Source organism: Streptomyces sp. NPDC107471 (assembly GCF_055582845.1).
On the sequence record NZ_JBVJPC010000001.1, the window covers coordinates 1 to 394,410 of the forward strand.

General features: G+C 71.8%; 342 protein-coding genes, 4 tRNA genes, 1 other RNA gene and 4 pseudogenes. 196 read left to right on the forward strand and 155 right to left on the reverse strand.

The features are described from left to right. Positions 1 to 170 (forward strand): annotated as a pseudogene (locus ACZ66S_RS00005) (dihydrolipoyl dehydrogenase); the annotation flags it as partial. Between the two features lie 57 nt (positions 171 to 227). Continuing rightward, positions 228 to 2,030 (forward strand): 2-oxoglutarate dehydrogenase, E2 component, dihydrolipoamide succinyltransferase, encoded by a 1,803-nt coding sequence (gene sucB, locus ACZ66S_RS00010; protein WP_469898480.1) that lies wholly within the window; start codon positions 228 to 230, stop codon positions 2,028 to 2,030. Positions 2,031 to 2,091: 61 nt separating this feature from the next. Here sucB and ACZ66S_RS00015 read toward each other — a convergent pair whose 3' ends face one another. Beyond that, the gene (locus tag ACZ66S_RS00015) at positions 2,092 to 2,754 is read right to left on the reverse strand and encodes a hypothetical protein (RefSeq protein WP_469898482.1); all 663 of its coding nucleotides are present in this window, start codon (positions 2,752 to 2,754) and stop codon (positions 2,092 to 2,094) included. Positions 2,755 to 2,967: 213 nt separating this feature from the next. On the opposite strand from ACZ66S_RS00015, the gene ACZ66S_RS00020 reads away from it, so the two are divergent. The 4 genes from ACZ66S_RS00020 to ACZ66S_RS00035 all read left to right on the forward strand — a co-directional run bounded on the left by ACZ66S_RS00020 (position 2,968) and on the right by ACZ66S_RS00035 (position 8,214). After that, on the forward strand, positions 2,968 to 3,591 hold the full coding sequence (locus tag ACZ66S_RS00020) for a GntR family transcriptional regulator (protein ID WP_469898484.1): 624 nt from the start codon (positions 2,968 to 2,970) through the stop codon (positions 3,589 to 3,591). Between the two features lie 270 nt (positions 3,592 to 3,861). Beyond that, positions 3,862 to 6,564: a pyruvate dehydrogenase (acetyl-transferring), homodimeric type gene (gene aceE, locus ACZ66S_RS00025; RefSeq protein ID WP_469898486.1), complete on the forward strand. Its 2,703-nt coding sequence runs from the start codon at positions 3,862 to 3,864 to the stop codon at positions 6,562 to 6,564. Between the two features lie 94 nt (positions 6,565 to 6,658). Next, the gene (locus ACZ66S_RS00030) at positions 6,659 to 7,639 is read left to right on the forward strand and encodes a helix-turn-helix transcriptional regulator (RefSeq protein WP_469898487.1); all 981 of its coding nucleotides are present in this window, start codon (positions 6,659 to 6,661) and stop codon (positions 7,637 to 7,639) included. Positions 7,640 to 7,695: 56 nt separating this feature from the next. Further along, the gene (locus ACZ66S_RS00035; RefSeq protein ID WP_469899640.1) at positions 7,696 to 8,214 is read left to right on the forward strand and encodes a DUF4240 domain-containing protein; all 519 of its coding nucleotides are present in this window, start codon (positions 7,696 to 7,698) and stop codon (positions 8,212 to 8,214) included. Between the two features lie 443 nt (positions 8,215 to 8,657). Here ACZ66S_RS00035 and ACZ66S_RS00040 read toward each other — a convergent pair whose 3' ends face one another. Further along, on the reverse strand, positions 8,658 to 8,894 hold the full coding sequence (locus ACZ66S_RS00040) for a hypothetical protein (RefSeq protein ID WP_469898489.1): 237 nt from the start codon (positions 8,892 to 8,894) through the stop codon (positions 8,658 to 8,660). 110 nt (positions 8,895 to 9,004) lie between these two features. After that, entirely contained in the window at positions 9,005 to 9,943 is a 939-nt protein-coding gene (locus ACZ66S_RS00045) for a peptidoglycan recognition protein family protein (protein WP_469898491.1), read from the reverse strand. 596 nt (positions 9,944 to 10,539) lie between these two features. Between ACZ66S_RS00045 and ACZ66S_RS00050 the strand changes: the two genes are divergently transcribed. After that, positions 10,540 to 11,724: a MarP family serine protease gene (locus ACZ66S_RS00050; protein WP_469899641.1), complete on the forward strand. Its 1,185-nt coding sequence runs from the start codon at positions 10,540 to 10,542 to the stop codon at positions 11,722 to 11,724. 183 nt (positions 11,725 to 11,907) lie between these two features. Here ACZ66S_RS00050 and ACZ66S_RS00055 read toward each other — a convergent pair whose 3' ends face one another. After that, positions 11,908 to 12,396, reverse strand: a complete 489-nt coding sequence (locus ACZ66S_RS00055) for a GNAT family N-acetyltransferase (protein WP_469898492.1) — start codon at positions 12,394 to 12,396, stop codon at positions 11,908 to 11,910. A gap of 71 nt (positions 12,397 to 12,467) precedes the next feature. Here ACZ66S_RS00055 and ACZ66S_RS00060 point away from each other — a divergent pair, with 71 nt between their 5' ends. Together ACZ66S_RS00060 and ACZ66S_RS00065 are read left to right on the forward strand one after the other, a co-directional pair. Continuing rightward, entirely contained in the window at positions 12,468 to 13,361 is an 894-nt protein-coding gene (locus ACZ66S_RS00060; RefSeq protein WP_469898493.1) for a TIGR01777 family oxidoreductase, read from the forward strand. A 171-nt stretch (positions 13,362 to 13,532) separates the two neighbouring features. After that, positions 13,533 to 14,957 carry an NAD(P)/FAD-dependent oxidoreductase gene (locus tag ACZ66S_RS00065; RefSeq protein WP_469898495.1) on the forward strand — a complete coding sequence of 475 codons (1,425 nt, stop codon included), beginning with the start codon at positions 13,533 to 13,535 and terminating at the stop codon, positions 14,955 to 14,957. A gap of 101 nt (positions 14,958 to 15,058) precedes the next feature. Here ACZ66S_RS00065 and ACZ66S_RS00070 read toward each other — a convergent pair whose 3' ends face one another. Next, a complete protein-coding gene (locus ACZ66S_RS00070; RefSeq protein ID WP_469898497.1) occupies positions 15,059 to 16,495 on the reverse strand; it encodes a regulator in 1,437 nt (478 codons plus the stop codon). 245 nt (positions 16,496 to 16,740) lie between these two features. On the opposite strand from ACZ66S_RS00070, the gene lipB reads away from it, so the two are divergent. The 4 genes from lipB (at position 16,741) to ACZ66S_RS00090 (ending at position 19,815) form a co-directional block, all read left to right on the forward strand. Then, positions 16,741 to 17,541, forward strand: a complete 801-nt coding sequence (lipB, locus tag ACZ66S_RS00075; RefSeq protein ID WP_469898499.1) for a lipoyl(octanoyl) transferase LipB — start codon at positions 16,741 to 16,743, stop codon at positions 17,539 to 17,541. A 73-nt stretch (positions 17,542 to 17,614) separates the two neighbouring features. Further along, complete coding sequence (gene lipA, locus ACZ66S_RS00080) at positions 17,615 to 18,580, forward strand: lipoyl synthase (protein ID WP_469898500.1); 966 nt, start codon at positions 17,615 to 17,617, stop codon at positions 18,578 to 18,580. 267 nt (positions 18,581 to 18,847) lie between these two features. Then, entirely contained in the window at positions 18,848 to 19,048 is a 201-nt protein-coding gene (locus ACZ66S_RS00085; RefSeq protein ID WP_359034491.1) for an SCO2195 family GlnR-regulated protein, read from the forward strand. Between the two features lie 65 nt (positions 19,049 to 19,113). Then, entirely contained in the window at positions 19,114 to 19,815 is a 702-nt protein-coding gene (locus ACZ66S_RS00090; RefSeq protein WP_469898502.1) for a DUF4191 domain-containing protein, read from the forward strand. An 84-nt stretch (positions 19,816 to 19,899) separates the two neighbouring features. Here the strand turns inward: ACZ66S_RS00090 and ACZ66S_RS00095 are convergent, their stop codons facing one another. Beyond that, on the reverse strand, positions 19,900 to 21,198 hold the full coding sequence (locus tag ACZ66S_RS00095; RefSeq protein ID WP_469898503.1) for a lipase family protein: 1,299 nt from the start codon (positions 21,196 to 21,198) through the stop codon (positions 19,900 to 19,902). Positions 21,199 to 21,393: 195 nt separating this feature from the next. Further along, the gene (locus ACZ66S_RS00100; protein ID WP_469898505.1) at positions 21,394 to 21,864 is read right to left on the reverse strand and encodes an RDD family protein; all 471 of its coding nucleotides are present in this window, start codon (positions 21,862 to 21,864) and stop codon (positions 21,394 to 21,396) included. Positions 21,865 to 22,064: 200 nt separating this feature from the next. On the opposite strand from ACZ66S_RS00100, the gene glnA (ACZ66S_RS00105) reads away from it, so the two are divergent. The 5 genes from glnA (ACZ66S_RS00105) to pspAB all read left to right on the forward strand — a co-directional run bounded on the left by glnA (ACZ66S_RS00105) (position 22,065) and on the right by pspAB (position 27,016). Beyond that, positions 22,065 to 23,474, forward strand: coding sequence for a type I glutamate--ammonia ligase (glnA, locus tag ACZ66S_RS00105; RefSeq protein ID WP_469898507.1), 1,410 nt, complete (start codon positions 22,065 to 22,067; stop codon positions 23,472 to 23,474). Positions 23,475 to 23,582: 108 nt separating this feature from the next. After that, positions 23,583 to 23,840 (forward strand): SCO2583/SCO2584 N-terminal domain-containing protein, encoded by a 258-nt coding sequence (locus ACZ66S_RS00110; protein ID WP_469898508.1) that lies wholly within the window; start codon positions 23,583 to 23,585, stop codon positions 23,838 to 23,840. An 81-nt stretch (positions 23,841 to 23,921) separates the two neighbouring features. Further along, positions 23,922 to 25,415, forward strand: coding sequence for a HEAT repeat domain-containing protein (locus ACZ66S_RS00115; RefSeq protein WP_469898509.1), 1,494 nt, complete (start codon positions 23,922 to 23,924; stop codon positions 25,413 to 25,415). 96 nt (positions 25,416 to 25,511) lie between these two features. Then, on the forward strand, positions 25,512 to 26,429 hold the full coding sequence (htpX, locus tag ACZ66S_RS00120; RefSeq protein ID WP_469898511.1) for a zinc metalloprotease HtpX: 918 nt from the start codon (positions 25,512 to 25,514) through the stop codon (positions 26,427 to 26,429). A gap of 2 nt (positions 26,430 to 26,431) precedes the next feature. Then, positions 26,432 to 27,016, forward strand: a complete 585-nt coding sequence (gene pspAB / locus ACZ66S_RS00125) for a PspA-associated protein PspAB (RefSeq protein WP_469898512.1) — start codon at positions 26,432 to 26,434, stop codon at positions 27,014 to 27,016. 37 nt (positions 27,017 to 27,053) lie between these two features. On the opposite strand, the gene ACZ66S_RS00130 is transcribed toward pspAB, so the two are convergent. Continuing rightward, entirely contained in the window at positions 27,054 to 27,335 is a 282-nt protein-coding gene (locus ACZ66S_RS00130) for a hypothetical protein (RefSeq protein ID WP_469898513.1), read from the reverse strand. A gap of 240 nt (positions 27,336 to 27,575) precedes the next feature. Here ACZ66S_RS00130 and ACZ66S_RS00135 point away from each other — a divergent pair, with 240 nt between their 5' ends. After that, entirely contained in the window at positions 27,576 to 28,205 is a 630-nt protein-coding gene (locus ACZ66S_RS00135; protein WP_469899643.1) for an alpha/beta hydrolase, read from the forward strand. Between the two features lie 209 nt (positions 28,206 to 28,414). Here ACZ66S_RS00135 and ACZ66S_RS00140 read toward each other — a convergent pair whose 3' ends face one another. Beyond that, positions 28,415 to 29,773, reverse strand: a complete 1,359-nt coding sequence (locus ACZ66S_RS00140; RefSeq protein WP_469898515.1) for a DUF2252 domain-containing protein — start codon at positions 29,771 to 29,773, stop codon at positions 28,415 to 28,417. Positions 29,774 to 29,977: 204 nt separating this feature from the next. Between ACZ66S_RS00140 and ACZ66S_RS00145 the strand changes: the two genes are divergently transcribed. Beyond that, positions 29,978 to 31,171, forward strand: a complete 1,194-nt coding sequence (locus ACZ66S_RS00145) for a winged helix DNA-binding domain-containing protein (RefSeq protein WP_469898516.1) — start codon at positions 29,978 to 29,980, stop codon at positions 31,169 to 31,171. A gap of 651 nt (positions 31,172 to 31,822) precedes the next feature. Here ACZ66S_RS00145 and ACZ66S_RS00150 read toward each other — a convergent pair. After that, a complete protein-coding gene (locus ACZ66S_RS00150) occupies positions 31,823 to 32,137 on the reverse strand; it encodes a hypothetical protein (protein ID WP_469898517.1) in 315 nt (104 codons plus the stop codon). Positions 32,138 to 32,301: 164 nt separating this feature from the next. Here ACZ66S_RS00150 and ACZ66S_RS00155 point away from each other — a divergent pair, with 164 nt between their 5' ends. Beyond that, positions 32,302 to 32,667, forward strand: a complete 366-nt coding sequence (locus tag ACZ66S_RS00155) for an arsenate reductase family protein (RefSeq protein ID WP_469898518.1) — start codon at positions 32,302 to 32,304, stop codon at positions 32,665 to 32,667. Between the two features lie 108 nt (positions 32,668 to 32,775). Further along, the gene (locus ACZ66S_RS00160; RefSeq protein ID WP_469898520.1) at positions 32,776 to 33,432 is read left to right on the forward strand and encodes an RlpA-like double-psi beta-barrel domain-containing protein; all 657 of its coding nucleotides are present in this window, start codon (positions 32,776 to 32,778) and stop codon (positions 33,430 to 33,432) included. A gap of 2 nt (positions 33,433 to 33,434) precedes the next feature. Here the strand turns inward: ACZ66S_RS00160 and ACZ66S_RS00165 are convergent, their stop codons facing one another. Continuing rightward, the gene (locus ACZ66S_RS00165; protein ID WP_469898522.1) at positions 33,435 to 34,298 is read right to left on the reverse strand and encodes an alpha/beta fold hydrolase; all 864 of its coding nucleotides are present in this window, start codon (positions 34,296 to 34,298) and stop codon (positions 33,435 to 33,437) included. A gap of 67 nt (positions 34,299 to 34,365) precedes the next feature. Between ACZ66S_RS00165 and ACZ66S_RS00170 the strand changes: the two genes are divergently transcribed. Beyond that, positions 34,366 to 34,815 (forward strand): MarR family winged helix-turn-helix transcriptional regulator, encoded by a 450-nt coding sequence (locus ACZ66S_RS00170; protein WP_469898523.1) that lies wholly within the window; start codon positions 34,366 to 34,368, stop codon positions 34,813 to 34,815. Positions 34,816 to 34,865: 50 nt separating this feature from the next. Here ACZ66S_RS00170 and ACZ66S_RS00175 read toward each other — a convergent pair whose 3' ends face one another. The 5 genes from ACZ66S_RS00175 to glnII all read right to left on the reverse strand — a co-directional run bounded on the left by ACZ66S_RS00175 (position 34,866) and on the right by glnII (position 38,820). Beyond that, positions 34,866 to 35,873, reverse strand: coding sequence for an NAD-dependent epimerase/dehydratase family protein (locus ACZ66S_RS00175; protein ID WP_469898525.1), 1,008 nt, complete (start codon positions 35,871 to 35,873; stop codon positions 34,866 to 34,868). A 60-nt stretch (positions 35,874 to 35,933) separates the two neighbouring features. Next, a complete protein-coding gene (locus ACZ66S_RS00180; protein WP_469898526.1) occupies positions 35,934 to 36,485 on the reverse strand; it encodes a winged helix-turn-helix domain-containing protein in 552 nt (183 codons plus the stop codon). 77 nt (positions 36,486 to 36,562) lie between these two features. Then, a complete protein-coding gene (locus ACZ66S_RS00185) occupies positions 36,563 to 36,685 on the reverse strand; it encodes a hypothetical protein (RefSeq protein ID WP_469898528.1) in 123 nt (40 codons plus the stop codon). Between the two features lie 88 nt (positions 36,686 to 36,773). Next, the gene (locus ACZ66S_RS00190; protein WP_469898529.1) at positions 36,774 to 37,697 is read right to left on the reverse strand and encodes a DUF6891 domain-containing protein; all 924 of its coding nucleotides are present in this window, start codon (positions 37,695 to 37,697) and stop codon (positions 36,774 to 36,776) included. Positions 37,698 to 37,782: 85 nt separating this feature from the next. Next, positions 37,783 to 38,820 (reverse strand): glutamine synthetase, encoded by a 1,038-nt coding sequence (gene glnII / locus ACZ66S_RS00195; RefSeq protein WP_469898531.1) that lies wholly within the window; start codon positions 38,818 to 38,820, stop codon positions 37,783 to 37,785. Between the two features lie 314 nt (positions 38,821 to 39,134). Between glnII and ACZ66S_RS00200 the strand changes: the two genes are divergently transcribed. The 3 genes from ACZ66S_RS00200 to ACZ66S_RS00210 all read left to right on the forward strand — a co-directional run bounded on the left by ACZ66S_RS00200 (position 39,135) and on the right by ACZ66S_RS00210 (position 42,811). Next, positions 39,135 to 40,397, forward strand: coding sequence for a sensor histidine kinase (locus ACZ66S_RS00200; protein ID WP_469898532.1), 1,263 nt, complete (start codon positions 39,135 to 39,137; stop codon positions 40,395 to 40,397). Then, the gene (locus tag ACZ66S_RS00205) at positions 40,388 to 41,041 is read left to right on the forward strand and encodes a LuxR C-terminal-related transcriptional regulator (protein ID WP_469898534.1); all 654 of its coding nucleotides are present in this window, start codon (positions 40,388 to 40,390) and stop codon (positions 41,039 to 41,041) included. The genes ACZ66S_RS00200 and ACZ66S_RS00205 overlap by 10 nt, the downstream gene beginning before the upstream one ends. 183 nt (positions 41,042 to 41,224) lie before the next feature. Further along, on the forward strand, positions 41,225 to 42,811 hold the full coding sequence (locus ACZ66S_RS00210) for a DUF1996 domain-containing protein (protein ID WP_469898536.1): 1,587 nt from the start codon (positions 41,225 to 41,227) through the stop codon (positions 42,809 to 42,811). Between the two features lie 59 nt (positions 42,812 to 42,870). Here ACZ66S_RS00210 and ACZ66S_RS00215 read toward each other — a convergent pair whose 3' ends face one another. Continuing rightward, on the reverse strand, positions 42,871 to 43,305 hold the full coding sequence (locus tag ACZ66S_RS00215; RefSeq protein WP_469898537.1) for a hypothetical protein: 435 nt from the start codon (positions 43,303 to 43,305) through the stop codon (positions 42,871 to 42,873). 94 nt (positions 43,306 to 43,399) lie between these two features. Here ACZ66S_RS00215 and ACZ66S_RS00220 point away from each other — a divergent pair, with 94 nt between their 5' ends. From ACZ66S_RS00220 to ACZ66S_RS00230, 3 genes are all read left to right on the forward strand, one after another. After that, positions 43,400 to 43,945 (forward strand): tetratricopeptide repeat protein, encoded by a 546-nt coding sequence (locus ACZ66S_RS00220; RefSeq protein WP_469898539.1) that lies wholly within the window; start codon positions 43,400 to 43,402, stop codon positions 43,943 to 43,945. 49 nt (positions 43,946 to 43,994) lie between these two features. After that, positions 43,995 to 45,920: a hypothetical protein gene (locus ACZ66S_RS00225; RefSeq protein ID WP_469898540.1), complete on the forward strand. Its 1,926-nt coding sequence runs from the start codon at positions 43,995 to 43,997 to the stop codon at positions 45,918 to 45,920. 87 nt (positions 45,921 to 46,007) lie between these two features. After that, positions 46,008 to 46,697, forward strand: coding sequence for a TetR/AcrR family transcriptional regulator (locus tag ACZ66S_RS00230; RefSeq protein WP_469898542.1), 690 nt, complete (start codon positions 46,008 to 46,010; stop codon positions 46,695 to 46,697). Here the strand turns inward: ACZ66S_RS00230 and ACZ66S_RS00235 are convergent. The 3 genes from ACZ66S_RS00235 to pulA all read right to left on the reverse strand — a co-directional run bounded on the left by ACZ66S_RS00235 (position 46,694) and on the right by pulA (position 54,174). Then, complete coding sequence (locus tag ACZ66S_RS00235; RefSeq protein ID WP_469898543.1) at positions 46,694 to 47,047, reverse strand: 5-carboxymethyl-2-hydroxymuconate Delta-isomerase; 354 nt, start codon at positions 47,045 to 47,047, stop codon at positions 46,694 to 46,696. The two genes, ACZ66S_RS00230 and ACZ66S_RS00235, sit on opposite strands and share 4 nt — an antisense overlap. A 28-nt stretch (positions 47,048 to 47,075) precedes the next feature. Then, on the reverse strand, positions 47,076 to 48,695 hold the full coding sequence (locus ACZ66S_RS00240) for a SpoIIE family protein phosphatase (protein ID WP_469898544.1): 1,620 nt from the start codon (positions 48,693 to 48,695) through the stop codon (positions 47,076 to 47,078). Positions 48,696 to 48,768: 73 nt separating this feature from the next. Next, positions 48,769 to 54,174, reverse strand: coding sequence for a pullulanase-type alpha-1,6-glucosidase (gene pulA, locus ACZ66S_RS00245; protein WP_469898546.1), 5,406 nt, complete (start codon positions 54,172 to 54,174; stop codon positions 48,769 to 48,771). Positions 54,175 to 54,344: 170 nt separating this feature from the next. Between pulA and ACZ66S_RS00250 the strand changes: the two genes are divergently transcribed. Next, positions 54,345 to 54,686, forward strand: coding sequence for a hypothetical protein (locus ACZ66S_RS00250; RefSeq protein WP_469898547.1), 342 nt, complete (start codon positions 54,345 to 54,347; stop codon positions 54,684 to 54,686). 12 nt (positions 54,687 to 54,698) lie between these two features. Here ACZ66S_RS00250 and ACZ66S_RS00255 read toward each other — a convergent pair whose 3' ends face one another. The 6 genes from ACZ66S_RS00255 to ACZ66S_RS00280 form a co-directional block, all read right to left on the reverse strand. Next, entirely contained in the window at positions 54,699 to 56,078 is a 1,380-nt protein-coding gene (locus ACZ66S_RS00255; protein ID WP_469898548.1) for an alpha-amylase, read from the reverse strand. 313 nt (positions 56,079 to 56,391) lie between these two features. Next, the gene (locus tag ACZ66S_RS00260) at positions 56,392 to 56,958 is read right to left on the reverse strand and encodes a dihydrofolate reductase family protein (RefSeq protein ID WP_469898549.1); all 567 of its coding nucleotides are present in this window, start codon (positions 56,956 to 56,958) and stop codon (positions 56,392 to 56,394) included. A 129-nt stretch (positions 56,959 to 57,087) separates the two neighbouring features. Beyond that, positions 57,088 to 58,749 carry a glycoside hydrolase family 13 protein gene (locus tag ACZ66S_RS00265; protein WP_469899645.1) on the reverse strand — a complete coding sequence of 554 codons (1,662 nt, stop codon included), beginning with the start codon at positions 58,747 to 58,749 and terminating at the stop codon, positions 57,088 to 57,090. 181 nt (positions 58,750 to 58,930) lie between these two features. Then, positions 58,931 to 59,839: a sugar ABC transporter permease gene (locus tag ACZ66S_RS00270; protein WP_469898551.1), complete on the reverse strand. Its 909-nt coding sequence runs from the start codon at positions 59,837 to 59,839 to the stop codon at positions 58,931 to 58,933. A 13-nt stretch (positions 59,840 to 59,852) separates the two neighbouring features. Further along, on the reverse strand, positions 59,853 to 60,857 hold the full coding sequence (locus ACZ66S_RS00275) for a carbohydrate ABC transporter permease (protein WP_469898553.1): 1,005 nt from the start codon (positions 60,855 to 60,857) through the stop codon (positions 59,853 to 59,855). Positions 60,858 to 60,963: 106 nt separating this feature from the next. After that, positions 60,964 to 62,232, reverse strand: a complete 1,269-nt coding sequence (locus ACZ66S_RS00280; protein ID WP_469898554.1) for an extracellular solute-binding protein — start codon at positions 62,230 to 62,232, stop codon at positions 60,964 to 60,966. Positions 62,233 to 62,593: 361 nt separating this feature from the next. On the opposite strand from ACZ66S_RS00280, the gene ACZ66S_RS00285 reads away from it, so the two are divergent. Both ACZ66S_RS00285 and ACZ66S_RS00290 read left to right on the forward strand, forming a co-directional pair. Further along, positions 62,594 to 63,628, forward strand: a complete 1,035-nt coding sequence (locus ACZ66S_RS00285) for a LacI family DNA-binding transcriptional regulator (protein WP_469898556.1) — start codon at positions 62,594 to 62,596, stop codon at positions 63,626 to 63,628. Between the two features lie 131 nt (positions 63,629 to 63,759). Then, positions 63,760 to 64,635 carry a phosphatase PAP2 family protein gene (locus tag ACZ66S_RS00290; RefSeq protein WP_469898558.1) on the forward strand — a complete coding sequence of 292 codons (876 nt, stop codon included), beginning with the start codon at positions 63,760 to 63,762 and terminating at the stop codon, positions 64,633 to 64,635. A gap of 33 nt (positions 64,636 to 64,668) precedes the next feature. On the opposite strand, the gene ACZ66S_RS00295 is transcribed toward ACZ66S_RS00290, so the two are convergent. Beyond that, a complete protein-coding gene (locus ACZ66S_RS00295) occupies positions 64,669 to 67,656 on the reverse strand; it encodes a bifunctional [glutamine synthetase] adenylyltransferase/[glutamine synthetase]-adenylyl-L-tyrosine phosphorylase (protein WP_469898559.1) in 2,988 nt (995 codons plus the stop codon). A gap of 188 nt (positions 67,657 to 67,844) precedes the next feature. Between ACZ66S_RS00295 and ACZ66S_RS00300 the strand changes: the two genes are divergently transcribed. Together ACZ66S_RS00300 and ACZ66S_RS00305 are read left to right on the forward strand one after the other, a co-directional pair. Continuing rightward, positions 67,845 to 68,354 carry a pyridoxamine 5'-phosphate oxidase family protein gene (locus ACZ66S_RS00300; RefSeq protein WP_469898561.1) on the forward strand — a complete coding sequence of 170 codons (510 nt, stop codon included), beginning with the start codon at positions 67,845 to 67,847 and terminating at the stop codon, positions 68,352 to 68,354. Between the two features lie 40 nt (positions 68,355 to 68,394). Further along, positions 68,395 to 68,829 carry a VOC family protein gene (locus ACZ66S_RS00305; RefSeq protein WP_469898563.1) on the forward strand — a complete coding sequence of 145 codons (435 nt, stop codon included), beginning with the start codon at positions 68,395 to 68,397 and terminating at the stop codon, positions 68,827 to 68,829. 57 nt (positions 68,830 to 68,886) lie between these two features. Here the strand turns inward: ACZ66S_RS00305 and glnA (ACZ66S_RS00310) are convergent, their stop codons facing one another. Continuing rightward, complete coding sequence (gene glnA, locus ACZ66S_RS00310; protein ID WP_007381571.1) at positions 68,887 to 70,248, reverse strand: type I glutamate--ammonia ligase; 1,362 nt, start codon at positions 70,246 to 70,248, stop codon at positions 68,887 to 68,889. A gap of 340 nt (positions 70,249 to 70,588) precedes the next feature. On the opposite strand from glnA (ACZ66S_RS00310), the gene ACZ66S_RS00315 reads away from it, so the two are divergent. The 4 genes from ACZ66S_RS00315 to ACZ66S_RS00330 all read left to right on the forward strand — a co-directional run bounded on the left by ACZ66S_RS00315 (position 70,589) and on the right by ACZ66S_RS00330 (position 76,096). Then, a complete protein-coding gene (locus ACZ66S_RS00315; RefSeq protein ID WP_469898564.1) occupies positions 70,589 to 71,251 on the forward strand; it encodes a DUF3105 domain-containing protein in 663 nt (220 codons plus the stop codon). An 11-nt stretch (positions 71,252 to 71,262) separates the two neighbouring features. Next, positions 71,263 to 71,862, forward strand: a complete 600-nt coding sequence (locus ACZ66S_RS00320; protein WP_469898565.1) for a DUF305 domain-containing protein — start codon at positions 71,263 to 71,265, stop codon at positions 71,860 to 71,862. Between the two features lie 146 nt (positions 71,863 to 72,008). After that, a complete protein-coding gene (locus ACZ66S_RS00325; RefSeq protein ID WP_469898567.1) occupies positions 72,009 to 73,949 on the forward strand; it encodes a S53 family peptidase in 1,941 nt (646 codons plus the stop codon). Between the two features lie 110 nt (positions 73,950 to 74,059). Further along, on the forward strand, positions 74,060 to 76,096 hold the full coding sequence (locus ACZ66S_RS00330) for an NAD(+) synthase (protein WP_469898568.1): 2,037 nt from the start codon (positions 74,060 to 74,062) through the stop codon (positions 76,094 to 76,096). 147 nt (positions 76,097 to 76,243) lie between these two features. Here the strand turns inward: ACZ66S_RS00330 and panB are convergent, their stop codons facing one another. Then, the gene (panB, locus tag ACZ66S_RS00335; protein WP_469898569.1) at positions 76,244 to 77,110 is read right to left on the reverse strand and encodes a 3-methyl-2-oxobutanoate hydroxymethyltransferase; all 867 of its coding nucleotides are present in this window, start codon (positions 77,108 to 77,110) and stop codon (positions 76,244 to 76,246) included. A gap of 192 nt (positions 77,111 to 77,302) precedes the next feature. Here panB and ACZ66S_RS00340 point away from each other — a divergent pair, with 192 nt between their 5' ends. The 4 genes from ACZ66S_RS00340 to ACZ66S_RS00355 all read left to right on the forward strand — a co-directional run bounded on the left by ACZ66S_RS00340 (position 77,303) and on the right by ACZ66S_RS00355 (position 82,183). Further along, positions 77,303 to 78,889 carry an MFS transporter gene (locus tag ACZ66S_RS00340; protein WP_469898571.1) on the forward strand — a complete coding sequence of 529 codons (1,587 nt, stop codon included), beginning with the start codon at positions 77,303 to 77,305 and terminating at the stop codon, positions 78,887 to 78,889. 101 nt (positions 78,890 to 78,990) lie between these two features. Further along, the gene (locus tag ACZ66S_RS00345; protein ID WP_469898572.1) at positions 78,991 to 79,614 is read left to right on the forward strand and encodes a TetR/AcrR family transcriptional regulator; all 624 of its coding nucleotides are present in this window, start codon (positions 78,991 to 78,993) and stop codon (positions 79,612 to 79,614) included. 197 nt (positions 79,615 to 79,811) lie between these two features. Beyond that, positions 79,812 to 80,861, forward strand: a complete 1,050-nt coding sequence (locus ACZ66S_RS00350; protein WP_469898574.1) for an endonuclease/exonuclease/phosphatase family protein — start codon at positions 79,812 to 79,814, stop codon at positions 80,859 to 80,861. 101 nt (positions 80,862 to 80,962) lie between these two features. Beyond that, positions 80,963 to 82,183, forward strand: coding sequence for an MFS transporter (locus tag ACZ66S_RS00355; protein ID WP_469898576.1), 1,221 nt, complete (start codon positions 80,963 to 80,965; stop codon positions 82,181 to 82,183). 53 nt (positions 82,184 to 82,236) lie between these two features. Here ACZ66S_RS00355 and ACZ66S_RS00360 read toward each other — a convergent pair whose 3' ends face one another. Then, a complete protein-coding gene (locus ACZ66S_RS00360) occupies positions 82,237 to 82,713 on the reverse strand; it encodes a hypothetical protein (protein ID WP_469898578.1) in 477 nt (158 codons plus the stop codon). A gap of 101 nt (positions 82,714 to 82,814) precedes the next feature. Here ACZ66S_RS00360 and ACZ66S_RS00365 point away from each other — a divergent pair, with 101 nt between their 5' ends. Further along, positions 82,815 to 83,840 carry an ATP-binding cassette domain-containing protein gene (locus ACZ66S_RS00365; RefSeq protein ID WP_469898579.1) on the forward strand — a complete coding sequence of 342 codons (1,026 nt, stop codon included), beginning with the start codon at positions 82,815 to 82,817 and terminating at the stop codon, positions 83,838 to 83,840. Next, positions 83,837 to 84,643 carry an ABC transporter permease gene (locus tag ACZ66S_RS00370; RefSeq protein ID WP_469898581.1) on the forward strand — a complete coding sequence of 269 codons (807 nt, stop codon included), beginning with the start codon at positions 83,837 to 83,839 and terminating at the stop codon, positions 84,641 to 84,643. Before ACZ66S_RS00365 ends, ACZ66S_RS00370 begins: the two co-directional genes overlap by 4 nt. Positions 84,644 to 84,662: 19 nt before the next feature. Here the strand turns inward: ACZ66S_RS00370 and ACZ66S_RS00375 are convergent, their stop codons facing one another. Next, positions 84,663 to 87,998 carry an AfsR/SARP family transcriptional regulator gene (locus ACZ66S_RS00375; protein WP_469898582.1) on the reverse strand — a complete coding sequence of 1,112 codons (3,336 nt, stop codon included), beginning with the start codon at positions 87,996 to 87,998 and terminating at the stop codon, positions 84,663 to 84,665. A gap of 502 nt (positions 87,999 to 88,500) precedes the next feature. Between ACZ66S_RS00375 and ACZ66S_RS00380 the strand changes: the two genes are divergently transcribed. After that, a complete protein-coding gene (locus ACZ66S_RS00380) occupies positions 88,501 to 89,268 on the forward strand; it encodes a site-2 protease family protein (protein WP_469898583.1) in 768 nt (255 codons plus the stop codon). On the opposite strand, the gene ACZ66S_RS00385 is transcribed toward ACZ66S_RS00380, so the two are convergent. Continuing rightward, complete coding sequence (locus ACZ66S_RS00385; RefSeq protein ID WP_469898585.1) at positions 89,253 to 89,432, reverse strand: hypothetical protein; 180 nt, start codon at positions 89,430 to 89,432, stop codon at positions 89,253 to 89,255. The genes ACZ66S_RS00380 and ACZ66S_RS00385 overlap by 16 nt on opposite strands. A gap of 61 nt (positions 89,433 to 89,493) precedes the next feature. Further along, positions 89,494 to 90,201, reverse strand: coding sequence for an NADPH-dependent F420 reductase (gene npdG / locus ACZ66S_RS00390; protein ID WP_469898587.1), 708 nt, complete (start codon positions 90,199 to 90,201; stop codon positions 89,494 to 89,496). A gap of 161 nt (positions 90,202 to 90,362) precedes the next feature. Here npdG and ACZ66S_RS00395 point away from each other — a divergent pair, with 161 nt between their 5' ends. Together ACZ66S_RS00395 and ACZ66S_RS00400 are read left to right on the forward strand one after the other, a co-directional pair. After that, complete coding sequence (locus ACZ66S_RS00395) at positions 90,363 to 91,001, forward strand: hypothetical protein (protein WP_469898588.1); 639 nt, start codon at positions 90,363 to 90,365, stop codon at positions 90,999 to 91,001. A gap of 51 nt (positions 91,002 to 91,052) precedes the next feature. Next, positions 91,053 to 92,366 carry an MFS transporter gene (locus tag ACZ66S_RS00400; protein WP_469898590.1) on the forward strand — a complete coding sequence of 438 codons (1,314 nt, stop codon included), beginning with the start codon at positions 91,053 to 91,055 and terminating at the stop codon, positions 92,364 to 92,366. On the opposite strand, the gene ACZ66S_RS00405 is transcribed toward ACZ66S_RS00400, so the two are convergent. Further along, positions 92,367 to 92,594 (reverse strand): hypothetical protein, encoded by a 228-nt coding sequence (locus ACZ66S_RS00405; protein ID WP_469898591.1) that lies wholly within the window; start codon positions 92,592 to 92,594, stop codon positions 92,367 to 92,369. Positions 92,595 to 92,652: 58 nt separating this feature from the next. On the opposite strand from ACZ66S_RS00405, the gene map reads away from it, so the two are divergent. Beyond that, complete coding sequence (gene map / locus ACZ66S_RS00410) at positions 92,653 to 93,510, forward strand: type I methionyl aminopeptidase (RefSeq protein WP_469898593.1); 858 nt, start codon at positions 92,653 to 92,655, stop codon at positions 93,508 to 93,510. Between the two features lie 149 nt (positions 93,511 to 93,659). Beyond that, the gene (locus ACZ66S_RS00415; RefSeq protein WP_469898594.1) at positions 93,660 to 94,307 is read left to right on the forward strand and encodes a biliverdin-producing heme oxygenase; all 648 of its coding nucleotides are present in this window, start codon (positions 93,660 to 93,662) and stop codon (positions 94,305 to 94,307) included. 3 nt (positions 94,308 to 94,310) lie between these two features. Here the strand turns inward: ACZ66S_RS00415 and ACZ66S_RS00420 are convergent, their stop codons facing one another. Beyond that, complete coding sequence (locus tag ACZ66S_RS00420; RefSeq protein WP_469898595.1) at positions 94,311 to 94,955, reverse strand: PhzF family phenazine biosynthesis protein; 645 nt, start codon at positions 94,953 to 94,955, stop codon at positions 94,311 to 94,313. Positions 94,956 to 95,080: 125 nt separating this feature from the next. Between ACZ66S_RS00420 and efeO the strand changes: the two genes are divergently transcribed. Genes efeO through ACZ66S_RS00440 form a run of 4 tightly spaced genes read left to right on the forward strand, consistent with a single transcriptional unit; the run spans position 95,081 to position 99,324 of the window. Continuing rightward, positions 95,081 to 96,226, forward strand: a complete 1,146-nt coding sequence (gene efeO, locus ACZ66S_RS00425) for an iron uptake system protein EfeO (protein ID WP_469898597.1) — start codon at positions 95,081 to 95,083, stop codon at positions 96,224 to 96,226. A 10-nt stretch (positions 96,227 to 96,236) separates the two neighbouring features. After that, positions 96,237 to 97,484: an iron uptake transporter deferrochelatase/peroxidase subunit gene (gene efeB / locus ACZ66S_RS00430; RefSeq protein WP_469898598.1), complete on the forward strand. Its 1,248-nt coding sequence runs from the start codon at positions 96,237 to 96,239 to the stop codon at positions 97,482 to 97,484. 3 nt (positions 97,485 to 97,487) lie between these two features. Next, a complete protein-coding gene (efeU, locus tag ACZ66S_RS00435; RefSeq protein ID WP_469898600.1) occupies positions 97,488 to 98,360 on the forward strand; it encodes an iron uptake transporter permease EfeU in 873 nt (290 codons plus the stop codon). Beyond that, positions 98,320 to 99,324, forward strand: a complete 1,005-nt coding sequence (locus tag ACZ66S_RS00440) for an SCO2278 family lipoprotein (protein ID WP_469898602.1) — start codon at positions 98,320 to 98,322, stop codon at positions 99,322 to 99,324. The genes efeU and ACZ66S_RS00440 overlap by 41 nt, the downstream gene beginning before the upstream one ends. Before the next feature lie 22 nt (positions 99,325 to 99,346). Here the strand turns inward: ACZ66S_RS00440 and ACZ66S_RS00445 are convergent, their stop codons facing one another. Together ACZ66S_RS00445 and ACZ66S_RS00450 are read right to left on the reverse strand one after the other, a co-directional pair. Then, the gene (locus ACZ66S_RS00445; protein WP_469898604.1) at positions 99,347 to 100,084 is read right to left on the reverse strand and encodes a bifunctional DNA primase/polymerase; all 738 of its coding nucleotides are present in this window, start codon (positions 100,082 to 100,084) and stop codon (positions 99,347 to 99,349) included. A gap of 98 nt (positions 100,085 to 100,182) precedes the next feature. Beyond that, a complete protein-coding gene (locus tag ACZ66S_RS00450; RefSeq protein WP_469898605.1) occupies positions 100,183 to 100,815 on the reverse strand; it encodes a TetR/AcrR family transcriptional regulator in 633 nt (210 codons plus the stop codon). A 107-nt stretch (positions 100,816 to 100,922) separates the two neighbouring features. Here ACZ66S_RS00450 and ACZ66S_RS00455 point away from each other — a divergent pair, with 107 nt between their 5' ends. Continuing rightward, on the forward strand, positions 100,923 to 101,105 hold the full coding sequence (locus ACZ66S_RS00455) for a DUF6243 family protein (RefSeq protein WP_469898606.1): 183 nt from the start codon (positions 100,923 to 100,925) through the stop codon (positions 101,103 to 101,105). A gap of 25 nt (positions 101,106 to 101,130) precedes the next feature. On the opposite strand, the gene ACZ66S_RS00460 is transcribed toward ACZ66S_RS00455, so the two are convergent. From ACZ66S_RS00460 to ACZ66S_RS00470, 3 genes are all read right to left on the reverse strand, one after another. Then, positions 101,131 to 102,120, reverse strand: a complete 990-nt coding sequence (locus ACZ66S_RS00460; RefSeq protein ID WP_469898608.1) for a small ribosomal subunit Rsm22 family protein — start codon at positions 102,118 to 102,120, stop codon at positions 101,131 to 101,133. Between the two features lie 109 nt (positions 102,121 to 102,229). Further along, positions 102,230 to 103,405, reverse strand: coding sequence for a serine hydrolase domain-containing protein (locus ACZ66S_RS00465; protein ID WP_469898610.1), 1,176 nt, complete (start codon positions 103,403 to 103,405; stop codon positions 102,230 to 102,232). Further along, a complete protein-coding gene (locus tag ACZ66S_RS00470) occupies positions 103,357 to 104,655 on the reverse strand; it encodes a multidrug effflux MFS transporter (protein WP_469898611.1) in 1,299 nt (432 codons plus the stop codon). Before ACZ66S_RS00470 ends, ACZ66S_RS00465 begins: the two co-directional genes overlap by 49 nt. 88 nt (positions 104,656 to 104,743) lie before the next feature. Between ACZ66S_RS00470 and ACZ66S_RS00475 the strand changes: the two genes are divergently transcribed. The 4 genes from ACZ66S_RS00475 (at position 104,744) to ACZ66S_RS00490 (ending at position 109,187) form a co-directional block, all read left to right on the forward strand. Next, complete coding sequence (locus tag ACZ66S_RS00475; protein ID WP_469898613.1) at positions 104,744 to 105,772, forward strand: Gfo/Idh/MocA family protein; 1,029 nt, start codon at positions 104,744 to 104,746, stop codon at positions 105,770 to 105,772. Positions 105,773 to 105,817: 45 nt separating this feature from the next. Further along, positions 105,818 to 106,576, forward strand: a complete 759-nt coding sequence (locus tag ACZ66S_RS00480; protein WP_469898615.1) for an SDR family oxidoreductase — start codon at positions 105,818 to 105,820, stop codon at positions 106,574 to 106,576. A 343-nt stretch (positions 106,577 to 106,919) separates the two neighbouring features. Next, positions 106,920 to 108,392, forward strand: coding sequence for an ABC transporter permease (locus ACZ66S_RS00485; protein WP_469898616.1), 1,473 nt, complete (start codon positions 106,920 to 106,922; stop codon positions 108,390 to 108,392). 102 nt (positions 108,393 to 108,494) lie between these two features. Next, positions 108,495 to 109,187, forward strand: a complete 693-nt coding sequence (locus ACZ66S_RS00490) for an ABC transporter ATP-binding protein (RefSeq protein WP_469898617.1) — start codon at positions 108,495 to 108,497, stop codon at positions 109,185 to 109,187. A 56-nt stretch (positions 109,188 to 109,243) separates the two neighbouring features. Here the strand turns inward: ACZ66S_RS00490 and ACZ66S_RS00495 are convergent, their stop codons facing one another. Together ACZ66S_RS00495 and ACZ66S_RS00500 are read right to left on the reverse strand one after the other, a co-directional pair. Further along, the gene (locus ACZ66S_RS00495) at positions 109,244 to 110,224 is read right to left on the reverse strand and encodes an aldo/keto reductase (RefSeq protein WP_469898619.1); all 981 of its coding nucleotides are present in this window, start codon (positions 110,222 to 110,224) and stop codon (positions 109,244 to 109,246) included. Between the two features lie 69 nt (positions 110,225 to 110,293). Beyond that, positions 110,294 to 110,620, reverse strand: coding sequence for a nuclear transport factor 2 family protein (locus ACZ66S_RS00500; protein ID WP_469898620.1), 327 nt, complete (start codon positions 110,618 to 110,620; stop codon positions 110,294 to 110,296). 133 nt (positions 110,621 to 110,753) lie between these two features. Between ACZ66S_RS00500 and ACZ66S_RS00505 the strand changes: the two genes are divergently transcribed. From ACZ66S_RS00505 to ACZ66S_RS00555, 11 genes are all read left to right on the forward strand, one after another. Next, entirely contained in the window at positions 110,754 to 111,329 is a 576-nt protein-coding gene (locus tag ACZ66S_RS00505) for a DoxX family protein (protein ID WP_469898622.1), read from the forward strand. A gap of 72 nt (positions 111,330 to 111,401) precedes the next feature. After that, positions 111,402 to 111,764: a MazG-like family protein gene (locus tag ACZ66S_RS00510; protein WP_469898623.1), complete on the forward strand. Its 363-nt coding sequence runs from the start codon at positions 111,402 to 111,404 to the stop codon at positions 111,762 to 111,764. A 113-nt stretch (positions 111,765 to 111,877) separates the two neighbouring features. Continuing rightward, the gene (locus ACZ66S_RS00515; RefSeq protein ID WP_469898625.1) at positions 111,878 to 113,002 is read left to right on the forward strand and encodes a M24 family metallopeptidase; all 1,125 of its coding nucleotides are present in this window, start codon (positions 111,878 to 111,880) and stop codon (positions 113,000 to 113,002) included. A gap of 193 nt (positions 113,003 to 113,195) precedes the next feature. Further along, on the forward strand, positions 113,196 to 113,504 hold the full coding sequence (locus ACZ66S_RS00520; RefSeq protein ID WP_469898626.1) for a hypothetical protein: 309 nt from the start codon (positions 113,196 to 113,198) through the stop codon (positions 113,502 to 113,504). Then, the gene (locus ACZ66S_RS00525; RefSeq protein WP_469898627.1) at positions 113,504 to 114,199 is read left to right on the forward strand and encodes a hypothetical protein; all 696 of its coding nucleotides are present in this window, start codon (positions 113,504 to 113,506) and stop codon (positions 114,197 to 114,199) included. The genes ACZ66S_RS00520 and ACZ66S_RS00525 overlap by 1 nt, the downstream gene beginning before the upstream one ends. A 22-nt stretch (positions 114,200 to 114,221) precedes the next feature. Further along, positions 114,222 to 115,748: a putative T7SS-secreted protein gene (locus ACZ66S_RS00530; protein ID WP_469898628.1), complete on the forward strand. Its 1,527-nt coding sequence runs from the start codon at positions 114,222 to 114,224 to the stop codon at positions 115,746 to 115,748. 121 nt (positions 115,749 to 115,869) lie between these two features. Continuing rightward, positions 115,870 to 116,529 carry a hypothetical protein gene (locus tag ACZ66S_RS00535; protein WP_469898630.1) on the forward strand — a complete coding sequence of 220 codons (660 nt, stop codon included), beginning with the start codon at positions 115,870 to 115,872 and terminating at the stop codon, positions 116,527 to 116,529. 401 nt (positions 116,530 to 116,930) lie between these two features. Then, entirely contained in the window at positions 116,931 to 118,184 is a 1,254-nt protein-coding gene (locus tag ACZ66S_RS00540; protein WP_469898632.1) for a hypothetical protein, read from the forward strand. A 375-nt stretch (positions 118,185 to 118,559) separates the two neighbouring features. Continuing rightward, complete coding sequence (locus ACZ66S_RS00545; RefSeq protein WP_469898633.1) at positions 118,560 to 121,070, forward strand: GmrSD restriction endonuclease domain-containing protein; 2,511 nt, start codon at positions 118,560 to 118,562, stop codon at positions 121,068 to 121,070. Between the two features lie 227 nt (positions 121,071 to 121,297). After that, positions 121,298 to 123,190, forward strand: a complete 1,893-nt coding sequence (locus ACZ66S_RS00550) for a DNA/RNA helicase domain-containing protein (RefSeq protein ID WP_469898635.1) — start codon at positions 121,298 to 121,300, stop codon at positions 123,188 to 123,190. A 438-nt stretch (positions 123,191 to 123,628) separates the two neighbouring features. Continuing rightward, positions 123,629 to 125,695: a DUF2075 domain-containing protein gene (locus ACZ66S_RS00555; RefSeq protein WP_469898636.1), complete on the forward strand. Its 2,067-nt coding sequence runs from the start codon at positions 123,629 to 123,631 to the stop codon at positions 125,693 to 125,695. Positions 125,696 to 125,740: 45 nt separating this feature from the next. Here the strand turns inward: ACZ66S_RS00555 and ACZ66S_RS00560 are convergent, their stop codons facing one another. The 6 genes and pseudogenes from ACZ66S_RS00560 to ACZ66S_RS00585 all read right to left on the reverse strand — a co-directional run bounded on the left by ACZ66S_RS00560 (position 125,741) and on the right by ACZ66S_RS00585 (position 130,612). After that, entirely contained in the window at positions 125,741 to 125,878 is a 138-nt protein-coding gene (locus tag ACZ66S_RS00560; RefSeq protein WP_469898637.1) for a hypothetical protein, read from the reverse strand. Between the two features lie 400 nt (positions 125,879 to 126,278). Further along, positions 126,279 to 126,683: RNase P RNA component class A (gene rnpB, locus ACZ66S_RS00565), an RNA gene on the reverse strand. A 133-nt stretch (positions 126,684 to 126,816) separates the two neighbouring features. Continuing rightward, a pseudogene (locus ACZ66S_RS00570) lies at positions 126,817 to 127,599 on the reverse strand (DMT family transporter); the annotation flags it as partial. 19 nt (positions 127,600 to 127,618) lie between these two features. Next, complete coding sequence (locus tag ACZ66S_RS00575) at positions 127,619 to 128,437, reverse strand: helix-turn-helix domain-containing protein (protein ID WP_469898638.1); 819 nt, start codon at positions 128,435 to 128,437, stop codon at positions 127,619 to 127,621. A 51-nt stretch (positions 128,438 to 128,488) separates the two neighbouring features. After that, positions 128,489 to 129,067 (reverse strand): Uma2 family endonuclease, encoded by a 579-nt coding sequence (locus ACZ66S_RS00580; protein ID WP_469898639.1) that lies wholly within the window; start codon positions 129,065 to 129,067, stop codon positions 128,489 to 128,491. 114 nt (positions 129,068 to 129,181) lie between these two features. Continuing rightward, positions 129,182 to 130,612, reverse strand: a complete 1,431-nt coding sequence (locus ACZ66S_RS00585) for an RNB domain-containing ribonuclease (RefSeq protein ID WP_469898640.1) — start codon at positions 130,610 to 130,612, stop codon at positions 129,182 to 129,184. A 63-nt stretch (positions 130,613 to 130,675) separates the two neighbouring features. Between ACZ66S_RS00585 and yaaA the strand changes: the two genes are divergently transcribed. Continuing rightward, the gene (gene yaaA, locus ACZ66S_RS00590) at positions 130,676 to 131,458 is read left to right on the forward strand and encodes a peroxide stress protein YaaA (RefSeq protein WP_469898641.1); all 783 of its coding nucleotides are present in this window, start codon (positions 130,676 to 130,678) and stop codon (positions 131,456 to 131,458) included. A 62-nt stretch (positions 131,459 to 131,520) separates the two neighbouring features. After that, positions 131,521 to 132,171 (forward strand): bifunctional 4-hydroxy-2-oxoglutarate aldolase/2-dehydro-3-deoxy-phosphogluconate aldolase, encoded by a 651-nt coding sequence (eda, locus tag ACZ66S_RS00595; RefSeq protein ID WP_469898642.1) that lies wholly within the window; start codon positions 131,521 to 131,523, stop codon positions 132,169 to 132,171. On the opposite strand, the gene ACZ66S_RS00600 is transcribed toward eda, so the two are convergent. The 3 genes from ACZ66S_RS00600 to ACZ66S_RS00610 are packed head-to-tail and all read right to left on the reverse strand — an operon-like array spanning position 132,154 to position 134,912. Continuing rightward, positions 132,154 to 133,320, reverse strand: coding sequence for a bifunctional RNase H/acid phosphatase (locus tag ACZ66S_RS00600; RefSeq protein WP_469898644.1), 1,167 nt, complete (start codon positions 133,318 to 133,320; stop codon positions 132,154 to 132,156). The two genes, eda and ACZ66S_RS00600, sit on opposite strands and share 18 nt — an antisense overlap. A 12-nt stretch (positions 133,321 to 133,332) precedes the next feature. Beyond that, positions 133,333 to 134,076, reverse strand: coding sequence for a zinc ribbon domain-containing protein (locus ACZ66S_RS00605; RefSeq protein ID WP_469899646.1), 744 nt, complete (start codon positions 134,074 to 134,076; stop codon positions 133,333 to 133,335). Then, on the reverse strand, positions 134,073 to 134,912 hold the full coding sequence (locus tag ACZ66S_RS00610) for a Nif3-like dinuclear metal center hexameric protein (protein ID WP_469898645.1): 840 nt from the start codon (positions 134,910 to 134,912) through the stop codon (positions 134,073 to 134,075). Before ACZ66S_RS00610 ends, ACZ66S_RS00605 begins: the two co-directional genes overlap by 4 nt. A gap of 187 nt (positions 134,913 to 135,099) precedes the next feature. Between ACZ66S_RS00610 and ACZ66S_RS00615 the strand changes: the two genes are divergently transcribed. After that, positions 135,100 to 136,386, forward strand: coding sequence for a hypothetical protein (locus tag ACZ66S_RS00615; RefSeq protein WP_469898646.1), 1,287 nt, complete (start codon positions 135,100 to 135,102; stop codon positions 136,384 to 136,386). Positions 136,387 to 136,482: 96 nt separating this feature from the next. After that, positions 136,483 to 136,635 (forward strand): hypothetical protein, encoded by a 153-nt coding sequence (locus ACZ66S_RS00620; protein ID WP_020116022.1) that lies wholly within the window; start codon positions 136,483 to 136,485, stop codon positions 136,633 to 136,635. 57 nt (positions 136,636 to 136,692) lie between these two features. On the opposite strand, the gene ACZ66S_RS00625 is transcribed toward ACZ66S_RS00620, so the two are convergent. From ACZ66S_RS00625 to ACZ66S_RS00635, 3 genes are read right to left on the reverse strand one after another with little or no spacing between them, the layout of a single operon-like run. Continuing rightward, entirely contained in the window at positions 136,693 to 137,634 is a 942-nt protein-coding gene (locus tag ACZ66S_RS00625; RefSeq protein ID WP_469898649.1) for a 3-oxoacyl-ACP reductase, read from the reverse strand. An 8-nt stretch (positions 137,635 to 137,642) separates the two neighbouring features. After that, positions 137,643 to 138,719: a Zn-dependent alcohol dehydrogenase gene (locus ACZ66S_RS00630; protein WP_469898650.1), complete on the reverse strand. Its 1,077-nt coding sequence runs from the start codon at positions 138,717 to 138,719 to the stop codon at positions 137,643 to 137,645. 32 nt (positions 138,720 to 138,751) lie between these two features. Beyond that, entirely contained in the window at positions 138,752 to 139,627 is an 876-nt protein-coding gene (locus ACZ66S_RS00635; protein WP_469898651.1) for a MaoC/PaaZ C-terminal domain-containing protein, read from the reverse strand. 331 nt (positions 139,628 to 139,958) lie between these two features. On the opposite strand from ACZ66S_RS00635, the gene ACZ66S_RS00640 reads away from it, so the two are divergent. Both ACZ66S_RS00640 and ACZ66S_RS00645 read left to right on the forward strand, forming a co-directional pair. Then, positions 139,959 to 141,365, forward strand: coding sequence for a sensor histidine kinase (locus ACZ66S_RS00640; protein WP_469898652.1), 1,407 nt, complete (start codon positions 139,959 to 139,961; stop codon positions 141,363 to 141,365). 172 nt (positions 141,366 to 141,537) lie between these two features. Next, complete coding sequence (locus ACZ66S_RS00645) at positions 141,538 to 142,170, forward strand: response regulator (RefSeq protein ID WP_469899648.1); 633 nt, start codon at positions 141,538 to 141,540, stop codon at positions 142,168 to 142,170. Between the two features lie 383 nt (positions 142,171 to 142,553). Here ACZ66S_RS00645 and ACZ66S_RS00650 read toward each other — a convergent pair whose 3' ends face one another. Further along, positions 142,554 to 143,987, reverse strand: a complete 1,434-nt coding sequence (locus ACZ66S_RS00650) for an MFS transporter (protein WP_469898653.1) — start codon at positions 143,985 to 143,987, stop codon at positions 142,554 to 142,556. Positions 143,988 to 144,123: 136 nt separating this feature from the next. Here ACZ66S_RS00650 and ACZ66S_RS00655 point away from each other — a divergent pair, with 136 nt between their 5' ends. From ACZ66S_RS00655 to ACZ66S_RS00680, 6 genes are all read left to right on the forward strand, one after another. Then, a complete protein-coding gene (locus tag ACZ66S_RS00655) occupies positions 144,124 to 145,857 on the forward strand; it encodes an MFS transporter (RefSeq protein ID WP_469898654.1) in 1,734 nt (577 codons plus the stop codon). Positions 145,858 to 146,691: 834 nt separating this feature from the next. Then, on the forward strand, positions 146,692 to 147,354 hold the full coding sequence (locus tag ACZ66S_RS00660; protein WP_469898655.1) for a class I SAM-dependent methyltransferase: 663 nt from the start codon (positions 146,692 to 146,694) through the stop codon (positions 147,352 to 147,354). 10 nt (positions 147,355 to 147,364) lie between these two features. After that, positions 147,365 to 148,264, forward strand: coding sequence for an N-acetylmuramoyl-L-alanine amidase (locus ACZ66S_RS00665; protein ID WP_469898656.1), 900 nt, complete (start codon positions 147,365 to 147,367; stop codon positions 148,262 to 148,264). 85 nt (positions 148,265 to 148,349) lie between these two features. Then, on the forward strand, positions 148,350 to 149,174 hold the full coding sequence (locus ACZ66S_RS00670; RefSeq protein WP_469898657.1) for a hypothetical protein: 825 nt from the start codon (positions 148,350 to 148,352) through the stop codon (positions 149,172 to 149,174). 102 nt (positions 149,175 to 149,276) lie between these two features. Then, positions 149,277 to 150,287, forward strand: coding sequence for an LLM class F420-dependent oxidoreductase (locus ACZ66S_RS00675; RefSeq protein WP_469898659.1), 1,011 nt, complete (start codon positions 149,277 to 149,279; stop codon positions 150,285 to 150,287). Between the two features lie 40 nt (positions 150,288 to 150,327). Further along, the gene (locus tag ACZ66S_RS00680; RefSeq protein ID WP_028807437.1) at positions 150,328 to 150,621 is read left to right on the forward strand and encodes a hypothetical protein; all 294 of its coding nucleotides are present in this window, start codon (positions 150,328 to 150,330) and stop codon (positions 150,619 to 150,621) included. Between the two features lie 106 nt (positions 150,622 to 150,727). Here ACZ66S_RS00680 and ACZ66S_RS00685 read toward each other — a convergent pair whose 3' ends face one another. Genes ACZ66S_RS00685 through ACZ66S_RS00695 form a run of 3 tightly spaced genes read right to left on the reverse strand, consistent with a single transcriptional unit; the run spans position 150,728 to position 154,001 of the window. Beyond that, a complete protein-coding gene (locus tag ACZ66S_RS00685; RefSeq protein ID WP_469898661.1) occupies positions 150,728 to 151,798 on the reverse strand; it encodes a prenyltransferase/squalene oxidase repeat-containing protein in 1,071 nt (356 codons plus the stop codon). Beyond that, on the reverse strand, positions 151,795 to 152,538 hold the full coding sequence (locus ACZ66S_RS00690; protein ID WP_469898662.1) for a class I SAM-dependent methyltransferase: 744 nt from the start codon (positions 152,536 to 152,538) through the stop codon (positions 151,795 to 151,797). The genes ACZ66S_RS00685 and ACZ66S_RS00690 overlap by 4 nt, the downstream gene beginning before the upstream one ends. Then, the gene (locus ACZ66S_RS00695; protein ID WP_469898663.1) at positions 152,532 to 154,001 is read right to left on the reverse strand and encodes a glycosyltransferase family 4 protein; all 1,470 of its coding nucleotides are present in this window, start codon (positions 153,999 to 154,001) and stop codon (positions 152,532 to 152,534) included. Before ACZ66S_RS00695 ends, ACZ66S_RS00690 begins: the two co-directional genes overlap by 7 nt. 182 nt (positions 154,002 to 154,183) lie before the next feature. Here ACZ66S_RS00695 and ACZ66S_RS00700 point away from each other — a divergent pair, with 182 nt between their 5' ends. Next, the gene (locus ACZ66S_RS00700) at positions 154,184 to 154,864 is read left to right on the forward strand and encodes a TetR family transcriptional regulator (protein WP_469898664.1); all 681 of its coding nucleotides are present in this window, start codon (positions 154,184 to 154,186) and stop codon (positions 154,862 to 154,864) included. A 65-nt stretch (positions 154,865 to 154,929) separates the two neighbouring features. On the opposite strand, the gene ACZ66S_RS00705 is transcribed toward ACZ66S_RS00700, so the two are convergent. Both ACZ66S_RS00705 and ACZ66S_RS00710 read right to left on the reverse strand, forming a co-directional pair. Continuing rightward, positions 154,930 to 155,163: a ferredoxin gene (locus ACZ66S_RS00705; RefSeq protein ID WP_469898666.1), complete on the reverse strand. Its 234-nt coding sequence runs from the start codon at positions 155,161 to 155,163 to the stop codon at positions 154,930 to 154,932. A 6-nt stretch (positions 155,164 to 155,169) separates the two neighbouring features. Continuing rightward, positions 155,170 to 156,627, reverse strand: a complete 1,458-nt coding sequence (locus ACZ66S_RS00710; protein WP_469898667.1) for an aldehyde dehydrogenase — start codon at positions 156,625 to 156,627, stop codon at positions 155,170 to 155,172. A 168-nt stretch (positions 156,628 to 156,795) separates the two neighbouring features. On the opposite strand from ACZ66S_RS00710, the gene ACZ66S_RS00715 reads away from it, so the two are divergent. The 7 genes from ACZ66S_RS00715 (at position 156,796) to ACZ66S_RS00745 (ending at position 164,414) form a co-directional block, all read left to right on the forward strand. Further along, entirely contained in the window at positions 156,796 to 157,821 is a 1,026-nt protein-coding gene (locus ACZ66S_RS00715) for an MBL fold metallo-hydrolase (RefSeq protein WP_469898669.1), read from the forward strand. A gap of 331 nt (positions 157,822 to 158,152) precedes the next feature. Continuing rightward, positions 158,153 to 159,364 carry a prenyltransferase/squalene oxidase repeat-containing protein gene (locus tag ACZ66S_RS00720; RefSeq protein WP_469898671.1) on the forward strand — a complete coding sequence of 404 codons (1,212 nt, stop codon included), beginning with the start codon at positions 158,153 to 158,155 and terminating at the stop codon, positions 159,362 to 159,364. Continuing rightward, the gene (locus tag ACZ66S_RS00725; protein WP_469898672.1) at positions 159,361 to 160,020 is read left to right on the forward strand and encodes an SCO2322 family protein; all 660 of its coding nucleotides are present in this window, start codon (positions 159,361 to 159,363) and stop codon (positions 160,018 to 160,020) included. Before ACZ66S_RS00720 ends, ACZ66S_RS00725 begins: the two co-directional genes overlap by 4 nt. Beyond that, entirely contained in the window at positions 160,010 to 161,101 is a 1,092-nt protein-coding gene (locus ACZ66S_RS00730) for an energy-coupling factor transporter transmembrane component T (protein ID WP_469898674.1), read from the forward strand. Before ACZ66S_RS00725 ends, ACZ66S_RS00730 begins: the two co-directional genes overlap by 11 nt. Continuing rightward, positions 161,098 to 162,807, forward strand: coding sequence for an ABC transporter ATP-binding protein (locus ACZ66S_RS00735; protein WP_469898676.1), 1,710 nt, complete (start codon positions 161,098 to 161,100; stop codon positions 162,805 to 162,807). Before ACZ66S_RS00730 ends, ACZ66S_RS00735 begins: the two co-directional genes overlap by 4 nt. Beyond that, positions 162,804 to 163,709, forward strand: a complete 906-nt coding sequence (locus ACZ66S_RS00740) for an ECF transporter S component (protein WP_469898678.1) — start codon at positions 162,804 to 162,806, stop codon at positions 163,707 to 163,709. The genes ACZ66S_RS00735 and ACZ66S_RS00740 overlap by 4 nt, the downstream gene beginning before the upstream one ends. 285 nt (positions 163,710 to 163,994) lie before the next feature. Next, the gene (locus ACZ66S_RS00745; RefSeq protein ID WP_469898679.1) at positions 163,995 to 164,414 is read left to right on the forward strand and encodes an aggregation-promoting factor C-terminal-like domain-containing protein; all 420 of its coding nucleotides are present in this window, start codon (positions 163,995 to 163,997) and stop codon (positions 164,412 to 164,414) included. Between the two features lie 21 nt (positions 164,415 to 164,435). Here the strand turns inward: ACZ66S_RS00745 and ACZ66S_RS00750 are convergent, their stop codons facing one another. Next, positions 164,436 to 165,686 (reverse strand): alpha/beta hydrolase, encoded by a 1,251-nt coding sequence (locus ACZ66S_RS00750; protein WP_469898680.1) that lies wholly within the window; start codon positions 165,684 to 165,686, stop codon positions 164,436 to 164,438. A gap of 103 nt (positions 165,687 to 165,789) precedes the next feature. Between ACZ66S_RS00750 and ACZ66S_RS00755 the strand changes: the two genes are divergently transcribed. Next, positions 165,790 to 166,488: a YoaK family protein gene (locus tag ACZ66S_RS00755; RefSeq protein WP_469898681.1), complete on the forward strand. Its 699-nt coding sequence runs from the start codon at positions 165,790 to 165,792 to the stop codon at positions 166,486 to 166,488. A 6-nt stretch (positions 166,489 to 166,494) separates the two neighbouring features. Here the strand turns inward: ACZ66S_RS00755 and ACZ66S_RS00760 are convergent, their stop codons facing one another. Next, positions 166,495 to 167,328 (reverse strand): alpha/beta fold hydrolase, encoded by an 834-nt coding sequence (locus tag ACZ66S_RS00760; protein ID WP_469898683.1) that lies wholly within the window; start codon positions 167,326 to 167,328, stop codon positions 166,495 to 166,497. A gap of 102 nt (positions 167,329 to 167,430) precedes the next feature. Here ACZ66S_RS00760 and ACZ66S_RS00765 point away from each other — a divergent pair, with 102 nt between their 5' ends. Further along, a complete protein-coding gene (locus tag ACZ66S_RS00765) occupies positions 167,431 to 169,830 on the forward strand; it encodes an ATP-binding protein (protein WP_469898685.1) in 2,400 nt (799 codons plus the stop codon). On the opposite strand, the gene ACZ66S_RS00770 is transcribed toward ACZ66S_RS00765, so the two are convergent. Next, positions 169,814 to 170,983, reverse strand: a complete 1,170-nt coding sequence (locus ACZ66S_RS00770; RefSeq protein ID WP_469898686.1) for a steroid 3-ketoacyl-CoA thiolase — start codon at positions 170,981 to 170,983, stop codon at positions 169,814 to 169,816. The two genes, ACZ66S_RS00765 and ACZ66S_RS00770, sit on opposite strands and share 17 nt — an antisense overlap. Positions 170,984 to 171,240: 257 nt before the next feature. On the opposite strand from ACZ66S_RS00770, the gene ACZ66S_RS00775 reads away from it, so the two are divergent. Continuing rightward, positions 171,241 to 172,479 carry a cytochrome P450 gene (locus tag ACZ66S_RS00775; RefSeq protein WP_469898688.1) on the forward strand — a complete coding sequence of 413 codons (1,239 nt, stop codon included), beginning with the start codon at positions 171,241 to 171,243 and terminating at the stop codon, positions 172,477 to 172,479. A 6-nt stretch (positions 172,480 to 172,485) separates the two neighbouring features. Here ACZ66S_RS00775 and ACZ66S_RS00780 read toward each other — a convergent pair whose 3' ends face one another. Further along, positions 172,486 to 174,513, reverse strand: coding sequence for a bifunctional glycosyltransferase 87/phosphatase PAP2 family protein (locus ACZ66S_RS00780; protein WP_469898689.1), 2,028 nt, complete (start codon positions 174,511 to 174,513; stop codon positions 172,486 to 172,488). Positions 174,514 to 174,823: 310 nt separating this feature from the next. On the opposite strand from ACZ66S_RS00780, the gene proP reads away from it, so the two are divergent. Further along, positions 174,824 to 176,188, forward strand: a complete 1,365-nt coding sequence (proP, locus tag ACZ66S_RS00785; protein WP_469898691.1) for a glycine betaine/L-proline transporter ProP — start codon at positions 174,824 to 174,826, stop codon at positions 176,186 to 176,188. An 87-nt stretch (positions 176,189 to 176,275) separates the two neighbouring features. Continuing rightward, entirely contained in the window at positions 176,276 to 176,947 is a 672-nt protein-coding gene (locus ACZ66S_RS00790; protein ID WP_469898693.1) for an O-methyltransferase, read from the forward strand. Between the two features lie 10 nt (positions 176,948 to 176,957). On the opposite strand, the gene ACZ66S_RS00795 is transcribed toward ACZ66S_RS00790, so the two are convergent. The 3 genes from ACZ66S_RS00795 to ACZ66S_RS00805 all read right to left on the reverse strand — a co-directional run bounded on the left by ACZ66S_RS00795 (position 176,958) and on the right by ACZ66S_RS00805 (position 178,884). Then, the gene (locus ACZ66S_RS00795) at positions 176,958 to 177,350 is read right to left on the reverse strand and encodes an FHA domain-containing protein (RefSeq protein WP_020140078.1); all 393 of its coding nucleotides are present in this window, start codon (positions 177,348 to 177,350) and stop codon (positions 176,958 to 176,960) included. 158 nt (positions 177,351 to 177,508) lie between these two features. Continuing rightward, the gene (locus tag ACZ66S_RS00800) at positions 177,509 to 178,180 is read right to left on the reverse strand and encodes a hypothetical protein (protein ID WP_469898694.1); all 672 of its coding nucleotides are present in this window, start codon (positions 178,178 to 178,180) and stop codon (positions 177,509 to 177,511) included. A gap of 5 nt (positions 178,181 to 178,185) precedes the next feature. Further along, entirely contained in the window at positions 178,186 to 178,884 is a 699-nt protein-coding gene (locus ACZ66S_RS00805) for a hypothetical protein (protein WP_469898695.1), read from the reverse strand. Between the two features lie 67 nt (positions 178,885 to 178,951). On the opposite strand from ACZ66S_RS00805, the gene ACZ66S_RS00810 reads away from it, so the two are divergent. Then, a complete protein-coding gene (locus ACZ66S_RS00810) occupies positions 178,952 to 179,440 on the forward strand; it encodes a GNAT family N-acetyltransferase (RefSeq protein WP_469898696.1) in 489 nt (162 codons plus the stop codon). Between the two features lie 175 nt (positions 179,441 to 179,615). Here ACZ66S_RS00810 and ACZ66S_RS00815 read toward each other — a convergent pair whose 3' ends face one another. Continuing rightward, a complete protein-coding gene (locus tag ACZ66S_RS00815) occupies positions 179,616 to 181,649 on the reverse strand; it encodes an MDR family MFS transporter (protein ID WP_469898697.1) in 2,034 nt (677 codons plus the stop codon). Between the two features lie 160 nt (positions 181,650 to 181,809). Here ACZ66S_RS00815 and ACZ66S_RS00820 point away from each other — a divergent pair, with 160 nt between their 5' ends. After that, positions 181,810 to 182,760 (forward strand): peptidoglycan-binding domain-containing protein, encoded by a 951-nt coding sequence (locus tag ACZ66S_RS00820; protein WP_469898698.1) that lies wholly within the window; start codon positions 181,810 to 181,812, stop codon positions 182,758 to 182,760. 630 nt (positions 182,761 to 183,390) lie between these two features. Here the strand turns inward: ACZ66S_RS00820 and ACZ66S_RS00825 are convergent. Together ACZ66S_RS00825 and ACZ66S_RS00830 are read right to left on the reverse strand one after the other, a co-directional pair. Then, the gene (locus ACZ66S_RS00825; RefSeq protein ID WP_469898700.1) at positions 183,391 to 184,059 is read right to left on the reverse strand and encodes an HAD-IA family hydrolase; all 669 of its coding nucleotides are present in this window, start codon (positions 184,057 to 184,059) and stop codon (positions 183,391 to 183,393) included. A gap of 191 nt (positions 184,060 to 184,250) precedes the next feature. Further along, positions 184,251 to 184,832 (reverse strand): TMEM165/GDT1 family protein, encoded by a 582-nt coding sequence (locus ACZ66S_RS00830; protein WP_469898701.1) that lies wholly within the window; start codon positions 184,830 to 184,832, stop codon positions 184,251 to 184,253. A gap of 346 nt (positions 184,833 to 185,178) precedes the next feature. Here ACZ66S_RS00830 and ACZ66S_RS00835 point away from each other — a divergent pair, with 346 nt between their 5' ends. From ACZ66S_RS00835 to ACZ66S_RS00850, 4 genes are all read left to right on the forward strand, one after another. Beyond that, a complete protein-coding gene (locus tag ACZ66S_RS00835; RefSeq protein WP_469898703.1) occupies positions 185,179 to 185,823 on the forward strand; it encodes an HNH endonuclease family protein in 645 nt (214 codons plus the stop codon). A gap of 71 nt (positions 185,824 to 185,894) precedes the next feature. Next, positions 185,895 to 187,574 (forward strand): alkaline phosphatase D family protein, encoded by a 1,680-nt coding sequence (locus tag ACZ66S_RS00840; RefSeq protein ID WP_469898704.1) that lies wholly within the window; start codon positions 185,895 to 185,897, stop codon positions 187,572 to 187,574. A 301-nt stretch (positions 187,575 to 187,875) separates the two neighbouring features. Beyond that, positions 187,876 to 188,325, forward strand: a complete 450-nt coding sequence (locus ACZ66S_RS00845) for a DoxX family protein (RefSeq protein ID WP_469898705.1) — start codon at positions 187,876 to 187,878, stop codon at positions 188,323 to 188,325. 211 nt (positions 188,326 to 188,536) lie between these two features. After that, positions 188,537 to 189,100 carry a DedA family protein gene (locus ACZ66S_RS00850; protein WP_469899649.1) on the forward strand — a complete coding sequence of 188 codons (564 nt, stop codon included), beginning with the start codon at positions 188,537 to 188,539 and terminating at the stop codon, positions 189,098 to 189,100. Between the two features lie 349 nt (positions 189,101 to 189,449). On the opposite strand, the gene ACZ66S_RS00855 is transcribed toward ACZ66S_RS00850, so the two are convergent. Further along, on the reverse strand, positions 189,450 to 189,680 hold the full coding sequence (locus ACZ66S_RS00855) for a DUF2277 domain-containing protein (RefSeq protein WP_469898707.1): 231 nt from the start codon (positions 189,678 to 189,680) through the stop codon (positions 189,450 to 189,452). Between the two features lie 117 nt (positions 189,681 to 189,797). On the opposite strand from ACZ66S_RS00855, the gene ACZ66S_RS00860 reads away from it, so the two are divergent. Next, a complete protein-coding gene (locus ACZ66S_RS00860) occupies positions 189,798 to 190,712 on the forward strand; it encodes a ketopantoate reductase family protein (RefSeq protein WP_469898708.1) in 915 nt (304 codons plus the stop codon). A 47-nt stretch (positions 190,713 to 190,759) separates the two neighbouring features. On the opposite strand, the gene ACZ66S_RS00865 is transcribed toward ACZ66S_RS00860, so the two are convergent. Further along, positions 190,760 to 191,281 carry a GNAT family N-acetyltransferase gene (locus tag ACZ66S_RS00865; RefSeq protein ID WP_469898710.1) on the reverse strand — a complete coding sequence of 174 codons (522 nt, stop codon included), beginning with the start codon at positions 191,279 to 191,281 and terminating at the stop codon, positions 190,760 to 190,762. A gap of 212 nt (positions 191,282 to 191,493) precedes the next feature. Between ACZ66S_RS00865 and ACZ66S_RS00870 the strand changes: the two genes are divergently transcribed. Further along, positions 191,494 to 192,480: an alpha/beta fold hydrolase gene (locus tag ACZ66S_RS00870; protein ID WP_469898711.1), complete on the forward strand. Its 987-nt coding sequence runs from the start codon at positions 191,494 to 191,496 to the stop codon at positions 192,478 to 192,480. Here ACZ66S_RS00870 and ACZ66S_RS00875 read toward each other — a convergent pair. Beyond that, positions 192,438 to 193,052: a dihydrofolate reductase family protein gene (locus tag ACZ66S_RS00875; protein ID WP_469898713.1), complete on the reverse strand. Its 615-nt coding sequence runs from the start codon at positions 193,050 to 193,052 to the stop codon at positions 192,438 to 192,440. The genes ACZ66S_RS00870 and ACZ66S_RS00875 overlap by 43 nt on opposite strands. A gap of 109 nt (positions 193,053 to 193,161) precedes the next feature. Beyond that, positions 193,162 to 194,358 (reverse strand): MFS transporter, encoded by a 1,197-nt coding sequence (locus tag ACZ66S_RS00880; RefSeq protein WP_469898714.1) that lies wholly within the window; start codon positions 194,356 to 194,358, stop codon positions 193,162 to 193,164. 174 nt (positions 194,359 to 194,532) lie between these two features. Here ACZ66S_RS00880 and ACZ66S_RS00885 point away from each other — a divergent pair, with 174 nt between their 5' ends. Next, positions 194,533 to 195,081, forward strand: coding sequence for a YciI family protein (locus ACZ66S_RS00885; RefSeq protein ID WP_469898715.1), 549 nt, complete (start codon positions 194,533 to 194,535; stop codon positions 195,079 to 195,081). Positions 195,082 to 195,141: 60 nt separating this feature from the next. After that, positions 195,142 to 196,107, forward strand: coding sequence for a YihY/virulence factor BrkB family protein (locus tag ACZ66S_RS00890; RefSeq protein ID WP_469898717.1), 966 nt, complete (start codon positions 195,142 to 195,144; stop codon positions 196,105 to 196,107). A gap of 114 nt (positions 196,108 to 196,221) precedes the next feature. On the opposite strand, the gene ACZ66S_RS00895 is transcribed toward ACZ66S_RS00890, so the two are convergent. After that, positions 196,222 to 196,647 carry a DUF6003 family protein gene (locus ACZ66S_RS00895; protein ID WP_469898719.1) on the reverse strand — a complete coding sequence of 142 codons (426 nt, stop codon included), beginning with the start codon at positions 196,645 to 196,647 and terminating at the stop codon, positions 196,222 to 196,224. Positions 196,648 to 196,906: 259 nt separating this feature from the next. Here ACZ66S_RS00895 and ACZ66S_RS00900 point away from each other — a divergent pair, with 259 nt between their 5' ends. Both ACZ66S_RS00900 and ACZ66S_RS00905 read left to right on the forward strand, forming a co-directional pair. Next, entirely contained in the window at positions 196,907 to 198,172 is a 1,266-nt protein-coding gene (locus tag ACZ66S_RS00900; protein WP_469899650.1) for an MFS transporter, read from the forward strand. Between the two features lie 146 nt (positions 198,173 to 198,318). After that, positions 198,319 to 198,657 carry a hypothetical protein gene (locus ACZ66S_RS00905; protein ID WP_469898720.1) on the forward strand — a complete coding sequence of 113 codons (339 nt, stop codon included), beginning with the start codon at positions 198,319 to 198,321 and terminating at the stop codon, positions 198,655 to 198,657. Between the two features lie 45 nt (positions 198,658 to 198,702). On the opposite strand, the gene ACZ66S_RS00910 is transcribed toward ACZ66S_RS00905, so the two are convergent. Then, positions 198,703 to 198,774, reverse strand: a tRNA-Val gene (locus ACZ66S_RS00910). Positions 198,775 to 198,985: 211 nt separating this feature from the next. Here ACZ66S_RS00910 and ACZ66S_RS00915 point away from each other — a divergent pair. The 7 genes from ACZ66S_RS00915 to ACZ66S_RS00945 all read left to right on the forward strand — a co-directional run bounded on the left by ACZ66S_RS00915 (position 198,986) and on the right by ACZ66S_RS00945 (position 205,320). Next, positions 198,986 to 199,756 (forward strand): DUF4097 family beta strand repeat-containing protein, encoded by a 771-nt coding sequence (locus ACZ66S_RS00915; protein ID WP_469898722.1) that lies wholly within the window; start codon positions 198,986 to 198,988, stop codon positions 199,754 to 199,756. 80 nt (positions 199,757 to 199,836) lie between these two features. Next, a complete protein-coding gene (locus tag ACZ66S_RS00920) occupies positions 199,837 to 201,213 on the forward strand; it encodes a hypothetical protein (RefSeq protein WP_469898723.1) in 1,377 nt (458 codons plus the stop codon). A 156-nt stretch (positions 201,214 to 201,369) separates the two neighbouring features. Further along, positions 201,370 to 201,558 (forward strand): hypothetical protein, encoded by a 189-nt coding sequence (locus ACZ66S_RS00925; protein ID WP_007381710.1) that lies wholly within the window; start codon positions 201,370 to 201,372, stop codon positions 201,556 to 201,558. Positions 201,559 to 201,570: 12 nt separating this feature from the next. Next, a complete protein-coding gene (locus tag ACZ66S_RS00930) occupies positions 201,571 to 202,284 on the forward strand; it encodes a hypothetical protein (protein WP_469898725.1) in 714 nt (237 codons plus the stop codon). Further along, positions 202,281 to 203,294: a DUF6895 family protein gene (locus ACZ66S_RS00935; protein ID WP_469898727.1), complete on the forward strand. Its 1,014-nt coding sequence runs from the start codon at positions 202,281 to 202,283 to the stop codon at positions 203,292 to 203,294. The genes ACZ66S_RS00930 and ACZ66S_RS00935 overlap by 4 nt, the downstream gene beginning before the upstream one ends. Then, positions 203,291 to 204,211: a DUF6895 family protein gene (locus ACZ66S_RS00940; protein ID WP_469898728.1), complete on the forward strand. Its 921-nt coding sequence runs from the start codon at positions 203,291 to 203,293 to the stop codon at positions 204,209 to 204,211. Before ACZ66S_RS00935 ends, ACZ66S_RS00940 begins: the two co-directional genes overlap by 4 nt. Then, positions 204,208 to 205,320, forward strand: a complete 1,113-nt coding sequence (locus tag ACZ66S_RS00945) for a serine hydrolase domain-containing protein (protein ID WP_469898730.1) — start codon at positions 204,208 to 204,210, stop codon at positions 205,318 to 205,320. The genes ACZ66S_RS00940 and ACZ66S_RS00945 overlap by 4 nt, the downstream gene beginning before the upstream one ends. A gap of 75 nt (positions 205,321 to 205,395) precedes the next feature. On the opposite strand, the gene ACZ66S_RS00950 is transcribed toward ACZ66S_RS00945, so the two are convergent. Both ACZ66S_RS00950 and ACZ66S_RS00955 read right to left on the reverse strand, forming a co-directional pair. Further along, positions 205,396 to 206,757 (reverse strand): alpha-lytic protease prodomain-containing protein, encoded by a 1,362-nt coding sequence (locus tag ACZ66S_RS00950; RefSeq protein WP_469898731.1) that lies wholly within the window; start codon positions 206,755 to 206,757, stop codon positions 205,396 to 205,398. 169 nt (positions 206,758 to 206,926) lie between these two features. Further along, positions 206,927 to 208,552: an alkaline phosphatase D family protein gene (locus tag ACZ66S_RS00955; protein WP_469898732.1), complete on the reverse strand. Its 1,626-nt coding sequence runs from the start codon at positions 208,550 to 208,552 to the stop codon at positions 206,927 to 206,929. A 105-nt stretch (positions 208,553 to 208,657) separates the two neighbouring features. Between ACZ66S_RS00955 and ACZ66S_RS00960 the strand changes: the two genes are divergently transcribed. Then, the gene (locus ACZ66S_RS00960) at positions 208,658 to 208,882 is read left to right on the forward strand and encodes an FmdB family zinc ribbon protein (RefSeq protein WP_053850450.1); all 225 of its coding nucleotides are present in this window, start codon (positions 208,658 to 208,660) and stop codon (positions 208,880 to 208,882) included. A 57-nt stretch (positions 208,883 to 208,939) separates the two neighbouring features. Next, the gene (locus tag ACZ66S_RS00965; RefSeq protein WP_469898733.1) at positions 208,940 to 209,566 is read left to right on the forward strand and encodes a DedA family protein; all 627 of its coding nucleotides are present in this window, start codon (positions 208,940 to 208,942) and stop codon (positions 209,564 to 209,566) included. Here ACZ66S_RS00965 and ACZ66S_RS00970 read toward each other — a convergent pair. The 3 genes from ACZ66S_RS00970 to ACZ66S_RS00980 are packed head-to-tail and all read right to left on the reverse strand — an operon-like array spanning position 209,541 to position 214,009. Continuing rightward, the gene (locus tag ACZ66S_RS00970; protein ID WP_469898734.1) at positions 209,541 to 210,365 is read right to left on the reverse strand and encodes an HAD family hydrolase; all 825 of its coding nucleotides are present in this window, start codon (positions 210,363 to 210,365) and stop codon (positions 209,541 to 209,543) included. The two genes, ACZ66S_RS00965 and ACZ66S_RS00970, sit on opposite strands and share 26 nt — an antisense overlap. Then, on the reverse strand, positions 210,365 to 212,821 hold the full coding sequence (locus ACZ66S_RS00975) for a phosphoribosyltransferase domain-containing protein (protein ID WP_469898736.1): 2,457 nt from the start codon (positions 212,819 to 212,821) through the stop codon (positions 210,365 to 210,367). Before ACZ66S_RS00975 ends, ACZ66S_RS00970 begins: the two co-directional genes overlap by 1 nt. Before the next feature lie 24 nt (positions 212,822 to 212,845). Then, positions 212,846 to 214,009 (reverse strand): HpcH/HpaI aldolase/citrate lyase family protein, encoded by a 1,164-nt coding sequence (locus tag ACZ66S_RS00980; protein ID WP_469898737.1) that lies wholly within the window; start codon positions 214,007 to 214,009, stop codon positions 212,846 to 212,848. Between the two features lie 207 nt (positions 214,010 to 214,216). Here ACZ66S_RS00980 and ACZ66S_RS00985 point away from each other — a divergent pair, with 207 nt between their 5' ends. Further along, positions 214,217 to 215,020 carry a TerD family protein gene (locus ACZ66S_RS00985; RefSeq protein WP_469898738.1) on the forward strand — a complete coding sequence of 268 codons (804 nt, stop codon included), beginning with the start codon at positions 214,217 to 214,219 and terminating at the stop codon, positions 215,018 to 215,020. A gap of 6 nt (positions 215,021 to 215,026) precedes the next feature. Here ACZ66S_RS00985 and ACZ66S_RS00990 read toward each other — a convergent pair whose 3' ends face one another. The 6 genes from ACZ66S_RS00990 to ACZ66S_RS01015 form a co-directional block, all read right to left on the reverse strand. Next, a complete protein-coding gene (locus tag ACZ66S_RS00990) occupies positions 215,027 to 215,764 on the reverse strand; it encodes a TerD family protein (protein WP_469898739.1) in 738 nt (245 codons plus the stop codon). A gap of 90 nt (positions 215,765 to 215,854) precedes the next feature. Next, positions 215,855 to 217,003, reverse strand: coding sequence for a DUF475 domain-containing protein (locus ACZ66S_RS00995; RefSeq protein WP_469898740.1), 1,149 nt, complete (start codon positions 217,001 to 217,003; stop codon positions 215,855 to 215,857). Between the two features lie 125 nt (positions 217,004 to 217,128). Continuing rightward, the gene (locus ACZ66S_RS01000) at positions 217,129 to 217,704 is read right to left on the reverse strand and encodes a TerD family protein (RefSeq protein ID WP_469898742.1); all 576 of its coding nucleotides are present in this window, start codon (positions 217,702 to 217,704) and stop codon (positions 217,129 to 217,131) included. A gap of 98 nt (positions 217,705 to 217,802) precedes the next feature. After that, the gene (locus ACZ66S_RS01005) at positions 217,803 to 218,378 is read right to left on the reverse strand and encodes a TerD family protein (protein ID WP_053850726.1); all 576 of its coding nucleotides are present in this window, start codon (positions 218,376 to 218,378) and stop codon (positions 217,803 to 217,805) included. Between the two features lie 119 nt (positions 218,379 to 218,497). After that, positions 218,498 to 218,956 carry a peroxiredoxin gene (locus ACZ66S_RS01010; RefSeq protein ID WP_469898743.1) on the reverse strand — a complete coding sequence of 153 codons (459 nt, stop codon included), beginning with the start codon at positions 218,954 to 218,956 and terminating at the stop codon, positions 218,498 to 218,500. A gap of 109 nt (positions 218,957 to 219,065) precedes the next feature. Continuing rightward, positions 219,066 to 219,497, reverse strand: a complete 432-nt coding sequence (locus tag ACZ66S_RS01015; RefSeq protein ID WP_020116104.1) for a DUF3052 domain-containing protein — start codon at positions 219,495 to 219,497, stop codon at positions 219,066 to 219,068. Positions 219,498 to 219,841: 344 nt separating this feature from the next. On the opposite strand from ACZ66S_RS01015, the gene aceE (ACZ66S_RS01020) reads away from it, so the two are divergent. Both aceE (ACZ66S_RS01020) and ACZ66S_RS01025 read left to right on the forward strand, forming a co-directional pair. Then, positions 219,842 to 222,574: a pyruvate dehydrogenase (acetyl-transferring), homodimeric type gene (aceE, locus tag ACZ66S_RS01020; RefSeq protein WP_469898744.1), complete on the forward strand. Its 2,733-nt coding sequence runs from the start codon at positions 219,842 to 219,844 to the stop codon at positions 222,572 to 222,574. Between the two features lie 87 nt (positions 222,575 to 222,661). Next, positions 222,662 to 223,399 carry a potassium channel family protein gene (locus tag ACZ66S_RS01025; RefSeq protein ID WP_469898746.1) on the forward strand — a complete coding sequence of 246 codons (738 nt, stop codon included), beginning with the start codon at positions 222,662 to 222,664 and terminating at the stop codon, positions 223,397 to 223,399. Between the two features lie 292 nt (positions 223,400 to 223,691). Here ACZ66S_RS01025 and ACZ66S_RS01030 read toward each other — a convergent pair whose 3' ends face one another. Together ACZ66S_RS01030 and ACZ66S_RS01035 are read right to left on the reverse strand one after the other, a co-directional pair. Further along, positions 223,692 to 224,006, reverse strand: a complete 315-nt coding sequence (locus tag ACZ66S_RS01030) for a small hydrophobic protein (RefSeq protein ID WP_469898747.1) — start codon at positions 224,004 to 224,006, stop codon at positions 223,692 to 223,694. 259 nt (positions 224,007 to 224,265) lie between these two features. Next, entirely contained in the window at positions 224,266 to 225,885 is a 1,620-nt protein-coding gene (locus ACZ66S_RS01035; RefSeq protein WP_469898748.1) for an MFS transporter, read from the reverse strand. Positions 225,886 to 225,951: 66 nt separating this feature from the next. Here ACZ66S_RS01035 and ACZ66S_RS01040 point away from each other — a divergent pair, with 66 nt between their 5' ends. From ACZ66S_RS01040 to ACZ66S_RS01050, 3 genes are all read left to right on the forward strand, one after another. Beyond that, the gene (locus ACZ66S_RS01040) at positions 225,952 to 226,587 is read left to right on the forward strand and encodes a TetR family transcriptional regulator (protein WP_469898750.1); all 636 of its coding nucleotides are present in this window, start codon (positions 225,952 to 225,954) and stop codon (positions 226,585 to 226,587) included. A 54-nt stretch (positions 226,588 to 226,641) separates the two neighbouring features. Continuing rightward, the gene (locus tag ACZ66S_RS01045; RefSeq protein WP_469898751.1) at positions 226,642 to 227,859 is read left to right on the forward strand and encodes an alpha/beta hydrolase; all 1,218 of its coding nucleotides are present in this window, start codon (positions 226,642 to 226,644) and stop codon (positions 227,857 to 227,859) included. A gap of 67 nt (positions 227,860 to 227,926) precedes the next feature. Then, positions 227,927 to 228,775, forward strand: a complete 849-nt coding sequence (locus ACZ66S_RS01050) for a DUF4429 domain-containing protein (protein WP_469898753.1) — start codon at positions 227,927 to 227,929, stop codon at positions 228,773 to 228,775. Between the two features lies 1 nt (position 228,776). Here ACZ66S_RS01050 and ACZ66S_RS01055 read toward each other — a convergent pair whose 3' ends face one another. Continuing rightward, positions 228,777 to 229,793, reverse strand: coding sequence for an aldo/keto reductase (locus tag ACZ66S_RS01055; protein ID WP_469898754.1), 1,017 nt, complete (start codon positions 229,791 to 229,793; stop codon positions 228,777 to 228,779). Further along, positions 229,790 to 230,254 carry a MerR family transcriptional regulator gene (locus tag ACZ66S_RS01060; RefSeq protein WP_469898755.1) on the reverse strand — a complete coding sequence of 155 codons (465 nt, stop codon included), beginning with the start codon at positions 230,252 to 230,254 and terminating at the stop codon, positions 229,790 to 229,792. The genes ACZ66S_RS01055 and ACZ66S_RS01060 overlap by 4 nt, the downstream gene beginning before the upstream one ends. Positions 230,255 to 230,351: 97 nt before the next feature. Between ACZ66S_RS01060 and ACZ66S_RS01065 the strand changes: the two genes are divergently transcribed. After that, complete coding sequence (locus ACZ66S_RS01065; protein ID WP_469898757.1) at positions 230,352 to 230,822, forward strand: GNAT family N-acetyltransferase; 471 nt, start codon at positions 230,352 to 230,354, stop codon at positions 230,820 to 230,822. A 19-nt stretch (positions 230,823 to 230,841) separates the two neighbouring features. Then, positions 230,842 to 231,657: a serine hydrolase domain-containing protein gene (locus ACZ66S_RS01070; protein WP_469898759.1), complete on the forward strand. Its 816-nt coding sequence runs from the start codon at positions 230,842 to 230,844 to the stop codon at positions 231,655 to 231,657. Here ACZ66S_RS01070 and ACZ66S_RS01075 read toward each other — a convergent pair. Beyond that, positions 231,654 to 232,307, reverse strand: a complete 654-nt coding sequence (locus tag ACZ66S_RS01075; RefSeq protein ID WP_469898761.1) for a pirin family protein — start codon at positions 232,305 to 232,307, stop codon at positions 231,654 to 231,656. The genes ACZ66S_RS01070 and ACZ66S_RS01075 overlap by 4 nt on opposite strands. 93 nt (positions 232,308 to 232,400) lie before the next feature. Here ACZ66S_RS01075 and ACZ66S_RS01080 point away from each other — a divergent pair, with 93 nt between their 5' ends. From ACZ66S_RS01080 to ACZ66S_RS01100, 5 genes are all read left to right on the forward strand, one after another. Then, complete coding sequence (locus ACZ66S_RS01080) at positions 232,401 to 233,606, forward strand: PucR family transcriptional regulator (protein ID WP_469898762.1); 1,206 nt, start codon at positions 232,401 to 232,403, stop codon at positions 233,604 to 233,606. Positions 233,607 to 233,695: 89 nt separating this feature from the next. Then, positions 233,696 to 234,619: an ACP S-malonyltransferase gene (locus ACZ66S_RS01085; protein ID WP_469898764.1), complete on the forward strand. Its 924-nt coding sequence runs from the start codon at positions 233,696 to 233,698 to the stop codon at positions 234,617 to 234,619. 16 nt (positions 234,620 to 234,635) lie between these two features. Next, positions 234,636 to 235,634 (forward strand): beta-ketoacyl-ACP synthase 3, encoded by a 999-nt coding sequence (locus ACZ66S_RS01090; protein WP_469898765.1) that lies wholly within the window; start codon positions 234,636 to 234,638, stop codon positions 235,632 to 235,634. Positions 235,635 to 235,712: 78 nt separating this feature from the next. Continuing rightward, positions 235,713 to 235,961 (forward strand): acyl carrier protein, encoded by a 249-nt coding sequence (locus tag ACZ66S_RS01095; protein ID WP_007381745.1) that lies wholly within the window; start codon positions 235,713 to 235,715, stop codon positions 235,959 to 235,961. A 100-nt stretch (positions 235,962 to 236,061) separates the two neighbouring features. Continuing rightward, entirely contained in the window at positions 236,062 to 237,342 is a 1,281-nt protein-coding gene (locus tag ACZ66S_RS01100) for a beta-ketoacyl-[acyl-carrier-protein] synthase family protein (RefSeq protein ID WP_469898767.1), read from the forward strand. 88 nt (positions 237,343 to 237,430) lie between these two features. On the opposite strand, the gene ACZ66S_RS01105 is transcribed toward ACZ66S_RS01100, so the two are convergent. Next, the gene (locus ACZ66S_RS01105) at positions 237,431 to 237,925 is read right to left on the reverse strand and encodes a DUF3145 domain-containing protein (protein ID WP_007381747.1); all 495 of its coding nucleotides are present in this window, start codon (positions 237,923 to 237,925) and stop codon (positions 237,431 to 237,433) included. A 251-nt stretch (positions 237,926 to 238,176) separates the two neighbouring features. Here ACZ66S_RS01105 and ACZ66S_RS01110 point away from each other — a divergent pair, with 251 nt between their 5' ends. Then, entirely contained in the window at positions 238,177 to 239,061 is an 885-nt protein-coding gene (locus ACZ66S_RS01110) for an SGNH/GDSL hydrolase family protein (RefSeq protein WP_469898768.1), read from the forward strand. A gap of 10 nt (positions 239,062 to 239,071) precedes the next feature. Then, positions 239,072 to 240,043, forward strand: a complete 972-nt coding sequence (locus ACZ66S_RS01115) for an aldose epimerase family protein (protein WP_469898770.1) — start codon at positions 239,072 to 239,074, stop codon at positions 240,041 to 240,043. A 73-nt stretch (positions 240,044 to 240,116) separates the two neighbouring features. On the opposite strand, the gene ACZ66S_RS01120 is transcribed toward ACZ66S_RS01115, so the two are convergent. Beyond that, the gene (locus ACZ66S_RS01120) at positions 240,117 to 242,564 is read right to left on the reverse strand and encodes a glycoside hydrolase family 3 protein (protein ID WP_469898772.1); all 2,448 of its coding nucleotides are present in this window, start codon (positions 242,562 to 242,564) and stop codon (positions 240,117 to 240,119) included. A 103-nt stretch (positions 242,565 to 242,667) separates the two neighbouring features. Here ACZ66S_RS01120 and ACZ66S_RS01125 point away from each other — a divergent pair, with 103 nt between their 5' ends. Next, positions 242,668 to 243,249: a TetR/AcrR family transcriptional regulator gene (locus ACZ66S_RS01125; protein WP_469899651.1), complete on the forward strand. Its 582-nt coding sequence runs from the start codon at positions 242,668 to 242,670 to the stop codon at positions 243,247 to 243,249. 106 nt (positions 243,250 to 243,355) lie between these two features. On the opposite strand, the gene ACZ66S_RS01130 is transcribed toward ACZ66S_RS01125, so the two are convergent. Next, the gene (locus ACZ66S_RS01130) at positions 243,356 to 243,745 is read right to left on the reverse strand and encodes a RidA family protein (protein WP_469898773.1); all 390 of its coding nucleotides are present in this window, start codon (positions 243,743 to 243,745) and stop codon (positions 243,356 to 243,358) included. Between the two features lie 49 nt (positions 243,746 to 243,794). Here ACZ66S_RS01130 and ACZ66S_RS01135 point away from each other — a divergent pair, with 49 nt between their 5' ends. Together ACZ66S_RS01135 and ACZ66S_RS01140 are read left to right on the forward strand one after the other, a co-directional pair. After that, complete coding sequence (locus ACZ66S_RS01135) at positions 243,795 to 244,760, forward strand: LysR family transcriptional regulator (RefSeq protein ID WP_469898774.1); 966 nt, start codon at positions 243,795 to 243,797, stop codon at positions 244,758 to 244,760. A 75-nt stretch (positions 244,761 to 244,835) separates the two neighbouring features. Beyond that, positions 244,836 to 246,077, forward strand: coding sequence for a pyroglutamyl-peptidase I (locus ACZ66S_RS01140; RefSeq protein WP_469898775.1), 1,242 nt, complete (start codon positions 244,836 to 244,838; stop codon positions 246,075 to 246,077). Here the strand turns inward: ACZ66S_RS01140 and ACZ66S_RS01145 are convergent. Together ACZ66S_RS01145 and ACZ66S_RS01150 are read right to left on the reverse strand one after the other, a co-directional pair. Further along, a complete protein-coding gene (locus ACZ66S_RS01145) occupies positions 246,031 to 246,567 on the reverse strand; it encodes a GNAT family N-acetyltransferase (protein WP_469898777.1) in 537 nt (178 codons plus the stop codon). The two genes, ACZ66S_RS01140 and ACZ66S_RS01145, sit on opposite strands and share 47 nt — an antisense overlap. Beyond that, positions 246,551 to 247,363, reverse strand: a complete 813-nt coding sequence (locus ACZ66S_RS01150; protein WP_469898778.1) for an EI24 domain-containing protein — start codon at positions 247,361 to 247,363, stop codon at positions 246,551 to 246,553. Before ACZ66S_RS01150 ends, ACZ66S_RS01145 begins: the two co-directional genes overlap by 17 nt. 172 nt (positions 247,364 to 247,535) lie before the next feature. On the opposite strand from ACZ66S_RS01150, the gene ACZ66S_RS01155 reads away from it, so the two are divergent. Both ACZ66S_RS01155 and ACZ66S_RS01160 read left to right on the forward strand, forming a co-directional pair. Then, a complete protein-coding gene (locus ACZ66S_RS01155; protein ID WP_469898780.1) occupies positions 247,536 to 250,061 on the forward strand; it encodes a M14 family zinc carboxypeptidase in 2,526 nt (841 codons plus the stop codon). Positions 250,062 to 250,076: 15 nt separating this feature from the next. Beyond that, complete coding sequence (locus ACZ66S_RS01160; RefSeq protein ID WP_469898782.1) at positions 250,077 to 251,228, forward strand: serine hydrolase domain-containing protein; 1,152 nt, start codon at positions 250,077 to 250,079, stop codon at positions 251,226 to 251,228. Positions 251,229 to 251,293: 65 nt separating this feature from the next. Here the strand turns inward: ACZ66S_RS01160 and ACZ66S_RS01165 are convergent, their stop codons facing one another. Further along, positions 251,294 to 251,713, reverse strand: coding sequence for an organic hydroperoxide resistance protein (locus ACZ66S_RS01165; protein ID WP_469898783.1), 420 nt, complete (start codon positions 251,711 to 251,713; stop codon positions 251,294 to 251,296). Positions 251,714 to 251,810: 97 nt separating this feature from the next. Next, positions 251,811 to 252,809, reverse strand: a complete 999-nt coding sequence (locus tag ACZ66S_RS01170) for an NADP-dependent oxidoreductase (RefSeq protein WP_469898784.1) — start codon at positions 252,807 to 252,809, stop codon at positions 251,811 to 251,813. 92 nt (positions 252,810 to 252,901) lie between these two features. Here ACZ66S_RS01170 and ACZ66S_RS01175 point away from each other — a divergent pair, with 92 nt between their 5' ends. Then, a complete protein-coding gene (locus ACZ66S_RS01175) occupies positions 252,902 to 253,336 on the forward strand; it encodes a MarR family winged helix-turn-helix transcriptional regulator (RefSeq protein ID WP_469898785.1) in 435 nt (144 codons plus the stop codon). A 45-nt stretch (positions 253,337 to 253,381) separates the two neighbouring features. On the opposite strand, the gene ACZ66S_RS01180 is transcribed toward ACZ66S_RS01175, so the two are convergent. Further along, entirely contained in the window at positions 253,382 to 254,293 is a 912-nt protein-coding gene (locus ACZ66S_RS01180) for a hypothetical protein (protein ID WP_469898787.1), read from the reverse strand. A 5-nt stretch (positions 254,294 to 254,298) separates the two neighbouring features. Further along, on the reverse strand, positions 254,299 to 254,643 hold the full coding sequence (locus ACZ66S_RS01185; protein WP_199828921.1) for a hypothetical protein: 345 nt from the start codon (positions 254,641 to 254,643) through the stop codon (positions 254,299 to 254,301). Between the two features lie 43 nt (positions 254,644 to 254,686). Between ACZ66S_RS01185 and ACZ66S_RS01190 the strand changes: the two genes are divergently transcribed. Beyond that, positions 254,687 to 258,811: a CHAT domain-containing protein gene (locus ACZ66S_RS01190; RefSeq protein WP_469898789.1), complete on the forward strand. Its 4,125-nt coding sequence runs from the start codon at positions 254,687 to 254,689 to the stop codon at positions 258,809 to 258,811. 56 nt (positions 258,812 to 258,867) lie between these two features. Here ACZ66S_RS01190 and ACZ66S_RS01195 read toward each other — a convergent pair whose 3' ends face one another. Further along, complete coding sequence (locus tag ACZ66S_RS01195; protein WP_469898791.1) at positions 258,868 to 260,106, reverse strand: SCO2400 family protein; 1,239 nt, start codon at positions 260,104 to 260,106, stop codon at positions 258,868 to 258,870. Positions 260,107 to 260,408: 302 nt separating this feature from the next. Between ACZ66S_RS01195 and ACZ66S_RS01200 the strand changes: the two genes are divergently transcribed. The 8 genes from ACZ66S_RS01200 to ACZ66S_RS01235 all read left to right on the forward strand — a co-directional run bounded on the left by ACZ66S_RS01200 (position 260,409) and on the right by ACZ66S_RS01235 (position 270,769). After that, positions 260,409 to 261,566: a mandelate racemase/muconate lactonizing enzyme family protein gene (locus ACZ66S_RS01200; RefSeq protein WP_469898793.1), complete on the forward strand. Its 1,158-nt coding sequence runs from the start codon at positions 260,409 to 260,411 to the stop codon at positions 261,564 to 261,566. Continuing rightward, on the forward strand, positions 261,563 to 262,567 hold the full coding sequence (locus ACZ66S_RS01205; protein ID WP_469898795.1) for a zinc-dependent alcohol dehydrogenase: 1,005 nt from the start codon (positions 261,563 to 261,565) through the stop codon (positions 262,565 to 262,567). The genes ACZ66S_RS01200 and ACZ66S_RS01205 overlap by 4 nt, the downstream gene beginning before the upstream one ends. A gap of 108 nt (positions 262,568 to 262,675) precedes the next feature. Beyond that, positions 262,676 to 263,647 (forward strand): hypothetical protein, encoded by a 972-nt coding sequence (locus tag ACZ66S_RS01210; RefSeq protein ID WP_469899691.1) that lies wholly within the window; start codon positions 262,676 to 262,678, stop codon positions 263,645 to 263,647. Positions 263,648 to 263,792: 145 nt separating this feature from the next. Then, entirely contained in the window at positions 263,793 to 264,899 is a 1,107-nt protein-coding gene (chvE, locus tag ACZ66S_RS01215) for a multiple monosaccharide ABC transporter substrate-binding protein (RefSeq protein ID WP_469898797.1), read from the forward strand. A 32-nt stretch (positions 264,900 to 264,931) separates the two neighbouring features. Next, complete coding sequence (mmsA, locus tag ACZ66S_RS01220) at positions 264,932 to 266,482, forward strand: multiple monosaccharide ABC transporter ATP-binding protein (RefSeq protein WP_469898798.1); 1,551 nt, start codon at positions 264,932 to 264,934, stop codon at positions 266,480 to 266,482. Then, the gene (gene mmsB, locus ACZ66S_RS01225; protein ID WP_469898800.1) at positions 266,479 to 267,726 is read left to right on the forward strand and encodes a multiple monosaccharide ABC transporter permease; all 1,248 of its coding nucleotides are present in this window, start codon (positions 266,479 to 266,481) and stop codon (positions 267,724 to 267,726) included. The genes mmsA and mmsB overlap by 4 nt, the downstream gene beginning before the upstream one ends. 60 nt (positions 267,727 to 267,786) lie before the next feature. Next, positions 267,787 to 268,935 (forward strand): aldose epimerase family protein, encoded by a 1,149-nt coding sequence (locus ACZ66S_RS01230; RefSeq protein ID WP_469898802.1) that lies wholly within the window; start codon positions 267,787 to 267,789, stop codon positions 268,933 to 268,935. A gap of 175 nt (positions 268,936 to 269,110) precedes the next feature. Continuing rightward, positions 269,111 to 270,769: a pyridoxal phosphate-dependent aminotransferase gene (locus ACZ66S_RS01235; RefSeq protein ID WP_469898804.1), complete on the forward strand. Its 1,659-nt coding sequence runs from the start codon at positions 269,111 to 269,113 to the stop codon at positions 270,767 to 270,769. 10 nt (positions 270,770 to 270,779) lie between these two features. Here the strand turns inward: ACZ66S_RS01235 and ACZ66S_RS01240 are convergent, their stop codons facing one another. The 3 genes from ACZ66S_RS01240 to ACZ66S_RS01250 form a co-directional block, all read right to left on the reverse strand. After that, positions 270,780 to 272,213: a family 43 glycosylhydrolase gene (locus tag ACZ66S_RS01240; RefSeq protein ID WP_469898806.1), complete on the reverse strand. Its 1,434-nt coding sequence runs from the start codon at positions 272,211 to 272,213 to the stop codon at positions 270,780 to 270,782. After that, entirely contained in the window at positions 272,195 to 273,151 is a 957-nt protein-coding gene (locus ACZ66S_RS01245) for an arabinan endo-1,5-alpha-L-arabinosidase (protein ID WP_469898807.1), read from the reverse strand. Before ACZ66S_RS01245 ends, ACZ66S_RS01240 begins: the two co-directional genes overlap by 19 nt. A gap of 127 nt (positions 273,152 to 273,278) precedes the next feature. Continuing rightward, the gene (locus tag ACZ66S_RS01250; protein ID WP_469898808.1) at positions 273,279 to 274,637 is read right to left on the reverse strand and encodes a DUF3500 domain-containing protein; all 1,359 of its coding nucleotides are present in this window, start codon (positions 274,635 to 274,637) and stop codon (positions 273,279 to 273,281) included. A gap of 247 nt (positions 274,638 to 274,884) precedes the next feature. On the opposite strand from ACZ66S_RS01250, the gene ACZ66S_RS01255 reads away from it, so the two are divergent. Continuing rightward, a complete protein-coding gene (locus ACZ66S_RS01255) occupies positions 274,885 to 275,046 on the forward strand; it encodes a hypothetical protein (protein ID WP_469898810.1) in 162 nt (53 codons plus the stop codon). A 28-nt stretch (positions 275,047 to 275,074) separates the two neighbouring features. On the opposite strand, the gene ACZ66S_RS01260 is transcribed toward ACZ66S_RS01255, so the two are convergent. From ACZ66S_RS01260 to ACZ66S_RS01290, 7 genes are all read right to left on the reverse strand, one after another. Further along, entirely contained in the window at positions 275,075 to 275,605 is a 531-nt protein-coding gene (locus ACZ66S_RS01260; RefSeq protein ID WP_365450778.1) for an SUKH-4 family immunity protein, read from the reverse strand. Between the two features lie 33 nt (positions 275,606 to 275,638). Further along, on the reverse strand, positions 275,639 to 276,190 hold the full coding sequence (locus ACZ66S_RS01265) for a hypothetical protein (RefSeq protein WP_469898812.1): 552 nt from the start codon (positions 276,188 to 276,190) through the stop codon (positions 275,639 to 275,641). Further along, positions 276,183 to 276,992 (reverse strand): hypothetical protein, encoded by an 810-nt coding sequence (locus ACZ66S_RS01270; RefSeq protein WP_469898814.1) that lies wholly within the window; start codon positions 276,990 to 276,992, stop codon positions 276,183 to 276,185. The genes ACZ66S_RS01265 and ACZ66S_RS01270 overlap by 8 nt, the downstream gene beginning before the upstream one ends. Next, positions 276,989 to 277,684, reverse strand: a complete 696-nt coding sequence (locus tag ACZ66S_RS01275; protein ID WP_469898816.1) for a WXG100-like domain-containing protein — start codon at positions 277,682 to 277,684, stop codon at positions 276,989 to 276,991. The genes ACZ66S_RS01270 and ACZ66S_RS01275 overlap by 4 nt, the downstream gene beginning before the upstream one ends. Before the next feature lie 914 nt (positions 277,685 to 278,598). Continuing rightward, positions 278,599 to 279,069: a hypothetical protein gene (locus tag ACZ66S_RS01280; RefSeq protein ID WP_469898817.1), complete on the reverse strand. Its 471-nt coding sequence runs from the start codon at positions 279,067 to 279,069 to the stop codon at positions 278,599 to 278,601. A gap of 83 nt (positions 279,070 to 279,152) precedes the next feature. Then, positions 279,153 to 279,497, reverse strand: coding sequence for a DUF1330 domain-containing protein (locus tag ACZ66S_RS01285; protein WP_469898819.1), 345 nt, complete (start codon positions 279,495 to 279,497; stop codon positions 279,153 to 279,155). A 625-nt stretch (positions 279,498 to 280,122) separates the two neighbouring features. Further along, on the reverse strand, positions 280,123 to 280,428 hold the full coding sequence (locus ACZ66S_RS01290) for a hypothetical protein (RefSeq protein WP_469898821.1): 306 nt from the start codon (positions 280,426 to 280,428) through the stop codon (positions 280,123 to 280,125). A gap of 206 nt (positions 280,429 to 280,634) precedes the next feature. Between ACZ66S_RS01290 and ACZ66S_RS01295 the strand changes: the two genes are divergently transcribed. After that, a complete protein-coding gene (locus ACZ66S_RS01295) occupies positions 280,635 to 281,423 on the forward strand; it encodes an intradiol ring-cleavage dioxygenase (protein WP_469899652.1) in 789 nt (262 codons plus the stop codon). 66 nt (positions 281,424 to 281,489) lie between these two features. Here ACZ66S_RS01295 and ACZ66S_RS01300 read toward each other — a convergent pair whose 3' ends face one another. The 3 genes from ACZ66S_RS01300 to ACZ66S_RS01310 all read right to left on the reverse strand — a co-directional run bounded on the left by ACZ66S_RS01300 (position 281,490) and on the right by ACZ66S_RS01310 (position 283,789). After that, entirely contained in the window at positions 281,490 to 282,140 is a 651-nt protein-coding gene (locus ACZ66S_RS01300) for a DUF4360 domain-containing protein (RefSeq protein ID WP_469898822.1), read from the reverse strand. A gap of 185 nt (positions 282,141 to 282,325) precedes the next feature. Then, entirely contained in the window at positions 282,326 to 283,237 is a 912-nt protein-coding gene (locus ACZ66S_RS01305; RefSeq protein WP_469898824.1) for a sulfite exporter TauE/SafE family protein, read from the reverse strand. 93 nt (positions 283,238 to 283,330) lie between these two features. Next, complete coding sequence (locus tag ACZ66S_RS01310) at positions 283,331 to 283,789, reverse strand: RrF2 family transcriptional regulator (protein WP_469898826.1); 459 nt, start codon at positions 283,787 to 283,789, stop codon at positions 283,331 to 283,333. A gap of 110 nt (positions 283,790 to 283,899) precedes the next feature. Here ACZ66S_RS01310 and ACZ66S_RS01315 point away from each other — a divergent pair, with 110 nt between their 5' ends. Continuing rightward, positions 283,900 to 286,887 (forward strand): beta-galactosidase, encoded by a 2,988-nt coding sequence (locus ACZ66S_RS01315; RefSeq protein ID WP_469898828.1) that lies wholly within the window; start codon positions 283,900 to 283,902, stop codon positions 286,885 to 286,887. Between the two features lie 75 nt (positions 286,888 to 286,962). Here the strand turns inward: ACZ66S_RS01315 and arfA are convergent, their stop codons facing one another. From arfA to ACZ66S_RS01340, 5 genes are all read right to left on the reverse strand, one after another. Beyond that, positions 286,963 to 288,474 carry an arabinosylfuranosidase ArfA gene (gene arfA, locus ACZ66S_RS01320; protein ID WP_469898830.1) on the reverse strand — a complete coding sequence of 504 codons (1,512 nt, stop codon included), beginning with the start codon at positions 288,472 to 288,474 and terminating at the stop codon, positions 286,963 to 286,965. A gap of 79 nt (positions 288,475 to 288,553) precedes the next feature. Continuing rightward, positions 288,554 to 289,522 (reverse strand): arabinan endo-1,5-alpha-L-arabinosidase, encoded by a 969-nt coding sequence (locus ACZ66S_RS01325; protein WP_469898832.1) that lies wholly within the window; start codon positions 289,520 to 289,522, stop codon positions 288,554 to 288,556. 277 nt (positions 289,523 to 289,799) lie between these two features. Next, complete coding sequence (locus tag ACZ66S_RS01330) at positions 289,800 to 290,660, reverse strand: carbohydrate ABC transporter permease (protein WP_469898833.1); 861 nt, start codon at positions 290,658 to 290,660, stop codon at positions 289,800 to 289,802. After that, positions 290,657 to 291,607: a carbohydrate ABC transporter permease gene (locus tag ACZ66S_RS01335; protein ID WP_469898834.1), complete on the reverse strand. Its 951-nt coding sequence runs from the start codon at positions 291,605 to 291,607 to the stop codon at positions 290,657 to 290,659. Before ACZ66S_RS01335 ends, ACZ66S_RS01330 begins: the two co-directional genes overlap by 4 nt. Beyond that, positions 291,604 to 292,953, reverse strand: a complete 1,350-nt coding sequence (locus ACZ66S_RS01340; protein ID WP_469898836.1) for an extracellular solute-binding protein — start codon at positions 292,951 to 292,953, stop codon at positions 291,604 to 291,606. The genes ACZ66S_RS01335 and ACZ66S_RS01340 overlap by 4 nt, the downstream gene beginning before the upstream one ends. Before the next feature lie 225 nt (positions 292,954 to 293,178). Here ACZ66S_RS01340 and ACZ66S_RS01345 point away from each other — a divergent pair, with 225 nt between their 5' ends. The 3 genes from ACZ66S_RS01345 to ACZ66S_RS01355 are packed head-to-tail and all read left to right on the forward strand — an operon-like array spanning position 293,179 to position 296,397. Then, positions 293,179 to 293,772, forward strand: a complete 594-nt coding sequence (locus ACZ66S_RS01345) for a toxin-antitoxin system, toxin component family protein (RefSeq protein ID WP_469898837.1) — start codon at positions 293,179 to 293,181, stop codon at positions 293,770 to 293,772. Further along, positions 293,769 to 295,001 carry an MAB_1171c family putative transporter gene (locus tag ACZ66S_RS01350; protein WP_469898839.1) on the forward strand — a complete coding sequence of 411 codons (1,233 nt, stop codon included), beginning with the start codon at positions 293,769 to 293,771 and terminating at the stop codon, positions 294,999 to 295,001. Before ACZ66S_RS01345 ends, ACZ66S_RS01350 begins: the two co-directional genes overlap by 4 nt. Further along, positions 294,994 to 296,397 carry an NAD(P)/FAD-dependent oxidoreductase gene (locus tag ACZ66S_RS01355; protein ID WP_469898841.1) on the forward strand — a complete coding sequence of 468 codons (1,404 nt, stop codon included), beginning with the start codon at positions 294,994 to 294,996 and terminating at the stop codon, positions 296,395 to 296,397. Before ACZ66S_RS01350 ends, ACZ66S_RS01355 begins: the two co-directional genes overlap by 8 nt. On the opposite strand, the gene ACZ66S_RS01360 is transcribed toward ACZ66S_RS01355, so the two are convergent. From ACZ66S_RS01360 to ACZ66S_RS01375, 4 genes are all read right to left on the reverse strand, one after another. Then, the gene (locus ACZ66S_RS01360) at positions 296,398 to 297,246 is read right to left on the reverse strand and encodes an SMP-30/gluconolactonase/LRE family protein (RefSeq protein ID WP_469898842.1); all 849 of its coding nucleotides are present in this window, start codon (positions 297,244 to 297,246) and stop codon (positions 296,398 to 296,400) included. Continuing rightward, positions 297,243 to 298,016, reverse strand: a complete 774-nt coding sequence (locus tag ACZ66S_RS01365; RefSeq protein ID WP_469898843.1) for an IclR family transcriptional regulator — start codon at positions 298,014 to 298,016, stop codon at positions 297,243 to 297,245. The genes ACZ66S_RS01360 and ACZ66S_RS01365 overlap by 4 nt, the downstream gene beginning before the upstream one ends. Positions 298,017 to 298,189: 173 nt before the next feature. Beyond that, entirely contained in the window at positions 298,190 to 299,452 is a 1,263-nt protein-coding gene (locus tag ACZ66S_RS01370; RefSeq protein WP_469898844.1) for a PucR family transcriptional regulator, read from the reverse strand. 3 nt (positions 299,453 to 299,455) lie between these two features. After that, positions 299,456 to 299,608 carry a hypothetical protein gene (locus tag ACZ66S_RS01375; protein WP_185092818.1) on the reverse strand — a complete coding sequence of 51 codons (153 nt, stop codon included), beginning with the start codon at positions 299,606 to 299,608 and terminating at the stop codon, positions 299,456 to 299,458. Between the two features lie 200 nt (positions 299,609 to 299,808). Here ACZ66S_RS01375 and pgfA point away from each other — a divergent pair, with 200 nt between their 5' ends. From pgfA to ACZ66S_RS01425, 10 genes are all read left to right on the forward strand, one after another. Continuing rightward, the gene (gene pgfA / locus ACZ66S_RS01380) at positions 299,809 to 300,798 is read left to right on the forward strand and encodes a cell envelope lipid trafficking protein PgfA (protein ID WP_469898845.1); all 990 of its coding nucleotides are present in this window, start codon (positions 299,809 to 299,811) and stop codon (positions 300,796 to 300,798) included. Between the two features lie 192 nt (positions 300,799 to 300,990). After that, positions 300,991 to 302,172, forward strand: coding sequence for a glycosyltransferase family 4 protein (locus ACZ66S_RS01385; protein ID WP_469898846.1), 1,182 nt, complete (start codon positions 300,991 to 300,993; stop codon positions 302,170 to 302,172). A 50-nt stretch (positions 302,173 to 302,222) separates the two neighbouring features. Then, entirely contained in the window at positions 302,223 to 302,978 is a 756-nt protein-coding gene (locus tag ACZ66S_RS01390; RefSeq protein ID WP_469898847.1) for a class I SAM-dependent methyltransferase, read from the forward strand. Next, positions 302,975 to 307,168, forward strand: a complete 4,194-nt coding sequence (locus ACZ66S_RS01395) for a DUF3367 domain-containing protein (RefSeq protein ID WP_469898848.1) — start codon at positions 302,975 to 302,977, stop codon at positions 307,166 to 307,168. The genes ACZ66S_RS01390 and ACZ66S_RS01395 overlap by 4 nt, the downstream gene beginning before the upstream one ends. Further along, complete coding sequence (locus ACZ66S_RS01400; protein WP_469898849.1) at positions 307,165 to 308,529, forward strand: condensation protein; 1,365 nt, start codon at positions 307,165 to 307,167, stop codon at positions 308,527 to 308,529. The genes ACZ66S_RS01395 and ACZ66S_RS01400 overlap by 4 nt, the downstream gene beginning before the upstream one ends. Continuing rightward, positions 308,526 to 309,260: a class I SAM-dependent methyltransferase gene (locus tag ACZ66S_RS01405; RefSeq protein ID WP_469898850.1), complete on the forward strand. Its 735-nt coding sequence runs from the start codon at positions 308,526 to 308,528 to the stop codon at positions 309,258 to 309,260. Before ACZ66S_RS01400 ends, ACZ66S_RS01405 begins: the two co-directional genes overlap by 4 nt. A gap of 25 nt (positions 309,261 to 309,285) precedes the next feature. Further along, on the forward strand, positions 309,286 to 310,191 hold the full coding sequence (locus tag ACZ66S_RS01410) for a hypothetical protein (RefSeq protein WP_469899653.1): 906 nt from the start codon (positions 309,286 to 309,288) through the stop codon (positions 310,189 to 310,191). Then, positions 310,188 to 310,427 (forward strand): Trm112 family protein, encoded by a 240-nt coding sequence (locus tag ACZ66S_RS01415; protein WP_402640223.1) that lies wholly within the window; start codon positions 310,188 to 310,190, stop codon positions 310,425 to 310,427. Before ACZ66S_RS01410 ends, ACZ66S_RS01415 begins: the two co-directional genes overlap by 4 nt. Further along, a complete protein-coding gene (locus tag ACZ66S_RS01420; RefSeq protein ID WP_469898852.1) occupies positions 310,424 to 311,272 on the forward strand; it encodes an FkbM family methyltransferase in 849 nt (282 codons plus the stop codon). Before ACZ66S_RS01415 ends, ACZ66S_RS01420 begins: the two co-directional genes overlap by 4 nt. A gap of 72 nt (positions 311,273 to 311,344) precedes the next feature. Then, complete coding sequence (locus tag ACZ66S_RS01425) at positions 311,345 to 311,941, forward strand: hypothetical protein (protein WP_469898853.1); 597 nt, start codon at positions 311,345 to 311,347, stop codon at positions 311,939 to 311,941. A 60-nt stretch (positions 311,942 to 312,001) separates the two neighbouring features. Here the strand turns inward: ACZ66S_RS01425 and ACZ66S_RS01430 are convergent, their stop codons facing one another. Beyond that, positions 312,002 to 313,054 (reverse strand): MerR family transcriptional regulator, encoded by a 1,053-nt coding sequence (locus tag ACZ66S_RS01430; RefSeq protein WP_469898854.1) that lies wholly within the window; start codon positions 313,052 to 313,054, stop codon positions 312,002 to 312,004. A gap of 139 nt (positions 313,055 to 313,193) precedes the next feature. Here ACZ66S_RS01430 and ACZ66S_RS01435 point away from each other — a divergent pair, with 139 nt between their 5' ends. After that, positions 313,194 to 314,066, forward strand: coding sequence for an ATP-grasp domain-containing protein (locus tag ACZ66S_RS01435; RefSeq protein WP_469899655.1), 873 nt, complete (start codon positions 313,194 to 313,196; stop codon positions 314,064 to 314,066). 77 nt (positions 314,067 to 314,143) lie between these two features. Here the strand turns inward: ACZ66S_RS01435 and ACZ66S_RS01440 are convergent, their stop codons facing one another. Further along, a complete protein-coding gene (locus tag ACZ66S_RS01440) occupies positions 314,144 to 314,848 on the reverse strand; it encodes a FadR/GntR family transcriptional regulator (protein WP_469898856.1) in 705 nt (234 codons plus the stop codon). Positions 314,849 to 315,083: 235 nt separating this feature from the next. On the opposite strand from ACZ66S_RS01440, the gene ACZ66S_RS01445 reads away from it, so the two are divergent. The 4 genes from ACZ66S_RS01445 to ACZ66S_RS01460 all read left to right on the forward strand — a co-directional run bounded on the left by ACZ66S_RS01445 (position 315,084) and on the right by ACZ66S_RS01460 (position 320,590). After that, complete coding sequence (locus tag ACZ66S_RS01445; RefSeq protein WP_469898857.1) at positions 315,084 to 316,490, forward strand: SLC13 family permease; 1,407 nt, start codon at positions 315,084 to 315,086, stop codon at positions 316,488 to 316,490. A gap of 36 nt (positions 316,491 to 316,526) precedes the next feature. Beyond that, positions 316,527 to 317,972, forward strand: a complete 1,446-nt coding sequence (locus ACZ66S_RS01450; protein WP_469898858.1) for an acyl-CoA synthetase — start codon at positions 316,527 to 316,529, stop codon at positions 317,970 to 317,972. After that, a complete protein-coding gene (locus tag ACZ66S_RS01455) occupies positions 317,965 to 319,374 on the forward strand; it encodes a carboxyl transferase domain-containing protein (protein WP_469898859.1) in 1,410 nt (469 codons plus the stop codon). The genes ACZ66S_RS01450 and ACZ66S_RS01455 overlap by 8 nt, the downstream gene beginning before the upstream one ends. Positions 319,375 to 319,552: 178 nt before the next feature. After that, positions 319,553 to 320,590, forward strand: a complete 1,038-nt coding sequence (locus ACZ66S_RS01460) for a rod shape-determining protein (protein WP_469898860.1) — start codon at positions 319,553 to 319,555, stop codon at positions 320,588 to 320,590. A gap of 42 nt (positions 320,591 to 320,632) precedes the next feature. On the opposite strand, the gene ACZ66S_RS01465 is transcribed toward ACZ66S_RS01460, so the two are convergent. Then, a complete protein-coding gene (locus tag ACZ66S_RS01465) occupies positions 320,633 to 321,262 on the reverse strand; it encodes a ScbR family autoregulator-binding transcription factor (protein WP_469898861.1) in 630 nt (209 codons plus the stop codon). Between the two features lie 412 nt (positions 321,263 to 321,674). On the opposite strand from ACZ66S_RS01465, the gene ACZ66S_RS01470 reads away from it, so the two are divergent. Next, on the forward strand, positions 321,675 to 322,172 hold the full coding sequence (locus ACZ66S_RS01470) for a hypothetical protein (RefSeq protein ID WP_469898862.1): 498 nt from the start codon (positions 321,675 to 321,677) through the stop codon (positions 322,170 to 322,172). Positions 322,173 to 322,211: 39 nt separating this feature from the next. Here the strand turns inward: ACZ66S_RS01470 and ACZ66S_RS01475 are convergent, their stop codons facing one another. Beyond that, positions 322,212 to 323,126, reverse strand: coding sequence for a DUF4231 domain-containing protein (locus ACZ66S_RS01475; RefSeq protein WP_469898863.1), 915 nt, complete (start codon positions 323,124 to 323,126; stop codon positions 322,212 to 322,214). Positions 323,127 to 323,330: 204 nt separating this feature from the next. Between ACZ66S_RS01475 and ACZ66S_RS01480 the strand changes: the two genes are divergently transcribed. The 5 genes from ACZ66S_RS01480 to fxsT all read left to right on the forward strand — a co-directional run bounded on the left by ACZ66S_RS01480 (position 323,331) and on the right by fxsT (position 331,980). Further along, complete coding sequence (locus ACZ66S_RS01480) at positions 323,331 to 323,495, forward strand: hypothetical protein (RefSeq protein WP_469898864.1); 165 nt, start codon at positions 323,331 to 323,333, stop codon at positions 323,493 to 323,495. 154 nt (positions 323,496 to 323,649) lie between these two features. Continuing rightward, positions 323,650 to 325,839, forward strand: a complete 2,190-nt coding sequence (gene fxsBH, locus ACZ66S_RS01485) for a radical SAM/SPASM protein FxsBH, inactivated beta-hydroxylase extension form (RefSeq protein ID WP_469898865.1) — start codon at positions 323,650 to 323,652, stop codon at positions 325,837 to 325,839. A gap of 92 nt (positions 325,840 to 325,931) precedes the next feature. Then, complete coding sequence (locus ACZ66S_RS01490) at positions 325,932 to 326,645, forward strand: AAC(3) family N-acetyltransferase (RefSeq protein WP_469899656.1); 714 nt, start codon at positions 325,932 to 325,934, stop codon at positions 326,643 to 326,645. An 86-nt stretch (positions 326,646 to 326,731) separates the two neighbouring features. Beyond that, entirely contained in the window at positions 326,732 to 328,063 is a 1,332-nt protein-coding gene (locus tag ACZ66S_RS01495) for a TIR-like protein FxsC (protein WP_469898866.1), read from the forward strand. After that, on the forward strand, positions 328,060 to 331,980 hold the full coding sequence (gene fxsT / locus ACZ66S_RS01500) for an FxSxx-COOH system tetratricopeptide repeat protein (RefSeq protein ID WP_469898868.1): 3,921 nt from the start codon (positions 328,060 to 328,062) through the stop codon (positions 331,978 to 331,980). The genes ACZ66S_RS01495 and fxsT overlap by 4 nt, the downstream gene beginning before the upstream one ends. Before the next feature lie 42 nt (positions 331,981 to 332,022). On the opposite strand, the gene ACZ66S_RS01505 is transcribed toward fxsT, so the two are convergent. Both ACZ66S_RS01505 and ACZ66S_RS01510 read right to left on the reverse strand, forming a co-directional pair. After that, positions 332,023 to 332,901: an alpha/beta fold hydrolase gene (locus ACZ66S_RS01505; protein WP_469898869.1), complete on the reverse strand. Its 879-nt coding sequence runs from the start codon at positions 332,899 to 332,901 to the stop codon at positions 332,023 to 332,025. 182 nt (positions 332,902 to 333,083) lie between these two features. Continuing rightward, positions 333,084 to 334,013 carry an anti-sigma factor RsbA family regulatory protein gene (locus ACZ66S_RS01510; RefSeq protein WP_469898871.1) on the reverse strand — a complete coding sequence of 310 codons (930 nt, stop codon included), beginning with the start codon at positions 334,011 to 334,013 and terminating at the stop codon, positions 333,084 to 333,086. A gap of 330 nt (positions 334,014 to 334,343) precedes the next feature. On the opposite strand from ACZ66S_RS01510, the gene ACZ66S_RS01515 reads away from it, so the two are divergent. The 3 genes from ACZ66S_RS01515 to ACZ66S_RS01525 all read left to right on the forward strand — a co-directional run bounded on the left by ACZ66S_RS01515 (position 334,344) and on the right by ACZ66S_RS01525 (position 339,291). Next, positions 334,344 to 335,015 carry an ANTAR domain-containing response regulator gene (locus ACZ66S_RS01515; RefSeq protein WP_469898872.1) on the forward strand — a complete coding sequence of 224 codons (672 nt, stop codon included), beginning with the start codon at positions 334,344 to 334,346 and terminating at the stop codon, positions 335,013 to 335,015. Positions 335,016 to 335,457: 442 nt separating this feature from the next. Beyond that, positions 335,458 to 335,997 carry a hypothetical protein gene (locus tag ACZ66S_RS01520; RefSeq protein ID WP_469898874.1) on the forward strand — a complete coding sequence of 180 codons (540 nt, stop codon included), beginning with the start codon at positions 335,458 to 335,460 and terminating at the stop codon, positions 335,995 to 335,997. A gap of 129 nt (positions 335,998 to 336,126) precedes the next feature. After that, the gene (locus tag ACZ66S_RS01525; RefSeq protein WP_469898875.1) at positions 336,127 to 339,291 is read left to right on the forward strand and encodes a family 78 glycoside hydrolase catalytic domain; all 3,165 of its coding nucleotides are present in this window, start codon (positions 336,127 to 336,129) and stop codon (positions 339,289 to 339,291) included. Positions 339,292 to 339,317: 26 nt separating this feature from the next. On the opposite strand, the gene ACZ66S_RS01530 is transcribed toward ACZ66S_RS01525, so the two are convergent. From ACZ66S_RS01530 to ACZ66S_RS01560, 7 genes are all read right to left on the reverse strand, one after another. Next, entirely contained in the window at positions 339,318 to 340,007 is a 690-nt protein-coding gene (locus tag ACZ66S_RS01530; protein WP_469898877.1) for a SecDF P1 head subdomain-containing protein, read from the reverse strand. Beyond that, positions 340,004 to 340,552, reverse strand: coding sequence for a SigE family RNA polymerase sigma factor (locus ACZ66S_RS01535; protein WP_469898879.1), 549 nt, complete (start codon positions 340,550 to 340,552; stop codon positions 340,004 to 340,006). The genes ACZ66S_RS01530 and ACZ66S_RS01535 overlap by 4 nt, the downstream gene beginning before the upstream one ends. Before the next feature lie 186 nt (positions 340,553 to 340,738). Continuing rightward, the gene (locus ACZ66S_RS01540; protein WP_469898880.1) at positions 340,739 to 342,280 is read right to left on the reverse strand and encodes an FG-GAP-like repeat-containing protein; all 1,542 of its coding nucleotides are present in this window, start codon (positions 342,278 to 342,280) and stop codon (positions 340,739 to 340,741) included. A gap of 80 nt (positions 342,281 to 342,360) precedes the next feature. Beyond that, positions 342,361 to 342,906 (reverse strand): hypothetical protein, encoded by a 546-nt coding sequence (locus ACZ66S_RS01545; protein WP_469898881.1) that lies wholly within the window; start codon positions 342,904 to 342,906, stop codon positions 342,361 to 342,363. Positions 342,907 to 343,665: 759 nt separating this feature from the next. After that, a tRNA-Ile gene (locus ACZ66S_RS01550) sits at positions 343,666 to 343,739 on the reverse strand. Between the two features lie 169 nt (positions 343,740 to 343,908). Beyond that, positions 343,909 to 343,981: transfer RNA gene (locus ACZ66S_RS01555), tRNA-Asn, on the reverse strand. Positions 343,982 to 343,987: 6 nt separating this feature from the next. Further along, positions 343,988 to 344,060: transfer RNA gene (locus ACZ66S_RS01560), tRNA-Asn, on the reverse strand. Between the two features lie 179 nt (positions 344,061 to 344,239). Here ACZ66S_RS01560 and ACZ66S_RS01565 point away from each other — a divergent pair. From ACZ66S_RS01565 to ACZ66S_RS01580, 4 genes are all read left to right on the forward strand, one after another. Continuing rightward, positions 344,240 to 344,545, forward strand: a complete 306-nt coding sequence (locus ACZ66S_RS01565; protein ID WP_053847735.1) for a hypothetical protein — start codon at positions 344,240 to 344,242, stop codon at positions 344,543 to 344,545. Positions 344,546 to 344,652: 107 nt separating this feature from the next. Continuing rightward, positions 344,653 to 346,089: an FGGY family carbohydrate kinase gene (locus tag ACZ66S_RS01570; protein WP_469898882.1), complete on the forward strand. Its 1,437-nt coding sequence runs from the start codon at positions 344,653 to 344,655 to the stop codon at positions 346,087 to 346,089. 163 nt (positions 346,090 to 346,252) lie between these two features. Next, positions 346,253 to 347,986 carry an ABC transporter ATP-binding protein gene (locus ACZ66S_RS01575; RefSeq protein ID WP_469898883.1) on the forward strand — a complete coding sequence of 578 codons (1,734 nt, stop codon included), beginning with the start codon at positions 346,253 to 346,255 and terminating at the stop codon, positions 347,984 to 347,986. Beyond that, positions 347,986 to 349,914, forward strand: coding sequence for an ABC transporter ATP-binding protein (locus ACZ66S_RS01580; protein WP_469898885.1), 1,929 nt, complete (start codon positions 347,986 to 347,988; stop codon positions 349,912 to 349,914). The genes ACZ66S_RS01575 and ACZ66S_RS01580 overlap by 1 nt, the downstream gene beginning before the upstream one ends. Positions 349,915 to 349,989: 75 nt before the next feature. Here the strand turns inward: ACZ66S_RS01580 and ACZ66S_RS01585 are convergent, their stop codons facing one another. The 5 genes from ACZ66S_RS01585 to ACZ66S_RS01605 all read right to left on the reverse strand — a co-directional run bounded on the left by ACZ66S_RS01585 (position 349,990) and on the right by ACZ66S_RS01605 (position 356,954). Continuing rightward, the gene (locus ACZ66S_RS01585) at positions 349,990 to 351,270 is read right to left on the reverse strand and encodes an RNA polymerase sigma factor (protein ID WP_469898886.1); all 1,281 of its coding nucleotides are present in this window, start codon (positions 351,268 to 351,270) and stop codon (positions 349,990 to 349,992) included. A gap of 150 nt (positions 351,271 to 351,420) precedes the next feature. Beyond that, the gene (gene dnaG / locus ACZ66S_RS01590) at positions 351,421 to 353,328 is read right to left on the reverse strand and encodes a DNA primase (protein WP_469898887.1); all 1,908 of its coding nucleotides are present in this window, start codon (positions 353,326 to 353,328) and stop codon (positions 351,421 to 351,423) included. 29 nt (positions 353,329 to 353,357) lie between these two features. Continuing rightward, positions 353,358 to 354,623 (reverse strand): NAD(P)/FAD-dependent oxidoreductase, encoded by a 1,266-nt coding sequence (locus ACZ66S_RS01595; RefSeq protein ID WP_469898888.1) that lies wholly within the window; start codon positions 354,621 to 354,623, stop codon positions 353,358 to 353,360. Between the two features lie 188 nt (positions 354,624 to 354,811). After that, the gene (locus tag ACZ66S_RS01600; protein WP_469898889.1) at positions 354,812 to 356,098 is read right to left on the reverse strand and encodes a deoxyguanosinetriphosphate triphosphohydrolase; all 1,287 of its coding nucleotides are present in this window, start codon (positions 356,096 to 356,098) and stop codon (positions 354,812 to 354,814) included. Positions 356,099 to 356,153: 55 nt separating this feature from the next. Further along, positions 356,154 to 356,954 (reverse strand): sirohydrochlorin chelatase, encoded by an 801-nt coding sequence (locus tag ACZ66S_RS01605; protein ID WP_469898891.1) that lies wholly within the window; start codon positions 356,952 to 356,954, stop codon positions 356,154 to 356,156. A gap of 211 nt (positions 356,955 to 357,165) precedes the next feature. Here ACZ66S_RS01605 and ACZ66S_RS01610 point away from each other — a divergent pair, with 211 nt between their 5' ends. Both ACZ66S_RS01610 and ACZ66S_RS01615 read left to right on the forward strand, forming a co-directional pair. Then, positions 357,166 to 357,852 (forward strand): SanA/YdcF family protein, encoded by a 687-nt coding sequence (locus tag ACZ66S_RS01610; RefSeq protein WP_469898893.1) that lies wholly within the window; start codon positions 357,166 to 357,168, stop codon positions 357,850 to 357,852. Positions 357,853 to 358,044: 192 nt separating this feature from the next. Further along, on the forward strand, positions 358,045 to 360,147 hold the full coding sequence (locus ACZ66S_RS01615; protein ID WP_469898894.1) for a molybdopterin oxidoreductase family protein: 2,103 nt from the start codon (positions 358,045 to 358,047) through the stop codon (positions 360,145 to 360,147). Here the strand turns inward: ACZ66S_RS01615 and ACZ66S_RS01620 are convergent. Beyond that, complete coding sequence (locus tag ACZ66S_RS01620; RefSeq protein ID WP_469898896.1) at positions 360,107 to 360,568, reverse strand: gamma-glutamylcyclotransferase family protein; 462 nt, start codon at positions 360,566 to 360,568, stop codon at positions 360,107 to 360,109. The two genes, ACZ66S_RS01615 and ACZ66S_RS01620, sit on opposite strands and share 41 nt — an antisense overlap. Positions 360,569 to 360,699: 131 nt before the next feature. Here ACZ66S_RS01620 and ACZ66S_RS01625 point away from each other — a divergent pair, with 131 nt between their 5' ends. Together ACZ66S_RS01625 and ACZ66S_RS01630 are read left to right on the forward strand one after the other, a co-directional pair. Beyond that, positions 360,700 to 362,355: a M4 family metallopeptidase gene (locus ACZ66S_RS01625; protein WP_469898898.1), complete on the forward strand. Its 1,656-nt coding sequence runs from the start codon at positions 360,700 to 360,702 to the stop codon at positions 362,353 to 362,355. Between the two features lie 59 nt (positions 362,356 to 362,414). Next, complete coding sequence (locus ACZ66S_RS01630) at positions 362,415 to 362,681, forward strand: hypothetical protein (RefSeq protein WP_469898899.1); 267 nt, start codon at positions 362,415 to 362,417, stop codon at positions 362,679 to 362,681. Here the strand turns inward: ACZ66S_RS01630 and ACZ66S_RS01635 are convergent. From ACZ66S_RS01635 to ACZ66S_RS01645, 3 genes are all read right to left on the reverse strand, one after another. Beyond that, positions 362,656 to 363,087, reverse strand: coding sequence for a VOC family protein (locus ACZ66S_RS01635; protein WP_469899658.1), 432 nt, complete (start codon positions 363,085 to 363,087; stop codon positions 362,656 to 362,658). The two genes, ACZ66S_RS01630 and ACZ66S_RS01635, sit on opposite strands and share 26 nt — an antisense overlap. A gap of 98 nt (positions 363,088 to 363,185) precedes the next feature. Further along, positions 363,186 to 364,847, reverse strand: coding sequence for a tannase/feruloyl esterase family alpha/beta hydrolase (locus ACZ66S_RS01640; protein ID WP_469898901.1), 1,662 nt, complete (start codon positions 364,845 to 364,847; stop codon positions 363,186 to 363,188). A gap of 219 nt (positions 364,848 to 365,066) precedes the next feature. Continuing rightward, positions 365,067 to 365,648 carry an NADPH-dependent FMN reductase gene (locus ACZ66S_RS01645; protein WP_469898902.1) on the reverse strand — a complete coding sequence of 194 codons (582 nt, stop codon included), beginning with the start codon at positions 365,646 to 365,648 and terminating at the stop codon, positions 365,067 to 365,069. Between the two features lie 276 nt (positions 365,649 to 365,924). Here ACZ66S_RS01645 and ACZ66S_RS01650 point away from each other — a divergent pair, with 276 nt between their 5' ends. Beyond that, a complete protein-coding gene (locus ACZ66S_RS01650; RefSeq protein WP_469898904.1) occupies positions 365,925 to 366,449 on the forward strand; it encodes a hypothetical protein in 525 nt (174 codons plus the stop codon). Between the two features lie 113 nt (positions 366,450 to 366,562). Next, positions 366,563 to 367,189: a class F sortase gene (locus ACZ66S_RS01655; RefSeq protein WP_469898905.1), complete on the forward strand. Its 627-nt coding sequence runs from the start codon at positions 366,563 to 366,565 to the stop codon at positions 367,187 to 367,189. Positions 367,190 to 367,282: 93 nt separating this feature from the next. On the opposite strand, the gene cpt is transcribed toward ACZ66S_RS01655, so the two are convergent. Beyond that, a complete protein-coding gene (cpt, locus tag ACZ66S_RS01660) occupies positions 367,283 to 367,828 on the reverse strand; it encodes a chloramphenicol phosphotransferase CPT (protein WP_469898907.1) in 546 nt (181 codons plus the stop codon). A gap of 111 nt (positions 367,829 to 367,939) precedes the next feature. Then, positions 367,940 to 368,123: pseudogene (locus tag ACZ66S_RS01665) on the reverse strand (sulfite exporter TauE/SafE family protein); the annotation flags it as partial. A 154-nt stretch (positions 368,124 to 368,277) separates the two neighbouring features. Here ACZ66S_RS01665 and ACZ66S_RS01670 point away from each other — a divergent pair. From ACZ66S_RS01670 to nirD, 3 genes are read left to right on the forward strand one after another with little or no spacing between them, the layout of a single operon-like run. Then, the gene (locus ACZ66S_RS01670) at positions 368,278 to 369,501 is read left to right on the forward strand and encodes an NAD(P)/FAD-dependent oxidoreductase (protein ID WP_469898908.1); all 1,224 of its coding nucleotides are present in this window, start codon (positions 368,278 to 368,280) and stop codon (positions 369,499 to 369,501) included. Then, positions 369,501 to 372,104, forward strand: a complete 2,604-nt coding sequence (gene nirB / locus ACZ66S_RS01675; RefSeq protein WP_469898909.1) for a nitrite reductase large subunit NirB — start codon at positions 369,501 to 369,503, stop codon at positions 372,102 to 372,104. Before ACZ66S_RS01670 ends, nirB begins: the two co-directional genes overlap by 1 nt. Next, entirely contained in the window at positions 372,101 to 372,451 is a 351-nt protein-coding gene (gene nirD / locus ACZ66S_RS01680) for a nitrite reductase small subunit NirD (protein WP_469898911.1), read from the forward strand. Before nirB ends, nirD begins: the two co-directional genes overlap by 4 nt. A gap of 49 nt (positions 372,452 to 372,500) precedes the next feature. Here the strand turns inward: nirD and ACZ66S_RS01685 are convergent, their stop codons facing one another. From ACZ66S_RS01685 to ACZ66S_RS01695, 3 genes are all read right to left on the reverse strand, one after another. Further along, entirely contained in the window at positions 372,501 to 372,776 is a 276-nt protein-coding gene (locus ACZ66S_RS01685; RefSeq protein ID WP_469898912.1) for a hypothetical protein, read from the reverse strand. Further along, positions 372,773 to 377,098 (reverse strand): polymorphic toxin-type HINT domain-containing protein, encoded by a 4,326-nt coding sequence (locus ACZ66S_RS01690; RefSeq protein ID WP_469898913.1) that lies wholly within the window; start codon positions 377,096 to 377,098, stop codon positions 372,773 to 372,775. Before ACZ66S_RS01690 ends, ACZ66S_RS01685 begins: the two co-directional genes overlap by 4 nt. 237 nt (positions 377,099 to 377,335) lie before the next feature. Continuing rightward, positions 377,336 to 378,271 carry an FG-GAP-like repeat-containing protein gene (locus ACZ66S_RS01695; protein ID WP_469898914.1) on the reverse strand — a complete coding sequence of 312 codons (936 nt, stop codon included), beginning with the start codon at positions 378,269 to 378,271 and terminating at the stop codon, positions 377,336 to 377,338. 260 nt (positions 378,272 to 378,531) lie between these two features. Between ACZ66S_RS01695 and ACZ66S_RS01700 the strand changes: the two genes are divergently transcribed. Further along, positions 378,532 to 379,173: a LysE family translocator gene (locus tag ACZ66S_RS01700; protein ID WP_469898915.1), complete on the forward strand. Its 642-nt coding sequence runs from the start codon at positions 378,532 to 378,534 to the stop codon at positions 379,171 to 379,173. A 29-nt stretch (positions 379,174 to 379,202) separates the two neighbouring features. On the opposite strand, the gene ACZ66S_RS01705 is transcribed toward ACZ66S_RS01700, so the two are convergent. After that, positions 379,203 to 380,129, reverse strand: coding sequence for an oxidoreductase (locus ACZ66S_RS01705; protein WP_469898916.1), 927 nt, complete (start codon positions 380,127 to 380,129; stop codon positions 379,203 to 379,205). Between the two features lie 79 nt (positions 380,130 to 380,208). Here ACZ66S_RS01705 and ACZ66S_RS01710 point away from each other — a divergent pair. The 3 genes and pseudogenes from ACZ66S_RS01710 to ACZ66S_RS01720 form a co-directional block, all read left to right on the forward strand. Next, positions 380,209 to 380,331, forward strand: a pseudogene (locus ACZ66S_RS01710) (translocation protein TolB); the annotation flags it as partial. Between the two features lie 108 nt (positions 380,332 to 380,439). Then, positions 380,440 to 380,919 carry an excalibur calcium-binding domain-containing protein gene (locus ACZ66S_RS01715; protein WP_469898917.1) on the forward strand — a complete coding sequence of 160 codons (480 nt, stop codon included), beginning with the start codon at positions 380,440 to 380,442 and terminating at the stop codon, positions 380,917 to 380,919. A gap of 177 nt (positions 380,920 to 381,096) precedes the next feature. Continuing rightward, positions 381,097 to 381,498, forward strand: coding sequence for an excalibur calcium-binding domain-containing protein (locus ACZ66S_RS01720; protein ID WP_469898919.1), 402 nt, complete (start codon positions 381,097 to 381,099; stop codon positions 381,496 to 381,498). A gap of 134 nt (positions 381,499 to 381,632) precedes the next feature. On the opposite strand, the gene ppdK is transcribed toward ACZ66S_RS01720, so the two are convergent. Then, a complete protein-coding gene (ppdK, locus tag ACZ66S_RS01725) occupies positions 381,633 to 384,353 on the reverse strand; it encodes a pyruvate, phosphate dikinase (RefSeq protein ID WP_469898920.1) in 2,721 nt (906 codons plus the stop codon). 383 nt (positions 384,354 to 384,736) lie between these two features. Beyond that, positions 384,737 to 385,936 (reverse strand): ROK family transcriptional regulator, encoded by a 1,200-nt coding sequence (locus ACZ66S_RS01730; protein ID WP_469898921.1) that lies wholly within the window; start codon positions 385,934 to 385,936, stop codon positions 384,737 to 384,739. Between the two features lie 120 nt (positions 385,937 to 386,056). Between ACZ66S_RS01730 and ACZ66S_RS01735 the strand changes: the two genes are divergently transcribed. The 3 genes from ACZ66S_RS01735 (at position 386,057) to ACZ66S_RS01745 (ending at position 391,315) form a co-directional block, all read left to right on the forward strand. Further along, positions 386,057 to 387,502 (forward strand): MGH1-like glycoside hydrolase domain-containing protein, encoded by a 1,446-nt coding sequence (locus ACZ66S_RS01735; protein ID WP_469898923.1) that lies wholly within the window; start codon positions 386,057 to 386,059, stop codon positions 387,500 to 387,502. Beyond that, positions 387,499 to 389,436 (forward strand): amylo-alpha-1,6-glucosidase, encoded by a 1,938-nt coding sequence (locus ACZ66S_RS01740; protein WP_469898925.1) that lies wholly within the window; start codon positions 387,499 to 387,501, stop codon positions 389,434 to 389,436. Before ACZ66S_RS01735 ends, ACZ66S_RS01740 begins: the two co-directional genes overlap by 4 nt. A gap of 148 nt (positions 389,437 to 389,584) precedes the next feature. Further along, entirely contained in the window at positions 389,585 to 391,315 is a 1,731-nt protein-coding gene (locus ACZ66S_RS01745; RefSeq protein ID WP_469898926.1) for an alkaline phosphatase family protein, read from the forward strand. 406 nt (positions 391,316 to 391,721) lie between these two features. On the opposite strand, the gene dusB is transcribed toward ACZ66S_RS01745, so the two are convergent. Continuing rightward, a complete protein-coding gene (dusB, locus tag ACZ66S_RS01750) occupies positions 391,722 to 392,876 on the reverse strand; it encodes a tRNA dihydrouridine synthase DusB (RefSeq protein ID WP_469898928.1) in 1,155 nt (384 codons plus the stop codon). 96 nt (positions 392,877 to 392,972) lie between these two features. Between dusB and ACZ66S_RS01755 the strand changes: the two genes are divergently transcribed. Further along, positions 392,973 to 394,410 (forward strand): MFS transporter (locus ACZ66S_RS01755; protein ID WP_469898930.1); only part of this gene is annotated, 1,438 nt, incomplete at its 3' end.

Sequence of the window (394,410 nt, forward strand, 5' to 3'; positions counted from 1 at the left end):
TGGTCGGCGACCGCATGGGCGAGCAGGTCGGCGAGGCGCAGCTCATCTACAACTGGGAAGCGCTGCCGGCCGAGGTCGCCCAGCTCATCCACGCCCACCCGACGCAGAGCGAGGCGCTCGGCGAGGCGCACCTGGCGCTGGCCGGCAAGCCGCTCCACTCGCACGACTGACCCTCGGTCGACGAAGCGACGACAGACTTCCGCAATTCGTAAGGAGCAACCGAAACCATGGCGGTTTCCGTAACCCTTCCGGCGCTCGGCGAGAGCGTCACCGAGGGCACCGTCACCCGCTGGCTGAAGGCCGAGGGTGAGCGTGTAGAGGCCGACGAGCCGCTGCTCGAGGTCTCGACCGACAAGGTCGACACCGAGATCCCCTCCCCCGCCGCCGGCGTCCTGGCCTCCATCAAGGTCGCCGAGGACGAGACGGTCGAGGTCGGTGCCGAGCTGGCCGTGATCGACGACGGCACCGGCGCCCCGGCCGCCGAGCAGGCCCCGGCCGCCGAGCCGGTCGCCGAGCCCGCCCCCGAGCCGGCCGCGGCCGCGCCCTCCACCGAGCAGGCCGCCCCGGCGCCCGCTCCCACCGCCGAGGCCGCTTCCGGCGGCGGCTCCGCCGAGGGCACGGACGTCGTCCTGCCCGCGCTGGGCGAGTCCGTCACCGAGGGCACCGTGACCCGGTGGCTGAAGGAGGTCGGCGACTCCGTCGAGGCCGACGAGCCGCTGCTCGAGGTCTCCACGGACAAGGTCGACACCGAGATCCCGGCGCCCACCTCCGGTGTGCTGCTGGAGATCGTGGTCGGCGAGGACGAGACGGCCGAGGTCGGCGCCAAGCTCGCCGTCATCGGCGCCCCGGGTGCGGCTCCGGCCGCTGCTCCGGCCCCCGCCGCCCCGGCCCCGGCCGCCGAGGCCCCCGCCCCGGCTCCGGCGCCCGCCCCGGCCGCCCCGGCGCCCGACCCGGCACCGGCCCCGCAGGCTCCCTCGGCTCCGGCCCCGCAGCAGCAGACGGCTCCGGCGCCCGACCCGGCGCCCGCCGCTCCGGCTCCGGCGCCCGCGCCCGCCCCGGTCACCCCGGCCCCGGCTCCCGCCGCGACCTCCGGTGACGACGGCGCCTACGTGACCCCGCTGGTGCGCAAGCTCGCCGCCGAGAACGGCGTCGACCTGGCCGGCGTCAAGGGCACCGGCGTCGGCGGCCGTATCCGCAAGCAGGACGTCATCGCCGCCGCCGAGGCCGCGAAGGCCGCCGCCGCTGCCCCGGCTCCGGCCGCCGCCGCTGCTCCGGCCGCCAAGAAGGCGCCGTCCCTGGAGGCCTCCCCCCTCCGTGGCCAGACCGTCAAGATGCCGCGCATCCGCAAGGTCATCGGCGACAACATGGTCAAGGCGCTGCACGAGCAGGCGCAGCTCTCCTCGGTCGTCGAGGTCGACGTCACCCGTCTGATGAAGCTGCGTGCCCGGGCCAAGGACGCGTTCGCGTCCCGTGAGGGCGTCAAGCTCTCCCCGATGCCGTTCTTCGTCAAGGCGGCGGCGCAGGCGCTGAAGGCGCACGCGCCGATCAACGCCAAGATCAACGAGGGCGAAGGCACGATCACCTACTTCGACACCGAGAACATCGGTATCGCGGTGGACTCCGAGAAGGGCCTGATGACCCCGGTCATCAAGCACGCGGGCGACCTCAACATCGCCGGCATCGCCAAGGCCACGGCGGAGCTCGCGGGCAAGGTCCGCGCGAACAAGATCACGCCCGACGAGCTGTCCGGCGCGACCTTCACCATCTCCAACACCGGTTCGCGCGGTGCGCTCTTCGACACGATCATCGTGCCGCCGGGCCAGGTCGCGATCCTCGGCATCGGTGCCACGGTCAAGCGGCCGGCGGTCATCGAGACCGAGGAGGGCACGGTCATCGGCATCCGTGACATGACCTATCTGACCCTCTCCTACGACCACCGTCTGGTGGACGGCGCCGACGCGGCCCGTTACCTGACCGCGGTCAAGGCGATCCTGGAGGCGGGCGAGTTCGAGGTCGAGCTCGGCCTGTAAGCCACCTGGTGTGCGTCGCGGTGCCCCCGTCCGGAACTTTCCGGGCGGGGGCACCGTCGTCTCACCGGGGCGTCAGCGCCTTGTCCGACCAGCCCCACAGCTCCTCCACCCACACGTTGGGGACGGACAGCTCGGGCGCGCGCGTGAGGTGTTTCGTGCGGTACGCCTTCAGGACGTCGTAGGTGGCGTCCAGGCAGTCCCGGGAGGTGAGCCTGCCGGTCCGCGGGTCCACGCCGACGAGGAACCCGCGCGCCTCGACCGTACGGATCATGGCGCGGGCACGGTTCACGTCGTACGTCGCGGTCCCCGTGCAGCGGTAGCGGCTGTACGGGTGCTCGGACCGGCCCGGGTAGTGGGCGTCCGTGGACATCTCGCCGAGCATGCGCTCGTACGACCCCTCGGCGTGCCAGGCCCCGATGTCGCCGCCCGGCGGGGTGTACAGCTTTCCGCCGGGGTTCTCCACGGCGCCGTAGACCCAGCGGCCGGTGCCCGGGACCTTGAAGCCCCAGCCGACGTGCCCGAACCGCTGGGCCCCGTCGGGTTTGACGAACACGCAGGCCGCGCCCCTGCCCGGGGCCGCACCCGCCATGGCGGTGATCGTCCGCGAGGTGCCCGGTGTCGTCCCCGCCGTCGCCCGTGCGGCCTGCTGTCCGCAGCCCGCCACGCCGACGAGCGCGCCGATCACGGCCACGAGGGCCAGTACCCGTCGTCCCCCGATGTGCATGCCGTCCCCCTGTGGTGCGATGGGGCGCCCCGCGCGGGAACCCCTGACCAACGCGACACACCGGGAAGCCGGGGGGTTCCGTGTCTTGACAGAAGCCGTCCGACTGGGAGCGTGTAAGCCTCGTCTCACCTGCATGAAAGCGCCCCCGTGCGCCCCTCCCGGACGGGCCCGCGGCCTTATTGTCTAAACGTCAAACGCCCTTAAGGAGCTCTCATGACCGCGCCCGTCGTCCACTCGCTGCGCGAACAGATCCGCGAGCACATCGTGGAGGGGATCGTCAGCGGGCGCTGGCAGCCGGGCGAGCGGATCGTGGAGCGCCGTATCGCCACCGAGCTGGAGGTCAGCCAGACGCCGGTACGGGAGGCACTGCGCGAGCTGGAGTCGCTGCGGCTGATCGAGTCCGCGCCGAACAAGGGCGTACGGGTGCGGAACCTGACGGCGGCCGACCTGGAGGAGAGCTACCCGGTCCGGGCCGGCCTGGAGGCGATCGCGGCGGAGCTGGCGGCTGAGAAACTGGCGCGGGACTGCTCGGCCCTGGAGCCGCATGTCGCCGCGCTGTACGAGGCGGACCGGGACGCCGACGGCACCGGCCAGGTGCGGCACACCGTGGGTTTCCACCGTGAGCTGGTGCGGGCGGCCGGCAACTCGGTGCTGCTGCACACCTGGGAGGGCCTGGGCATCGAGGTGTTCACCGCGCTGTCGATCCGGTGGCTGGGGACGGTCCAGCAGTCGTACGCGGAGGAGCACGAGGAGCTGCTGGCCGCGTTCAAGCGCCGGGACCCGCGGATCCCCGAGATCGTGAAGGCCCATGTGCTGGGGTGCGCCCCGAGGGCCTGACGCAGTCGAGCACACCGGCGCTCACCTGCGAAAACCCTGCGGAATACCTTCGAAAACAAGGCACCCGGTGTCTTTTTCGGAGACACCCCGTGCCTACTTTCTCGTCATCGAGAAGTTTTGCCCCTCAACCCTTTGATCGATCATCGATCAGCGAGTTAGAGTCGCCGACGGGCCCTTACCGGGGCCCTCCGCCCTGTCCTGCCAAAGACCAAGGGCACCCCCGAACCCTTACAGATGAGGGAACCCCCTTCGACTGAGGAAGGCGGCGACATGACCGACCCCAACGCCATCCAGCCCAGCGAGCTCGACCAGCTCCACGACCGGGACCCCGAGGAGACCGCCGAATGGCAGGCCTCGCTGGACGCGGTCACCAAGGCGGCCGGCCCGCACCGTGCCGCATACCTGATGCGCCGCACGCTGGAGCGGGCGGAGGGCAACGGCATCGCGCTGCCGAAGCTCCTCGAGACGGACTACGTCAACACCATCCCCACCGCCGCGGAGCCGGGCCTGCCCGGTGACCCGGAGATGGAGGCCCGGATCACGGCCTGGAACCGCTGGAACGCGGCCGCCATGGTGACCCGGGGCAGCAAGTACGGCGTCGGCGGCCACATCGCCACCTTCGCCTCCGCGGCCTGGCTCTACGAGACCGGCTTCAACCACTTCTTCAAGGGCAAGGAGGCCGACGGGTCCGGCGACCAGCTCTACATCCAGGGCCACGCCTCCCCCGGCATCTACGCCCGCGCCTTCCTCGACGGCCGGCTGGACGAGTCCCACCTGGACAACTTCCGCCGCGAGTCGGGCGGCAACGGCCTCCCGTCGTACCCGCACCCCCGCCGCCTGCCCTGGCTGTGGGAGTTCCCGACGGTCTCCATGGGCCTCGGCCCGCTCTCCGCGATCTACCAGGCGCGCTTCAACCGCTACCTGACGGCCCGCGGCATCAAGGACGTCTCCGAGTCCCACGTCTGGGCCTTCCTCGGCGACGGCGAGATGGACGAGCCCGAGTCCACGGCGGCACTCGGACTCGCGAGCCGCGAGGGCCTCGACAACCTCACCTTCGTCATCAACTGCAACCTCCAGCGCCTCGACGGCCCGGTCCGCGCGAACTTCAAGATCGTGCAGGAGCTGGAGGCCCAGTTCCGCGGCGCCGGCTGGAACGTCGTCAAGTCGCTGTGGGGCAACGCCTGGGACGAGCTGTTCCAGCTCGACACCACCGGCGCTCTCGTACGACGGCTCCGCGAGGTACCCGACGCGCAGGTGCAGACGTACCAGACGCGCGACGCCGCCTACATCCGCCAGGACTTCTTCGGCAAGGACCCGGCGCTCGTCGAGATGGCGAAACTGCTGTCCGACGACAAGATCCTCGAGTGCTTCCACCTCTCCCGCGGTGGCCACGAGGCGCGCAAGGTCTACGCCGCCTACAAGGCCGCCGTCGAGTTCAAGGGCGCGCCGACCGTGATCCTGGCCCAGACGGTCAAGGGCCACACCCTCGGCGAGGGCTTCGCGTCGAAGAACGCCAACCACCAGATGAAGAAGCTGTCGGTGGACGAGTTCAAGACGATGCGTGATCTCCTTGAACTCCCCATCTCCGACGCTCAGTTCGTCGACGGTGTCGTTCCCTACGGCCACCCGGGCGCCGACTCCCCCGAGGTGCGCTACCTCCAGGAGCGCAGGGCCGCCCTCGGTGGTCCCGCCCCGGCCCGCCGCGTCCACCCGGTGGCCCCGCTGCCGGCCCCCGCGGAGAAGGCGTTCGCCTCCTTCGACAAGGGCTCCGGCTCGCAGAACGTCGCCACCACCATGGCGTTCGTCCGCCTGATCAAGGACCTGGTCCGCGACAAGGAGACCGGCAGGCGCTGGGTGCCGATCGTCCCCGACGAGGCGCGCACCTTCGGCATGGAGAGCCTCTTCCCGTCCCTGGGCATCTACTCGCCCAAGGGCCAGACGTACGAGCCGGTCGACCGCGACCAGCTCATGTACTACAAGGAGGCCCAGAACGGCCAGATCCTCAACGAGGGGATCACCGAGGCCGGTTCGATGGCCGACTTCATCGCCGCTTCGACGTCGTACGCGACGCACGGCGAGGCGATGATCCCGTTCTACATCTTCTACTCGATGTTCGGCTGGCAGCGCACGGCCGACCAGATGTGGCAGCTCGGCGACCAGTTGGGCCGCGGGTTCCTCGTCGGCGCCACCGCGGGCCGTACCACGCTGACGGGCGAGGGCCTGCAGCACGCCGACGGCCACTCGCCGGTGATCGCGGCGACGAACCCGGCGGCCCTGACGTACGACCCGGCGTTCGCCTACGAGGTCGCCACCATCGTGCGCGACGGCATCCGCCGCATGTACGGCGAGGCCGCCCCCGGCGAGGACCCGAACGTCTTCTACTACCTGACGGTCTACAACGAGCCGCTCCCGCAGCCCGCCAAGCCGTCCGCGGTCGGTGTCGACGAGGGCATCGTCAAGGGCCTGTACCGCTTCAACACCGCGGAGTCCGCGGGCCTGTCCCCGGTCGCGAACGCCCCCCGCATCCAGCTCCTGGGCTCCGGCACGGCGATCCACTGGGTGCTCAAGGCGCAGCGGATGCTGGCCGAGGAGTGGGGCGTGGCGGCCGACGTGTGGTCCGCGACGTCCTGGACGGAGCTGCGCCGTGACGCGCTGGAGGCCGACGCCGGCCTGCTGCGCGGCGAGGAGCGGGTCCCGTACGTCCGCCAGGCGCTGCACGGTGCCGAGGGCCCGGTGCTCGCGGTCTCCGACTACATGCGCCAGGTCCCGGACCAGATCGCGCAGTGGGTCGAGCAGGACTGGTCCTCGCTCGGCGCGGACGGCTTCGGCCTCTCCGACACCCGCGAGGGCGCCCGCCGCCACTTCGGCGTCGACGCCGAGTCGGTCGTGGTCGCGGCCCTGGCCCAGCTCGCCCGGCGCGGCGAGGTCAAGGCGACGGCGGTGAAGGAAGCACGGGAGAAGTACGGGCTGTGAGGCCCTGAGCTTCGACGCGTTCGGTGAATTCGGTGAAGGGGTACGGCGGCTGCCGTGCCCCTTCGCTGTCAGTGGGCCCCGGCATCATGGCCGTATGCGTGCTGCCCGGCTCATCAAGATGGTGCTGTTGCTCCAGTCCCGGCCCTCCATGACCGCCGCCGAGCTGGCGCGCGAGCTGGAGGTGTCGGAGCGGACGGTCACCCGGGACGCGCAGGCGCTGTCGGAGGCCGGCGTCCCGGTCTACGCCGACCGGGGGCGGGCCGGCGGGTACCGGCTGATCGGCGGGTACCGGACCCGGCTGACCGGGCTGGCCCGCGACGAGGCCGAGGCGCTGTTCCTGTCCGGGGTGCCGCAGGCGCTGCGCGGGATGGGGCTGGAGGACGCCGCCTCCGCCGCCCGGCTGAAGGTCTCGGCGGCGCTGCTGCCCTCCCTGCGGGACGCTTCCCGCACGGCGGCCCAGCGCTTCCACCTGGACGCGCCGAACTGGTTCACCGAGCCGAAGACGCCCGAGCTGCTGCCCGCGGTGGCGGACGCGGTGTGGGACGACAGACCGGTCACCGCGCGCTATCGCGGCCGCGAGGGCGAGGTGGAGCGGGAGCTGGAGCCGTACGGGCTCGTGCTCAAGGCGGGCGTCTGGTACCTGTGCGCGCGGGTCCCGGACGGTGGTTCCCACCGGGTGTACCGGATCGACCGTTTCACGGCGGTGACGGCCGGCGAGGCCCGCTTCGCGCGCGACGAGGAGTTCGACCTCCCCGGCTTCTGGGAGGCGCAGTCCGAGCGGTTCGCGCGGTCGATCCTGCACGCCGAGGTCGTCGTACGGCTGTCCCCGGACGGGGTGCGACGGCTTCCGTACGTCGTCGATCCGGCGTCCGCGCGGGAGGCGCTGGCGGTCGCGGGCGCGGGCACGTCCCACGAGGACGGATGGCTGACCGTGACGCTCCCCGTGGAGTCGGAGCAGGTCGCCCACTCGCAGTTGGCGGGTCTGGGGCCGGAGGTGGAGGTGCTGGCTCCGGAGAGTCTGCGGGCCCGGTTCACCGAGGACGCGCGACGGCTGGGCCGCCTGTACGGGACATAACAATCCGCCGCACTCCACGTGCGCCCCACCCCTCCAGGCCCGATGCTGGACCCGTGATGGACGAGACGGAGTTCTGGGAGCTGGTGGACGCCACCCGCGAGGCCGCCGAGGGCGACCCCGAGGAACAGGCCGACCTGCTCGTGGACCGGCTGCTCGGGCTGGACCCGGAGATGGTCCTGGACTTCGCCCGTCACTTCGAGGCCCGCTTCAACCGGGCGTACACCTGGGACCTGTGGGGCGCCGCCTGGATACTGCTGGACGGGGCGAGCGACGACGCCTTCGACTTCTTCCGGTGCTGGCTGATCGGCCAGGGCCGCGAGGTGTACGAGGGCGGGGTACACGACCCGGACTCGCTCGCCGACCTGCTGGCCGACTTCGACGAGGAGATCGACGGCGACGGCGAGGAACTGGGCTACGCGGCGGACGAGGCCTACGAACAGCTCACCGGAACCGTCGCACCCGACCTGGGCATCCCACCCGCCCCCTCCGAGCCGCTCGGCACCCCGGTCGACCTGGAGGACGACGGGTTGCTGACGGAGCGGTATCCGAAGCTTTGGGAGAGGTTCAGGGGGTGAGGGGGACGGGGGTTGAGGGTGGACGGGGGTAGAGGGGGCACGGGGATGAGGGGCGGGGCTGAGCGAGGCTGCGGGCTGAGGGGGCCGTTTGCGCCGCCGCCGACCCCGGTCGGGTGTCGGGCCGTCTGTCGGTACCGCGGGGTTCAGGGGGCGGTCGTCGTGGGCCTGCGGGATTGGTTCGAAGGCTGAGGGGGCCGGGTGTGCCGCTGCCTCCCCCCACTCCTGGTCGCCTGCCCGTGCCGTCGGGCTCCGGCCTCAGGGGGTGGTCGTGGACCTGCGTCGGGTCGTGTCCGTCGGGAGGTACGCCTGGGTCCCGTCGGCCTTCACGGCGTGGTGCATCGGGGCCGCGTTGGCCAGCGAGAGCGGTACGAGGGCTCAGAGGGCCGGGTGTGGCGCTGTCTCCCTCACGCCTGGTCGCCTGCCCGTGCCGTCGGGCTCAGGCCTCAGGGGGTGGTCGTGGACCTGCGTCGGGTCGTGTCCGTCGGGAGGTACGCCTGCGTCCCGTCGGCCTTCACCGCGTGGTGCATCGGGGCCGCGTTGGCCTGGTCGAGCGCGGACGCGGTGACGGCGGCCGGGCCGAGGACGACGGCCGCGACGGTGCAGACGACCGCCCAGGGGCCGCGGGCCGTCCGGGTCCAGCCGCCGGTCCTCGCCGTGGTGTTCGGGTGACTGCTGTTCACTTCTTCCCCACCTCCAGTCAGTGCGTGTGCATGACGATAGGGCGGCTGTTTCGGCGTGAGCCTTGAGCCGCCTGCGAGAACCCTGTGAGGGCCCGGGCACCCGGGGGTGGTTACGTCCTGCCCTGGAGTCGAGCCGCCGCCTGCCGTATCTCCGGTAGCCGGGCCTTGAGGGAGGCGCCGGGGCAGGTCGTCATGTAGGCGTCGCCGTGGGCCGCGAGGGCGGGGAGGGTCGCGGTGGTGCCAGCCTTGTAGCGGCTGAGGCTGTTGCTGGAGGTCAGGCGGACGGTGGTGCGGGGGTCGATGCCGGCCAGGCCGAGCTTCCAGGCCACCAGGGCGGCGATCGCGTCGGTCATCGCCCGCGGGACGGGTACGCCGGCGGTGAAGGTGCCGAGGGCGGCGATGCCCGCGGTGCGGTGGTTGAACCCCAGGGTGTGGGCGCCGACGACGGGGCGGTCGACGCCGCCAGCACGGCCCTCGTAGATGGTGCCGCAGCGGTCGACGAGGAAGTTGTAGCCGATGTCGTCCCAGTCCCGGGCGCCGGTCTGGCCGGCGGCGAGGTAGCGGATGATGCGGGGCGCGTCGGCGCAGTCGTAGTCGTTGGGCGAGTCGGTGTGGTGCACGAAGACCGCGAGCACCTTGTCGTCGTAGTGCGGGGGTGGCGGGGTACGGGCGGTGGTGTTTCCCTCGCCGCCGACGGCCCACACCGACCTCGCCACGATGTGCGGCCGGACCGCGGTCGACTGCACGTTCCCCTGCCGGGCCACCGCAACGGCCCCGGCCGCCCTGTCGTCGACGGCCCGCTCGATCCCCTGCACACACAACACAAGCCCGAGCACGACAGCGAGCCCGGGAACACACGCCAGCAGAAGCCGCCCGGCGTGAGGGGTACGGCGGTGTGTCCGGGTGGGGGGTGGGGGTATGGCTCGGTGAGTGGGGGTGACGGAGTCAGGTGGGGGCGCGGTGTCGGCTGGGGTCGCAGGTCTGGCGGGGGCCGCAGGTTCGGCCTGGGCCGCAGGTTGGGGGTTCTGCTCGGCTTCGGCGGCAGCCACGGGCTCGGACGGCCGCTCGTCGAACGGTGCGGCAGGCTCGGCGGAGGGCGTGGCCTCGGCAGAGCGGGACGGGGACCTGGACCCGGCAGGTGTGTCAGCCCCGGCGGGACGCGGGTGGACCCCAAACCCGGCGGACGCCCTCCCCCCAGCAGAACGCGAAAGAGACCCAAACCCAGCCGACGCCTCGCCCCCGGCAGGACGGGAGGCGGGGGCGGGCCCGGCAGGATCCTCACCCCTGGCAGCGGTCTCGGGGGGGACCGAACCCGGCGGCCGGGATGACACCGGGGTGTCGGAAGTGGGCGTCAGGCCTCGGCGGGCCCGGGGTCTCGTCAAGGGGGGCAAGCGGTGCAGTAGGGACTGGACTGCTTCGCTTGCGTGGCGTATTCGGGTCGGGCGCCGCCTTCGCATCCCCCGGGCTCTTCGGACACGCATGGTCCCACTGTGGGACGCATCCGCCCCGTCCGCGATGTGTGCTGTGCCACCCGGTGGAACCATCGTCCTGGTCCGTGACGTTTTCCCAGGTGCACCGCGTGCGCTCGCTGATCACTGGACGCCTCGCCTGCGTACTGAAGGTTCCGAGAGAGAAGGGCGGCTCCGTGGACGTGCTCGACATCCTGCTGTTGCTGGTGGTCGCCGCCTACGCGGCCTCCGGCTACCGGCGCGGCCTGGTGGCCGGCTGCGTGTCGTTCGCCGGTTTCGTCGGCGGCGCGGTCGTGGGCGTGTGGGTGCTGCCGTGGGTGATGGGCCTGGTGACCCCGGGGAGCACGGAGGCCACGGTGACCGCGGTGCTGACCGTGCTGGTCCCGGCCGCCGTGGGGCACGAGCTGGCGGGACGCCTGGCGCTCAGGCTGCGCCGGGAGCTGGACCAGGGCCCGCTCAGGGTCGCCGACGGCGTCGGCGGGGCCGTCGCCAACTCCGTGGCCGTGCTCGTCGTCGCCTGGGTCGCCGCCAGCGTGCTCGGCGCCTCCTCGTCCCCGCTGGTGACCTCGGCCATCCGGGACTCCGTCCTGCTCGGCACCGTCCAGGACGCCATGCCGGAGACCACGCCGTCCTGGTTCTCCCGGGCCACCTCCGCGCTCACCGAGGCGGGTTTCCCGCAGGTGTTCAACCCGTTCGAGAACGAGTCGACGGCCGAGGTCGCACGGCCCACCGGCGACAGCGTCACGGCCGCCGCCAGCAACGCCGCCAAGCTCAGCACCGTCAAGATCGAGGGCGCCTCCGGCACCCAGGGCCGCGAGGGCAGCGGTTTCGTGTACGCGCCGCAGCACGTGATGACCAACGCCCACGTGGTCGCCGGCATCGACGAGCCCAGTGTCCGGGTCGGCGGGGTCGGGCGGACGTACGAGGCACGGGTGGTGCTGTTCGACCCCGACCGGGACGTGGCGGTGCTGTACGTCCCGGACCTGCGCGCACCGGTGCTGCGTTTCGACGACGGCGCCTCCCGGGGCGACTCCGCGGTGGTCGCGGGCTATCCGCAGGACGGCGACCTGAACCTCCAGGCGGCGACCGTGGCCAACCGGGTGAAGGCCACCGGGCAGAACATCTACAGCGACGCCACCGTCACCCGCGAGATCTACTCGATCCGCTCGACCGTCCGCCCCGGCAACTCCGGCGGCCCCCTGCTCACCACCTCCGGCAAGGTCTACGGCGTGGTCTTCGCCCGCTCCACCTCCGACGACGAGACGGGGTACGTCCTGACCGCCGACGAGGTCGCGGGCGACGCCGAGAAGGCGGCGGACGCCACCTCACCGGTGGACACGGGCGAGCTGGTCACGTCGTAGCGCGGCACCCTCCCCGATGATGGGCCCACGGTCCCGCACGGCACCGGCCCGCTCGGCACCGGTGCCCATGGCTCCCGGAGGCTCCCGTGCCCGTGTTCTTCCTGATCTCGCTGTTCGTGGCGGGCCTGGCGCTCTGCCTGGTGGTGCGCAGACGCCGTACGACCGCCGCGGCCGACCAGGTGCTCAGAGACGGCGCCCCATGAGCACGTCGTCGACGTACTCCCCCGCCAGCAGGAACTCCTCGGGCAGCACGCCCTCGACGGCGAAGCCCTCGGACTCGTAGAGCCGGCGGGCGGGCGTGTTGTGGCCGAGGACGCGCAGGGTGAGGCGGCGGGCGCCCCGGCGGCGGGCCTCCTCGGTGATCGCGCGGATCAGAGCCCGCCCGACACCGCGGCCGCGGGCCCGGGCGCTGACGACGAAGCCCTGGATCTGGCGTACATGGGCGTTCGCGGCCAGGCCGTTCGGGAAACCCAGACGGATGTAGCCGAGGATGCGGCGGTCGGCCTCGGCGACCAGGCAGTCGTCGGGGAGGTGGCGCTCGTCGAAGAACGGCCGGTAGGGCGGCCGCTGTTCGGGCAGGACCTCGTGCAGCGGCGACCACTCGGCGCGGTCGAGACGGCCCAGTTCCTCTTCGTCGTCGGGGAGGGCCAGACGTACGGACAACTCGGACATGACCGTAAGCCTACGGTCGGGGTACCGGAACCAGACATCGCTCTTACCCACCCACCAGGCAGGATGAGGTCATGCAACGTTCAAGAATCGCGGTGGCCGGGGCTTCCGGACTCATCGGCTCGGCGCTCGTGCGGTCCCTCACCGCGGACGGGCACGAGGTGGTGCGCCTGGTGCGCCAGGAGCCCCGGGGCGACGGCGAGGTCCGCTGGGACCCCGAGGCCGGCCGGGTCGACGCGGCCGGGCTCGCCGGGTGCGACGCCGTGGTCAACCTCGCGGGGGCGGGGGTCGGTTCGCGGCGCTGGACGGAGGCGTACAAGAGGCAGATCCACGACAGCCGGGTGAACGGCACGAGCGCCCTCGCCCGGGCCGTCGCCTCCCTGGACGAGCCGCCGAAGGTCTTCGTGAACGGCAGCGCTATGGGCTACTACGGCGAGACCGGCGACCGGGTCGTCGACGAGAGCTCACCGCCCGGGGAGGGGTTCCTGCCCGAGCTGTGCGTGGAATGGGAGGCGGCGGCCGGGCCGGCGCAGGAGGCGGGCGTACGGACCGCGTTCACCCGCACCGGACTGGTGGTGGGGCGCGGCGGCGGGGCCTGGGGCAGGCTGTTCCCGCTGTTCCAGGCGGGGCTCGGCGGGCGGATGGGCGACGGCGGCCAGTACTGGTCGTTCATCGCGCTGCACGACGAAGTCGCCGCGATCCGGCATCTGTTGGAGACCGAGGGGCTGTCCGGGCCGTTCAACCTCACCGCCCCCGAACCCCTGACGAACCGTGAGATCACCGAGGCCATGGGGCGTGTGCTGCACCGACCGACGCTCTTCGCGGTCCCCGCGCCGGTCCTGCGGGCCGCGCTCGGAGAGATGGCCGGGGACGTGCTGGGCAGCGCACGGGTGCGGCCCACGCGGTTGCTGGAGTCGGGGTTCACGTTCGCGTTCCCGGACATCGAGGGGGCGATCCGGGCGGCCTGAGTGTTTCCATGGCCGTACGTGACGACATGCGACCGCTGTGCGACCGTGCCCTGTCCATGCGCGACTGTCCTTGACCGATCACGGCCCTACCCTCGACCAGAACTCGGGTATCCCCGGAGCCAGTTGGGGGCATGACGTCTCCACCGGCCGCGCAACCTCGAGGAGGGGCACGTGCTTGAGCCCGCGTACCAGGCGGACGTCGTGATCGTGGGAGCCGGGGTCGCCGGACTCTCCGCGGCACATCGGCTGACCAGCCAAGGAGTGACCGTCGCGGTGTTGGAGGCCGCCCCCGGTGTGGGCGGCCGCATGTCGACGGAGAAGGTCGACGGCTTCCGGCTCGACCGGATCGGGCAGTTGCTGTCCACCGCGTATCCAGAACTGCGTCTGACCCCCGGTCTCGACGGGCTCGTACTGCGCCCGTTCGCACCGGGGGTCCTGCTGCACGGCGACGGGCGCCACCACCGGGTGGACGCTCCGGCGGGCGCCCGTAGCGCAAGGGGCGCACTGCGCGCGGTGCGCGCCCTGGCGAGCGCCCCTCGGGGGGTGCCGGGGCCGGGACTGGTGGCCGCGTCCCGCAGGGCCGCCTTCCGGGTGCTGCCCGGTTCCGGCCAGGGGACCGTCTCTCGTGTTCCCCGCGGGGCCACCCCGCTCGGTGGCGCCGTCGACCAGGCACGGCTCGGTGCCGCCCTCACCCGGCTCGCCAACGTGCCCGTCGAACGCCTTCTCGTCCGTCCCGAACTGCCCGCCGGGCAGGCGCTCGCGGCCCGGGGTCTGCCCGCGCGCACGATCGACGGGTTCCTGCGCCCGCTGCTCGCCGCGCTGCTGTGCGACCCCGCGCTGACGACGTCCAGCCGGTGCGCCGACCTCGCCCTGCGGGCCTTCGCGGGCGGGCGGCTGTGCGTGCCGGAGGGGGGCGCGGAGACGCTCCCGGAGCTCCTCGCGCAGACGCTGCCGGCGGGCACCGTGCACACGGGCGTGCGGGTCACGTCCGTCGCGACCACGTCGGTGACGACGGCCGAGCACGGCGAGGTCCGGTGCCGGGCGGTGCTGCTGGCGACGGACGCGCGGGCCGCGGCCCAGTTGCTGCCGGGGCTGCGGGTGCCGGACTTCCATCCGGTGACGGTGGTCCACCACACGACGGACGACCCGCCCCGCACGGGTTCCGCGCTGCTGCTCGACGCCGACCGGGGCGGCCCGGTGGCCCACACGGCGGTGGTCAGCGAGGTCGACCCGAGCCGGGCCCCCGCGGGCCGGGCCCTGATCTCCTCGACGGTCCTCGGCCCCCCTCCGTCCGACCTGGAGGCGGCCGTACGCACCCATCTGGCCCGCCTGTACGGCATGTCGACACGCCGCTGGGAGACCCTCGCGGTCCACCACACCCGCGAGGCGGTCCCGGCCATGCCCGCCCCGCACGACCTGCGCCGCCCGGTCCGCCTCCTGGCCGGCCTGTACGTCTGCGGCGACCACCGGGACACGAGCACGGTCCAGGGCGCCCTGCACTCGGCCCACCGCGCGACGAAGGCCATCCTGAAAGACCTGGGAGCGGCCGGCTCCATGCACCGGGCAGACCCGACCCCAACAGCCCAGGCAGCCTGACGGTCACCCCCGCGCCCCCTCAAGGGGCGCGGGGAACTGCGCGACCAGCCACGACGGCGCCGCACTCGACACCGGACCGGCGGAGCCACGGCGGGTGCGGCCTACCCGAGCGCGGCGACCTTGTCGCGATAACTCCGCACCGGCGCCGCGTCCTTGTACGGCTCCAACCGCCGCTCGAAGTCCCGCACGTACTCCACCGCCCGCACCGACCGCATCTCCGCGGCCTGCCCCGCGGCCTCCGCGGCCAGCGAGCACGCCTGGTCCAACTCCCCCAGCCCCAGCCGCGCGGACGCCAGCACCACCCGGCAGAACAGCCGACTGCGGGCGTACGCCGGCGCCCTCAACTGAAGGGAGCGCTCGGCGTGTTGCGCGGCCGCCCGGAACTGCTGCAGATCCCGGTGGCAGTGCCCGAACTCGTCCGCGAGCTGCGCCTCGTCGAAGAACCGTGCCCAGTGCGGGACTTCGTCACCGGGGCGCGCCGCCTCCAGCGCCCGCTCCGCGCGGACCAGCGAGGCCGTGCACGCCCGCACCTCCCCCAGCACCCCGTGCCCGCGCGCCTCGGCCGAGTGCAGCAGTGCCTGCACGACCGGCGGGGCGCTGGTGCCGACGCCCTGCTGGGCCACCCGCGCGAGCTGGATCGCCTCCCGGCCGTGCCCCAGGTACACGGCCTGCCGGCTCATCGTGACCAGGACGTACGCCCCGTACGCCCGGTCCCCCGCGGCCTGGGCGAGCCGCAGCGCCTGCACGAAGTACCGCTGGGCGAGTCCGTGCGCCGCGATGTCGTACGACGTCCAGCCCGCGAGCCGGGTCAGGTCGGCCGCCGCGGCGAAGAGCCTGCGCCCGGTGGTCTCCCCGTAGGTGCCGCGCAGCATCGGCTCGCACTCGTGCTCCAGGTAGCGGACCAGGGCCTGCCGGGCGTGCCCGCCGCCGTACTGGTCGTCGAGGGTGCGGAAGAGGTCGCCGACCGAGCCGAGGGCCGCGATGTCACCCCCGGTGACCCGCTGGCCGGGGCCGCGCTCGGCCTGGCCGCGCTGCCGGGGCACCACCGGGCGCCCCTGGGGAGGGACGCGCAGGGGCGGCTCGCCGCGGGCGACCCGGTCGTCGGGGCGGCCGATCAGCCAGTCCCGGCTCGGCACCACCAGCCCCGCCGGGGTGAAGGCGATCTTGCGCAGTTCGGCGTGGCTGCCGGAGTCCTTGCGCCACAGGCCGCTGACGATGTCGACGGCCTCCTCGGGACCGGCGGCGAACTCCAGTCCCGCGTAGACGGGCGCGCAGGCGTCGAGGCCGAGGTCCTGCGCGGAGAGCCGGCGTCCGAGCCGGCGGGTGAAGACCTCGGCGATGAGGGCGGGTGTGGTGCCCCGGGGTTGCTGCCCGCGCAGCCACCGGGTCACGGAGGTCTTGTCGTATCTGAGATCCAGCCCGTGTTCGAGACCGAGCTGGTCCACGCGTCGGGCGAGACCCGCGTTGGAGAACCCCGCTTCTGCGATGAGCGCGGCGAGCTGTCGGTTGGGAGTGCGCTGCGCGGGTCGTTCCGTCATCTGCGGTGCGGTCTCCTGCCTTTCGGGCCGTCACGTGGTCACGTGGTGCCCGGATTGCCTGTGAGCTGCCCTTATGGCCTCTGCGAACGGCGCGAATGTAGCGGAGAGTAAGCAGGCGATCGCACACTTCGACGTTCGTTCATCCGATCGTGTGAGGATTGCCCCCAGGGCTGACGTCCGCGACCCGGACGTACAGTGGCGTAGGCACCCTTCGTGCCTTACGACCTTCTAGGGAGGCGCTTGCCGTGAGTGGGTTGCGGTTCGTCCGCATGGGGTTCGGTGCGGACGCGGTCGAGTACCAGGTGGCCTGGGACGAGCAGCGCCGGGTGCACGCGGCGCGGTTCGAGGACGAGGTCCCCGACACGGTCCTGCTGCTCGAACACCCCCCTGTCTACACGGCGGGCCGGCGCACCGCGGACAACGAGCGCCCCCTCGACGGCACTCCCGTCGTCGACGTCGACCGCGGCGGCAAGATCACCTGGCACGGACCGGGCCAACTGGTGGGCTACCCGATCCAGAAGCTGCCGCGTCCGGTGGACGTGGTGGCCCACGTACGACGGCTGGAGGAGGCCCTGATCCGCACCTGCGCGGAGTTCGGCCTGGAGACCACCCGCGTCGAGGGCCGCAGCGGGGTGTGGGTGCTCGGCGACCCGGTCGAGCAGCGCCCCTCCCTCGGCGGCCTCTCCCTGGACTTCGACCCCCGGCTCACGGACGAGGAGTTCGACCCGCGTCTGAACGGTCCGGAGTACGCCCCGTCCAACGCCGGCCAGCGCCGCGAGGACCGCAAGATCGCGGCCATCGGCATCCGCGTCGCCAAGGGCGTCACCATGCACGGCTTCGCGCTGAACGTGAACCCGGACAACAAGTGGTTCGACCGGATCATCCCGTGCGGCATCCGGGACGCGGGCGTCGCCTCCCTCGCGGCCGAGCTCGGCCGGGACGTGACCATCGACGAGGTCCTGCCGGTCGTCGAGCGGCACCTGCGGGACGTACTGGAGAACGCGGAGCTGAAGCCGAGGGTGATCGAGAAGACACCTGCGGCCTGAGACAGGCGGTGGGCTTTCAAATCCACGGGCGTACCCTTGAGCACGCCGAAGAATCAACGCTAGGGAGCCGGTCGTGTCCGCAGTCGCACCCGACGGACGCAAGATGCTGCGCCTGGAGGTCCGCAACGCTCAGACCCCCATCGAGCGCAAGCCCGAGTGGATCAAGACCCGGGCGAAAATGGGTCCCGAGTATACCGCCATGCAGAAGCTCGTGAAGAGCGAGGGCCTGCACACGGTGTGCCAGGAAGCCGGCTGTCCCAACATCTACGAGTGCTGGGAGGACCGCGAGGCGACCTTCCTCATCGGCGGCGACCAGTGCACCCGGCGCTGCGACTTCTGCCAGATCGACACCGGCAAGCCCGAGGCGCTCGACCGTGACGAGCCGCGCCGCGTCGGCGAGTCCGTGGTCACCATGGACCTGAACTACGCCACCATCACCGGCGTCGCCCGTGACGACCTGGAGGACGGCGGCGCCTGGCTGTACGCCGAGACGGTCCGCCAGATCCACGAGCAGACCGCGGGCCGCGAGGCCGGCCGCACCAAGGTCGAACTGCTGGCCCCCGACTTCAACGCCGTGCCGGAGCTGCTCCAGCAGGTCTTCGAGTCCCGCCCCGAGGTCTTCGCGCACAACGTCGAGACGGTCCCGCGGATCTTCAAGCGGATCCGCCCCGGCTTCCGCTACGAGCGCTCCCTGAAGGTCATCACCGACGCCCGCGACTTCGGCCTGGTGACCAAGTCCAACCTGATCCTCGGCATGGGCGAGACCCGCGAGGAGGTCGGCGAGGCGCTCCGGCAGTTGCACGACGCCGGCTGCGAGCTCATCACCATCACGCAGTACCTGCGCCCGTCCGTGCGCCACCACCCCGTGGAGCGCTGGGTCAAGCCGCAGGAGTTCGTGGAGCTGAAGGAGGAGGCCGAGCAGATCGGCTTCTCCGGCGTGATGTCCGGACCCCTCGTCCGGTCCTCCTACCGGGCCGGCCGGCTCTACCAGATGGCCGTCGAGAAGCGTGGCGCGTACGTCGCCTCGCAGGCCGTCTGAGCGGCTCCTGATGGCACGGAGTGCCACTCCAAATGTGTGAATCCGAGCACAAGCAACGACCGCTCGGTAGTGGCCGATTGACGCGGTCCCGGGCATCCCCGCAGATAGGGGGGTCATCGGGGCCGCGTCCGCGTTTCGGGGCGAAGCATCAAGGCTTCATGGGCGTTTGACCGGTCGGTCACGCCCTGGTAACACCAATCAGTGACCCTGGTTGTACACCCCGTGCACCGTTCACCAAGGCCGTCATCCCGAGGGGGGACCTCCATCATGCAGGCCGCGCCGGTTCGCGCCACCGCCATCCCGTCGTTCACCACTGCACTGCGTGCCGTCGAGTCGTTGCTCATGAGCAGCGGCCAGCGCACCGCCCGTCGCAACGCCTGGACCTCCGTCCTGGAGGACCGCCGCCGTGCCAAGGACCGGGTCGAGGCGCAGCGCGTCCTGGACCAGACCTTCACCATCAGCTCCTGAAGCCTGCCTCTCGAGGGCGGGCACTGCCGTCGTCGGCGCCCGCCGGGCCACGTAGACTTCGGGGCATGGCGAGAAGTGACAGTGCGGCCGATGCCGCGAACCCCGGGCGACTGAAGCAGATCGCCCTGACGTACAAGATGACCCGCAAGGCCGACAAGAAGATCGGCCTGGTGCTCGCGGGTGTCTTCATCCTCATCCTCGGCGTTTTTCTCGCCATCGGTTTCCTGATCGGCCACCCGGTCTACCTCGGCATCCTGGGCTTCCTGCTCGCCTTCCTCGGGACGGCGATCGTGTTCGGGCGCCGGGCGGAGCGGGCCGCGTTCGGGCAGATGGAAGGCCAGCCGGGGGCCGCCGCGGCCGTGCTGGACAACATCGGCCGGGGCTGGACGACCACCCCCGCGGTGGCGATGAACCGCAGCCAGGACGTGGTGCACCGGGCCGTCGGCAAGGCCGGCATCGTCCTGGTCGCCGAGGGCAACCCGAACCGGGTCAAGGGCCTGCTGGCCGCCGAGAAGCGGAAGATGAACCGCATCGTCGCGGACGTGCCGGTGCACGACATCGTCGTCGGCACGGGCGAGGGCCAGGTCCCGCTCAAGAAGGTGCGGACCACGATGCTCAAGCTGCCGCGCGTGCTGACCGGCCCCCAGGTGACCGCCACCAACGACCGGCTGCGGGCGATGGGCGACCTCATGAGCAACATGCCGTTGCCGAAGGGCCCGATGCCGAAGGGCATGAAGCTGCCGAAGGGCGGCGGCAGGACCCGCTGACTCCTCGCGTACGACGATGGGGGCGCCCGGTGTGACACCGGGCGCCCCCATCGTCGTCATGGATGAGAGGTGGTCCTGGGCCGGTCAGCAGTCGTCGGCGGCCGGGCGGCCGGCGAAGCGGTCGCCGAGCCAGGAGACGACGTCACCGACGGCCTGGTTGTCGGTGAGCAGATGGTCACCGGGGTAGATCTTCCAGCCGGTCTGCACGCCCGCCGCACAGTAGGCGGCGCGGACGGCGTCCTCGGTGGCGGTGGGGATCACCTCGTCCAGGGCGCCGCGGTACTGGAGGACGGGGAAGCCGATCCGGTGGGTGCCGAGGTTCACGCCGAGTTTCTGGGCGTCCAGGACCTGGCCCCAGGTACGGCCGTCGCTGCCGCGCTGCTGGTAGAGCTGGTCGAGGGTGAGCCCGGCCGTGGTGAAGTCCTTGATGCTCTTTCCCGCGAGGCCGGTGACGGTGCCCACCAGGCAGACGGACTTGGCGGTCCGCACCGCCTCCTTGCCCTGGTCGTTGAGGAGCGAGTCGAGGGGCAGGGCGGGGTAGGCGGCCTGGATGCCGATGGCCGCGTCGGCGAGGAAGCCCGAGAAGGCGCTGCCGTCGAGCCCGGCCGCCACCTGCTTGAGGTCGCCCGGGATGCCGCCCGAGGCGTCGCCGACCACGTTGAGCCCGGGTGCGTAGGCCGCCGCCAGTTGGGCCGCCCACAGGCTGGCCGCGCCGCCCTCGGAGTAGCCCCACAGTCCGACGCGGGCCTGCCGGGACAGTCCGCTGCCCGGTACGGCGGGGGCGGCGCGGGCGATGTCGAGCAGGGCGTGGCCGGAGTCGGTGCCGGCGACGTAGCGGTGCGTCCGGCCGTCGAGGTAGCCGGGGCCGTCGGTGGCGGCGACGGCGTACCCGGCCTTGAGCAGGGCCGCGATGTTGTCGCCCTCGTACTCGTCCTGGTAGGCCCCGGCGAGCTGCTTGGAGAACGCGCACTGGGGGCCGAGGCCGAGGGTCCCGGGGTGGAAGGCGACGACGGGGCGGTCACCGGTGCCGGTCCAGGGCGCCGTGGGGACGGCGAGGGTGCCGGAGACGGCGACGGGCCGGCCCTGGTTGTCGGTGGAGCTGTAGAGGACCTTCCACGCGGACATCGGGATGGCGCCCGGCACCTGGCTCAGGGTGACGGAACGGCAGGCCAGCACGGTGCCCGGGGTGGCGGGGACGGTGGCGGGGGGTGTGTAGATGTCGGCGTCGGCCGCCGTGCAGGCGGCTGCGGCGGAGGCGGGGAGTGTCTCGGCGGAGGCCTGGGGGGCTTCGGATGTCTCGGCGGAAGCCTGGGGTGTCTCGCCGAGGAGGCCGCCGCCGAGCAGGGCGGCGGTGAGCATGCTGAGGAGGGCGGATCTCTTCATCGGTCCGGCGTGTCCCTTCGCAACGGGGGGAGGTTGCTTGGGTGCCAGACGCTAGGAGCCCGGGCCTACTGACCTGTAGTCAACCGACGCGCGTGTTCGTCGGCGCGACTGTCAGGACACGACAAAGCCGCGAGGACGCGGCGGGCGACGGAGACGCGGCCGGACTACGGACGCAGCAGGACGACGGGTCCCCCGTCAGATGCGTACTTCCACGGTCTTCGCGAGCCGGTCGTGCAGGCCCCGGCCGTCGCGGTCCCAGATCAGGGCCGGGAGGGCGAGGCAGAGCAGGACCGTGCGCAGCAGGGCGCGCGCCGGGTTCACGCGGCCGGTGTCCAGGGCGACCACGCGCAGGCCGAGGAGACGCTTGCCCGGGGTGAAGCCGAGGGTGCCGACGGTGAGGACGCCCATCACGAAGAAGACCAGCAGCGACCAGTTCGAGGTGGTCGGGTCGCCGTAGCTCTGCGTGATCAACTGGGATGCAATCAGGACGCTCATCGCCCAGTCCACGGCCAGGGCGCCCAGCCGTCGGCCGGGGCGGGCGATCGACCCCGGCCCCTGCTCGGGCAGGCCGAGCTGCTGTCCGCGGTATCCGAAGTCGACACCGGCGTCCTCGGCGGCCGCGCGGGGGCCCGAGAGCCACGATCCGATTGCATCCCTCTTGTCCACGCGTCCACGGTACTGCCAGCGTTTCGGGATACGGACAGGTGGGGCCGGGCCCACGATGTCCGGTTAACTTGTGCGAAACAAATGGGTCACGCCCGAGAAACCACCCGTCCCTAGGGTCGAGGACAGCGTGTGCCACCGCACTGGCCGCACGAACGAACTACCACCCCGGTCCAGGAACGGTCGGGAGTAGGAGGAGCTGGATGTTCCAGAACGCCGACGAGGCCAAGAAGTTCATCGCGGACGAGGACGTCAAGTTCGTCGACGTCCGTTTCTGCGACCTGCCGGGCGTCATGCAGCACTTCACGCTGCCCGTCGAGGCGTTCGACCCGGACGAGGAGCTCGCCTTCGACGGCTCGTCGATCCGCGGCTTCCAGGCCATCCACGAGTCCGACATGGCGCTGCGCGCGGACCTGTCGACCGCCCGGGTCGACCCCTTCCGCCGTGACAAGACGCTGAACATCAACTTCTTCATCCACGACCCGATCACCGGCGAGCAGTACAGCCGTGACCCGCGCAACGTGGCGAAGAAGGCCGAGGCCTACCTCGCGTCGACGGGCATCGCCGACACGGCCTACTTCGGTCCCGAGGCGGAGTTCTACGTCTTCGACAGCGTGCGCTTCTCCACCTCGTCGAACGAGTCCTTCTACCACATCGACTCCGAGGCGGGCGCCTGGAACACCGGTGCGCTGGAGGACAACCGCGGTTACAAGGTCCGCTACAAGGGCGGCTACTTCCCGGTCCCGCCGGTCGACCACTTCGCCGACCTGCGTGCCGAGATCTCCCTGGAGCTGGCCAAGTCCGGCCTCCAGGTCGAGCGCCAGCACCACGAGGTGGGCACCGCCGGCCAGGCCGAGATCAACTACAAGTTCAACACGCTGCTCGCCGCGGCCGACGACCTCCAGCTCTTCAAGTACATCGTGAAGAACGTGGCCTGGCGCAACGGCAAGACCGCGACCTTCATGCCGAAGCCGATCTTCGGTGACAACGGCTCGGGCATGCACGTCCACCAGTCCCTGTGGACCGGCGGCTCCCCGCTCTTCTACGACGAGGCCGGCTACGCGGGCCTGTCGGACATGGCCCGCTACTACATCGGCGGCATCCTCAAGCACGCCCCGTCGCTGCTGGCCTTCACCAACCCGACGGTGAACTCCTACCACCGTCTGGTGCCGGGCTTCGAGGCGCCGATCAACCTCGTCTACTCGCAGCGCAACCGCTCCGCGGCCATGCGTATCCCGATCACGGGCTCCAACCCGAAGGCCAAGCGCGTCGAGTTCCGCGCGCCCGACTCCTCCGGCAACCCGTACCTCGCCTTCTCGGCACTGCTCCTCGCGGGCCTGGACGGCATCAAGAACAAGATCGAGCCGGCCGAGCCGATCGACAAGGACCTGTACGAGCTGGCTCCCGAGGAGCACGCGGGCGTCGCCCAGGTCCCGACCTCCCTCCCGGCCGTCCTCGACCGCCTCGAGTCCGACCACGAGTTCCTCCTCCAGGGCGACGTCTTCACGCCGGACCTGATCGAGACGTGGATCGACTTCAAGCGGACGAACGAGATCGCCCCGCTCCAGCTCCGCCCGCACCCGCACGAGTTCGAGCTGTACTTCGACGTGTGATCGACGCCGAGCCAGTCCGTACGCCGCCCCCGTCCCGGTTTCTCCGGGCGGGGGCGTCGTCGTATGGTTTCTGGCACGGTTGTTCGAGACGGTGGACGGGGGACGGGGATGCCCGAACAGGACGACATGGAGCGGGAGTTCGACCTCAAGTGGGCCGACGGGGCGGCGCACAAGGAGCCGTCGGCGCGGGCCCGGATGCTCGCGGCCCGCTGGAAGGAGAACCCGCCGAAGCCACAGCCGTTCCGCGCCGAGGCCGAGCTGAGAACGCCTCGCCGTTCGTCGTGGCGTTCTACGGCGATCGTGTTCGGCGGGGTGGCGGTGATCGTCCTGCTGCTGGGGTACGTGAACTTCCGGGCGTCGTACTAGCCGCGCTCGGCAGGTAAATGGCAAGCTCCTCCGGGCTGTCGCCGCCTACGATCTCCGGACACATCGAGGCCGGGAGTGGGCGTGCGGGGGAACGTCGAGGACGTGGCGGCGGCGGTGGTGCGCCTCGCGGAGGGGGCATCGCTCGGGGAGACGGTCGACACGGCCGATCCGGGTGCCTGGATCGCGCTGGACACCAGGGCTCGCGAGCACGGCTGGGGCTACGGCGAGGTCTCCTGGACGCCGGCCACCTGGGAGCGGACCGCGGGCGGACGGGCGCTGACGAACGCCCTGCGGCAGGGGCTGCCCGGCGTCCTGCGTCCCGGCGAGCCGGACGGAACGTCGGACTGGCTCCGCACCGAGGCGCGGCTCGCGCTCGGTCTGTGCCACCGGGACGGCCGGATCCGGGCCGCGGCCCTGGCGCGGGCCGCCGCGTATCCCGGGCTGCTGGCGCTGGTGGTCGTGCGCTGTTCCGACTGGGCACCGCCGGTGCGCGAGGACGCACGCCGGCTGCTGACGGAACTGCTCGACGTCGAGGCCGCCGTACGGCTGCTGCCGCTGATCCTGCGCGTCGGACGCCGGGGCCGGGGCGACTTCGCCACCGACCTCGCCACCAAATTGCTGCGTGCTGCGCCGCGGGACACGCTCGCCCCGCTGTACGCCGACGCCGACCGGACCATCCGGCGGTACGCCTACCGCATCGCCGTGGACCAGGGTTTCCTCTCGCCCGCCGAGTTGGCCGGTGTCGCCGCGCGGGACGAGGACACGGTGGTCCAGGGGCTCTGCGCGGAGGCCGCGCTGGCCGCTGCGGGGGAGGGCGACGCGGCCGACGACGTGCTCGGACCGATGCTCGCGGCTCGTAATCCGCGGGTGCGGTCCGCGGGGGTGACCGCGTTGCGGCGGGCCGGACGGGGTGAGCTGGCGGTCCGGTACCTCGGTGACCGGGCCGGGGTGGTGCGGGCCTGTGCGCGGTATGTCGTACGGCAGTCCGGGGGCGACCCCCTCGAGTGGTACCGGCGTCGGTGTGCCGGTGCCGGCGTTTCCACGCCGACGGCGGGGGCGGTCAGCGGGCTCGCGGAGTGCGGGGACCGGAGTGACGCCGAGGCGCTGTGGGCGTTGACCGCGCATCCGGATCCGGTGGTCAGGGCGCGTGCCGTGGGCGGGCTGCGCACGCTGGACGTGCTGGACGTACCGCGGCTGCGGGAGCTGCTCGACGATCCCGCGCCCGGTGTGGTGCGGGAGGCGGCCTTGGCGCTGGTTCCGTCCGCGCGGCTGCTGGACGGAGAGTGGCTGCTGGAACGGCTGGCGGTGGAGCGGGCCCGGGAGACGCGGGTCGCCGCGTTCCGGCTGCTCGGCGCACACGACGGGCTCGTACGGCTGCGGGCCGCCGTCGCCCTGGTCGACGATCCGGACGACAGGCTGCGGCACTGGGCACGGCAGTCCGTGCAGCGCTGGCGTCCGACGGCGGACGTGCCGCCCGGGACCGCCGAGGTGGGTGAGCTCCTGGGCCGGGCCCGCCATCTCTTCAGTGACCATGTGCGGAAACGGCTGCTGTGGGAGGCCGGGCTCGGGGCCTGAGCCTTTGCTGGGACCAGGGCTGAGCGCGACCGCTTCATGGGGTGACGCGGGTGCACACTGAGGGTGGGGCGAGTGCCTTACTGCGAGGTGGTGCAGATGCGGAGTCGTTTTCGGAGCGACCGGCGGCTGACCGTGCGGATGACGGTCACGCTGTTCCTGCTGGGACTGCTGTACGTGGCCTTCGTCGCCGCGTTGATCGTGCTGCTGAGGTCGTGGCTGCTGGTCGTGGCGCTGGTCGCCGCGATGTTCGTGGCGCAGTTCTGGTTCTCCGACAGGATCGCGATGTTCGCGATGCGCGGGCGGGTCGTGGGGCGGGAGGAGTATCCCGAACTGCACGCCGTGGTGGACCGGCTGTGCGCCATCGCGGACATGCCCAAGCCGGTGATCGCGGTGTCCGCGATGGACATGCCCAACGCGTTCGCCACCGGGCGGAACCCGGACAACGCCGTGGTGTGCGTGACCACCGGGCTGCTGCGCCGGCTGGACCCCGCCGAACTGGAGGGCGTGCTCGCGCACGAGTTGTCGCACGTGGCGCACAAGGACGTCGCCGTGATCACCGTCGCGTCCTTCCTCGGGGTGATCGCCGGGCTGATCGTGCGGTTCGCGTTCTACAGCCAGGTCTTCGGCGGGCGGAAGGACCAGAACACCGCCGTGATCTTCGCCGCCGTGATGGGTGTCTCGGCGGCCGTCTACGCCCTCAGCTTCCTGCTGATCAGGGCTTTGTCCCGGTACCGGGAGCTGGCGGCGGACCGGGCCGCGGCCCACCTCACCGGCCGTCCCTCCGCCCTCGCCTCCGCGCTCACCAAGGTCTCCGGAGAGCTCGCCCGCATCCCCACCAAGGACCTGCGCACCGCCCAGGCCTTCAACGCCTTCTACTTCACCCCCGCCACCGGCAGGGAGCCCGGCATCGAGCGGATCTTCTCGACGCACCCGTCCCTGGAGCAGCGGCTGGAGCAACTGGGGCGGATCTCGGCGGAGTTGGGTGAGCCGGTGAAGCCCGGGAAGGCGGGCTGAGCATGGGGCTGCTGGACATCCTTCTCGGGCGGACCAAGCCGGTCGTACCCGATCTCGACCAACTCTTCGCGCTGCCGTCGGCGGCCGTCACCCTGGAGGCGGCCGCCTCCTTCACGCCGACCGGGCGCGGGGCGGTGTGCTTCGCCACGGTCGAGGGCGCTGCCTTCGAGCAGACGCACCGGGAGGTCCAGGCCCTGCTGGACGCGGACGCCGAACGCGACGGCCCTCCGGTGCACCTCGCCCGGGACGGGTTCGGTTACTCCTGGCTGGTCTCCGAGCGGGTCCCGGACCAGCTCCCCCAGCTCGTCAACGACCTGCACGCGGTGAACAGTTCGATGGAGGTCAACGGCTTCGGGCCGCAACTGCTGTGCTCGCTGGCCGGGTTCCAGGACCCCGAGGGCCGGCCCCTCGCGCTGGTCTACCTCTACAAGCGCGGCACCTTCTACCCCTTCGCGCCGCTGCCAGGTGAGGGACAGCGGCGCGACAACCCGCTGGAGCTGCGCGTGAAGGCCGCGCTCTCCAACGACCTGCGGATCGAACAGGACCTGAACCGCTGGTTCCCGCTGTGGGGCGCCCCGGGCCTGTGAGCCCCTGCCCCTCGCGGTCGCTCAAAGCTTCCTGGCGCTATCTCTCCCGTGTCTGCCGACGGGACTCCAGGGGACGCTCGCGGCGGTAACGGCGGTCCCACTTGGCCTGCTTGTCCCGGCGGTCGCGGTAGGCCCGGTAGCTGCCGGGCACGGCTCCCGAGCCGCCGCCGGACGAACCGCCCGACGAGGACGCCGAGGCACCGCCCCGGCCGTACTGCATGTACACGAAGAGCAGGGCTACGGCGACGAGCCACCAGGTGTGGTTCCCGAAGCCCAGGATGACCAGGACGACGGTCCCGGAAAGGACGATGGTGCCCATGACGGGCCTCCGTGTGCGTGGGTGTGGTGTAGAAGACTAGCCCCGGAGCGCGGTGCTGGGGCCAGCCCTGCGCACAGCTTTTCCCGTACTCCGGAGTTGACCGATGCCCGAGTCCTTCACACAGGAACACGCCGGTGAGCGCCTTCGCGGTGTGTCCGGCGGCGCCCCGACCGCGTCGGAGCCCCGACCGCCGTACTGCTGCACGGAGCCGGACACGGCAGCAAGGAGCGACTCCTGCCGCTGCTCGACGAGTTCGTGGCGCACGGCTGCCGGGCGCTCGCCTTCGACTTCTCGGGGCACGGCGAAAGCACGGGTGAGCCGGCCGAGTTGAGCCTGCGGCGCCGGTTCGAGCAGGCGGTCGCCGTGATCGACGCGCGTGTTCCCGCGGGCGGGCCGCTGGTGCTGGTCGGGTTCAGCATGAGCGGCCAGACGGTGGCGGACCTCGTCCGGCACTACGGCGGGCGGGTGGTGGCGCTGGGTCTGTGCGCGCCCGCCGTGTACGCGGGCGAGGCCTGGGACGTGCCGTTCGGCCGCGGCGACGGGCGGTTCAGCGAGCTCATCCGGCGGCCGGGGAGCTGGCGGCGGGCGCCGGCCCTGGAGGTGCTGCGGGGGTACGAGGGCCGGGCGGTGCTCGCCGTACCGGGCACCGACGCGGTGATCCCCGCGGAGGTGACGGAGGCCGTCCAGGAGGCGCTGGCCTTCCGCTCCCGGTTCACGCGTCTCGACCTGCCGGCGGCCGACCACCAGGTGGGCCGCTGGATGCGCGAACACGCGCCTGATCGCCGGGAGTTGGTGGCCGCGCTGCTGACCGGGCCCGGTGACCTGGGGTGGACGGCGCCATGCGACCGGGTGGCCGAGCGGCTCTCCTAGGACCGTGGGGGGCGGCCGGGGTCCTGCCTGCCGGAGTGCTCCGGGTGGGCGAAGGAGGGGCCGTCCTGCCTGCCGGAGTGCTCCGGGTGGGCGCAGGAGGGGCCGTCCTGCCTGCCGGAGTGCTCCGGGTGGGCGCAGGAGGGGCCGTCCTGCCCGCCGGAGTGCTCCGGGTGTGCGAAGGAGGGGCCGTCCTGCCCGCCGGCTCGGGCTCACTCCCCCGGGGCCGCCCTGACGACGCCCGCCGCGATGGCGGCGCACAGGGTCGCGTGGTCGGACTCGGTACGGGCCGCGTAGGCGAGCGCGAAGTCGGCGACCGCCTCGTCGAAGGTGTCGGCGCCGCCCAGATACGCGGCGATGGCGACACGGTCGCCGGAGCGGGCGTGGGCGCGGGCCAGCGTGCTCCCGCACAGCCGGGCGTAGGCCCTGAGGTCGGCCGGGGGCATGCCGGCGACGTCCGCGGCCCCCTTCATGTCACGCAACTGGCGCCAGTAGTAGGCCCGCCCCTGCGGTCCGCTCATCCAGCCGAGGAAGATGTCGCTCGCCGACTGGAGCAGCCGTTGGCCCACGACCACGCGGCGGCCGGGATGGACGTACGGGCCGTGCGGCAGGTGTTCCTCCAGCACGGACGTGCGGGCCTCCTTGATCTGCAGGAACAGCGGGTCGTCGGCGTCCCGTCCGGCCAGCAGCACGATGAAGCAGCGCATGCCGACGCTGCCCACGCCGACGACCTTGCGGGCGGCGTCGACGAACCGGTAGCGGTCCAGGAGCAGCCGGCGCTCCTCCGAGAGGGTGGAACGGTAGTCGCTGAAGATCTTGCGCAGGCCGGCCATGTCGGGGCCGCCGGCCGGTTCGAGGAGCGGCGGGTCGTGGATGATGCGGCGGCGGCCGTCGACGACCTCGGTGAGTCGGCCGAGGGCCTGGAGGCTGGTGCGGCGGCGGGCCCGGGTGAGGCTGGACTCCACGCGTCGTCGGTGGCGGGCCGAGCGGACGAGGGGCAGCAGGCTGTCGGCGTCGACGCTCGCGTACCAGACCTCCAGCTCGCCCAGGCGGGACAGCTCGCGCATGGCGGTGCGGTACGCGGTGACCGCCTCCCCCGCCGCCCGGTGGGCCTTGGCCTCGCTGTGCCCGTTCTCCCGGGCGGCGACGGCGACACTCGCGGCGAGCCGCTTGACGTCCCACTCGAAGGGGCCGGGGAAGGTCTCGTCGAAGTCGTCGAGATCGAAGAGCAGGGAGCGCTCCGGGGAGGCGTACAGGCCGAAGTTCAGCAGGTGGGCGTCGCCGCAGAGCTGCACGGTGAGGCCGGAGTGGGGCTGGGCGGCGAGATCGGCGGCCATCACGGCGGCCGCGCCGCGCAGGAACGCGAAGGGGGAGGCGGACATCCTGCCGTACCGGATCGGCAGCAGTTCCGGGAGCCGGTCGCGGCCCTGTCGTTCCAGTACGGCGACGGGGTCGGGGCGGCCGACGGAGGGGATCCAGACGGCGTGGGCGGAGCGGGGGACGCGTTTGCGGGCGGCCCGGCCGCGCTCGGCGCGGGCGGCGGGGGTGCCTGCGGTGCCGGGGGTGTTCATGCGCTCTGCCTTTGCGTCACGTCCGCCTCCGGGCCCCGGTGTGTCCGTCACCTCCTGATCGCAGTGAAGAGCCGGAACGGGGTGGTGCGCATGTGGAGTACGGCGATCGGGTGACGGTGACCGGGCCCCCGGCGGCGGCTCCGCCCGAGACCGGCAGCGCATCCGCGGGGGCGCGTTGTCAGTGCCGTACGTCAGGATGGGCGCATGCGTGACGGGGTGCGGTACATCGGAGTGGACGAGCGGCGGGCGCGGCTGGGGCTGCGGCACCAGTTGGCCGTCGAGGCCCGGGTGGGCAGTCCGGAGGAGGTGGCCGACGCTCTGGTCGCGCTGCACGGGAGCGACCCGGCGACCGTCCACCTCGCGGTGGGCGCGCGGCTCGTGGACCCGGCCCGGACCGTGGCCGAGACCGAGCGGGCGTTGTACGAGGACCGGTCCCTGGTGCGGATGCACGGGATGCGGCACACGGTGTTCGCGTTCCCGACCGACCTCACCGCGGTCGTGCACGCCTCGACCGGTCTCACGGTCGCCGCACGGGAACGGGCCTCGCTCCTCCAGGACATGGCCAAGGCCGGGGCCCCGGACGCGACCTGGCTCAAGGACGTCGAGGAGTCGGCGCTGGCCGCGCTCGCCCGGCGCGGCCAGGCCACGGCTTCCGAGCTGGCCGAGGACGAGCCGCGGCTGCGGGAGCAGTTCGTGTACGCGGCCGGGAAGAGCTACGAGGGCGTCCACACCGTCGGGAGCCGCCTGTTGAGGGTGCTCGGGGTGGAGGGCAAGGTGGTCCGCGGGCGGCCGCTCGGCACCTGGATGTCCTCGCAGTTCCGCTGGGCGGTGGCGCCGCCGCATCCCGAGCTCGACGCGGCCGAGGCCCAGGCGGAGCTGCTGCGGCGCTGGCTCGCGGTGTGCGGGCCGGCCACGGAGGCGGACCTGAAGTGGTGGACGGGCTGGAAGGTGACCGACGTGCGCCGCGCGCTCTCGGCGATCGGCGCGGTGCCGGTCACCGTCGACGAGGGCCCGGCCTACGTCGTCGACGGCGACGCCGGTCCGGTCGCGGGGCCGGTGGAGCCGTGGGCCGCGTTGCTGCCCGGGCTCGATCCGACGGCGATGGGTTGGCAGCAGCGGGACTGGTATCTGGCGCCCGCCCTCAGACCCGCCCTGTTCGACCGCAGCGGCAACGTCGGGCCGACGGTGTGGTGGGACGGACGCGTGGTGGGCGGTTGGGGCCAGCGCCCGGACGGCGAGATCGTCTGGCGCCTGCTGGCCCCGGAGGACGTGGGCCGCGAGGCGCAGACCGCGATCGCGACGGAGGCCGCCCGGCTACGGGCCTGGGTGGGCGACACCCGGGTACGCCCCCGGTTCCGCACCCCCCTGGAGAAGGAACTGGCCGAACCGACGGGTTGATCGGCCGCCGGGCGAGACGCAGGCGGCCGTCGCCTTGGCAGCCGCGCGGCGGTGAGGCGGAGTGGCAGCGACACCGGTACGGACCCGGTCCCCGACCCCGTCGGAGAGGCCGGACCAACGGGCTGATCGGGTGCCGGGCGTGCCCGGTGTGAGGTACAAGTGGCCATCGCGGCGGCAACCCACCGGCTGCGGGACTCGGCCCCGGTTCCCAACCCTGCTGGAGAAGGAACTGGGCGAACTCATGGGCAATCGGGTGCCCGGCCCGCCCGGCGTGAGACGCAGGTGCCCAGCGCGGTGGCAGCCCACCGGCTGCGGGACTGGGTGGCAGCGACACCGGTACGGACCCGGTCCCCGACCCCGTCGGAGAAGCAACTGGCCGAACCCACGGGCTGATCGGCCGCCGGGCCCGAGACGCAGGTGCCCGTCGCAGCGGCGGCCTCGCGGCTGCGGGAGTGGGTGGAAGCGGCCCCGGTTCCGGACCCCACTGAAGAAGGAGCTGGCCGGACCCACGGGCTGATCGGGTGCAGGGTGCGCCCAGCGTGAGAGCAGGCGGCCATCGCTGTGGCAGCGGCACCGGTGCGGGCCCCGTCAGAGGCTTTCGGTCGGGATGCCGGGCGCCCCGTGGAGCAGGAGGGCGCCCGGCGGCACGGGCTAGCGGGCGTACCGCATCAGCGCCCGCACCATGTGGCACGTCGTGTCCGACGGCGGGTGGACGCCGATCACCTCCGCGGTGTCCCGGATCGTCTCGTTGCGCGCCTGGTTGGGCACGTAGACGCCGGAGTCGAGCAGGGCGATCGCGAGCCGCATCGCCTTGAGACGGCGGTTGTGGGTGACATACCACTCGCGGGGACGGCCCGGCGGCAACGGGCGCTTCTCCACGGGGGTGTAGGGCAGGTCGAGCAGCACGGGGTGCTTCGCGGTGGACTGGGTCGGCAACGGCTTCGGCTTCAGTGCGGCAGCGGGCACAGGCATCCTCCTGTCGCGGTAAGGGCGGTCGGCGGAACCCCGGCGACACCCTCGAACACTGGTTTTATTCTACCGCCCGGCACTGACAAAAGCCCCTGGCCACAAGGGCTTTCGGGGGTGCTGTGACGCAGGAGGAGGACGGGTTTTCGCGTACCGTGGGCGCCATGGAGATCTGGATCAATCCGGCCTGTTCGAAGTGCCGCAGCGCGATCAGTCTGCTCGACGCGGAGGGTGCCGAGTACACCGTCCGCCGCTATCTGGAGGACGTCCCGAGCGAGGACGAGATCCGCGAGGTGCTCGACCGGCTCGGCCTCGAACCGTGGGACATCACCCGCACCCAGGAGCCCGCCGCCAAGGAGCTCGGCCTCAAGGAGTGGGCGCGGGACGGCAGTTCGCGCGACCGGTGGATCGCCGCGCTGGCCGCGCACCCCAAGCTCATCCAGCGCCCGATCATCACGGCGGACGACGGCTCGGCGCTGGTCGCCCGTACCGACGACGCCGTACAGGAAGCCCTGTCGAGGAAGAAGTAGCCGGAGTGTGACGCAGGTTACGTCATCCGACTGCTGCGACCGGTGAGCAACCCCGTTCGGTATCTCGTACATAGCGGCGTACGCTCCCCTACCTCGCAGGAGACGCGGATGTCGCGCAGGAGAACGCTCGGTACGAAGAAGAAGGTCGCGCTGCTGGTGAGCGCGGCGGCGGTGGCGGGAGGCGGGGCCTTCGCGATGGCCGGCACCTCCAACGCCTCGCAGAGTCCGCAGACGGCGGCGGAGTCCACGGTCTGCCAGGGCCTCGCCACCGCGCTCGGCAACAACCAGCGGTTCATCGAGGACCAACGGGCCGCACCCGACGCCCAGTCCGCGGCCCGGATCGCCAACCGGGAAGCGGTGATCGCACAGATCAAGGTGCAGCAGGAGGCGTCCGGTTGCGTGGTCGGGGAGTCGGCTCAGGGCTCCCAGGCCGGCACCGGACAGCAGACCGCACCGGCCGCGCCCCCGTCGGCCCCGCCCGCCTCCCAGGCCCCGCCCGCGGGGAACGCCGGCGCCGGACAGCAGGTGTGCAACGGCTCGACCGTCACGCTGTCCGGCGAGGGCGGGGCGCCCGCCGCGTCCAGCAACCAGTTCCCGGCCGGCACGAAGCTGCGGGTCACCAACCTGGACAACAACAAGTCCACGACGGTGGAGGTCACTTCGGTCTCCGGAAGCTGCGCCCTGCTCAACAACGCGGCCTTCGAACAGGTGCGGGAGCCCGGCAAGTTCCTCATCCGCCGGGCCCTGATCGAGAAGGTGGGGTGAGGCTATCGGGGACGGTCGCTCAGGAACTCACTGATACGGCGGCCCAGTTCGGGAGGTGCGGACTGCGGTAGCGCGTGGTGGGAGACGCCGGGGACCACGTCGGTCTCCGCCCGCGGCAGCAGTTCGCCCGCCCGCCTCGCCACGTCGTACGGGTCACCGGTCCTGCTGTTCGCGGCCACGAGCAGCAGGACCGGCACTTTCAGGGCCCGCAGCGCGTCCGGGTCGGGGCGGGGGCCGATGACCGGGCGCGCGGCGGGAAAACCGGCGGCGGCCTCCTGGAGTTCGAGCCAGTCGGGGTCGAGGGCCACTCCCCCGGTCTCCCACGTGAGGAAGGCGCGGACGCGGGCCGGCGTGGGGCGCAGCAGCATCGGCAGGGCGTGCAGCAGATACGCCGCCTTGAACCCGGCGAAACACTGGGTCGGGTCCAGGAGGAACAGGCGGCGCATCCGGTCGGGAGCGCGCAGGGCGTAGTGCAGGGCGATCCAGGCGCCGTAGGAGTGGCCGCCGAAGTCGGCCCGGGTGACGCCGAGTCCGTCGAGGAGGGCGTCGAGCCAGGCGGTCAGGTCGGCGACCGAGCGGGGGTGACGGTCGGCGGCCGGTGTGCTGCGACCCGGGGCGCCGATCAGGTCGACGGCGAGGACCCGGCGGATGCGGGCGAGAGGGGCGGCCTGGGCGTACCAGGACGCGGAGGTCGCTCCCCCGCCGCCCGGCAGCAGGACGAGCGGGGGCGCGTCGGCCGGACCGCACGCGTGGACGCAGGTCGTGCCGAACGGGGTGGGGACCCGGACGGTCTCCCGGTCGGCGGGCCACTTGGCCAGCACCTTGTCGTAGGCGGCCGCGAACCTGTCGCCGTCGTGTCTGCCCATCGATCCCTCCCGTATTATCTCGGTCAGCGAGATACTCGATGAGCGAGATGATAACCGGAGGGTGCACATGCCGTCCCAGGGACCCGAGATGGAGATCGTCCATCTCCTGCGCGCCGTGACCGTCGAACTCGGCCTGCACAGCGCCCGGTTCGCACAGCGCCACGCCATGCATCCGACGGACGTGCGCGCCCTGATCGCCCTCATGGACGCCTCCCGCGCGGACGAGGAGATGACGGCGGGCCGGCTCGGTGCGGAGCTCGGGCTCAACTCGGCCGGGACGACCTCGCTGCTCGACCGGCTGGAGCGGGCCGGCCATGTGCGGCGGGTGCGGGGGCGGGAGGACCGGCGCAAGGTGGTCGTCGAGGTGGACGAACGGGCGGTGGAGCTGGGGCAGAGCTTCTTCGGACCCCTGATCGGACGGACGGTGGAGCTGCTCCAGGGGTACGACGAGGGCGAACGGGCGGCGATCCGGGGCTTCTTGGCGGGAGTACGGCAGGCGGCGGCCGACCAGACCTGACCTCTGGTGGCCCGGCTCCGCCCGCTGAACTCACCCACCGACCCCGTGCCTCAGCCGTGCGCCCCCGCCTCCAGTGCCTTCGTCTCCGTCTCCCGGTCGATGCCCACCACCGGCCGGTCCGGGCGTTGTGGTGCCACCCCGCCGATCTCGCGCAGCCAGTTCCAGGTGTCGGCCACCGTCTCGGTGACCGGTCGGCAGCGCAGGCCCGCGGCGGCGGCCCGGGAGGTGTCCGCCCCGTGCAGGGTGGTGTGCAGGTCGGTGTCCGGCGGGACCCACACCGGAAGGCCGGTCCAGGGGGCGATGCCCGCGTCGAGGACGACGTCCGGGTCGGTCCAGCGCAGTTCGGCCTGCGAGCCGGTCACGGCCACGCAGGCGTCGAGGAGTTCGCCCGTCGTGGTGTGCCCCGGCGCGCTGACCAGGTTGTACGGGCCGCTGCGCCCCGCCGCGGCCGCGGCCGGCACCCATGCGGCCAGGTCGCGGACGTCGACGTACTGGAGGGGAAGGTCCCGTGGGCCGGGTGCGAGCACCGGGCCGCCGCGGGCGACACGGCCCAGCCACCACGGCAGTCGGCCGATGTTCTCGTAGGGGCCGAGGATCAGCCCGGCCCGTACCAGCAGGGCGCGGTCCGGGCCGAAGGCGTCCAGGACGGCCAGCTCACCGCCGCGCTTGTCCCGGGCGTAGTCGGACTGGTCCGCGTCGGCCGAGGCGCCCTCGACGACGGGCGCGTCCTCGGTGTAGCCGGCCGGCTGCGGCCAGGAGTACACCGAGCAGCTCGACACGTACGCATAGCGGTCGGCGCGGTCCCGCAGCAGCCGTGCCGTGTCCCGGACCGCGCGGGGCGCCGCCGACCAGGTGTCGACGACAAGGTCCCACGGGCCGCCCTCGGCAAGGGCGCCGAGGCCGTCGGGCGCGGTGCGGTCGCCGTGCAGGGACCGCACCCCGCGCACCGGCGCGTGCCGTCCCCGGTGGAAGGCGGTCACGTCCCAGCCGTCGGCCAGGGCCGCCTCGGCGACGGCCCGGCCGACGAACTCCGTGCCGCCCAGCAGAAGAAGTCTCATGCCGGTGACTGTGCCCGCCCGGGCGGCTCGGGGGAACCCGGATCTGCCGAGGGCAGACGCTCAGTCGCCGGTCGGCGGGGTGTACTTGTAGCCGACCCGCCGCACGGTCTGGATCGCGCCCCGGAACTCGGCGCCCAGCTTGCGGCGCAGCCGGGCGACATGGACGTCGACGGTACGGCCGTCGCCGACATGGCCGTAGCCCCAGACCGTGGTGACGAGCTGGTCGCGGGTGTGCACCCGGTGGGGATGCTGGACGAGGTGGGCGAGGAGCTCGAACTCCAGGTAGGTGAGGTCGAGTCGGCTGCCGTTCACCTCGGCGGTGCGCTGCACGGTGTCGATCCGCACGAGGGGGGCGCCGGTGTCCGTGGGCGTCGGCTCCCCCGGGAAGGGCGGGTGCTGGTCGGCCGGGACGAGCACCAGGTAGCCGATCATCGGGGGCCGGCCCGGCAGCGTGGGCAGGGTGTGCTGGGGTGCGGGCAGCCAGGTGGCGCCCGGGGGGAGGAAATCCGCCACGTTGGGGACCTCGTCCGGGCCGACGGCCCGCAGTCGGTGCCGTGCGCCGGGCTCGGACGGGGTGGGGACAGGGGTGGGGACGGAACGAGGAGTCGCCATGAGGTCAGCTCTTTCGCGCGAGAGGGTCGTCGGAGGACGTACGTCTGCGCGCTGGCCGAAGGCCGGGGTGTACGGCGTTAGAGGGCCGGCGCGTTCGTCGCGCGGCAACACACCCGGTCGAAGTCGTGGTGCTGACGGGAGGGCCAGAAGGGCTCCAGGTCATGGCGACCCGTCGCGGTGGTCTTCCGGTAGCTGGCCATGAGCCCATTGAAGCAGACACCGGCCCGCGGGAGGAGTCTCCTCTCACTGCTCGGACGCTTCCCCGGCGGGAAATCGCCGGGGCCCGTCTCACCCCACGAGGCGTCTGTGCCAGATCAGGGGTGGGAGCTCGATCGCCCTGCCCGGATCACCGTCCCAGTGCGGGGACAGGCCGGCGGCGGTGAGGGCGGCGACGATCTCGCGGCCGACCGCGGCCGTGGTGTCGGCGGAGCCGTCGAAACCGCCGTACAGCAGCATCAGTCCCTGCCCCGCGGCGGCGCTCTCGGTGCACTGCGTGTGGAAGTACACGAAGCCGCGGTCGCCCTCGGCCCGCTCCGCGCCGATCTCGGCGCTGCCGCAGGTACGGCAACAGGTGAAGTGCTCGCGGGCGGTGACGCCCCGTGCGGTGAGCGCCTCGAAGGCGCGGGTGAGCCGCTCGGGGTCGGTCACGCCCTCCCAGGTCTCCTGTTCGGCGAGGCGCTCCAGCCAGAGCCGGTCGACGAGCTGCCGGGCCTGGGCGGCGGACACGGGCCGTCGGTCGGCCTCGGCGAGCCACTCCTCGGCGGACCGGGCGAGCGCCGAGCGGGTGTCGTAGCCGCACCGCAGCCGCTCGCGGACGTGCTTTTCGACCTCCTCGCGCACGTCGTCGGGGAGTTCGGGCACGTCCTCGGGCGGATCGACCTCGACCGGCGACCAGGCGATCCCCTCGTCCCAGCCGGCCTCGCCGCGGGCCCAGCCCGTCAGTGCGTCGGCGACGGCGTCCGGGTGCGTCAGTTCCGCACCGGAGAAGCGCTCGCGGCTCTCGCGGTGCTCCACCTGGTAGATCCCCCCGCTCTCGTGCCACACCTGGGCGAACACGTCCGGGCGGTCGGGAACGCGCTGGAGCACCAGCCAGCGGTCGCCGCTCTCCCCGATCCGGTGCACCAGGTCCCGCAGCCCCTGCTCGCTCACGCGGACGAGCGTCTCTCCACACTCCGTCTCGGCCTTGACGGCCAAGCCCCCCTCGATCTCCATGCCCCCACCATGCCAGGCGCCACTGACAACGCGCCGAGGGGCGCCCACCGTCACCGGTGGGCGCCCCTCGGGACGTGCTGGGGGATCAGACCTGGCCGGCCTTCTCCAGGGCGGAGCAGCAGGTGTCGACGAGCAGGCGCGTCACGACGTACGGGTCGACGTTGGCGTTCGGGCGGCGGTCCTCGATGTAGCCCTTGCCGTCCTTCTCGACCTGCCACGGGATGCGGACCGAGGCACCGCGGTCGGAGACGCCGTAGGAGTACTCGTTCCACGGGGCGGTCTCGTGCAGGCCGGTCAGGCGGTCGTCGATGCCGGCGCCGTAGTTCTTGACGTGGTCGAGCGGCTTGGAGCCCTCGCCGAGCGACTCGGCGGCGGTGATGATCGCCTCGTAGGTCTCGCGCATCGCCTTGGTGGAGAAGTTGGTGTGCGCGCCCGCGCCGTTCCAGTCGCCCTTCACCGGCTTCGGGTCCAGGGTCGCGGCGATGCCGAAGTCCTCGGCGGTGCGGTAGAGCAGCCAGCGGGCCACCCACAGGTGGTCGGAGACCTCCAGCGGGGCGACCGGGCCGACCTGGAACTCCCACTGGCCGGGCATGACCTCGGCGTTGATGCCGGAGATCGCGAGGCCCGCCTTGAGGCAGTTGTCGAGGTGCGCCTCGACGACGTCACGGCCGAAGATCTCGTCGGCGCCGACACCGCAGTAGTAGCCGCCCTGCGGGGCCGGGAAGCCGCCCTTGGGGAAGCCGAGGGGGTAGCCGTCCTTGAAGAACGTGTACTCCTGCTCGATGCCGAAGATCGGCTCCTGGGCGGCGAACTTCTCGGCGACCTCGCTGAGCGCGGCACGGGTGTTGGACTCGTGCGGCGTCATGTCGATGTTGAGGACCTCGCACAGGACGAGGATGTCGTCGCCGCCGCGGATCGGGTCGGGGCAGGAGAAGACCGGCTTGAGGACACGGTCCGAGGAGTGGCCCTCGGCCTGGTTCGTGGAGGACCCGTCGAAGCCCCAGATCGGCAGCTCGGCGCCCTTGGCACCCTTTTCCGAGTCCGCCAGGATCTTCGTCTTGGAACGGAGCTTGGCCGTCGGCTGGGTGCCGTCGATCCAGATGTACTCAGCCTTGAAGGTCACGGGCCACTTCCTTCGGGGATGTGTCTACGCACTGCGGGTGCTGCGGCGCTGCGGCACTGAAACGCCGCCTCCTGGTGCCCGCGAGCCTGTCAACAGGCGATTTCCCGGTCATTGCTCGAATGTGAACCCCGTGTTACCTGGTGATGCTGTGGCGCGACTCACTCTGTGAGCGCGGCGGGCGGCGCGAAAGTCGACAGGGAGACAAGGCACCCGCGTCCCGTGCGCCTCGTATGCAAAGGGTGTACCTGGCACCACCCCGCGACCGGGCGGTCAGGCCCCGTGACCCCCGTCGCCCCCTCGACCAGACTGACGGCATGAGCATCGAGACACAGAGCGGCGGTATCGGGGCGAGGGCGCGGGCCGTCGGGCTCGCGGCCGTGCGGGGGTTCGGGCTGGCGCTGGTGACGCTGCCGGGGGCGGTGCTCGGTCTCGTCCTGTCGCTGGTGTCGATCGCGCTCGTACCCGTCGGGATCGGGCTGGTCACGACCCCGTGGGTGCTGACCGGGGTGCGTGCCTTCGCGGACTGGCGGCGGGTGCTCGCGGCCGAGTGGGGCGGGGTGCGGATCCCGTCGGCGTACCGGCCGCTGCCCTCGGACGCCAATCCCTGGACGCGCACCTTCGGGATGCTGCGCGACCCGGCGACCTGGCGGGATCTGCGGTGGCTGCCGGTCGACATGACGGCGGGGTTCGTGACCGCCCTGCTGCCCGCCGTGCTCGTCCTCTACCCGCTGGAGGGGCTCGTGATCGCGGCCGGGCTGTGGCGGCCGTTCCAGGGGATGGGCGGGTACTGGTACGGCTTCGTGCACGTCACCGACCAGACCTCCGCGCTGCTCGCCGGCGCCCTGGGGCTCGTCCTGCTGTCCCTGGCCGCGCTCGCGCCCCGGGTGCTGACCTTCCACTTCCGGCTCACCCGGACCGTACTCGGCGCCGGCCAGGGCGAGTTGGCCGAACGCGTGCGTGTCCTGACCGAGACCCGGCGGGACGCGGTGGACACCTCCGCGGCCGAACTGCGGCGCATCGAGCGGGACCTGCACGACGGGGCGCAGGCCCGTCTGGTCGCCATGGGCATGGACCTCGGGACCATCGAGGTGCTCCTCGACAAGGACCCCGCGCAGGCCAAGCGGCTGCTGGCGCAGGCCCGTCAGTCCTCCGTGGACGCGCTCGCCGAGCTGCGCGACCTGGTGCGGGGCATCCATCCGCCGGTGCTGGCCGAGCGCGGCCTGGGCGACGCGGTGCGGGCGCTGGCGCTGCGGCTGCCGGTTCCGGCGGAGGTGACCGTGGAGCTCCAGGGCCGGGCGGACGCGCCGGTGGAGTCGGCCGCCTACTTCGCGGTCAGCGAGGTCCTCACCAACGCGGTCAAGCACGCGAACGCCGACCGGATCTGGGTCGACCTGCACCAGGTGGAGGGCAAGCTGCGGATCACGGTCACCGACAACGGGCGGGGCGGCGCGGCCGTCACGGCCGGTTCGGGGCTGGCCGGGGTCGAGCGGCGGCTCGGTACATTCGACGGCGTCCTGGCCGTCAGCTCACCCGCGGGCGGTCCCACCATGGTGACCATGGAGATCCCTTGCGTGTAGTCCTGGCCGAAGACCTCTTCCTGCTGCGCGACGGTCTCGTACGCCTCCTGGAGGCGCATGGCTTCGAGATCGCCGCGGCCGTCGAGAGCGGGCCCGAGCTGGCCCGTGCGCTGGCCGAGCTGGAACCGGACGTCGCCGTGGTCGACGTACGGCTGCCGCCGACGCACACCGACGAGGGGCTCCAGTGCGCGCTGGACGCCCGCCGGGACAGACCCGGGCTGCCGGTGCTGGTGCTCTCCCAGCACGTGGAGCAGCTCTACGCGCGCGAGTTGCTCGCCGACGGCACCGGCGGGATCGGGTACCTGCTCAAGGACCGGGTGTTCGACGCCGAGCAGTTCGTGGACGCCGTACGGCGGGTCGCGGCGGGCGGTACGGCGATGGACCCCCAGGTGATCCAGCAGTTGCTGTCCCGGCGGGCGGCCGAGGACCAGCCGCTCGCCCGGATCACGCCCCGGGAGCGGGAGGTGCTGGAGCTGATGGCCCAGGGGCGGTCGAACGCGGCGATCGCCGCCAAGCTCGTCGTCACGGAACGGGCGATCGCCAAGCACACCGCCAACATCTTCGCCAAACTGGGCCTTGAGGTGTCGGACGACGACAATCGCCGCGTTCTGGCGGTCCTCGCGTTCCTGGACCGGGGCCGGTGAGCGAGCCCTTATTTTCCGTAACTCCCGCTGTTCAGACGGCTGTTGTCGCGCGAGGGCCCGGCAAACCTCTGATTTGTTCGTGGGACGGCTGAACACCCGTGGGGCGCCATGCGTATGGGATGGCGCCGCTTCACTCCTGTCGGGCGCCTCGATAGCCCCGAAAAAGGAAGTCAGAGGAGTTCCATGGGACGCAATACACGTAAACGCCGCTCGTCGATGGCCACGAAGGCCATAGCCGCGTCGGCGGCCCTAGCGCTCGGTGGGGGCGGGCTGATCTGGGCGAACTTCTACGCTTCGGCGCACGAGTCCAACAACGACGGCTGGTCGCAGAACGAGACCAAGGCCGCCGCCGCACAGGTGGCGACCATCTCGTGTCCCGACGTCGGTCAGAAGCTGACGAACGTGCCTCAGAACGCGCGTCAGGGGGTGGCCGCCGAGCTGGCCAACCTGGACAAGCAGATCACCGAGGCCTACGCCAGGCTCGCCTCGACGCGACAGGCCCAGACGAACGACGCGGGCTTCGTCCAGAACGCCATCGTCGGTCCCCTGAAGGAGAAGCGGGCGGCCACGATCGACCGGATCCGCATCAACATCCAGCGGGTCGGCGGTCAGTTCAACACCTCGCTCAGCCAGTTGGCCGCCTGCACGACGCAGACCGCGCAGACGAACGCCGGCGGGAACGGCGGCCAGCAGAACAACGGCGGCCAGCAGCAGAACGGCGGCCAGAACAACACCGGCGGCCAGCAGCAGAACGGCGGCCAGCAGAACAACGGTGGCCAGCAGAACGGCGGTCAGCAGAACGGCGGCCAGCAGCAGGGCAACGGCGGACAGGGCGGCAACGGCCCGGTCGCGGCCGACTTCGTGGACATCACCAAGGTCCAGGGCAGCGCCCAGCTCGGCGTCGGCCAGAACGGTCTGCGGGCGAACGGCAACTCGGGCTCGCGGGGCAGCTTCACCACCCGGTGCGGGACCAACGGCAACGACAACCACAACACGGACAACGTGATCGTGGCCCCGGGTGTCGCCAACGGCGCCCACCACCTGCACGACTACGTCGGCAACCAGAGCAACGACGCCTTCGCGAGCGACCAGGAGCTGGCGGGCGCCCAGACGACCTGCCAGAACCAGGGCGACAAGTCCTCGTACTTCTGGCCGGTGCTGCGTCTGCAGAACGGTCAGCAGGACTTCGACCAGAACAACGACGGCGGCGGCAAGGAGGGCAACGTCGGCAAGATCCTCCAGCCGGCCCAGGCCCAGATCAAGTTCGTCGGCAACAAGGCCGGCAAGGTCGTCGCGATGCCGACCGCCCTGCGGATCATCACCGGTGACGCCAAGGCCTTCGTCAACGGCAACGCCAACGCCAACGTGAACTGGTCCTGCACCGGCTTCGAGAACAAGGTGCAGCTCCACGACAAGTACCCGATCTGCCCGCAGGGCAGCCAGGTGGTGCGCACGACCAACTTCCAGAGCTGCTGGGACGGTCAGAACATCGACAGCGCCAACCACCGCACCCACGTGGCGTTCGTCCAGGCCAACGGCGCCTGCGCCAACGGCTTCAAGGCGATCCCCCAGCTCCAGGTCCGGCTCGTCTACAACGTCCCGGCCCCGAAGCTGCAGAACGGCACGGTCGTCAACCCCTACGCGGTGGACACCTTCCCGGAGAACCTGCACAAGCCGATCACCGACCACAACGACTTCATCAACTTCTTCTCGCAGAACACGATGAACAAGATGGTCAACTGCATCAACACCGGCAGGAAGTGCCAGTGAGGCACTGAGAGAGCCGGCGGTGAGGATTCCTCACCGCCGGCTTTCTCGTGTGCGCGTCCTCAGTGGGCCGAGTGCGTGGCGCCCATCTTCGAGTGGTCCGTGCCCTCCTCGATGTCCCCGCCGAGCGTCTTGCGCAGCACCGTCACCGTGGTGGTGGTGTCACCGACGGCGACCCACTTGCGGCCGACCAGGAAGTGACCGCCGTAGTCCTTGGCGCCGTTGATCCACTCGCGCTGGCCGCGGTCGGTGGCGAAGGTGGCCAGGATGAACTTGCCGTCGGCGTCCTTGGACTTCTTGCACACGGCCTGGCGCAGCTCGTCGGCGTCGATCTGGATGTCGGGCGTGCACTTCACCTCGGCGGCCAGGTGCTCCAGGCTGCCGGTGGCCGCCGGCGGCACCGCGGCTGCCTTCGCGTCACCGCCGGATCCGCAGCCCGCCAGCGCCAGCACCGCGGCCGCGCCGGTCAGCGCGAGCATCGGTCGGGTCAACCTCATCTGTTCCTCCGGTCACGGGGGTCGCGTCGCACGGGCCCCGGCGGGGGTCCGTCTCCTCCCATACGGCTGCGGAGCGCCGGGCGCTCAATTCCTGATGTCATCAGGGGTACGGCTGTGCGAAAGTGTGCCGGTGAACGATGACTGGGAGAAGCGGGTCGACGCCGCCTGGGCGACCTTCGACGAGTATCCCGAGGAACGGGCGGCCGACTTCCGGGCCCTGGTCGACGCGCTCGTGGCCGAGCTGCCGGAGAGCAGTCCCCTCGGCCCCTTCGAGCGGGCCTGCGCCTGGGACTCGACGGGACACTCCGACAGGGCGGTCCCGCTGTACCGGGAGGCGCTCGCGAAGGGGCTCAGCGAGGAGAGCGGCTACAAGGGCCGCCGGGCCAAGATCCAACTCTCCAGTTCGCTGCGGAACATCGGACAGGCGGCGGAGGGCGTCGAGCTGCTCAACCCCGAACTGGACGCCCGTTCCGACGAGTTGGACGACGCCGTCCGCGCCACGCTCGCGCTGTGCCTGTCCAGCCTCGGCCGGGACCGCGAGGGACTCTCCCTGGTCCTGGGCGCGCTCGCCCCCCATCTGCCGCGCTATCAGCGGTCGATGGCCAACTACGCGCGCGCCCTGGCCGACCCGGAAGGCTGATTCACCCGTGCGGCGGTGACCTCCTGACGATTCGCTCGTTCTGCTGAACGTGCAGTCACAGGATGTCGCCCCGCGCCCCGCACCCGGTTCCGGCTCCACCGGCGAGCCCGTCGTCGACGTCGAGCAGGCCGAGGCCGCGCTCGTCGAGCACTACCCCCGGCTGGTCCGGATCGCCTATCTGGTACTGCCGCCGGGTCTGGGCCGCGGCCGGCGGGTCCTGACCGCGCACGCCCTCACCCAGCGCGCCCTGCCGCGGGGCCGGGCGGCGACACCCGTGATCCCGGCCCAGTCGGCCGGCCGCGAGGGCGACCCCGGCTACGCCTTCGTCCGCCTCCAGGTGGTGCGTACGGCCCTGGAGGCCGGTCTGCCGCTCAGGCGCAGGGCCTGGCCCAAGCGCTCCCAGCTCCCGCCGCTGCTCCCCCAGGTGTGGGGCCTGCGGCTCTTCCCGCGCTCCGGCGGCGCCGACGAACTCGCCCTGGACCAGCGTCTGTCGGCCATGTCCGGACCGGCCCGCGCGGCCTATGTCCTGCGCGGCCTGGAGCAACTGCCCGACGGTGACGTACGGGAGCTGCTGACGGCGGCGGGCGTGGCCGACGCGGACGCGGCGCTCGACGAGGCGGCCGGTGCCGAGGACCGCTACCACCTCCTCGACTCCCCCGAGTTCGACCCCTGTTCGCTCCAGGCCCGGCCCACCGACCTGATGCGGCGCAGGCAGCACATGAAGGCCGTGCTCGCCGCCGCCGCGGCCGTCGCCGTGTGCGGGGCGCTGCTCGGCATGCCCGGCGACGGCTGGGGCCCCGACGGCGCCGCCGCACCGCCCTACGCGCAGAACCCCTCCGCCCAGGCCGCCCTGAACCCGGCCCTGCTGCTCAAGGTCCCGGCCGCCGCGTGGGAGTCCTCGGCACGCACCGACTTCTCCGTGTGGCCCGCGCGCGGCGACCTCACCGGCGACAGCGCCCTGCTGCGCCGCGCCCTCGCCGTCTGGGCCCGCCCCGGCGAGAGCGTCCAGGTCTCCGCGACCCCCGGCACCCCGTCGGGCGGCCCCTCCGGCCCGCCGCAGCTCCTGTACGCGGGCACCGTCGACAATGCACACGTGGTGCTCCTCTACGACGGTCTGCGCATCGTCCGCTACGCCGAGCCGCGCGACGGCACCCAGGGCGCCGCCCTCGACTTCGCCCGGGTCGACGGCGCGGACCGGGCCGGGGCGAGCGCGGTCGTGCTGGGCCGGGCCGACGGCAACATCCGCTATCTGACGGCGCCCTGGGTGACGAAGGCCGCCGAGCGGGACCTGCTGAAGCCGGCCTCCGGCGCCATGGACCTCCCGCTGACCGGCGGGACCACCGCGCCGATGGCGGGCCCCGCGCAGAGCGGTGCCTGCACCTCCTGGAACGTGCTCCAACTGACCGACGCCTCCGGCACCCGGCTGCTGACCGACCTCGGCGAACTGGTCCCGGCCCGGCTGACCACCGGCCGCCCCGGGTCCGTGAAGGACGCGTCCGGGGCGGGAGCGCTGCGCGCCTGGGCGCCGTACGCCTGCTCGCTGGGGGCGATGCGCTCCTCGGGCGTGCGCGGTGTGAACGCGTGGGCCTACGCCTCGCAGCCGCTGCCCGACAGCAGCGGGACGGCCGACTGGGTGTGCACCCGCGCCGAGACCTGGCAGGGCGGCGGGGAGCGGGTGCTGGCCCAGTTCCACACGCCGGGGTCGACGTACGGGGCGGTCGCGGCGAAGGCCGAGAACGTCCCGGCGTGCGGGGCGAAGGATCCGCAGGTGCTGGCCGGAGTGCTGTGGAAGTCGGGGACCGGCTCCTGGTACCTGCTGGCGGCGGGGAACCGCGGGACCTCGTCGATCAGCGCGACGGGCGGGGTGAGCGGTTCCGCCCAGGGTCATCTGCTGGCCGTGCGGACGCGGCAGGGGGCCCAGGCCGAGCTGAAGGGGACGCTGGAGGACGGGCGGACGGTCAGCGGACTCCGGTAGGGCCCGCGGACAGCGGGTGACGGAGATGTGAACACCGCTGGTCGGACCGGCCCGTTCCCGGCCGGATTCGATCGGTAAGGTGTTCGTATGACAACCGGGGTCCGTCGAAGAATGGGAGTCGAGGAACGGCGTCAGCAGTTGATCGGCGTCGCCCTCGAACTGTTCGCCCGCCGCTCGCCCGACGAGGTGTCCATCGACGAGATAGCGTCGGCGGCCGGCATCTCGCGACCGCTGGTCTACCACTACTTTCCCGGCAAACTCAGCCTGTACGAGGCCGCGTTGAAGCGGGCGGCCCAGGATCTGGCGAGCCGCTTCGAGGAGCCGCACGAGGGGTCGCTGGGCGGCCGACTGCTGCGCGTGATGCGGCGGTTCTTCGACTTCGTGGACGAACACGGCCCGGGTTTCTCGGCGTTGATGCGCGGTGGCCCGGCGGTCGGCTCCTCCGCGACGAACGCCCTCATCGACTCCGTACGGCAGGTCGCCTACGAGCAGATCCTGTCGCATCTGCGGGTGACGGACCCGCCCGCGCGACTGGAACTGCTCATCCGGTCCTGGATCTCGCTCGTCGAGTCGACGGCCCTGATCTGGCTGGACGGCCGCCGTATCCCGCGCGGCGAGCTGGAGCTCCAGCTCGTGCACGACTTCGCCGCGCTGGCCGCGGTGAGCGCGTCCTACGACGAGGAGATGACCGCGCTGCTGCGCCACATGCTCAGGGACGAGCCGCACGACGGTCCGTTCACCGACCTCGCCGCCCGGCTGATCACCCTGGCCTCCTAGAGGACGGCCTTGGTGTAGGAGGCGTCCAGGTCGCGCACCTCGGCGGAGAGGTGCACGGTGAGGCCGTCCGCGGGCCCGACGTGCTTGCGCAGCACCTCCATGACGGCCTCGGTGAGCTTCGCCTTGGTCTCCTCGGACCGTCCCGCGAGCAGCGCGATCGAGACGTTCACGATCGCGTGGTCCTCCTTCTCGCCGCCGACCGCCTCGTCCTCGGTGCGCAGCACCCGGGTCTTGCACGCCTCCAGTCGCGCGTCCGCCGTCTCGACGACGACCGGGTGCAGCGCCAGGGCGAGCTCCGACCAGTCGACGTGGTCGAGGTACGGGGAGCGTTCGACGGTGATCTGCGGCATGGGCACTCCTGTTCTAGGGCGACACAGGTCACCCTAGCCGCAGCGCCAGCATGGCGATGTCGTCCTCCCGGTCGTGGCCGAAGGTGTCCAGGAGGGTGTCGCACAGGGCGTTCAGGCTGGGCAGGGCGCCCGAGGAGGCCGCGCGCAGATGCTCCAGGGAGGCCGTGAGGTCGGTGCCCCGGGTCTCGATGAGACCGTCGGTGACCATGAGGAGCCGGTCGGTGGGTTCGAGGAACAGCTCGGTGGCCGGCGGGTGCGGCAGGCCGATCCCGAGCAGCGGGCCGGCCGCCTCCGCGTAGTCGGCGCTGCCGTTGTCGCGGACGATCAGCGGCGGGATGTGGCCGGCGTTGGCGATCCGGGTGCGCCCGGTGTCCGGGTCGATCAGGGCCAGGCAGACGGTGGCCGTGGTGTCGGGGTGGTAGCGCCGCAGGGTCCGGTCCAGGCGCTCGGCGAGCACGGCCGGGTCGCTCTCGTCGACGGCGTAGGCGCGCAGCGCGTGCCGGAGCTCGACCATGACGGTGGCCGCGTCCAGCGAGTGCCCGACGACATCGCCGACCGCGGTCAGCACGCCCTCGTCCACGCGCAGCGCGGCGTAGAAGTCGCCGCCGATCTCGGTCTGCCGGGAGGCCGGGACGTACCGGACCACGACGTCGATGCCCGGCAGGTCGGGCAGCCGGTGCGGCTGGGGCAGGAAGCTGTGCTGGAGGGTGAGGGCCACGTGCCGTTCGACCTTGTACATGAGCAGTGGTTCGGCGGCCAGCGCGGTGGCCTGCGCGAGCTGGGCCAGCAGGGCCTCGCCCTCCAGGCCCACCCTGCGCATGCCGCGGGCGGGCGCCGCGAGGCACACCGGGGCGCGGCCGTCCTGGGTGACGACGAACGCGAGCCGGGCGTCGTGCTCGACGCCGGGCCGGAAGAACCCGGCCGGCCACAGGGGCGCCGGCACGGTGGTGAGCTGCACTCCGGACTGTCCCCGGGTGAGCCGGCGCAGCAGGCCCGCCACGGCCCGGTCGGCGCCCTCGTCGGGCAGCGCGACGGGTATGCGGTCGCGGGACAGTCCGCGGAAGAGCTGGTCGTCCTGGTCGAGGACGAAGACGGCGGCGGGGGTCCCGGTGAGCCGTGAGACGCCCTCGGCGGCCGCGTCGGACAGTTCCTGCAGGGTGCGGGCCGACTGGATGGTGACGATCGTCTCGGAGAGCAGGGTGAGCCGTCGTACGAGTGCCTGGTCGCCGGCCCGCAGTTGGGCGTTGCGTACGGCGGCCCGGACCACGGCCTCGATCTCCAGGGGCTCGGCGGGCACCTTCAGATAGGCCTCGACGCCCGCGTCCAGGCCCTGGCAGAAGTCGGCCGGCGGCGAGGTCGCGGCCGAGAAGTGCACGACGGGCATGCCGGCGGTGTGCGGGCGTTCCTTGAACAGCCGGCACAGGTCGAAGCCGCTCATGTCGGGCAGCCCCACGTCGACGAGCGCCACGTCCGGCAGGGTGCCCTTGAGCAGCCGGGTGTCGAGCTCGGCGAGGGCCTCGCCGCCGGTGGCGACCGGGACGACCCGGTGCCCTGCTCGGCTCAGCACGGTGCCCACGGCGTACCGGCTGGCCTCCACGTCGTCCACGACCATCACGGTCGTGCCTGTCAGCTTGCTTTTTGCGTCCATCCGTCACCCCTCGGGCAACACTGGTGGAGCAGACCGGGGTTCGGGGCCTGCTCCACCAAGGTAATGCGTTCAGCTAGGGATGGCGGATGAAAACAGCCACGGTCCTGGCCGGGACGGCGAAGGAACCGGATTTCTTGTCGTAGGACGCCTCCTTGACGGTAGAGTCCGCCCCCGCCGCCTGCACGGGGTGCAGCCGGTAGGTGCTTCCGGCAAGGTCGGCGACCCGCTGGTCCTGTGCCTTCGGGGTGGCGTTGAAGACGACGACCAGGTCACCGAGTTCCATGGTGATCACCCCTGGCGTCTCGTCCTTCCCGGACAGCGGGAAGGACAGCCGGGACTGCACCTGGTCCGCCGTGCCGAGCGAGAACGCCTGCTCTGTCGTACGGATCCTCAGCAGGTCCCGGTAGGCGGCCGAGGCCCCCTCGATCTGCGCGCAGCCGACCTTCACCGAGCCCAGCAGGGGTTTGGCGTACGGCCACTTGGTGGTGTTGTCGGCCGCCATGGGCAGGCCGCGGCCGAAGCCGTTGCCGTCCTGGCAGTTCCAGTGGATCGCGTTGAACCAGTCCCCGCTGTCGAAGGAGTTGCGGTCCAGGGACTTGGAGCGCAGCAGGTCGGTGCCCGCCTGGGAGAGCGCGGGGCCCTGCGAGAGGGCGGCCGTGGCCATGGCGAGGACCTGCATCCTGGCCCGGTCGGAGGCGCCGGTGCCGGCGGGCAGCTTGTAGGTCAGCGCGTCGAACAGCGACTCGTTGTCGTGCGCGTCGGCGTAGGCGAGGGCGTCACCGGGCGCGTCCGCGTATCCGGCGGGCTGTCCGTTGTAGTCGACCTGGGCACCGGTGACCTCCTTGCCGTCGGTGTCGGTGAAGCGGTACCGGGAGAGGTTGCCGGACAGGCCCACCTTGATGAGGTCCTGGTAGTGGAGCAGACGGGCCTTCTGCTGCGCCTCGGTCCCGTTGGCCGTGGACGCGTTGGGGTCCGTGTAGAGCCCGGACGCGAAGCCCTGGACGCCGGGGTCCTCGTCGAAGGGTCCGCCGCCGCGCACGGCGTCGCGGGAGCGGTCGGAGAAGGTGGCGATCCCGGTGCCGGCCATGTTCTTCTGCGTGGCCTGCACGAAGCGGGCGTCGTCGGCGACCTCGCCGAAGTTCCAGCCCTCGCCGTAGAGGATGATCTTCTTCCCGTCGACGCCGTCCTTCTTGAGGGTCAGCGCGTCGAGGGCCTTGCGCACGGCCAGGATGTTGGCCTTGGGGTGGTGGCCCATGAGGTCGAAGCGGAAGCCGTCGACCTTGTACTCCTTGGCCCAGGTGACGATCGAGTCGACGACGAGCTTGCCCATCATGGCGTTCTCGGTGGCCGTGTTGGCGCAGCAGGTGCTGTTGGCGACCGAGCCGTCGGCGAGGAGCCGCTGGTAGTAGCCGGGGACGATCCGGTCGAGGATGCTGGTGGCGGCCTGTCCGCTCGCCGCGGTGTGGTTGTAGACGACGTCCATGACGACCCTCAGGCCGTCGTCGTTGAGGGACTTGACCATCTTCCGGAACTCGACCGTACGGCCGGTGCCGTTCGGGTCGGTCGCGTACGAGCCCTCGGGGACCGTGTAGTGGTACGGGTCGTAGCCCCAGTTGTAGGCGTCCTTCGCGGCGGCCTTCGCGACGCACTCCTGCTGCTGGTCGGAGTCGGCGGCGTAGGACGCGAGGTCGCAGTCGGGGGTCGCCCGGTCGGACTTCTTCTCGGGGATGGTGGCGATGTCGAAGGCGGGCAGCAGGTGCACGTACGACGTGCCCGCCTGGGCCAGCTTCCTCAGGTGCTGGGAGCCGTCGCTGTTCTTGTCGGCGAAGGCGAGGTAGGTGCCCTGGTCCTTCGCCGGGACCGTCTTGTCCGCCACCGAGAAGTCCCGGATGTGCAGTTCCTGGATCTCGGCGTCCTTGAGGGGTACGGCCTTCGGCTTGGTGTAGGTCGTCCAGCCGCCCGGGGCGAGGGCCCTGTCGTCGAGGTCGACGACGAGGCTGCGCGCGGAGTCGGTGGTGAGGGCGACCGAGTAGGGGTCGGTGACCTTGTTGGTGACGACCTTCCCGGCGCTGGGCGCCCAGACCTTCACGACGTACCGGTAGGGCTTGCCCTTCCAGGACGCGGGGCCGGTGACGGACCAGACGCCGGTGCCGGCGTCACGCCTCATCGCGACCGTGGAGCCGTCGAGTTCGAGCTGCACGGACTGCGCGGTCGGCGCCCAGACCGCGAGCGTCGGGCGTCCCTTGCTGAAGGTCGGTCCCAGGTCGGCCTTGGTCGCCTTCGGGTACAGGTCGTCGAGCACGCCCGCGATCTGTACGCCGGTCGCCGCCAGCACCGCACCGTTAGCGGCCCGTTGGGAGGCGACGAGCTGTCCGCTGAGGGCTTCCTTCACCCGATCGGTGTCCCGTGGGTCGACGGACCAGGCCGTGTAGTCCTTCAGGTGCGGGAACGCGGCCTTCTGGGCGTCGGTCAGGGTGGTTCTGGTGAGCCGCAGCCACCGCTCGTCGTCGCTGGTCAGGGCTCCGTCGTGGACGGCGATGGAGCCGTCGTGGGAGTACAGGAGCTGGGTGGAGGCGGCCGCCTCCGAGCCGTTCCAGGCGACCGTGTCCCTGTCGATCCAGACCGCCTTGGAGGTGGTCAGGTCGAGCGCGGCCGCCGATCCGGCGGGCTGCGGGAGCAGGTACTTCTCCTGGCCGTTCAGCAGCCACACCTCGTGGCCGTTCGCCGTCAGGTCCAGCGACCGGTCGGTGGGCAGGTCCTTCTCGTCGCCCTTGTGGATGATGTAACTGAGGCTTGTGGCACCGTCGTTGAGGGGCACCTCGAAGACCGCGCCGTAGGCGTCCGTCCGGACCGGCTGCAAGGGCTTGGACCAGTCGGTGGGGCTCGCGGCGCCGGTCCAGACGTGCAGGCCCCAGCCGTCGTAGTTCCCGTCGGCGCGGTGGTAGTGGACGACCGCCTTCGTGGTGTCCTGCGCCGGGTAGTCGGGCCGCTCCGTCCGTACGGTGTCCTTGCCCTGCTCGATCCAGATCTCACCGGTTTGGGTGACGTCGATCGTGCGGTCGGTGGAGACGTCCTTGTTCCCGTCCTTGTCGATGACGAGGAAGCCGACGTTGGACGCACCGGGCTTCAGCTTGACGTAGGCGAAGGCGCCGTACGCGTCCCGGCCGACGAAGGGGTGGCTCGCGGGCCAGGTGGTGGACTCGCCGTCGGCGAGGTCGCCCCAGGCGTACAGGCCCCAGTTGTCGTAGTCGCCGTCGGTGCGCTGGTAGTGGACGACCGCGTAGTCCCGGGAGGAGGCGGTGGGGGTCTCCTCGGCGGGCGGGGTGCCGGTGGTGCTCGTGGCGGTCGCGCTCGCGGTGCGTCCGGCGAGGTCGACGACAACGGCCTTGTAGCGCAGGGTCGTTCCGGCCGGTACGTCCTTGCCGATGGTCTGCGTGACCTTGTAGGGGGCGTGGTCTGCGGAGCCGAGGGTGCGCCACGTGCCGTTGCCGGTCTGCGCGGCGAAGACGACCCGGTTGAGCTGTCCGCCTTCCACGTCGGCGGTGAGCTCCACCGTGCCGGTGGCGCCGGCGGCCGGGGCCTTGAGGGTGAGCGTCGGCTTCGCGGCGGTCCTGGCGGGCTTGCCGGTCGCCTTGAGGACGATCGCGGAACCGGCGGGGACGGTGACGGTGACCTTCTTGTCGGCGTCGGAGGTGACGCCCGACGCGCCGCCGTAGACGCCCTGGTAGGCCATGTCCGCCGAACCGGTCGCGAACGTGGCCGACTTGGCCTCGTTCGCGTTGTTGAAGGCGACCACGTACTCCTGGCCGGTCCTGGCGTCGGTGCGGGAGAAGGCGTAGATCCCGGCTCCGTCGGCCGCGTACCGCTCCTCCTGGACGCCGTCGGTGAGCGCCGGGTTGGCCTTGCGGAGCTCGGCCAGGGCGGCGATCCGCCGGTAGAGCGGGGCGCCCGTGTCGTAGGCGTCGCTCGCGTGGGTGCGGTCGGTGCCGATCTCGTCGTCGTCGAGGTAGTCGGCGGTCTTCGAGGCGAACATCGTCTGGCGGGCGTCCTTGTCGCCGCCCGCGCCGGTGAAGCCCTGCTCGTCGCCGTAGTAGACGACGGGGTTGCCGCGGCTGAGGAACATCAGCTCGTTGGCCAGCTCGTCCTTGGCGAGGAGTTCGGCGTCGGTGGCCTTCGGGTTGTCCTGGTTCAGGAAGTACCCGATGCGGCCCATGTCGTGGTTGCCGAGGAAGGTGACCTGCTCGTAGGCGTTGGCCTTGTCGGTCGTGTACCTGTAGTCGTCGCCGAAGACGGACGCGAGCTTGCGCGCGCTGCCGCCCTGGGAGGCGTACTGCCGGGCGGCCTCCTGGAAGGGGAAGTCCAGCGTGGCGTCGAGCCGGCCCTGGGTGACGTACGGCGAGGTGACCGCCGTGTCGGCGGAGTAGACCTCGCCGAACATGAAGAAGTTCTTGCGGCCCTGCTTGGCCGCGTACGCGTCGAGGGCCGTGGCCCACTGGGTCCAGAACTCCATGTTCACGTGCTTCACGGTGTCGATCCGGAAGCCGTCGATGTCGAAGTCGCGGACCCAGCGCTGGTAGATCCTCTCCATGCCCCGCACGACCTCGGGACGCTCGGTCCACAGGTCGTCGAGGCCGGAGAAGTCGCCGTAGGTGGTGGACTCGCCGGCGTAGGTGGAGTCACCGCGGTTGTGGTACATCCTCGGGTCGTTGAGCCAGGACGGGACCTTGGCGCCCGTGCCGGTGACCGTCGGGGTGCGCGGGAAGGAGTCGGTGTCGACCGCCGGGAACTTCCGGTCGCCGGACGCGTAGTCCGCGTCGTCGAAGGGCTCGCCGTCCTTCGTCAGGTACGGGAAGGCGCCCTTGGAGAGGTAGTCGTAGGACTTCTCCTCGTAGTCGACGACGTCGGCCGTGTGGTTGGTGATGACGTCGAAGAAGACCTTCATGCCCTTGGCGTGGGCCTTGGAGATCAGCGTCTCCAGGTCCTTGTTGGTGCCGAAGTGCGGGTCGACCTGGGTGAAGTCGGTGATCCAGTAACCGTGGTAGCCGGCCGAGGCGTTGGACCCCGTGCCCTGCACGGGCCGGTTCTTGAAGATCGGCGCCATCCAGATGGAGGTGGTGCCGAGGCCCTTGATGTAGTCGAGCCTCTTCGTGAGGCCCTTGAGGTCGCCGCCCTGGTAGAAGCCCTTGTCGGTGGGGTCGTAGCCGGTGGTCAGGCGCGTGCCGGTGAGGCCGCCCTTGTCATTGCCGGTGTCGCCGTTGGCGAAACGGTCCGGCAGGACGAAGTAGAACTGCTCGCGGGTGTCGTCGTGCCGGGCCGGTTCCGCGGCGAGCTTCGCGTCGGAGGGCGGTGGCGGCGGGGTGTCCGCCCGGGCGGACAACGGCTGGACGAGCGCTGCGGCCAGCGCGGTCACGGTGACCGCGGCGACCCGTCCGGCATGCGTGGTGCGGCGCCTGGACGGCACCGGCCATCTCGGTATCACAGACGTGGACTCCTTGCGATGTACGGCTCTACGGGTCCGACCCCGCGTGACCGTATCGCCGCCGTAAGACTTACAGCAAGAGTCCTGAAACGACCAGAAAGAACTTTCACGAACCGGTGTGGCCCCTATAACCAGTGGCCTCACGGGCGGCACACGGCTACCTTCCGGGCATGGAGCAGGAACCTCCCCTGGTGCGCGAGGTCCACCCGGGACTGATCGACGAACTGGTCGCCCTCCTGGACGCGGAGGGGGAACGCGAGTTGGCCATCTGCGTGCGGGACGTCCGGCTGGTCGGCGCGTGCGACTGCGGGGACGACTTCTGCCAGAGCCTCCTGACGGCGGAGCATCCGCGGGGACAGCCGTACGGTCCGGGGCATCGCTGTGTGCCGCTGCTGCCCTCGTCGGGTGATCTGATCCTCGACGTGGTGCACGGCCGGATCATGTACATCGAGATACTCGGACGACCGCCCCTGCGCCGGCGGCGGACAGCCGGAACAGGGGCGGAAGCCTGAGGTCCGAGCGGCTCAGCAGCTCGACTTGCCCGCGTAGATCGCGAGTGCCGTGTTGGCGCCGAGGGTGGCGGTGAACTGGCCGCTGGAGTTCACCGTCACCGACGTGTTGTTCTGCACGTTGCAGTACGTCCCGGCGGGCAGCGAGGTCTGGTAGGTCCGGCTCAGGCTGCTCGACTCGTGGTTGATGGCGACGTACCCCTTGGCACCGCGGCCGAAGGCGATCGCGTCGCCGCCGTTGTCCCACCAGTTGGTGACCGACTCACCGCGGGTCGCGTTGCGGAAGGCGACCATGCGGAGGATCTCCGGCCAGGCGTGCTGGCACTTCCAGCCGTCCTGCCAACAGGCGCTCACCGAGCCGTTGTTGGGCGGTCCGGCGTCCGTGTCGGACCACTCGTAGCCGGAGTTGACGTCCGGGGCGCCGTACGGGTAGGCGAGCATGAAGACGTTGGCCAGGGTGTAGTTGGCCCCGTCCTTGTAGTTGAGGGTGGAGCCGTTGCGCTCGGTGTCGTGGTTGTCGACGAAGACACCCGCGACCGAACTGCTCAGGTAGCCCCAGCCCTCACCGTAGTTCTTCAGGTAGGCGAGGTTCTCGTTGTTGAAGACACGCTTGAGGTCGTAGGCGTACCGGAACTCCTGGACGTCCCCGTTGCCGGTGTACTCGGTGGGCTGGACGGCCTCTCCGCTGCCGTAGATGACCTCCTGCTTCCAGTAGACCGACGGGTTGCTCAGCCGGGACTTGATGTTGGCGAGGTCGGCGGTCGGGATGTGCTTGGCCGCGTCGATGCGGAAGCCGTCGACGCCGTAGCCGAGCAGGGAGTTCAAGTAGCCCGCGATGGTGGCGCGGACGTAGCTCTCGCCGGTGTCCAGGTCGGCGAGGCCGACGAGTTCGCAGTTCTGGACGTTGGCGCGGTTGGTGTAGTCGCTGATGGTGGACGTGCAGTCGTCCATGTCGTAGGAGGAGTACAGGCCCGGGTAGTTGTACTTCGTGTACGACGAGCCGCCGGTGCCGGTGCCGCTGCCCGCGGACATGTGGTTGACGACGGCGTCGACGACGACCTTCACACCGGCGTTGTGGCAGGTGTTCACCATGTTCTGGAAGGCGGTGGCGTCACCGAGCCGGCCGGCGATCCGGTAGCTGACCGGCTGGTACGACGTCCACCACTGCGAGCCCTGGATGTGCTCGGCGGGCGGGGAGACCTGGACGTAGCCGTATCCGGCGGGGCCGAGGGTGTTGGTGCACTCCTTGGCGACGGAGGCGAAGTTCCACTCGAAGAGGACTGCGGTGACGTCCTTGGTGCCCGGCGGGGAGGCCTGGGCGGCGGTGGGGGTGAGGACGGCGACCGTGGCGGCGAGGGCGGCGGCGGTCGCGGAGCTGGACCATCTCGATATCACGTGGGGGTTCTCCTTGCGTGACGGCCGGGCGTCTTTGCCCGGCGCCGGCGAGAACGTACCGCCGACGAAAGCCTTACAGCAAGAGGCTTGCAATTCACAGCAAGAACTTTCACGCACCGTCTTGACGTGCCCTTCTCAACTGCCGCACGCTCACAGGTTGTTGAAGCCCGTCATATCGCCTCGGAGTCCATCGGGACCGTGGGGAGCCGTACATGACCCTCGGACCAGGCGTTCCGCGCCGCACCGCGAGAGCGGTGGCCGTCGGCGCGACGGCTCCTCGACCGCCGCCCGTTCCCGTGTCCGCGCTCCGGACTCACCGCTGACTGGCCGGCTTCTCCGGCAGGTCCTCGCGGCGGCCCCCGCAGGAGTAGACGATCTCCACCGACCCCTCGGGCAGGGCGCGTTGGCTCTGGAAGGTCAGTCCGGTCTCGGGGCTGAGTGCCGGGGTCAGTTGGGTGCCGCCGCCGAACAGCACGGGCAGGACGACGAGTTCGAGGCGGTCCAGCGCGCCGAGCGCGTGGAAGGTGGCGATGGTCCGAGGACCGCCGATCAGGTGCACGTCCCCGCCCCGGTTGGCGGCGCGGATCTTCTCCAGCAGCCGGGCCGGGTCGCTGTCGGTGGTGACGTGGTCGGGGGTGCCCTCCGGGCGGTGCGAGCCGAGGACGAACACGTCCAGGTCCGGCCACGGCCAGCGGCTGTTGCTCAGCGCGGGCTCGAAGGTCGTACGGCCCATCAGGGCTGCCTCGCAGTCCGCCAGGAACTCGCGAATGCCATGGCTCTGACCGGGGACGAACGCGGGGTCGGCGGTGAGGGCGGGCCAGCCGTTCGGTGTGGTCACGTAGCCGTCGGCACTCATGCTCATGCGGGCGCGGATCTGCATGGTCACTCCTCGGACAAGGGGCGCTGTTCGCCCTTTCACCCAAGCGTCGAACGCGGTCGCCGCCGATCGACACGCCGGAGAAAAAAATCACCGGACCCCTTCGGGCCCGGTGATTCCTCGCGCGCTCGCTCAGGCGGTCGTCCACCACACGGTCGTGTCGGCCAGCACCTTGGCGTCGCCGTCGACCTCGGCGACCTCACCGCTGGCGAGCAGCAGCCGGCCGTACGCCGGGGTCGTCACCGACTCGCCGCCGGTGTTCGCGACGCACACGAAGTCCCCGCGCCGGAAGGCCAGGACACCCTCGGGGGCCCGCAGCCACTCGACCGCGTCGCCGGCGCCCAGGTCGGGCCGGTCACGGCGGACGGCGAGGGCCGTGCGGTACAGCTCCAGGGTGGAGCCGGGGTCGCCGGTCTGCGCCTCCACGCTCAGCTCGGCCCAGTCCGACGGCTGGGGCAGCCAACTGCCGCCCGCGCCGAAGCCGTACGACGATCCCTCGCGCGTCCAGGGGATCGGCACCCGGCAGCCGTCGCGGAAGCCGTCCTGGCCCGCGCCGCGGAAGTACGCCGGGTCCTGGCGGACCTCGTCGGCGAGGTCGACGACGTCCGGGAGGCCGAGCTCCTCGCCCTGGTAGATGTACGCCGACCCGGGCAGCGCCAGCATGAGCAGGGTGGCGGCGCGGGCGCGGCGCAGACCGAGCTCCCGGTCCCCCGCCGTGCGGATCTGGGTGCCGAGGCCGGGCGGGTTGGCGAAGCGGGTGGCGTGCCGGGTGACGTCGTGGTTGGAGAGCACCCAGGTGGCCGGGGCGCCGACCGGGCGCATCGCCTCCAGGGTGCGGTCGATGACCCCGCGCAGCTCCTCGGCGTCCCACGCGGTGGCGAGGTACTGGAAGTTGAACGCCTGGTGCAGCTCGTCCGGGCGGACGTAGTTCGCGGTGCGCTCGACGGTCGGGGTCCACGCCTCGGCGACAAAAATGCGCTCGCCGGAGTACTCGTCGAGGATCAGACGCCACTGGCGGTAGATCTCGTGGACGCCGTCCTGGTCGAAGAACGGCATGACATCGTTGCCCAGGAGCTTCACCTGGTCGTGGGATCCGAGGTCGGGAAGCCCGTCCGCCTTCACCAGGCCGTGGGCCACGTCGATGCGGAAGCCGTCCACGCCCATGTCCAGCCAGAAGCGCAGGATCGAGCGGAACTCGTCGCCGACGGCCGGGTGGTCCCAGTTGAAGTCGGGCTGCTCGGGGGCGAAGAGGTGCAGGTACCACTCCCCGTCCTCGACGCGGGTCCAGGCGGGGCCGCCGAAGATGGACTCCCAGTCGTTGGGCGGGAGTTCGCCGTTCTCGCCCTTGCCGGGGCGGAAGTGGTAGCGCTCCCGCAGCGGCGATCCGGGGCCCTCGGCGATGGCCCGCTTGAACCACTCGTGCTGGTCGGAGGAGTGGTTGGGGACCAGGTCGACGATGATCCTGAGGCCCAGCTCGCGGGCGTCCCGGATCAGCGCGTCGGCGTCCAGGAGGTTGCCGAACATGGGGTCCACGGCCCGGTAGTCGGCGACGTCGTATCCGGCGTCGGCCTGCGGGGAGGCGTAGAAGGGGCTGAGCCACACGGCGTCCACGCCGAGCTCGCGCAGGTACGGCAGTCGGGTGCGGATGCCCTCCAGGTCGCCCATGCCGTCGCCGTTGCTGTCGGCGAAGCTGCGCGGATAGACCTGGTAGATCACGGCGTCCCGCCACCAGTCGCTGCGCTTGGCTTCGGCGGAGTGAGGGGCCGGGGCGAGGGCGGAGTGCTGCTGGCTCATGGCGTCCTTGGTACGTAACGGGTTCATCAGGTCAAAGGTAGGGAATTGACGAGGCGGCCGTGGTCACAGCGGGGTCGGATGGAGACCACGGCCACCTCGGGTCTTCGGGGGCGCGGGGAACTGCGCGGTCAGCCACGACGGAGCCGCGGACAACCGACGGCCCTCGCGGCTCGACCGGCGGTCAGCCCTTCGTGCCGCCCGCGGTGAGCCCGGTGACGAGGTTCTTCTGCACGAGGTAGAAGAACGCGGACACCGGTATCGCGATCAGCACCGCCGTCGCGGCCATCAGGTTCCGCTGGGCGTCGTGCTCGCTCACGAAGCTCTGGAGTCCCACGGCGAAGGTGTACTTCGTGTCGGACAGCATGAACGTCGAGGCGAACGCGACCTCGCCGAAGGCGGTGAGGAAGCTGTAGAACGCGGCGACCGCGAGTCCCGGCTTGGCCAGCGGCAGGATCAGCCGCGCGAACGTGCCGAAGGGGGTCAGCCCGTCCACGCGTCCGGCCTCGTCGATCTCGAAGGGGATGGTGTCGAAGTAGCCCTTGAGCAGCCAGGCGCAGTACGGCACCGCCGTCGAGCAGTACACGAGGACGAGCCCGAGGTAGCTGTCGATGAGCTGGAGGTCCGAGAGCATCTGGTACATCGGCACCATGAGCACGGCCACCGGGAACATCTGGGTGACCAGGAGCACCCACATGAACTTGCGGTAGCCCGGGAAGCGCATCCGGGAGACGGCGTACCCGGTGGTCGCGGCGATCAGCACGCCGATCACCGTGGTGCCCAGCGAGACGATCAGCGAGCTCTTGAGCCAGGAGAAGAACTCCGTGTGCTGAAGGACGAACGAGTAGTTGTCGAACGTCATCTTCTTCCAGATGCCGCCCGGGTGGAGGTAGTCGTCCTTGTCCGGGCCGAGGGACAGGAAGACCAGCCAGGCGATCGGGAACAGCGCGATCAGGCTCGCGACGATCAGGATGCCGTGCGAGACGAGGGAGCCTGCGCGGCTCTGCTCACCGCGGCGGCGGACCCGGCGGGGTGCCGGTGCGGGGCCGGCCTCGGGCACCGCGGCGGAGGTCTCGACTGTGGTCGTACTCATGGGAGCTCCTGCCTCAGATCGCGAGCTGCTGGTCATTGCGGTTCAGCCAGCGGCGGTAGAAGGAGGTGAAGACGATCAGGATGGCCAGCAGCAGGATGCCGTACGCCGCCGACTGGGCGAAGTCACGCGGCTGCTGTCCGAAGCCCAGGTAGTAGGCCCAGGTCACGAGGATCTGCGCGTCCGGCGCGGTGTTGCCGAACAGCAGGAAGATCACGGCGAACTGGTTGAACGTCCAGATGATGCCGAGCAGGACCACGGTGGAGCTGACGCTCCTCAGTCCGGGGAGGGTGACGTACCGGAACCGCTGCCAGGCGGTCGCGCCGTCCATCTCGGCGGCCTCGTACAGCGAGGCGTCGATGGACTGGAGCCCGCCGAGCAGCGAGACCATCATGAACGGCACTCCGCACCAGGTGTTGACCATGATCGCGGCGAACCGCTGCCAGGCGGTGTCCTCCAGCCAGGAGGGACTCGGCAGGTGGAGTGCGTCCAGGGCGGAGTTGATGATGCCGCCGTCGGCGAGCATGAACCGCCAGCCGAAGACGGTGACGAAGGTCGGCACGGCCCAGGGCAGCACCAGGAGCAGCCGGTACAGCGTGCGGCCGCGCAGCTTCTGGTTGAGCAGCAGCGCGAGGCCGAGCCCGATGCAGTAGTGCAGGGCGACGCACAGGGCCGTCCAGACGATGGTCCAGATGAAGTGCGACCAGAAGCGGTCGTAGGCGGTGTCGCCCCACAGGATGTCGGCGTAGTTGTCCAGGCCGATGAACTTGTAGGTGGCGTCGATGTGGTTGACGCCGATCGTGCGCGCCGTGTTCAGGCTGTTGGCGTCGGTGAGCGTGAGGTAGACGCCGTAGACCAGCGGGTAGAGCACGAGGACACCGATGACGACCGCCACCGGGGCGATCATCGCGTAGGCGTACCAGTGTTTCTGGTAGCTGTGCTTCAGGCGTTGGCCCAGCCCGGGCCGCGGCGCGCGGTCACCGCGGCGTCTGCCGGTGGCGCGGTCGATGGCGACTGTCATGTTCGACACCTTCTGGAAGTTCTGCGGCTCTGAGAAGTGGCTGGGCACAGACCGGTGACCGCCGGATCCCTCCCCCCTTGCCCGGGAGGTCCGGCGGTCACTCGGCTCACTTGCTGAAGTCCGGCACCAGCTTGGCGATGGCGGTCTCGGCGGTGCTCAGGCCCTTGTCCAGGGACTCCTTGCCACCGGCGATCTTCGGCAGCTCGGTGTCCAGCGGGCCCCACAGGGAGCTGTACTCGGGCAGGGCCGGGCGCGGCTGGGCGGCGCCGAGGACCGTGCCGTAGCCGGCGATGCCCGGGTCGGCCTTGACCTCGGTGGTGTAGGCGTCGTCGCGGGTGGGCAGCGTGGAGTTCTTCAGCGCGATGGTCGACTGGGACTTCGCGGAGGTCATGAAGTTCACGAACTTCAGGGCCGCCTTCTGGTGGGCGGAGTCCGAGCCGGCGTAGACCGAGAGGTTGTGGCCGCCGGTCGGGGCGCCCGCCTTGCCGGTGGAGCCGGCCGGGACGGTGGCGATGCCGAGGTTGGACTTGTCGGCGAACGCGGAGCCCTTGTAGAAGTTCGTGATCTCCCAGGGACCCTGGATGATCGCGGCGACCTTGCCGTTGACGAACGCGTCCTGGATGTGGGCGTAGGCGTCGGCGGTGGTGTCGGCCTTGTGCAGGCCCTTGCCGGAGAAGAGGCTCAGCCAGGTGCCGTAGCCCTTCTTGGCGGCGTCCGAGTTCACCGTGACCTTCTTCGCGGCGACGTCGACGGTGTCGGTGCCCTCGCCGTAGAGGAAGGTCTGGGCGTAGTAGGCCTGGGTGGAGCCCCAGTAGCCGTCGACGCCGGTCTTGGCCTTGATGGTGGCGGCGGCCTTCTTCAGGTCGTCCCAGGTCTTGGGGGCCTCGACGCCGGCCTTCTCGAAGAGCTGCTTGTTGTAGACGAGGGCGAGGGTGTCGGTGACCAGCGGGACACCGTAGACCTTGCCGTCGTACTTGGCCTGCTCGATCAGGTTCGACTTGAACTTGGCCTGGTCGGCGAGGGCCTCGGTGCCGTCGAGGGGCAGGAAGTAGCCCTTCTTGGCGAAGGCCGGCGTCCAGCCGACCTCGGAGCGCAGCACGTCGGGGGCGCCGCTCGCGCCGGCGGCGGTGTCGAACTTGTTCTGCGCCTGGTCGAACTGGACGTTGACGTACTTGACCTTGACGTCCTTGTTGGCGGCCTCGAAGTCCTTGATCAGGGCCTTGTACGTCGGCGCCTCATTGGTGGCGTTGGAGGTGTCCCACCAGGTGATGGTGACCGGACCGTCGGCCTTGTCGCCGCTGTCGCTTCCGCCGCAGGCCGTCGCCGCGAGGGCGAAAGACGCCACCAGCGCGGTGGCCGCTATGCCACGCCGCATGAGTTCTCCTTGAGGGTGAAAGCCCGTGTGGTGCAGGTGTCGGCCCCGTCTGCCGTCCCTGCCTGCCGACTGCGCCGTTGCGGCCGCCGGGCGAGTGGGAACGTAACAGCGATGCAAGACTTGCGAAAGACCTTGCAGAAAAAAAGTGCAAGAGACTGCGGAAGTTACCCCGCCGTGATCCCTCGTCGACCGTCGCGAGACCCTTGTTTTACGGGGCTGAGCGGGATGACTACGGGTTGTGCAAGACTCTGCAAGCTCTTGCCATCCCCCTCCCGTGCGGGAATCATCCCTTTGCGGGACCACGGGCGCCGACCAGAACAGAGGGACCGCGATGACGATACGGCCGGTACAGTCCGGTGCCGTGACCACACGGCTAGCCGACATCGCTGCTCAGGCGGGGGTGAGCGAAGCGACCGTCAGCCGCGTCCTCAACGGGAAGCCGGGTGTCGCCGCCACCACTCGCCAGTCCGTGCTCGCCGCACTCGACGTGCTGGGCTACGAGCGCCCGGTACGGCTGCGGCAGCGCAGCGAGGGCCTGGTGGGCCTGATCACCCCGGAGCTGGAGAACCCGATATTCCCGGCCCTGGCCCAGGTGATCGGCCAGGCGCTGACCCGGCAGGGGTACACCCCGGTCCTCGCCACCCAGACCCCGGGCGGCTCCACGGAGGACGAGCTCACCGAGATGCTCGTCGACCGGGGCGTGGCCGGCATCATCTTCGTCTCCGGGCTGCACGCGGACACCTCCGCCGACATGCAGCGCTACGAGCAGTTGCGGGCGCAGGGCGTGCCGTTCGTGCTCGTGGACGGCTTCTCGCCGAAGGTGCAGGCGCCGTTCATCTCCCCCGACGACCGGGCGGCGATGGCGCTGGCGGTGACCCATCTGGTGTCGCTGGGGCACACCCGGATCGGCCTGGCGCTCGGACCCAAGCGTTTCGTGCCGGTGCAGCGCAAGATCGAGGGTTTCGTGCGCACCATGCAGGACCAGCTCGGGCTGGCCGCGGCGACCGTCGAGGCGGACCTCGTCCAGCACTCGCTGTACACCCTGGAGGGCGGTCAGGCGGCCGCGACGGCCCTCATCGACCGGGACTGCACGGCGGTCGTGTGCGCGAGCGACATGATGGCGCTGGGCGCGATACGAGCGGCCCGCCAGCGGGGCCTTGAGGTGCCGCGGGACGTGTCGGTCGTGGGCTTCGACGACTCCCCGCTGATCGCCTTCACCGACCCGCCGCTGACGACGGTCCGCAAGCCGGTGCCGGCCATGGGACAGGCGGCGGTACGGACCCTGCTGGAGGAGATCGGCGGAACGCCCGCGCCGCACAGCGAGTTCGTGTTCATGCCGGAGCTGGTGGTGCGGGGTTCGACCGCGTCGGCCCCCGGTGACCGCACTCGTCCGTAGGGCGGAGGAACCGGGCCCTACCCCCTGCGCCGGTAGGAGAACGGGACAGTCTCCCCGTCGTAGGACATGCGACCCGAACCCGACCGGGGGATGATCGGTGGGGTAAGGCGTCTCTGGCAGACTTTGTGTCTATGGGTGACTCGACCGTGACCAGTCTGGAAGACCGCGGGAATGCGGCCGTTCCGGACTCCCTCACGGCCGCGGACCGGCCGGCTCTGCTGCGTCGGCTGCGCACCCCGCGCCGACCTCGGCTGTGGTTCGAGATCCTGCTGATCGCGGTGAGTTACTGGACGTACTCGCTGATCCGCAACGCGGTGCCGGAGCAGAAGGCGCAGGCACTGCGCAACGCCGACTGGATCTGGCGGATGGAGCACCACCTCGGCATCGCGGTCGAGGAGTCCGTCAACCACGCGGTCAACTCGGTGACTTGGCTCGTCGTCGGGATGAACTACTACTACGCGACCCTGCACTTCGTCGTGACGCTGGGCGTCCTGGTCTGGCTCTACCGCAGCCATCCCGGCCGCTACGCGGCGACCCGCATGGTCCTCTTCGCGACGACGGGTGTGGCCCTGGTCGGTTACTACCTGTACCCGCTCGCTCCCCCGCGGCTGATGACCGGCGGCGACTTCGTCGACACGGTCATGGTCCACGAGACCTGGGGCTCGATGGCCTCCGGCGACCTCAAGCACATGTCCAACCAGTACGCCGCGATGCCGTCCATGCACATCGGCTGGTCCCTGTGGTGCGGTCTGACGATCTTCGCGCTGGCGTCGGTGCCCTGGGTCCGCGTCCTGGGCCTCGTCTACCCGGCGGCGACGCTCGTGGTCATCGTCGCCACGGCCAACCACTTCTGGCTGGACGCGGTCGGCGGCGTGCTGTGCCTGCTGTTCGGCTTCACGGTGGCCCGCCTCTGGTACGGGGCGATGCCGTACGCCCTGCCGAAGGTGCCGTACGTCCCGCCGGCCACCGGGGCGGACGAGCGCGCCCCCGTGCGCACCAGGGCCTAGCCCCGACCCGGCGCGCCGCCGGGAACGCGCGCCCTATCCGCCGTAGAACAGTTCCTCCACCACGCCCCGGGCCCGGCGGGCCGTCCGGCGGTAGTCGTCCAGCATGTCCCCCGCGTGTCCCGGTCCGTACCCCAGGTAACGACCCACCGCGGCGAGTTCGCGGGCCTCGGCCGGGAAGGTGTCGCCGGCCCGTCCGCGCACCAGCATCACCGCGTTGCGCACCCGGGTCGCCAGCACCCATGCCTCGTCGAGGACCTGGGCGTCGTCCGCGGAGATGAACCCGGCGTCCCGTGCGGCGGTGAGGGCCGCCCGGGTGCGGGTGGTGCGCAGCCCCGGCACCTCGGCCCCGTGCCGCATCTGGAACAACTGGACCGTCCACTCCACGTCGGACAGGCCGCCGGGCCCGAGCTTGGTGTGCAGCTTCGGATCGGCGCCGCGCGGCATCCGCTCGGCCTCCATGCGTGCCTTCAGCCGCCGGATCTCGCGTACCGCGTCGTCGCCGAGGCCGGCCTCCGGGTAGCGCAGGGGGTCGATGAGCTCGACGAAGCGGCGGCCCAACTCGGCGTCCCCGGCGACCGGTTCGGCCCGCAGCAGTGCCTGCGCCTCCCAGGTCAGGGACCAGCGGCGGTAGTAGGCCGCGTACGAGGTCAGCGTGCGCACCAGCGGGCCCGACTTGCCCTCCGGGCGCAGGTCGGCGTCGATGAGCAGCGGGGGGTCGGCGCTCGGGATCTGGAGCAGCCGGCGCATCTCGGAAACGACCTTGTTGGCGGCCTGCGAGGCCTCCCGCTCGTCGACGCCCTCACCGGGCTCGTGGACGAACAGGACGTCCGCGTCGGAGCCGTAGCCCAGTTCGTGGCCGCCGAAGCGGCCCATGCCGATGACGGCGAACCGGGTCGGCAGGGTGTCGCCCCAGGTGTCGCGGACCACCGCGCGCAGGGTGCCGGCGAGGGTCGCGGCGGTCAGGTCGGACACGGCGGCACCGACACGGTCCACCAGGGCGCCCTGGTCCGGTTCGGCGGGCTGGGTCTCGGTGCCGTAGGAGCCGACGATGTCCGCGGCGGCCGTACGGAAGAGTTCGCGGCGGCGGACGCCACGGGCCGCGGTGACCGCTTGGGCGGCCCCGTCGGCGCGGCGGACGGCGGCGAGTATCTCCTGTTCGAGTCCGGCGCGTCCGCGCGGCGCGAGCCCGCCGCCGTCGCCGTCCCCGAGGAGCGCCACGGCCTCGGGGGCGCGCATCAGCAGGTCGGGGGCGAGGCGGCCGGCGGACAGGACGCGCGCGAGGTTCTCGGCGGCGGCGCCCTCGTCCCGGAGCAGCCGCAGGTACCAGGGCGTCTTGCCCAACGCGTCCGACACCTTGCGGAAGTTGAGCAGTCCGGCGTCCGGGTCGGCCGACTCGGCGAACCAGCCCAGCAGGACCGGGAGGAGGGTTCGCTGGATGGCGGCCTTGCGGGTGACGCCGGAGGCGAGGGCCTCCAGGTGGCGCAGGGCGGAGGCCGGGTCGGCGTACCCGAGCGCGACCAGCCGTTCCCGGGCGGCGCCGGCGCTCAACCTGATCTCGCCGGGCCCGAGTTGGGCCACGGCGTCCAGCAGCGGCCGGTAGAACAGCTTCTCGTGCAGTCGTCGTACGACGGAGGCGTGCCGCTTCCACTCGCGGTTCAGCTCGGTCACCGGGTCGGCGCGCAGACCGAGGGAGCGGCCGAGGCGGCGCAGGTCGGTCTCCTCCTCGGGGACGAGGTGGGTGCGGCGCAGCCGGTAGAGCTGGATGCGGTGCTCCATGGAGCGCAGGAAGCGGTAGGCGTCGTCGAGCTGGGCGGCGTCGGCCCGGCCGACATAGCCGCCGGCGGCGAGGGCCTGCAAAGCGTTGAGGGTGGTGCCGCTGCGCAGGGAGCCGTCCTCCCGGCCGTGCACCAACTGCAGGAGCTGTACGGCGAACTCGACGTCCCGGAGACCGCCGGGACCGAGCTTCAGTTGCCGGTCGAGCTCGGCGACGGGGATGTTCTCCACGACCCGGCGGCGCATCTTCTGCACGTCGGCGACGAAGTTCTCGCGCTCGGCGGCCTTCCAGACCAGGGGTTCGAGGGCGGCGACGTATCCCTCGCCCAGGTCCAGGTCGCCGGCGACCGGGCGGGCCTTGAGGAGGGCCTGGAACTCCCAGGTCTTGGCCCAGCGCTGGTAGTAGGCGAGGTGGCTGGAGAGGGTGCGCACCAGCGGGCCGTTCCTGCCCTCGGGCCGCAGGTTGGCGTCGACGGGCCAGATGGAGCCCTCGACGGTCGTCTCCGAGCACAGTCGCATCATGTGCGAGGCCAGCTTGGTGGCGGCGCGCAGGGCCTTGCCCTCGTCGGCCCCGTCCACCGCCTCCCCCACGAAGATGACGTCGACGTCGGAGACGTAATTGAGTTCGTGGCCACCGCACTTGCCCATCGCGATCACCGCGAGCCGGCACAGCGCCGCGTCCTCGGGGGCGGCCGCCCGCGCTATGGCGAGCGCGGCGCGCAGGGTCGCGGTGGCGAGGTCGGCGAGCTCGGCGGCGGTCTCGGCGAGGTCGATGGTGCCGCACACGTCACGGGCGGCGATCGACAGCAGGCAGCGCCGGTAGGCGACGCGCAGGGCGACGGGGTCGGTGGCCCCGGCGAGCCCGCGCTCGAACTCCTCGACGCCGGGGTGCAGGTCGCGGGGCTCGTAGGTGACGAGGGCGTGCCAGTCGGCGGGGTGCAGGGCGAGGTGCTCGGCGAGCGCGGCGGAGGCGCCGAGCACCCCGAGCAGCCGGTCGCGGAACGGCTTGGCGGCTATCACGGTGTCGAGCAGTTCCCGGTCGGGCTGCGCCTCCAGCAGCCGGACGAGACCGAGCAGCGCGAGATCGGGGTCGGCGGTCGCGCCGAGTGCCTCCAGCAGCACCGGGTCGTTGCGCACGGCGCTCAGCTCGGCGCTCTCCAACAGGCGCTCGGCGGCGGACGGATCGGTGAAACCGTGCCGCAGCAGCCGCGTGAAGGTACTGCTCCTGCGCCCCGGCGCCGACGTCATCCCGGCCTCCCGTCCGATCAAGGTCGTGTCGATCGAGCCTAACCGGAGACCCGCACGGAAGCGCCCGGGCGCCGGTGGGCGGATTCCGGGGCGTCCCGCTCCGCATCCGGGCACGCCTTGGGCAGACTGGGGGTGTCGAGCCGGACCGCCGCGGTGGCCCGGGTGCTCCCCGAGCCGGAGGCTCTGTGATGACCGAGAAGGAACCCGAGACCCACCTCGATGCCCGCTACAGCGACCCGGACGCGACGGCGCACTCCTGGGCCGACGCCCAGTCCCTGCTGGCCTCCGCCGAACTGTTCTGGATCTCGACGGTACGGCCGGACGGGCGCCCGCACGTCACGCCGTTGCCGGCCGTGTGGGCCCACGGGGCGCTGCACTTCTGCACCGGCCCCGAGGAGCGCAAGGCGAAGAACCTCGCGCACAACGCGCACGTGACGCTGACGACCGGCACCAACATCTGGGACAAGGGCTACGACCTGGTGGTGGAGGGCGAGGCGGTGCGGGTCTCCGACGACACGAGGCTGCGTGAGCTGGCCGCCGCGTGGGAGGCGAAGTACGGCGACTTCTGGCGCTTCGAGGTGCGGGACGGCTACTTCCACCACGGGTCGGGACACGCCGTCGTCTATGCGGTGGCGCCGCGCACGGTTTTCGGCTTCGGTAAGGGACAGCCGTTCAGCCAGACGCGCTGGCGGTTCTGAGAACGGCCCTCCGTACTGACGTCGACAAGGGAGTCACGCCATGGACATGAGCCTCGAAGTGATCCTGCTGCCGGTCACGGACGTGGACCGCGCCAAGGAGTTCTACCGCGACAAGGTCGGTTTCCACGTGGATCTGGACGGCGAGGTGATGGAGGGCGTCCGCATCTGCCAGCTCACCCCGCCCGGCTCGGGCTGTTCCATCGCCCTGGTGGACGGCCTCCAGATCCCGACCGGCGCCCCGCAGCCCGGCACCTACCACGGCATGCAACTGTGCGTGACGGACGCGAAGGCGGCCTACGAGGAGCTCACCGCCCGCGGCCTGGACGTGAGCGAGCCGGTCCAGTTCGCCCCGCAGGACGGTGCCACCTTCATGTACTTCAAGGACCCGGACGGCAACGGCTGGGCGATCCAGGAGTACAAGCGCCGCGAGACGGAGCCGCTGCACCAGGTCCTGGCCCAGCAGGCGGCCCAGTAGCCCACCCGTGGGGGCGCGGGAACCGCACGACGGTCCCCGCGCCCCTGGGGCACGGCCCTACAGCACCGGCAGGTTCTTCCGCAGCTCGAAGGCCGTGACCTCGCTGCGGTACTCCTCCCACTCGCTCTTCTTGTTGCGCAGGAAGAAGTCGAAGACGTGCTCGCCCAGGGTCTCGGCGACCAGGTCGCTGCGCTCCATCAGGGTGAGGGCCTCGCCCAGGTTCTGGGGCAGGGGCTCGATGCCCATGGCGCGGCGCTCGGAGTTGGACAGGGCCCAGACGTCGTCCTCGGCGCCCGGCGGGAGCTCGTACCCCTCCTCGATGCCCTTGAGGCCGGCGGCCAGGAGCAGGGCGTAGGCGAGGTACGGGTTGGCGCCGGAGTCGAGGGAGCGGACCTCGATGCGGGCCGAGCCGGTCTTGCCGGGCTTGTACATCGGGACCCGGACCAGTGCGGAGCGGTTGTTGTGGCCCCAGCAGATGTAGGAGGGGGCCTCGCCGCCGGCGCCCGCGGTGCGCTCGGTGCCGCCCCAGATGCGCTTGTAGGAGTTGACCCACTGGTTGGTGACCGCGGAGATCTCCGCCGCGTGCTTGAGCAGGCCCGCGATGAAGGAGCGGCCCACCTTGGAGAGCTGGTACTCGGAGCCCGACTCGTAGAACGCGTTGCGGTCGCCCTCGAACAGGGACAGGTGCGTGTGCATGCCCGAGCCGGGGTGCTCGGAGAACGGCTTCGGCATGAAGGTCGCCTGGACGCCCTGCTCCAGCGCCACCTGCTTCATGACCAGGCGGAACGTCATGATGTTGTCGGCGGTGGAGAGCGCGTCGGCGTAGCGCAGGTCGATCTCCTGCTGGCCGGGGGCGCCCTCGTGGTGGGAGAACTCGACCGAGATGCCCATCGACTCCAGCATGGTGATCGCCTGGCGGCGGAAGTCCATGCCGATGTTCTGCGGGGTGTGGTCGAAGTAGCCGGAGTTGTCGGCCGGGGTCGGGCGCGAGCCGTCCAGCGGGCGGTCCTTCAGGAGGAAGAACTCGATCTCCGGGTGGGTGTAGAAGGTGAAGCCCAGGTCGGAGGTGCGGGCCAGGGCGCGCTTGAGCACGTACCGGGGGTCCGCGAAGGAGGGGCTGCCGTCGGGCATGAGGATGTCGCAGAACATCCGGGCCGTGCCGGGGGCCTCGGCGCGCCAGGGCAGGACCTGGAAGGTCGACGGGTCCGGCTTGGCGATCATGTCGGACTCGTACACCCGGGCGAATCCCTCGATCGCGGACCCGTCGAAGCCGATGCCCTCGTCGAAGGCCTGTTCCAGCTCGGCCGGGGCCACGGCGACGGACTTGAGGAAGCCCAGCACGTCCGTGAACCACAGGCGTACGAACCGGATGTCGCGCTCCTCCAAGGTCCGGAGCACGAACTCCTGCTGCTTGTCCATCTTCCGCTTCCCCATCCTTGCTGGTCAGGCCGCCTGTCTCCGTGTCCCGCAGGAGGCGGTCGGGCACCTGAGCATCACACCACAACAGCATTTCGTGCGCGTTGCCGACCTTGATCGTCGCGGCGACCCGGGGGTGAACGCCTCACGTCCGGCGGATGTACTGCTCTGCCGCCCATATTGCCTGCTCGGACTGACATACGTAATGCCCGGCCCTCCCCGTCTCACCGGGTGCCCCGGGTTTCCTGTGGGCTCCCTGCGAGAAGGCACCCCTGCCGCACTACGATCAGCGGACCGATCGTCACCATCCGTCCCGCCCCTTTCCCCCAGAAGGACACACCTCATGGGTTCCGCCAAGAAGAGCACCGCCGCGGCACGCAAGGCGCGCATAGAGGAGATGCGGCGCGCCGAGCAGTCCCGGGAGCGCCGCAACCGGATCCTCACCATCGGCGCCGCCGTGGTCGTCGTCGCCGGTCTGGTCGTCGGCTCCGTCGTGCTGGTGCGGTCGCAGTCCGACGACGACAGCACCGCGGCCGACGGAAAGTCGAAGGGGCACTTCGTCACGGGCTCGGACGGCGTGAAGACCTGGAAGGGCACGCTGGGCCGCAACCACGTCACCAAGACCGTGAACTACCCGATGGAGCCCCCGGTCGGCGGCGACCACAACCAGGTGTGGATGAACTGCAACGGCGACGTCTACACCAAGGCGATCGGCACCATGAACGCCGTGCACTCGCTGGAGCACGGGGCGGTCTGGGTGACGTACACCAGCGCGGCCGAGAAGTCCGACGTGGACGCGCTCGCGGCGAAGGTGAAGAAGACGCCGTACACGCTGATGAGCCCGGACGACAAGCAGAAGGACCCGATCATGCTGTCCGCGTGGGGTCACCAGCGGACCGTGACGGGGGCGAGCGACCCGAACGTCGACAAGTTCTTCGAGAAGTTCGTGCAGGGCGAGCAGACGCCCGAGCCGGGCGCGGCCTGCACGGGTGGTCTGGGGCAGTGAGGTTCGCGGGAGTGGCCGTGGCCGTGGCGGGGGTCCTCGTCGCGGCCGGCGCGATCACCTACGCCGTGGCCGAGGACGGCGGATCGGACGACGCCCCGTCCGCCGGGTCCGCGGACGCGGGGTTCGCGCGCGACATGGCCGTGCACCACCAGCAGGCCGTCGAGATGTCGTACATCGTGCGCGACCGCACCAAGGACGTCGAGGTGCGGCGCCTCGCCTACGACATCGCGCAGACGCAGGCCAACCAGCGCGGCATGCTGCTGGGTTGGCTGGATCTGTGGGGGCTGCCGAAGGTGTCGGCGGATCCACCGATGACGTGGATGGGCATGGGTGACATGCCGTCGGCCGGCGAGGGCTCGTTGATGCCGGGCATGGCGACCGACAGCGAGATGAAGGAACTGGGCACGCTGAACGGCAGGCAGGCCGAGGTCTTCTACCTCCAGTTGATGACGGACCATCACCAGGGCGGTATCCACATGGCGAAGGGCTGTGTGGAGAAGTGCGCGGTGGGCGTGGAGAAGCGGCTCGCGCAGGGCATGGTCGCCGCGCAGCAGTCGGAGATCGACCTGATGGCGGGAATGCTGAAGGAGCGCGGCGCGAAGCCGCGATGATAGAGGGTTAACCCTCGAATTAGCCTTTTTCATTAGGTTAATTGGTCTCTTCTTGGCATGCGCATTCCCCTTGCATGAACGGTTCGTCGCAAGAGTGGCCACACCGTCGAGTGATCACTCGCGACGAACCGCATCCAGGGGGTTCCATGAGATCCAACCGCGCCAAAGTCCGCGCCGGAGTGAGCATGGCGGCGACACTGCCGATGCTCGCGGGCGCGCTGGCGCTCGGTATACCCGCGGCTCACGCCGCGGACAGCCCGAACCGCGACACGCTCGCCGGGACCAAGCCCGCGTGGGCCACGGCCAAGGCCGACAAGGGCGCCGCCCCGGACAGTTCCCAGGTCTCCGCCCGGGTCTACCTCGCCGGCCGGAACGCCGCCGGCCTCGCCGCGTACGCGAAGTCGGTCTCCGACCCGGCCTCGGCGTCGTACGGCAAGTACCTGAGCGCGAAGCAGGCGCAGGCCCGCTTCGGCGCGACCAAGGCGCAGGTCGCCGCGGTCAGGGCGTGGCTGGAGTCGGCGGGCCTGAAGGTCACCGGCACCACCCAGCACTACGTCTCCGTCACCGGTGACGTGGCCGCCGCCGAGAAGGCCTTCGGCACCCAGCTCCACAACTACGCCAAGGGGTCGAAGACCTACCGCGCCCCGGCCAAGTCGGCCTCCGCGCCGGCCGGTCTCGACGGTGCCGTCCTGACCGTCACCGGCCTCGACAACGCGCCGCACAAGGCGAGCAGCAAGGACCAACTGCCGCCGCCGGACGCCGTGTTCAAGAACGCCGGGCCGTTCTCCTCGTACTACGGCTCGAACACCGCGAGCACGCTGCCGTCCGCCTACGGCTCGAAGATCCCGTACGCGATCAAGGGCTACACGGGCAAGCAGCTCCGCGCCGCCTACGGCGCCGGCACGTACACCGGCAAGGGAGTGCGCGTCGCCATCACCGACGCCTACGCCTCCCCCACCATCGCCTTCGACGCGGCCACCTACGCGAAGAAGAACGGTGACGCCGCCTGGACCACCGGCCAGCTCAAGCAGGTCCTGCCGAAGAACTACACGAAGACCGAGGAGTGCGGGGCGGCCGGCTGGTACGGCGAGGAGACCCTCGACGTCGAGGCCGTGCACGCGGTCGCGCCGGACGCGAACATCACGTACGTGGGTGCCGCGTCCTGCTACGACGACGATCTGCTCGACTCGCTCAGCAAGGTCGTCGACAACCACCTGGCCGACATCGTCTCCAACTCCTGGGGCGACATCGAGGCCAACCAGACGCCGGACCTCGCGGCCGCCTACGACCAGGTCTTCCAGTTCGGCGCGGTCGAGGGCATCGGCTTCTACTTCTCCTCCGGCGACAACGGCGACGAGGTCGCCAACACCGGGACGAAGCAGGTCGACACTCCGGCCAACTCGGCGTGGGTGACGGCGGTCGGCGGTACCTCCCTCGCCGTCGGCAAGGGCGACAAGTACCTGTGGGAGACCGGCTGGGGCACCGACAAGGCCGTGCTGTCCGCGGACGGCAAGAGCTGGACGGACTTCCCCGGCGCGTTCACCTCGGGTGCGGGCGGCGGCACCAGCAGGACGGTCGCCGAGCCCTCCTACCAGAAGGGTGTCGTCCCGAACGCGCTCGCCACGGCCAACAGCGCCGCCGGCAACCGCGTGGTCCCGGACATCTCCGCGATCGCCGACCCCAACACCGGCTTCCTGGTGGGGCAGACGCAGACCTTCCCCGACGGCTCGCAGCAGTACAGCGAGTACCGCATCGGCGGCACCTCGCTGGCCTCGCCGGTGATCGCGGCCGTGCAGGCGCTGGCGCAGCAGGCGGGCGGCGGCAAGGCGCTCGGCTTCGCCAACCCGTCGATCTACTCGAAGTTCGGCTCCCGGGTGTACCACGACGTCACGGACAACCCGACGGGCTCCGGCCTCGCGGTGGCCCGTGTCGACTTCACCAACGGCTTTGACGCCAGCGGTGGGTTGAGCACCTCGGTCCGCAGTCTCGGCAAGGACAGCTCGCTGTCCGCGGTGAAGGGCTACGACGACGTGACGGGCGTGGGCACGCCCGCGAACGGTTACGTGCAGTCGTTCGGCCGGCACTGATCCGGACGCGCGTCCACAGGGGCCCGGTCCCGAAGGCTACGACCTTCGGGCCGGGCCCCTCGCGCGCTCCCCGCCCGCCATAACGTCGCTCTGACGATTACACTGATCCTGTGACTGCCTCGAACTTCTGGTCCATCTATCAGCACGGGTTCGCACGCGTCGCCGCCTGCACGGGGCACACCGTCATCGCGGACCCGCCCGCCAACGCCGAAGCAGTGCTGCGCCAGGCGCGCCGGTGCGATGCGGAAGGGGTCGCCCTCGCCGTCTTCCCGGAGCTCGGGCTGTGCGGCTACTCCATCGAGGACCTGCTCCTCCAGGACGCCCTGCTCGACGAGGTCGAGACCGCGCTCGCGGACGTGGTCACCGGGACGGCCGACCTGCTCCCGGTGCTGGTCGTCGGCGCCCCGCTGCGCCACCGCAACCGGGTCTACAACTGCGCGGTGATCGTGCACCGCGGCCGGGTCCTCGGTGTGGTGCCCAAGTCGTACCCGCCCAACTACCGCGAGTTCTACGAGCGTCGGCAGATCGGCGACGGCGCCGACGAGCGCGGCGGGTCGATCCGGGTCGGCGGGGCGAGCGTGCCGTTCGGTGTGGACCTGCTCTTCGAGGCCGCCGACGTCCCCGGTCTCGTGCTGCACGCCGAGATCTGCGAGGACATGTGGGTGCCGGTGCCGCCCAGCGCGGAGGCCGCCCTCGCCGGCGCGACCGTCCTGGTCAACCTCTCCGGCAGCCCCATCACGGTCGGCCGGGCCGAGGACCGCAAACTGCTGTGCCGCTCGGCGTCCTCGCGCTGCCTCGCCGCGTACGTCTACGCGGCGGCCGGACTCGGCGAGTCGACGACCGACCTGTCCTGGGACGGCCAGGCCATGGTTTACGAGAACGGCGTGCTGCTGGCCGAGACCGAGCGGTTCCCGCAGAGCGACGCGTACGCGGTGGCCGACGTCGACCTGGACCTGCTGCGGCAGGAGCGGATGCGGATGGGCACGTTCGACGAGAACCGGCGCACCCATCAGGAGCGCACCGGTGACTTCCGGACGGTGTCCTTCGAACTCGACCCGCCCGCCGGCGACCTGGGCCTCAGGCGCCGGCTGGAGCGCTTCCCGTTCGTGCCGGCCGACGCCGGGCGGCTCGCCCAGGACTGCTACGAGGCCTACAACATCCAGGTCGCCGGGCTCCAGCAGCGGCTCGCGGCGATCGGCGGCCCGAAGGTGGTCATCGGGGTGTCCGGCGGCCTCGACTCCACGCACGCGCTGATCGTGGCCGCCCGTGCGATGGACCGCGCCGGGCGACCGCGCAGCGACATCCTGGCCTGGACCCTGCCCGGCTTCGCCACCAGCGACCACACCAAGGACAACGCCCACAAGCTGATGCGGGCCCTCGGCGTCACCGCGGCCGAGCTGGACATCACCCCGACCGCGCGGCTGATGCTGCGGGAGATGGACCACCCCTTCGCCTCCGGCGAGCCGGTGTACGACGTCACCTTCGAGAACGTCCAGGCGGGACTGCGCACCGACTACCTGTTCCGGCTGGCCAACCAGCGCGGCGGCATCGTGCTCGGCACCGGTGACCTCTCCGAGCTGGCGCTCGGCTGGTCCACGTACGGCGTGGGCGACCAGATGAGCCACTACAACGTCAACTCGGGCGTGCCGAAGACGCTGATGCAGCATCTGATCCGCTGGGTCGTCAGCAGTGGGCAGTTCGACGAGGAGACCGGCCGCATCCTCACCGCGATCCTCGACACCGAGATCAGCCCGGAGCTCGTACCGGGCGAGGAGATGCAGTCCACCGAGTCGAAGATCGGCCCGTACGCGCTGCACGACTTCACGCTCTTCCACGTCCTGCGGTACGGCTTCCGGCCCTCGAAGATCGCCTTCCTGGCCTGGCACGCCTGGCATGACGACAAGACCGGCGACTGGCCGCCGAACTTCCCGGAGGCCAAGCGCGTGACGTACGACCTGCCGGAGATCCGCCGCTGGCTGGAGGTCTTCTGCAAGCGCTTCTTCGCGTTCGCCCAGTTCAAGCGCTCGGCCATGCCGAACGGCCCGAAGGTCTCGGCGGGCGGCTCCCTCTCGCCCCGCGGCGACTGGCGGGCCCCCTCGGACAGCTCGGCACGGGCATGGCTGCGGGATCTGGAGCGGTTCGACTAGGCGGTGCGGGGGGGGCGGCCCCCGGGGGGTCAGCCGTAGGTCCGGACCGGCGCGCCGGAGGTGCGACCCGGGACGGAGGGCGCCCCGCCGACGGGGGAAGATCGGCGGGGCGCTTGGTGCCGCAGTGGCTCTGAAGGGCCGTGGGCCCTAGTGGACGGAGTGCTCGTCCAGCGGGAACGTCCCGCCGACGACGTCCTCCGCGAAGGCCTTCACGGCACTGCCCATGACCTCGCGCAGGTCGGCGTACTGCTTCACGAACTTCGGGACCCGCCCGCCGGTGAGGCCGAGCATGTCGGTCCAGACGAGCACCTGCGCGTCGGTCTCCGGACCCGCGCCGATACCGACGGTCGGGATGTGCAGCACCCGGGTGACCTCGGCCGCGAGCTCCGCCGGGACCAGCTCCAGGACGACCGCGAACGCGCCCGCGTCCTGGACGGCCTTGGCGTCCCGCAGCAACTGCTGGGCCGCCTCCTCGCCGCGGCCCTGGACGCGGTAGCCCATGGCGTTGACCGACTGGGGGGTCAGGCCGATGTGGGCCATGACCGGGATGCCGGACTCGACGAGGAGCCTGATCTGCTCGTGGGAGCGCTCGCCGCCCTCCAGCTTGACCGCGCCGACGCCCGCCTCCTTGACCAGCCGGGTCGCCGAGCGCAGTGCCTGCACCGGGCCCTCCTGGTACGAGCCGAAGGGCAGGTCGCCGACGATCAGGGCGCGCGAGGTGCCCCGTACGACGGCCGCCGACAGCATGGTCATCTCGTCCATGGTGACGGGCACGGTGGTCTCGTACCCGAGATGGCAGTTGCCCGCCGAGTCGCCGACCAGCAGCACCGGGATGCCGGCCTCGTCGAAGACGGAGGCGGTCGTCGCGTCGTAGGCGGTGAGCATGGGCCACTTCTCGCCGCGTTCCTTGGCGAGGGCGATGTCCCGGACAGTGATGCGGCGGGTGCCCTTCCCCCCGTACAGCGCCTTGCTGCCGTCGGAGGGCTTGGTGTGGGCAGCCGAAAGCTGCGTCATTGCAACGGCTCCTTACGTCATCTCGAGGCGCCCTCACGGCGTCCCCGGATCACCTCCATGGTGGCACCTCGTGCCAGTCAGGGCCAGGGGTGGTCGGTGTGACCGTTCCGGCACCCCTGCGGCACGTAAGGTCTCGGTAAAGACTTACGATACGAGACGGTTCCGTATCGTAATGGGGCTACGCTCGGACGCATGACTACCGCAGCCCCTGACTCCCGGGTACCGGAGGCGGTGCACCGGCGCCGCTGGGCGATCCTCGGCGTACTGATGCTGAGCCTGCTGATCGTTGTGCTCGACAACTCGATCCTGAACGTCGCGATCAAGACGATCTCGACTCCCGCGCCGACCGGCCTGGGCGCCACCCAGAGCGAGCTGGAGTGGGCGATCAACGCCTACACCCTGGTCTTCGCCGGTCTCCTGTTCACCGCGGGCCTGCTCGGCGACCGGCTCGGCCGCAAGAAGGTGCTGCTGGGCGGCCTGTTCGTGTTCGGCGCCGGTTCCGCGCTCGCCGCGTTCTCCGGGTCGCCGGACCAGCTCATCGCCTTCCGCGCGCTGATGGGCCTCGGTGCGGCGTTCGTCATGCCGGCCACGCTCGCCGTCCTGATGAACGTCTTCGAGCGCGAGGAGCAGCCCAAGGCCATCGGGATCTGGGCGGGCGGCGTCGGACTCGCCATCGCCATCGGACCGATCACCGGCGGTGTGCTCCTCGACCACTTCTGGTGGGGCTCGGTCTTCCTCATCAACGTGCCCATCGTGGTGCTCGCGCTCGCGCTGATGCTGTGGCTGGTGCCCGACTCCCGCGACCCGAACCCGGGCCGGATCGACCCCGTCGGCGTGGTGCTGTCGGTCATCGGACTGGTCCTGCTCGTCTACGGCATCATCAAGGGCGGCCAGCTCGCCGACTTCACGGACGCCACCGTGCTGGCCACCATCGGTGCCGGACTCGCCGTGCTCGTCGCGTTCGTGGTGTTCGAGAAGCGCAGCGACCACCCGTCGATCGATGTCACCTACTTCAAGAACAAGGTCTTCTCGGCCGCGATCGGCGCCATAGGGCTGGTCTTCTTCGCGCTGATGGGCGTGACGTTCTTCTCCGTCTTCTACACCCAGAGCGTGCGCGGCTACTCGCCGTTGCAGACCGGTCTGCTGATGCTGCCGCTGGCCGCCGCGCAGCTCATCTTCGCGCCGCGCGCCCGGCTGGTCGTCGACCGCTTCGGCAACCGGGCGACGACCACGGGAGGCATGCTGCTGATCGCCGCGATGCTGATGGCGTTCGCCGTGCTGGACGCGGACACGCCGATCTGGCTGCTCGAGGTGATCTTCTTCCTGATGGGCACCGGCATGGCGCACATCATGACGCCGACCAGCGTGGTCATCATGCAGGCCCTGCCGCGCGAGAAGGCCGGCTCCGCGTCCGCCCTCAGCAACACCTTCCGCCAGGTCGGCGGCGCGCTCGGCATCGCCGTCCTCGGCTCGGTCCTGTCCACGGCCTACCGCAACGGCATCGAGTCGCACCTCGGCGCGGTTCCGGCGGGCGTACGGCACACCGCGGGCGAGTCCATCGAGGCCACGCTCGGCGTCGCCGAGAAGCTCGGCCCGCGCGGCGAGGCCCTGGTCGGCCCGGCCAACGACGCCTTCCTGCACGCGATGCACGTGACCGCGCTGTGCGGAGCGGGTGTGGCCGTGATCGGCGCCGTCGTGGTGGCCCTCTTCCTGCCGGGCCGCCCGACGGAACGTCAGCCGGGCGAGGAGGAACAGGAACTGGTTCCCGCGGGCGAGTGAGCCGGCGGGGCGGTGTCCGGCCGTCACCGGCCGGACACCGCCCTGCCGTCCCGCCGTGGAGCAGGGATAATCACCTCATCGCACAGAGAGGACCAAGCGACGTGAGCGGCCTCGCGGAGAGTCAGTCCAGGCACACGGGGACCGTTCGGGGGCGGCCCCGCAGTGAGGCCGTGGAGCGGTCCATCATCGAGGCCGTCATCAAGCTGCTGGAGGACGGCGTACCGCTCGCCGAGCTGTCCATCGAGCGCATCGCCCGGACCGCGGGCGTCGGCAAGGCCACCATCTACCGCCGCTGGAACGGCAAGGAGGAGCTCTTCGTCGACGTCGTGCGCACCGCCGAGCCCCCGGACGCCGAACTGCCCGGCACCTCGATGCGCGACGATCTCGTGGCGCTGCTCGAGCAGTTGCGGCAGCGCGGGCTGATGACCCGGTCCTCGGCGCTGCTGCACAGTGTGTTCGCCCAGATGAAGAGCAGTCCGAAGGTCTGGGACGCCTACGACACGCTCGTCGTCGCGCCCCGGCGCCGCCGGCAGGTCGCCATCCTGCGCCAGGGGCAGGCCAACGGCGAGATCCGCCCGGACATCGACGTCGAACTGGTCAACGACCTGTTCATCGGCCCCATGCTGTTCCGCACCGTCATGCGGCCCGACGCCGCCCTGCCGGAGGGCCTGTCCGAACAGATCGTCGACACCGTCCTCGAAGGCCTACGCCCCGTCAGTTCCTAGTGTGCGCGTTTCGTCACAGAGGGCGCTTTCACCACCCCGACGGGGAACCCGCGAAGGCGACTTGTACGTCATCGCCCCCGTACGGTCGTCATGGGACGACGAGAGGGAAGCCGATCATCCCCTAGGGTCGTACGGGGTGTTTGAGGCCCTGCGGCAGTGGGGCGAACGGTGTGCACGGCAGGTAGTGAGGCGACGGTATGGCGCAGCAGGCATACGTGACGGAGACGGCGGACGGCGGCTCGGGATCCGAGCGCCGCAGAGACCGGTTCCGGCGTCTGCTCGGCCGCCCGTTCTCCGGCTGGCGCGGTGACCGCGGGATCTGGCGCCGCGGGATCGTCCTGGCCGCCCTCGCGGTGGTCGTCGCCCTGGTGATGCTGCTGCACGCGCAGATCCCGAACGCCATCGGCAACCTCGGCAGTCTCACCGAGACCTTCCTGCCGTGGCTCGGCGTGTTGGTGCCGGTGCTGCTCCTGCTCGGTTTCCTGCGCAGGTCGGCGACCGCGCTGATCGCGGTGGTGCTCCCGGCGGCCGTGTGGCTGAACCTCTTCGGCGGGCTGCTCTCCGACAAGTCCGCCTCCGGCGGCGACCTCACGGTGGCCACCCACAACGTCAACGCCGACAACGCCGACCCGTCCGGCACCGCCCGGGACGTGGCCGCCTCCGGCGCGGACGTGGTCGCCCTGGAGGAGCTGACGGCGTCGGCGGTGCCGGTGTACGAGAAGGCGCTGGCGTCGACGTACCGGTACCACGCGGTCGAGGGCACCGTCGGGCTGTGGAGCAAGTACCCGGTGAGCGGTGTGCGGGCCGTCGACATCAAGCTGGGCTGGACCCGGGCCATGCGGGCCACGGTGGCCGCCCCGGACGGCCGGGTCGCGTTCTACGTGGCCCATCTGCCGTCCGTACGGGTGAAGATGGAGGCCGGGTTCACGGCCCGGCAGCGCGACAAGAGCGCCGACGCGCTGGGCGAGGCCATCGCGGACGAGCAGCTCCCCCGCAAGATCCTGCTCGGCGACCTCAACGGCACGATGAACGACCGGGCGCTGAACGCCGTCACCTCCCAGATGCGTTCCACCCAGGGCGCGGCGGGCAGCGGCTTCGGCTTCAGTTGGCCGGCGGCGTTCCCGATGGCACGGATCGACCAGATCATGGTGCAGGGCGTGGAGCCGGTGAGTTCGTGGACGCTGCCCGAGACCGGCAGCGACCATCTGCCGGTGGCGGCCCGGGTGGACCTCACCACCTCGTCGTAACCCGCGGCGGATCTTGGAATAGCGGGCCGGGGCACATTTGTTCCGTACTTGAACATACACTCGTACGGAACTCCGCTCTCCCCTGAAAGGCTCGGCACTCCATGCCCTTGGCCCTGCTCGCACTGGCCGTCGGCGCTTTTGGTCTCGGCACCACCGAATTCGTGATGATGGGCCTGCTGCCCGACGTCGCCGGTGACCTCGGAATCTCCATCCCGACCGCCGGGCACCTGGTCTCCGCGTACGCGCTGGGCGTGGTGATCGGCGCCCCGCTGCTCGCCGCGGTCACCGCCCGGATGTCCCGCCGTACGGTCCTCATCGGTCTGATGGGGCTGTTCGTGGCCGGCAACGCGCTCTCCGCCCTCGCCCCCGACGGGCACTGGCTGCTCGCGGCCCGTTTCCTGAGCGGGCTGCCGCACGGTGCCTTCTTCGGGGTGGGCGCGGTCGTCGCCACGAGCATGGTGGCGCCGGAACGCAAGGCCCGCTCGGTGTCGCTGATGTTCCTCGGCCTGACCCTCGCCAACATCGCGGGCGTGCCCGTGGCCACCCTCATGGGCCAGCACCTCGGCTGGCGCGCGACCTTCCTCGGCGTCAGCGCGATCGGCCTGGCGGCGATAGCCTCCCTGGCGCTGCTCATCCCGCACGACCGCACGCAGGCCGCCGCGGTGGGCCTGCGCCGCGAACTGGTCGCGCTGCGGTCGCTGCCCGTCTGGCTGGCGCTCGGCACCACGGTGGCGGGCTTCGGCGCGCTGTTCGCCGCGTACAGCTACATCACGCCGATGCTCACGGACGCGGCCGGTTACGGCGACTCCCGCGTGACACTGCTGCTCGCCCTGTTCGGCGTGGGCGCGACCGCCGGCAACCTGGTCGGCGGTCGGCTCGCCGACCACTCGCTGCGTGGCACCCTCTTCGGCGGCCTGACCTCGCTGGTCGTGGTCCTGGCCCTGTTCCCGCTGCTGATGTCGGCGCAGTGGAGCGCGGCCCTCGCGGTGGTCCTCCTGGGCACGGCGGCCTTCGTCACCGGCTCCCCGCTCCAGTTGATGGTCATGGAGAAGGCGTCCGCCGCCCCCTCCCTCGCCTCCTCCGCCAACCAGGCCGCCTTCAACCTGGCCAACGCCGGCGGCGCCTGGATCGGCGGCCTGGCCCTCGCCGCGGGTCTCGGCGTGACGTCCCCCGCGCTCACGGGCGCCGCCCTGGCCGTGCTCGGCCTCGGGGTCGCGGCGGTGGCGGCGGTCGTGGACCGGCGGCGCGTGGACGCACCGGCCGGCCGGGAGCGCGTGATCGCCTCGCACGTCCCGGAGCACGCGGAGGCCGCCCGCCACTGAGCGGCCGTACGACCCAGGGGGCGCCCGGTGATCACCGGGCGCCCCCTCTTGGCTCACCCCATCGTCTCCCGTGCCGCGTCCAGGAACGCCAGCCGGTTGGCCTCCAGGTGGTCCCGCACGCTCTCGCCCTCCGGCAGGCCCTCCCACACCGTCCGGTTGAGGTCGAGGAAGTGGGCGCGGGCCGCCCGGTGCACGGCGAGCGGGAACTGGACGCGGATGAGGCGCTCGGCCACCCACAGGCGGTTCATCACCTCGCTGGTCGTGAGGAACCAGGGGTCGGTGTGCTCGTGGTCGGCGGGGCGGGAGTAGGCGGCGCGTTCCGCCTCGGCGCTGACCTCGATGAAGCGCTCCAGCAGGGCCAGGCGTTCCGCGCGCCGGGCCTCCGACACCGCCATCCGCCGGCGCTGCTCCTCGGCGCGGTCCGCCGACTGCTGCGTCCTGTGCTGGACAACGTAGGAGAGCACGCCGCCCAGCGCGACACCGCCCAGCGATATCAGAGACACCCAGACCTGGCCCGACATGGGGGTCATCGTCCCACGTCGGCGGTCCGCGGCGGGTCTGTCGGTGATCCGCAGCCGTCTGTAGGCGGCCTGTCGGTGGTTTGTCGGCGGGGCCTGGCACCGTCCTCGGTATGACGCGAATCGACAAGAACCCCAAGGGCGGGGACACCGCCGTATCCGTGCGGGGTCTGGTCAAGCACTACGGCGAGACCAAGGCGCTGGACGGCGTCGACCTGGACGTGCGCGAGGGCACCGTGATGGGCGTGCTCGGGCCGAACGGAGCCGGGAAGACCACCCTCGTACGCATCCTGTCCACTCTGCTGGCCCCCGACGCCGGCCAGGCCACGGTCGCCGGCTACGACGTCGTGCGCCAGCCTCGGCAGCTCCGGCGGGTGATCGGGCTCACCGGGCAGTACGCCTCGGTGGACGAGAAGCTGCCCGGCTGGGAGAACCTGTACATGATCGGGCGGCTGCTCGACCTGCCCCGCAAGGAGGCCCGCTCCCGGGCCGACGAGCTGCTGGAGCGGTTCTCGCTGACGGACGCGGCCAAGCGCCCGGCGAGCACCTACTCGGGCGGTATGCGGCGGCGGCTCGACCTCGCCGCCTCGATGATCGGGCGCCCCCAGGTGCTCTTCCTCGACGAGCCCACCACCGGTCTCGACCCGCGCACCCGCAACGAGGTGTGGGACGAGGTCAAGCGGATGGTCGGGGACGGCGTGACCGTCCTGCTGACCACCCAGTACATGGAGGAGGCCGAGCAGCTCGCCTCCGAGCTGACCGTCGTGGACCACGGCAAGGTCATCGCCGACGGAGCCATCGAGGAGCTCAAGGCGAAGGTCGGCGGACGCTCGCTGCGGGTCCGGCCCGTGGACCCGCTCCAGCTCCGGCCGCTCGCCGGGTGGATCGACGAGCTCGGCATCACCGGGCTCGCCACCAGCACCGTGGACACCGAGAGCGGCACCGTCATCGTCCCGATCCTCAGCGACGAACAGCTCACCGCCGTGGTCGGCGCGGTCACCGCACGCGGGATCACCCTCTCCTCCATCACCACCGAACTGCCCAGCCTGGACGAGGTGTTCCTGTCGCTCACCGGCCACCGTGCCAGTGCCCCGCAGGACGCCGTCCCCACCGACACCCGCGAGGAGGTCGCCGTATGAGCGCCACCACCGTCGACGCCGACGCCCGGATCCCGCTGCGCGGGCACCTGCGGCACACCGGCGCCCTCGTCCGCCGCAATCTGCTGTGGATCCGTCAGGACCCGGAGTCGATGTTCGACGCCCTGCTGATGCCGGTCGTCTTCACCCTGCTGTTCGTGTACGTCTTCGGCGGCTCGATCGGACAGGCCCTGGGCGGCGGACAGGACGGATACGTCCAGTACGTCATCCCGGGCATGATCGCGATGATGAGCATGACCCTGTCGCAGGGCGTGGGCACCGGGTTCAGTCAGGACTTCAACTCCGGTGTCATGGACCGCTTCCGGTCCCTGCCCATCGGGCGCGGCTCGGTGCTGTTCGCGAAGATCTCGGTGGAACTGCTGCGGATGCTGTTCGCGACCACCGTGCTGATGATCGTCGCCGTCCTGGTCGGCTTCGACATCAACCACTGGGCCGGGCTGTTCGCGGCGGTCGGTCTGTCCGCCGTGTTCGCCTCCTCGATCATGTGGGTGTTCCTCACCCTGGGCGTGGTCCTGAAGAACGCGCAGTCCGTGCAGGCGATGGGCTTCCTGGTGCTGTTCCCGCTCCAGTTCGGCTCGTCGATCTTCGCTCCGACGAACTCCATGCCGGGTTGGCTCCAGCACTTCACCGACTACAACCCGCTGTCCGCGCTCGCCGACTCGGCCCGCGGACTGATGGTGGGCGGCCCGGTCGCGCACGACCTGTGGGTGACGCTCGGCTGGTCGGCGGCGATCACGGCGGTGGCGGCACCGTACGCCATCCACAAGTTCCGCACGAAGAGCTGAGCCCCGGCGTCGGTGCGCGTCACACCAGGGCGGCGGCCTCCTTCGAGGAGAGGCCGTCGCCCGCCGCGTACGCCGCCTCGTAGGCCGCGTCGCCGAGCACCGCGCGCAGGTCCCGCTCGGCCCTGCTCCGCAGGGTGCGCTCGATGGTCGTCGGGGCGTGCCTCGCCGGCAGCAGCGCGTCGCCGGCCCGGAGGCAGCGGGCGCCGTCCCGGGCGCGGGCGCCGCCGTCGGCCCCGGCCAGGGCGAGCCCGGCGGTGTGCAGGTACATCGTGCGCATGTGGGGGGCGATGGTCAGGGCCAGCGGGTCCTCGGACTTCTCCAGCGCCCGCCGGACCAGCCCCAGACACTCGTCGAAGCGGCCGTCCACCGCCTCCAGCCAGGCTTCAGAGCCGAGGATGAAGGCGTCGAAGATGACGAAGTGGGCGATGCCGAACTGCTGGCGCAGCAGCCGCAGTTGCTCGCGCGCCTCGGGGATGCGGCCGGTCAGGCCGAGCCAGCCGGCGAGGAACATCCGGGAGGCGGGCATCGCCTCGTTGCGGGCGCCCTCCTGGTCGGCGATCACCTCGCGCAGCAGCAGCTCGCCGCGCTCGGCCTCCCCGGTCTCCAGCAGCGCGCTGCCCAGCCGGGCGTTGAGCACGGACTTCTGGGCGCGGGCGCCGAGTTCCTCGGCCCGTTCGAGCGCCTGCTCGTAGTCGTCGGCGGCCGCACGCCACTCGCCCTTGCGCTCATGGGCCTCGGCGCGCGCGGAGAGCGCCTCCGCGGTCCCCCACACATCGCCGAGCCGCTCGTAGAGCGCCAGCGCCTCCTCGGCGTCCTGGATGGCGTCGCCGGCCCAGTCGGAGCGGTTGGCGAGCAGGTTGGCCCGCCACTGGAGGGCCGCGGCCAGCTCCCACTCGTAGCCCGGGGTGGCGCGGCAGGTCTCGACCGTCGCCTGGATGACCGTCCGCAAGCGGTCCATGTCCCCGGTGAGCATGATGGCGAAGAACCACAGGGAGCCCGGCATCCGGCAGGTCTGGGCCATGCCGGGCTCGTAGGTGGCGGCGATGGTGCGCAGCTTGGCCTGCGCGTGCTGGTTCTGCCAGGCGTCCAACTCGGTGTCCATGCACGCGAGATGGACGAGGTGGACACCGCGCCGGGCCTCCTCCAGCACCTCGCCGGTCCACGGCGGCGGGGTGTCCGTGCAGCGCTCCCACACCGGTGCGGCGGGCCGGACCGGCTCACCGAAGGGGTCGGGACCGAGGCCCTGGACCTCACGGGACCAGTTGCGGGCCTCGATGCGCAGGTCGCGCATCTGCCAGTACCAGGCGAGCGACAGGATCAGGCACAGCCCCTCCTGCTCGTCGCGAGCGGCGACGGCCCGGCGCAGGGCGGTACGGAGGTTCTCGTACTCCCGCTCCAGCCTTTGGATGGCCGTGAGTTGACGGGGCCCGCGCAGCAACGGGTCGGTGGTGCGGGCGAGTTCGCGGTAGTGCGTCAGATGGGCGCGCTCGGCGTCGGCGCGGGCGCCGGCCTTCTCGTCGAGGCGCTCACCGGCGTACTCGCCGACGGTCTCCAGGAGCCGGTAGCGCATCTCGCCGTCCCCCGAAGGGGCCGCCACCACGAGGGACTTGTCGACGAGCGAACCGAGCGCGTCCAGCGCGGCGGGACCGCACACGGCCTCGGCGGCGGCCAGGTCGCAGCCGCCGGCGAACACCGACAGGCGCCGCAGGACGTCGCGTTCCTCCTCGTCGAGCAGGTCCCAGGACCAGTCGACGACGGCCCGCAGGGTCTGCTGGCGGGGCAGGACGGTACGGCTGCCGGAGGTGAGCAGCCGGAAGCGGTCGTCGAGCCGGTCGGCGATCTGGCGCGGTGTCAGCATCCGCAGCCGGGCGGCGGCGAGCTCGATGCCGAGGGGCAGCCCGTCGAGGCGCCGGCAGATCTCGGCGCAGGCCGCCGCGGTCTCCTCGTCGGCGTCGACCCGGAACCCGGGCCGGGCGGCGGCACCGCGCTCGGCGAGCAGCCGCAGCGCGACCGGCTCCGGCAGGGGTTCCACGGGACGCAGCAACTCCCCCGGCACGCCGAGGGGTTCCCGGCTGGTGGCCAGGACGGTCAGCCCCGGACAGCGTTCCAGGAGCCTCTCCGCCAACTGGGCGGCCGCGTCGACCACGTGCTCGCAGTTGTCGAGGATCAGCAGCATCCGCCGCCGGCCGCAGTGCTCGGCGAGCCGCTCGACGGGGTCGTCGAGGCGCTCGCTGCCGGCGGCGCGCATCGCCTCAGCACCGGCGCCGTACAGCACGGTCTCGCGGGCCCCCACGGCGGTGAGCACGGCCTCGGGCACGGCGTCCGGGTCGTCGACCGGCGCGAGCTCGGCCAGCCACACCCCGTCCCGCACCACGTCGCCCACCGCCTCGGCGGCCTCCTGCGAGAGCCGGGTCTTGCCGGCCCCGCCCGGACCGAGCAGCGTGACCAGCCGGGCGGCGGCGAGGTCCCCCCGGATCGCCTCGATGTCGGCTTCCCGGCCGACGAAGGAGGTGAGACGGGCACGGAGGTTGCCGACGGGCGGGCCCGAGGGACCGGCGGCGAGAGGGTGGTGGCCGCCCGTCCCGTGCCGGTCCGCCCGGCCGGATCCGGGCCCCGCGGCGGACGGCTGCGGCCGCAGCAACTCGCCGTGCAGCGCCCGTAGTTCCGGCCCCGGGTCCGCGCCCAGCCGATCCGCGAGCAGTTGTCGTACGGACTCGTAGGCGGCCAGCGCCTCCGCCGTGCGGCCCGTGTCGCGCAGGGCGCGCAGGCGCAGGGCCTGGAGGGGTTCGTCGAGGGGGTGGCTGTCGCACAGGGCGGTCAGTTCGGGCAGGGACTGGTCGGCCTGGCCGAGGGCGAGCGCGGCGGTGTGCCGGGCGCGCAGTGCGTCCAGGCGGCGGGCCTGAGCGCGGGTCGCCTCCGGCGTGCGGTCGGGCAGGTCGGCCAGTGCCGGGCCGCGCCACAGGGCGAGGGCGTCGTCGAGGGCCACGGCCGCTTTCGCGGGGTCGCCGTCGGCCAGCGCCCGCAGGCCGTCACCGGCGAGCCGCTCGAAGCGGTGCAGGTCGATGTCGTCGGGCGCGGCGGTGAGGCGGTAACCGCCGTCCACCGAGGCGACCGCGTCCGCCCCGAGCACCCGCCTGAGCCGCCCCACCAGTGCCTGCACCGCGCCCGTCCCGTCGGCGGGCGGGTCGCCGTCCCACACCTCGTCCACCAGGAGGCTCACCGGGACGGTACGGCCGGGCCGCAGCGCGAGGACGGTCAGCAGCGCACGCAGCCGCGCTCCGCCGACCGGGACGGTCGTACCGTCGGAGCGGAGTGCTTGCGTGGTGCCGAGGATGCGGTAGCGCACGGGGTCCATTGTCTCTGCTGGGGCCGGGGCCGGTCACGGGGTTACTTCAGCGGGGTGTCGGAGGGCGGGGCGCCTAAAAGGGTGCCAGGTGGGGTTGTACGGCGGCTGCGGGTCCGTCGCGGCCGGTCGTCGGGCGGGTGCGGGTCCGTTGTGGCTTGTCGCGCAGTTCCCCGCGCCCCTAGGGGGTTACGGTCACCGGCGCCACGACGGACTGCTCGCCACGACCGGTCGCCGGGCCGGTGCGGGTCCGTTGTGGCTGGTCGCGCAGTTCCCCGCGCCCCTGGGGAATTGCAGTCAACCCGCGCCACGGCGGACGCTGCACACGCCCCCACCGGACAGCAACTGGCCGCCGCAGGCATTTCAGGGGCGCGGGGAACTGCGCAAAACGCCCGCCCCCACCAACGCCGCAGACAAAGCACCCCGGAACCCCAACCCCACCCCAGAACGTTCTCCCCTCTGCCCGGTACCGTCGGGCCGTCCCACCGCGTGCGCGTCCAGTCCAGGGAGCCCCATGACCACCGCCACCACCCGCCACAGCGACCGGCGGATCAGCCCGGTCTTCATCGGGATCTGTGCCGTGACGGCGGTGACGGGCTGGGCCACCTGGACCGGCTTCGCCGAGCTGCCCGGTGTGGCGGTGTTCCTCTTCGTCACCGGCGCCTGGATCGTCTCCCTGTGCCTGCACGAGTACGCCCACGCCCGCACCGCCCTGCACAGCGGCGACATCACCATCGGCGCGAAGGGCTACCTCACGCTGAACCCGCTGAAGTACACCCACGCCCTGCTCAGCATCGTGCTCCCCGTCATCTTCGTGATCATGGGCGGTATCGGACTCCCCGGCGGCGCGGTGTTCATCGAGCGCAACCGCATCCGCGGCCGCTGGCGGCACAGCCTGATCTCCGCGGCGGGCCCCCTCACCAACGTCCTGTTCGCGGTCGCCTGCACGGCCCCGTTCTGGCTGGACGCCCTCGACGGGGTCCCCTGGGACTTCCGTTACGCGCTCGCCTTCCTCGCGCTGCTCCAGGTCTCGGCCGCGCTCCTGAACTTCCTGCCGGTCCCGGGCCTGGACGGCTACGGCGTCATCGAGCCCTGGCTGTCCCCCGAGGCCAAGCGCCAGGTCGAGCCTTTCGCGCCGTTCGGCCTGCTGTTCGTGTTCGCGCTGCTGTGGGTGCCGCAGGTCAACAGGGTCTTCTTCGACGTGGTCGACACGGTCCTCGGCGGGCTCGGCGTCAGCGAGGGTGAGTCGGCGAGCGGCTGGGGCCTCTACCGCTTCTGGTAGGCGTCGACCCGCCCGCGCTTGACGTAGTACCAGCACATGTTGGACGACAGCCCCGCCAGCAGCACCCACACGACCCCCAGCCAACTGCCCTGCACGAAGGAGACGACCGCCGCCGCGACGGCGAGCAGGCACACGGCGAGGGCATAGAGGGCGAGGCGGGGCATTTCCACGGGCTCCTGTCAGGGGGACACTGCTGCACGACGCCGTCCAGTGTCCCCCATCCCCTCACACGTCCGTGACCCGCAGCCCCGCGTGCGCCTTGTAGCGCCGGTTGACGGAGATCAGGTTGGCGACCAGGGCCTCCACCTGGTGGGCGTTGCGCAGCCGGCCCGCGAAGACGCCCCGCATCCCGGGGATGCGCCCGGCGAGCGCCTGCACGATCTCCACATCGGCCCGCTCCTCCCCCAGCACCATCACATCGGTGTCGATCTCCTCGATCTCCGGATCCTGGAGCAGCACCGCCGACAGGTGGTGGAAGGCGGCGGTGACCCGCGACTCCGGCAGCAGCGCCGCCGCCTGCTCCGCCGCGCTCCCCTCCTCCGGCTTCAGCGCGTACGCGCCCTTCTTGTCGAAGCCGAGCGGGTTGACGCAGTCGACGACGAGCTTGCCGGCGAGTTCCTCGCGCAGCGACTCCAGGGTCTTCGCGTGCCCGTCCCACGGCACCGCGACGATGACGATGTCGCTGCGGCGCGCGGTCTCGGCGTTGTCGGCGCCCTCGACCCCGTGCCCGAGCTCGTCGGCGGCCGCCTGTGCGCGGTCGGCGGCCCGCGAGCCGATGATCACCTTCTGCCCGGCGCGGGCGAGCCGGTGGGCGAGGCCCTTGCCCTGCGGCCCGGTCCCGCCGAGCACGCCGACGACGAGCCCGGAGACGTCGGGAAGGTCCCAGGGGTCCTTGGCGGGAGCCTTCTGTGCAGCACTGTCGGTAGAGGTCATGGCGCCGACTTTACGTCCGCCCCGGCCGCCCCGGCCCGGTGGGTGGGCCGCGTCACGGACGCCCACCGGCCGGGCGCCGGGGCGCCCGGCCGTGCCCGGTTCGGGCGAATCCGGGGCGAACCCCGGGTCAGGCGCGGGCTCTTGCGGCAGGATGCGGTCCCATGGACGCCGTACGGGTCGCGCTGCTGCGCGAAGTGCTCGCCGGGACCGAGTGGTTGGGGGCCACGCGACGCTTCGCGGGCGTGCTGCGCGGGTCGGTGGTCTCGCACGGCGGCGGACTGCTCCTGGTCGGCACGCCGGAGTACGAACCGTGGCACCTGGCCGCCCATCTGGTCGACGAGGCCGCCTGGTCGGGCACACCGGAGCTGGCCCCCACACTCGTACGGCACGACGCGCGGCCCTCGGACCCCGCGCACCTGTCGGTCGGACCGGGCCGGCTCGCGGCGGCCCGGCGCGGCGAGACCCTGCTGGTGGTGTCCCCCTCGGGGTCCCCCTGCCCGAGCGGAGCCGGGAGCGGGGGGCGGCCGGGTGCCTCGCTCCTGGAGCATGTGCACGACGCCCGGCGGGCCGGCGCCACGGTCCTCTCCCTGGGCCCCGACGAGGGTGAACTCGCCGCGATGGCCCACGAGTCGCTGGCCGTTCCGGAGGGCACGGACCTGGATCTGGACACCGTGCAGCACCTGGTGAGCGCGGCGGCCGGGGAGAACGCCGTCCCCGCCCCGAGGGGCCGGCGGCGGTTCCGGGACCGGCTGTCGCGGCTGGCCGACGAGCTGACGGCGCCGCCCCCGGCCCGCTGGTAGCGGAGAAAAGCAGTTGCCGGACCGGCGGCCCTCCGCCGACCATGACCGGTCGTGACCGACGACGCCCCCGCACCCCCTTCCGGCCTTCGCGCGATGCTCCCCGACCTCGCCCCCTGGCGGGCCTCCCGGGACTTCCGGCGGCTGTGGTACTCGGGGCTGATCTCGAACTTCGGCAGCTTCCTCACCTTCGTGGCACTGCCGGTGCAGCTCAAGGACCTCACGGGCTCGGCCGCGGCGGTGGGCGCCATCGGGGCCGTCGAGCTGCTCCCCCTCCTCGTCTTCGGCCTGTACGGGGGCGCGCTCGCGGACGCCTGGGACAAGCGGCGACTGATCGTGTGGACGGAGGTGGGACAGGGCCTGCTGAGCGCGGCCCTGCTGCTCAACGCGCTGCTCCCGCACCCGGCCGTCTGGCCGCTGTACGTCGTCGCCGCCCTGTCCTCCGCCCTGGTCTCGGTGCAGCGCCCGGCGCTCGACTCGCTGTGGCCCCGGATCGTGGCCCACGACCACCTGCCCGCGGCGGCCTCGCTGAACTCGTTCCGCTGGACGGTCGGCGGGGTGGCCGGACCGGCGCTGGCCGGCGTCGTGGTGGCCTACGCGGGCATGGGCTGGGCGTACGGCGCCGACCTGCTGACCTTCGCCGTCTCCGTGGTCCTCGTGCTGCGGATCGCGTCCTCCCCGGCCTCCCACGAGGCGGCGAAGCCGTCGCTGAAGGCCATCGCGGAGGGCGCGCGGTACGCCTGGAGCCGCAAGGAGCTCCTCGGCACCTACGCCGTCGACCTGGCCGCGATGTTCCTCGCGATGCCGCTGGCCCTGCTGCCGTTCCTCGCGGACGAGCTGGACGCGCGCTGGGCGCTGGGCCTGATGTACGCGAGTGTGCCGCTCGGCGCGCTGCTGGTGAGCCTCACCAGCGGCTGGACGTCCCGGGTCCACCGGCACGGCCGGATGGTGGTGCTGTCGGCGGCCCTGTGGGGCGTGGCGATCGCGGCCGCCGGGATCATGCACAACGTGTGGCTGGTGCTGCTGTTCCTGACCGTGGCGGGCAGTTGCGACATGGTCAGCGGGATCTTCCGCGGGGCCATGTGGAACCAGACGATCCCGGACGAACTGCGCGGGCGGCTCGCCGGGATCGAACTGCTGTCGTACTCGGTCGGCCCGACCGTGGGCCAGGTCAGGGCCGGTGGTTTCGCCGCCTGGTGGGGCGTGCGGACCTCGGTGTGGTCGGGCGGTCTGCTGTGCGCGGGCGCGGTGGGTCTGCTCGCCCTGTGCCTGCCGCGACTGATGGCGTACGACGTCCGCACGAACGAGCACGCGACGCGGCTGCGCAGGCAACGCGAGGCAGCCGCGCCGGCCGCCGTCAAGGCGTGATCAGCCGTCCTCGCGCCCCGCGGGGGCGTCGTGCCACTTGGGGTCGTTCTCCCACTCGAGGTTGCGCTCCCGGGCCGTCTCCATCGCCTGCTCGGCCTCCTTGCGGCTCGCGTACGGGCCGAAGCGGTCCTTGGCGGGGCACTGGGGCCCCTCCTCGACCTTCTTGTGCTCCAGGCAGTAGAACCATTCGCCCGGCTTGCCGACCGCGCGCTTCTTGAACAAGGGCATGACCTGCTCCTCTCGCCACGGACATGTTCCCCCATCGCCGCTGGATAGACTCGTCCGCATGTCTGGCCAGTCGCTGCTCGTGCCCGGGGAGCTGTCCCCCACCCGTTCCGTGCCCGGAAACATCCGTCGCCCCGAGTACGTCGGCAAGCCCGCGCCGACGCCGTACACCGGTCCGGAGGTGCAGACCCCGGAGACCGTCGAGGCGATGCGGGTCGCCGGCCGGATCGCGGCCCGGGCGATGGCGGAGGCGGCGAAGCTGATCGCCCCCGGGGTGACCACCGACGAACTGGACAAGGTGGCGCACGAGTACATGTGCGACCACGGCGCCTACCCGTCGACGCTCGGCTACCGGGGCTTCCCGAAGTCGCTGTGCACGAGCGTCAACGAGGTGATCTGCCATGGCATCCCGGACTCCACCGTGCTCCGGGACGGCGACATCATCAACCTCGACGTGACGGCGTACATCGGCGGGGTGCACGGCGACAACAACGCGACGTACCTGGTGGGCGACGTCGACGAGGAGAGCCGGCTGCTGGTCGAGCGGACCCGGGAGTCGCTGGCCCGCGCGATCAAGGCGGTCAGGCCGGGCCGCCAGATCAACATCATCGGCCGGGTGATCGAGTCGTACGCCAAGCGCTTCGGCTACGGAGTCGTCCGGGACTTCACGGGCCACGGCATCAACTCCTCCTTCCACAGCGGCCTGATCATCCCGCACTACGACAGCCCGCACGCGACGACGGTGATCCAGCCCGGCATGACGTTCACGATCGAGCCGATGCTGACACTCGGGACGCACGAGTACGACATGTGGGACGACGGCTGGACGGTCGTCACGAAGGACCGCAGGCGGACCGCCCAGTTCGAGCACACGCTGGTGGTGACGGACACGGGCGCGGACATCCTGACGCTGCCGTAGCCCCCCCCCGCACGAAGCCCGCCCTCACCTCCGAGGGCGGGTTTTTTGTCGCCCCGACGGGTTTTTCCCGACAGCCTGTCGGTAAAGTTACCGACAGAAGGTCGGCAAGGCATTGACTTAGGTAAGCCTAACCATAGAAACTCTGGCCCATGGACTCGTTCTCGACACTCATCCGCACCGCGTCCCACGAGCAGCACGTGGAGGCGGAGACCTCGACGTTCATGAGCGACCTGCTCGGCGGCCGGCTCGGCGTCGACGCGTACGCGCGCTACACCGAGCAACTGTGGTTCGTCTACGAGGCCTTGGAAACCGGGGCCGGGAAGCTGGCGTCGGACCCGGTGGCGGGCGCCTTCGTCCGGCCCGAGCTGTTCCGGCTGCGGGCGCTGGAGCGGGACCTGGCACACCTGCGGGGACCGCGGTGGCGGGCGCACCTGTCCGCGCTTCCCGCCACCCGGGCGTACGCGGACCGGGTGCGCACCTGCGCCGAGTCCTGGCCGGCTGGATACATCGCGCACCACTACACGCGCTACCTGGGCGACCTCTCCGGCGGGCAGATCATCCGGGACCGGGCGGAGCGGACCTGGGGTTTCGAGAAGAAGGGCGACGGCGTGCGCTTCTACGTCTTCGAGGAGATCCCCAACCCGGCCGCCTTCAAGCGGGATTACCGGGAGCTGCTGGACGCGGTGCGCACGGACGACCTGGAGCGGCAGCGGATCGTCGCCGAGTGCAAGCGGGCGTTCGCCCTGAACACCGCGGTGTTCCGGGCACTGGGCGAGGAGTTCCCGCTGTCCGCGTGAGGCTCAGCGCTCCAGGAGGACCCGTCCTCCCACCTCGACCCAGTCCCCCGGCTGCGGGGCGGTGAGGATCTGGGAGCCGGCGCCCTGGACGATGTTGAGGGCCCGTCCGAGTGCGGCGGTGAGCTGGATGGCCGCGGCACCGGTGGCCTCGTCCTCCTCGACCCCGTCACCACGGCCGGGGAAGCCGCGGGCCCGGACCCGGCCGGCGGCCTCGTCCTCCCAGGCCCAGGCGTAGACCCACTCCCCGGCCGCCGGGACGGCCAGCTCGTCCACCTCGGCGGCGGTGGCGTACTGCCGGAACGTCCGCGGCGCCGCCCACTCGGCGCGCGCCTCGATCCAACTGAACTCCCCGTCGAGCCGGGTGCCGACGACACCGGCGGGCGTGACGAGTTCGGGCACGTCGAGCAGCCAGGCGGCCCCGACGCAGGGGTACCCGGCGAACGGCAGCCGTACGGAGGGGGTGTAGATGTCGATGACGCCGCGCTCGGGATCGTCGACGAACACGGTCTCGCTGAAGCCGAGCTTCGCGGCGAACGCCTGTCGCTCGTCCCGGTCCGGCAGCACGGACCCCTCACGGACGACGCCCAGCTCATTGCCGTAGCCGCCGTTCGCCGCACAGAAGACGCGCAGCACGTCGTAGTCAGTCACGGGGGAATTGAAGCATCCGCCTTGCCCTTGAATCTCCCTTGACTCTTACTTGACTTTTATTTGGGGCCATACATAGATAAGCCTCAGATAAGTTAGGCGAGCCTATCCAACCCTCAGGAGCTCGTATGCGCGCCGCCAGACTGTCCGTCGTCACCGCCACCGCCGTGGCGGTCCTGACCGCCGTCACGGGCTGCACGGAGAAGGGGAGCTCCGGGGACGGCGACCACGTGATCGACGTGACCGCCACGGACAGCAAGTGCGAGGTCTCCAAGAAGGAGTTCCCGGCCGGCCACCTGGAGCTCGCGATCGAGAACAAGGGCTCCAAGGTCACCGAGGTCTACGTCCTGTTCCCGGACGACCGGATCGTCACCGAGCGCGAGAACATCGGCCCCGGCACCAAGCAGAAGGTCACCGCGGAGGTGAAGGCCGGCGACTACACGATCGCCTGCAAGCCCGGCATGAAGGGCGACGGCATCCGCCAGGAGGTCAAGGCCACCGGCGGCACCGCCGCCCAGCGCGACCCGCGGCTGGACGCGGCCGTCGCCGCCTACCGCAAGTACGCGCAGGAGCAGGCCGACGCGACCGTGCCGCTGGCGAAGACCTTCGCCGCCGCGGTCAAGGCCGGTGACCTGGAGGCCGCCAAGAAGGCCTACGCGCCCTCCCGGATCGGCTGGGAGCGCACCGAGCCGGTCGCGGAGTCCTTCGGGGACATCGACCCCAAGGTCGACGTGCGCGCGGACGGCCTGGAGGACGGCCAGAAGTGGACCGGCTGGCACCGCCTGGAGAAGTCCCTCTGGCAGGACAAGAAGATCACCGCCGCGGACAGGACCCTCGCCGACCAGCTCATCACCGACCTCACCGACTGGCAGAACCGGGTCGGCAAGGCGGACATCACCCCCACCTCCATGGCCAACGGCGCCAAGGAGCTCCTCGACGAGGTCGCCACCGGCAAGGTCACCGGCGAGGAGGAGCGCTACTCGCACACCGACCTCGTCGACTTCAAGGCCAACGTCGAGGGCGCCGAGAAGTCGTACGAGCTGCTGAAGCCGGTCGCCAAGGAGAACGACGCGGCCCTGGTCACCGAGCTCGACAAGCAGTTCGCGGCGCTCGACACCCTGCTGGACAAGTACCGCGCCGACAAGACGTCGTACGACTTCACCTCGTACGACAAGGTCGGCGACGCCGATCGCAAGGAGCTGTCGGACGCCGTGAACGCGCTCGCGGAGCCGCTGTCCAAGCTCGCCGCCGCCGTCGTCACCAAGTCCTCCTGAGGCCGGGGCCATGACGGACACAGCAGAGTCCCCGCCTCCCTCGCGGCGCGCGCTCATCGGCTGGGGCGGGGCCGGGCTCGCGCTCGGTGCCGCCGCGGCCGGCGGCGCGGTCGCCATGACCCGCACCGGCGACGACATCTCCCCGACCGCCGCCGAGGCCGGTGCCGCCGTGGAGTTCCACGGCGCCCACCAGGCCGGCATCGCCACGCCCGTGCAGGACCGGCTGCACTTCGCCGCGTTCGACGTGACGACCGACGACCGCGCCGAGTTCGTGCAGATGCTCAAGGACTGGACGGCCGCGGCCCGGCGGCTGACCGCCGGCAAGGCGGTCGGGGACGGGGCGTACGGCGGTCTCGCCGAGGCGCCCCCGGACGACACCGGGGAGGCGCTGGGCCTGAAGCCGTCGCGGCTGACGCTCACCATCGGCTTCGGGCCGTCCCTGTTCCAGAAGTTCGACCTGGCCGAGCGGCGGCCCGAGGCGCTCGTCGACCTGCCCCAGTTCGCCGGGGACAACCTCGACAAGAACCGCAGCGGCGGGGACCTGTGCGTCCAGGCCTGCGCGGACGACCCGCAGGTCGCCGTGCACGCCATCCGCAACCTCGCCCGGATCGGCTTCGGCAAGGTCGTCATCCGGTGGTCCCAGCTCGGCTTCGGCAAGACGTCCTCGACCACGCCCGACGCACAGACCCCGCGCAACCTGATGGGCTTCAAGGACGGCACCCGCAACATCGCGGGCACCGAGACGGACCGGCTGAAGAAGTTCGTGTGGGCCGACGGCAAGGACGCCGACTGGATGGCCGGCGGCTCCTACCTCGTCGCCCGCCGCATCCGCATGCACATCGAGACCTGGGACCGCACCTCCCTCCAGGAGCAGGAGGACATCTTCGGCCGCGACAAGGGCGAGGGCGCCCCGGTCGGCAAGGCGAAGGAGCGCGACAAGCCGTTCCTGCCGGCGATGAAGCCCGACGCGCACGTCCGGCTCGCGCACCCCGACTCCAACGGCGGGGCGACGATCCTGCGCCGCGGCTACTCCTTCACCGACGGCACGGACGGCCTCGGCCGGCTGGACGCGGGGCTGTTCTTCCTCGCGTACCAGAAGGACGTCCGCGAGGGCTTCGTCCGGATCCAGCGCCATCTGTCCACCGACGCGCTCAACGAGTACATCCAGCACGTGGGTTCAGCGGTCTTCGCCGTCCCGCCCGGTGTCCGTGACAAGGACGACTGGTGGGGCAGCACGCTGTTCTCCGAGGAGGCCTGACCCGTGTTCTCCAACTACCTGATCGGTCTGCGCGAGGGGCTGGAAGCCAGCCTGGTCGTCTGCATCCTCATCGCCTACCTGGTGAAGACGGGCCGCCGGGACGCCCTGCGGCCCATCTGGATCGGCATCGGCGTCGCGGTCGCCCTCGCCCTCGGCTTCGGGTGCGCGCTGGAGTTCGGCTCGCAGGAGCTGACGTTCGAGGCGCAGGAGGCGCTCGGCGGCTCCCTGTCGGTCCTCGCCGTCGGCCTGGTCACCTGGATGGTCTTCTGGATGCGGCGCACCGCCCGGCATCTGAAGTCCGAGCTGCACGGCAAGCTGGACGCGGCCCTGCAGATGGGCACCGGCGCCCTGGTCGCCACCGCGTTCCTGGCCGTCGGCCGGGAGGGCCTGGAGACCGCCCTGTTCGTGTGGGCGTCGGTGCGCGCGGCCGGGGACGGCACCCCGCGCCCGCTGATCGGCGTGGCCCTGGGCATCCTCACGGCGGTCGTCCTCGGCTGGCTGTTCTACCGCGGCGCCCTGCGCATCAACCTGGCCAAGTTCTTCACCTGGACCGGCGGCATGCTGGTCGTCGTGGCCGCGGGCGTGCTGGCGTACGGCTTCCACGACCTGCAGGAGGCGGACTGGCTGCCCGGCCTGAACGACCGGGCCTTCGACATCAGCGACACCGTCCCGCCGGACAGTTGGTACGGCACGCTCCTCAAGGGCGTGTTCAACTTCCAGCCGGACCCGACCGTCCTTCAGGTCACGGTGTGGCTGCTGTACTTGGTCCCGACGCTCGCGCTCTTCCTCGCCCCGGTAGGGTTCGCCTCCGGGAAGGGGAAGGTGAAAGCACCTGATGAGCAGGGATCGCGGCCCTCGAAGGCTCCGCAGGCTTGACCGGAGCGCACTGATAGCAGCCTCCGTGACCGCTTTGTCGTTGACGGCGAGCGGATGCGTGGTGGTGCACGGCGAGCGGGAGGTGCTTCCCGCGACCACCAAGGCGGAGGCCGCCAAGGCGCTCCAGCAGTTCACGAACGCGTACAACGCGGCGGACAAGGCGTACGACGGCTCGCTCGACGCCGCCCACGTCACCGGCGCGCTCGGCGCCATCGACGCGGCACGGCTGAAGGCCGGCAAGGCCAACAGCCCGAGCGGCAACCCCTCGCACACTCCGCTGAAGCTGTCGGACGTGACGTACACCATCCCGAAGAAGGCGGGCTGGCCGCGCTGGTTCGTCGCCGACGCGGCCGGCAACAAGGGCGGCACCGCGCGCTGGCTGCTCGTGTTCACCCGCGACGAGCTGGACGAGCCGTTCCAGGTGGCGTATTTGACGCTGGTCGCCGAGGGCAAGGTCCCGGAGTTCAAGCAGGACGCGGACGGCTGGGCCGAGGCGGTCCCGGCGGACTCGACGGGACTGGCCGCCGAGCCCGCCGAGCTGAGCACGAAGTACGTGAGCTATCTGAAGAGCGGCGGGGACGACGTCTTCGCGGACGGAACGCACACCAGCGTGTGGCGGGCGGACCGGGCCAAGGACGCCATCAGGCCGGGGCTGGCCACCCAGTACATCGACGAGCCGCTCACGGACGACGCCTACGCGCCGCTGGCCTTGCGCACGAAGGACGGCGGGGCGCTGGTGTTCTTCGCCACCCACCACTACGTCAAGGAGACGGCCCACTCCGGTACGTCCGTCCCCGACCCCGGTGACGCCGTGCTCGCGCTGACGACCGGCGAGATCAAGCAGTCACTGACGATGCAGTTCGTCTCCAACGAGGTGGCGGTCGATCCGCCGAAGGGCGCGGGCGACCAGCGGGTCGACGTGATCGGACGGATCCAGGGACTGACGTCCGCGCAGGGCTCGTAGAAACCCGCCCCGGGCGGTTCCGCTACCGGCGCAGGGGCCAGGCCGCGTTCTCGTGGTCCGGCTCCTCGCCCACGTGCCGGGCACAGGCGTCGGTGAGGACCTCGAGCAGGGTCAGCGGGTCGGGCAGCGGGTGTTCGAGGCCGCGGACCCAGTGCACGGCCTGGTCGCCGGGCAGCCGGGCGGGCGGTACGAGGACGTAGGAGCCGCGGCAGTGCCAACGCAGGCCGGGGTGTTCGTCCGCGGTCTCGGGGTGGCAGTCCAGCTCGCACGGCCACCACTCGTCCTCGTCCTCGGGGGTGCCGCGGGTGAGGGTGAAGAAGAGGAGCCGTCCGTCGTCGCTCTCGGCGACCGGGCCGACCTCGATGCCGGCGGCCAGCAGCCGCTCCAGGGCCTCCCGGCCGGCCTCCAGGGGGACGTCGAGGACGTCGTGGACCATGCCGGTCGCGGTGATGAAGTTGGCCTGCGGCTGGTGCCGGGCCCAGCGCTCGATCTGGGCGTGGTCGGTGGTCGACTGGGTCTGCCAGGCGAAGGACACCGGGTGCCGGGCGGGTGTGGGACAGCCGACGCGGTCGCAGGAGCACCGGTATCCGGGGGCGGGGTGCGCGGCGGGTGCCAGCGGGAGACCCGCTGAGGCGGCGGCCAGCAGCAGGGCCTCACGACCGCCGTCGTCCCCGGCGGCGGTCTCCTTGGGCCGGCGTCCGCGCAGCCACTGGGAGAGTTTGCCCTGGCGGCCGGTCCGGCCGCCCGACTCCGCGCTCATCTACCACCCTCGCCTCGCTGTCGTGCGGAACAGCATGCCTCATGGTCCCACCTTCCGATGCTCCGGGGGGCCCTGAGCGGATATGAGGGGTTGGGAACCTATGCCCGGGGTGCGATGCCGTTGAGGGCGTAGTCGACGAGGGTGTCGGTGTAGTCGTAGCTGATCGGGCCGGTGTACTGGAGCCAGCGCTGGGCGAGCGGGGAGACCCACAGCTCCAGGGCGATGCGCGGGTCGATCTCGGGGCGCACCTGGCCGGCCTCCTGGGCGGCGCGCACCCGGTCGACGTAGAGCTGGAGCGAGGGTTCGAGGAGCTTGGCGGTGAAGGCCCGGCCGAGTTCCTCGTTGACGACGCCCTCGGCGGCCAGGGCACGGGAGGGGGCCTCGAAGCGGGGGTCCCTGAGCTGGTCCACGGTGAGCCGCAGGACGGCCTTGAGGTCGGCGGCGAGGTCACCGGTGTCCGGGATCGCGGACGCCTCCTCGGGGCCGGCCTCCCGTGCCGCCTGCTCGCTCAGGTCGAGGAACGCCTCCATCAGCACCTCCGCCTTCGAGGACCACCAGCGGTAGATCGTCTGCTTCCCGACGCCGGCGCGGGCGGCGATCCCCTCGATCGTGGTCCTGGGGTAGCCGACCTCGGCGACGAGGTGGAGGGCGGCGTCGTAGATGGCGCGGCGGGACCTCTCGCTGCGCCGGGTGGTGTCGGGGGCGGGCTGCTTGGAGCTCTGGGTGGCCATGGGGCGAACTTATCAGGTTGACAAGACGGTGCGTCTCGCCGCAGAGTGGGAGTCATTCAGCGAGACGAGACGTCTCGTTTCTCAATGGTCGCGGGAAAGGGCAGGTCATGACACGAGGTGGAGCGGGCGGCATGCTCGGAGTCGGCGGCACCCGCAGCAACCTGGGCCGCAAGGCGCTGCGCGGCGGGGCCCGCGACGGCCGGATCGGCGGTGCGCGGGACCCGCAGGCGGACAGGCGTGAGCTGGTGCGGAAACTCCAGGAGCGGCGGAAGGGGGAGGCGTCGACGTGATCGGCGATCCCCGCGCGGACCCGCCCTACTGGTCCGCCGGGGGCCAGCCGTCTCCCCACGACGCGTCCCTGGCCGCCTTGTACAGGTCACCGTGCCGCTTGGTGACCGTACGGCGGCTCAGCCGCTCGTCGGGCTCGCAGAGGTCGAGGAGGACCTGGCCCTTGCGGATCTGCGGGCGGCGGATCACCCGGGTGGGCACGGGGGTGACGGGGAGCCGGGTGGCTGCCACATAGCTGAACTTCTCGTCCTCGTACGGCAGTGAACCCCCCTTGACCTGGCGGTGGAGGGAGGAGCGGCTGACCCGCGCCGAGAAGTGGCACCAGTCCGCGCCGGAGGCGATCGGGCAGGCGCCGCTGTGGGGGCAGGGCGCGGCGACGCGGAAACCGGCGGCGACGAGACGGTCGCGGGCCTCGATCACGCGGGCGTACCCGGCGGGGGTCCCGGCCTCGACGATCACGACCGCCTGCGCCGAGGCCGCCGCGGTGTCCACGAGGGCGGTGCGGTCGGCCGGGGTGAGCTCGTTGAGGACGTACGAGACGGTGACCAGGTCCGTCGCGGGCAGGGCGAGGTCCGCGCCGATCCTGGCGCGCTGCCAGCGGGCGTCCCCCAGGGCCGGGTTGGCGGCGGCGAGCTCCCGGCCGAGGGCGAGCGCGGGGTCGGACCAGTCGAGCACGGTGACCGCCCGGTCGCCGGGCCAGGTGGCGGTGACGGCCCAGGTCGCGGCCCCGGTGCCGCCGCCGACGTCGGTGTGGTCGGCGGGCGCCCAGCCGGGGACGGCCCCGGCGAACGCCTCCAGCGCCGCGTGCACCGCCTCGAAGGTGGCAGGCATCCGGTACGCGGCGTAGGCGGCCACGTCCGCGCGGTCACGCAGGATGGGGCTGTCGGTGGGAGTGGCCCCGCGGTAGTTGGCGATCAACCGCTCCACCGCCTGAGCGGCCTGCCTCGCGGGAAGCCCGTCGAGAAGAGCGGCAAGAGAGGCACGAAGAGTTTCGGCAGGGGCGGCGGGGACGGTCACCCGGTGATTCTAGGGGCGGGGGTACGTGACCTCTGCCCTGACCGGGGTCTGCGGGGGGCACCGGACTGGCGGGCGGGGTCCCACAGCCTCGCGTTCCCGGCGTGGTGCCTCACGTGCCGCGTACCGCGCGGGACAGTCTTGTTGCCGCGTTCGCCCGGGGGGCGTTGTCCGGGGGGCGTCTTCTCGGGTGGACCGTGTTGGCCAGGAGGACGACGAACGTGTCGGTGGACGGGTCCAGGACCAGGGACGTGCCCGTGAAGCCGGTGTGGCCCGCCGCTCCGCGTCCCGCCAGTTCGCCCATGAACCACTTCTGGTCCATGGCGAAGCCGAGCCCCGGCGGGGTCAGCAGCAGCTCCACGAAGTCCGGGCCGAGGATGCGGGCGGGCCCGTACGCGCCGCCCGCCAGCAGGGCCCGGCAGAAGATCGCGAGGTCACGGGCGGTGGAGAAGAGGCCCGCGTGGCCCGCCACCCCGCCCAGCGCCCACGCGTTCTCGTCGTGGACCACGCCCCGCAGCATCCCCCGGTCCGCCTTGGCCCAGGGCCGGCGCTGGTCCTCCGTGGCCGCCGCTCCCGGGCAGGGCCCGAAACGGGTGGAGGTCATGCCGAGGGGGCGGGTGATGCCGTCGTGGACGAGGACGTCGAGGGGGCGGGCGGTGATGCGTTCGAGGACGTGCTGGAGGAGGAGCAGGTTGAGGTCGGAGTAGGTGTAGGTGCCGGGGACCCCGATGGGCGGCTCGGCGCGCAGGAGGTTCAGGCGGGCCTCGTCGTCGTCGCAGTCGTAGAGGGGCAGTTCGGGGCGCAGTCCCGAGGTGTGGGTGAGCAGCTCGCGCACGGTGATGCCGTGGGTCGCGGCCGCCGTGAACTCCGGGAGGTAGGCGCCCACCCTGGCGTCGATGCCCAGCGTGCCGCGTTCGATCTGCTGCACCGCCGCCACGGCCGTGAACAGCTTGGTGAGGGACGCCAGGTCGAAGGGGGTGTCCACGCGGACCGGGACGCGTGCCTCGGGGGGCAGCTCCACGCCCGCGTCGGCCTCGGGGTCGTAGGACGCGTAGCGGACGGCCCAGCCCGACGCCTCCTCCACGGCGATCACCGGGCCGCGCCCCGCGACCAGGACGGCGCCGGGTGCCCAAGGGCGTTCGCCGGTGGTGAGGGCGTGGAACTCCCGGACGAGGTGCCGGAGTTCCTCGGCGTCGAGGCCGGCCCGTTCCGGTGTGTCGCCGCGCAGTCTCGGTGCGCTCAGCTCTCTGCCCCCTCCGCGGTCGCACGCCTGTTCCAAGGACGGCACATTGCCATGAAACACAGGAGCGCTACCAGTGCCGCCGCGAGCTGGACGACCGCCATCGGCACCGCCGTGTCCTCGCCGGCCATCCCGACCAGCGGGGAGGCGATCGCGCCGATGAGGAAGGAGGACGTGCCGAGCAGGGCGGACGCGGACCCGGCGGAGTGCTTGGTGCGCAGCAGGGCGAGGGACTGGGCGTTGGGCAGGGTGACGCCCATCGCGGACATCAGGACGAAGAGACCGGCGGCGACGGGGAACAGCCCGACCTCACCGAAGACCCCGGTCGTCATCAGCAGCAGCGCCGCGGCCGCCGCCGTCACGACGAGCAGGCCCACGCCGAGGACCCGGTCCAGGCCGACCCGGCCCACCAGCACCTTGCCGTTGATCTGGCCGACCAGCACGAGTCCGACGGAGTTCACGCCGAACAGCAGGCTGAACGTCTGCGGGGAAGCCCCGTAGATCTCCTGGACCACGAACGGGGACGCGGAGATGTAGGCGAACAGCGCGGCGAAGGCGAAGCCGCCGGTGAGCATGTACCCGGTGAACGGCAGGTCGGCGAGGAGGCGGCGCATGGAGTGCAGGGCGTCGGCGACACCGCCGGTGTGCCGCTCGGCGGTCGGGAGCGTCTCGGGCAGCCTCGCCCACACCAGGGCGGCGAGCAGCGCCCCGATGACCGTCAGGAGCACGAACACGCCCCGCCAGTCCGTCACCCGCAGGATCTGCCCGCCGATCAGCGGCGCCACGATCGGCGCGACCCCGCCGATCAGCATCAGGGTGGAGAAGAACCGGGCCATCGCCACGCCGTCGTACAGGTCCCGGACCACGGCCCGGGCGATCACTATGCCCGCGGCTCCCGCGAGGCCCTGCACCAGCCGGAAGCCGACCAAGAACTCCACGGTGGGCGCGAGGGCGCACAGCGCGGTGGCGACGACGTACACGAGGAGACCGGCGAGCAGCGGGCGCCTGCGGCCCCAGCGGTCGCTCATCGGGCCGACCACCAGTTGCCCGAGCGCCATGCCGAGCAGACAGGCGGTGAGGGTGAGCTGCACGGTCGCGGCGGGCGCGTGCAGGGAGTCGGTGACCTCCGGCAGCGACGGCAAATACATGTCCATCGCCAGCGGGGGCGTGGCGGTCAGGCCGCCGAGGAGCAGGGTGACGACGAGGCCGGTACCGCGCACGGCCGCGGCGGGCGGCTCCGGGTCCGCTACGGCCGCCCGCTGCTCCAGGTGCGGTGTCGGTGCCCCCTGCTCGGGCATGTGCCCCTCCCTCTCCACGTGATCCGGCACCTATGCTCTCAGCTCGTACAGGGTGGCGAGGGCCAGGCGAGCGAGGGTGGAGCCCGGAATGACGGAGCAGAGCGTGCGCTGGGGGATTCTGGCGACGGGCGGGATCGCGTCGGCGTTCACCGCGGACCTGGTGGATCTGCCGGACGCGGAGGTGGTCGCGGTGGCCTCCCGGTCCGAGGCCTCGGCGAAGGCGTTCGCCGAACGGTTCGGGATCGAGCGGGCCTACGGCGACTGGGGCGCCCTCGCGGAGGACGCGGACATCGATGTCGTGTACGTCGCCACCCCGCACTCGGCGCATCGCGCGGCCGCCGGGCTGTGCCTGACCGCCGGCCGCAACGTCCTGTGCGAGAAGGCGTTCACGCTGAACGCGCGGGAGGCCGAGGAGCTGGTCGGGCTCGCGAAGGAGCACGGGCGCTTCCTCATGGAGGCCATGTGGATGTACTGCAACCCGCTGGTCCGGCGGCTCAAGGCCCTCGTCGACGACGGCGCGATCGGTGAGGTGCGCACGGTGCAGGCCGACTTCGGGCTCGCCGGTCCCTTCCCGCCCTCGCACCGGCTGCGGGACCCCGCGCAGGGCGGGGGCGCGCTGCTCGACCTCGGGGTGTACCCGGTGTCGTTCGCGCATCTGCTGCTCGGGGAGCCCTCCGACGTCACGGCGAAGGCGGTGCTCTCCGAGGAGGGCGTCGACCTCCAGACGGGCGCGCTGCTGTCCTACGACAGCGGGGCGCTGGCCTCGCTGCACTGCTCCCTGACCGGCGGCACCGCCACGATCGCCTCGGTGACCGGCTCGCTGGGCCGGATCGACATCCCGAACGGCTTCTTCCACCCGGACCGTTTCGTCCTGCACCGCGACGGCCGCGACCCCGAGGAGTTCGTCGCCGACCCGGCCGACGGCCCCCGCGCCAGCCTCAAGCACGAGGCCCGCGAGGTCATGCGCGCCCTGCGCGCCGGCGAGACGGAGTCCCCCCTGGTCCCCCTGGAGGGCACCCTCGCGGTGATGCGCACCCTGGACACGATCCGCGCCCGGGTCGGCGTCCACTACCCGGGAGAGCCCGCCGCAAGGGTCACGGCACCGGCGTCCGCCTGAGACAGGGGCTTTCGTATCGCGGAGGTTCACCTACGCTGCGGGCCCATGGACTCCAAGAACGTGAAGAGTGCCGTGGTGACCGGTGGCGGCTCCGGGATCGGGCGGGCGGTCGCCGTGGAGCTGCTGCGGGCCGGCTGGTCGGTGACGCTGGCCGGGCGGCGGGCCGGCACGCTGGAGGAGACGGCGGCCCTGGTGCCCGGGGGCGCCGCCCTCGCCGTACGGACGGACGTCTCGCTCCCCGACGACGTGGCCGCGCTGTTCGCCGCAGCGGTGGAGCGGTTCGGGCGGGTGGACCTGCTGTTCAACAACGCGGGGACCTTCGGGCCGGGCGGGGTGCCGGTGGAGGAGCTGCCGTACGACGCGTGGCGGCACGTGGTGGACACCAACCTCAACGGCGCGTTCCTGTGCGCGCAGGCGGCGTACCGGCAGATGAAGGAGCAGGACCCGCAGGGCGGCCGGATCATCAACAACGGCTCGATCTCGGCGCACACGCCCCGTCCGCACTCCGTCGCCTACACCGCGACCAAGCACGCCCTCACGGGCCTCACCAAGTCCCTGTCGCTGGACGGGCGGCCGTACGGCATCGCGGTCGGGCAGATCGACATCGGGAACGCGGCGACCGACATGACCGCGAGCATGGGGGCCGGAGCATTGCAGGCCAACGGGGAGGTCGTACCCGAACCCGTGATGGACGTGGCCGACGTGGCGCGCACGGTGCGGCACATGGCGGAGCTGCCGTTGGAGGCGAACGTGCAGTTCGCGACCGTGATGGCGACGGCGATGCCGTACGTGGGGCGCGGCTGAGCAGCCGATTTCCACAAGCGGAATATGTCATTCCACCCCCGTCTCGGCCGGTGGACGGCTTATGCTCATCACGCGCCCTCACAAGAGCTTCACATTTGGGGGGCGGCGTTCCATCGGCTTCGCCCGAGGGGGGAGCGCGGCGGCCGTCCATGGGCCGGGTGGGGGTGGATCTCGCGTGGGACCGCGAGGTACGCACCGGTCCGAGGACGGCCGCCGCGCACATTCTCAGCTCACGCACATCCCTTCTCAGCCGGCGCATATCCCTTCCTCACGGCCCCGCAATACAGCGTCCCTACCTTGAGGGCGCGCCCACAGCGGGCGCCAAGAACCTTCGAGGAACGGGATGTTTGGCATCTATCTCAAGCGCGAGCTGGGCCGGCGCAAGAAGGCGGCCCTGGTCATCGCACTGGGTCTGGCGCTCGGTATCGCGCTGGTCATCACCGTCAACTCGGTGTCGGCCGGTATGACTCAGGCTCAGGACAAGGTCCTGAAGTCGCTGTACGGCCTCGGCACCGACATGACCGTCACGAAGGCCAGGTCGGCTCCCACGTCCGGCAGTTCGGGCAGACCGAACTTCCAGTTCGACGCCTCGGCCGACGGCAGCTCCAAGACGCAGAGCTCCGACCGCGTGATGACCCAGGGCGGTCAGGCCCTGGCGTCCTCGGTGGTCACCAAGGTCACGCAGCAGAAGGGCGTCGCCGGTGCGGTCGGCGCGCTGACCCTGAACGTCACCAAGGTCGACGGCTCCTTCACCCAGGGCAAGGCCCAGTCGCAGAGCGGCGGTTCCTCCTCCCAGGGGCAGGGCGGACCCGGCGGCGGCCAGGGCGGCAACTCGACCGCCGCCCCGCAGGTCCAGGGCGGCGGCGCCGACTTCGACGTGAACTCCTACTCTGTCGCCGGCGTCGACGTCACCGACCAGACGCTCGGCCCGCTGGCCGGATCGAAGATCACCACCGGCAAGACCTTCACCGCCGCGCAGACGAACGCGAAGGTCGCGGTCGTCAGCAAGTCGTACGCCAAGGAGAACTCCCTCAAGGTCGGCAAGACCCTGAAGATCTCCGGCACCAAGTACACGATCATCGGCATCGCGACGCCCGACAGCAGCGAGTCCACCACCGACGTCTACCTGCCGCTGAAGCAGGCCCAGACGCTGGCCGACGCCAAGAACAAGGTCACCACGATCTACGTCAAGGCGACCGACTCCCAGCAGATCGACTCCGTCAAGTCGGCCATCCAGAAGAACATCTCCGGTACGACCGTCACGACCTCCGCCGACCTCGCGGAAACCGTCTCCGGTTCACTCTCCACCGCCTCCAATCTCGCGACCAGCGTGGGCAAGTGGCTCTCCGTCGCCGTGCTCGTCGCCGCCTTCCTGGTGGCCGCGCTGCTCACCTCCTCGGCGGTCTCGCGCCGGGTCCGTGAGTTCGGCACCCTCAAGGCGCTCGGCTGGCCGAGCCGCCGGGTCACCCGGCAGGTCGTCGGCGAGTCCGTCGTGAACGGCCTGCTCGGCGGCGCCCTCGGCATCGCCCTGGGCCTCGCGGCCGCGTACACGGTCACCGCGATCAGCCCCAAGCTGACGGCCCAGCTCGGCAGCACCGGCGGTGGCGGCGGCATGGGCGGCGGCCCCGGTGGCGGCGGCCCGGGTCAGCAGTCCGCGCAGAACACCATGGAGATCGCGCTGTCCGCGCCGGTCTCGATGACCACCATCGCGCTCGCCGTGGGCCTCGCGGTGACCGGCGGGCTGATCGCCGGGGCGATGGGCGGCTGGCGGGCGTCCCGGATGCGCCCGGCGGACGCGCTGCGCAGCGTGTCGTGACCGCGCCCGACCCGTCGTAACTCCCCCCTGTGCCGGGGCGCCGTGTCCACTCCCCCCGGGGCGCGGCGCCCCACCCCTCTCTTCCTTCTCTACGGAGCACTCATGTACAGACTCACGGGCGTCACCAAGCGCTACACGCGCGGCAAGGAGACGGTCGAGGCGCTGCGCGGCGTCGACCTGACCATCGAGGACGGCGACCAGCTCGTCATCCAGGGCCCCACCGGTGGCGGCAAGTCCACGCTGCTCCAGATGATCGGCGGGCTGGACCGTCCCACCGAGGGCAGCGTCGAGCTGGACGGCGTCGACCTCGCGAGGATCAGCGAGGCCAAGCTGACCCGGCTGCGGGCGGAGAAGATCGGCATCATCTTCCAGTCCTTCAACCTCATCCCGACGCTGACGGCTCAGGAGAACGTGGAGACGGCCCTCGTGCCGCTCGGCGTGAAGCCGGCCGAGCGGCGCGAGCGGGCGGCGGAGGCGCTGCGCTCGGTGGGGCTGGGTGAACGGCTCACACACGCGCCCGCCGAGCTCTCCGGTGGTCAGCAGCAGCGGGTCGCCATCGCCCGGGCCCTGGTCAAGAAGCCGAAGGTACTGCTCGCCGACGAACCGACCGGCAACCTCGACGAGTCGATGCGCGACGAGATCATGGCGCTGCTGGAAGGGCTGTGGCACGAGTACGGGCTGACGTTCATCATGGTCACGCACGACTCGTCGATCGCCCGGCGGGCGCCGCGACTTGCCACGATCAAGGCGGGGCGGATCACGTTGACCGAGCAGCAACGGTCCCTCACGCAGTAGGAGTTGGGTCCTTGGGGTAGGGCCCTTGGGGCAGGGCCCTTGGGGTTGGGGGGCGCTCACCGTTCCAGGATGCGGTTGATCTCGGTCAACTGGCCGCCGGTGAGCGGCCCCTTCTCCATGGCGCCCGCGTTCTGCTCGGCCTGGGCCACGGAACGGAAGCCGGGGATCGGGACGGTCCGCGGGCTGCGGGCCCAGATCCAGGCCAGCGCGCCCTGCGCCAGGGTGCGCCCCTCGCTGGTGAGGATCTCCTTGAGCGCGTCGATGCGGGACAGCCACTCCGGATCCGCCGACGTGCCGTCACCGAAGCCCTGGAGCCACACCGGCGGCCTGCTGCGGATGTCCCCGGCGTCCACGGGACCTTGGCGCTTGCCCGCGAGCAACCCCATGGCGAGCGGGCTGCGGTTGACGCTCGCGATCCGCAACTCCTCGCACAGGCCCAGCATTTCGGGCGCGTCCTGCATCACGTTCAGTGCGTGCTGTACGGCCGCGCAGTACTCCCCCTCGGCGAAGACCGCGGCGCGGGCCGGGTCGTCGGTGCTCCAGGCGTAGGCGCGGACAAGCCCCTCGTTCACGAACTCCTCGCAGGCGTCCCGGAGTTCGGCCGCGCGTACCGGGTCGAGGTCGGACAGATGGAGCTGGTACAGGTCGACGTGGTCGGTGCCGAGGCGCTCCAGGGAGGCGGTGAGGGCGCGACGGGCGTAGGCCGGGGTGTCGTCCTGGCCGGTGAGGGTGCGGGTGTCCTCGTCGAAGACGTTGCCCCACTTGGTGGCCACGACGACGTCGTCGCGGCGCTTGCCGAGGGCACGGCCGAGGACGCGTTCGCTGTGCCCGGCGCCGTAGGTGTCGGCCGTGTCGAAGAAGGTGATGCCGAGGTCGAGGGCGCGCCGGACCGCCCGTACGGACTCCTCGTCGTCGACCCTGCCCCAGCCGAGCGGCTGCCCGTCGGTGCTCTGCCATTCGCCGCCGATCGCCCAGCAGCCGAAGCCGAGCGCGCTGACCTCGATGCCGGAGCGGCCGAGAGTACGTGTGATCTCCATGCTCCGGAACGTTAGGAGTTGGAGTGCGCTTCAGGGCAAGGGCTTTCCGCAGCGGGGTGTTCTTGCCTTCTATGCCTGCCCGGTCTCGAAGCGGGAGATCCTGCCGTCCTCCTGGACCGTGAAGTCCCAGCGGGTGCGCATCTCGCCCCAGGCGTCGTTGCGGTAGTGGGCGAGGAGGGAACGGCCGCCGTTGGACTCGTTGTCGACGTCGAGATGGCCGTGGGAGGAGAAGATCTCCCGGTCGACCCAGTCGTCGAGGTCGCGGTCGCTGCCGTCGTCCGCCATGGTCGCCCCGGGCGCGAGGAGGGCCTGGAACGCCTCGCGGTCATGGGCGTTGACGGCACAGACGAAGGCGCGGACGGCCGGGTCGCTGAGTTTGGCGGGCTGAATCGTCATGCCAGTCAGACTCACACCGCGTGCGCGCGGCCGCCACCCGAACGGCGGCCCGCGTCTTCCGGGCGGGTGTGAGGGGTGCGACGGTGGACACGCGAGGGGGGTCTCGTTCCGCCTCTTCTGCTGGGAGTTCATCGTGACCGCTTACGACCGACGCGATCTGGGTCTGCTGCTGCTCCGGCTGGGAACCGGGGGTGTGCTGGCCGCCCACGGCGCGCAGAAACTGCTCGGCTGGTTCGGCGGGGGCGGCCTGGAGGGGACGGGCCAGTTCATGGAGTCCGTCGGCTACGCGCCGGGCCGGGCGAGCGCGACGGCGGCGGGACTGGCCGAGGCGGGCGGCGGCACCCTGCTGGCGCTGGGCCTGGCCACCCCGGCGGCGGGCGCGGCGGCGGCCGGCGCGATGGCCGGAGCGTCCGCGGTGCACGCCCCCAACGGCTTCTTCAACGCGGGCGGCGGCTACGAGTACGCGGCCACGCTGGGCCTGACGGCGGCGGGCCTCGCGGTGACGGGCCCCGGTCGCCTCTCCCTGGACCACGCCCTCGGCCACACGGTGAACCGCGGCTGGATGGTACCGGCGGCCCTCGGAGCGACGGCGCTGGTGACGACGCTGGTCGTCGGGGCGCGGAACCGGCGACTCCGGGAGAAGGAGAACGGCGAGGACGACGGCCAGGCGTCACTGTTCGCGGAGGAGGAGGCGTTGTTCGGGGAGTAGGGGGTGGGTGGGGTGGACCTGGGGACCGGTTGGTGCCGGGGTGGGGCGGGGCCCCATGACAAGCTGCCCCGCATGAGTGATCAGGCCACCCCCACCTCCACCCCCACCCCCTCCCCCGATCTCTGGGAGTCCGTCGACGCCCTGTGGACCTGGTTGGAGACGGATCAGCCGGTGAGCGGCCGCGAGGGCCTCCTCCTGCGGATGCTGAAACTCTCCGAGGAGGTCGGCGAGGTCTCCGAGGCGGTGATCGGGGCGATCGGCCAGAACCCCCGCAAGGGCGTCAGCCACAGTTGGGAGGACGTACAGAGCGAACTGTGCGACGTGGTGATCACGGCACTCGTGGCGCTGCGCACGCTGACGCCGGACACGCGCGAGGTGTTCCACAGGCACCTGAGCCGGGTGACGGAGCGCTCGCTGGGCTCCGGCCCCGCCTGACGCACCCACCACGACGAGCCCCAGCCCATCACCCGATCGGCCTACGCCCCCGGGCACCCCCACCCCCCTCCTCCGACGATGAACCGGACGACGGCAGCGGTCGGAGGAGCCTCATGAACGACACCCCCGCCCCCTTCACAGAACAGGACTACGCGGCCCGTATGACGAAGGCGGCCAGGGACGCGTCCGCGTCCGGACTGGCGGGCCTGCTCGTCACCCCCGGCCCGGACCTGGTCCGGCTGTGCGGCTACCGCCCCACCGCGCCGACGAAGCGCCTCACCCTCCTCGTCCTCACCCCCGGTTCCGAACCCCGCCTGCTCGTCCCCTCCCTCGACCGCCCCGACGCGGAGACGGCCCCGGGCGCGGACGCCCTCCGCGTCTCCGACTGGCAGGACGGCCAGGACCCGTACGCGGCAGCCACCGGCCTCCTCCTCCCCAACGGCCGCTACGGCGTCTCCGACACCACGTGGGCCCTGCACCTCCTCGGCCTCCAGGAGGCCCTGCCGCTGACGACGTACCGCCCCCTGACCGCCGTACTCCCCCTGCTGCACGCGGTGAAGGACGACCACGAGGTGGCCCGCCTCGCGGCGGCGGGAACCGCGGCGAACGCGGCGTACGAGGACCTCCTGACCACCCGCTTCACGGGCCGAAGTGAAATACAGGTCGCCACCGACCTGACCCACTTGCTGCACACCCAAGGCCACAGCGAGGTCTTCGCAACGGTGGCGTCGGGCCGGAACAGCGCGAACCCGCACCACAGGTCGGGCGAACGGCCCCTGAAGAAGGGCGACATGGTGGTCCTGCGCTTCGGCGGCCTGCTGAACGACTACTCCTCGCGCACCACCCGCACGATCCACGTCGGCGAACCGACGGAGGAGGAACGCACGCTCCACGACACCGTCCGCACAGCCCAGCAGGCGGCCCTCGAGGCGATCGCCCCCGGAGTGCCCTGCCAGGAGATCCACCGCAGAGCACGCGCCCCACTGGAAGCCGCAGACCTGACCGACTACACCACCGCCCTAACCGGCCACGGCATCGGCACAACCCCCCACGAACCCCCCGACCTCACCGAAACCGAGGAAACCCTCCTGGCCCCCGGCATGTGCTTCGCACTCGGAGCGGGGATGTTCTTGCCGGGGCGGTTCGGGGTGCGGCTGGCGGATGTGGTGACGTGCACGGAGGACGGGGCACGGCAACTGAACCCGGCCGCCCCTTACGAGTTGACGATCGTTGAGTGACCGAGGGCCCCGCACGTCGAGGTGGGCGGCGAGAGCTCAGGTGGCACTCCGGTATTGCGCTCTGCCACCGCAGTGAAGGGTCTGTGCGCCCCAGGAGGGCCACCACGGCGGCCAGTTGTCGGAAGCATAGGATGATGTGCCGTTTCTTCAGTCAGGTGGCGGCGCGCAACATCTTCGGGGGAGTACGACAACTGTGGCCGGTTATTACAAAGTTGAACTTGAGGCGCTCGCTCAGCTGATCACGCAGCTGGGCGAGTGTGCCGATGACATGCGTTCGGCGATGAAGCAGCTGAAGGACATAGGCCCCGAGGGGTCGGGCTACGCTGAACTGGAGCAGGCCTGCGAGGACTTCGAGGAGAAATGGGGCTACGGCATTGGCCTGATCGCCGATGCCACCGGTGGCGTCAGCGAAGGACTCTCCGAATCCCGCAAGATCTACCAAGCGCTCGAGGACCAGATCGCCGAGGCGTTCAGCGGAGCCGGAAAGGCCGACGCCAAGTGATGCGCGATCAGCAAACCGCTTCTGCCGCACTGAGTTTCTCTGTTCAGCCCGAGTTTCATCCGATCCCTCTCGGCGCGGACGTCGAGGAGGAGACCTTCGACGAGCAGATGCGGGAGTTCGCCCGCGACTACTGGGGCGATCAGGATGAGCTGGAGCCCATCCGGAAGTTCACCGCCGCCATGTACGGCGTGAACTCCCGGCAACTCGCGGCCGGGGGAACCGTCTACCAGGCCCTCGGGATCTTTCCCATCGGCGGGACCGCCGACGGATCGCAGCCTCCCGAGCGGGTGAGTCGTTGCACGCTCACCGTCAGCGTCCGCGATCTCGACAACCCGGCCCCCCACATCGCGGCGGCCGGCATCGTGGAAACACTGGACCGGCACGGGGACGGCGGCGAAGCCCAGTTGGTCACCCTGCCCGCCGGTCCGGCCGTCGTCCACGTCGCCGGCTCCCGCGCGGTATGGGCACTTGACGACGGGGAGCAGGAGAGGTTCTTCGTGCGCGTAGAACTCTGGGTTCCGTTCCCCGAGGAGAACCGGGTTCTGTTGCTGTGTCTGAGCACGGCAGATGTCCAGGATCTCTTCCACTACCAGGCAGTCCTCGCGGACATCGCCGACACCATCGCCTTCGGCGGCACCGAGGACGACCTTGCGGTCGCGGACGGTCTCGCCCCGCAGCCACACCCGTTCGGTTGATCGCGTCGAGGAGGACACACCGATGACCACACAGACCTACGACGCACTCGGCTTCGACCCGGCCCCCGGCGTGCCGGCGTCGGTGGCGCAGCTCGTCACCGCTCTCAGCAAGGTGGGCAACCAGCTCAATGGTGCCCACGGCACGCTCACGCGCGTGGGGAGGGCCGACGGCGTGTGGGAGGGCGACGCCGCAGCCGGTTTCGCCAAGAAGGTCGGGGAACTGCCGAAGTACCTCGCCGACGGGCACACGTCGCTGCTCGAGGCCGCGCATGCCCTGAACACATGGCACACGCGACTCACGGACTTCCAGACACTCGCCGCCCGCTACGAGAGGGAGGCCGAAGAGGCTCGCCGGATACTGAAGGAGGCGGAAGCCAACCCGGATCTCAGACTGGCGGGCCGGACCTTCGACACCCAGGCCGCCCTGGACAACGCCCAGAAGGCGCTCGACCACGCTGTAAAGCGGGTCGACGAGGCCACCGGCGACCTGAACGCCATCGTCAAGAAGGCCCAGGACCTGCTCAGCGAGCACGAGCAGGCCGCGCGTGCTGCCGCCGAGGCCATTCGCAGGGCCGCGGAAGGCGCCCCGGACGAACCGGGCCTCTTCGACCGTTTCATGGAGGCCCTCAGCGGCCTCGGCGACAAGATCAAAGATCTTGCCGGGGACATCTGGAAATGGATCCAGGACCACGCAGACACGATCTACGAGATCGGTGACTGGCTCGGTTATGCCAGCGCCGCGTGCGATGTCCTCGCGGTCGTCTTCTCCGAGACGGTGATCGGCGCGATCGCCTTCGAGGCGATCGGCATGGTCCTCAACGGTGGGGCGCTCGCCTTCCACGGGGTCGGCTGGGCGGCCGGCTCCAAGAAGGGCAACTGGCTCGACATCGGCCTCGACCTGGCCGGTTTCATACCCTTCGGAGACCTCGCCCGCATCGGAAAGGTCGCCAAGGGAACGTTCACCGGAGTCAAGATCCCCATGAACGTCCTCGACTTCGGGGTGAAGGCCGCCGACTCCTGGAAGCGCGCCGGTGACATCGTCGAGAGCGTCGGCGGAACCGCGAAGCTCGGTGAGGACGCCGAGAAGTGGGTGATGCGGAACTGGGGTGAGCTCGGCTCGAAGGCGCATGCCATCCACGTCACCGCCGACACCCTCAAGGATCGCTTCGCGGTCGCCGTCGCCAAGGAGTTCGGGGACTCCACCTTGTACCGCGCGGGCGCCGGACTGCTGGACAAGCCGTTTCAGAAACTCATGCCGACTTTGGTCGAGAACACACCTCTGGGCCGCATTCCGGCGATCGCGGACTCCGTAAGGCCGGTCGTCGACAGTGCGGGCAACACCGTTTCCCACTACGTCGACCCGAGGTCGTGGACAGCGCGTGGCTACGAGGCGGCGATGGGCGCGAAGGGGCTCTACGCGGAAGGCGCCCGTCTTGTCTCGGACGACGTCCAGTACGCGTCCGAGAAGTTCCACGAGAGCGTCGACAGGGCGCGCGGTGCCGCAGGGGAGTTCGCCGACCGCGCGGCCGCCGTGAACCCCTTCGGCTGAGCCGGTCGACACCTTCCGGCCTGCGTCAACAGCGGCCGTATCCTCTACGAACGTACGAATGACCTGATCGAAGAGCGCATCCGTACCTCACCCGGAGCCGGAGACCAGAATGCACCCGCCGATGACATCGCCGCAGACCCGATACACGTTCGTGGTCAAAGCGAACAACCCTGTCCCGGCGGGTGCTCAGCGCGATGTCGAAATGAGTTCGACGATCCAGCTGACAGGCGCGCAGAGTGGGGCCGCCCCTGCGGCGGAGATCTTCGAACGGCGGACGACGGAACGGTGGAGTCGCCGGTCTCCGATTCCCTTCTGGATCCACGGCGGAGGCAGTGGCGGCCTGATGTGCTCGATTCAGCCGGCCGGCCCGGACGTCTACGACGTGTACGCGGCCGACGGCGCCCCGCTCGCCCGCATCACACGCCGGACGGGCCGGTTCCTTCCGTGGCCCCGCCGTATCCGCTGGACCGTACAACTCAGCGGCGCACCGAAGGTGTTCACGGGGAAGGTCGGGAGCGGATACACCTGGCTTCTGTACGTCCTGAGCTCTCCGCTCTGGCTGCTCTTCTTCCTCTGCATGCTGGTCCTCTCACTCTTCGAGGGCGACACGAGCGACACCAGCTTTGACGGTCCGACCCGTACTCGGTGGCGCACAACCGGCGCCGGCACGGCCTTGGACTACCGGGGAATCAAGAAGGTCTACCACCACGAGCCCCAACGCCTGGACACTCGCGTCGCCTATGCGCAGGCGGTGCTGCATGCGTGGGAGCGTGTGCGCTGACCTGGAGGGGCGGGAGCACGATGTGGGCTGCAGAGAGCTGTCGCCTTCCGAGCATCCTCCCTCAGGAGAGTCAAGCCAATCGGAGACCTGCCCGAAGCTGGGTGTGGATGCCTGCATGGGCCGAATCCCCCTCCGTCCCCGATGATGACCACCATCTAAGACGGAACGCCCGACCACGACTGGAAAGTCTCCAGGGTGGAGCTCGTCGTGCTACCGACTACGACTGCATCGCCATCGCTGGGCTGAGCCTGGAGAAGTCCCGCCCGGACAGCGGGACCTACGCCTCGTCTCCCCGGGGTCACCGCCCGCCACCACCCGACAGCCTGACGCGCAGCATGCTTATACGGGCCGGACCCGAGAGGAGCATCCGGTCCGGCCCGCGAGGCCGAAAAGGAGTGACCATGGATGACGAGATCCAGCTGATCAGGGACGGCGACGGCCTGGCGGTGATCGGGGATCTAGCGACGGTCGAACGCTTCCTCGTATCTGAAGGGCTGTCGTCGAAGAACCTCAAGCCGCGACGGTTCCGATCCGCCCTCGGCAACGCGGCTGGAGCCGCGCAAGCGAGTTCCGATATCGCCGCCGGGTCAGGCCGCTGGGTGAAGCTCACCAAGGAGTCCGCACGGCGTGTCGACAAATACGGGCTGAGAGAGAGTTCCACGACGGGTCTCAGCACAGGCGTGCTGAAAGGGGACAGCGGCCAGATCAAAGGATTTGTCGAGTTCACGAAGGGGTCTCGACCGCTTCAGGCCAACCCGGCGGTTCTGGCCAATGTCGCGGCGGTCATGGCGCAGCTCGCCATGCAGCAGGCCATGGACGAGATCACCGACTATCTCGCCACGATCGAGGAGAAGGTCGACGACTTGCTCCGCGCCCAGGAAGACGCCGAGTTGGCGAAGATGGTCGGAGCAGAGTTCGTGATCGAGGAGGCAATGACCGTCCGGGAGCAGGTGGGTCGAGTCTCCGAGATCACGTGGTCGAAAGTGCAGAACACGTCAGAGACGATCGCGACGACCCAGGTGTACGCACTTCGCCGGCTTGACGCACTCGCGGAGAAAATGGAGCGCAAGGCCAAGGTCGATGAACTCGCCACGGCAGCCGAGGAAGCCGAGTCCAAGGCCAGGCAGTGGCTGACCGTCCTCGCTCGGTGCTTCCAGCTCCAGGACGCGATAGCCGTGCTCGAACTCGACCGGGTGCTCGACGCGGCTCCAGAGGAGCTGGACCGGCATCGCAACGGGATCCGGATCGCCCGGCGGAATCGGCTGGAGCTCATCTCGCGGAGCACCGAGCGCCTGGTGACCCGGATGACCTCGGCAGCCGAGGAGGCCAACGCGAAGGTGCTGCTGCACCCGACCAAGTCCCCTGCCGTGGTCCAGTCGAGCAACCATGTCGTGACGAGCGTGCATGACTTCCGCAATCGGCTCGGGATCGAGTCCGGTCGCCAGGATTTGGAGACGAGACGCTGGGTAGCCGCGGCGGCGGAGGTGAGGGACAAGGCGTTGGAAACAGGAGCGAAAGGCGTCGGTGCCGCCAGAAGTCTCGGCAACGAGACCCTCGACCGGGCCAGATCAACTACGAGCAGACTTTCAAGTGGGATAGCCGAGCGAGCTCGTCGCCGGCGCGGGAACGAGGAGGAACACGACCCGGAAGCCTGAGCGAGCGGCACCCGTCGGCCACGCGGGCGTATGTCCGGCTGGACCAGCAAGCTCTCGGGCTCGGGTTGCCGCCGCAGGCTTCATCTGAGTCGACTCCGCTCTCATCAGCGGCAATCTCTCCTGAGCACCCCATGTGGTGGCGGTGGGCCGTTCACTGTCAGGTCGCCGGCGCCCCAACTCAGTCGCTCCCAAGGTCGCCGCGCCCTACGCACTGCAGTGCGACTGTTGGACGAGAACTGAAAGGATTCCCGTGACTGCCAGCGGGAGGCCCTATGGTCGTTCCCACGTGCCACGATCGCCTTGGGGGGGACCACGATGCAGGCAAAGGAGACTCTGTTCGCCGATCTCGTGCAGGGGAGGGCTCAGCAATTCCAGGTGCCGCTCTATCAGAGGACCTACTCCTGGACGGAGAAGCAGCTCAGACAATTGTGGAGCGACATCCTGGAGCAGGCCGAGCTGATCGACCGCGGAGAGAAAGCGAACACGCACTTCCTGGGATCCGTCGTCCTCGCGCCGTCACCTCAGAACGATGCGACGTTCCCCCGATGGCTCGTCGTCGACGGCCAGCAGCGGCTGACCACGCTCTCCCTCGCTCTGGCCGCGATCCGCGATCACCTCAAGGACGCCGAGCCGCGTCAGGCCGAGCGGATCGACGAGCAATACCTGATCAACAAGTGGCAGACCGGCATCGACCACTTCCGGCTGCTACCGACCCAGGCGGACCGGACGCAGTTCGCCGCGCACGTCCGCGGACCGCTCACCGAACAGGTCGGCGGTAGTGTCGCCACGGCTTACACCTTCTTCCGCCGCAAACTTGTCGAGGCTACCGACCCGTCCGCCCCGCAGGACGTGTTCCGCATCGAGCAGGCCATCACCTCCCGGCTGACGCTGGTGGCGGTGACCGCCGAGCACGGGGACAACGTGCACCGCATCTTCGAGTCCCTCAACAACACCGGGCTCAAGCTCAGCCAGGCGGACCTGCTGCGCAACTACCTGTTCATGAAGCTGCCCACCCGCGGCGAGCACGTCTACGAGACCTACTGGCTTCCGCTGCAGGACAGCCTGAGCAATGAAGAGCTGGAACAGCTCATGTGGCTGCAACTGGTCCTCGACGGCGACGACCGGGTACGCCGCCAGGACCTCTACGCGGCGCAGCAGCAGCGCTTCGAGCGCGGCGAGGCGAGCGAGAAGGAAATCGAGGACTACATCAGGGAGTTGCACGGCCGTGCCGCTGTCTTCCACCGCCTGCTCCACCCTGAAGAGGAGCCCGACGCCGCAGTCCGCGCACATCTGCACCGCCTGGACGCCTGGCAGGCCCAGGTCACCTATCCCGCACTGATGCTGCTCCTCGACCGCCGCGCAGGCGGAGACCTCGACTCCGCCGACACTGCCCGTGCGATGTCGTACATCGAGAGCTTCCTGGTGCGCCGGATGATCTGCCGGGTGCCGACGAACAACCTGAACAGGATCTTCCAGGCCGTGCCCGGACAGCTCCCGCTCGATGCGCCCGTCGCTGACGGGCTGCACCAGTTGCTCTCCTCCGAGAACCGGTTCTGGCCCGACGACCGGGAACTGCGCGAGAAGATCCAGAAGGCGCCCTTCTACCAGTTCGGACGCTCACAGCAGCGGAAGGTGGTGCTGCAGCGGCTGGAGGAGAGTTACGAGCACCCGGAGCCAGTTGACTTCGCCGCAGCCCAGCTCACCATCGAGCACGTCATGCCGCAGTCGCCAAGCGACGAATGGCTGGAGACGCTGGAAGAGGAGGCAGCCGACGGGGAGAGTGCGAAGGACCTGCACTCCCGCCTGCAGCACACCCTCGGCAACCTGACGCTCACCGCGGTCAACTCCGAGCTGTCCAACCACCCCTTCGAGCGCAAACAGGGCCTGCTCCAGGGCAGCCACCTGGAGATGAACCGCCGCATTGCCGCGACTGAACGGTGGGGCGCAAAAGAGATCACCGCACGCGCCGACGAACTCGCGGACCGTGCGGTCGCGTTGTGGCCCGCCCCAATGCGCGGCGTCGGCCGCGCGGCTCGCAGCCGGGACTGGCACCTGGCGCACCAGGTCCTCGCGGCACTCCCCCACGGCACATGGACGTCGTACGGAGATCTCGCGGCGTTCCTTGGCTCCGGAGCCCAGGCTGTGGGCAACCACCTGGCGGGAACGCCGGGGGTGGCCAACGCGTACCGGGTACTCACGTCCGAGGGCAGGGTTTCCGAGGGATTCCGCTGGACGTCTGAAGACGAGAGCGGCGACGTCCGTTCCCGGCTGGCGGCCGAGGGCATCCGGTTCACGGTGGCGGGAGCCGCCGACCCGGTCCAGCGCCTCACCGCCGACGACCTCGCGCTGCTGGTCGCTGAGGACGATGACCGGACCGAGGGCGAGGACACCGCACAGCGAACGCCGGCCGGCAGCCAGGGAGAGGAGACGCGCGCAGACCGCTTCTTCCGTCAGCTCGCGGCGGACGACTCCCCTGAGACCGTCGGGGCGGTACGCGCGCTCTTCGCCCGCTGGGAGAAGCTCGGTGGCTGGATCGGGCACGGGGCGGGCCAGGTCACTACGAGCGCGTTCCTCATGCTCGGGGAGGCAGGCGCGCCGGGCCGCGGTATCTGGCCGCTCACGCTCTACCCAGGCGGTGGGCGGGGCGGCACCGCGGAGGTGGTGTTCCAGTACCTGGCCGCGCGCGAGCCATTCACCGACCGAGCGCTGCGCGCCGAACTCCTCGCCCGACTTGACGAACTGGAGGGCGTAGACATCCCGGAGGGCAAGCTGGAGCTGCGCCCCAACTTCCGTTTGTCAGTACTGGAAAAGGATCGCAACCGCGAACTGCTCGCCGAGACACTGGCGTGGTTCCGGGGCCGCTGGGAGGAGCGGGGCAAGGCGTGAGCGCAGGGCCTGAAGCCGGGGTCGCCGGACTACTACGGAACGCGCTCGGCGAGACACCACCTGACCGACCCCCTCCCCCGCCCCTCCCGCGTGATCGACCCGCTCACCTAGGATGATGACCACCATCTCAGCGGCCCGACGGGCTTCCTGATCCGCCTGCGCGGCGGACGTCGGAGGACATGCCCCCACCCGCACGAGTCTTCTTCGTGCTGCCTGGGGGCGTTTCCTTGCTGTTCCGTGAGTCCGCGGCTTCCGTGGCCGCCCGCATCCTCGAAGGGTCGCTGGCGCTGCATCTGACCGAGAACTTCCGTCACCAGCACGGCCGGAGGCCCGCACAGGCGGAGATACGTTCCTGGGAGCGCAGCCTCCCCGCCCTCGTCAACGCGCTCATCGAGGCCGGGCTCGGCGAGGTGGAGGTGCTCGTCGAGTACAGCCTGCCCCTGACCAGCAAGCGCGCGGACGCCGTACTCGCCGGTGTGCACCCGACCACAGGCGAGCCGTCGTACGTCGTCGTCGAACTCAAGCAGTGGAGCGCGGCCTACCCGGAGGAGGACGAGCCACTGCTGTGCCGGATCGACGCGTACGCGCAACCCGTCCTCAATCCGATCGAGCAGGTACGGGGCTACTGCGAGTATCTGCGGTCGTTCAACGGCGCGTTGGAGCGGATGCCCGACTCGCTGGCCGGCGTGGCGTTCCTGCACAACGCGACCGAGTTCCAGATCGCTGGGCTGAGGAACGTCGAGGAGAACCAGTACGGCCGGATGTACACCGGCGAACAGCGCGGCGCCTTCCTCGACTTCCTGCGCTCGCGGCTCGCCGCGAAACCCGGCGCGCACGTGGCCGACGTATTGCTCGGCGCCAAGGTACGGCCGTCGAAGCAGCTGATGTCGGTAGCGGCAGCCGAGATCCGCGACCGGGAGCAGTTCGTGCTCATCGCCGAGCAGCGGGTCGCGTACGAGAAGGTGATGTCCGCCGTCCGCAGGGCCAAGCGCGGCAACCACAAGCAGGTGATCGTGGTGACCGGCGGTCCCGGATCAGGCAAGAGCGTCATCGCGCTGTCGGTGCTGGGTGAGCTGTACCGCCGTGGGGTTCCCGCACTGCACGCGACCGGATCCGCGTCGTTCACCAAGACGATGCGCAGGGTCGCGGGGCACAAGAAGCGTGAAGTGCAGCAGTTGTTCATGTACTTCAACAGTTTCATGGACGCCGAGCCAAACGACCTGGACGTGCTGATCTGCGACGAGGCCCACCGGCTGCGGAAGACCTCTGCGAACCGCTACACCAAGGCAGCACTCCGCACCGGACGCCCCCAGGTGGCGGAACTGATCGACGCGGCCCGGGTCCCCGTGTTCCTGCTCGACCAGCACCAGGTGGTGCGTCCCGGTGAGATGGGGACCAGGCAGGAGATCGAGCGGGCCGCCGCCGCAGAGGGACTCGGCTGCACGGTGGTGGAGTTGGACGGCCAGTTCAGGTGCGGCGGAAGCGACGCGTACGGGAAGTGGGTCATCGACCTACTCGGCTTGGACGGCGGCACACCCAGCCAGTGGGAGCCCGACGGAAAGCTGCAGCTACTGACCGCCGAAACCCCGCAGGAGTTGGAGGACTTCCTCGTCGCGCGCCGAGAGGAGGGTTACGGCGCCCGCATGTCGGCCGGCTACTGCTGGAAGTGGACCACGAAGATCACGCCTGACATGACGACACTGCCCGAAGACGTCGTGATCGGCCAATGGTCCCGCCCCTGGAACCTCTACGGCGACCGCTCCGCCCTCGGCGCACCACCCGCCCCCCTGTGGGCCACCGACCCGGCCGGCTTCGGCCAGGTCGGCTGCGTCTACACCGCGCAGGGCTTCGAGTACGACTGGTCCGGCGTGATCATCGGCCCTGACCTGGTCTGGCGAACGGACCGCTGGGTGGTAGACCGCTCGGCCTCGAAGGACCCGTCCTTCACGAAGGCCACGCCTGACGCCGACGTCGACCGCCTCATCCGCAACACGTACAAGGTGCTGCTGACGCGGGGAATGGTCGGGACGATCCTGTACTCGACGGACGCGGAGACCCGCGAGAAGCTGCGGTCGCTGATTCATCCGGCATCTCGGGCCGAGGTGAGGGAGCTCGTGTAGTTCGTCCTGGGCGAGAAAGGTGGTCAGCCAGTGTCACCCGCGTCAGGATTCGTGTGGTTGCTCGCCGCCCGTGGTGTTCGTCCAATGTCAATGCCGCCGTCATCAAGGGCGGTGCACTCCTGAACACGCAGTCCTCATAGGGCCGAGCACGGAAGTTCCCCGACCCGACCCAGGTGCGGCGGACACCCGGCACCGCGCCCGATTCCCAACCGCTGACCACCGCACCCGGTCCCGGCGCGCGAGCAGATCCACGAGGCCCAGCCCACGCCCGGTTCGTCATTCGCGTTGTCGAACGGTGCCGACGCCTTGGTCGTCTGAGCACGGGTGCCGCTCAGCGATGTGACCGTAGAGTGATCAGTAGTCGGATGCGGCCCGACGGGCTTCCCTCAGGACATGCCCCCACCCGCACGAGTTTCTCGTGTCCTGGGGGATGTTCTCGTGCTCCTGCTGCAGCTTCCTGCGGTGGACCTACTCAGACTTGATCAGCGGCGCCTGCTGCTGTCCCATCTGGCCGCGCGCTGGCTGTCTTTCAAGAAGAAGGAAGTCAGCGACGGGGAGAAGGCCGCCTGGCAGGAAAGCCTCACACAGCTGGCCAACGACCTGGTGAGCGCGGGCCGCGGTGATGTACGGATGCTCGTGGAGTGCAAGCCCGAGGGTGCTGACGCACCCGTGGATGTCGTGCTGGTGGGGCGGCATCCTGAAACAGACCGGGAATCGGTCCTGCTTGTGGAACTCAAACGGTGGAGTTCGGTCTCGCAGAGCGCGAAGAGGCCTGAGAGAGTCGCGGTGCCCGGCTATGCGAGCCCCAAGGCGCACCCCAGCGACCAACTCCAAGCCACCTATGACTTCTTCACCGGTGACGAGGGCCCGCTCAAAGGAATGCAGATCGAGTACGCAGGTCTCTCCTACCTGCACAACGCCCGCGCTTCGGATGTGGGCCCCTTGTTCTCCGCCCGCACCTCCACGGGACCGCACGCGTTGACCATCACGGCCGACACACGCGCGGATCTCCTCGACGACCTTCGGGAACGCTTCGCGGAGAGCGGAAGTGCCTCTGCTGCGGAAAGGGTCCTGCAGCGGCTGGCCATCCGAACCACACCGCTGCTCACCGCGATGTTGTCGGCGCGGGGCGAGGACACTGTGTTCACCCTGAGAGGGGAACAGCGTCGGGTGTTCCGAGACATCCGCCTTGCCGTTGAGCGTCTTCCAGTGGACGAGAAGCGCGCCGTCTTCATCGTGGAGGGAGGGGCCGGGAGCGGCAAGAGCGCGATCGGCCTGGAATTGCTGCAGCACTTCTCGGCCGCGGGACAAAGCGTGAAGTACGCCAGCGGCTCCCGAGCGTTCGACGCCGCGATGAAGAGGCACGTCGGCTACGGCGACGGAGAGTTCCAGGACCGGTTCGCCTTCTTCAGCAGCTTCATCACTCCGCCTGCGCCGCCGTTGGATCTGCTCATCTGCGACGAGGCGCACCGCCTTCGCGCGCGCTCGACGTCCCGCTACCTGCCGGAGGAGAAGTGGGGGAAACAGCCGCAGGTGGATGATCTCCTCGACGCCGCCCGCGTGACCGTCTTCCTGCTGGACGGTAGCCAGGTCGTTCGCCCCAACGAGGTGGGGACCGCGGCACTGATCAGAGAAGCCGCGGAGAACCGTCACATCACGCCCAGGATGTACGAGCTCCACAAGCAGTTCCGCTGCGGGGGCAGCGACCGCTATCGCGACTGGGTCCACGATCTCCTCGGCATCTCCAACCGGGAGGCGGACACCTGGATACCCGACGGTCTCATGCACGTCGAGGTGGCGGACAGCCCTGAGGAACTGGAGCGGATCATCCTGGAGGAGAGCGAGGCAGGAGCGAGCGCGCGTATGGTCGCGGGTTTCTGCTGGCCGTGGACGCCGCTGCGTAAGGACGGGACGCTTGAGTCCGACGTACGTATCGGAGACTGGCATCGCCCGTGGAATGTCAAGGGAGACAAACAGGGTGCGAACGACGCTCCGCCCGCCAAGCTCTGGGGGGTACGACCCGAGGGCGTCGGCCAGATCGGCTGTGTTTACAGCGCACAAGGGCTGGAGTGGGACTGGTGCGGCGTGATCATCGGCGACGACATGGTCTGGCGTGAGGACCACTGGGAGTACCGGCGCGCGGCATTGACCCGCGACAAGGAACGCGGGGTGTGGCGGGTGCGGAAGCCGGGATCCGCGGACGAGAGTATCCGTTCCAGGAACAATGAGCGGTTCGACGAATGCGTGCGCAACGCTTATCACGTGCTGATGACCCGGGCCAGCCGCGCGACGGTGTTGTACTCGACTGATATCGAGACTCAGGCATACCTGAAGAAAATGGTCGGCCCTGTCGAGGACGACGGTCTTCGCCCCACGTGGGACAGGCTTCCCCCGGAAGCACGCGCAGTCCGGCTTCCCTCGGTGCCGAAAGGCGGGCAAAAGAAGGGGAAGCAAGCGAAGGCCGGACCGCAGGATCTGCAATTGAGCTTCGAATTCCTGAGCTGACAGTGGGAGTCAGTGGTGGGGTCCGAAGACCCCACCACCCCGCGGCTAAAAACCGCAGACTCGTGCCACCGTCTGCACGAGGCTCCACAGCGCCTTGGCTGCGAGGCCGGCGGCGATACGGAGCGCGAGCTCGCGGTGCCACGTGCGCTGCGTCGGTGCGTTCTTGTCGGAGGCGATGCTCATGCAACAGCCCTTCTGCAAAGCCGCGAGGTAGCCCCCCGCCAAGGCGGTAGAACGGGTCCTGCCCTACCGGGCGGTCCACACCACCGAAGTGGCGTCCACAAGGGATGCGCTCCACTGCCGAGCCTGCAGTTCCGACCACACCTTCCGAAGAAGAGACGCGGCGCGAAGCAACCGTAGCCGAACTGCGTTGATCTTGCTGGGGTTTGCAGCCCAGCGCTGTCGGGGCTCGTATCCGCTCAGCCGGAAGTCGTCCGACTCGACCTGACCTGGGCCGACCGCCTCGCCCACCTTTCTGCTGCCAGCGGTAGATCGCTGCGCGCTTTCAGGGCTGTAGGACAGGGAGGATCCTCCGCCGCGCCTGGCCGACGCGACAATCGCGGCCCGGCTTGCCGAAGGCGGGCAGACGAGTCGGGCTGTACGCCGGGTTCTGTCACCCGATCGCCTCGCGGCGGTCGGGGAGACGGCCATCCATCTAGGACCGGCGTTGCCGCCGGTCTCGTGCGGTCTACCCGGGGACTCGGGCGGGCAGCCCTCGAACGTCCCCGCAGAAACACCGGGGTGTTTCCTTTTGACCTTGCTCCGGGTGGGGTTTACCTAGCTGCTCAGGTCGCCCTGGGCACTGGTGGTCTCTTACACCGCCGTTTCACCCTTACCCGGTGCCGAAGCGCCGGGCGGTTTGTTTTCTGTGGCACTTTCCCGCGGGTCACCCCGGGTGGCCGTTAGCCATCACCCTGCCCTGTGGAGCCCGGACGTTCCTCGGGGAGCCCTCCAAGAGGGGACTCCACGCGGCCGTCCGCCCGGCTCGTCTGCCGTGGGGACCATGTTACCGGGGCCTCGGGGCAGGATGGTTCCGCGGTCACGCGAACCGGGCCCGCCGTGGCCAGCACCGAGCCCGCCAGGATCAACAAGAAGGCCACGCCTACGCCCACAGTCAGGGGCTCGGACAGGAACAGCACCCCCGCCACCACCGCCACCGCCGGGTTGACGTACGTGATCACCGTCGCCCGCGTCGGGCCGACCTCCTTGATCAGTTCCAGGAAGGCCACGAACGCCACCGCCGTGCAGATCACCCCCAAGCCCGCCAGAGCCGCCAGGACGGAGGACGAGGGCATCGAGGAAGGCCAGGTCAGGGCCGCGCCCGGGGCGTAGACCAGGGCCGCCAGCGCCAGGCACGGTGCCGTGAGCTGGAGCGAGGGGATGTCCTTCAGCCAGCGTGCCGCTATCAGGGGGGCCGTCGCGTAGCCCACCACCGTGACCAGTACCTCCGCCATCGACTTCGCGTCACCCCCGGTAAGGTGCGGAACGGTCAGGACTCCCACGCCGGCCAACCCCAGCGCCAGGCCCGTCACCCGCCGCGCGCCCAACCGCTCCGTGTCGCCGAAGAAGCGGGCCAGCAGGACGCCGACGATCGGTACGCCCGCTATCAGCAGGCCCGCCGTCGAGCTGGAGAGGTGGCGTTCCGCGTCCGTCAGCGTGTACCAGGGGCCCATGATCTCTATGACCGCGAAGGCCAGCATGGGCAGCCAGTGCGCCCGTATCGTCCGGATCAGACCTCCCTGGCGCAGCGCGAACGGCAGCAGGAGCAGCGCGCCCAAGGCGCAGCGTACGAACACCACCATCGTCGCCGACAGCGGGGCGTCCACCGCCACTTTGATCATCAGGTAGGGGATGCCCCAGACCACTCCCATCAGGGAGAACAGGAACCAGCCGCGTGCAGTCATGCGGACATCGTCGGCGTCCTCAATGGCTCGCGTCTTGAACGCTGTTGCGGTACGCCGCCGGCGTCACCCCCAGTACGCGGCGGAACCAGCGCGTCAGGTGCGCCTGGTCCGCGAAGCCCACCAGGGCGGCCACCTCCGAGGGACGGAGGCCCGACTCCAGTAGGCCGCGCGCCCTGCCGACCCGGTACTGGGCCAGCCAGGCGTACGGCGGTATCCCCATCGTCGTCCGGAAGGCCCTGAGGAGCTGGTAGCGGGACAGGCCCAGGTCAGCGGCCAGGTCGGCCAGGGACGGGGGTGACAGCAGTTCGTCCGCCAGGCGGTCGCGGACCGCTCTCGCCACCGCCTCCGCGCCGGGGATCACGCACGTCGTCACGCGGGACGTGGAGTGACGGCCGGCCAGGGCCGTCAGCAGCCAGGGCAGACGGGACTCCGTCTCCAACGGGTCCGGGCAGACGCTGAGTTCGGAGTGCGCGGAGAGGAGGGCGGCGGCCAACTCCGGGTCGTCCAGGAGGGGCTCCCGGAAGTGCGGGGTGTCTGAAGAACCGTCCGCCAACAGGGCCGGAGCCGCGTACAGGGCGCGGTACGCGTAGCCGTCCGTGGTGTTCCCCGGGCCGCCCGTGTGCATCTCTCCCGGGGCCAGTACGACGATCGAGCCCGGGCCCGTGCGGATGTGGCCGCCCCGGTAGTCGATGAGCTCCGAGCCGCCCACGCAGACACCGATCGTGTACTCGTCGTGGGCGTGCGGGGCGTAGATGTGCTTGTCGAAGCGTGCGGTCAACAGGTCGAGCGGGGGGCCGCAACGGCCCAGCCGTGCCCGCGTCCACAGTGCTTGTTCCATACCGGCGCCGCTCCCCCTGTCACACGCTTTCAGGGTGCAACGCCGCAGCGCTCAGAGAAAGTCCGCGGTCTCCAGGTCGAAGGCGAACGGGGCAGGGAGGGCGAGCGGCTTGCCGAGGGGGCGGGTGGAGTGCTCCCGGTAGTCGTCCTTCTCCGGGTCGCCGAACAGCGTGACCGAGGCTGCGTCCCGGTCCACGAGCAGGTAGAGGGGGATGCCGCCACGGGCGTAGCAGCGGCGCTTGGCCTCACGGTCCGCCTCCGGTTTGGTCGACGTCACCTCAAGGACCATGGCGACTCCGTCGCAGGGCATCCAGGAATCGGCGCTCGCGAAAAGGTCGAGATCCAGAGGCGCCAGCGTGACGTCCGGGACGACATGGTTCTTCGGGCAGCCCTCGCCGCTTCGCAGCTTGAGGCCCCTGTTCCCGGAGAAGTCCATTTCGGTACGCGAACGCTTGATCACTTGACGAACGATCCGGCTGATGTACTTCTCGTGCTCCCCGTCCGGCGGCGGCGTCACAACGATCTCCCCCTCGATCAGTTCAGCCCGGAAACCCTCCGGGGTGTCGAGGGCCAGGAAGATCTCCAGCAGTCCCTCAGCCGGCGTGAGCGGCTCATGGGCCACGGCACTCATGTCACGCTCCTCCTTCTGTCGCTCGCCAGGCTGGGTCATCGCAAGATCACCTGTCGGTGGGATCGGGAACCGTTCCCTCGATCGTGGCACACGACCACGGCCTCGGACACGCGATCAGGCGGGCGCGAAGCGCACCTTCGCCGGGCTCGCGGACGTGCTCGGATCCGACCTCACAACCTTCACCCGCAGCCGCTCCCCCAGCGACAGCCCCTCCCCGTCGATCCGGCCGATCACCGCCGGCGTCTCCAACTGCACGGTCCCCACCGTCGGTCGGTGTTCGTCGACGTCCACCACGCACCCGTCGAACACCTCCCCCACCCGGTCCTTCAGCAGTGCCGCCTCGACGAGGTCGACGGACGCCCGTTCCGCCATGGCCGCACGGTGGCCGCCCTCGGACATCTCGCGTGGCAGCGCATCGAAAGCGGCGAGGACCCACTCCGGCACCGGCTCCCCCGCCACCGCCGCCAGGCAGATCTCCGACGCGTACCGGTCGACCAGGCGCCGCAGCGGGGCCGTGCAGTGGGCGTACGGGGCGGCCACCGCTGCGTGGGTGGTCAGGGAGGGCAGGGCGCCGTCGCGGAAGACCGTGTAACCCGCGCCCCGCAGCAGGGTCGTGCACTCCTGGAGGAAGGCCGCGTGGGAAGGGGTTCCCGGGTTCAGGGAACGGATCAGCGCCGCGTACGAGACGTGGTGCGGCCAGTCGATGTGCAGGGCGTGGGCGGTGCGGCGGAGGCGGCCCACCGCGCCGTCGGGGGCGGCGGGGAGCGTGCGGAGCACACCCGTGCCGTACGCCAGCATCAGATCCGCCGCCGCCATGCCCGTGAGCAGGGAGATCTGGGCGTTCCAGCCGTCGGCTGGCAGCCCGGCGCGGTACGTGAGCTCGTACGTGCCGTTCCGCTCGACGATCTCCTGCTCGGGGACCCGCAAGGAGATGCCCCCGCGCTCGACCTCTAGCCGTTCCCGCAGCTCGCCGACGACGCGAAGCAGCTCCAGCGGCTCCTCCGCCGTACCCGCGTCGATCTCCCGCTGCACGTTCTCGTAGTCGAGCTTGGCCCGGCTGCGGACCAGGGCGCGGCGGACCTCGGCCGTGGTCGTACGGCCTTCCGCGTCGAGGTCGATCGTCCACAGGGCGGCCGGGCGGACCTGGTCCGGGAGGAGGCTCGCGGAGCCTTCGCTGAGCAGCGGCGGGTGCAGGGGGACCTTGGTGTCCGGGAAGTACAGCGTCTGCACGCGGCGGTGGGTCTCCGCGTCCAGGGCCGAGCCGGGGACCACGAACGCGGCGACGTCGGCGATGGCGTACCGCAGGCGGTAGCCGGTGCCCCGCCGGGACAGGTGCATCGCCTGGTCGAGGTCGGTGGAGGCGGGCGGGTCGATGGTGAAGAGGGGGATGTCGGTGGCGTCGGCGTGCGCCCCGGCCCGAGCCGGCCGTTCGGCCTCGGAGAGCACCTCGGGCGGGAAGTCCGAGGGCACGTCGAGTTCGGTGCGCAGGGCGGCGAAGGCGGCGCGTAGCGGGACGTCGGTCACACGTATGCGGCGGCGGGGCATACAGCGAGGGTAAGCAGATCGGGCCCCGTACGCTGTCCGGAGCTCAACAGAAGGAGAAGTTCCGTGCTGGTCCTGCTGCCTCCCTCCGAAGGCAAGGCGTCCTCCGGTCGTGGTGCCCCGCTGAAGCTGGAGTCGCTGTCCCTGCCTGGGCTCCACGAGGGCCGGGAGGCGGTCCTCGACGCGCTCGTCGAGCTGTGCGCCGGGGACGAGGAGAAGGCCCGCGAGGTGCTGGGGCTGAGCGAGGGGCTGCGGGGCGAGGTCGCGAAGAACGTCGAACTGCGGACCGCGGGGGCGCGGCCGGCCGGGGAGATCTACACGGGTGTCCTGTACGACGCCCTCGACCTGGCCTCCCTCGACGCGGCCGCGAAGAGGCGTGCGGGGCGTTCGCTGCTCGTGTTCTCCGGGCTGTGGGGAGCGGTCCGACCGACGGACCGGATTCCGTCGTACCGCTGCTCGATGGGGGTGAAGCTGCCCGGGCTCGGGGCGCTGGGCACGCACTGGCGTGCGCCGATGGCCGCCGTCCTCGCCGAGGCCGCCGGGGACGGGCTCGTGCTCGATCTGCGGTCCTCCGCCTACGCGGCCGCGTGGAAGCCGAAGGGCGAGGTCGCGGAGCGGACGGCGACCGTACGGGTGCTGCACGCGCCGACCCGGAAGGTGGTCAGCCACTTCAACAAGGCGACGAAGGGGCGGATGGTACGGAGCCTGCTGGCGGCCGGGGTCGCTCCGAAGAAGCCGGCCGAGCTGGTCGAGGCGCTGCGGGAGCTCGGGTACGTGGTGGAGGCGTCGGCGCCCGCGAAGGCCGGGCAGGCATGGGCGCTGGACGTATTGGTGGACGAGATCCACTGAGTCGTATTGCGCAGGGTGCAATGACCTTTGCGCAAGGTGCAGCACTTGGCCATGATGACGTCATGGCCTCCTCCTCCCCTGCCCCCAGCCCTGCCTCCGTGCTCGACCTCGCGCCCGTCGTCCCGGTCGTCGTGGTCCAGGACGTCTCCGACGCCGTACCGCTCGCCCGGGCGCTGGTCGCCGGCGGGCTGCCCGCGATCGAGGTGACCCTGCGGACCCCCGTCGCCCTCGACGCGATCCGGGCCATCGCCGGGGAGGTGCCGGACGCCGTGGTCGGGGCCGGCACCGTCATCACGCCCGGGCAGGTCGCGGACTCGGTGGCGGCCGGCGCGCGCTTCCTGGTCAGTCCGGGCTGGACGGACGTACTCCTGGCGGCGATGCGGGGGGCCGGGGTGCCGTTCCTGCCAGGGGTGTCGACGGCCTCGGAGGTCGTGGCACTGCTGGAGCGGGGGGTGACGGAGATGAAGTTCTTCCCGGCGGAGGCGGCCGGCGGTACGGCCTATCTGAAGTCCCTGTCCGGGCCGTTGCCGCAGGCCCGGTTCTGTCCCACGGGCGGGATCGGGGCCGGGAACGCCCCCGACTACCTGTCGCTGCCCAACGTCGGCTGTGTGGGCGGGACTTGGATGCTGCCGCCGGACGCGGTCGCCGCCCGGGACTGGGGGCGCGTCGAGCGACTGGCCCGGGAGGCGTCCCGGCTACGGGCGCAGGTGTGAGGTGTCGTTGAGGAGCCGCACGCTCGCGTTGCCGTCGGCGTAGTACGCGACGACCGACATGGAGGCCGCCGAGAGCTCCATGCGGAACAGGGACTCGGGCGGGGCACCCAGGGCGAGACGTACGAACGTCTTGATCGGGGTGACGTGGGTGACGAGCAGGACCGTGCGGCCCGCGTACGCCGCGACGAGCTTGTCCCTGGTCGCCGCGATCCGGGTCGCCGTGGCCGCGAAGCTCTCGCCGCCGCCGGTGGGTTCGGCCTCCGGGTCGGCCAGCCAGGCGGTCAGGTCGTCCGGGTGGCGCTCGCGCACCTCGCCGAAGGTGAGGCCCTCCCAGGCGCCGAAGTCGGTCTCGACCAGGCCGTCCTCGACGGTGACCTCCAGACCGAGCCGGTCGGCCACGGCGGCGGCGGTCTGCCGGGTACGGGCCAGGGGCGAGGCGAGGATGTGCTGGATCGTGCCCCGCCTGGCCAGGGCTTCGGCCGCCCGCTCGGCCTGTTCCCTGCCGACCTCGGAGAGGGAGGGATCCGTACCGCCGCTGCCCGAGAACCGCTTCTGGGGGGTCAGCGGGGTCTCACCGTGCCGCAGGAGCACGAAGGTGGCCGGAGCGCCCATGTCGGCCGGGGCCCAACCGGGACTCGCCACGACCTTGGCGGCACGCACATCGGCCTTGGCGTCGGACAATTTCCCCGCGGCAGCGGACTGCTTCTCGGCGGCAGCCGACAGCTTCCGTACCGAACGCGCGGAACCCTCCGAGTCCATCGCCTCGTTCGCCAGCCGGTCCGCGTGCTTGTTCCGCTCGCGCGGGATCCACTCGTACGTCACCCGCCCCGGCGGGAAGATCCGCCCGGCTGCCAGGGCGAGCGGCTTCATGTCGGGGTGCTTGATCTTCCAGCGCCCCGACATCTGCTCGACGACCAGCTTGGAGTCCATGCGGACGTGCACGGCGGCGGACGGGTCCAGGTCGTGCGCGGCGCGCAGGCCCGCCAGCAGTCCCCGGTACTCGGCGACGTTGTTGGTGACGACGCCGAGGTACTCGTACGTCTCGACCAGCGTCTCCCCCGTGGCCGCGTCCAGCACCACGGAGCCGTACCCGGCGGGGCCGGGGTTGCCCCGCGAGCCGCCGTCCGCCTCGACGATGAACTCCCGCACGTCCAGGGCTCCTTACAGGCCGGACTCGGACGTGCGCACCAGGATGCGGCGGCAGTTCTCGCAGCGCACCACGGTGTCGGGCGCGGCCGCGCGGATCTCGTTGATGTCGGTGATGGCGAGCTCCTGACGGCAGCCCTGGCAGGTGCGCTGGTACAGCTTGGCCGCGCCGATGCCGCCCTGCTGCTCGCGGAGCTTGTCGTACAGCTTGAGGAGGTCGGCGGGGACGGAGCCGGCGATGACCTCGCGCTCCTTGGTCACCGAGGCGATCTCGCCGTCGAGGGTCTCGAAGGCCGCGTCCCGGCGGGCGGTCGCGTCCTCGATCTTCGACTGGACGGAGGACACCCGGCCGGTCAGCTCGGCCACCCGCTCCTGCGCGGACTCCAGGCGCTCCATGACCTCGAGGACCACGTCCTCCAGGTCGCCCTGACGCTTGGCGAGGGAGGCGATCTCGCGCTGGAGGTTCTCCAGGTCCTTGGGCGAGGTCACGGCGCCGGAGTCCAGGCGCTGCTGGTCGCGGGCGGCGCGCTGGCGCACCTGGTCCACGTCCTGCTCGGCCTTGGTCTGCTCGCGGGCGGTGTCGCTCTCCTCGGTCTGGGCGGCCACGAGCAGGTCGCGGAGCTGGGTGGCGTCCTTGGTGAGCGACTCGATCTCGGCGTGCTCGGGCAGCGACCGGCGCTTGTGGGCGAGCTGCTGGAGGCGGACGTCGAGGTCCTGGACGTCGAGGAGTCGGATCTGGTCGGCGGGCGCGGCGTTCAGTTGGGGGCTCCAGGTGAAGGGGAGTGGCTGGTCCAGGGGTCGGTGACCGTCTTGGAGACGTGCACGCGCAGGTTCCAGCCGTGGCGGTCGGAGATCTCGTCGAGCTGGGCGGCGGCCAGCTCGCACCAGGGCCACTCGGTGGCCCAGTGCGCCGCGTCGAGCAGCGCGAGGGGACTGTGGGCGCGGGCCTCCGACACGGGGTGGTGGCGCAGGTCCGCGGTGAGGAAGGCGTCGACACCGGCCGCGCGGACCTGGTCGAAGAGGCTGTCGCCGGAGCCGCCGCTGACGGCGACCGTGCGGACGGTGGCCTCGGGGTCGCCGGCGACCCGGATGCCCTGTGCGGTGGCCGGCAGGCGTTCGGCGGCCCGCGCGGCGAGCTCGCGGACGGTCGTCGGGGGGTCGAGCTCGCACACCCGGCCGAGTCCCCGACGTCCTTCCGGGTCCGTCGGGTCCGGCACCAGCGGCCGTACGACCCGCAGGTCGAGCGCGCCCGCGAGCGCGTCCGAGACACCTGGGTCGGCGGTGTCCGCGTTGGTGTGGGCCACGTGCAGCGCGATGTCGTTCTTGATGAGGGTGTGCACGACCCGGCCCTTGAAGTGCGAGGCCGCCACGGTCGTCGTGCCGCGCAGGTAGAGGGGGTGGTGGGTGACCAGCAGGTCGGCGCCCAGCGTCACCGCCTCGTCGACGATCTCCTGGACCGGGTCGACGGCGAGGAGGACCCGTGCGACCTCCTGGTCGGGGTCGCCCACGACGGTGCCGACCGCGTCCCAGGACTCGGCCCGCTCGGCGGGCCACAGGTTCTCCAGCGCGGCGATGACTTCAGACAGACGGGGCACGGGGAAAGGCTACCTGCCTGGTCTGTCCCGCTGAACCTGAGCCGCCGACGGCCGTCCCGCCCAGCACAGTCGCCCCGTTCTCCTCAGGCGAATCGTTCCTGGGCCACACCTTTGTGTGAAGCCGGAGCCCGCCCGTCCCACGTCCGTGCGTGCGAAAACTAGTTTCGTCGCCGGAGGTGACCGGACGATGACGGCCTGTGCCATCGAACCCGCGGCGGCGAACGAGGAGAACGGGGACGGGGAGACCTCACGGACGGAGCGCGCGATCACCGGGGACGGGGAGACGCCCGGCCTCACGACCTCGCGGAGCGACTTCGTGATCACCGTCGACGGCTCCTACGCGGCCCGCCTCGCCCGGGACGGCGACTCCTGGTTCCCGGAGCGCTGGACCCTGGACGGCCCCGAGCCCTACGCCGTGCCGCTGCCCGGCAACCAGCCCGAGGAGCCCGGCACGGAGGTGCAGCCGATGGCCGACGGGCGGGTGCTGATCAGGCGGTTCACGGACGGGCGGCACGCCTTCTCACTGCTCTACCCGACCGGCCCCCGCACCGGCGAGCTGCCGCTGGGCGCGGTCGAGTGCCCGGAGGAGGGCACGGTCCTGCGGCTGCTGCCGCCGGCGCCGTGCGGTGAGAAGGCGTACGCCCTCGCGGTGGGCCCGCGCTCCAGCGCCGTGTGGCTGGTGGCGGGCGGCGCCTTCGGGCCCGAGCACCTCGCGGAGGTGCCGGGGCGCTGCTCGGGCGGGGTGTGGCTGGACCGGACCGGGCGGATGCTGGCGCTGGACCGGGAGACGGGCGGGCGGACCAAGGCGGTGGTGGTCGATCTGGAGCGGGGCGGTGAGGTGTCGCCACTGCTGCAGATCGCCGACGGCAGTGACGACCGGCTGTTGCTGGCCGACCCGGACAGCGGGCTGCTGCTGATCTCCTCGGACGCGCCGTCGCCGGGGCGGGCGCGGCTGGGCTGGGGGGTGCTGGGCAGCACGCTGCCGGTGCGCTTCCCGGAGTGCCTGCGGGTGCCCGACTGCGCGGTGACGCCGTTCGCTATCCAGCCGGGGCAGGTGCTGGTGCCGGAGAGCTGCGGGGTGGCGCTGCGCGTGGACGGTCCGATGGGCAGTTGGGTGGGCGTGTGGCGGCCCGCCGCCCGCCAGGTCCAGCACCTTCCGGCGCCCGAGGGGTGGCCGGCGGGTGCCGGGCTGTGGACGGAGGGCGGCGAGCTGCTCCTGCCGTACGCCACCGCGGACACGCCGTGCGGGGTGGCGCGGTGGGCGGCGGGGAACGGGGCCCTCACCGGGGAGGCGGCGGGCCCTGGGGGAACGGGGGAAGCGGGGGGCACGGGGGCGGGGGACGCGGGCCCGGAGGATCCGGAGGGCGTCGGCGGTACGGCCGCGCGGTCGCCCGAACCGGATCCTCCGGAGCCTGTCGTGGCGCGTCCCGTGCCCTTGCAGCAGGCCCCGTTGGGCAATCTTGTAACGAAGTAGTGCCGGTTGGCCGGGCCGCCTGGAACGGCCCTGTGGTGTGCCGGTTAAAATCCCCCCGCTGTAAGAAAGATCATGTTGACGGGGTGAATTACTTCCATGAGCGACGCCAGCACGAACCAGTCGACTGCCGACGTCCAGGAGTCCACGGGCCACGGTAAGCACCGGGGTCCGGTCTCGGTCCAGGACAGCGACACGGCCCCCCGCGGCCGTCACCGCAAGTCGGTCGAGCAGACCGAGGCCGCGGCCTGAGGGCAGACGGCGACACCGGGCCCTGTCTTCCGCACGGGAGGCAGGGCCGTCGTGCGTCTACTCCCGTCTGAGGCCCAGCACTTCGGCCGCCGCGAAGGTCTCCCCCGCCGGCCGGCTCGCGTAGTGCGGGGTGAGCAGCGCGTCCAGTTCGTCGTAGGTGAAGGTGTCCTGCTTGCTGTCGAACTTGGCCTGCACCCGCGGCCGTTCGACGACGGCGATCATCCCTCCGTGCACGACGACGAGCTGGCCGTTGACGCGCTCGGCGGCCGGCGAGGCCAAGTAGCCGACCAGCGGGGCGACATGCTCTGGTGCGAGCGGGTCGAGTCCCGACTCGGGCTGTTCCAGGCCGGCGAAGACGTCCTCGGTCATCCGGGTGCGGGCGCGCGGGCAGATGGCGTTGGCGGTGACGCCGTACTTGGCGAGCGCGAGGGCCGTCGAGGTGGTGAGCCCGACGATCCCGCCCTTGGCCGCCGCGTAGTTGGGCTGTCCGGCGGACCCGGCGAGGAACGCCTCGGAGGAGGTGTTCACGATACGGCCGTACACCGGCCCGCCGGCCGCCTTGGACCGCTCCCGCCAGTGCGCGGCCGCGAACCGGGTGGTGTTGAAGTGGCCCTTGAGGTGGACCCGGATCACGGCGTCCCACTCGCCCTCGGTCATGGAGAAGACCATGCGGTCGCGGAGGATGCCGGCGTTGTTGACGAGGATGTCGAGCCTGCCGAACTCGGTGATCGCCAACTCCGTCAGCTCGCCCGCCTGTTGGTGGTCGGCCACGTCCCCGGTGTGGGCGACGGCCTGTCCGCCCGCGGCCCGGATCTCCTCGGCCACCCGCTCGGCGGGGCCCGCGGAGGCCGCACCCGAACCGTCCCTGCCGGGTTGGCCGTAGTCGTTGACGACCACGGCCGCGCCGAGCCGGGCCAGTTCCAGCGCCTCGGCCCGGCCCAGTCCCCGGCCGGCCCCGGTGACGATCGCCGCGAGCCCTCCCAGTGGTTTCGTGGCCATCGCGGCGCTCAGATCTCGATGCACGTACGCAGGGAGCTTCCGGTGCGCATCTGGTCGAGCGCCTCGTTGATCTCGTTCAGCGGCACCCGGTGGGTGATCAGGCCGTCCAGGTCGACGCGGCCGGCCCGCCACAGGGCGATGGTCCGCTCGTAGGAGCGCAGCACGTCCCCGCCGCCGTACAGGGAGGGCAGGATGCGCTTCTCGTCGAAGAACAGCTCGAACATGTTGAGCTGGAGGTTGTCGTCCATGGCGCCCGCGCCGACGACCACGAGGGTGCCGCCGCGCCGGGTCGTCTCGTACGCCGTCCTCGCGGTCGCCGACTTCCCGACGACCTCGAAGACGTAGTCGAAGCCCTCGCCCGCGGTCACCTGCTGCTTGGCGTCGGCGAGCTCGTCCGGGGAGACGGCCCGGGTGGCGCCGAACTCCAGGGCGGCCTCGCGGCGCGAGGCGACCGGGTCGACGGCGACGATCTCGGCGGCGCCCTTGAGGCGGGCGCCCTGGATCGCGGAGATGCCGACGCCGCCGCAGCCGATGACGGCGACCGACGAACCGGCTTCCATGTCGGCGGTGTTGAGGGCGGCACCGAGTCCGGTGGTGACCCCGCAGCCGATCAGGGCCGCGATGTCGAAGGGCACGTCGTCGGGGATCGGCACCGCGCAGCCCGCGTCGACGACGACCTCCTCGGCGAAGGTGCCGGTGCCCGCGAAGCCGAAGACGTCCCCGCCGGGGCGGCGGAAGTTGGGGGTGCCCGCGTTCATGAAGCCGGCCAGGCACAGCTCGGTCTGGCCGCGCCTGCACGCGGGGCAGGCGCCGCAGGCGGGCAGCCAGCACACGACGACCCGGTCGCCCGCCTTCAAGTGGCTGACGCCTTCGCCTACTTCGACGATCTCGCCCGCGCCCTCGTGTCCGGGCACGAAGGGTGCCGGCTGCGGGAGGACCCCGGCCATCGCGGACAGGTCCGAGTGGCACAGCCCGGCCGCCCGTATCCGGATCCGTACCCTGCCGGGTCCGAAGCCCACCGCCTCGACGTCGTCTAGGACCTCGAGCTTTTCCTGGCCGATCTCGTGCAGTACGGCTGCGCGCATGGTGCGGGCTCCCCTCGTACGGCGTGCTGGGTTCAGGAGTGTTCGACGGTGGTGTCGGCGAGGACGGGCGCGTCGTCGCGCTCCACGGCGCTGACGGCGACCCGCGTGGACTCCGGCGTGTGCCACATCCGGATCCGCAGGGTCTCGCCCGGGTACACGACCCCGGCGAACCGGGTGACGTACGACCGCACCCGGGTCACGTCGCCGCCGAGCAGGGTGTCGACGACCGCCTTGAGCGTGATGCCGTAGGTGCACAGGCCGTGCAGGATGGGCCGGTCGAACCCGGCGACCTTGGCGAACTCGGGGTCGGCGTGCAGCGGGTTCCAGTCGCCGGAGAGGCGGTAGAGCAGGGCATGGTCCTCGCGGACGGGGCGCTCCACGGTCCGGTCGGGTGCGCCGGTGGGGGGTTCGAGTCGGGCGGAGGGGCCGCGGTCGCCGCCCCAGCCGCCCTCCCCCCGTACGAAGATCTGGGCGTCGTTGGTCCACAACGGGCCCTCGGTGTCGGCGACTTCGGTGCGCATGACCAGGACGGCCGCCTTGCCCTTGTCGTACACGGCGGCGATGCGGTGGGTGGCGGTGGCGGTGCCCTGGACGGGCAGCGGGCGGTGGACGACCAGCGACTGGCCGCCGTGCAGGACCCTGGCGAGGTCGACCTCGACGCCGGGCATGGACAGCCCGCTGATCACTCCGGGCGATCCGGAGCCCGCGACCGTGGCGAAGCTCGGCAGCACGTGCAGCCGGGACTCGAGGGTGTAGCGCAGTTCGTCGGGGTCGGTGGCGGGGTTCGGTGTGTCGGGACGCGAACCCGCCCCGATGCCCAGGTGGTAGAGCTGGACGTCCTTGGAGTTCCAGGAGATCTCGCCGGTCCGGGGTTCGGCGGCGAGGGCCTTGGCTGCGTCGATGGGCATACGGCTCCTCACAGGGGCTCGGTCAAGACCTCGGTACGGCCGTCCGCACCGTCGGCCGCACCGAGGTCGTCACGGGCCGATCTAGAACGCGTTCCAGTCCGGCGCCCTCTGTATAGCCGAGCCCAACGCAGTTGTGAAGACTCCTGACGGTGTGTCAGGTAAGCGGGTCCGCGACGCTCCCGGCACCCGTGACATTTGTCCTGCCGGATTCCGTACCGGCGCATCTGCCGGGAGGGCGGGCCGGGTTCGTAGCGTCGTGGGTGTGCGTCGCTTCGTACGCTGTCCTGTCGTCCCGGCCGCACGCCGGGAGCCGCTGAGCGGAGGAACGGTCATGTCCTGGTCCCGCAAGCTCTCGTGCCGCGTGGACGAGATCCGTGAGGAGGTGCGTGAGGCGCGGCGGAACCAGCGGTACTACCAGGAGAACAAGCAGCGCCTGAAGGCCGAGTACCGGGCGGCCGAGCGGTCCGGGGACGTGCACCCGCAGGCGGGTCTGGGCAGCGGGTTCGGGCTGCTGCCGTGGCTGCTGATGGGGATGGGCGCCTTCTCGAACCTCTTCCAGGGCGAGACCCCGAACCCCTGGGTCGGCGGCCTCGGCCTGCTCACCTTCAACTCGCTCTACGTCTACGTCGCCTTCCGCGCCTTCCGCAAGGAGACCCGGGAGGCGACCTCCACCCGGGTGGCGTTGGTGGTGATGGGGCTGGTGACCTGCGGTCTGGCGATGACGTACGGCGGCAACTGGCTGCTGTTCTTCCCCCTGTTGGGGCTCGCGACGGGCGCGGTCGTGCGGCTGCCGCACCTGCGGTGGGCGGGGGCGGTCGTGACCGTGGTCGCGGGTGCGGCCTCCGTCCTCCGCGACGGCTGGGGCGGACTCGACACCGCGTACGCCACGTGGATCTCCACGATGGTGACGGCCGCGATCATGTCCCTGTCCGCAGCGGTACGGCAGTTGCGCGAGGCCCGCGAGGAACTGGCCCGGCGCGCGGTCGAGGAGGAGCGGCTGCGGTTCTCCCGCGATCTGCACGACCTGCTCGGGCACACGCTGTCGGTGATCGTGGTCAAGTCGGAGGCGGCCCGGCGGCTCGCCCCGCGCGACCTGGACGCGGCGCTCGGGCAGGTCCGCGACATCGAGTCGGTCGGCCGCCAGGCGCTCACCGAGATCCGCGAGGCGGTGACCGGCTACCGCGAGGGCAGCCTCAGCACCGACCTCGACCGGTCCGCCTCGGCCCTGCGCGCCGCGGGCATCGACCCGGTCGTCCACCGCTCCGGCCCCCCGCTCACCGCCCGGACCGAGGTCCTGCTGGGCTGGGTGATCCGCGAGGCGGTGACCAACGTGATCCGGCACAGCGGGGCACGGCGGTGCGAGATCTCGGTACGGGGGGCGGCGGAACGGGTGACGGTGTCGATTTGGGATGACGGTCGGGGGGTGGGGGCGGGCGTTCCTGGAGGCGACGGGCGGGGGGCGGGCGTGGAGGTACGCCTTCCCGAGGGTGACGGTACGGACCCAGCGACGGCGGCCGGGGTCGAACCGGTGTGGGCGGTACGCAGTCCGGGCATCGGCGGCACCGGCCTGATCGGCCTCGCGGAGCGACTGGCCGCGGCGGGCGGACGCCTGGAGGCGGGGCCGCGGGCACAGGGAGGGTTCGCTGTGCGGGCCGAGTTGCCGACCGAGTCGGCAGAGCCGGTGCCGGCCGACGAGTCGGCGGACACCACGGGCCGGATCGGCGGGGCGGCATGGTGACGGCTGTTGGACAGGGCCGGCCGCGCTTCTCGCCTCGACAGGATCGGGCGCGCGAACGCAGCACAAGCAGACCCTCGCACTCCACCCCGCACGCACATCGCGCGCGTCACCGCAGCAGAAACGCACCCCCTCCACCCACCGTCCCGCGTCCTACCCTTGGCCCGTGAACGAGATGCCGCGGGATCATCGGGCCGCCAAGTCCATTCGTGTGCTGCTCGCCGAGGATCAGGGGATGATGCGCGGGGCGCTCGCGCTGTTGCTGGGGATGGAGCCGGACATCCAGGTCGTGGCCCAGGTCGCGGCGGGCGACGCGATCGTGGACGCGGCCCTCGTGCACCGCCCCGACGTGGCCCTGCTCGACATCGAGCTGCCGGGGATGAGCGGACTGGACGCCGCCGCCGAGCTGCGCGACCAGGCGCCGGACTGCCGGGTGTTGATCCTGACCACCTTCGGGAGGCCCGGCTATCTGCGCCGGGCCATGGAGGCGGGTGCCGCCGGCTTCCTCGTCAAGGACGGTCCCGTCGAGGAGTTGGCCGCCGCGATCCGCCGGGTGCTGACCGGCGAGACCGTGATCGACCCCGCCCTCGCCGCGGCCGCGCTCAGCGCCGGACCGAACCCGCTCACCGCGCGGGAGTGCGACGTCCTCCGGGCCTCCGTGGACGGCGCGACGGTGGCCGACATCGCCGACCGGCTCCACCTCTCCGAGTCCACCGTCCGCAACTACCTCTCGGCCGCCATCGGCAAGACCGGCACCCGCAACCGGATGGAGGCGGTACGGGAGGCCCGGCAGCAGGGATGGCTGTGAGCCCCGCCGCCCACGGGCCGGACCGAGCGTGCTCTCACCCCGCCAGGCCCTCCTCGGCAGCCGACATCAGCCCGAGGCCGGCACCCCCGCCCCCACAGACGTGACTGCGAGCCCCACCACCCCCGAGCCGAACCCACCACCCCCTCACCCCGCCGAAACCCGCCTCGGCAACCACACCAACACCAGCGCCACCGCCACGACCAGCACCCCCCGTCCCCGCACGCGTGCTGTGAGCCCACCGCCCACGGCCGGACCGAGCGGGCCCTGACCCCGCCACGATCCTCCTCGGCAGCCGACATCAGCCTCACCGCCAAAGCCAGCACCCCCGCCCCCACAGACGTGACCGGGCGCCCCACCACCCCCGAGCCGAACCCACCACCCCCTCACCCCGCCGAAACCCGCCTCGGCAACCACACCAGCATCAGCACCACCGCCAAGGCCAGCACCCCCGTCCCCACCCGGAACGCCAGTGCGTAGCCCTCCGTCAGGGCCTGCGGCGAGTCCGTACCCGCCGTGCGGGCCGCCGCCAGGGTCGACAGGACCGCGAGGCCCAGCGAACCGCCCATCGTGCGCGAGGTGTTGATCAGGCCCGACACCAGCCCGGCCTCCCCCGGCGCCGCCCCCGACGTGGCCAGCGAGGCGAGCGGGGTCGAGGCGAGGCCCGCGCCCAGCATCATCAGGACCCCGGGTCCCATGATCGAGGTGAGGTAGCCGCCGTCGGAGGTCATCGTCGACTGCCAGCCGTAGCCGGCCAGCGAGACGAGCGTCCCCAGGGCCGCCACCCGGCGCGCTCCGAGCCCGTGCATGAGGCGGGGCGCGAGCTTGGAGCCGAGCACGATCGCCAGGGAGCTCGGCAGCATGGACAGACCGGCTTCGAGCGGGGAGTAGCCGAGGACGTTCTGGGCGTAGAGCGTGATGAAGTACCACGTGCAGAACAGGGCGGCCCCGCTCAGGAACATCGCCGCGTTCGCCGACGCCACCGCCCGCACCCTGAGCAGTCCGAGCGGCATCAGCGGGGCCGCCGTACGCGACTCGACGACGAGGAAGCCCCCGATCAGCGCGAGCCCGACGGCCAGCGGGACCAGGGTGGCGGCCGCCGTCCACCCCTCGGCCTCGGTCTGCGAGATGCCGTACGCCAGCACCGCGAGGCCCCCGGTGACCAGCAGCGCTCCGGGCAGGTCGAGGCGTCGGCGGGCCCCGCCCCGGCTCTCGGTCAGCCACAGCAGGGAGCCCAGCAGGACCACCGCGCCGACCGGCACGTTGATCAGCAGCACCCAGCGCCAGGACAGGGTGTCGACGAGGAGTCCGCCGAAGAAGCCGCCGGCCGCGCCGCCGCCCGCGCCGACGGCCGTCCAGGTGGCGATGGCCCGGGCCCGCGCGGGCCCCTCGGGGACGGCCGACGTGACGATCGTCAGGGTCGCCGGGGCCAGCACCGCCGCGCCGAGGCCCTGCACGGCACGGGCGAGCAGCAGTTCGCCGCCCTGCTGGGCGAGGCCGCCGGCCAGTGAGGCCACGGTGAACAGTCCGAGGCCGACGAGGAACATCCGCTTGCGGCCGTAGAGGTCACCGGCCCGGCCGCCGAGGAGCATGAACCCGGCGAAGGCGATGGAGTAGGCGTTCACGACCCACTGCAGGCCGGACTCGCTCATGCCGAGGTCGGCGCGTATGGACGGCAGCGCCACGTTGACGACCGACACGTCGAGGACGACCAGGAACTGGCCCGCGCACGCGAGCGCCACGACCAGCCAGGCGGGGGGCGCGGAACGGACACGAGGGGGTCTGCGGGTGGCGTCAGCGGCTTCGAGCATGACGGTCATGGTCTCAACCCGGTGCGACTTCCCCAAGAGAATATAAAGAAATCGTTAGTACGCCGAAGCATCGGAATAGTTGCCCATGCATACGTAGTTCAAGCCACACGTAAGCCGATCTTCCAGGCCCGGAGGCCTCCCTCACATGACGCACACGCCGATCGACCAGCCCACCCGGAGAGCGTCCGGCGCTGTCGTCCCGGTGCTCGCCTTCGCGGGCATCGTGGTCGCGGTGATGCAGACCCTGCTCGTCCCGGTCATCAAGGACCTGCCGCAACTGCTGGACACCGAGCCCAGCAATGCCACCTGGGTCCTGACGTCCACCCTGCTCTCGGGCGCCGTCGCGACCCCGATCATGGGCCGCCTCGGCGATCTGTACGGCAAGCGCCGCATGCTGATCGCGAGCCTCGCCGTGATGGTGGTCGGCGCGCTGGTCAGCGCGTTCACCAGCACCCTGCTCCCCATGATCGCCGGCCGCACCCTCCAGGGCTTCGCCATGGGCGCGATCCCCCTCGGCATCGGCCTGATGCGCGACATGCTGCCCCGCGAGAAGCTCGGCTCGGCCATGGCCCTGATGAGCTCCTCGATCGGCGTCGGCGGCGGACTCGCCCTGCCGCTCGCGGCCCTGATCGCGCAGCACGCCGACTGGCACGCCCTCTTCTACGGCGCGGCCGGTCTCGGCGCCCTCTCGATCGCCCTCACCCTCATCGTCGTACCGGAGTCCCCGGCCCGCGCCGAGGGCACCTTCGACGTGCTGGGCGCGCTCGGCCTCTCCACCGGCCTGGTCCTCTTCCTGCTCCCGATCACCAAGGGCAGCGACTGGGGCTGGACCTCGGGCACCACGCTCGGCCTGTTCGCCGCCTCCGCGGCCGTCCTGCTGCTGTGGGGCGTCATGGAGCTGCGGGTGAAGGCCCCGCTGGTCGACCTGCGCACCACGGCCCGCCCGGCGGTCCTCTTCACCAACCTGGCGTCGATCATGGTGGGTGTCTCCTTCTACGTCGTCTCGCTCGTCCTGCCCCAGCTCCTCCAGCTCCCGAAGGCGACCGGCTACGGCCTCGGCCAGTCGATGGTCACCGCGGGTCTGCTGGTCGCCCCGCTCGGCCTGACGATGATGTTCACGGCGCCGGTGTACGCCCGCCTCTCCGCGAAGTACGGCCCCAAGGTCACCCTCATCCTCGGCATGCTGATCATCGCGATCGGCTACGGCGCCGGCCTCGGCCTCATGAGCGCGGCCTGGCAGAGCCTGGTGATCGCGGTCGTGCTGGGCGCGGGCATCGGCCTCGCGTACTCCTCCCTCCCCGCACTGATCGTCGGCGCGGTCCCGGCGTCGGAGACGGGCGCGGCGAACGGCCTCAACACGCTGATGCGCTCCATCGGTACGTCCGTGTCCAGCGCGGTGATCGGGATGGTGCTGGCGAACACCGCGAACAACGTCGGCGGCGTCGCCGTACCGACCATGCACGGCTTCCGGGTGTCCTTCCTCATCGCGACCGGCGCGGTGGCCGTAGGACTGCTCATGGCGCTGTTCCTGCCGAAGGCGAACCGCGCGCCGCAGCTCCGGGCCAGCAGCGAGGAGGAGGCGAACCTGGAGCGTGCCGAGGAGGTGCTGCGGGGCTTCCGCGGCCGTGTCCTGGACGCGTCCGGCGCTCCGGTCGCCCGGGCCAAGGTCACCCTGATCGACCGGCGCGGCCGGCAGGCGGGGGCCACGCTCTCCGACGACGACGGCACGTACGCCCTCACCGTCCCCGCCCAGGGCGCCTACGTCCTCGCCGCCCGCGCCGCCGGCCACGGCCCCCTGGCCTCCTCGGCCACCCACGCCGGCGAACCCCACGCGATCGACCTGGACCTGTCCCTCCCCAGGGGGACGATCACGGCCTGACCGCTCCCCGAGGACCCACATGGCACCCCCGTCCCGGGCTCGGGGCGGGGGTGCGGTGCGTCAGCGCCCCGGACGGGCGTAGGGCCTGAGGCCCGCCTGCCGTCTCCGGACCCGGGCAGGCCAGCAGCCGTCGCGTCGCCGGCGTGGGCTGGGCGGGGATCACGGCTGACGGAGGGCCGAGGGCGGCGGAGCCCGCGGGCGAAGGGCGCCCGGCGGGGTCGGTTGACGTGGGAACCGCCGAGGGCCACGGGGCAGGGCCCCACGCCCAGGAGGGCGAACGGCGGACTGGGGCAACGGACGGCGGCTGACGGAGTCGGCTGACGCCGGGACGGCAGAAGCGGCGGACGGCCGCCGACGGAGTGGCCTATCCCCGGGACGGCAGAAGCGGCGGACGGCCGCTGACGGAGTCGCCTGACGCAGGGACGGCAGGGACGACCGACGGCCGCCGACGGAGTCGCCTGACCCCGGGACGGCAGAAGCGGCGGACGGCCGCCGACGGAGTCGCCTGACGCAGGGACGGCAGGGACGACCGACGGCGGCTGACGGAGCCGCCTGACCCCGGGGCGGCAGGGGTAACGGACGGCGGCTGACAGGAGTCGGCTGACGCCGGGACGGCAGGGGCGGCGGGCGGCTGGAGGTCAGCGGACGCCAGGACGACGGCCGATCGACGAGCCGCGGCGCCGGTACGGCCGACGGGGGGCATAGCCCGGCCGGCGTCCCGCCCCCGACAGACGACCGCCCCCGCTACGGCCCCCTCACTGGACCGAGCCGCCCGTCACCTCGCTTCAGCCACCCCCTTAGGCTGCCCGTACCGGACGACTGGAAGGACCCCCCATGGCCGTGGCGCCCAAGCCCGAGATTCTCGCTGCCTTCGAGGCTGCCAAGGGGTTCATGCCCCTGGGGGAAGGGCTGGCGCTCTACGAGGCCGCTCTGGAGGCCGGGCGGCTCGGGCTGCCGTTGCTGGAGGTCGGTACGTACTGCGGCCGGTCCGCGGTTCTGCTCGGGGACGCGGCCCGCGAAGCCGGTGTGGTCGCGCTGACCGTCGACCACCACCGGGGCAGCGAGGAGCAGCAGCCGGGGTGGGAGTACCACGACCCGGAGACCGTGGACCCCGAGCTCGGGGTGATGGACACGCTGCCGACCTTCCGCAGGACGCTGTACCGGGCCGGACTGGAGGAGCACGTGGTCGCCCTGGTCGGGCGGTCGCCGCAGATCGCGAAGGTCTGGGGCTCCCCGCTCGGCCTGGTCTTCGTCGACGGCGGTCACACCGACGAGCACGCGAACGCCGACTACGAGGGCTGGGCCCCTCATGTGGCCGAGGGCGGCCTGCTCGTCATCCACGACGTGTTCCCCGAGCCGGAGGACGAGTTCACCGGCCAGGCGCCCTACCGTATCTACCTGCGGGCCCTCGCCTCCGGCGCCTTCACCGAGATCTCCGCGACCGACTCGCTGCGGGTCCTGCGGCGGACGCGGGCGGTGACCCCGGAGCGGGGTTAGAGTCGCAGACGTGTCGTACGCAGGCCCTGAACTCGGTTCCCCCCAGCCCCGCCGGCCCCGCCGCCCCCTGACCGTCGCCCTCGCCGTGCTCGTGCCGGGCGCGCTGCTCGGGTGGCTGGTGTACGAGGGAGTGGGCGGGGCGGCCGACGGCAACGGGACGTCGGCCGCGGCGAGTCCGCGGTCGAGCGCACCGCCGGCCGTCTCCTCCACCACCGCCGAGGACAAGAAGCCCCTCGCCCCGCTCCAGGGCAAGGTCGTCGTCATCGACCCCGGGCACAACGTCACCAACTTCCGGCACACGGCCGAGATCAACCGCAAGGTGGACATCGGCACGCACCGCAAGGAGTGCGACACCACGGGGACGTCCACCAACTCCGGTTACGCGGAGGCCGAGTTCACCCTCGACGTCGCCCACCGGCTGCGCACCCTGCTGCAGGGGGAGGGCGCGACGGTGAGGCTGACCCAGGACGGCGACCGGCCCTTCGGCCCCTGCGTGGACGAGCGCGCCAGGATCGGCAACGACGCGAAGGCCGACGCGGTGGTGTCGATCCACGCGGACGGCGCCGGCGCGGGTCAGCGCGGCTACCACGTGATCCTCCCGGGCCGCGTGCACCAGGGCATCGCCGACACCCGCCCGATCGTCGCCCCCTCCGCGGAACTCGGCGAGCTCGTCGCACGCGACTTCGGCCGGGTGACGGGCACCGCCCCCTCCAACTACATCGGCGACGGCACCGGTCTGGACACCCGCACCGACCTGGGCGGCCTCAACCTGTCGAAGGTTCCCAAGGTGTTCATCGAATGCGGCAACATGCGCGACAGCAAGGACGCGGCGCTGCTCACCAGCGGGGCCTGGCGGCAGAAGGCCGCGCAAGGAATCTCTGAGGGAATCGTGAGTTTCCTGCGCGGGTGACGCCCGGCGCGTGAACCCGTCGTACGCTGCGCCCGGCCGGACGATAGGGTCTACCGACGACGAGACGACCTACGAAGGACTTGAAGTGAATATCCGCTCCCTCACTCGAGGCGACGGCGTGGTGATCGGTGCAGCGGTGTTGCTGTTCATCGCGTCGTTCCTTGATCTGTACTCGGTCGACGGAGCCCCCGACGACGCCGACCTCCCCAGCGCCTGGGCGAGCGGTCCGGTCGTGATGGGGGTCGTGCTCGCGGGCATCATCGGCGCCGCCCTCGTCGTCCTGTCGCGCGGCATGCCGCAGCTCCCCAAGCCGGCGGGCCTCGATCTCGGGCAGGTCGGCACGGCGTTCACGATCTTCGCCGCCTGGAGCGCGCTCGGCAACGTCTTCGACCCGCTGAGCGCCGCGGACTACGGCTCCAGTTCGGACACCGTCAGCGCCGGTGTCGGCCTGATCCTCGCTCTCGTCGCCACCGTGGTGATGGCCGGCGCCGCGGTCGCCACCCCGCTCGTCCCCGCGCTGCAGGCCGGCCTCGTCCCGGCCCCCAAGCCGCCCCAGCCGCAGCCCTACGGCGCCCAGCCGCCCGGTGGTTACGGCTACCCGGGCGCCCAGCAGCCGGGCCAGCAGGGCCAGCCCTACGGCGGTCAGCCGCAGCCGGGTCAGCCCTTCGGCGGCGCACAGCCGCAGCCGTCGGCCCCGCAGCCGCCGGCCGCGGAGTTCTCGCCGTTCTGGTTCGCCGTGCCGGTGCCGCGTCCGCTGTTCGCGGAGGACGGTTCGCCGACGCCGATCGCCGAACTCGCCCCGGGCACCTGGTACCTGGCGGTCGAGCAGCGCGGTCAGGGTCTGGTGGCCCAGACGCAGGACGGCCGTCGTGGTGTGCTGCAGGACACGAGCGGCATCCAGCGCGGCTGACCCCTTCGAGGTCGTAGGACGGCCCCTCGCCCTTCCGGGCGGGGGGCCGTTGCCGTACATTCGCGAGCGGCCCGGTGAACTGACGAGCCGTCAGGAGGCGTCGTGCGACTCGGTCTTGCGCTCGGTTACTGGGGTCGGGGCCCCTCCCCCGACCATGTGCCGCTGGCCCAGGAGGCGGAGCGGCTCGGCTATGACTCGGTGTGGACAGCCGAGTCGTGGGGGTCGGACGCGTTCACCCCGCTCACCTGGATCGCGGCACAGACCTCAACGATCAGGCTGGGTACGGCGGTTGCGCAGATGGCGGCCCGCTCGCCCACCACGACGGCCATGCACGCCCTCACCCTGGACCACCTCTCCGGCGGCCGGGTCATGCTCGGGCTCGGACTGTCCGGGCCGCAGGTCGTCGAGGGCTGGTACGGCCGCCCGTTCCCCAAGTCGCCGCTGACCGCGACCCGGGAGTACGTCGACGTCGTACGGCAGGTGCTGCGGCGGGCGGCGCCGGTCGAGGTGGACGGCCGTTTCCACTCCCACCCCTACCGGGGGCCGGACGGCACCGGGCTCGGCAGGGCGCTCAAGCCGATCACCCATCCCCTGCGGGCCGACCTGCCGGTCCTGCTGGGCGCCGAGGGCCCGAAGAACATCGCCCAGACGACCCGGATCGCCGACGGCTGGCTGCCGTTGTACTGGTCGCCGGACCGGCCCGAGGTGTACGAGGCCGCGCTCGCCGGCGCGCCGGAGGGCTTCCTGGTCGCGCCCATGGCCCAGGTGCGGGTCTGCGACGACGTGGCGGAGGGGCTGCTGCCGGTCAAGACGATGCTCGGCTTCTACATCGGCGGAATGGGCCACGCGGCCCGCAACTTCCACGCCGATCTGATGGCCCGTATGGGATACGAGGAGCAGGCGCGCAGGATCCAGCGGCTGTTCCTCGAAGGGCGGCGCGAGGAGGCGGTGCTCGCCGTGCCGGACGCGTTCGCCGACGAGATCTCGCTGGTCGGCCCGCGCCAACGCATCGCCGAGCGGCTGGAGTCGTGGCGCAAGGGGCCGGTGACGGACCTGCTGGCGCTGGCCCCGGACCGCGAGTCGCTGCGGGTGCTGGCGGAGCTCAACGCGTGACGCCAGGTTTCGCACCGGAATTCGCGGCCATTCGAACAACATGTCCACTCATACGCGCCGTGGTGCCAACTCAGCCGGGACGGTCATAGCGGTCGTCGCCGACATCATGGCCCTCATCCTGGGCCTGTGGATCCTGATGTACCTGCTGGACGCCAACCGTGCGAACGACTTCGTGCAGTTCATCCACGATGCCGCTCGCTGGCTCGCCGGCTGGTCCTACGACCTGTTCACGTTCGACGAGGCCTGGGCCCGCGTAGTGGCCGGCTACGGTCTCGCAGCGGTGGTCTACCTCTTCGTGGGCCATGCCATCGCCAACAGGGCTCACCGTCACTGAAGCGACCTGAAGGGGCGCGGGGGCCGTACCGATCAGCGGCTCCGCCGCGGGGCGCGACAAGCCGCAGACGACCCGCGCCCGCCGACGGACCGACAGGGCCGAGCTCTCAGGCGCAGCAGTCCGGGTCCAGGCCGACCGGCAGGCGGTCCCCGCCGAACACCGCGCAGGTGGCCTCGTGGCCACCCAGCGCGGCGACGGCCAGCAGCAGTGACCCGGCCGTCCACGTGGTGAGCTCCCGCGGCCAGACCGCGCGGTCCTCGAACACGTACCCGGTCCAGTACAACCCGCTGTCCGGGTCCCGCAGGTGCTGGATCGACTGGAGGATCTCCAGGGCCCGGTCGGACTCGCCCGTGACCCACAGGGCCAGCGCGAGTTCGGCCGACTCCCCGCCCGTCACCCACGGGTTGGGGACGACGCAGCGCACTCCGAGGCCGGGCACGACGAACCGCTCCCAGCCCTCCTCGATACGGGACTTGGCCTCCGCACCGGTCAACGCCCCACCGAGGACCGGGTAGTACCAGTCCATGGAGTAGCGGTCCTTGTCGAGGAAGCGCTCGGGGTGCCGGCGGATCGCGTGCCGCAGCGCGCCGACGGCCAACTCCCAGTCGGGCTGGGCCTCTTCACGCTGTTCGGCGATCGCCAGCGCGCACCGCAGCGCGTGGTGGATGGAGGAGGACCCGGTGAGCAGTCCGTCGGTGACGGGCCTGCCGTCGTCCTCGCGCTTCCACCCGATCTGCCCGCCGGGCTGCTGGAGCCCGAGCACGAACTCCGTCGCCGCGTACACCGTCGGCCACATCCGGTCGAGGAACGTGTCGTCGCCGGTGGAGAGGTAGTGGTGCCAGACTCCTACGGCTATGTAGGCGACGAAGTTGGTCTCGCGCCCGTGGTCGGTGACCTCGGCGAAGTGCCCGTCCTGGTACGCGGCGTACCAGGATCCGTCCTCGTTCTGGTGGCGTGCGAGCCATTCGTAGGCCCGCTCGGCCGCCTCGTGCTCGCCGGCCGCGTCGAGGGCCATGGCCGCCTCGGTGTGGTCCCACGGGTCGAGGTGGTGCCCGCGGAACCACGGGATCGCCCCGTCCTCCCGCTGCACGGCCAGGATTCCGGTGACGGTCGCGGTGGCCTGCTCGGCCGTCAACACCCCCGGCAGGACCAGGTGTTCGGTACGCGGAGTCGTCACCGCGCGTCCACGGAGGACACGGCGGGCAGGTGCGGCTTGGTCGCGTACGCCACGAAGCTCTTGCCGATCAGGGGGTTCAGGGCCTGCTCGGCGACCCTCGTCGCCAGCGGCTTCTTCATGATGTCCCAGACCAGGAGCTTGTGGTACGCCTTCACCGGCAGCGCCTTGTCGTTGTCGACACCGAACGCGCACTTCAGCCACCAGTACGGGGAGTGCAGCGCGTGGGCGTGGTGGGTGCCGTAGGGCTTGAGCCCGGCTTCCCGTATCTTCGCGAGGAGTTCGTCCGCCTTGTAGATGCGGATGTGGCCGCCCTCGACCTCGTGGTAGGCGTCGGACAGTGCCCAGCAGACCTTCTCGGGGCCGTAGCGCGGAACGGTGATCGCGATCCGGCCGCCCGGCTTCAGTACCCGGACCATCTCGGCGAGCACGCCCTTGTCGTCGGGGATGTGCTCCATCACCTCCGAGATGATCACGACGTCGAAGGACTCGTCGGGGAAGGGCAGGGCCAGGGCGTCGCCCTCCATGGCCGTCGCGGTGGCGCCCTCGGGGGCCTCCCCGGCCTCCTTCATCGCCGCGAACCACTTGGCGACCTCGCGGATCTCCTCGGCGTTCTGGTCCAGGGCCACGACCTGCGCGCCGCGCCGGTAGCACTCGAAGGCGTGCCGGCCGGCCCCGCAGCCGAGGTCCAGGACGCGGTCGCCCGGCGCGAGCGGGAACCGGGAGAAGTCGACGGTCAGCACGTGGCCCTGCTTTCGGGGTAGACACCGGTGTCACTGGTGGGGGCTGCCGGGGCAGCGGTGTTCGAGGTGGCGGCCACGACGCTGTCCGGGCCGGCATCGACGGGTCCGGCTCCCGCGCCGGGTCCGTGGCCGGGGGCCGCCGTGCGGGGCGCGGGCCCGCGCCCGGCGTCGGCCATCGCCTCCCGGTAGCGGGTCACCGTTCCCTCGGCGGCACGGGCCCAGGTGAAGCGGGCGAGGACGCGTGCGCGTCCCGCCGCCCCGAGCCGGGTGCGCAGCTCCGGGTCGCCCAGCAGTCGGCCCAGCGCCACCGCGAGGGCGCCGGGGTCGCCCGGCGGCACCGCGAGGCACGTCTCGCCGTCACGGCCGGCGACCTCGGGGATCGCGCCGCCCGTCGTGGCGACCAGCGGGGTCCCGGTCGCCATCGCCTCGGCGGCCGGCAGCGAGAAGCCCTCGTACAGCGACGGCACGCAGGCGACCTCCGCCGAGCGGACCAGGTCGACCAGTTCGGCGTCCGAGATGCCCTTGACGAAGTCGACGGCGCCTTCGAGGCCGTAGCGCTCGATCGCGGCGGCGACCGGGCCCTCGGTGGGCCGCTTGCCCACGACGACGACGTGCGCCCCGGGGTGTTCGGTGCGCAGCTTCGCCAGTGCCTCGACGAGGAAGACCAGCCCCTTGAGGGGGACGTCCGCGCTGGAGGTGGTGACGATCCGGCCGGGGACGACCGGTACGGACGGATCCGGCTTGAACAGGTCGGTGTCGGCGCCGATGTGGACCACGTGGATACGGTCGTCGCGCACGCCGAGGTGGTCGACGATCTCCTGCCGGGAGGTGCCTGAGACGGTGAGCACGGAGGGCAGTCGGCGGGCCACCCGCTTCTGCATCCGGGTGAAGGCGTACCAGCGGCGCTTGGACATCCGCTGCCGCCGGCCCTCGGCCGCGTCCAGTTCCAACTGCCGGTCCACGGTGATGGGGTGGTGGATGGTGGTCACCAGCGGTGCGCCGACGTCGCCCAACAGGCCGTAGCCGAGGGTCTGGTTGTCGTGGATCACGTCGAACTCGCCGCTGCGGGCCCGGAGATGGCGTCGGGCCCGCAGGGAGAAGGTGAGCGGTTCGGGGAAGCCGCCGGTCCACATGGTGGCGACTTCCAGGGCGTCGATCCAGTCCCGGAACTCGTCGCGTTTAGGGGTGCGGAAGGGGTCCGGGGAGCGGTAGAGGTCCAGGCTCGGCAGCTCGGTCAGGCTCAGACCGTCGTAGCCCGGGTCGAGGACCGGGTACGGCTGGGAGCCGATGACCTCGACGCGGTGGCCGAGACGGGCCAGTTCGCGTGAGAGGTGCCGGACGTAGACGCCCTGGCCGCCGCAGAACGGGTTCCCTTTGTACGTGAGGAGCGCGATACGGAGCGGTCGCTCGCCGTCTGCGGCCGGGTCCTCGGAGGGCCCGGCCTGACTGGCCTCAGCGGTCACTCTGGGCCCCCTTCTGCCTGCACTGTCCCGCGAGATTACGACGAGACGGTAATCTAGAACAAGTTTCAGACTTGATCGTTCAGGAGGCTCCGAATCTACCGGCAGGTAGGGGTCCTGTGAGCGGTGGATCAGGTGATTCACGCCACGAACGCCGAGAGCGCGCCGCGGCCCGGCGTCCTGCCATGCTGTGTGATCGCGAGCCCTCACGGACTGTCACGGAACCCAAGGTGGACAAGGTGGCCAAGCCGGCCGGAGTGGAAGCCAGTACCGCACGATCCGACGTGCCACCGCTGACCGAGCGGCAGGAGGCGCGGCGCCGGCGCATCCTGCACGCGAGCGCGCAGCTCGCGAGCCGTGGCGGGTTCGACGCGGTGCAGATGCGGGAGGTCGCGGAGTCCTCGCAGGTGGCGCTCGGCACCCTCTACCGCTACTTCCCCTCCAAGATCCATCTGCTGGTGGCCACCATGCAGGACCAGTTGGAGCACATGCACGGCACGCTCCGCAAGAAGCCCCCGCAGGGGGAGACGGCGGCCGAGCGGGTCGCGGAGACCCTGATGCGGGCCTTCCGCGCCCTGCAGCGCGAACCGCACCTGGCCGACGCGATGGTCCGCGCGCTGACCTTCGCGGACCGCAGTGTGAGCCCGGAGGTCGACCAGGTCTCCCACCAGACCACGCTGATCATCCTGGACGCCATGGGCCTCGCCGACCCCACCCCCGAGCAGCTCTCCGCGGTCCGCGTCATCGAGCACACCTGGCACTCGGCCCTGATCACCTGGCTCTCGGGCCGCGCCTCCATCGCCCAGGTCAAGATCGACATCGAGACGGTGTGCCGCCTGATCGACCTGACGGACCCCAGGTCCTGAACGGGCCCGGGGCCCGGCCGGAACCCCGGCCGACCGGGGCTCCGGCCGCCTCCTCCCCCGGCCCGCTACTCCTCCGGCGGGAACACCGGCTCACCGCTTCCCAGCAGGGCGATCGTGATGGCCTCGACCGGGCAGTTCTCCGCCGCCGCCAGGATCTTCTCGTTGGCGTCGGTGTCCGGGGCGGCGGGGTGGGACTGGCGGGCGGTGTCCAGGCGGAAGCCGTCGGGTGCGGTGTGCACGCACTGCGCCGAGCCCACGCACAGGGAGCGGTCCACCTCGACGTGCCAGCGGTCCCCCATCGCCCGTCATCCCTCCCAGCCCGCCGGCAGGTGGATCATCTTGTGCTCCAGGTACTCGCCGTAGCCCTCGGGCCCGAACTCCCGTCCCAGGCCGCTGTTCTTGTAGCCGCCGAAGGGGCCGAGCATGTCGAGGCTGAAGGTGTTCACCGAGTACGTGCCGGTACGGACCTGACGGGCGACCTCGATGCCGCGCTCGACATCGGCCGTCCACACGCTGCCGGAGAGGCCGTAGTCCGAGTCGTTGGCGATCTTCACGGCCTCGGACTCGTCGCCGTAGGGCAGCAGGCAGATCACCGGGCCGAAGATCTCCTCGCGGGCGATCCGCATCGAGTTGTCGACGTCCCCGAAGAGCGTCGGCTCGACGTACCAGCCGCGGTCCAGACCGGCCGGACGGCCACCGCCGGTGAGGATCTTGGCGCCCTCCTCCTGACCGATCCTGATGTAGTCGAGGTTGCGGCGCTGCTGGCGTTCGGCGACCAGGGGTCCGACCTGGGTCGCCGGGTCGAGCGGGTCGCCGACGACCAGCGCGCTCGCCGCCGCGGCCAGGGCCTCGGCGAACTCGTCGTAGCGGGAGCGGGGCAGCAGGATGCGGGTCTGGGCCACACAGGCCTGTCCGTTGTTCATCCAGGCGGACGGGACGATCCCGGCGACGGCCGTCTCGACGTCCGCGTCCGGCAGCACCACGGCCGCCGACTTCCCGCCCAACTCCAGTGTCACGCGCGTGAGGTTGCGGGCCGCGACCTCCATCACGCGCTTGCCCGCACCCACCGAGCCGGTGAAGGAGACCTTGTCGATCCCCGGGTGCCCGACCAGGTACTCGCTGACCTCGCGGTCGGCCGGGAGGATGGACAGGACACCCTCCGGCAGCCCGGCCTCCCGGGTGATCTCGGCCAGGACGTACGCGTCCAGCGGTGACTCGGGCGACGGCTTGAGCACCACCGTGCAGCCGGTGAGCAGGGCGGGCGCGAGCTTGGCGGCGGCGACGAACTGCGGGACGTTCCAGGGGACTACGGCCGCCACCACCCCGACCGGCTCACGGCGCACGAGGATGCGGCCGAGGACCCCGTCGCGCCGCTCCTCGTACGTGAAGCTGCGGGCGACGGTGATCGCCGAGTCCCAGACCATCATCGCGCCGAGGGCCTGCGCGAGGACGCTCCAGGAGTACGGCGAGCCGTTCTCGGAGGAGATCACGCGGGCGATCTCCTCGTGCCGTACCGCGATGGCGTCCTTGATCCTGGTGACGACCTCGATGCGCTCGTCGAGCGTCATCCGCGGCCAGGGCCCCTCGTCGAAGGCGGTGCGCGCGGCGGCGACGGCCGCGTCCACGTCCGCGCGCGAGGCGTGCGGCACCCGGCCGATGACCTCCTGGGTGTGCGGGGAGATCACCTCGATGACGTCCTCGCCCAGGGGGTCGGTCAACTCCCCGCCGATGAATAGCTGTCCGTGTTCCACGAGCTCGGTCATGGCGAACGCCTCCCTGCGGCGGCTTACTGACGAACCATCAGATACGGAACTGATACCAGTTCCCCTCGGAGGAGTCCACGGGCCGTACGCCGCACGCATTGGTGACCTCGGGCTACCGTCGAAACCCGTTCTAGTTATAGTGGCCCGAACGCGGTGATTGGGGAACTCATGGCGCAGATGCACGACCATGGTGGCGGCGTCCGGTCCGTGCGGGTGCCCATCCCCGACAACCCCCTCGGCCACACGCTCGTGTACGTCGTCGACACCGACCGCGGTCCCGTCCTGATCGACACCGGCTGGGACGACCCGGCCTCCTGGGACACCCTCGCCGCGGGGCTGACCGCGTGCGGGACCGACGTCGGCGAGGTCCACGGGATCGTCGTCACCCACCACCACCCCGACCACCACGGCCTCTCCGGGCAGGTGCGCGACGCCTCCGGTGCCTGGATCGCGATGCACGCGGCGGACTCCGCGATCGTGCGGCGCACACGGGAGACCCGGGCCGAGCGATGGTTCACCTACATGACGGCCAAGCTGGAGGCCGCGGGCGCCCCCGAGGAGCACGTGGCCCCCCTGCGCACCGCCCGGCGCCGCGAACTCCCCGGCTTCTCCCCCGCGTTGCCCGACCGCGAGATCGTCCCCGGGGAACTCCTCGACCTGCCCGGCCGCAGGCTCCGGGCGATCTGGACGCCCGGACACACACCGGGTCATGTGTGCCTGCACCTGGAGGAGGAGCACCCGGCCCGGCTCCCGGGCCACGGCCGGCTGTTCTCCGGCGACCACCTGCTGCCCGAGATCACCCCGCACATCGGCCTGTACGAGGACCCCGACGACGCCACCGTGGCCGACCCCCTCGGCGACTACCTCGACTCCCTGGAGCGGATCGGCCGCCTCGCCCCCGCCGAGGTCCTCCCCGCCCACCAGCACGTCTTCTCCGACGCGGGCGCCCGGGTGCGGGAGTTGCTCGCCCATCACGAGGAACGCCTCACCGACCTGCGCTCCCTGCTCGCCGAGCCGCTCACCCCCTGGCAGCTCGCCGAGCGCATGGAGTGGAACCGGCCCTGGGAGCAGATCCCGTACGGGTCGAGGAACATCGCGGTCTCGGAGGCCGAGGCGCATCTGCGGCGGCTGGTGAAGCTGGGGCGGGCGGAGGCGGTGACGGGGAGCGACCCCGTGACGTACGTGGCCGTCTGACCTCGCGCGGACGCCCGCCGCGACCGCACAGGCGGCTCTCAGCCGCCTTCCTACGGGCGAGTAGAGTGGCCCGGTCGTCGTCACACCCGTACGGGGGAAAGCCGGTGCAATTCCGGCGCCGACCCACCGCCGGTGCCTCAGGGGCCCGGCGGGGCCCCCGGCGTGAACCGCCCCGCCGGCGGTGAGCCGGACCGCCCCGCACGGTCGTGACCGGCTCGCGTGCATCGGCAACCGGCCGGTGTGCGGCACCGTCGCACCACACGGAGCCGAGCCGCCCGGGGGTCCTCCCGTGCTGCCCGGCTCCCCGCAGGGAGAAGGGCAACCGCCGATCATGAACGTCCGCCGCAGCGCCGCCGTCCTGGCCGCCACCGTCGTGATCGGCACGGCCACGCCCGCCGCAGCCGCCTCGCCGTCCCCGTCGTCCCCCTCGTCCCCCTCGTCCCCGTCCGGGCTGTACGGCAGCACGGACCCCACGTACGACGGGGTCTGGCGGCAGTCGCTCGCCCTGATCGCCCTGCACCGGGTGGACGTGGCGCCCGCCGCCGCGGCCGTCGGCTGGCTGGCCGGTCAGCAGTGCGCGAACGGCGCGTTCCCGGCCTACCGCGCCGACCCGGCCAAGGCCTGCGACGCCAAGGTCACGGTCGACACCAACAGCACGGCCGCCGCCGTCCAGGCCCTGTCAGCGTCCGGCGGGCACGACAGCGCGGTCGGCAAGGCGGTGACCTGGCTGAAGTCCGTGCAGAACAAGGACGGCGGCTGGGGCTACACCCCCGGCGGGGCCAGCGACGCCAACTCGACGTCCGTGGTGATCGGCGCGCTCGACGCCTCCGGCACCTCCGTCGCGCAGGTCGCCAAGAACGGCAAGTCGCCCTACGAGGCCCTGCTGAAGCTGGCCCTGCCGTGCGCCGACGGGGGCGCGTTCGCCTACCAGCCGGACAAGAAGGGCAAGCTCACGGCCAACGCGGACGCGACCGCGGCGGCCGTCGTCGGCGCGCTGGGCACGGGCATGCCCACCGTGCGGGCCGGCGAGGCGAAGAAGGCCGGCTGCGCCGACGCCTCGACACCCACCGCACAGCAGGCCGCGGCCAACGGCGCGGCGTACCTGGCGAAGGCGGTCGCGAAGGACGGCCACCTGACCTCCGCCCTCCCCGGCTCCGAGCACCAGCCCGACTACGGCAACACGGCCGACGCGGTCGTGGCCCTGGCCGCACAGGGCGGGACGGCCGCGGCCGCGGGCCCGCTGCGCTGGCTGGAGGAGAACTCCGCCAAGTGGGCCGAGCAGAGCGGCCCGGCGGCCTACGCCCAGCTCATCCTGGCCGCGAGGACGGGCGGCGCCGACCCGCGCGACTTCGGCGGCACGGACCTGGTCGAGCGGCTGACCGCGGCGGGACCGACGCCGAAGGCGACGTCGACGGCGGCACCGGCCGCCGAGTCGCAGGACGACTCCGGCCCCTCCGTGTGGTGGATGGTCGGCGTGGGTCTCGCCGCCGGGGCCGGCATCGGCTTCCTGATCAGCAGCCGCAACAAGAGGAAGCAGCCGTGACCCGCCGGGCGGTCCTCCTGTCCCTCCTGACCGGCCTCCTCCTCGCCACCGCGAGCCCGGCCCACGCCACCGGCTACCGCTACTGGTCCTTCTGGGACCGCACCGGGACGACCTGGACCTACGCCACCCAGGGCCCCTCGACCGCGGTCCCCTCCGACGGTGACGTCCAGGGCTTCCGCTTCGCCGTGAGCGAGGACTCGGCGGACGCGGACCGGCCCCGCGGGACGGCGTCGTTCACGGAGATCTGCGCGGACACCCCCGGGCGGGCGGGCCGCAAGCGCGTGGCGCTGGTCATCGACTTCGGTACGGCCGCGGACGCCCCGTCCGGCGAGCGGCCCCCGGCGAGCCGCACCGAGTGCGCGGTCGTCCCCCGCTACGCGACGACGGCGGAAGCCCTGGCGGCGGTGGCCGAGCCGCTCCGCTACGACACCAACGCGCTGCTGTGCGCGATCGCGGCCTACCCGGAGAAGGGCTGCGGCGAGCCGACGAAGGAGCGGGGGCAGAAGGAGGCGACGCAGACGGGGAAGCAGCCGGAAGGCAGGGCGGACCCGTCGGACGGGGGCCCGTCCGTGGGCCTGGTCGCGGGCCTGGCGGCGATCGCCGCACTGGGAGCGGCGGCGGTGTGGCAGACGAGGCGGCGCAGGAATGCCCCGTAGCTCACCCGTCCCGCCCGCGCCCCTGCACCCCGGCGCCTGGTGGCTGTGGTCCCTCTCCCTGGGGATCGCGGCCACCCGCACCACCAACCCGCTCCTGCTCGCCCTCCTCGTCGTCGTCTCCGCCTACGTGGTGGCGACCTGCCGGCGCGCCACCCCATGGTCCCACTCGTACTCCGCGTTCCTCAAGCTCGCCCTCGCCGTCCTGCTGATCCGGCTCCTCTTCGCGATCGTGCTGGGCTCCCCCGTCCCGGGCACCCATGTGCTCGTCGCTCTCCCCGAACTGCCCCTCCCCGACTGGGCCCAGGGCATCCGCCTGGGCGGGCGGGTCACCGCGGAGTCCCTGGTCTTCGCCCTGTACGACGGCCTCAAACTGGCCACCCTCCTGGTCTGCGTCGGCGCGGCGAACGCCCTCGCCAACCCGCACCGGCTCCTCAAGTCCCTGCCCGGCGCCCTCTACGAACTCGGTGTCGCCGTGGTGGTGGCCCTGACCTTCGCCCCGCACCTCATCGCCGACGTCCAGCGGCTGCGCGCCGCCCGCCGGCTCCGCGGGCGCCCGGACTCCGGTCTGCACGGCCTCCTCCAGGTCGGACTCCCGGTCCTGGAGGGCGCGTTGGAGCGGTCGGTCGCCCTCGCCGCGGCGATGGACGCCCGCGGCTACGGCCGTACGGCGGAGGTCCCGCCCGCGGTCCGCCGTACGACCACCGCGCTCACCCTCGGCGGGCTGCTCGGGGTGTGCGCGGGAACGTACGGACTGCTCACCGCCGAGGGCGGCACGTACGGCGTCCCGGTGCTCCTCGCCGGTCTCGTCGCCGCGCTCGCGGGTCTGCGTCTGGGCGGCCGCCGCACCCCGCGCACCCGTTACCGGCCGGACCGCTGGACCGCCCGGTCCCTGCTGGTCGCCGGTTCCGGTGCGGCCGTGGCGGCGGTCATGTTCCTGGCGAGCGCCACCGATCCGGCCGCCCTGCACCCCGGGGTGGTGCCGCTCGTCGCCCCCGCCCTCCCGCTCGGGCCGGCCGCGGCGGTCCTGCTGGGCCTGCTGCCGGCCTTCCTCGCCCCCGCCCCCAAGGAGCCGTCGCCGTGATCCGCTTCGAGAACGTCTCCGTGACGTACGACGGCGCGTCCGAACCCACCGTCCGGGGCGTCGACCTGGAGGTGCCCGAGGGTGAACTCGTGCTGCTGGTCGGCCCGTCGGGGGTCGGCAAGTCCACGGTCCTCGGCGCGGTCAGCGGGCTCGTCCCGCACTTCACCGGCGGCACCCTGCGCGGCCGGGTCACCGTCGCCGGCCGCGACACCCGCACCCACAAGCCGCGCGAACTGGCCGACGTAGTCGGCACGGTGGGCCAGGACCCGCTGTCCCACTTCGTGACGGACTCCGTGGAGGACGAACTCGCCTACGGCATGGAGTCGTTGGGCCTGCCCCCCGCGGTGATGCGGCGCCGGGTGGAGGAGACCCTGGACCTGCTGGGCCTGGCGCCCCTGCGCGACCGGCCACTGGCCACCCTCTCCGGCGGCCAGCAGCAGCGGGTGGCGATCGGCTCGGTCCTCACCCCGCACCCCCGGGTGCTGGTCCTGGACGAACCGACCTCGGCCCTGGACCCCGCGGCGGCCGAGGAGGTCCTGGCCGTCCTCCAGCGCCTGGTCCACGACCTGGGCACCACGGTCCTCATGGCCGAACACCGCCTGGAACGCGTCATCCAGTACGCCGACCAGGTGGCCCTCCTGTCGGCCCCGGGCGCACGTCTGCGGGTGGGCCCCCCGGCCGAGACGATGGCCGTGTCCCCGGTGTACCCCCCGGTGGTGGACCTGGGCCGGCTGGCGGGCTGGGACCCCCTCCCGCTGACGGTGCGGGACGCGCGGCGCCGGGCGGGAGACCTCAGGGCGCGACTGGCCGGACGTATGACGACGGACAACGCGCCCGAGGCCGCCGAGGGCGGGACCGCCCCACAGAGGCCACCCGGTGGGGCGGGTCGGAACGAAGGCACGTCCCGCCGCTGGCGGGCGTTCCGCTCGGGACCCACCGCACCCGCACCCGCCGCCCGCCTCGCCGACGTGAGCGCCCTCTCCGTCCGCCGGGCCCATGTCCAGGCCCTGCGCCACCTCGACCTCACCATCACCCCCGGCGAGACCATCGCTCTCATGGGCCGCAACGGCGCCGGGAAGTCGACCCTCCTCAACACCCTGGTCGGCCTCGTCGAACCGTCCGCCGGAACGGTCCGGGTAGGCGGCGCCCCGCCGCACCGCACCGCCCCCCGCGACCTCGTCCGCCGCGTGGGCCTCGTCCCGCAGGAGCCCCGGGACCTCCTGTACGCCGACACGGTCGCGGCCGAATGCCGGGCCGCCGACACCGACGCCGACGCACCACCCGGCACCTGCCACGCCCTCGTCACCGAACTGCTCCCCGGCGTGCGGGACGACACCCACCCGCGCGACCTCTCCGAAGGCCAGCGGCTCGCCCTCGCCCTGGCCGTGGTCCTGACCGCCCGTCCGCCCCTGCTGCTCCTCGACGAGCCGACCCGCGGCCTCGACTACGCGGCGAAGGCCCGCCTCGTGCGCCTGCTGCGGGAACTCGCCGCCGCCGGCCATGCGATCGTGCTGGCCACCCATGACGTGGAGCTCGCCGCCGAGCTCGCCCACCGGGTGGTCCTGCTGGCCGAGGGCGAGGTGATCGCCGACGGACCGGCGACCGAGGTCATCACGTCCTCGCCCTCTTTCGCCCCGCAGGTCAGCAAGATCCTGGCCCCGCAGCGGTGGCTCACGGTCGCCGAGGTGCGGAAGGCCCTGTCATGACCCCGGACCCCGTCGTGAAGCAGGACCCCGGCACACCGGAGCGGGCCATCGGCACACCGGACGGGACCCCCGTCACGCCCCCGAGTCCCGTCCGGACCCGGGCCGTCCGTCTCGGCCCCCGTTCCGTCCTCACCCTCGCCCTGGTCAGCGCCGTGGGTGTGGTCGCCTTCGGCTGGCCCTTCCTCGCCCCGCCCACCTCCCAGGTCGGCACCCACGCCCAGGACGCGCCGTGGCTCTTCGCCGGACTGCTCGTCCTCCTGGTCGCTGTGGTCGCCGCGGCGCTCGCGGAGTCGGGGCTGGGCCCCAAGGCCGTGGCGATGCTCGGCGTGCTCGCCGCGACCGGCGCCGCGCTCAGGCCGATCGGTGCCGGTACGGCCGGGATCGAGCCGATGTTCTTCCTGATGGTGCTCAGCGGCCGGGTCCTCGGCCCCGGTTTCGGCTTCGCGCTCGGCAACGTCACGATGTTCGCGTCCGCCCTGCTCACCGGCGGGGTGGGGCCGTGGATGCCGTTCCAGATGCTGGCGATGGGCTGGTTCACGATGGGCGCGGGCCTGCTGCCGGTGCCCGCCCGCGCGGGGGGCCGTACCGAGGTCAGGCTGCTGGCCGGCTACGGGTTCGTCGCCGCCTTCGCCTACGGCACGGCCATGAACATGGCCGGCTGGCCCTTCCTGGGCGCCCTCGCCTCGGACATCGCCTTCGACCCGCAGGCCGGAGTGCCGGCCAACCTGGCCCGTTTCGTCGCGTACTGCCTGGCCACGTCGGTCGGCTGGGACCTCGGCCGGGCCCTGGTCACCGTCGTGCTCACGCTCACCCTCGGACCGGCGCTCCTCAGGGGGCTGCGCCGGGCGACCCGGCGTGCGGCCTTCGAGGCCCAGGTCACATTCGAGGCGCCCGAACGGTGAAGCGCCCCACATGACCCAGCTCACCTACTAACGGGAACAGTAGGAACATTTCAGACATAACGCCCATCGCACACACCCGCTGACCTGGGCTTTGAGAGCCGGGTCACACGGACCGCCATTCCCGGCGATGCGGACACAACTAGTAAAAGGGGTCATTGCGGACGTCTTCCGAGCCTGTTTCTCTGGACGACGTCGCACGGCGCCGACAAGCCCACGGGCCTCGGCGCCGACGCATGTCCCCCGGGACCGCGAGCGACACCACCGTCCCCGAAGAAAAGGTTCCCCGTGTCCGTCTCCCGCTTCGCCCGCCGCATCGCTTCCCCGAAGAAGGCCATCACCACCGCCGCGATGGCCGCCGCCACCGCCGGCCTGGTCCTGACCGCGGCGCCGGCCCAGGCGGCGACCACCACCTCGTCCACCTCCGCCAAGGCCATCGCGCACAAGATGATCCCGAACGCCGCGCAGTACGCCGCGTTCAGCAAGATCGTCGAGCACGAGAGCGGTTGGGACGTCGACGCCACGAACTCCTCCTCCGGCGCCTACGGCCTGGTCCAGGCCCTGCCCGGCTCCAAGATGGCCTCCGCCGGTTCCGACTGGAAGACCAACGCCAAGACCCAGATCAAGTGGGGTCTGGACTACATGAACTCCCGCTACGGCAGCCCGACCGGCGCCTGGGCCTTCTGGCAGGCCAACGGCTGGTACTGAGCCGCCGAACCCCCGCGCGCCTCACCGCCGTACGCCGTCGAAGAACCGCGCCACCTGCGGGGCCGACACCAGCACCGACCCGAAGTGGTCCACGGCCCCCTGATCGACCACCCGCACCCTCGCTCCCTGACCTGCGAGGGTGCGGGCGCATGTCCGGGTGTTGGCGAGCGGCACGTCGGTGTCGCCGGCCGCCGCGTACAGCCGCACCGGCACCTCCGGCTTCCAGTCGCAGGTGTGGTCGGCGGCCCGCATCGCCTCCAGCACGGCGCCGGACGGGTGCCGCAGCCGCTCGCGGAAGGCGGGGGTGAGCAGCCGTTCCACCGAGGGTGCGAGTCCCCTGACGACGTCCTCCTGCTCGTGGCTCCCGTCGAGCAGGCTCTCGACCCGGTGCGCGTAGGGCGCGCGGAAGGCGTCGGAGGGGTCCTTGTAGAGGGGGTGCAGACGGTTCTGGGCGACCAGCCAGTAGGAGATGTAGAGGACCCCGCTGGTGTCGTTGACCCGGCCGTCGAAGAGCGCGGGCATCTCCGTGCCCTCCAGGTCGTACGGGCCGCTGACCGGCGCGAGTGCCGTCAGCCGGAAGTGCCGGTCGGCGCCTGCCGCCAGGGCCTTGCCGAGCGCCATGGCGGCCTGGCCGCCCTGCGAGAAGCCCGTCGCGTACACCGCACCGGTCAGCGGGCGCCCGAGCCGTTCCGCGGCCGTCCGCGCGGCCCGCAGCATGTCGACGGAGGCGGTCACGGACGAGGCGGTGTCCATGTACGGATGCGGGCCCGGACCCGTGCCGAGACCGAGGTAGTCGGGGGCGGCGACCGCGCGGCCCGCGGAGGCGTGGACGTACGACGGCACCCGCCCGAAGTCCTCGCTCGCCGAGGGCGCGTAGTCGCGGTCGACCATCGTGCCGTGGGTGTCGGAGACCAGGTCGAGGCGGTGGGCGCCGCCCCGGGGCAGCGTCAGCAGCCCGGTCGCGGTGGTGGGCTCGCCGTACGGGTCGACGGTCCGGTAGGTCAGGCGGTACGCCCGGACACCGTGCCGCACCACGCCCGTGTCGACGTCCCGCCCGGCCAGGAACGACCTGACCTGCCCGGCGTCCCGGACGGCGACCGGCGTGACCGCGACCAGGTCACCGCGCCGCGTCGCAGGGGTGTGCTCGGCGCCGGCCGCCGCCACGGGGGCGTCGGCGAGTCCGACGAGCAGCAGGGCCGCCGCCGCGGCGAGTCCCCTCCGCGTGCGCCGACCCGCCCGTGTCACTTGGGATGTGCGCGTCTCGTCACTCATGTCCTCGACGCTAGGGACGCGCAGGTCACCCCGACATCCGAGAGTCCCCCGCATCCGTGGTGGACTTGGGTGCACCCCGACCGTCCGGCCGTCCGGAGACCCGATGAGCGAACGAAGCGGCACCGACACGACAGCGGCCGGCGATCCCGAGGCGCGCGGGCTGCGCCTGGTGGCCGTCCTGCTGGGACTGACGGTGGTCAGCGGGCTGATCGACGCCGTCAGCTATCTCGGCCTCGAACACGTCTTCACCGCGAACATGACCGGAAACGTGGTCGTGCTCGGGTTCGCCGCGGCCGGGGCGCCCGGCTTCTCGGTGGCCCACACGCTGACCTCGCTGGGGTCGTTCGTGGTGGGCGCGGCGGCGGGCGGCCGGGTCGCCGTACGGCTCGGCTCGGGCTCCCGCCGCACCTGGACCCGGCTCACCCTCGCCGCCGAGGCGGTGCTCCTCGGGGTGTCGGCCGTGGTCGCCTTCGCCGCGCCCGGCGCCACGGCCACCGTCTACACCCTCATCGCCGTCACGGCGTTCGCGATGGGGCTGCGCAACGCCACGGTCCGCAAGCTCGGCGTCCCTGACCTGACGACGACCGTGCTGACCATGACGTTGACCGGTCTCGCCGCCGACTCCCGGGCCGGCGGCGGCCCCGGCACCCGCTCCCCCCGCCGTACGGCGTCCGTGGTCGCGATGGTGGCCGGGGCCGGGGTGGGCGCGTGGCTGGTCCTCCACCACGGCCTGGCCCTTCCGCTGGCCATCGCGGCCGGCCTGGTGGCCGTGCTGGCGTTGGTCGCGTCGGGGCGGGAGTAGCCCTCCCTACTTGGCGAGGAAGGCCAGCAGCGCCGAGGTGACCTCCTCCGCGTGGGTCCACAGCAGGCCGTGCGGCGCGCCCTCGATCTCGACGTACTCGGCGGCGGGCAGCAGCGCGTGGAAGGGCCGCCCGGTCGAGTCGATCGGCAGGATGCGGTCACCGGTGCCGTGCAGGATCAGCGCCGGTACGTCGATCTTCGCCACGTCGGCGCGGAAGTCGGTGAGCCAGGTGGGCACGCAGGCCACCGACGCGTGCGCCGAGGCACCCGCCGCCACGTTCCAACTGCCCCGGACGGCCGCTTCGCTGATCCGGCTGCCGAGCGTCTCGTCCAGGTTGTAGAAGTCCTGGTAGAAGGCGTCGAAGTAGGCGTACCGGTCCTTGGTGACGGCGTCCAGGATGCCGTCGAACACCGACTGGTCCACGCCCGTGGGGTTGTCGTCGGTCTTCAGCAGGAACGGCTCCAGCGAGGCCAGGAAGGCGGCCTTCGCGACCCGGCCCGAGCCGTAGGTGCCCAGGTAGCGGCCCACCTCGCCGGTGCCCATCGAGAAGCCGACCAGGACGGCGTCCGTGAGGTCGAGGCTGGTGAGCACCTTGTCGAGGTCGGCGGCGAAGGTGTCGTAGTCGTAGCCGGTGGTGGGCTGCGAGGAGCGGCCGAAGCCGCGGCGGTCGTAGGTGATGACCCGGTGGCCGGCCTCCAGCAGCGCGGGGAGCTGCTTCTCCCAGGAGTGGCCGTCGAGCGGGTAGCCGTGGATCAGCACGACGGGCTGTCCGGTGCCGTGGTCCTCGTAGTAGAGCTCGATCGGCGCGCTGTTCTCTTCGCCAACGGTGATGTACGGCATGTCTGGTCCTCCTCGTAGGGAGACTCCAGCCCATCAGGTGCGGGCGGTGATCACCAGGCAGAAGTACCGGCGGAAGTAGCGGCGCTTGTTCTAATTGCCGTGATGACCAGCCATGATTCCGCAGCCGCCCCCTCCCCTGTTCCGCCGTCCGATGCCCCGCGGTTCGGTGCCCCACGGCCCGGTGTTCCGCAGTCCGGGGTTCCGCACGGCGACACCGCCTTCGGTGTGATGCTGCGGTCCCTGCGCCGGGCCGCCCGGCTCACCCTGGAGGAGTTGTCCGAGGCGTCCGGGGTGAGCGTGCGCGCGCTCGGTGACCTGGAGCGCGGGCGCAGCCGGGGTCCGCAGCGCCGTACCGTCGACGCGCTCGCCGCCGCCCTGCGGCTCGACGCCGAGCAGGGTGAGCGGCTGCGGCGGCTGGCCGACGCCGGCCGGGACCGCGGGGGCCCGCAGGTCTCTCCGTTCCTCCTGCGGACCGTCCCGGACTTCACCGGCCGCAGACAGGAGCTGGCGGACCTGGAGGCGCTCGCGACCGGCACGCGCACGCGTGCGGCGGTGCTGTTCGGGCCGGGCGGCCAGGGCAAGACGACCCTGGCGGCGGAGGCGGTACGGCGGCTGGCCGGCGCCTTCCCGGACGGCACCGTGTGCGTCCCCCTGCACGGTATGAGCGACTCCCCGCTGCCGGCCGCCGAGGCACTGGTGCTGCTGCTGACGGCGCTGGGGCACCCCGCGGACCGGATCCCGGTCGATCCCGTCGCCCGCGAGGCCGTCTACCGGGCGGCGCTCGCCGGCCGGCGGACGCTGGTCGTCCTCGACGACGCGGCCGACGAGGCCCGGACCAGGCCGCTGTTGCCGGACGCCGAGGGCAGTTTCGTGCTGATCACCAGCAGACGTCCGCTGGCCGGCCTCGAAGGCGTCCGCCGGATCAGGCTGGGCGGGCTCAGCGGCGGGGAGTCGACCAGGCTGCTGGAGCGGATCCTCGGCGCCCCGCGCACCGACGGCCAGTCCGAGGCGATCACCCGGCTGACCGAGCTGTGCGGCCACCTCCCGCTGGCCCTGCGGATCGTCGGCAACCGCCTCTCCAGCCGCCCGAGCTGGACCCCGGCCCGGCTGGTGGGGCATCTCGCCGACGAGGAGCGCCGGTTGAGCGGTCTGGTCGCGGGCGACCTCGCCGTGCGCAGTGCCCTCGCCCTCTCCTACGGCCAGCTCACGCCGTCGCACCGGGTGTTGCTGCGCCGCCTGTCCCTCGTGCCCGGCCATGACACGGGCCCCGACCTCGCCGCGGTGCTGACCGGCGAGGACCCGCTCGCCACCGAGGACTCCCTGGACCTGCTGGTCGACCGGGGCCTGCTGGAGGAGACCGCGCCTGGCCGGTACGCCCTGCACGATCTCGTACGGCTCTTCGCGCGCGAGCGGCTGCGGGACGAGGAGGAGGGCGCGCTCCCGGTCCGGCTGCGGATGGCGGACTGGCTGCTGCGCTCGGCCTCGACGGCGGGCCGGCTGTTCGAGGCGCCGGGCGCGCCGGAGCCCTGGGCGGGCGAGCCCGTCGCCTTCACCCCGGGGTCCGCCGAGGACGCGGACCGCTGGCTCACCGCCGAGCGCGCCAACTGGGCGGGCGCGCTGCCCCTGATGTTCGCGGCGGGCCGGCACCGGGAGATCCTGCACGTCTCGCGCACCCTGTACTGGTTCTCCGAGCGCTGGAGCCAGTGGCCCGAGTGGCAGACCCTCTTCTCCCACGGCGTCCGGTCCGCGGCCGCCCTCGGGGACCGCGCGGCCGAGGCCCACCAGCTCAACTGCCTGGCCTGGGCCCACTCGGTCGGCGCCTACCAGTACGCGGAGGCCGAGCGACTGGCACGCCGGGCGCTCGGGCCGGCGTCGGAGACGGGAGATCTCGACCAGCAGGCCTGGGCGTGGTCGTACATCAGCGGGGCCTGCATGGGTCTGGGCCGGCCCGCGGAGGCGGCGGAGGCGGCCGCCCGGGCCGCCCGGCTCTTCGAGACGACGGGTGACTCCACCGGCACGGCGGTCTCCCGGCGGGTCCTCGGCACCGCGCTGCGGGAGTCCGGACGGCCCGAGGAGGCGCTGGCCCTGCACCGGGCGCTGCTCGGCACCCGGGCCGGGGACGTGCCGGGCCTGAACGACCTCATGGCGGCCCTGCTGCGCTGCGAGACGGCCAGGGACCTGCTGGCCCTGGAGCGCTGGTCCGAGGCGGCGGAGGTCTTCCGGACCGTCGGCACACCCTCCGACCACTCCGGCGTCGACCGCCTCCGCGCCCACACCTCGGTCGGCCTGGCCACGGCCCTGGAGCACTGCGGTGACCCCGCCGACGCCCGCGAGCACTACACCCGGGCCCACGATCTGTTCACCCAGTCCGGCGACACGGCCTCCGCAGCGGAGGCGGCCGCGGGCCTGGAACGCCTCGGACCCGACCCCCGGCCCACCTCCACAAGGACCCCGGGCCAGGGCTTCGGCACCCCCGCCGAACCGACTACAAGCGCTGAATGATCGTCCCCGTCGCCAGTGCCCCGCCCGCGCACATCGTGATCAGGGCGAACTCCTTGTCCGCGCGCTCCAGTTCGTGCAGGGCCGTCGTGATCAGCCGGGCCCCGGTGGCCCCCACCGGGTGGCCGAGCGCGATCGCGCCGCCGTTGACGTTGACCTTCTCCAGGTCCTGGTCGAAGACCCGGGCCCAGCTCAGCACCACGGACGCGAAGGCCTCGTTGATCTCGACGAGGTCGATGTCCCGCAGGGTCATGCCCGCCTTGCCGAGGACCGCGCGGGTCGCGTCGACAGGGCCGTCGAGGTGGAAGTGCGGGTCGGCACCGACCAGCGCCTGCGCCACGATCCGGGCCCGCGGCCGCAGCTTCAGCGCCCGGGCCATCCGCTTCGAGGCCCACATGATGGCCGCGGCCCCGTCGCTGATCTGGGACGAGTTGCCTGCCGTGTGGATCGCCGTCGGCATGACCGGCTTCAGGCCGGCCAGCGCCTCCATGGACGTGTCCCGCAGCCCCTCGTCCCGGTCGACGAGCCGCCACATGCCCTGCCCGGCCCGCTGCTCGTCCTCGACGGTCGGCACCTGGACCGCGAAGGTCTCCCGCTTGAACCGCTCCTCGGACCAGGCGGCGGCCGCCCGCTCCTGGGAGAGCAGCCCGAGCGAGTCGACGTTCTCCCGGGTCAGCCCCCGGCGCCGCGCGATCCGTTCGGCCGCCTCGAACTGGTTGGGCAGGTCGACGTTCCACTCGTCCGGGAAGGGTTTCCCGGGCCCGTGCTTCGATCCCGCCCCCAGCGGCACCCGGGACATCGCCTCCACACCGCAACTGATACCGACGTCGATGACCCCGGCCGCGATCATGTTGGCGACCATGTGGGAGGCCTGCTGCGAGGAGCCGCACTGGCAGTCGACCGTCGTCGCCGCGGTCTCGTAGGGCAGCCCGACGGTCAGCCAGGCCGTGCGCGCGGGGTTCATGGACTGCTCGCCGGCGTGGGTGACGGTGCCGCCGACGATCTGTTCCACCGCGTCGGCGGGGATGCCGGCGCGGCCGAGGAGTTCACGGTAGGTCTCGCCCAGCAGATAGGCGGGATGCAGATTGGCGAGCGCGCCCCCGCGCCTGCCGATGGGAGTGCGGACGGCTTCGACGATCACGGGTTCGGCGGCCATGGGTGCGGGGTCCTCTCCTCCGAACGGATCCATGGAACTTCTGTAGGACACGCACACGGAACACACGCAGAACTAGTACGTGTTCTACTTCGCGCTGCTCTGCAGTCTGCTGACGAGCCGCCCACCACCGCAAGGGGCGTGCACGCAATTGGAGGCCCCGCGCCCCTTGCCTCTTGTAGAACCCGTTACTACCTTCACGGCAGCTCTGTTCCTGATGGGCCGTCAGAAAGCTGTCGAACGGCTGGAGTGAGTTGCCGATGTCGTGTCCAGCGCTTCCCGACGGGTTCGACTTCACCGACCCCGACCTGCTGCAAAGCCGCGTACCGCTGCCGGAGTTCGCCGAGCTGCGCCGGGCCGAACCGGTGCGCTGGATCCCCCAGCCGGGCAATGTCGCCGGCTTCCGGGACGAGGGGTACTGGGCCGTCACCCGGCACGCGGACGTCAAGTACGTCTCCACCCACCCGGAGATCTTCTCGTCGTCCCTCAACACCGCGATCATCCGCTTCAACGAGCGCATCGAGCGCGACGCGATCGACGCGCAGCGCCTGATCCTGCTCAACATGGACCCGCCGGAGCACACGCGGGTCCGCGGGATCGTGCAGCGGGTGTTCACCCCGCGGGCCATCCGCGCCCTGGAGGAACGCCTGCGCGACCGCGCCCACGCGATCGTCGAGAGCGCGCGCGCCCTGCCCGGCGACTCCTTCGACTTCGTCACCCAGGTCGCCTGCGAACTGCCCCTGCAGGCCATCGCCGAGCTCATCGGCATCCCGCAGGACGACCGGGCGAAGATCTTCGACTGGTCCAACAAGATGATCGCGTACGACGACCCCGAGTACGCGATCAGCGAGCAGGTCGGCCAGGAGTCGGCCATGGAGGTCATCGCCTACGCGATGAACATGGCGGCCGACCGCAAGCAGTGCCCGGCGAAGGACATCGTCACGACCCTGGTGGCCGCCGAGGACGAGGGCAACCTGAACTCCGACGAGTTCGGCTTCTTCGTGCTGATGCTGGCGGTCGCGGGCAACGAGACGACCCGCAACGCCATCACCCACGGCATGCACGCCTTCCTCACCCACCCCGACCAGTGGGAGCTGTACAAGGCCGAGCGCCCCTCGACGGCGGCGGAGGAGATCGTCCGCTGGGCGACCCCCGTCAACGCCTTCCAGCGCACGGCCACCCAGGACACGGAACTCGGCGGCAAGCAGATCAGGAAGGGCGACCGGGTGGGCATCTTCTACGCCGCCGCCAACCACGACCCCGAGGTCTTCGAGAACCCGGACGTCTTCGACGTCACCCGCGATCCCAACCCGCACCTCGGCTTCGGCGGCGGCGGCCCGCACTACTGCCTCGGCAAGTCCCTCGCGGTCCTGGAGATCGACCTGATCTTCAACGCCATCGCCGACGCCATGCCCGGCCTCCGCGCGGCCGGCGACCCCCGCCGCCTGCGCTCGGCGTGGATCAACGGCGTCAAGGAGCTCCAGGTGACACTCGGTTGAGGCCTTCTAGGGGCGCTGGGCGGCGGCATCCCTAGCCACCAGCGCCCGTTCCTCGTCGGCCTTCGCCGCCACTTCCGCCGTGCGCCCTCGCGGTCCCTGGAACAGGTACGACAGCCCGAACCCGCCCGCGACGACCGCGGCGCCTCCCACCGCGTCCAGCACCCAGTGGTTGCCGGTGGCCACGATCGCCGAGACCGTGAAGAAGGGGTGCAGCAGGCCGAGCGCCTTCATCCACCACCTCGGCGCGATGACCGCGATGACCACCCCGCACCACAGCGACCACCCGAAGTGCAGCGAGGGCATCGCCGCGTACTGGTTGGTCAGCGCGGTCAGCGTGCCGTAGTCCGGCTTGGAGAAGTCCTGCACGCCGTGCACGGTGTCGATGATCCCGAGCGCCGGCATCAGCCGCGGCGGGGCGAGCGGATAGAGCCAGAACCCGACGAGGGCCAGCAGGGTCGCGAACCCGAGCGAGGCCCGGGCCCACCGGTAGTCGACCGGGCGCCGCCAGTACAGGACGGCCAGCACGCTCAGCGGGACCACGAAGTGGAAGGACTCGTAGTAGAAGTCGAAGAAGTCGCGCAGCCAGTCGACCTTCACGACCGCGTGGTTGGCCCAGTGCTCGATGTCGATGTGCAGCAGCCGCTCCAGGTCGAGGACCTGCTGCCCGTGCTGCTCCGCGGTGGCCCGCCCCGCCGAGTTGCTGCCGCCGGTCGCCGCGAGTCTGACCTGCTGGTAGGCGGCGTACGTGACCCGGATCAGCAGCAGTTCGAGGAGCAGGTTCGGTCGCGTCAGCACCCGCCGCAGGAAGGGCAGCAGCGGCACGTGCCGGATGCGGGTGGGTGCCTGGGCGGCGTACTCCGTGGGGATCGGCGTGCGGTAGTGCGGCGAGGTGCGGGACAGGAAGGGGATCACCGTGGCGGCGGCGAGCGCGGCCAGCAGCACCAGGTTGTTCCGCAGCGGGTACAGCGCGGAGATGTGCGGCAGCAGCATCTGCGTCGGCAGGGTCATCACCACGACGACGGCGACCGGCCACACGTACCGGTCGGAGGCCCGCCTGCCGACCCGCCCGACGACCGCGAGCAGTACCCACAGCAGTTGGTGCTGCCAGGCGGTGGGCGACACGGCGATCGCCGCGCACCCGGTGATCGCGACGGCGAGCAGCAACTGGCCGTCGCGGGCGTAGCGCACCGCCCGGCGCACGCCCAGCGCGGCGACGCCCGCGCCGAGCGCCAGGAAGAGCGCGATCTCCAGCGGCCCCGCCACGCCCAGGCGCAGCAGCAGGCCGTGCAGGGACTGGTTGGAGAGGTCGTCGGCGGGGCCCCCGAGGCCGGTGCCGGCGATGTGGTGCACCCAGTAGGTGTACGAGTCGTGCGGCAGCGCGGCCCAGGCGAGCGCGGTGCCGGCGGCGAAGGTCGCGGCCGCGGTGAGGGCGCCCCGCCGGCGGCCGGTGAACCAGAGCAGGCCCGCGAAGAGCAGGACCGTCGGCTGGAGGGCGGCGGCGAGCCCGATGAGCGGTCCGCTGACCCGCTCGCCCCGTACGACGAAGCAGGCGACGAGGACCAGCAGGACCGGGATGATGCTGGTCTGCCCGAGGTAGAGCGTGTTGCGCACGGGCAGCGACAGCATGAGGAGGCTGATCGCGACCGGAGCGGCGAGCAGGGAGGTGCGGCGGCCCACCGGCTGGGGCAGGGCGCGGGCGGCGACGAGACCGAGGGCGACGACCAGGAACAGGGTGCCGAAGGTCCACCCCCAGCCGAGGGCCTGTTCGGCGGCGCGGGTGAGCGGCTTCAGGACGAGTCCCCCGAACGGGGTACCGGTGAACTGCGTCGAGTCGTACAGCGAACCCTTCACATGCAGGACGCCGTCCGGACCGACCCAGGTCTCCAGGTCCGTCAGCCGCTCGCCTCTGGGGGTACGGAGGACGACGGCCACCTCTCGGACGGCGAGGACGGCCGCCACCAGCCAGAGGGCGAGCCGCGCCGCGCGCAGCCGGGCCTGGACCTCGGTGGTCCCACTGTGCTCCGCATTCGCCACGCCGCGTCGGCCTCTCGTCCCGTTCGTGCCATGCGTCCGTGAGGAAGGACGCAGGCAACCCCGGATTCACCTGACGTCCGCCTCCATTTGTCCGAATGACGATAGTCCGCCGCCGGGTCCGTCGCGTTGTCAGGCGCGAGATGGATCACACGACTGCCGGGGCGAGGCGTCCGTGACCAGGCACGGGGTACCTGCATACAGCACGTTTATGTACGCTCCGCGACCGGACTCGAGCGGTACGTAAGCCCGGCAAGTCCGCCTATGGTCGCTTTTTGCCCTTGTCCCCGTCGAAAGGCAGGCGAGCGAAGTTTTGCCGAGTGCCCCCGCTCTTCCTCATCCCGTCCGCACCCCTCGCTCCCACGACACCCCCGAGGCCGTCGCCGTCGACCCGGCCCTGGTGAAACGGGCCGTGAAGGCCGCCGCGCTGGGCAACGCCATGGAGTGGTTCGACTTCGGCGTCTACAGCTACATCGCCGTCACCCTCGGCAAGGTCTTCTTCCCGTCCGGCAACGCGACCGCCCAGCTCCTGTCCACGTTCGGCGCCTTCGCCGCGGCCTTCCTGGTCCGCCCGCTCGGCGGCCTGGTCTTCGGCCCGCTGGGCGACCGCGTGGGCCGCCAGAAGGTCCTCGCCGTGACCATGATCATGATGGCGGCGGGCACCTTCGCCATCGGTCTGATCCCGTCGTACGCCTCGATCGGCGTCGGCGCCCCATTGCTGCTCCTGGCCGCCCGCCTGGTCCAGGGCTTCTCGACCGGCGGCGAGTACGCGGGCGCGTCCACCTTCATCGCCGAGTACTCCCCGGACAAGAAGCGCGGCTTCCTCGGAAGCTGGCTGGAGTTCGGCACGCTGGCCGGTTACATCGCCGGCGCGGGCCTGGTCACGCTGCTGACGGCCCTGCTGTCCACCGCGGACCTGGTGTCCTGGGGCTGGCGGATCCCGTTCCTGATCGCGGGCCCGATGGGCCTCATCGGCCTGTATCTGCGGCTGCGCCTGGAGGAGACCCCGGCGTTCACGGCCGAGACCGAGAAGGCCGAGGCGAGCCGCCCGAAGGTTCCCCTGCGCGAGATGATCACGGGCCAGTGGCGCGCGCTGCTGCTGTGCGTGGGCCTGGTCCTGGTCTTCAACGTCACCGACTACATGCTGCTGTCGTACATGCCCAGCTATCTGACCAGCGAGCTCAAGTACGACGAGACACACGGTCTGCTGGTCGTCCTCGCCGTGATGGCGCTGATGATGGTCGTGCAGCCCTTCGCGGGCGCCCTGAGCGACCGCGTCGGCCGCCGCCCGGTGATCGCCGCGGGCTGCGCGGGCTTCCTGGTCCTCTCGGTGCCGGCCCTGCTGTTGATCCGCCAGGGCAGCCTGTTCGCGATCGCGCTCGGCATGGGCGCGCTGGGCCTGCTCCTGGTGTGCTTCACGGCGGCGATGCCGTCCGCCCTCCCGGCCCTCTTCCCGACCCGGGTCCGCTACGGCTCCCTGTCGGTCGGCTTCAACGTCTCGGTGTCCCTCTTCGGCGGCACGACCCCGCTGGTGGTGACCGCGCTGATCGGCCTGACCGGGAACATGATGATGCCCGCCTACTACATGATGGCGGCCGCCGTGATCGGCGGGGTGGCGGTGTGGTTCATGACGGAGTCGGCCGGCCGGCCGCTGCCGGGTTCGCCCCCGCAGAGGTAAATCCCCTGACACGAGGTGGGAGCGCGGCTATATTCGTTAGCGCAACTAGTTAGCTGCCCTAACTAGACATACGAAAGGCACAGGTGCATGAGCGAGTCGCAGCTCTGGGACGACGTCGACACCTACTTCACCGCCCATCTCGCACCCGAGGACGAAGTGCTCCGGGCGGCCGTGCGCGACAGCGAGGCCGCCGACCTGCCGCACGCCGCGGTGACCGCGCCGCAGGGCAAGCTCCTGCAGCTCCTGACCCAGATCCAGGGCGCCCGCACGGTCCTGGAACTCGGCACCCTCGGCGGCTACAGCACCATCTGGCTGGCCCGCGCCCTGCCCGCCGACGGCCGTCTGGTCTCGCTGGAGTACAGCCCGAGGCACGCCGAGGTCGCGAACCGCAACATCGCCCGCGCCGGCCTCGACAAGATCGTCGAGGTGCGCGTCGGCCCCGCCCTGGAGTCCCTCCCCCGGCTGGCCGACGAGAACCCGCCCCCCTTCGACCTCGTGTTCATCGACGCCGACAAGGGCAACAACCCGCACTACGTGGAGTGGGCGCTCAAGCTGACCGGTGCGGGCAGTCTGATCGTGGTGGACAACGTCGTACGGGGCGGCCGGGTGGCCGACCCCGACAACCCCGCCGACGACGTCCAGGGCACCCGCACCGCCCTCGAACTGATCGGCCGGCACCCGAGGTTGAGCGCCACGGCGATCCAGACGGTGGGCAGCAAGGGCTACGACGGCTTCGCGCTGGCGCGCGTGCTGCCGTGACCCGGCACGCTCACACCTCGTGGTAGAAGCCGACGTTGACGCTGCGCGGGGCGGTTCGGTCGCGGATGACGATCTCGCCGTTGCCGCCCCGGGGAAGCGTCACGGAGCCGCCGTAGACCAGCGGCTGGGCGTAGGCCCCGGCCACCAGTTGCACCTCGGACGAGGGATCGGGCTGCGAGCCCTGGAGCCAGGTCACCTGCCAGACGCCCTCGGGCCCGCACAGGAACTCCAGGTGCACCCGGGAGACGAACAGCCAGTCGTCGGGGGTCACGAGCCGGCACACGGACTTGTCCCGGCCCACACGCAGCACGGTGCCCGGGTCACTGGGCGCCTCGGCCATCTGCATACCGGCCGTGGCACCCTCCTCCGCCGCGGTGACGACGGCCATGGTGAGTTCGAGCACGTGCGCTCCTCCTGAGGGGTCCTTGCGCGGCAACCACGTCGGCTCGCCGCCGCCGCATGATAAATCGCCCGGCACGGCCGTGTCCGGCGCAAGGTACCCGAAGACCGGCCTGTCACCCGAGTCCGGGCGACAGGCCGGTCGTACGTACGGACGACGCGTCAGCTATGCAGCAGCCGCTCCGTCAGCTCGCGGTAGTCCCGCAGCGCCAGCCGCAGTTGCTCGGTGTCGCCGGCGCTCATGGCCTTGTCCCGGCCGCCGTCGCCGGTCTGCCAGGAGTTGCGCAGCGTGCGCCTGCGCTCCTTCACCGCGTCGGCGAACCGGGCGGCGACCTCCTCCAGCACGTGGTCGGCCTCCTCGACGGCGGACCGGGGTTCGTCCACGAACCCGGCGACGGCGTGCTGGAGCCGCGTGCTGAGCTTGTCGCACTCCTCGTGCGGCAGCAGCCGGGACTCACGACCGGCACGCTCGTCGTGCCCGTCATGACTCTCGCGGCCGTCACGGCCCGCGAGTCCGCCCGCACCCGTACCGACCCCGCCGACGGTGTCGGAACCGGCGCCGGCCGCCCGCTCCCGGGCCTCCCGGCCGGACTCCCGCGCGGTCTCCCGTCCGGGCTCCCGGACGGCGGACGTGTCGGTGCCGAACCCGCCCTCGTCGCCGGCCCCGCGCCGCTCACCGCCGGGCGTACCCGCCCGGTTCAGGTCCGGCGCCTCGGTCTCGGTGGGCGTCACCAGCGGGCTGTGCGAACCCGCGGGGTCGTTGCCCGTACCCCTGCCGATCGTGCCCTCGCCCCGGGTGCCGTCGCTGCCCGGCCTGCTCGTGGCATCCGTCATGTCGCTCAACTCCCCTTCGCGTGACGCCTGTTGAATGCCCACGGCATGTGCCCACGGCTGTCCTGACGACCGTCGCGGGGCTGACCCGCTCGTGCGTGGGTCTCACCGTTGGGTGTCCGGGACTCCTCGCGGCTGCGCGGCGGGCCGACGAGCTCCTCGAAGAGGGCCCGTGCCTCGACCATGGCGGCGCGCATGTCCTCCGTGTCCGCCGTCCGGCCGTCGCCGTCCTGCCGGGCGTCGGAGCGGGCACTGGCCACCGTGTGCACCCGCCGGTAGCCGTGCACGTGGTGCGCGTGGTGCACGGACAGCGCGTTGAACTGTTCCTCGTACTGCCCGCCGTCCGGGAAGCCCCGGGCCGCGGCGACCTCGGCGAGCAGCCGGTCGGCCTCGGCGACGGCCTCCCGAGGTGAGTCGACGAAGCGTTCCTGGGCGGCCGTCCAGCGGTCCTCGTACCGCTGGCGCTCCGCCGGTTCGAGTGGCTGCTCGCGCAGCGATCCGTGCCGCTCCACGCGTTCGGTGAGTTCGCGCTCGGCGGCCTTCTCGTCCCCGTCGTGGCGGGCCACCGCACGGTCGTACTCGGGCCCGAAGCGTCGCTTCAGGCCCCGGCCGTGCTGCGGGCCGCGGGCACGCAGGGTCAGGACGGCCGCCACGACGAGGACGGCCGCCACGATCACGATCAGAGCGATGATCAGGCCTGTTGACATGTCTCCCGGGTTGCCCTGGACTTTCTATTCAAACCGTCTCCGCACATGTGTACGCGACAATCACGCCATGACCTGGACCGTCACCCCGGAACGCCCCGACTCCCCTGCGGCAACGGCCCTCTGGCGGGCCTACTACACAGAGGTGAGCGACCGCTACTACCTGCTCCACGAGAACCGCAGAACGGACCCGGCCGAGCTGGAGCGGGAGGTGGCGAACCAGACCGGCGGTGAACTGGCCCCGCCCACGGGCCTGTTGCTGGTGGCCCGTTTCGAGGGCGCCCCGGCCGGAACCGCGGGCCTGCGTCTGCGTCCCGACGGAAGCGCCGAGCTCACCCGCGTCTACCTGCACGAGCACCTGCGGGGCAAGGGCGGCGCGGCCCTCCTCGTCGAGGCGGCGGAGTCCGCGGCCCGAGCCCTGGGCGCCACCCGCGTGGTCCTGGAGACCCGCAAGGACCTGACCGAGGCCCTCGCCCTGTACGCCCGACTCGGCTACGAGGAGATCCCCCCGTACAGCGACGACATCTACGCAGACCACACCCTCGGCAAGCACCTGTGAGGACGATCCCGCGGCCATGAGGGGCGCGGGGAACTGCGCAAAGAAACGCCCGCCCCCACGAACAGCAGCGGGCCGCCACAGGCCCCAGGGGCGCGGGGAACTGCGCGAAGGCACCGCCCCCACCCAGCCGCACCCGCCCCCCGACCGAACCCGGCACCCCCCATCGCGCATCCGCTCAACCGCCGGAGGCAACCGGCTGTTCCCGAGCAGACCCGCACAGCTCGTCGTTCAGATCCTTCACGAGCTGGGTGAGGTCGGTGGGCCGGTCCGGGCCCCACCAGTCCCCCAGGAGCTCGCCCAGGGACTCCTCCCGGGCCGACGCGAGGCGCGTGGCGACCTCCCGCCCCCGTTCGGTGAGCAGCAGGTCGAGACCCTGCCGGGACGCCAGCCCGCGTTCCTCCACCTGCCGGGCCGCCTCGATGATCGCGCCCAGGGGCACGGATGTGCGCTCGGCGAGCAGCGCCGGCTCCACCCACCCGTACTTCCGGATCCGCAGCACCAGCCAGCTCGCCGCGGGCAGCAGGTCGTACCCGGCCCGCGCGGTGATCTCGCGGTAGATCTCCCGCCGTCCCTCCCGGGTGCCGAGCACCGACAGCGCCCGGCACACCTCGTCGTACGACGACCGTTCCACCGGGTTGCTGGCCAGCGTCTCGGTGACGTCGGGCGCGGTGACCGACCCCCGCAGCGGGTCCTCCTTGAGGAACCACGCGAGCACGAACCCGAGGAACGCGACGGGGGCGGCGTAGAGGAAGACGTCGGTGATCGACGAGGCGTACGCGTGCAGCGCCTCGGGCCTGAGCGCGCCCGGCAGTTCCGCGATCCCGCGGGAGTCCGACTCCAGCTCCGACACCGAGACGCCGGGCGGCAGTTGGGCCCCGCGCAGGGCTTCGGCCAGCTTGTCGCCGAGCCGGTTCGCGAAGACCGTACCGAAGATGGCCACGCCGAAGGAGGCGCCGATGGACCGGAAGAAGGTCGCACCGGACGTGGCGACGCCGAGATCCTCGTACGAGACGGCGTTCTGCACGATCAGCACCAGCACCTGCATGACGAGGCCGAGTCCCAGCCCGAACACACAGAAGTACAGGCTCATCACCCAGGTGGAACTGGTCTCGTCGAGCCGGTGCAGGAGGAGCAGGCCCAGCGTGGTGACCGCGGTCCCGGCCACCGGGAACACCTTCCACCGCCCGGTACGGCTGACGATCTGCCCGGACAGGGTCGAGGAGAAGAGCAGCCCGAACACCATGGGCAGCATGTGCACCCCGGACATCGTCGGCGAGACGCCCTGCACCACCTGGAGGAAGGTGGGCAGGTAGGTCATGGCCCCGAACATCGCGAACCCGACGATGAAGCTGATGACGGCGGACAGGGCGAAGGTCCGCACCCGGAACAGCTTCAGCGGCAGCACGGGCTCGGCGGCCCGCCGTTCGACCGCCACGAACGCGACCGCGAGCAGCACCCCCAGCACCGCGAGGCCGACGATCTGGGGCGAGCCCCATCCCCAGGTGTTCCCGCCCAGCGAGGCCACCAGCACCAGGCAGGTGGCGACGGCGGCGATGAGGAAGGTCCCCAGGTAGTCGATGACGTGTTTCGTCGACTTGCGCGGGATCCGCAGCACCACGGCGATCACGGCCAGCGCGACGACACCGACCGGGAGGTTGATGTAGAACACCCACCGCCAGCTCAGATGCTCGGTGAACAGCCCGCCCAGCAGCGGACCGAGCACGCTCGTCGCCCCGAAGACCGCCCCGAACAGCCCTTGGTAGCGGCCGCGTTCGCGGGGCGGGACGAGGTCGCCGACGATCGCCATCGAGAGCACCATCAGTCCGCCGCCGCCCAGCCCCTGCAACGCCCGGAAGGCGATGAGCTGGGTCATGTCCTGGGACATCCCGCACAGTGCGGAGCCGATCAGGAAGATCACGATCGCCGTCTGGAACAGCCGCTTGCGCCCGTACTGGTCACCGAGCTTGCCCCACAGCGGGGTCGCCGCCGTGGAGGCCAGCAGATACGCGGTCACGACCCAGGACAGATGGTCGAGGCCCCCGAGGTCGCTGACGATCGTGGGCAGCGCGGTGGACACGATCGTCTGGTCCAGCGCGGCGAGCAGCATGCCGAGCAGCAGGGCCCCGATCGAGACGAGGACGTTGCCGGACACGGGGTGTTCTCGCGTGTCTCGCACATCCTCCGTCATACCGTGCGCATCCGCGGCCATGAAGACCTCCCGAGGCTCTCGTTACCCCTCCATCGTGGTCGGTGTGACCGTTTACGGCCTGTTGAGTCCCATTGGAAGGCGATATTCCGGGGGCTTCCGAAAGTCGACTGTGGAGGGGTTCTGCATAATCTCTGGAGTTTGTGAGGGGAGGGACGAACACATGGCGAAGCCGAACGGCCATCTGTGCCCGGAGTGCGGGGCACCGAGAGGGGTGGACAACACCCCGCTGTGCGGGTGCACCCGGCGCGCGTCGGACGCACTGCGCGACGCGCGTACGGCGGAGGCGGCCGCGGCGGAGGACTTCGATCCGCTGCGCATACGGCCGTACGTCGAGCTGGACGAGGAGACGGCGCCGGTGCCGCGGGTGCCCGCGCCGGAGGCCACCCAGCCGCTGCGCGTCCCTTCACCCCCACCGAGCGTCCCGAACGACACCGACCTGAGCCTGTTCGAGCCGGAGGAGGCCCTCTCCGCACCCGGCCCGGACCCGGAGCCGGATCCGCGTCCGCGCCGCACCCGCCGCCGTACCGTCCTGCTCGCCTCGGCCGGCGCGGTCGTGGCCGTGGTCGCCGCGGCCGGGATCGCCAGCGGCCTGTTCGCGTACGACCCGCCGTCGCGGGACGAGGCGGCACCGCGGGACGTACGCCCGGCCGTCCCGGACGTGACGACGACGGCGCCCTCGGCGTCCCCGTCCACGGCCGCGCCGTCGGTGTCGCCGTCCTCCGCGTCCCCGTCCGCCTCGGCGAGCGCGAGCCCGTCGGCCACCCCGTCCCCGTCGGAGTCCAGCGCCTCCCCCGGCCCCACCCTCTCGACCACACCCTCGGCGACCCCGACGGCCTCCACCACGACGAAGCCGGCGGCCGGCCCGGACTCGGCGAACGAGGCGGCCCCGCCGGTTCTGCGCCGGGGCTCCGACGGCCCGGAAGTGGTCGAGCTCGAACTCCGCCTCACCCAGGTCGGCCTGTACGGACGCAAGCCCTCCGGCCACTACAACGAGGGGGTCGAGGACGCGATCGCCATGTACCAGTGGCAGCGGGGCCTCTGGAACGCGGAACGCGGGGTGTACGACCTCCAGACCCGAGAACGACTGGAGTCGGAGACCAGGGAGCCGTAGAAGCCCCGACAGATCCTCCAGGGCGGGGCCCCGGGCCCGGTCCGAAACCCCCACCCGAACGACAACGACCGATCCGCCCCGGGCGCCCTCACGAAGGCCCGCGCTTGAAGTGATGCCGCCCACCACGGAAGCCCACGACCGGCCAACCCCCCGGACGGCTCCTACCCCTCACAGAGTCAGCGCGCCCGCTCCACCCCGCGCAGCAAACGCCACGGCTAAGCCCTTCGGGGGCGGCGCCGCGGGGCCGGAGCACCCAACCAGACGGCGACGGCCGATCCGACCCGGCAGCTTCACACTTCGGAAGGCCCGCGCTTGGGGCGATGCCGCCCACCACGGAAGCCCGCAACCGACCTACGCCTCGGACCGCTCCTACCCCTTACGGAGTCCGCGCGTCCGGTCCGCCCCGCGCAGCAAAACGCCACGGCAAGCCCTTCGGGGGCGGTGCTCCGGGGCCGGAGCGATCCGACCCGGCGGCCTCACACCCCGGAAGGCCCGCGCTTGAACTGATGCCGTCCATCACGGAAGCCCACGACCAGTCCCGTCGCGGCGGGCGCGGCAGAGCGGAGCGGGAAGCATGCGACTCGGCAAGCACACTCGCACCCGGACCTGCACCCCGGACGGTGGGGCCTGCTAGCTCACGTGGAGTCGGATCGTGCCGTCGTCGTGTGCTTCCACCCGCACCTGCGTCAGGTCGCGTACCACCACGTCCGGGTCGTGCAGGCCGGCCCTCGGGCCGATGCCGACGACCTGCATGCCCGCTGCCTTTCCGGCTGCGATTCCCGCCCCCGAGTCCTCGAAGACCACGCAGTCCGCGGGCGCCACGCCCAGTTCCGCGGCCCCCTTGAGGAAACCCTCGGGATCCGGCTTGCTGGCGCCGACCGACTCCGCGGTGACGCGGACCTCGGGCAGGTCCAGGCCCGCGGCCGCCATCCGGGCCGTGGAGAGCGGGACGTCGGCCGAGGTCACCAGGGCGTGGGGCAGACCGCGCAGGGACGCCAGGAACTCCGGCGCGCCCGGTATCGCCACCACCCCGTCCGTGTCCGCGGTCTCCGCCGCGAGCATGCGCGCGTTGTCCGCGAGGTTGCGCTCCACGGGCCGGTCGGGCAGCAGGAGCGCCATCGACGCGTGCCCCTGGCGGCCGTGGACCACCTTCATGACCTCGTCGCCGTCCAGCCCGTGGTCATCGGCCCAGCGGCGCCAGATGCGCTCCACGACGGCGTCGGAGTTGACGAGGGTGCCGTCCATGTCGAGCAGGAGGGCGCGGGCGGTGAGCACGGTGGGGGCGGCGGTGGCCGTCATCGGCAGCTCCAGAACGCGGGACGTGGGGCTTCGGAGGTGTCTCCCCCGCACCTCCCGGAGGGACAAGGCGGCCCCGCCCGCCGGTCAGGGAAAACGGGCGGAGGCCACTTTGTTTCTCTACGGTACAAAATCGGGCCGGTGATCGCCACCACCCCGGGGAACCGCCCGGAACAGTTCACCCGCCGTTCAGCTCAGCCGGACACGGCCTCCCACAGGCTCCACAGCCCGAGAGCCAGCATCAGCAGCGCCGCGATCCTTGTGATGAGCTTCAGCGGCACCCGCTTCATCAGGGCCTTTCCGCCGACGATGCCGAGACCGGCCACCGCCCACAGCGCGAGCACCGCGCCGAGGCCGACGGAGAGCGGGTCGTCGTAGCGGGCCGCGAGGTTGGCCGTCATGATCTGGGTCAGGTCACCGAACTCGGCGACCAGGATGAGCATGAACCCGGCCCCCGCGACCTTCCAGAAGGACTGGTCCTCGGGCTTGCGGATCTCCTCCTCGTCGTCGTCCTTCTTCAGCAGCAGGACGGCCGCGCCACCGAGGAAGAGCACACCCGTCAGCGCCTGCACGATCTGCTGCGGCAGCAGGGTGAGCACGCTGCCGGCCGCGACGGCGAGCGCGACGTGCAGCGCGAAGGCGGCGGCGACGCCCGCGAAGACGTAGGAGGCGCGGTAGCGGGTGCCGAGGACGAGTCCGGCGAGCGCGGTCTTGTCCGGCAGTTCGGCGAGGAAGACGACGCCGAACACGACGGCCGTCACGGTGAAGCTGATCAAGGGTCCTCAATCGGTCGGGGGCTGCCCCACCGAGAGTGTCCCTGCGAAACGACGCCTCGGCACGGCAGCACACAGTCAGTGCACTACTGGCCGAAGGTCTCGCTGGCCGGTCCCTGAAGACCTGCCTCCGGGCGCCGGCTCAGACGAGCTGAGCAGTATGTCGACGGTCCGGCGAAGAGCTACTCCCCTTCAACACCGTCCATCGTACGTGATCGTTTCGCCGTAAACCTTGTCGTGTCATGTACGCGTCACTAACTTCTCACCGTACGCACATCTCCCCGCAACACGGAGCCGCGAGCATTCGACCGCTCGCGCTCCAACGCCCCCGCCCTCCAAGGGAGTTCGCATGTCGAAGTTCTACGCGCGTCGACGGCTGAGCATACTCGCCGCACTGACCGGCCTCATAGCCTCCGTCGGGCTCCTCAACGGCCCGACCGCCTCCGCCGCCCTCCCCACCCCGGTCAGCGCGGCCACCGCCCGCACCTACCTCGCCTCGCTCACCGTGGCCACCGAGAACCGCACCGGGTACAACCGGGACCTGTTCCCGACCTGGATCACCATCAGCGGCACCTGCAACACCCGCGAGTACATCCTCAAGCGGGACGGCTCGAACGTCGTCACCGACTCCGCCTGCGCCGCCACCAGCGGTAGCTGGTACTCCCCGTACGACGGCGCCACCTGGACCGCCGCCTCCGACGTCGACATCGACCACCTGGTCCCGCTCGCCGAGGCCTGGGACTCCGGCGCGAGCGCCTGGACCACGTCCCGGCGCCAGTCCTTCGCCAACGACGTCACCCGCCCGCAGCTCCTCGCGGTGACCGACAACGTGAACCAGTCCAAGGGCGATCAGGACCCGGCCACCTGGATGCCGTCGCTCACCTCGTACCGCTGCACCTACGTCCGCGCCTGGGTCCAGGTGAAGTACTACTACGGGCTCTCCGTCGACTCCGCGGAGAAGAGCGCGCTCACGGGCTACCTCGCCAACTGCTGACGATTCCGTGCCGGAATCTCCCCGCGGAGCTCCGTCGTTCCGTACCGTACGGGGCGACGGAGGAGGATCACGTGACGGATCTGCGGGTAGGACCACTGCTCAGGTACGTCGACGGCTCGTCCGCGACCGTGTGGGTCGAGACGAGCCGTCCGTGCACGGTCGAGGTGCACTGCTCGGACGGCACCGGTGGTGAGTCCCCCACCTTCCAGGTCGCGGGCCACTACTACGCCCTCGTCCCGGTCGAAGGCCTCGCCCCCGGCACGCAGCGGTCGTACGAGGTGTTCCTGGACGGCACACGCGAATGGCCGCTGCCCGACTCGCCCTTCCCGCCCTCGGTGATCCACACGCCCACCGAGGAGGCACCCGTCCGCGTCGCCTTCGGCTCCTGCCGCTGGGCCGCGCCCCCGGAGGGCGAGAAGGACCCCGTGGGCCCCGACGCCCTGGACACCCTCGCGGCCCGTATCGCCGCCGAGCCGGAGGGCGAGCGCCCGGACGTCCTCCTCCTCCTGGGCGACCAGGTCTACGCCGACGAGACCTCCCAGGCCACGCAGCGCTGGCTGGCCGCCCGCCGCGACCTGAGCGACCCGCCGGGCGACCAGGTGGCGGACTACGAGGAGTACACCCACCTCTACTACGAGTCCTGGCTCGACCCCGAGGTGCGCTGGCTGCTGTCCACCGTGCCCAGTTGCATGATCTTCGACGACCACGACGTCATCGACGACTGGAACACCTCCGCCTCCTGGGTCGAGGACATGCGCACCCTCACCTGGTGGCGGGAGCGGCTGCTGAGCGGACTGATGTCGTACTGGGTCTACCAGCACCTGGGCAACCTCCCCCCGTCCGAACTGGCCGCCGACCCGCTCTACGCCGCCGTCCGGCAGTCCCCCGACGGCACCGACGAGCTGCGCGCCTTCGCGTGCCGCGCCGAGGCCGACGCGGCCTCCGTGCGCTGGAGCTACCGGCGCGACTTCGGCCGCGTGCGGCTGGTCATGGTCGACTCCCGCGCGGCCCGCGTCCTCGACGAGGACAACCGGTCGATGCTGGACCCCGGCGAGGCCGAGTGGCTGCGCGAACAGGTGCTGGAGGACCGCTCCTCCTACGACCACCTCCTGATCGGCACCTCGCTGCCCTGGCTGCTGCCGCACCTGGTGCACGACGCCGAGGCGTGGGACGCCGCACTGTGCCGGGGGGAGCGCGGGGCGCGCTGGGCCCGGTTCGGGGAGAACCTGCGGCGCAAGGCGGACCTGGAGCACTGGGCCGCGTTCCCGGAGTCCTTCGTGACGCTGGCGGAGCTGATCGCCGAGGTGGGGTCGGGGCCCGAGGCGCCGGCGACGGTGCTGGTGCTGTCGGGGGACGTGCACCACGCGTACGTGGCCGAGCCGAAGTGGCGCACCGGCGGACCGGACGCCCGCGTTCTCCAGCTCACCTGCTCGCCCGTGCACAACTCCGTGCCCTCCTACATCCGGTACGGCTTCCGCTTCGGCTGGAGCGCGGTGGCGCGGGCTCTCGGGCGGGGCCTCGCCAGGCACGGACGCTGTGCACGACCGCCGGTCTCCTGGCGGCACACCGGCGGGCCCTGGTTCGGCAACCAGCTCATGACGCTGACGCTGAACGGGCGTTCCGCGCGGCTGCGGCTGGACCACGCCCGGGAGTCGGGCGAGGGCCGGACCCGCCTGGTGACGATCTCGGAGTCCGAACTCACCGGGGAGACCGGCCGCGAGGAGTCCCGGCTCGCCCGGCGCTTCACCTGACGGATCCTCAACGACAGCTCCACGCAAGGCGGTTCGGGTATGCCACGCCCGCGAGCGGGTGCGGATTCGGACACACTTTCGGAAGTGACGGGGCGGTGACGGGAGTGGTGGTACGTGCGGATGCGCAGCCGTTTCCTGTGCGGAAGCGGGTGAAACGGAAGGGGCGACAGAGGTGAACCGATGGCTAAATGTTGAACTTGCAAGCACTGTTTAGGCACACCTAACGTGGAGGGCCGACTCGGTTCCCATCCCCCTGGGGCGACCCCCCTGTGGGACCGACCCGACCGAAGGAGTCCCCCACATGACCGGACGCCTGAACAGCGCCCAGCCATACGCCCTCGGCCTGTATCGCATCGTCGTCGGCCTGCTCTTCCTGTGTCACGGCGCCGCCTCCCTCTTCGGCGTGCTCGGCGGTGCCTCGGGCACCGACGGCGGCACCCTCGAAGCGGGCACCTGGCCGGGCTGGTACGCGGCCCTGATCCAGCTCGTCTGCGGCGGCCTCGTCCTGCTCGGCCTGGGCACCCGCGGCGCCGCGTTCCTCGCCGCGGGCGCCATGGCGTACGCGTACTTCAAGGTGCACCAGCCGTCGTCCCTGTGGCCCTTGGAGAACGGCGGTGAAGCCGCCGCGATGTTCAGTTGGGCCTTCCTGCTGCTGGTCTTCACCGGGTCCGGCGCGTTCGGCCTGGACCGGCTGCTCGCGAGGCGCTCCGCGCAGGAACGCAAGCCGGCGGCGGAGCCGGTGGCCGTCTGAGACCGGCCCGTGCGGTGCCCTCCCCCGCGTCCGTGGGGGAGGGCACCGTACGAGGCAGCCGGGTGAACATGCCGCGGTCATCTCATGAGCCCCCCGTGAATCTCCTGTCACTGCCCGGGCGTACGCTGTATGGCTGTCTACGGGGGAATCACGGGGAGTCGCGGTGTTGGAGAGCCTGGGGTCACTGACCGGCAGTCCATGGATCTACGCCATGGTCGCGCTGTCGGTGCTCCTCGACGTGTTCGTGCCGGTGCTGCCCAGCGGGGTGCTGGTCATCACGGCCGCGACGGCCGCGGCCGCGGGCAGTGCGGCGACCGGGCGGGTCCCCGATGTACTGGCCCTGATCCTCTGCGCCACGACCGCCTCGGTCCTGGGCGACCTGGCGGCGTACCGCCTCGCCTTCCGGGGCGGTGAACGCCTCGACCGCGCGATCGCCCGCTCGCGCCGGCTCACCACCGCGCAGGAACGTCTCGGCGACGCGCTCGCCGCGGGCGGCGGGGCCCTGGTCGTCCTCGCCCGCTTCGCCCCCGCCGGCCGCTCGGTGGTCTCGCTCCTGGCCGGCACCGCCCAGCGCCGGGCCCGTGACTTCCTCCCCTGGTCCGCCCTGGCCGGCCTCTCCTGGGCGGCGTACAGCGTGGCCCTCGGCTACTTCGGCGCCCACTGGCTCGGCGCGACCTGGCTGGCGACGGGGGTGTCGATGGCGGCCCTCTTCGGAGCGGGAGCGGCGGCGGCCTACGTGATGCGCCCCCGCCCCGAACAGGCGAAGGCCGGCTGAGAGCGTCGCGCCGAGCGCGGTGTCGAGAGCCCGGTCAGGCTCGCAGTCTGCGCAGTCTCGGGGCCTCCGGCGGCTGCGAGCCGGACGGGTCGGCCTCGACGAGAACCCACACCCGCAGGCAACCCGGGCCCGGCGCTCCCAGGCAGCTCGCCCTGGGCCAACATCCACCTGCGGCCGCAGGGCCTACGGCGGCTGAGACGCCGACGAGGCGTGCGTTTGCGGGCCCCCGGCAACACAAGCCTGGGCCAAAACCCTGCGAACGCAAGCCCTACCGCGGCTGCGAGCCGGGTGGGTCGGCGTCGACGACAACCCACACCCGCAGGCGACCCGGGCCCGGCGGTGGGGCGGGTCAGCTTGCCTTGCGGTGGGTGGCTCCTCGGACCTCCAGGGCAGCCAGCAGCTCGGCGGTCGCCTCCGTGACCGCTTCCACGGCACGGTCGAAGACCTCCTTGTTGTGGGCGGCGGGGGCGCGGAAGCCCGAGACCTTGCGCACGTACTGGAGCGCGGCGGCCCGGATCTCCTCCTCCGTCGCCTCCTCGGGCAACACGGGCGGACGAAGCGTCTTGATACTGCGGCACATACCGTCAGTCTCCCTCCCCGGGCGGATCGGCGCTTCCGTCCGCCCGTTCCGAATGTCATGATCCTCGCCGAGGCGGCCACCGGTCCCGGGGCCGACCGACGAGAGGAACAACCCGACATGGCGCACGACTCCGCACACCGTGAACTCACCGTGGCCGTCCTGGGCCCGGGCGGCACCGGCGGCCTCCTCGCCGCCCTCCTGGCCCGCGCCGGACACCGGGTGATCTGCCTGGCCGGCGACGACACGGCGAACACCCTGCGCACGGCCGGCATCGAGGTCCGCAGCGGCACCTTCGGCGACTTCACGACCCCCGTCGAGGCCGACACCGAGCTGCGCGAACCGGTCGACGCCTGCGTGATCGCCGTCAAGCACACCTCCCTGCACTCCGCCCTCGACCGCGTCCCGCCCAGCGTCCTGGGCGACGGCCTGGTCGTCCCCCTCCTGAACGGCGTCGAGCACCCGGTGACCCTGCGCGCCCGCTACCGTCCGGACCGGGTCGCCCCGGCGGTGATCCGCGTGGAGTCGACGAGGATCGCACCCGGCGTCATCGAGCACGGCAGCCCCTTCGCCGAGCTCGACCTGACCGGCGACGGCGTCCCCCGCGAGCGGCTCGACGCACTGGCCTCCGTCCTCGCCGAGGCCGGCCCCACGACCCGGGTGCTGAACGACGAGACGGCCGCCCTGTGGGCCAAGATGTCCTTCCTCGCTCCCTTCGCCCTCCTCACCACCCTGCACGCCCTCCCCCTCGGCGAGGTACGCACCCGCCACCGCGACGAGCTGACCGCCCTGGTCGAGGAGACCGCCGCGGTCAGCGCGGCCTGCGGCGGTCCTGCCGACCCGGCCCAGGCCCTCGCCCGCTACGACGCCTTCCCGCCCGGGACGAAGTCCTCGATGCAGCGTGACGCGGAGGCGGGCCGCCCCCTCGAACTGGACGCGATCGGCGGGGCGTTGCTGCGCGCGGCGGACCGGCACGGGGTGAAGGTGCCCGTCGCGGCCCGGGTGGTCGGGGAGTTGGCGGGCGCCGAGAGCTGACGGTCCCCCGCACCGCCACTGCCGCCGCCGTCGCCCGGCCCGCGCCCTCAGCGGCCGTCCCCGCCCGTCAGGTCGTACCGCCATTCGTTCGACTTGATCCAGTGGCCCTTCGGGTACTCGAACTCGGCCTCCCCGAGCAGCGTGAAGCCGGCCCGGCGGCAGACGCCGTTCGACGCGGTGTGCTCCACGCTCGGGAAGGCGTGCAGGTAGCGGTGTCCACCGGCGGCCCGTGCCTCCTCCACGACGGCACGGGCCGCCCGCGCGGCCAGTCCCCGGCCCTGGAACTCCGGCAGGATCCCCCACCCGGTCTCCCATATCAGGGAGTCCCGCCACTCACGCTCCCAGAACCCCACCGAGCCGACGGTCTCCCCGCCGTCGGCGAGCGTGACGCGGTACATCCGCCCCGACGACAGCCCGACGTACCGCCGATGCCGCGCGAGAAGCCTCTCCTCGGTCTCCGGTCCGCCCAAGTGGTCGGTCATCTCAGGGCTGTTGGTCCGCTCCAGCAGCCAGAAGTCGCCCTCCGCCCAGGGCACCAACCGCACCGGCTCCACCTGCTCCGTATCCATGTCAGCCACCCTAGACGCAGGGTCTGACAACACCCCCGGCCTGCGGTTTTGCCGAACCGGCAACAGATCTCGCGTCGAGCCGCCGCCACCCCCCAGGATCGTGGTGAACCACCCCTCGTGCCCCACCTCGTGCCCCACCTCGGCCCCGCAGTCCGTGACCCGCCATCCGCGAGCCGCGATCCGTGACCGTGATCCGCAAGTACGGAGGACACATGCCGCACCTCACCCACCGTCTGGTCCCCGGCCCCGCCGGCCGGATCCACCTCGTGGAGCAGGGCACCGGGCCCCTCGTCCTGCTGTTGCACGGATTCCCGGAGTCCTGGTACTCGTGGCGCCACCAGTTGCCGGTGCTGGCCGCGGCTGGATACCGCGCGGTCGCCGTGGACGTGCGCGGCTACGGCCGTTCGTCGAAACCGGAGGCGGTGTCGGCGTACCGGATGACCGAGCTGGTGGAGGACAACGCGGCCGTGGTGGCGGCGCTCGGCGAGCGTTCCGCGGTGGTCGTCGGGCACGACTGGGGCGCGACGATCGCGGCGCACTCGGCGCTGCTCAGGCCGGACGTCTTCCACGCGGTCGGCCTGCTGAGCGTGCCGTACACGCCGCCCGGCGGCCCCCGCCCCAGCGAGGTCTTCGCGGCGATCGGCGGGCCGGAGGAGTTCTACGTCTCCTACTTCCAGGAGCCCGGCCGGGCCGAACGGGAGATCGAGCCGGACGTACGCGGCTGGCTGGCCGGTTTCTACGCCGCGCTCTCGGCCGACACCATGCCGAAGCCCGACGCCCACGGCGTGCTCGCCGACCCGCACTTCGTCGCACCGGGCGGCCGGATGTGCGACCGCTTCCCCACCGGCCGCCTCCCGGCCTGGCTCACCGAGGACGATCTCGACGTCTACGCCGGGGAGTTCGAGCGGACGGGGCTCACCGGTGCCCTGAACCGCTACCGCGCGATGGACCAGGACTGGAAGGACCTGGCCGCCCACGCGGGAGCGCCGATCAGCCGGCCCTCCCTCTTCCTGGGCGGCACCCTGGACGCCTCCACCACCTGGCTCTCCGACGCCGTCGACGCCTTCCCCACGACCCTCCCCGGCCTGCACGCCGCCCACCTCCTCGACGGCTGCGGCCACTGGATCCAGCAGGAGCGTCCCGAGGAGGTCAACCGTCACCTGACCGACTGGCTGGGATCGGTGGCGAGCGGGCGGTAGCGCACGTTCACGACGGCCGTACGACCGGTGCCGTCGAGTCCTTCGAGGCGTACGGGCGCGCCGCCGGGGCGGTCGTAGAGCCGGATCCCGTCGCCGAGCAGGACGGGCGCGAGGTGGAGGTCGATCTCGTCGATCAGGCCGCGTTCCAGGAGCTGGCGGCCGATCGTGGGCGAGAAGACCTCCACGTTCTTGCCGCCGGCGGCCGCCAGGGCGATCCGGACGGCGTCGGCGGGGTCGCAGTTCAGGAAGGTCACGCCGGGGACGGGCCCCGCGTCCTCGGGATGGTGCGTGAGGACGAACAGCGGTCCCTGCCACGCGCCGCCGTAAACGGCCCGGGCGTCGGGGAAGGCGTCCCAGCCGTCCCGGCCGCCCAGCACGGCCCCGGTCGTCGCGGCGTACTCCTCGACGAGGCCGGGCCGGAACGAGAACCCCGTCAGCCAGTCCATCGTGTGTTCGGGGCCCGCCACGTACCCGTCCAACGACATGGTGAAGTGCCAGAGCACCTTGCCCGCGGCGATCTGCGGCACCATGTCCGCCGCCGGCGCGGTACGCACGTTCTGGGGATCCTCCATGACCGCACCTCTCCCGGGAGGCTCCTGTCCCCCTTCAGACCTGCGGCGAGCGCGAAAGTCATCGCCGAGGTCCGGTGCCCCCCCCTGAGACCGGCCCCACCCCCGACCGTCATCCCCGGACCGCCACGGCCCGCTCCTCCCGCCCGTCGGCCCTCGCTGTCCCTGCCGCGACGGCCATGACGGCCACGGCGGTGAGGACCATGCCCGCGCCGACGTAGAGCGGGGCGGTGTAGCCCAGGCCCGCGGTGATCGCGAGGCCGCCGGCCCAGGCGCCCAGTGCGTTGCCGAGGTTGGACGCGGACACGTTGGCGCCGGCGGCCAGGGCCGCGCCCCCCGCGTGGTCGGTGACACGGGTGATGAGTCCGGGCACACCGGCGAACCCGAACACCCCCATCAGCAGGACCAGCACCACCGACGCCGTCGCGCTGTCCGCGAGCAGCCCGAACGCGACGAGGGTGACCGTGAGCCCGGCCAGGGCGAGGACCAGCGCACGGTCGCGGTCACGGTCCGCCGCCCGGCCGCCGAGCAGGTTGCCGACGACCAGCCCGACGCCGTACACCATGAGCAGCCAGGGGACGTCCGCCGAGGAGAAGCCGCCGACCTCGGTGAACGTGTAGGCGATGTAGCTGAACGCGCCGAACATCCCGCCGTAGCCGAGCGCGGTGGCGAGCAGGGTCAGCCAGACCTGGCCGGAGCGGAACGCGCCGAGCTGGGCGCGCAGGGCCGTGGGAGGCGCCGGTCCCGTCCGCGGGCTCTCCGCGGCGCGGCTCGGCACCCACGCGATGATGCCCGCGAGCGCGAGTACGCCGACCGCCGTGACCGCCCAGAACGCGGCCCGCCAGCCCCAGCGCTCCCCCACCAGCGCGCCGAACGGCACGCCGAGCACGTTCGCTACCGTCAGCCCGGCGAACATGACGGCCACCGCGCGGGACCCGCGCTCCGGCGCGACCAGGTCGCGCGCGACGAGGGAGCCGATGCCGAAGAAGGAGCCGTGGCACAGCGCCGCCACGATCCGCCCGAGCAGCATGACCGGGTAGCTCGGGGCGACGGCGGACAGCAGGTTGCCGAGGACGAACAGGACCAGCAGGCCGACCAGGACGTGCTTGCGGGGCAGTCGCGCGGTCGCCGCCGTGAGGACGACCGCGCCGATCGCGACGCTGAGCGCGTATCCGGAGATCAGCCGGCCGGCCGCCGCCTCCGACACCGCGAGACCGGCCGCCACCTGCGGCAGCAGTCCCGCGATCAGGAACTCGGTCAGCCCGATGCCGAACCCTCCGACGGCCAGCGCGACCAGCCCACCGGGCATCCGCCGCCGTTCGATCCCCGGCCTACGCAAGACAGTCCCCGAGATCAGCGCTCATGGACCGACCCTCGCGTCCCTCCGCGCACGGGTCCATGGACAAAGCAGCGACGGCGCTTGGACGAAGGCGCGTGCGCAAATGCCGTTGAGACGGCGCCCCGCGTCGACGAGGCTCTCGGTATGGAGTTCTTCTGCTACCACCGTGACCGGCCCGGTTCCCTGCCCCTGCGGGCGGAGCTGACCGAGGCGCACTGGTCGTACATGGACCGGTACGAGGCCGAACTGATCGCGCGTGGGCCGACGTTCGCCGCCGACGGGGAGACGCCGAGCGGGAGTGTGCACATCGTCGAGCTGCCCGATCCCGCCGCGGCGCGCGCGTTCGCCTTCGACGAGCCCAACTACCAGGCCGGTGCCTACCGGGACGTGCTGCTGCGCCGCTGGCGCAACCTGCTGGGCCGCACCATGTGGGACTTCCCCGGCGGCCGCACCGGCGGCGACCGGTACCTGGTGCTGGGTCTCGGCGCGGGAGAGGCCGTCGACCTCGCCGTACCGCCGGCGAAGGACGACCTGATCGCCTACGGTCCCCTGCTGTCGGACGACGCCACCGCCTGGCTGGGCACGGCTGCCCTGGTCCGCGCCCCGGACCCGGAACGGGCGCGGGCCGTGCTGACCGCGGACCGGTACGCCGCGGTGGAGGTCCACGCGTGGGAGTTCGGCGGACGACGCTGACAACCCGTTCTCGGGGCAACCGCACAGGGACCAGCCGTACGAACGAGGAGCGTCCACCAGATGGGTACCGCCGTCCGCGTCCCGCAGACCCGGGACATGATCGGGGAGGAACTCTCCGGAGACGAGGCGTTCACCGCCCTGCGCCACTACGGCGGCCTGCGGCTGCTGACCGACTCCTTCGCGCGGTTCCGCTACGCCGACGGCTTCACCAACGCCCGGGCCCTCGCCTTCCAGGTGGTGCTCGGGCTGGTCCCGTGCACGGTGGCGCTGGTGGGGCTCGCGACCTCGGTGCACACGGAGGGCGTGGGCCGGATCATCGAGCTGACGCTCGGCCGGATCGTGCCCGGCGCGAGCGCCGACATCGTGAAGGACGCCTTCGACGGGACACGCCGCACCGCGCACGGCAGTGTCTGGAGCACCCTCGCGCTGTGGCTGGGGCTCGGCTTCGCCCTGTTGAACCTCGCCTCGGCCATGGGCCAGATCGAGCGCGGCGCGAACCGGATCTACGGCATCGAGCGCGACCGTCCCTTCCCGCGCAAGTACGCGCGCGGGATCGTGCTCGCGGTCGCCGCCGGCCTCCCCCTGGTGCTGGGCTTCGTCGTGCTGGTGGCCGGCGAGGCCGTGGGCGACGCGGTGGCGGAGTCCGCGGGCCGGGAGGGCGGCGGGCCGCGCTGGTGGGGAGTGCTGGACCTGCCGGTGGGGCTCGCGCTGGCGTGGGTGGCCTCCGCCGTGATCTTCCGCTGGTCGCCGCGTCGGGTGCAGCCCGGTTACACCTGGCTGGCGTTCGGCTCGGCCGTGCATCTGTTGCTGTGGGTGTCGGCCACCTGGCTGCTCGCGCTGTACGTCGAGGAGAGCGGTGCCTTCGGCGCCGTCTACGGGCCGCTCACCGCCTTCATCGCCCTGCTGCTCTGGGCGAACCTCACCGCTGTCGCGCTGTTCCTCGGCATCGCGTTCGCCGCCCAGCTCGAAGCGGCCCGCGCCGGCGTCGAGTCGGCCGTGCACCCGGACCCCGGGCCGGGGACGTGAGGGTGCGCGGCGCTCTCGCTGTCGGCCCTGCGCCGCGGCGGGTGTTGTCGCCGTCAGCCGTGGGCCGCGGCCGTGGTGTGGCCGTCAGCCGTGCGCCGCGCGGTGTTGTCGCCGTCAGCCCTGCGCCGCGGCGGTGACCGTGGCGGGGTCCACGCCGGTCAGTTCGACGATGCGGTGCGGTGGCACGCCGGCGGCCAGTGCCCGCCCGATCAGTCCGTCCCGGCCGTCCGCGCAGTCGCGGTAGGCGAGGAGTTCCTCCTCGACCCCGGCGAGCGACTCGGGTGCCAGGTGGTGGCGGACCCGAGTCAGTTCCTCGTCGCTCAACGGCACGGGCAGCCGTTCGGCGCCCTCGGGCACGGCCGCGGTCTCCTCGGGCGGCAGCAGACGCAGGTGCGGGGAGGTCGCCGTGGTCCCCTGGGCGTCCAGCCAGGCGAGGACCGCGGGGGTCTCCAGGCACGCGAGCTCGCCCACGGCGGCGAGGGGCACGCCGAGTCGCGCGGACGCGTCGTCGAGCAGGAACAGGTAGGCGTCGTCGGTCATCCTCGGCTCCTTCGCACCAGGGGTCGATCGCCCTCCCCTTACCCCGCCTCGCCCGGCTAATGTTCAGTCCGGTGGGTGACAGGGGGAGGAGCAAGGACATGGTCGGTCTTCCGAGCGCGCGTTGACGTCGTAGGCCGTGCGCGGCCTGTCATCGCGTGCTGCGCTCGATGGTGCGGCACAGCCCGTCTTCGATCCGGGGATCGTCGTGCCGCCGTTTTCCGCCATTCCATCCGATTCCAGCCGTTCTGTCCCGCCGAGCCTGTGGCGGGACCGGGACTTCCGTCGCCTCTGGGTGGGCCAGACGGCCTCCCAACTCGGCGAGCACACCAGCCTGTTGGTGCTGCCGCTCTTCGCCGTCCTGACCCTCGACGCCGGTCCCGGCGAGTTGGGCCTGCTGCGAGCGGTGGGGCAGGCGCCGGTGCTGCTGCTCTCGCTCCTCGTCGGCGCGTGGGTGGACCGCCGGCGGACCCGCACGGTGATGATCGCGTCGGACGCCGGCCGGGCCCTGGCCCTGGGCGCCGCCGCGCTGGCCGGGCTCCTCGGCGGGCTCGGGCTGCCCGCGCTGTTCGCGGTCGTCCTCGCCGTCGGGGTCCTGTCCGTGTTCTTCGACGTCGCCTACCAGTCGTCCCTCGTACGGCTGGTGCGACGCGATCAGTTGGTGCGGGGCAACAGCGCGCTCGAGGGCAGCCGGTCCGCGGCGCAGATCGGTGGCCCCGCCCTCGGCGGTGCGCTGGTGTCCTGGCTGTCGGCGCCGGTCGCCGCGGCGGCGGGCGCGGTGTTCTTCGCGCTGTCGTTCCTGTCGATCCGCCGGATCCGTCGCGACGAGCCGGTCCCGGAGCACGCGGAGCGGCCCTCCCCGATAGGGCGGCGGATCCAGGAGGGCCTGCGTTTCGTCGCGCGCGAGACCTCACTGCGGACCGTGTGCCTCGCCTCGGCGGCCTTCCAGTTCTCCTTCGCCGCGCTGATGACCGTCTATCTGCTCTTCCTGCCGCGCGAACTGCATCTGTCGGGCACGGTCGTCGGGCTGTCCCTCGCGGCGGTGGGGCCGGGCGCGCTCCTGGGCTCGCTCCTCGCCGCCCGGCTGCCGGGCCGGTTCGGTCATGGCGTGGTGCTGGTGTCGGCGGCGGCGATCGGCGACGGCGCGTTCCTGTGCGTGCCCGCGCTGCACGGCCCGTCCGCGGCCACGGTCGCCGTGCTCCTCGCGGTCGGCTTCGTGTTCGGGGCGGGCGGCCAGTTGGTGAACGTCACGGTCATGGCCGTCCGACAGGCGGTCACCCCGTACGGGATGCAGGGGCGGGCGGCCGCCACGATCACGTTCGTCGGCATGGGCCTGACCCCGCTCGGCTCCCTGCTCGGCGGACACCTCGCACAGCAGTGGGGCCTGCGCACCAGCCTCCTGGCGACAGCGTCGACCATGCTCCTCTCCCCGCTCCTGATGGCCACGTCCCCCCTCACCCACCTGGGCCGAACACTCCCGCCCCGCCCGGACCATGCGGCCCCGGTGACGGAGTTACCGCGAACGTAGCCGGCCACCGCCACACGCTTTGTCCCCCTCGCCCACCCGCGCCCACACCCACTTGACCACCCCCGCAACCCCACCCCGTCCGCCCATTCGCATGAACCTCCCGAAGCCGCTCGCCTCTGAAAATCGAACAGGCGTAGCATTGCCGCGTGGCTAAGACCTATGACTTTCCGAGTGACCTCCTCGCCGGTCAGGAGGAGCTGCATCAGGTCCGGGCCGAGCTGTCGGCCCTGCTCAAGCGGCTTCCCTGGTCGGTCGCGCCGCTGGACGGCTTCAGTGACGACAACGGCTGGCGGAAGGTGGAGCGCCCCGCCTCCCCGGGCTGGACGCCCGACGAACAGGCCGAGGTGGAGAAGCTCCGGCAGCGCGAGCACGAACTCGCGGTCTTCGTCACCACCCACCGCTTCTGGACCGAGGTGGAGATGCCGGACCGCGTGGACGCCCGCACCGATCTGAAGCACGCGTCCCGCAGGCAGGAAGCGGGCTGAACGACGAAGGACCCCGGCCGGGATCGGCCGGGGTCCTTCACGGTGTGGGCGCGGACGGTTTCGAACCGCCGACATCCTGCTTGTAAGGCAGGCGCTCTACCCCTGAGCTACGCACCCGAGACGAGTCGACAGCCTACCTTGCCCGGGACCCTGCCCCGCAAACCCTTACTCGGAGGCCCGCGGAGGTCAGGGTCGGTACGGGGGAAAACCCCACCCCCGATCCGGGAGCGGCCCGGATCCCCCGCCGGGGCGCCGGTCCCTAGGGTCGAAGCAGGGTCGCGGAGTGCCCGCGGCCGCCCGCCCAGGGCTAGATCAGGGGGAGATAACCATGGTCCGTTCCGTTCCCGCACGTGCCGCCGCCGCGGCCGGGGTCGTCGCGCTCGTCGTCGCGGGGGCCACCGCCTGCGGTGCCTCCGCCGGGGACGACAAGACCCCCGACCACAAGTCCTTCGCCCTCCAGGGCCGCACCCTGACCGTCGACTCCGACGACTCGGCGCTGGAGATCGTCGCCGCCGATTCGAACAAGGCCGGCACGGTCCAGGTCACCCGCTGGTTCCAGGGGACCGTCGCCGTCGGCAAGGACCCCGAGGTGACCTGGTCGATGAAGGACGACCGGCTGGTACTGCGGATGAAGTGCAGCGGTGTCGTCGCCGACTGCGCGGCCAAGCACCGCATCGAGGTGCCACGGGACATCAGCGTGAAGGTCGAGGACGGCGACGGCAGCGTGCGGGCCCGCGGCTTCACCCGGCCGCTCAGCATCAGCACCGGCGACGGTTCCGTGCGGGTCACCGACTCCAGCGGGCCGCTCAGGCTGCACACCGGCGACGGGTCGATGCGCGCGGAGGTCACCTCCCGCCAGGTGACCGCCCGCACCGGGGACGGCTCGCTCCACCTCGAACTCGGCGTCGTACCGGACCGGGTGGAGACCCGCAGCGGCGACGGCTCCGTGACCGTCGAGCTGCCGCGGGCCACCTACCGGGTCGAGGCGAAGAGCGGCGACGGAGGGGTCGACGTGTCGGTGCCCCGGTCCGACTCCAGCGGCCATGTGGTGTCCGCCGAGAGCGGAGACGGCAAAGTCACGGTGCGAACCGCGAACTGACCGGCCCGTGTGTTCGTCCCTTACCGGTGGGAGAATGACACCGGGCACCGCCAGGACGGACCACAGCACGGGAGAGGGATGTGACGGCGACACCATCGCGGCCGTACTCGTCGGCGTCGGTGCCGCGCGCACACCGTCAGGCACTCGGGGACACCCTCGCTCTGCTCGGCCTGCCCCTGCTCGCCGCCCTCGCGCTGCCGGCCGCGTTCGCCGGCGGCGGCACCCGGCGCTGGTTCGGCGGGCGTGCGGAGAACCAGCGGGCCGAGGCGCAGGCCGCGAAGGACGCCGCCGCGGCCGCGTTCTACGAACTGGACACCGCCCAGCGGGATCTGCGGATCTCGATCGAGACCATCACCGCCGTCGACGACTCCCCCGCCGCCCGGCGGGCGGTCGCCGACTTCCAGGCGATCAGCGGGCGGATCGACTCGGCCAGCCAGCGCTACATCGAGGCCGTCGACGCCCATGACCTCGACCGGGACGACCTGGAGGCCGCGGTCGCCGCGCACGCGCGCACCGAGCTGACCCGGGCCAAGGACGACCTCGGCAACGTCAAGCGGGAGCTGGATCGTTTCGGCGACAGTCTCGGCCCGCTGCTGGGCAAGGCCGAGACCCAGCTCGCCCGTCTCGCCCCGGCCGTGGAGCGGGCCAGGCAGGGGCTGCTGGCCGCCTCCAACGCCCTGGACGCCGTACGGGAGTCGGGGCTGAAGGCGGACGACCTGGCCGCCCGGCTCGCCGCGCTCGGACCCGAGCTGACCAAGCTCAACCAGGGGGCCGGGCAGCACGGCGTACCGCAGACCCTGGAGCGGGCCGAACGGGTCGCGCGGGAGGCCGAGTCGATCCGGGTCGAGGCCGAGCGGCTCCCGGAGCGGGCCGCCGAGATCGACCACCGGCTGGTCTCCCTGCGCACCCGCGCCGAGGCCCTGACCACCCGCGCGGGCCAGGTCGACCCGGTCCTCAGCGAACTGCGCCGCCGGTTCACCGCCGCCTGCTGGCAGGACCTCCAGCACGTCCCGGACCAGGCCACGGAGAACGTCCGGCAGGCCGAGCGCAAGCTCCGCGAGGCCCGCGCCGCCCGCGACGAACAGCGCTGGCCGGACGCGACCTCCCTGCTGTCCACGGTCCGCGCCCTGCTCAACACCACCGACGAGTCCGTCTCCGCCGCCGGTGACCGGCTGCGCCGGCTGAACGCCGTGCAGAAGGACCCCCAGCAGGAGATCGACCGCACCCGCTTCGCCATCCGCGACGCCCAGCGTCTCGCCATGACCGGCCGCACCACGCCGGACCCGCGGCACGCGCGGCCCCTGGACGACTCGGTGGCCCGCCTGGACCGGGCGATCGCGACCCTGGAGGGCCGCCACCCCGACTACTGGCACTTCCTCACCGAGACGGAAGCGGTACGGCAGACGGTGGCCCGGGTGGTCGCGCAGATCCGCGAGGAGCGCGGCGGCGCGCACTGAGGCGTCCCGTACGCCGGGGTCCAGGTCTGCTCATGTCCTCGCGGGCAGGAGATTGAATCTCGCACGAACTAGACAAATCACCCTTTTTTGCATAGATCGTCTCAATGCGGTGACATGGATGGAGACCCGCATATCTCTCGCAAAGGAGATGGTGGTATGTCTTCCACCGAGTTCCAGCTCGAGGACCTGACCGAGGTCCCCGGCACCGACGTCGAAGCGGCTCTCGACCCCGTCGAGGCCGACGGTTACTACCGCGACAGCCGCCAGTGCGCGGCGCTTGCTCTGACGTCCTCGTCGAGCAACCTCCTGCTGTCGCCTCCGACGCCACGGCCGAAGAAGGGCTGACGGGAGAATCGAATGGAGCAGTCCGGCACTTCGACCCGCCTGGCGGGCGCGGTGCAGGGCCTCACGTCGGAACTGGTCTCCGCTCTTCGGAGCGGGGACCGCTTCCGGCTGGCAGGCACGGTCGCCACGGGGCACGGCCCCGGGACGACCGCCGACCCGTCCCTCGCCGCCGTCCGGGTGGTGGGAGCCGATGTCGTGCTGCCGAGCGTCCTGCTGCGCTGTCCGCCCCCCGATCCCGACGATCTCACCGTGCTCGGCAGAGCCGTTCACGCCTACCCGCCCCCCGCCGAGGCGTCTCCCACCGTGGCGTGGAGCCACTGGGCCATGCGGCGGGCGCTCCGGCGGCTGGACGCGTCCTTCGACGGCGCGCCGGACGACGACGGCGAGCCCGGGACGGCCTGGCTCGACGAGGCACCGTGGCAGTTCCTGACCCATCAACTCGCCGTGCTCGCCCCGCTCGCGCTGCCCGGCGAGGACTGCGCGGTCGCCGAGGTGGCCCGCAGCCGCCCGGTCGACGTCGCCCGGGGCTTCGTCCGGGCGGTCCGCCGCCGCGACTGGCTCCAGGCGGCCGGAGCGGGACGTTGGCTGGTCCTCCTCGACGACGTGCCACGGACGCTGGGCCTGGACACCGGGCTGGAGTTCGTGGCCCAGATGGGCGGCACGGACGCCCGCGTGGCATTGCAGGTCGAGGCCGCCCAACTGATGCGGACGGGAGTGCTGGTGTGACGGCGCCCGACGCACGGGCGGCGACGTCGGAGGTACGGGCGGCGCACGGGGCATCCACCACGCGTGAGGTCCGGCGCCTGGCCGAGGCCGCGCTGACCTGGCTGAGCGGCCACCGCGACGGCTTCGCGCTCGGCGACGACGCGCTCGCCGAGCACGGCAACGTGAACACCACCTGGAAGCCCCTCGGCGAGCTGGCCCAGGTGTGCGTCTGCGTACGACGGCACACCGATCCGGCCGACCCGCTCCACGTGACGGCGTCGGACCTGCTGTCGTTCGCGTGGCAACAGACCGGGCGGGGCGCCCTGTTCGTGGAGTTGCAGCGCCTGGAACCCTTCGCCACCTATCCGTTGGAGGTGTACGCGGCCTTCGCGTCGGCGGGCCTGCGCCACGCCGGCTACGAGCGCGCCACGGCGACGGTGGCCCGAACCCGCGGCTGGCACGTGACGGAGCAGGAACCGAACCGGCGCATGAGCGTGCTCAACTCCGAGCGCCGCGGCGGCATCCCGCAGCACGGGGAGATGCGTCCGGCGCTGGACCGCACCTGGCTCGCCGGCCTGCCGGAACCGTGGACGTTCGAACTGGCCGCCGGCTACACCCTCACCCATGTGATCTTCCATCTCACCGACTGGGGCCTGACCCCGCAGGCCGTGCCCGCGCCGGTCGCCTCCTACCTCCGGCACTGGCTCGCGCCCTGGCTCGACACCTGCCTGGAGGACGAGCAGTGGGACCTGAGCTGCGAGTTGCTGGCCGTGGCGAGCAGCCTGCCCGGCCCGCCGGACCGCGCGCTGCTCCAGGAGGCGTGGGCGCGGCTCGCACCGGCCCAGGGCGGCTCGGGGGCCGTCCCCGAGGTCGGCGGGCGCGGCAGCCGTACGACCGAGCCCGCGTTCCTCGACTGCTACCACTCGACGCTGATGACCGTCTTCGCCGCCGTGCTGACCCTCGACCGGCTGCGCGAGGACGGTGTGGAGGCGGCACTGGACGTGGCCGGCGGACAGGGAGTGCCGGGATGACTGACACACGTCTCCTGCACCAGGTCGGGGTCGGCGCCCTGGAGTGGCTGCACGCCCATCGCGACGGATTCCGGCTGGAGTTGGACGTCGACCCGGAGGTCGGCTTCCTGGAACGCTTCAAGCCGGTCGGCGAACTGGCCCTCATCTGCAAGGTGTTGTTCCGCGAAGGCGTGGCCGGGTCCCGGCAGTCCACGCTGGCACGGCAGTTGATCGACCACGCCTGGAGCCACACGCTCGACGGCGGCCGGATGCTGGTGCGCGGACAGCACACCGAGCCCATCTCGCCCATCCCCTTCGAGGTGTACCTGCCCTTCAAGGAGCTGGGCTACAGCAACCCCGAGGCCGAGCGCGCCTTCCGCCTCAACCAGCGGCTGGACAGCTTCGCCGCCCTGGAGATGTCACCGGTCCGCCGCCTCGGCCTGTCCGCCTTCCAGCGCCGCTTCGGCCTGCCGCCCGGCACCCGGGAGGCCGACCTGGTGGGCGCGACCTGGCTGGGGCGGGCTCCCGAGCCCTGGACGGTGGAAGGCCACATCGCCTACGACATCACCCACACCGTCTTCCATCTCACCGACTGGGGCGAGAACCCCGGGGGCCTGCCGGCCGATGTCGCCGACTACCTCGCGACCTGGCTGCCGGTCTGGCTGGACGACTGGCTGGACCTGCAACGCTGGGACCTGCTCGGCGAACTGCTCGTCGTCGACGCCTGCCTGCCCGAGCCCACCTTCGACGAGCGGGCCTGGACGGGCTTCGCCGCCGCCCAGGAGTCCGACGGGGCGATGCCCGCCGTACGCTCCATGCCGCGGGGCACACCCGACGAGGTCTTCGACATCGTGTACCACCCGACGCTCGTCGCCGCCTTCGCGTCCGTACTGGCCATGTCCCGCGCCCTGTCCCGGTTGGCGGGGACCCCGTCATGACGGCCGGCGCACGCCTCGCGCGTCCGGCCCCCTGGCCGGGTGCTCCGCTCGACGCCACCGACGCACCGGCACCCGACGGTCCACCGGTGAATCCGCCCGCGGAGGACGAGGAGGAGGTACTGCGGCGGCTCGACGCGGCCGTCGCCGCCGTGGACGCGCCCGACGTCGTCTTCGCCCTGTCCCGGCACGGCCGCCGCACCGTGCGCGCCGGAGGCACCGCGCCACCCCCGCCCGTGCCCCGCGAACGGGCCCGCTACGAGATGGGGTCGGCCTCCAAGACGTTCACCGGACTGCTGCTGGCCCACCTGACCGACACGGGCGTGCTGTCCGCGGGCGAACCGGCCGCCGGCCTGCTCGACCCGGCCCGGCTCCCCGGCGAGCACCCCGTCACCCTCGCTCACCTGATCACCCACACCTCGGGGCTGCCCGCCCTGCCCGCCGACTTCTTCGTCCGGGCGCTGCCGGCGTGGCAGACCAACCCCTACGCCCGCTATCCGGCCGAGCGCGTGGTCGACGCCTTCCTGCGCCACCGGCGACACCGCCGGCCCGGCACCCGCTGGCACTACTCCAACTTCGGTGTCGCCGTCCTCGGTCACGCCCTGACCGCGGCCACCGCCACCGGGTGGGACGACCTGCTCACCGCTCGGGTGCTGGGGCCGCTCGGGCTGAGCGACGCCGCTCTCGGCCCCGGCGGACCGGACACGGACGCCATCGGGCACCGCAAGGACGGCACGACACCCGTGCCCCCGCTGGCCGTCGGCGGCTTCCAGGCGGCCGGTGCCGTCCGGGCCACCCCGCACGACCTGCTCACGTTCCTGGAGGCCCATCTGGAGCCGTCGGGGCGGCCGTTGACCGGCGCGCTGCGCGCGGTCCGCCGCCCGGTGCTGCGGCGCGGTGTCGGGCACCGGCACGTGCACACGGTGGCCTGGTTCCAGCACCCCACGGAGTGCGGCCCGATGTACTTCCACGGCGGGGCGACCCTCGGTCAGCAGGCCTTCCTGGGCTTCCGGCCCGACATCGGCACGGCGTTGGCCGCCGTCTGCACCCGCCGCTTCCGGGCCCGCGACGCCTTCATCCCGACGGCGTACGCGCTGCTGGCCGACCTGTAGGGCGACCGGGCGGCCGTGCGACGGCGAGGGGCGGGGTCCGCGGACCCCGCCCCTCGCCGTGCTGTCATCGCGTCCTCACACGCGCTGCCACAGCCCCGGGGCGAGGGCGGGCTGCCACGCGGACTGCGCCTGATGCGGCTGGAGGCACTCGTAGGCGACGCCGTCCTGCGTCACCCGCGCCCCGACCTCGTACACCCGGCCCGCGGCCCAGGCACCCTCCGGGCCGTCCTCGGGGGCGGGTGTGCCGCTCTCGGCGGCGCTGGTCCGCAGGGTGAGGCCGTAGGTGCTGAGCACCGGGTTGACCGGCTGGTAGAAGGTCGTGCCGCCGCTCGTGCAGTCGCCGGAGCCCCCGGACGTGACGCCCTGGGCCTGCACGCCCGAGATGTACGAGCCGCCCGAGTCGCCCGGCTCGGCGCACACCGTCGTACGGGTCACGCCGTCGACGGTGCCCTCGGCGTAGTTGACGCTGGTGTCGTGCTGCTCGATGGTGCCGCAGTGCCAGCCCGTGGTGGAGCCGGACCGGCACACCGCGGCACCCGTCAGGGCCTGCACCGAGCCGGCGGTCTGCACGTCCTCGGTCTCGCCCTTGACGGCGGGTGTCGCCGTCCAGTCGCTGTTGACGCCGACCCACGACATGTCCTGCCCGGGGAACACGGACGCCTGGAAGGTGCCCTGGGCGACCTGGTTGAACCCGGTGGTCTTCGCCCCGGCCTTCCCGCAGTGGCCTGCCGTGACGAAGCCCTGCTGGTCGCCCTTGGTGACGCCGAAGCCCACGGAACAGCGGGCCGTGTCGTCGATGTAGAAGGCGTCGCCGCCCCGGATGTCGTACAGGGCACGCGGCTGGTCGGCGGACACCTTGACGTCCACGAGCGCCCTGTCGACACCGGCGGCCTCGACGAGCCTGTCCGCGGCGGCACGGCTGGTCGCCTGCACCGTCACCCGGTTGGTCCGTACGTCGACGTAGCGGACCGGGGTGTCGAGGGCCTTGCCGGTCACGGCACGGTCCAGTTGCGTCCTGGCCGCCCGCAGGTCCGCCAGCGGGGTCTTGACGACCACGGCCCGCGCGCCGCCGGCCTCGATGGCCGGGCCGTCCGCCGCGTCCGTGCTCGCCACCGTCAGCTCGGCGGAGGTGGCGCCGCTCACCCAGGCGCCCGCGAACCGCTTGCCCAACGCGTTCTGCAGCCTGCCGGCGCGGGTGCCGGCCTCGGCCTCGTTCACCAGGCGCGTCCTGGCCTGCGCCTCGGTCAGGCTCAGGTCGCGCTGGAGGGCCCGCAGGACCACGGGTGAGGGGCTGTTCGCGCCGAGTGTCTCGGCGGCGGACGGTGCCGGCGCCGGCGCCGGGGGCTCGACGGCCGCGGCCGCGGGCAGCCCCGTGAGCACGAGAGCGCCGAGCACCGTCAACGCGGCACAGCCGGCTGAAACGTGTCTGTGGGCCATCAAACGTCTCCTCGGGTGGGATGAGAAAGGTCTCGAATCCCTAGGTGTTGCCGCCTGCGCCTCGGCCGATGTCGGTTTCCCGCGCGTTCCGCGCATCGGACGACAAGAAGGGGCCGCCCGGCCGAGCACGGGATGCCCGCCGGCCGGCCCGGCGGGTACCTGCGGCCGGTCACGCGGGTGTGAGCCCCGGCTTGCCGGCCTCCGTCACGAAGGACGCGGCGGTCGAGACCGGCGCACCGGGGGTCGTCACGGCGGACACGGTCCTGAAGTCGGCCCGCGCCTTCTGGCGGTCGAGGGTGACCCGCACATAGCCGCGGCGGCCGTCGTAGAACTTCAGATGCGGGTTGGCCTTGAGGTACGTGTCCCAGGTGGGGGGCTTCTCGGCGCCGTCGCGGCCGCTCGCGACCGAGGTGGCGGTGAACTCCGTGCCCAGGGTCGCGGAGGCCGGGTCGTCGAAGTCGTCCTTGATGTCGAAGGCGTAGGCGACGTGCACGTCCCCGGTCATCACCACCAGGTTCTCGACCCCGGCCGATTTCACGCCGTCGAGGATCCGGCGGCGCGAGGCCCGGTAGCCGTCCCAGGCGTCCATGGACATCTGGGGCTCCGCGGTGAGGTCCAGTTTGCGCTGCGAGAAGCAGACCTGTTGCGGCATCACGTTCCACAGGGCCTGCGAGGCGCGCCAGCCGTCGATCAGCCAGCTCTCCTGCGCCGCCCCGGTCATGGTGCGTGCCGGGTCGTCCTGGAGGGGGCCGCCGGTGTGCTTGGTGTCCGCGTACACCTGGTCGGAGCGGTACTGCCGGGTGTCGAGGACGTCGAACTGGGCGAGCGTGCCCCACTGGAGCCGCCGGTAGAGCCGGGCGTCGGGGCCGTTCGGCATCTGCGCGGCGCGCAGCGGCTGGTTCTCCCAGTAGGCCCGGTAGGCGGCGGCGCGGCGCAGCAGGAACTCCTCCGGCGGGTCGTCGTTCTCGCTGACGGCTCCCGCGTAGTTGTTCTCGGTCTCGTGGTCGTCCCAGGTGACGACGAAGGGGTGGGCCGCGTGGGCCGCCCGCAGGTCCGGGTCGCTCTTGTAGAGGGCGTACCGCAGCCGGTAGTCCTCCAGGGTCGTGGCCTCGTGGTTGAAGAGGTCGGGCAGTTGGCGGTCGGTGTAGGCGCGGTGGCCGCCCACGGAGTTGACGGCGTACTCGTACAGGTAGTCGCCGAGATGGAGGACCACGTCCACGTCGTCCTGGGAAAGGTGGCGGTGTGCCGTGTAGTAGCCGTCGAAGTAGGCCTGGCAGGAGACGGCGGCGTAGGTGAGCGAGGCGGCCGCGGCACCGGCGAGCGGCGCGGTGCGGGTGCGGCCGGTCCCGCTGATCCAGGTCCCGGCCCTGAACCGGTAGTAGTAGACCCGGTCGGGGTCGAGGCCGTCGACGTCGACGTGCAGGGTGTGGTGGTACTCGGGGTACGCGACGGCGGCACCGCTGCGGACGGTCGTGCCGAAGCTCTCGTCGGAGGCGAGTTCCCACTGGACGACGACGTACTGCTGGGGCAGACCGCCGTCGGGCTCGAACGGGGCGGGGGCGAGCCGGGTCCACAGCAGCACGGAGTCGGGCAGCGGGTCCCCGGAGGCGACGCCGAGTGTGAAGGGGTCGCTGTCGATCCGCGCCGCGTCGAGTTCGCGGGAGCCGGCCGCACCCCGGGCCGGCAGGTGGGTGCTGAACGCGAGGGCGGCGGCGGCCGCGGTGACCGTGAGAAACCGCCGTCGGCCCAAGTGCCGTGCGGCGGCGCGCAGTTCGGGGGTGTGTCGCGAAGCCAAGGGGGCTCCTCCCGCGGTTGGTCGCCGGCAGAGAACCCCCGCATGCTAACCAGACAATGATCAGATTTCGGACATGCCTGTCGGAGTGCCGGTTAACCTGTGCTCATGCCTCGCTACGAGTACCGCTGCCGCACCTGCGGAGACACCTTCGAACTCAGCCGCCCCATGGCCGAGTCCTCCGCCCCCGCCGACTGCCCGGCCGGCCACGACGACACGGTGAAGCTGCTGTCGACGGTGGCCGTCGGCGGTTCGGCGTCCGCGTCGGCCCCGGCGCCCCAGGCGGGCGGCGGCGGTGGAGGCGGCTGCTGCGGCGGCGGTTGCTGCGGCTGACCGCCGTACGGCAGCTTCTTCAGGCTGCCTTCAGGTCCGCTTCCCTAGCGTGGGCCCATGTCAGCCATCGACTGGGTCAACGGCCTCATGGACACCCTGGGCGCCCCCGGCGCCGGGGTGGCCATCGCCCTGGAGAACCTGTTCCCGCCCATCCCGAGCGAGGCGATCCTGCCGCTCGCGGGTTTCGCGGCGAGCACCGGCAGGCTGAGCCTGGTCGCCGTGCTGCTGTGGACGACGGCGGGCTCGGTGGTCGGCGCCCTCGCGCTCTACGGCGTCGGCGCCCTCCTCGGCCGGGACCGCACGGTGGCACTCGCGGCCCGGCTGCCGCTCGTCAAGGCCGCCGACATCGAACGCACCGAGGCCTGGTTCCTGCGGCACGGCACCAAGGCGGTGTTCTTCGGCCGCATGATCCCGGTCTTCCGCAGCCTCGTCTCGGTCCCGGCCGGCGTCGAACGCATGCCGCTGCCGGTGTTCCTGGCCCTGACCACCCTCGGCAGCGCCCTGTGGAACACGGCGTTCGTCCTCGCGGGCCACGCCCTGGGCGCCAACTGGACCCAGGTCACCGACATGGTGTCCGCGTACTCGAAGGTCGTCCTCGGGGCCGCCGCGCTCGCGGTCGTGGCGTTCGTCGCCGTACGACTGCTGCGGCGGCCCTCGTCTACTGAGGCGTCCGAGCCGTCCTGAGCAGCTCCCGCAGGATCCGCTCCCCCGCCAGCACTCCCCGCTCGGGCAGCGCGCTGATCGCCGGAGCGGCCCAGTTCTCGTCCGCGAGCTCCCCGTGCCCCGGCCGCCAGCCCCGGTCGGCCGCGAGCAGCAGGTCGGCGTCGAGCAGGGAGTCGCCCGCGGCCAGCGTCAGGGCGGCCCCGGTACGCCGGACCACCTCGCGCACGGCCGCGCTCTTGGTGAGCGGCTTGGGGACGGCGTAGATCTTGCGGCCCTGGAGGGAGACCGTCCAGCCGCGGGGCTCGGCCCACACCGCGAGCTCCTTCACCCAGTCCTCGGGCAGCAGTTCGCGCTCGACGACGAGGTAGGCGAAGAGGTCCTCGGCGATGCGGTGCTTGCGCACCCACAGCGGGTCGGCCGTCGCCTGGAGGTGTGCGGTGATCTCGGCCAGCGGGGCGCACTCGTCGGCCAGACGGGCCATGACCTGGGCGTGCCAGTCGAGGTCGGTGACGCCGTCGACCAGGAGGTGGCCGCCGTTCGCGCAGATCGCGTAGGCGGGCGGCGGACCCGGCAGGTTGATGCGCTGGTACTGCTTGCGGGTGCGGGTCGTCGTCGGCACGAAGACCGCCGCGTCCCCGAGCTCGCTGAGCAGCCCGGCCGCGGTCTCCGTCAGGTACGACAGCGGCCTGCTCTCGTGCACCTCGACGCAGAGCAGCCGGGGCGCCCGCGCGTCCGGCATGGTCAGCGCGAGGGCGGCGGCGGAGTAGATGAGGGTGCGGTCGAGGTCGCTCGCGACCAGCACCGGAGCCTGGGAGGGCATCAGACCGACACCGCCCGGCCGTCGGCACCCGTCGCACCCCGGGTGTACCTGGGGTGGATCAACCCCACACAGGTGTAGGGGAGTTCGGCGACCTCTTCCACCGGGACACCTCTCTGCTCGGCCAACAGGCGTACGTGGTCCAGGTCCGCGCCGGCGCCCGCCCGGGCCAGGATCTTCCAGGGCACCCGGCGCAGCAGCACCCGGGTGGTCTCGCCGACACCCGGCTTGACGAGGTTGACGTCGTGGATGCCGTACTCCTCACTGATACGTTCGACGGCGGCCCAGCCCTCCCAGGTGGGCTCGCGGTCCGCGGCCAGCAGGTCCTTCACGGTGGCGTCAACGGCGTCCACCACCTCGGGGAAACGGGCGGCGACGGCGTCCAGGAAGTCCACCGACACGTCGGCGCCCGCGAGTTCGCGATAGAACTTCGCACCGTGGAAGTCGTCCGGGCCGACCAGGTCCGCGCGCAGGACCGTGCGCGAGATCAGGCCCGACACCGTGGAGTTGAGACAGGCGGACGGGATCAGGAAGTCCTCACGGGTGCCGTACGTCCGCACGCACGAGCCCGGGTCGGCGAGGACGGCGATCTCCGGGTCGAAGCCCGCCGGGCCGCCCTCGGCCTCGAACTTCCGTACCGCTTCCGCCAGTTCGCGGGTGATGGCGCCCTTGCCGGTCCAGCCGTCGACGAAGACGACGTCGGCGGGGTCGTGGTGGGCGGCCAGCCAGCGCAGGGCGTTGGCGTCGATGCCGCGGCCGCGGACGATCGAGACGGCGTAGTGCGGCAGGTCGAGACCGTGGCGGAACTGGGCCCAGCGGCGCATCAGGACGCCCACGGGGGTGCCGGCGCGGGCCAGGGAGACGAGGACGGGCCGGGGCGAGCGCTCCTGGAGCACGATCTCGGTGACCGCGCCGACGGCCTGGGCGAGCCGCGCGGAGGACTCCGCGAGGGCGGTGCGGAACAGCTCCTGGTACTGGTCGCTCGGCTGGTACTCCACCGGCAGCGACTCCGCGTAGTGCGCGCCGCCGCTCTGGATGGCCTCCTCGCGCTCCTCGGTCGGCGCCTCCAGCGTGACGTCCGAGAGGTCCTGGAGCAGCCAGCCGACGTCCTCCGGGGCGTACGAGGAGAAGGCGGGGCCGCGGAGGGGCTCGGGGAGCATGGAGGGCCTTTCGGGGGTGTAGCTGGGGACGACGGCGAGGACGACCTGCCGGGTGTGCGCGGCGAGTTGGGCCAGGAGGCCGTCGGGGGCGTTCAGTTCGGGGGTGTCGGCGGCCGAGTCGATCACGGCGACGATCGCGTCGAAGCCGGCGCCGGCGACGTTGTAGGCGTAGCGGTCGCCGGGGCCGTCGGCCGGGTTGTCGTGGGCCGGGAAGGTCAGGCGGGTGCGGATGGCGTAGCCCGGGTCGTCCACGGCCAGCACCGGGGAGCGGGTGGTGGTGGAGAAGGTCACCTCGACGCCTTCGGCGACCTGTTCCAGCTCGCGGGCGAGTCGCAGGGGGGCGTACATCAGCTCTTCGAAGCCGAGGATGTGCACGCGGTGCGCGTCTTGCGGGAGGGCTTCTGCCAGGCGGGCGGCCATCGCGGGGAGTTCGGATTCGAGGCGTATTCGGTGTTGCGGGGTGAATCCGTGGCGGCCTCCGTCGGGGAGGTCTCGGGGCCAGGAAAGGTCCACACGGTTGTATGCCGGCTGCGGGCCGGTGGGGGCTTGTCGCGCGGTTCCCCGCGCCCCTGGGTGGGAATCCTCGAACCTCGCTACAAGGTCCTGCCCCTTCTCCAGGACCCCCTCTGGCAGTTTCACCGTGCCCGATGCCGCTGCCACCAGGTCCACCCTCGCGCCCATCTCCCGCGCGAAAGCCTCCAGCCGCCCCGCGTCCGCCTCCGACCGCATGTCCACCAGGGCGACCACGACGTACCGGTCCCGTGGATACCGCTCGTGCAGGTCCCTGATCGTGTTCAGGACCGTGTTGCCCGTCGAGAACTCGTCGTCGACCAGGACCAGGGGGCCGTCGCCGGCCAGCAGGGCGGGGTCCTCGGGCAGCAGGAGGTGGCTCGTGGCGTGGGAGTGGGACTCCTCGAAGCCGCCCGCGGAGGCCACGCCGGGGACCGGACGGCGGGTGGAGTGCAGGTAGGGGGCGAGGGCGAGGCCGTCGGCGACGGAGTGGCCGAGGCCGGTCGCGGTCTCCGCGTAGCCGAGGACGACCGCGCGGGCCGCCTCCTCGTCGCCCAGCAGGTCGCGGACCCTGCGGCCCAGGGCGAGGCCGTGGCCGTAGACCACCGACGGCGACTGCGGGACGTGCTTGCCCAGCACGTTGGAGACCAGCAGGTGGGCCCGCTTGGGGTTGCGGCGCAGGGCCAGCCCCAGCAGGTCGGTCAGCCGGCCGTCGCCCACGAGTTCGACGCCGAGCCGGTCGGCGACCCATGTCCCCGACCAGACCCGGTCGTTCACTGCCTTGTTCATGCGTCCCTTGGTGTCCACGAATGATCAGCCGGAGATTCCGGCGGCGAGCAGCTCCACGAAGCCGATGTCCTCGTTGGCCACCCCGAAGACCTCGGCGCGCAGCAGGGTGCGCTCGGCCCAGGCGCGGTGCGGCTTCACTTCGTTCATCTTGTTCGTGTACTGCGACCTCAGCACCCCGCCACCGCCCCGCTCGGGCCGCAGGATGTCCTGCGCGTCGCTGAACTCCTCGTGGCTGACCACGGACAGCGCGTGCACGGGCAGCACGTGGGAGGGGTGGATGCAGGTCTTGCCGAGCAGGCCGTTGGCCTGGTCGAGGGTGATCTCGCGCAGCAGGCCGTCCATGGCGTGCTCGATGAGCGCCTCGCGCAGCTCGTCGGCCTGGCCCTCCAGGAAGGGGCTGCGGCGGAGCTGCGGCTTGAACATGCGCTCCTGGACCCGGAAGTACTCCCAGACCGGCCCGGTCACGGTGAACCCGGTGCCGTCGGCGCGGCCCAGCATGTTCACCACGTCGGCGATGACCGAGGCGACGATCTGGACGTCCCAGGCGGTCATGTCGGGGGCGCGGCGCAGGCCGTAGGAGGAGCAGAAGTCGGTGACGCCGAGGCGGAGCGCGAGGACCCGGTCGCGGTACTTGTCGACCGCGCGGGCGATGCCCTCCAGGGTCTCTACGCGCGTCTCCCGGTAGAGCAGCTCAGGCGACTCCAGCACCGGCATGGCGAACAGCCGGTGACCGCTCGCGGCCTCGGCGCCGGAGAGGGCCTCCAGGAAGGGTATGCCGCGCTCCTCGGTGAACTTCGGCAGCACGAATCCGGCCAGCAGCCGCACCGCGGGACCGAGCCGTCGTACGAGGTCGGGGATCTGCTGCGGGGCGCGGACCCGGATGAACAGCAGCGGGGGGTCCGTCAGCCGTTGCGCGAGGTCGGTGAACTGCCGGACGAGGTTCTCCTCGCCCTCGGCGACGTCGTCGTCACCGATCGAGTCTTCCAGGCACAGCACCATCGAGACCACGCCGCGTCCGGTCTGCTTGACGATGTCGTCGGCGAGCCGCGGCCGCGTGGCCGGACTGTAGAGCGTGGCGCCCAGCGCCGCGGAGAGCAGCCGGGCCGGGGAGCCCGAGGTGAACTCGCAGGGCTCCTGGTGGAAGAGGCGCTGACGCACCTCAGGGGCGATGTGCCCGAAATGACGCATATGACTCCCCCGTGGTAGCTGTGACGCCTGTGAAGGGTTCACAGGTGGCCGGTAATAGTACGTAGGTACCCATGTCCGAGGTTCCCACCGGGCATGAATTTCAGGTAACGCAGACAAACACCGTCATGTCGACACCGGTACGACATGAACCGGCAATCCCCACCCCCCGCATTGTCGTGACCAGGACCGAGAAGGCAGGATGACCGCATGACGCACGCCATGCTGAAGGGGTCGAACGTCCCGCTGGAAGCCACCACGGTACGCGCCGTGCTGCGCTGGGCTCCCGGGCAGGGGGTCCCGGTCGTCGACGCCTCGGCGCTCCTCCTCGGCCCCGACGGTCGTGTGCGGTCCGACGAGGACTTCGTCTTCTACAACCAGCCCCGGCACCCCTCCGGGAAGGTCTGGCTCCTCGGCAAGAAGCGGCTGGCCGAGGGTCCCACCGACACGATCCAGACAGATCTCTCCGGTGTCGAGCCCGACGTCAGCCAGATTCTCCTGGTCGCGTCGGTCGACGACACCTCGGTGGAGGAGGCCACGTTCGGCCGCGTGCAGGGCCTGTGCATCCTGCTGTACGACACCTCGGTCGCCGACGGCGAGCCGCTGGTCTCCTTCGACATCAAGCCGGAGACCGGTCAGGAGACGGCCCTGATCTGCGGCGAGCTGTACCGCCGCGGCGAGGGCTGGAAGTTCCGCGCCCTGGGCGAGGGCTACGCGGAGGGCCTCCAGGGCCTGGCCACGGACTACGGCATCGTGGTGGACGAGTCCGACGCCGCCGAGACCCCGCCCCAGCCGGAGCCCGCGTCCTTCCCGCTGCCCCCGGAGCAGCCGCCGGCCCAGTCGGCCACCTCGGTCCCCACCCAGGCCGCCTACGGCTACCCGCAGCCCGCGACCCCGGCGACGGCGCCCGTGGCGGCGGCCTCCGGCTACGGCTACCCGCCCCCGGTGGCCACGGTCCCGGCCGCCACGGAGTTCCGGATGCCTCCGCAGGGCCCCCAGTTCATCGGCCGGTAGCCGCGCTCAGCGGTCCGCCTTCGCCTTGTAGCCCCGCCCCCACTGGAGCCCCCAGCCGTACAACCGGTCCAGCTCGCCCTGGAAGCCGTACACGAACTGCACCTCGCGGCGCACGACGAGTTCGTCCTTGACGTTCTCGATCATCACCACCGCGCAGGACCGGGCCTGGGGGTGCCGCTCGTCGAGGCCTATCTCGATCCGCGGGCCGTTGCTCGGGTACAGCGTCACGATGGCGTGCGTACGGTCGAACGCCGGGGTCTGGTCGTAGATGTACACGAAGACCAGCAGCCGCTTGATCTGGTCCTTGTGGTCGAGGTTGACGTACATCGTCTCGCCGGACGCCGACCCGAACCGGTCGTCCCCGCTGAGCTTCACGTACGGCGGGGCGTTGACGTCCCCCAGCAGGCCGCCCAAAGGCTGTACGACGCCCTTGGTGCCGTCGACCAGTTCGTACAGGCACCCGAGGTCGAGGTCGACGTTGACCATGCTCTGGCTGTGCCCCATGACCTCCGGCGGCTTGAGCGCCTTGAAGGGGTGCCGCAGCAGCGACTCCCGCTGGGAGCCCCCGATGTCGGACGTCCGCATCCGCCAGGTCAGGTTGATGCGGAGGTTCCCGGTCGCCGCGCCCTGTTTGGTGAGCGAGACCCGGTTGTGCCGCTTGGTCAGTTCGATCGCGTTGCTGGCCGCGCTGCCCGAGTCGAAGTCGACCTCGCGGCCGCCTCGGAGTCCGTCCAAGAAGCCCATTCCCGCCCCCCACTGTTCACTTCGGAGAAAACCGGCGGGGCGGCCGGAGGCCGGCCGCCCCGCTCAGAGCGTTCCTCACCAGGAAGGGTGTCACACCCCGGACGAGACCTCAGTCTTCTCGTCCGAGCCCGCGGCTTTTCCCTCGGCGGCCGCCAGCGCCTTGTTGCGGCGCACCGACGACCAGAAGGACCAGCCGATCAGGATCACGCCGACCAGGCCGGTGATGATCTCGTTGATCTCGTGCTGGATGGTGACCATGAGGATCACCGCGAGGGCGCCGATCGCGTAGTGGGCGCCGTGCTCCAGGTAGACGTAGTCGTCGAGGGTGCCCTGGCGGACCAGGTACACGGTCAGCGACCGGACGTACATCGCGCCGATACCCAGGCCGAGCGCCATCAGGACGATGTCGTTGGTGATGGCGAACGCGCCGATGACCCCGTCGAAGGAGAACGAGGCGTCCAGGACCTCCAGGTACAGGAACATGAAGAACGCCGCCTTGCCGGCCATGGCCACGGCCGACTTGGGCTTGCCCTCGCGTTCGGCGCGCTCCTCCTCCTCGTGCTCGCGTTCCTCGTCCTCCTCGAGCTTGTCCTCGAAGTAGCCGGAGAGGCCGCCGACCACCATGTAGGTGATCAGACCCGCGATGCCCGAGATCAGGACCGTCTGCGCCTTGTCGACGTGCGCGCCACCGTGCTGGTGGGCGTGGGTCGCGAAGGTGAAGGCCGTGATCAGCAGGACGACCAGGGCGATGCAGACCGACAGCATGTCGACCTTGCCGAGCTTGGCCAGCGGCCGCTCGATCCAGCGCAGCCACTGGATGTCCCGGTCCTCGAAGATGAAGTCCAGGAAGATCATCAGCAGGAACATGCCACCGAACGCGGCGATCGCCGGGTGCGCGTCGGTGACCAGCTCCTGGTAGTGGTCCTTGTTGTTGAGCGCGAGGTCGACCGCCTCGATCGGCCCCATCTTGGCGCTGATCGCGACGATGACGACGGGGAAGACCAGCCGCATGCCGAAGACGGCGATCAGGACGCCGATCGTGAGGAAGATCTTCTGCCAGAAGGCGTTCATCTTCTTCAGGATTCCGGCGTTGACCACCGCGTTGTCGAACGACAGGGAGATCTCGAGGATGGAGAGGATCGCCACGATTCCGAAGGCCTCCCACCCCCCGTAGAGGACCGCAGCGACCAGGCCGAGCGCGGTGACCGCGAACGACCAGCCGAAGGTTTTGAGAACCACTGGCTACCCAATCCGTACGTGTACGGGATTCCCCCGTGCCGCACTCGGCTTTACGAAACTTTGAAGCGAAGTGTAGTCGGGCACCCTCGAAGCCCCACCCGGCCCCGGGTTTTGCTCATATCGCGTTACGAGACGTTGACCCCGAAGTCGAGGGCGATGCCCCGCAGCCCCGACGCGTACCCCTGTCCCACCGCCCGGAACTTCCACTCGCCCTGGTAGCGGTAGAGCTCGCCGAAGATCATGGCGGTCTCGGTGGAGGCGTCCTCGGAGAGGTCGTAGCGGGCCAGTTCCTGGCCGTCGGCCTGGTTGACCACACGGATGAAGGCGTTGCTGACCTGGCCGAAGGTCTGGCCGCGGTTGTCGGCGTCATGGATCGACACCGGGAAGACGATCTTGTCGCACCGGTCCGGCACCTGGGAGAGGTCGATCAGCAGCGACTCGTCGTCGCCCTCGCCCTCACCGGTGAGGTTGTCGCCGGTGTGCTCGACCGAGCCCTCCGGGCTCTTGAGCTGGTTGTAGAAGACGAAGTACTCGTCACCCAGGACTCGCCCGCTGCTGCACATCAGGGCGCTGGCGTCGAGGTCGAAGTCGGCTCCGGTGGTGGAGCGCGCGTCCCAGCCGAGTCCGACCATCACCTGGGTGAGGTTGGGGGCGGCCTTGGACAGGGAGACGTTCCCTCCCTTGGCGAGCGTGACGCCCATGTGCTGTTCCCTCCCCGAGAGTGTGCTTCCGTGCTGTACCTGCGCGTCCGGCGCCGCACGTAAACGGTGCGGCGCCGGACGGGGGACCAGGAGTGGTCCTAGACGTTGACGCCGAAGTCCTGGGCGATGCCGCGCAGGCCCGAGGCGTAGCCCTGGCCGATGGCGCGGAACTTCCACTCGGCGCCGTTGCGGTAGAGCTCGCCGAAGACCATGGCGGTCTCGGTGGACGCGTCCTCGGAGAGGTCGTAGCGGGCGATCTCGGCGCCGCCCGCCTGGTTCACGACGCGGATGAACGCGTTGCGCACCTGGCCGAAGGACTGCTGGCGGTTCTCGGCGTCGTAGATCGAGACCGGGAAGACGATCTTGTCGACGTCGGCCGGGACGTTGGCCAGGTCGACCTTGATCTGCTCGTCGTCGCCCTCGCCCTCACCGGTGAGGTTGTCGCCGGTGTGCTCGACCGAGCCGTCGGCGCTCTTGAGGTTGTTGAAGAAGACGAAGTTCGCGTCACTGGCGACCTTGCCGGCCGCGTTCAGCAGCAGCGCGCTCGCGTCCAGGTCGAAGTCCGTGCCGGTCGTGGTGCGGACGTCCCACCCCAGACCGACGATGACCGCGGTCAGGCCCGGGGCCTCCTTGGTCAGCGATACGTTGCCGCCCTTGCTGAGGCTGACTCCCACGAGTCCTCCATTTGGTGTCCGGGGGCCGGGAGCCCCGCCGTGCGTGATGTCGGATGCCGGATCAACGATTCGATCCTAGTGACGGGTTCCCGGAGCACGCAGTCCTTGGAGGCGAACAATCACAGGGTGTCGAGCGCCTTCACGTACTCGGTGAGGTCGCGGGCGTCCGGGAGGGCGTTGACGACGGTCCAGCGGACCACGCCCTCCTGGTCGATGACGAAGGTGCCGCGCACCGCGCAGCCCTTGTCCTCGGCGAAGACGCCGTAGGCGCGGGAGACCTCGCCGTGCGGCCAGAAGTCGCTGAGCAGCGGGTACTCCAGGCCCTCCTGCTCGGCGAAGACGCGCAGGGTGTGGATGGAGTCGTTGGAGACGGCGAGGAGCTGGGTGTCACGGTCCGTGAACTGCGGCAGGTTGTCCCGCAGCTCGCACAGCTCGCCGGTGCACACGCCGGTGAAGGCGAAGGGGTAGAAGAGCAGCACGACGTTCTGGCTGCCGCGGAAGTCGGACAGCCGCACGGTCCGGCCGTGGTTGTCCCTGAGCTCGAAGTCGGGGGCCTTTGCGCCGACCTGGATCGCCATCGCGTGGGTGTCCCTTCGGGGGCTGTTCGAGTGACGCGTCCACCCTACGCAGCGACCACCGCGGGAAAGCGGACGGGCCGGTCTCGCCGGCCCGTCCGGTCCTACCGGGTCACTTCTTGGACTTGGCCGCCTTGGGCGTCACCAGCCGGCTGCCACTCCAGTCCTTGCCCACGCTGACGCTCTTGGAGGCGGACAGGCCTGCCGTCGTCGCGGCTTCGGAGATGTCGCTCGGCTCCACGTAGCCGTCCCGGCCGGTCTTCGGCGTCAGCAACAGGATCGAGCCGCCCTCCTCGATGTACGTGGTGGCGTCCACCAGTACATCGGTCAGGTCGCCGTCCTCGTCACGGAACCAGAGCACCACGGCATCGGCGACGTCGTCGTAATCCTCGTCCACAAGGTCGCTGCCGATGACTTGCTCGATGGCCTCGCGGAGTTCCTGGTCTACGTCGTCGTCGTAGCCGATCTCCTGGACCACCTGCTCGGGCTGGAACCCCAGCCTCACGGCAGGGCTCGTCTCCGCGTGGTCCGCGGTCGCGCTCACGGGTTGCCTCCTGATCTTGGTCTTTGGGTATCTCTCAGCCACGCGCGTGCGCGAAGCATTGGCCGTAGTCCACACGGGCGGGGCGGATCGCGCAAGTACCCGGCGTTTCAGACCGCCGAAACGGTGACGTTCCGGAACGTGTCACCCCAACTCCAGGCACATCATCGCGGTCACGTCGTGACGCATGCCACACCTTTCTGCCCTCTTTGCGTGTTTGGGAACCATACCCGGGTAGAGGGCCCTGGGTTACCCCGGAGTAGAGATGACGTTTGGCCCCCCGAGGTACACGATGGGGAGCGGTGCAGACATACAGAAATACGGCCCTCTGACAGGTAAGGAACAGCGTGGCTTCCGGATCCGATCGCAACCCGATCATCATTGGCGGCCTTCCGAGTCAGGTTCCTGACTTCGATCCCGAGGAAACCCAGGAGTGGCTCGACTCCCTCGACGCCGCCGTGGACGAGCGCGGCCGGCAGCGGGCCCGCTATCTGATGCTGCGGCTCATCGAGCGGGCCCGCGAGAAGCGCGTGGCCGTGCCCGAGATGCGCAGCACGGACTACGTGAACACGATCCCGACCGGGGCCGAACCGTTCTTCCCGGGCAACGAGGAGATCGAGCGCAAGATCCTGAACGCCACCCGGTGGAACGCGGCCGTGATGGTCTCGCGCGCCCAGCGTCCCGGGATCGGCGTCGGCGGCCACATCGCCACCTTCGCCTCCTCCGCGTCCCTCTACGACGTCGGCTTCAACCACTTCTTCCGCGGCAAGGACGAGGGCGACGGCGGCGACCAGGTCTTCTTCCAGGGCCACGCCTCCCCCGGCATCTACGCGCGCGCGTTCCTGCTCGACCGCCTCAGCGAGGACAACCTCGACGCGTTCCGCCAGGAGAAGTCGAAGGCGCCGCACGGGCTGTCCTCGTACCCGCACCCGCGGCTGATGCCGGACTTCTGGGAGTTCCCGACCGTGTCGATGGGCCTCGGCCCGATCGGCGCGATCTACCAGGCGCGGATGAACCGCTACATGCACGCGCGCGGGATCGCCGACACGAGCAAGTCCCATGTGTGGGCGTTCCTCGGCGACGGCGAGATGGACGAGCCCGAGTCGCTCGGCCAGCTCACCATCGCCGCGCGCGAGGGCCTGGACAACCTGACCTTCGTCGTCAACTGCAACCTCCAGCGCCTCGACGGCCCGGTGCGCGGCAACGGCAAGGTCATCCAGGAGCTGGAGTCGGTCTTCCGCGGCGCCGGCTGGAACGTCATCAAGCTGATCTGGGACCGCACCTGGGACCCGCTGCTCGCGCAGGACCGCGACGGCATCCTCGTCAACCGGATGAACACCACCCCGGACGGCCAGTTCCAGACCTACGCCACCGAGTCCGGCGCGTACATCCGCGACCACTTCTTCGGCGACGACCAGCGGCTGCGCGCCATGGTCGAGAACATGACCGACGACCAGATCCTGCACCTGGGCCGCGGCGGTCACGACCACAAGAAGATCTACGCGGCCTTCAAGGCGGCCGTGGAGCACACCGGCCAGCCGACGGTCATCCTCGCCAAGACCGTCAAGGGCTGGACGCTGGGCCCGAACTTCGAGGGCCGCAACGCCACGCACCAGATGAAGAAGCTGACGGTCGACGACCTCAAGGGCTTCCGCGACCGGCTGCACCTGCCGATCTCCGACAAGGAGCTGGAGTCGGGCGCACCGCCCTACTACCACCCGGGGCGGGACTCGGAGGAGATCCAGTACATGCACGACCGCCGGCTGGGTCTCGGCGGTTACGTCCCGACGCGTGTCGTGCGCGCCGAGCCGCTCGCGCTGCCGGACGACAAGACGTACGCGACCGTGAAGAAGGGTTCCGGGCAGCAGTCGATCGCCACCACCATGGCCTTCGTGCGACTGCTCAAGGACCTCATGCGGGACAAGGAGCTCGGCAAGCGGTTCGTTCTGATCGCGCCGGACGAGTACCGCACCTTCGGCATGGACTCGTTCTTCCCGAGTGCGAAGATCTACAACCCGCTCGGCCAGCAGTACGAGTCGGTCGACCGGGAGCTGCTGCTCGCGTACAAGGAGTCCCCGACGGGCCAGATGCTGCACGACGGCATCTCGGAGGCGGGCTGCACGGCCTCGCTGATCGCCGCGGGTTCGGCGTACGCGACGCACGGCGAGCCGCTGATCCCGGTCTACGTCTTCTACTCGATGTTCGGTTTCCAGCGCACCGGCGACCAGTTCTGGCAGATGTCGGACCAGCTCGCGCGCGGTTTCGTCCTGGGCGCGACCGCGGGCCGTACGACCCTGACCGGTGAGGGGCTCCAGCACGCGGACGGCCACTCGCAGTTGCTCGCCTCGACCAACCCGGGGTGTGTGGCGTACGACCCGGCGTTCGGGTTCGAGATCGCGCACATCGTGCAGGACGGTCTGCGGCGGATGTACGGGCCGGACAGCGAGGACGTCTTCTACTACCTCACCGTCTACAACGAGCCCATCCAGCACCCGGCCGAGCCGGAGAACGTCGACGCCGAGGGCATCCTCAAGGGCGTCTACCGCTTCTCCGAGGGCACCGCGGGGTCGATCCCGGCGCAGATCATGGCGTCCGGTGTGGCCGTGCCGTGGGCGGTCGAGGCGCAGAGGATCCTCGCGGAGGAGTGGGATGTCAAGGCGGACGTCTGGTCGGCGACCTCCTGGAACGAACTGCGGCGCGAGGCCGTGGCCTGCGAGGAGTACAACCTGCTGCACCCGGAGGAGGAGCAGCGGGTGCCGTACGTGACGCGGAAGCTGGCCGGCGCGCAGGGACCGTTCGTGGCCGTGTCCGACTGGATGCGGGCGGTGCCGGACCAGATCGCGCGGTGGGTGCCGGGCACGTACCAGTCGCTGGGCGCCGACGGGTTCGGCTTCGCGGACACCCGGGGTGCGGCGCGGCGGTTCTTCCACATCGACGCGCAGTCGATCGTGGTGGGCGTGCTGACGGAACTGGCGCGGGAGGGCAAGGTGGACCGTTCGGTGCTGAAGCAGGCCATCGACCGGTACCAGTTGCTGGACGTCTCCGCGGCGGACCCGGGGGCCGCGGGCGGCGACGCGTAGCCGCGCCGCCGGACGGAACGGCACGAGGGCGGTGGAGCCGGCGCTCCGCCGCCCTTAGCCGTTTCACCGTTTCTCTACGATGCGGGCATGAAGGAACAGTCGGCGCAGGTCCGTTGGGAACAGCACACCCAGCGGCCCCTTCTGGCGCTCGCGGTGCTGTTCGCCGTCGCCTATGCCGTGCCGATCGTGGACACCTCGGCGGGACGGTCGATGACGGCGGTGTGCACGGTGGTCGAATGGGTGGTGTGGGGGGTCTTCGCCGTCGACTACCTGATGCGGCTGTCGCTCTCGCGGGACCGTCGCGGGTTCGTACGGCAGCACTGGCTGGACCTGTGCGCGGTCGTGCTGCCCCTGTTGCAGCCCCTGCGGCTGCTGCGGCTGGTCTCCACGCTGCTGCTGGTGGGGCGACGGGCGCGGATGGCCTCGCAGATCAGGGTGACGACGTACGTCGGCGGGGCGGTCGTCGGGCTGCTGATGTTCGGCTCGCTGGCCGTGCTCTCGGTGGAGCGGGACTCCCCGAACGGGAACATCCGGACGCTGGGTGACGCGGTCTGGTGGTCCTTCACGACCATGACGACCGTCGGCTACGGCGACCACGCCCCGACGACCGGTCTGGGCCGCATGATCGCGGTGGGCCTGATGCTCTCCGGCATCGCCCTCCTCGGTGTCGTCACCGCGAACATCGCCGCCTGGTTCATCGAACGCTTCGAGAAGGACGACGTGGAGGAACGCCAGCAGACGGAGGCGATCAGGGCCCTGACAGAGGAAGTACGGGCCCTACGAGCCGAGATCGAGGCCCTGCGCAGGACATCCGTCGGGGGTTGAGGGGGACTTCGTCCCCGGCGGCACCGACTCAGACGGTCACCCCGCTACAGAGAACCCCTGACGCATGCCCGGAACCTCGGGCAAGGGGCATGGGCGGCCCACGGCGAGCAAGCCACAGGGGCCACGCATCATGACCGACACGGAGAAGCCCACGACCGAGGGTCGCGCACCGGGTGAGGCGATCCGGCCCGGTCCGTGACCACGTGCAGTCCCGGAGTTCCTCAGACCGTCGGCGGGCATGGGGCGGGCCCCCGGTCGTCCCACCGGGGGCCCTTCCCTCACGCGCCCCGGGTCAGAACATCCCGCTGCCCGGGGTGGCCGCTCCGACGAGCCAGATGATCGCCAGGAGCGTGTCGATGGCGCCCAGAACGAAGGCGACCAGAGCAGGCCAGGCGCGGTTTCCGCCGCCCGACCAGGTGCGGCCCATGGCAAGCCAACCGCAGACGATCGCGACCGGGCCGAGAATGATGCCCAGCACGAAGAAACCGGCGATCGCGCAGATGACTCCGATGATTCCGAGCGTCGCGCGATCCGGCCCGGTCCGTGACCACGTCCGGCCACGTGATCGGGGGTACCTGCGCGTTCCGTGTCCGAAGCCCGCCATCATCAACTCCCTGACACCCTTGGTTGGTTGGGTTCGTCTCGGGTTCAACGATGCGAGTACCCCGGTCCCCGGGGTTAATCCTCCGGCCTTGCGGCGCGCCGCCCCCCTCCGGCAGCGCGCCGCAGCGCCGTCCGCCCTCCGCGTCGCACGAGCGTGCCGTGCGGAGGACTTGACTTACTGTGACCTGCGGCGCGTACCGGAGGCGAGAAATCTTTAGCCTCTTCACCCTGATAGGCGAAGTGCGCTGACGTCTCGTCAGGCGTCAGATGTGGCCGACGCCCGCCCCCGCCTCCGCGTTCTCGCCGCGCTTGGTGAGCAGCGCCACGAGGACGGCGAACGCGGCGACACCCGCGGCGACCAGCGACGCGAGGCTCATCCCGGAGATGAAGGTGTCGTGCGCGACGTCGGTGATCTTCGCCGCGATCTCGGCCGGGGTCCCCTTGGCGATCGGGGGGACACCCACCTGGACGGCCTCCGACGCCTGGTCGAGCTGGGCCGGCGTCAGCGCCGGCAGGCCCGCGTCCTTCCAGTTGCCCGCGAGGTCGCTGTCGACCTTGGACGCCATCACGGCGCCGAGGACGGCCGTACCGAGGCTGCCGCCGATCTGCATCGCGGCCTGCTGGAGACCGCCGGCCACACCGGAGAGCTCCATGGGCGCGTTGCCCACGATGACCTCGGTGGCGCCGACCATCACGGGCGCGAGGCCGAGGCCGAGCAGGGCGAACCAGAGGGACATCAGGGCGCTGCCGGTGTCCGTCTCCAGCGTGGACATGCCGTACATCGCGATCGCGGTGGCCGCCATGCCGCCCGCCAGCGGGATCCGCGGGCCGAGCTTGGTGATCATCAAGCCCGCGAGCGGGGAGCCGACGATCATCATGCCGGTGAGCGGGAGCAGGTGGAGGCCCGCGTCGATCGGGCTCATGCCGTGCACGTTCTGGAGGTAGAAGGTCACGAAGAACAGGCCGCCCAGGAACGCGACCGCCATGAGGACCATGAGGACCACACCCGCGGACAGCGCGACCGAGCGGAACAGGCCGAGCGGGATCAGCGGCTCCTTGACCTTCGTCTCCCAGAAGGCGAACAGCACGAAGCCCACCACGGAGGCGGCGATGAAGGTCCAGGTCAGCCCGTCGCCCCAGCCCCAGGTCGGGGCCTTGATGAGCGCCCACACCAGGCAGAACATGGCGGCGGACAGCAGGGCTATGCCGAGCAGGTCGAAGGAGCGCGGCGCGTTCTCGGCACGGTGGTCCAGGAGGATGAGCACTCCGAGGACGAGGGCGAGGACACCCACCGGCACGTTGATGAAGAACACCGACTGCCAGTTGACGTGCTCGACGAGGACACCGCCGAGGATCGGGCCGCCGGCGGTGGAGGCGCCGATGACCATGCCCCAGATGCCGATGGCCATGTTGAGCTTCTCGGCCGGGAAGGTGGCCCGCAGCAGACCGAGCGCGGCCGGCATCAGCAGGGCGCCGAACAGGCCCTGCAGGACCCGGAAGGTGACGACCGCGGCGATGCTGCTGGACAGTCCGATCGCACCCGAGGCGGCGGCGAAACCGACGACACCGATCAGGAAGGTCTGCCGGTGGCCGAAGCGGTCACCGAGCTTGCCCGCGGTGATCAGGGCGACCGCCAGCGCGAGGAAGTAGCCGTTGGTGATCCACTGGACGTCCGCGAAGCTGGCCTCGAGGTCGGCCTGGATGGCCGGGTTGGCGATCGCCACGATGGTGCCGTCGAGCGCCACCATCATGACGCCGACGGCCACGGTCAGGAGGGTGAGCCAGGGGTGGCCGCGCCGCCCGGAGGCGGACGGCTGATCCGACGCGGACCGAGACGCCCCGTCCCCCGGCCCCGTCGTGTCGATGGTGGTCTGACTAGTCATGTGTTCGAGGCTAGTGACAGCCGCTGACAATTGACAAACCAATTCACAAGTCGGTAACTGACACCAATGGAAACACTGCGCGAACGCAAGAAACAGCGCACCCGGGAGGCCCTGCTCAGGGTCGCGGTCGAACTCTTCACCACCCGGGGCTACGACCGCACGACCGTGGACGAGATCGCCGACACCGTGGGGGTCTCGCAGCGCACCTTCTTCCGCTACTTCGCCGGCAAGGAGGACGCGGCCCTCGCGCTCGACGAGATGACGGTGGCGCACTTCGTCGACGCCGTACGCGCCCGCCCCGCGCACGAGCCGCCGCTGGAGGCGCTGCGCCAGGCCGTACTGGAGGGGTGGGACACCCTGCACGAGGTCGTCGAGTCGGTCGTACCCGTGGCCCGGTTCCTGGCCCTGTACCGGGTGATCGAGTCGACCCCCGTCCTGCTCGCCGCCCATCTGCGGCGGTCCGCGGAGGTCGAGGAGGTGCTCACGCGCGTGCTCGCCGAACGCGAGGGCCTCGACCCGGCGACCGACCCGCGGCCCCGGCTGCTGGTGGCCGTCTTCAGCGGGGTGATGCGGGTGACGGAACGCCAGTGGCTGACGGACGGGGAGTTCAGCCTGGAGGCCATGCGCGCGCTGACGGTCTCCCACCTGGAGCTGCTGGGACCAGCGCTGACCGGCAAGTGGTCCCCTTACACCAAAACGTGATACCCGTCACTCGATTAACCCGAGACCGTCCCGTTCTCCTAGTGTGTCCTTTCAGTGACTTCCTTCGACACCTCCCCGCAACTCAACGTCTGGCGCGCACTGCTCGCGCTGGCCGTGGTGTTCGTGATGCTGGCGACCACCGGCTGGACCGCTCTGCGCAACCACCGGGAGGCCACCCCGCTCCAGGCCTCGCTCCAGTCCTGGGCGCACGGCCGCCTCCACGGACACCGGCTGCCGGACCCGGACACCGCCCCCGCCCGGCTCACCCGGTTCTTCGCCTCCCTCACCTCCCAGGAGCGGGTCCGCCTCGCCCAGCGCTACCCGCTCGCGGTCGGCAACATGAACGGCGCCCCCGTCACCCTGCGCTACCAGGCCAACCGCCTCGCGTTGTTGCAGGCCCGAACCGTCGAGCGCGCCCGTCTGCACGACACCCGGCTCACACCGGCCGGTCAGCAGGAGGCGGGCCGCCGTATGCACCGTTTCGAGGCGCTGACCGCCCCGGAGCGCCACATCCTCGCCTTCGACCCGGACGGCTCCGGCCGGGTCGCCGAGGTCTTCGGCGACCTCGGCACGGCACAGCGGGTCTCCGTCGTCGTGCCCGGCGTCGACACCGACGTGCTCACCTTCCAGCGCACCAGCCGGAGCTGGTCGGCGCCGGTCGGCATGGCCAAGGCCCTCTACCGGGCCGAGCGGGAGGCGAGCCCGGCCACGCGCACGGCGGTGATCGCCTGGGCCGACTACACCGCGCCCGCCGGACTCGGCATCGACTCGGCCACCGCGATGCGCGCCGAGAGCGGCGCCGTCCGGCTCAACGCGCTGGTGCGCGCCCTGCCCGGCACCTCGCCGGTCTCCCTGTTCTGCCACAGCTACGGCTCGGTGGTGTGCGGGGTGGCCGCGCACACGCTGCCCGGCCGGGTGGCCGACATCGCGGTGGCCGGCAGCCCCGGGATGCGGGTCGCCAACGCCTCCCACCTGCGCACCACCGCCCGGGTGTGGGCGATGCGGGACGCCGACGACTGGATCCAGGACGTGCCGTACCTGGAGGTCGGCGGGCTCGGCCACGGCGCCGACCCGGTGTCCTCCGCGTTCGGCGCGCGTGTGCTGTCCGCGCGGGGTGCCGACGGGCACGCCGGTTACTTCCAACCCGGAACGGAGAGTCTGCTCAACTTCGCCGAGATCGGCATTGGCGCATACCGCTCGGTGCACTGCGCCCACGAGGACGAAGCCTGCCGCGCCGGTTTGTCCGGCACGGCCGAGGCCGGACGCGCGTAGAGACAGCAGGAACTGCGGTCTGCGCGAGGAGGGGACGAAGGAGCTCGTGCCGAATACGATGACCCGCATGGGTGACGTACTGGCCGGATTTCATGCCGCCTGGGAGTTCGAGTCCGACTCCGTGCTCATCCGCTACGAACGGGGGATTCGCACACCGAAGCTCTTCCAGGCACTGGGGGAACGACGGATTCCCCTGGAGGCGATCTCCGGGGTGACGCTGACTCCCGGCAAGCGGGGCACGGTGGTGCTGCACGCCGAGCCGCGGCCCGGGGCGGATCCGCTCATGGAGGCGGCGGCGGGGCAGCTCAAGGAAGGGTGCGACCCGTACCGGCTGGTCCTGCCGGCCGACAAGGAGACGCTCGCCGAGTACTACGCGGACGAGCTGCGCGCGCTGCTGAAACAGGACGACGAACCGGCGGAACGCTTCCTGGTGCCGGCGCCCGAAGCGCCCCTGCAGTTCAAGGCGTACGACGGGAAGGCGTCCTTCGACGGCCGTACCGTGAACTTCCGCTGGTTCTGGACCGGGGCGTCCTCGGCGAAGTGGAAGGCCGGCGACCAGAGCTTCCCGGTGTCCGAGCTGACGGGTGTCGAGTGGCGGTCACCGGAGGTCTTCGAGGGCCATCTGCGGCTGCTGCGCGGCGAGTCGGGGCCGGTGCAGGCCGACCAGGATCCGGCGGCCGTGGTGTTCGGCCTGGGCTACGGGCCCGTTCACGAGTCGCTGCCCTTCGCGGCGGCGGTGCTCGCGGCCGTACGGCAGCGGGGGCCGGCGGCAGCGGTCCCGGCCGTGACCGCGCCACGCCGGGACCCCGCGGACATCGCCGAACGGATTCGCCATCTCGGGGAGCTGCACCAGGCCGGGTTGGTCACCGACGAGGAGTTCTCCGTGAAGAAGGCGGAGTTGCTGGCGGAGCTCTGACCTACTCGCGGCCCGCCGACGAGAACCGCATGTCCGCGTACCGGTCGCCCGCCACCTGGCCCGCGATCGGCTCCAGGAGCTCCAGCTCCTCCTTGGTGAGCTCGATCCTCGTCGCCGCCGCGTTCTCCTCGACCCGGGTGGGCTTGCGGGTGCCCGGGATCGGCACGACCGGGAGGCCGTGGACCTCGGACTGCTGCTGGACCCAGGCCAGGGCGATCTGGCCCAGGGAGACGCCGTGGGCGTCGGCGACCGTGCGGACGGGCTCCAGCAGGGCCGCGTTCGCCGTGGCGTTGTCGCCCGTGAAGCGGGGCTGCTGGCGGCGGAAGTCGTCGGCGGTGAGGTCCTTGTCCGCGTTGGTGAAGGACCCGGTGAGGAAGCCGCGGCCGAGCGGGGAGTACGGGACGAGGGCGACGCCCAGTTCGCGGGCGGCCGGCACCACCTGGGCCTCGATGTCCCGGCTGAACAGGGACCACTCCGACTGCACGGCGGCGATCGGGTGGACGGCCTGCGCCGTGCGCAGCTCACCGGCGGTGACCTCGCTCAGGCCCAGGTGCTTGACCTTGCCCTCGCGCACCAGCTCGGCCATGACGGCGACGGTCTCCTCGATCGGCACGTTCACGTCGCGCCGGTGCATGTAGTAGAGGTCGATCACGTCGACGTCCAGGCGCTTCAGACTCGCCTCGACCGCCTTGCGGATGTACGGCGGGTCGTTGCGGATGATCCGCCGGGTCGGGTCGTCCGGAGGTATCGCCAGGGCGAACTTGGTGGCGATCACGACCTCGTCGCGGTGGGCCCTGAAGAACGGCGACAGGAACTTCTCGTTCTCGCCGTCGCCGTAGGCGTCCGCCGTGTCGTAGAGCGTGACGCCGAGCTCCAGGGCCCGCTCCAGGGTGGCCCGGGACTCCTTCGCGTCCGCGGGGCCGTAGGCGAAGCTCATGCCCATGCAGCCCAGGCCCTGGACGCCGACCGCGGGGCCGGTGTCGCCGAGCCGTGCGGTCGGGATGGTGCGGTCCGTCATCCGGCCTTCTCCGTTTCGTAGGCGCGACCGGCTTCGGCGTAGAAGCTGATCTTCCGGTCGAGTACGGCGAGCGTGTCCTGGAGTTCCGCGATCCGGGACAGGACGTCCCGGCGGGTCGTCTCCAGGAGCTCGAACCGTTCGGTGAACGTGTGGTCGCCCTCGCGCACCAGTTCCGCGTACCGCACCATGTCGGCGACCGGCATGCCGGTGAGCCGGAGCTTGCCGACGAGGTCGAGCCAGTCGAGGTCGCGGTTGCTGTAGCGGCGCTGGCCGGTGTGCGAGCGGTCGATGTGCGGCATCAGGCCGATGCGCTCGTACCAGCGCAGGGTGTGCGCGGTCAGGCCGGTGAAGGCGACGACCTCGCTGATCGTGTAACTGTCCTGCCCCAGCGGACGCCGGTGGGGGTGCGGCGGGGCCGCACAGCTCTCGGTCCTGGTACCCGTGGTCTCCATCACCGTCATGACCCCAACGCTAGAACCTTGGAGTGCACTCCAAGCAAGCGGTACCGGTAAGAAATCGGCAGGACGCGCCCCGGGGGCGGTCGCTAGCGTGCGGGTCATGAGTGACGTACGCCGTGCCACGACCGAGGACGCCGAAGAAGTGCTGCGTCTGCGCCAGGTGATGATCGACGCCCTGCCCGGCGGGGACGCCTCCACAGGGTGGCACACGGAGGCACTGCCGTCGTTGCGGAGAAGGCTGGCCGAGGCCGACGGGGACTTCGCGGCCTTCGTCGTCGACCACCCGGAGCGGCCGGGGGCGCTGGCCGCGCTGGTGGCGGGGACGGTCGACTACCGGATCGGGAAGGCGGCCAACCCGCACGGGCTGGCCGGGTACGTCTTCAGCGTCGCCACCGACCCGGGGGCCCGTCGGCGCGGCTACGCGCGCGCGTGCATGGACGAACTGCTGGCGTGGTTCCGGGAGCGGGGCGCCGGCCAGGTGATGCTGACCGCGTCCCCGGAGGCCGAGCCGCTCTACGCCTCCCTCGGCTTCGTCCCCAAGCCGGACCCCACGATGATGCTGACCCTCTGAGCCGCTTACGCTCGACGCCATGTCCTTGCAGAGCCTCGCGTTGATCGAAAACTGGCCGGTTCCCAGCGCCGCGGCGGGGGTGGTGCGGGCCGACGGCACCGTCCTCGGCACCCACGGTCCGACCGGCCACCGCTTCCCGCTGGCCTCGGTCACCAAGCCGCTCGCCGCGTACGCCGTCCTCGTCGCGTACGAGGAGGGGGCGGTCGAGCTCGACGAGCCGGCCGGGCCGAGCGGATCGACCGTGCGCCACCTGCTCGCGCACACCTCGGGGCTCGCCTTCGACGAGCACCGGGTGACGGCCCCTGCCGGCGAGCGGCGGCTGTACTCCAACGCGGGCTTCGAGCAGCTCGGCGACCATGTCGCCAAGGCGACGGACATCCCGTTCGCGGAGTACCTGCGCCAGGCGGTCCTGGAGCCGCTGGGCATGACGTCGACGTCCCTGGAGGGCTCCCCCGCGAGAGACGGCGTGTCGACGGTCGAGGACCTGCTGCGGTTCGCGGCCGAGGTGCAGGCGCCGCGACTGCTGGACCCGCGGACGGTCGCGGAGGCGATGACCGTCCAGTACCCGGGCGCCAAGGGCGTGCTCCCCGGCTACGGCCACCAGAACCCCAACGACTGGGGCCTCGGCTTCGAGATCCGCGACTCCAAGTCCCCGCACTGGACGGGCTCCGCGTCCTCGCCGCGCACCTTCGGGCACTTCGGCCAGTCCGGCACGTTCCTGTGGATCGACCCGGACGCGGGGGCGGCCTGCGTGGCGCTGACGGACCGCGCGTTCGGGCCGTGGGCGGTCGAGGCGTGGCCCGCGTTCACCGACGCGGTGCTCGCCGGCCTCTAGGACATCTCCCACACCAGCAGTTCGGCCGGGGTCACCGCCACCAGGTCCAGCGCCTCGGCGTCGGTGACCCGGGCCGCGTCCCCGGCTGTCAACTCCTCGCCGTCCAGGCGCACTTCGCCCCGCACGACATGGACGTACAGATGCCGGCCGTCGGGCACCGCGGTCCGCTCCCCCGCGCCCAGCCGCCGCACGTGCAGCATCGCGCCCGCCTCCGGGACGGCGTACGGCGTCGAGTCGGCGATCCCGCGGACGATCTCGTACGACGGCTCGCCGCCGGGCTCCAGGGGCGCGAGCCAGGTCTGCACGAAGGTCAGCGGGGTCTCGGCGTCGTTGCGCTCGACGTGCCGGACGCCCGCGGCGGCGCTCAGCCGCTGCACGTCACCGGGCCGCACGACCGTCTCGTGCCCGGTGGAGTCGCGGTGCGTCAGCTCGCCCTCGACCACCCACGTGACGATCTCGGTGTGGCTGTGCGGATGCTCGTCGAATCCGGCGCCGGGCACGAGCCGCTCCTCGTTGCAGGCGATCAGCGCGCCGAACCGGAGGTTGTCGGGGTCGTAGTGCGGCCCGAACGAGAAGGCGTGCCACGACTCGATTCCGGTCCCGGGGTCCCCGCCTGGGTAGCGCTCCGCGGCGCGCCGTACGTCCGTCACGGGACCACGGTAGTGGCAGGGCGGGCCGCGGGTGGGGCGTCAGTCGGTACCCGGCGGCGCGCACTGACGTCCGGATAAGGCAGTCTTGTCCCCGTGCCCGAACCCGAACACCGCAAGTCCGACCCCGCCGCGCCCGGCCCCCACGCTCATGCCGCGACTCTGAAGCGGTTGGAGAAGTCGTCCGGGTCGCTCGCGCAGCAGGCCATCACGCGCATGGACGAGACGCTGCCGTGGTACCGGGCGATGCCCCCGGAGAACCGTTCCTGGATCGGGCTGGTCGCCCAGGCCGGCATCGCGGCCTTCACCGAGTGGTTCCGGCATCCGGACGCCCCGCAGGCCATCTCCACCGATGTGTTCGGCACCGCGCCCCGCGAGCTGACCCGGGCCATCACCCTGCGCCAGACCGTCGAGATGGTGCGGACGACCATCGAGGTCATGGAGTCGGCCATCGACGAGGTCGCCGCCCCCGGCGACGAGAGCGTGCTGCGGGAGGCGCTCCTGGTGTACGCCCGGGAGATCGCCTTCGCGACCGCGCAGGTCTACGCCCAGGCCGCCGAGGCACGCGGTGCCTGGGACGCCCGGCTGGAGTCGCTCGTCGTGAACGCCGTGCTCAGCGGGGAGGCCGACGAAGGGGCCGTGAGCCGGGCGGCGGCTCTCGGGTGGAACGCGCCCGAGCACGTCTGCGTGGTCCTCGGCACCGCTCCCGACGGTGACTCGGAGCTGACCGTCGAGGCCATCCGGCGGGCCGCCCGGCACGCCAAGCTCCAGGTGCTGACCGGGGTGCTCGGGGCCCGGCTGGTGGTGATCGCGGGCGGCAGCGACAACCCGCTCGCCGTGGCCAAGTCGCTGATCGGGCCGTACGCGGCCGGACCCGTGGTGGCCGGGCCCGTCGTCCCCGATCTGCTGGCCGCGACCCGGTCCGCGCAGGCGGCCGCCGCCGGCCTCAAGGCGTGTTCCGCCTGGCAGGACGCCCCGCGCCCGGTCCTGGCGGACGACCTGCTTCCGGAACGCGCGATGGCCGGCGATCCCAGTGCGCGCGAGCAGTTGGTGGAGGAGATCTACAGACCGCTGGAGGAGGCCGGTTCCGCGCTCCTGGAGACGCTCTCCGTCTATCTCGAACAGGCGTCCAGTCTGGAGGGCGCGGCCCGGATGCTCTTCGTGCATCCGAACACCGTGCGCTACCGGCTTCGACGTGTGACTGACGTCACCGGCTGGTCGCCCTCCGATGTACGTTCGGCGTTCACCTTGCGGATCGCGCTCATCCTGGGGCGTCTGGCCGACGGAGATCTCCAGCCCTAGGCTTTTGTCGGGGGCCCACAAAACCCCCTCCTGTTCTTCGTCCCTGTCCCCACGGGCGGCTTGGGCCGCCCTCAAGAGAGAGTGTGAGAGTGCTCGTACTCGTCGCTCCCGGCCAGGGCGCCCAGACGCCCGGCTTCCTGACTCCCTGGCTCGAACTCCCCGGTGCCGCGGACCGCGTCGCCGCGTGGTCCGACGCCATCGGACTGGACCTCGCCCACTACGGCACACAGGCCGACGCGGACGCCATCCGCGACACCTCCGTGGCCCAGCCGCTGCTGGTCGCGGCCGGAATCCTGTCCGCCTCGGCACTCGGTGCCCTCGGTGACATCGCCCCCGGCGCGGTCGCCGGGCACAGCGTCGGTGAGATCACCGCCGCGGCCTTCGCGGGCGTGCTGGAGGACACCGCCGCCCTCACCCTCGTGCGCAAGCGGGGTCTGGCCATGGCCGACGCCGCCGCGATCACCGAGACCGGCATGTCGGCGCTGCTCGGCGGCGACCCCGAGGTCTCCGTGGCGCACCTGGAGAAGCTGGGCCTGACCCCGGCGAACGTCAACGGCGCCGGCCAGATCGTCGCCGCGGGCACGCTGGAGCAGCTCGCCGCCCTGAACGACGACAAGCCCGAGGGCGTCCGCAAGATCGTCGCGCTCCAGGTCGCCGGTGCCTTCCACACCCACCACATGGCCCCCGCGGTGGACGCGCTGGCCAAGGCCGCCGCCGATCTGACGCCGGCCGACCCGAAGGTCACGTACGTCTCGAACAAGGACGGGCAGGCCGTCGCCACCGGCGCCGAGGTGCTGGAGCGGCTGGTCGGCCAGGTCGCCAACCCGGTCCGCTGGGACCTGTGCATGGAGACCTTCAAGGAGCTCGGCGCCACCGCGTTCATCGAGGTCTGCCCCGGCGGCACGCTGGTCGGCCTCGCCAAGCGCGCGCTGCCCGGCGTCAAGACGCTCGCGCTCAAGACCCCCGACGACCTCGACGCTGCTCGCGCGCTCATCGCCGAGCACAGTGCCTGAGAAGGAGCACGAGAGCATGTCGAAGATCAAGCCCAGCAAGGGCGCCCCGTACGCGCGCATCCTCGGTGTCGGCGGCTACCGCCCCACCCGGGTCGTGCCGAACGAGGTGATCCTCGAGACGATCGACTCGTCCGACGAGTGGATCCGCTCGCGCTCCGGCATCCAGACCCGGCACTGGGCGAACGCCGAGGAGACCGTCGCCGCGATGTCGATCGAGGCGTCCGGCAAGGCGATCGCCGACGCCGGGATCTCCGCCGAGCAGATCGGTGGCGTGATCGTCTCGACCGTCTCGCACTTCAAGCAGACCCCGGCGGTGGCGACGGAGATCGCCGACAAGCTGGGCACGAACAAGGCCGCCGCCTTCGACATCTCGGCCGGCTGCGCGGGCTTCGGCTACGGCCTCACCCTCGCCAAGGGCATGATCGTCGAGGGTTCGGCGGAGTACGTCCTCGTCATCGGCGTGGAGCGGCTCTCCGACCTCACCGACCTGGAGGACCGTGCCACCGCCTTCCTGTTCGGCGACGGCGCCGGCGCGGTCGTCGTCGGCCCCTCCAAGGAACCCGCGATCGGCCCCACGGTCTGGGGCTCCGAGGGCGACAAGTCCGAGACGATCAAGCAGACCGTCGCGTGGAACGAGTACGACAGTTCCACGGACAAGTTCCCCGCGATCACGCAGGAGGGCCAGGCGGTGTTCCGCTGGGCCGTGTTCGAGATGGCGAAGGTCGCCCAGCAGGCGCTGGACGCGGCCGGGATCAGCCCGAGCGACCTGGACGTCTTCATCCCGCACCAGGCCAACGAGCGGATCATCGACTCGATGGTGAAGACGCTGAAGCTGCCGGAGCACGTCACGGTCGCGCGGGACGTCCGCACCACCGGCAACACCTCGGCCGCCTCTATCCCGCTCGCGATGGAGCGGCTCCTGGCGACCGGTGAGGCGAAGAGCGGCGACACCGCGCTCGTCATCGGATTCGGGGCGGGTCTCGTCTACGCCGCCACTGTCGTTACCCTCCCCTAGGCACTCCGTGCCGGATCACTCGGTCCGGGACGGGAAGCACTGCCAACCCTCTGGATAAGAAAACGAAGGAGCGCCACCATGGCCGCCACTCAGGAAGAGATCGTCGCCGGTCTCGCCGACATCGTGAACGAGATCGCCGGCATCCCGGTTGAGGACGTCCAGTTGGACAAGTCCTTCACCGACGACCTGGACGTCGACTCGCTGTCCATGGTCGAGGTCGTCGTCGCCGCCGAAGAGCGCTTCGACGTCAAGATCCCGGACGACGACGTCAAGAACCTCAAGACGGTCGGCGACGCCACCGACTACATCCTCAAGCACCAGGCCTGAGTCCCCCGGGCTCCGCCCGGAGCCTCCAGGCCGGACGTGCCGGCCCCGCCACCCGGCGGTGGCGCCGCTTAATCCTCGTAACGTTGGAGAAAGATTTCCCGTGAGCCCGACCAATCGCACCGTGGTCGTCACCGGTATCGGCGCAACCACACCGCTGGGTGGCGACGCAGCCTCTACCTGGGAGGGTCTGGTCGCCGGCAAGTCCGGCGTCAAGCCCCTGGAGCAGGAGTGGGCCGCCGAGCAGGCGGTCCGTATCGCCGCGCAGATCGCGGTGGAGCCGACCGAGGTCATCCCCCGGCCGCAGGCCCGACGACTGGACCGCTCGGCGCAGTTCGCGCTGATCGCGGCCAAGGAGGCGTGGGCCGACGCCGGTTTCGAGGGCAAGGCCGGTGAGGACGGTTCCGTCGGCGAGGTCGACCCCGACCGTCTCGGCGCCGTCATCGCCTCCGGCATCGGTGGTGTCACGACCCTGCTCGACCAGTACGACGTGCTCAAGGAGAAGGGCGTCCGCCGCGTCTCCCCGCACACCGTGCCGATGCTGATGCCCAACAGCCCGTCCGCCAACGTGGGTCTGCTCGTCGGCGCCCGCGCGGGTGTGCACACCCCGGTCTCCGCCTGCGCGTCGGGCGCCGAGGCCATCGGCTACGCCATCGAGATGATCCGTACCGGCCGGGCCGACGTCGTCGTCGCCGGTGGCACGGAGGCGGCGATCCACCCGCTGCCCATCGCCGCGTTCGGCAACATGATGGCGATGTCCAAGAACAACGAGAACCCCGAGGGCGCCTCGCGTCCCTACGACGTCGCCCGGGACGGCTTCGTCCTCGGCGAGGGCGCCGGTGTCGTCGTCCTGGAGTCCGCCGAGCACGCCGCCGGGCGCGGTGCGCGGGTGTACGCCGAGGCGGTCGGCCAGGGCATCTCCGCCGACGCCCACGACATCGTGCAGCCGGAGCCGGAGGGCCGCGGCATCTCGCACGCCCTGCAGAACCTGCTGGACCGCACCGACCTGGACCCGACGGAGATCGTGCACGTCAACGCGCACGCCACGTCGACCCCGGCCGGTGACATCGCCGAGCTCAAGGCGCTGCGCAAGGTCTTCGGCGACGACGCGGACCACATGGCCGTGTCCGCCACCAAGTCGATGACCGGTCACCTGCTCGGTGGCGCGGGCGGCGTGGAGACGGTCGCGACCGTCCTCGCCCTCTACCACCGGGTGGCTCCGCCGACCATCAACGTCGAGAACCTCGACCCGGAGGCGGAGGCCAACGCCGACGTCGTCCGCGGCGAGGCCCGCAAGCTGCCCGTGGAGGGCCGTATCGCCGCGCTGAACGACTCGTTCGGGTTCGGCGGGCACAACGTCGTACTGGCGTTCCGCACGGTCTGAGAACCGTCCGTACGCAACGGAAAGGGCCCCCACCGGTCGGTGGGGGCCCTTTCCGTGCAGGGGGGTCATCCGCATCTGCGCCGGGGAGTCACACCACCTGGTGCAGCCAGCGGACCGGGGCGCCCTCGCCGGCGTACCGGAACGGCTCCAGCTCGTCGTCCCAGGGCTTGCCGAGGAGCTTGGCGAGCTCGGCCTCCAGGTCGGTCTCGCCCCGCTGCGAGCGGGTCAGCGCCGCGCGCAGGCGGTCCTCCGGGATCAGGATGTCGCCGTGGATGCCGGTGACGGCGTGGAAGATGCCGAGCTCGGGCGTGCAGCTATAGCGCTCGCCCTCCGCGGTGGGGCAGGGCTCGGCGGTGACCTCGAAGCGCAGCAGGTGCCAGCCTCTGAGGGCGGAGGCGAGCTTGGACGCCGTGCCCACCTCGCCCTTCCAGGAGAACTCCGAGCGCCAGGTGCCCGGCGCGGCCGGCTGCCGGATCCAGTCGAGGTTGACGCGCGTGCCGAGCACCCCGGCGACGGCCCACTCGACGTGCGGGCACAGCGCGCGCGGCGCGGAGTGCACGTACAGAACTCCACGTGTCGTCACCGGGACCTCCGGGCAGAGCGGGACAAGTCTTGCTGGCTGGCATGGCGGCGATGGCGGGCAGCCACGTTGATGGCGAGGCTACCGTGCGGCGGAGCAAGGAGTGTGACGTACCGTCGGTCCCGATGCCCTGAAACGCCCGCCATTCACCCGGCAGGACGCGTGTACGGGTGCCGATCGTTCCCTCGGGGCCGCCGGGAACTCCCGTGCGTTGTCATGAGAGGACCATCATTCTCACGAGGGGAACACCACGGATGCGGATGCAGGGCCACCGCTCGCGGGTCGTCGTCGCCGTTCTGACGGCGGCTCTTGTGGGGATCGCCGGCTGTGACGCCGTGGGCGGCGACTCGGCGGGGCCGACCCCGGAGGCCAAGCCCTCGCCGAAGCCGACCCCGGCCTGGGACAGCAGCCCGGCCTCGATCGCTGCCGTCGGTGACTCCATCACCCGCGGTTTCGACGCGTGCGGGGTGCTGAAGGACTGCCCCGACGTGTCCTGGGCCACCGGGGCCAGCACCCGGGTCGACTCGCTGGCCGTACGGCTGCTGGGCCGGACGAAGGCGGCCGAGCGGAGCTGGAACTACGCGGTCTCCGGGTCGCGGATGGCCGACCTGTCGACGCAGATGGCCCAGGCGGCCGCGCGCACGCCGGCGCTGGTCACCGTGATGGTGGGCGCCAACGACGCCTGCCGGGACTCCACGGCGGCGATGACGTCGGTGGCCGACTTCCGCGCCGGCTTCGAGGACGCGCTCGCCGTGCTGCGCAGGACGGCGCCCAAGGCGCAGGTCTACGTGGCGAGCGTGCCGAACCTCAAGCGGCTGTGGTCCGAGGGCCGCACCAATCCGCTGGGCAAGCAGGTGTGGAAGCTGGGCGTGTGCCCCTCGATGCTGGCCGACGCGGACGCGCTGGACGCGGCCGCCACCGCGCGGCGGGACACCGTGCAGCAGCGGGTGGAGGCCTACAACGCCGTACTGGAGGAGGTGTGCGCCGGGGACGAGCGGTGCCGGTACGACGGGGGCGCGGTGTACGACTACCGGTTCGGCACCGAGCAGCTCAGCCACTGGGACTGGTTCCATCCGAGCGTGAACGGACAGGCGCGGCTGGCGGAGATCGCATATCGCAAGGTCAGGTCCGTGTCCTAAAGTTCCGCACATGAACGAACTCTTCGCCACACTTCCCGACGGCACCCCGGTGCACCGCTGGACCCTGGAGCGCGCTGGCGTCCGCGTGCGGATCCTGTCGTACGGCGGGATCGTGCAGTCGGTCGAGGTCCCGGACCGGGACGGGCGGGCGGCGGACGTGGTGCTGGGCTTCGCCGGGCTGGAGGGGTACCTGGAGCACCCGGACCCGTATCTGGGGGCCTTCGTCGGGCGGTACGCGAACCGGATCGGGGGCGCCCGCTTCGAGCTGGACGGGGTGACGTACGCGCTCGCGCCCAACAACGCGCCCAACTCCCTGCACGGCGGTGAGAACGGCTTCGACAAGCGGGTGTGGGACATGGAGCCCGCCGGGGCGCACGGGGTGCGGCTGAGCCGGGTCAGCCCGCACGGCGAGGAGGGTTTCCCGGGGCGCCTGGAGGTCTCGGGGACGTACCGCCTGGACGAGTCGGGGGCACTGCGGATCTCGTACGAGGCGGTCACCGACGCGCCGACCCCGGTGAACCTGACCAACCACAGCTACTTCAACCTGGCCGGGTCCGGGAACGCGGGCGGGCACGAACTGCGCGTCGACGCCTCGCGGTACACCCCGGTCGACGCGGACCTGATCCCGACCGGGGTGGCGGAGGTCGCGGACACCCGGTTCGACTTCCGTCAGGCGCGCAAGGTCGGCTCCGGCTACGACCACAACTTCGTGCTCGACAAGGGGATCACCGAGGAGGCCGTCGAGGTCGCCGAGTTGTACGACCCCGCGTCCGGGCGGGTGCTGACGGTGGCGACCACCGAGCCGGGACTCCAGCTCTACACCGGGGACCATCTGCCCGAGCCCTTCGCGCCGGGCGACGGCATCGCGCTGGAGACGCAGCACTTCCCCGACTCCCCGAACCGCCCGGAGTTCCCGAGCACGGTGCTGCGGCCGGGCGAGGTGTACCGCTCGGAGACGGTGTACGGCTTCGGCACGCGCTGAGCACGCACGAGCCCCGGCCCAGGGGTCAGGTCCCGGGCCGGGGCTGCTTGTGCGAGGGCTGTGCCCCCTGTGATCAGACGTTAATCGTCACGGTCACCCGGCGGTCGCCGATCGACCGCCCCACCTGGATTTCGTACGAACCCTTCACATACGACCACGATGAGGTCTTCTCGTCCCAGATCTCGAAAGCCCGGCGCGGGATCTCCACGAGGGCCTCGACGCTCTCGCCGGGGCCGGCCTCCACGCCGGCGAATCCGGCGAGCCGGCGGGCCGGGCGCTCGGCGTCGGGTTCGGCGGGCGCCAGGTAGACCTGGACGACCTCGCGGCCCGGCCGGGCGCCGGAGTTGCGCAGCCGGACCCGGACGGTGCTGCCACGGACCTCGACGGACTCGTAGGTCCAGTCGGTGTAGCCGAGGCCGTGGCCGAAGGGGTAGGCGGGGGTGCGGCCCGCCTTCTCCCAGGCCGCGTACCCGATGAACACGCCTTCGGAGTAGTGGAGTTCGCCGCCGGTCGGGACGACCCGGGTGACCGGGGCGTCGGCCAGGGCGCCCCAGGTGGTGGGCAGACGGCCGCCCGGTTCGTGGGCGCCGGTCAGCACGTCGGCGAGGGCCGCGCCGCCCTCCTGGCCGGGGAACCAGCCGAGCAGGACGGCCGCGACGTCCTCGCGCCAGGGCAGTTCCACCGGGGAACCGGAGTTGACGATCACGACGGTGTTCGGGTTGGCGGCGGCGACCGCGCGGACCAGCTCGTCCTGGTTGCCCGGGAGGGTAAGGTCCCGGCGGTCGTAGCCCTCGGACTCGACGCGCTCGGTGGTGGCGACCACGACGACGGCCGTGTCGGCGTTCCGGGCCGCCTCGACGGCCTCGGCGATCAGCTCGTCGGGCGCGCGCCGGGGGTCCTGGTGGGCCAGGGAGAACGTGACGACCTTCATCGGGACGTCCTCGGGCAGGGCGACCACATGGGTCAGGGAGACCTCGACCGGCTCGCCCGCGGTCAGTTCGACCCGGGCGCGGGGCTCGGGGGCACCGAAGAAGGTGATGAACGGGTCGTCCTTGTCGGCGCGCTGGACGTCGTCGTAGTACGTCGTGCCGTCGACGACCAGCCTGAAGGCGCCGAGTCCCTTGATGCCGAAGGTGTGCGTGCCGCTCTCGCGCGGGGTGAAGGTGCCGGTCAGCTCGACGGTGTGCAGCCGGTCGTGGGTGACGCCCTCGGGGAGGTCCGAACCCATCCACTGGATGTGGCCGTTGGGGGCGGACCTCGTGCCGATGACGTCCCCCGCCGCGTCCCGGCACACCGCCCGCAGGGTGAACCCCTGGCCGGCGACGGCGAGTTCGGTGTTGGGGTCGGCGCCGAGGGCGTAGGTCACGGTGCCCTCGGGCAGGGCGGCGGTGAGGCCGTCGAGGGGGGAGACGACCCGGTCCGGGAAGACGGTGGCGGAGCCGCCGCCGAGGACCCGGGCGTCCCGGGCGGCGGCGCCGATGACGGCGACCGTGCCCGGCTTCAGCGGCAGGGCCCCCTGGTTGCGGACCAGGACGAAGGCGCGGCGGGCGATCTCGCGGGCCAGCCCGATGCCGTCGACGGGGTCCGGGAGCTCGGTGACCACGGGTTCGGCGCCGTCCAGGGCGCCGACGCGGGCGGCGAGCCGCAGCACGTTGCGTACGGCCGTGTCGACCGTGCTCTCCTCGACCTCGCCGTCGCGCACCGCCTGGGCGAGGGCCTCGCCGTAGACGGTCCTCGGGCCCGGCATGGCGACGTCGAGGCCGCCCTCGACGGCGGCCTTGGTGGAGCGGGCGGCCGTCCAGTCGGAGACGTTGAAGCCGTCGAAGCCCCATTCGCCGCGCAGCACTTCGTTGACGAGGTGGTGGTGCTCGGTCATCGTCGTGCCGTTGACCGTGTTGTAGGCGGTCATGATGCCCCACGGGTGGGCGTTCTCCACGATGTGCTCGAAGGGCGCCAGGTAGAGCTCGCGCAGGGCGCGTTCGCCGACGACGTTGTTCACGGTGAAGCGGTCGGTCTCGGCGTCGTTGGCGACGAAGTGCTTGACGGTGGTGCCGACACCGCCCTCTTGCACGCCGGTGACGTACCCGGCGCCGATCCGCCCGGTCAGGCAGGGGTCCTCGCTGTAGGCCTCGAAGTGGCGGCCGCCGAGCGGGGAGCGGTGGAGGTTGACGGTGGGGGCCAGCAGGACGTGGACGCCCTTGCGGCGGGCCTCCTGGGCGAGGAGGTGGCCTGCCCTGCGGGCGAGTTCGGGGTCCCAGGCGGCGGCGAGCGCGGTCGGGGAGGGCAGGGCGATCGAGGGGTCGTCGGCGCTCCAGCGCACGCCCCGGACGCCGATCGGGCCGTCGGACATGACGAGGGAGGCCAGGCCGATCCCGGGGAGCGCGGGCAGGGTCCACATGTCCTGGCCGGCCAGGAGCCGGGCCTTGGCGTCCAGATCGAGCCGGGCCAGTGCGGCCTCGACGGCCGCCTCGCGGGCCTGGTCGGCGGGGGTGATGCCCTCGGGTCCCTCGGGTGCCGCCATGGCGGTGCCTCCTCGTTGAAGTCCGTGCGGTCCTCTCATCGTGCATCGATTACCTGGCGAGCGGTAGGTTTCGTTACCTTGCCGTTATATGACCTGGAGTGCCATGTCGTACGGTGACGCCATGAACGCCAGGACCAGAAGCGAGGAGCGCCGGGCCGAGATCGTCCGGGCGGCCGTGGAGGTCATCGCCGAGCGCGGTTACCGGGGCGCGAGCCTGGCCGCGGTGGCCGAGCGGGTCGGGCTGACCCAGCAGGGGCTGCTGCACCACTTCCCGACCAAGGACGCGCTGCTGGTCGCGGTGCTGGAGGAGCGGGACAAGTGGGACGCCGTGCCGAACGGCACCTGGCGGGTCGACCTGCTCGCCTCGCTCGTCGAGTACAACGCGATGCGGCCCGGCATCATCCAGACCTTCTCGGCCCTGCTCGGCGAGAGCGTGACGGAGGGGCATCCGGCACGGGAGTACTTCACCGACCGCTACACCCGGGTGCGCGCGACGATGGCGGTCGCCCTGCGCGCGGAGTACGGCGACCGCCTCCCCAACGGGCTGACCCCGGAACGCACCGCGCCGCTGCTGGTCGCCGTCATGGACGGCCTGCAGTACCAGTGGCTGCTGGACCCGGAGTCGGTGGACATGCCGGGCGCGTTCCGGGACTTCCTCAGGCTGCTGGGCGAGCCGGCGGAGTGAGGGCCGGCGGCTCCGGACGGCGGCGAGTGTCCTGCCGAGGACGCACGCGAGGGCCAGGGCCGCCCCCACGCCCGGCAGAGCACGGCCACCTTCCCGGGCCGCTGGATCACCCGCGCGCCGGGACCGCCGCCACGACCTCGATCTCGATGCGGGCCTCCGGACGGAACAGGCGGGGCACCTCGAAGGTCATGCTGGTGGGCGGGGCGCCGGTGAGGAACTCACGGCGTACGGCGCCGTACTGGTCCAGCTCCGAGATGTCCGTGAGGCAGGTGCGGATGTTGACGACGTCGGCCAGGGTCGCCCCGTGCGCCTCCAGCAGCGCGGCCAGTGTCTCGAAGACGCCCCGGGACTGCTCGGCGAGCGTGGCGCCCTCCGCGATCTGCCCGGAGACGAACAACAGGGCGCTGCCGTCGGCCTGTTCGACGCGGGCGACCTGGGAGTAGTAGGGGCTCAGGGGCTGGGGCGCGCCGGCGGGGTTGTCCAGGGTGATCTGCATGCCGTCGACGCTAGGTCCGCCCTTGCGATGCGACAAGCGAATGTCCAGCATGGCTGCCATGCCGAACCCGCATCGCATCGAGCTGCCTCCCGATCTCGCGACCGTCTGGCTGCGGGTCTTCCTGGAGGTGGCCCGGCACGAGTCGTTCACCGTGGCCGCGCGCACGCTGGGCTGGACGCAGTCCGCGGTGTCCCGGCAGATCTCCTCGCTGGAGGGGGCGTTGGGCGGGGCGCCGCTGTTCGACCGGTTGCCGCGGGGTGTCCGGCTGACGCAGGCGGGGCGGGTGCTCGTGCCGTACGCGCAGACCGTCACCGGGGCCCTCCAGGGGGTCGCGCGCGAGCTGGCGGCGTTGCGTGAACTGACCGGCGGGCACCTGCGGTTCGGGGCGTTCCCGACCGCCGACGCGGCCCTGGTCCCGCACGCCCTCGGCGTCTTCCGCACCCGTCACCCGGGCGTGCGGGTCTCCCGCGAGGAGGGCCTCACCCCGTCGCTGCTGGACGGGCTCACCGAGGGGCGGCTGGACCTCGCGGTCGTCTCCACGACGGGCGGGGCGCCGCTGTCGGCGTACGAACTCCGCCATCTGCTCGACGAGTCGCTGTACGTCGCCGTGCCGGCCGGGCATCCGCTGGTCGGTGCGGGCGGCGGGCCGGTGCGGCTCGGGCGGCTCGCGGACGCCGACTGGATCGCCGGCAGCGCCCGCCCCGAGGGGACGCTCCTCGACGCTGCCCTGCGCCAGGGCTTCCGGCCGCGGATCGCGCACGTCGTCGGCGAGTGGACCGCCAAGCAGGGGTACGTCGCCGCCGGGCTCGGGGTCACGCTGGTCCCGGCGCTCGCCGCGGAGTCCGTGCGCCCGGACGTCGTCCTGCTCCCGGTGCTCGACGAGGGGGCTCCGGCCCGGGCGGTGTACGCGGCGACCCCGCGGGGGCGGTCGTCCTCGCCGGCCGTGGAGGCGTTCGTCGGGGCGCTGCGGGAGGCGGCGAGCCGGATGCCCCGCACGTCCCTCCCCATGGCGTAGACCACTTCCGTCACGCGATACTGCCGTGGTCCGGCACCACTCGCGCCCCACAGCGACGGAAGGACCTGAACTCCCTTGACATCCCTACGTGTTCGGATCGGCATCCTCGGACTGGCCCTGCTCGCGGGGCCGGCGGTCTCCACGAGTCCGGCGACGGCCGCGGACGCGCCCTCGCCCACCGTGGAGGAGCGGCGGCTCGACCAGGCCGTGCCGCGGGAGATCCTCGAACGGTCCGGATTCGACGCCGTGCCGACGCGTCTCGCCCGGGCGCTCGGATCGGCGCGTTCCTACGCGGAGGCGCGGCACGTCGTCGTACGGCAGGGGTCCGCGCTGTGGAAGCGGGCCGTGGACCGGGCACAGGGGCGGGGACCGGCCGGCGGGGACCTGAGCCGGGACGACGACCGGCCGCTGTACTGGGCGCGGCTGGGCATGACCCGCGCGGTGCGCACCTGGGAGCCGTCGTTCGGACTGTCCGAGACGCAACGGGCGGCTCTGCTCGGCGAGTTGGAGCGGACCTCGCGAGGGCAGACGGCCGTGCGGTACCCGGCGGGCGGGCGGCTGAAGCGGGTGCTCGTGACCGGGTTCGACCCGTTCACGCTGGACCGGGACATACGGATCTCGAACCCGTCCGGGGCCACCGCGCTGGCCCTCGACGGGACGGTGATCGAGACCGCCGACGGGCCGGCGCGGGTGGAGACCGTGGTGTTCCCGGTGCGCTGGCAGGACTTCACCGACGGGACGGTGGAGCGGGCGCTGCGGCCGTACCTGCGGAAGGTGGACCTCTTCACCACCGTGAGTCAGGGACGGGTGGGCCGGATCGACGTCGAGCGGACCAACGGGGCCTGGCGGGGCGGGTTCGCGGACAACGACAACATCGGGGTGACGGGGACGGTCCCGGTCGCCGACCCGGCCTCGCAGCCGCAGTGGACGACGACCACGCTGCCGTACAAGGCGATCGTGGACGCGGACACCGGGCGCTTTCCCGTCTACGACAACACGAGCGTGACCGAGATCCCGGCGGGAGGCACGCAGCCGGTCGTCCGTCCGGACGGGCCGACCCCGGGGTCCACGGCGAGGGCGGGCGGCGGCGGGGACTACCTGTCCAACGAGATCGCGTACCGGGTCACGCTGCTGCGGGACCGGCTCGGGCTGCACGACGTCCTGCCGGGCGGCCATGTGCACACGCCGGTGCTGCAGTTCGGGACGGGGAACACGGATCCGGCGACGGGGACGGTGACGGATCCGGAGTTCGTGCGCAACCGGCTGGACATCATCGCGCAGGTGCGGGCGATCGTGTCGGTGGCGGCGGGGGCGTAGGCCCGCCGGGCGGGGCGGGGGGCGCAGGCCGGGTTCCGGCGGGCGGGACGGGCCACTTCAGGAAGGCCGCCGTCGCCGTGAAGTGCAGGCGCCGGTAGAAGTCGGCGGCCCGGCGCGTCGGCACGGTGACCTCCGTGTCGCCAGCCCGCCGGGCACGGTCCTGGATCTCGCGGACGAGCCGGGAGCCCGTGCCCCGGCCGCGCAGGGCCGCGTCCACGGCCAGTTCCAGGAGTTCGAGGACGGTGCCGCCGGCGAACAGGGTCGGCAGCCGGGCCGCGTAGGCGTAGCCCACGACCCGTGTGCCGTGCTCGGCGACCAGGAACTCGGCCCGGTTCTCGGCGGCGGCCCGCAGCACCTGGGGAAAGGTGACCGTCTCGTAGCGGGCGCGGTCGGGACGGTAGGTGGTGGCGAAGTCGCACAGCAGCCGGAAGACCGCGTCCGCGTCCGCGTGCGTCGCCGGGCGGATCGTCGGCTCAGGCGCCGAGTTCACCCGGTACGGCTTCCTCGTCCGACGGGTCGTGCTCCTCGTCCCCGTCCCGCGTCTCCTCCCCCAGCAGTTCCCGGGCCATCAGCGTGGCTCCCGCCACCGCGCCCGGCATCAGGAACACGGCGACGAAGGGGACCAGGAAGGACAGGCCGAGGGGGGTGCCGAAGCCCCAGATGAGGGTCTTGCGGGAGCGCAGGAGGGCCAGACGGGCGCGGAGTTCGACGCCGCGGCGCTGGAGGGCCACCGCGGTGAGCTCCTCGGTGAGGAAGAAGCCGGTCACGAAGAAGCCGAGCACCGGGACCGCGGTCTGCCCGACGACGGGGACGAAGCCGAGGGCGAAGAGCAGGACCGCCCACAGGGCCGCCCGGACCACGATCCGCAGGCTGTCCCTTGCCGAGATCCACAGTTCGCGCCAGAGCGGCAGGCCCGACTCGGGGGCGGTGCCGTCCGGGGAGACGTCCCGGTCGACCTTCTCGGAGAGGTTCTCGTAGAAGGGCTGGCCGATGAGGAGGGTGACCGCGGTGAAGGTCAGGACCGAGAGGAGGAGGGCCAGCGCGAACAGGACCGCCGTGAGGAAGCCCCGGAACAGTCCCTGCCAGGGGCTCGACCAGTCGTCGGCGAAGGGGGTCGCCCAGGACACCGCGTCCTCGCCCCAGGCGGCCAGAGCCACCAGTGCCGCCACGTACAGCACCAGGGTGATCAGACCCGGGACCAGTCCGAAGCCGTACTGCTTGCCGTGCCGGGCCACCCACCGCTGGCCCTTCAGGAGATAGTGGAAACCCGCCCCGAGATCACGCATGTCCCGCACCCTATCGGGTGACTCTCCGGCAGCGGACACGGCCGTGGGCCCGGTCCGGGCACCCGACTTGCGCCATCCGGGGCATCCGCGCCACGAACTCCCTCTTGTTGCGGTTGAGTCGAACGGGTACATCTCGCCGTACCGATCTCAGGAAGCCCCGGAGGAGGTACGCGTGCACACCACGAGAACCGTTCCTGCGAGACCCGTCCTGCTCATCGCCCTCACCGGCTCGCTGCTGCTCACCCCGACCGGCGCGAGCGCGGACCCCGAGCCCCCCACCCGCGAGCGCGCCCACGACCAGGGCCCGGCCCGGGCCCCGGAGAGCGCCGCCCGGCGCTCGCTCACCGCCCCCGTCACCGGCTTCACCGACACGAGCCGCGGCTATCCCCGCCGGCAGGTCCTCACGCCCGACCCCGAGAACCCCTCCGACCGGTCCGTCAAGCTGGGCCTCACGCCGTACCACGCGATCGCGCCGCGGCTCAACGCCCTGCAACGGCTGGGCGACCGGGTGAGCGTGGAGGTCGCCGGGCGCTCGGCGGGCGGGCACCGGCTCTACCTCGTCACCGTGACCGCCCCGGAGACCACAGCCGAGACCCGCGCCCAGGAGCGGATGCGCGAGCTCATCGGGAACGCGCCCGCCACCGCCGCCAAGTCCCGCGAGATCAAGGCGCGTTACAAGGCGCCGGTGTTCTTCAACAACAACATCCACGGCAACGAGTGGGAGGGCACGGACGCCTCCCTGAGGATCGTCGAGCGGCTCGCGACGGCCGGGGACCCGCGCACGAAGGACCTGCTCGCCCACTCCCGGCTGTACTTCAACATCACCGCCAACCCCGACGGCCGGATCGCCGGCACCCGGGCGAACGCCAACGGCTTCGACCTGAACCGGGACTTCGTGACCGCCTCCCAGCCCGAGACGCGGGCGATGCGGCAGATCGAGATCGACAAGCAGCCGGCCGTCATGCTCGACCTGCACGGCTACGTCAACGGCACGCTCATCGAGCCCACCACTCCCCCGCACGGCGAGAACTACGAGTACGACCTCTTCCTGAAGAACACCTACGCCAACGCGCTCGGCATGGAGGCCGCCGTCAACGGCCTCGCCTACACACCCGCGAAGGACGGTGTCGAGCCCGCCCAGATCCCCTTCCGGGACCAGGAGGAGGGCTGGGACGACTGGCCGCCGATCTTCACCCCGCAGTACGCGGCCTTCCACGGCACGGTCGCCGCGCACACCGTGGAGATCCCGCTGGCCGTCAACAACTCCCTCTACGACAGCCTGCCCGTGGCGGAGCTGCGGCGCCGGTCCGCGATCAACACGGCCGTCGCGGGGGCCGCCATCACGGCGACGCTCGACTTCGTGCGGGAGCGGCGGACCGCGCTGGTCGCCGACCAGATCGAGGTGTTCCGGCGCGGGGCGGCGGGGGCCGCCCAGGTGCCGGTGTCCGAGGCGACGGTCCCCGGGGTGCCGGGCATCGGGCCCGAGGACGTGTACACCACCGGGTTCCCGCGCGCCTACGTGATCCCGTCGGGATCGACGGCCGCCGCCCGTCTCGTCGACCACCTGCTCGCCAACGACGTGCGCGTCGACCGCGCGAGCCGTGAGCTGCGGCTCGGCGGACGGACGTACCCGAAGGGCACGTACGTCGTCGACATGCGCCAGCCGAAGCGGGGCCTGGCGAACGCGCTGCTCGCCGACGGCCGGGACATCAGTGACAAGGTCTCGGTGATGTACGACATCTCGGGCTGGAGCCTGGGCCGGCTGTGGGGCGCCGCGGTCGTGCCGGTGCCGTCCGGGAGCCTGGCCGGGGCGGCCCTGCGGCCCGTCGCGGCCGCCGCGCACGTCGGTTCCGTCGCACCGCGCGGCGACCTGCGGCTGCGGCTGACCGACCTGCGGGAGGTCGCGGCCCTCAACTCGCTGCTCCGGCAGGGGGTTCCGGTACGGCGGGCCGCCGACGGCAGTGCGGTCGTGCCCGCGTCGGCGCGGGCCCTCGCCGCCGAGGCCGCTCGCACCCACGACGTGGTGTTCGACGCGACACGGCAGAAGGGCACGACCGCGCTGCGGCGCACCCGCGTGGCCGCCGCCGTGACCCCCGGCGAGCTGTTCGCGCTGCGGGAGATGGACTTCGAGGTCACGCCGGTCTCCACGGCCGTCCTGAACGCCGGTTTCGACTGGTCGTCGGTGGACGTGCTGTTCGTGTCGGCGGGGCTGGACCGCGACGACCTCACGAGCGGCGCCCGGACGGCCCTGGACGCCTTCCTGGGCGCCGGGCACGGGCTCGTCGGACGCGGGACCGTCGGGGCCGCGCTGAGCGCGGACACCGGGCTGCTGGCGGCGAAGCCGGTGGCGGGCAACGGCGACGCCAACGGCGTGGTCCGCGTGGTGAATTCGGGCCCGGTGACGGCCGGGGCCCCGCACCACGGGTTCGTCTACGCGCCGGTCTGGTTCACCGACCTCGGGCCGGGGGTGCGTGTCGAGCAGGCGTACGCCACCGGGAACCCGCTGGTCTCCGGGCACTGGCGGCCCCTGCCGGACGGCTCGGGCGGTCCCGCCGCCGCGGCCGGGCGGGCCTCGGTCGTCAGTGGCCCGCACGCCGTCCTGTTCGGCACCGAGCCCCTCTTCCGGGATCATCCCAAGGGGGAGTTCGCCCAGGTCGGACGGGCGTTGTTCACCATGGCGCACGCGAGCAGCGGCTGAGGTTGAGGAGAGCGGATGACGCAGGAGATCCACGGCACCGTCGCCGACGGCTTCGAGGCGGTGCGCGAGGAGTTCGCCGCCTTCGTGTCGGGTGAACGGCCCGACTATGAGGGTCAGTTGAGCGCGTACGTGCACGGCAGGCGGGTCGTCGACCTGTGGGCCGGCGCGGGCGCCGGACCGGACTCCCTGTACGGCGTGTTCTCGTCGACCAAGGGGGCCGCCCATCTGGTCGTCGCGCTCCTCGTCCAGGAGGGCACGCTGGAGCTGGACCGCAAAGTGACCTACTACTGGCCGGAGTTCGGCGCCGAGGGCAAGGGCCAGCTCACCCTGCGGGACCTGCTGGCGCACCGGGCCGGGGTGGTGGGGCTGGACGCCGGGTTCAGCGCGCAGGAGCTGGCGGACGACCGGGCGGTGGCGGAACGGCTCGCGGACCAGAAGCCGTTCTGGCGCCCCGGCACGGCCTTCGGCTACCACGCGCTCGTGATCGGCGCGCTGACCGGCGAGATCGTACGGCGGGCCACGGGCCGCACGCTCCAGGAGGTGTACGAGGAGCGGATCCGGGCGCCGTACGGGCTGGACTTCCACCTGGGGCTGCCCGAGGCTCTGGAGCCCCGTTACCGCTCCGTGCTGCCGATGGCGCCGACGGCCACCCAGCAGGCCCTGCTGGACGCGGCGCCGACGGGTCCGCACACCCTGGCCGCGATCGCCTTCAACCAGCAGGTGCCGGACCCGGGCGACCTGGCCGGCTATGCCAACTCCCGTGCCGTGCGCGCGAAGGGGCCGGCGTCGGCGGGCGGGGTGGCGGCCGCGCGGGGCCTGGCCGGGATGTACGCGGCGGCGATCAGCGAGGTGGCCGACCGGCCGCCCCTGCTGAAGCCGGACACGATCGCGGAGGTGGGCCAGATCCACTCGGTCGGCTACGACCTGGTGGCCCGTGCCCACAAGTCGTACGGACTGGGCTTCCAGGCCACGGCCGACATGTGGCACCCCTTCCTCGGCGCCGGCTCCTTCGGCCACAGCGGCGCCGGCGGCTCCCAGGCGTTCGCCGACCCGCGCAGCGGGCTGGCCTACGGCTACACGCGGCGCCGGATGGCGTTCCCGGGAGGGGCCGCGCCGGAGAACGACCGGTTCGTGCGGGCCGTGCACCGGGCCGCCCTGGAGGTCTGACGGGAACGGAGGCGGCACCCCACGTCCAGGGGTGCCGCCTCCGCCCGTACGACCGACGGGCTCCGTCAGACGAGCGTCACGGAGATGTTCCCGTGGGTCGCCTTCGAGTACGGGCAGACCTGGTGGGCCTTCTCAAGGAGGGCCCGGGCGGTCCCGGCGTCGACGTTCGGGATGGCCGCCGAGATCTCGACGATCAGGCCGAAGCCGTCGCTGTTCTTGCCCAGGCCGACCTTCGCGGTGACCGTCGAGCCGGAGATGTCCGCCTTCTCCTGGCGGGCGACGACGCCCAGGGCGCCCTGGAAGCAGGCGCTGTAACCGGCCGCGAAGAGCTGCTCGGGGTTGGTGCCCTTGCCGCTGCCGCCCATCTCCTCGGGCGGGTTGACGACCAGGTCGAGCCTGCCGTCGTCGGTGGCGACACGGCCGTCGCGGCCGTTCTCGGCGGTGGCGACGGCGGTGTAGAGGACATCGGTCTGCTGGATGGACATGCGGTTGTCTTCCTCCTCGGTCCACCGCGACTCGCGCCCACGATCGACGGCGGGATTCGGAAAGAAGTTACCGCATGCCGGAAATCCAGCACAGGGGTCAGAGCTTGACGATCATCTTTCCGGTGTTGTCGCCGCGCAGGACCCCGAGGAACGCCTCCAGGTTGTTCTCGATGCCCTCGACGACCGTCTCGCGGTACTTGAGCTCCCCGGAGGCCACCCACGGGCCGACCTCGGCGACGAACTCCGGCTGGAGGTCGTAGTGGTCGCCGACCAGGAAGCCCTCGATGCGGCCGCGGGTCTGGATCAGCCGGGCGAGGTTGCGCGGGCCGGGGGCCGCCTCGGTGTTGTTGTAGACGGAGATCATGCCGCAGACCGCGATCCGGCCGCCCTGGTTGAGGGAGCCGATGGCGGCCTCCAGGTGGTCGCCGCCGACGTTGTCGAAGTAGACGTCGACACCGTCCGGGGCTGCCTCGCGGAGCTGGTCGCTGACCTTGCCGTTCTTGTAGTTGAAGGCCGCGTCGAAGCCGTACTCCTCGACGAGCAGCTTGACCTTCTCGTCGGAGCCGGCCGAGCCGATGACCCGGGAGGCGCCCTTGAGCTTGGCGATCTGGCCGACCTGGCTGCCGACGGCACCCGCGGCGCCGGAGACGAAGACCGAGTCGCCCTCCTTGAAGGAGGCGGTGCGCAGGAGACCGGCGTAGGCGGTGAGGCCGGTCATGCCGAGGACGCCGAGGTACGTCGACAGGGGGGCCGCGTCGGCGTCCACCTTGACGGCGTGCCTGGCGTCCATGACCGCGTACTCGCGCCAGCCGAAGAAGTGCAGGACGTGGTCGCCGACGGCGATGCCCTCGGCGTTGGAGGCCACGACCTCGCCGACCGCACCGCCCTGCATGACCTTGCCGAGCTCGAAGGGCGCGGTGTACGACTTCGCGGCGCTCATCCGGCCGCGCATGTACGGGTCGACGGAGACGTAGGTGTTCCGGACCAGGACCTGGCCCTCGCCGGGGGTCGGCACCTCCGTCTCGACCAGGGCGAAGTCCTCGGGCTTCGGCCAGCCGACGGGGCGGGAGACGAGGTGCCATTCGCGGTTGATCATGATGCCTGCGACCTTTCCATTTACTTCAGTGCCTTAAACAATCATGCTCCTGAATATTTCAGGTTGTCAAGTAAAGGGGTATCCTGGAGGGCATGCCCACTCCTCACAAGACCCGGCCCGACGCGCTCACCATGGAAGTGGTGGAGCTCATCGGGGACGTGGTGGCCCGCTTCTACTCGGACTACGAGGACGCGGCCGCGGAGCACGCCCTCACCGGGGCGCAGGCGCGGCTGCTGAGTCTGCTGTCCCTGGAGCCGCTGCCCATGCGCAAGCTGGCCCAGAAACTGAAGTGCGAGCCGTCGAACGTCACCGGGATAGTGGACCGGCTGGAGACCCGCGGACTGGTGGAACGCCGGCCCGACCCCGCGGACCGCCGGGTCAAGGTGGCGGCGGCGACGGAGGCGGGGCTCCAGGTGGCCCGGGAACTGCGGGAGGGCCTGCGGTTCGCCCGTGAGCCGCTGGCGGGGCTGTCCCAGGGGGAGCGGCAGTCGCTGCGGGATCTGCTGCGGCGGATGCGGGACGCGTGACCGGGGCGCCCGTCGCGGCACGTCGTACGCGCACCGGGTGGGCGGCTAGCGGCCCTTGCGCACCAGGTCGGTGATGCGCTCGCCCTCGCCGATCGTGAGCGGACCGGCCCCCTCGGTGGTGACACCGACCCCCAGCGCGGCCGCCAGCGTACGGCCGTGCAGGTCGACGGTGGCCTCGGTCAGCGTGCTGAGTTCGGCCACGGCGGCGCGGGCGCGGGCCCACCCGGTCAGGCCGATGCCCGCGGCGACCAGCACGGCGGGCCACCACACCGCGGTGAGCAGCAGGTAGGGCACGGCCCAGGTTCCGGTGGCGACCGCGGCGGCGAACGCCGTGTGCGCGGCGGTGAGATCGGCCCGCGCGGTGTCGGGGAGCACCAGCCAGAGGCGGGACCAGCCGTAGGCCAGGTCGAGTCCGTAGCGGTGGTGGGCGATGGACTCCACGGCGTGGATCCGGTCGCCCATCCAGGTCGGCCTGCCCGGCTCGGCCATGGCCAGTCGGGTGATGCGCTGGGCCACGGCGTCGATCCGGTCCTGCCGCTCACGGGTGCGCAAGGCCGGGCTCACGGCTTCGAGCGCCCGGCGTTCCTCGACGAGCCGGTACCACCGTGCCCGCCGGCGTGCCGTGCGCGCCGCCGCGACCGGGGCGAGGGGGCGGGGCCAGGGGCCCAGCCAGATCCGCCGGGTGACCGCGGCCAGTGTCTGCACGACGAAGCCCGTACCGGAGGCGGCCGCCAGCACGGCCACGACGAGCAGTGCCTGTGCGCCGCTCGGCTGGCCGGCGATCTCGGTCATGGTGTGCTCGGCCCGCCTGGTCAGCAGCGCGGCGTTCCACGCGTCGGCCTGGCCGAGGTTGACGGACAGCCACACCGCGCCGAGGAAGAACGCGCCGGGCAGCACGAGCAGGCTGATCCACCGGTCGGCCAGGGTCTTGGCCAACTGCTGGAGGAATCCGCCCACCTGAGCTACCCCCGCGCCATGGGCCGGCCCATGACCGCGCAGCGCGGGAGGGCACCCGCGGGCGGCGGCACCGCCGTCCGGTCACAGGCGCCGTCAGGGCAGCGGAAGTTCTCCGCCCGGGCGGTCCCCGGCCCGGCTCCCGGCAGTCCCGTGGCGAGCGTGCGCAGGGTGGTCTCGCGGTCGGTGTGCAGCAGTTCGCCCAGCAGGGCGAGCACCGGGCGCCGGGCCCGCGCCTCGGCCGCGATCCGTTCCAGCAGTTCCTGACGTGCCGCGGTGTGGAGCCTCGTCTCGCCGATCAGCGCGTCGAACTCCTTGCACAGCGTGGTCAGGGCCGCTCGCTCGGCGTCCACCACGGCTCCCCCTTCCGTCAGTCGGCCGATAGTCTCATGGTCGATGACCTCCGACCACCGGCTTGATCCGGGGCAGTTGAACCAGCAGGCTGTCGACCTTCTGGACCGGGCCACCCGAGCCGGTGACGCGACCCTGCTGGCCCGCTGTGTCCCGTTGTTCCGGAGCATCCTCGCCCTGACCCCGCCGCACCATCCGTACCGTGCGACCCGTCTGTACAACCTCGCCGAGACCCACCGGGCGCTGTACGCGCTGACGGGACGGGAGGAGGACGCCGAGCAGTCGATCGGCATCGGGCGACAGGCCGTGGCCGCCCTCCGGGCCGGCGACCCGAACACCGCGCTGATCCTGGGCAACCTCGCCGTCACCCATCTCCTGCGGTTCCGGCGGGCCGGGCACCCCGACGACCTGTACGGCGTCGTCGAGTTCGGGGAGCGGGCCGTCCTCGCGAACACCGGCGATCCGAACCTGGCGTTCCATCTGGCCACGCTCGGCACGGGCCTCCTGATGCGGTTCCTGCGGACCGGGCACCCCGCGGACCTGGACCGGGCGGTGAGCGCGGACGAGCGCGCCATGGTCGTCGCCCCCGCCGGGTCCCCGCACCTGCCGATCATCCTGACCGACCTCGCCTCGGGCTATGTCCTGCGCTTCGAGAGGGGCGGGCACCGCACGGACCTGGACCGCTCGCTCGACATCGGCGAGCGCGCGCTGGCCGTCACCCTCGACGGCTCCCTCGACCGGTCGACCGTCCTGACCAACCTCGCCACGGGCCATCTGCGGCGCTTCGAGGCGACCGGGCACCGCACGGATCTCGACCGCTCCCTCGACACCGGCGAACAGGCCCTCATCGCCCTGCCCGCCGACTCCCCGCACCGCTCGACCGTCCTGACCAACCTCGCCACGGGTCACCTGCGGCGCTTCGAGGCGACCGGGCACCTCGCGGACCTCGACCGCTCCCTCGACACCGGCGAACAGGCCCTCATCGCCCTGCCCGCCGACTCCCCGCACCGCTCGACCGTCCTGACCAACCTGGGCACCGCCTCCTGGGCACGGTTCGACCGGGCGGGCCGGCAGGCGGACCTGGACCGTGCCATCGCGTTCGGGGACCGGGCCGTCTCCGACGCCGGCAACCCGTTCCGGGTGACCGCCCTGTCCAACCTCGCCGTCGCCCATCACGCCCGCTTCCAGCGGACCGGGAACCTGGCCGACCTGGACCGCGCCATCGACCACCACGAACAGGCCGTGGCCGCCGCCCCGGACGACGCGCCCGACGGGGCGGCCTACCTGTCCAACCTCGGCATGGCGTACCACGCGCGGTTCGAACGGCTCGGCGACCCGGCCGACCTGGACCGGGCCATCCGCCACCTGGGGCGTGCCGTGGCCACGGCACCCGAGGGGTACCGCCGGTCCACGACGTTCCTGTCCAACCTCGGGGTCGCGTACCACGCGCGGTTCGAACGGCGGGGGGACGTGGCCGACCTGGACCGGGCCGTCGACCACTACGAACGGGCCGTCGCCGCCACACCCACCGACCACCCGGAGCGCGGCCTGCGCCTGTCCAACCTCGGTACCGCGTACGACGCGCGCTTCGACCGGACCGCGAACCCGGCCGACGTGCACCGGGCCGTCGAGTACCTGCAGCGGGCCGTCGCCGCGACACCGGCCGACCACCCGCTCCGCGCGACCGCCCTGAACAACCTCGCGGCGGCCCTGCGGAGCCGGTTCGCGCTCCTGGGGGACGTGGCCGATCTGGACCTGGCCGTCGCGCACCAGGTACAGGCCGTGGCCGACACACCCACCGACCACCCGGATCTCGCGTACCGCCTGTCGAACCTCGGTCTCGCCCACTGGTCCCGGTTCGCCCGCACCGGGGAGCCGGCCGACATGGACGCGGCCATCGACGCCGGCAGACGCGCGGTGACCGCCACCCCGGACGACCATCCGGACCGGGCGATGCACCTGAACAACCTCGGCAGCGCCCTCAGCCAACGGTTCTGGCACAACGGCAGCCTGCACGACCTGGACCGGGCCCTCGCCCACCACGAACAGGCCCTGGCCGCGACACCGGCCGACCACCCGGCCCGCGCCATGTACCTGACCGGCCTCGGGATCGCCTACCAGGACCGGTCCCAGCGCAGCCGCGCGGCGGCCGACTTCGACCGCGCCGTCGACCTCGCGCTCCTGGCGGTCGCGGCCACGCCCGTGGACCATCCCGACCGCGCGCTGCGGCTGTTCAACCTGGCGCGGGCCCACCAGAAGCGGTACGAGCACGCGGGCGACCCGGTCGACCTGGACCGCTTCGTCGAGCTGGCGCGGGAGTCGACCGCCGCGGTTCCCGCCGGCCATCCGGACCGCACGCGGTACCTGGTCGGCCTCGGCCACGCCTACCGGCTGCGGTTCCAGCGGACCGGCGACACCTCCGACCTCGACCGGGCGGTCGACGCCGTGGAGGAGGCGCTCACGGCCACCCCCGGCGACCAGCCCAACCGGGCCGCGCGCGTCTACCTCCTCGCGACCTGCTACCAGCGGCGGTGGAACAGCGGCGGCGCCCTCGACCGGTCGCGGATCGCCCGGCTCGCGCAGGACGCGCTCGCGGCCACGACGTCACCCCCGCTGGACCGGGTCCGCGCCTGCTGGGCGGTGGGACGGCTCGCCTACCTGCTGGACGAACCGCGCACCGCCCGGCTGCTGTTCGACACGGCGGTGGAGCTGCTGCCGTCGGTCGCGGCGCGGGAGACCTCGGCGGCGGACCACGAGTACCGCCTCGGCGCCAACCACGGACTGGTCGGCGAGACGATCGCCGTGCACTGTGCCCTGGACGATCCGGGCGGCGCGGTCCAGGCCGGTGAGCTGGGCCGGTCGATCCTGCTGGCGTCCCGGCTGGCGCTGCGGACGCCCCTCGCGGACCTGGAGGCCGAACACCCCGCCCTGGCACGCCGGTTGAGCCGCGTCCGCGACGCCCTCAACGCGCCGGACCCCCCGGCCATGGCCACGGCCGACGACGGCCAGGACATCGACCACGTGGACCGGCGCAGAAGGCTGTGGTCCGAGCATGACGCGGTCCTGGCGGAGATCCGCCGACTGCCGGGCCTGGAGCGGTTCCTGCTCCCGCCGACATGGAACGAGCTGCGGCCGGCCGCCACCGGCGGGGCGGTCGTACTGCTCAACGCGGGGCTGCAGAGGTGCGACGGCATCGTCGTCACCGCCGAGGGTCCCCCGCTGCTGGTACCGCTGCCCGACCTGCGACTGGCCGATGTCGAGGCCTGGGCCGTGGAGCTGACGGAGGCGACGCACGACGCCGGGACGTTCACCGGCGAGCTGCGCCGGCAGCGGGTGCTGACGGAGCTGCTCGGCAGGCTGTGGGACAGGGCCGTGGAGCCGGTCCTCGACGCGGTCGGACACCGGCTCGGTACCGAGGACGGCGTACTCCCCCGCGTGTGGTGGATGCCGACCGGGCCGCTCGCGCTGCTGCCGCTGCACGCGGCCGGGCACCCCGGCGGGCCCGGGGCGCTCGACCGGGCGGTCTCGTCGTACACGCCCACGCTGCGGGCCCTGGCCCGTGCGCAGGGCCGTCCGGCCGCCACGGCCCTGCGCCGGCTCACCGTCGCCCTCGACCGGACCCCGGGCCTGCCGGACCTGCCGGCCACCGCCGCCGAGGCGGCGAGCCTGCACGCGGCCCGTCCGGACATGCCGTTGCTCACCAACGAGCAGGCGACCGCCGCCCGGGTGACCGGAGCGCTGTCAGAGGCGAGTTGGGCGCACTTCGCCTGCCACGCCGGCACCGACCCCGAGGCCCCCTCCGAGGGCGGGCTCCATCTCCACGACGGGGTGCTGTCCATCGCGGAGATCGGCCGCCGCGACCTCCACGAGGCCGAACTGGCCTACCTGTCCGCGTGCTCCACCGGTCACGTCGGCCGGCGGCACGCGGACGAGTCGATCCACCTCGCGTCCGCGTTCCACCTGGCCGGGTTCCGGCATGTCGTCGCGAGTCTGTGGCCGCTGGACGACCGTGTCGCGGCCGACGCGGCCGATCACTTCTACCGGCTGATGCCGGACACCCCGTCCGCCGACGACGCGGCGACCGCGCTCCACCGTGTCGTCCGGCATCTGCGCACCGAGCATCCCGGTCGACCGCACCTGTGGGCGTCGCTGATCCACAGCGGACCGTAACGGCCCCTTCCGGGGCGTTCGGCAGCGACCCACCCTGTCTTCGCACCGGCGAAGCCTTACGTGCACCACCACAGGAAGCGGTCGCACTCCGTCGGGGTCGGGGTCGGACTGGGTGCCGCGGTGGTGGGGGTGGTCGTGGGGGCCGAACCGCCGCCCGTGGACGTGGGCGTGGCGGTGGGGGTCGGCCCACCGGAGGGCGGGGTGCTCGCCGACCCGGCCTCGGGGCTCTTGCTCGCGTCCGGGTCAGCGCTCTCGGACGCGGAGGGCGAAGGGGACTCGGAGGTCGACGGGGAAGGCGAGTCGGAGGGAACGGTCCCTCCGGAGCCGGCCGCCCGGGACGCCGACGCGCTCGCCTCCGGGGAGGCGCCGCCCTCGGCCGACTCGCCGCCCGCCGCGGCCGGTTTGGCGGGGGATCCCGGGGCGTCCATGCCGAGCTCCGCGAGGCTCAGACCGCCGGCCGCCAGCACGAAGCCCGCGGCGATCAGCAGGGTCCGGCGACGACGTCGGCGGTGCGCCGCCGCTTTGCGGTCGCGACGGCTGGCTCCGTCGGAGGGGTCGTCCGGGTCGTCGGACTCGTCCTCGTCCGTGTCGTCGTCCCACTCGTCGTGCTCGTCGTGGGCGTCCTCGGGTTCCGCGGAGCCCCGGCCACCGCGGCCGCGGGCGCGGCGGCGGGACGCTCGGCCGCCGGTGGGCTCCACGGCCTCCCCGGCCGCGCCGTCGGCGCCCCGGGCGGGGTTGGCATCGATGTCGGGATCGGCGCCCGAGCCGGTGTCGGCGCCCGTCGAGCCGTACTCCGCCGGACCGCCGACCGCGGGACCGCCCGCGTGCGAGGCGCCCTCAGCGCCGTACGCCGCGCCGCCCTGGCCGTCTCCGTATGCCGTGCCGGCCTGACCCGCGGTGTCGTACGCCCCGCCGCTCCGGCCGCCGGGACCGGGTGCCGAGACGCCCTGGCCGTCGGCGCCGTACGCCATGTCGGGCCGGCCGGCCGTGCCGTACGCCCCGCCGCTCGGGCCGTCCGATGCGCCGTAGCCCGCGCCGCCCGAGCCGTACAGGGCGGAATCCTGAGCGCCCTGGACCTCTCCCCGGTACGGCGTCGCCCCGGGGGCGCCCGTGGTGCCGTACTGCGACTCGGTGACCCCGTAGGCGGCGTACGCCGGGGCCACCGGGGGCTCCTGCGGCTGGGCCTGGGCGGGCACACGCGGGGTGTACGCGCGTAGTGCTTCGATCGAGGTGCCGCACCCCGGGCAGGCGAGGGCGCCGTTGAGGTGCCGTCGGCACGGGTCGCAGTAGTCCATGACGCGGGAAGACTAAGTTCCTCTCACCTGCCTTTCATAGTCACGCCTGTGAAGGTTGTGTGTCGAACTACCCGCTTGGGCGCGGTGAGTTGAGAGGTGTGCGGGGGACCGTTCGGGCATCCCTCCCGATCTCGTCGAAACCGACGTCGAAAGCCGTGTCGAAAGCAGTGTCGAAACCGTTATGCGTTCGACCCATTGACACTCCCGCCGCCCCCTCCCTACTGTCACGTCAGCATTTCGAACGTGTGACGAAATTTCGAACAGACGTCACTGAGCCGACGAAGCAACGAGGGGCAACCGCCGTGCGCATCACCGGAATCAGCACACACGTGGTCGGGACGCCGTGGCGCAACCTGACGTACGTCCAGGTGCACACCGACGAAGGCATCACCGGAGTCGGCGAGACCCGGATGCTGGGACACACCGACGCGCTGATCGGCTACCTGCGGGAGGCCGAGGCCAATCACATTCTCGGCTCCGACCCGTTCGCTGTCGAGGACCTCGTCAAGAGGATGAAGTACGGCGACTACGGCCGGGCCGGCGAGATCGTCATGTCCGGCATCGCCGTGATCGAGATGGCCTGCTGGGACATCAAGGGCAAGGCCCTGGGCGTGCCGGTCTGGCAGCTCCTGGGCGGCAAGGTCACCGACAGGGTCAAGGCGTACGCCAACGGCTGGTACACCACCGAGCGGACGCCGGAGGCCTACCACAAGGCCGCCCGGGGGGTCATGGAGCGCGGCTACAAGGCGCTGAAGATCGACCCCTTCGGCACCGGCCACTTCGAGCTCGACCACGAGCAGAGCCTGTACGCCGTCTCCCTGATCGAGGCCGTCCGGGACGCCATCGGCCCCGACGCCGAGCTGATGCTGGAGATGCACGGCCGGTTCTCGCCGTCCACCGCGGTGCGGCTGGCCAAGGACCTCGCGCCCTTCAAGCCCGCCTGGCTGGAGGAGCCCTGCCCGCCGGAGAACCTGAAGGCGCTGGAGAAGGTCGCCGCCAAGGTCGACATCCCGGTCGCCACCGGTGAGCGGATCCACGACCGCATCGAGTTCCGCGAGCTCTTCGAGAGCCAGGCCGTGGACATCATCCAGCCCGACGTCGGCCACATCGGCGGCATCTGGGAGACCCGCAAGCTCGCCGCCACCGCCGAGACCCACTACATGCTGGTCGCCCCGCACAACGTGGGCGGGCCGGTGCTCACCGCCGCCTCCCTCCAGGTCGGGTTCACCTCCCCGAACTTCAAGATCCTGGAGCACTTCAACGACTTCGCCGACGCGGACATCAAGAAGGTCGTCAAGGGCGCCCCGCAGGTCGTGGACGGCTACTTCCACCTGTCCGACGCCCCGGGTCTCGGCGTCGAGCTGGACGTCGACGCGGCCGCGGAGTTCCCGCAGCAGCAGGCCCGTTTCGACCTGTGGGCCGAGGGCTGGGAGCAGCGCAAGCCCAAGGGCACCAAGTGAGCGCCCAGGTCGTCATCGAGGGGCCCGGCGAGCACCGGCTCGACGAGCACGCCCCTCGTCAGCCCGCGGCCGGCGAGGCGCTGGTGCGCGTGCACGCGGTCGGCATCTGCGGCAGCGACCGCGAGGTGTACCAGGGCAACCGGCCCGAAGGATACGTGCGTTACCCCCTCACACCGGGCCATGAGTGGTCCGGGACGGTGGAGGCGGTCGGGGCGGGTGTGCCTTCAACTCTTGTCGGCCGCAAGGTCGTCGGCGAGGGCTTCCGCAACTGCCAGGTCTGCGACCGCTGTCACGCGGGCGAGACGACCCTGTGCTCGGCCGGGTACGAGGAGACCGGGTTCACCCAGCCGGGCGCGATGGCCACCACGCTCACCCTGCCCGCCCGTCTGCTGCACGTCCTGTCGGACGACGCCGATCTGACGGCCGCGGCCCTGCTGGAGCCGGCCGCCTGCATCGCGGCCGCCGCGATCAAGGCGAACGCCCTGCCCGGCGAGCGGGTGGCCGTGGTGGGGACCGGGACGCTCGGGATGTTCGCCGTTCAGTTCCTGAAGGCGAATTCGCCGGCCGAGCTGCTGGTGGTGGGGACCAGGCCCGACCGGGCGGAGCTTTCGAAAGCTTTCGGTGCCACCGACTTCCGCACCAGGGCGCAGGAGCTCCCGGACGACTTCGACGTCGTGATCGAGACCGCCGGGTCCGCGTCCGCCGCGCGCACCGCCGCCTCCCTGCTCCGGCGCGGCGGCCGCCTGGTCCTGACGGGCATCCCGGCGCCGGGCGCCGAGGGCCTCGACCCGACGGACCTCGTCGTACGGCAGTTGGAGGTGCACACCGTCTTCGGGGCCCCGCCGGACGCCTGGGCGCACACGGTACGGGTCTTCGGGGCCGGCCTGCTCGACCCGCTGCCGCTGGTCACGCACGAGCTGCCGCTCGACGGGTTCCCGGAGGCGATCGAGCTGGTCGGGTCCGGTGATCCGAAGGTCGGGAAGGTGCTGCTCCGCCCCTAGACGTACGCCGGTACGGGGTGACCTGACCACCCCGTACCGGCGTACTCCCAGCCCCGCACGACTTGAGCCGCGAACCTTGTCCGACATATCGAACACAAAGGACAGCTTGTGACGACCGACGCTTCCGCCCCGGCGGCCCGCCGACCCGGCGAACAGGCGCTTGCCGCGCTCGGCCTGGGCGCGCCCGCCCTCGATCCCGCCGACGCCTCACCGCACGCCTTCCCCGGCGGCGGCCGCTGGCGCACCGAGATCCCCTCGTGCGAGGGGCCGGAGGCGCTGGCGGTCGTCCTGAAGGAGGCCTCGCGGCTCGACGTGCCGATCCACCGGATCAGCCAGGGCAGCGGTGTGTGGATGCTGACCGACGCCGAGATCACCGAGATGGTCGACGCCACGAACGAACGTGACATCGAGCTCTGCCTGTTCACCGGCCCGCGCGGCACCTGGGACATCGGCGGCTCCGTCCGGAGCGACTCGCGCGGCGGGGGGCTACGGGCCCGGGGCCATGACGCGGTCGCCGGCTGCGTCGAAGACGCCGTGCGCGCAACGGAGTTGGGCGTCAAGTGCCTCCTCGTCGCCGACGAGGGCGTGCTGTGGACGCTGCACCGGGCGCGGACCGCCGGGATCCTCCCGGCCGACACCACCCTGAAGCTGAGCGCGCTCGTCGGTCCGGTCAACCCGGCCGCGTTCGCGGTCTACGAGAACCTGGGCGCCGACTCGATCAACGTGCCCAGCGATCTGACGCTCGATCACCTCACCGAGATCCGGCGGGTGTCGGCCGCTCCGATGGACATGTACATCGAGGCGCCCGACGATCTCGGCGGTTATGTACGGATGTACGAGGTCGCCGAACTGATCCGGCGCGGTGCGCCGCTCTACCTGAAGTTCGGCCTGTCGAAGGCCCCCGGGATCTACCCGTACGGCCACCACCTGCGTGATCTGACCCTGAACACGGCCCGGGAACGGGTGCGGCGGGGGCGGCTCGCCCTGGATCTGCTGGCACGTCACGGAGCGGACGGCGACATGGCGCCGCTCGGTTCGCGACTGCCCGGGGCACTGCGGCGTTTCGAAACACCCTCATAACGTTTCGGGCCGAGTCCCTTCTCAAAAGCAGACGCAGTCACACACAATCCCACACACCTCTTCTCCTCGGTCCGACCCGCACCTCGTTGCCGGAGCGCCACCGCACCACCTGACCGAGCCCGTCCCGACATCAAGGATGATGATCATGCGCACTCGTCGAGCCGCACTCTCCCTCATAGCCTCCACCGCCTGCCTGGCCCTCTCCCTGACCGCCTGTGGCCAGAGCAGCGAGGGTGGCAGCGACGAGAAGACCGAAAGCGCCAAGGGCGGCACCATCGGCATCGCGATGCCGACCAAGTCCTCCGAGCGCTGGATCACCGACGGCGCCAACGTCGAGAAGGACCTCCAGGCCAAGGGCTACAAGACCAAGCTGGTCTTCGGCGAGGACGACCCCGACCAGCAGGTCTCCCAGATCGAGAACCTGATCACCCAGGGCGTCAAGGCCCTGGTCGTCGCGGCCATCGACAACAAGTCCCTGAACAACGTCCTCCAGCAGGCCGCCGACGCCAAGATCCCGGTCATCTCCTACGACCGCCTGATCCTCGGCACGAAGAACGTCGACTACTACGCGTCCTTCGACAACGAGAAGGTCGGCAAGCTCCAGGGCCAGTACATCGTCGACAAGCTGGGCCTGGAGAGCGGCAAGGGCCCCTTCAACATCGAGCTGTTCGCCGGCTCCAACGACGACAACAACACCCGGTACTTCTTCAACGGCGCGATGAGCGTGCTCCAGCCGTACATCGACAGCAAGAAGCTCGTCGTCAAGTCCGGCCAGACCAAGCTCACCCAGGTCACCACCCTGCGCTGGGACGGAGCCACCGCCCAGAAGCGCATGGAGGACATGCTCACCTCCTCGTACACGAGCGGCCGGGTCGACGCGGTGCTCTCGCCCTACGACGGCATCTCCATCGGCATCCTCGCCGCGCTGAAGTCGGACGGCTACGGCACCAAGGCGAAGCCGCTGCCGGTGATCACCGGCCAGGACGCCGAGCTGGCCTCGGTGAAGTCGATCATCGCCGGACAGCAGTCGCAGACGGTCTACAAGGACCTGCGCAAGCTCGCCCAGGTCGCCACCGAGATGGTCGACGCCTCCCTCAACGGCAAGAAGCCCGAGATCAACGACACCAAGTCGTACGACAACGGCACCAAGGTCGTCCCCGCCTACCTGCTGCAGCCGGTGAGCGTCGACAAGTCCAACTACGAGAAGGTCCTGGTCGACGGCGGCTACTACACGGCCGACCAGCTCAAGTAAGCGCCGTCACCTACTGATTGGAAGGCACGACCATGGCGGGACCCGTCCTGGAAATGCGCTCGATCGTCAAGACCTTTCCCGGCGTCAAGGCGCTGTCGGACGTCACTCTGACCGTCCGCCAGGGCGAGGTCCATGCCATCTGCGGCGAGAACGGCGCCGGGAAGTCCACCTTGATGAAGGTGCTCTCCGGCGTCCATCCGCACGGGACCTACGAGGGGGACATCCTCTTCGAGGGGGAGCTCTGCTCCTTCAAGGACATCCGGGCGAGCGAGCAGCACGGCATCGTCATCATCCACCAGGAGCTGGCGCTGTCGCCGTACCTCTCCCTCGCGGAGAACATCTTCCTCGGCAACGAGCACGCCAAGGGCGGGTTCATCGACTGGCGGGAGACCCTGCGGCACGCCAGCCAACTGCTGCGCCGGGTCGGTCTCGACGACCACCCGGAGACCCGGGTCGCCGACATCGGCGTGGGCAAGCAGCAGTTGGTGGAGATCGCGAAGGCGCTGTCGAAGAAGGTGAAGCTGCTCATCCTGGACGAGCCGACAGCGGCTCTGAACGACGAGGACAGCGACAAACTCCTCGACCTGATCCTGGAGTTGAAGAACCAGGGCATCACCTCGATCATCATCTCGCACAAGCTCAACGAGATCCGCAAGGTCGCCGACTCGGTGACCATCCTGCGCGACGGGCGGACCATCGAGACGCTCGACGTGAAGGCGAAGGAGACCACCGAGGACCGGATCATCTCCGGCATGGTGGGCCGCGACCTCGACCACCGCTTCCCCGAGCGCACGCACTACGAGGGCGAAGTGGGCTCGGCACCCGCGCTGGAGATCCGGGACTGGACCGTCCACCACCCGATCGACCAGCAGCGCAAGGTGGTCGACGACGTGTCGATCGAGGTCAGACGCGGTGAGATCGTCGGCATCGCGGGACTGATGGGCGCGGGCCGCACCGAGCTCGCGATGAGCGTGTTCGGCCGCACCTACGGCCGGCACGCGGCCGGCACGGTCCTCAAGGACGGCCGGGAGATCCGTACCAGGACCGTCTCCGAGGCGGTCGCGCACGGCATCGCCTATGTCACCGAGGACCGCAAGCACTACGGCCTCAACCTCATCGACACGATCAACCGGAACATCTCGCTCAGCGCCCTGAAGAAGGTCGCCAGGCGGGGCGTGGTCGACGAGCAGGAGGAGCGGAAGGTCGCCGAGGGCTTCCGCAAGTCCATGAACATCAAGGCGCCGACCGTCTTCGAGCCGGTGGGCAAGCTGTCCGGCGGCAACCAGCAGAAGGTCGTCCTCAGCAAGTGGATCTTCGCGGGTCCCGAGGTGCTGATCCTGGACGAACCCACGCGCGGCATCGACGTCGGGGCCAAGTTCGAGATCTACACGGTCATCGACCAGTTGGCCGCCCAGGGCAAGGCGGTCGTCTTCATCTCCTCCGAGCTGCCCGAACTGCTCGGCATGTGCGACCGCATCTACACCATGGCCGCGGGACGGCTCACGGGTGAGTTCTCGCGGGCCGAGGCCACGCAGGAAGTGCTGATGCGCCAGATGACGAAGGACAAAGAGGTAACGCGATGAGCACCGATGTGACGGACAAGGTCCCGGCCGCGGCGCCGCCGGGCAAGGGCGGGGGATCGTCCTCCGGACAGGGCCTGCTGCACGTGGTGCTGAACGGGCTGCGCCGCAACATGCGCCAGTACGGCATGCTGATCGCGCTGGGCCTGCTCGTCGTGCTGTTCCAGGTGTGGACGGACGGCGACCTGCTCCTGCCGCGCAACGTGTCCAACCTGGTCCTGCAGAACAGCTACATCCTGATCCTCGCGATCGGCATGATGCTGGTGATCATCGCGGGCCACATCGACCTGTCGGTCGGTTCACTGACCGCGTTCGTCGGCGCCTTCGCGGCCGTGCTGACCGTGCAGCACGGGGTGGCGTGGCCACTGGCCCTGGTGCTCTGCCTGGCCATCGGCGCGGTCGCCGGCGCCGCGCAGGGCTACCTGATCGCCTACTTCGGCATACCCTCCTTCATCGTCACCCTCGCGGGCATGCTGATCTTCCGCGGCCTGACGGAGATGTTCCTGAAGGGCCAGACCCTCGGCCCGTTCCCCGACGGCATGCAGAAGATGGGCAACGGCTTCCTCCCGGAGGTCGGCCCGCACACCAACTACCACAACCTCACGCTGCTGCTGGGCCTCGTCCTGCTGGTGTCCGTGGTGTGGCAGGAGGTGCGCGACCGCAAGCGGCAGCAGGAGTTCTCCCTGGAGGTCGCGCCCACCAACCTCTTCCTGCTCAAGCTCGTCGCCATCGCCGCCGCGATCCTCACGCTGACCCTGCTGCTCGCCAGCTACAAGGGCGCCCCGATCATCCTGATCGTGCTCGGCGCGCTGGTGGTCGGCTACGGCTACGTCATGCGCAACGCGGTCTTCGGCCGGCACATCTACGCGATCGGCGGCAACCTGCCGGCCGCGAAGCTGTCCGGCGTCAAGGACAGGAAGGTCACCTTCCTTGTCTTCCTGAACATGGGCGTGCTCGCGGCCCTGGCGGGTCTGGTGGTCGCAGCCCGTCTGAACGCGGCCTCCCCGAAGGCGGGCCTGAACTTCGAACTCGAGGCGATCGCCTCGTCGTTCATCGGTGGCGCGTCCATGAGCGGCGGTGTGGGAACCGTCCTCGGCGCGATCATCGGCGGCCTGGTCCTCGGTGTGCTGAACAACGGCATGAACCTCCTCAGTGTCGGCACCGACTGGCAGCAGGTCATCAAGGGCCTCGCCCTGCTGGCCGCGGTCGGGTTCGACGTGTGGAACAAGCGCAAGTCCGGTTCGTAAGTCATCTCGGGCCCCGTCGGAGCAACCGGCGGGGCCCGCTTCCTTCACAGGAGCCGCTAGATGGAACTGAACAGACGAACGGTCATCGCCGGTGCCGCGGCCGCGGGAATCGCCGCGACGACGCTCGGGGGCACCGCCGAGGCGTCCAGCAGCAGCAAGCCGACCAAGAAGGTCTTCGGCACCCTCGCCGACGGCACGAAGGTCCACATCTGGTCGCTGGCCAACGGCGGCACGCGCATGAAGGTGCTGTCCTGGGGCGGCGTCGTCCAGTCCCTGGAGATCCCGGACCGCAGGGGCCACTACGCCAACGTCTCGGCGGGCTTCGACAACATCGAGGACTACGTCGCCAAGACCCCGTACTTCGGCGCGCTGATCGGGCGTTACGGAAATCGCATCGCCAAGGGGCAGTTCACCCTGGACGGCAAGAGCTACCAGCTCTCCGTCAACGACGGGGACAACAGCCTGCACGGCGGCACCCAGGGCTTCGACAAGCGGGTCTGGGACGTCGAGCCGTTCACCAAGGGCTCGGACGTCGGCCTGCACCTGTACTACACGTCCGTCGACGGCGAGATGGGCTACCCCGGCACCCTCAAGGTGAAGGTGACGTACACCCTCACCCGGCACGGCGAGTGGCGGATCGACTACGAGGCCACCACCGACAAGGCCACCGTGGTCAACCTGACCAGCCACGTCTACTGGAACCTCGGCGGCGAGGGCACCGGCACCATCGAGGACCACGAGCTGCGCATCGCCGCCTCCCGCTACACGCCCACCGACTCGGGCCTCATCCCCACCGGTGAGCTGGCGAAGGTCGCGGGCACCCCCTTCGACTTCCGCAAGGGCAAGCAGATCGGCCGGGACATCCGGGCCGGCCACGAGCAGCAGGTCCTCGCCAAGGGCTACGACCACAACTGGGTCCTGGACAAGGGCAGCACCGCGAAGCCCGAGCACGTGGCGACCCTGCGCGACCCCGCGTCGGGCCGCACACTGCGGATCTCCACCGTCGAGCCGGGTCTGCAGTTCTACTCGGGCAACTTCCTCGACGGCACCCTCACCGGCACCGGCGGTCACACCTACCGCCAGGGCGACGCCCTGTGCCTGGAGACGCAGCACTTCCCGGACTCGCCGAACCACCCGTCGTTCCCCTCGACGGTGCTGCGCCCGGGACAGACGTACCGGACCACGACGATCCACTCGTTCGGCGCCTGACCTGCGCTGATGCGGAGATCGGGACAGGGGTTCCCGAACTCACACTTCTTTCACACCCGTTGAACAGCGCCACGCAGGAATCCGTATGTAGAGGCGGCCCGCGCTCCCCCGCGCGGGCCACCCAATGACGACGGACCCGGTCGTCCCCGCCGGGTCCGCCCCATACGGAGGTTCGATGGCCGACAACGTCACCTCGTTGTTCCGCAGCACGACTGCGCACAGCCCGTCCATGGCGGCGCTGGCGCGTGAAGGCGGAGACGGGACCGGCCCGGTGGACTTCTGCATCCCCTGCAATCCCTACTTCCCCACCCCGGCGATGATGGACACCATGGCCGCGCGGCTGAAGGACATCATCACCTACTACCCCAGCAGCGCCGACACGATCACCGCCGAGCTGTGCAACCTGCTCCAACTGCCGCCGCAGGCCGTGGCGATGGGCAACGGCTCGACCGAACTGATCACCTGGATCGACCACCTGCTGGTCCGCGAGTCCCTCGCCGTGCCGGTCCCCACCTTCGGCCGCTGGACCGACCAGCCGATGGAGACCGGCAAGCGGGTCGACATGTTCCCGCTCCAGGAGTCCAGCGGATTCGCCCTGGACCTCGCGCAGTACGCCGATTTCATACGCACCCGGGGCACGCGGGTCGCGGTCATCTGCAACCCGAACAACCCCGACGGCGGCTTCCTCCACAAGCACGCGCTCGTGCAGTTCATGGACGCCATGGCCGATCTGGACCTCATCGTCATCGACGAGTCGTTCCTGGAGTTCGCGGACGCCGAGCAGGAGCCGAGCGTCGTCCAGGAGGCGATGATCCGGCCGAACGTCATCGTGCTGCGCAGCCTCGGCAAGAACTTCGGCCTGCACGGCATCCGCTTCGGCTACATGGTGGCCAACCCCTCCCTCGCGGGCCGGGTCCGCTCGATGCTGCCGAAGTGGAACCTCAACGCCTTCGCCGAGTACGTGGTGTTCATGCTCAAGGAGCACGGCGCCGAGTACGCGCAGAGCCTGCACCAGGTGCGCCGGGACCGCCTCGACATGGCGAGCCAGCTCGCCGCGCTGCCCGGCCTGACCGTCTACCCCTCGCAGGGGAACTTCCTCTTCGTGCGCCTGCCCGTGGGCGCCGAGGGCACCGTGGTCCGGGACCGGATGCTCACCGAGCACCGCATCCTCGTCCGCGAGTGCGGCAACAAGATCGGCTCGTCCAGCCGCTTCCTGCGGCTCGTGGTGCGCCCCCAGGTGGACGTGCGTCGCCTGGTGTCCGGCCTGGAACAGGTGCTCTACGGGACCAGGAGGGGAGCCGCCGTGCCCGAGCTCGCTCAAGGGACCAGCTACAGCTCGGGCACGGCGGCGGTGGACCGGCTGGTCGGTCAGACCAACGGCGCCGGCATGCAGGACCTGGCCGCGATGGCCGTCGGCGGTGGGGGGACGGGCGTCGGCATGCCGATGCCGGTGGCCCAGCCGGTGGCGGTGGCCGCGGCGCCCCCCATGGGGACGGCTGCCTCCATGGGGACGGCTGCTTCCATGGGAACGGCCGCCTCCATGGGGGCGGGGATGCCCATGCCGGCCCAGATGCAGTCGCCGCCCCCGATGCCTGCCCCGGCCCCGATGCCGCCCGCTCCCGCTCCGGCCCCGCCGGCTCCGGCGCCCTTCGCGCCGCCCATGGGGCCGACCCCGCCGGGGGTGCCGGCCCGTGGCGGGCTCACCGCCGCACAGGTGCGGGGGATGACCGCGCCGGCGCCCGGGGCTCCGCAGGAGCTGTCCCAGGCACCGGCCACCGGGTGGCCCAACGCCCAGAGCTGGCCCAACGCGGCGGGCATGGGCCAGGTGGGCTAGGCCCGCTCGGCTACCCGGGGGTCAGCCGCCACTGCTGGCAGGTGTTGGACAGCCAGGACCATTGGCGTACGTCGGCCGCGTCGGCGGTGGAGCAGTCGGCCACGTCCGCCACCTTGCCGGTGGCCTGGTTGACGATCCGCACGTAGCCGCTGTCGGTCACCAGGAACCTGAACCGCTGGCAGGTGTTGTTCAGCCAGGACCACTGGCGCAGGTCCGCGCCGTCGGCCGTCGAGCAGTCGGCCGTGTCGAGCACCTTCCCGCCGGCCACGTTGACCAGCCGGCTGGTGTCGTCGCCCTGGTCCTCGACCCGCCAGCGCTGGTTGGCGCCGCCGTTGCAGGTGTACTGCTGGACGTTGGCCCCGTCGGCGGTCGAACCGCCCGCCACCTCCAGGCACTTGCCGCTGTTGCGGTTGGTGAGGGTGTACGTCGTCGAGGCCGCGGAGGGTTCGCCCGCGGGGCCCGTCAGGGAGGCGCCCAGGGCCACCGGGGCGCCGAGGTTCGGGGTGCCGTCGGAGTTCCAGGTGAACTTCTGGGCCCTGGTCGTACGGCCGTTGTCGCAGCCGTCGGACGCCGAGTCGTTGGCGTGGTAGACGATCCAGTTCTCGGTGCCGTCGGGCGAGGTGAAGAAGCCGTTGTGGCCGGGGCCGTAGACGCCGGCGGAGTCGTTGCGCTGGAAGACCGGCGTGGACTTCTTCGTCCAGGAGGACGCGGCGAGGGGGTCGGAGCCGGTGAGGGTGAGCTGGCCGAGCTTGTAGTCGGGGGTCCAGCAGCCGCTCGCCGAGTAGATCAGGAAGGTCCTGCCGCCCCGCTGGAGGATCTCCGGTCCTTCGTTGACCGAACCCCCCGACTTCTCCCAGGAGTTGGTGGGAGTGGAGATGGTCGAGAAGCCGGTGGCGAGGGTGTACGGGTTGGACAGGCGGGCCGCGACGAGGTTCTGGGTGCCGCCGCTCGCACTGCCGAACAGATAGAGCTGACCGTTGATGGTCGCGACCGAGGGATCCAGCATCCAGGCGGAGTTGAGCTGGTTCCTGTAGGTGTACGGCCCCATGGGGTCGGACCCGGCGCTCTCCAGGACGTGCGTGCGCTGGGTCGGGTTGTAGTCGGAGACGTTCTGTCCGGCCACGTAGTACAGGTACCAGCGGCCGTTGATGAAGTGGATCTCGGGTGCCCAGATGTTGCAGCACCGGCTCGCGGCGTCCCCGGTCCACACCTGCACGCTCGGCGCGGTGGCGAGTCCGGCCAGGGTGGGCGACTTGCGCATGGTGATGACGTTGGTCCAACTCGTCGTCACCAGGTAGTAGTTGCCGCTGTAGTAGGAGATCCAGGGGTCGGCGCCCTTCTGGGCCTTGACCGGGTTCGAGAACGAGGCCGCGCTCGCGGTGGACTGGCCGAGGCCGAGGGCGAGGAGCAGCGCGGCCAGCAGGATCAGTAGGCGACGGGCCATCCGCTGCTCCAGTTCAGGAGGTTGATGCCGAGCTTGGGCGTGCCGTTGTCGTTCCCGTCGTAGTAGTGGTAGACGATCAGGTCGCCGTCGGAGTCGCTCATGATCGACTGGCCGCCGGGGCCGATGTACCGGCCGTGCGACTCCAGGACCGGGGTGCCGCCGTTGCTCATCATCGACACGCCGTTCTTGTCGACGTACGGCCCGGTGACGCTGGTGGCGCGGCCGACCTTGACCTTGTAGGTCGAACTGGTGCCGGTGCAGCAGGTGTCGTAGGACGCGAAGAGGTAGTAGTAGCCGTTCCGCTTCACGATGTACGGCGCCTCGACGGCCTTGGTCCCGGTCGGGCGGGAGGCGATCGAGTAGCGGGTGGTGTTGGTGGAGAGCTGCTTGCCGGTGGACGGGTTGATCTGGATCATCTTCAGGCCGGTCCACCAACTCCCGAAGGACAGCCACCACTTGCCGTCGCCGTCGACGAACAGGTTCGGGTCGATGGCGTTGTAGTCGCTGGAGGTGGTGGACGTGTAGACCGTGCCGTAGTCGGTCCAGGAACCGGGCAGACCGGTGGTCGAGGCCGCGAGGCCGATCGCCGACTTGTTGGATCCGAAGGTCGAGACGGCGTAGTACATCAGGTACTTGCCGCCCTGGTAGGAGATGTCGGGCGCCCAGGCCTCGGTGGCGTACGACGACCACCAGCTCGGCTTGGCGGAGAAGGCGTCGCTGCCGGCCGTGAACGCGATCCGGTCGGTGGAGGTGCGGTAGCCGAGGCCGCCGCCGGTGCCGTACAGCAGGTAACGGCCCGCCGACGTACGGATCATCGTCGGGTCGTGGATGGTGGTGGCACCGGTGACGGTCCCGGGGTTGGGGTAGGCGGAGGCCGTGCCCGGGATCAGGGCCAGCAGGAAGGCCACGGGGACGGCCAGGAGTGAGGTGCGGCGCACGGTGACGCTCCTTTGCAGGATGCGAGTGGGGGGATGTTCGATATGCCGATCACCGATCAGAGCTTCGGACGGGACCGTAGAATCGAACCCCTTGCGCGTCAATGGTCCGCGCACGCCTCACCTGTCGTCAGTGGTCCTGCTCCAGGTGCAGTTTGAGGAGGTCTATCCCGTAGTCGCCCCCGTTGGGGGTGCGGACGATGGTGTGGATGTGCTCCTGGGACGGGGTTCCGCCGCCCATGCCCATGCCGCCGCCCGGTCCCTGCCCGCCGGAACTCGCGCTCGCGCTCGCGCTGGGGGTCGCCGAGGAGTCGCCCTTGTAGAAGAGCGGGGCCTGGGCGTCGTACTCGATGAGGACGACCGGGCTGTGGATCCGGTAGTAGAAGGCGGAGTCGTCCTTCGTCTCGCCCATCCAGTAGAAGTACGTGTCGTCCAGGTGCTTCTCCACCTCGGTCATCTTCACCTCGGCGTGGCCCTCGTTGACGTAGCCGATGTACACCCGCGCCAGGTCCAGCAGTTTCTCCCGCTGGGCGGTGGTGAGTTCGGAGCCCTTGAGGCCCTCGTAGGCGAGCTTCAGGTTGTCCTGGCCGGCGCCGGCCTTCATGTCCTCGTTGCCGTTCGACTGCGTGGAGACCGCCTCGGCGCGCTGGGCCGTGGTGAGGGAGCGGATCATGGCCAGACCCGCCGTGGTCTCCGGCCGGAAGAGGGTGATCTTCTCGCCCTTGTACGTGCCCGTCGTGGGCTCGGAGCCCATGAAGGTCGGCGTCATCACGACCTGGTCGCCCAGGACGAAGTAGTTGATGGCGACGTGGTGGCCCTCGTACTGGAAGCCCCACGGCTGCGTGGTCGAGGGGGTGCCCATGAAGGTGAAGAAGTAGTGGCCCTCGGTCAGGGTCTTCTGGTTGCCGCCGTTGGAGTCGCCCAGGAACGCGTTCAGCTTCATGATGCCGCGGGTCTGGGTCAGGCCGTCGGCGGACAGCGCCTTGCCGAGCAGCGCGTAGCCGAGGTCGCGCTGCTTCTCGGTCAGGTCGCCCATCCGGACGCCCTTGCGGTCGTAGCCGTCGACGTTGCTCCAGGCCGTCCACTCGTCCGCGTCGATGTCGAACACGCACGACGTGCGCTCCTTCGTGGAGAGCCCGTCGAGGAACGCCTGCGCCGCCTTGACCAGCGCGTCCGTGGAGACGTCCGTGGAGTGGATCGAGTACAGGTCCTCGACGACGGTGCCGTCGGTGGTGACGCCCTTGACGTCCGCGTACTTGACCTGGGTGGCGCCGGGTCCCATGCCGCCCCCGCCACCGCCACCCGGCCCGCCGGAGGGCATGCCGCCGGGGGCGCCGGTGGCGGAGGCGGAGCCCGCGGTGTCGGCGGAGCCGGAGGAGCAGCCGGTCATGGTCGCCACGGCGGCGACACCGCCGGCGAGCAGCGCCTTGTTCATGAACCAGCGGCGGCTGCGATCGGTTTCGGGGGTACGTGGTCGGTGTCCGTGCATGCAGGCAGACTCCAGGGTGTACCTGAAGCGTTCCTGGGCGAGACCTGTGAGGGGCCCGGCGGGGCAGGAACGGGGTCGCCGGACTGCGGCTGCTGATGACGGACCGCAGGAGTCACGGTGACGGGCCGGACACCCCGCGCGGAGACTCCCAGTCGGTACTGCCACCAACCTGACCGCGGTTCTCGGGGGACCGTGCATCGAGCTCGTCCAGCAGTCCGCGTTCACCGCGGCAGCGGACCGTCCGGGCGTGGCTGACCTGCTGAACCGTGTGCGCGGCGGTGCCCCCGGGGTCCCGGACGGCGTCACGCCGGAGCGGTTCCTGCGCGACTCCACGGCGGGCATCGGGCTGCCGGTGCCGGAGCACACGCCGCGTCGGCGGCGTACCGCGCGCACGTGGGCCGCCCGCTGACGGCCGTCGCCGAGTTCCTGGTGAGCGGTCAGCCGACCTGCTCGAAGACCATCGACCACCAACTGTCCGGCTGGGCGAACGCGTACGGGTCGCGGGCCTTGAGGTACTCGACGAGCTTGTCGGTGTACGGGGCACGGTCCTGCGGCGCGGCCTGCTCCAGGTGCCTGGTGCGCAGCGCGAACCGGTACAGGAACTCGACGAGGTCGGCGAGGGTGCGGTTCACGATCTCGGCGCGCGGCTCCGCGTCGAAGGACATCAGGATGACGTAGCCGCGGTCCATGTCGAGGCAGTACCGCATCGCCGGGTCGTCGGTGGGGCCGCCCAGGACGAGGATGTGGGTCTCCTCGCCCCCCGCGGCCACCGGCACCACGGTGAAGGGATCGGGTCCCTCGTCGGCGGTGTCGAGGGTGAACAGCACGTCCACGAAGACCGGGACGCCGACCTCGCACAGCACCTCGGCGTCGGCCTCGGACAGTCCGCGCTCCTCGGCGACGGCACGGTCCAGCGTGACCACGCGGTCCGCGCCGAACAGCTCCGTCATCTCGTCATGGGTGGCCATGCGTCCTCTGCTTCCCCTCGTGCTCTGTCCGTCTCAGCCGGTGAGACCGGCCCGCCGCAGCAGCTTCAGCCAGTCGTCGTACTCCAACAGCTCGTCGTCGATCTCCGCAAGCCGCGCGTAGTCCGCGGTGGCCAGCCGCTCCACGAAGAACTCCGTCATGCCGGGCGCGAGCTGCTGGAAGCGTTCCGCGTCGACCCAGTCGCCGCCCGCCTCCGGGTTGCCGAGGACACCGCCGCCGGCGCGGTCGAGGAAGACCGGCGCCTCGTTGACGAGCCCGATGCAGAACAGCTTCTCCGGGGACAGCGGCAGCGGGGAGTCGACCACCGGGCCGCAGTAGAACTGGTGCTCCTCGGCCTCCGCCAGGCCGAAGAGCTGCACGTTCGGCCCGCAGCTCGCGCCGTCCAGGATCCGGCAGAAGTCCAGGAACTCCCGCGGCACCCCGTCGGCCTCCGCGGCGGCCGCGGTCTCCTCGTCGATCGTGCCGCCGAGCGTGAAGCTCAGCACGTCCGGGCTCTGCGCCAGTGCCGTCCGCAGGGCGTCCACCGTGTCGACGAGACGGGACGGTCCCGGGCTCGCGCTAGTCATCTGGCCACCACTTGATGTCGATGTTGATCGGATTGCCGTCCGGCAGATCCTTGATCTGCGGACGTATCTGCTGCGTGCCGATGTCGAAGTTCGTCGTCCGGTCCAGCATCCGCAGGTTACGCCACGCGTCCGGACCGCCGGTCTGGAGTTCGTTGACGTGGTCGGGCTGCATCGCACGGGCCGCCACCGCGGCCTCCTCGGCGAACTCGGGGTCGTCCTTGTGGTTCCGGCGGATCAGCGCCTCCAGGGCGCCCTTGTACTGCTTGGTGATCTCCTTGTCCCGGTAGTCCTCCGTCTTGCCCTTGAACTTGAAGAGCTTGCCCTCCTCGCCGAGGCGCTGCAGGGCCCGCGCCTTCCGCTCGAAGGCCGGCTTGGGCATCCCGGGCTTCCACTCCAGGGTGACGGTGTGCGGGTCCTTCGTCGTGTCCGGCCGGTCCTTGCCGATCCCGCCGCCGTCGCGGACCGTGTCCTGGTCGCGGGAGCGCTTGACGATGTTCTGCAGCATCGTCTCGATGTTCTTGTCGTTGCGCGCGTGGTTGTCGCCCATCGCGCGCACGCCCTTGGAGACGTCCTGGAGGTGCTTGTGGAGCTGGTCCTCGGCCTCCTCGATGGCCTTGAGGATCTTCTCGGCCCCGGTCTCGACGGCCGCCGCGAGGGCGCCCTTGCCCCGGGTGCGGTTCAGGCCGGCGCGGCTGCGGCGCAGGTGGGGGCGGGCGCCGGACTCGTGCTCGTCGGCCTGGGAGGTGATGCGGTCGGCGAGCCGGTCGTGGAGGTCCTTGTCGCTGCGCACGGTGTCGCTCACGCGGCGCCTCCCTTGCTGCTGAAGGTCCCTGTGGTGCCGGTGGCGGCGTCCAGTCCCTCGGAGAAGCCCTCACTGCCCGCGCGCAGGGTCTTGCCGGGGCTGTAACCGTCCTGCAGGCCCACGGCGTTGGCGCCGAGCTGGAGGACGAGGTCGGTGGCCATGTTGCCGAGCGCGGAGTACACCGGGCCCATGGCGACGGACATGAGCTCCTCCATGAGGAGCTGCTCGGCCTCCTTCAGCAGCCGCCGCACGATGAGGCGGGTGGCCTGGGTGGCGCCGAGCGCGCCGACCTCGGAGAGCCCGAGCGTGAAGGGTGCGGCGGCCTGGGCGGCGATGATCTCGGCGGCGAGGATGCCGAGTTGGACGATGGCGGCGACCTTGGCGCCGACCACGGCGAGCGCGGCGCCGTCCAGGGCCATCGCCCCGAGGTCGGCGGCCTCCCCGAGCCGTTCCAGGTGTACGTCGCTGACCTTGCCCCAGTGCTGCTGGAAGGCCGCGGTGGCGATGCCCTCGTTGCCCTCCAGGAACTCCCGGACGACGCTCGCCGTGGCGTCCTTGCCCTCCCGCATCTGGGAGGCGAAGGAGCGCAGGCCGTCGGCCATGTCCCGGTAGTCGTCCTCGTCGACGTTCGGCCACTCGATGCCGATGAGGTCCAGCACCCAGGCGGCCTCGTCGGGCAGCACGACCCCCATGCTCGTTCCCCCTTTGTCTTGGCAGGACCATTTCAGGTCACGCGTACGACGGCCGAACTTTACTACGGGGGCCGGGATTTGCTGGAGGGTCAGGAGGGGGTGAGGTGAGGACCGGAGGTCAGGGAGGTGGGCGGCGGGATGTCGCTGAAGCCGCGGGTTACAAGCCCACCCGGGACACGGCACACCAGCCGTCGTGGGCGGCCCGGACACGCCGGAACCCGGAACGGGGCCAGGACTCAACGGCGACTCGAAGGGCGTTCAGCATCGGCCGTGGGAACGGGAACGCGGGGCCGAGGCTGGCGGCCGACTGCAGCAGTGGCCGCCGGCAGCACCTCGCGGCCGACCAGTTTGGCAGCGCCCGGCATGCAGCATCGGCCACAGAAACCCGGGGCGGTGGCCGGTACCGGACGCGAGGCCGAGCCTGACGGCGGCCGAAATGCCCCGGCACGGGCGGCAGCACCTCGCGGCCGACCAGTCTGACGGCTCCCGGCGTTCAGCGTCGGACGCACGAACCGGAACGCGGGGCCGATGGTGCGCCCGAAGCGGTCTCCAGACTTGCGCGGCGCGAACCTCAACGGCCGGGGGCAGCCGACAACTTAGGAGACGCCCAGCGCTCAGCCTCACGGCGACACGGACCAGGAGCGGGGGCAGTGCTGGCGGCCGACTGCAACGGCGGTCGAGAAGACGCGGCACGCGCGCTCGACGTGGCCGGCACCAAGGTGGCCGTCATCTCCAACTCGCCATCCTCACCGCCCAGTCCACGCCGGCCACATGAACCCGGAGCGGCGTCCTGGCCACACCCGGCCCCAAGCTCAGCGGCGTTCGCCGAGATCCGACGCGCGACACCCCCAGCAGCCCACGCCGCCCCCGGCGCTCAGCCGCGGGTCGAAGAGACACGGCACGTGCGGCGGCGCTCAGCGGTGGCCCGACGGGCCCAGGCCGCCCGGGCCGCCCAGACCGGTGTGGCGCCAAGGTCCCGTGGGCTGGTGCGGGGTCGGACGGGTCGGCGCGTCGGGTCCTGACGTGCCCCGTCCCTCGCCCTCGGTCTGCCCCTCGCCCTGTCCGTCTCCTGCGTCCTCCGTGCTTCGCGACTCCTGCCACGCGCCGAACCGTTCGCTCGCCTCGCGGGCCTCGGCGTCGGTGCGCTGCTCCCCCGCGCGGCGGACCTTCGCGGCGCCGGAGAAGAGCGCGGCGGTGTACTCCGGGTCGGTGAAGGCCTGTTCGGCGGTCAGGTCGCCGCGCAGCACCCCGCGCGCCATCTCCCGCAGCTTCGGATCGGGCCCGGTGCTCAGCGTGCGCAGGGCGCGGAGCAGGCTGCGGGCGCGCTCCTCGTCCTTGGCGACGCCCAGCAACTCCGACTGGTCCACTTCACGTCCGTCCGGCACGCGAACCTCCCCCTTCCGTACGCTGGCCGCCCCAGTATCCAACAGCCCCGTACGTCACGGGAGTCGGGGAACACGACCGTCCCTCACGAGGTGATCGCGTCCCGCAGCGCCTTCGCGGTGACGGCGGGGTCGTAGCCCTCGGGGACGCCCTCGACCAGGATGATGTCGCCCTCGATGTGCCGTGAGCGCAGCGGTGCGATCTCCTGGTACGCGGCCGAGTCCCACCAGGCCCGCGCCTCCGCGATCCCGGGGAACCCGATCACCACGACGTGCCCCGGCCAGCGGCCCTCCTTCACCTCGTGCTGCGCGCCGTGCACGAGGAAGCGGCCGCCGTACGGCTCGAAGGTGGCGCTGATGCGCTCGATGTACTCGGCGATCTCCGGATGCGGCGCGGCTTCCCGCAGGTGGGCTATGCCGTAGGCGGTCATGGTGTCCTCCCGGTCGGTGCGGCTCCTGACGCGAATGAGCCTGGCACGCGGGCCGAACCGGGGTCGATTACCCGAGGGGTAAGCGGTCGGGAACCTTCGGCCCCGAAGCACCGCGCACCGCGACGGTCGCTCATATCAGGCCGCCGGTACGTCGGGCGGTACGACCGAGTGACGTGCACCTGGGAGGCCCGCCACCCCTCCGCAGAGCCGCCGGGACCCCCCGCTCGATCACCACCGCACACCGGCACAGAACCCCCGCCCCGGCCCACCGCAAAGCGCACGGCCCGCAAAGCCGCCGAAAACCACCGCCCGATCACCACCCCACACCGGCACAGAACCCCCGCCCCGGCCCACCGCAAAACGCACGGCCCGCAAAGCCGCCGAAAACCACCGCCCGATCACCACCCCACACCGGCACAGAACCCCCGCCCCGGCCCACCGCAAAGCGCACGCCCCGCAAAGCCGCCGGAAACCCAACGCCGGACACCGCGGCGACAGGAACCCCACCGCGCCACGGCAACCACCGACGGCCAGGCACCCCCGTCGAACCGCCGGCCCCGCACACCCCCGTGGCCCCGCAGAGCCGTCGGAGACCAGCGCCCCGACCGCCCCGCGGGGCCCCTGCTCAGCCGGAGGCGGGCGCCGGGCCGAAGTCCGCCTCCAGTCGCTCCCTCCACCCCGCGCCCGCGAGGCCCGCCCCCACCAGGACGTCCCGCCAGTCCTCCTTGGCCAGTTGGACGGCATCCAGGAGCCGGTCCACCCGGCCCTGTCCGCACAGCAGCGTCGCGGCGGCGATCCGTTCCTTGTCCTCCTGGTCGCCCCGGTCGGTCAGGTGGTTGACCAGCTCGGTGAGGAGATCGCCCACCACCTCGCCCTCCCGGCCGGGGAAGTCCTCCGCGATGCGCCGTTCGACCCGCACGGTAAGCCCCATTTACCCTCCTTGTCGGCATACGCCCCGATACGGTACCGCGCCCACCCCGCCCGACACCGCAAGCTGTCTCGCAGGAAACTTGACGACCCCTCACTTTGCCGAACTGACAGCCCGCCGACAGCAACCCCTCCTACGGTGCCGTGTCCATGACAGACACCCCCATGAACGACACCCCCATGAACGACACCCCCACGAACGGGACCCCCATGACCGAGACCCCCACGACCGGCACCCTCGCGGGAAACCCCCTAGCCCGCCGCACCGTCCTGGTCGCCACCGGCGCCACCGCGGCGACCCTGGCCGTGGGCGCCGCGGTGTCCGGGACCCGCACCTCCCCCGCCGGTGACACCACCGACACGGCCCCCGTCGCCGCCGCGGCGGTCTGCACCCTGACCAAGGAGATGACCGAGGGTCCCTACTACCTCGACGGCCAGTACGTCCGCGCCGACATCACCGAGGGCAAGACCGGCTTCCCGCTCAAGCTCGCCCTCACCGTCGTCGACGACGACACCTGCGCCACCATCAGCAACGCGCTCGTCGAGATCTGGCACTGCGACGCGATCGGCGAGTACTCGGGCTACGTCGGCAACAACGGCCACAACGAACCCGACAGCGGCACCTTCCTGCGCGGCGGCGTGCTCACCGACTCCGGCGGCGTCGCCGACATCACCACGGTCTACCCGGGCTGGTACCGCGGCCGCTGCGTGCACATCCATGTGAAGGTGCACGTCAACGTGACCCTCACCGCGGACGGCTCCTTCACCGGCGGCACCGAGCTCCACACCGGCCAGCTCTTCTTCGACGAGACGGTCACCGCCCGGGTCGGCGCGCTCGCGCCGTACTCGGCCAACACGGTCACCCGCACCACCCTCGCCCAGGACGGGATCTACGACGACGGCGGCGCCGCGTCCGGCCTCCTGACCCTGACCGCCCTGGGCAGCAGTCCCTCCGCCGGCTACCGCGGCACCCTCACCCTCGGCGTCGAGAGGAGCTGAGGCACCAGGACGCGAGGCGAACCGCCCGTCGCCCCGAGGGGCGACGGGCGGTTCCCGCTCAGGAGCTCACTTGGCCGGGCACTCCTTCCACGCCATGTGGTAGACGGTGCTGATGTCACCGTCGGTCGAGTCCATCGTCATGAAGCTGACCTTGGACGGCGAGGAGGTGCCCGCGTTCACCCGGACCTCCGTGTTGATGTTGAAGTTGCGCTGCACCCCGCAGGGCGCCCAGACCAGTTGGGCCCAGTCGGTGGTGTCGGTCGCCTGCCAGTTGTCGTTGTAGGCGCCGGGGAAGGTGTGGGTCTTGAACGCGGTCTGCGAGGAGCCCTGGAAGTAGTACGAGGCCCGCTGGACGCTGCTCGCGCCGGCCTGGAGCGAGGCGAAGCCCCGGTAGTCCGCGCTGGCGATGGCGTACGTGAAGCCCTGCGGGACATGGACGATCAGGTTGAGCTGGCAGTTCTTGCGGAACGCAGTGGGGTCGGAGTTGCCGCCGACCTGGGCGAGGTAGTCGCTGTAGGTCACGGTGAACGCGGTGTTGTCCTCGGAGACCGCGACGGCGGCCGTGCCCGCGGGACAGCCGGAGCCGTTCACGGTGGCCACGTTGATGACGATCTTGTCCGGGGGCGGGTCGACGAACCCGCCGGACGGGTTGTGCGCGGGCATCGCCGCGGTGACGAGAGCGGCTATGGCGCCGCCCAGAAGAAGTCCGCTTGCCATGGGGGGTCTCTCCTCTGCGCTGACATGTTGAAGCGTGGAGAACCTGTGTGGTTTCTGTGAAGCACCGCGGCGATCGAATCGTAGGGAGCACCCCGTGACACCACCAGAGCGAACTCCAGCCATTCGAGCGATGTCCGAACTCACGTGTCAGTAAAGGAAGTTGAGCCGTTCCGGCCCGAGTCCGTTCAGACGCCGGCCGGCTGCCGCTCCCCGGCACGCCCGGCCGCGGCCGCCTTCTCCCTCAGGTGGGCGCGGACCGAGTACGCCAGGGCGGCGGCCCACAGCGCGTACAGGACGACGTAGATGAAGGCCCTCAGGCCGTCGGGGACCGCCGGCCAGTCGCCGCTCAGCAGCGTGCGGGCGTTGAGCAGCACGATGAGGCCGCCGACCGCGGTGCCCAGGATGCGCGGGGTCACGAAGCGGGCCAGCCAGGCGGCCACCGGGGCGATGACCATGCCGCCGAGGAGGAAGGCGAGCACCCAGGACCAGTTCACGCCGTGCGAGCCGAGCGAGAGGAGGAAGCCCGCGCTCGCGGCCACGGCCACCAGCGCCTTGCTCGCGTCGACCGAGCCGACCACCTTGCGCGGCTCCAGCCGGCCACTGGCCAGCAGCGCCGGGGTGCCGATCAGCCCCCAGCCGCCTCCGCCGGTCGCCCCGAGGAACCCGGCGACCAGGCCGACCGGCACCAGGAACCGTCGGCGCAGCGGCCGGCCGAGCCGCCCCTCGGGCACGCCCCGCAGGGTGAAGCGCCAGGTGACGTAGAGGCCGAGCACCAGCAGGATCACCGCCATCACCGGTTCGGCGAGCGCGGTGGACAGCCGGGACAGGACGGTCGCGCCGACGAACGCGCCCACGGCACCGGGGAAGCCGATCCGGGACACGACCTTCCAGTCGACGTTGCCGAAGCGCGCGTGCGAGGCGCCGGACACCAGGCCGGTGCCGATCTGCGCGAGGTGGACGACGGCCGAGGCGGCGGCCGGACTCGCGCCGAGCGCCAGGAGCAGCACGGTCGAGATCACCCCGTGCGCCATGCCGAGGCTGCCGTCCACCAGTTGGGCGCCGAGGCCCGCGAGGGCGAGCAGTATCAGCGTGCTCATGAGGTCCGTCCCGCCGTTGCTGGATTTCCTACCGGGTCGGTAGGGATCGACGGGACGTCACGCTAAGGGGTCATCCTGAGGGCGACCTGAGAATCAGGGGTTCTCCCACGCGGCCGGTTCCTCCGCGAGCCGCCGCACCGGCTCGGGAAGCGCGTCGCCCGCGATGTCGGCGACGGTGACGCCCTCCAGGATCTTGCGGACGTTGGCCCGCAGGGCGATCCACAGCGGGAGCAGGGGCTGGGCGGAACCCGTGTACTCCAGACCGGTGGGCCGCTCGCCGCGCACCGACACGATCGGTCCGTCGACCGCGCGGATGACGTCGGCGACCGTGATGGCCGAGGCCTCGCGCGCGAGCCGGTAACCGCCGCCCCCGCCCCGCCTGCTGTCGACGATCCCGCCCCGCCGGAGATCGCCGAGGATCCCCTCCAGGAACTTGTGCGGAATGTCCTGGACCGCGGCGATGGCCTCGGCCTTCACCGGCTCCGTGTCCTGCCGCACGGCAAGCTCCAGCACCGCCCGTACCGCGTAGTCCGCCCGTGCAGAGATCCTCATACGACAATTGTGCGGCGTTCGGGCGGAGACAATGGCCACGCCACAATAGGCACACCACCCACACCCACGGACGGACTGGCGCTAGCGCGGCACCACCAGGAGGCGCTCCCTTGGAGCTGAGCAGACGTACATTCAGCGCCCTCGCCGGCACCACGGCGCTCGGCTTCGCGCTGAGCGGCAGTGGTGGGGAGACCACCCGGGCCTACGCCTCCCGCAGCGTGCCCACCGGACCGGCGCCCGGCGCGCCCGCCGCCGACCAGGTGCGGCACAAGGTCGGTCACGACAAGTACTCGCTGCTGGTCGACGGCCGGCGCCTGGTGCTGTGGTCCGGCGAGATGCACCCCTTCCGGCTGCCGAGCCCGTCACTGTGGCGGGACGTCCTGCAGAAGATGCGCGCCCACGGCTTCAACGCGGTGAGCGTGCACGTGGCCTGGAACTACCACTCCCCCGGCCCCGGCCAGTACGACTTCACCGGCGTCCGCGACCTCGACCTCTTCCTGCGCACGGCCGCCGAGACCGGCCTGTACGTCGTCCTGCGCCCGGGCCCGTACATCGACGCCGAGGTCGACGGGGGCGGCTTCCCGGGCTGGCTCGCGGCGACCGAGGGCCGGGCCCGCACCTCCGACCCCACCTATCTGTCGTACGTCGACGAGTGGCTGACCGAGGTGAACGCGATCGCCGTCCGGCACCTGTTCACCAAGGGCCGGGGCACAGTCCTGCTCTACCAGATCGAGAACGAGTACGACGCCTTCGTCGACGAGCCCCTGGGCCGGGACTACATGTCCCACCTCTACAAGAAGGTGCGGGCCGACGGGATCGACGTCCCGCTGTTCCACAACGACAAGGGCAGGAACGGCTACTGGACCCCGGGGTCCTTCAACACCGGCGGCGAGGAACGCGGTTGGCTCTACGGCTTCGACGGCTTTCCCCCGCCCGACGAAGTGCCGCCGGACTGGGGGGACTTCGGCGAGGGCGGACTCGAGGGCGGGGCGACGGCCAGTCCCGGGACGCCCGGGTTCCTGCCGGAGTTCGGCGGCGGCCGGTCCGATCCATGGGGCGGGGCGACCTTCGACGGCAAGGGGTACGCCGAGGCGCGGTACAGCCGGGACGCGGCCTACGAGCGGCGCTTCCAGCTCACCAACCTCGCCAACGGCATCACCATGCACAACGTCTACATGACCTTCGGCGGCACCTCCTGGGGCTGGCTGCCCGCGCCGCAGGTCTACACGTCGTACGACTACGGGGCGGCGATCGACGAGGCCCGCCGGCAGACCCCCAAGCTCGCCCCCCAGCACCAGCTCGGCCATCTCCTGCGGACCGTGCCGGACTTCGCCAAGCTGGACCGGGCCGACGCGGTGCGGGCCGCCGACGAGCGGCTGAAGGTGTACCACCTGACCAACCCGGACACCGGCTCCCATGTGTACGTCGTGCGCAACGACACCGACGCGCCGATCACGACGACGATCCCGGACGCCGGGATCGACGTGGCGTTCACCGTCGCCCCGCACGACGCCCGACTGCTCACCGCGGGCCTCCGGTTGGGCGGGCGCACGCTCAGGTACGCCACCGCGCAGCCCATGGCGAGCATGCGGGTCGGACGCACGGACGTCGCCGTCTTCACGGCCCCGCACGGCGAGATGGCCCAGGTCCTGCTGGAGTGCCCGGAGGAGCCCCTGGTCACCCGGGGCGACGCGGAACCCGCCTGGAACTACGACCTCGGCGTCCTCAGGATCACCGCGCCGATGGGCGTCGGCGGCCTGGCCCGGGTCCGGATCGAGGGCGGCGGCAGCGACACCCCGCTGCTGCTGATCCTGGCCGACGACGCCGCCGCACTGCGGCTGTTCCCGGTGGACACCCCGACCGGACCGGTGCTGGTGTACGGGCCGTCGCTGGTGCGCGGGGTCACCCTGGACGGCGCCACCGCCCATCTCACCGGCGACACCGTCGAGGGCACCGGCATGGAGGTGTGGGGGCCGCGCGGGATGGCCCGGATCACCTGGAACGGACGCCCGCTGCCCGCCTCCCCCACCCCCATGGACAGCCTGCGGGCCGACATGCCGACCACACCCGGACAGTTGCCCGTCCCCGCGGTGGGCGAGGTGCGGCTGCCCGCGCTGGGCGACTGGCGGCGCCGTACCGAGAACTTCGAGTCCGTCCCGGACTACGACGACTCCGGCTGGACCCGGGCCGACCGCACGAGCTCGTCCAGCATCACCCCGGTCCCGCCGGGCCGGCCGGTCCTGTTCGCCGACGACTACGGCTTCCACTACGGCGACGTCTGGTACCGGGGACGTCTGACCGGCGCGGACGGCCTGGAGTCGGTGTCCCTGTCCTACAGCACGGGCACCCAGGGGCTGCTGATGGCGTGGCTGGACGGCGAGCCACTGGGCACGCACCGGATGCCGGTGCCGGACCGGAGCACCGCGGGCAGGGGCACGTGGACGGCGACGGCCGCCTTCGACGCGCCGGCGCCCTCGGGGCACGCGCCCCGCGTCCTGTCCGTCCTCGTGCGGCGGATGGCGCACGACCTGGACGGCGGCTCCGCCGGCTCCCACAAGGCGGCCCGGGGGTTGACCGCGGTCACCTTCAAGGGCGGTTCCCCGAAGGTGAGTTGGCGCATCCAGGGCGAGACGGCGCCCGACCCGGTGCGCGGGCCGCTCAACAACGGCGGACTGTACGGAGAGCGCAAGGGCTGGCACCTGCCGGGCTTCGCCGAGGAGCACTGGGAGGACACGGAGCTGCCGCGCTCCGACCGGCGCCAGGGGGTCACCTGGTACCGGACGTCGTTCCGGCTCGCCGTGGACGCCGGCATCGACGCCTCCGTCGGTCTCACCCTGGACGACGACCCCGAACGGGCGTACCGCGTCCAGATCTTCCTCAACGGCTGGAACATGGGCCAGTACGTCAACGACGTGGGCCCGCAGCACACCTTCGTCCTGCCCAACGGCATCCTGCGCACCCGCGGCACCAACACCCTGGCGCTGGCGGTGCTGTCGGACGGGACGACCGAGTCCGGACCCGGGGACGTACGGCTGAAACTGCTGGGGACCTCGGCCGGGGGTGTGCCCGTCACGCCGGTGGACTCGCCCGGCCGGTAGGCCTGTTGTCCCGTTGGTGCCCGAGGGCGCCGGTCGGTTCCCGCGGGAGACCTGCCGACGCCCTCGGGGCCTCGTTCAGCCGAGCCGGATCACGTTCCAGGAGAGCGGCTCCAGTACGGCGGTGAGCACGCCGTCCTTCAGCGCGGTGCCCTCGGCCGCGTGCGGGGCGACCCGGTCGGGGGCGTCCAGGGTGTTGCGGGCGTCCGGATCGGCGTCGGCGAGGACGCTGTGCTCGACGACGTCCGTCAGGTCGAGGCCGCTCAGGGCGACTTCGAGGGGCAGCGACTCGCTCCGGCTGCGGTTGACGGCGAAGACGGTGACCGAGCCGTCCTCGGCGCGCACGGCGGTGGCGTGCAGCAGGTCGGTCTCGCCGAACTTCTTCGTCTCGTACGTCGGCGAGTCGACCCGTACGTCGAGGACCTCGCCACGGCCGTACCTCGAGGCCTGGGCGAACGGGAAGAACGTCGTCTGGCGCCAGGCCGGGCCGCCGGGCTCGGTCATGATCGGGGCGATCACGTTGACCAACTGGGCGAGACAGGCGACGGTGACGCGGTCGGCGTGCCGCAGCAGGGCGATGAGGAGCGAGCCGAAGACGACGGCGTCCAGGACGCTGTAGTTGTCCTCCAGGAGGCGGGGGGCCTCCGCCCAGTCCCGCGCGCCGGAGTTCTCGATCTCGTGCCACTCCGAGATGTACCAGACGTTCCACTCGTCGAAGGAGAGGTTGATCTTCTTCTTCGACTTCAGCTTCGCGCCGATGTGGTCCGCGGTGGCGACCACGTTCTCGATGAAGGACTCCATGTCGACGGCGGAGGCCAGGAAGGAGTCGACGTCACCGTCCTCGGGCTGGTAGTAGGCGTGCAGGGAGATGTGGTCGACGAGGTCGTACGTCTCCTCCAGGACGGTCGCCTCCCAGGCGGCGAAGGTCGGCATGGCCTGGCTGGAGGAGCCGCAGGCGACGAGTTCGACGCCGGGGTCGATCTGGCGCATCGCGCGGGCGGTCTCGGCGGCGATCCGGCCGTACTCCTGGGCGGTCTTGTGGCCGGTCTGCCAGGGGCCGTCCATCTCGTTGCCCAGGCACCACAGCCTGATGCCGAAGGGGTCCTTGTCGCCGTGGGAGACCCGGAGGTCGGACAGGGCGGTGCCGGCCGGGTGGTTGGCGTACTCCTGGAGTTCGAGGGCCTCGGCGACGCCCCGGGTGCCGAGGTTGAGGGCCATCATGGGCTCGGCCTGGGGGCCGACCTTCTTCAGGAAGGCGATGTACTCGGAGAGGCCGAAGCGGTTGGTCTCGGTGGAGCGCCAGGCGAGGTCGAGGCGGCGGGGGCGGTCCTCGACGGGGCCGACGGAGTCCTCCCACTTGTAGCCGGAGACGAAGTTGCCGCCGGGGTAGCGGACGGCGGTGACGCCGAGTTCGCGGACGAGCTCCAGGACGTCGGTGCGGATGCCGTCCTCGTCGGCGGCGGGGTGGCCGGGCTCGAAGATTCCGGTGTAGACGCAGCGACCGAGGTGTTCCACGAACGAGCCGAACAGGCGGGGGTTGACCTGGCCGACCTTGAAGGCGGGGTCGAGGGTGAAGCGGGCGGTGCTCATGGGCGCCTTTCGAGGTGGGTGATTCCGTTGCGTTGGCGGCTGCGGGTCGCGGGGCCTGCTCACGCAGTTCCCCGCGCCCCTAGAAGACCTTCGGCCAGCCGTTCCTTGTCCAGCCGAGGCGGTTCAGCCCGAGCTTGGGTGTGCCCGAGTCGTCCGCGTCGTAGTAGTGGTAGGCCAGCCAGTCCTGGCCGCGGGCGCGGAAGACGGACTCGCCTCCCGTGCCGACGTACCTCCCGTGTCCGGCCAGCAGCAGGTCACCGCCGCCCTCCAGCAGGGGCTTGCCCGTGCTGTCGACGTACGGCCCCGTGACCTTCGTGGACCGTCCGACCCTGATCCTGTACGTGGAGTTCACTCCCGCACAACAGGCGTCGTAGGAGGCGAAGAGGTAGTAGTAGCGGCCGTGCCGCACGACGGACGGGCCCTCGACGGCGTACGGGGCGTCCGGGCGGGTGGCCAGGTGGTGGACGGCGGCGCCGGGGAGGGCCTTGCCGGTCGCCGGGCTGAGTTCGACCATGCGGATGCCGGTCCAGTACGAGCCGAACGACATCCACAGCCTGCCGTCCGCCCGGACGATCGCCGGGTCGATGGCGTTCCAGGAGTCGGTGGTCTCGGAGGTGAGGGCCTTGCCGTGGTCGGTCCAGGTGCCGGGGAGGCCGGAGGGGGAGGTGGCCACGCCGATAGCGGAGTGGTTGGTGCCCCAGGACGAGACGGCGTAGTAGAGCCAGTACCGGCCCGCCCGGTAGGAGATGTCGGGCGCCCAGGGGTCTCCAGTGTCGTTGTACTCGTACCACCACGCCGGCGGCTCGGCGAAGGCGTTGCCCGCGTCGGTCCAGTGCCGGAGGTCCTTCGACAGCCGGGCCCCGATGACACCGCCGGTCGAGTAGGCCACGTACCCGCCGGACTTCAGCCGCAGGACGGTCGGGTCGTGGATGATCTGCTGCCCGGTGATCGGGAGCGGGTCGGGGTAGGCGACGTCCGCGCGGGCCGTGGCCGGCAGCAGGGCCATGACGACGGCGATCAGGACGGTGGCCGGTCCGAGGCGTTTCACCCGCGGCTCCTTGTGTCGGTGGTGGCCGGCCGGGGCGGCCGGACGGGGCCGGGGCGGTGCGGCCCCCCGGGCGGTCCTGCGCAGGTGGCCGGTCCAGAACCGTTCTCGCGGCGGCTCCGCCCAACCGCCCGCTGCGCCGTCGCACCGGCCGCCACCGGACCGCGACCGACGACAAGGCCAACGCCCTGCCACGGTCCGGACGCGGCCCCACGGACGCCACGCCCGGCCGTCGACGGTGTGCGGCCGGTGACCGGTGCCGCCTCGCGGCGTGTGCGGGTCACTGGCCCGCCAGGCCCGTGTGGGCCACGCCGGCGACGATCTGGCGCTGGAAGAAGACGAAGACGACGATCAGGGGGAGGCCGGCCATGAGGCCGCCGGCCATGAGCTGGGCCCACTGGATGCCGTAGGAGTTCATGACGGTCGCGATGCCGTTCGGCATGGTCATCAGGTCGGGGTTGTTGGTCACCATGTACGGCCACAGGAAGTTGTTCCAGGAGGCGATGAAGGTGAAGATGCCGACCGCCGCCAGCGAGGGACGGGCCAGCGGGACCACGATCGTGAGGAAGACCCGCCAGCGGCCCGCGCCGTCGATGAACGCGGCCTCCTCCAGCTCGCGCGGCACGCCCTGGAAGAACTTGTAGAGGATGTAGACCATCGCGGCCGGCGCGCACTGCGGCAGGATCATGCCCCAGTACGTGTCGACCATCCCCATCTGCTGGACCGTGGTGAACAGGGGCACGCCGAGGACGGCCGGGGAGATCATCAGACCCGACATCACGATGCCCATCAGGACGCTCTTGCCGCGGAACTCCGTACGGGCGAAGCCGTATCCGGCCAGCGCGCTGACCGTCAGCACGACGGAGGTGACGCAGATCGACACCACCAGCGAGTTGATGAACCAGTTGGTGATGTTGCCGGTCTCCCACAGCGCCTTCCACGCCTGGACCGTCCAGACCTCCGGCAGCCAGTGCGGCGGGATCTCGGCCGCCTCCGCCTCGGACTTGAGCGAGGTGAACAGCGCGGCCGCGATCGGCGCGACGAAGACGGCGGAGACGGCGACACCGAGCAGCGTGAGGACGATCTGGCTGGGCGTCCAGGGTTTGCGGGAGCTCTTGCGGGCTGGTACGGCGGTGGTCATCGGCCGCTCTCCTCACGGTTGCGCAGCAGCCACATCCGGGCCAGGGCGACGACTGCGATGATCACGAAGAAGATGATGGACATCGCGGAGGCGTAGCCCACGCGGTAGCTGGTGAAGCCCTGTTCGAGGGTGTACTGCACGAAGGAGCGGGTGCTGACCTCCGGTCCCGGCCCGAAGTCCATCATCACGACGGCCTGGTCGAAGAGCTGGAGCGAGGCGAGGATCTGGAGCGCGATCACCAGACCGGTGATGTGGCGCAGCATCGGCAGGGTGATGTGGACCATGCGGTGCCAGGCGTTGGCCCCGTCCAGCTTCGCGGCCTCGTAGAGGTGGTCGGGGATGCCCTGGAGGGCGGCGAGGTAGAGCAGGAAGCTGAAGCCGACGGTCCACCACAGGGTCTCGATGACGATGGCGAGCATGGCGTACGACTTGTCGGTCAGCCAGGGCGTGTCGAGCCCGAAGGTCTCGTTGATCAGGCCGATGCCCTGGGTGAACAGCCACTGGAACATGTTGGCGGCGACCGTCGAGGGCAGCAGGAACGGCACGAAGAAGCACAGCCGCCACAGCCACTTCCCGCGCTCGATGTGGTGGGCGAGCATCGCCAGCAGGAAGGCCAGGACCGTGATGCAGGGGACGACCAGCAGCGTGAAGTAGGCGCTGTGGCCGAGCGCGTCCCACATCGCCGCGTCGTGCAGGGCCTCGCGGTAGTTGTCGAGGCCGACGAAGCTCGCGCCCTCGCCGGAGATGTTGGCGTCGGTGAAGCTGAGGTAGACGCCGCGCAGCAGCGGCCAGATCACGAACAGCACGAAGAGCGCCAGGAACGGGGCGACGAACCAGCCCCCGTGCTGGAAGCCCTGTTTGCGGCGCACGGTGGCGACGGCGGTCGCGGTCCTGGTGCGGGCCGGCGCGGCGACGGCCCCGGTCGTCATGTGAGCGCTGGTCGTCATGCGACCGCACCTCCCTGCGCGGCGGTCCTGCCGTCCATCGGGTTCTTGGCGGCGAGGAGTTTGGTGAGGTGTTTCCTCATGGTCTGCGCGACCGACGCCGGCTTGGCGGAGCCCATCGTCGAGGAGACGACGAGCGGGCCGAGGTCCTGGGCGAGCACGCCGGTGGAGCCCGCGAACCACACCTTCGGCTCGGTGGCCTGGTGGTCCATGGCGCTGACGTACTCGTTCTGCGGGGTGAGCTTCTTGTACGCGTCGGTGGAGAGCGTCGGTGTGTAGGCGGGGATGTGGCCGCCGGCCGCCCACTGGAGGGCGTGGGTGACGACGTACGCGGCGAGTTGGTGGGCGCCCTCGTTGGTGGCGCCGCCGCGGCCGGACTGGTGGGGCAGGACGAAGGCGTGCGACTCGGCGTGGGTGGCCTGCTTGCCGAAGACGGGCGGCAGCGGGGTCGCGCCGTAGTCCAGTTCCGCGCCGGAGAAGACCGGCACGGACCAGTTGCCCTCCCAGGTGAAGGGGGCGCCGTTGATGAACTGCTCGCCGGTGGGGGCGCCGGGGATGACGTACCCGTCGGTGACGTGGCGGCGGAGGAACTCCAGGACCTGGGTGGCCTTGTCGGGGTCGAAGAGCACCTCGGTGTTGTCGGCGTCGAACCACTTGCCGCCGAGCTGGGTGTAGAAGGCGACGAAGAACCACCACTGGAAGTTCTGGTCGTTGGTCCACAGGCCGATGGTCTGCAGACCCTTCTTCTGGGCCGCCTTGGCCTTCTTGAGGACGTCGAACCACTCGTCGGTGGAGGTGACCGGGACCATCCGGCCGTCGTCGCCGAGCAGGCCCGCCTTGCCGAGCACGTCCTTGCGGTAGAAGCAGAGCTGGACGTGGATGTCGAGGGGAAGGGCGTAGAGCTTGCCGTCGATGACACCGCGCTTCCACAGCGCCGGGTTGTAGTCCTGCTCCCGTACGCCGTACTTGGCGAGCAGGTCGACGTCCCAGGGGTCGAGGAGGCGGCCGGGCGAGAACCCGGTGACCCGGCCCATGTGCATGACGCCGAGGTCGGGGGCGCGGTTGCCCGCGGCCGCCATGGCGAGTTTGGTGTAGAAGGGGTTGCCCCACTGGAGGGTGGAGTCCTTCACGTCGATGTCCGGATTGGCCTTGCGGAAGGCGTCCAGCATCGCAATCATGTTCGCCCCGTCGCCTCCACTGAAGAGGTTCCAGTAGCGCACCCGGGTGTCCGCGCCGGAGGCGAGCGCGTCGGCCCCGGTGCCGAGGGCCGCGAAGCCGAAGCCGGCGGCCACCGTCAGTCCGCCGGCCGTGGCGAGAAGTTGCCTGCGGCTCAGGTCAGGTCGTCCCATTCCCTGCCCCATCTGTTCGAGATATCGAATTGCGCTCGTAACTTCGAACGGGACCGTAGGCAGGAAGCGCTTTCCAGTCAATGGGTTGCGCAGGAAAATCGTTGCCCCGGTCCACCGGTCGAACAGCGGACGAGGACCGGGCGCCGGATCGCGTGACGGGGACAGTTCAGGGCGCGTAGGCTCGAACGGCCCGTCCTACGGCGACGGGAGAGTTCAGGGGGTGGGATGGACATCGCGGGCGCGCGCAGGAGTGCGGCCCGGATCGCCTCGGCGCTGCGGCGCACCCGTGCGACCCCGGCCATGCGCGACCTGGTCTCCGGCCTCAGCGCCGCGGTCCGGGCCGCCCCGCGGGCCCCGGCCGACGTGCCCGAGCTGTGCCGCGTACTGTGCCGGGAGATGAGCGCGCGCCGCGGCGGCCGGCCCCTCGACCTGCGTTTCGAACGGTTCCCCGACGAGATCGCGGTCACCGGGCTGTGGGTGGAGTTCGAGGACTTCGACCTCGTCATCGTCGAGGAACGCGCCGAGGAGATGCAGCAGTTGGTCATCCTGGGCCATGAGCTGTGGCACCTGCACGCGGGCCACGCCCACCACCACGCGGCCGCGGCGAACGCGCTCGCCGGCCGGCCCGGCTGGGACTCGGTCGCCCTGACCGTGGCCGCCCGCAACGGCTCCCGGGAGGCGGACGAGGCGGAGGCGGACGACTTCGGGCATCGGTTGGCGGCGGCGTTCCGGCCCTACGCGAGCGGAGGAAGCGGCACCGCTCCCGACCCCGTCCAGCGGTCCCTCGGCTACCGCCGGTCCGGAGGCAGGGCACTGTGACACGCGTTCCCCTGGCCGAAGGCGCCGGTGGGTTCCTCACCGGGCTGTACATCTCCTTCTGGCTGCCCGCCCTGGTCCTGACCGCGGCCCTGGTGATCAAACTGCCCAGCATCCTCAAGCTGTGGCGGGACCCGTTGCTGCGGGCCGTGGGCGGCCTGCTGCTGTTCGCCTGCGCGGTGTTCGTCTTCGCGGCTCCCGGCACCATCGCCTGGACCAACCGCGTCACCGGCGTGCCCAACATCGCGGCACCCTGGGTGTACTCCCTGCTCACCGCCCTGTCCGCGTCCTGGCTGCTGCTGGTCGTGCACTGGCGCAACGGCCACACCGACCGCCGGGAGCAGACGCGGCGCGCCACCCGCTGGGTGGTCTCGGTCTACGCGGGCGTGGTCGTCGCGCTGTGGGTGCTGTTCGCGCTCGCCGACGTGCCCGTGGAGCAGATCCGGGACCTGGACACCTACTACGCGAGTACGCCGTTCATGCGCGAGGAGATCCTGCTCTACCTCCTCGCGCACGCCGTGGCCTGCTCGATCACGACCCGGCTCGTGTGGAACTGGATCCGGACCGACGGCCTCGACGGCTGGCTCCGCTGGGGCCTGCGGTTCCTGGGCATCGGCTACGCGACCAACCTGCTCTTCGGCGCGGCCAAGCTCACCGCCGTGGTCGCCCGCTGGACCGGCCACGACCTGGACTGGCTGAACACCAACATCGCGCCGTCGGCCGCCTGTATCGCCGCCACCTTCGTCGCGATCGGCTTCATCGTCCCGCACGCCGGGCAGTACCTGCAGGACCGCTGGCTGGTGCGCCGTCGCTACCGGAACCTGAAGCCGCTCGCCCGGCTGCTGCGGACCGTCGCCGGCGGCCGCGAGCCGCTCGCGCTGCGGGCCACCGCCGAGATGCGCCTGATCCGCCGTGAGACCTACATCCGCGACGCGCTGCTGTACCTGTCCCGCTTCCTGGACGAGGACCTGCGCCGCCGGGCCTACGACGCCGCCCTGGCCCTCGGCCACGAGCGCGGCCGGGCACAGGAACTGGCCGCCGCGGTGACGATCGTGGACGCCGTCGAGACCCGCGGGCGGGCTCCGGACGGCGACGGCCGGTGCGAGGCCGACACCACTTACCTGCTCCAGGAGATCCAGGCCGTGTCCGAAGCCCTGGGCCGCCCCGACGAGATCTCGGCGGTCCGTGTCCGCGCGACCGTCCCGACAGAGAGCCTCTCCACGCATGACTGAACGTCCCTCCCCCGCCAGAGTCGCTGTCGTCCTCGGGGGATCCCACACCGGCATGCTCGCGGCCCGGGCCCTGGCCGGCCTCGCCGACCGGGTCGTCGTCGTGGAGCGTGACGAGCTGCCCGTGGCGGCCGCACCCCGCAAGGGGCTCCCGCAGGCCCGGCACGCCCACATGCTCTGGTCGGGCGGGGTCCGGGCGATGGAGCACCTGCTGCCGGGCGTCACCCGGGCGCTTCTGGAGGCCGGGGCGCGCCGGGCCCCGGTCACCACGGACATGGTCGTCCTCTCGTCGCACGGCTGGTTCCGGCGCTGGCCCGAGTCGCACCATGTGATCCTGGCGAGCCGCGACCTGCTGGACGCCACGGTCCGGGCCCGGGTCCTCGCCGACGACCGGATCGAGCTGCTCGCGGGCACGGAGGTACGGGGACTGGTGGGCGACGCGCGGGCGGTCACCGGGGTCCGGGTGCGGGAACGGGACGGCCGGGAGCGGACCGTGGCGGCCGGCCTGGTCGTGGATGCCACCGGCCGGGGTTCGGGGGCGCCCCGCTGGCTCGCCGGGCTCGGGCTGCCGGCGCCGGAGCAGCGGGAGATAGACCCCGGCCTCGTGTACGCCAGCCGGCTCTACCTCGCGCCCGAGCAGGCCCGCGACGGCTTCCCGGTGGTCAACGTGCAGTCCGACCCGCAGGACGGCGGCCCCGGCCGGGCGGGCTTCCTGCTGCCCATCGAGGACGGCCGCTGGATCGTCACCCTCAGTGGCACCCGCGGCGGCGAACCGGGTTCCGCCGCGGACGCCTTCCTGCCGTTCGCCCGCGAGCGACTGCGGCACCCGCTCATCGGCGACCTGATCGCCCGCGCCGAGCCGCTGTCCGACGTCGCCGTCACCCGTACGACCGTCAACCGCCGGCACTTCTACGAGCGGATGCGGGCCTGGCCTGAGCATTTCGCGGTCCTCGGCGACGCGGTCGCGGCGTACAACCCGCTCTACGGACACGGACTGGCCGTGGGAGCGCAGAGCGCCCTGCTGCTGCGGGAGTTGACCGAGCGTCACGGCTTCGGCTCGCCCGGTCTGTCCCGCCGTGTCCAGAAGGCGGTCGCGCGGCCCGTCGGGGCGGCCTGGGATCTCGCCGGTGGACAGGACGTCTTCTACCCGGGGGCGACGCGGGAGGGGCCGACCCGGCGGGACCGGCTCGTGGCCGCCTACGTGTCCCGGCTCATGCGCACGGCCACGGGGAACGGACGCATCGCCCGCCGGGTGACGGACGTGACATCGCTGGAGCGGCGGGCGGAGGTGCTGCTGGGGCCGTCGGTCCTGCTGGCGGCGCTGGCCGGGCCGTTGAAGCCACCGTTGGCCGCGCCGCCGCTGACCGCCCTGGAGCTGAAGCGGGCGGGGCTTCAGTAGTCAGCCCGCGAACGGCTGCTGTCGTACGCCCTTCCCCGCCCCCGGCACCACCAGCAGCGACCCCGCCACCGGATGCGGGTCCGTGAGCCCCACGCGGGCCGTCGTGACGTACAGGTCGGTCAGGTCCGGGCCGCCGAAGGCGCACGCGGTGACGCGCGGGGTCGGGAGGGTGATCACCCGGTCCAGCTCGCCGTCGGGTGTGTACCGGCGGACCGCTCCGCCGTCCCACAGCGCGACCCAGACGCAGCCGTCGGCGTCGACGGTGAGCCCGTCGGGGAACCCGGCGCCGTCCTCGACGGCGACGAGGGTCCGGCGACCGGAGATCCGACCGTTCTCGTGGTCGAAGACGTCGACGCGGCGGGTCGGCGAGTCGATGTAGTACATGAGCCGGCCGTCGGGGCTCCAGCCGGTGCCGTTGCTCACGGCCACGTCGTCGAGGACGGTGCGGTGCGTGCCGTCACCGGTGACCCGGGACAGGGTGCCGCCGCCCGGGGCCTCGTCGTAGCGCATGGTGCCGGCCCACAGGGAGCCGTCGGGGGCCACGGCGGCGTCGTTGGCGCGGCGGCCGGGGACGGGCTCGTGGTGCAGCCAGCGGAAGGTGCCGTCGGGGTCCAGCAGGGCCACGCCGTCCCGCAGGTTGAGGACGAGTCCGCCGCCGGCGCGCGGTTTGACGGCACCGATGTGCTGGTCGAGGACGCGGACCGTGCGCTGCCCGGAGACCGGGTCGTAGCTGTGCAGCCGGGCGCCGAGGATGTCGATCCACAGGAGCCGTTCGCCGTCCCAGGTGGGTCCCTCGCCGAGGGTGGCCAGGGCGCGTACGGCGACGTCGTACGTCGTGCACCGGGTCATGCCACGCTCCGGTGACCGAGGCGCTCGGACAGCTCGGCGGCGCCCTTGGCGGCGAGCTGCTCCAGCTCGCCGAGGCGGTCGTCGCTCCAGCGGATCATCGGCACGGAGATGGAGAGCGCGGCGACGACCTGCCCGGTGCGGTCGCGGACCGGGGCGGCGACGCAGGAGACGTCCGGGTTGGACTCGCGGTTCTCGACAGCGACGCCGCGCTGCCGGATCTCGTCGAGGGCCTCGCGCAGGGCGGCCGGGTCGGTGATGCTGTTGGGCGTCATGGCCACGAGCGTGCCGTCCTCCGGGATACGGGAGGCGAGCTGCGGCTCGGGAAGGGAGGCGAGGAGCATCTTGCCGACGGAGGTGCAGTGCGCGGGCAGGCGACGACCGGCGGCCGACACCATCCGCACGGCGTGCGTCGAGTCGACCTTGGCGATGTAGATGACGTCGGTGCCCTCCAGGATCGCCACGTGCACGGTCTCGTCACAGGTCTCGGCGACGGACCGGGCCACCTGCTGTCCCTCGGCGGCGAGGTCGAGCTGCTCGGCGTACCGGCTGCCGAGCTGGTAGGGCCGTACCCCGAGCCGGTAGCGTCCCGGCTGGCCCGGGACCTGGACGATGTACGACCGGGCGGCCAGAGTGGTCACCAGCTCGTGCACGGTGGTGCGCGGCAACTGCAGCCTGCGCACGATGTCGGGGGCGGAGAGCGTCCCGTCCCCGTCGAGGAAGAGCTCGAGAATGTCGAGAGCCCGGGTCACGGCAGGTACGAGGCGTCCCACAACCGGCCCCCTCCCTTTGCGTCTAAGGCGTCTGCGTTCGAAATTTCAACAGACGATCGGCATGACGAACACAGGCTAGCGACAGGCGGTTTCCCCGGGCAATGGGCAGACGCCCCCCGAACTCCCTTTCCGCCGTATTTCCCCAGTTGGGACCCGCCGCCCCGCCCCCACCACTACTGTGCACGTGTGCGACACGTCACATTGCGTGGCCGGTCCCCCAGCTCCCCCCGCAACCGCCGAGCCCGCAGTACCAGTTCCAGTTCGAAGCGGCGGTCCGGGTCGTCTATCTCGTCGCCCCACAGTTCGCGGATCTGGCGGAGGCGGTAGCGGACGGTCTGGGGGTGGACGCCGAGGCGGGCCGCCACTTCGGGGGCGCCGCCCCTGGTCTCCAGCCAGGCGAGCAGGGTCTCCGCGAGGCGGCGGCCGTGGGTGGGGCCGCAGTGGCGCAGGGGGGCCAGGCAGCGCCGGGCCAGGTCGTCGATCAGTTCCTCCGGCTGGAGCAGGACCAGGGCCTCGGTGTGTTCGGTGCAGTAGAGCACGTCCCCGGTGGGGAGCAGATCGCGTTCCATGAGGCGTACGGCGGCCTCGGCCCAGCGGAGGGATTTCGCCGCGTCGGTGAGCGGGACCGGGGGGCCGATGGCGCCGGCCCAGCCGGTCAGGGCGCGGTGCAGGAGTTCGGGGCGGCCCGCCGCGTCCGGTTCCGGGACGACCATGCGGGGCTGTTCGTAGTCCATGTCGAGCAGGACGCTCTGGCCCACCGCGGGCGGCACCGCCTCGCGGGCCGGGCGGAGCAGGACGCCGACCGCCACCTTCTGCGGGAGGGGCCAGCCGATGCGGGCCGCGCGTTCCGTCAGCGCGTCCGCCGGATCGCCCCGGTGGCGTTCGGCGAGGAGTAACTCCATCAGGCGGCGCTGGAGGCGCAGGCGCTCTCCGGCCTGCCGGGCCGCCGCTTCCGCGTAACCGCGGACCGACTGGTCGACCAGGCCGTCGAGGTACTCGTAGCCCGCGTCCACCAGTTCGTACATCGCCGGCGGCGGGATCTCGACGCGCTGGCCGATGTCGGCGAACCGGCGCCAGGCCAGCCGTACGCCCATCCGGTAGATCGCCTGGAGGGAGTCCAGGCTGCGGCCGTTGAGTCCCTCGCCGCGGCCGAACTCCTGGAAGACCCCCGGGGGGACCGTCGGGCGGCCCTCCGCCGTCTCCAGGTGCTGGACGAAGACCTCGATCGCGCGGCGGATGCCGACCAGGGCCATGGGTTCGCCGGACTCGTCCAGGACGACCGGCAGGTGCGGGTACTCGCGGCGGATCTCGCGCAGGATCTCCTCCGCGAGGGCCGGCGCCTCGGACATGGCGATGGCGGCGAACCGGCGGACCTGGAGGCGGGGGACGTCATGCCAGGCCGAGCGGGCGTTCAGGGCTGCCGGTCGGGCGGACACGGGTCAACTCCCCTGGTCCGTCTGCTCGTAGGTGATCAGGGGTGTGTTGGGCTGCTCGGGCGTCGCCTCGAGGAGCGCGACGATGCCGAGGGCGGCACCGAGGGCGAGCAATGCGGCGGCCACGACGGTCAGTGCGGCGGCGAGCAGTCTGGACATCGCAGGGGCAGCCTCTCTCGAGCGGCTCGATCCGGCGTCCCACCCAGCATCCAAGCCCGGTACCCACCCTGCCTGTCGACCCAGTGTCGACAGCGCAGTGACAATCCGTCAAGACATTGACACCCGGTGCCAACCCGCCTACGGTCTCCGGCCCATAGAGCGGCCCGAACTCCGTCATCTCACGCCCCAGGAGTGTCCGGATGCGCCGTACAGCCTCTCCAATCTCCCTGATTCTGCTGGGACTCGGCACGTTTCTGCTGGTACTGGCGCCGCTGCTCGCGTGGTACGTGCAACCACGCGCCGCCGTGAACCCGATCGACATCGACCAGACCGCCGTCTACCGCGGGACGGGCAGCGTCTTCGACACCGAGGAGCTGGAGACGGTCCCCGGACAGCGGATCACCGTCACCCAGCGAGTGCGCGGCGACGTCGAGGACAGTGAGCGCAGCGGCCGGGCCGCGGTGTGGGACGTGACCACCAGCGTCGACACCGACAAGTCGCTGCCGGCCTCCGACCCGCACGACGCCCTGGAGTTCGTACCGCACCGCTGGGTCATGGACCGCAGGACCACCAAGCCGGTGCACTGCTGCGGCGAGAAGCCGTACATCGAGGGCGAGGCGTACCTGAAATTCCCCTTTGACGTGCAGCGACGCTCCTACCAGTGGTGGGACAACTCCCTGGGTTCGACGGTGACGTTGCGTTATCAGGGTACGAAGAAGGTTCAGGGGTACACGGGTTACCGGTTCACCGGCACGGTCGCCCCGGCGAGGACCGGGACGCGGCTCGTGCCGGGCACGATCGTAGGCGAACCCGGCCGGCCGCAGGTGCTGGCCGAGGAGTGGTACTCCAACCACGGCATCGAGCTGGTCGTCGACCAGCGCACCGGCCGGGTCGTCTACGCACAGGTGGGCCCGAAGCGCACCCTGCGGGCCCCCGGCGCGAAGAAGGACGCCGTCGTGCTGCTCGACAGCCGCAGGATCGCGTTCACCACCGCGACCCAGAAGGAAGCGGTGCGGCTGGCCGAGCGGGACAGCGGCCAACTGCGAGCGGTGGGCGAGACCTTGCCGATCGGGGCGGCTGTGGCTGGATTCGTGCTGGCTGCCGTGGGGGGCGTTTTGGTGGTACGGGGACGCAGGCGCCCCGAGTCCACCGATATGAGCGATACGCCCCAGCCCGTTCTCACGATGTGACTGGACGTCAGCTCTAACAAGCCCGGAAATTGTCACGTGCGTGAGTAGCCACGGCGTACGGGTGGGCGAAAACTGTGCCACCCCACCCGAGCACAGCCCGTCCACACCCCCCTCCCAGGAAGCGCTCAGTCCCCCCACAACCAGCCGGAAGAGATCGTTGAGTTCCGCACCCTGAGACGAGTTGGAGCACCCATGCCCCAGCACGTGCCCCATCCGCTGCGCACGTCTCCCCAGGCGTCGCAGTGGCAACCCTCATCGCACGGCCCGCACCACTCCTCGGCGCTCCCCCCACCCCCGCGCCGAATCGTTTTTCTCGCCCATCGTGACCTCGACAACCCGGCCGCCGGCGGCTCCGAGCTCCTCGTCGACCGGCTCGCCGACGGACTGACCCGGCTCGGCCATCAGGTGACCCTCCTGTGCGGCGGCCCGGCCGCCTACCGGGACTACCGGGTCGTCTCGGCGGGCGGCGAGTTCGGGCACTATCTGCGCGCCCGTACGGCCTTCGCCCGCCAGGTCGGCGAGACCGACCTGCTGGTCGAGGTCTGCAACGGCATGCCGTACCTCGCGCCCCTGTGGCACCACGGCCCCACCCTGTGCCTGGTCAACCATGTGCACACCGACCTGTGGAGGATGCGGTTCGGCGGGCCCCTGGCCCCGGCCGCGCGGATCGGCCGAAGACTCGAACACTGGGCGCTGGCCGGTGCGGCGGCCCGCCGGCGGAGTCTGCTGGTCGCCGTGTCCCCGTCTACGGCCCAGGCCCTGCGCGCGATCGGCGTCGAGCGGGACCGCATCCGGGTCGTGCACAACGGCGTCGAGGAGCCGGAGCCGCTGGTGCGCCGCTCACCGGAACCGCTCTTCGTGGCCGTGGGCCGGCTCGTCGAGTACAAGCGGATCGATCTGCTGCTGAGACTGTGGGAGCGGGTACGGCCGGTCACCGGCGGCCGGCTGGTGATCGTCGGCGACGGCCCCGAACGCGCCCGGCTGGAGCAACTCGCCGGTCCGGGTGTGGAGTTCACCGGCCATGTCTCCGAGGCGGAGAAGCACCGGCTGCTGTGCGAGGCGTGGCTGCTGCTCCATCCCTCCGCCGTGGAGGGGTGGGGGCTGGTCGTCACCGAGGCCGCGACCCGCGAGACGCCGACGATCGCCTTCGACGTGCCCGGGCTGCGGGACTCCGTCGTGGACGGGGAGACCGGGGTGCTCGCGCGCGGCGAGTCCTCGTTCGCCGCCGCCTGGTGCGCCTTGGCTCTGTCCTCGCATCGGCGGGAGCTGATGGGCAAGGCTGCTCGGGATCGGGCGGCGCAATTCCGTTGGCACCGGACTGTCAGACAGTTCCGTGCGGTTGCTTCGGAGGCGGTGAGGAGCTGGGGGCCGTGAGTCGGGTGCGGCGTCGTCGTGGCTGGTCGCGCCTGCGCGGCGGTAGCCGCATGTTCAACACCGCCCCGCGCCCCTACGAGTTGAAGGACCCCTCGTTTCGACGTTCTCTCGCTCTCCTTCACGCCTTTCGGCACGAGCAGGATGATCCCGGCGCCTGCTACGCGCTGCTCGCCCGCGACGCCGTGGACCAGGTCGAGGCCTACGACGGCCCGGTCGCCGGCCGCACGGTCGTGGACGTCGGCGGCGGCAGCGGGTACTTCACCGAGGAGTTCCGCAGACGGGGCGCCCACGCCTTCCTCTTCGAGCCCGATCCCGCCGAGCTGGGGGAGAAACCGCCCGACGCCACCGTGATCGCCGACGGCTATCTGCTCCCGCTGCGGGACGCGGCCGCCGACGTGACCTTCTCCTCCAACGTCCTTGAGCACGTGGCCGATCCGGAGACCTTCCTCAGCGAGCTCGTCCGGGTGACCCGGCCTGGCGGGCTGATCTACGTGTCGTTCACCAACTGGCTGTCCCCGTGGGGCGGTCACGAGTGGGCGCCCTGGCACTACCTGGGTGCCGAGCGGGCCCGCGCCCGCTACCGGCGCCGTACCGGAAGGGCCGCCAAACACACCCTCGGCGAGAACCTGTTCGCCGTGCACATCGGCCCGACCCTGCGGCAGGTGCGTGCCCGGGACGACGTCACGGTCGTCTCGGCGCGCTCCCGCTACTGGCCCTTCCTCGCGGAGACCGTCGTACGGGCTCCCGGCATCCGCGAGGTCGCCACCTGGAACCTCCTCCTCATCCTCCGGCGGTGTCCACCATGACGACGTCCACGGTCCAGGCCCCTCCACCGGCAGCCGTCCCCACCACCGCGATCATGTCCGGCCCCCCGGAGGGCCCGCGGTCGCGGAGCTGGCTGCTGGGGTTCTGGGCCGTGGTCTTCGTGCTGTTCCTGGCGGTGCACCCGGGCCGGCAGACCTTCGACACCAAGCTGGGCGTCACCACGGACCCGGGGCGGTTCCTCGCCGACCTCGGGCAGCTCTGGCACGACCAGGGCTCCTTCGGCGGCATCCAGGACCAGTACGTCGGCTATCTCTGGCCGATGCTGCCGTTCTACTGGCTGGGCCACGCCCTCCAGTTGCCGGTGTGGCTGGTGGAGCGGCTGTGGCTGTCGGTGGTCGTGTCGGTGGCCTTCTGGGGGGCGCTGCGGCTGGCCGAACGGCTGCGTGTCGGCACGGGGGCGTCCCGGCTGCTCGCCGCCGTCGCCTACGCCCTGTGGCCGACCTTCACCGTCGTCGTCGGCTCGACCTCCGCGGCCGCGCTGCCCGGCGCCTTCCTGCCGTGGGTGCTGCTGCCCCTGACGAACGAGCGGTACGGCGCCCGGATCGCCGCCCTGCGCTCGGCGCTGGTCGTCCCGTTCATGGGCGGGGTCAACGCGGCCTCCACCCTGGCCTGTCTGCTCCCGGTCGGGCTGTACCTCCTGTCCCGGCCGCCCGGGCCACGGCAGCGCCAACTGATCGCCTGGTGGGTGCCCGGCGTGGTCCTGGCGACGGCCTGGTGGGTGATCCCGCTGCTGCTGCTCGGCTTCTACGGCGAGAACTTCCTGCCGTACGTCGAGAGCGCGCGCACCACCACGGAGACGATGTCGGCGACGGAGGCCCTGCGCGGCGCCGGCAACTGGGTCGCCTATCTGCACCTGGGGGAGGCGTGGCTGCCGGCCGGCTGGACCGTGGCCACCTCGGTGATCGTGATCCTCGGCTCGGCGTTCGCGGCCGGGCTCGGCCTCGCCGGACTGGCGCGACGGGACCTGCCGGAGCGCCGGTGGCTGGTGCTGACCGCGCTGACGGCCGTCCTGGTGCTGCTCGCCGGGTACGGCGGCGCGTTCGGCGCCCCCTTCCACGGGCCGGTGCAGGACTGGCTGGACGGCGGTCTCGCGCCGTTCCGCAACATCTACAAGTTCCAGCCCGGCCTGGCGCTCGCCCTCGTGCTGGGTCTCGCCCATGTGGTCGGCGTGGCCGCCGAGCCGCGCGGGGCGAGAGCGGTCAGGGGCCGCCGGTACGCCCCGCTCGTCGCGGCGGTCCTCGTCCTTCCCGGACTGCTGTGGCCGTACCTCAACGGCTCGATCCTGAACCCCGGTTCCTTCCAGGAGCTGCCGAAGTACTGGCACAGCACGGCCGACTGGCTGGAGAAGTACTCCCCCGACTCGCGCGCCCTCGTCGTCCCCGCGACCGCGCACGGCATCTACACCTGGGGCTCCCCCATCGACCAGCCCCTCGACGTCCTCGCCGAGTCCCGCTGGGCACAGCGCGACTACGTCCCCTTCGGGACCCCGGGCAACCGGCGGGCCATGGACGCGGTCGAGCAGGCGCTGCTGACCGGCGGCGACATACCGGGCCTCGCCGACTACTTGAGCCGGGCCGGGGTGTACTACGTCGTCGTCCGCAACGACCTCGACCCCGACCAGATCGGCGCGGTGTCGTCCTCGGTGGTCAAACGGGCCCTGGAGCAGTCCGGCTACGAGCGGGTGACCGGCCTCGGGCCGCTCATGACGGGCGGGCGGATCGCGCACGACACCCCGCTCCAGATCGAGGGGCTGTACCCGAGGCAGCGGGCGGTGGAGATCTACCGGCCGGCGAGCGAGGACGTACCGCGGCCCGGACAGGCGGGACTGATGCCGGTCGCCGACACCGCCCAGGTGTCCGGCGGCCCCGAGTCCCTGCTGCCGCTCGCGACCGAACTGCGCGGCCGGGCCTCGGTGTTGACCGGTGACAACCACCCCGGGCTCGGCACCCCGCCGCTCCAGGTCGTCGGCGACGGACTGCGCCGCGCGGACACCCGCTTCGGGCTCGTCAACGCCAACACGTCGTACACGTACACCGAGGACGAGCTGAACGCCTCCGGGGCCGCACAGGACGCCGGGGAGAAGCCGCACCAGATCCTGCCGACGACCGGCCAGGCGCACCAGACGGTCGCGGAACTGCGCGGCGCCCGCTCGGTGACGGCCTCCTCGTACGGCAACTGGCTGTTCCACCTGCCGCAGTTCGACCCCGTCAACGCCTTCGACGGCAACCCGGACACCGCCTGGGCGGAGGGCGTCGCGGGCTCACCCGACGGGCAGTGGCTGCGCATCGGCCTGTCCGATCCCGGGTACGACATGCCCTCGTCGTTCAAGGTCACGCCGTTGCCGCAGGAGAGCGTGCGGTCGGCGGCCACCAAGGTGCGGGTGGAGACGGAGCGGGGGTCCCGGACCAGCTTCCTGCGGCCCGACGGCTCGACGCAGAGCGTCAAGGCGCCTTCCGGGGCGACGAGTTGGATGAAGCTCACCATCGTCGACTCGGTCGCGCGGCGGACCGGGCTCGCCGGTGCCGGGTTCTCCGAGATCTACCTGCCGCACGTGCAGGTGACCCGGCTGCTGCGGCTGCCGACCGACGCCGACCGCGCGGACTCCGACGCCGAGGTCGTCTCCCTGCACCGGGTCCCGGACCCGGCCGGGATCTCCCCGACCGGCACGGAGGCCGGCCTGCACCGCCGCTTCACCACGGCGGCCCCGGGCACGTACGCGGTGAAGGCGAACGCGGTGCCCGTGTCCGGTGAGGAGCTCGACAGGCTGCTGTACGAGGTCGCCCCCGACCAGCGCAACCGCATCACCGCGACCGCAGACTCCACGGCCCACCTCGGCACCGGACTGTCGGCCCGCAACCTCACCGACGGCGACCTCACGACGGCGTGGATCGCGGGCGACCGCCCCACCGTCCATCTGAGGTGGGCCGGCAAGCAGCCCGTGTCCGAGGTGGTGCTGGCGGCCGCGGGCGGCCTGTCCACCCGCCCCACCGAGGTCGACATCACCTCCCCCGACGGCGCGACGGTCGCCGGGGTCGACGAGAACGGCGCGGTGCGCTTCCCCGCCATCACGACCGACCGCCTCGACATCACGATCACCAAGACGGCCCCGCTGGTCCTGCACAACCCGGTCGCCGACGAGGACCTCCAGCTCCCCGTGGGACTCACGGAGGCGTACATCCCGGCCCTCGACCAGTACCGGACCCCGCAGCCCAAGGCCGACCGGACGTTCTCCCTGCCGTGCGGCAAGGGCCCGGTGACGGCGATCGACGGGAAGCTGTACCAGACGGGCGTGTCGGGCCGGATCCGCGACCTGACCGAGCGGCGGGCGCTGACGGTGACGCTCTGCCAGTCGGGCCGCTCCGACGCCGAGCTGTCCCTCGGCGCCGGCGAGCATGTCGTCGAGGGCGGGGACGCCGGACCGCTCGCCCTGACCGACGTCACCCTGACCCGCGGCACGATCGCCGAACCAACTGCCCTGACACGCGATTTGAAGGTACGGGACTGGCTGGGCGACCGGCGCGAGGCGACCGTCGGCTCGGGCGCCGCCTCGTACCTGACGACGTACGAGAACTACAACGACGGCTGGAAAGCCACCCTGAACGGCGAGACCCTCACCCCGCTGCGGCTCGACGGCTGGCAGCAGGGCTGGCGGGTCCCCGCGGGGGCGGGCGGCACCGTGAAACTGTCGTACGAGCCGGCGACGACGTACGACGGGGCGCTGATCGGCAGCGGGGTCGCCCTGCTGGTGCTGGTGGGCCTGGTGCTGTGGCGCAGGCACTCCCCGAACCCCGACGAGCCGCAGCCGGTGCCTCCGGCGCCGGGGGTGTGGCTCGGGGCGGTGGCGCTCACGCTGGTGGGCGTGGTGATCGCCGGGTGGTTCGCGCTGCTGGTCCCGGCGCTGGCGCTGCTCGCGTCCCGACGGCACGGGCTCCTGGTGCCGATCGCCTTCGTGGCCCTGGCCGGGGCGGGCATCGCGGCGGCGGTGGGCGCGGGCGAGCCGGTGGGCGCGTCGGAGGGTGCCTTCGGGCACGCGGCCCAACTGCTGGCGCTGATGGGGCTGTTCGCGGCGCTGGTGAGTGTGGGTGAACGGGAGGCGCCCCCGGACTCCGAGGCACCGACCCGGCAACTGCCGCCGGTCCAGGTGGAGAAGGGAAGGGGCGACCCGGCATGACGCCTCCCGCGCGGATCCCGTTCCCGGTCGTGGACGAGGTCTCCCGCCACTGCCTCCAGGAGGAGGAGCCGGAGACGGTCCACATCGAGGTGCACCTGCCGGGACGCCTGGACCGGTCCCGGCTGCGGAAGGCGTTCCTGGAGGCCCTCCACCGTCACCCCCGGATCCTGATGCGGGAGGCCCAGGGGGGTTGGTTGCGCCGCCGCTACGAGTGGGAGCTGACGGCGGAACCGGATGTGGAGGTGGTGACCTTCCCGACGCCGGGGAGAAACGCGTTGCGGGACGCGAGGACAAGGGCCCTGACAGAGGCACCCCCACTCGCACTGTCCCCACCGATCCGACTGGAGGTGGTGGAGGAAGCAGGCCAAGCGGAAGCAAGCGAGGCATCGGACATGGTCGGCCTGCACCCACATCCTCAGGGGCGCGGGGCACTGCGCGACAAGCCCCCACCGGCCGGCAGCCAGAAACCCACCGTCCTCTTCCTCACCGTCAATCACACCGCCCTGGACGGCCCCGCCTGCCTCCGCATCCTCGCCACGGCAGCCGAGATCTACGGCGGCAAGGACAACTCCCCCACCCCGGCTCCCACCCGCGCACCGGACCCCCCACAGATCCCGGAGACACCCTCCAACTGGACCCGCCCGGCCCGCGTGGCGAAGGGCGCACCCGAGCACACCCCCGGCAACGGGCTCCTCGTCACCGAACTCCCCCTCCCCCACCGCCCCAAGGGCTCCCCCTACACGGTCAACGACCAGCTCATGGTCACCACCGCCCTGACCATCGCCCACTGGAACAGAGAACACGGCGAGACCCCCCGCCCCCTGCGCATCACGATGCCCGTGGACGACCGCCCCAGGGACATGACCATGCCCATAGGAAACGGCACCCGGCTGGTGGAAGTCCCCTTCGTCCCGGACGAGTTGACGCACGCGGCGCAAGACATGCCCGACCTCCTGCGCCGCACCGCCCGACGAACCCGCGCCCTCAAATCCCTCAGCCGCCCCCAACTCGGCCACGGCGCGGGACTCCTCACCGCCCCCGTCACCCCGGTGACCTGGCGCGCGGCACTCACCAGAGGTCTCCGAAGGGCCGCCGCCCCCTGGACCTCCACCACCCTCCTCAGCAACATCGGCCGCATCCCGTACCCGCTGGACTTCGGCGAGGAGGCCGGCCGCCCGCACGCCGTGTGGTTCTCGGCGCCCGCCCGGATGCCCCGCGGGCTCACCGTCACGACCGCCTCGACCGCGGGCCGGCTGCATCTCGCCCTGCGCTGGTCGCGGTCCCTGCTCGGGCACGGCGACGGCGCGCATCTGCGGGACCTGTTCGAGCACTACCTGCACACCACGGAGGTGGCCCCGTGAACACCACCGCGCCCCCGCGCCGCGGCCTCAGGGACTTCTACGAGGACCCGGCCGTCCCGGTCGCCTCCGGCACCCCGCGTTCCCTGCGCCAGGCCCGTATGCTCGCCGCCGCCCTCGGCACCGCCGGCACGGCCCCGCGCACCGTCCTGGACATCGGCTGCGGCGACGGCACCGCGGCCGCCACCGCCGCCCCGCTCCTCACCGGCCACCGGATCGTCGGCGTCGACTGGTCCCAGGACGCCCTCAAGCGCGCCCGCGCCCGGCTGCCGTACGCCGTCCGCGGTGAACTGACCGACTCCGGGCTGCCGTTCGGGGACGCCTCCGTGGACGCCGTGCTGTTCAGCGAGGTCGTCGAGCACCTGGTCGACCCGGACTCGGCGCTGGACGAGATCCGCCGCGTCCTGCGCCCCGGAGGCCATCTCATGCTGTCCACCCCGAACCTGGCCGCCTGGTACAACCGCGGACTGCTGCTGGCCGGTGTCCAGCCGGTGTTCTCGGAGGTGAGCCTGCGGGCCGTCCACGGACGGCCGGGGCGGGAGGTCGTGGGGCATCTGCGGCTGTACACGGCGCGTGCGCTGCGGGAGTTCGTCGCGGCGTCCGGCTTCGAGGTCGTACGGCTGGCGGGGGCGCCCTTCCACGGGGTGCCGCGTCCGCTGCGCGCACTGGACCGGCTGGCGTGTGCCAGACCGTCGCTCGCGTCGATCCTGCTGCTGCACGCGCGCAAGCCCTGAGGGGGCGTGGACCATGTGGTGGGGAGTGGCGGCGGCCCTGTTGGCGAACACCCTCTACAGCGTCGGGTTCGTGCTGGAGAAACGGGCGCTCACCGACCTGCCCGAGGTGTCGATCCGGCAACCCGCCCGGCTGTTGTCGCTGGTGATCAGGAGCCCGCTCTGGATCGGTGGCTCGCTGTCCCTGGCGGCCGGGTTCGGGGCACAGCTCGCGGTCTACCGAACGCTGCCGATCGCGGCCGCGCAGGGCATCTTCGTCTCCGGTCTGGTGCTGCTGGTGCTGCTGTCGGCGCGGCTGCTGGGCGAGGAGACGACCGGGCGGGAACGGTTCGCCCTGGGCGCCATCCTCGCCGCGCTCCTCATGGTCGTGCTGTCCCTGAAGCAGGGCTCGGACCGGGTCAGCCAGGACGCTCCCTACCAGCTCATCCTGCTGGTGTGCGTGCCGTCGCTGGCGGCGGGCGTGTGGCTGTACGGGTCCGCCGAGCGGCGCACCAGACACCGGCACCGCCTGCCGACGACGGGCGTCGAGTACGGCGTGGCGGTCGGCCTGCTGTACGGGGTCAGCTCGCTCGCGATCAAGGGCGTGTCGAGCTCTCTGACGTCAAGTGGGCTCGGCAGCGCGGTGGTTGAGCTGTTGCGGTCCCCTTATCCGTATCTCCTGTTGTTCACCGGGGCGTTCGGCCTGGTGATGTCGCAGGCGGCGCTGCAGCGCTGCCGGGCGTCGCTGATCGTGCCGGTGTGCACGACGGTGACCTGTCTGTACACCGCGGTGCTCGGCACGCTCTCGTTCGGCGAGTCGCTGCCCCACGACCCGGTGCGGCTCGCGCTGCGCCTCGCGGGCACGGTGCTCGCCGTCGCCGTCCTGCTGAGCATGCCCAAGCACGATCAGGCGCCACAACCCCCCATCGGTACCAAGGAGTTGACGCCACCATGAACCCCGACGACCCGCTGCTGCAGATCCTGGCGTGCCCGCTCGACAAGGGGCCCCTGCACCTCGTACCGCCGGACGAGGCCCTCTACAACCCCCGGCTGCACCGCCGCTACCCGATAGTCGACGGCATCCCGCAGTTGCTGCCGGCCTCGGGCGAGCAGGTGACCGACGACCAGCACGAGGACCTCCTGCGCCGGTGTACCGGGGGTTCCCCCCAGACCCCCGGGACGACCCCGTGACCGGGCCGGCCCGCACCTGGGCGGCGAGGGTGGCCCCCCACCTGCCCACCCGTCTCGTCGCGGCGGCCGCCCGGGCGGTGTACCCGCGCTTCGAGCCGGAGCTGGCACGGCTGGCCGAGCTGTGCCCGGCGGACTGCCGCACGGCGGTGGACGTGGGCGGCTGGTACGGGCCGTGGACGCGCCGGCTGGCCGGACGGGCCCGGCAGGTGGTGACCGTCGAGCCGGTCCCCCATCTGGCCCGGCTGCTGACCTCGGCGGCCCCGCCGAACGTGCGGGTCGTCCAGGCCGCCGCCGCGGACCGCCCGGGCACCGCCCGGCTGTGGCTGCCGCCCGGCGACGAGGGCGACCGCGGGGTGTCCTCCCTGGTCCGGCGGGACATCCACGGCCGGGCGGTGGACGTCCGCTGCGTCACGCTGGACGAACTCGGCCTGAAGGACGTCGGCTTCATCAAGATCGACGTGGACGGGAGCGAGCTGGCGGTGCTGCGCGGGGCCACCGGCGTCCTCGCACGCGACCGGCCCGCGCTCTTCGTGGAACTGGAGTCCCGGATCCAGCCGATCGCGCCGGTCGTCACCTATCTCGCCCTGCTCGGCTACGACGGCTGGGTGCTGCCCCGCACCACCTGGGTGCCGCTGTCCGGCTTCCCCCTGGAGGCCCACCAGGAGACGGCCTCGTACGTCGTCGACCAGGGCCTGCTCCGCCGGGTCCTGCCCCTCCTGCGCCGCCCCCGGTACGTCAACTCGGTGCTCTTCCTCCCCGACGGCCGCCGGCCCGGTGTCGCCCGTGCGGAGCCGGAGGGCGCGTCGGTGGCGAGGGGAAGAGCGCGCGGAGGCCCGGAGGGGTGAGCACGGTCTTCCCCTCGCCACCGGCTGAAGCGCCCGGAGGCGGAGCACCCTGGGGAGCGGCCGTGCGCGACGATGGGGAGCATGCCCTCCGGAAAGCCCCCGGCCAGTCCCTTCACCGTCCATGACTTCCAACTGGTCCTGCTGCGCCGCATGGCCGACCACAACCCCGGCCCGGTGGAGGACGCCCGGCACACCCTGGGCGTGTCCATCGCCGAGATGCGGGAGGCCAACAGGCGCTGGCAGGCGATGGTCCGCTCCCCGCGGGCCCGTGCCGCCGCCTCCCGGTACCGCTCGGTCCTCGGCGCCCCGGAGACCGTCCTGACCCGCACGGTGGGCGACCTGGAGTGCGAGGCCTGGCTCTGGCCCGTCCCGCTCTGGCCCGACCTCCGTTTCGAGGTCCTCCTCTCCCCGACCGGCGCCGTCTGGAACGAGTGGCTGATCCGCGCGCCGGGTGCCCGGGGCCCCGCCCTGCGCACCCTCGCCGACCTCACCCCCTGGTCGTGCACGGTCGACGAGGCGGCCCGCGCCTTCCCCCCGGCCCGCCCCCTGGAGGGCACCGCCCCGACCCGCTGGGGCCTGGCCTTCACGGCCCCGGACGAGGAGGGCGCACGACGAGAGGTGGTCGCCGAGTTCACCTGGGGACTGCTGCAACGCCTCACGATCCGCTGACCGCGTCCCGCGGGCCCCTCGGGTCGCCGCGGTGGACCGGCGCCGCGTCCCCACCGACCGTCAGGCCGTCGGCTCCACCACGTCCGCCACCACGCAACTGACGTTGTCCGGGCCGCCCGCGCAGTTCGCCGCGTCGACCAGGGCGTGCACGGCCGTGTCGGGGGTGGCCGCCGTGCTGAGCAGGTCGCGGACGGCCGGGTCGGGGACGACGGCGCAGAGACCGTCCGAGCACAGCAGATAGCGGTCGCCGGGCTGTGCGTCATGCAGTCCCAGGTCCGGGGCGCCGGTCGTGAGGGCCTTGAGGAGCAGGGCCCGCTGGGGGTGGCTGACCGCCTCCTCCGCGGTCAGCCGACCCTCGTCGACCAGCGACTGGACCACCGTGTGGTCGTGGGTGATGCGGAACAGCTCGCCGCCGCGCAGGAGGTAGGCGCGCGAGTCGCCGACGTGGACGAGGGCGAGCCGGGAGCCGGTCCACAGCAGGGCGGTCAGGGTGGTGCCGTTCTCGTCGGCGCCCGCGGCCACGCCCCGCACCGCCTCGCTCGCCCCGTGCACGGCGTCCTCCAGCAGGTTGAGGACGTTCCCGGCCGGGAGTTCGGCGCGGTCCAGGAACCGCAGCGCCGCCACGGCCGCGTTGCTGGCCGGGCCGCCCGCAGGACCGTACCCGTCGGCGACCGCGAGGAGGCGGGCCCCCGCGTACGCCGTGTCCTGGTTGGCGGGGCGGACCAGACCGGGGTCCGAGTGGGCGCAGTAGCGCAGTTCGAGCACGGGGGTCTCCTTCCTCGGTGCTGCCGTCAGCTCGTCGACGAGGAACGCGGCGAGGTCCCGCCGTACGGCCGTCTCCGCCTCCACCCGCGCCCAGTACGCCCGGATCTCCCCGGCGGCAGCGGCGGGCGGGAGCGCGCAGACCGTGCGGATGCGGGCCAGCGGCATGCCCAGCCGCCGCAGCCAGGCCACCAGCCGGGCCCGTTCGAGCTGGTCCGGGGTGTAGTAGCGGTAGCCCGTGGCCGCGTCGACGCGCGCCGAACGCAGCAGCTCCAGCTCGTCGTAGAGCCGCAGCGCCTTCGGCGACAGACGGCACGCCCGCGCGAAGGCCCCGATCGTCAGCCACTCCATACGGCCTCCTCCGTTCCTCGCCCCGATGGTGAGGCTTCACCGAGGGGGAAGGTAAAGCGGTTGCCGCGGTTGCGTCCGCCGTGGTTAGCCTTCCGGTCGAGCCGTACGGGAGTCGAGTTGTATGGGAAAGGAACCCGCCGTGCCCCGAGTCGCCCTGGTCACCTACGACCCCCGGCCCGAGCCGAGCAAGGACGCCGACCTGCCCGTGCTGACGGCCGCCCTGCGCGAGGCCGGGGCCGACGCGCGGGCCGTGGCCTGGGACGACGCCGACGTCGACTGGGCCGGCTACGACCTGGCCGTCATCCGCTCCACCTGGGACTACAGTTGGCGGGCCGCCGAGTTCGTCGCGTGGGCGGAGCGCTGCGCCAAGCTGACCCGGCTCGCCAATCCGGCGGAGGTCGTGCGCTGGAACACCGACAAGCGGTACCTCGGGGAGCTCGCGCAGGCGGGGGTCCCGGTCGTCCCGACCCGCTATCTCGCCCCCGGCGACCCGGCGGACCTGCCCGACGACCACGAGTACGTCGTCAAGCCCACCTCCGGGGCCGGTGCGCGGTACGCCGCGCGGTACACGCCCGAGCAGCACGAGACCGCCGTACGGCATCTGCGGCGCATGCACGCCGAGGGGCTGACCGCGATGGTGCAGCCGTACATGCGGGGCATCGACGCGGGCGGTGAGCGGGCACTGCAGTTCTTCGGGGGGCGGCTGCTGCACGCCAGCCGCAAGCGGGCGGTGCTCGCTCCCGGTACGGCCTTCGACGCGCAGAAGACCGCCCACCCGGGCCTGGAGCCCTGGACCCCGACCCCGGCCGAACACGCCGTCGCCGAGCGTGCCCTGGCCACCGTCCCGGACGCGCCCGAATTGCTCTACGCGCGCGTGGACCTCGTGGACGGGGAGGACGGGCAGCCGCGGGTCATGGAACTGGAACTGGTCGAGCCCAACCTCTTCCTGTTCCTGCACCCGCGGTCGGTGGGGCGGGTGGTGGAGGCGGTGCTGGCGGCGGCGGAGCGGTAGAGCGAGTCGGTGCACGGGGGCGGTGGGGCACGCGGCGCAGCGGGACCCCGGCCCCGTGCGCCGGCCAGTCCTCCCCGCTAGTCCTCCTCCGGCTCCCAGTCCAGCAGCCGTACCTTCGCCACCGTGCGGACATGGCGGCGCATCGCCGTGGCCGCCTGCCCCGGGCGCTGGAGGGCGATCGCGTCGAGGATCGCCCGGTGCTGGGCGAGGGAGCGTTCGGGGCGGTGCGGCTGGCGCAGGGACTCGGTGCGGCTCTCGGCGATCTGGTCGGCGATGGAGCGCATGAACTCCGCGAGCAGACTGCTGTGCGCGGCCGCGGTGACCGCCGCGTGGAAGAGCCTGTCGCCCTCCACGCCGTGGCCGCCGTCCTCGATCTCGCCGGCCATCCTGGCGAGGGCCGTGCGCATCGCGACCAGGTCCTCGTCGGTGCGGCGCTCGGCGGCCAGTTCGGCGAGCTTGGTCTCCAGGGCCTCACGGGCGTCGAGGACGTCGGGCAGCCGCCGGCGGCGCTCCACCATCTTCTCCACGGGCTCCACGTCGAGGCTGTCCCGGACGAGATACGTGCCGCCGCCGTGCCGCGCCTCGACCAGGCCCTGGACCTCCAGCACGACGATGGCCTGCTTCACGGAGGCCCGGCTGACCCCGAGACGGGCGGCCAGGTCGCGTTCGGGAGGGAGCCGGTCGCCGGCCCGGAGCCCGCCCTCGGCGACGTACTGCCGCAGCCGGTCCAGCACCTGCTCGTAGAGGCGTGGCTTGGTCATGGGGCGCAGGGCGTCGGTCACGGGTCCCCCTCTCGTTCGTCGGGAGAGTAACACCCCCATAGGGGGTCAATTGGCGAAGTGGCTGAGCCAATTCTGTGCGAGCTCTTGACGTGCCGCACGACCCGCACCACGCTGACCAGCCATCCCCTATTGGCAAAGTGGCTGAGCCAATCATCCAGTCAGCCACTCCTCACCCGCACTCCTCCACGAACCACTCCCCACCCGACCGCTCCGGGGCCCAACGACGGGAGCCCGTATGTCCCCCGAACTCATCTCGATCCTCGTCCTCGTCGTGGTGTTCGTCATCGCCACCACCCGTTCCGTCAACATGGGCGCCCTCGCCTTCGCCGCCGCCTTCGCGGTGGGCGAGCTGGTCGCCGACCTCGACGCGGACGGCATCTTCGCCGGCTTCCCCGGCGACCTGTTCGTCGTCCTCGTCGGCGTGACGTACCTGTTCGCCATCGCTCGGGCCAACGGCACCACGGACTGGCTGGTCCACGCGTCCATCCGGCTCGTGCGCGGGCGGGTGGCCCTGATCCCCTGGGTGATGTTCGCGCTCACCGGCGCACTGACGGCGATCGGCGCGGTCAGCCCGGCCGCGGTGGCGATCGTCGCGCCGATCGCGCTGAGTTTCGCCGCGCGGTACGGGATCAGCCCGCTGCTGATGGGCGCGATGGTGGTGCACGGCGCCCAGGGCGGCGGCTTCTCGCCGATCAGCATCTACGGGACGATCGTCAACGGCATCGTCGAGCGCGAGCACCTCCCGGGCAACGAGGTGTTCCTCTTCCTGGCCTCCCTCGTCGTCAACCTCGTCATCGCGGGTGTGATGTTCGTGCTGTTCGGCGGCCTGAAGCTGTGGGCGCAGGGGGCGGTACCGCTGGACGAGCCCGTCGGCGCCGACGCCGGGGACGCTCCCGCCCGCGGCGGCGGGACACCGGACGACGGTGGAACAGCCTCCGCCCCCTCGGGCGCCACCGGCCCCACCACCGCCCCGGCCCCCTCCCCTGCCGCCGGCCCCGCCACCGCCGTCGCCGCCCGCCCCGACGCCCCGGACGCCGTCACCCGCCTCACCCCCGCCCGTACCGCGACCCTGACCGCCCTCGTCGCCCTGGTCGTGGCCGTCCTCGCCTTCGACCTGGACGCCGGACTCACGTCGATCACCCTCGCGGTGCTCCTGAGCGCCGCCTGGCCGGCGGACAGCCGCACGGCGGTCGGCCAGATCGCCTGGTCCACGGTCCTGCTGATCTGCGGTGTCCTCACCTATGTCGGCGTGCTGGACGAGATGGGCACCATCAAGTGGGCCGGTGAGGGCGTCGGCGGCATCGGCGTCCCGCTGCTGGCCGCGGTCCTGCTGTGCTACATCGGTGCGATCGTCTCCGCGTTCGCCTCGTCCGTGGGGATCATGGGCGCGCTGATCCCCCTCGCCGTGCCGTTCCTCGCGCAGGGCGAGATCGGGGCGGTCGGGATGGTGGCGGCGCTGGCGGTGTCGGCGACGGTCGTGGACGTGAGCCCGTTCTCGACGAACGGGGCGCTGGTGCTGGCCGCCGCGCCGGACGTGGACCGCGAGCGTTTCTTCCGGCAGTTGATGATCTACGGGGGCATCGTGGTGGCGGTGGTGCCCGCGGTGGTGTGGCTGGTGATGGTCGTGCCGGGGTTCGGGTAGGACCGACAGGCGACAACAGGTTAGGAGTTGTGAAGCGTGACCTCTCTCTTCCCGGCCCTCAGGGGCGCCTCGGCGGACCGACCCGCCCTGCGGTTCGGCGACCGCTCGCTCACCTACGCCCAACTCGCCGCCGCGACCGGCACCCTGGCGGCCCGGCTCGCGCACCACGACCGGGTGGCCGTCTGGGCGACGCCGGAGCTGGAGACCGCGGTGGCCGTGGTGGCGGCGCTGGAGGCCGGTGTCGCGGCGGTGCCGCTCAACCCGAGGTCCGGCGCGAAGGAGCTCGGGCACATCCTGAACGACAGCGCCCCGGGCCTGCTCCTCGCCGCGCCGGGTGCCGAACTCCCCTCGACAGTAAGCCACTTGGAGCGCCTGGACATCGACGTGCACGGCACCGCCGGCCCCGCTCCCGAGAGCCCGGCACGTGACGACGACCCCGCTCTCGTCGTCTACACCTCCGGCACCACGGGCCCCCCGAAGGGCGCGGTGATCCCCCGCCGGGCCGTCGCCACCACGCTGGACGCCCTCGCCGACGCCTGGCAGTGGACATCGGGGGACGTCCTCGTGCACGGCCTGCCCCTCTTCCACGTGCACGGCCTGGTGCTGGGCGTCCTCGGTCCGCTCCGGCGCGGCGGCTCGGTCCGGCACCTGGGCCGCTTCAGCACGGAGGGTGTGGCCCGAGAGCTGAACGCCGGCGCGACCATGCTCTTCGGAGTCCCGACGATGTACCACCGCATCGCCGAAACCCTGGCGGGAGAACCGGAGTTGGTGAAGGCGCTGGCCGGTGCCCGGCTCCTCGTCTCCGGCTCGGCGGCGCTCCCGGTGCACGACCACGAGCGCATCGCGGCCGCGACCGGACGCCGGGTGGTCGAGCGCTACGGCATGACGGAGACCCTCATGAACACCAGCGTGCGCGCGGACGGCGTACCGCGCGCCGGGACCGTGGGCGTGCCCCTGCCGGGCGTGGAGCTGCGGCTGGTGGAGGAGGACGGGTCGCCGATCACGTCGTACGACGGGGAGACGGTGGGCGAGATCCAGGTGCGCGGGCCGAACCTGTTCACCGAGTACCTCAACCGGCCGGACGCGACGGCGGCCGCGTTCACGGCGGACGGCTGGTTCCGTACCGGGGACATGGCGGTGCGGGACGCGGACGGGTACGTCCGGATCGTCGGGCGGAAGGCCACCGACCTCATCAAGAGCGGGGGCTACAAGATCGGCGCGGGTGAGATCGAGAACGCGCTGCTGGAGCACCCGGGCGTGCGGGAGGCGGCCGTGACCGGGGAGCCGGACCCGGACCTGGGCGAGCGGATCGTCGCGTGGATCGTCCCGGCGGACCCTCAATCTCCGCCGACGCTGGACGAGTTGGCGGACCACGTGGCCCGTCGCCTGGCTCCGCACAAGCGCCCCCGGGTCGTCCACCACATCGACTCACTCCCCCGCAACGACATGGGGAAGATCATGAAGCGGGCGCTGCATGCCTGAGCGTCTGTCCGCACGCGAGACGGTCGCGCTGCTCGCCGACGACTTCCGTGAGATCCCGTACCCCGAGCGGCGGTCGAAGCCCGACGGCCCGCTCGCCTGGCAGGGCTACGACGCCTCGCGTGCCCGGGCCGCCGAGCGCACCGGCGAGCGGGAGTCGGTCATCTGCGGCACCGCTCACGTCGAGGGCGTCCGGACCGTCCTGATCGCCTTCGAGTTCGGCTTCCTCGGCGGCTCGCTGGGCGAACGCACCGGTGACCGGCTGGAGGCGGCGTACCGGTACGCCCGCGCACACCGCCTCCCGGTCGTCCCGTTGGTGGCCACGGGCGGCAGCCGTATGCAGGAGGGCATGCTCGCCCTGTCCCAACTCCAGCGGGTGGCCCGGGAGTCGGCCCTCACCCGGGCGGCCGGCCTGCCCCAGATCGCGGTCCTGCGCGACCCCACCACGGGCGGCGGCTGGGCCACCCTGGGCGCGGGTGCCGACGTGGTCCTGGCCCTGCCGGGGGCCCAGGTCGGCTTCGCGGGTTCCCGGGTCCGCCCGCCGGACGCGGACCCGGCGGCGTACACAGCGGAGGCGCAGGTGGCGGCGGGCGCGGCGGACGCGGTCGTACGGCCGCACGAGCTGCGGCGGACGCTGGGGTTGTGGCTGCGGCTGCTGGCACGGCCGTCGGGCGGATCCGGTGACGGAAAGGGGGACGGTGACGGGGACGGCACGGAGCTCCCTGGACCACCCATTGAACCCGCCCCTGTCCCGGCCCCCCTCGGCACACCCGACCTGCCCGCCACCGGGTGGGACGCGGTCCGTCGGGCCCGTTCCCCCGAGCGGCCGCGCGCGGCGGCCTACCTGGACGCCTACTTCACCCGGCGCGCGGCCGTCTCCGGCGACCGCTGCGGCGGCACCGACCCTGGCATGCTGTGCGGCTTCGGCGAGCACGGCGGCCGCACCGTCGCGTACGCCGCCCAGACCGGTACGGCGACCCGCCCCGCCGGGTACCGCACCGCCACCCGTCTGATCCGCCTCGCGGACCGTCTCGGCGTCCCGGTGCTCACGCTGGTGGACACCCCGGGCGCGGCCAACGACGCGGAGGCCGAGCGTGCGGGCGCGGGGGCGGCGATCGCCGACCTGTTCACGACGGTCGCCGCCGCGCGCACCCCGATCACCACCCTGCTCATCGGCGAGGGCGGCTCCGGGGGCGCCCTGGCCCTGGCGGCGCCGGGACGCACGTACGCCACCCCGGACAGCTACTTCTCCGTGATCGCGCCGGAGCTTGCGGCGGCCATCCTGAAGCGCGCGCCGGAGGAGGTGGAGGCGACGGCGGACCAGTTGCGGATCCGGCCGCAGGACCTGGCGGAGCTCGGGGTGGTCGTACCTCCTGAAGGCGGGGGCAGTCCGCGGCACCCCTGATCCGGACTCATGCGACCTTGTCCGGAGTCTGGTCGGGGCCCGGAACACAAAAACCCCCATTCAGCCGCGCCCCGCCCGGCCCCCCAGGAAAGGCGGCTCCTGCCCCGCCGCCGCACGATGCCACTAAGCCCCGCCACCCGGCGCGGCCCCACGGTCTGTGCTCTCGGGAGGACCTGCCATGACCGCCAGTCTGGAGCAGCTACGCCGCTGCCACTTCGCCGTCGACCTGGGCGCGGCGCGGACGCGGGTCTACGTGAAGGGGGCCGGTCTCGTCGTCGACCAGCCGTCGGCCGCCGCCGTGAACACCCGTACCGGCGCGCTGATCGCGGTCGGCGAGTTCGCCGAGAAGATGACGGGGCGCACCCCCGACTACATCCGGGTCGTGCGGCCCGTCTCCGGCGGCACCGTCGTCGACATCGAGATGGCCCAGCGCATGCTCCGCCATCTGCTCGGCGACCGGATCCGCCGCAATCTGCGCCGCAAGCCCCGGCTGCGGGCCGCCGCCTGCACCCCGCACGACGCCGACCCGCTGGCCCGGCGCGCGGCGATCGAGACCCTCGTCGGACTCGGGGCGCGGCGCGTGGAGCTCGTGGACACTCTCATCGCCGCCGCCGTCGGCTGCGGACTGCCCGTCGAGCGGGCCGAGGCCACCATGATCATGGTGTGCGGGGCGGCCGCCACCCAGGTCGCCGTGCTCTCCCTCGGGTCGATCGTGACCGCCGAGCGCATCCCGGTCGGCGGCGAGGCCGTCGACCACGCGATCGTGCAGCACCTGCGTCACGAGCACGAGCTGATGCTGCCCAGCCAGTCCGTGCGGCCGCTCCAGCTCGCCCTCTCCGGCAACGGCCTCACCCCGCAGGGCCCCGCCTCCACCGAGATCCACGGCCGGGACGTCGCCACCGGGCTAGCCCGTTCCGTGCAGGTCGACACGGCCGCCGTACGGGACGCGATCGAGACCCCGCTGACCGCCGTGCTCGACGGCATCGGCCGGGTGCTGCGCAACTGCCCGCCCGACCTGGTGGCCGACCTCGCCGACCGCGGGATCATGATGGTGGGCGGCTCGGCCCTGCTCCCGGGGCTGGACCAGATGCTGCGGCACGCCACCGGGATGCCGGTGCACATCGCCGAACGGCCCGACGTGTGCGCCGTCCAGGGACTGGGGCACATGCTGGAGGGCAAGATCGAGCCGCTGTCGCTGAACCCGCTCGCCACCTGAGGGGCGGCTCCTTCTCGCGGGGCCGGCGACGGTGAGGCCCCGTCAGACCATCTCGGGCACCCGGGTCCTGCCCTCGGGGTGGAAGCGCTCCAGCCGCCGCGGCGGCACGATGCTCGGCAGCAGCATCTCCCACATGAGGGTGGTCTCCTCGGTCAGGTCGGCCCGGCCGCTGAGGACCTGGGAGCTGAGCTGGAGTCCGGTCCAGGAGCCGACGATCAGCCGGGCCACCCGTCCGGGGTCGAGGTCCGCCTTGACGTCTCCGCGCTGCTGGGCCTGGACGAGGCACTCCCGGAAGAGCTCGATCCACCGGGTGTAGGGCTCGCCGGCCGGGCCGGCCTTGGCGCTGCGGTCGATGACGAGCCGGATGCCGGCCCGCACCCGGACGTCCGCCACCAGCCGCCGGGCCATGGCGTGCACGATGTCGATGACGGTCTGCATCCCGGGTCTCCCCTGGTCCGTGACCGACTCCAGGGCGGAGAACTGCTCGTCGACGAGGGCCTGGGCGAGCTCCTCCTTCGAGCCGAAGTGGAAGTAGAGCGCCCCCTTCGTCACCCCGGCCTCCTTGAGGATGTCCCCGAGCGACGTGCCGTGGTACCCCTCGGCGTCGAAGACGCGGGCCGCCCCGTCGAGGATGGCCGACCGGGTGACCTCCGCGCGTTCCTGCCTGACCATGCGCCCACCCCTGCCTGTGTCACGACGAGCTCTCGCGATCAGTCTGCCTTCCCGATCAACAAAGAAACCAACCGACTGGTACTTTTCCGGGCCGTTCGGGGTAACACTCCGGAGGACGTGGGGGGGTCGGATGGCGGACTGGATCCGGGTGGGAACCGTCGGCGCGCACGCCGGGCGGGGAGGGCGTCGCACCATCCCTCTCCCGGCACCGCGGTCCCTAAACGACGTGCAGATCACGGCAGTCGGGCGCGGCCGGGCCGAGCGGACGCCGTCCGGCGAGACCGGTGTGAGCGGGTGCGCCCCTGTGTGCTCCCCGCCGGCGGCGGCTACGGTGGAGTATCCGACGGCTGTGGGAGGCTCTCTCGTGACGAGCGGAACCGCGACGACCCGACAGGCCGGAACCTCTTCCACCGTGACCGCTCCGGCCCTCACCTCCGTGACCCGCATCGGTGTGACGGGCCACCGCCGCATTCCGGGCCCGGTCCTGCCGGGCGTGCGGGCGGAGATGCTCAGACACCTCGGCGGCGCCCTGGAGGCCCTCTCCTGCCTCGCGGCCGGCGCCGACCAGCTCTTCGCGGACATCGCCCTGGACAACGGCGTCCCGGTGACCGCGGTGATCCCGGGCATGGACTACGAGGCCCACCTCGACGACGACGCGGCCCGCGCCGGGTACCGCAGGATCCTGGGCGCCTGCGCGAACCGGGTCGAGCTGCCGCTCGAGCCGACGCACGAGGAGGCGTACTTCGCGGCGGGCCGCTGGATCGTCGACCACTGCGACCGTCTGATCGCCGTGTGGGACGGCCGCCCGGCCCGGGGGCTCGGCGGCACCGCCGACGTGGTGGCCTACGCGCGCAGGACGGAGGTCCCGGTGACCGTCCTGTGGAAGCCGGGCGTCCACCGCGAGCCCTGATCGCCAACTCCCCAATGGGTAAACCGCTCTGAGGTTCCGTCAACCACCGAACCCGCCCAACCAGTCCGAGTGCTGCGGTGACACCAGCCGTTCCGCCTCGGCCACGGCGTGGGCCCACCGCTCCTCGGTCACCGTCGTGCTCATCTCCACCCGCAGGGTCTCCAGATCCTGCTCGACGAGCGAGTGCGCATAGGTCAACGGCCGGTGCCTGCGCACCTCCTGCCAGGCCACGCCGGCCGCCGCGGACGCGCTGAACACCCCGGTCAGGTCCCAGCCGCCGAGCATCCCGGCCGCCCGGAGCACGGCGGCGAGCAGGGCCAGCAGGGTCAGTACGGCGGTCACCGACGACCACCGCACGGAGGCGCGGTGGGCCTGCGCGGCGCGGCGCCGGTACCAGGCGTGCTGCTCCATCAGCCGCTCGCGCAGATAGACGTCCCGCCGCACCGGGAAGGCCTTCGCCCGCACCTGCCGCATCACCGGGGTTATCTGCCCCTCGCCGCGGGCGTGGGCGCCGTTCCTGGAGTCCTCCCAGCCCACCTTGCGCATCTCCCGCAGCCGTTCCTCGACCCGCTCGGCGAACAGCGCGTCCGCGTTGGCCACTTGGGAGTGGAAGACACCGCCGTGCACCATGTACTGCCAGGCCAGGGACTTCAGCATCTCGGCGACGGCACGATGGGCCTGCCAGCGGGCGCGGGCCCGCCGGCGCGTGGTGCGCAGACCGATGCCGATGGTCAGGGCGTACAGCAGCGCGGCCAGGAACGCCGGGACATGGCTGTCCAGGCGTTCGGCCAGCATGGCCGAGGTGGTGGCGGCCAGCAGGACGACCAACTGGGCACGGACAGCGCGGAAGGATTCACTCTGACGGGTGATCGCGAGTTGATCGTTCAAACGGAAGAGCGGGGGGAGGTCGTCGTCGTTCCATGTGACGCCCGGCCCCGGAATACCGACCCTCATGGCCCACCCCCGACAACAGGCTCGCCCGGACATCCGAGTATGGGCGCGTACGCGCGCGCTAGCCATGCTCCGGAGCCCTTCGGCTGGGGTAGGGTCCGCCTAAAACCGGGTTGTCTCTGTCTCATGGTTCGATTTCCGACACCGGGCCTCAGGTCTCCTTGGGCCGGGGACACGCCGGTCCCCACGGAAGGAGACATCAGACAGATGAAGGCTCAGACGGTCACGGAACGCGCGACGGCCGCCGGCTCCGCTCCCCACGGTCAGCACACCCCGCTGGGTGCGATCGACTCCACCGCCACGACGAAGGCCGCTGACCGGGTCACGGGTGGTCCGGGACGGCGTCCGACGACGTTCGACTCGGCGCTGTAGGACGGACGTCCGGCAGCGACCGCGCGCGCCGTCCACGACGGCGTGCGCGGTCGGTCCGCCGGAGTACGGTCGGATACCACAACACACCTGTGCGGTATCCCAATTGGCCGATACTTGGCGTGCGGGGGTGACGGAGAGCGGTAGCGTGTGCTAAGTGACCGTTTCCACGGGGGACCACCCACTCCAGCAACTCGTCCTGAAGATCCACAGTCGGTGTGATCTGGCGTGCGACCACTGCTATGTGTACGAGCACGCGGACAAGAGCTGGAAGACCCGCCCGGTCGTGATCGGCGAGGACACGGTCCGTCGGACCGCCGACCGGTTCGCCGCGTACGCGCGTGACCACGACCTCTCCTCCGTGACCGTCATCCTGCACGGCGGCGAGCCCCTGCTGGCCGGTCCGGCCCGACTCCGGTCCATCTGCGCCGAGTTCAGCTCCGCACTCGACGGTGTCGCCGAGCTGGAGCTGAAGATCCACACCAACGGCATGCAGCTCAGCCGCCGCCATCTGGACGTCTTCCGGGAGTACGGCGTCCTCGTCAGCGTCTCGCTCGACGGCGACCGGGCCGCCAACGACCGGCACCGGCTGGACCGCAGATACCGGAGCAGCTACCACCGGGTGCTGCGCGCCATCGACCTGCTGCGCACCGAGGAGTACCGGCACCTCTTCGGCGGACTGCTCTGCACGGTCGACGTGGCGAACGACCCCGTCGTCGTGCACGACACCCTCTCGGCCCTCGCACCGCCCCGCATCGACTACCTGCTCCCCCACTCCACCTGGGACACCCCGCCACCACGCGGCACCTCCGGTTCGGCGACGCCGTACGCCGACTGGCTGCTCGCCGTGTTCGACCGCTGGACGGAACAGGGCCGCAAGGTACGGGTGCGGACCTTCGACTCGGTGCTCAGCACCCTGCGGGGCGGGCCCAGCCTGACCGAGGCCATGGGGCTGGCCCCCTCCGACCTGGCGGTCGTGGAGACGGACGGCTCCTTCGAGCAGGTGGACTCGCTCAAGACGGCCTACGACGGCGCTCCGGCCACGGGGTTCCACGTCGACCACCACACGTTCGAGCAGGTGGCCCGGCATCCCGGCGTCCAGGCCCGGCAGCGCGGTCTGCTCGGGCTCTCGGAGACCTGCCGCGCGTGCCCGGTGGTGGAGTCCTGCGGCGGTGGTCTCTACGCCCACCGCTACAGCAGCGAACGCGAGTTCGACAACCCGTCGGTGTTCTGCGCCGATCTCCGCGCTCTCGTCGACGGGATCGCCGAGCGGATCACCGACCGCGCCCTCTCGCCCGCCGTCCTCGACCCCGAGGCCCTGCGGTTCGCCCGGCAGGAGCTGGACCGGACCCTCCTCGCCTACGCCAACGAACGGCTGGCCGGGCACCCCGACTGGGACGCGGCCTGGCTGGCCCTGCTGCGGCTGGACGCGGACCGGACCACCGCGGAGCACCTCAACCGGGTGCTGTCCCACCCCTACCTGCGAGCCGCCCTGCGGCACGCGGAGGCGGCCCACGTCACCGCCGCCCGCTTCGCCCGCGTCGCCGTGGCGGCGGCCGTGCACGCGCACGCCCCGCTGGAGCTCACCTGGGAGCAGCCGGACCGGGAACTGCACCTGCCGACCCTCGGCACCCTGACCCTGCCCGCGCCGGGACGGGTGGCGGCCGAGGTGAGCGCACGGGGTCTCGACGTCCGCACCGACGACGGCACCCGCCTCACTGTCGGCGACCAACCGACCGACGCCTGGCGGCCGTTGACGCTGCTGAAGGTGACCGCCACCGAGCCGCTGCTGATCGACGACGCGGACCCGCGCCGTGCGGTCTACCCGGCCCCCGTCACCGCCCCCCTGGAGCCGGACGAACTCGACGCGTTCCGGGAGCAGTTGCGGACCGCCTACGAGCTGATGGCGGAGCGAGGTTCCGGGGCGGACGACGACCGCAACGCCCTGCGCGTGGACGCCGTCACCCCGCTCGTCGCGGGGTCCGGCGTGCGGCTCGCCGTCGACGGTCTGGGCGGGCTCGGAGTCGCCGTCGACTTCGAACCCGACGCTTTCGTACGGGAGTTGCCGCGTCTCGGGCGCCAGGCCCGGCTGGCCGCACTGCGGGCGACGACCGATCTGCACGTGCCGGGCAACCAGGCCGGGCGGCTGCTCACCGAGGCCGTCGACGGTCTGGGCGACGTGGCCTACTGGGGCCCCGGGACCCCCGAGGGCCGCCGCTCCCTGGCCCGGGCCGGACGCGCCCTGGCCGCCCTGACCGAACGGCCCGACCGTGACCTCACCGAGAGCGGCGAGGTGCTGGCCGCGGAGCTGCGCGCGGAGTGGACGACGATCGCGGGGCGACCGTGACGGAGACGGTTGCCCGGACCGCCCTGGGGGAGGACGACCGTCAACTGGCGGACTTATTGACGGAGTTACCGCTGCGCCCCGAGGTCCCCCTCATGGTCCACGCCTCCCTGAGCGGCACCGGCCTGTCCCCCACCCGGGTCCGGGACACGCTGCTCGACGCGCTCGGCCCGCGCGGCACGCTCGTCGTGCCCGCCTTCACACCCGAGAACTCGGACAGCTCCCGCGCCCACCGGGCCCTCGTCGCCCACCTCGGCGCGGAGGAGGCCGAGCGGTTCCGCGCGTCGATGCTCCCCTTCGAGCCGGACGCCACGCCCTGCCCCTCGATGGGCGCGCTGGCCGAGTGCGTGCGGACCACTCCGGGAGCCGTGCGCAGCGCCCACCCGCAGACCTCGCTGGCCGCGATCGGCCCGCGCGCGGGCGAGCTGCTCGCCGGGCACGACCCGCACTGCCACCTCGGCGAGCGCTCCCCGCTCGCCAAGCTGTACGCCGCCGACGCCCAAGTGCTGTTGCTGCGCGTCGGGTTCGAGGTGTGCAGCGCCTTCCACCTCGCCGAGTACCGGATGACCCCGCGACCGCCCCGGCGGCAGTACCGCTGTGTGCTGGGCGACAAGGGGAACTGGGTCACCTACGAGGACCTGACCTTGGACGACGGTGACTTCGCGGAGGCCGGCGCACGGCTTCCGGGTGAACTCCTCGTGCGGCGGGAATGGTCCGGAAGACCGGTCACGCTGTTCGGAATGCGGGCCGCCGTCGACGACGTACGCGATCAACTGTCCAGATCTCGTCTCCGGAATGACGTGAAATAAGCGATCCGTCGGGCCTTCTGGTCGGGCACATTGTTCTTCCGGTTCCAGGTGGCTCCGGCTACGGGGTCACCGACGCGCAGGGGGGCGTGTTGGACACACCTGACGGAGAGTGGGGCCAGGCCCCGGCCGAGGGGCAGCCCTATTTCTTCCTCAGCTACGCCCACACCCCGCCGTGGGGATCGGGCGGCGGCGACCCCGACCACTGGGTGCACCAGCTCTACCGCGACCTGTGCAACCACATCATGGCGCTGACCGACCTGCCCGCCGGGGCCGAAGTCGGCTTCATCGACCGGGAGATGGGCTCAGGGGTGGGCTGGCCGCGCAAGCTCAGCGAGAACCTCGCCCGCTGCCGCGTCTTCGTACCGCTGCTGTCACCGCGCTACTTCACCAGCGAGATGTGCGGCCGGGAACTGTACGCGTTCAACGAACGCCTGCTGCACGCCCGGGCCGTCGGCGGACGCGAGGTGTCCGCCATCGTCCCGGCCCTGTGGACGCGCGTCGACTTCCACCAACTTCCCGACTCCATACGTCACATACACCTGGACCGCACGACCTTCGGCGACCGTTACGCCACCAACGGCTTCTACGGGCTCATCAAGCTCAGCAGACTGCGCGACGAGTACGAGGAGACCGTCCTCACCCTCGCCCAGCGCATCGTCCAGGTGGCCGAGGAGACACCGCTGCCGCCCGGCCGGCTGCGCGACTACGAGTCGACCCCGAGCGCGTTCCGCCCGCGCGGCGAGGAACCCCGGCACATCCATCTGACGGTGGCCGCGCCCACCCTCGACAGCGTCCCCGGGGACCGGGACCCGCGCCCGTACGGCGAGGACCCGCTGGACTGGAACCCCTACCACTCCGAGTCGACCCGTCCGCTGCCCGCCCTGGCGGAGGAGCTCATCCGCTCGCTGGACTACCGCCCCACGGTCTCCTCCTTCGACGACGAGGACACCGAGGGCCCGCTCTCCGCGGGCACCGGCGAGGAGGGCGGCAAGACGGGCCGCCCGCGCATCCTGCTCGTCGACCGGTGGACGCTCACGGACGAGGAACGGCGGCGCAGGCTCAAGGCGTTCGACGCGCAGGCCCAGCCGTGGGTGAGCGCGGTCGTCCCGTGGAACCGCGCCGACCTGCAGTGCCACGGCGACGAGGGCCAGCGCCTGACCATGGAGTTCGAGCGCACCCTGCCCCTGCTGCTGGAGCGCGGCAGACGCACCGACTGCCGTACCGCGGTCAACGGCGTCCCCACCCTCAAGGCGTTCACCGACGTGCTGCCCGCCGTCGTGGCGCACACCACCCGGCAGTACCTGAAACACGCGGAGGCGCATCCGCCGCCGGGTCCGCACGTGCCCAGGCCCCGTCTGCTGGGCCCCATCCAGCCGCCGTACCCGGAAGGCGGACCCGACCACGGAGGAGAAGCATGACGGGCCCGCGCGACGGACGTGTCATCACTTTCTATTCCTACAAGGGCGGTACGGGCCGCACCATGGCGCTCGCCAACACCGCCTGGATCCTGGCCGCCAACGGCAAACGGGTGCTCGCCGTCGACTGGGACCTGGAGGCGCCGGGCCTGCACCGCTTCTTCCACCCGTTCCTCGACCCCAAGGCGCTGTCCGCGACCCCGGGCGTCATCAACATCATCCAGGACTACGCCTGGGCCGCGACCACCGGAACCCAGCGCCCCGACGACTGGCACTTGTCCTACGCCCAGGTCGAGCAGCACGCCGTCTCCATCCGCCCCGAGCGCTTCGACCTGCACTTCCCCGAGGGCGGCTCCCTGGACTTCCTCTCCGCGGGCCGCCAGGACCGGGCCTACTCGGCGGCGGTCACCTCGTTCGAGTGGGACAACTTCTACGAGCGTCTCGGCGGCGGCACCTTCCTCAGGGCCCTGCGGGCCAGCATGAAGGCGACGTACGACTACGTCCTGATCGACAGCCGCACCGGCCTGTCGGACAACGCCGACATCTGCACCATGGAGATGCCCGACGTCCTGGTGGACTGCTTCACCCTGAGCGACCAGGCGCTGGAGGGCGCGGCAGTCGTGGCCCGCAGTGTCGAGGAGGGCTACCGGCCGCGCCGGATACGGGTCCTGCCGGTGCCGATGCGCATCGACGAGGGCGAGAAGGAGAAGGTCGACGCCGGCCGCGCGCTGGCCCGGATGCGCTTCGAGGGACTGCCCAAGGGGGCGGACGGCCGGCCGCTGAGCCAGGAGGAGCTGAGCGCCTACTGGGGCAACGTCGAGATCCCCTACCGCCCCTACTACGCCTACGAGGAGACCCTCGCCACCGTCGGCGACGAGAGCGGCATCGCCAACTCGCTGCTGTCCGCCTTCGAGCGGCTCACCGCCGTCATCTCCGACCGCGAGGTCACCTCCCTGCCGCAGATCCCCGAACCGGTCCGGCTGCGCTGCCGGGACGCGTACCTCAGGCGCCGGCCGCTGACCAGCGTGGCCGACGTCGTGGTCGCGTACGCGGCGGAGAAGCGGATGTGGGCCGACTGGGTGGAGTACCTGCTGAAGCGGGCGGGCTGCGAGGTCACGCTGCACGAGATCTCCACCGGCCCGGTCGAGCCGGCGGAGACCACCGCCCACACGGTGGTGCTGCTGTCGAAGACCTTCCAGGAGTCCCGGTACGCCGACTCCGTCTGGCGGGCACTCGGCGAGCGGCCCCAGGACGGGGCACGCGGTTCGGTGGTGCCGCTGCGCGTCGAGGAGGTCCCGCTCCCGGAGCCCTGCACCGACCTGCACCGGCTCGACGAGACGGAGTGCGTGGCCGCGCTCCAGCGGGCACTGGAACTGCCCTTGCAGCAGGCGGAGAACAGCCCGTCGGCGCCCCGCTTCCCCGGCATCACCCCCGGCATCTGGAACGCGCCCCAGCGCAACACGACCTTCACCGGCCGGGCCCCGATCATGGACCGGATCCGCACCCAGCTCGGCGAACTGTCCGGACCGCCGCAGCCGCAGGCGCTGTTCGGACTGGGCGGCGTGGGCAAGACCCAGCTCGCCATCGAGTACGTGCACCGGTTCATGGCCGACTACGACCTGGTCTGGTGGATGTCCGCCGAGCATGTCGACGACGTGGTCGCCTCGCTCGCCGAACTCGCCCCGCTGATAGGCGCGACGGGCACCGAGGAGGACATGACGAAGGCCAGCCAGGAAGCCGTGCAGCGGCTGTCCCGGGGCCTGCCGACCAAGCGCTGGATCCTCGTCTTCGACAACGCCGGCGACCCCGCGGAGCTGGCCCGCTACTTCCCCACCGGGGACGGCGGCCACATCCTCGTCACCTCCCGCAACCAGGCCTGGTCCCAGCACGGGGCATCCCAGCAGATCGACGTCTTCGAGCGCAAGGAGAGCATCGAGCACCTGACCCGGCGCACCGAGGGCGGGCTGACGGCCGAGGACGCCGACCGGGTGGCGGAGGCCGTCGGCGACCTGCCGCTGGCGGTCGAGCAGGCGGCGGCCTGGCTGGCCGAGACCGCCACCCCGATCGAGGACTACCTGCGGCAGTTGGCCCGGCAGACCACCGAGGTCCTGGACCTCAACCAGCCGCCCGACTACCCGCGCACCGTCGCGGCGACCTGGAACGTCTCGATCGAACAGTTGGAGAAGCGCTCACCCGCGGCGGTACGGCTGCTCCAGCTCTGCGCCTTCCTCGCGCCCGAGCCGATCTCCCAGCAGTTGCTCTACAGCAAGGAGATGATCGCGGCGCTCAAGCCGTACGACCCCTCCCTCCAGGAGAGTCTGCTGCTCGGCCGGGTCATCCGGGAGATCGGCCGGTTCGCGCTGGCCAAGGTCGACCAGAAGACCAACAGCCTCCAGGTGCACCGGCTGGTGCAGGCCGTGATCCGCTCCCAGATGCCCGAGGAGAAGCAGCACGAGGCCCGGCACGTCGTGCACACGGTCCTTGCGGGCGCCCGGCCCGACGGTGACGAACCCATCGACGACCCGACCACCTGGCCCCGCTTCGGCGTCATCTGGCCGCACCTGGCCGCCTCCGACGCGCGCAACTGCCGGGAGGCCGACACCCGCCGTCTGCTCATCGACCGGGTCCGCTACCAGTGGAAACGCGGTGACTTCCTGGCCGCGCGGCGACTGGCGGAGGACCTGCTCCAGCACTGGCGGCCGGTGCTCGGGGAGGACGACGTCTACTACCTCTACCTGCGCTTCCACCTCGCCAACGTGCTGCGCTCGCAGGGGCGTTACGTGGAGGCCCGGGAGATAGGGGAGGACCTGCTGGAGCGGCAGCGCCGGGAACTGGGCGAGCAGCACCCGCACACGTACGCCACCATGTCCGCGCTCTCCAGCGACCTGGCCGCCCTCGGCGAGTACACGAAGGCGGTCGAGCTGGCGAAGGAGGCGCACGTCGGCTTCAGCGAGATCTTCCACGAGTCGCACCGGCGCACCCTCAGCGCGGCCAACAACCTCGCCCTGGCGCTGCGGATGGTGGGCAACTACGGCGAGGCCCGCGGCATCGACCAGGACACGCTCGACCGGCGCATGGCGGTCCTCGGCCCCGACCACCCGTACACGCTGGCCTCGGCCGAGCGCCTCGGCCGGGACCTCAGGGAGGTCGGCCGGTACGCGGAGTCGGTGTCGATCCTGTCGCGGACCTACGCGGCCCACAAACGCATCCTGACCCGGGAGTTCCCCGGCACGCTGCGCTGCGCCAAGTCCCTGGCGGTGTCGCTGCGCCGCAACGGCCAGCTCGAGGACGCCCGGCGGCTGACCGAGGCGACCCGCAAGCAGTACAAGGACCAGTACACGGCCCCGACCCCCGACTCGCTCGCCTGCGAACTGAACCTGGCGGCCGACCTGTTCGCGGCCGACGAACGGGACCGGGCCCGCGAGGTCGCCCGGGACGTGCTCGCCGAGTACATGAAGGTGCCGGGCGAGGCCCACCCGTACACCCAGGCGGCCCTGAACAACCTGGGGATCTTCCACTGGGGCTGCCGGGACCTGGACGAGGCGGAGGCGGTGTTCCTGAAGGTGCTGCCCCGGATGGCGGAGGTGCTGGGCGAGCACCATCCGCACGCCGTGTTCTGCAGCGTGAACTACGCCAACGTCCTCTACGACCAGGGCCGTTACGAGGAGGCGCGGGAGCGGGACGAGGCCGCGCTGCCGGTGCTGCGCGGGGCGCTCGGCGGCCACCACCCCGAGACGCTCGCCGTGGTCACCAACCTGGGGCTCACCCTGCGCGCCCTGGGCCGGGACAGCGAGGCCCGGGCCCTGCGGGAGGAGGCGATGGCGGAACTGCGCCTGCTGCTCGGCGAGGACAACGGCATCACCCTCCTGGCGAGCCGGGACCGGCGGATCTACCGGGACCTGGAGCCGCTGTCGGTGTGATCCGAGGCGGGGCGGCACCGGCCGACGGGGCGGCGCCGCCCGTCAGTTCACCCGCGCGTCGGTGAGCAGCCAGTCCAGTACGGCGGGCAGGGCGCGCAGCGCGGCGAAGTGGGCCGACGTGGGCTCCAGGACGGCCGTGGCGCGTGGGATGCGGTCGGCGAGCCAGGAAGCGTGCGAGGCCGGGGAGAAGACGTCGTCCTTGCCGTGCCACAGCAGCACCGGGACCTTGATCCGGGCCGGGTCGAACCCCCAGGAGGCGGTGAGCGCGAGGGCGTCGTCGATCCAGCCGTACGGTGAAGTGCGCAGCGCCTCGCGGTAGTTGCGCAGCAGCATCGAGCGGATGGTGTTGTCCGAGACGATCAGCCGGTCGTCGGCGGTGAGGTCCTCGCGCAGTTCCTCCAGCAGCCGCGCGGGGTCGCTGCGGATGGCGGCGGAGCGCGGGATGATCCCGGCGGCGAACCGCTCGGGGTCGGAGGCGGCCGTGCTCAGGGCGACGACGTTGGACGGAGCCATCCCGGCGTACCAGTCCAGGCCCTCGGCGTCACGCGGTGCCCAGCCCACCATCGCCGCCGCCCGGGTGACCCGGTCGGGGAGCAGCGCGGCGCAGGCCAGGGCGTGCGGGGCGCCGGCGGACCGGCCGGCCACCGCGAACCGGTCCAGTTCGAGGGCGTCGGCGACATCGGCGACGTCCCGGGCCACGTCCGCCACCCGGCGGCTCGGCATCCGGTCCGAACCGCCGTACCCGGGACGGTCGTAGCTGATGAGGCGGGCGCCGCGCTGGTGGAGGAACATCGAGCGGGGTTTGGGCCCGACCCGGCTGCCCGGCATGCCGTGCAGGAGGAACACGGGGCGTCCGTGCGGATCCCCCGAGACCTCCACCCGTAACCGTCGTCCGTCCGCCGTACGCACATGGTCGGGCACCGCCGCGCTCCCCCCACCCGAGGCCTTGACCGGGCCACGCTGCCCGAACCTTGCCCACGCGGGCGTACGGCGAAACGAATTCGCAGGTCAAACGGGACCGGGGCCGGACGGACCGGCGCAGTTCGGCCATCGCGGCGAGGTCCCGCCGGGGCCGCCGGCCGGGGCGCGGGGCGCGGGGCCGGTCAGAGGGCGAACCAGCAGCGGACCGCCGTGCCGTCCGGCCCGGTGTGCACCCGTACGAGGTCGGCGACGAGGTTGACGATGAGCAGACCGCGGCCGCCCTGCTGGTCCCGGGAGGGCGGGCGGCGGCCGGCCAGCAGGTCGCTGAGGTGGCCCCGGTCGCGGACCTCGCACACCACGTGCCGGTCCTCGGCCCACACCCGCAGCAGGCCCGAACCGCCGCCGTGCACCACGCTGTTGGTGGTCAGCTCGGCGACGGCCAGCGCCAGGTCGTCGAGCCGGGGCCGCACGAGCCCGAACCGCTCGGCCGCGTCGGACGCGAAGTGCCGGATCTCGCCGAGCACATCGGCGACGAAGGCGTGGGCGGCAACGTCCGGGGCCGGGGGCAGCGGGGTGTTGTAGCGGGCGTACACGGCCTCGACGTCGTACCGTCCGCTCTCCTCCTCGCGTCCGGACCCGGCGTCGACGACCACGGGGTGGGTGGCGTAGGCGTCGGCGACGGCCTGCGGGTCGAGGCGGCCGGTGTCGTAGGGGCACAGCACGGTGACCTCGCGGCCCCGGAAGGCGGTGTTGATGAGCGCCTCGTGCTGGACGCAGGCGGGGTACTCGACGGCGGAGCGGCCGGCCCAGACCGGTTCGCCGACGATCGAGACGCGGGTGCCGGGCGGCTGGGCGTCGGCGAAGGCGCGCAGCACCCCGGGGATGATCCGGCCGGGATTGCGTCCGGCCTCCCGCATGTCGAGGAAGCGCACGGTCTTCTCGGCGCCGAGCTCCGCCTTCAGCAGCCGCAGGTTCTCGGTGGGCACGGCCACGGCCACCGGTTCGCCGGCGGCGAGCGCCTTGTGCACGAACGGCACCACTCCGGCGAGGTACTCCCGCTCGTCGCGGTAGAAGAGCGCGGGATGCGCGAACGGATCCGTGGTCCCGGCCACGGTGGTCACGGTGTCACCGCGTTCCCGCGCGCCGGAGGGCGGCGGCGTGCCGCCTCGTACCGGATCCTCACTCCGACTCCTCACCGCCGACCCGACTCTGTCCCTTCCGATACGTCTCCCCTCCCGGAACGTCTCCTGTCAATACCTGGACGAGACCGCGTTTACCCCCGGAGTGCGCCCGTCACGCCCCGGCGGCCCTGGTGTACTCCCCCTTCGGAGGGGCAGGCGCATCCCAGCACCGGCGGATCCGCGCTGCCGTGCGCGGGGCCGGGATCCGGCGGCGATCGGTGACTCAACGTCGTGACGACTGTGGGGAGCAGCGAGGCGGACATGGGCTCAGCGACACACATATCGTTCGCAGGGCGGCTGAACACCCTGACCATCGACGGCGGCGTGGACGGGGGCGGGGCCGTGCTCCACCCCCGCGGCGATCTGGTCCACGGCTGCGCGGACACCCTGGCCGGGACCCTGGCCCGACTGCCGGACGGCGTCGACCGGGTGGACCTGGACATGTCCGGCGTCGCCTTCATGGACACGACGGGGCTGCAGTTCCTGGAGGTCCTCGACACCTGGGCCCGCCGCCGTCGGGTACGGGTGTCGGCGACCGGCTGGAACGAGCAGCCGCGCCGGGTCCTGGCGGCGGCCGGTCTGGATCCCGGCGATCCGCTGCACGGTCCGGGGACGCGCCGGGAGCCCGTGCCCTCCGCCGTGGTCCTGGAGCGCGCCCAGCAGCTCGACCGGCTGCGCACGGAGGTCGAGCAGCTCCGGCAGGCGATCCTCACCCGCCCGGTCATCGACCAGGCGCGCGGGGTCCTGATGGCCACCCACGCCTGCTCCCCGGATCAGGCGTGGGACGTCCTGCGCGAGGCCTCCCAGCTCTCCAACACCAAGCTGCGCACGGTCGCCGCGGTGGTCACGGCCGGTGCCGAGGGCGGTGGCCCGGTGCCGTCGCCCGCACTGCGCCGGGCGCTGCGGACGGCGATCGACCGATGCCTGAACTGACCCGCGGCCGGGGGGATCCGTGTCAGTACGGCAGCAGCCGTCCCGACGGGGTCCTGCGGTCGATCTCGGGCTGCCGGGTGTCACGGGAGGACGAGGGCCGGCGGCTGACGCGAACGCGGATCTGGCGGTTCATGGCGCCCTCCTCGGGCCTTGACTGCTGTTCCCCGACACGGACCAGCCTCGTCTCCGAGTCCCGCCCGCACATCGTGCCCACGGAGGCACCTGTCCTGCCTCCCCGGGACGACCGCACCACCTCCCGCTACTCCCGGGGGAGGAGAACTACCCCCGAGAACGCCCGATCAAGCCTTGGCCGACGGGACGCGAAGGAACACCGGCCCGCGCGCGAGGCGCACACTGGAGGGGCGCGGCGGCCGGAAGCCGGTTCTCCGCGCTCCTTCGGGCGGGTTCGCGGGGCCCGGACACACGCACGCCAGGAGGGGCCATGCGCACAGGCACAGCTCCGGACGCGCCGGCGCCCCGCGCCGCACGGCGGTTCGGTGTCCCACGGTGGCTCGCGGCCCTACCGCTCCTTGTGCGCCCCCTCGTGCGCCCCCGTCGGCGTCCGGCTCCCGTCCGCCCGTCGCGGCCGGAGCAACTGCGGGCGCTGCTCGGGGTGCTGGACGAGGCCGTGGCCGCGCAGGGGCCGGCCGACGAGGCGGTGGCCGCGTGCGGCGCGCCCGGCCCGGTGCCGCGCGGGACGGCACGGGACTGCGGGGTGCAGAGCATCGGCCTGCACCGGCTGCGCGCCCGCCTACAAGACCTCGGGACCACCGACCCGGACCTGCTGGCGGCGCAGGCCCGCGCGGCCCGGCTGCTCGCCTACGACCTGTGGATGCTGCGCGCCTCGATGAACCTGGCCTTCGCCGACCGTCCCGTCGCCCGCACCGAGGCGGCCCGGCTGGGCCTCAACGGCCTGGGGCGTCCCGCGGACGACCTGCGCCGGCTGCGCGACACCCTGCGCGCGGAACTCCCCGAGGGCTGAGCCGGCGCGGTTTAATCGTTTCATCCTGAGCGTCAGATCAAATCTTCGACCCAGGCATTGACCGGCGTGTGGCGGAACCCTAACCTCCGGGCAACCCCGTTGAAACCTTTCACGAGCCGAGGCCGCGCCATGCCCTGGGACCTGTCACGCCGAAGACTTCTCCAACTGGGTGGCGCCACGGCCGCCTCGGTCGTCCTGACCGGCCCCCGCGCCGTCGCCGCCCCCGGCGCACCGCCCGCGCCGACCGGCACCCTGACCGACCTTCTGCCCCGGGCCCTCGCCACGACCGCCGGACAGCGGCCCCGGTTTAGCTGGCAGGTCCCCGACTTCGGCGCCGGAACCGTGCAGCGCGCCTACCAGGTGCAGGTGGCGGCCACGCCGGGCGGTTTCGAGGACGACCGGCTCGTCTGGGACTCGGGACGGCGGATGTCCGCCGACTCCGTCGCCGTACCGTACGAAGGGCCGCCCCTGGAGCCCCGTACCGCCTACTGGTGGCGGGTAGCGAGCTGGGGGGAGAAACGATCCTCCTGGTCGGCGCCCACCCTGCTCGCCACCTCGGTCGAGGACGAGTGGCGGGCCGAGCCGATCTGGGTGCCGGCCGGTCCGGTCATGACCGACGGCACGCTCACCGTCCGCGTGAGGATCACCGCCGTGGCCGCCGGCGTCTGGTTCCGGGCCGCGAACACCGCCGACAACTACCTGTGGCAGCTCCGCGCCGGCAGCCCCGGCGTGCTGCGCAAGCACGTCTGCGTCAACGGCACCTACACCGTCCTCGGCGAGGTGCGGCTGCCGTCCGCCGTCACCACCGGCCAGTGGCTGGACCTCACCGTCACCATGACCGGCTCGACCTTCACCACGTCCGTCGACGGCGTCACCGTCGACACCACCACCGACAGCCGCTACGCCTCCGGCAACATCGGCCTGCGCAACGGCCTGACCGAGTCCCAGGTCTACGACCGGGTCACGTTCACCGCCGCCGACGGGACCGTCCTGCTCGACGACGACTTCACCTCCGACCGGGGCACCTTCGCCGCCGGCACGGTCGCGGCGGGCACGCTCACCCTCCCCACCGGCGCCAACTCCCTCTCGTCCTACGGGGCCGACGACACCTGGGCCCTGCTGCGCCACGAGTACGCCACCGACGCGGGCAAGCGGGTGGCCGCAGCCGTCCTCTACGTCGCCGCGACCTCGCCGGACCCCGCCCGCCAGTACGTGGCCAAGGTGTGGAGCAACGGCACGGTGGTGGGGTACGCGTCGGTGCGCTCCGGCAGCGGCACGGCCTACCAGGCGTTCGACCTCACCGCCACCCTGGGGAGGACCAACGCGCTCGCCGCCCTGTGCTGGACCACCTCCGAGCAGCGTTTCCTGGCCCAACTGGAGATCACCTACACCGACGGCAGCCGCACGACCGTGGCCTCGGGGGACCACTGGAAGGCGCGCCGCCAGGCCGGGTTGCTGCCGTCGAGGGGCAGCGCGGGCAGCAGCTACTACGGCGTCCCGCAGGAGTACTGGGACCTGCGCCAGGAGCCGGTCGGCTGGACCCGGCCCGGCTTCGACGACAGCGGCTGGCTCACCCCGGCCGTGCGCACCGCGATCACCTCGCTGGTGCCGGCCCCGATCGAGCCGGTGCGCCTCCACGACGTCACCCCCGCCTCCGTCACCGAGGTCGCCGACGGGCGCTGGCTGGTGGACCTCGGGCGGGAGATCGTCGGCGGACTCGCCCTGGACGTCACCGGCAGCGCGGGCGACACGGTCGAGGTGCGCCTGGGCGAGGAGCTGAACCCGGACGGCACGGTCAGGTACCAACTGCGCGCCACCAACAGCTACCGCGAGGTGTGGACCCTGCGCGACGGCGGGCAGCGGTTCGAGCACTGGGGCTACCGCGGCTTCCGCTGGGCGGAGCTGCGCACCTCACTGGACCTGTCCGGGGCGGTCGTCACCGGGCGCGCGTGGAAGCTGGACTGGGACGCCGAGGAGGTATCCTTCCACAGCTCCGACCCCGCCCTGGACCGGGTCTGGGAGCTGTGCCGGTACTCCATCGAGGCCACCCGAGGCGACCTCTACCAGGACACCCCGACCCGGGAGCGCGGCCCCTACGAGGGGGACGCGCTGATCAACCAGCTCTCCGAGTACGGCGTCCAGCGCTCCTACGCCCTGACCCGCTGGTCCATCGACTACCTGGTCCGCAAGGGCACCTGGCCCACCGAGTACCGGCTGATGTGCGCCCTGTCCGCCTGGGAGGACTACCTCGCCACCGGCGACGACCGCCAACTCGCCAAGGACTACGACCTGTTGGCGGCGAAGAACCTCACCGGGCACCTGGACTCGCGGGGGTTGGTGAGCAAGGCGCCCGGCAGCAGCAGCCAGGACCTGGGCGACCTCGTGGACTGGCCGGTCGCCAGCCGCGACGGATACGTGTTCACCAACGTCAACACCGTCGTGAACGCCTTCCAGTTCGCGGCCTTCGACGCGCTCGCCAAGTGCGCCGAGGCGCTGGGCAGAACGGACGACGAGAAAACGCTGCGGGATCGCGCCGACACGCTCGCCACCGCCATGCGAGCCACCCTGCTCGACAGCGCGGCGGGCCGCTTCCTCGACGGCGAGGGCACCACCCACAGCGCCCAGCACGCCACCGCGTTCCCGGTCGCCCTCGGCGTCGCGGACCCGCTGGACGCCGACGTACGGGCCCGGCTCGGGGACACCCTGGCCGCGGGCGGGATGCGGGTGAGCGTGTACGGGGCGCAGTTCCTGCTGGACGCGCTCTTCCGGCTCGGCCGCTCCGACGCGGCGCTCGCACTGCTCACCTCGACGGCCACCAACTCCTGGCTGCACATGCTGGATTCGCTCAAGGCCACGATCGTCACCGAGGCCTGGGACCCGGCGCTGAAGTCCAACACCACCTTCTCGCACGCCTGGGCCTCCGCCCCGGCCAACGCCGTCGCGCGGCACGTGCTCGGTGTGCGGGTGAGCGCACCCGGCGCGGCGGAGTTCCTGGTCCGCCCGAGGACCGGCGCCCTGACCGACGTCTCCGGCACGGTGCCGTCGGTGCGCGGCCCGGTTCAGGTCGCCGTGCACCGCTCGGCCGACGCCCACACGACCCGGGTCACGGTGCCGCCCAACTCCCGTGCGGTGCTGGAGGTGGAGATCGGTGCGGCGGACCAGGCGGGATACCGGGTGACGGGACCCGACGGGGGCCGGTTGCCGGCCAGGGCGTTCACCGACCTCACCGGCACGGTGCTGCGGGTCGGGCCCGTCGGCTCCGGCACGACGAGGGTCGAGCGGCTGCGGCCCTGATCCCCGGGCGGCCGCCCCCGCCCGGGTCACCTGCCGGGATCGAGCCGGTGGGCGAGGTCCTGGGCGGTGGCGCGGGTGAGGTCGCCGTAGAAGGGTCCGACGAGCTCGAGACGGCCGCCGGTGAGCGGGGCGGCCACGGACGGGGTGCCCCACAGCTCGCCGTCCACGACGATGGCGAACTCGTTGCGCGGGGCCGGGGCCGACGCGAGGGAGCCGGTGAGGGTGGCGAGACTCCTCCGGTCGGCCGCGTCGAGGCTCACCTCGACCCGCCAGGTGCCGTCGCTGCCGCTCCTCACGGCCCTGGCGGAGGCGACCTGGACTCCGGTCATGCCCGTGGCCCGGTCGACCCGGACGCAGTACGTGGGGTGGTAGGCGCTCGCCCGCACGGTCCAGCCGCCGCTGCCGGGGACGCAGGCCCTCTGGTCGGCGGAGGTGACAGGCAGCAGGGAGACCAGGGCCGCCTTCTCGGTGCCGGCCCCGGCGCCGGGCCGTACGTGTGCGCGGGAGACGGTCCCGTCCGCGACGGCCGCCCCGGCGGTGGCGATCGCGGCGACGGCGACGACGCCGACCCCGGCGCGGGTCAGCCGCTGCCGCCGCCGGGCGATCCGCAGCGCGCCGTCGGCCAGCCCGGCCAGGTGGGCACCGGCGGCATCGCCGCTCTCCCGGACCTCGGCGTGCAGGGCGGCGTGCAGCGGGTGTTCGGTGGAGTCGTTCATGCGACGGCGCCCCTTCCGGAGACGGTGGAGGAGGCGCCCGACGGTCCCGCCTCGGCCAGGGTGGCGCGGAGGGAGGCGAGGGCCTTGTGGGTCTGGCTGCGGACCGTCCCCTGGGCGACGCCCAGGATCGCGGCGATCTCGGCGTCCGGCCGGTCCTCGAAGTAGCGCAGCACGATCACCGCGCGCTGCCGCTTGGGCAGTCGCCGCAGCGCGGCCATGATGTCCTGCCGCTGGACCACCGTGTCGGCCCAGTCGGCGGCCTGCGCGGACGGCCGGTCCGGGACGCTGTCGGTGACCGTCTCCCGTCCCCAACTGAGCAGCCGGAAACGGTCCACCTGGGCGTGGTAGAGCGCCCGGCGCACATAGATCTCCGGCTGCTCCCGGTCGCGCAGTCTCGACCAGCGACGGGCGGTGGCCGCGAGCGCGGTCTGCAACAGGTCCCGGCCCTGCTCCCAGTCCCCCGTCAGCAGGTAGGCCGTGTGCAGCAGCGATCTCGACCGCGCCGCCACGAACTCGCGGAACTGGCGTTCCTCGTCGGCGTTCAATGCGCCCTCCCTCGTTCCCCCGTAAAGACGGGTCGGGAGGGCGGTTCCACTGCCCCGCCGGCCGGACTTTCTCGAACGGCCCGGCCGCGGCCGCCGCTCCGGCCCCCGCACGGCCGCGGGGCCGCGACACGGGCGTCGGACGCCCACGTCGCGGCCCCGGGCTTGCGCGCAGGGACGGCAACCGGTTCAGAGGATGCGGTACGGTCCCCAGCCGGTGCCCGCCTGGTAGCGGGTGCCGAGGGTGTCCATGCCGGTCTTCCCGGTGCCGGGGTAGACCCACAGCGTGTTGTCGGCGGCCTGGCGGGACAGCACGTCGGTGAGCCCGTCGTTGTTGTAGTCCCCGGTACGAAGGGCGTTCTGCGTCTGCCAGCTCCGCCCGACCTGGTAGCGGGTGCCGAAGGCGCCGCTCACCCGTCCGGTGCCGGGGTAGACCCACAGCGTGCCGTCGGACGCCTGGCGGGACAGCACGTCGGGACGCCCGTCGTTGTTGAGGTCGCCGGTGGTGATGACGTCCTGGCTCTTCCAGCCGGTACCGACCTGGTAGCGGGTGCCGAGGGTCTCCATGCCGGTCTTGCCGGTGCCCGGGTAGACCCACAGGGTGCCGTCCGACGCCTGACGGGTCAGTACGTCGGTGAGCCCGTCGGTGTTGAAGTCGCCGGTGCGGGTGACGTCCTGGGTCTGCCAGCTCCGGCCGACCTGGTAGCGGGTGCCGAAGGTCTCCATGCCGGTCTTCCCTGTGCCCGGGTAGACCCACAGGGTGCCGTCCGACGCCTGACGGGACAGGAGATCGCCGATGCCGTCGTTGTTGACGTCCCCGACGGTGACGGCGTCCTGGCTCTGCCAACCGGTGCCGGCCTGGAAGCGGGTGCCGAAGGTGCTGCCGGTCGCGTTCCCGGTGCCCGGGTAGACCCACAGGATGCCGTCGTCCTTGATCGCCACGAGGTCGGCCTTGCCGTCGCCGGTGACGTCGTCCGGGTTGCGGGAGACGGCGTGGGCGACCCAGTCGCCGAGGTCGTCGACCCGGGTGTCGACGGCGCCGGTACGGGTCTCGGCGGGATCGATGCCCAGGCAACCACCCTGCCAGGAACGGGAGTTGACGGCCACGAGCTCCGTGGTGCCGTTGACCGTGCGCAGGGCGGGACCGCCCGCGTCGCCCTTGCAGACGGTCGCGGTGTCGGAGCCGTCGAGGTCCACCGTGGTGGCCGCGGTGGCCGCGACGGTGAACGTGCCGGTGTGTAGCTTGTCGGGCACCCATTCGGTCTTCGTGCGCCCGAACCCGGCCTTCACCAGCTCCTCGCCCGCGGCGGCGGGCGAGGTCGCCAGCCGCACGGGCTTGACGGTGGGATCGGTGATCCTCGCGGCGAGTTTGACGAGCACCAGGTCCCGGTCGGCATGGGGGACGAGCCGGATGGCCGGCAGGACGCTGCCGCCCGTCTGGGTCAGGTCGGTGCGGCCGACGGTGACGGTGGTGGCGACGGCGGGTCTGCCCTCGGGGGGCTTGGCGTCCGTACCGAAGCAGGAGGCCGCGGTCAGGACCCACTGCGGGGCGACGAGGGTGCCGGTGCAGGCACTCTGCTCGCCGACGTTGATCTTCGCGACGAAGTTCAACTGCGCCGGGGCGTCGGTTCCGTTGAGTGCGGTGGCGGTGGGCGAGCTCAGCGCGAAGGGGGCCGCGACCAGCGCGGCGGCCGACACGGCGAGACGGAGACTTCGGGAGAGGTACGTCAACGTGGGTTCCTAGTCACGAGGGCCGCGCGTCCTGTGGGCACCGGATCGCGGGGCGGCGGGCGTGTCGGGATCGATCTGCGCTACTTGGTGGACCTGATCTCGACGAGCATGTGATCGCGGCTGTCCGGGTCCGCGGCCTCACCCACCGGCGTCCAGGAGTTCTTGAGGACGTCGAACGACTTCTCCTCGGTGCCCACGGTCATGTCGACCGCCGTCGTGTAGTCGTTGCCCTTGATCGCGTAGACCGCGGGGATCTCCAGGGTCAGCCAGCCCGAGTCGCCCACCACCTTGAAGCAGATCTTGTCCGCCTTGTCGCGGGCCATGATCTCCAGCAGACCGGTCCCGCTCGCGCAGTCGGCCAGGGTGATGTGCCCGTCGCCACGCTTGAGCAGGATCTTCTTCTCGGCCAGGATCTTGTCCGCCAGCGGGTAGTTGAAGTCCTCCACCGCGAAACCGGGTTCCTCCCCCGCGACCAGCGCGGTGGGGTTCGCCTCCTGCGAGGCCCCGCCGGGCAGGCCCGTGGTCACCGTGATCCAGGCCAGGGTGCCGACCGCGGCCGCACCCAGGGCGCGCCACGCGAGCCGTCTGCGTCGCGGCTTCATGGACGTCCCGCTGTCATTCCTCATCGCATCCCCAAGTTCGTCGCCGACGTCCGGATGCACGTCACCGGGCTCGAATTCGGGTGCACAGGATGCGATAGCGACATCGCCCCGCCGGGAATGCCCCAACTCCCTTGGAAAGCAGTCCCCTTGCCCCTCGAAGTGAGAGGCCCCCCGCCTCGGTCATCGTCATCCGCTTCGCCATACCAACACGAAGCGATCCCCTGGTCGAGTGCGTAAAACCAGGCATTAAGCGACATTCCGCATGGCTTTTCAGTGATCTCCGTCACACCACGTAAAGGTTGTACGGGAGATTGTGGAGGACGTGTAAAGCCTGCTTACGGGTCGGACAACAGCCGTAAATAAACGCGGAGTTGCAGATTACGACCGCACAACTAGCTCTTGCGGGCACGGCAGTTGATATGGGAAGACCCGAAAAACAGCGCCGTGCCCGGTGCGCGCCGAAGCGGCTGTGCCACCCCACGAGCACGGACGCGGCGGACACCGACCGGGACACCGGACCACACCAGCGGGCGGCCCCGACGGCGCCTACCGCCGCTCCCGCGTCGCCCGTGGAGCAACCGACCGCCGAAGGGGAGCACGCACCGCAGCGCGGCCCCGTCGATCCACTGGCGGTCGCCGCCGGAGATACAAAGGATCCTGTACCGAACCGGCGGTCCTCCGCTCGGCCCGGTCGGCCACGACGGGCCAGTCCGCCGTGTTCCGGAGCAGCTCCCGAATCCGCACCCGGATGAGACGTTTCCGCAGGGGTGGTGAAGTGCAAGGTGGGGCGGGTGGGACTCGAACCCACGGCCGACGGATTATGAGTCCGCTGCTCTAACCGGCTGAGCTACCGCCCCATAGCGGCGTGTCGCGTACATGCGTGCGCGCCGTCTGCCGCAGCATAGCCGCTCATACGATCTCCTGCTCCGCAGGGGCGACTTCGCCTGCCCTTCAGGACTCCCCTGTGACCTGGGCAGTTCCCCCGGACATGAAAAAGGACCCCATCGGGGGTCCTTCCTCTGCCTGCTCTCCCGACTGGACTCGAACCAGTAACCTGCCGGTTAACAGCCGGCTGCTCTGCCAATTGAGCTACGGAAGATCGAAGCTCCCCCGACTGGACTCGAACCAGTAACCTGCCGGTTAACAGCCGGCTGCTCTGCCAATTGAGCTACGGAGGATCGCTTCGTTGCATCGAACGTACCTCCCTGGGTATTCGCCAGGGGGCGGGCGCTCGCTGCGACACATACATTAGCGCAAGCAGGGGGGTGCTCCGCCAATCGGTTCCCCCGACACCGATACCGACACCGAGCCGACACCGACGTCGCACCGGATACCTACGCAAGGAAGGGTGACCGCCATGCGCTACAAGCTCACGTTCGTGGTCGGACTGACTCTGGGTTACGTGCTGGGCACCCGTGCCGGGCGCGAGCGCTACGAACAGTTGAAGAAGTCAGCCCGCCAGGTGGCCCAGAACCCGGCCGTCCGCAACACCGCGGAGACCGCCGCCCAGCAGGGCCGCCAGTTCGCCGGCAAGGCGTACCACGCGGTCAGCGACAAGGTGGGCGACCGGGTGCCGGAGTCCGTGACCCAGCGGGTGCGCTCGCTGCGGGACCGCAACACGAACGGCACCGCACAGGACGACTGGGGCACGAGCACCACATGAACCGAGGGTGACTCGGCCCACTTCGCGGGGGCGGGACCGGCGGTGCCGGTCCCGCCCCCGCGTATCCGCGCACACCGCGGCGACGCTACGCCCATAGAATTTCCGCCATGGGGATAGTCGCCGGGTTGGACAGCTCACCCGAATTCACTCGCATCGTCGTCTGCGACGCGGACACGGGTGCCGTACTCAAACAGGGGTACGCGCCGCACCCGGTCGAGGGCCGTCCGTCCGACGTCGACCCCCAGGCCTGGCTCCTGTCCCTGGGTGAGGCCGCCGGCGGCGGTCTCCTCGAAGGAGTGCAGGCCATCGGTGTGTCGGCCCAGCAGAACGCCGTCGTGCCGCTCGACGCCCAGGGCAACACCGTGCGCCCCGCCATGGTCGGCGGCGACAAGCGCGCGCAGGTCGCCGCGGCCGACCTGGTCGACGCGCTCGGCGGTCGCGAGGCATGGGCGCAGTCCGTGGGGTGTGTGCCGCAGGCCGCGCAGCCCGTCACCAAGCTGCGCTGGCTGAACAAGACCGAGCCCGACGCCGCCCTGCGCACCGCCGTCCTGCTCCAGGCGCACGACTGGCTGGTGTGGCAGCTCCTCGGCCGGCCGGTGCGCAGGACCACCGACCGCGGCGGCGCCTCCGGGACCGGCTACTGGTCCGCGGCCACCGGCGCCTACCGCTCCGACCTGGTGGAGCTGGCCCTCGGCCACCAGGCGATGCTGCCCGAGGTGATCGGCCCCGCGGAGGCGGCCGGTACGACCCCGGAGGGGCTGTTGATCTCCGCCGGGACCGGGGAGACCATGGCCGCCGCCTTCGGGCTCGGGATCGGTCTCGGAGACGCCGTGGTCTCGCTGGGTGCCTCCGGCTCCGTGATGGCCGTCCACCCCGAGGCGCTCGTCGACAACACCGGGATGATCACCTCCCTGGCCGACGCGACCGGCATGCACCTGCCCGTCGTCACCACCCTGAACGCCGTCCGCACCCTGCGCGGGGCCGCCGAGATGCTCGGGCTCGCCGATCTGGAGAGCCTGTCCGACCTGGCGATGAAGTCGACGCCGGGCTCCCACGGGCTCGTACTGCTGCCCTATCTGGAAGGGGAGCGGACGCCGAACCTGCCGCACACCGCCGGGACCCTGAGCGGGCTCAGGCGGGAGTCGATGAAGCCGGAGCACCTGGCGCGGGCCGCGTTCGAGGGCATGCTGTGCGGGCTCGCCGACGCGCTCGACGTGCTGCGCGGCCGGGGGGTCGAGGTGCGCCGGGTCTTCCTGCTGGGGGCGGCCGCCGAGCTGTCCGCCGTCCAGACCGCCGCGCCCGCGCTGTTCGGCGCGCAGGTCGTCGTGCCCCAGCCGGCGGACTACGCGGCGGTCGGCGCGGCCCGGCAGGCGGCCTGGGCGCTCGGGGTGTCACAGGGCACGCTCGACCCGCGCACCCCGCCGATGTGGCAGGGCCCGGCCGCGCAGGTCCTGGAGCCGGGCGAGGAGCTGGCGGTGGGGCAGGCGGTCCGGCAGCAGTACGTGTCGGTGCGGGAGCAGACCTACCCGGGGGCGTTCCGCTAGGCCGGAAGGTAAGAGTCCGGTAGGACTCGGCGCCCACGGAGCCCCGTGAGGCCGTACGCGGCAGCGCTGTCGGCTTAATCGGTTGAGGTAACACCGGTGGAGTGTCCGACGATAGGGGCCAGGGGCAACCACTCGCCCCGTCGCCGACTCCGAGAGACGTAGCGTGCTCATACGACTTCTGCGGACCTATCTCAGGCCCTACAAGAAACCCATCACCATCCTGGTGCTGCTGCAGTTCCTGCAGACCTGCGCCACCCTCTACCTGCCCACGCTGAACGCGGACATCATCGACGAAGGCGTGGTGAACGGCGACACCGGCTACATCCTGGGCTACGGCGCCCTGATGATCGGCATCTCGCTGGCGCAGGTGGTGTGCAACATCGGGGCCGTGTTCTACGGCGCCCGGACCGCCGCCGCGCTCGGCCGGGACGTGCGGGCGGCCGTCTTCGACCGGGTGCAGTCGTTCTCGGCGCGCGAGGTGGGCCAGTTCGGCGCACCCTCCCTGATCACCCGTACGACCAATGACGTGCAGCAGGTCCAGATGCTGGCCCTGATGACGTTCACCCTGATGGTGTCGGCGCCCATCATGTGCGTGGGCGGCATCGTGCTGGCGCTCGGCCTGGACGTGCCGCTGTCCGGGGTGCTGGTGGCCGTGGTGCCGACGCTGGGCATCTGCGTGACGCTGATCGTACGGCGGCTGCGCCCGCTGTTCCGGTCCATGCAGGTGCGGCTCGACACGGTGAACCGGGTGCTGCGCGAGCAGATCACCGGCAACCGGGTCATCCGGGCGTTCGTCCGGGACGACTACGAGGAGGACCGCTTCCGGAAGGCGAACACCGACCTGACGGAGATGTCCCTCAAGACCGGCAACCTGCTCGCGCTGATGTTCCCCGTGGTCATGACGACGGTGAACCTGTCGTCGATCGCCGTGGTGTGGTTCGGCGCGCACCGGATCGACAGCGGCGAGATGCAGATCGGCGACCTGACGGCGTTCCTCGCCTATCTGATGCAGATCGTCATGTCCGTGATGATGGCCACCTTCATGTTCATGATGGTGCCGCGCGCCGAGGTGTGCGCCGAGCGCGTCCAGGAGATCCTCGACACCTCCTCCAGCGTGGTGCCTCCCCCGGCCCCCGTCCGCGAGCTGCGCAGGCACGGGCACCTGGAGCTCCGGGGCGCGGGCTTCCGCTATCCGGGTGCCGAGGAGCCGGTGCTCAGGGCGATCGACCTGGTGGCCCGGCCCGGCGAGGTGACCGCCGTGATCGGCTCGACCGGCAGCGGCAAGTCCACCCTGCTCGGACTGGTCCCCCGGCTCTTCGACGCGACCGACGGCGAGGTGCTCGTGGACGGCACCGAGGTGTCGACCATCGATCCGAAACTGCTGGCCAGGACGGTCGGACTGGTGCCGCAGAAGCCGTACCTCTTCGCGGGCACGGTCGCCACGAACCTGCGCTACGGCAATCCGGACGCCACGGACGAGGAGCTGTGGCACGCGCTGGAGGTGGCCCAGGCCAGGGACTTCGTCGAGCGGCTGGAGAACGGACTGGACTCCCCCGTCGCACAGGGCGGCACCAACGTCTCCGGCGGTCAGCGGCAGCGGCTCGCCATCGCGCGCACGCTCGTGCAGCGGCCGGAGATCTACCTCTTCGACGACTCCTTCTCCGCTCTCGACTACGCGACCGACGCGGCCCTGCGCGCGGCGCTCGCGGAGGAGACCGCGGAGGCGACCGTGGTGATCGTCGCCCAGCGGGTGGCCACCATCCGGGACGCCGACCGGATCGTCGTCCTCGACGAGGGCCGGGTCGTCGGCACCGGCACCCACCGCGAGCTCATGGCGGACAACGAGACCTACCGGGAGATCGTGCTCTCCCAGCTCACGGAAGCGGAGGCTGCCTGATGGCCGGGCCCATGGGGCGCATGATGGCAGGCGGCGGTCCCGAGACCCGCTCGCTGGACTTCAAGGTGTCCGGCCGGCGGCTGCTCGCCCGGTTCCGGCCGGAGCGGCTCACCCTCTACGCGATGCTGGCCTGTGTCGTGGTGAGCGTCGGCCTGAACGTGGTCGGGCCGAAGATCCTCGGCGAGGCCACCGACCTGGTCTTCGCGGGCATCATCGGACGGCAGATGCCGGCCGGCGCGAGCAAGGAGGAGGTCCTCGCGCGGATGCGGGAGCGCGGCGACGGTCAGGTCGCCGACATGCTCCGCAGCACCGACTTCACGCCCGGCGAGGGCATCGACTTCACCGCCGTCGGGCATGTCCTGCTGTTCGCGGTCGGGGTGTTCCTGATCGCCGGGCTGCTGATGGCGGTGGCGACGCGGCTGGTCAACCGGACCGTCAACCGCACGATGTTCCGGATGCGCGAGGACGTGCAGACGAAGATGTCGCGGCTGCCGCTGTCGTACTTCGACAAGCGCCAGCGCGGCGAGGTGCTGTCCCGGGCCACGAACGACATCGACAACATCGGGCAGACCCTCCAGCAGTCGATGGGGCAGCTCATCAACTCGCTGCTCACCATCATCGGTGTGCTCGCGATGATGTTCTGGGTGTCCTGGCTGCTGGCCCTGGTCGCACTGGTCACCGTGCCGCTGTCGTTCGTCGTCGCCACGCGCGTCGGCAAGCGCTCGCAGCCGCACTTCGTGCAGCAGTGGCGCTCGACCGGCAAGCTCAACGCCCACATCGAGGAGATGTACACCGGGCACACCCTGGTGAAGGTCTTCGGCCGCCAGGACGAGTCGGCCGCGCAGTTCGCCGAGCAGAACGAGGCGCTGTACGAGGCCGGGTTCAAGGCGCAGTTCAACAGCGGGGTCATGCAGCCGCTGATGATGTTCGTGTCGAACATCAACTACGTGCTGGTGGCGGTCGTGGGCGGGCTGCGGGTCGCGTCCGGTTCCCTCTCCATCGGTGACGTGCAGGCGTTCATCCAGTACTCCCGGCAGTTCTCGATGCCGCTGACGCAGGTCGCCTCGATGGCGAACCTGGTCCAGTCGGGCGTGGCCTCCGCGGAACGGGTCTTCGAGCTGCTGGACGCGGAGGAGCAGGAGGCGGACCCGGTCCCGAGCGTCAGGCCGGAGGAACTGCGGGGGCGGGTCGCCCTGGAGCACGTCTCCTTCCGCTACGACCCCGAGAAGCCGCTCATCGACGACCTCTCGCTGAAGGTCGAGCCCGGCCACACGGTGGCGATCGTGGGCCCGACGGGAGCCGGGAAGACCACCCTGGTCAACCTGCTCATGCGGTTCTACGACGTCTCGGGCGGCCGGATCACCCTCGACGGGGTGGACATCGCCACGATGTCCCGCGACGACCTGCGCGCCGCGATCGGCATGGTCCTCCAGGACACCTGGCTGTTCGGCGGCACGATCGCGGAGAACATCGCGTACGGCGCCACGCGCGAGGTCACCCGGGGCGAGATCGAGGAGGCGGCGCGGGCGGCCCACGCGGACCGGTTCGTGCGGACCCTGCCCGAGGGCTACGACACCGTCATCGACGACGAGGGCAGCGGGGTGAGCGCGGGCGAGAAGCAGCTCATCACCATCGCGCGGGCGTTCCTGTCGGACCCGGTGATCCTCGTCCTGGACGAGGCGACGAGTTCGGTGGACACCCGCACCGAGGTCCTGATCCAGAAGGCGATGGCCAAACTGGCTCACGGCCGCACGTCGTTCGTGATCGCGCACCGCCTGTCGACGATCCGCGACGCCGACACCATCCTGGTGATGGAGAACGGCGCGATCGTCGAACAGGGCACGCACACGGACCTGTTGGAGGCGGACGGAGCGTACGCCCGCCTGTACCAGGCACAGTTCGCACAGGCGGTGGCGGAGGTCGACTGATCAGCGAAGGGGGCTGGAACCCACCCAGGGGCGCGGGGAACCGCGCGACCAGCCCCCACTCGCCCGCACCCGGCGTCAATCCAGATAACCCCGAAGCTGATCCGCAAAAGCGTGGTCCCGCAGCTTGTTGAGGGTCTTGGACTCGATCTGCCGTATCCGCTCCCGGGTGACCCCGAAGATCCGGCCGATCTCCTCCAACGTACGAGGACGGCCGTCAGCCAAGCCGTACCGAAGCTGTACGACCTTCCTCTCCCGCTCACCCAGCGTGGACAGCACGGCCTCCAGGTGCTCCCTGAGCAGCAGGAACGCCGCCGACTCCACGGGACTCGCCGCGTCGCCGTCCTCGATGAGGTCACCGAGGGCGACGTCGTCCTCCTCGCCCACCGGCGCGTGCAACGACACCGGCTCCTGGGCGAGGCGCAGCACCTCGCTCACCCGCTCCGGGGCGAGATCCAAATGCGCGGCCACTTCCTCCGGCGTCGGTTCGTACCCGCGTTCCTGCAGCATGCGCCGCTGCACGCGGACGACCCGGTTGATCAGCTCGACCACGTGGACCGGGACCCGGATCGTGCGGGCCTGGTCGGCGAGGGCCCGGGACATGGCCTGGCGGATCCACCAGGTGGCGTAGGTGGAGAACTTGTAGCCGCGGGCGTAGTCGAACTTCTCGACCGCGCGGATCAGGCCCAGGTTGCCCTCCTGGACCAGGTCGAGCATGGTCAGGCCGCGGCCGACGTAGCGTTTCGCGACGGACACGACGAGCCGCAGGTTCGCCTCGATGAGGCGGCGCTTGGCCATCCGGCCCAGCACGACCAGGCGGTCCAGGTCGAGCGCCAACTGGCTGTCCAGGTCGGGGGTGTTGCTCAGTTTCTCCTCGGCGAACAGCCCGGCCTCGACCCGGCGGGCGAGTTCGACCTCCTCGGCCGCGGTGAGCAGCGGGATGCGGCCGATCTCCCGCAGGTACTGGCGGAACAGGTCCGAGGACGGGCCGCCGGTGTCGACGCGGCCGCGGGGCGGCTCGGGCGGTTCGGCCGGCTCGGTCTCGATCACTTCCGCGGGCGGGGCGTCCGGCTCCGCCTCGGGGTGGTGCTCGACACGGTTCTGCGGGGGCACCGCGACGAGAACGTCGGTCTCGGCGTCCTGCTCTGTCGTGTCGTCCGTACTGTTCTCGGTCTGTGCGAGGGTCTGGGTCTGCACGGGGGCGACCTCCAGGATGATCGCTGCCAAGGAGTGCGGCAGCGGTACTTCGGGGGCGGAGTCGGCGGCCTCGCCGCTGTCCGTCCCGTACGCGATGAGCGGAACCGCGGGGGTCTGGGACCCGTCGGGGACGGATCGGCCGCGCTCCGAGGACTCAGGCACCGGAACCCAGTGTGGAGTACGACACATCGCCGCCACGAGGGGCGTGCGGTGACTTTTTGAGTCCGGTCCGTGACCGCGTGGTTACTTTGCCTTACGAGTACACGGGCCGAGGACCGTGAAACCACTTGAAAGGCGTACCGAACCGGCCGCTCAGAGTGCGGCGGCGCCCTGTTCCCGCAGTGCCTGGCCGTACTGCTGCAGGACCCACAACTCGTTCTGCACGGCGGCCAGGTGGGCCGGGTCGCCGCCGGTGCCGAGGCGGATCAGGGTGCCCTGGACCTCCTGGATGCGGCGGTCGACGGCCCGGCGGCGGACGGTGACGAGCTGGTCGCCCGCGTAGTTCTCGTCGACCGTCTTGCGCATGATCGCCTCGACGGCCAGCTCCGTGACCATCGCGCGGACCGCGTCGTCGGGGGCGGCCTCGCGGACCCGGACGAGGTAGTCCTGGGAGTCCTGGACGCCGTACTCGGCGCCGCCCGCGTCCATGATCGCCTGGCGCACGGCGGCGTAGGGCGGGGCGGTGAACTCGTCGATGCCGTACGCGTCGAAGGCCGGGGAGACCAGGTCGGGGCGCTGGAGGGCGAGCTTGAGGAGCTCGCGCTCGGTGGCGTAGACGGGGTTGCGCAGGGTGAGGGCGGGACCGGAGACGGCGGGGCGGTGTCCGCCGTCGTACGACGGCTGCTGCGGGCCGCGTCCGGAGGGGGCCGGTCCCTTGCCGCCGCGGTCGCGGGCCCACCGGGCGAGCTGGGCCACCCGCTTGACCACGAACTGGGTGTCGAGGATGCCGAGCATGCCGGCGAGCTGGACGGCGACCTCGTGCTGGGCGCCGCTGTTCTTGATGCGGGCGACGATGGGGGCGGCCTCGTCCAGGGCGGCGGCCCGGCCGGCGGGGGTGTCGAGGTCGTAGCGGACGACGATCTGGCGCAGCGCGAACTCGAAGAGCGGGGTGCGGGGTTCGACCAGGTCGGCGACCGCGTCGTCGCCCTTGGCGAGGCGCAGTTCGCAGGGGTCCATGCCGTCGGGGGCGATGGCGATGTAGGTCTCGGCGGCGAACTTCTGGTCGTCCTCGAAGGCGCGCAGGGCCGCCTTCTGGCCGGCCGCGTCGCCGTCGAAGGTGAAGATCACGCGGGCCGAGCCGTTGTCCATCAGCAGGCGGCGCAGGATCTTGATGTGGTCGCCGCCGAAGGCGGTGCCGCAGGTGGCGATGGCGGTGGTGACGCCGGCGAGGTGGCAGGCCATGACGTCGGTGTAGCCCTCGACGACGACCGCGCGGGACGCCTTGGCGATGTCCTTCTTGGCGAGGTCGATGCCGTAGAGGACCTGGGACTTCCGGTAGATCGCCGTGTCGGGGGTGTTGAGGTACTTGGGGCCGTTGTCCGCCTCGTAGAGCTTTCTCGCGCCGAAGCCGACGACGTCCCCGCCGATGTCGCGGATGGGCCACATCAGGCGGCCGCGGAAGCGATCGATGGGGCCGCGGCGGCCCTCCTGGGCGAGGCCGGAGAGCAGGATCTCCTTGTCGCTGAAGCCCTTGCCGCGCAGGAAGCGGGTGAGGTGGTCCCAGCCCTGGGGGCTGTAGCCGACGGAGAAGTGCGCGGCGGCGGCCTGGTCGAAGCCGCGCTCGGCGAGGAACTGGCGGCCGGTGTCGGCCTCCGGGCTGGTGGCCAACTGCTCCATGTACCAGTCGGCGGCGATCTTGTGCGCCTCGACCAGGCGGATCCGCTCGCCGCGCTGGTGGGAGGGGTTGTAGCCGCCCTCCTCATACCGCAGGGTGATGCCGGCCTGGGCGGCGAGGCGCTCGACCGACTCCGAGAAGGTGAGGTGGTCGACCTTCATCACGAACGTGATGGTGTCGCCGCCCTCCTGGCAGCCGAAGCAGTGGAAGAGACCCTTGCTCGGACTGACCTGGAAGGACGGCGACTTCTCGTCGTGGAAGGGACACAGGCCCTTGAGGTTGCCCCCGCCCGCGTTGCGTAGCTGGAGGTACTCGGACACCACGGCGTCGATCGGGACCGCGTCCCGTACCGCCTTCACGTCCTCGTCGTTGATCCGTCCTGCCACGCGTGAAGTCTACGGGGAGGTACTGACACCTACGGGACGAGGCTGACGAGTGGAACGTGCGGGTCCGCCAGCGCCTCCGTGTCCACCTGAGTCCCGGACCGGATCAGTGCCTGGATCGGTTCCGTGACGTCCCACACGTTGACGTTCATCCCGGCCAGCACACGGCCCTGCTTCACCCAGAAGGCGATGAACTCGCGCTTGCCGGCGTCTCCCCGGATCACCACTTCGTCGTACGAGCCGGGGGGCGCCCAGCCGCTGTACTCCATCCCCAGGTCGTACTGGTCGGAGAAGAAGTAGGGCACGCGGTCGTACGTCACCTGGCGGCCCAGCATCGCTCGTGCCGCCGCCGGGCCGCCGTTGAGCGCGTTGGCCCAGTGCTCGACCCGCAGCTTGTTGCCGAAGAGGGCGTGGTGGAAGGAGGCCACGTCGCCCGCCGCGTAGATGTCGGGGTCGGAGGTGCGCAGTTGTCCGTCCACGGCGATGCCGCCGCCGTGCGCCCGGTCCGCCAGTTCGAGGCCGGCCGCCTCCGCGAGAGCGACCCGGGGGGCCGCGCCGACCGCCGCGAGGACGTCGTGCGCGGGGTGCTCCTCGCCGTCGTCGGTCCGGGCCGCGAGGACCATGCCGTCCTGTCCGACGATCTCCGTCAGCCTCGCCCCGAAGTGGAAGCGGACGCCGTGCTCGCGGTGCAGTTCGGCGAAGAGGTTGCCGAGCTCGGGGCCGAGGACGGAGTGCAGCGGGGTCGACAGGGGTTCGACGACGGTGACCTCGGCGCCGTACTCCCGGGCCGCCGCCGCGACCTCCAGGCCGATCCAGCCGGCGCCGGCGATCACGAGGTGGCCGTTGTCCCTGCCCAGGGCGGCCAGGACGCCCTTGAGGCGTTCGGCGTGGGCGAGGCGGCGCAGGTGGTGGACGCCCGCGAGGTCGGTCCCCGGGATGTCCAGCCGGCGCGGCTCGGCGCCCGTCGCCAGCAGCAGCTTGTCGTAGCGGACGGCGGTGCCGTCCTCGCCGAAGCGGACCGTCTTGGCCGCGCGGTCGATGGCGGCCACGGTCTCGCCGAGGTGCAGCTCGATGTCGTTGCGCGCGTACCAGGCGGGTTCGTGCACGAAGACGCTGTCGCGCTCCTCCTTGCCGAGGAGGTAGCCCTTGGAGAGCGGGGGGCGCTCGTAGGGGTGGTCGCGTTCGTCGCAGATCAGTATCACGCGGCCGGTGAAGCCCTCCGTCCGGAGCGTCTCGGCCGCCTTGGCGCCGGCGAGACCTCCGCCCACGATGACAAAAGTCTGATCCGCGTCGACCACTTGGTTCCTCCTACGGGGGGTCTGGGGGGTGCGTCCCCAGTAGACACAGCGCGTGCCGCCACATGGGAGCGTCCCGCACGGAGCGTGATGGGGGAAGAGGGAGTGGTCCGATCAGGCCACGGAGGGTCACATTCGGGCACGATTCATGTCACTCCGGTCCACTCCGCACTCCTTACACCCCGCAAGCATCACAGGTGACCCGTCAGGCGGGCGTGAAGCGAACGGGCGGACGCGTCGGTGAGGGAGGCGATCTGGTCGACGATCACCCGCTTGCGCGCGCGGTCGTCGGACGCCCGGTCGAACAGCGCGCGGAACTGCGGGTCGAGACCGTCGGGCGCGCGGGCGGTGAGGGCCTCGGCGAGCTCGGCGACGACGATCCGCTGGTCGGCCCGCAGCCGCTCCTGCTCGGCGCGCTGCATGACGTACCGGTCGGCGACCGCCTTGAGCACCGCGCACTCCAGGCGGGTCTCGTGCGGTACGACGAGTTCGGCGTCGTACCTCGTGAGCGGCCCGGTGCCTCCCCCAGTGCCTGAAGGGCCTGGGCGGTACCCCCATCGCGCGCGGGTGGCGGCCTCGGCGGACAGGCAGAAGCGGCCGATGAGCTGGCTGGTGGCGTCCTTGAGGCGGGCCTGCGCCACGGCCGATCCGTCGTAGCCGTGCGGCCACCACTCCTGGTCCTGGAGGCGGTCGAGGGCGGCGGCGAGTTCGGCGGGGTCGGTGTCCGCGGGGACGTACCTGCCGAGGGCGACCTCGAAGACCGCCCGGCGCTCCGGTTCGGCGTGCAGGCAGTTGGGGTCGATGTGGCCGGCGTGCAGGCCGTCCTCGACGTCGTGCACGGAGTACGCCACGTCGTCGGACCAGTCCATGACCTGGGCCTCGAAGGTGGTGCGGGTGCCGGGGGCGCCCTTGCGGATCCAGGCGAAGACGGGGTGGTCGTCCTCGTAGACGCCGAACTTGCGGGAGTCGGGGTCGGTGGGGTGCGCGCCGCGGGGCCAGGGGTACTTGGTGGCCGCGTCCAGGGTGGCCCGCGTGAGGTTGAGGCCCACCGAGCCCTCCTCGGTGAACCGCTTGGGCTCGATGCGGGTGAGGAGGCGCAGGGACTGGGCGTTGCCCTCGAAGCCGCCGCAGTCCTCCGCGAATTCGTTCAGCGCGTGTTCGCCGTTGTGGCCGAACGGGGGGTGGCCCAGGTCGTGGGAGAGACACGCGGCTTCCACGAGGTCGGGGTCGCAGCCGAGGGCCGCGCCGAGCTCCCGGCCCACCTGGGCGCACTCCAGGGAGTGGGTCAGGCGGGTGCGCGGGCTGGCGTCCCACATCTGGTTCCGGGTGCCCGGCGTAACGACCTGCGTTTTGCCGGCGAGCCTTCTGAGCGCGGCAGAGTGGAGGATGCGGGCGCGGTCGCGCTGGAAGGCGGTGCGGCCGGGGCGCTTGTCGGGTTCTGGGGCCCAACGTTCGGTTGACTGCGGGTCGTACGGCATGTCTTGACAGTACGGGCAGGGACTGACAATTCGCCTGTACGTCCGCGGGATGCTGTCATCCGGCGAGCGCGGGCAGCCGGTGGCTCGTCAAGCGCCCGGTGCCGGCGGCCCGGTCGTAGCGGTGCAGGATCAGGTCCGCCATCGCGGGGTGCGTGCCCAGGGGCGCCGAGGCGATCCAGGGCGCCTTCTGCGCGCACTGCGTCGCGAACAGGCCCGGCGCGGTGAAGTACGACGCCACCGCGACCCGGTGCCGGCCCCGTGCCGTCAGCGCCCGGACCGCCGTCTCGACGGTGGGCGTCGCCGCGGAGGCGTAGGCGGGGACCACGGGGACTCCCAGCCGGTCCGACAGGAGCCGGGCCGTACGGCGGGTGTCCACCGCCGAGTCCGGGTCGCGGGAACCCGCCGCGGCCAGGACCACCGCGCTCTCGCGGCGGCTCGCCTCGTCCGTCGCGGTGGGCCAGCCCGCTTCCACGAGGCGGGCGTGGAGGGTGTCCACCAGGAGGGGGTGCGGGCCGAGCGGGGCCGCCACGCGCGTGCGTGCCGGGGAGGCGGCCGCCATCTCGGGGATGTCCCGCTTGACGTGGTGGCCGCGGGACAGCAGCAGGGGGACCAGGACCGCCTCGGCCGTGCCCAGGGCGGCCAGGGTGGCCGGCAGCAGGGGCTCGTTGAGCTCGATGTGGCCCACGTGCATCGGCAGGTCGGGGCGCTGGGCGCGGACCTGGTCGAGGAGCGTGTGGACCGTGGCGAGGGTGCGCGGGTCGCGGCTGCCGTGGGCCACCAGGACGAGCGCGGGCGGCTCGGTGCGGCGCCGGTCGTCGAGGCGGACGAGGCTGGGCTGGCTGCTGATCCGGTTCATGGATCGATGGTGTCCGCCGGAGGTTGCCTTCCCGTTTCACGGCCATGACGTGTGCTTTCCGGCGGTTCACCGTCCGGGGCGACGGGATGTGAGGAGGCGTGACCTGCGGCTTCGGACCGGGACGTGAGCCTGCTCACGCGCCGGCGGCCGAACCGATCGACCCCGCGGCACGTCTTCGCTGGTCGGAAGGCGACCGGGGAGGGACCGTCCGATGCGACTGCCGAGGCCACGCAGACCGCGCCTGCCCCGCACGCGGGCCGGGCGGCGCCGGCTCGTGCAGGCGGTGATGGCGGGGTGTGTGCTGGCCCTGCTGCCGTCGACCTGGATGTACCTCGTGACGGGCGACCGGCTGCGCACGACGGCCGACGTCCCGCGTGCCGAGGTCGCCGTCGTCTTCGGCGCCGGGCTGTGGGACGGCGAGCCGTCGCCGTATCTCGCCCACCGGCTCGACGCGGCGGCGAAGCTGTACCGGGAGAACCGGATCGAGGTCGTCCTGGTCACCGGTGACAACAGCCGCGAGGACTACGACGAACCCGACGCCATGCGCGCCTACCTGACCCGGCACGGCGTCCCGGACCGGCGGATCGTCAGCGACTACGCCGGCTTCGACACCTGGGACTCCTGCGTGCGCGCCCGGAAGATCTTCGGTGTGGACAGGGCGGTGCTGATCAGCCAGGGGTTCCACATCCGGCGCGCGGTCGCCCTCTGCCAGGCGGCCGGCGTCACGTCGTACGGCGTCGGGGTGGACGCCAAGCACGACGCCACCTGGTATTACGGCGGCACCCGGGAGATCCTCGCGGCGGGAAAGGCGGCCCTGGACGTGGTGTTCCGGCCCGACCCGCGGTTCCTGGGCCCGAAGGAGACCGGGGTGACGGACGCGCTGGCCGCGGCCCGCTGACCAGGCGGGCACCCGGCGTCCGCACGGGGCGATGTGGTGAACGGACACGTGCAGAACTTCCTGCCCCCGTGTTGAGCCGACCCCCGGAGCGGCGTTTCTCACCGCTCCGGGGTGTCACGGGGGAGGGCGCCGTCTCGGTGGCGTAACACGGGGCCGTCACCGGCGTAACACGGCCGACGCACGCTGAGGAGCATGCAGAACTCCGCGACGCCCACGCACTGCCCGTACTGCGCTCTGCAGTGCGGCATGAACCTGACTCCCGCTCCGGACGGGACCGTCGAGGTGAGTGAGCGCGCGGACTTCCCGGTGAACCGGGGGGCGCTGTGCGGCAAGGGCCGTACCGCGCCCGCGGTGCTCTCGTCCCGGGTGCGGCTGACCTCCCCGTTGGTGCGCTCCGGCGGCACGCTGACGCCCGCCACCTGGGACGAGGCGCTGGACCGGATCGCCGAGGGGCTGTCCCGCACGCGCTCGGAGCATGGCCCGGACGCGTGCGGGGTCTTCGGCGGGGGCGGCCTGACCAACGAGAAGGCGTACACGCTCGGCAAGTTCGCCCGGGTCGTCCTCGGCACCTCGCAGATCGACTACAACGGGCGCTTCTGCATGTCGTCCGCGGCGGCCGGCGGCATGAAGGCCTTCGGTCTGGACCGCGGACTGCCCTTCCCGCTGGAGGACGTCCCGAAGTCCGGCTGTGTGATCCTCGTCGGCTCGAACCTCGCCGAGACCATGCCGCCGTCCCTGCGGTTCTTCACCGAACTGAAGGAGAACGGCGGCACGTTGATCGTCATCGACCCGCGCCGCACCAGGACGGCCGAGCAGGCCGACCTGCACCTCATGCCCCGGCCGGGCACCGACCTCGCCCTCGCGCTCGGGCTGCTGCACCTGGTGGTCGCGGAGGGCCGGGTCGACGAGGAGTACGTCCGGGAGCGCACGGCCGGCTGGGAGGACGCGCGGGCCGCCGCGATGGCCCACTGGCCGGAGTACGTGGAGCGGATCACCGGTGTCCCGGTGCCGCAACTCCGGGAGACGGTACGGATGTTCTGCGAGCCGGAGTCCGCGATGGTGCTCACCGCGCGCGGGCCCGAGCAGCAGTCCAAGGGCACCGACACCGTGAGCGCGTGGATCAACCTGTGCCTGGCGACCGGACGGGCGGGGCGGCCGTACAGCGGGTACGGCTGTCTGACCGGGCAGGGCAACGGGCAGGGCGGGCGCGAGCACGGCCAGAAGGCCGACCAGTTGCCCGGCTACCGCAAGCTGGACGACCCTGCGGCGCGGGCGCATGTCGCCGAGGTGTGGGGCGTGGACCCGGACTCCCTGCCCGGACCGGGGCGCAGCGCCTACGAGTTGCTGGACGCCCTGGGCACCGACATCAGGGCGCTGCTGCTGATGGGGTCCAACCCGGTGGTGTCGGCGCCGCGGGCCGCGCACATCGAGGAGCGCGTCAAATCCCTGGACTTCCTCGCCGTGTGCGATGTCGTGCTGTCGGAGACGGCCGCGCTCGCCGACGTGGTGCTGCCGGTCACGCAGTGGGCCGAGGAGACGGGCACGACGACCAACCTGGAGGGGCGGGTGCTGCTGCGCCGGCAGGCGATCACCCCGCCGGCCGGCATCCGCAGCGACCTGGAGGTCATGCACGAACTCGCCGACCGGCTGGGGGTGGAGAAGGGCTTCCCGACCGACGCCGAGGAGGTCTTCGAGGAACTCCGCCGGGCGAGCGCGGGCGGACCTGCCGACTACTCCGGGATCACCTACCGCCGACTGGCCGAGGAGAACGGGGTGTTCTGGCCGTGCCCGACGCCCGGGAAGGACGTGCCTTCCGGTGCCGAGGACGTGCACCCCGGTACCCCGCGGCTCTTCCTGGACCGTTTCGCCCACCCCGACGGGCGGGCCCGTTTCGTGGCCGTCTCGCACCGGGCGATCGCGGAGGAGCCCGACGAGGAGTACCCGGTGCTGCTGACGACCGGGCGGGTGGTGGCCCAGTACCAGTCCGGCGCGCAGACCCGCCGCGTGGACGAGCTGAACGCCGCCGCGCCGGGTCCGTTCGTGGAGCTGCACCCGCGGCTCGCGGAGCGGCTCGGGGCGGCCGAGGGCGACCCGGTGGCGGTGGTCTCGCGGCGCGGGCGGGCCGTGGCCCCGGCCCGGATCACGCCCGGCATCCGCCCGGACACCGTCTTCATGCCCTTCCACTGGTACGGCGAGGGCCGCGCCAACACCCTCACCAACCCGGCGCTCGACCCGACCTCGCGGATGCCGGAGTTCAAGGCGTGCGCGGTGCGGCTGGAGGCGGTGCGGCGGTAGTTCGCCGGAGCAGCCAGTCGCCGCCCTCGATGAGCCTGCCGCGGGCGCGCAGGCGGGCGGCGACGGGCGGGGCCGCCACGTACACCCAGGCACGCACGGACGTGCCGTCGCCCGCGCGGATCACCTCGCGGGCAACGCGTTCGTACGGGTTGCGCGGGTCTCCCGGCGTGTACTCCTCCAACTCGTCGAGAACGGCGAGCAGTTCGGCGTAGGCGCCGGCTCGCGGGGTGACGAGTTCCCCCGCGACCGCTCCCCCGGCCGCCTCGACGGCGTACGGGTAGCCGGGGCCGTCGTACAGCAGCGCGCCGGTGAGTCGGCCCGGCTCCTCGGAGCGGACGCGGCCGCGCAGGAGGAGGTCGTGGTTGACCTCGCCGGGGCGGAGGGTGCCGTAGACGAAGAACGGGAGGCGCGCAGAGGTCACAGAAACGATTCTCTCCCCTCACACACCTGCACGTACCGCGCTATGGACACGCCTTGTCATGGCCTCTTAAATCTTCGTCAACGTCCGCGCCACCCCCCACGCGCCCCGTTGGCGCCTTCCAGAGGAGACCGATGAGTCGGATACGGCCGTACGTCCGAGGTGCCCGCTCCCGTCGTCTCGCCACCGCCGGAGTGGCCGCCACCGCCGCCACCCTGCTCGCCGCGGCACTCTCCCCCGCCGCCGGTGCGGCGGACAGACCGACCCGGGCCACGGCGGTCGAGAACGCCGCCGCCGTCCTGGCCGACCAGGCCGCCGCGCTGGGGCTCGGCTCCGCGCAGAGCACCAAGGTCCGGGACGTGATCGTCGACCCCGACGGCACCCAGCACGTCCGCTACGACCGCACCTACCGCCAACTGCCGGTGCTCGGCGGTGACTTCGTGGTCCACCTGACGCCGGGCGGGGCGTACAAGAGCTCCTCGCGCGCCACCCGGAGCGCGATCTCCCTGTCGAGCGTCACCCCGGCCCTGTCCGCCCCGAAGGCGGCCGACCTCGCGGCGAACGCGCTCAAGGCGGCCAACCTGGGCGAGACGCTGAAGCAACTGACCGCCAAGCCGCGGCTGGTCGTCGACGCCCTGCACGGCGCGCCGAGGCTGGCCTGGCAGACCGATGCCGCCGCGCAGGACTCCCTCGGCAACCCGGTCGCCCGCACGGTCCTCACGGACGCCCGCACGGGGGCGCAGATCGACGCGTGGGACAGCATCGAGCAGGCGGCCGGCGACGGCAAGTCGCTGTACAGCGGCACGGTTTCGCTGGAGACCACGCAGTCTGGCTCCACGTACCAGCTCAAGGACGCGACGCGCGGCAACACCTACACCGGGGACGCGGCGAACAAGACCGACCTGTGCTTCCTGACCATCTGCTTCAGCCGGGCGCCCGCCACCCTGTTCACCGACGCCGACAACCACTGGGGCACGGGGGCGACTTCGGACCGGGCCACGGCGGCGGTGGACGCGCAGTACGGCACCGACGTCACCTGGGACTACTACAAGAACGTCCACGGGCGGAACGGGATCGGCGGGGACGGCAAGGGCTCCTACAACCGCGTCCACTACGGCAACAACTACAACAACGCCTTCTGGGACGACAGTTGCTTCTGCATGACGTACGGCGACGGTGACGGGACGCAGATGGGCCCGCTGGTGTCACTGGACGTGGCGGGCCACGAGATGTCGCACGGCGTGACGTCCAAGACGGCGGCGCTGACCTACTCGGGCGAGTCGGGCGGGCTCAACGAGGCGACCTCCGACATCTTCGGCACGCTCGTGGAGTTCCACGCGGGCAACTCCTCGGACCCCGGCGACTACCTGATCGGCGAGAAGATCGTCCGCTCCGGCTTCGGACGGGACGCCCTGCGCTACATGGACAAGCCCTCCAAGGACGGCAAGTCCGCCGACTCCTGGAGCAGTTCGGTCGGCAACCTCGACGTCCACTACTCCTCCGGCGTCGCGAACCACTTCGCGTTCCTGCTGGCGGAGGGCAGCGGCGCCCGGACCGTCAACGGCGTCAGCTACAACTCCCCCACCTCCAACGGCTCCACGGTCACCGGCATCGGCCGGGACAAGCTGGGCGCCATCTGGTACCGGGCGCTGACGGTCTACATGACGTCCTCGACGAACTACGCGGGAGCACGTACGGCCACGCTGAACGCGGCGAAGGACCTGTACGGGGCGGGCAGCACGGAGTACAACGCGGTGGCGGCGGCCTGGAGCGCGGTGAACGTGAACTGACGCCCGCCGCACACCGGACGAGTGACACGGCCGCCCCGGGTTCCGGGGCGGCCGTACCCGTGGCGGGCGACGACCCGCACCTCCACGTCGCGGTGAAGGCGGTCCGCGGCGGGGCCGCCGTGCGCACCGTGCTCGCGGCCCGCTTCGGCCTGGCCGGCGACCTGCCGGGCACCGTCGCCACCGGGTGCGGGCCGCGGGTGCCGTACGCCATGACCTCGCCGCGGCCGGACCGGGTGACGTGTCCGGCCTGCCGGGAGCACGCACGCGCCGAACACCTGGAATGGCGGAAGGGCTCCCCCTCTACCGGCCGAAGTCCGGGAGGGTGAGCGTGCCGTCCTGCGCCAGCGGGAAGCCCGGGTTGTACGCGACCTCCCAGGGGTGGCCGTCCGGGTCGGTGAAGGCGCTGGAGTAGAAGCCGATCCCGTTCACCGCGGCCGGTTTGGTGACGGTGCCGCCCGCCTCCGCGACCTTGGCGAGGAGGGCGTCGACCTCTGCCTCCGAGCGGACGTTGTGGGCCAGGGCGATGCCGCCGAAGCCGCTCGCGGGGCCCGGTTCCAGGCCGCAGTCCACCGCCAGCCTGTCGCGGCTCCACAGGACCAGGCCGAGCCCGCCCGCCTGGAAGAAGACCGTCTCCTCGACCTCCTGGCCACGCCAGCCCAGGGCCTCGTAGAAGGCCTTGGAGCGGGCGAGGTCGAGAACGCCCAGGGTGATCAGGGTGATGCGCTGTTCCATGCCCATCGCCTCACCGTAGCGGTGACACGGGAGGCCGGCGCGGCACCCCTGGATCGCCGGCCTCCCCGCCCTCCTCACCAGGGCGTCCTACGTCGGGCTCACCCGCGCGCGGTCAGCCAGGTGCGGCTCGGGCGGCAGACCAGTCGGCCGTCCACCACCCGGCACCAGGTCTGGTAGTCGGAGGAGTACAGCCGCTTGCCGACCCAGTCGTAGGCGCCGGGCGCGGGGCGTGACGGGGGCGTCCAGGACACGAAGTTCGCGGCGTCGTTCACGCTGCCGGTGCCGTCGTAGCGGGCGACCCGGGGGTACGGGTACACCGGGCGGGTGCGCGTCACCGTGCCGTTCGTGACGCTGGACGCCACGATCCTGCCGGGCTTCGTCGCGGTCTCCGCCCACGCCATCACCGGGGTGAGGACGTCGAAGGTGTTCGGGCCGTCACCGCCGCCGCAGTGGGCCACGCCCGGGAACATGTAGAGCTCGGCGAAGCGGTCGGCCGTCCTGGCGCCCATCGTCCTGCGCAGGGCGTCGTAGTAGGCGAGCGTCCCCTGGGGCGAGATGTGCTGGTCGTTCCAGCCGTGCCAGAGCAGAAGCTTGCCGCCGCTCCTCTCGAACGCGCCGAGGTCCGGGTCCATGGCGGCCAGGTAGCCGGAGGACTGGACCGTCCTCCAGAACGAGTCGAGCGTGAACTCCAGGTCGGAGAGCTGGAAGTCGGGGTTCGGCTCGTTGGTGTACGCCAGGTAGCGGGCGAAGGAGGTCACGAAGTTCTCGCTGGCCACGGTCTGGCCCTGCCGGGACGGCACGAACAGCGTCCACTCCGGCTCGGAGCCCCACTCGTGGGCGATCTCCGGCTCCAGCCTGCGGCCCTCGGCGTCGGTGGCGCCGTCGTGGAGGCGCTGGACGACGCCCGCCTGAGCGGCCGTGAGGCAGGTCGAGGTGTCCTGGCCCGCCGCGCAGACGAGCGTCCCCGGGTCGAAGTCGCAGGCGCGCGGGTCGTCGAGGAGCCCGTCCCGCACCCCGTCCAGGGCGTCGCAGGCGTCCAGCACCGCCTGGTGGATCAGCGGTAGCTTGTCGGCGAGCAGGATGTAGTTCCCGTCCGCGTCCTTGTTGGTGAGGACGTTCCACGCGTGGTGGAAGGTGTTCTGCACGACCATGTTGTTCGCGGGCGCGCCGGCGGCGATGCCGTCGAAGTCGTCCGGGTAGCGCTGGGCCTCCATGAGCGCCTCACGGCCGCCGTCGGAGCAGCCGGTGAAGTAGGAGTACGCGGGGCGCTGCCCGTAGAACCGCTTGATGACCGCCTTCGCCACCTGGGAGGTCACATGGACGCCCCGGTAGGCGAAGTCGATCTGCGCCTGCGGGTTGTCCAGGGCCCAGGAGCCGTCGTTCTGGCCCTGGTGGCCCATGTCGGTGGTGGCGCTCGCGACCGTGCCGTCCTCGACGACCGGACAGGCGGACGCCTGGCCGTAGTTGATGTTGGCGCTGCCGCACAGGCCGCCGCAGCCGGTCTGCACATAGCGCTGCGTCCAGCCGTCGACCGGCAGGCGCATGACAATGGTGTTCGCGGGGGCGATCGTCCCACGGACCTCGCAGTACGGCGTGGGCGTGCCCGCGGTCACGACCTTCGCCGAGGTGAGGGTGACCGGGGCGTCGGTGACGCCCGTGAGGTCGAGTCCGGTGACCTCGGCGCAGGTGAGCACCGGCTGGACGGCGGCGAGGTCGGCCAGGCCCGTCGCCGTCACACCGGTGACGCTGGAGGAACTCACGGAACTCACGGAACTCACGGAACTCACGGAACTGGCGGAACTCGCCGACCCCGCTGGTACGAGGATCGACGCCAGCAGTGCGGTGACTGCTGCGGCGGCTCTCATGAGCGGCCAACGCATGGGCTACCCCTCTCGTCTGAGGGGGGTAGCCTGGTCGATGCGAGCATTATCGTCAACAATTTTGACGACGATTCGGCCACCGGATGCGGCCGCGGTCGTTCACCTGCCGTACGGCTGGGCGGCCCTCCCCTCCCGCAGCACCCTCCCCCACCACACCAACTGGTCCAGCATCGTCTTCGCCGCCGCGTCCGGGCCCGACGGGTCCTTCGGGCGGCCGTCGGCGAAGGAGCCGCCCGCGTTGTGGAAGCTGACCGTGTCCCGGACCGTCACCGCGTGCAGCTCGGCGAAGACCTGGCGCAGGTGCTCGACCGCGCGCAGGCCGCCCGAGATGCCGCCGTAGGAGACGAGGGCCACCGGTTTGGCCTGCCACTCCGTGAAGTGCCAGTCGACCAGGTTCTTCAGGCCGGCCGGGTAGGAGTGGTTGTACTCGGGGGTGAGGACGACGAAGGCGTCCGCCGAGGCGAGTTTGGGGGTCACCGAGGCGAGGGCGGCAGTCGTCTCGGGGGTCGGGGCCATGGACATGGGCAGGTCGGCCCCGGCCACGTCCACGACGTCCGGGACCAGGTCGTCGCGGTCGCGCAGGCGGCCGAGGAGCCAGTCGGCGACCACGGGGCCGAAGCGGCCGTGGCGGTTGCTTCCGATGACCAGCGTGACGTCGAGGGGTGCGGTGTCTGTCTGCATGAGGGACAGCCTGATACCTCGACCAAAGTTGAGGTCAAGTGCGGACCGCCAGGACGGGGTCACCCGTTCACACGCGCGCCCGCGCCCTTCGGGTTCTCTTCGGCGACCTGTCCGCCGCACGCCGGTGACCTGCTGAAACTTCGGCCGACGCGGCCCGGCCCACGGTGATCTGACACCCGTTCAGCGCATTTCTGACACTCCCTCAGGAAGCGGGCTGGGCCCACTGCCACTTACCTCGAAGGCACAGGGACCCACCCGAGAGCTCGAAGGAGCACCATGCGCCCCACCACCCGCCTGCTGACCGGCAGCGCGCTCGCCGTCGCCGCCGCGGGCCTCCTCTGCGCGCCCGCGTCCGCCGGCGACACGGACGGGCTCGAGGTGTTCCCGTCGTCCGTGGTGCCGGGCGGGCAGGTCACCGTGACCACGGCGGCGTGCGGGGACGACGGTACGGCCGCGGCGGGGGACGCCAGCGCGGTGGGCGCGGGCGCCTTCACACTGGCGCCCGGCGCGCACGAGGGTGACGCGGTCGGGCGGTTCCGGGTGCCGCCGAGCGCGCAGCCGGGGACGTACGAGATCGCCGCGACCTGCGCGGAGGGCGGCCGGCGGGTGACCGGTGACCTGGTGGTCACGCTGACGTCCCAGCGTCAGCCGGTGCACCCCAGAGGAAGTGTGAAGACGGGGGTCGGTGGCGCTCTGGGCCCCGACCCCGTGCAGACCGCGGCCGGTGTGGCGGCTCTCGCCGTCGCAGCCGCGGGCGGTACCTGGCTCCTGCATCGCCGGGCGAGAGGCGACGGGATCTGACGGACACCCTCCGCTGTCCGTCCGCCGGTACCGCATGTCCCCTCCCCCTCCGGGTCCGACGCCCCTCGCGGCCCGGAGGGGGACGGGGCAGGCCAGCTCTGGAGGAGGCTCCCGTGCGCAACCGCAGGATCGGCAACACCGCCATAGCGGGGGTCACCGTGGTGGCCCTGTGCAGCGGCGCGTGGCTGCTGCGCAGCGGCGCCGAGACGCACGCCCCGCCGCAGCCGTCCGCCGCCCAGGCGCACGCGGGCGGGGACAGCGGCCGGGCCGCGGCGCCCGCCCTGCCGCCGTCGCCACCGGACCGCGTGCGCATCCCCGCGATCCACGTGGACGCGCCGCTGACGGGCCTGGCCCTCACGTCGAGCGGCAGCCTCGACGTCCCGCCGGCCTCCAGGAAGAACCTCGCCGGCTGGTACGAGGCCGGCACCACCCCCGGCGAGACGGGCACCGCGATCCTCGCCGGGCACGTGGACAACGCCGAGGGACCCGCCGTCTTCTACGACCTCGGCGCCCTCCGCAAGGGCGGTGCGATCGAGGTGGACCGGCGCGACGGAAGCGTCGCGGTGTTCACGGTGGACGCGGTCGAGGTGTACGACGCGAAGGACTTCCCCGACGAGAAGGTGTACGGGGCCGCGACCCGCCCGGAGCTGCGGGTGATCACCTGCGGCGGGGGCTACTCCCGCTCGACCGGTTACCGGGGCAACGTGGTGGTGTTCGCGCACCTCACGGGGAGCCGCTGACCATCCGCCGAGGCGATCGTGCGGGTGGCGTCGGTCTCGATGCCCCCAGGGGCGCTGCCTGGACCACGGCGGCTCGCAGCGCAGGCGCCCGTTTCACGAGGAGGCGCCGACCACCGCCGCGGCGATGGCGTGCGCGCAGTCCAGGGACCCGGCGCGGGTGGTGTCGACCTCGATGTCGTAGACCACGCCCCGGTGCACGCTCTCGGCCTGCTTCTCGGCCATCCCGTGGACCCGGTCGCCCCGGGCGCTCTCGCGGGCGGCGGCGACGGAGGCCTCGCAGCGCACGCCGACCCACAGGACGTCGAGGCCGGCCAGGGCGTCCCGCCAGCGTTCCTGGGAGTGCGGGCCGCCGAGGAAGACGTCGTCGACGACGACCCGGGCACCCGCGCGGACGGTCGCGGCGAGGCCCGCCCGCCAGGCCGCCTCCAGCCGCGTGAACTCCGCTCCCACGCTCACCGCGCCGTCCGCCCCGACGTCCAGGCCCGCGTCCGACTCCTGGAGCGCCGGGGGCATCGAGTCGACGAAGTCGTCGATGCTGAACGCCAGCCACGGCTCGGGCAGCACGGCCTGGAGAGAACGCGCGAGCGCCGTCTTGCCGGAGCTGGAGCCGCCGTTGAGCACGATCACCTGAGTCGTCACGGCGTCACGCTAGCGTCGGACGAGCCGTTGGTCGTACGCAATATTCGCGGCGACCAGGGTGAAGCCGGCCGTAGCAGAGCCTGATGGCGAGGCCCGCGCGGGCGATCGCGGCGAGGATCCGGCGGCGGCCGCGATCCCGGTGCGGACGGTGAGCGTCACGTCGACGGGCGTCCGGCGCGTACGTCACCGCCGCCCCGGAGGTGCCGCCAATGGCGACCGCCCTGTCGGGGCCGAGCGTGTCCGTGGCCGAGGTGTCCGCGGGCAGGCCGAGCTGCAGGTCCGGCAGCAGCCGGAGGCTCCGCGAAGACCGGGGACGGTGTTCTCACAGTGCTCCTCCGGTGCCGGGCACGAACCCTCACACCCCTCGCCGGTCCCTGCTGAGGGCAGCGTTCCTCGCGGGAAACAGAGGTGATGCGGTCGGGTAACACCCGCACCGCAGGCTCCTGGACATGACCTCGAATACGCGTGTGGTGGTGATCGGCGCCGGCCTCGCGGGCGTCCGGCTCGCCCGGCGGCTCGGCGAGCTCGGCACGCCCGTGACGCTGATCGGCGAGGAGGAGCACCGCCCGTACAACCGGGTGCTCCTCGCCGAGGTGCTGGCCGGGCGGTACACCCCCGACGTGATCGCGCTCCCGGCGCCGGCCGCGCTGACCCGCGCCCGGGTCACCGGCATCGACCGCGGGGCCCGGACCGTGGAGTGCGCCGACGGTTCGAGGATCGCCTACGGCACGCTGGTCCTGGCCACCGGCTCCAACCCCGTGCTGCCGCCGCTGCGCGGCCTGTTCACCCCCGACCACGTGCTGCCCGAGGGCGTGCACGCGTTCCGGACGATGGACGACTGCCTGGGCCTGTCCAAGGCCGTGCGGCCGGGTGTGAAGGCCGTCGTCATCGGCGGCGGGCTCCTCGGGGTGTCCGCCGCCCGCGCGCTCGCCCAGCGCGGCGCCCAGGTGATCCTCGCCCAGCAGTCCGAGCGGCTCATGGAGCGCCAGCTCGACCCGAGCGCCTCCCGGCTCGTCCGGCGCTACCTCGGGGACCTCGGCGTCGAGGTCCACACCGACCTGCGCGTGCGGGACGTGCGCTGCGTCGGCGGCGCGGTCCGCTCGGTCGAGATGGCCGACGGATACGCCCTGGACGCCGAGATCGTCGTCCTGGCCTGCGGGGTCCACCCCCGCGTCGGCCTCGCGCAGACCGCGGGCCTGGACGTGCGCAAGGGAATCGTCGTGGACGACGAACTGCGCACCTCCGACCCGCACATCCACGCCGTCGGCGACTGCGCCCAGCACGACGGCACCGTCTACGGCCTCGCCGCCCCGGCCCTCGAACAGGCCGATGTGCTGGCCGAGTTGCTGGCGGCCGGGGCCGGGAACCAGGGCGCCCGCTACACCGGAACCCGTTCGCTGACCCGGCTCACCCTGCCCGGGCAGACCGCCTTCGATCTGGCCGCGTTCGGCGAGACCGAGGCGCTGCCCGGCGACGACGTCGTCCAGCTCGCGGACGCCACCCGCGGCACCTACCGCAAGGTCGTCGTCCGCGACGACCGCCTGGTCGGCGGGGTCCTCGTCGGCGAACTCGGCACCGTCGGCGCGCTCGCCCGCGCCTGGGAGGGAGCAGAGCCGCTCCCCTCCGACGGCGGACCGCTGCTCCACCTGCTCACCAACGATGGAGGCTCCTGATGACCGCCACCCCGGAGGCCACGGAGGCCACCCCCACGATCGTCCTCGTCGGCCACGGCATGGTCGGCCAGCGCTTCCTGGAGGCGCTCGCCGAGCGCGGCCTGACCGCCACCCACCGGGTGGTCGTGCTCTGCGAGGAGCCGCGTCCCGCCTACGACCGGGTCGCGCTCACCTCGTACTTCTCGGGCCGGACACCCGAGGAACTGTCCATGACGGACACGGAGTTCATCGAGACGCACGGCATCGAGCTGTACGTCGGCGACCCGGCCGTGGCCGTCGACCGCGCGGCGCGGAAGGTCACCGCCAGGTCCGGTCAGGTCTTCGCGTACGAGACCCTCGTCCTCGCCACCGGCTCCTACCCCTTCGTGCCGCCGGTCCCGAACAAGGACGCCGAGGGCTGTTTCGTCTACCGCACGATCGAGGACCTCCTCGCCATCGAGGAGTACGCGAGGACCCGCACGACCGGTGCCGTGGTCGGCGGCGGTCTGCTCGGACTTGAGGCGGCCGGTGCCCTGAAGGGGCTCGGACTCACCTCCCACATCGTGGAGTTCGCGCCGCGGCTGATGCCGGTGCAGGTCGACGAGGGCGGTGGCGCGGCGCTGCTGCGGACCATCGAGGAGATGGGGCTGAGCGTCCACACCGGGGTGGGCACGCAGGAGATCGTGGTGGACGCCGAGGGTGCCGTCACCGGCATGAAGCTGTCCGACGGCTCCGAACTCGCCACCGACCTGGTGGTGTTCAGCGCCGGTGTCCGTCCCCGCGACCAGCTCGCCCGGGACTGCGGCCTCACCGTCGGGGAGCGCGGCGGCATCACGGTCGACGAGCAGTGCCGTACGGTCTGCGACCCGCACGTCTTCGCGATCGGCGAGTGCGCGCTGGCCGCCGACGGCCGGGTGTACGGCCTGGTGGCCCCCGGCTACGAGCAGGCCGAGACCGCGGCGGCGACCATCGCCTCCGACGAGGCCGCCTTCCTGGGCGCCGACCTGTCCACCAAGCTGAAGCTGCTCGGCGTGGACGTGGCGTCCTTCGGCGACGCGCACGGGGCGACCGAGGACTGCCTGGACGTCGTCTACTCCGACTCCCGGGCGGGCCTGTACAAGAAGCTGGTCATCGGCCGCGACGGCACGCTGCTCGGCGGCATCCTGGTCGGCGACGCGGAGGCGTACGGCACGCTGAAGGCGTTCACCGGCTCCGTCCCGCCGGTCTCCCCCGAGTCGCTGGTGCTGCCGGCCGGCGCCGGCGAGTCGGTGCAGCTCGGCCCGACCGCGCTGCCGGACGACGCGATCATCTGCTCCTGCAACAACGTCCGCAAGGGCACGATCCGCGGCGCGGTCACCGAGCACAACTGCACCACCGTGCCCGAGGTGAAGAAGTGCACCAAGGCCGGTACCACCTGCGGCAGTTGCGTCAAGGTGCTCGGCCAGCTCGTCACCGCGGAGCTGGAGGCGTCCGGCGTCGAGGTCGACAAGGGCCTGTGCGGCTGCTTCTCGCAGACCCGCGAGGAGCTCTACGAGATCGTCCTGGCCCTGCGCATCAACACCTACCAGGACCTGCTGGACCGCTACGGCCGCGACGGCGCCCGGGGCGGCGACGGCTGCGAGGTCTGCAAGCCGGCCGTCGGCTCGATCATCGCCTCCCTCGCCCCGACGATCGGCGCGAGCGGCTACGTCCTGGACGGCGAGCAGGCCTCCCTCCAGGACTCCAACGACCACTTCCTCGCCAACATCCAGAAGAACGGCTCCTACTCGGTCGTCCCGCGCATCCCCGGCGGTGAGATCACCCCCGAGGGACTCATCGTGATCGGTGAGATCGCCCGCGACTTCGGCCTCTACACGAAGATCACCGGTGGCCAGCGGATCGACATGTTCGGCGCCCGGGTCGAGCAGCTCCCGCTCATCTGGACCCGCTTGGTCGACGCCGGCTTCGAGTCCGGGCACGCCTACGGCAAGTCCCTGCGCACGGTGAAGTCCTGTGTCGGCCAGACCTGGTGCCGCTACGGCGTCCAGGACTCGGTCCGCATGGCGATCGACCTGGAGCTGCGCTACCGGGGCCTGCGCTCCCCGCACAAGCTGAAGTCGGCGGTGTCGGGCTGCGCCCGCGAGTGCGCGGAGGCCCAGTCGAAGGACTTCGGCGTGATCGCCACCTCGGGCGGCTGGAACCTCTACGTCGGCGGCAACGGCGGCGCCACCCCGCGCCACGCGGACCTCCTCGCCCAGGACCTGTCCGACGCCGAACTGATCAGGCTCATCGACCGGTTCCTGATGTTCTACATCCGCACCGCGGACCGCCTGGAGCGCACCTCGACCTGGCTGGAGCGCATCCCGGGCGGCCTGGACCACGTCCGCGACGTGGTCGTGGAGGACTCCCTCGGCATCTGCGAGGAGCTGGAGTCCCTGATGACGGCCCACGTGGCGCACTACGCCGACGAGTGGGCGACCACCATCAACGACCCCGAGAAGCTCGCCCGGTTCGTGTCCTTCGTGAACGCGCCGGACACCCCCGACCCGGTCGTCGGCTTCGTCCCCGAGCGCGAGCAGATCAAGCCCGACCTGCCGCTGCTGACCATCGGCCACCGTCCCCTGGAAGGAAGCGCCCAGCGATGACCCTGGCACCCGAGACCACCGACCTGAAGGTCGAACTCCATCTGGACGGCGACTGGTTCGCGGTCTGCGAGCTGACCCGGCTGCTCCCCGGCCGGGGAGTGGCGGCCCTGCTGCCCGACGGCCGGCAGGCGGCCCTGTTCCGCGACCGCGCGGGCAACCTGTACGCCGTCGACAACCGCGACCCCTTCGGCGGCGCGGCGGTCCTCTCCCGCGGCCTGACCGGCAGCCTCCAGGGCCGCCCGTTCGTGGCCTCGCCCCTGCTGAAGCAGCGGTTCGACCTGGAGACCGGGCAGTGCCTGGACGACGAGTCGGTACGGATCAGGACGTATCAGGTGCGGGTGGCTTAGGAGCATGCGGGAAGGGGCGGCCACCATCCGGTGACCGCCCCTTCTCCCGTCAGGACTTCGGTGTCTCCCGGACCCTGAGCGGGCCGACGACCTCGTCCAGTTCGGCGTCCGTGAGGGGACCGCCGGTGCCCAGGCCCTCCCAGCGCTCCATCTCCCGGAGGCGTTCCACCGGGACGTGGTAGGCGCTGAAGAAGTGGACCATGAGCTGGAAGACCTTGAAGTCGTCCCCCATCTCCCGCATCACCCAGCGCGCGGCCTCGGAGGCCGGGCGGCCTTCCTCGCCGAGCCGGCGCAGGCCGGCCACGATCGCGGTCCGGTCGGTCACCTCCTGAACACCACCTTCACCGCTGTGTACTCGCCGGGCGAACCGACGGTCGACTCGATCTCCACCTTGGTGAAGCCGTACTTTACGGCCATCTTCCCGGTGAAGGTCGCCCGGGCGGCGTCCTCCGGGGAGAGCATGTTCTGGATGCCCGCGTTGAAGCTGTCGAGGTTGTCGCGCAGCCCGCTGTTCCAGGTGCCCCGTACTCCCTCGGCGTCCTTGGCCAGGGCGTTCATGGCGTTGACGAACATCTCGCCCCCGGTGGGCGCCGTCGACTCCGTACCGTCCTTGACGACCTCCACGGCGGTGTTGAGGATGCCCTTGCTGTCGATCGAGGCGAGGATCGCGGTGCCGTTCTCGTAGATCTCGGAGTACTCGCCGCAGGTGTTGTGCACCAGGACGTCGAGGTCGGTCGCGTAGTAGGTGTGGTCGGTCTCCACCTCGAAGTTGAACACCCTGGCCGGACCCGGCAGTTCGGAGACGCCGTCCACGGCGACCGTCGAACCGTCCCGCTTCTCCAGCCGGTCGCCCGGCTTCAGGTCGCCCGCGTCGACCCAGCCCCTCCCCTTGACCTGGAAGGGGTGCCCGGCCGTCGCCCGTACGTCGTGGCCTCCTGCCTCTACCTGCACCAGACCCTCGGCGGTGCGCTGGAAGAGCTGGGTGACCCGGCGCAGGGTCTGCTTGCCCGTCACCGGGTCGGCGGCCCAGACCCGGTCGCCGACCTTGATGTCCTCGATCTTCTTGGTGCCGTGGGCCGTGGCGATGGGTGTGCCGGGCGGGAAGCACTGCCCGGCGGCCGCGGCCTTCGCGGCCCGGCCGGCCTTGGTGAGGTTGGCCAGCGCGTCGGCGGTCAGACCGGAGCCGCGCAAGTTGTAGATGGCCTGGTCCAGGCCGATGCCGGTCCGCATGGCGGCGCGCAGCGCGATGACGTACCGCGAGGCGACCTTCAGCAGGGGCGGCACCACGATGCTGCCGATCGCCCAGGCACAGTCGCCGCCGGTGCCTCCCGACCCGGTGAAGACGAGGCGGGCGCAGCCGACGAAGTCCTGGACCATGCCGTAGGCGACGGTCTTGAGGATCTCGGCAGTCAGCTTCCAGCCGTCGACGTGGATCTGGTCGTCGTAGGTGAAGTCGATCGGCTTGCTGTCGAGATAGTCGGCGGTGTAGCTGCCGATGCACTCGACGGCGGTGGCATGCGGCAGCGGGCAGGTCAGGACCAGGTAGATCATGGTCCCGGTGATGTGGTGCGTGACGTTGATCTCGCAGCCGACGTCGCTGCCGGTGTGCGTGCCGGTGCACATGCCGTCCGAGGAGATCGTGTCCTGCACCCCGTACGGCTGGGCGATCACGCCCTGGGCGCCGGCCGGTCCGGTCTCGCTCATCCGGACGGTCTCGCTCTGCGCGTTCGCCGCGGTCTCCGCCCGGGTGGCGGCGGCCTCGGCCTCGGAGGCGTCCTCCCGGGCCCGTGCAGCGGAGGCCTCGGCCTCGGTGGCGTCCGCTTCCGCCCGGTCGGCGACACCACTGGCGGTGGTGGCGTCGGCCTCGGCCTCGCTGGCGGCGGAGCGCGCGGAGGCGGCGTCGGTCTCGGCGGCGTCCGCCGAGTTCCGGGCATCGTCTGCGTAACCGCTCGCCGCGGTGGCGGCTCCGGCGGCGGCCGCCGCGTCGGCGGTGGCCTGCTCGTCGTACGCGACCGTGTTGGCCTCGGATCTGACGGCCGCCTTGGCGTCGGCCGCCGCGGCGACGGCCGAGGCGCGAGCCTGGGCGAGGGAGGCGGCGGCCTTGGCGGCCGAGTCCGCGGCGGCGGCCGCTGCCACCGCTGCCGCCTTGGCGTCGGCGCTCGCCTGAGCGGCGAGCGCGGCGGCCTCGGTGGACGCCTTCGCGGCCTGGGCGGCCTTCGCCTGGGCCAGCGCCGCCTGCTGCTCGGAGGCCGTCTTCGCGGCCTGCCCGGACAGGACGGCAAGGCCGGCCGAGGAGTCGGTCTCCTGGTACGGGGAGCCCAGTTCGATGGCGTCGTTGGCCGGCTTGATCACCTGGGCCGCCGCGTCACGCGCGGCTGCTGCGGCCTGTGCGGTGGCGTAGGCGAAGCCGGCCGTCTGGACGGCGGTGGCGGCGGCCGCGTTGGCCTCCACACGGGCGATCACCGCGTTCGCCTTGGCCTCGGTGGCCTTGGCCTTCGCGGTGTCGGCGAGGGCCTTGGCGACCCGGACGTTCTCCGCTGCCGCACCTGAGGCGGCGATCGCGTCGGCGGCGGCCGCGTGGGCCTTCTGCACGGCCGCGTGGGTGATCGCCACGTCGCGCTGCGCCGCGTCGGACGCGGCCTTGGCGCGGGCGGCCGCCGCGTCGGCGCGGATCGAGGCCTCGCGAGCGTTCGCCGCCGCGGTGGTGGCGTCGTCGGCGGCGGAGCGTGCCGCGCGGGCGGCGTCGCCGGCCTCGTTGGCGGCCGTACGGGCCCGGGTCGCGGCGGCGCGGGAATCGGAGGCCGCGTCGGTGCCCTCGTCGGCGGCGGCACGGGACTCCGCCGCGTCGGCGCGGGCGGACAGGGCGTCCTCGGTGTCCTCCGCGTTGACCGCGTTGTCGCGGGCCACGGAGGCCCGGCGTTCGGCGGCCAGCGCCTCGTCCTTCTTCGCGGACGCGGTGCTGCCTGCGGCCTGCGCGGCGCTCAGCTTGTCCGCCGCGACCTGCCGCTGGGACTGGGCCCGCTGGTTGGCGTCGGCGGCCTTGGCCCGCTCGGCGGCGGCGATGTCCTTCTGCGCCTCGGCCTTGTCACGTTCGGCCTCGGCGGTGGCCCGCTTGGCCTTGGCGTCGGCGGCCGCAGCCTTTGCGGTGGCCTCGGCGGCCTCCGCCTTCACCCGGGCGGCCTTGGCCTTGGCCGCGTTGTCGGCGGCCTTGCCGGCCTGTACGGCGGCACCGTCGGCGGCGGCCTTCGCCTGGGCGGCGGCCTCCTCGGCGGCGGCGCGCCGGAACTCGGCGGCGGAGGCGTGCGCCTGGGTCTTGGCCAGTGCCATCAGCGTCTTGCTGTCGGCGGCCGAGGCGCGGGTCGCGTTGGCCGCGGTCTCGGTGGCCTTGGCGACGGCGGTCGCGGCGGCGGCCGACGCCTTGGCGACCTGGACGGCCTGCTGTCCGTAGAGCAGGCCCCGGCCGCGCGGCAGACCGGCCGCGTCGGCGACGGCGTAGGCGTCGGTCTGCGCGGCGGTGGCCTTGACGGCCTGCGTCTGGGCGGACTGGGCGGCCCGGGAGGCGACGTACAGCCGGCCCAGCGCCATGGCCTGCGCCTTGACGATGTTGGCGGCGACCTTGGTGAACTCGGCGGCGTCCGGGTAATCGGCGTTGGTGGTGGGCTGTTTGAGCCAGTAGGCCTGCCAGTCGGCGAGCCGGCTCGCGATCATCGACTGGCCGAGCGCCTCACCGAGCGCCTGGGTGGCGACCTGGAGGTCGCCGTTGGCGGCGGCCTCGGCGGCGAGGATGCGGTCGCGCTGGGTCTTCTGGCCGGAGATCTCGGCCTGCCACTCGGTGGACGCGACCACGGTCTCGGCGGTCAGGACCTTGTGCGGGTCGATCGGGTTGCTGGTGGTGCACGACGCGAAACGCGCCTTCAACGCCTCCACGTCGATCCGGAACTCGACCGAGTCCGGGTCGGGGGCGGTGGTCGGGAAGCCGCCGTTCTGGAGGAAGATCCGGGCGTCGTCGGCGTACATGGGGTGCATGAACTGCATCTCCCACTTCCACGCCGACCAGTCGTCGTAGTCCTCGTAACGGTCCTCGGAGTAGCGGGCGTTGACGATGTCGGTGACCGCATTCACCGAGTCCTGCCCGGCCACGGGCGCCTGGTTCGTGTGGAAGAGGTCGTACTCGGACTGCCAGAACTGGTCGGCGATCCAGCCGGAGAGACCGGTGGTGGCGAAGGGGTTGTCCTTCTGCTCGATCCACTGGAAGCCGGTGTACGTGTAGCCGGCGGGCGGGGTGACGTTGAGGGAGGTCTCCCAGGTCGTGTGCCGGTCGTAGAGCTCGTCCATCTTCGCGGACGCGGTCGCCTTGTCCTTGTCGTAGGCGACGGCCAGCGGGGGTTCGGGGGTGTTGTAGTACGCCGGGTCACCGGCCGCGAGGAGTTCCGCGTCGGTGCCGGCCAGGCCGGCGCGGGCGACCGCCTTCATCTCCTGTCCGCCCCGGCGCTGCATGAGGTTCATCAGGCACTGGGCGTCGCGGATCTTGACGGCCTGGTCGAGGTCGTAGCCGGTCGCCGGATCGACACCGGTGGCGGCGGCCGGGCGGGTGGGGGTGGGCGTGGCGGGCTGCGCGCCGGAGGCCAGGAGTGCGACGGAGCACACGACCGCCGTGGTCGACAGGAGTCTTGCCAGCAGGGGGTGCCCGCGGCGGGCACGTGATCGTGCCGGGGGCGCATTGGTACGCATCGTCAGTGGTGAGCCTTCTGGGGTGGGCCGGGCCGGGGTCACGCCAGGGGCGAGCGCCGCGGGTGCGGGCTCGTGCGGGGCTGGTCGCCGGGGGTCGGCCGGGAGGATGAACGACTGGGGACGCCGACGTGGTGATCGGCGTGAAGCGCGGTGCTAGAAGAGGGCGTTGAAGGCGTTCCAGCCGCTGGTGCCGATCTGGACACGGGCCGCGAAGGGAGCGCCGGCGGTGCCGGTGCCCTTGAAGAGCCAGAGGGCGCCTGCTGTGTCGCGCGCGATGAGGTCGGCCTTGCCGTCGCCGTCGTTGTCGCCGGTGGAGACGAGCGCGTTGTAGGTCTGCCACCCGGTGCCGACGCTGACGCGGGCGCCGAACACGGCGTCGGCGGTGGCGTTTCCGGTGCCGGGGTAGAGGTACAGGGCTCCGGCGGGCGTGCGTGCCAGGAGGTCGGTCCTGCCGTCGCCGGTGTAGTCGCCGTGACCGGCGAGGATGTCGAGGGCGTTCCAACCGCTGCTTCCCGCCCTGACCTTGGCGGCGAGGGTGCCGTCGGTCCTGCCCTGGTAGAGCCACAGGGCGCCGGCGCTGTCGCGGGCCAGGAGGTCGGGCTGGGCGGTGCCGCCGAGGTTGCCGGGGGACATCAGGAGGTTGAACTGGTCCCAGCCGCTACCGATGAGCTTGGTCTCGGTGGAGCGTTCGGCGGTGTAGTAGAGGGCGTTGCCCATCCGGAAGTACAGGTCGCTGCGGGTGCCGTTCTCGGAGTTGTCGGCGCGGACGATGGCGGTGGCGGCGCTGAAGCCGCCGCCGAGGTCCAGGGCGGCCTTGACGCCGCCAGTGCCCTTGGGCTCGTACGTCAGCAAGTGGCCGTCGGAGGTGCGGCGCACCAGCAGGGACAGCATCGGCGCGCCGCCCGCCACGGGCTGGGCGTCACTGCCGTCCGCCGCGGTGGCGGTCGCCGTCGTCGGCGCGGAACCGGCCGACCAGAGCGCTGCCGCGGAGACGACCACGGCCAGGGCGGCGGCGGTCGCGAGTCTCGCGATGGTGGTGCGGGTGAACGTGCGCGGTCTTGTGCGCGCGACCCGTTTGCTCGTGGGCATGGCCGGTCAACTCCCCCGTTGTGGATGCGCACATGGCCTGGTGAGGCGCCATGGCCCGTGCACTGTACGAGGCCGTTGCGTGTGCTGTGAAGGAGTTTTGAGAGAGACATGGGGAGATCGTGATGGACGCGGGCGCGGCGAGGCCGCACGGTCACTTCGGGCGTTAAGTGATCGTCCTGGACATGTGGGCCTGGGCCGCCGGGTGGCCGTCGGCGGAAATCCGCTGGAGGGCGCGGATCCCCCGTGCTTGCATGGACGCCATGGTTCCCACCGACCGTCTCCTCGCCTTCGCGGCCATGTCGTTCCTGCTGATCGTGGTCCCCGGACCCAGTGTGCTGTTCGTGATCGGCCGGGCGCTCGCGCAGGGCAGGCGTGCCGCCCTGACCACGGTGGCCGGGAACACGGTCGGCGCCTACGTCCTGGTACTCGCCGTGGCGTTCGGGGTCGGCTCGGTCGTGGAGCGCTCGGTGCTGGTGTTCACCACGCTCAAGCTCGCCGGCGCCGCCTATCTGGTGTACCTGGGCGTCAGGGCGTGGCGCGGACGCGGGTCCCTGCGCGCGGCGTTCGCCGAGGACGTGTCGGCGGGGCACGGCGGTCTGCGCACGTTCTGGGAGGGGTTCGCGGTCGGGGTGACCAACCCCAAGACGATCGTGTTCTTCGCCGCGGTGCTGCCGCAGTTCGTGGACCGCGGCCATGGTCAGGTGGCCGCGCAGATGCTGCTGCTCGGGCTGGTGTTCAACGTCATCGCGCTGGTCTCCGACGCCGTGTGGGGTCTGGTCGCGGCGACCGCGCGCGGCTGGTTCGCCCGCTCGCCGCGCCGCCTCTCCCTGGTGGGCGGGGTGGGGGGACTGACCATGATCGGGCTCGGTGTGACGGTGGCGGTGACCGGCCGGAAGGACTGAGTCGCTCAAGGGTCGCGGGGTGCGGGGGATCAGACCTTCAGGGCGTCGTACGTCACGCCCGTGAGCTCCTCCGACGCGGCCCACAGACGCTGCGACACCCGGTCGTCGCGGGTCCAGGGGGCCCGCCAGGTGGGGGCCGGGGAACCGCGCCACCCGGCCAGGGACGGGCCGGTGAGGGAGTCGGGCGGTACGTCGGGGGCGGTGGCCGCGTACAGGGTGGGCAGGGCCCCGGCGTCGGCGGACTGGGCGAAGAAGCGGTTGCCGATCCCCATGACGCGTTCCGCCGTCCTGCGGCCCGCCATCCTGGGTCCCGCGGCCTGGAGGTTGGTGGCCGCGTACCCGGGGTGCGCCGCCGCGGCGATCACGTCCGAGCCGTGGGCCGCCAGTCGGCGGGCCAGTTCGTGGACGAAGAGCAGGTTGGCGGTCTTGGAGCGGGCGTAGGCGACCCAACGCCGGTAGCGGCGCTCGCTGTTGAGGTCGCCGATGTCGATGTTGGCCAGCGCGTGCATGGGGCTGGAGACCGTCACCACGCGCGCGCCGGGCGTCGCGAGGAGCGTCGGCAGCAGCAGTCCGGTCAGTGCGAAGTGGCCGAGGTGGTTGGTGCCGAACTGGGTCTCGAAGCCGTCGGCCGTCGTGCCGTACGGCAGCGCCATCACGCCCGCGTTGTTGACCAGCAGGTCGAGACGGTCGTAGGGGTACGTGGTCGCGAACTCCCTTACGGAGGCCAGGTCCCCGAGGTCCAGACGGGCGAACTCCACGTCCGCGCCCGGCACTTCGCCGACCAGCCGGTCCCGAGCCCCGGCGCCCCGCGTCTCGCTGCGGCAGGCGAGCAGCACCCGGGCGCCCTTGCGGGCGAGTTCGCGCGCGGTGGCGTACCCGATGCCGCTGTTGGCCCCGGTGACGACGGCCACGCGCCCGCTCTGACCGGGGATGTCCTCGGCACTCCAGCCCGACATGACCGGCTCCCTCCGCAGACGGGGTGGGATCCACCCTACGAGCGGAGCACACCGGACGTCATGCACCGGGTGCATGCGGGCCTCGGAGATCACGGGTCCCGCCTTCGCCCCGGACCGCACCCGCCTGTACTTCTCCAGCCGGCGAGGCACGACCGGGAGCTCCTCGGCCGGCATCACGTACGAGGGGACCGGCTCAATCCGGACGTGGCACCGGATGGCATGTAATGGTCACGGAATGAACACTTCATCTCCACAAACACGGTGGCGGCAATACGGTCATCCCCTCACGTAGCGACCCCAGGGGGACGAGATGGCCAACCCGTACCAGCCCCAGCCCACGCCTCCGTGGCCGCCGGCGCCGCCGTCCGCTTCCCGGCCCGCCCCCAAGTGGGCCCGGAAGCGGTACGTCCTGCCCGCGCTCGCGCTCGCCCTCTTCCTCGGTATCGGCATGGGCGCCGGCGACCAGGGCAAGACGACGGACGACGCGAAGCCGGCCGCCGCGAAACCGCAGCCGACCGTGACCGTGACGACGACGGCCACGACCACCGCGACCCCGGAGCCGGAGCCCGCGGCCACGGTGACCGCCACCAAGACGGTCAAGGTCACGAGGACGGTCACCGCACAGGCCGCGGCGGACACCGGCTCCGGGGACGACTCGGGGTCCGACAGCGTCTACTACGGCAACTGCACGGAGGCCCGCGCCGCCGGCGCCGCGCCGATCCACCGCGGTGAGCCGGGGTACGCCTCGCACCTGGACCGGGACAACGACGGGGTGGCCTGCGACAGTTGAGCCGCTGTCACCGCGGTGGCGGAGAGCTACCCTCCGGTCACGTCACGTTCGCATCACGGGTTTCTCATGTCGCCGACAGGGGATCCGCGTCTCACTAGGTTCGTCACCTCATATCCGGCCGATCGCCGCTTCCTGATCATGTGCGCGGATATCACCACGAACCTGGAAGGACCTGCTGTGAACCTGCTCCGCAAGCCCGGCGCCGTCGTCGTCGCCGCGCTGGCGCTGGCCGTGCTGCCGGGCGCCGCCTCGGCCCACGACGGTGACCACCCGTTCGAGAACTGCACCGAGGCGTACGCCGCCGGCTACGCGAACATCCCCGAGGGCGACGAGCACTACGGCAGCCACCTCGACCGGGACGGCGACGGCATCGCCTGCGACCGGCCGCCCGCGGGCTTCGTGGCCCACGACGACGAGGCGGCGCCGGCGGCCGGGGACGGCGCCGGGAAGGGGCCGGACCTCGCCGAGACCGGCGGCGGGGGCGACACCACCGTGTACCTCGCCGCCGCGGGCTCCGCCGTCCTGCTCACCGGCGGCGCGCTCGTGGCGTCGACCCGCAGGCGCCGCGCCGAGCGCTGACGTTCGGGCACGGGAGAGGGGGCGGCACCCCCGCACAAGGGTGCCGCCCCCTCTCTTCGTGATCCGGAACCGCCGCCCATCGGATGAGGGTCGGGGACGGACGGCGGTTCCGGGGCTCCAGTGGCCCCAGGGGCCTACCGGTGGTCGCTCCCGTCCGCCGTGATCGCCGCGCGTCCCGCCTCCAGACGGGCCACCGGGATGCGGAACGGGGAGCAGGAGACGTAGTCCAGCCCCACCTCGTGGAAGAAGTGGACCGACTCCGGGTCACCGCCGTGCTCACCGCAGACGCCGAGCTTCAGGTCGGGCCGGGTCCTGCGGCCCGCCTCGGCGGCGAGCTTCACCAGCGAGCCGACGCCGTCCTTGTCGATCGTCTCGAACGGGGAGACCCCGAAGATGCCCTTCTCCAGGTAGGCCGTGAAGAAGGAGGCCTCCACGTCGTCCCGGCTGAAGCCCCACACCGTCTGGGTGAGGTCGTTCGTGCCGAAGGAGAAGAACTCCGCCGCCTCCGCGATCTGACCGGCGGTCAGCGCGGCCCGCGGGAGCTCGATCATCGTGCCGATCGACAGCTTCAGCTCCACGCCCGTCGCCGCCTCGACGTCCGCGACGACCTGGTCGGCCTCCTCGCGGACGATCTCCAGCTCCTGGACCGTGCCGACGAGCGGGATCATGATCTCGGCGCGCGGGTCGCCCTTGGCGTTCTTGCGCTCGGCAGCGGCCTCGGCGATCGCGCGGACCTGCATGGTGAACAGACCCGGGATGACCAGGCCGAGGCGCACACCGCGCAGGCCCAGCATCGGGTTCTGCTCGTGCAGCCGGTGCACGGCCTGGAGGAGGCGCAGTTCGTTCTCGTGCGGCTCCTGGCGGGACTCGGCGAGGGCCACGCGGACCGACAGCTCGGTGATGTCGGGGAGGAACTCGTGCAGCGGCGGGTCCAGCAGCCGGACCGTCACCGGCAGGCCGTCCATCGCGGAGAACAGCTCGACGAAGTCCTGCTTCTGGAGCGGGAGCAGCGCCTTCAGCGACTCCTCGCGCTCGGCCTCCGTGTCGGCCAGGATGAGCCGCTCGACCAGCTCACGCCGGTCGCCGAGGAACATGTGCTCGGTGCGGCACAGGCCGATGCCCTGGGCGCCGAAGCGACGGGCGCGCAGCGCGTCCTCGGCGTTGTCCGCGTTGGCACGGACGCGCAGCCGACGCTTGCGGTCGGCGAACGCCATGATCCGGTGCACGGCCTCGACCAGCTCGTCGGCGTCGTTGGCGCCCGCGTGCATCCGGCCCTCGAAGTACTCCACGACGGGGGACGGGACGACCGGCACCTCACCGAGGTACACCTTGCCGCTGGACCCGTCGATGGAGATCAGGTCGCCCTCCTCCACGACATGCCCGCCCGGCACCGTCATCCGGCGCCGCTTGGTGTCGACCTCCAGCTCCTCGGCGCCGCAGACACAGGTCTTGCCCATGCCGCGCGCGACGACGGCCGCGTGGGAGGTCTTGCCGCCGCGGGAGGTCAGGATGCCCTCGGCCGCGATCATGCCGTCGAGGTCGTCGGGGTTGGTCTCCCGGCGGACCAGGATGACCTTCTCGCCCGAACGCGACCACTTGACGGCGGTGTACGAGTCGAAGACCGCCTTGCCGACGGCCGCGCCCGGCGAGGCCGCGATGCCCCGGCCGACCTGCGCGACCTTCGTGTTCTCGTCGAAGCGCGGGAACATGAGCTGGGCGAGCTGGGCGCCGGTGACCCGCTGGAGCGCCTCGGCCTCGTCGATGAGGCCCTGGTCGACGAGCTGGGTGGCGATCCGGAAGGCCGCGCCCGCGGTGCGCTTGCCGACCCGGGTCTGGAGCATCCACAACTGACCGCGCTCGATGGTGAACTCGATGTCGCAGAGGTCCTTGTAGTGGTTCTCCAGCGTCTCCATGATCTGCATGAGCTGGTCGTACGACTTCTTGTCGATCTGCTCCAGCTCCGCGAGCGGCACGGTGTTGCGGATGCCGGCGACGACGTCCTCGCCCTGCGCGTTCTGGAGGTAGTCGCCGTAGACGCCCTGGTGGCCGGAGGCGGGGTCGCGGGTGAAGGCGACACCGGTGCCGGAGTCGGGGCCGAGGTTGCCGAAGACCATCGAGCAGACGTTGACGGCCGTGCCCAGGTCGTGCGGGATGCGCTCCTGGCGGCGGTAGAGCTTGGCGCGGTCGGTGTTCCAGGAGTCGAAGACCGCGTGGATCGCGAGGTCCATCTGCTCGCGCGGGTCCTGCGGGAAGTCCCGGCCGGCCTCCTTCTTCACGATCTTCTTGAAGGCGGTGACCAGCTTCTTGAGGTCGGCGGCCTCCAGGTCGGTGTCGACCGTGACCTTCTTGGCCTCCTTGGCCTTGTCGAGGGCCTCCTCGAAGAGGTCGCCGTCGACGCCGAGGACGGTCTTGCCGAACATCTGGATGAGGCGCCGGTAGGAGTCCCAGGCGAAGCGGTCGTCGCCGGCCTGCTGGGCGAGACCCTGGACCGACTTGTCGGAGAGGCCGATGTTCAGGACCGTGTCCATCATGCCGGGCATGGAGAACTTCGCGCCGGAGCGGACCGAGACGAGCAGCGGGTTGTCGGGCTGGCCGAGCTTCTTGCCCATGCGCTGCTCCAGCGCGTCGAGGTGCGCACTCACCTCGTCACGCAGTGCCGCCGGCTCCTCACCGCTGTCGAGGTAGACCTTGCAGGCCTCGGTCGTGATGGTGAAGCCGGGGGGAACGGGGAGTCCCAGGTTGGTCATCTCGGCGAGGTTCGCGCCCTTGCCACCCAGGAGGTCCTTGAGGTCCTTGTTTCCCTCGGTGAAGTCGTAGACGAACTTCGCTACGTGGGGATCTTTGTTTTCCGACACGGGTCTCGACTCCCTCGAGGACGCGGTGGCTGCCCTGACGGCGAGGAACATACCCAGATCGAAGGCGTCTGGGTACGTCTACTCGGGCGTCATACGCCCGTAACCAGTCGTCCGCCAGCGGATCGAAAGTCAAAGCTTGGCAAGCGACAGCCGGCGGATGTTTTCACCTCTTGAACGCAGGGATGCCCAGGCACCTCCATTTTCGCTCACATGAGCACCCTGCACCCACATCTGATTTCGATCGATGAACGATCAAGGGGTGGCACTGAGTGCCACCCCTTGGAGAAGTGCAGTCGCCCAAGATCCGCTCATCTGAGCCCTGCCCTTATCAAGCGTGGCGAGAATCACGCTGCCACAGCGCGCCGGATTTCACCATGCGGACGTCACACGCCCATGGCCAGCAGGCGCTCCTCGACCCGCTCGGGCGCGTACAGGTGCTCCACCACCAGGGCGCCCGCGCCGACCAGCCCCGCCCGCTCCCCGAGCCGCGACGTCACGACCTCCAGGCGGGCGGTGGAGCGCGGCAGCGCCCGCTGGTACAGCAGCTCACGGACCCCGGTGAGGAAGGGGGTCCCGGCCAGATCGCCGGCGATCATCAGGACCCCGGGGTTCAGCAGGGTCACGACCGTCGCCAGGACGTCCCCGACGTGTCGCCCCGCCTCGCGGGCGAGGGCCGCCGCCTCGGGATGCCCGGACGCGAGCAGGTCCCGCACGTCCGCCCCCGAGGCCGCGGGCACCCCGGTCGCCGCCAGCCGGCGGGCCACGGCACCGCCACTGGCGACGGCGGCCAGACAGCCGTAGGACCCGCACCGGCACAGCGCCTCCGCGCCCGCCGGCACCCGGATGTGGCCCAGGTCGCCCGCGCCGCCGTCGATGCCCCGGTAGAGCGAGCCGTCGACCACGACTCCGGCGCCGATGCCCGTGGAGACCTTGACCAGCACGAACGCCCCGCAATCGGGGTACGCCGTGCGCTGTTCGCCGTACGCCATGAGGTTGGCGTCGTTGTCGACGAGTACGGGGACCGGACCGGCCCCGGTGTGCTCGGTGAAGGAGCCGGCGAGGCGGCCTCTTATGTCGTAGCCGTCCCAGCCGGGCATGATCGGCGGCTGGACCACCCGGCCGCTCGCCGTCTCGACCGGGCCCGGCACGGCCAGCCCGATGCCGCAGACCTCGGACGCCGGCCGCCCGGCCTTCTCCAGCAGCTCGGCGAACCAGCGGCCGAGCTCGCCGAGCACGGCGTCCGGGCCGTCCTCGACGACCAGGGTGCCGCTGTGCTCGGCGAGGATCTCACCGGTCAGGGAGAGCACGGCCGCGCGGGCGTGCCGGGTCTCCAGGTCGGCGGCGAGGACGACAGCGTGGGCGTCGTCGAACTCCAGGGTGATGGCGGGCCGGCCGCCCAGCGGGGAGTCCACGGGGCCTCCGGCGCCCTCGCGCAGCCAGCCCGCGCGGAAGAGACGGTCGAGGCGCTGGCCGACGGTCGCCCGGGACAGTCCGGTGGCCTGCTGGAGCGCGCCGCGGGTGACGGCTCGTCCGCTGCGGACCAGTTCGAGCAGGTCTCCGGCGCCGGTCTGACGTCCAGCCATGCACACCCCCTTGTGTTCCCCAACTCTGCATTACATATTGGGTTTTGCGTGTTAAATAGACGTAACTCTACGGTAGCTCTGGCCGAACCGGTCAGCCACATGTCTTTCGGGGAGCCCCGAGTGGATCGCACCGCCCAGCTCGTCACCCCTTCCGCGGAGCACTCGCCCGCATACGATCCACCGGATTCGCCCCATCCCCTGCACGCCGCCGCCGCGAAGGTGCTGGAGGCCAACTGGACCGGCACCTCCACCGTGCCCTCGCGCGACCTGTACCCGCACCAGTGGTCCTGGGACTCCGCGTTCGTCGCGATCGGCCTGCGCCACCTCTCGCCGCTGCGGGCCCAGACCGAGCTGGAGACGCTGCTGGCGGCCCAGTGGGGCGACGGGCGGGTCCCGCACATCGTCTTCAACCCCTCCGTGCCGCTCGACGCGTACTTCCCGAGCCCCGACTTCTGGCGCTCCGCCACCGCGGGGCGTGCCGCGGGCGCCCCGCGCACCGTACAGACGTCCGGCATCGTGCAGCCACCGGTCCACGCCCTGGCCGCGTGGCTGGTCCACCGCGCCGATCCCGGCCTGTCCCGGGCGCGCGGCTTCCTCGCCCGGGTGCATCCGCGGCTGGCCGCCTGGCACCGCTATCTGCTGCACCGCCGCGACCTGGGCGGCGGCGGTCTCGCGTCCGTGGTGCACCCCTGGGAACAGGGAATGGACAACAGCCCCGCCTGGGACCTGCCGCTGTCCCGCGTCACACCGGCCCCGGCCCGCTCTTTCCGCCGCGCCGACCTCGACCACGGGGCGGCCGAGGACCGGCCGACGGACCTGGACTACGGACGGTACGTACGGCTGGCGGCCGACTACCGGGACGCCGGGTACCGGGACGGGTGGGGCGGCGGGCGTGGTGCCGAAGGCGGGTTCGCCGTCGAGGACCCCGCCTTCAACGCCCTGCTCATCGCCTCCGAGCACGCCCTCGCCCGGATCGCCGCCGAACTGGGGGCGCCCGGCACGGCCCGGCACGCCCGCGCGAAGCGGCTCACGGCGGCACTGGTGGAGCGGCTGTGGGACCCGGCGAGCGGGATGTTCCTGTGCCGGGACCTCAAGGCCCCCGCCCCGGACGGGCGTGGCGCCCTGGTCCCGGAGCGCTGTGTGTCCGGACTGGTCCCGCTGCTGCTGCCCGGCCTCCCGCGGGACCTCGCCGCGACGCTCGTGCGCACCGCCACGGGCCCGCGTTTCGGACTGGGCACCACCACCCGCCTCCCACCCAGCTACGACCTCCTCGGCGAGGCCTTCGACCCGCACCGCTACTGGCGCGGCCCGGCCTGGTTCAACACCGCGTGGCTGCTGGAGCGGGGCCTGCGCGCGCACGCCGAGCACCGCCGGGCCGACGCGCTGCGGGAGTCGGTCCTCGAACTCGCCGCGGCCGGCGACTTCGCGGAGTACGTCGACCCGTACACCGGCGAGCCCTGCGGGACGACCGGCTTCGGCTGGACCGCCGCGCTCGCCCTCGACCTGCTGCACAGCGACACCACAGGCACGGGGGACATGGGACTCAGGGGAGGGGACCGGCCATGACGGACCGGCATCATCTGCTCGTGCACGGCGCGACGTTCGCCGCCGTGGGTGACGGCGGGGACATCAGCGGCGTCCGGAACGGCACGTCACCGGACGGCTTCTTCGTGCGCGACGCCCGCCACCTGAGCCGCTGGCAGCTCACGGTCGACGGCGCGGTCCCGGAGGCCCTGTCGCCGGTCGCCGACGGCGACACCGCGCGCTGTGTCCTGGTCCCGCGGGGCGGCCGCCAGGAACCCCCCGCGCACACCCTGTTCCGCGAACAGGGTGTGGGGGACGGCTCGTTCGTGGAATCCCTGCGGGTCACCAGCAACCGCCCGGTGCCGACCACGGTCCGGCTCGCGGTGACCGCGGACGCCGACTTCACCGACCAGTTCGAACTCCGCTGCGACCACCGCACCTACACCAAGACCGGCGCCACCCGCACCCGCGAAGTCCGCGACGACGGCGTGGAGTTCGGCTACCGCCGCCGCGACTGGCGGTCCTGTACGACGGTGACGGCCGACCCCGCCCCGGACGGCGTCGAGGAGACCGGCACCGGGGCCAGGCGCCTGGTCTGGACGCTCGACCTGGAGCCGCACGGCACGGCCGAGCTGACCCTGCGTGTGATGGCCCGCCCGCACGGCGACCGGCGGGCCCGTCGGGTACCGAGCTCCCCCGCCGCCCTGAACCGTCGACTCCTGGAAATGGAGGGCGAGTTCGTGGAGGGCGTGGCCTTCCCGACCGGCTGGCCGGAGCTGGCGGCCGCCTGTGCCCGCGGTCTCGCCGACCTCGCCTCGCTCCAGGTCCCGGCCACCGGCCCGGACGGCGAGGAACTGCGGGTCCCGGCCGCCGGCGCCCCCTGGTTCCTCACCCTCCTCGGCCGGGACGCCCTCCTCACCTCGCTCTTCGCCCTCCCCTACCGCCCCGGGCCGGCCGCCGCGACCCTCTCCGCGCTCGCCGCCACCCAGGCCACCGAGACCGGCGCGGCCGCCGTTGCCCAGCCCGGCAAGATCGTGCACGAGGTACGGCACGGGGAGCTCGCGCACTTCGGGCAGGTGCCGTACGGCCGCTACTACGGCTCGGTCGACGCGACCCCGCTGTTCCTCGTGCTGCTCGGCGCGTACGTGGAGCGGACCGGGGACACCGGCCTGGCCCGCCGGCTGGAGCCGCACGCCCGGGCCGCGATCGGCTGGATGCTCGACCACGGCGGTCTCACCTCGCGCGGCTACCTCGTCTACCGTGCCGACCGGGGCGGCCTCGCCAACCAGAACTGGAAGGACTCCCCGGGATCGATCTGCGGCGCCGACGGCACCCGCCCGAGCGGCCCGGTGACGGCGGCGGGCGCCCAGGGCTACGCGTACGACGCGCTGCGCAGGACCGCGTGGGTCGCGCGCACGGTGTGGCGGGACGAGACGTACGCGGCGCTCCTCGAACAGGCCGCGGCGGACCTGCGGGACCGGTTCCAGCGGGACTTCTGGATGCCGGACCGCTCCTTCCCGGCCCTCGCGCTGGACGGGGAGGGCCGGCAGGTCGACGCGCTGGCCTCCGACGCCGGGCATCTGCTGTGGTCCGGGCTGCTCGACAAGGAGTACGGCGAGCTGGTGGGGCGGCGGCTGCTGGAGCCGGACTTCTTCTCCGGGTGGGGGGTGCGGACCCTGGCGGCCGGGCAGCCGGCCTACCACCCGATGTCGTACCACCGGGGATCGGTGTGGCCGCACGACAACGCGCTGATCGCGCTGGGGCTCGCCCGCTACGGGCTGCACGACGAGGCGCGCGAGGTGGCGCACGGGCTGGTGGACGCGGCCACGGCGACCGGGCACCGGCTGCCGGAGGTGCTGGCGGGGTACGGGCGGGAGTCCCACGGCGAGCCGGTGCCGTACCCGCACGCGTGTGTGCGCGAGGCGCGGTCCGCGGCGGCGCCGCTCGCGCTGCTGACGGCGGTCGGGGGCGCCTGACGGACAACCCCGTCGTTGACCAAGCGTTGGGCCGGTGTTTGCCCTGGGGCGTGAACTGACGGCCTGAACCCTCCGTACGGGAATGTGGCGGATCCGGGACCCCCTGGCGGGTCCGCCTTCCACCAGGACCGTACGGAAGGACCCTCGGGTGTCCGAGACCCTTGCAGAGAGCACGTCACCCGAGGCCGAGGCGACCGGCGGGGACAGTCCGCGGGACCGGAGGCCGTCCTGGCGGGACGCGCACCCCACCGCCGTACGCAACACGCGGTGGGCGCTGGACGTCCTCGCCGCCCTGCTCGTCCTCGGGGCCCTGCTGCTGCCCAACAAGGTTCCCTATCTGCACCCGCGGGCCTTCCTGCGGATACCGGCCGAGGCGATCCTCGGGGCGGCCGTGACGCTCGCGCTGCCGCGTCGGCCGCGGCTGGCGGTGGCCGTCGCGGCCGGTGCGGGGCTCGGGGTGATGACGATCCTGAACCTGCTCGACATGGGCTTCTACGACTACCTGGGGCGGCCCTTCAACCCCGTCCTGGACTGGGAGCTGCTCGACGACGCGCAGTCGTACGTCGCGGACTCGATGGGCGGGGCGGTGGCGGTCGGCGCGGTGATCGGCGTGGTCGTCCTCGTGCTCGTGCTGCTGGCCCTCATGACGCTGGCCACGGTCAGGGTGAGCGGCCTGCTGGCCCTGCACCGGCGGGCCGCCACCCGTGGCACGCTCCTCGCGGCCACCGTGTGGGTCACCTGTTCCGCGCTCGGCCTCCAGGTCCTCGGCACGCCGCTGGCCTCCGAGCACACCGCCGCGCTCACCGCGCTCCAGGCCAAGCGGGTGCTGTCCACGGTGCGGGACGAGGCCGAGTTCCAGAAGGTGGCCAAGGTCGACGCCTTCGGGAACACGCCGGGCTCCCAACTGGTGCCCGACCTGCGCGGCAAGGACATGATCTTCACCTTCATCGAGAGCTACGGCCGCAGCGCCGTCGAGGACCCGGGCATCGCGCCCGGCGTCGACAGGACCCTCGACAGCAGCACCGCGGCCCTCGCGAGGGCCGGCTTCCACGCGAAGAGCGGCTGGCTGACCTCGGCGACGTACGGCGGCAGTAGCTGGCTCGGTCACTCGACGACGCTCTCCGGCCTGTGGATCGACAACCAGCAGCGCTACCGCACGGTCATGGCCAGCGACCACCTCAGCCTCACCAAGGCCTTCAAGAAGACGGGCGACTGGGACACGGTCGGGGTGATGCCGGGCGTCCAGAAGGGCTGGCCGGAACAGGAGTACTACGGCCTCGACAAGGTCTACGACGCCTTCCAACTCGGCTACCAGGGGCCCAAGTTCAGTTGGTCGACGATGCCCGACCAGTACGCCCTGGAGGCCTACCAGCGCCAGGTCCACGGCAAGAAGCGCGACAAGCCGCTGATGTCCGAGATCATCCTGACCTCCAGCCACCAGCCCTGGGCGCCCATCCCGAAGATGGTCGACTGGGACGACCTGGGCGACGGCTCGGTCTTCAAGCCCATCCAGCAGGCCGGCCACAAGGCGTCCGACATCATCGCCGACCCCACCCGCTCCAAGCAGGAGTACGGCAAGTCCATCTCGTACTCGGTCACCGCGCTCACCCAGTGGCTGGAGCGCTACGGCACCGATGACACGGTCCTCGTCTTCCTCGGCGACCACCAGCCGATCGCCCGGGTCAGCGGTCAGAACGCCAGCCGTGACGTACCGATCTCGATCGTCGCGAAGGACCCGAAGGTCCTCGACAGGATCGCCTCCTGGAACTGGACCGACGGCCTCAAGCCCGCCCACGACGCCCCGGTCTGGAAGATGAGCTCCTTCCGAGACCGCTTCCTCACGGCCTACGGCTCGACCCGCCACCCGTCCAAGGGCTAGCGCCCGCCACGACCGCCGGTCGGGTGCGGGTGCGTGGTGGCCGGTCGCGCAGTTCCCCGCGCCCCTAGGGGGTTGCACTCACCCGAGTCACGAGTGAGCGTGCACCACGACCGGCCGTCGGGTGCGGCTCCGGTGGGGGCTGGTCGCGCAGTTCCCCGCGCCCCTAGGGGGTTGCAGTCACCCGAGTCACGAGTGAGCGTGCGCCACAACCGGCCGTCGGGTGCGGCTCCGGTGGGGGCTGGTCGCGCAGTTCCCCGCGCCCCTGGGGGGTTGCAGTCGCCTGCGCCACGACGGACCGCGCCCCGCGCCCCGCGCCCCTGCACTGGGGAGCAGCGGGCCGCCGCAGGTATTTCAGGGGCGCGGGGAACTGCGCGAAACGCCCGCCCCCACCCAGCCGCACCCGCGCTCAGCCCCCCGACGTGTCCAGCTCCGCGTCCTCCCCGACGCCCGCCGCGCAGTCGTACGGGTCCTTCAGCCAGCCGTCGGGCAGGACGACCCTGTTGTTGCCGGACGTACGGCCGCGCGGACCGTCCGCCCCCGTCGGCCAGGGCTGGTCGAGGTCCAGCTCGTCCAGACCCGACCGGAGTTCCAACAGCGAGGACGTGATCGCGAGCCGCTTGCGCATCTCGCTGCCGACCGCGAAGCCCTTGAGGTACCAGGCCACGTGCTTGCGGAAGTCGACGACCCCGCGCGCCTCGTCCCCGATCCACTCACCGAGCAGCGTGGCGTGCCGCACCATGACGTCGGCCACCTCCCGCAGATCCGGCCGGCGGAACTCCTCGCGCCCCTCGAACGCCGCCACGAGGTCCGCGAACAGCCAGGGCCGCCCCAGGCACCCCCGCCCGACGACGACCCCGTCGCAGCCGGTGGCCCGCACCATCCGCAGCGCGTCCGCCGCCGACCAGATGTCGCCGTTGCCGAGCACCGGGATCTCCGGCACGTGCTCCTTGAGGCGGGCGATCGCGTCCCAGTCGGCCGTACCGCCGTAGTGCTGCGCAGCGGTCCGTCCGTGCAGGGCGATCGCCGTCACGCCCTCCTCGACCGCGATCCGGCCCGCGTCCAGATACGTGAGGTGGTCGTCGTCGATGCCCTTGCGCATCTTCATCGTGACCGGCAGGTCCCCGGCCCCGCTCACGGCCTCCCGCAGGATCGCCCGGAGCAGCGGACGCTTGAACGGCAGCGCGGACCCGCCGCCCTTCCGCGTCACCTTGGGCACCGGGCACCCGAAGTTGAGGTCGATGTGGTCGGCGAGGTCCTCCTCCGCGATCATGCGGACGGCCTTGCCGACGGTGGCGGGGTCGACGCCGTAGAGCTGGATCGAACGAGGCTTCTCGCTCTCGTCGAAGTGGACGAGCTGCATGGTCTTCTCGTTGCGCTCGACCAGCGCCCGGGTCGTGATCATCTCGCTGACGAACAGCCCCTTGCCGCCGCTGAACTCCCGGCACAGGGTGCGGAAGGGCGCGTTGGTGATCCCGGCCATGGGGGCGAGGACCACGGGCGGTTGGACGGTGTGCGGGCCGATCCGCAGGGGCGTGGTGTCGGTGAGCGCGGTCGTGGACATTCCCCCATTGTCACGCACGCTCCGGGGTACCCGTGCATCGATCATGTAGCGACCATTAGTTAGACGCACTATCGAAGTCGGCGTACGATGAAACGCATGCCCGAGCTCAGTCACCGTCGACGCATGCTGGTCCTCGCGATCTGCTGCATGAGCCTCCTGATCGTGAGTCTCGACACCACCGCCCTCAACGTCGCCCTGCCCTCGATGCAGCGCAGCCTGGACGCCGGCACGGCCGGCCTGCAGTGGACGATCGACGCGTACACCCTGGTCCTCGCCTCGCTGCTGATGCTGGCCGGGTCCACGGCCGACCGCATCGGCCGCAAGCGCGTCTTCATGGCGGGCCTGATCGTCTTCACCATCGGTTCCGCGCTGTGTTCCGCCGCGCCGAACCTGGAGGCGCTGATCGCCTTCCGCATGGTGCAGGCCGTCGGCGGTTCGATGCTCAACCCGGTCGCGATGTCGATCATCACCAACACCTTCACCGACCCGCGCGAGCGGGCGCGGGCGATCGGCGTGTGGGGGGCGGTCGTCGGCATCTCCATGGCCGCCGGGCCGCTGGTCGGCGGGGTGCTCGTGGACTCGGTCGGCTGGCGCTCGATCTTCTGGGTCAACCTCCCGGTCGGACTCGCGGCCCTGCTGCTCACCCTGCGGTACGTCCCGGAGTCCCGGGCGCCCAAGGCCCGCCGCCCCGACCCGGTCGGACAGCTCCTGGTGATCGCGCTGTTCGGCTCGCTGACGTACGCGATCATCGAGGCGCCGGCGTCGGGCTTCTCGTACGTCCTGCCCTTCGCCGTCGTAGCCGTCGTCGCGCTGGCGGGGCTCCTCTGGTACGAGCCGCGGCGCGACGAACCCCTGATCGACCTGCGGTTCTTCCGGTCCGCGCCGTTCAGCGGTGCCACGGTGATCGCGATCAGCGCGTTCGCGGGTCTTGGCGGGTTCCTGTTCCTGTCGACGCTGTACCTCCAGAACGTCCGGGGGCTGGACGCGCTGCACGCCGGGCTGTGGATGCTGCCGATGGCGGTGCCGATGTTCCTGTTCGCGCCGCTGGCCGGGCGGCTGGTGGGGAGCCGGGGGCCGCGGCTGCCGCTCGTGATCGCGGGAGTGATGACGACGGCGAGCGGGGTGCTGTTCGCCGCGTTCGACGCGGAGACCTCGAACACGACGCTGTTCCTCGGGTACGTGCTGTTCGGGATCGGGTTCGGGCTGGTGAACGCGCCGATCACGAACACGGCGGTGTCGGGGATGCCGCGTGCTCAGGCCGGGGTCGCGGCGGCCGTCGCCTCCACCAGCCGGCAGCTCGGGCAGACGCTCGGGGTGGCGGTGCTCGGGGCGGTGCTGGCCTCGGGGGTGGGGGCGTCGTCGTACAAGGAGAAGTTCGTGTCCGCCGCGGTGCCGGGGTGGTGGATCCTGGCCGGGTGCGGGGTGGTGGTGCTGGTGCTCGGGGCGGTGACCAGCGGTGCGTGGGCCCGGGGGACCGCGGAGCGTACGGCTGAGCGGCTGGAGTCGGTGGAGGTGCGGGAGGCTGCGCGGGTCA

Bases quoted from the DNA above. Each gene is read 5' to 3' on its own strand.
- sucB (WP_469898480.1), top strand. From the start codon at position 228: ATGGCGGTTTCCGTAACCCTTCCGGCGCTCGGCGAGAGCGTCACCGAG.
- ACZ66S_RS00015 (WP_469898482.1), bottom strand. From the start codon at position 2,754: ATGCACATCGGGGGACGACGGGTACTGGCCCTCGTGGCCGTGATCGGC.
- ACZ66S_RS00020 (WP_469898484.1), top strand. From the start codon at position 2,968: ATGACCGCGCCCGTCGTCCACTCGCTGCGCGAACAGATCCGCGAGCAC.
- aceE (WP_469898486.1), top strand. From the start codon at position 3,862: ATGACCGACCCCAACGCCATCCAGCCCAGCGAGCTCGACCAGCTCCAC.
- ACZ66S_RS00030 (WP_469898487.1), top strand. From the start codon at position 6,659: ATGCGTGCTGCCCGGCTCATCAAGATGGTGCTGTTGCTCCAGTCCCGG.
- ACZ66S_RS00035 (WP_469899640.1), top strand. From the start codon at position 7,696: ATGGACGAGACGGAGTTCTGGGAGCTGGTGGACGCCACCCGCGAGGCC.
- ACZ66S_RS00055 (WP_469898492.1), bottom strand. From the start codon at position 12,396: ATGTCCGAGTTGTCCGTACGTCTGGCCCTCCCCGACGACGAAGAGGAA.
- ACZ66S_RS00060 (WP_469898493.1), top strand. From the start codon at position 12,468: ATGCAACGTTCAAGAATCGCGGTGGCCGGGGCTTCCGGACTCATCGGC.
- ACZ66S_RS00070 (WP_469898497.1), bottom strand. From the start codon at position 16,495: ATGACGGAACGACCCGCGCAGCGCACTCCCAACCGACAGCTCGCCGCG.
- ACZ66S_RS00085 (WP_359034491.1), top strand. From the start codon at position 18,848: ATGCAGGCCGCGCCGGTTCGCGCCACCGCCATCCCGTCGTTCACCACT.
- ACZ66S_RS00090 (WP_469898502.1), top strand. From the start codon at position 19,114: ATGGCGAGAAGTGACAGTGCGGCCGATGCCGCGAACCCCGGGCGACTG.
- ACZ66S_RS00095 (WP_469898503.1), bottom strand. From the start codon at position 21,198: ATGAAGAGATCCGCCCTCCTCAGCATGCTCACCGCCGCCCTGCTCGGC.
- glnA (WP_469898507.1), top strand. From the start codon at position 22,065: ATGTTCCAGAACGCCGACGAGGCCAAGAAGTTCATCGCGGACGAGGAC.
- ACZ66S_RS00110 (WP_469898508.1), top strand. From the start codon at position 23,583: ATGCCCGAACAGGACGACATGGAGCGGGAGTTCGACCTCAAGTGGGCC.
- htpX (WP_469898511.1), top strand. From the start codon at position 25,512: ATGCGGAGTCGTTTTCGGAGCGACCGGCGGCTGACCGTGCGGATGACG.
- pspAB (WP_469898512.1), top strand. From the start codon at position 26,432: ATGGGGCTGCTGGACATCCTTCTCGGGCGGACCAAGCCGGTCGTACCC.
- ACZ66S_RS00130 (WP_469898513.1), bottom strand. From the start codon at position 27,335: ATGGGCACCATCGTCCTTTCCGGGACCGTCGTCCTGGTCATCCTGGGC.
- ACZ66S_RS00140 (WP_469898515.1), bottom strand. From the start codon at position 29,773: ATGAACACCCCCGGCACCGCAGGCACCCCCGCCGCCCGCGCCGAGCGC.
- ACZ66S_RS00145 (WP_469898516.1), top strand. From the start codon at position 29,978: ATGCGTGACGGGGTGCGGTACATCGGAGTGGACGAGCGGCGGGCGCGG.
- ACZ66S_RS00155 (WP_469898518.1), top strand. From the start codon at position 32,302: ATGGAGATCTGGATCAATCCGGCCTGTTCGAAGTGCCGCAGCGCGATC.
- ACZ66S_RS00160 (WP_469898520.1), top strand. From the start codon at position 32,776: ATGTCGCGCAGGAGAACGCTCGGTACGAAGAAGAAGGTCGCGCTGCTG.
- ACZ66S_RS00165 (WP_469898522.1), bottom strand. From the start codon at position 34,298: ATGGGCAGACACGACGGCGACAGGTTCGCGGCCGCCTACGACAAGGTG.
- ACZ66S_RS00170 (WP_469898523.1), top strand. From the start codon at position 34,366: ATGCCGTCCCAGGGACCCGAGATGGAGATCGTCCATCTCCTGCGCGCC.
- ACZ66S_RS00175 (WP_469898525.1), bottom strand. From the start codon at position 35,873: ATGAGACTTCTTCTGCTGGGCGGCACGGAGTTCGTCGGCCGGGCCGTC.
- ACZ66S_RS00180 (WP_469898526.1), bottom strand. From the start codon at position 36,485: ATGGCGACTCCTCGTTCCGTCCCCACCCCTGTCCCCACCCCGTCCGAG.
- ACZ66S_RS00185 (WP_469898528.1), bottom strand. From the start codon at position 36,685: ATGGCCAGCTACCGGAAGACCACCGCGACGGGTCGCCATGACCTGGAG.
- ACZ66S_RS00190 (WP_469898529.1), bottom strand. From the start codon at position 37,697: ATGGAGATCGAGGGGGGCTTGGCCGTCAAGGCCGAGACGGAGTGTGGA.
- ACZ66S_RS00200 (WP_469898532.1), top strand. From the start codon at position 39,135: ATGAGCATCGAGACACAGAGCGGCGGTATCGGGGCGAGGGCGCGGGCC.
- ACZ66S_RS00210 (WP_469898536.1), top strand. From the start codon at position 41,225: ATGGGACGCAATACACGTAAACGCCGCTCGTCGATGGCCACGAAGGCC.
- ACZ66S_RS00215 (WP_469898537.1), bottom strand. From the start codon at position 43,305: ATGAGGTTGACCCGACCGATGCTCGCGCTGACCGGCGCGGCCGCGGTG.
- ACZ66S_RS00220 (WP_469898539.1), top strand. From the start codon at position 43,400: ATGTCATCAGGGGTACGGCTGTGCGAAAGTGTGCCGGTGAACGATGAC.
- ACZ66S_RS00230 (WP_469898542.1), top strand. From the start codon at position 46,008: ATGACAACCGGGGTCCGTCGAAGAATGGGAGTCGAGGAACGGCGTCAG.
- ACZ66S_RS00235 (WP_469898543.1), bottom strand. From the start codon at position 47,047: ATGCCGCAGATCACCGTCGAACGCTCCCCGTACCTCGACCACGTCGAC.
- ACZ66S_RS00240 (WP_469898544.1), bottom strand. From the start codon at position 48,695: ATGGACGCAAAAAGCAAGCTGACAGGCACGACCGTGATGGTCGTGGAC.
- ACZ66S_RS00250 (WP_469898547.1), top strand. From the start codon at position 54,345: ATGGAGCAGGAACCTCCCCTGGTGCGCGAGGTCCACCCGGGACTGATC.
- ACZ66S_RS00260 (WP_469898549.1), bottom strand. From the start codon at position 56,958: ATGCAGATCCGCGCCCGCATGAGCATGAGTGCCGACGGCTACGTGACC.
- ACZ66S_RS00265 (WP_469899645.1), bottom strand. From the start codon at position 58,749: ATGAGCCAGCAGCACTCCGCCCTCGCCCCGGCCCCTCACTCCGCCGAA.
- ACZ66S_RS00270 (WP_469898551.1), bottom strand. From the start codon at position 59,839: ATGAGTACGACCACAGTCGAGACCTCCGCCGCGGTGCCCGAGGCCGGC.
- ACZ66S_RS00275 (WP_469898553.1), bottom strand. From the start codon at position 60,857: ATGACAGTCGCCATCGACCGCGCCACCGGCAGACGCCGCGGTGACCGC.
- ACZ66S_RS00280 (WP_469898554.1), bottom strand. From the start codon at position 62,232: ATGCGGCGTGGCATAGCGGCCACCGCGCTGGTGGCGTCTTTCGCCCTC.
- ACZ66S_RS00290 (WP_469898558.1), top strand. From the start codon at position 63,760: ATGGGTGACTCGACCGTGACCAGTCTGGAAGACCGCGGGAATGCGGCC.
- ACZ66S_RS00295 (WP_469898559.1), bottom strand. From the start codon at position 67,656: ATGACGTCGGCGCCGGGGCGCAGGAGCAGTACCTTCACGCGGCTGCTG.
- ACZ66S_RS00300 (WP_469898561.1), top strand. From the start codon at position 67,845: ATGACCGAGAAGGAACCCGAGACCCACCTCGATGCCCGCTACAGCGAC.
- ACZ66S_RS00305 (WP_469898563.1), top strand. From the start codon at position 68,395: ATGGACATGAGCCTCGAAGTGATCCTGCTGCCGGTCACGGACGTGGAC.
- glnA (WP_007381571.1), bottom strand. From the start codon at position 70,248: ATGGACAAGCAGCAGGAGTTCGTGCTCCGGACCTTGGAGGAGCGCGAC.
- ACZ66S_RS00315 (WP_469898564.1), top strand. From the start codon at position 70,589: ATGGGTTCCGCCAAGAAGAGCACCGCCGCGGCACGCAAGGCGCGCATA.
- ACZ66S_RS00325 (WP_469898567.1), top strand. From the start codon at position 72,009: ATGAGATCCAACCGCGCCAAAGTCCGCGCCGGAGTGAGCATGGCGGCG.
- panB (WP_469898569.1), bottom strand. From the start codon at position 77,110: ATGACGCAGCTTTCGGCTGCCCACACCAAGCCCTCCGACGGCAGCAAG.
- ACZ66S_RS00340 (WP_469898571.1), top strand. From the start codon at position 77,303: ATGACTACCGCAGCCCCTGACTCCCGGGTACCGGAGGCGGTGCACCGG.
- ACZ66S_RS00350 (WP_469898574.1), top strand. From the start codon at position 79,812: ATGGCGCAGCAGGCATACGTGACGGAGACGGCGGACGGCGGCTCGGGA.
- ACZ66S_RS00355 (WP_469898576.1), top strand. From the start codon at position 80,963: ATGCCCTTGGCCCTGCTCGCACTGGCCGTCGGCGCTTTTGGTCTCGGC.
- ACZ66S_RS00360 (WP_469898578.1), bottom strand. From the start codon at position 82,713: ATGACCCCCATGTCGGGCCAGGTCTGGGTGTCTCTGATATCGCTGGGC.
- ACZ66S_RS00365 (WP_469898579.1), top strand. From the start codon at position 82,815: ATGACGCGAATCGACAAGAACCCCAAGGGCGGGGACACCGCCGTATCC.
- ACZ66S_RS00370 (WP_469898581.1), top strand. From the start codon at position 83,837: ATGAGCGCCACCACCGTCGACGCCGACGCCCGGATCCCGCTGCGCGGG.
- ACZ66S_RS00375 (WP_469898582.1), bottom strand. From the start codon at position 87,998: ATGGACCCCGTGCGCTACCGCATCCTCGGCACCACGCAAGCACTCCGC.
- ACZ66S_RS00380 (WP_469898583.1), top strand. From the start codon at position 88,501: ATGACCACCGCCACCACCCGCCACAGCGACCGGCGGATCAGCCCGGTC.
- ACZ66S_RS00385 (WP_469898585.1), bottom strand. From the start codon at position 89,432: ATGCCCCGCCTCGCCCTCTATGCCCTCGCCGTGTGCCTGCTCGCCGTC.
- npdG (WP_469898587.1), bottom strand. From the start codon at position 90,201: ATGACCTCTACCGACAGTGCTGCACAGAAGGCTCCCGCCAAGGACCCC.
- ACZ66S_RS00395 (WP_469898588.1), top strand. From the start codon at position 90,363: ATGGACGCCGTACGGGTCGCGCTGCTGCGCGAAGTGCTCGCCGGGACC.
- ACZ66S_RS00405 (WP_469898591.1), bottom strand. From the start codon at position 92,594: ATGCCCTTGTTCAAGAAGCGCGCGGTCGGCAAGCCGGGCGAATGGTTC.
- map (WP_469898593.1), top strand. From the start codon at position 92,653: ATGTCTGGCCAGTCGCTGCTCGTGCCCGGGGAGCTGTCCCCCACCCGT.
- ACZ66S_RS00415 (WP_469898594.1), top strand. From the start codon at position 93,660: ATGGACTCGTTCTCGACACTCATCCGCACCGCGTCCCACGAGCAGCAC.
- efeO (WP_469898597.1), top strand. From the start codon at position 95,081: ATGCGCGCCGCCAGACTGTCCGTCGTCACCGCCACCGCCGTGGCGGTC.
- efeB (WP_469898598.1), top strand. From the start codon at position 96,237: ATGACGGACACAGCAGAGTCCCCGCCTCCCTCGCGGCGCGCGCTCATC.
- ACZ66S_RS00440 (WP_469898602.1), top strand. From the start codon at position 98,320: ATGAGCAGGGATCGCGGCCCTCGAAGGCTCCGCAGGCTTGACCGGAGC.
- ACZ66S_RS00445 (WP_469898604.1), bottom strand. From the start codon at position 100,084: ATGAGCGCGGAGTCGGGCGGCCGGACCGGCCGCCAGGGCAAACTCTCC.
- ACZ66S_RS00450 (WP_469898605.1), bottom strand. From the start codon at position 100,815: ATGGCCACCCAGAGCTCCAAGCAGCCCGCCCCCGACACCACCCGGCGC.
- ACZ66S_RS00455 (WP_469898606.1), top strand. From the start codon at position 100,923: ATGACACGAGGTGGAGCGGGCGGCATGCTCGGAGTCGGCGGCACCCGC.
- ACZ66S_RS00470 (WP_469898611.1), bottom strand. From the start codon at position 104,655: ATGCCCGAGCAGGGGGCACCGACACCGCACCTGGAGCAGCGGGCGGCC.
- ACZ66S_RS00475 (WP_469898613.1), top strand. From the start codon at position 104,744: ATGACGGAGCAGAGCGTGCGCTGGGGGATTCTGGCGACGGGCGGGATC.
- ACZ66S_RS00480 (WP_469898615.1), top strand. From the start codon at position 105,818: ATGGACTCCAAGAACGTGAAGAGTGCCGTGGTGACCGGTGGCGGCTCC.
- ACZ66S_RS00485 (WP_469898616.1), top strand. From the start codon at position 106,920: ATGTTTGGCATCTATCTCAAGCGCGAGCTGGGCCGGCGCAAGAAGGCG.
- ACZ66S_RS00490 (WP_469898617.1), top strand. From the start codon at position 108,495: ATGTACAGACTCACGGGCGTCACCAAGCGCTACACGCGCGGCAAGGAG.
- ACZ66S_RS00495 (WP_469898619.1), bottom strand. From the start codon at position 110,224: ATGGAGATCACACGTACTCTCGGCCGCTCCGGCATCGAGGTCAGCGCG.
- ACZ66S_RS00500 (WP_469898620.1), bottom strand. From the start codon at position 110,620: ATGACGATTCAGCCCGCCAAACTCAGCGACCCGGCCGTCCGCGCCTTC.
- ACZ66S_RS00510 (WP_469898623.1), top strand. From the start codon at position 111,402: ATGAGTGATCAGGCCACCCCCACCTCCACCCCCACCCCCTCCCCCGAT.
- ACZ66S_RS00515 (WP_469898625.1), top strand. From the start codon at position 111,878: ATGAACGACACCCCCGCCCCCTTCACAGAACAGGACTACGCGGCCCGT.
- ACZ66S_RS00525 (WP_469898627.1), top strand. From the start codon at position 113,504: ATGCGCGATCAGCAAACCGCTTCTGCCGCACTGAGTTTCTCTGTTCAG.
- ACZ66S_RS00530 (WP_469898628.1), top strand. From the start codon at position 114,222: ATGACCACACAGACCTACGACGCACTCGGCTTCGACCCGGCCCCCGGC.
- ACZ66S_RS00535 (WP_469898630.1), top strand. From the start codon at position 115,870: ATGACATCGCCGCAGACCCGATACACGTTCGTGGTCAAAGCGAACAAC.
- ACZ66S_RS00540 (WP_469898632.1), top strand. From the start codon at position 116,931: ATGGATGACGAGATCCAGCTGATCAGGGACGGCGACGGCCTGGCGGTG.
- ACZ66S_RS00560 (WP_469898637.1), bottom strand. From the start codon at position 125,878: ATGAGCATCGCCTCCGACAAGAACGCACCGACGCAGCGCACGTGGCAC.
- ACZ66S_RS00575 (WP_469898638.1), bottom strand. From the start codon at position 128,437: ATGGAACAAGCACTGTGGACGCGGGCACGGCTGGGCCGTTGCGGCCCC.
- ACZ66S_RS00580 (WP_469898639.1), bottom strand. From the start codon at position 129,067: ATGAGTGCCGTGGCCCATGAGCCGCTCACGCCGGCTGAGGGACTGCTG.
- ACZ66S_RS00585 (WP_469898640.1), bottom strand. From the start codon at position 130,612: ATGCCCCGCCGCCGCATACGTGTGACCGACGTCCCGCTACGCGCCGCC.
- eda (WP_469898642.1), top strand. From the start codon at position 131,521: ATGGCCTCCTCCTCCCCTGCCCCCAGCCCTGCCTCCGTGCTCGACCTC.
- ACZ66S_RS00615 (WP_469898646.1), top strand. From the start codon at position 135,100: ATGACGGCCTGTGCCATCGAACCCGCGGCGGCGAACGAGGAGAACGGG.
- ACZ66S_RS00620 (WP_020116022.1), top strand. From the start codon at position 136,483: ATGAGCGACGCCAGCACGAACCAGTCGACTGCCGACGTCCAGGAGTCC.
- ACZ66S_RS00625 (WP_469898649.1), bottom strand. From the start codon at position 137,634: ATGGCCACGAAACCACTGGGAGGGCTCGCGGCGATCGTCACCGGGGCC.
- ACZ66S_RS00630 (WP_469898650.1), bottom strand. From the start codon at position 138,719: ATGCGCGCAGCCGTACTGCACGAGATCGGCCAGGAAAAGCTCGAGGTC.
- ACZ66S_RS00635 (WP_469898651.1), bottom strand. From the start codon at position 139,627: ATGCCCATCGACGCAGCCAAGGCCCTCGCCGCCGAACCCCGGACCGGC.
- ACZ66S_RS00640 (WP_469898652.1), top strand. From the start codon at position 139,959: ATGTCCTGGTCCCGCAAGCTCTCGTGCCGCGTGGACGAGATCCGTGAG.
- ACZ66S_RS00645 (WP_469899648.1), top strand. From the start codon at position 141,538: ATGCCGCGGGATCATCGGGCCGCCAAGTCCATTCGTGTGCTGCTCGCC.
- ACZ66S_RS00650 (WP_469898653.1), bottom strand. From the start codon at position 143,987: ATGACCGTCATGCTCGAAGCCGCTGACGCCACCCGCAGACCCCCTCGT.
- ACZ66S_RS00655 (WP_469898654.1), top strand. From the start codon at position 144,124: ATGACGCACACGCCGATCGACCAGCCCACCCGGAGAGCGTCCGGCGCT.
- ACZ66S_RS00660 (WP_469898655.1), top strand. From the start codon at position 146,692: ATGGCCGTGGCGCCCAAGCCCGAGATTCTCGCTGCCTTCGAGGCTGCC.
- ACZ66S_RS00680 (WP_028807437.1), top strand. From the start codon at position 150,328: ATGTCCACTCATACGCGCCGTGGTGCCAACTCAGCCGGGACGGTCATA.
- ACZ66S_RS00700 (WP_469898664.1), top strand. From the start codon at position 154,184: ATGCTGTGTGATCGCGAGCCCTCACGGACTGTCACGGAACCCAAGGTG.
- ACZ66S_RS00705 (WP_469898666.1), bottom strand. From the start codon at position 155,163: ATGGGGGACCGCTGGCACGTCGAGGTGGACCGCTCCCTGTGCGTGGGC.
- ACZ66S_RS00710 (WP_469898667.1), bottom strand. From the start codon at position 156,627: ATGACCGAGCTCGTGGAACACGGACAGCTATTCATCGGCGGGGAGTTG.
- ACZ66S_RS00715 (WP_469898669.1), top strand. From the start codon at position 156,796: ATGGCGCAGATGCACGACCATGGTGGCGGCGTCCGGTCCGTGCGGGTG.
- ACZ66S_RS00720 (WP_469898671.1), top strand. From the start codon at position 158,153: ATGAACGTCCGCCGCAGCGCCGCCGTCCTGGCCGCCACCGTCGTGATC.
- ACZ66S_RS00730 (WP_469898674.1), top strand. From the start codon at position 160,010: ATGCCCCGTAGCTCACCCGTCCCGCCCGCGCCCCTGCACCCCGGCGCC.
- ACZ66S_RS00740 (WP_469898678.1), top strand. From the start codon at position 162,804: ATGACCCCGGACCCCGTCGTGAAGCAGGACCCCGGCACACCGGAGCGG.
- ACZ66S_RS00750 (WP_469898680.1), bottom strand. From the start codon at position 165,686: ATGAGTGACGAGACGCGCACATCCCAAGTGACACGGGCGGGTCGGCGC.
- ACZ66S_RS00755 (WP_469898681.1), top strand. From the start codon at position 165,790: ATGAGCGAACGAAGCGGCACCGACACGACAGCGGCCGGCGATCCCGAG.
- ACZ66S_RS00760 (WP_469898683.1), bottom strand. From the start codon at position 167,328: ATGCCGTACATCACCGTTGGCGAAGAGAACAGCGCGCCGATCGAGCTC.
- ACZ66S_RS00765 (WP_469898685.1), top strand. From the start codon at position 167,431: ATGACCAGCCATGATTCCGCAGCCGCCCCCTCCCCTGTTCCGCCGTCC.
- ACZ66S_RS00770 (WP_469898686.1), bottom strand. From the start codon at position 170,983: ATGGCCGCCGAACCCGTGATCGTCGAAGCCGTCCGCACTCCCATCGGC.
- ACZ66S_RS00775 (WP_469898688.1), top strand. From the start codon at position 171,241: ATGTCGTGTCCAGCGCTTCCCGACGGGTTCGACTTCACCGACCCCGAC.
- ACZ66S_RS00790 (WP_469898693.1), top strand. From the start codon at position 176,276: ATGAGCGAGTCGCAGCTCTGGGACGACGTCGACACCTACTTCACCGCC.
- ACZ66S_RS00800 (WP_469898694.1), bottom strand. From the start codon at position 178,180: ATGACGGATGCCACGAGCAGGCCGGGCAGCGACGGCACCCGGGGCGAG.
- ACZ66S_RS00805 (WP_469898695.1), bottom strand. From the start codon at position 178,884: ATGTCAACAGGCCTGATCATCGCTCTGATCGTGATCGTGGCGGCCGTC.
- ACZ66S_RS00810 (WP_469898696.1), top strand. From the start codon at position 178,952: ATGACCTGGACCGTCACCCCGGAACGCCCCGACTCCCCTGCGGCAACG.
- ACZ66S_RS00815 (WP_469898697.1), bottom strand. From the start codon at position 181,649: ATGGCCGCGGATGCGCACGGTATGACGGAGGATGTGCGAGACACGCGA.
- ACZ66S_RS00820 (WP_469898698.1), top strand. From the start codon at position 181,810: ATGGCGAAGCCGAACGGCCATCTGTGCCCGGAGTGCGGGGCACCGAGA.
- ACZ66S_RS00825 (WP_469898700.1), bottom strand. From the start codon at position 184,059: ATGACGGCCACCGCCGCCCCCACCGTGCTCACCGCCCGCGCCCTCCTG.
- ACZ66S_RS00835 (WP_469898703.1), top strand. From the start codon at position 185,179: ATGTCGAAGTTCTACGCGCGTCGACGGCTGAGCATACTCGCCGCACTG.
- ACZ66S_RS00845 (WP_469898705.1), top strand. From the start codon at position 187,876: ATGACCGGACGCCTGAACAGCGCCCAGCCATACGCCCTCGGCCTGTAT.
- ACZ66S_RS00850 (WP_469899649.1), top strand. From the start codon at position 188,537: ATGGTCGCGCTGTCGGTGCTCCTCGACGTGTTCGTGCCGGTGCTGCCC.
- ACZ66S_RS00855 (WP_469898707.1), bottom strand. From the start codon at position 189,680: ATGTGCCGCAGTATCAAGACGCTTCGTCCGCCCGTGTTGCCCGAGGAG.
- ACZ66S_RS00860 (WP_469898708.1), top strand. From the start codon at position 189,798: ATGGCGCACGACTCCGCACACCGTGAACTCACCGTGGCCGTCCTGGGC.
- ACZ66S_RS00865 (WP_469898710.1), bottom strand. From the start codon at position 191,281: ATGGATACGGAGCAGGTGGAGCCGGTGCGGTTGGTGCCCTGGGCGGAG.
- ACZ66S_RS00870 (WP_469898711.1), top strand. From the start codon at position 191,494: ATGCCGCACCTCACCCACCGTCTGGTCCCCGGCCCCGCCGGCCGGATC.
- ACZ66S_RS00875 (WP_469898713.1), bottom strand. From the start codon at position 193,052: ATGGAGGATCCCCAGAACGTGCGTACCGCGCCGGCGGCGGACATGGTG.
- ACZ66S_RS00880 (WP_469898714.1), bottom strand. From the start codon at position 194,358: ATGCCCGGTGGGCTGGTCGCGCTGGCCGTCGGAGGGTTCGGCATCGGG.
- ACZ66S_RS00885 (WP_469898715.1), top strand. From the start codon at position 194,533: ATGGAGTTCTTCTGCTACCACCGTGACCGGCCCGGTTCCCTGCCCCTG.
- ACZ66S_RS00890 (WP_469898717.1), top strand. From the start codon at position 195,142: ATGGGTACCGCCGTCCGCGTCCCGCAGACCCGGGACATGATCGGGGAG.
- ACZ66S_RS00895 (WP_469898719.1), bottom strand. From the start codon at position 196,647: ATGACCGACGACGCCTACCTGTTCCTGCTCGACGACGCGTCCGCGCGA.
- ACZ66S_RS00915 (WP_469898722.1), top strand. From the start codon at position 198,986: ATGGTCCGTTCCGTTCCCGCACGTGCCGCCGCCGCGGCCGGGGTCGTC.
- ACZ66S_RS00925 (WP_007381710.1), top strand. From the start codon at position 201,370: ATGTCTTCCACCGAGTTCCAGCTCGAGGACCTGACCGAGGTCCCCGGC.
- ACZ66S_RS00930 (WP_469898725.1), top strand. From the start codon at position 201,571: ATGGAGCAGTCCGGCACTTCGACCCGCCTGGCGGGCGCGGTGCAGGGC.
- ACZ66S_RS00940 (WP_469898728.1), top strand. From the start codon at position 203,291: ATGACTGACACACGTCTCCTGCACCAGGTCGGGGTCGGCGCCCTGGAG.
- ACZ66S_RS00945 (WP_469898730.1), top strand. From the start codon at position 204,208: ATGACGGCCGGCGCACGCCTCGCGCGTCCGGCCCCCTGGCCGGGTGCT.
- ACZ66S_RS00950 (WP_469898731.1), bottom strand. From the start codon at position 206,757: ATGGCCCACAGACACGTTTCAGCCGGCTGTGCCGCGTTGACGGTGCTC.
- ACZ66S_RS00960 (WP_053850450.1), top strand. From the start codon at position 208,658: ATGCCTCGCTACGAGTACCGCTGCCGCACCTGCGGAGACACCTTCGAA.
- ACZ66S_RS00965 (WP_469898733.1), top strand. From the start codon at position 208,940: ATGTCAGCCATCGACTGGGTCAACGGCCTCATGGACACCCTGGGCGCC.
- ACZ66S_RS00970 (WP_469898734.1), bottom strand. From the start codon at position 210,365: ATGCCCTCCCAGGCTCCGGTGCTGGTCGCGAGCGACCTCGACCGCACC.
- ACZ66S_RS00975 (WP_469898736.1), bottom strand. From the start codon at position 212,821: ATGAACAAGGCAGTGAACGACCGGGTCTGGTCGGGGACATGGGTCGCC.
- ACZ66S_RS00980 (WP_469898737.1), bottom strand. From the start codon at position 214,009: ATGCGTCATTTCGGGCACATCGCCCCTGAGGTGCGTCAGCGCCTCTTC.
- ACZ66S_RS00985 (WP_469898738.1), top strand. From the start codon at position 214,217: ATGACGCACGCCATGCTGAAGGGGTCGAACGTCCCGCTGGAAGCCACC.
- ACZ66S_RS00990 (WP_469898739.1), bottom strand. From the start codon at position 215,764: ATGGGCTTCTTGGACGGACTCCGAGGCGGCCGCGAGGTCGACTTCGAC.
- ACZ66S_RS01000 (WP_469898742.1), bottom strand. From the start codon at position 217,704: ATGGGCGTCACGCTCGCCAAGGGAGGGAACGTCTCCCTGTCCAAGGCC.
- ACZ66S_RS01010 (WP_469898743.1), bottom strand. From the start codon at position 218,956: ATGGCGATCCAGGTCGGCGCAAAGGCCCCCGACTTCGAGCTCAGGGAC.
- ACZ66S_RS01025 (WP_469898746.1), top strand. From the start codon at position 222,662: ATGAAGGAACAGTCGGCGCAGGTCCGTTGGGAACAGCACACCCAGCGG.
- ACZ66S_RS01030 (WP_469898747.1), bottom strand. From the start codon at position 224,006: ATGATGGCGGGCTTCGGACACGGAACGCGCAGGTACCCCCGATCACGT.
- ACZ66S_RS01035 (WP_469898748.1), bottom strand. From the start codon at position 225,885: ATGACTAGTCAGACCACCATCGACACGACGGGGCCGGGGGACGGGGCG.
- ACZ66S_RS01040 (WP_469898750.1), top strand. From the start codon at position 225,952: ATGGAAACACTGCGCGAACGCAAGAAACAGCGCACCCGGGAGGCCCTG.
- ACZ66S_RS01050 (WP_469898753.1), top strand. From the start codon at position 227,927: ATGGGTGACGTACTGGCCGGATTTCATGCCGCCTGGGAGTTCGAGTCC.
- ACZ66S_RS01055 (WP_469898754.1), bottom strand. From the start codon at position 229,793: ATGACGGACCGCACCATCCCGACCGCACGGCTCGGCGACACCGGCCCC.
- ACZ66S_RS01060 (WP_469898755.1), bottom strand. From the start codon at position 230,254: ATGACGGTGATGGAGACCACGGGTACCAGGACCGAGAGCTGTGCGGCC.
- ACZ66S_RS01065 (WP_469898757.1), top strand. From the start codon at position 230,352: ATGAGTGACGTACGCCGTGCCACGACCGAGGACGCCGAAGAAGTGCTG.
- ACZ66S_RS01070 (WP_469898759.1), top strand. From the start codon at position 230,842: ATGTCCTTGCAGAGCCTCGCGTTGATCGAAAACTGGCCGGTTCCCAGC.
- ACZ66S_RS01090 (WP_469898765.1), top strand. From the start codon at position 234,636: ATGTCGAAGATCAAGCCCAGCAAGGGCGCCCCGTACGCGCGCATCCTC.
- ACZ66S_RS01095 (WP_007381745.1), top strand. From the start codon at position 235,713: ATGGCCGCCACTCAGGAAGAGATCGTCGCCGGTCTCGCCGACATCGTG.
- ACZ66S_RS01110 (WP_469898768.1), top strand. From the start codon at position 238,177: ATGCGGATGCAGGGCCACCGCTCGCGGGTCGTCGTCGCCGTTCTGACG.
- ACZ66S_RS01115 (WP_469898770.1), top strand. From the start codon at position 239,072: ATGAACGAACTCTTCGCCACACTTCCCGACGGCACCCCGGTGCACCGC.
- ACZ66S_RS01120 (WP_469898772.1), bottom strand. From the start codon at position 242,564: ATGGCGGCACCCGAGGGACCCGAGGGCATCACCCCCGCCGACCAGGCC.
- ACZ66S_RS01125 (WP_469899651.1), top strand. From the start codon at position 242,668: ATGTCGTACGGTGACGCCATGAACGCCAGGACCAGAAGCGAGGAGCGC.
- ACZ66S_RS01130 (WP_469898773.1), bottom strand. From the start codon at position 243,745: ATGCAGATCACCCTGGACAACCCCGCCGGCGCGCCCCAGCCCCTGAGC.
- ACZ66S_RS01135 (WP_469898774.1), top strand. From the start codon at position 243,795: ATGGCTGCCATGCCGAACCCGCATCGCATCGAGCTGCCTCCCGATCTC.
- ACZ66S_RS01150 (WP_469898778.1), bottom strand. From the start codon at position 247,363: ATGCGTGATCTCGGGGCGGGTTTCCACTATCTCCTGAAGGGCCAGCGG.
- ACZ66S_RS01160 (WP_469898782.1), top strand. From the start codon at position 250,077: ATGACGCAGGAGATCCACGGCACCGTCGCCGACGGCTTCGAGGCGGTG.
- ACZ66S_RS01165 (WP_469898783.1), bottom strand. From the start codon at position 251,713: ATGTCCATCCAGCAGACCGATGTCCTCTACACCGCCGTCGCCACCGCC.
- ACZ66S_RS01170 (WP_469898784.1), bottom strand. From the start codon at position 252,809: ATGATCAACCGCGAATGGCACCTCGTCTCCCGCCCCGTCGGCTGGCCG.
- ACZ66S_RS01175 (WP_469898785.1), top strand. From the start codon at position 252,902: ATGCCCACTCCTCACAAGACCCGGCCCGACGCGCTCACCATGGAAGTG.
- ACZ66S_RS01190 (WP_469898789.1), top strand. From the start codon at position 254,687: ATGACCTCCGACCACCGGCTTGATCCGGGGCAGTTGAACCAGCAGGCT.
- ACZ66S_RS01195 (WP_469898791.1), bottom strand. From the start codon at position 260,106: ATGGACTACTGCGACCCGTGCCGACGGCACCTCAACGGCGCCCTCGCC.
- chvE (WP_469898797.1), top strand. From the start codon at position 263,793: ATGCGCACTCGTCGAGCCGCACTCTCCCTCATAGCCTCCACCGCCTGC.
- mmsA (WP_469898798.1), top strand. From the start codon at position 264,932: ATGGCGGGACCCGTCCTGGAAATGCGCTCGATCGTCAAGACCTTTCCC.
- mmsB (WP_469898800.1), top strand. From the start codon at position 266,479: ATGAGCACCGATGTGACGGACAAGGTCCCGGCCGCGGCGCCGCCGGGC.
- ACZ66S_RS01230 (WP_469898802.1), top strand. From the start codon at position 267,787: ATGGAACTGAACAGACGAACGGTCATCGCCGGTGCCGCGGCCGCGGGA.
- ACZ66S_RS01235 (WP_469898804.1), top strand. From the start codon at position 269,111: ATGGCCGACAACGTCACCTCGTTGTTCCGCAGCACGACTGCGCACAGC.
- ACZ66S_RS01240 (WP_469898806.1), bottom strand. From the start codon at position 272,213: ATGGCCCGTCGCCTACTGATCCTGCTGGCCGCGCTGCTCCTCGCCCTC.
- ACZ66S_RS01250 (WP_469898808.1), bottom strand. From the start codon at position 274,637: ATGCACGGACACCGACCACGTACCCCCGAAACCGATCGCAGCCGCCGC.
- ACZ66S_RS01260 (WP_365450778.1), bottom strand. From the start codon at position 275,605: ATGGCCACCCATGACGAGATGACGGAGCTGTTCGGCGCGGACCGCGTG.
- ACZ66S_RS01265 (WP_469898812.1), bottom strand. From the start codon at position 276,190: ATGACTAGCGCGAGCCCGGGACCGTCCCGTCTCGTCGACACGGTGGAC.
- ACZ66S_RS01275 (WP_469898816.1), bottom strand. From the start codon at position 277,684: ATGGGGGTCGTGCTGCCCGACGAGGCCGCCTGGGTGCTGGACCTCATC.
- ACZ66S_RS01285 (WP_469898819.1), bottom strand. From the start codon at position 279,497: ATGACCGCCTACGGCATAGCCCACCTGCGGGAAGCCGCGCCGCATCCG.
- ACZ66S_RS01290 (WP_469898821.1), bottom strand. From the start codon at position 280,428: ATGGGGCTTACCGTGCGGGTCGAACGGCGCATCGCGGAGGACTTCCCC.
- ACZ66S_RS01295 (WP_469899652.1), top strand. From the start codon at position 280,635: ATGACCGAGACCCCCACGACCGGCACCCTCGCGGGAAACCCCCTAGCC.
- ACZ66S_RS01300 (WP_469898822.1), bottom strand. From the start codon at position 282,140: ATGGCAAGCGGACTTCTTCTGGGCGGCGCCATAGCCGCTCTCGTCACC.
- ACZ66S_RS01305 (WP_469898824.1), bottom strand. From the start codon at position 283,237: ATGAGCACGCTGATACTGCTCGCCCTCGCGGGCCTCGGCGCCCAACTG.
- ACZ66S_RS01310 (WP_469898826.1), bottom strand. From the start codon at position 283,789: ATGAGGATCTCTGCACGGGCGGACTACGCGGTACGGGCGGTGCTGGAG.
- arfA (WP_469898830.1), bottom strand. From the start codon at position 288,474: ATGAGCACCGCCCGCTTCACCCTCGACCCCGCCTTCAAGGTCGGCCAG.
- ACZ66S_RS01330 (WP_469898833.1), bottom strand. From the start codon at position 290,660: ATGACCACCGCCGTACCAGCCCGCAAGAGCTCCCGCAAACCCTGGACG.
- ACZ66S_RS01335 (WP_469898834.1), bottom strand. From the start codon at position 291,607: ATGACGACCAGCGCTCACATGACGACCGGGGCCGTCGCCGCGCCGGCC.
- ACZ66S_RS01340 (WP_469898836.1), bottom strand. From the start codon at position 292,953: ATGGGACGACCTGACCTGAGCCGCAGGCAACTTCTCGCCACGGCCGGC.
- ACZ66S_RS01345 (WP_469898837.1), top strand. From the start codon at position 293,179: ATGGACATCGCGGGCGCGCGCAGGAGTGCGGCCCGGATCGCCTCGGCG.
- ACZ66S_RS01355 (WP_469898841.1), top strand. From the start codon at position 294,994: ATGACTGAACGTCCCTCCCCCGCCAGAGTCGCTGTCGTCCTCGGGGGA.
- ACZ66S_RS01360 (WP_469898842.1), bottom strand. From the start codon at position 297,246: ATGACCCGGTGCACGACGTACGACGTCGCCGTACGCGCCCTGGCCACC.
- ACZ66S_RS01375 (WP_185092818.1), bottom strand. From the start codon at position 299,608: ATGTCCAGACTGCTCGCCGCCGCACTGACCGTCGTGGCCGCCGCATTG.
- pgfA (WP_469898845.1), top strand. From the start codon at position 299,809: ATGCGCCGTACAGCCTCTCCAATCTCCCTGATTCTGCTGGGACTCGGC.
- ACZ66S_RS01385 (WP_469898846.1), top strand. From the start codon at position 300,991: ATGCCCCAGCACGTGCCCCATCCGCTGCGCACGTCTCCCCAGGCGTCG.
- ACZ66S_RS01390 (WP_469898847.1), top strand. From the start codon at position 302,223: ATGTTCAACACCGCCCCGCGCCCCTACGAGTTGAAGGACCCCTCGTTT.
- ACZ66S_RS01395 (WP_469898848.1), top strand. From the start codon at position 302,975: ATGACGACGTCCACGGTCCAGGCCCCTCCACCGGCAGCCGTCCCCACC.
- ACZ66S_RS01400 (WP_469898849.1), top strand. From the start codon at position 307,165: ATGACGCCTCCCGCGCGGATCCCGTTCCCGGTCGTGGACGAGGTCTCC.
- ACZ66S_RS01415 (WP_402640223.1), top strand. From the start codon at position 310,188: ATGAACCCCGACGACCCGCTGCTGCAGATCCTGGCGTGCCCGCTCGAC.
- ACZ66S_RS01425 (WP_469898853.1), top strand. From the start codon at position 311,345: ATGGGGAGCATGCCCTCCGGAAAGCCCCCGGCCAGTCCCTTCACCGTC.
- ACZ66S_RS01430 (WP_469898854.1), bottom strand. From the start codon at position 313,054: ATGGAGTGGCTGACGATCGGGGCCTTCGCGCGGGCGTGCCGTCTGTCG.
- ACZ66S_RS01445 (WP_469898857.1), top strand. From the start codon at position 315,084: ATGTCCCCCGAACTCATCTCGATCCTCGTCCTCGTCGTGGTGTTCGTC.
- ACZ66S_RS01455 (WP_469898859.1), top strand. From the start codon at position 317,965: ATGCCTGAGCGTCTGTCCGCACGCGAGACGGTCGCGCTGCTCGCCGAC.
- ACZ66S_RS01460 (WP_469898860.1), top strand. From the start codon at position 319,553: ATGACCGCCAGTCTGGAGCAGCTACGCCGCTGCCACTTCGCCGTCGAC.
- ACZ66S_RS01465 (WP_469898861.1), bottom strand. From the start codon at position 321,262: ATGGTCAGGCAGGAACGCGCGGAGGTCACCCGGTCGGCCATCCTCGAC.
- ACZ66S_RS01475 (WP_469898863.1), bottom strand. From the start codon at position 323,126: ATGAGGGTCGGTATTCCGGGGCCGGGCGTCACATGGAACGACGACGAC.
- ACZ66S_RS01480 (WP_469898864.1), top strand. From the start codon at position 323,331: ATGAAGGCTCAGACGGTCACGGAACGCGCGACGGCCGCCGGCTCCGCT.
- ACZ66S_RS01490 (WP_469899656.1), top strand. From the start codon at position 325,932: ATGGTCCACGCCTCCCTGAGCGGCACCGGCCTGTCCCCCACCCGGGTC.
- fxsT (WP_469898868.1), top strand. From the start codon at position 328,060: ATGACGGGCCCGCGCGACGGACGTGTCATCACTTTCTATTCCTACAAG.
- ACZ66S_RS01515 (WP_469898872.1), top strand. From the start codon at position 334,344: ATGGGCTCAGCGACACACATATCGTTCGCAGGGCGGCTGAACACCCTG.
- ACZ66S_RS01520 (WP_469898874.1), top strand. From the start codon at position 335,458: ATGCGCACAGGCACAGCTCCGGACGCGCCGGCGCCCCGCGCCGCACGG.
- ACZ66S_RS01525 (WP_469898875.1), top strand. From the start codon at position 336,127: ATGCCCTGGGACCTGTCACGCCGAAGACTTCTCCAACTGGGTGGCGCC.
- ACZ66S_RS01530 (WP_469898877.1), bottom strand. From the start codon at position 340,007: ATGAACGACTCCACCGAACACCCGCTGCACGCCGCCCTGCACGCCGAG.
- ACZ66S_RS01545 (WP_469898881.1), bottom strand. From the start codon at position 342,906: ATGAGGAATGACAGCGGGACGTCCATGAAGCCGCGACGCAGACGGCTC.
- ACZ66S_RS01565 (WP_053847735.1), top strand. From the start codon at position 344,240: ATGCGCTACAAGCTCACGTTCGTGGTCGGACTGACTCTGGGTTACGTG.
- ACZ66S_RS01570 (WP_469898882.1), top strand. From the start codon at position 344,653: ATGGGGATAGTCGCCGGGTTGGACAGCTCACCCGAATTCACTCGCATC.
- ACZ66S_RS01580 (WP_469898885.1), top strand. From the start codon at position 347,986: ATGGCCGGGCCCATGGGGCGCATGATGGCAGGCGGCGGTCCCGAGACC.
- ACZ66S_RS01600 (WP_469898889.1), bottom strand. From the start codon at position 356,098: ATGCCGTACGACCCGCAGTCAACCGAACGTTGGGCCCCAGAACCCGAC.
- ACZ66S_RS01605 (WP_469898891.1), bottom strand. From the start codon at position 356,954: ATGAACCGGATCAGCAGCCAGCCCAGCCTCGTCCGCCTCGACGACCGG.
- ACZ66S_RS01610 (WP_469898893.1), top strand. From the start codon at position 357,166: ATGCGACTGCCGAGGCCACGCAGACCGCGCCTGCCCCGCACGCGGGCC.
- ACZ66S_RS01615 (WP_469898894.1), top strand. From the start codon at position 358,045: ATGCAGAACTCCGCGACGCCCACGCACTGCCCGTACTGCGCTCTGCAG.
- ACZ66S_RS01625 (WP_469898898.1), top strand. From the start codon at position 360,700: ATGAGTCGGATACGGCCGTACGTCCGAGGTGCCCGCTCCCGTCGTCTC.
- ACZ66S_RS01635 (WP_469899658.1), bottom strand. From the start codon at position 363,087: ATGGAACAGCGCATCACCCTGATCACCCTGGGCGTTCTCGACCTCGCC.
- ACZ66S_RS01645 (WP_469898902.1), bottom strand. From the start codon at position 365,648: ATGCAGACAGACACCGCACCCCTCGACGTCACGCTGGTCATCGGAAGC.
- ACZ66S_RS01650 (WP_469898904.1), top strand. From the start codon at position 365,925: ATGCGCCCCACCACCCGCCTGCTGACCGGCAGCGCGCTCGCCGTCGCC.
- ACZ66S_RS01670 (WP_469898908.1), top strand. From the start codon at position 368,278: ATGACCTCGAATACGCGTGTGGTGGTGATCGGCGCCGGCCTCGCGGGC.
- nirB (WP_469898909.1), top strand. From the start codon at position 369,501: ATGACCGCCACCCCGGAGGCCACGGAGGCCACCCCCACGATCGTCCTC.
- nirD (WP_469898911.1), top strand. From the start codon at position 372,101: ATGACCCTGGCACCCGAGACCACCGACCTGAAGGTCGAACTCCATCTG.
- ACZ66S_RS01695 (WP_469898914.1), bottom strand. From the start codon at position 378,271: ATGCCCACGAGCAAACGGGTCGCGCGCACAAGACCGCGCACGTTCACC.
- ACZ66S_RS01700 (WP_469898915.1), top strand. From the start codon at position 378,532: ATGGTTCCCACCGACCGTCTCCTCGCCTTCGCGGCCATGTCGTTCCTG.
- ACZ66S_RS01705 (WP_469898916.1), bottom strand. From the start codon at position 380,129: ATGTCGGGCTGGAGTGCCGAGGACATCCCCGGTCAGAGCGGGCGCGTG.
- ACZ66S_RS01715 (WP_469898917.1), top strand. From the start codon at position 380,440: ATGGCCAACCCGTACCAGCCCCAGCCCACGCCTCCGTGGCCGCCGGCG.
- ACZ66S_RS01730 (WP_469898921.1), bottom strand. From the start codon at position 385,936: ATGGCTGGACGTCAGACCGGCGCCGGAGACCTGCTCGAACTGGTCCGC.
- ACZ66S_RS01740 (WP_469898925.1), top strand. From the start codon at position 387,499: ATGACGGACCGGCATCATCTGCTCGTGCACGGCGCGACGTTCGCCGCC.
- dusB (WP_469898928.1), bottom strand. From the start codon at position 392,876: ATGTCCACGACCGCGCTCACCGACACCACGCCCCTGCGGATCGGCCCG.